We start from the raw sequence: 461373 nt of genomic DNA on the forward strand, positions 1-461373 counted from the left end.
GGCCGTCCGCTGCCGGCCAACTACCCTTGCCGTCGCGGCTGAGCGCGGGGCGCTCTATGCGCTGGAAGGCTCGTGCCGTACCGCCGTCGGGGCCCATGCCGTGATCAACGGCGACCGCCTGACGATGATCGTCGAGGCCCTGACACCTGACGGCGCCCAGCGTTTCCGCCGCGAGGGCGAGATCAGGCTGGACGGCGCAGATGACATCACCGCCGCCCGCGACCTGGGCCTGAACCTGGGTGCCCAGGTTCGCCTCGAGGGCGGCGACGCCCTGATCCTGCCGGACTAGAGCCCGTGGCCTCGCGCGGGACAGTCTGGATCACCCGCGCCCAGCCCGGTGCCTCGGCCACAGCCCGTCGCGTCGAGGCCCTGGGCTTCACCGCCCTGATCGACCCCCTGCTCGAGATTGCGGCCCTGTCGCCGGACATTGATCTGGCCGGCGTCGAGGCCCTGGCCTTCACCAGCGCCAATGGGGTGGAGGCCTTCGCGGCCCTGTGCCCGGCGCGCAATCTGCCCGTATTCACGGTAGGCGACAGCACTGCCCGCGCCGCCCAGGCGGCGGGCTTTGCCGATCCGCTCAGCGCCGACGGGGATGTCGAGGCCCTGGCCGACCTGCTGGCCCGTAAGTGGCCGGGTGATCTTCTGTGTCCCGGGGCCGCCGAGCCTGCAGCGGATCTGCCGGCCCTCTTGGCTTCACGGGGTTTGAGTGCTCGCTCAGTGGCCGTCTATGCAGCCCGCGAGCATGCGCCATCGTCCGAAACCCTGGCGCTATTGCCCGGTCTGGACGCGGTGCTTCTGCACTCGCCCCGCGCCGCCCGCGCCTTCGCTGAAGCTTTGGCGATGCGCCCGGCACCCGGATTGCGCGTGCTGTGTCTGTCGCCGGCAGTTGCTGCTGTGTTCGACGCGGTCGTCGCCCGTGGCCTGTTGGGGGCTGTGGCCTTTGCGTCGCGCCCGCGTGAAACTGATCTGCTCGATCTGCTCGCGTCATAGCTTCAAGATTGCGCAGCGGTGCGGCGTGGGGCACGAATGGACGCATGACCGCCGCTCCTGACCCCGCTGAAATCATCGCGCCGAGCGATCCCGCGCTTTATGCCCGCCGCCGCCCCCTTTTGGGCGTTGGGTTCTGGGCCATGGTCGTGCTTTGCGCGGTCTGTGTCGCAGCGGGCGCGATGGTGGCGCGGTTCGGTTCTGACTGGTTTCCGCTGACCCGCAAGGCGGCCCAGGTCGAGCTGCAAGCCCTGGCAAGCCCGACGCCGCCGTCGGCGCGCCTGCCAGTGGGCTCGCCCTTGCCCGTCGAACCCGAGCCCCCCCTGGTCGCAACGCCTTCTGCCGACATTGGCCGGCTGGAAGCGCGACTGGCTGCTCTGGAAGCCGACCAGAAGGGCGTGCTTGACGCCGCCGCCGCCGCGATTGCCGCCGCCGCCCTGGCCGAAGCCGCCCAGACCTCGGCCCCGTTCGGCAAGGAACTGGCCAGCCTCGAACGCGTCCTGCCGATGTCGCCGGAACTGCGGGCCCTGACCCGCCTGGCCCAGACCGGCGCCCCGACCCGCGCCGGACTTGCCGCCCAGTTCGAAAGCCTGGCGGGCCGGGCCGCCACCGCCGCGCGCGACCCGGGCGAAGGTGCCGACCTGCTGGCCCGGATCCGCTACGCCCTGTCCAGCATTGTTTCGATTCGCCAGGTAGGCTCCACGCGCGGTTCCAGTCCTGACGCCAAGCTGGCCCTGGCCCAACGACTGCTTGACGGCGGCGACATCGAGGGCGCGATCCAGGCGCTCGACACCCTGCCGGACCCGGCGCGGGCGGTGCTGATTCCCTGGCTGGACGGGGCCGAGCGTCGGATCGAGCTTGATCGCCATGTCGCCGCCCTGCGCGCCGACGCCCTGGCGGGTCTGGCTCAGGTTTCGCGGGCCGCGCCATGATCCGGGCCGCGATAATTCTGTTCCTGGTGGCCGCCGCCGCCGTTGCCGCCGTTGCCGCCGTTGCCCTGACCGGTGAGCCGGGCCGCGCCCATCTGGAATGGATGGGCTGGCGGGTCGAGATGACCGCCGCCACGGCCGCTCTCCTGACCCTGTTTTCGGCCCTGTTGGCCACCATCCTGTGGCGGGGCCTGATCTGGGTGATCGAAGCCCCTCGTCGCGCCGCCCAGGCTCGCGCCGAGAACCGGCGCCAGCAAGGCGTAGAGGCCCTGTCGCGCGGCTTTCTGGCTGTGGCCGCCGGCGACGGCTCTGAAGCGCGCCGTCTGGCCCACAAGGCCAGTGACCTGGCCCAGGACACGCCCGCCCTGGTGCGGGTTCTGGCTGCCCAGGCTGCCGAAACCGCCGGCGACCATGCCGCCGCCAAGGCCGCCTATAACGCCATGCTGGGCTTTCCCGAGATGCGCCTGGCCGGCCTGCGGGGCCTGATGCAGACCGCCCTGGCAGAGGGCGACCGCCTGGCCGCCGTACGCCACGCCGAAACGGCCTATGGCCTGGCCAAGACCGCGCGCTGGGCCTGGCGCGCCCTGCTGGATTCGCGCCTGGAAGCCGGGGATTGGGCCGCCGCCCTCGACCTCGCCCAGGGCGCCCTCGACCGCAAGATCGTGCCGCCCCTGGTGGCCGAGCGCGCCCGCGCCGCGCTGTTGTCGGCCTGCGCCGCCAGCCTTGACGTGGCCGACGACCCGCGCAAGCGCGCCCAGGCCCTTGATCTGGCCAGCCAGGCCGTCAAGCTCAAGCCCGACTTCGCTCCCGGCGTGGTGATGGCCGCCCGCCTGCTGGCCGCCGACGGCAAGGTGGCCAAGGCCGGCCAGCTGATCGAGACCGCCTGGAAAAGCGCGCCGCATCCGGCCCTTTGGCTGGCCTATCGCGACCTGAAGACCAACGAGACGCCCAAGGTCCGCGCCGCGCGCCTGGCCGCCCTGGCGGCGATGAAGCCCGAGGCCCGCGAAAGCCGCATGCTGCGCGTCGAGAGCGGCCTGATCGGCGGCGATCCCGTGGCCGCCCGCGCCGCCGCCCGCCTGCTGGACGACGAGACCCCCACCGCCCGCTTTGCCGGCCTGATGTCGCGCGTCGCCTTCGCCAATGGCCAGCCCGATGAGGCCCGCGCCTGGATCGCGCGGGGCGCAGCCGCCCCGCAGGAAGCCGACTGGTCCGACCTTGACCCCGAGGGGCGCGCCTTCGCCTATGCCCGCGAGGACTGGGCCCGCCTGGCCGTCAGCTATGCCGAGACCGGCGAGCTGATCCATCCGCGCTTTGAGCGGCGCGAGCGCACCATGAACGACCTGCCGGAGCTGCCTTCGGCCTATGCCGAATCGACGCCGTTCGTCCGCGCGGCCGAGGTCGGAGGCCCGCTGATGCCCATCCCCGATGACCCCGGCGTGTTCGACGCCCCGTCGCTTCCGGAGCCTTCGGGCGAGGGTCCGGCACCCCGTCGCAATTCAGGCGCACGCAGACGCTTGGCAAGCGGCCCGCGCGCCGCTAAATAGGCCCCTCTTCGCGTTCGGGCCTCGCCCGCAACGGCGTTGGCCGCTTTAGCTCAGCTGGTAGAGCACATCATTCGTAATGATGGGGTCAGGTGTTCGAGTCACCTAAGCGGCACCACCACCCTGTTCGTCACGTTTCGGCGGTGGGCGGGAAAAATCAACAAAATCAAGGATATTTTGGCGTCATCGACCGCTGGCGTTCGCCCGCAGTTGCGGCTCATTGGGGGTACTTCGGGCTCTTGGCCGGGCGCAGCCAAAGCGAGCGGGTGCGAGGATCTGAAAGCACCGGAGGCTTCTCTTTAAGGCGCGGCCGATTAAGGGGCGGCCGATTTGAGAAGGGGGCTTTTTGGGCACCCGGAATTTCTCTGACGGACTTTTTGAATCCAAGCGGCTTGCGGTGCTGATTCTACACGCTATGAGCGAAAAGGTGTGTCGGCTTGGTGTGCCCGCCGCTATGAAGGTGCCGTGAAGCGTAGTTTGCGCACATGAGTGGCGCTCGATGCGTTGAAGTCCGACTGGCAGGAATGCGGCAATGGTAAAGATCGTCGGTAGCGCCGGTGCGGATACGCTTTCAGGAACAGACTTTCCTGATGAAATCTACGGAAATGGCGGCGCCGACGATATAAATGGCGGCTATGGCAAGGACACATTGTATGGGGGTGACGGCAATGACACCCTGAACGGCCATTACAGCATGGACGGCGACATAATCTATGGTGGAGCCGGAGATGACTATATTTATAAAGCGACCCAGGCATACGGCGGTACTGGCAACGACCTGTACAATCTACTAAGCGCAACTACCCCCATTGAATATGCTGGAGAAGGCGTAGATTCCATTGTGACTTCTGGAAAAAATGTATCGCTATCATTTTTTCCAAATATAGAAAATTTGTTTCTTTCTGTTATGCCGTTTGGAAGTGAATATTTCAATCACCATGATCGGCAAAGCGGTTACAATTTCCTCAGCCACTGGGCCGGAAGCCTTTTCGAAATCGGTGGTGGGGCTGTCGGCACGGGAAACGCGCTCGACAATCTCATCGAGGGCACCAGCTATTCCGATACGCTCTTTGGTGCCGAGGGAGCTGACGTCCTCTTCGGCGAGTCTGGATCAGACTCCCTCACCGGCGGTTCCGGTGATGATCGCCTCTACGGCTACACAGGTGCCGATACCCTTCAGGGCGGCGCGGGTGATGACACGCTGGAGGGCGGACTGGATTTCGATACCGTCATCCTGGAGGGACCGCGCTCCCGTTACGCTTGGAGTAGCGACGGAGCGGGCGGGGTCTCGATCGTAGACAGTCTGACGGGCGGCGATGGACGCGATACGCTCAGAAACGTCGAGTATCTCAGGTTCTCAGACGCGACGGTTTCGCTCTTCACGACCGCCAGCATCCTGTCGGTGACAGCGGTAGAGGGGGCCCAGTTTGAGTCATCGTCCGCCTCGACCTTCTTCACCTTCAAGGTGACGCGGACCGGCGACCTCTCCGCGCTCACCACGGTGGACTACCGCTTTGTCCTCGGGACGGCCGGCCTGGGTGATCTCGCGGGGACGCTCAGCGGGGCGCTGACCTTTACGGGTGGTGTCGCCGAGATTTCCGTGACTCTCCGGGCCACTGCGGACTCTCTGGTCGAGAGCGATGAAACCTTTTCGTTGGTGATCGACAATCCATCTGCAGGAAGCACAATTCTTCAGGGATCAGCCGACGCCCTGATCCTGGATATCGACACCCCCGTCGAGGTTCGCGGCACGGAAGACGGCGATACGCTTGTGAGTACGCCGCGCCGCGAGCGGATTTTGGGGCTGGGCGGGGATGACCATTTGAGCGGGTCGTCGGAGGATACGCTTTCTGGCGGCGAGGGCGACGATACGCTCTCCGTGCTGACGGCCGGGCAGAGCCTTGACGGCGGCGATGGTCTCGACACGATCAGTTTCGCGCGTGCGACCCGGAGCGTCGTGGACGCCCTGACCAACCCTGCCTATGCGAGCATCGAGAATGTCGCCGGCTCCCAGTATGATGATGTTTTGCTGGGCGATGCGGGGGCGAACCGGCTTGATGGCGGAGCAGGCTCCGACCGTCTGGAGGGCGGCGCCGGTGCCGATACGCTTGTTTCGTCGGAGGGCTATGACACCCTGGACGGCGGCGATGGTGATGACCTCATTCGCCTGGATGCCGTTCGCCATTACGCGACGGTGATCCTGGGCGAGGGGCGGGACACTGTCAGTTTCTCTGGCCTTTCCGCCTATGCGGCCAGTTATGCCACGATATCCATAAGAGATTTTGCGGTCGGCGACGCGGGCGACAGGCTGGAGCTGTTCACCGATCTGGAGGGTGTCGGCTTTGAGGGGCTGGCGCCGGGCGCCAATCCCTTCAAAACGGGTTATGCCCGACTTGAGCACTATTTTGTCAGTGGTTATGCCAATTACACGACCCTCCTGATCGACGTCGATGGGCCGGGAACCCTGCACGCGTTTCGCCCACTCCTCGTGCTCAATAATGTGACCGCCGCTCAGCTTACGGTCTACAATCTGGGCGGGTACGTCTCCAACCTGGTGCTGACCGGCACTGACGGCAGGGACGTTCTGATCGGTGTTGCCGACAGCGAGATCATTGACGGCGGCGCAGGAAACGACAGCCTGACCGGCAGCGGCGGCGACGACAGCCTTAAGGGCGGCGCAGGCATCGACACTATGGTCGGGGGATTGGGCAATGACGTCTATGAGGTCGACGTCTCGACTGATGTCGTCACCGAAAGACTAGGTGAGGGTTTCGACAAAATCCTGACCTCGGCGACCTACGCGCTCGCTTCAGGCGCTTCGATCGAGGTTCTTGAGGCGCTCGGAACGCGCTCTCTGAACCTGACGGGCAACAGCGAGGCCCAGACGCTGATCGGCAACGCCGCTATCAATACGCTTGACGGCAAGGCCGGTGCCGACACGATGATAGGGGGAGCCGGCAACGATACCTATCTGGTCGATGCCCCGGGCGATGTAATCGTCGAGTTGGCGGGCGAAGGGTACGACACGGTCCGGACCACAGCGCCCTCCTATGCTTTGTCGGGTCATCTGGAGGTGCTTACCTATCTGGGGAGCGCGCCGTTCAGGGGCACGGGCAACGATCTGGCCAACATTATCACGGGCGGCGCAGGTATCGACCAGCTGGATGGGGGCGCTGGCCCCGACCGGCTGATCGGCCTCGGTGGAAATGACACTTACATCGTCGATCACCTTGGGGATGTGGTCATCGAGGCGGCTGATCAGGGTCTGGACATCGTCAAGACCGAGTTCTCGGCCTATCTGCTGGGCGCCAACATCGAGAACCTCACCTATACGGGCCTAGGCCGGTTCCAGGGCTTCGGCAATGATCTCGCTAATGTCATCACAGGGGGGATCGGCAACGACACCCTGGATGGCAAGGGCGGAGCCGACCGCCTGATCGGCGGACTGGGCGATGACGTCTATTATGTCGACAACGTCAATGACATCGTCTCGGAGGCGCAGGGGCAGGGCCTGGATCGCATGCTCACGGCCCTCAACAGCGCCAAGGCCGCCTCGAATGTCGAGACTTTGATCTTCATCGGTGTCGGCAACTTCCAGGGTTTCGCCAATGGCCTGGGCTCATCGGTATTCGGCGGCGCGGGCAATGACACGCTGGTCGGCGGTGCCGGCGCGGACATGCTGGCCGGCATGGCGGGTAATGACACGCTGACGGGTAATGGCGGGTCGGACCTGTTCTATTTCGACGGCGCGCTGGTCAGCCATGGCGTTGACCGGATCACTGACTTCACCCCGGGCGTCGATCATATCCAGCTGCGCGCCAATGGTTTCGGCGTCAGCAGCCTTGCTGATCTTGGCTTTGTTTCGGGTGCGGCTCCTGTCTCAGCTGATAGCAAGCCGACCCTGCTCTATGACACGGCCACGGGCGGTCTTTGGTTCGACGCCACCGGCGGCGACAATGCCGACCAGGTCCAGATCGCCATCCTGACCGGCAAGCCTGCCCTGACGCTCGCGGATCTGCTGGTCGTCTAGCCCCGTTGGTCGCACCATTTTTCAGCAGGGCCCCTAAACAGGCGATGGTCTTCTTCAGGCCGGCCTCAAGACCGGTTTGGGCTGTGAGGCCGGTCTTTGAGCAGAGCGCGTTCCGAAAAGTGGGAACCGGTTTTCGGAATGAAACGCGCGTGAAAACAAAAGACTAGAGCGGGTGATCTGAACCCATCAGATCGCAAGCCGCTCTAGAAGCCAGCCTTGAACCGCAGCGTGGCGATCAGGGCATTCCGGGCGTCGCGGTCACCTGCGGGGCGGATCACAGATTGCAAGTCAGGCTGGATCGTCAGGGCCCCGACGGTGTCTGCATAGGTCGCCTCAAGCGCCGTCTCGGTGCGGCTGACAGTGAGGCCGGCGTCCACGCCATTGGCGCGCTCACGGCGCGAAATGAAGCCCTGATTGATCCCAAGGGAGGCCTGGCTGTCGGGACGACTGACGAAAGGCTGTTCAATCAGCAAGCTGGCCTGCCAACCGCCCCTGAAAGGGCTGGTCAGGCCGTCGGAGATGCCCGCGCGCGCAAATAGGGTGACGCGACCCAGCTCGTCCTTGCCGCTCCAGCCCGTTTCGACAATGGCCAACACGCTATCCTGAAAACTGAAGTCCGCGCCCCCGGGGTCGCCAGGTACGCCGGCGTGGGCGTTGATCGCTGCGGCCTGGATGTAGCCGTCGCTCTTGGTCTTCCATCGCAAGCGCAGGGCCAGGGCCGTAGAAGGAAATATCGAGGGGCCGTTGGCTCGTGTCGCCGCCAGTTCCGAGCCGAAAACCCTCTCAAGGTCGATGTCGGTCGAAATCTTGAGGTCATCCAGAACCCGCGCCTTGTGTGTTGCGCCGCCCCGGACAACGCCAGCGACGTCTGCGATATAGCCCAGCTTGAGGGCCACGGCTTTACCGGCGCGCGAGGGCGTTCCGGCGGCAAGCGCGCGCGTCGTCGCCACCAGGGCAGCGCCGGCAGCGACCGCACAGCTTGTCCATGGGCATCAAAATCTTCCCTGAGATCTCATCGATCCCTGCAGGAAAGAAGCTTCGCAGAATGCGGTTGGCTTTAAGTTAAAATATTGAAAAACATAAATATTTCTCGAAAGATCGCCAGATCTAGGCCGCCGCCCGTTCAGCCGAACGAGCTTGCGGCTCCAGGCGGAACTCTCCAATGCGTTCGGCAAGCTCCAGAGCCTCCGTGCGCAAGGAGTGGGTCGCTGCGGTGGTCTCCTCGACCATGGCTGCATTCTGCTGTGTGACCTGATCCATGTGATTGACCGCCGTATTCACCTGACGAAGTCCCACGGCCTGCTCGTCAGAGGAACGGGCTATGGCATTGACCAGGCCATGAACGCGCAACACCTCTTCCACGATACGCTGGAGGGTTTCGCCGGTGCGGCCGACCAGTTCGACACCCGATTGGACCTGTGATCCGGATTCGCTGATCAGCGCCTTGATCTCCTTGGCTGCATCAGCAGAGCGTTGGGCAAGAGCACGGACTTCCTGGGCGACAACCGCGAAGCCACGGCCGCTTTCACCCGCACGGGCGGCCTCAACCCCTGCATTCAGGGCAAGAAGGTTGGTCTGGAAGGCGATTTCGTCGATCACCCCGATGATCTGGCCAATTTTCTCGGATGATTTCTGAATCGCGCCCATGGCGGCCACAGCCTGGGTCACGACGACGCTCGACTGCTCAGCCTCAGCCTTGGCCTGGGTCACCACTGCAGCGGCCTGGCGCGCCCCTTCATTGGCGCGCCCGACGGTCGCAGAGATCTGGTCGAGGGCGGCGGCGGTTTCTTCCAGGCTTGCGGCCTGCTGCTCTGTGCGGCGGGACAGATCGTCAGCGGCGCTGGCGATTTCCTCCGAACCCGCGCGCATGGTCCTGGCCCCGTGGGCGATGGCGGCCATGGTTGTGGAGAGCCGGGCGATGGCGGCGTTGAAATCGGTGCGCAGCGCTTCGTAGTCGCCCGGGAATGGGGCGTCGATGCCCGATGCCAGGTCGCCGTCCGCCAGGCGGATGAGGGCCTGGGCCAGTTGACTCACGACCTTCTGCCGCTCGGCCTCGGCTTGGCTCCGCGCCTGCTCGTTGGCGCTTCGCTCTGCTTCGGCCTGATGGCGGGCGGCGTCCTGATCCAGCCTGGACTGCCGGCGCTCCAGCGCCGCATCTCGGAAGACCGCGATTGAACTGGCCATAGCGCCCAATTCGTCCTGGCGGCTGCGGAAGGGGGGCTCTTGGTCATAGTCGCCGTGGGCGAGCCGCCCCATGTAGGACGTGATGATCGAGAGGGGGCGCAGCAGTCGGGTGCGAGTCAGGAAGATCGTCAGGCCACCCAGCGCGCAAGCGATCAGGATCACGACGCCGAACATAGCCTGAGCCGCCAACTGATGATCGCGCAAGCTCTTCTCGACGACCTTGTCGTGCTCCGCCTGCGCGTGTTCCAGTGTGCTCAAGGCCTGCTGCGCCGCATCCATCCTCCCGGCCAGCGTCTTGCTGGTCGCGTCGAATTCGCCCATCAACGTGTTTCCACCCTCGGCGCCGTTCTCGACATAGCGCTGCGCCATCTTCTGGCCCGTGGCATAGTATGCGGGAAAGGCCTCCTCGACCGAGGCAAGCGCCCGGCCAAGCTCCGGGGCCTGGAGCTGCTCAGCCAATACGCGCGCGCGTTGGACGTCGGTCTTGAATGCTGCGGCATTCTTGGCGGCCTCTTGCCAGCCATCGTCCAGCCCATTCTGGCCGCGCGTCGCTGAAACGTCGGTCAGGAACTGCTGGACCTGTACGATATCCAGCTGGATCTGCTTGGCCAGGACAATCAATTCAAGCTTGTCACGGTTTGCAGCCTCGACAAGAGCGGACGTCTCGATACGAGCCGTTCGCTGGATCTCCATCGACACAACGCCGCCAATTGAAGCCAAAACGCAAAACAGCGACAGACCGCCGATCAACAAGGTGATGAAGCGCTCGATCTTTCCGCCGGAAGCTGGGGCCACAGAGGCCGTGGCGAAAACCTGGTTTGTACGCATGGACCGTTTCCGCGACGAGGCGATTGGAATCTTGGCCAGCGAACATCCGCTCAAAGCTCTAAGAAGCCGTCTGCCTTAGTTGCCTAGGTAATTTTACCTATCGCCATGGATGGACGCCCGGTCTCCAGGAGGCCCGGCGCCGGCTATGCGGTCTACCGCATCACGTCTGTCGCACACGCCTCTCCAGCTCCGAAAAGCGGGCATGGGTCATTACGAAGCGCGGGAGGATCATCCCAGCTCGGCGATGACCTCGGCCGCCTCGGTGAAGGCGGTGTTGGCGGCGGGCACGCCGGCATAGATCGCCGTCTGCATCAGCACTTCTTTCAGGTCGTCCTGGGTGAAGCCGCCCTGTTCCAGACCGGCCTTCACGTGCAGGCGGAACTCTTCCCAGCGCGCCAGAGAGGCGCAGATGGCCAGCACCAGCAGGCGACGGGTCCGGTGGTCCAGCCCCGGTCGGCCCCAGACCTCGTTCCAGGCATAGCGGGTGATCATGGCCTGATAGTCGGCCGTGAAGGCCGTGCGCTTGGCCAGCGAGCGGTCGACCCAGGCGTCGCCCAGCACCTTGCGGCGATTGACCAGTCCCGCCTCGAACAGCACTTCGGCCGCCTCGCTGACCGTGGGCCCATTGCGGGTTCTGGCCAGGAAGCCGCGCACGGCTCCGGCGAAGGCGGTGGGGTCTTCCAGACTGGGCAGGTGGGCGGTGTCGAGCATGGCGACGGCGGCACCCGGAATGGCGGCGACGATCCTGTCGCCGTGACCCTCGAACGGGGTAGAGACATCCTTCAGCCCGCCGATGACCAAGGTGGGGGCGGTGATGGCGGAGAGGCGCGATAGCAGATCCATGTCGCGGATCGCGGCACCACAGCCGCTGTAGCCGTCGGGGCTCATGGCCAGCAGGCCGGCGCGCACGGTTTCGACCGTGGCGGCGTGCTGGCTGCGGAAGGGCTCGGAGAAGAACCGGCCCAGGGCCATGTCGGCGATGGCCGCCAGGCCCTCGGCGCGGACGGTGGCGATGCGGGCGCTCCAGGCAGCGACGTCCATGGCCGGCGAGGTACAGGCCAGAACGAGGCCCTCGACCCGCTCGGGCGCTTTCAGGGCCAGTTCCATGGCGATCATGCCGCCCAGCGAGGTGCCGCAGACGCTGGCCGTCGCGATGCCCGCCGCGTCCATTGTCGCCAGCACGTCGCCGGCCAGTCCGTCCAGCGTGTAGTCAGCGGCCGGGGCGTCGGATGCGCCGTGGCCGCGCGTGTCGATCCGCAGCAGGCGGAAATCGGCCAGCAGCAGCGGTGCGGCGGCGTCATACAGGCCCATGTCTGTGCCGATTGAGGTCAGCAGCACCAGGGCCGGTTTGTCGGCTGCACCGTCCAGCCGCCAGTAGATCCGCGCGCCGTCATGGGTGGCGAAGGCCATCAGCGATCCTTTTCAAGGCTGGCGAGGGCGCGGGCCACAAGGGCCTGCGACTCGCCGGTGTCGGTCCCGACGCCGGCGGCGGCGAGGTTGGTGGCCATGCGACCGGTATCGACCTCCAGGCCCTCGATGACGGGCGCCATGGCCGCCAGGGCACCGTGGGTGAGCTGGAACAGGTCGGCCAGAACGGGGCCCTCGGCCTGCCAGCCGCCCAGGCCGCGCTCATGCTGCTGGGGCAGGGCCGAGACGATTGTAGCGGCCAGATGCGGCGCGCGGATCGCCGCGCTGAGCGCTGTCTGGCAGCCAGTGGGATTGCGTTTGTGAGCCATGGCCGAGGAGCCGCCCCGGCCCGCGACCCGGGGTTCGAAGGCCTCTGCCACCTCGTTCTGGGCCAGAAGGGCAATGTCGCCGGCGATCTTGCCCACCGTCCCGGTCAGGATCGCCAGGGCCGATGCCAGTCCCGCCAGCCCTTCGCGCCGGGCATGCCACGGCGTGACAGGGGCCGGAAGGTCGAGGATCGCCGCCAGGCGTTCGGTAACCTCGATGGCCTTGCCGTCCAGGCCCGACAGAGACCCGGTCGCCCCGCCCAGCTGAAGCTGAATGCCGGCGGTCTCGGCCTCGAAGCGGGTGAGAGCGCCGGCCACGCCCTGCAGCCAGCCGGCAGTCTTCAGGCCAAAGGTGATCGTCAGGGCGCCCTGCAGCAGGGTGCGGCCCAGCATCGGCGTTGCGGCATGAGCTCGGGTGAGGGCGGTCAGCGCCGCGATCAGCCGTTCGGCCTCCGCGCGGACAAGGGCCGCTCCGGCCTGGGCTTGCAGCATCAGGGCCGTGTCGGCCAGATCCTGGCTGGTCGCGCCCTTGTGCAGCGCTGCGGCCGCGCGGGGCGCGCTGGCCACCAGCCGCTCGCGCAGCAGGGCGACCAGCGGAATGGCCAGGGTGCCGGCGTGGGCCGCCGCATCGGCAAGATCCGCAATGTCGGGGAGATCAACGCAGGCCGCTGCAATGGCCTCGGCGTCTTCCGCCGCGATCAACCCAGCCTCAGCCTGCGCCCGCGCCAGCCCCGCCTCGAACCGCAGGGCCGCGCGCAGCAGGGCCTCGTCGCCGAAGGCCGCCAGCATGGCGTCGGTGGATCCCGCGCGGTCGCGGATCAGACGTGACAAGGGCGACTCCTTCGCAAACCGTCAGATGTCGAAGAAGACGGTTTCGGCCTCGCCTTGCAAGGCGATGTCGAAGCGCCAGACGTCTCCGTCGGGTTTGGCGATCAGGGTTTCGCGTCGCTCGGTCGGCACCAGGGCCAGGATCGGGTCGGCGGCATTGGCGGGATCACCCTCGAAATAGGCCCTTGTCACCAGACGCTTGAGCAGGCCACGACCAAACACGCCGACGGCGATATGCGGAGCCTGGGCCCCGTCCACCCGGCCCGGACGGATCGTTCGAAAGCGATAGACGCCGTTTTCGTCGGTCGAGGACCGGCCAAAGCCGATGAAGCCGGTGTTGCTGCTGTCATCGGCGTAGTGTCCGGCGGCGTCAGCCTGCCAGATCTCGATCATGGCATCGACAATGGGCGCGCCGGCGGCGTCCAGCACTGCGCCCTCCAGCGTGATGACCTCACCCTCAACCGCGCCCTTGGGCGAGGGCTGGTTCAGGACATAGTGGTCTTCGGGGAACAGTTCCGGCCGCGCGCCGATCTCGGACGTGCCGACCAGATCCGCGCCACCCTTCCAGGCCAGGCCGTAGTGGAAGAAGGGGCCCACGGTCTGCCAGGGCGTCTGGCCAAACAGGCCCTCGTCCTGGTTGTCGAGGCGCGGGGCGGGATTGATCTGCTCAGTCATGGTGGTCGTCTTCCATCGGCGTGGCGTCGGGGCCGCGCAGGACTACGTCGAACAGATAGCCCAGCGCCCAGTTGGGCCGGGTGGTCTCTATGTCGAACCGCGAGACCATGCGTTGGCGGAAGGGCATGGGCACGGCGTTGGCGATTGGGTCGATCTCGATCAGCGGATCGTCCGGGAAGTACATCTGGGTGACAAGGCGGGTGGCAAAGGCCGGACCCAGCAGCGACAGGTGGATGTGGGCGGGCCGCCAGGCATTGTGATGGTTGCCCCACGGATAGGCACCGGGACGGACGGTGACGTACTGATAGCGACCCTCGGCGTCGGTGATCACCCGGCCCGCGCCCGTGAAATTGGGATCGTGCGGGGCGTCCCACTGGTCCTTCTTGTGAATGTAGCGACCGGCGGCATTGGCCTGCCAGATCTCCATCACGGTGTTGGGAACCGGGCGTCCGGCCTCGTCCAGCACGCGGCCGGAGACGATGATCCGCTGGCCCTGGGGCATGGCCTTGTGCTGGGTGGTCAGGTCGGCCAGCGACCCGCCCATCAGTCGGTCCCAGTTTCCACCCGGACCGGTGGCCTCGGTCAGGGTCTGGGGAATCTTGACCAGGGGCTGGCGCGGCGAGCGGGCGACGGTCGAGGCGTAGCCGGGAGAGAGAGACGGGGGCTGGCCCTCATCCTCGCGTGCGAAACCGATCAAAGCGGTCATTGCGGTCTCCTAGATCCGTTCGAGGGCCAGGGCCGCGCCCTGGCCTACGCCGATGCACAGGGTGGCCAGGGCGCGCCTTCCGCCGGTGGCTTCCAGCTGACGCAGGGCGGTCAGGGCCAGGCGGGCGCCGGATGCGCCCAGCGGATGGCCCAGGGCGATGGCCCCGCCATTGGGGTTCACATGGGCTCCGTCATCGGCCAGGCCCAGTTGGCGCAAGACCGCCAGGCCCTGGGCCGCAAAGGCTTCGTTGAGCTCGACCACATCGAAGTCGCTGATCGAGAGGCCGGTGCGGGCCATCAGGCGCTGGGTGGCGGGCACCGGGCCGATGCCCATGACGCGCGGCGCGACCCCGGCCGTGGCATAGCCCAGGATCCGGGCACGCGGCGTCAGGCCGTGGCGCTGGACAGCCTCTTCCGAGGCGATCAGCAGGGCGGCAGAGCCGTCATTGACGCCCGAGGCGTTGCCGGCGGTCACCGTGCCGTCCGGTCGGACGACCGGCTTCAGCTTGGCCAGGGTCTCCAGCGTGGTCTCGCGCGGGTGCTCGTCGCGGTCGACGATGGTGGGGCCGGCCTTGCCGGGGATCTCGACCGGGGTGATCTCGCCGTCGAAGAAGCCGGCCTTGATGGCGGCGGCGGCGCGCTGCTGGCTGCGCAGGGCGAAGGCGTCCTGGTCGGCGCGGCTGACCGTGAAGTCGGCGGCGACGTTCTCGGCCGTCTCGGGCATGGAGTCGACGCCGTAGGCCTTCTGCATGGCCGGATTGACGAAGCGCCAGCCGATGGTGGTGTCCTCGATCTTCGCCGCGCGCGAGAAGGCGCTGTCAGCCTTGCCCATCACGAAGGGGGCGCGGCTCATGCTCTCGACCCCGCCGGCGATGACCAGATCGGCCTGGCCCGACAGAACCGCGCGCGCGGCGTAGCCGAGGGCTTCCAGGCCCGAGGCGCAAAGACGGTTGACGGTGACACCCGGCACGCTGTCGGGCAGCCCGGCCAGCAGGGCGGCCATGCGGGCGACATTGCGGTTGTCCTCGCCGGCCTGGTTGGCGCAGCCCAGCACCACCTCGTCCACCGCGCTCCAGTCGAGACCGGGATTGCGGGCCATCAGGGCCTTGATCGGGATGGCCGCCAGGTCGTCGGCCCGCACCTTGGCCAGGCCCCCGCCGTAGCGGCCGATGGGCGTGCGGATGCCGTCACAGATATAGGCGCTGGTCATGTGAAGGCTCCGGCGTTGAAATCGGCGTCCGTCTTGGCCTTGACCTCATCGAGGGAAACGCCCGGCGCCAGCTCGATCAGGGTCAGTCCGCCGCCTTTTCGATCCAGGTCGAAGACGCACAGGTCGGTGATCACCATGTCGACGCAGGCGGCGCCGGTCAGGGGCAGGGCGCAGCGCTTGAGAACCTTGCTCTCGCCGGCCTTGTTGGCGTGGTCCATCACCACGATCACCCGCTTGACCCCGGCGACCAGATCCATGGCGCCGCCCATGCCCTTGACCATCTTGCCGGGGATCGTCCAGTTGGCGATGTCGCCGTTCTGAGCCACTTCCATGGCGCCCAGAACCGTCAGGTCGACGTGGCCGCCGCGGATCATCGCAAAGCTCTGGGCGCTGTCGAAGAAGCTGGAGGTCGGCAGCTGGGTGATGGTCTGCTTGCCGGCGTTGATCAGGTCGGGGTCGGCCTCGCCCTCATAGGGGAAGGGGCCCATGCCCAGCATGCCGTTCTCGGACTGCAGGGTGACGTGCACGCCCTCGGGAATATGGTTGGCCACCAGGGTCGGAATGCCGATGCCCAGATTGACGTAAAAGCCGTCCTGCAGTTCGCGGGCGGCGCGGGCCGCCATCTCGTCTCGGGTCCAGGCCATCAGACGGTCTCCTTCTGACGTGTGGTCAGCTTCTCGATGCGCTTTTCGTTGATGGTGCTGAGGACGATGCGGTCGATATAGATGCCCGGCGTGTGGATCGTGTTGGCGTCCAGCGCTCCGGCCTCAACGAGTTCCTCGACTTCCACAATGGTGACCTTGCCGGCCGTGGCCATCACCGGGTTGAAGTTCCGGGCCGTCATCCGGAACATCAGGTTGCCCTCGGGGTCGGCTTTCCACGCCTTGATGATGGCGACATCGGCCCGCAGCCAGGTCTCGCGGACATAGGCCTCGCCCTCGAAGGTCTCGACGGGCTTCCCCTCGGCCACCACCGTGCCGACGCCGGTCTTGGTGTAGAAGGCCGGGATACCCGCCCCACCGGCCCGGATGCGCTCGGCCAGGGTGCCCTGCGGGTTCAGTTCCAGCTCCAGTTCGCCGGACAGATAGAGCTGCTCGAACAGCTTGTTCTCGCCGACATAGCTCGAGATCATCTTGCGGATCTGGCCGTTGTTCAGCAGTTGCCAGAGGCCAAATCCGTCGGCCCCGCAGTTGTTGCTGATCACCGTCAGGCCCTTGACGCCCGTGTCCTTGATCGCCGGGATCAGGCTTTCGGGGTTGCCCGACAGGCCAAAGCCGCCCGACATCAGGGTCATGCCGTCAAAGACGACGCCGTCCAGCGCTTCGGCAGGGCTGCCGTAAATCTTGCTTTTCATGGAGAGCTCCGGGGCCTTCTAGACGAGCGGAAGGCCGACATAGTTTTCGGCGAGGGTGACCTGGGCGGCCCGCGAGCCCTTGATGTAGGCCAGCTCTGCCACCTGCATCTTGCGGTCGAAACCGTCGCGGTCGGGGAAGCGGTGGGTCAGGCTTGTGAACCACCAGGAAAAGCGTTCGGCCTTCCAGACCCGGGCCAGGGCGCGGGCCGAGTAGCCATCGATGCCGACGGTCGAGCCCTCCTGGTAGTGTTCGACCAGGGCCTCGGACAGCATGACCACATCAGACACCGCCAGATTCATGCCCTTGGCGCCGGTGGGCGGCACGATATGGGCCGCGTCTCCGGCCAGGAACAGGCGTCCGTGGCGCATGGGCTCGGCGACGAAGCTGCGCAGAGGGGCGATGGACTTCTCAAAAGACGGGCCGCGGGTGACCCGGGAGGCCGCGTCGGGTCCCAGGCGCAGGCACAGTTCGTCCCAGAACCGCTCGTCGCTCCAGTCCTCGATGCGCTCGTCGAGGGCGCACTGAATGTAGTAGCGGCTGCGGGTCGGTGAGCGCATCGAGGCCAGGGCGAAGCCGCGCTCGTGATTGGAATAGATCAGTTCGTGATCACACGGCGGCACCTCGGCCAGTATGCCCAGCCAGCCGAAGGGGTAGACCCGCTCAAAGGTCTTGAGGACGTTCGCCGGAATGGCCGCACGGCTGACCCCGTGATACCCGTCACAGCCGGCGATGAAGTCGCAGTCCAGGCGCTGCTCGACGCCATTCTTGCGCCAGGTCACAAAAGGTCTTGAGTCGTCGATGTCGTGCAGGGCCACATCATCGGCGTCGAAGACAATCTGGACGTCGCGAGCCTCTGCTGCGTCGAACAGGTCCTTCATCACCTCCTGCTGGCCATAGACCATGACGGTGGAGCCGCCGGTCAGTTCGGCCATGTCGATGCGGAAGACGTCGCCGTCGCTGGCCAGATTGGTCCCGCCATGGACGAGGCCCTCGCGGTGCATTCGGTCCGCCAGACCCAGCCGCTCAAGCAGATCGACTGTGACCTGTTCCAGAACGCCGGCCCGCACACGGCCTTCGACATAGCTGCGGTCCTTGCGCTCGATGATGACGGCGTCAACGCCGGCCTGTTTGAGCAGATGGCCCAGGAACAGACCCGCAGGTCCCGCGCCGATAATGGCGACCTGTGTACGCATTTTTGGGTCTCCGCCCTCGCGCCGCTATGGGCCACTTGCGACCAGACTGAGCGCTCACGCCGAACTTGGGGATGGACAGAGCATCACAAAAGTTGGACTTTTCTTACGTCGTGTTCTGGGCGTGTCGAAAGAGGGGCTGGATCAAATTCCTAATATTCCTAGCTTTTTCCTGTTCGGGGAGCCGCTCAGGACGGTTGAAGGCAAGTTCCTCCATCTGGAAGACTTGGACGATCGTTCTCGCCCCAACGACTGGAATATCCGCCCTCATGCCCATGCCGACCTCAACCACGTCTTTCTGATTGCGGAGGGGTCTGGCGTCATGCGTGCCGAGGGCGAGACGATCGCCTTTCGTGCTCCGTGCCTGTTGCTGATCCCCGCCGGCGTGGTCCACGGCTTCATCTACGAGGCCGACAGCGCCGGCTCGGTTCTGACCATTGCCGACAGCTATCTGCGTGACCTGGTTGGCCGTGAACCGGGGTTTGCGAGCCTGTTCCGTGCCGCCTGTCAGCTCCCCCTGCCGTTCGATTCCAGGTTGGCCGAGGCCCTCGCCCGGCTGGGTCGCGAGCTGGTCTGGACCGCGCCCGGGCGCGCTGCCGCCGTGGAAGCCCAGTTGCTGACCCTGCTGGTCGAGGCCTTGCGTCTGCTGGTCCAGGCTGATGCCGCCGGACCGTCTGTGCAGGGGGGGCAGGCCCGGCTGGTGGCGCGCTATCGGGAACTGATCGAGGCTCATTTCCGGGATGGGCAGTCTCTGGAGTTCTACGCTGAGCGGCTGGGCTGCACGGTTTCGCGCCTGCGGACATCCTGTCTGAAGGTTTCTGGCGTTGCGCCGCTGCGATTGGTGCGTGACCGCATGCTGCTCGAGGCGAAGCGAGCCCTGATCTATTCAAACATGACCGTGGCTGAGGTCGGCTACCAGCTCGGCTTTGAGGATCCGGCCTATTTCTCCCGGTTCTTCAGCAAGGCCGAGGGGTGCTCCCCGCGCCGCTACCGCGCCGAGCGCGCCTTGGACGAAACCGCCTAGAGCGGGTTGCGATCTGATGGATTCAGATCACCCGCTCTAGTCTTCTGTTTTCACGCGCGTTTCATTCCGAAAACCGGTTCCCACTTTTCGGAACGCGCTCTAGCGCATCGATCGGAGGGGGCGAAGCAACAGCCTCTTGCGCATATTGTTCGCTTGGCATACAGATTGCCCGGCATACAAATGACCGTCCAATGGCGGCACGCAGGCGCAAGGGAAGGAACACCATGAGCTCGACCCAGGCTGTCTTTGAACGTCTAAACCCCGTGACAGGCGCTGTGGCCACGACGGCCGCCGCCATGACTGCCGACCAGGCCCGCGCCGCAGTCGACACGGCTGCGGCCGCCCTGCCAGCCTGGAGCACGCTGGGCCCCAATGCCCGCCGCGCCCTGCTGTCCAAGGCAGCCGCTGCGCTGGAGGCGCGGGTCGACGAATTTGTCGTGGCAATGATGGGCGAAATCGGAGCCACCGAGGGCTGGGCCCGGTTCAACCTGATGCTGGCTGCGTCCATCGTCCGTGAGGCCGCCGCCCTGACGACCCAGGTCAGCGGTGAGGTCATCCCCTCTGACAAGCCGGGCTGTCTGGCGATGGCGGTGCGCGAGCCGGTCGGGGTCATCCTCGGTATCGCGCCCTGGAACGCGCCGATCATCCTGGGTGTTCGCGCCGTCGCTACCCCCCTGGCCTGTGGCAACACCGTGGTGCTGAAAGCGTCCGAAAGCTGTCCCCGGACTCATGAGCTGATCGCTGAGGCTTTCGCCGCCGCCGGTTTGCCGGCAGGCGCGTTGACGATCGTCACCAATGCGCCAGCCGACGCTGCTGAGGTCGTTGGGGCGCTGATTGACCACCCTGCCGTGCGGCGGATCAACTTCACCGGCTCGACCGCAGTCGGCAAGATCATTGCCAAGCGTGCAGCCGAGCACCTGAAGCCGGTTCTGCTTGAGCTGGGCGGCAAGGCCCCGATGATTGTCCTCGACGACGCCGACCTCGACGAAGCCGTCAAGGCCGCTGCCTTCGGGGCCTTCATGAACCAGGGCCAGATCTGCATGTCGACCGAGCGGATCATTGTGGTCGACGCCGTCGCGGATGCCTTCGTCGAGAAATTCGCCGCCAAGGCCGCCAGCCTGGCGGTGGGCGATCCGCGCGAAGGCAAGACGCCGCTGGGCGCGGTCGTCGATCTCAAGACGGTGCAGCACGTAGAGGGACTGGTGGCCGAGGCCGTGGCTGCCGGCGCGGTCCGGGTGGCCGGCGGCGAGTCTCATGGTGTGCTGATGCCCGCCACGGTCGTCGACGGGGTCACCGCCGACATGCGCCTGTTCCGCGAGGAGAGCTTTGGTCCGGTCGTTGGGGTCATCCGCGCTCGTGACGAGGAGCATGCGATAGCCCTGGCCAATGACACCGAATACGGCCTGTCGGCCTCGGTCTTCACCCGCGACATCGCCCGTGGCCTCAAGGTTGCTCGCCGCATCCAGTCGGGCATCTGCCACGTCAATGGGCCCACTGTGCATGACGAGGCGCAGATGCCGTTCGGCGGGGTCAAGGCCTCGGGCTATGGCCGCTTCGGTGGCAAGACCGGAATCGACGCCTTCACCGAACTGCGCTGGATCACTGTCGAGACCCAGCCCGGCCACTTCCCGATCTGACGCGCGGCCGCACTCGGCCGATCGCATCATGCCCCCGATCCACAAGGACAGACCATGACCACGACCAACGAGACCGCGACCTTCGTGGTTGAGAACCGCATTGCGTGGGTGAAGTTCAATCGCCCCGAAAAGCGCAACTGCATGAGCCCGGCCCTGAACCGGCGCATGATGGAGGTCCTCGACGAGCTTGAGCACCGTGACGACGTCGGTGTGCTGGTGCTGACAGGCGAGGGCACGGCCTGGTCGGCGGGCATGGATCTCAAGGAATACTTCCGGGAGACCGAGGCCCTGGGTCTGGGTGCGACCCGCAAGGCCCAGCGGGAGTCCTACGGCTGGTGGCGGCGCCTGCGCTGGTACCAGAAGCCGACCATCGCCATGGTCAATGGCTGGTGCTTCGGCGGCGGCTATGGTCCGCTTTACTCCTGCGACCTCGCCATCGCCGCTGATGAGGCTCAGTTCGCGCTGTCCGAGATCAACTGGGGCATTCTGCCGGGTGGCGGCGCCACCAAGGTTGTGGTCGACCTGATCCCGATGCGGGATGCGATGTACCACGCCATGACGGGCGAGCTGATCGACGGCCAGAAGGCTGCGGCCTGGCGACTGGTCAATGAAAGCGTGCCGCTGGAGCGCCTTGAGGCCCGCGTTCGGGAGCTGGCCGAGGTGCTGCTGAAGAAGAACGCCGTGGCCCTGAAGGCGACCAAGGACGCCGTTCGTCGGGTCAAGGAGATGACCTATGACAGCGCCGAAGACTATCTTGTCCGCGCCCAGGAAGCCGCCAACTTCCACGACAACAGCGGGCGCAAGGAAGGGATCAAGCAGTTCATCGACGACAAGACCTACAAGCCGGGCCTGGGCAGCTACGACCTGTCCAAACAGGCCTGATCTGAGTTCGGACCACCACGCGGGAGGAAGGAGCAGTCGATGACCCAGACGGATCACGTCGCCGTCCAGGCGCGACTGCGGCCGTCCCGCCTGGCGGCCGAGGACCTGGCGACCGGCCGCTGCTGGACCTATGCCCAGCTGGATGACAGCGTCGCCCGGGCCGCCGGTGTGCTGCGCCGGCGCGGCCTTGTCGAGGGTGACCGCCTTGCGGTGCTGGCCCGCAACCGGGTGCTGCTGGCCGTATTGCATCTGGCCTGCGCGCGCATCGGCGCGATTTTCACGCCCCTGAACTGGCGCCTGTCGCCGGTTGAGATCGCTGCCCTCGTCGCCGACTTCGAGCCGGCTCTCGTGGTCGGCGACGCCCAACTGGCCGCCGCCGGACTTGCGGGCCTTGATCTTGACGCGCTGCAGGTCGAGGTGGACAGGGCCGCACCCGAGGCTACGGCTCCGGTTGATCGGGACCGGCCGTCGTTGATCCTCTATACCTCGGGCACGTCTGGCCGACCCAAGGGTGTGCTGCTGTCGGAGCGCAACCTGGACCAGACTGCGATCAATTTCGGCCGTCTGGGCCAGGTCACCGGCGACAGTGTCTTCCTGATCGACTCGCCGATGTTCCACATCATCGGCCTCGTGACTTCGGTGCGTCCCGCCCTGATGCATGGCGGTACGGTGCGGGTATCTGATGGCTTCGAGCCGGGCCGTACCCTGGCGCGCCTGGGCGATCCAGCTCTTGGCGTTACGCACTATTTCTGCGTTCCACAGATGGCGGCGATGCTGCGGGCGCAGCCAGGCTTTGAGCCGGCGGCCTTGCGCGGCCTGACCGCGCTGTTTACCGGAGGCGCGCCAAACCCGGCCGCTGATATCCGCAGCTGGCTGGCCGATGGCATCCCGGTGGTCGACGGCTACGGCATGAGCGAGGCGGGTACGGTGTTCGGCATGCCGCCCGATCCGGCCCTGATCGATCCGCGGGCCGGCTCGGCGGGTCTGGCCATGCCTTCGATCGCGACGCGCGTCGTGGACGAGCAGGACAACGACTGTCCGCCCGGTGTCGCCGGCGAACTTCTGCTGAAGGGCGACAACGTCTTTCTGGGCTACTGGCGGCGCGACGAGGAGACCGCCCGTGCCTTTACGGCCGATGGCTGGTTCCGGACCGGCGACATCGCCCGCGCCGACGCCGAGGGCTATCACTGGCTGGTCGACCGCAAGAAGGACATGTTCATCTCGGGCGGCGAGAACGTCTATCCGGCCGAGATCGAGGCGGCCCTGGCCGATCATGAGGCGATCGCAGAATGCGCCGTCGTCGGGATACCGGACCCACGCTGGGGTGAAATCGGCCATCTGGTTGTCACCTGCCGAGAGGGCGCGGTTCTGGACCTGGCCAACATCCTGAAACATCTCGAAAATCGGCTGGCGCGTTATAAGCTGCCCAAGGCGCTTACCCAGGTCGTGGCTCTGCCGCGAACGGCCTCGGGCAAGGTCCAGAAAACGGTCCTGCGCGAGCAACTGCTCTCTGGGGATCCAAGAAACGGAAAGCCGGCGGACTCCTAGGAGAGCGACCGGACTGCCTGACGGAGGATGAAATGGTGTCCAGTCTCGACGAGAATGGCGGCGCGATCCCGGGTCGGGTCGGGCTTGATACCTGGAATGCAATGGTTGCATCGACCTTCGACAACCTTGTCGTGGACGCCGACCGCGCGGACTTCGAAGGCAGGCTGGATGTACGCGATCTGGGCGGGATGAGCCTGTCGCGGGTTGCGTCGAGCGCGGCGGTGGTGCGGCGTGGACGTTCGTCCCTGGCGCAGCGGCCCTATTTCAAGCTGCATGTCCAGGACGTGGGCCGTAGCCTGAATCTTCAGGATGGTCGCGAGGCGGTGCTGGACGAGGGCGATCTCATGCTCTGCGATCCGGCGAGGCCCTATACCATCCGTTTCGACGATGCCAACCGCATGCTGGTGCTCCGGATTCCGTCTGAAAGCCTTGCGGGACGGATGGTTGATCCTGAGGCCCTGTGCGGTCGCCGGCTGGCCGGCGACAGTCTGACTGGAGCGTTGCTGACGTCCTTCATCCGCACGCTCTGGGCCAATGGCGATCGGGACGCAGCCCCCGTGGGTGATGCTGTACAGGAGGCGGCCTTGTCCCTGCTGTCTGCGGCGGTGTGGGAAGGCGGCGGCAGCGAGACCCGCAATTGCGAGGGCGGCCAGGGCGCAGGCGCTCGCATCAAGCGCTTCATCGACGAGAATCTGTGCGACCCTGACCTCAGCGTCAGTCGCGTCGCCGGGGCCATGGGCATGTCGCCGCGCTATCTGCAGATGGTTTTTGCGGGCATGGCGACCACGCCCCTGGCCTATATCCGGCGGAAGCGTTTGGAACGTGCGGCCAGGGCCCTGCGCGAGTCCCGCGGAACCTGCAACATAACCGAACTTTCGTTCAGCCTAGGCTTCAACGACCTTTCGCATTTCAGTCGCGCATTCAAGGCCTTCTATGGTGTTGGGCCGCGCGAATATCGGACCAGCTGAACTTTCGTAACCCGGCGTTCTCGAAAACGTCGTCGGGCTTCGCATCCGTGAAAGTCGCCTTCGCGCCTAGCCAAGTCTGAGCGCGCCACCCGTGCTCCTCTGTCGACAACGACATAAAATGGGAGGTTCGGGTCATGGTGCGTAAGCTCTGGCTTTATCAGGTGTTTGGGGCGGCGTCGGTACTGGCGCTGGGGGTGGCCGGCGTCGCGCAGGCACAGGTCGTCGAGGAAGTCGTCGTCACCGCGCAGAAGCGTGTCGAGAACGTCCAGGACGTGCCGATCGCCATTTCGGCCTTCTCGGCCAATGCGCTGCAGGAGCGTGCGGTCGGCAACGTCGCCCAACTCTCCAATCTGGCGCCCAATGTCACCCTGGACGGTGGTACGCCGTTCTCGGGCTCGCCGTCGGTGCTGTCGGCCTATGTGCGTGGTATCGGTTCGGACGACTTCGCCTTCAACATCGATCCCGGCGTCGGCATCTATGTCGATGGCGTCTATCTGGCCCGCACCGTCGGCGCCAACCAGGACCTGCTGGACGTCGAGCGCATCGAAATCCTCAAGGGCCCGCAAGGCACGCTGTTTGGCCGTAACACGATCGGCGGCGCGATCTCGATCGTGACGCGCGATCCGGGCGACACCTTCAAGTTCAAGGGCGACGTTACCACCGGCAGCCACAAGCTGATGCAGGCGCGCGGCAGCGCCGATCTGCCGCTGACCGAGTCGCTGTCATCTTCGATCACCTTCGGGATCAAGAGCCGGGAAGGCTATGTCGAGCGCATTCCGTTCCCCGATGCGCGCGCGCGCAACACCACCTCCTATACCGCCTTCCCGTCTTCGGACTACGACACTGCGGCGCGTGAAGGCGGCGAGAACAGCTGGAACCTGCGCGGCAAGCTCAAGTGGAAGGGCGAACTGACCAAGGTCGTGCTGTCGGCCGACTATACCCGCGAGGATGGCGGCGGTCTGGCCAACACCCTGCTCGCTACAACGGAAAGGGTTCCGGGCAACTTCGCCGGGACGAGCAACCTGCCGGGCACCGCCTTTGACCCGACGGGGACAACGGGCTTCCTGTTCGCGGGGCTCTACAACTTCTGCATCGGTGCGACGCCGACGCAGATCGCCGCGCGCAACGCCCAGGCCCTCTGCGGTGTTCGTGGCACCCAGTTCAGCCGTAACCTGAGTGTGGCTCCACTGGCCGGCGTCAATGTCGACGCCGATCCGACCAACGACCGACTGCCCTTTGACAGCCGGTTCGTCAGCAAGGACATCGACAAGAGCTACGCCACCGGCAACAGCTTCTCCAACATGGTCAACTGGGGCCTGGGCAGCACTGTCGAGCACAGCCTCTCCGACGAAGTGGCGGTCAAGTCGATCACCGCCTACCGCAAGCTGCTGTGGAAGAGCGGCACGGACGCAGACGGTTCGCCGCTGAACGTCGGCCAACTCAGCTTCAACATGAAGCAGTGGCAGATCAGCCAGGAACTTCAGCTTCTGGGCTCGGCCTTCGACAAGAAGCTGAACTATGTGCTGGGCGGCTACTACTTCAAGGAAAAGGGCTCACTGCACGACTACGTCACCTTCGATGAAGGTCTGCTGCAGGTCGACGGCCCCAATCAGCTGGAGACCGAGAACTATGCAGCGTTCGGTCAGGTCGACTGGCGGCTGTCCGATCTGGTCGGGGTCACCATCGGTGCTCGATACACCAAGGAAAGCAAGCTGTTCGAAGGTGGGCAGCAGGACCTGAACGGTTTCAACTACAAGCTGTTCGGCTGTTCGGACGCCAACGGCAACATCCGGCCGAGCGGGGCGTTCCCCTTGGCGCCGATCCCCTGCCAGGTCGGCCTCAGCTACCCCGATCCCAGCAATCCGGTGCGGGTCTATGCGCCGGGCGTCAACGAGCAGGAATTCACCAATTTCTCGCCGAAGGTCGGGGTGCAACTGCATCCGGCTGAAGACGTGATGACCTATGTCAGCTGGTCCAAGGGCTACAAGACCGGCGGCTGGACAACCCGTCTGACCAATCCCCAGCTCCTGGCCCAGCCGTTCGGCGAAGAGGTCGCCACCACCTGGGAGGCGGGCTTCAAGTCCAAGCTGCTGGACCGCCGCCTGCAGTTGAACGGCTCGGTGTTCCAGACCGAGTATGACGGCATCCAGCTGAACTTCCAGCAAGGCACCTCGCCGACCATCCGCAACGCCGGCGATGCCAAGATCAAGGGTGTCGAGCTGGAAGCCGTGGCCGTGCCGCTGGAGGGCCTGACCCTCAACGCCTCGGTGGGTTATCTGCACGCCCGCTATACCGACGTGCTGGCCGGCGTGCAGGCGGTTAGCGGTCCCAACGTCTTCCAGGCGGGCACCTTTGTCGGCGCGCCGCTGCCCAAGACGCCCACGTGGAAGATCAACTTCAGCCCGCGCTACGAGGTCAAGCTGGGCAACGGCGGATCGGTCACGGCCATTGCCGACTGGACCTACACCTCCAGCATCTGGAACAACGCCCAGCGCACCTACCTGCTCAAGCGTCCTGCGGTCCAGGTGGTTAACGCCAGCGTCGCCTATGATGATCCGGGCGGTGCCTGGAGCGTCACGGTCGGCGGCACGAACCTGACCGACAAGCGCTACCTGACGACCGGCAACGAGAACATCGCCGCCGGCGCCATCTTCGGCACCTACAGCCGCCCGCGCGAGGCCTATATCCGCCTCGGCGTCACCTTCTAGTCAGAGGAGCCTGACCGCCATGAACGACATGAGCGCAGGGGCCACCCGAATGATGCGTGAACCTCTGCTTTCGCCCGACCAGTGGACCGAGCGACTGTTCTCTGACGGCTGGGTCAAGTCCAGCGGCGGGGTGATCGCGGTCCAGGAGCCCGCGACGGAGACCGTGCTGACCCAGGTCGGCCGTGCCGACCGGTCCGATGTGGCGCGCGCCGCCGCCTCGGCCAAGGCCGCTCAGCCGGCCTGGGCGGCGCTCACGGCCGACGCGCGGCAGGCGATCCTGCTGCGCGCTGCCGACCTGCTGGTCGAACACGCCCCCGACCTCGCACCTTGGATCATGCGCGAGAGCGGTTCGGTGGGGGCCAAGGCCGCCGTCGAACTGGAGCACGCCGCCGGCTTCGTACGCCAGGCCGGCGCGATGGCGACTGAAGGCGCCGGTCTGGTCTTGCCCTCCTCCCCGGGCAAGACCAGCATCGCCCGGCGCGTCCCGCTCGGCGTGGTCGCGGTGATCTCGCCGTTCAACTTCCCGCTGGTCCTGTCGATCCGGGCGGTCGCGCCCGCCCTGGCGGCGGGCAACGCCGTAGTGCTCAAGCCCGATCCGCGCACGCCGGTCAGCGGCGGCTTCCTGATCGCCCGGGTGTTTGAGGCCGCCGGCCTGCCGGCCGGTCTGCTTCACGTCCTGCCCGGTGACGCCGAGGCCGGCGACGCGCTGTGCCGTGATCCCAACATCGCCATGATCGCCTTTACCGGCTCGACGGGTGCCGGCCGCAAGGTGGGCGAGGTCGCAGGGGCTCATCTGAAGAAGGTGGCGCTGGAACTGGGCGGCAAGAACCCGCTGATCATCCTCGACGACGCTGATCCGGATGTGGCCGCCTCGAACGCCGCTTGGGGGGCCTGGCTTCACCAGGGGCAAGTCTGCATGACCGCCGGCCGTCTGCTGGTCCAGCGCGGCATTCATGACGCGGTGGTCGAGCGCCTGGCCGCCAAGGCCGCGCATCTGCCGGTGGGCGATCCGATGCGCGGTGATGTGGCCCTGGGCCCGCTGATCAGCCGCGGACAGTTGGACCGTGTCCACGCCATCGTCTCCGACACGGTCGCGGCCGGTGCGACGCTGGTGGCCGGCGGGACCCATCAGGGCCTCTGCTATGCGCCGACCGTGCTGACGGGCGTCACGCCAGGCATGCGGGCCTTCGAAGAGGAAATCTTCGGTCCGGTGGCTGCGATCACCGTATTTGACGATCTGGACGAGGCCGTGCGTCTGGCCAATGATGGCCCCTACGGCCTCTCGGCCGGCATCATCACGGGCTCGGTGGGGCGTGGCATGGGTCTGGGTAGTGCGCTGGAGGTGGGTCACCTGCACATCAATGATCAGACCGTGGACGCCGGGCCGCATTCGCCGTTCGGCGGCATGAAGGCGTCCGGCAACGGCACCCGTATCAGCGGACCGGCCAATCTTGACGAGTTCACCACCTGGCGGTGGGAGACCGTCAAGGCCGTCGCCACGGCCTATCCCTTCTAGAGCAAAGGTCGTCATGATTGAATCATGCCGTTTGCTCTAGATTCTTGTTTTGACGCGTTATTTCGGCGGCGAACCGGTATCCAATTTGCCGAATAACGCTCTAGGAGTGCTTTCGCATGCAGATCACCGCAGCCGTAACCCGCAGCCCGACCGGTCCGTTCAGTCTGGAGTCCCTCGAGATCGAACCGCCGCGCGCCGGTGAGGTCCTGGTTCGGGTTGTGGCCACCGGTGTTTGTCACACGGACATGGTCATGCGTGACCAGCACCTGCCGACGCCCCAGCCCGTGGTTCTCGGCCACGAGGGGGCCGGTGTTGTTGAGCGCGTTGGGCCCGGCGTGACCAAGGTGGCTGTCGGTGATCACGTCGTCATGACCTTCAATTCGTGCGGCCTTTGTCCCTCCTGTTCGGATCACGCGCCGACCTATTGCCACGAGTTCTTCCCGCGCAATTTTATGGGCGTGCGGGAAGACGGATCGTCTGGTCTTTCCAAGGGCGATGAGGTCATCCACGCCAACATCTTTGGCCAGTCGTCGTTCGCGACCTACGCGCTTTGCCACGAGCGCAACGCGATCAAGGTCGACAAGGCTGCGCCGCTTGAGCGGCTGGGTCCCCTCGGCTGTGGGGTGATGACCGGTGCCGGAGCGGTGATGAATGCCCTGAAGGTTCCCGCCGGCCGCTCGCTGGTGGTTTTCGGGGCCGGTGCGGTGGGGCTTTCGGCGGTTCTGGCGGCCAAGGCGATTGGCGCCGGGCCGATCATTGCAGTCGACATCAATCCCGAGCGCCTGGCTCTGGCGCTCGAGCTCGGTGCCGACCATGCGCTGAACGGCACAGAGGGCGGGATCGTTGAGAAGATCCAGGCCATCACCGGCACGGGTGCTCACTTCTCGATCGACACGACGGCCAATCTGAAGGTGATGCGCCAGGCGGTCGACTGTCTTGGCCCGCGCGGGGCCTGCGGCCTGGTCGGTGCATCCAAGATGGGCGACGAGCTGCCGCTGGACGCCGTGTCGGTCATGAGCGGTGGCAAGGTCGTGCGTGGCGTTGTCGAGGGCGACGCCGATCCCGACACCTTCATTCCCGAACTGATCGCCCTGCATCTGGCCGGCCGCTTCCCGTTCGACCGCCTGATCCAGTTCTATCCGCTGGCGGACGTCAACCAGGCCGTGGCGGACGGCGAGGCCGGGCGGGTCATCAAGCCTGTGGTCCGGATGACCTGACCCTGTTCAACGACCCGTTGCGGTGAGAAATGCCAATGACTGACCAATGGATCTCCGTAGACGGCGTCCGGATTCGCTATGTCGATACCGGGGGGGAGGGGATCCCCGTCCTGCTCCTTTCCGGCATCGGCGGCTCACTGGAGTTCTGGTCCAATCAGCTTGACGCCCTGGGCAAGAGCCTGCGGCTCATTGCGTTGGACTATCCGGGTCATGGCCTGTCGGACGGGGATGGCCAGGCTCACGACCCTGACAGCTATGCGGCCTTTACCCTGGCTGTGCTGACGGCCCTGGGGCTTGAGCGTGTTGTGGCTGTCGGCAACTCCCTTGGGGGGGCGATCGCCCTTCGGCTGGCCGGACTCGCCCCGGACCGCATCGCCGGCATGGTGCTGGCTTCGCCGGCGATGATGGGCCCCGAGGTTTTTCTGCCGTTTCGCCTGATGAGCCTTCCCTTGCTCGGCGAGCTCATGACCAAGCCCGGCAAACTCTCGGTCGAGCAACAGATTGCGGCCCTGTTCCACGATCCTTCGGTGGTGAACGAGACCCTGCGGGGCGTTATCTGGCGCAATGTTCACAAGGATGGAGCGTCACAGTCGCTGCTGGCGACAATGCGCAAGACCCTCTGGATCGGAGGCGTTCGCAAGGCCTACTGGGCGCAGAGCCGCTCGCTCGTGGGCTCAGCGAACTGCCCGATCCTGTTCCTTCATGGGCGGCAGGACGTCGTCCTTCCCTTTCAGCAGTCCATTGATTGCGCGCGGCTCAATCCGCGCGCCGTGGTGAAAGTGATCGAAAACTGTGGCCATACGCCCCAGATCGAGGCCCATCAGCGGGTCAACCACGAGGTTCTGGCCTTTGTGCACGCCTTGGATGCGGATTCCCTGGCGCGCTACTAGCCAAGGGGCACCGCCTGACGGGAGACCTGAGCCGGGCCCTGGCGGCTCAGAGGTCCAGTACGAGACGTGGCGAGCTGGCGCGTGAACAGCAGGGCGTGAACTGGTCGTTTGCCGCCCGTTCGTCGTCCGTCTGGAAAGCGTCACGGTGGTCAGGCTCGCCCTCGATCACGCGGGTCAGGCACGTGCCGCAGACACCCTGCTCACAGGAGACAGGCACAAAGACGCCTGCCGCTTCCAGCGCCTGAGCCGCGGTCTGCTCGGCGGTGACTTTCACGATCTGGCCTGAGCTGGCGATCATCAGCTCGAACGGCTGGTCCTGGCCTTCGGAGGCGGGCGCAGCCGCGAAGTGCTCCTTACGGATCTCGTCCGACGACCAGCCCCGCGCCAGGGCACCATCAATCACATGGGTCATGAAACCGCCAGGACCGCAGACATAGAGACGGCGACCCGGCGCAGGGTCGGCAAGAACCCGGTCGAGATCCAGTCGGGTGGCCGGTTCTGCATCGAAGGACAGCCGAACCTGGTCGGCGAAGGGCGCGGTCGCAAGTTCGTCCAGGAACGCGGCGCGAGATCGCTCGCGGGCGCAGTAGTGAAAGACGAAGGGCTGGCCCAGCGCCCACAGCCGGCGGGCCATGGCCAGGATGGGGGTTACACCAACCCCGCCGGCAAACAGCAGGTGAGCCTGCGCCGTCTCGTCCAGGGCAAAGAGGTTGCGGGGCGGGCTGATGTCCAGCGTCGCGCCCTCGGTCAGGCTGTCATGAACATAGGCCGAACCACCACGCGATGCAGGTTCCCTCAGAACGGCGATCCTGTAGTGGCTGCGCACGGCGGGGTCGCTGCATAGCGAGTACTGCCTGATCAGTCCGTTCCCCAGATGCAGATCCACATGGGCCCCCGCCTCGAACGGCGGCAGGTCGCGGCCCTCCGGGCAAACCAGGTCGAGGCTGACGATGCCTTCGGCGACAAGGGCGCGGGACGCCACCCGAACCCTGATCATCCGGCGTGCATCGCCACAGGGGCGGCTTCGGCGGCGATCGCCTTGTCGATGGCCATGCGCGAGCGCACCCCGCCGGCGTCGATGTTGAGCTTCAGCAGCTTGCGGTCGGGATAGGCCAGCAGGTTCTTTTGCTGGCGCTCCAGCATGTCCAGGTCCTCGGAGAAGATCTTGCCCTGACCCTCGCGAATGGTGTCGGTCAGGGCGGCGTCCGAAACGGCAAAGCTGCGGGCCATGCCCCAGAAGTACCAGTGCGAGGTCTCGGTCTCGGGCGTGATGAAGTCGACCACCACACTGGAAACCTTCTTGTCGGCCGGGGCGTGATAGCCCCCGTGTCCGGCCAGAGCCACGCCCACCTCGATCATCACGTGGCTGGGGAGTGAAAAGCGACAGATCTGCCAGCGGTCGACCAAGGCGTCCTCGGGCAGACCCGCGCCGCGCAGGGCCATTTGCCAGAACGGCGGGGCATGGATCCCCTCCATGAAGCGGCTGGTCACCACCTCATCGCCTTCAAGGCGTGTGGTCACCGGTGCCTCGTCGATCTCCTTCTGGCCGATGCTCGTGGCATGGACATAGGTCTCGTGCGTCAGGTCCATCAGGTTGTCGACCATCAGGCGGTAGTCGCATTCAATATGAAAAAGGCCGCCGCCATAGGCCCAGTCGGGACTATCGGCCCAGAACAGCGGGTGCAGCTTCTCCGGCGCGGCCAGGGCCGGATCGCCGGGCCAGACCCAGATGAAGCCATGGCGTTCCAGCACCGGAAAGGCGCGGATCGCGGGGAAGGCGGCGACGCGCTGGCCGGGCATGGATGTGGCCCGTCCTTCGCAGCCCATGGTCAGGCCGTGATAGCCGCAGACCAGCTCACCGTCGCGGACGAAGCCCAGCGACAGGGGGGCACCACGATGGGGGCAGAAGTCCTCGAGGGCGACGACCTGTCCTGCCTTGCCCCGGTGGAAGACCATGGCCTGGCCACAGATGCGGCGACCCAGGGGTTTATCCGCGATCTCCTGGGGCGTGCAGGCCACGTACCAGGCATCACGCGGCCAGGGCGAGGGGGTTTCGGCGGGCATGTCGCTTCCTCACATCTTGTTTATTGGATCCAATATCAGGGTAAAACCGCCCCGACGTCAATCATTGGATCCAATAATTCAGGATCAACGGCCATATGGGCTTTCATTGGATCCCATTTCAGGGGTGGCGGGTTGTGAAGGCGGGGTGCAGAAGGCTAGGATCGCGCCATGGAGTCCACGCCAGTAAAGCCGGGCCAGCGCGTGATCGTGGCGCTGCGCAAGATGATCGCCTCGGGCGAGATCCGTGGCGGCGAGCGCATCGGTGAGATCTCGACCGCCGCAGCGCTCGGCGTCTCGCGCATGCCGGTCCGCACGGCGCTGAGGGCGCTAGAGCACGAGGGGCTAGTCGAGCGCCTGGGTGGACGCGGCTATGCGGCGCGGAGCATGTCCAGCGTCCGAATCCGGGACGCCATTGAGGTTCGTGGCGTGCTTGAGGGTTTCGCGGCGCGTCGTCTTGCCGAGCGCGGCATGACACCCGAGCTGCGCGAGCGACTTTCTGCACTGCTGGAGACGGGTGAGGCGCTGTTTTCGGCCGGGCGCCTGGTCGCCGAGGACCTGGATCGCTACGCCGACTATAATCTGGCTTTCCACGATGCCCTGGTGTCTGGAGCGGGCAACAGTGCGATTGAAGCCGCGCTGGCGCGCAACAATTTCGAACCCTTCGCGGGTGCAGGCGCCTTGGCCCTGGATCTGACGGATCTGGACGTCGAATACGAGCATCTGCTTTCTGCGCACCGGCAGCACCGGTCGGTTTTCGATGCGATTGAACGGGGCGATGTCGTGACCGCAGAGCGGATCATGCGGGACCACGCCCTGGAAGCGATCCGCAACGCCAAGGTCTTCGAGACAGCGACCGGCGCAAACCTGCCGGTGAACGTCACGTGGACTATTCGGGCAGACTGACCTTCAGGTGATTTCAAGGACCGGGCGATCGGTATACGGTTTGCCTGGCATACTAGTTGGAGCTTGATGGTCATGGAGGAGGTCGGCGCTCTTGGCGTTCTCGGCGAGCGGTTGGGGCTCAAGTTGCACTATGCCGATGTGCGCACCATGGCAGGCCTAAGGGTGCGGCTGGCCCCACTGGGCGTTACCCCGGCGCGCGCAACAGCGATGGTCTATATTGCTCTCAATGCGGGCTGTGATCAGATGTCACTGGGCCGATCGCTCGGGATCAATCGCGCCAGTACGGTCAAGGTCGTCAACGAACTGGAAGCGCTGGGTGTGATCGAGCGGCGTCCCGGCCGCGACCGGCGTGCCAACGCCCTCTATCTTACAGCCGCCGGCGTGACGCTGCGCGAACGCATAGAACTGGAAACGCTGGAGCATGACCGCCTGGCGTTCTCGGGACTGTCAGCAGCCGAAAAGGCCCAGCTCAGCCAATTGCTGGGCAAGATCTCGTCCGGCGATGTCGCTGCGTAGGCCGTAGCATTGAGCGGGAATTCAGATCAGTTCCTCTGCTTCAGTATCGGCGATCAGACCTGGTCTTCGAAGATCGCTACGGCGCGAGTCCAGCCGGCCGAGGCTCCGCGGATCTTGTGCGGAAAGCATGACACCGTGAAGCCATGGCCTGGCAGGGCTTCCAGATTGTGCATCTTTTCAAGGTGGCAGTAGCCGATATCTCGCCCGGCCTTGTGGCCTTCCCAGATCAGGGAGGTGTCGCCCGTCTCCTCGACCTTCCTGGCGGTGTAGCTGAAGGGCGCATCCCACGACCAGGCATCGGTTCCGGTGACGCGAACGCCACGCTCCAATAGATACATGGTGGCCTCATAGCCCATGCCGCAGCCGATATTGACGTAGTCCGGATTGCCAATCGCTCCGCCTGCTGCGGTGTTGATCAGCACAATGTCCAGCGGCTGGAGGTCATGTCCGATGCGCTTCAGCTCGGTTTCGACGTCGGCGGCCGTGACAACATAGCCATTCGCAAAACCTCTGAAGTCCAGTTTCACACCCGGTGCGAAGCACCACTCCAGCGGCACCTCGTCGATCGTTATTGCGCGCTCGCCGCCGTCCATGGTGGGGTGATAGTGCCAGGGGGCGTCCAGATGAGTGCCATTGTGTGTGGTCAGGGTCACCCATTCAGCTGCCGCGAAACCCTCGCCCCCCGGAAAGTCGCTGGCCGTGATGTCCTTGAAGAAGAAGGCCGCCTCGGCAACGGTTTCGGCATGGCTCTGATAGGTGATCTTGGGCCGCAGGAAGGGCGGATCGGTGATCACGTCATTTTCCAGATAGATGGACAGATCGACAAAACGGCGGGCCATGGCAGTCTTCCTTGGGATCGGGAGGCGAGGCGAACGGGCGTCAGGACGCCGTGCGGCCGCCGAGAGTTTCGGCAAACCAGTCGGCGATATAGTCACGGCCGAAGGCCATGTTGTCGGCTCCGACATGCTCCACGCCACCCTCCCGGTCGGTGAAGATCTTCAGCTCGCGCCGAAGACTGCCCGTCAGTTGGTCGTAGCTCTGATGGGCGTATTCCAGGCCGATCTGCCGGTCCTTCTCGCCATGGGTGACGAGGAAGGGAACCTTGATTTTCTCCATGACGCCGTTCAGCGTCATGGCCTGTGTCTTGGCATGGAAGTCGTCCATGTCGCGGGCTCCGAACACCCACATCACATGGCCCCAGTAATGGGGTACGGGGTTCTCGCCCTCGCGGCGAAGACGCTTTTGCTGGACCTCGGCCCAATTGTGATTGGCTCCCCAGACCGCGCCGCTGGCGAAGCGCGGCTCGAAGGCGACCGCGCGGGGCGCGTAGTGGCCGCCGAGCGAGATGCCGGTCATGCCAATGCGGTCCGGATCGACGTCGTCCTGGGTCAGCAACCAGTCCAGGGCCGGAGTCGCCCATTTTTCGGAATAGGGCGTGGCCGGCAGATTCTTCAGGCGCAGGGCCTCGCCCGTACCGGGCTGATCAACCAGCAGGGTTGAGATACCCCGCTTAGCCAGGGCCTGGTGCAGTCGCGACCAGTAGAGCAGCTCCTTGGAGCTATCCAGGCCGTTGCAATAGACCACGACCGGTTTGCGGCCAGGGCCCGGAGCCCTGCAATAGAGCGCCGGGTAGGCGCTGTCGCCGTAGGCGATCTCGACCCGCTCGACGGGCTGGTCGCCAAGCCGCATGGCCTTTCGAAAGGCTGATTGCGCCTTGGCGAACGTGGCCTCCCGGCCGGGGTGACCATGGCCCTGCATGCGTTCAGCTGACAACAGATAGAGCGCCGCGCGCTCAAGCTTGGTCGCTGCGGAGAAGCAGCGTCCGAGCGCCTCGTCCTCGTCGGCCAAGCCGATCAGCTTGTCGGCCATGCCGGCCCATTGCTCGGCAAACTGCAGTGTGCCGGCGTCTTCGCCATTCGCTGCAGCGTCGCGAATAGGTTTGCACATGTCCACGATCTCGCCGATCTGAGCGCCGCTCTCGATGGCGATTGAAACCGACAGGTTCCAGACATAGTTCGGGAAGTATTCGAACAGGGCCATGCGTTCAGACTCCGACCGGGTTGAACAGACCGCTGTCGGCCTCGGGATGAGGCATGGTCTGGGGGCCTCCGACGCCGATGCCCCATTGATCCATGGTCTGCGCGGTTGGCTTGTGGACCTGGGCCACCCAGGTGTCCTCATCGACCTTTTCCAGCTCGGAGGTGTATTCGACTGCAAAGCCACCCGGCGTGACAAAGTAGCTGAAGGTATTATTGCCGGCCGTGTGTCGGCCGGGACCCCAGCGGATATCAATCTCGTTCTGCTTCAGCCGATGGATGCCGCGCATCATGTCGTCCACGCCCAGCATGTCAAAGGCGACGTGGTTCAGGCAGGGCGGGCCAGGGAGGAAGGCCAGGCGGTGATGCCATGCGTTGCAGCGCAGGAAGCACATGAAGTCGCCCAGCCAGTCGCTGACCCGGAACCCCAGGACGTCAGTAAAGAAGGCCACGGCGGCCCGATGGTCCGGCGAGTGAAGGACGATGTGGCTGATCTTCAGGGGAATACCCTCCCATCGCGCCAGCTCACGCGACGGCCCGCGGGCGACGTCGCTGGAGATCTCGAACGGCAGGCCATCGGGGCTGAAGAAGCGGAAGCCATAGCCGCCGCCAAGGCTGTCCAGTTCGCGCGGAGCGAAGATCACCTTGCAGCCGTGCGCTGCGACACGAGCGTGCAGGTCGTCGACATCGCTGCGGCTGTCGGTCGCCAGGGCTATGATGTCGATGCGCTTCTCGTCAGTCTGGCGCAGGCGAACGACATAGAGTTCGTCATGTCCAGCGGCGGCGAAATAGGCCATGCCGTCGCCTTCGGCGATCTCCTGAAGGCCCCAGGTATTGCCATAGAAGGCGCGTTCCGCCGCGAAATCGGTTACGCCGTAGCCGACATATCGGATGTCAGTCACTCTTGCCATCTGTGTCTTCCTTGAGATCTACGCTGGTTCAAATGGGTTCGGCGACGACGTTGAACATGTCGCGGGCGGCCGCGGCCTGCTCGACCGGCGGACCCTTGCCGAGTTGGCTGTCGCAGAGCGCTTTCGATTTTTCGACGATGTATCGGCAGCGTTCAAAGCGCCGCGCGCGATAGGCCCTGAACGCCGTTTCCGGGGCGGTTGATCGCGCCAGTTCCTCGGCCAGGACGATGGCATCTTCGATCGCCATGCCGGCCCCCTGGCCCAGATGAGGCGTAGTGGCGTGGATGGCGTCTCCCAGCAGGACAATCCGCCCCTTGTGCCAATCGCCGGTCAGGAAAACCCATTCCAGCGGTTTGTAGACGACCTCGTCATTGGCCGTGATCTGGTCGCGCAAGGCGGCGATGGCGGGCGAGGGTATGGCGGCCAGCTTGGCGCGCATGGCCTGCGCCAGGGTGTCTCGCTCGTAGCGCGGGTTTCCCGGCTCCGGTGTCGTCACGTACATATACATGAGCGTTTCAGACAGCGGGACGAGGCCGACACCGGTGGCACCTTCATAGGCGCAAAGCCCTGTCACCTCAGAGGTGCGATCAAAGTTGTAGCGCCACACTGCCTGGCCGGTGAAGGCTGGCTGCGGTGCGTCCGGGAAGATCTGGCGGCGGGTCGTCGAATAGAGGCCATCGGCGCCGATGACGATGTCGTATCGGCCCGACGTCCCGTCGCTGAACTGCACATCGACGCCGCTCCCGTCGTCTTCGAGACTCTCGGCGGTCACGCCCAGTCTGATTGCCGCGCCTGACTTGATGGCCCTGTCGCCCAGCACCTTGTGCAGGGCGCGGCGGCCGATCCCGACATTGGAGGCATAGCCCTCAACGAGTTTCGGCGTGGGGATGGTCGCAACCTTCTGGCCCGTCGGAATGAAGACCTCGACATGGTCAAAGCCGAACCCCGCTTCGATATAGTCATCGATCAAGCCGAGTTGGGTCATGGCGCGCACCACGTTGCCCTGCTGGATGATGCCGACGCCGTAGACCGACCAGCTGGGATCGCGCTCGATCACTTCGGTCTTGAGGCCCTTCTGCGCCAGGGCGATTGCGGTCGTGAGGCCGCCGATTCCGCCGCCGATGATCAGGATTTTCGGATAGGTCAATACGCTCTCCTTGGCGTTTGCGACACGCTCTGCGCACGGGGGCCATTTTCACGGCGCAACCGCGAGACCGGTAGTTCCCGGGCCAAGACGACGAAGCTTGCGTCAGCGTTCAGGCAAGGTTTGAAGCCGGCCACGGCCTGGAGCAGAGGGCCGTTCAGAAAACTCACGGCCAGGGTCCTTGTCGCGAACCACAAGGACCAGATGCCGTCGACAAAGGCCGGGGGTGTTGCGGGGGCTGCCAGCGGCACGTTCGCAGCCTGTGCCATGCATAGCCTCGCGACGGCCTCGCGCGCCGTGGACCAGCCGCGCTCGAAAGCCGGCAGATCGCCAGTGGCCTTCAGGTAGACGAAGATCTTCCAGGCGGTGTCTCCGACCACAAGGCCCTCACGATGTTCCGTGACGACGAGCGGCATGACTGAAGCCTGATCAACGAAGCGGGATTCGTCGGGCCTCAGGACGGTCTGGTAGTAGGGTGTCCGAGTTGCGGCCCGCAGATGGTCGAGGTCGTCGAAGGCGAGTTCGGTCACCAGATCACGGTCCCAGGCCCAGTTCGCCAGCGCATCAGGCAGGGCCAGGGCGTCGTCGACATGGTTCTGGACATAGAGCGTCGGCATTGCGCCAGCATCGTCTGGTGCGTCGTAGACGAGCGGACCGTGGACGGATTTCAGATGATCCAGGGCTTGCCAGCGTGGTCGGGCCGGCGCAGTGCGCGCCGAGATCATCAGCTTGATCATGGGCGTGCGCCATCGGCGGACGAGTGAGCGCCCCTTGCACGGGCCTTGGCCGCCTCATCATGTTTCACGGCGAGAGCGGCCACCAAGGCACCGCCGAGGGCGAGCCCGCCGGCCAGCATGACCGCCCATGACACCCCGCCCAGTCCCTTGGCGGCGATTGTAATCAGCAGGGGGCTGATGAACTGGCCAATGAAGATCGACGCTGTCCACAGTCCGATACCGCGACCTCGCCACGCCGCCGGGAGACTGCCCATGGCCCAGGCCAGAAGGGTTGGCAGGATGATGCCGCAGCCCAGCTGATTGATCAGAACGCCAACCATGGTCAGCTTGAAGTCGCGGCTGACGCCCATGATCAAGAGGCCAATGCCGGCCAGCAGAAACGCACCGCCCAGCATCGTGCGCGCGTCGACCCCGGACAGCCGCCGGAAGATCAGCGACCCGAGTGGAACCACGAGAGCGCCAAATGCGGCTGATCCGCCGATCAGGGCCGGATTTGTCATGCCCAGCTCGCCGAGCACCAGGCTCAGCTGTACAGGCACGATGTAGAAGATCATCCCACCCAGGAGGGAGGCACCGTAGATCAGCGCCATCTTTTGCGTTGGAAATGCCGGTTTGGGTGCAAGGGCGCTGCTCGTGTCATGCGAGTCGCGCGGTGTTTCCCAGGTCAGCAGCAGAGTAGCGATCGCCAGGGCCCATGCCGTCAGATAGACGGCGAAGGGTGCGCGCCAGTCGATGGTGCCGAGCAAGCCGCCGACCAGCAGCAGGACCACCGCCGAAATCGATGAAACGCCCACCTGCCAGGCCAGCCAGGTCTCGCGCTTGGGGCTTTTGAAATAGTCGCCGATGAGGGTGGTTGAGGCCGTCATGATCACCGCCTCGGCCAGCCCCACGCCGATCCGGCTAGCCAGAATGGCCCACAGGCTGTCCAGAAACAGGGGTGCTGCACCAAGCGGCGCATAGATCGCCATGGCGGCGATCAGTAGCCGTCGCCGACCCAGTCGGTCCGTGAGCCAGCCGGCAAAGGGCGAGAACAGCGCAATACAGACTGCCGGCGCCGTCAGGATGATCGGGCCCAGGAAGGTGATCCCCGGAACGTCGGCGAAGTGCTGCATCAGTTGGGGTAGAATGGGCGAGATCACCAGCACGCCCATCACCGCCAGTGTGGCGGCAAGGATCAGGACCACGCCCTGCGCGCTGCCGGCGTCACGCGGCAAGTCGCGCGTAGCAAGTTGCTCCCCAAGCTGCATTCGAGCCTCCCGCTGTCCCCCTTTGGCGAGAGATCAGGACGGTAGAACTACGATCGCAGGTCGATTGTGGACAAATCGATTGATTGGATAAAACCTATCGCCATTTCCGATAGGTCCTCAGATCTCCTTGGCGCAGGCATGGATGGTGTCGATCAGCCATCGCAGCCCGCCGTCGGTTTGGCGGGCGCGGTGGTACTGGATCACTTCGGTCAGGATCGGCAAATCGAAGGGCGGATCGAATAGCTGTATGGGCATGATTTCGACGCTCATCCTCGCCAGTCGGCCATGGACGAGCGCAATGCGCTGGGTGCCGACCAGCAGCCGGGGCACATGCATGAAAGCCGGAACGATCATCTCGATCCGGCGGTCGGGGACGCGTGAATCCAGCCAGGTCTCGGCCAAGGAGCTGGCGCGTACCCGCGCAAACCGGGCCACCACATGGCCAAGCGTTCTGAACCGCTCCAGGTCCAGACGGCCATCGGCCAGCAGGGTATTGCCCGTCCAGGCCGCGATCAGGTGGTCTTCGTCATAGAGCTTTTCGCTGGGATGGTTCTGGGCGCGATAGGTCTCCGGGGTGATGAGAATATCGATATCGCCGGCATCCAGTGACGACGCCGGATCATTGCCGGGTGCCGTCACGTCGATGATCATCCCGGGCGCATTCAGGGCCAGTTTCGGGGTCAGCTTACTGATCACCACCTCGGTGATGTAGTCCGAGCAGCCGATCCTGAAGAGCCGTTTGGTTGTCAGTGGGTCGAACGCCTGACCGGGGCTCACCGTGGCGTCGATCTGTAGCATCAGGGCGCGGAGGGGTTCGATCAGGTCCTGGGCGAACGGCGATGGAACCATCTTTCTCCCGACCGGGATCAGCAGTTCGTCGCAAAAGTGCTCGCGCAGGCGGGCGAGCGCCCCGCTCGTCGCCGACTGGCTGAGGAACAGTCTCTTGCCCGCCGCCGAAACACTGCCCTCTTCCAGCAGCACGTCGAGTGCCACCAGGAGGTTCAGGTCCAGACCTTTGAAGCGCATGGAGTGGTTTCCTCGTATCGGAATCGCCGATGCATTTAATCCAATAAAGCGATTTTACAGCTTGGAATATTCATGGTCCGTCTGCTGTCAGCCGGCTGACCAACAAGCCGGGCAGCATTTGAGAGCGCCTCGCTGGAGCGCCGCAAGCCACCCCCCAAATGGGAAGGTTTGTCGTGCGCTGGTCTAGGGCGACGGGAGGAAACCAAGATGAATCGCCTACTTATGGTGTCTACGGCGATGTTTGCCGTTTCGATGGCGACACACGCCCATGCGCTTGAGCAGGAGCAAAAGCCCGTCGAGTCCGCATCCGTCAGCCTTGAAGAGGTCATTGTCACAGCGCAGCGGCGAAGCGAGAATCTGCAGAAGGCCGCCGTGGCAGTTTCGGCCGTGACCGGTCAGGCGCTGGTCGCCGCCGGCGTCAGCGATACGGCAGGGCTGACCCGCATGGTTCCGGCGCTTGTCGTCCAGCCGGCAGGCGGAAACACGACATTCTACCTACGCGGCGTTGGTACTCTGAGTGGCAATGCCTACGGCGAAAACGCCATCGCCTACAATGTCGGCGGTGTCTACTACGGGCGGCCGTCCGCACCGAATGGCAGTTTCTATGACCTGGACCGGGTGGAGGTCGTCAAGGGCCCTCAAGGAACGCTCTATGGTCGCAACGCCACGGGCGGCTCCATCAACGTTCTTCCCAACCGGCCCAAGCTCGGGACGCTGGCAGCCGAGCTAACCGGAGAAATCGGCGACTACTCGCACCGCAAACTGGGCGGCATGGTCAATGTGCCGGTGGGGGAAGACGTGGCGCTGCGCCTCGCTGCCCAGACGGTCGCGCACGATGGCTATATGTCGGACGGCTATGACGATGAGGATAGCACCTCGGCGCGGGCTTCGGTGTTGTGGGTGCCCAATGACGCTTGGTCAGCCCTCATCACGGGCGACTACTTCAAGCAGGGCGGCAAGGGGCCCGGCAGCGTCACTGTCCCCAGTTCCTTCTATTCGCGCGGTCCGGCTGTGGCCGATCGAATCGGCGGCTCGGATTCTCGCAGCATCGCGGCGCTGGCGACCCAGTTTGGACCCCTGGTCAATTCCGGACTTGTCGCGCCTCCCAAGAGCTCCGGCTTCTTCAATAGCGAATTCTGGGGAGTCTCGGCCGTTATCGAGGGCGATCTGGGCTTTGGCACGCTGACCCTCACACCTGCCTATCGCAACAGTAAACCCGACCTGCGCTTCTATGTGACCGGCTTCGAAGGCAATATCGTCGAAGACGTCGATCAGGCTTCACTGGAGGCGCGTCTATCCTCAAAGGGGGACGGACCGCTACAGTATGTGGTCGGCGCCTTCCTGTTCGACGAGAAGCAGCAGGCCGTTAACAGCTTCGTGCAGGGTCTGCTTTCCACCACCTATTTCGCTCCCCGTCTCGAAACCCAAAGCCGGGCAGTGTTCGGTCAGGGCACCTACGCCCTGAATGACAGGTTCCGGCTTGTCGCGGGTGTGCGCTATACCAAGGAGGATAAAAGTCAGAGGACCCAGTTCCGACAGTATAGTGGTCCGGTCGCCAATGGCCCGATCATTCCGATCGCGGGGGATTTAAGTTTCGACAGCATAACCTACAAGACTGGCGTTGAATTCGATGTCCGTCCGGCCTCACTGCTCTATGCAAATGTCGCAACGGGTTTCAAAGCTGGCGGCTTCTTCCCCTCGGTGCGGGATAACACCTTTGATCCCGAAAAACTGACCGCGTACACAATTGGCTCCAAAAACCGGTTCCTGGATAACCGCCTCCAGCTGAACGCTGAAGTCTTCTACTGGAAGTACAAGGATCAGCAGATCAGCTACCTTGGCCCGATCCAAGCCAGTAGTGCGAGCCTCTATACCCAGGCCAACATTACCACCAATGTCGGCAATGCCACCATAAAGGGCGCTGAGGTAGAGGGCCGGTTCCAGGTCGTCGAGGGCGGCGCGATCAACGCCAATATCCAGTATCTCGACGCCACCTACGACTCCTTCGTCTACAATGCCTTTTCGCCGAACGGTGCGCCTCCTCGGGTGGCGTGCCCCGCGACCCGCAATTCGACCCTGCCAGTGTCGGCGCCTGCCGCCATTTACCAGGTCGACTGCTCGGGTCGACCTGCGGTGAATGCGCCCAAATGGTCGATGAATCTGGGCTATGATCAGACGTTCGACCTGCCGCACGATCTCGAACTCACGGCCGGTTTCCGCACCAGGCTCGAGTCCAGCCGCTACCTGTCGATCGAGTATCTCGCTGAGGAGCTGCAATCCTCCTACACGATGTCGGATGCTTACCTGACCCTGGCCACTTCAACCGGTCACCTCAGCGCGACGGCCTTCGTCAACAACATTGGTGACGAGACGGTCTATTCGACCAGCTCGCCAAGGCCAATTCTGGGTGTCGTCTACAACGGCCTGCGCCCGCCGCGGACCATCGGGCTGCGCCTGACGGCCCGTTACTGAGTTGCTCAACCTCCGCCAGTCCGCCGTCCCTGGGCGCCGGACTGGCCTTCTTTTGGCAGCATTGAATGACATCCAGCTTCAGACGGATCGTTACGGCGCATGACCGGGCTGGCCTGTCGGTCGTGCGGTCTGACGAGGCTCTGACACCGAGAGGTCGTCGCGCTGCAAGCAGGGGATATCGTGGTCCAGCAGGCCACCAATCACCTTTGGCGCAATCCCTCGACGGACACCGTTTGCCGCATCGCCTTCATCCTGATCGAAGCCACTCCGATCCACGTCAACGGACGCGTGCTTCCTGGCTCGGCGGATCAATCTGGTCAGTGACGCTGCCGGGTTCATCACCGGACACAATCTCGTCGCCGACGGCGCGACGACGATTTCAGACGGTAGCTAGAGCATTTTCCGATAATTGTGAAACGGTTATCGGATCGAAAAATGCTCTAAACTTTTGATTCATAGCCCTTTTCGCCCGACCCTGATGAAGCCATCAGGTCGGAAAGGGCTCTAGGAGACTGCATCATGAAGCTGTCCACTTTGGCCGGCGATGGCAGGGATGGCCGCCTCGTCGTCGTCTCGACGGATCTGACTCGGGCGGTCGCTGCGGATGACATTGCCCCAACGCTTCAGGCGGCCCTGGAGGCCTGGTCCCATGTCGAGCCTGCCTTGCGGGCGCGTGCCGAGGGCCTGGCGTCCGGGCGTGCTGTCGGTGCGTTTGACTTTGCTCAGGCTCAAGCCCTGGCACCGTTGCCGCGCGCCTGGCAGTGGTTGGACGGCTCGGCCTACGAAAGCCATGGGGCGTTGATGCAGAAGGCTTTCAACATGGAGCCGACCCCGAAGGGACGGCCTCTGATGTACCAGGGAGTTTCGGACAGGTTTTATAGCGCCGTTCAGGACGTTCCCCTTCCCAGTGAAGACGATGGCATCGACTTCGAGGGGGAGTTCGGCGTTATCCTTGATGAGACGCCCATGGGCGTCGGGGCCGATCAGGCCGCCGGCCATATCCGGCTGATCGTCCAGATCAATGACTGGTCGTTGCGGACCCTTGCCCCGATCGAGATGAAGACCGGCTTTGGCTGGATCCAGGCCAAGCCCCCCTGCAGCATGGCGCCGGTGGCGGTCACCCCAGATGAACTGGGCGCGTCATGGCGTGATGGCCGGATTGATCTGCCCCTGACTGTCGACTGGAACGCTCAGCGATTCGGGGCCGCTGAAGGCTATCCCATGGCTTTCTCGTTCCCGGAGCTTGTAGCCCATGCCGCCCGGACCAGAACGCTTTGCGCGGGAACGGTGATTGGCTCGGGCACGGTGTCGAACTCAAACTATCGCGAGGTCGGCTCCTCGTGCATCGCCGAGCGCCGCGGGATTGAGATCGTTGATGACGGCGTGCCGCGCACCGGCTTCATGCGGTTTGGGGATCGAGTGCGGATGGAAGCCCGGATGCCAGACGGTAGCCCACTGTTTGGCGCCATAGATCAGCGCGTCATCGAAGCCATCGTCGGATCCACCTGACTTCAGCCTCAGGGCTCATCCGGGCTCAGGCGGCGCCGGAAATCCGGACAGGCGGCGCAATCAGACTTTAAGGCCGCGACGCGACCAGGCCGAGACTCTGGTTCGTGCCGGATGAAGGATCAGGGGCCAGTCACATGGCCATTGCCGAGAGAGAGTCTGGGTGGCCGAACACTGCCGGCTCGCCTATGAAGTCTTACCCCCGATCTTTACGTCAGAGGCGCCCAGCGTGAAGCCGCTCTTTTCGACACGACTGACCGTCGCGCTCGTTCTCATGGCCTCGCTGGCCCTCGCCCAGGGGGGGCTGGCGGCCTGGATCGCCAACCGTGCCGAGCACCAGGTTCTGCGTGGTCGGATCGCCGGGGACTTGCAAAGCGGCTTCTGGGAGCTTTCCGCGACCAAACAGAGACTGAGGGCCTGGTCGCTGCGGGCCCTGATCGGAGCGACCCATGCGCCCGACGACGGAGAAATGCTGCGTCAGAAGATGGCCTCGACCATCGTGCGCTTGCAGGGCCTTAGCCAGACGGCCGAACGCATGGACAATGCGGCGAGTTCACCGTCTCCGGAAGCGCGCCGCCGCGACGATACGCTGGGTCTGCTGGCCCAGAGCGTGGTGGCTCTGCGCGAGCCCATTGCAGAGATCAATCGTCGGGGACCGACCCAGAATGCCAAGACGGCCTGGGCGGAGATCGAGACGGTTTTCGACGAGGGGGCAGGTCGCGACCTTCGCGAAATGCTCAACGAGAGCATCCGCACCGAAGCCGAAATCCTCAGACGCAAGCGCGAGACCGCAGATCTCTATCTCGAGCGAGTGAAGTTCCTGTCCTGGTCGGCCGCCGCTGTTCTGGGTCTGACGGCGATCGTTCTCGCGGTCTACTTTGCCCGGGCCCTTCGCCGCCCGCTTTCGGCCATTTCTGACGGTGCCAAGGCCTTTGAGCGGGGGCAACTGTCGCACCGGATGCCGGTTGGCGGCTTTGAAGAATTTTCGCGCTTCGGCACCAGCATCAATCACATGGCTGAAGAGCTGTTTGCTCGGAGGGAACAGGAAGCCGAGCTGCGCAATAATCTGGAAATCCAGGTCGCCTCCCGGACGCGCGAACTTGAGGTCGCCCTAGGCGAGCTGCGACAGGCAGAGGCCCGGCGCCGCCAGTTGCTGGGCGATATCAGCCATGAACTGCGCACTCCCTTGACGGCCATTCGGGGTGAGGCGGAGGTCTCGCTTCGCGGCAGCAAGACGATCGAGGATCACCGGGAGGCTCTTCAGAGGATCACTCAGGCCTCGCGCCAGATGACGGCCCTGATCGAAGACCTGCTGATGATGGCGCGCAGCGACGCCGAGGTTCTGCAGCTGAATCTCGCCGACATCGACCCGCTCAAGGCGCTGGAAGATGCCGTCGCGACCCTGTCGCCTGTCGCTCTCGAGCGGGGCCTCAGGCTAGACCTCAACGTGGAGCCCACCGAGGTTCAAGTCTGTGCTGATCCGCAGCGGCTCCAGCAGATCATGGCGCTTCTGCTCGACAATGCGATCCGCTATTCGCATCGCGACGGGGTCATCAGTGTGCATGCCGGCCTGGTCCCTGGCGAGACCATGGCCTGGAGACTTGAGATCGCCGACCAGGGCATAGGCATTGGCGAGCAGGACCTGCATCGCGTTTTCGAGCGCGGGTACAGGACAGCAAGCGCGAGGGCGCATCGAGCGGACGGCACAGGGCTGGGCCTGCCGATCGCCAAGACGCTGACGGAACGCCAGGGCGGCAGGCTCACCCTGGGGAGTGAGCCCGGGCACGGCACTAAAGCCGTTCTGGTTCTTCCGCTGACAGACAGCCTTGCTTCTCAGGACCAAGTTTAGATGCACATTCTCGTCGTCGAGGACGATGCTCGCGTTTCCGATTTCGTCGAGCGCGGCCTCAAGGCCGAAGGCTACAAGGTCCGGGTCGCCAGGGACGGTGAGGCGGGGCTGGAGGCGGCGCGAGACCTGGATCGCATGCTGCGCGAACTGGACCAGAGCGGTGTAATCTTGCTGGACCTTATGTTGCCCAAGATGACCGGCATGGAGGTCTGCCAGGCCCTGCGGGTCGGCGGTGTCATGACACCGATCCTGATGCTGACCGCGCTGGGCGCTGTCGAGGACCGGGTGCAGGGCCTGAGAACGGGCGCCGATGACTATCTGGTCAAGCCGTTTGCCTTCGACGAGCTTCTGGCCCGGATCGAGGCACTGCTGCGGCGACCGCGCGACCAGCGTACCCCGGTCAACAGGACCCTGACGGTCGGCGGACTTGAGCTGGATCGCTCCACCATGCGGGTGATGCGCGATGGCGACGAAGTCACGCTGACAGCCCGTGAACTGGCCCTGCTGGAGCTGTTCATGACGTCGCCGGGGCGGGTCCTGAGCCGCGAACGGATTTTGTCCAATGTCTGGGGTGTGGACGAGGACCCCCTGACCAATGTCGTGGATGTCTATGTCCGGCGGCTAAGGTCGAAGGTCGATCCGGTTGACGGGGTCTCCTACATCTCGACCCTTCGTGGCCTGGGCTATCGGCTTGATACCCCGCCAAGGTCCCGCCCCACCGGGGGCTGAACAGGCTTGCCCCCAAAAAAGAGGCCCCCGTTCCGAAGAACGGGGGCTCAAGTCTAAGGGGGAGGGGGACTCCTCGCCTACTTGGCGGGGGCGTAGGGCAGCGAGGAGTGATGGCCAACGATGCGGATCATGCCGTCATCGGTCTTCTTGAAGGTCCAGGTCTTGTCGACGATGGTCACCTTGCCGTTCTTGTCGGTCATGATGACGTTGCCGGTGGTGCTGGCCACATCGCCGTGGATCTGAACGGCGGCGTTCTTGATTTCGACCGAGCGCCAGCCCTGCAGGGCAAAGCCCTTGTCATTGGGATAGCTCGGCTCGCCACCGACGAAATAGGCCAGAGCGCCTTCCTTCGTGGTCCGGAACGTCTGCGGCGACGTCGTCAGGGTCGGCTTGAACAGCACTGGGCCGAGATTGTAGCCATAGGCCTTGTCGAGAACGGTGCTGGCCAGGGCCTTGGCCTTGGCATGGCCATTGGCTTCATGTTCACGGGAGATGGCGACCAGCGCCTCACCCCAAGCCTTTTGCGCCGCGAGAACCTCGGCTTCCGTGAGGCTGCCGTTATAGGTCGAGCTCGCCCACGCAGCCGGCGAGGCCGCGACAGCAGCCAGCAGGGCACCGGCAGCGAGGATGGAGCGGGGGTTCATTCTGTCTTCTCCTGTTGTCGTGGCGTTCATCGCCTCCCCCACAGGCTTAAGACCCGCCCGTGAACCCAAACTGTCGCCAGGATGAACCGCAGATTACAGGGCGGAGCCGGCTCAGGAGCGCCGGCCAAAACGCCAGAAGGGCTGCACCTGCAGGAGGTACAGCCCTTGAGCCGTGCGCACAGAAAGATCCAACCCGACCCCGGGAGCCTGACCAGCAGGCCCCCGGGCGCTGGATGCTTTAGCGCTTCCAGCTTTCGACGGCGCTCACCAGGCCGGCGACTTCAGACGGCGCTATGGCGACCGTGATGTCCTGCCCGCGGTCATCCTTGAACCGCACGGGCCACGGCGTCCGGTCTCCGGGCCTGTAGGCCGTGGCGATCTCGCGAATGGTCTGTTCGGGCAGGTTGAACTCGACGGTCAAGTGCTGACCGCAGGTGACGCCATTGTCCGTGCATTCATCCGACCAGCGCCGAACATTCGAAGGCTCGATCTTCAGCAGCTTTCCACTTGACCGGATGTGGACCAGGCTCACGTCGCGGCGAGGACCGAAATAGGTGAGGTGATGGCTCACCCGCCACTGGGTTGCGGTGTTGTCACGTGATTTGAAGGCCTGAACATAGCCGTCATGGATGGAGACGCCGTCCTTGTGGCTGCCCTTGCGAATGACCGGCCGGGTGCTGAAGGTGACGTGATCTTCCAACGGATCGTCACGGACCTCGACGCGCTCGGCCACCTGCGACGGCGTCATCTTGGCCAGAGCCTGGGGCACTTCAAGGGCGGCTGCGCTCTGGGCGGTACCGGCCGCCAGGGCCGCGGCGAGGGCACCCGCAGCCAGGATCGCATTGCGCGACGGGCGGCGGTCAGAAGAGGTTTTCGGGGAAAGGGTCTTGAGGGTCATGGTTCTTTTGGCTCCGATTAGAATTGCAGATTGAAAGTGACTGAAGCGGCGTGGGTGACGGCATCGACACCTGGCCGGAAGGCGCGCTGGTGCAGGTAGCCCGGCTCGATCGCGACGGTTTTTGAGACGGGTACCGAGACGCCGGCGAAGCTGCGCCAGAGATGCACGCCGTCACGCTGGCCCCAGCTGGTCTCGTTCAGGCCGACAAAGGGTTCAGTCCAGGCGACGACCCGGACCTTGTCCTGCAGGGGGGCGGTGAACCGCACCTGCTGCCGGACACGCCAGCCGGTTCCGTCCCGGTCCTCGATCCAGCGCTGCTCCAGCCGGGTGCGGCCCGTCAGGGTCGGGCCCTTGCCGTTGCCGGCGAGCCGGAAAGTCAGCTGTTCCCAACTGCGGTGCTCGTGGGTCGTAGCCCGGCCGAGCGCGCTGGTCCGGATATAGGCGTAGCCCGCCGAAACGACCCTGGTGTCGTCCAGTCTCCAGCCGACCGAGGGTCGAATGATCACCTGGCCGAGACGGCTGGCGTCCTCGTTGAACCGGGTCTGGACATCGACCGTCAGGAGCGTGCGCTTTGAGAGCGCCTTGGTCGCCTGGACGGTCGACCATGCCTGCAGGTCCTCATCGGCCGCATGGGCCTGGCCAGCCGTCAACAGTCCCGTGCACATCAAGACCGCAGCCGCCAAGCTGGACGGCCTGGCGTTCAGGGTCAGAAGCGCCATGACAGGCCTGCGCTCAGAACCCACGGATCCAGCTGGTGCTCGGACTGCAGTACCAGGGTATCGCGCGCATGGAACCGTGCGGTCGTGTCGACGAAGTAGCGCTTGGCATCCAGGCTGAGCCCGAAGTTGCGGCCCGGGAGCGGGATGTCCACGCCGGCCTGGATCGCGGCCCCCAATTCACTGGAGAGACGGGCCCGGGTCGCGCCGAGGCTGCGGGCTCCAGCGCCCAGGTCTTCCCCGAAAATCATGAAGTAGGCCGGCCCGGCGCCGACATAGGGCTTGATGCCGTTGTCGAGGGGGAAGTGATACTTCAGGGTCACTGTTGCCGGGATGACCTCGGCCTTGTCGATCAGGGCAGCGCCCTGGATCTTGCCGCTGCCGGTTACGTCGTGTTGAGTCACACAGCAGATGGTCTCGATCGACAGGCGCGGGGTCACGAAGTACTCGGCGGCGATCGTCGGGACCCAGGTATCACTGGCCCGAGTATCCGAGCCCGCCGGCAGAGGGATGGCATCGCGCTTGACGCTGTTGATCGCGCCATCCACCGCAACGCGGGATGCGAAGGCCTTGATCTGAAAGCGGCCTTCCTCGGCCGAGGCGGTGGCGGGCACCAGGGCCGCTAGGGCCAGGGCGGATGCTGCAAGGGCTGCGGATTTCAAGTTACGGGTGTCCTCTTGTTACGACGGCAGGCCTGTTGGCCTTCGGAACAAGAGTTGCGGGTGTGCGGTGAACCTCGTCTGTCGTCAGAATGAACGGCGCATTACAGCCCTGCGTCGGATGGCTCAGGTGATGCCTCAGCGGTCCCTTCAGGACGGCAAGCCTTGGGCGCATCCTTCGGGGAGGGCTATCCGGAGGCCCCGCCCAGGCCGGACCAGAGCCTTGGCATGGCTTGGCTGTACGGCGCGGGCTGAGCACCCGATTGAGCTGCGGAAGTCCCGCATTGCGCAGCCGGTCGGCCCGTTGGGTTCAGTTTCGCGGCTGAGGCCACAGGGGGCGGGACTTATGTTTCGTCTGAATCCGGAGCTTCGCGGATGGTCAGGTCCAGAGCGGCAACGAGTTCGGAAAGCTTTTCGTCGGCCACCGGCTGATCCCGGGTGAGGTCATCGTCAATATTGCCGGCCAGGGTGCTCAGTGAGGCGTGTCCGAAGCTGCCGGCTATGCCGGCTATGCCGTGAACCACTATGCGCAGAGGCTCACGCCGATTGATGGCGTCCTGGTTCAGAAGCGAGCGGAGCGTTGCAATGTCCTCAACGCACCTTTGCCTGAAACGAGCCCTCAGGCGGGCAAGCGGATCATCGCTCATGGCGGCTCGCAAGCGCAGTGCGTACGTCCTGGGCCAGAGACGTCGGATCGAATGGCTTGGTAATGACGTCGAGGGCTCCCAGTTCGAGAAGTTGACGACGCTCGTCAGGCAGGGCCCTGGCTGTCACGAAAATGACCGGTGGATTGGCCCCGTTTTCCGCGCGCAGTGTTGCGAGAACCGCCGGTCCGTCCATCTTCGGCATCATAACATCCAGCAGCACAACATCGACGGCCGTTCGGCGCAGATGGTCCAGGGCTGCGGGGCCTGAAGCCGCAGTCGTCACTCGCATCAGGGGGTCCAGCTCTAGTGAAAGCTGCGCAAGTTCGCGCAGATCGCTTTCGTCGTCGACGTACAGAATGTTCACAGGCAGAGCTCACCTTTTCGGCCATTCGGGCCCCCGCGCTCGCATGAAAAATTGTCGAGCGTTGCGCGGACTGTTCTGGATATTGTTCCGGGCGTTACGGGCTTTTGCAGGAATGGCAGCCCTTCGATGGCGTTGCCTGTAGCCATGACTTGCTCGCGACGCCGGCCTGTCAGCAGAATGAAGGGCAGTTCAAGTGCGCAAGGCAGGGCTCTGGCTTGTCGCAAAAACTCCAGGCCATCCATGATCGGCATGTCGATGTCAGTCAGGACCAGGTCAAATTTCCGGCGCGTGAGTTTGTCCAAGCCGTCTTCGCCATTATACGCAGCGACTACCGAATGACCGTCTTGAGCCAGCACATCGTGAATGAATTCACTGAAAAGTATGTCATCGTCTAAAGTGAGGATTGTAGACATAGGTTGTTCTCGTGGGCGGTATCCCCCGCCTCACTTGAATGACGAAAGATGATCTCGCACAATTGCCGGTTGTTGCTAGGTAATTGTACCGATAGGCTAGACAAATAGCGGGGTGTATCTGCGCGCTCCGCTGGCCGTAGCACCAAACGGAGAAATGTGGCGGACCGTGTTCTGGCGCTCCAAAACCCTGATAGAGTAAGCGGATGACGAACCCGGAAGGCCGGCGGCGCGTATATGTTGTCGACGACGACGCGCTGATGCGCGACGCCATTGCTGCCCATTTCCCGCCGGCGGAGTTTTCCGTGGAAACCTTCGGCGCGGCGCGTGACCTTTTGACGCGGCTGCCCGCCGACGCGGTCGGATGCGTCATAACCGATGTACGCATGTCGCCCATGGACGGCGTGGCCTTGACGGAGGCCCTGCGCGCACATGCCCCCAAGATCATGGTGGTTGTCATTACAGCTCATGCCGACGTGGCGCTGGCTGTTAGCGCCATGAAGGCTGGTGCGAGCGATTTCTTTGAAAAAACCGAAGACCTTGCTCGCCTGGTCGAGATCGTTCGTGCGCTCCACGAGCCGTCACAGGAAGACCCGGCAACAGCCACCGAGCGAGACAGGGTCAGGCAGCGGCTCAAAAGCCTGACCGCCAGAGAGTTGGAAATCCTCGTCGAGATAGGCCAGGGACAGACCGGACGCCAGATCTCGGATGGACTGGGTATCAGCGTGCGCACTGTGGAAGCCCACCGCAGGGCGCTCATGCTGAAAATGGGGGCGGCAAGGCTCGGCCATCTGGTGCGAATGGCAACCCTGAGCGGTTTGGATTCACGACCTGCTGGCACCTGAGGCGGCAGCATTTTTGCGACAAGCCCGCTGATGTCCAGGGCGCGGGTCGGCTGCTCAATATTCATGTCCCATCGACGCCTATGGCGGCGTCGTGACCGGCCGGAACACTCCTGGCGGCGACGCGCTGTTTACCTGTAGCTTTCCCCTCAACGAGCAAGGCGCGCCCCCGGCTCCCTGGCCCGTCGCCTCGTTCGCCCTTGAAGGACGTCCCGCATGAGCCGCCTGCACAGTGAACGCCACCTGGTGGCCCGGATCGGCTGGCTGCGCGCTGCGGTGCTGGGCGCCAATGATGGTATCGTCTCGACGGCCAGCCTGATCGTCGGTGTCGCCGCCGCCAACCCTGAAAAGTCGGCGATCCTGTTGGCCGGCGCGGCGGGGCTGGTTGCGGGCGCGATGTCGATGGCGGCAGGCGAATATGTCTCGGTCTCTTCCCAGTCCGACACCGAAAAGGCCGACCTGGCCCGGGAAAGCGCCGAACTGGCCACCGACCCGGACGCCGAGTTGGACGAACTGGCGGGTCTCTATGAGGTTCGAGGCGTCGAGGCAGGAGTCGCGCGGCAGGTCGCCGAGCAACTCATGGCCCGGGATGCGATCGGCGCCCATGCTCGGGACGAACTGGGCATTTCCGCCCACACGACGGCCCGCCCGATCCAGGCGGCCCTGACCTCGGCGGCGACCTTCACGGTAGGAGCAGCCCTGCCGCTGGCTGTCGTGCTGCTGGTTCCTGCCGCCTGGCTGACAGTCGGCGTCGCGCTGGCTGCGCTGTCGTGCCTGGCGGTGCTCGGCGCCGTTGGCGCAGGGGCCGGCGGCGCCGGTGTCTGGCGGTCTGTTGTACGGGTGACGTTCTGGGGCGCGGCGGCGATGGCCCTGACTTCGGGCATTGGTCGGCTGTTCGGCGCCACGCTTTAGTGGCCCCTTATGCGGCTCCGCTTTTCAGCAAGGCGTCGAAATAGGCGATGGTCTTGTTGAGACCGGCTTCCAGGGCGATGGTCGGCTCCCAGCCGTCGAGGGTTTCCTTGGCCAGGCTGATGTCGGGGCGGCGCTGGCGGGGGTCGTCGGAGGGCAGGGGCTGGTAGGTGATGGTCGAGCGCGAGCCGGTCTGGGCCACTACCATTTCGGCCAGGGCACGAATGGTGAACTCGCCCGGATTGCCCAGATTGATCGGGCCCGTGACCGCATCGTCGGTGTTCATCAGGCGGATGAAGGCCTCGACCATGTCGTCGACATAGCAGAACGAGCGGGTCTGCAGCCCCTCGCCATAAAGAGTGATGGGTTCGCCCTTCAGGGCCTGGACGATGAAGTTGGACACCACGCGCCCGTCGTTGGGGTGCATGCGCGGGCCATAGGTGTTGAAGATCCGGGCCACCTTGATGCGCACGCCATTCTGGCGGTGATAGTCGAAAAACAGGGTCTCGGCGCAGCGCTTGCCCTCGTCGTAGCAGGAGCGGATGCCGATCGGGTTCACATTGCCCCAGTAGTCCTCGACCTGGGGGTGGATGGCCGGGTCGCCATAGACCTCGCTGGTCGAGGCCTGGAAGATTTTGGCGCGCCGGCGCTTGGCCAGGCCCAGCATGTTGATTGCCCCGTGCACCGAGGTCTTGGTCGTCTGCACCGGGTCGTGCTGGTAGTGGATGGGCGAGGCAGGGCAGGCCAGGTTGTAGATCTCGTCGACCTCGACAAAGAGCGGAAAGGTCACGTCGTGGCGCATCAGCTCGAAATTGGGATTGCTCAGCAGGTGGGCCACATTGCGCCGGGCGCCGGTGTAGAAGTTGTCGACGCACAGCACTTCATGGCCTGCATCGAGCAGGCGCTCGCACAGGTGCGAGCCGAGAAAGCCGGCACCGCCGGTGACCAGGATGCGCGTCATGTCGGTTCCTCACAGCGGGCTTGCACCCCCACCCTAGCGTGAGTCTGCGGCGCGTCGAATCGCGTCGCTCGCAAGCTGGCCCGTCCCTTGCGTCGCATCACCCCAACATCCCGGAAAGGGACGGGGGGAAGCCATGGTCGCGCTCGACAGGAATATTGCTCCGCGCCGTATCGGTCGCATGGCCCGCATTGAGCGGGGACCGACGACGCGGTGGTGGCAGCGCCATCCCGAGGTGGGCCTTATGGTCGGCTGGGCAGTGATCCTCAGTTGCGCCGCAGCACTCTGGCAGGTGCTCTGATTCCAGCCCGTCGCTCTACCTGCCCAATCCGGGTAGGTCTGGGGGCGTCGTCAGTTGTTTCAGGCCCAAAACAGGCGCATCGCGGAGCGTCGGTGCTTGTTGCCCATGTGCCCGACAAAGCCGACCGGGTCGCCGCAACCAAGGCCCGGTCGGCGCCCTTGCCGTAAGGTAAGTAATTTGCTCCCTATGGTAGAGCTTGGTCATTTTGGCGTAACCTTTGCGGGATATCGTGGTGTTGCTCGCGTTTCGCACGCGCGAGCATGGCCGGCCTTGGACCCACCCCCGAACTTCCGAGGTCGGCCGCCCCGTTCCCCAAAAATCGGCTGCCATATGCAGTGTTGAGCGCCCTCAGACGGGCTGCGTTAAACGGCGCACGCTTGATGACGCTCAGTTTTGGCGACGATCTTGCCTCTGCGACAAAATGCCCACCTTGTGTCTTCGCTGCGCCAATGATGCGTCTTCGGCCGCTGCACGCCGTTGCCGTTGCTGGCCATACCGCGACGATAGACATAAATTTTGCGGACTAATCCATAACCACACATCAATATAGATGGCGTTGAGACGTGCCGATTCATGAACTAAAGAGTCGGAATATTGATTTTTTATAAAATATATCTTTCCTGAGCGACGGTATGGCTAGATTTTTTACTTTAAGAAGCTAACAGTATATTGGTCGGTAACGGCGTTACGCCGATTGCGGTTACTATCTATTTACCAGCCAGGGCCGACATCACGCTTCAGAAAGCCCGATAGACCACGGGCTGGGGAGCAATAGAAATGTCGAACAAGATCAAGCCCGGCGTGCTTGTGCTGAGCGCTCTTGCGCTCGCCGCCGCGCCCCTCGCCGCCCACGCTGACGCCGCCAAGGACCTGCAGGTCGCCGGCCGGGCCCTGACCTTCCTCGAGAACGGCCCGACCGGCAAAGCCACGCTGGGCGTTGTCTTCGATCCGTCCAAGCCGGCATCGGTCGCCGAAAAGAACGCCATCATGGCCGCCATCGGCGGCGGGCTCAGCGCCGGCGCCCTCACCCTGGTCGGCAAGCCGGTTGAGGCCGGCGACGTCGCCGGCGTCTCGGGCGTTGCCGCGCTCTACATCACGACCGGCGTCGCCTCCGGCCCGGTCGGGGCCGCCGCCAAGGGCAAGAAGATCATCACCATCGGCTCAGACATGTCCTGCGTCACCAGCGGGGCCTGCGTGATGAGCGCTTCGGCTGATCCCAAGGTGGAGATCGTGGTCAATCGCTCGGCCGCCGCAGCGGTCGGCGCGGTGTTCAAGGCCGCCTTCCGCATGATGATCCGCGAAGTCTGATCAAAGCCATCGAAAGAGACATGACGATGAAAACCACTCTCTTCGCCGGCGCTTCGGTCGGCCTGATCATCCTGGCTTCGGCCACTGCTGCCTCGGCCCAGTCGATCGACTATGGCGCGATGGAGCAGCTGTTCAACGAACCCGTCACCACCTCGGCCACGGGCTCGCCGCAACGCTCCACCGAGGCCCCGGTCGCGATGGACATCATCTCGGCCGCTGACATCGCGCGCTCTGGCGCCACCGACCTGCCGACCATCCTCAGCCGCGTCGCCGGCATGGATGTGCTGAGCTGGGGCGCAGCCAGCGCCGACATCAGTGTCCGGGGCTATAATCAAGCGCTTTCGCCGCGCCTGCTGGTGCTGATCAACGGTCGTCAGGTCTATCTCGACCACTACGGCTTCACGGCCTGGGCGACCCTGCCGGTACAGCTGGAAGAGATCCGCCAGATCGAAGTCGTGAAGGGGCCCAACAGCGCCCTGTTCGGCTTCAACGCCGTGGGCGGCGTCGTCAACATCATCACCTTCAATCCGAAGTTCGACGATGTGGGCTCGGTGACGGTTCGCGCCGGCACAGGCGGCCATGCCGAGGTTTCGGCCGTCAAGACCGTGAAGCTGGGCGACAAGGTCTCCGCTCGCCTCTCGGCCGGCGGCGTGCAGATGGACGAATGGAAGAACGACGGCCGTTACAGCAATAGCCTGTTGACCGATCCGGCCCGGGTCTCAGCCAACATTGATACGGTTGCCCAGCTCAGCGACAAGACCGAACTGCGGGTCGAGGGCAGCTGGTCTAATGTCAAGATTAGCGAAAGCGTCATCGGGGCCTATTCGCCGACCAAATATGTCACCACCTCGATCAAGGGGGGGCTGACGTCCGAGACCAAGCTGGGCACGCTGAGCCTGAGTGCCTATCGGAACGGTTTGTCGGCAAAGTTGAAGGCCCTTGGCCAGGCCCTGAATTTCGACAACGAAATCAGTGTCCTGAGCGCCCAGAACCTGTTCAAGGTCGGCGCGCGCCATACCTTCCGGGTCGGCGGCGAGTATCGCAAGAACAAGGTCAATACCGCTCCGATCGCCGGCGGCGAGCTGTCCTATGACGTGATGGCCGTGTCGGGCATGTGGAACTGGGCTGTCACCGACAAGCTCTCGACCACGCTGGCCGTGCGACACGATACGCTGGACCTGAAGCGCACGGGCACCTTCCCCGTGGGCTATCCGACGACCCTGTCCAACGCGGCCTGGGACCGGTCGATCAAGGAAATGAGCTACAACGCCGGTGTCGTCTATCGCCCGAGCGACTTCGACACAGTGCGCCTGACGGCCGCAAAGGGCGTGCAGGTTCCGACCCTGATCGACCTGGGCGCCCTGCAACTGGTCACGCGGGTCGGGGCCTTCTCGCTCGGCGCGATCGGCAATCCCGCACTGAAGCCTTCGATCGTCACCAACTACGAGCTGGGCTATGACCGCGCGCTTCCGGCTCTGAACGCCAAGATCGGCGGCTCGGTGTTCATCCAGAAGACCGAGGACGTCAAAGGCAACCCGACAACGATGCAGTTCGACCTGCCGCCGACGGCCACCAGCGTGCCGCTGATCAGCTATCGCAATATCGGCGAATCCAAGATGTCGGGTGTCGAGCTCAAGGCCTCTGGCGAGATCACCGGTGGCTATCACTGGGGCGCGAACTACATCTGGACGGATATTGAGGACAAGCCGGTGACCGGCTTCTCAACCCTCACACGCCGGGCCGCCTATGAGCAGACCACGCCATCCTACCGGGCCAATGCCGAGCTGGGCTGGAAGAACGACGCCTGGGCTGTTGACGGCTATCTGGGTCTGGTCGGCAAATCCAACGCCAACCTGACTGGGGCCGCTTTCGTGCCGATCGACGCCTACGCCACCCTTGGCGGTCGGGTCGCTCGCACCTTCGGCAAGGACTACACCCTCGCCGTCAGCGGCCAGAACCTGCTTGAGGACGGCCAGGATCAGACCGGCATGCTGAGGGCCGAGCGTCGCGTCTACCTGACCCTGACCAAGGCCTGGTAAGCACGACGCGCTGCTGCAAGCCGTGCTGAAGACCAAGGGCCCCGCTGCATGGCGGGGTCCTTTTTCTTTCAGCCTCAGTCCCAGCCCTTGATCTTCTTCTTTCGCCCAAGGGCTATCAGCCCCGGATAGGGGCCCTTGCCGGTGCGATAGAGGCACCAGTCGTCGTCCTTCTTGCAGGTCCCGTCGAAGGCGGCCTTCTTGTCGGGATCGATCACCGCATAGAGGGCCGGGCCGTTCTTGTGCTTCTCGCCCAGGGTCTCGTCGCAAGCGGCGCGCTCGGCTCGGGTCAGGGCCAGCAGGTCGGCATTGCGGCAGCCGATGCCGCTGCGGGCGGCTTCTCTCAGGGCCTCACCACCACCGGTCAGGCCGCGGGCCTTGAAGCCGGGCGGCGCAACGGCGTCGGTCGGGGCCGCCGGATCGGTCGGCGAGGCGGGCATGGCCGAGGGAAGGACTGCCGTCCGCGCTTTCGGCGGAGTCACAGCTGGCCGGCGTTCGTCTGGCGAGGGTCGGTGCTGAGCCGGTTGAACCCGGGAGGTCACCGGCGCTGCGGGATCAATCAGCTCGACGCTCAAGGTGGGAGGCTCGACCCGCTGGGGCATGATGTCGGCGCCGGCGACCAGCCCCGCTAGGGCCAGCAGGTGCACGCCCAGCGAGGCCAGCACGATCCACGGACCCCGGTTTAGGCGTCGTCGCCTCAAGGTAACCGGCCCTTCAGCCATCAAGGCGAGAGCCGCCGCCATCCGTTTGCCGTCTCACCCGTTGTGTCCGACCTTCGGCTTAGGGACGCGGTGGGGCCGAAGCATGACGGGAACATGGCCAGGCTGAAATGAACGGCACCGGGCTGAGCGGGTTGGCCATGGAAAAGGGCCCGGCGTTGCCACCGGGCCCTCCCATCTTTCAGCGGTGGCGCAGCGTTTACGCCGCCGCCTTCGTCTTGACGCCGAAGCGGCTGTAGAAGGTTTCACCCTTCTCGGCCATTTCACGCAGAAGGGCCGGCGGCGCAAAGCGCTTGCCGAACTTCTGGGCCAGGGCGTCGCAGCCCTCGACGAAGGCCTTCAGGCCGATGCCGTCGATGAAGCTGACGGGACCGCCGGTCCAGGGCGCGAAGCCCCAGCCCAGGATGGCGCCGACATCGGCTTCGCGCGGATCGGTGATGACCCCTTCCTCGAAGCAGCGAGCGGCTTCCACGGCCTGACGATAGAGCAGCCGCGTGCGGATCTCGTCGATCAGGGCCTTGTCGGCGTCGGCGATCTTCACCGGGGCGAGGTCTGACAGACCCTTCCACAGGGTCTTGGGACCCGACTCCGGATAGTCGTAGAAGCCCTTGCCGTTCTTGCGGCCGAAACGGCCCAGCTCGACCACCATCTTTTCGATGATCGGGGCGAACGGACGGTCCTCGAACTTGTCGCCGAGGTCCTTCTTGGTCTGCTGGGTGACCTTGTAGCCAAGGTCCAGAGCGACATCGTCGTTCATTTCCAGCGGACCGCGCGGCATGCCGGTGGCGCGACCGACATTGTCGATGATCGCCGGGGCGATGCCGTCGGCCAGCATTTCCAGGCCTTCCTGCACGAAGGTGCCGAAGCAGCGCGAGGTATAGAAGCCACGGCTGTCATTGACGACGATCGGGGTCTTCTTGATCTTCAGGACGTAGTCGATCGACTTGGCCAGAGCTTCCTGGCTGGTCTCTTCGCCCATGATGATCTCGACCAGGCCCATCTTGTCGACTGGCGAGAAGAAGTGGATGCCGATGAACGAGGCCGGACGCACCGAGGCCTTGGCCAGGCCGGTGATCGGCAGGGTCGAGGTGTTGGAGCCGAAGATGGCGGTGTCGGCCAGCTGGGCTTCGGCCTTCTTGGTGACGTCGGCCTTCACTTCGCGGTTTTCGAACACCGCTTCCACGACCAGATCCGAACCCGCAACCAGCGCATAGTCCGTGGTCGGGGTGATCAGGGCGAGGATCTTCTCGCCCTTTTCGACGGTCATCTTGCCGCGCGAGACGGCCTTCTTGACCAGGGCTTCGGCGTAACCCTTGCCCTTGTCGGCGGCTTCTTGCGTTTGGTCGATCAGCACGCTTTCGATGCCGGCCATGGCCTGTACATAGGCGATGCCCGCGCCCATCATGCCGGCACCGAGGACGGCGACCTTCTTGACGTCATAGTGCGGCACGCCGGCCGGACGGCCCGAGCCCTTGCCCAGCTCCTGCAGCGAGAGGAACAGGGTGCGGATCATGCCCTTGGCCTGGGGCGTCATCATGGTCTTGAGGAAGTAGCGGGTCTCGATCCGCAGGGCGGCGTCGAAGGGCACCTGGGTGCCCTCATAGACCGCCTTGAGGATATTCAGCTGGGCCGGATAGTTGCCATAGGTCTGCTTGCGCAGCATGGCATTGCCCATCACGAACACCTGGCTGCCGGTGGGGGTGTAGGGACCACCGCCGGGCAGCTTGAAGTCCTTCTTGTCCCACGGCGCGACCGGGTCGCCCTTGGTCTTGACCCAGGTCTTGGCGGCCTCGACCACCTGATCGGCGGCCACGACTTCATGCACGACCTTGGCGGCGAGCGCCTCGGCCGGCTTCATCGACTTGCCTTCCAGCAGGTAGGGCGCGGCGTTCATCACGCCCATCAGGCGCGGCAGACGCTGGGTGCCGCCGGCGCCGGGCAGCAGGCCGACCTTGGCTTCCGGCAGGGCCAGTTGGATCTTCGGGTTGTCGGCCACGACGCGATAGTGGCAGGCCAGGGCGATCTCGAGACCGCCGCCCATGGCCAGGCCGTTGATGGCGGCCGCCACCGGCTTGCCGCAGGTTTCCAGGGCGCGGAACGCCTTGTTCAGCGCAAAGCCGGCCTCGAAAGCCGCCTTCAGGCCTTCTTCGCCCGCGCCGCCGCCGCCGATCCCGCCGCTGCCGCCCAGTTCGCCCAGGTCAGCGCCGGCGCAGAAGCCGGTGGTCTTGCCCGAGGTGATGACGGCGCCCTTGATGTTGGCGTCGCTCTTGATGGTCTCGACCACCTCGCCGATTTCCTTGATCACCGAAGCGGTCAGGGTGTTCATCGTCCGGCCGGGCACGTCGAAGGTGACCAGGGCCACGCCGTCGGAATCGACCTCGATCTTGAAGTTTTCCATGTTCGTTCTCCAAATCCTCCCCCCAGAGGGGGAGGGGGACCGCGAAGCGGTGGAGGGGGAAGTGGCTGCCCGATAGGCGCTTACTCCCCCTCAGTCGCTCCGCGACAGCTCCCCCTTCAGGGGGAGCACCGGGTTGCTATCAGACGCGTTCGATGACGGTGGCGGTGCCCATACCGGCGCCGACGCACAGGGTGATCAGGGCGGTTTCCTTGTCGGAGCGCTCCAGCTCGTCGAGCATGGTGCCCAGGATCATCGCGCCGGTCGCGCCCAGGGGGTGGCCCATGGCGATGGCGCCGCCGTTCACGTTCATCTTGTCGTGCGAGATGTTCAGCGCCTGCATCATGCGCATGACCACGGCGGCGAAGGCTTCGTTCAGCTCATAGAGGTCGATGTCATTGACCTCCATCTTCAGCTTCTTCAGCAGTTTCTCGGTGACCAGCGAGGGCCCCGTGAGCATGATCGAGGGTTCGCTGCCGATCGAGGCGGCACCCTTGATGCGGCCACGCGCCTTCAGGCCCAGGGCCTCGCCCATTTCCTTGGTGCCGATCAGCACGCCGGCGGCGCCGTCGACGATGCCCGAGCTGTTGCCGGCGTGGTGGACGTGATTGATCTTCTCGACCTGCGGATAGCGCTGGGTGACCACGGCGTCGAAGGCCATCTCGCCCATGCCCGTGAACGACGGGTTCAGCGAGGCCAGGGTCTGCATGGTCGTCGAGCCGCGCACGGTCTCGTCGTGATCCAGGATGGTGATGCCCAGCTGGTCCTTGACGCCGATGACGGACTTCTTGAAGCGACCGTCGGCCCACGAGGCGGCGGCGCGGCGCTGGCTTTCGACGGCATAGGCGTCGACGTCATCGCGGCTGAAGCCGTACAGCGAGGCGATCAGGTCGGCCGAGACGCCCTGCGGGGCGAAATAGGTCTTGAAGGCCGAGGACGGGTCGGTGGGCCAGGCGCCGCCGTCGCTGCCCATGGGCACGCGGCTCATGCTTTCGACGCCGCCGCCGATGGCCAGCTGGGCCTCGCCGGACGCGACCTTGGCGGCCGCCATGTTTACGGCTTCCAGGCCCGAGGCGCAGAAGCGGTTGATCTGCACGCCGGCCACGCTCTCGGCATAGTCGGCCGTCAGAACCGCGGTGCGGGCGATGTCAGAGCCCTGCTCGCCGACGGGGGCGACACAGCCGAGCACGACGTCGTCGACATAGGACGTGTCGAGATTGTTGCGGTCCCGGAGAGCCTCCAGAACCTGGGTGGCCAGGGACAGCGAGGTGATCTCGTGCAGAGATCCATCCTTCTTGCCCTTGCCGCGCGGGGTGCGCACGGCGTCGAAGATATAAGCGTCGGCCATTTGATGGCTCCTTCCTGCGTATCTTTTTAAGCGGGGTGTAAGGCGTTCGCCGGCTCGACCCGCACATCCGTACGAACCGAATTGGCGATGAAACAGGCGTGGTGGGCGGCCTCGTGCAGGGCCGTTTCGGCGGCCATGTCGGGGGCGGCACCCTGCCAGGTGATCACGGGGCGCAGCGTCACGGCGCTGACCCAGTGCGCGCCATGGTCATTCTTCGTCATCACGCCTTCGGCGGTGTCGGCATAGGCGGTGATGTAGAAACCGGCCCGGCGGGCCAGATCCAGAAAGGTCAGCATGTGGCAAGACGACAGGGCCGCCACGAACATCTCTTCCGGATCGACGCCGGCCGGATCGGACCAGGGCAGGGGCACTACTGAGGGCGAGGCTGAGCCCAGCGCCGTCACCCCGCCGTCGAACGCCAGGGTGTGGGCGCGGCTGTAGCGGCCCTTGGGAAAGTCCTCGTCCGGCTTCAGCGCCCAGCGGATGGTGGCGGTGTGGACGGACATTATTTCCAGGTCCCGATCGGCGACTTGGCGATCTGGGCGCATTGCAGGCCGCGCGCCCCGGCCTTGGCGCTGTAGGTCACCCGCTGGCCAAACTCCGGCGCGGGCAGGACGCAGGGCGTGAAGCCCGAGGTGGTGACCTCCAGCGACCAGGTCGCGATCTTGGAGCGCAGCAGGGTGTTACAGACGTCGCTACCCGGCGTCAGCGGCAGCTTGAAGGCTCCCGGCTGCGGACGCTTGCCCACCAGGGTTCCGTTGAAGCTCAGGGGCCGGCGACCGCCGGGGGCCGCGCGAACGCAGACCACGGCGGCGCGCGCGTCGGGCGCGGGGGGCTTGGAGGCCGCCGTAGCGGCCTGGGCCAAAAGGGCGAGCGTCAGGATCACAGGGTCCTCGCGATCAGGATCTTCATCACCTCGTTGGTGCCGCCATAGATCCGCTGGACGCGGCTGTCGCGGTACATCCGGGCGATCGGATATTCGTTCATGAAGCCATAGCCGCCGAACAGCTGCAGGCAGCGGTCGACGATCTTGTTCTCCAGGTCGCTGACCCAGTACTTGGCCATCGAGGCGGTCGAGGCGTCCAGCTTGCCGGCCAGATGCTGCTCGATGCAGTGATTGGTGAAGACACGGGCGACAGTCGCCTCGGTCTTGCACTCGGCCAGCACGAACTGGGTGTTCTGGAAGTCGATGATCGCCTTGCCGAACGCCTTGCGCTCCTTGACATAGGCGATGGTCAGCTCAAGGGCCCGCTCGATGGTGGCCATGCCCTGGACGGCGATGTTCAGCCGCTCCTGGGGCAGCTGGCCCATCAGCTGGAAGAAGCCCCGGCCTTCGTCCGTGCCCAGCAGGTTCTCGGTCGGAACCTTGACGTCGTTGAAGAACAGTTCCGACGTGTCCTGAGCTTCCTGGCCCAGCTTGTCGAGGTTGCGGCCGCGCTCGAAGCCTTCCGCGCCATCGGTCTCGACAATGATCAGGGACGTGCCGCGCGCGCCGGCGTCCACGTCGGTCTTGGCGACCACGATGATCAGATTGGCGGTCTGGCCATTGGTGATGAAGGTCTTCGAACCGTTGATGACATACTGATTGCCGACCTTCTTGGCCGTCGTCCTGATGCCCTGGAGGTCCGACCCCGCGCCGGGCTCGGTCATGGCGATGGCGCCGACCAGTTCGCCAGTCGCCAGCCTGGGCAACCAGCGACGCTTCTGCTCCTCGGTCCCGTAGTGGACGAAGTAGGGCATGATGATCGCGTTGTGCAGGCTGATGCCGAAGCCGTCGACGCCCTTCAGGCCCAGCTGTTCCATCAGCACGACCTCGTGGCGATAGTCGCCGCCGGCCCCGCCATATTCTTCCGGCGTGGAGAGGCCCAGCAAGCCGGCCTCTCCTGCCTTGGTCCACATTGAACGGTCGACGCAGTGGTTCTTGCGCCACTGGGCGACCGTCGCTTCAGGCGCGTGCTCGTCGAAGAACTTGCCCACCGCGTCTTCAAAGATCGCGATGTCTTCCTCAGCCATGAAAGCCGGTTTTGCGACGTCGAGCACGCTCATGATCAGAAAGCCTCCGCGGGCAGCGCCATCAGGGTCGCCGAACCCGTCTTGAGTTTGGTCAGATGCGCCCCTGCGTCAGGCAAGATGCGCTCGATGAAATATTGCGCCGTGACGACCTTGGTCGAATAGAACGGGTCGGACGAGCCGGCCGCGATCTTGGCCTGGGCCGCCTTGACCTGCAGGGCCCACATATAGGCCAGGCCCGTCAGGCCGAAGAGGTGCATGTAGTCGGTCGAGGCCGCGCCGGCATTGTCGGGGTTCTGCAGGCCGTTCTGCATCAGCCACATCGTGCCGTCCTGCAGCTGGGCCTTCACCTCGGCCAGGGCCGTGACGAACGGCTTCAGCGCCGCATCGCTGTCGTTCTCGCCGATGAACTGGTCGATTTCCTGGAAGAAGGTCATCACCGCGCGGCCGCCCTTGGAGGCCAGCTTGCGGCCGACCAGATCCAGGGCCTGGATGCCGTTGGTGCCCTCATAGATCAGGGCGATGCGGCAATCGCGCATGAACTGGCTGACCGGGAAGTGCTCGGTAAAGCCGCTGCCGCCGTGCACCTGCACCGCGTCGGAGCAGATCTTGAAGCCCTTGTCGGTCAGGTAGCCTTTCAGCACCGGGGTCATCAGGCCCATATAGTCCTCGGCCTTTTCGCGCACCTTCTCGTCGGGGTGGGCATGGGCCAGGTCGCCGTGCAGGGCGGTCCAGAACAGAAAGGCGCGACCGCCTTCGATTAGGGCCTTGCTCTCCAGCAGCATGCGACGCACGTCCGGATGGACGATGATCGGATCGGCCGGGCCGTCGGCGTTCTTGGGGCCGGTCAGCGAGCGGCCCTGCAGGCGATCCTTGGCGAAGGCAACGGCGGCCTGATAGGCGGCCTCGCCCTGGGCCACGCCCTGCATGCCGACGCCCAGGCGGGCCTCGTTCATCATCACGAACATGATCTTCAGGCCGGCGTTCTCGCCGCCGATCAGCCAGCCCTTGGCGTCTTCATACTGCATCACGCAGGTGGCGTTGCCGTGGATGCCCATCTTCTCTTCAAGGCCCACGCACTTGGCGCCGACATTGCGCTCGCCGACGCTGCCGTCTTCCTTCGGCAGGAACTTGGGCACGATGAACAGGCTGATGCCCTTGACGCCGGCCGGGGCACCTTCGATGCGGGCCAGAACCAGGTGGACGATGTTGTCGGCCATGTCATGCTCGCCGGCGCTGATCCAGATCTTCTGGCCGGTGATGCGGTACGTGCCGTCAGCCTGCGGAACCGCCTTGGTGCGCAGCAAACCGAGGTCGGTGCCGCAGTGCGGCTCGGTCAGGTTCATGGTGCCGGTCCATTCGCCGGTCACCATCTTGGGCAGGTACAGCTCTTTCTGTTCGTCGGTGCCGCCGGTGTGGATGGCCGAATAGGCGCCGTGGGCCAGGCCCGGATACATCGAGAACGCCATGTTGGCCGAGCTCGACATCTCGCTGAAGGCCAGGTTGACGACATGCGGCAGACCCTGGCCGCCATAGGCGGGGTCGGAGCCCAGTCCCGTCCAGCCGCCCTCGCACAGCTGCTTGTAGGCTTCCTTGAATCCCGGAGGCGTGGTGACCTCGTTGGTGTCCTTGTTCAGCACGCAGCCGGTCTTGTCGCCGACGGTGTTCAACGGAGCCAGGACCTCGCCGGTGAACTGGGCGGCGGCTTCCAGGATCTGTTCGACGGTGTCGAACGAGGCGTCGGCGAAGGCCGGCAGCTGGCCATGCTGATCGATATTCAGCATGTCGCGCAGGATGAAGACGTGATCGCGAACGGGCGCCTGGTAGGTCATGGAAGGTCCTGGAAGAGAGAGGCTCGTGGAGGATGAAGCCGGCGCGGCTCGCTATCGGGAAACCCGACGGCACACCGCGCAGGTGTCTTACTTGCCCAATGCAGCGTCGGCGTGACCGTCCAGCCGGGCGCGCAGCACCTGGTCGTAGTCGGCGGCACGGGGCAGCAGGTCGGGGCGGATTTCGGTGAGGCGTTTCTCGAGGCGGGCGCAGGCCTGGTGCAGCTCGATCAGGGCACCGTCGATGTCCTCGCGCTGTTGCTCCAGCGCCAGGGCGCGTTCGCGGAACTTCTTGAGCGAGCGTGCCATCTGGGCTGCGCCGTCGTCGTTCTCGTCATAGAGGTCCAACAGTTCGCGGATTTCTGACAGCGACAGGCCCACCCGCTTGCCGCGCAGGATCAGCTGCAGGCGGACGCGGTCCTTGTGGGAATAGACGCGGTTGAGGCCTTCCCGGGCCGGGCACAGCAGACCCTTGTCTTCATAGAAGCGCAGCGCGCGGGGCGTGGCTTTGAATTCGTTGCACAATTGTCGAATGGTGAAGGTGCGCTCGGGGCGACGCAGATCAGCCAACATGTAACCTCCCAGGAGGAATGGCCCAGCTACGCGGCTGGGCCGCTTTATTATCGTTGATCACCGTAACCCCGGCCTCCGTTGACGTCAACGTTTACGTAAACGTCAAGCTTCAGGAATTGCTTAGGTTTACATTCCTAGTGGTGAGGCTTATTTTCCTGTGGCCTGCCACCCGCTGGACTCCACGCCATGACGGCCCTCTCTCACACCGAAATCTGGACCGCGATTGACGCGCTGGCCAAGCGTTTCGACATGAGCCCATCGGCCATGGCCAGGATGGCGGGCCTGGACCCAACCAGCTTCAATCGCTCCAAGCGGATGTCGGCCGACGCTGAGGCGCGGCCACGCTGGCCCTCCACCGAGAGCCTCGCCAAGGTTCTGGAAGCAACGGGCGTGGGCTTTTCCGAGTTTGCCGCCCTGACCGAAAACGCCAAGCGCCCCGTGGCGCGGGGCGTGCCGCTGCTGGGCTTCGCTCAGGCGGGGTCAGACGGCTTTTTCGACGACGCGGGTTTTCCTGCCGGGCAGGGCTGGGACGAGATCGCCTTTCCCGGTCTGCAGGAAGACGGCGTCTATGCGCTGGAGATTTCGGGAGACTCGATGGTCCCGGTGTTTCGCGACGGCGACCGGATCCTGGTTTCGCCGTCGATCGAACCGCGCCGGGGCGACCGCGTCGTGGTCAAAACCAACGCCGGCGAGGTGATGGCCAAGGAACTGGCCCGGGTCACGGCCCGGACCATCGAACTGTCATCCCTCAACCGCGACTATGAGGATCGCGTGCTCGACCGGGGCGAGGTGGCCTGGATCGCGCGGATCCTCTGGGCCAGCCAGTAGCCGCCGGTCAGCAGTTTCAGGTGCGCGGGCAGCCGGCGTGCTTGCCGACCCAGGCGACCAGATCGCCTTCGAGCGGCGCATCGCACGACACGTCCAGGCGATAGGATCCCCAGATATCGTTGTGCGCGGCTTCCACGTGGGCGGCCGGGAACTGGGTGTTCAGCTCGCCGAGCAACGAGTCGAACTGCGAGCGATCTGAGGGGCGAAGGGTGAAAGAAGCCATGGGACTAACCTTGGTGTTGATCCCGGCAGTCTAGACTCGCAAGTGCGGACAGACCCTTAACGGCCCATTCAGACTTGGTTCACCATGCACGACAAGGTGTCGCAGGCGTCGGCTTCCGTCAGCGCTTCAGCGTCAGGGCCCCATTGGCATGCCAGGCCCAGGCGTGATCGATGATCTGTTGCAGGTCGTAGCGAGGCGACCAGCCCAGGCCGATCCGCGCCTTGTCGTTATTGGCCACCAGGCTGGGGGCATCCCCGGCCCGCCGTTCAGCCGGGATCAACGGGAAGGGCGTATTGGAGCGCCGCTCGATCGCCCCGACCAGTTCGCGCACCGTGGTGCCCTCACCGGTGCCGAGGTTGAAGGCCGTGCTTTCGCCGCCGTTCAGCAGCCATTTCAGCGCCAGCACGTGGGCGTCGGCCAGGTCGAGCACGTGGATATAGTCGCGCACGCAGGTGCCATCGCGGGTGTCGTAGTCGCTGCCGAACAGGGTGAAGGCGTCGCGCTCGCCGCGCGCGGCGGCGATGGCCAGCGGGATGGCGTGGGTTTCGGGCTCGTGCTTCTCGCCGATGCGGCCCTCGGGATCGGCGCCGGCGGCGTTGAAATAGCGCAGCACGACTGACCGGAAGGCCTTGTACTGGTCCAGGTCGGCAAGGATCTGCTCGACCATCAGCTTGCTGCGGCCATAGGGATTGAGCGGCGCCTGCGGGTGCTTCTCGTCCATCGGTACATAGACCGGCGCGCCATAGGTGGCGCAGGTCGAGGAGAAGACCAGCTTGTCGATTCCGGCGCGGCGGGCGGCCTCGACCAGGGTGATCGTACCGCCCACATTGTTGGCGTAGAAGGCGCCCGGCTCGGCGACCGAAAAGCCGACCTCGATGAAGGCGGCGAAGTGGATGATGGCGGCCGGCTTGTGTTTGGCCAAAACCGCGTCCAGCCGGGCGGCGTCATTGATGTCGCCCACCTCCAGCGGTCCCCACTGGACGAACGACTCCCAGCCATTGCTGAGATTGTCGTAGACGATCGGCAGGAAGCCGGCCTCGTGCAGCCTCAGGCAGGTGTGGGATCCGATATAGCCTGCGCCGCCGGCGACTAGGATCGGTGTGCGGTCGGTCATGGTCGTCCCGTCGTAGGCAAGGTCAGGGTCAGGGTCAGCGAGGAGTCTGCCAGAGCCCCCGCCCGGCGTCGCCGGGAATGTGGTCTGGAGCAACCGCCCGGCCAAGTCCGGTCATCCTGGAGGCAGGACCCGGGCGCGGCACGTCCCCGGAACGGGGGATGGCGTTGCAGGGCGGATCAGCTCTTGTGGAAGGTCGGCCACCAGGCGGCGAAGCGGGCCAGGCCCTCGTCCAGCGCCACCTTGGCCTTGTAGCCGGTCAGAGCGGTTAGTTTCGAAATGTCGGCGTAGGTGGCAGTTACGTCCCCCGGCTGCATCGGGCGCATGATCTTCACCGCTTCACGGCCTATGGCCCGCTCCAGCGTCGTGATCATCTCCATCAGACCGACCGGGCTGCTACCGCCGATGTTATAGATTTCGTGGCCGCCCTGGGCCGGCGGATTGTCGAGCACTCCAATGATCCCATCGACGATATCGTCCACAAAGGTGAAGTCGCGGGCCATCTTGCCCTCGCCATAGACCTCGATGGCCTCGCCCCTGAGGATCTTCTGGGTAAAGTCGTAGTAGGCCATGTCGGGCCGGCCCCACGGACCATAGACCGTGAAGAACCGCAGGCCCGCCTGTGGAAAGCCATACAGCCGCACATAGCTGGCGCTGATCAGCTCACACGACCGCTTGGTAGCGGCATACAGCGACACCGGGGCGTCCACCGGATCCGTCTCCTTGAAACCACCGCCCATGATCGGCCGGTCGCCATAGACGCTGCTGGACGAGGCATAGACGAGGCTCTCGACGCCCGCATGACGGCAGGCCTCCAGCACGGCCAGATGGCCGGCCAGGTTGGAGCGCTCATAGGCGAAGGGATTGTCGATGGAGTAGCGAACGCCCGCCTGGGCGGCGAGATGCACGATCCGCTTGGCGCCGCTGGTCTTGACCAGCTCCAGCAGGGTCTCGTGCTCGGCAATGTCCAGACGGACCATCGAAAAGCCCGGTCGGCCCTCCAGCCGCGCAGCGCGCGCAGCCTTCAGGCGGGGGTCGTAATAGTCGTTGAAGACATCGATCCCTACGACCACCTCGCCGCGATCCAGCAGTCGCTCGACCACGTGCATGCCGATGAAGCCGGCGGCGCCGGTAACGATGACGGGCCCGGAGGCGATCATGCGCGCCCGATGGAGGTATAGGTGAATCCGGCGCGGACCATGTCGGCGGGCTTGTAGACATTGCGCAGGTCGACGACGACGGGGGCCTTGAGGGCGGACTTGAGGCGCTCCAGGTCGAGCGCCCGGAACTGGTCCCATTCGGTGAGGATCAGCAGGACGTCAGCACCTTCGGCGGCCTCATAGGGGCCGGCGGCGAAGGTCACGCCCGGCAGCATCTTGACCGCCTCGTGGCCGCCTTCGGGGTCGAAGGCCTGGACGCTGGCGCCCATGGCCTGCAGGGCCGGCAGGATGTCCAGGCTGGGGGCGTCGCGCATGTCGTCGGTATTGGGCTTGAAGGTCACGCCCAGCACACCGACGGTCTTGCCCGACAGATCCTGCGAGCCCAGGGCGGCGGCGACCTTGGTGGCCATGGCCTTCTTGCGGGCGTCATTGATCTCGACCGTGGCCTCGATCAGCCGGGTCGGGGCACCATAGTCCTGGGCGGTCTTGACCAGAGCGATGGTGTCCTTGGGGAAGCACGAGCCGCCATAGCCGGGACCGGCATTGAGGAACTTGCCGCCGATGCGCTTGTCCAGGCCGATGCCCTTGGCCACCTGCTGCACGTCGGCCCCGACCTTTTCGCACAGGTCGGCCATCTCGTTGATGAAGGTGATCTTCATGGCGAGGAAGGCGTTGGCGGCGTACTTGATCAGCTCGCTGGTGCGACGGCCGGTGAAGACGATCGGCGTCTCGTTCAGGCTCAGCGGGCGATAGAGCTCGCGCATCACCGCCTGGGCGCGCTCGTCCTCGGTGCCGACGACCACGCGGTCGGGACGCTTGAAGTCCTCGATGGCGGCGCCTTCGCGCAGGAACTCGGGGTTGGAGACCACGGCGAACTGGGCGTCGGGGCGCACGCGCTTGGTGATGGCCTCGACCTCGTCGCCGGTGCCGACCGGCACGGTCGACTTGGTGACGATGACGGTGAAGCCCTCGATCAGGCCGGCGATCTCTTCGGCGGCGGCATAGACATAGGACAGGTCGGCATGGCCGTCGCCGCGCCGGGTGGGGGTGCCCACGGCGATGAACACCGCGTCGGCTTCCTTGATGGCGGCTGCGCCTTCGAGCGTGAAGGACAGGCGGCCCTCGCGCACATTGCGCGCCACCAGATCATCCAGCCCCGGTTCGAAGATCGGGATCTCGCCCCGCTCCAGCCGCTCGATCTTGCTCGGATCCTTGTCCACGCAAGTCACCACGTGACCAAAGTCCGCGAAACACGCCCCGGACACCAGTCCGACATAGCCCGTGCCGATCATCACTACGCGCAAGTCGATCTCCTTGTGAAAGGTCGAGACCCTACTAGGAGGCCTCCGGTGCGGATGCACGAAGAGATTGCGCAGTGGGAGTTAAAATTGAACTTCCGACGCGCTTCGTTAACGAATATTAGCAATTTAGCGACAGAAATGCTGCACGAACACCTTTGCGGGCCGGCAAACAAGCATGGCTGGACGCCTGAGGATTGAAGTCCGTCCTTGATAGGGTATCAAGGATAACAAGATGCGCAGTCTGTTGCGCGACAAACGATAGGGTCTGTTGATGCGATCAGGTTTGTTGGGGTGTGTGTCCGCCCTCGCGCTGGCGACTCTGGCCTCCGGCGCCCAGGCGCAGGCCTATCGCGTTCCCGGCGACCAGACGGCCGACTTCGGTGTGGCCATGGGCGACCGGACGGGACTGTTCGCGCGAGGCCGCAATGTCGGCGTGGTGCAGCGGCCAAGGCCCGAATGGGACGCCAGGGGGCTGCGCTGGCAGAGCCTGATGGTGCGGCCGACCGTGTCGTTGGGCGTCACCAGCGACGACAACATTTTCGCCAAGGCGATTGAGCAGGCGGACGCCATCATCAGTGTGCGGCCCGCCGTACTGCTCGAGAGTGACTGGGCTCTGCATGCCGTGTCGGCCTTCGCGCGACTCGACAGCCGCAGCTATCTGGACCACCCGCGTGAAGACGCTGTCGACTGGGCGCTGGGCGCAAATGGCCGCTTTGACGCCAGTCGTGGATCGTCGCTTCAGGGCGGCGCTTCCTATGAGCAGGCCACCGAGCCGCGCACCTCTGTTTCGGCACCGGCCAGCGCGGCCGAACCTGTGCGCTACAAGGTCGGCAAGGTGTATTTCGGGGGCGTCAAGGATTTCAGCCGCGTGCGGGTCAGCACCGCGCTTGATGTGCGCGACGTCGACTATGCCAGCGTCGACGCCATCGGTGGCGGCAAGGTTGTCGGCCCGGATCGCGACCGGGTTAGCACCACCCTGGGCGGCCGCGCCGAATATGCGATCAGCGGCGCCACCTCGGTGTTCGTCGCCGCCGCGGGCAATGTACGCAACTACAAGAGCGGAGCCGGGCTGGATTCGCGCGACTCGCAGGGTGTCGATGTGTCGTTCGGTGCCAGCTTTGACCTCACCAGCCTGATCCGGGGCGATTTGGCCGTTGGCTATTCACGCCAGACCTATGACTCTTCGGCATTCAAAGACGTCAATGGTGCCTCGGTTCGCGGCAAGGTCGAATATTTCCCGATGCCGCTGCTGACGATCTCCGCCACCGCCGCCCAGAGCATTGAGGAGACCGATTTCGCCGGGGCTGCCGGTTTCCTGCTCACTTCGGGCCAACTTCGCGCCGACTATGAGTTCAGGCGCAACATCCTGCTCAACGGCCGTGTTGGATACCAGGAGAACGACTTCAAGGGCGCTATAAACCGCAAGGACAAGCGCCCTTCGGCTGGCCTAGGCGTAAACTACCTTCTTAATCGGTCTGTAGGACTGGAGGGCGGTTATGAGTGGATCAAGCAGGCTTCGTCGGGCTCCGAGCAGGGCACCGACTTCTCTTCCGACCGCTTCTATCTGACGACGACCTACAAATTCTAACGTCTCTAACGTCTCGCTAACCAGAGCCGGCCTAGCTTAGCGCCAACGCGCTCTGATTGAGAACTCGTAAATTGAGCTGTTCGACGCGAACCAGCACTCAATAGCGGCGATTGAACTGAGGATCTGAGTATGGACGCTCGAACGCCCAAGGCCGGTATCAACGACTCGAACAACGAGATCGGTCTGCCGAAGATCGATCTTCGTCGGTACCTGGCGATGTTCCGCCGTCGGGCGAGGGCCTTCTGGGCCGCCGCCCTGGTGGTGTTCGGCCTGGCCATCCTGCTGACTCTGCAGGCCACGCCGCAATACACCTCGAACGCCCAGGTCATGCTGGACTCGCGCAAGCAGAACGTCCTGGACATGCAGCAGGTGATGTCGAGCCTGACGGCCGACACCAGCGTCGTCGATACCGAGGTCGAGGTGCTGCGCTCGCGCGCCCTCGCCGAGAAGGTGGTCAGCGAGCAGGGCCTGGACCGCGATCCCGAGTTCAACGCCCGCCTGCGCAAGCCCGGGATGATGGCTTCGCTGAATGGTCTGTTGGGCAAGACCGAAAAGGCTCCGGCCAGCGCTGACGACAAGCAGCGCGAGCACGAGCTGGTGGTCGACAACGTCCTGCGCCATCTCAAGGTCAGCCGTTCTGGCCTGACCTATGTGATCAATATCGAGTTCGCCTCCGAGCGCCCCGAAATGGCCGCGCGCATCGCCAACGCCTTCGCCGACCGCTATGTCTTTGAACAGCTGGACAGCAAGTTCAAGGCGACCAGCGGCGCCAGCGAATGGCTGGACAAGCGCCTCAATGGCCTGCGTGCGCAGGTCGAACAGGCCGAGGCCCAGGTGCAGCAGTACAAGGCCGCCAATGGCCTGCTGAGCGCCGAGGGCAATACGCTCACCGAGCAGGAAATCTCCAACCTCAACACCCGCCTGGCCGAATCCCGCGCCGAAGCGGCTGCCCAGGCCTCGCAGTACAACACCGCCCGCGCCCAGCTGGCGCGCGGTTCGTCGGGTGACGACGTCGGTGGTGCGCTTGACTCGCCGGTCGTGCAGCAGCTGCGCAGCCAGCGCGCCGAGATCAGCCGCGAAGTCGCCGAGATGCAGGGCCGCTATGGCCCGCGCTATCCGGCGCTCCAGAAGGCCCAGGCCCAGCTGAACGACATCGACACCCAGATCCAGGCCGAAATCCGCCGGATCATCTCCAACCTGCAGGCCAAGGCCCAGGCCGCCCAGGGGCAGGTCAGCTCGCTTGAGGCCAGCCTGGGTCGCTCGCGCGGCACTCTGGCTTCGAATAACGCCGCCTCGGTCCGCCTCAACGAGCTTGAACGCAACGCCGAGTCGGTCCGCACGCTGTATCAATCGTTCCTCGACCGCTTCAAGCAGACGACCGCCCAGCAGGGCATTGAACAATCGGACGCCCGGGTCCTGTCGCGCGCCAAGGCACCATCGGTTCCCAGCTCGCCCAATGTTCCGGTGATCCTGCTGCTGGGCTTTATGGCCGCTATCGTGGCGGGCCTGGCGCTGCTGATCATTCTGGAACTGCTCGACACCGGCTTCTCGACCTCGTCGGATATCGAACAGCGCCTGGAACTGCCCAACTTGGGTTCGCTGCCGCTGCTGTCTTCCACCATCGGCAGCGAGGCGGGCCGCAAGGCTTCGCCGACCCGCTACATCGTCGACAAGCCGCTGTCGGCTTTCGCCGAAGGTTTCCGCAACCTGCGCACCTCGTTGATGGCCACTGTCCCGGGCGAAGGGTCGCGGGTGATCACCATCACCTCGTCGCTGCCCCGCGAAGGCAAGACCACGACCAGTGTCTGCCTGGCGCGGACCATGGCCCTGGCCGGGGACTCGGTGGTCGTGGTCGACTGCGACCTGCGCCGCCGCAACCTGCACCGCGTGTCGCAGCACGAGCCGACTGTCGGCCTGCTGGAAGCGCTTTCCGGCAAGGTGCCGCTGGATCGCTGCCTGATGCGCGACGATCTGACCAGCGCCGTGTTCCTGCCCATCGCCAAGGGTGACCCCGTCGTGCAGGATCTGTTCGGCTCGGCTGCCATGGATGAACTGATCGAGGCCCTGCGCCAGCGCTTCCGCTATGTGCTGCTCGACACGGCCCCGGTGCTGGCCATCGCCGACACCCGGATCCTGGCGCCCAAGAGCGACGGCGTGCTGTATCTGACCCGCTGGCGCCACACTCACCGCAATGCGGTGCTGAACGGCCTGCGCCTGCTGCAGTCAGTCGGTGCCCGCGTCACGGGCGTGGCCCTGACGCAGGTCAATGTGCGCGAGCAGGCCCGTTCGGGCTATGGCGACGCCGGCTACTATTATGGTTCGTACAAGAGCTACTACACCAACAACTAGCGGATTCCTGCCGGACGGACGCCCGTATCGCGTCCGTCCGCTGTCCGCCCCCAGCGCCTGCTCGCGGCGCATGACAGCCGAGGGTGGACCGTCAGTAGGCGGAGCATCCAAACGCGACGCCCTCAGGCGACGATGCCGACCGGAGGACTTTCGACATGGCGCTGCTAGACCTGTTCAAGCGGCCCAAGATGACCAAGGACTCGGCGATCCCCTCGGGCTGGGTGGTCTATGCCGTCGGCGACATCCATGGGCGCCTCGACTTGTTCAACATGCTGATCGAGGCGATCCGCAACGACCATGCCCGGTGCGTGCCGCGCCAGCGCGGCCTGGTTGTCCTGCTTGGCGATTATATTGACCGGGGTCCCGCCTCGGCCGGCGTCATCGACGCCATCCTCAATTTCGAGACCTCGACCGGCCTGACGCTGCGTCCGTTGAAGGGCAATCACGAACAGGCGCTGCTGGCCTTTCTGAATGACCCGATCGCAGGGGCGCCGTGGCTGTCGCACGGCGGGATCGAGGCGCTGGCCTCCTACGGTGTTACAGTGCCTCGAAATCCGCCCCAGGCCGACCTTACGCAGATCCGCAACCAACTGGCGGCCGTCCTGCCGGCCGCGCATCTGACCTTCCTGCGCGGTCTCAAGACCCTGCTGGTGTTTGGCGACTACATCTTTGTCCACGCCGGTCTGCGTCCTGGTCGTCCGATCGAGGAGCAGACGGAAGACGATCTGCTGTGGATCCGTGACGACTTCCTGCGCAAACCCTGGCTGGACAATAGCGTGGTGGTGCACGGCCACACGCCGATCAGCGACGTGGAACTGCAAAGCAACAAGATCGGCATCGACACGGGCGCGTTCGCGACCGGGGTGCTGACCGCCTTGCGACTGCAAGCCACGCAGCGTGAACTGCTCCAGGTTTCTGTCGGCGGCCCGGTTGCGGCTCCGCCGGACGATGTCGAGCTCTAGCGCAAGTTGGCCCTGAAATGACGAAACATCGTGATGAGTTCTGCGGTGTGAAGCGAATTCAGCTTCCGTTCAGTTCCCGGCTGATATTATGCGTTATAGGTCATGAAACGGCCTTGGGCCTATAAATGATCGTGTCTGCGTCTTGGTCGCCTCATGATGACTGCGCCGTCCACGAATGAAACAGGGGGACATGAATGTTCTTGTCGTTGAAGCCAATCGTGACTCTCGGACTGGGCCTGGCCGCTTTGGTCGCTGCGCCCGTGATGGTCATGACGCCGACCGCCGTTCAGGCGCAGGCACAGGGTCAGATGGCCTCGGCCGTTACGGGCAGCTATCGCCTCGGCGCGGGCGACAAGATTCGCCTGATCACCTATGGCGAGGAATCGCTGTCGGGTGATTTCGAGGTTTCGGGCGCCGGCACCATCGCTTTGCCGCTGATCGGCGAGATCAAGGCCATGGGCCTGACGCCCAGCGAACTGCAGGCCAGCATCTCCAACGCCCTGCGCGGTGGCTATCTGAAGGATCCACGCGTCAGCGTTGAGGTCTCGACCTATCGGCCGTTCTACATCCTGGGCGAGGTCAACAAGCCTGGCGAGTATCCCTACGCCAATGGGCTGACCGTGATGAACGCTGTGGCCATGGCCAACGGCTTCACCTATCGGGCCAACACCCGCAAGGTGATCGTCCGCCATGGCGAGGAAAGCGCGGACAAGGAATACCCGCTGAACAGCTCGATCCCCGTGGCGCCGGGTGACACGATCCGGATCAAGGAACGGCTATTCTAGAGCATTTTCCGATAAGTGTGAAACGGTTATCGGATCGAAAAATGCTCTAAAATTTTTGATTTAGAGCCCTTTTTGCCCGACCTTGATGAAGCCATCAGGTCGGAAAGGGCTCTAGGCTTTTTCAGCTCTATGAAACGACCAGGGGCGGGGGCTTTAGGGCCCCCGCCCTTTTTTCGGCCAATCTGACCCGACAAGTCCGTGTCACAGACCCGTCAACCGGGCGTGTCATTATGGGAAAAGGGTGGAGCAGGGGTTGGTCGCAAACGAAAACAGGGGCCGCTAGGGCCCCTGTCTTGCTGAATTTCAATGGGGGCCGGCCTGGGAAAGCCGAACGCGAGAGAGCCAAAAGTGTGAGCGGTTTTGGCGGCTATACCGCTCTAAATGTTTGATTTAGAGCCCTTTTAGATGTCTCGCATGGCGTTGTGCGAGGCTGTGGGGCCCTAGGTCAGCAGGCGCGATACGCCGGTGGCTATAGCGCTCCAGGCGACGAGGTTGAAGGTGACGACAAAGGCCGCCGAGCGGCGTGCGGACCAACGGGTGTGGTCGTCATTGAAGGCGGTGACGATGCTGTCCTGCAACATCCGGGCGGGACTGGACTGCGGTGCGTCGGCTGCAGCCGCGGGGCGAATGAACGTATCGTTCGCGCGCGGAGTGATCATGTCCGCCTTAAATTTTGGCTGAGCCATAAGCGAGTCTCCTTCTTCCCCGCCAATGTAAATTTAAAGGCTGTTCAAAGTTCTACCGGGCATGGTTTATTGGAAGTAATATTTGCCGGCGCTGGGCGTTTTGTTCAGGGGCGTCGTGCGACTGGTTGTAAACGCTGCTTTCACCATGTTTGGGCGCAACCTGTTGTAGAATTTTGGGCAATGAATTCGCCCGGCTCGCGCGCGGGCCCAACATACCTCTGGGCCTGGTACTTGGCTCAGGCGGTGCCTTGTGCGAGTGAGAGCGAATAACGTCGTTCGATCTGGCGCGCATTCTACGTTCGGGCGTTGTGCGTTGAAGCGCCGCGTGAACGACAGGCGGACCGTTCCAAAGCGAGCGGCACAGAGTTTGCTAGGTGTGATTTGGTTGAAACAGATCTTGGAGGGGTTCAGTCATGTACGGGATTGAAACACCCATTGATGCCGGTAAACTCGTGACGGCTATGGGAACGAATACGAAGGTTCCATCCAAGAGGATGAAGGTCGAGCTATCCACGGTGGTGGACTTGATGATCGCGACTGTGGCTCTGGTGTTCCTGGCCCCGCTGATGCTTCTGGTCGCTGTGGCGATCAAGCTTCAGGATGGTGGGCCGATCATGTTCGGTCACGTGCGGATCGGTCGCCACGGCGAGAAGTTCCGCTGTCTGAAATTCCGCAGCATGGTCGTTGATTCCAACGAACGTCTGGCCGCACTGCTGGCGCGCGACGAGAATGCGCGTCGCGAATGGGCCGCTGACCACAAGCTGCGCAACGATCCCCGCATCACCCCACTGGGTGCCTTCCTGCGCAAATCCAGCCTCGACGAACTGCCCCAGCTTCTGAACGTCTTGCGCGGCGAGATGAGCCTGGTCGGGCCGCGCCCGATCGTGGACTCCGAGGTGGTTCGCTATGGTCGCGCTTTCCCGCGCTACTGCTCGGTCCTCCCGGGCGTGACCGGCCTGTGGCAGGTCAGTGGTCGCAACAACGTCTCCTACCGCCGCCGCGTGGCGCTGGACGTGCTGTACGCCAAGCGCAAGTCGTTCTCGCTCTACTGCTATATCCTGCTCAAGACCCTTCCTGCGGTTCTGCTCCGCGAGGGTTCGTATTGATGCAAATCGGGGCGGGTTCCTGGAGGAACCCGCCCCGACCGCTTCAAGCCCTTAGACCCGAACCCTAGACCAGCCAGAAATCGCTCAGACTGACAGCGGCCTTGTTGCTCAAGGTGGCGATCTGCACCTTGTCGGCACCGTCGCCGCCTGTGGCGTCGAAAAAGAGCCCCCCGGTGCTGGTGTCGTAAAGCAGCGTGGCGTGGCTATCGACGGCCTGGGGCGCGATGCCGCTGACGAAGGACAGATCAGACAGGGTGGCGACGCCGAAGGCTGTGGCCTTCAGGGCGAAGTGGTCGACCCCGACCTGGAAGTCGGAAATCCTGTCCACGCCCTGGCCGATCGAGTCGAAGCGGAAAATGTCCGCTCCCGCACCGCCCGACAGGACGTCTGCGCCCGCACCGCCGATCAGCACATCAGAACCGGCGCCGCCGACCAGGGTGTCGATCCCCCCGCCGCCCGTAATCGCCGTTCCGCCGGCGTTGGCATAGCCGGCAAAAGCGGCGGATCCGCTATAGGTCAAGGCTTCGATATTGGCCGCAGCTATGGCGCTGGAGGCGCTGGTGACCTGGGTGTCGTACCCCTCGCCAGCCAGCTCCACGACCACGTCGCCCGTACTGTCGAGGATATAGAGATCGTCGCCGGCCCCGCCGACCAGGCGGTCGCCGCCAGCCCCGCCGTTCAGGGTGTCGTTCCCTGTTCCGCCCGTGATGACATTGGTCAGGGCGTTACCCGTGCCGGCAAAACCACCAGTTCCCAGGAAGGTCAGGTTCTCGATATTGTCGCCCAGGACGTAGGCGGACGCCGTGGCTCTGACCTGGTCATAACCGCCGTTCGCGGCCTCGATCACCACGTCGCCGATGTTGTCCACCAGATAGGTGTCGCTGCCGACGCCACCGGTCAGGGTGTCGGCGCCCGCGCCGCCGTCGAGCACATTGTTGCCGACCCCGCCAACGATCTGGTTGGCCAGTGCATTGCCCGTCGCCTTCAGGCTGCTGGCACCGGTATAGATCAGGTTCTCGATATTCGCGCCGAGGGAGAATGTTCCCAGGGCGGTGCGGATGGTGTCGATCCCTTCATTGGCCGCCTCGACGACGACGTCGCCGACATTGTCCAGCAGATAGACATCGTCGCCTGCGCCGCCGAGTAGGCGATCCGTGCCCAGCCCGCCGTCAAGGGTGTCCGCCCCGCCGGCACCCGAAAGCGTATCTGCATTGGCACCGCCAGTCAGTTGGTTGGCCAGAGCGTTGCCGGTTCCGGTGAAGACCATCGAGCCTGTATAGGCCAGGGCCTCGACTTCATTGGGGAGCGTGTAGCCGGACAGCGTGGTGCGCACCGTATCGTTCCCGCCGCCGGCGGCTTCGATCACCCGATCGCCGGCGTTGTCGACAACAAAGATGTCGTTGCCTGCCCCGCCGTTCATCAGGTCGGTCCCGGCCCCGCCGTTCAGGACGTCGGCGCCGGCTGCGCCAAACAGGGTGTCGGCGCCGATCCCGCCGGTAATCGCCGTGCCCGAGGCGCCGGCGAAGCCGGTGAAGGCCAGGGCGCCGCTGTACTTCAGGGCTTCGACATTGAGCGCAGCCTTGGCGCTGGTCAGGGCAGTGATCTGGGTATCGTAGCCCCCACCGGCCAGTTCGACCACGGCGTCGCTGGCGCTGTCGACATAGTAGGTGTCGTCGCCCATACCACCGACCAGCCGATCGGCTCCAAGTCCCCCGTCAAGGGTGTCATTGCCGGTCCCGCCGGTGATGACGTTGGACAGGCTGTTGCCCCAGCCCGAAAAGGCGCCCGTTCCGGTGAAGGTCAGGTTCTCGATGTTGGCGCCGAGGGCATAGGCCGAGGCTGTGGACCTCACCAGGTCGTGGCCGCCGTTTGCGGCCTCCACCACCACGTCCGAGGTGCTGTCGACGATATAGGTGTCGTTGCCCGCGCCGCCGGTCAGGGTGTCGATACCCTTGCCGCCATCCAGCACGTCGTTGCCCGTGCCGCCGCTGATCTTGTTGGCCAGATCATTGCCATTGCCCTTGAAGGCTCCAGCTCCGGTATAGGCCAGATGGTTGTCGGTCGCGGTCAGGGTATAGGTGGCCGAGCCCGTGCTGATGGTGACGCCGGGCTCCGCCGTTCCAGCGCCCGACGACGCACCGTCGATGACCGGCGGCTTGGGGACCGCCGAGGTTTCGGTGATGCTGTAGGCGCGCACATAGTCGACCTGGAAGCCGCTTGGCATGTTGGCCGGATCTGGCGTCGACGCCCAGCCGCCGACAGCCTGGTTCAGCAGGATGTACATAGGCCCGTGCATGTTGGCCGGGGTCGCCAGCGAATACACGGCTACGCCGTCGATATAGTAGGTCAGGGTTTCGGCGGTCCACATCAGGCCATAGGTGTGGAAGGCGGTCTGGCTGTCGGTCAGATAGGACGAGCCGCCGACCATGCCGGTCGAGTACGACTTGTCATGTACCGTCATATTGATCTGGTTGGGCTTCTCGCTGATCACCTCGAAGATATCGAGTTCCTGGGTGCCGGCCGGTGAGAACAGCCAGAAGGCGGGCCAGGCGCCGGTGCCCGTGGGCATCATGGCGCGCATCTCGAAATAGCCGTAGGTCTGCTGGAACGAGGTGCGCGTGGTCAGCAGGCCCGAGGAGAACTCCAGGCCATAGAGCGCTGCCTTCTGCTCGGCCGTGTTGGCGGTCGCAGTGATGGTCAGGACGCCGTTGTTCAGCGAAAAGGGATTGATGCCCAGGGCCGTCGTGCCCGTGCCCGCATAGGTGGGATCGACATAGATCTGATCTTCGCCGGTCGAGTCCCCGATATAGTGGCTGACCTTTGAGCCCCAGCCGGCGAAGCCGTATTCGGTGGCCCAAACGCCCGTGCCGGCCTGACCCATGGTCTGGACGCTCAGGGTGTTGAACTGGTCCTCGAAGGTCAGGGTCAGCTTGCTGAAATCAAGCGCCAGCTTGAAGTTGTCGCTGGTGAAGGCGTTGATGGTGGTGTTGCGGAAGGTGACGGCGTCTCCGGTCCCAAGTGACAGGACGACGTCGGCGCCGACCTGGCTCATGGCCGACTTGACCTGCTCGAAGGTCGTCAGGCCGAAGTCCTGGATGCGAAGGGTGTCCGAACCGGTTCCCACACCGGCCGTGAAGTCGACGATAACGTCGCGTCCGTCGCCCCGTCCGAAGACGAAGGTGTCGGAGCCACCGTTGCCGACCAGAACGTCGTCGCCCTTCAGGCCGTTTATGGTCTGGCGGTTGGCGTCGCCGATGATCAGATTGTTGAGCGCATTTCCCAGGCCAGTGAAGCCGCTGCGCGAGCCCTGGCCGTACATGACCAGGTTCTCCACATTCTCGGGGAGCACATAGTCCATCGTCACCTTTACGGTGTCGATCCCGGCATTGGCCGCCTCGATGACCTTTGTGGCGCTGTTCTGGACGACATAGATGTCGTCGCCGGCCCCGCCGGCCAAGGTATCGCTCCCCAGATTACCGATGAAAGCTTCGTTCAGGTCTGTTCCGACGAAATTGTCGGCCGCCGCTGTTCCAGTATAGGTGCGCTTGGATCCTCCGGATTGCGGTGCGAGGGCGCCAGTAGAATTGAAATAATCCATCGTGCGAGCCATGTGGTTGCAAGGCCGTGGGGTCGGCCGTTACTGCTAAGATGGCGTTCAATGGATAATGTTGGGCTAATAGAAATGCAGCGCGACATTATGTCGTTCAAATCTATTGTTGGTTATTGAGTGGTTAATTTGCCTATTACATCAATATCGCCGGTATTCTATGTATTATATTGTTACACTCTGAGGCTAATCGTGGTTTCTGCAGCTTAACCGTACCGGCTATTCTTGATGCGGAAGGCGTGAGAGATCGCCGGGCCTGACGGCCCGGATGAGTGAGCAGCGTCGCCAATTTGCCTTCTGCGACAAGGCTATAGGCTGTCTTGTGGGAGCTGGAACTGCAGCCGGCTGCTGGGCGCGGCGGGCGGCGGACAGGCTTGAGGCCTATCCGCCGTATGGATCAGAGCAGAAGGATATCTGCGTGCGTCAGGCCCGGCGCGTTCGCGAGGACTGCCAGTTGCACGGGGCCAGCGTCACCAGGTGCGTCAAAATAAAGCGCCCCGGTGCTGGTGTTGTACAGCAGGGTCGGCCGATCATCCGTGGCCACGGGGGCGGCGCTGCGGACGAAGTTGAAATCGGCGACGGTCGAAACGCCGAAGGCCGAGGCCAGCAGGCCGATGTGGTCCGACACGACCGAGAAGTCGCTGATGCGGTCCACGCCGTCCGAGACGCTGGTGAAGCCGAAGACGTCCTCACCGGTGCTGCCGATCAGGGTGTCGGCTCCGGCCCCGCCGATCAGGGTGTCGTTGCCGGCTCCGCCCTGGAGCGAGTTGGCCAGATCGTTGCCGATACCCAGGAAGTTTCCCGTGCCGGTGAAGCGCAGGGACTCCACATTCTCGGTCAAGGTATAGCCTGACAGGGCGGTCATGACCGTGTCGAAGCCCTCGTTCAGCGCCTCGACCACCAGGGCGTCGGCGTTGCTGACATAGTAGGTATCCTTGCCATTGCCGCCGCGCATCGTGGTGGCTGCGCCGCCATCATAGAGATTGTTGACCCCGCTGTTGCCGATCAGCTCCATGGCAAAGCTGTTGCCGGTCAGGTGGATGGTGGTGGTGCCGGGATTGGCCGCCAGATGCTCGATGTAGGAGCCCGGGGTCGCCGTCCAGGAGACCGTGGTGACGACGGTGTCATCGCCTTCGCCGAGGGCTTCCACGACCACGTCGCGGCTGTTGTCGACCCGGTACTGGTCGTGGCCGGTCAGACCGACCATCCGGTCGCGTCCGCTGCCGCCGTTCAGCGTATCGGCTCCCGCCGAGCCGGTCAGGGTCTGGTTACTGGAATTGCCGACGATAGAAACGCCCCGCGCGACATCGGCCGCCGCGACCGTCTGGTCGGCAAACTTCAGCTGCTCGACGTCGACCAGGGTGTCCAGGCCCTCGGTGCCTTCCAGGTCACGAACCCGGAACACCGCACCTTCCGCCCAGATTTCATAGCGGCTGAGAGGACCGGCATAGGCAGCGGTGTCCACGCCTTCGCCGGCGTTGAACGTATCGGCGCCCCCGCCCCCGGTGAAGGTGTCGTCGCCGGCCCCACCCTGGGCGACGTCATCGCCCAGAAGGCCAAACATCTGGTCGCCGCCGGCGCTGCCCTCAATGGTGTCGGCCTCATCGGTCGCGACAGCGCGGACGCCGGTTGAGGCTGACGCCACGGCGAGGGTCTGGTCTGCAAACTGGAGGGCTTCGTTGTCGAACAGCCGGTCCATGCCCTCGCCATTGACCAGGTCGATCACGAAGTAGGAAGAGCCGCCGTCGCTGAGCACCAGATAGTTGCTGCGCGGGCCATCGAACACGGCGGTGTCGAATGCGTCGCCGCCATGCAGGGTGTCGTCGCCCAGCCCGCCGCGCAGGGTGTCATAGCCATAGGTGCCGTAAAGCTCCTCAGAAGCGTCCGTGCCCTTGACATAGATCCCCGTGGCGACCGCCGCCTCGACAGTCCTGTCCGAGAATTTCAGGAATTCGACATTGGTCAGATGGTCGAAGCCGTCGGGCAGGCCATCGGCCAGATCGACGATGTTCAGTCCGCCGAAGCCGTCGTCATAGATCGCGTACTGGCTGCGCGGATTGTAGAAGATGACCGTATCTTCGCCGTCGCCGCCGTCCATGTCGTCATTGCCGGTGCCGCCGGCGAGCGTGTCGGACCCGGCCTCACCCATGAGGGTGTCGTTGCCGCCGTACGAAATGACCAGGTCATCGCCCGCGCCGCTCTTGTGCAGTTCCGAGAAGCGCGATCCCTGCAGGTAAATGCCCTGGCTGAGCTCCGCTGCAGTGTGCCGGGAGTCGGAGAAGACGATCTCCTCGACAGCGGAAAGGTGGTCGGCGCCGCCCATGCCCGCCTTGTCGACGACGAAATAGCCGCCGTGGCCGTCGACAAAAACCGAGTACTGCTCGCGCAGGCCGCTATAGACCACCTGATCATGGCCCAGGCGGGCGTAGTAATCGCTGTTGACGCCGAAGGCCAGGGTCGCGCCGACGCCGCCCATGATGGTGTCGTCGCCCTGTCCGCCGACCAGTGTGGTGGTGGCCGTGCCGTCGATCAGCAGTCCGGCGACAGGGTCGCTGATCGTCACGCCGTCGATGGCATAGGCCCGGACATAGTCGATCTGGTAGCCGGTGGCCGCCAGGGCCGCATCATTGACGACACCGCCGAAGGTGCCGCCGACGGCCAGATTGACCAGCATGTACATCGGCTGGTTCATGTCTGCCGGGGTCGGTGCGCGGAAGACCTCGCCGCCGTCGATGTACCAGATCAGGAAGCTGGCATCCCAGCGCAGGCCATAGGTGTGGAACTCGGTCGCCGCATTGGCCGTGAAGGACACATCGCTGACGGACTTGCCTGGCAGGGAGGCGTTGTGCAGCGTCAGGAAGGTGTTGTTGGGATCGCCGCCCTTGGTCTCCAGGATGTCGGCCTCGGGCGGGTTGTTGCCGCTGGTGGGCAACAGCCAGAAGGCCGGCCAGGCGCCGCCGGCATCCGGCAGCTTGGCGCGCATCTCGAAATAGCCATAGGTCTGGGCGAAGGAGGTCTGGGTGGTGAGCAGGCCGCTGACATAGTCGGCGCCGTACAGCAATGCCTTCTGGGCCTCAGTGGTGCGCGAGGCGCGGATCGTCAGCACGCCGCTGTCGAGCGAGAAAGGATCCAGGCCCAGGGGCGTGTCGCCCGAGCCGCCATAGGCGGCGTCGACATAAAACTGCTTTTCGCCGGTGGCCTGCAGGGTGTGGCTGCTGATCGGCCCGGCACCGCGATAGCCATAGGTCGTCTGCCAGACGCCTGTCTCACCATTGGTCAGCGACAGGGTGTTGAACTCGTCGGCGAACGCCAGGGTCAGGTCTGTGGTGTCCAGCGTGACGCGGAAGTTGTCTGCGGTGAACGCGTCCACCGTCACATTGCGGAACAGCACCGAGTCGCCGTTGGTCAGGTCCAGCAGCACGTCGGCACCGACCTGGCTCATGTTCGCCTTGATGGTCGCCAGATCGATGAAGCCGGGAATCTGGACCCGTACCTTGTCGCCGCCGGTGCCCGCGGTGAAGTCGGTGATCACATCCTGGCCCGAGCCGGGCGCAACGACAAACTCGTCCACGCCGCCACCGCCGGTCAGGGTATCAGCGCCGCCGCCCCCGATCAGGACCTGGGCGTTGATGTCGCCCGTCAGGGTGTTGGCCAGGTTGTTGCCCACGCCGGTCAGGCGCGCGCCGTTGGGGCCGGTGCCGAAGAGACGCAGGGTCTCGATATTGTCGGCCAGCTGGTGGCTGACGGTGGCGACCACGCCGTCGATGCCCGCGCCTGCGGCCTCGACGATCCTGGTCTTGGCGTTGACGATCACATAGGTGTCGTTACCGGCTCCGCCTTCCAGCGTATCGGCGCTGGACCCTGCGGTCAGGACGTTGGCCAAAGCGTTGCCGTAGCCGTGGAACGGGCCCGAACCGACGAAGGTCAGGTTTTCCAGCGTGTCGGCCAGTGAATAGGTCAGCAAGGTGGTGCGAACGGTGTCGACGCCACCGCCAGCCAGCTCGACGATGGTGTCTCCGGCGTTGTCGACCACGTAGATGTCGTTGCCCCGGCCGCCGGTCAGGGTGTCTGCTCCTGCGCCGCCGTCGAGTGAGTTGTTTCCGTCGTTGCCCGTCAGGCTGTTTGCGACGCTGTTACCCGTACCGTTGACGTTGGCGATGCCCAGTAGCACCAGCGCTTCGATATTGGAGACCGTGTTCAGGTTGAAGCTGATGGTGGAGCGCACCGTGTCGAAGCCGGCCCCGGCCTGCTCGACGATCACATCGCCCACATTGTCGACGAGATAGACGTCGTTGCCCGCGCCGCCCGTCAGGGAGTCGGCTCCGGCCGCGCCGTCCAGGGTGTCGGCCCCCTGGGCTCCGATGATCGTATTGGCGTTGGCGTCGCCCGTCAGCAGCGCGCCTTGCGCCAGGGCGTCGGGCGTCGACAGGCCGTCGCTGAAGCTCAGCGTCTCAATGCCCACCAGGCGATCGACACCGTCGCCGCCGGCCAGGGTATCGGTGACGTAGAAGCCGCCTGAACCATCCGGTGTCACCACATAGCGGGCGCGGGCCCCGGCATAGATCGCCGTGTCGACGCCGGTGCCGCCGTCCAGATAGTCGTTGCCGCCATTGCCGGTAAGATTGTCATCGCCCTGGCCGCCGACCAGCGTATCGGACGCGGTCGCACCCAGCAGGGTGTCCGCCCCGCTGCCCCCGGTGACGATGGTGCCGGTGCTGCTGGCCGTGCCCGTAAAGGCCCCGGCACCGATAAAGGTCAGGGCCTCGACATTGGCGGCGGCCTTGACGTTGGTCAGGGTGGTCAGTTGGGTGTCGTAGCCCTCGCCAGCGTTTTCAACGACGATGTCGCCAGCGTTGTCGGTGACATAGGTGTCGTCGCCCAGGCCGCCGGTCAGGGTGTCTGCCCCCGCGCCGCCGTCGAGCCAGTTGTTTCCGCCGTTACCCGTCAGGCTGTTGGCAACGCTGTTACCCGTGCCGTTGATGTTGGCGACGCCCAGCAGCACCAATGCTTCGAGATTGGGCCCAGTGTCGAGGTTGTAGGTGATGCTGCTGCGCACTGTGTCGAAGCCGGCACCGGCCTGCTCGACGATCACATCGCCCAGGTTGTCGACGAAATAGACGTCATTACCCGCGCCGCCCGTCAGGGAGTCGGCTCCGGCCGCGCCGTCCAGGGTATCGGCGCCTTGAGCTCCGATGATGGTGTTGGCGTTGGCGTCGCCGGTCAGTAGCGCGCCTTGCGCCATGACATCGGGTGTCGACTGGCTGTCGCTGAAGCCCAGCGCCTCGATGCCCACCAGGCGATCGACTCCGTCGCCGCCCGCTAGGGTATCGGTGACGTAAAAGCCACCCGAGCCATCCGGTGTCACGACATAGCGGGCGCGAACCCCGGCATAGATCGCCTTGTCGAAGCCGGCACCGCCGTCCAGATAGTCGTTGCCGCCATTGCCGGTCAGATTGTCATTGCCCAGACCGCCGACCAGCGTGTCGGACGCAGTCGAGCCCAGCAGTGTGTCAGCGCTGCTGCCGCCGGTAACGATCGTACCCGTGCTGTTGGCCAGGCCTGTGAAAGCCGCGGAGCCGATATAGGTCAGGGCCTCGACATTGGCGCCAGCCTTGACGTTGGTCGCGGTGGTCAGCTGGGTATCGTAGCCCTCGCCGGCATTCTCGACGACCGTGTCGCTGACGTTGTCGGTGACATAGGTGTCGTCGCCCAGGCCGCCGACCAGTCGGTCTGACCCCAGTCCGCCATCCAGGGTATCGGCCCCGGCTCCGCCGGTCAGCGCATTGACCTGGGCGTTGCCCGTGGCGTTGAACGCGCCGGTCCCGGTAAAGGTCAGGGTCTCGACATAGTCGGGCAGGATGTAGGTGTTGAGGCTGGTTCTGACAGAGTCGTAGTCGGACCCCGCTGCCTCGAATACGATCGTTCCGGCATTGCTGACGATGTAGGTGTCGTTGCCGGCTCCGCCGCGCAGAGTGGATGCGCCGCCGCCGTCATCCAGCGTGTTGATTCCGCTGTTGCCGACCAGCTCCATGGCCAGGGCGTTGCCCCTGAGGTTGAAGTTGCCCGCCGCATTCATCACAACGCGTTCTATCGCCGAGTTGCTGGTCGCAACCCAAGATGTCGACACGTAAACAATGTCGTAACCATTGCCGGGGATTTCAAAAACCTGATCGCCGCTGTGATCGACATAATAAATGTCGTCCTCGGGGCCGCCCGCGAGGTAATCTGCCTTTGTCGTGCCGTAGAATACAGCCATATTGGACCTCGCAAAGGCAGATATAGGTTACTGGTTAACTATAGTAATCTTGTGACTAACGGTCTTGCGATTGCGGCGCCGCGAAGTAACAGACTGTGGACATTCTGCTGGAGCAGTTCCCGGATACACCTTAACGCGTAAAACCGTTGCGGGAGGCGGGATTCTCCAGTGGGGCGAATTGGTAACTATATTGCCGTAACATAGTCACGTGACGTCCATCCCCGTCCGAGAATGTCACCGGCGCGACCTAGAATCTGCCTGAGCGGCGGATATTGCGTCGCCTTTGACGCGCTGCGCTCGATTCTTCGCCGTCGTCGCCTCTGGGCCGACTCTGGGCCGCCTATGGGTTGAGCTGGTGGCCCGCGCTTCCCTGAAGATCGCGGGCGTCTCGACGCGCGTGCGCGAAGCCGAACATCAAGTCCGGAGGCCGACCATGGCAAGCGACTTCGCGCCATGGCCCCCTTCGTTTTGAATATATGTCAATTTGTTGGCTCCATTGCGGCAGTATAAAGCGTCTGAAGCTTGACTATAAATTGCGCTAGTTTGACGCATGTCTCTAATTTTGGCGGCAATGGCGTGTACGAATATTGTTTATCGTCGTAAATGCGCACATTGATTGCGGCCGGCGTACCTTACCTGGCGTTCCAATGTGGAGGATTTATCCATGGTTGCCACGGTGTACCGTGACTATGCAGGCGCGATCATTGCGCAAAGCACGGGACCTCTGGTTCTGGTGCTGGGCACTACCGCCAGCGACTACCTGGTCGGCGGGATCAAGGCTGACGCCTTTCAGGCTTCAGCGGGGATCGACACCCTGGTCGGCGGGATGGGCGACGACACCTATATAGTCCAGAATAGCGCCGCGACTGTGATCGAGGCTGCAGGCGGCGGCATCGACACCGTCAAGACTACCACTCACTACGTGCTGCCCGACCATGTCGAGAACCTCTATATCTGGGGCTTTACGCCCAAGACCGGCAATGCCGGCTTCGGCAACAGCAAGGCCAATCTGATTGTCGGCGACGCCAACGCCCAGACCATCGCCGGTCTCGGCGGCCATGACGTGCTGGTCGGTGGCGGTGGGTCGGACATGTTCGTGTTCGGCACGGGCTCGGGCCATGATGTCATCACCGACTTTACGCCAGGCTCAGGTTCCGGCTCCGGCCTCGATGCCGTGCGCCTGCAGGGCTACGGCCTGAACACCTTTGAAGAGGTCCGGGCCGCCATGACCCAGGTCGGCGCGGACGTGGTGCTGACGCTGTCGGCCAGCGATTCCGTTACCTTCCGCTCGACGACGGTTTCCAGCTTTATGGCCGACAATTTCAGGCTTCCGATCGACCTGGGGCAGTTCAGGCTGACTTTCGCCGACGAGTTCAACACCCTGCGACTCCAGACCCTGGGCGATCCCTCGACGGGAACCTGGGCCCCCGAGTTCGGCTTTGGCGGCTTCGGCACCAAGGCCAGTCACTACATCGGCTATTACACCGGCGAAGAGCAGATGTTCGTCGCACCAGAATTCAAGGGCAGCACCAACGCCGCCCTGGGCATCGACCCGTTTGAGGTCAATAACGGCGTGCTCTCGATCCAGGCTCGCGCCTCGACCGCAGCCGAGAAGGCCGGCATGTGGCCAACGGCGACCGACACCTTCGACTATGTGTCGGGCATGATCTCCAGCGTCAGCTCGTTCAGCCAGACCTATGGCTATTTCGAGATGAGCGCCAAGCTGCCGGCGGGCCAGGGCGCATGGCCCTGCTTCTGGCTGCTGTCGACCAAGCCGGGCGACAAGAACGAGATCGACATCGTCGAAGCGCGCGGGCAGCTGGCCGAGATCAACAACACCAGCCTGCACCACAATTCCCTACCGGACGGGCAACTCACCTCATCGGTCTACACGCCCGGCGCCGCGACCTCGTTCCACACCTACGGCTTGCTGTGGGATCAGGACTATCTGGTCTGGTACATGGACGGGGCCGAGATCTATCGCCTGCCGACGCCGGCCGACATGAATGTGCCGATGTATCTGGTGGTGACTCTGGCCGTGGGCGCCTGGGCCGGTACGCCGGACGCCGCCTCGCTGGCCGCCTCCACTTTCGATGTGGACTATGTTCGCGCCTATGCCCTGGCTGCAGCCGGCGAACGGGTGAACGGGACCAAGGGCAACGACCTGCTGGAGGGCTCGACCGGCGCGGATACCCTGATCGGCGGGCTGGGCAACGACACCTATGTCATCGACAATAAGGGTGACGTGGTCATGGAGGCGCTGAGTGGCGGCTATGATGTGGTCAAGACGCCGCTTCTGTCGCATGTGCTGGCCGCCAATGTCGAAAACCTGACCTATGCCGGGCTCTCGGGCTTCGCCGGCACAGGCAACGCCCTGGCCAATGTGATCACCGGCGGCGGCGGCGGCGATACGCTGGACGGTGGCCTGGGCGCAGACCGGCTTATCGGAGGCCTGGGCAACGACACCTATGTGGTCGACAACGCCTGGGACGCGGTGGTCGAGTTTGCCGGCGGTGGTTACGACACCCAGATCACCAGCCTGACCAAGGCCATGGCGGCGGCCAATGTCGAAGCCCTGATCTATAATGGCAGCCTGGCCTTCACCGGTTACGCCCGGGCCGAGGGCACCGCCATCACCGGCGGCGCAGCCAACGACACCCTGATCGGCGGCGGTGGGGTCGATGTCTTCAATGGCAAGGCCGGATCCGATGTCATGACGGGCGGCGGCGGAGCCGATGTCTTCCGGTTTGAGAACCTGGGGCAGGGCGTAGACCGCATCACCGATTTCCAGACCGGCGTCGATCACATCAGTCTGCAGGCTTCATCGTTCGGCGTGGCCACCCTGGCGGACCTGACCTTCGTCAGCGGAACCGCGCCGCAGGCGGCAGTCGGCCAAGCCGCCCTGCTCTACAACACCGGCACCGGCGCTCTCCTCTATGACGCCAATGGCGGCGCTTCGACGGATGGCGTGCAGATCGCCGTCATCGGCAACAAGGCCGCCCTGTCGCTGGGCGATTTCTGGGTGGTCTGAGGCCGGTCCATGGCCTGTCGGGGCGGGTTGAACAATCCGCCCCGCCCATGATCTGCGCGAATGGCGCCGCTGATCGCGATAGTGTCGTCGTTTCGTCTCGATTAAGCGCGCTTGAAGCCCTAAGATATTTGCAACCTTCTGGGGTCTAGACCTTAAGTGACGGCGACATCGGCTTTCTGCCGACTGCACGAGGGCAAAAGCGTTTGATGCTCCTAACCCTTCTCGGACTGACCTATTTCCTGGGCGCCGCGACCTGGCCGTTCATCGGCAGGATGCTGCGCCGCATATGGCGGCGCCTTCGCGGCGAACGTCATCCTGGCTGGAGCGACTATTTCGAGGGCTGAGGCCCCGCGCCTGCGGCTGCCCCCTGTGTGCAGGGGCAGGGCTTGCAAGAAAGCTGTCTGGCGCGTGCGGCATTCGCCGGGCGCGCCTTTCGCTTGTCTGAAGTCACGGTCGTTAGGGCTTGGCCGTCCGGATGGCGATCGACGGCAGCGGGGCCGAGGCCTGGGCTGCGGTCGGGGTCGGCAGAAGCGGCAGGCCCATGGGGCCGGCGGCGGGACGCAGATCCGTCAGGTCTGACGGGGCCGGTTTGGTGACGGGCTTGAGGCCGATGCTGTCGATCCCCTGCAACAGCGTCGTCCACGGCAGAGCGCCCTTGCGCTGGACGCTGCGCAGATACAGGTCGGGCTGATAGGCGTTGGCCCTGGGGTCGATGCTTGCGGCGTTCAGTCGGCCGGTCGCCGCCAGCAGGGCGGCGCGGGCGACATATTCGTCATAGCGGGCATTGACCAGCTGCAGTTGAGCCGACTGCAGTTCCTGTTCAGCGTTCAGGACTTCGATGCGGCTGCGAAGGCCGAACGGCTCCTCGCGGCGCACGCCCTCATAGGCCAGCAGGAACACGCGGGCCTGGGCCTCGAACGCCGCCAGGCCGCTGCGGGCGGCATAGAGCTGGTTCCAGGCCTGGACCACATTCTGCAAGGCGGTGCGGCGGGTCAGTTCGATGGTCATGTCATCGACGCCGTTCTGGGCGATGCTTTGACGGACCGCCGAGGTCAGGCTGCCGCTCTGGAACAGCGGGATACGGACGACGACATTAGCGGACAGCGAGTCCAGCGATTGTTCGGTGCGTCGCTGGGCTTCGGTGAGGCCCGTGCCGGCACCGGTATACGAACTGATATTGCCATAGCCATACTGCACATTGGCCGTCACGGTCGGGCGTAGCGCGCCCTTGGCTTGCTGGATACGGGCCCGTGAGACCTGCTCGGCATATTTGGCGCGGCCAAGTTCGGGGTTGGCGGCCTCTGCGGCCTCGAATGCCTCTTCCAGGGTCGCGGGCATATCCAGCAGGGCGGGTACCGGTTCCAGCTGCCCAGGCGCATGGCCGACCACGCGGGTATACTGGCCCGCAGAGATTGCCAGTTGCGCTTGATAGGAGGCCAGTTGCGCCTGGGCGCCGAACAGTCGGCCCTCGGATTGGGCCACATCGGTCAGCGTCACCTGGCGTACGTCGAAACGGGCGCGGGCTTCGGTCAGCTCGGCTTGCAGGGCGGCGAGGTTCTCGCGCGAGACCTTGACCCGGTCCTGGTCGCGCAAAACGGCCGAATAGGCCGAGACGACATCATAGATGAGTTGGCTCTCGACCAGCCGCAGATACTCTCTGCCGGCCAGGATCTGGGCGCGGGCCGCATTGACGGCCGCGCCGGAGCGCCCACCATTGTAAAGGGATTGGTCCAGGCGAAGCGACCACTCCGTGGTGTCGCTCTTGTCATTATAAAGCGAGCGCTCGTCCTTGTCGTCGATGTGCTTGAACGAGTCACTCATCTGACCCGTCAAGCCAAGCGTCGGCCCGAAGGTGGCGCGGGCCTGGACATAGTCTTCGTCAAAGGTGCGCTGGCGGGCCCGTTCGGCCCCCAGGCTGGGGTTGGTGGCGTAGGCCGCCCCGACCGCGTCGGCCAGGGTCTCGGCCTGGGATGCGCCACCCATAGCCGCCAGGACCAGGGCCAGGCCGGCGCCGCCGCTTACCAGCGGGTTCAGGAGCGAGCCGAGCAGCTTGCGGCGCATCAATCAGCGCTCCCTGAAGCTGCGGTTGAGTTGCTCGGACAGCGGCTTCATCAGATAGGACAGCACGGTCCGGTCGGCGGTCTTGATATAGGTCTCGACCGGCATGCCGGGCACCAGCTTCACATTGCCCAGTCGCGCAACCTGGGACCGGGGCAGGGCCAGGCGAACCACGTAATAGCTGACGCCGGTGCGACGATCTTCGACCAGGTCGGCACCGATCCGGCTGACCGTACCCTCGACCTGGGGGACGGTGCGGTCCAGACCCACAAACTTCACGCCGGCCTTCTGGCCGATCGTAAGCTGGGTGATGTATTGCGGGGCGACCTGGGTTTCGACCGTCAGGCTGTCGTCGGTCGGCACGATCAGCATGATCGGCTCACCGGTGCCCACCACGCCGCCGATGGTGTGGGCTTCCAGTTCGTGGACAATGCCGGCCTGCGGCGCGCGGATTTCCAGACGATTCAGCTGGTCGACCTGGGCGGCTTCCTTCTCGATCAGTTCGGGAAGTCGGGCCTCAACGTCGCGCAGGTCGGTCAGCACCTCGGACAGGTGCTGGGCGTCGATCTGCAGGGCCTGAAGACGCAGCTCGGCAACCTTGTTGCTGACCTGGGCCGACAGGGCGGTGAACTGGCCCCGCTCGCCCGCCAGGTTCTCGGCCTGCCGTTCCAGCGCCTTGAGCGTGCTCATCGGCGCATAGCCTTCTTTGTAGAGCTTGCGAACGCCGGCCAGCTCTTCGTTGACCAGGCCCATCTGGTTCTCGCGCGAGCGGCCCTCGGCCTTCAGGCCCTCGGCCTGCTGGTACTCGCCGGCCACCTGCTCGCTCAGTTGGGACTTCTGGCGCTGGCGCAGGGCTCGGCGCGCCTCCATCAGGCGACGCTCTTCGGCCAGCTGGGCGACCATTTCGGGCGAGTGGCCCTGGGCCATGAAGCTGGCGGGCATAGCGCCGCCGGTGGCGGCGGCCTGCTCGGCCAACAACCGGGCCTGACGGGCGCGCAGTTGCAGGATGTTGCTGCGGGTGATGGCCAGGGCGGCGCGCACCTGAACGTCGTCGAGGCGGATCAGCAGTTGTCCGGCCTGGACCGGCTGGCCCTCCTGGACCTTGATTTCGCGCACTGTTCCGCCGGTCGGGTGCTGGATCTTCTTGACGTAGCTGGCATTGACCAGCGAGCCGCGCGAGATGACGGCTTCGGACACCTTGGTCATGGCGGCCCAGCCGCCGATCACGAAGACGAGCACTGCGCTCATGATCGCGATCAGCCGCAGATGCTTGCGGATCGAGGGGCGTTCGGTGGACTTTGCGACGGTCATTGGGGCGTTCTTGCCGGAGCGGCGGGTTTCATCAGTTGGGCGAGGATTTCATCGCGAGGCCCGAAGGCCTGCTGACGTCCGTCGCGCATCACCAGGACGACATCGATCGTCGCCAGCACATTAGGCCTGTGGGCGACGATGATCACGACGCCTCCACGCTTTCGAACACCGGAAATGGCTATATTCAAGGCCTCTTCGCCTTCGGCGTCGAGATTGGCGTTTGGCTCGTCCAGCACCACCAGGAAGGGGTTGCCAAACAATGCGCGGGCCAAGCCGATGCGCTGGCGCTGGCCGGCCGACAGGGCCGTGCCGCCTTCGCCGATCTGGGTGTCGTAGCCGTCGGACAGCCGCAGAATCAGTTCGTGGACATTGGCCGCGCGCGCTGCCTCGATGATCTTGGCCGGGTCGGGGTCGGTCAGGAAGCGGCAGATGTTTTCGGCGATCGTGCCGTCAAACAGTTCTACGTCCTGGGGAAGATAGCCGATGGCGTCGCCCAGCACGGCGGGGTCCCAGCTTTCCAGTTCGGCGCCGTCCAGGCGCACGTCGCCGCGCACAGGCTGCCACACGCCGACGATGGCGCGGATCAGGGACGACTTGCCCGAGGCGCTGGGGCCGATGACGCCCAGGCCCTGGCCGGCCAGCAGGTTGAAGTTGACGCCGTCCACCACCACGCGTTTTTCGCCGGGCGGGACAACGGTGACATTGGCCACGGCCAGGGTCTTGTTGGGCAGGGGCAGGGCCAGTTGCTCGGCGCGAGCCGGCATGAAGGCCAGCATCTCGCTCAGGCGGCGCCAGGCGTCGCGGGCCGCGACAAAGCCGCGCCAGTTGGCGATGGACAGCTCCACCGGAGCCAGGGCGCGCGACATCATGATCGAGCTGGCGAACATCACGCCGCCAGAGGCCTTCTGCTCAATGACCAGCCAGGCCCCTACGCCCAGCATCGCCGATTGCAAGACAACCCGCAGGACGCGCGAAACGCTCGACAGGCTACCGCCCACGTCGCTGACCTGCTGCTGCTTGGCTCCGTACTCAGTGTTGGCGTCGCCCCAGCGTTTGCCCAGGCGATGGCGGAAGCCCATGGCCTGCAGCACCTCGGCGTTGCGACGGCTGGCCTCCGCCAGGCGGCCACGCCGGCCCAGCATGCGGGCGGCTTCCTCGACGGGCGTCTTGGAAAGCCACTCGGTCATGGCCGTCAGCGCGATCAGGATGAGCGCCCCGATCGTTGCGACTATACCGATGAGCGGGTGGAACATGAAACAGATGCCCAGATACAGCGGGATCCAGGGCAGGTCGAACAGGGCCGTCAGGCCCGGCCCGGCGATAAAGCCGCGCATCTGGTCGAGGTCGCGTAGGGGCGAGACCGAATCATTGGCCAGCTTGGCGCGCAGCGGCAGGCGCGCCAGGATGTCGTAGATCCGCTCGCTGATGCTCTGGTCCAGAGCTCCGCCGATGCGGACCAGAAGGCGCGATCGGACCACTTCCAGCACGCCCTGGAAGGCGTAGAGCGTGATCGCCAGCAACGCCAGTGCCAGCAGGGTGGGGATGCTGCCGCTGGGAATGACCCGGTCATACACCTGCAGCATGAAGATCGAACTGGTCAGGGCCAGCACATTGATCAGGCCGCTGGCCAGGCCGACGCCCCAGACGGCCGAGCGCAGGACGCCCAGCGCCGCCGACAGCTCGGACTTGGCGCCACTGATTTGCTGGGAACCGCCCGCCACGCCCGCCAATGACTTCTCCTGAAAAATGGCCCGCAACTGACGCTGGCCGCGTTCCGTCGCACAATCTGTTAGTCGCGTTTACAAAGCGATAACAATGAATGACAGCTTAACTATTTTGACCCGATAGCCTTCAAAAGCTCGATAAGGAGGGGCTTTATACTGCTGGGCGGAAGATTGACTCGCACCGGCGTGCCCATTTCATCAAGAAGCGAGAGGCTGATCGTGCCGTCGTCGCCTTTCCTGGCCTTGAAGCCGACGGCCGTCGGTGAGTATTTCTCAAGCGCGCCGCTGGATCCGGGATAGTTCTGTTCGAGCAGATCCTCCGCACTGGCCCCGAAGCGGCGCAGGCCAAGGATAAAGGTGTCTAACTGGTGCAGATAGATCTGAAGTTCCTGGCGCACGCCATCTTCCGTTTCAATCGCGAACCAGACGTCGCGACCTGAATTGCCGCCGCCGCCGTTGGGAAGATTGGTGATCCGCTGGACGCTCAATGGCGATCCCCCTGTTTCAGCCTCGACCAAGTCTAGCGTGGGCAACCCTTGGCGTCGGCCTGGGCTAATGCCTTGTCCATGCCCTTGAGCTTGAAAGTCCTGGCCTTGCGGGCATAGCGCGGGCGGATTGCCACGTCAGCGGCCCCAACGAGATCGGCGGCGGGAACGACCACTCGGCCCTGGCTGGGGTTCTCCAGGCGGGCGAGGTTGGTGTTCATGAAGGTGTCCAGGGGCGCCACGGCCGTCATGACTGGGCCGCCCGCGATCCGGTAGGTGGCCCGCGATGTGTCGGTCGAGGGCGAGAACTGAAAGGCGACCTTGCCGCTCTCGTAGGCGATCCTCGACTTGTAAAGCCGGCAACTCGTGACGCCGGTGAAGGAATCCTTGTAGACGACCAGGTTCCAGCCTGCGACGCGCTTCTGGCGGGCCTTGACGTCGCTTAGGCTCATGTCCGGTATTTCAATGGTCTTGGGCAGACGCGGCAGCGGCAAATGCGGCAGTTTGAACCCGCCGCTGGCAGCGGCGGCCAGTGCGATCAACACGATGCTCATGTCCGATACTCCGAACCGCTTGGAACCGATCGACGTCGACCCGCAGAATGAACCTTGGATTGCGATGAAGTCCCGGCCTCGTCAATGGAATTTCAGCCCCAGGTCAGCCCTTTCTCGGGGGGGCGGACGCTTCATGTCGGTAGGGTTTCGGATGTTTCCGGCGCTGTTTCTTTCGGTGATTTCCATCGCCGCCGCTCCGCCCGTCACCGTGGCTTCGGCCGATAGCGTCCTGCGCCTGGTCGAGCGGACCCCCGGCGAGGTGCCGGGCCAATGGCGTGTTTCCTTCCGCGACCGGGGTGCCCGCGCCAGCTATGCCGAGCGGATGGGCGTCGGCGCGGTCGACGGCGCCGCCCGGGTGGACTGCACGGCGCGACGCTTCCAACTCGAGGAACTGGTGCTCTTTGCCGAACCGCGGGGCGGCGAGCCGTTGGCGCGGATCGGTCCGCGGGCCGAATGGCGGGCGGCTGCGGAAGACACCCTGCTGGCTCGCGTGGTCGAGGCCACCTGCGCGCCGGGAGGCACCAAGGCCTCGCAGGTTGGGGCCAAAGAGCTTCCAGTCGTGTCCGCGCCTGCGCCCGCGCCCGCGCGCCCGACGGCCGCCACGCCGCCGTCTTCCGCCCAGGTGACCCCTGCAAGGGTCCAGCTAGGAGCCTTCACCACGCCACAGCAGGCGCTGCAGGAGTGGGGCAAGCTGCGCGCGGTCGGTGGTCTGGATCTTGCTGGTCTGTCGCCTCAGGTCGAGACGGCCGCTGTTGGAGGCAAGACTTATAATCGATTGCTGGTCGGTGGCTTTGCATCGCGCGATGCGGCCCGCGATCTTTGCCGGCGCCTGACCGTTTTGGGACGCCCGTGCTTCCTGCGCGGTTAGGTCGCGTGCCAGGCTGGAACACTGCGCATGTCGCAAAGCCTTGAGCTGTCCTGGTTTGGGGCAATGCTGACGGTGCTTAGGTGCCAAAATCGCACATGCCAGAAATCCTGTCGCGACGCTCGCCTGGAAGGTTAATCAGCCTTGAACCATGTTGCGCGGCAGGTGAAAACTTTCGATTGAGTTTATGCGGCGCGAATAGACCTTTCCAACCCGGCTGGCGCTCTCCTTTCAGGAGAGTCTGTGGCCAATGAGTACCGGGTTTGTGGCAAAGTCCGTCCAATGCATCCGATGCGCCCTTCGCGCGTATTTTGGTTTATAAAGCGTGAACTCAGGTCGTCAGGCGTTTGATGTCTATGGCATAACGCTTGCTGTCTGCGGCTAGCGGATAGTGATCGGTCTGTCCGAAGTTGGGTTGGGAGTTTGCTCCTGGCCGCGGGGATATAGATGAGCAATTTGGTGGGCACCGCTGGCGTTGATACCCTCACGGGGACTTCGGCCAACGAAACGCTGGACGGCGGGGCGGGTGCCGATTCGCTGCTCGGTGGCCTGGGCGATGATCTCTATATCGTTGACAATGCTGGCGACGCCGTCGTGGAAGCGGCTGGCGAGGGCTACGACACCGTTCAGACCTCCAAGACCTGGGCCGCCACCGCCGGGTCCTCGATCGAACGCATCATCCTGACGGGTACGGCCAGCCTGAACGCGACCGGCAACCTGGGCGCCATGCTGATCGAGGGCAATTCCGCGATCAACACCCTCGACGACGGCGGCGGCGCCGATACGCTGAAGGCCATGGCCGGCAACGACACCTATGTGGTGCGCAACGCTGCGACCCTGGTCATTGAGAACGCTGGCGAAGGCACCGATCTGGTCAGGACCACCCTGGCCTCCTACGGCCTCACCGCCAATGTCGAGAATCTGACCTTCATCGGCACGGGCGGCTTCTTCGGAACCGGCAATGCCTTGGCCAATGTCATCACGGGCGCGTCGGGCAACGACACCCTGGACGGCGGTGCCGGCGCTGATCGCCTGATCGGCGGCCTGGGCAATGACGTCTACTATGTCGACAGCGCCAGCGATTCGATCGTCGAGGTCGCGGGCGAAGGCTACGACACCCAGATTACCACCCTGGTCAGCGCCATCGCAGCGACCAATGTCGAGGCCCTGGTTTATAGCGGCGCGGCCGCCTTCACCGGGTATGCCAATGCGGCGGGAACCCTCGTCACCGGCAATGTCGGCGCCGACAGGCTGTTTGGTGGAGCGGGGGCTGATACGCTGGATGGCGGCGTGGGGGCCGATACCCTCACCGGTGCCGGCGGCGACGACGTTTTCATCGTCGACAATGTCGGCGACCGGGTCACTGAAAGCGCCAATGGCGGCTTCGACACCGTCCGCACCGCCCTTGCCAGCTATACCCTCGGGGCCGAGGTCGAGGCCCTGGTCTATACCGGCGGCGCGACCTTCGCCGGGACCGGGAACACTCTGGCCAACAGGATCACCGGCGGCGTGAACGCCGACTCCCTGGTCGGCGGCGCAGGCGACGACACCCTGGACGGCGGTCTTGGCGACGACACCCTGGTCGGCGGCACCGGCAATGATGTGTTTCTGGTCGACAGCGTCAGCGACGTCGTGGTCGAGGCCGCCGGCGGCGGCACCGACCTTGTCCGGACCACGCTCGCGACCTACGGCCTGGGCTCGGAGGTCGAGTCCGTCACCTATGTGGGCTCCGGCGCCTTCACCGGCACGGGCAACGCCCTGGCCAACGTCCTGACCGGTGGCGCAGCGGCTGACCTTCTGCTGGGCCTTGACGGTGCCGACACCCTGAACGGTGGCTTGGGCGACGATACTCTTGAGGGTGGCCTGGGCGAAGACGTGGCCGTCTATGCCGGCGTTCGCGCTCGTTATGTCGTCACCCCCGACGGCGTCGGCGGCTTCTTTGTCCACGACACGCAGGTCCCGGGCAGCGACGGCAATGACCGCCTGATCGGCGTCGAGCGCTTGCAGTTTTCCGACGGCCTGGTGGCCATCGGCGAGGCCGCGACGGGCGCGTTCCTGCTGGGCTCGAGCGGCGCTGATACCCTGATCGGCGGCTCGGCCGCCGACGAGTTCCGGGGTCTGGGCGGCGATGATGTGATTCAGGGCGGCGCGGGCGATGACCTGGCTGTCTACACCGGCGCGCGGGCGGACTATGCCGTCTATGGCGACGGTGCTGGCGGCTTCTATGTGGTCGATCACCGGGCCGGCGCCGCCAATGAGGGCCGCGACTACCTGACGTCGGTCGAGTTTCTGCAATTCTCCGACAGCACCTTCGGTCCGGCCGCGACAGCGACCGGGCTTTTGCTGCTTTCGACCGCGGCCGCCGATGGTCTGACGGGTACGGCCGGCGAAGACCTGCTGATCGGGGCCGGCGGCGACGATACGCTGAATGGCGGCGACGGCGCCGACATTGCCGCCTATGCCGGCGAAGCCTCGCGCTACAACGTCTATAGTGACGGCGTAGGCGGCTACTATGTCGACGACCAGACCGGCGTCGAGGGTCGCGACCACCTGATCTCCATCGAGACCCTGCAGTTTGCCGACCAGAGCGGCCAGGTCCAGAACTATGTTCAAGGCCTGATGCGGGTGGGCGGTCCTTTGGCTGACGTCCTGACCGGGTCGTCGGGCGACGACGTGCTGGTGGGTGGCCTTGGGGCCGATACGCTGGAGGGCGGCGACGGCCTGGACATCGCGATCTATGTGGGCGCGGCGTCGCGCTACACGATCTACAGCGCCGGCGCGGTCTACTACGTCCGCGATTCCGCGACGTCGGGTAATACGGGCGTCGATCAAGTGTCGGGCGTCGAGACCCTGGGCTTCTCCGACGGCAAATATGCGGTCGAAAGTCTGGTCGGCGGAACCGCTCTGGTCGGTAGCGCGGGTGCCGATGCCCTGACAGCGACCGGTGGTTCCAATCTCCTTATTGGCCGAGATGGCGACGACACTCTGACCGGTGGCTCGGGCCTTGATGTGGCCCTCTATGCCGGGCCGGCCTCGCGCTACACCGTTCGCCCCGACGGCGCGGGCGGCTACTATGTCGAAGACAATCTGCTGGGTGCCGGCAGTGAGGGCCGCGATCGTCTGACCGGCGTCGAGTTTCTTCAGTTCTCCGACGGCGTCTTTGATCCCCGCGCCCTGGTGGCGGCGGGAACGATCGTGGGCGGTCTTGGGGATGACACCCTGATCGGCTCAGCCGGTAACGACTCGATCAATGGCCAGACCGGCAACGACACTGCGGTCTATGGCGGCGCGCGCGGGCGCTACACGGTTACGCCGGACGGCGCTGGTGGCTTCCGGGTGGTCGACACCCTGGCGGGTTTCACCGGCGACGGCAGCGATGCCCTGACCTCGGTCGAGTGGCTGGCCTTCGCCGACGGCGTGGTCTCGGCCAATGCGACCGCCCAGGGCGCGTCCCTGGCCGGCACCGCAGGCAATGACAGCCTGATTGGCGCGGGTGGCGGCGATACCCTCGACGGCGGGGCCGGCGAAGACAGCATGGCCGGCGGCCTGGGTGCCGATCTCTATATCGTCGACAACGCGGCCGACCGGGTCGTGGAACTGACCGGCGAAGGCTTTGACGAGATCCGCGCCTCGATCAGCTACGCCCTGGCGGCCGGCGTCGAGGTCGAGCAGCTGACCCTCACGGGTGTCAGCAACCTGTCCCTGACCGGCAACGCCCTGGCCAATCGCCTGGTCGGCAATGACGGTGCCAACACCCTGGATGGCGGCGCGGGCGCCGACACCCTGGTCGGCGGCAGGGGCAACGACGTCTATATCGTTGACAGCGTCAGCGACGTCGTGACCGAACTGGCCGGGCAGGGTGCCGATACGGTGCGCACCAATCTGGCCAGCTACACGCTCGGGGCCAACCTCGAAAACCTGACCTTCACAGGCACCGGCCCCTTCAACGGCGTCGGCAACGACCTGGGCAACGTCCTGACCGGCGGTAGCGGGATCGACACCCTGACGGGTGGCCTGGGCGACGACACCTATGTGATCCTTAACAGCAACGTCCGGATCGTCGAGCAGGCGGGCCAGGGTACGGACACGGTCGTCGCGACGGTCACTCACGTTCTGGCCGACAATGTCGAAAACCTGAGGATGTTCGGGGCCGGCAGCAACGGCGCGCGTTTGACCGGCGTGGGCAATGCCCTGGCCAATTCCATCATCGGTGACGCCAATGCGCAGGTGATGTTCGGCCTGGCCGGCAATGACACCCTTACCGGCGGCGGCGGTGCCGACGAGTTCGTGTTTGGCCCGGGCTCGGGCTATGACGTGATCACCGACTTCACCACCGGCGCGGGCGGCGACAAGCTGCGCATCCAGGGCTCGGAACTGACCTCGCTGGACGCGGTCAAGGCGCACATGCAGCAGGTCGGTTCGGACGTGCTGCTGACCCTTACGGGCACAGACCAGGTGCTGCTGCGCAACACCACGATCGAAGCCTTCACCGCCCAGAATTTCAGCCTGTCACTGGACCGTAGCGGTCTTGTCCTGGCGTTCGACGACAATTTCGACAGCCTCAGCCTGACCGACGGCGTTACCGGCAACTGGCAGACGAGCTACGGCTATCGCGGCGCTGGTCCTTTGACCAGCCGCACCCTGCAGGCCACCGGCGAACAGCAACTGTATGTCGACGCCGCCTATGCTGGCACCAGCGACGCGCCTCTGGGGCTGAACCCGTTCTCCATCAACAACGGCGTGCTCAGCATTACCGGCAGCGTCACGCCCGAGGCCCTGAAGTCCGATCTCTATAACTTCAACTATCTCTCGGGCCTGCTGACGACCCAGGCCTCGTTCAGCCAGACCTATGGCTATTACGAAATGCGGGCCAAGTTGCCGGCGGCGTCGGGGGCGTGGCCCGCCTTCTGGCTGCTGCCCACCAGCGGCAGCAACCCGCCCGAGATCGATATTCTTGAGGCGCGGGGCGCCGATCCCAACAGCAGCTATCTGACGCTGCACAACATCAACATCCCCGGCGGCAAGACCGCCGACATCGCCTATACGGCGGGCGCGGCCACCGAATTCCACACCTACGGCCTGCTTTGGGACGCCAGTTTCATCGTCTGGTATATCGACGGCGCTGAGGTCTATCGCGTCGCCACCCCGGCCGATCTGCACCAGCCGATGTACATGCTGGTCAACCTGGCGCTGGGCGGCAATTTCGGCGGCACGAACAACCCGATTGACGACGCGGCCCTGGCCTCGAACCCGTTCGATATCGACTTCATCAAGGCCTATTCGATCCCGGGCGTCACCATCGCCAACCCGTCTACGGGCGTGGTGGTCGATGCCACAGTCAGCACGGGCGCCTTCGGCGGTGCCGGCAATGACACCATCATCGGTGGCGCGGGCTTCAACCTGTCGCTGGGCGGCAATGGCGATATCTTCGGCGGCAACGGCGTCGACACCGTGGTCTACACCGGCGTGCGCGGCGACTATTCGGTGCTCAGCGACGGCCACGACGGCTATTTCATCATCAGCCACCAGCTGACCGGCGGCGCAGACCACCTGTCGGCGGTCGAACAGATCCAGTTCCTCGACCAGGCCGGCGTCCTGGCCGACATCAGCTCGGGGCTCTACATCCAGGGCTCGAAGCTTGAAGAAACCGTCTCGGGCGGCGCCCAGGACGACATGGTGTTCGGCTATGGCGCCAACGACCTTGTTCTTGGCGGCGCGGGTGCTGACACCCTGGTCGGCGGCGCGGGCAATGACACCATCGACGGCGGCGACGGCGAAGACGTCGCTTTCTACTATGGCGAGCGCGCGTCCTACACGATCTATGGCGACGACGCCGGTGGCTTCTATATCGGCAATGTGGTCACCAGTTCGGTCGACGGCTTCGACCACGTGACCAATGTCGAGTCCTTCCGTTTCAGCGATCGCACCGTCTCGGCGGCCGACGCTCCGGGATCTTACCGGGGCGGCACCATCGAGGGCGAAAACCTGTCGGGCACGTATGGCCACGACACCCTGTTCGGCGGTGGCGGAAACGACACCCTCTATGGCGGCGACGGCGTCGATATCGCGGTCTATTCGGGCGCGGCGTCTGACTACTCGGTCTATCGTAGCGGCCTGGGCGGCTACTATGTGATCGACAACCGGGTCGCCACCCCTCCGGTCGAGGGTGAGCCCGCGATCGTGCTCGACGGCTATGATCACGTGTTCGCGGTCGAGAAGGGCAAGTTCTCGGATATCACTGCGGATCTCGAGAGCCTGGCTATCGGCAATATCGCTGACGGCGGCGCCTTCGAAGACAGTCTGGAAGGCTCTGAGGGCGGCGATATCTTCGCGGGCCTGGCCGGCGCAGACACCCTGCTGGGCTTTGGCGGCGGCGATCTGCTGCGCGGTGGCTCTGGCAATGACCTGATCGACGGTGGCGCGGGCCTGGATACGGCCGTCTATGCCGGGCCTCGCTCGGCCTATGGTGTCTATTCTGACGGGGTCGGCGGCTACTATGTTCGCGATCTGTCCAGCGGTGCCGATGAGGGCCTGGACCATGTGACCGGCGTCGAGACCCTGCTGTTCTCGGATGGCCCTGTGGATCCGGCAGCGACGGCGACCGGTCTCTGGCTGACGGGTAGCGCCGGCGATGACACCCTGACCGGCGATGCCGGCGACGACCTGCTGACCGGCGCCCAGGGCGACGATCTGCTCGGCGGCGGCGCGGGCGCGGATACGGCGCTCTATTCGGGCCTGGCCGCTGATCATGCGATCTATGGCGACGGCGCGGGCGGCTTCTATGTCAGCGGCGCTGAAGGTTTTGACCACCTTCAGGGTGTCGAGAGCGCCGGCTTCGCCGACCAGACCCTGGACCTGGCGACTGCGGCAACCGGCTTGTGGCTGGTGGGCACGGCCGACGCGGATACCCTGACGGGCAGCGCGGGCAATGATGTCCTGACCGGCGCGGCGGGCGATGACCTGATCGACGGCGGGGCCGGTGCCGATACGGCGATCTATGCCGGCCAGCGCGCCGCCTATGTGGTGATGGGCGACGGCGCGGGCGGCGTCTATGTCATCGGCGCCAATGGTCTTGATCATCTGCTGGCAGTCGAGACGCTGCGCTTCGCCGACGGCGATGTCGATTCGGCCGCGACGGCCACGGGCCTGTGGCTGACCGGTACGACCGGCGATGACACCCTGACCGGCGGCGCGGGCGATGATCGCCTGAACGGTCTGGCGGGCGATGATCTGATCGAGGGCGGCGCGGGCACCGACACGGTGGTCTATGCCGGTCCGGCCGGCGACTATGTAATCCTCGGCGATGGCCGGGGCGGCTACTTCGTCAGCGGCGCCGAGGGCACCGACCGCCTGACGTCGGTTGAATATCTACAGTTCACGGACGGCGTCTTCGACCTGGGCTCGTCAGTGTTGCCGATCTCCCTGACGGGCTCGGCGGCGGCTGAAACCCTGGCAGGCGGCGCGGGCGCCGATACCCTGACCGGCCTGGGCGGCGACGACGTTCTGAACGGCGGCGCGGGCCAGGATACGGCCGTCTATGCCGGTCAGTCGACCGACTACACGGTCTATGGCGATGGCGTCGGCGGCTTTGTGGTGCGCGGCGCCGAGGGGCTGGATCGCCTGACCGGGATCGAGGCGCTGCGCTTCGCCGACCAGACTCTTGACCCGGCGGCCCTGGCTTCGGGCCTGTGGCTGGCTGGCGCAGCTGGCGCCGACACCCTGACCGGCGAGGCGGGCGGCGACGTTCTGACCGGCGGCCTGGGCGATGACAGCCTGGTCGGTGGCGATGGTGCCGATACGGCGGTCTATGCCGGCGCGCGCGCCGACTACGCCGTCTATGATGACGGCGTCGGCGGTCTCTATGTGCAGGGCCCCGAAGGGCTGGATCGCCTGCAGGGCGTCGAAAGCCTGGCCTTCGCCGACCAGACGGTGGATGCGGCAACGGCGGCGACCGGTCTGTGGCTGACGGGCACGGCTGCGGCCGAGACCCTCAGCGGCGATGTCGGGTCCGACGTGCTGACCGGTGGTCTCGGCGACGACACCCTGGTGGGCGGCGACGGTGCCGACGCGGCGGCCTATGCGGGCCAACGCGCCGACTACGCGGTCTATGACGACGGTGCCGGTGGTCTCTATGTGAGCGGTGCCGAGGGCTTTGATCACCTGCAAGGCGTCGAAAGCCTGCGCTTCGCCGACCAGACGGTGGATGCGGCAACGGCCGCGACGGGCCTGTGGCTGACGGGAACGACGGCCGCTGACACCCTGACCGGCGGTGCTGGCGGCGACGTGCTGACAGGCGGTGCGGGCGATGACCTGATCGAGGGCGGCGCTGGCAGTGACCAGTCGCGCTACGCCGGTGATCGGGCGCGCTACACCGTCTATGCGGGTGCCAATGGCGACTATTTCATCAAGGACGCCGCCGACGGCGGCGCCGGGACCGACCATCTGGTCGGCATCGAGACCTTGGGCTTCGCCGACCAGACGGTCGCCGTGGCTGACGCCGTCACCGCGCAGTGGCTGATCGGCGACGCTGCGGCCCAGACCCTGACGGGCGGGGCCGGCGACGACATCCTGATCGGCGCGGGCGAGAATGATCTTCTCGACGGCGGCGCCGGCGACGATGTGGCGGGCTATGATGGCCTGCGCTCGCGCTACGCTGTCTATTCGGACGGGGCGGGCGGCTATTCCGTGCGCGACACCCTGGGCACCGACGGCAATGACCAGTTGGTCTCCATCGAGCACCTGAAATTTGCTGATGGCGAGGTCGCGATCGCCGACGCCGTCACCGGCCTGTTGCTGACCGGCACGGCCGGCGCCGACACCCTGACGGGCGGCGCGGGCGATGACATCCTGACCGGTGCCGGCGGCGACGACGTCCTGGACGGCGGCCTTGGCTTCGATGTCGCTGTCTATGCCGACGCTCGCGCGGCCTACACGGTCTATAGCGATGGCCTCGGCGGCTTCTATGTGAACAGCGCCGCTGAGGGTCTCGACAGCCTGGTCGGGATCGAGACCGTGCGGTTCGCCGACGGCGCCGTTGCTCTGGCCTCGGCCGTTAGCGGGCTGTGGCTTGTTGGCACGAACGCAGCCGACACGCTGACGGGCGGTTCTGGCGATGACGCGCTGACGGGCGGCCTGGGCGATGACGCCCTTGTGGGCGGCACCGGCGCGGATACGGCCCGCTTTGCCGGCCAGCGCGCCGACTATGTGGTCTATGGCGACGGCGTCGGCGGTCTGTATGTGGTCGGGGCCGAGGGCTTTGATCACCTGCAAGAGATCGAGAGCCTGGCCTTCGCCGACCAGACGGTGGATGCGGCAACGGCGGCGACCGGTCTTTGGCTGACGGGTACGGCCAGCGCCGACACCCTGACCGGCGGCGCGGGCGATGACGTTCTGATCGGCGGCCTGGGCGATGACAGCCTGGTGGGCGGCGACGGCGTCGATACCGTGCGTTTCGCCAGCCAGCGTGCTGACTACGTCATCTATGGCGACGGCGCGGGCGGCTTCTATGTCAGCGGCGCCGACGGATCTGATCGCCTGCAGGCCGTCGAACACCTGAGCTTCAGCGACGTCAGCGTCGATGCGGCCTTCGCTGCGACGGCCGTGTGGCTGACGGGCACGGCCAGCGCCGACACCCTGACGGGCGACGCGGGCGACGACATCCTGATCGGCGGCCTGGGCGATGACGCCCTTGTGGGCGGCGATGGAACGGACACGGCCAGGTTCGCAGGCGCGCGCGCCGACTACACGGTCTATGGCGACGGCGCGGGCGGTCTCTATGTCAGCGGCGCAGACGGCTTTGATCGCCTGCATGGCGTCGAGCACCTGGCTTTCGCCGACCAGACGGTCGATGCCGCTACAGCGGCCACTGCCCTGTGGCTGACGGGCACCAACGCAGCCGACACCCTGACGGGCAGCGCGGGCGATGACATCCTGAACGGTGGCCTGGGCGATGACAGCCTGGTCGGCGGCGCGGGCGCTGATACGGCTCGCTTTGCTGGTGCACGCGCGGACTACACGATCTATGGCGACGGCGCGGGCGGTCTCATTGTCAGCGGCGCTGAGGGTTTTGATCGTCTGCAGGACGTCGAGTCGCTCGGCTTCAGCGACCAGACGGTCGATGCCGCCACGGCGGCTACGGCCCTTTGGCTGACGGGCACGGCCAGCGCCGACACGCTGACGGGCGGCGCGGGCGATGACATCCTGATCGGCGGCCTGGGCGATGACGCCCTGGTGGGCGGCGACGGTGCTGACACGGCCCGTTTCGCCGGCCAGCGCGCCGACTACACGATCTATGGCGACGGTGTCGGCGGTCTGTATGTCGTCGGGGCCGAAGGCTTCGACAGGCTGCAAGGCGTCGAGCAACTGGCCTTTGCCGACCTGACGGTCGATGCCGCTACAGCGGCCTCGGCCCTGTGGCTGACGGGCACCAACGCAGCCGACACCCTGACGGGCAGCGCGGGCGATGACATCCTGAACGGCGGCCTGGGCGATGACAGCCTGGTCGGCGGCGCGGGCGCTGATACGGCTCGCTTTGCTGGTGCACGCGCGGACTACACGATCTATGGCGACGGCGCGGGCGGTCTCATTGTCAGCGGCGCTGAGGGTTTTGATCGTCTGCAGGACGTCGAGTCGCTCGGCTTCAGCGACCAGACGGTCGATGCCGCCACGGCGGCTACGGCCCTTTGGCTGACGGGCACCAACGCAGCCGACACCCTGACGGGCGGCGCGGGTGCCGACATCCTGATCGGCGGCCTGGGCGATGACGCCCTGGTGGGCGGCGACGGTGCTGACACGGCCCGTTTCGCCGGCCAGCGCGCCGACTACACGATCTATGGCGACGGTGTCGGCGGTCTGTATGTCGTCGGGGCCGAAGGCTTCGACAGGCTGCAAGGCGTCGAGCAGCTGGCCTTCGCCGACCAGACGGTCGATGCCGCTACAGCGGCCACGGCCGTATGGCTGACGGGCACTAACGCAGTCGACACGCTGACGGGCGGCGCGGGCGATGACGTCCTGATCGGCGGCCTGGGCGATGACAGCCTGGTGGGCGGCGACGGTACCGACACGGCTCGCTTTGCCGGCCAGCGCGCCGACTACACGATCTATGGCGACGGTGTCGGCGGTCTGTATGTCGTCGGGGCCGAAGGCTTCGACAGGCTGCAAGGCGTCGAGCAACTGGCCTTTGCCGACCTGACGGTCGATGCCGCTACAGCGGCCACTGCCCTGTGGCTGACGGGCACGAACGCAGCCGAGACTCTGACGGGCGGCGCGGGCGACGACATCCTGATCGGCGGCCTGGGCGATGACAGCCTGGTGGGCGGCGACGGCACCGACATGGCCCGCTTTGCCGGCCAGCGTGCCGACCATGCGATCTATGGCGACGGCGCGGGCGGCCTCTATGTCAGCGGCGCAGACGGCTTTGATCGCCTGCAAGGCGTCGAGCAACTGGCCTTCGCCGACCAGACGGTCGATGCCGCTACAGCGGCCTCGGCCCTGTGGCTGACGGGCACCAACGCAGCCGACACCCTGACGGGCAGCGCGGGCGATGACATCCTGATCGGTGGCCTGGGCGATGACAGCCTGGTCGGCGGCGCGGGCGCTGATACGGCTCGCTTTGCTGGTGCACGCGCCGACTACACGATCTATGGCGACGGTGTCGGCGGTCTGTATGTCGTCGGGGCCGAAGGCTTCGACAGGCTGCAAGGCGTCGAGCAACTGGCCTTTGCCGACCTGACGGTCGATGCCGCTACAGCGGCCACTGCCCTGTGGCTGACGGGCACGAACGCAGCCGAGACTCTGACGGGCGGCGCGGGCGACGACATCCTGATCGGCGGCCTGGGCGATGACAGCCTGGTGGGCGGCGACGGCACCGACATGGCCCGCTTTGCCGGCCAGCGTGCCGACCATGCGATCTATGGCGACGGCGCGGGCGGCCTCTATGTCAGCGGCGCAGACGGCTTTGATCGCCTGCAAGGCGTCGAGCAACTGGCCTTCGCCGACCAGACGGTCGATGCCGCTACAGCGGCCTCGGCCCTGTGGCTGACGGGCACCAACGCAGCCGACACCCTGACGGGCGGCGCGGGTGCCGACATCCTGATCGGCGGCCTGGGCGATGACGCCCTTGTGGGCGGCGACGGAACGGACACGGCCAGGTTCACTGGCCAGCGCGCCGACTACACGATCTATGGCGACGGCGTCGGTGGCCTCTACGTCAGCGGCGCTGAGGGCTTTGATCGTCTGCAGGACGTCGAGTCGCTGGGCTTCAGCGACCAGACAGTCGACGCCTCCACGGCCGCTACGGCCCTGTGGCTGATGGGCACCAACGCAGCCGACACCCTGACGGGCGGCGCGGGCGATGACATCCTGATCGGTGGCCTGGGCGACGACAGCCTGGTCGGCGGCGCTGGAACGGATACGGTTCGCTTCGCCAGCCAGCGTGCTGACTACGTCATCTATGGCGACGGCGCGGGCGGCTTCTATGTGAGCGGGGCAGACGGCTTTGATCGCCTGCAAGGCGTCGAGCAACTGGTCTTCTCTGACCAGACGGTCGATGCCGCTACAGCGGCCACGGCCCTTTGGCTGACGGGCACCAACGCAGCCGACACCCTGACGGGCGGCGCGGGTGCCGACATCCTGATCGGCGGCCTGGGCGATGACAGCCTGGTGGGCGGTGCGGGAACGGATACGGCTCGCTTTGCCGGTGCTCGCGCGGCCTACACGGTCTATGGCGATGGTGTCGGTGGCCTCTATGTGAGCGGGGCCGAGGGCCTGGACCGTCTGCAAGGCGTCGAGCAGCTGGCCTTCAGCGACCAGACGGTCGATGCAACCACTGCAGCGACGGGCCTGTGGCTGACGGGCACGACGGGCACCGATGCGCTGACCGGCGGCGCAGGCGCGGACGCGCTGAGCGGCGGGCTTGGCAATGACACCCTGACGGGTGGTGCGGGCATCGATGCGGCGGTCTTTGTCGGCGATCGCGCGCGCTATGTGGTCACACCGACGGGCACGGGCGCCTTTACGGTGCGCGACACCCTGGTCAGCGGCGGTGAAGGAACCGACTGGCTGGTTGGGGTCGAGCAGCTCTGGTTTGCCGACCAGAGGGTTTCGACTGACGCAGCGGCTGTCTCGGTGCTGCTGACGGGCGGCACCTCGGCCGACACCCTGATCGGTGCCGGCGGCGCGGACACGCTGGATGGCGGAGCGGGCATTGACTCCCTGGTCGGCGGCGCGGGCAATGACCTCTATGTCGTCGAAAACAGTTCTGACGCTGTGGTTGAGCTTGCCGGTGAGGGCTTTGACACGGTCTGGGTCTCCAGAAACTGGACCGTGACAGCCGGTGCCCAGGTCGAGCGCGTGATCCTGACCGGGACCTCCGCGCTGAACCTGACCGGTAACCTTTTTGCCATGACGCTCGAAGGTAACTCGGCGATCAACACCCTGGATGACGGCGGCGGGGCCGATACGCTGCGGGGGGCTGGCGGCAACGACACCTATATCGTGCGGGATGCCGGAACCGTTGTAATCGAGGCCGCAAACGAAGGTTTTGATCAGGTCAGGACGGCCCTGTCGGCCTATGTCCTGACCGACAATGTCGAGAACCTGACCTTTACCGGTTCAGGCGCCTTCACCGGCACGGGCAACGCCCTAGTCAATGTCATCACCGGCGGCGCTGGCAATGACACCCTGGACGGTGGCCTCGGTGCGGACCGACTGGTCGGTGGCCTGGGTGACGACACCTATGTCTTCAACGGCGACGCGATCATTGAAAACGCCGGCGAAGGCTATGACACCCAGATCACCCAGGTCAGCAACGTCATCGCTGCGGCCAATATCGAAGTGCTGATGTTCGGTGGGGCCGGCAATTTCGTCGGCTACGCCAGTGCCCAGGGCACGGTCGTGATCGGCGGGGCTGGAACCGATTCGCTGGTCGGCGGCGCCGGGATCGATGTGCTGGTCGGCGGCCTCGGGGCCGACACGCTCAGCGGCGGCGGCGGCGCGGACGTGTTCCGTTTCGACAGCATCGGCCACGGCGTGGACCGGATCAGCGACTTCCAGGTCGGCGTCGATCATATCGGGCTCAAGGCCACGGCCTTCGGCGTGGTCAGCCTGGCGGACATCTCGTTCGTCAGTGGCGTCGCTCCGGCCCCGACCTCGGCGCAAGCCACGCTGCTCTATGACACCGCCAGCGGCGCCCTGTTCTATGACGCCAACGGTGGCGATGGTGCCGACAAGGTCCAGATCGCCACGCTGTCGAACAAGGCGGCCATCACGCTGAACGACTTCTGGCTGGTCTAGGGCGCGTTCCGAAAAGTAGGAACCGGTTTTCGGAATGAAACGCGCGTGAAAACAAAAGACTAGAGCGGGTTGCGATCTGATTCCATCAGATCGCAACCCGCTCTAGAACGTATGGCCGGGCGTCTGCCGAGAAGCAGGCGCCCGGCTACTGCATTTCGAACACGAACTGGCGGTCGTCGCTGGCGTCAATTTCGCGCAGCTTCCGCGCCGGGAAACCGGCCAGGACGCAGGACGATTCCGTCAGGCGGCTGACGACCACCGAGCCGATGCCCAGGATGCAATTGTCGCCGATCGCCGCGCCGGGGGCGAAGCGCACCGCCGAGCCCAGATAGCAGCCGGCCCCGATGTGGATGTCGCGGTCGATGACGCTGGCCCCGTGGGTCCAGAACTGGCTGTCGACTCCGGCCACCCAGGTTCCGGCGCCGATGCTGATCTCGCCATAGACATCGAAATAGTGCGCGTCGTTGATCAGCGCCTTGTCGCCGACCACCAACCGCAGGGCATAGCCCATATGCGCCTTGGACGGATCGCCCGCCATCGCTCCCGCCGTAAAGCGATTGAAGCGGCCGATAATGACATTGTCGCCGATTTCGGCCCGGAACGGACCGATGAAGCGATTGTCTCGCCCGACATGGGTTTTCGCCCCGATGCTAAAGGCCGCGCAGGTGATCACCGTGCCCAGGCCCAAGCCCGAACCGGGCCCGAACCGGTAGCCGAACAAGGCCTTGTAGAATGCCTTGCGCAGGCTGTTGGTCGGCAGATAGGCGACGATCAGCGCCGTCAACGTCCGCAGCCGGGAGGTCGGTGTGAGCATTTTCATGGGCTAGAAGTCCTGGCTCGGAAGATCAGCGACACGCTTTCTGGGGATCGCGCCCATATTCGGCATAGAGCGATCCAAACTGGGCGGCCAGACGGCCCCGGACCTTTTCGAATTCCAGGAACCAGGCCAGAAACAGCGGTCCGCGCCATTTGCCCAGCAGCGGGAACAGCGGCAACCGGACCACCGCCGCCAGGGTCTTCAGCTTGGGATTGATGTCGCTCGGGGTCGGGAACTCGGTCTCCCAGCGATAGGCCACGTTGCCGGCGCGATAGCGGCGCTGGCGAAGCCACTTGATGCTGGCGCGGTTGTCCGGGATCTCTTCATAGATGAAGGCCTCTTCGGACCAGGCCATTTCGTTTCCACGCAGGGCCAGGGTGCGGAAGAACACCGTGTCGCCGCCGCCGGTCAGGCCATAGGCGTGGTCGAAGGGCTCCTCGCCCAGCGGCTCGACAATGGCCATGTCGAGCATGAAGTTACAGGTGCAGAAGACAAAGGGCTTGCCCCCCAGATAGTCGCGCTCGACCGACCACAGGGTGGCGTGCTTGGCCAGGTCCTGACGGTTCTCGGAGAAGACGGGGCGGACAGGACCACCGACGATCACCGCCGCAGTTTCCGCCTGGGTCTTGAGCAATTCCGAGAGCCAGGCCTCCGTCACCCACTCATCGTCATCGACCATGGCGATCTTTTCGGCGCCGATGGCGCGGGCCTTGGCGAACGCGGCGTTGCGGGCGGCCGAGATCCCGGCCTTGGTCTCGACGACCAGATGCAGGGTCTTGCCGCTGCGGTCGCGGAAGTCCTGCGCTACGCGCTCGACCTCAGGGTCAGATCCGTCGTTGTCGACGATCACGAACTCGACGTCGGCGGGCGTCTTGATCAGCATGAAGCTGTCAAGCAAACGGGCCAATTGGTCGGGCCGCTTATAGGTGCAGGCTGAAACAGCGATCATCCACGCCTCGCGCGTCGTTGAGAAACAAGAAATCGAACCTGATCTTCAGGCGCAACCGTCATAGCGGAGCCTCAAGACCATAACGCGAAGCCTTGAGGCTGGCGCGCTGTATCCCCGGCGTTTGGCGTTCGCGGCGCGTTTTGCATGGTCTGCCGCTCAACTGTTCGCCCTCTGCCTCGGCGAGGCTCGTTGCCGGGCAAACTGGGATCTTTAGGTTTATATTTTCATAACGCGGCATTCGGGTTTGGATAATCTTGCGGTAATCAATAATGAAAATAAAGTACGATCGAATACTTTTGGTGTACTGCCAATTAACTAGTGTTATTGAATGGCTCTTTACATCTCCCTGTCAGATTACTCGTGACCAAGGGGGCTTTCATGGCAACTGTCACTTATCTCCGTTACGATGGTGTCGCGATCCAGCAGAGTGCAGGCGCGCTCAAGCTGATTAACGGCACGGCCGCTGCTGAAACGCTGACGGGATCTACTGCAAATGATGCCCTGTCTGGTAATGGCGGCGCCGATACACTGATCGGCGGGGCTGGCGATGACACCTATGTCATCCAAAATGGCATAACGACTGTCATCGAGGCTGCCGGAGGCGGTATCGATACGGTCAAGGCAACGACCAACTACATTCTGGGCGCGAATGTCGAAAACCTCTTGCTTATGGGCTTCACGTCCAAGGGCAATATGACCGGTGTCGGCAACAGCCTGAACAACCTGATCATTGGCGATATCAACAACCAGACCCTGATGGGTATGGGTGGACACGACGTTCTGGTGGGTGGCGGGGGCGTTGACGCCTTCGCTTTCGACGCCAATTCCGGTCGTGATGTCATCACGGACTTCACGGCCGGCGTGGGGACGGGCGCTGACTCCGTCCGCCTGACCGGTGTGTCGTTCACCAGCTTCGCCCAGGTCAAGGCCGCCATGACCCAGGTCGGTGCCGATGTGGTGCTGAAGACCTCGGCGACATCGGACATTACCTTCCGCAATGTCACGGTCGACGCCTTTACGGCTGACAATTTCAAGCTTCCGATCGATCTGTCCAAGTACACCCAGACGTTCGGCGAAGATTTCAATACGCTGAGCCTGCAGACCAACGGCCTGGCCTCGACCGGCATCTGGTCGGCCGAGTACGGCTTCGGCGGCTATGGCAGCAAGGCCAGCCACTTCATCGGCTACTATACCGGCGAAGATCAGATCTATGTCGATCCCAGCTTCAAGGGTTCGGGTACAACGGCCCTGGGCCTCAATCCGTTCGCGCTGGACAAGGGCATCCTGTCGATCAACGCCTCGATCAACTCCGAGGCCGTTCAGACTTCGCTCTGGGGCTTTGACTATTCGTCCGGCCTGCTGACCACCAAGACGACCTTCACCCAGCTGTACGGCTATTTCGAAATCCGCGCCGAGATGCCAACCGGCTCGGGCGGATGGCCGGCCTTCTGGCTGCTGTCGCCCACCAGCACCAATGAAATTGACGTCTTTGAAGTCAATTCCAGCAGCCCGAACGTCATCAACATGACGGTTCACGACAAGTCTCTGGCCAACAAGTCGGTTAGCTCGGCGGCCTATCTGCCCGACGCAGCGACCGGCTTCCACAATTACGGCGTCCTCTGGACCGCCGAGACCATCACCTTCTATCTCGACGGTGTTGCGGTCTATCAGATCCCGACCCCTGACAAGATGCATGAGCCGATGTACATGCTGGTCAACCTGGCGGTTGGCGGCTGGGCCGGCGATGTGGACAACAGCAATCTCACCACGGCCCTGAAGGTCGACTATATCCGCGCCTACAGCCTGGACGCCCCGAAGGGCGCCCTGCCTGACGCGGCAAAGGCCCCCGACAAGGCCGCTGCGGTCGTGCTCGATCCGGCCACGGTGATCAATGCGGCGTCTTCGGATTTCCGTATCTATGCCGGCACTGACGGCGGCTACCAGCTGGTCAACATCAAGACCGGTGCGGTTCAGTATCTGGGCTCGACCGCCCAGCTGCAGTTCACAGATGTGCTCGACGCTGCCTCGGATCTGTCAATTGGCTCCAGCAAGGTCGGCGGGGCCGGGAACGACGTGTTCAGCCTGACCAGCAGCGGCCTGCTGATCGGCGGCGGCGGCAATGACCAGCTGAACGGCAGCGACGGCAAGGATGTCCTGTTCGGCGGTCTCGGTGCCGATACCCTGACGGGTGGCGGTGGTGACGACGTGATGTTTGGCGGCGCCGGCGACGACACCTATGTGGTGGGCGCAGGCGACACCATTCTCGAACTGGGTAATGAGGGGACCGACACCGTCCGCACCACGCTCGACGGCTACACCCTTGGCTGGAACTTCGAGAACCTGGCCTATGACGGGTCCAAGGCCTTCGTCGGCACGGGTAACACGGTCAACAACGTGATCACCGGCGGGGCGGGCAATGACAGCCTGTCTGGGCTGCTGGGCGCTGACACCCTGAACGGCGGCGCTGGCAACGACACCCTGGACGGCGGCGTGGGCGCTGACCTGATGGTCGGCGGCGCAGGCGACGATCTCTATGTGGTCGACAACAGGGGCGACATGATCACCGAGACCGCCGGCGGCGGCTTCGACACCGTCAATGTGGTGTCGGGCTACACCCTGCCCAGCGCGGTCGAGATCGAGCGGGTCGTCATGGCCGCCGGCTCCACCGCCATGAACGTGGTCGGCAACGAGTTTGCCCAGACGATCGTCGGCAACGCCGGCATCAACCTGCTGGACGGCGGCGGCGGAGCCGACACCCTGATCGGCGGCGCGGGCAACGACACCTATATCGTCGACCATGTCAGAGAGGTGGTCATCGAAGAGGTCGGCGGCGGCCTTGACCTGGTCAGGACCAGCCTGTCGAGCCATACCCTCGCGGCCAATGTCGAGAACCTCACCTTTACCGGCGCTGGTAACTTTGCCGGCACGGGTAACGGCCTGGTCAATGTGATCACTGGCGGTGCGGGCAATGACACCCTTGACGGCGGCGCCGGTGGCGACCGTCTGGTCGGCGGCGCGGGTAACGACACCTATGTGATCGATAGCGCCTCCGATGCGATCGTCGAAGCGGTGGGTGGCGGCTACGACACCCAGGTCACCAGCCTGACCAACGCCATGGCCCGCGCGAATATCGAGGCCCTCAGCTATAGCGGTTCGGGCAACTTCGTCGGCTACGCCAATGCGACAGGCACGGTCATCACGGGCGGCGTCGGCAACGACACCCTGGTCGGCGGCGTCGGCGTCGATGTGCTGGACGGCGGCGCGGGCGGCAACGACCTTCTGACCGGCGGGGCGGGCGCAGACGTCTTCCGCTTCGAAAACCTTGGCCAGGGCGTGGACAGGATCTCCGACTTCAAGGCCGGCGTCGACCACATCGCCCTGAAGGCCACGGCGTTCGGCGTCACCACCCTGTCGGACCTGTCGTTCGTCAGCGGCGTCGCCCCAACCGCCGCCGACGGCCACGCCTCGCTGCTCTATGACACCAAGACCGGTGGTCTGTATTTCGACGCCACCGGCGGCGACAACAGCGACCAGGTCCAGATCGCTACCCTGACCAACAAGGCCGGGATCTCGCTGAGCGACTTCTGGCTGGTCTGACACGCAAGCCCGACCGGCTCGACGCCCCCGACGATGCAGATCGTCGGGGGTGTTTTGCTGTTCGTCAGCAAACAGAAACGGTTTGGCCTCATAGCTTCGCATGAACAGGCTTGCGGCCCACCGTGCGGTGACAGCACGATACCGCTCGCCTATAGCTCGTCGGCCCCGGGGGATCTGAGACTTGACGCCTGAGAGTTCAAAAGCCGCGTCCTCCGCCCCGGCGCAGCACTATCTGACCCTGGACGGTCTGCGCGGTGTGGCTGCCCTGGCCGTCATGGCCATGCACTGCGGTCCCTGGTTCAATCCGGACGGGATCTTCGCCCGCGCCTATCTGGCGGTGGATTTCTTCTTCCTGCTGAGCGGCTTCGTGGTCGCCCACGCGTATCAGCCCCGGCTGGATCAGGGCCGGCTCTCGCGCGGCCGGTTCGTGGTCGCGCGTGTGGTGCGGCTCTATCCGCTGATCTTGTTGGGCATGCTGATCTCGGGCGCGTTTCTGGCCCTGCGCTGGATGTCAGGGCGTCGCGACCTGCCTCTGGACATGATCATCGACGCCTTCGCCCGGGGTGTGGCGCTGATCCCGACCCTGACCCCCAATCCCGTGGGACCGGAAGAAGCCTATCCCCTGGACGGACCGCTCTGGTCGCTGTTCTTCGAGTTGGTGGTCAATATCATCTATGGCGTGGCGTTCCGCTGGATGACGACGCGGGTGCTGGTCGCGTTGGTGCTGGCCGGCCTGGCCGGCCTGGTCGCGGCGGTTCTGGTGCATGGCCATCTGGACGTCGGGGTTTCGCCTCACACCTTCTTCTGGGGTGTCGCCCGGGTCACGTTCGGCTTTTTCGGCGGCGTCCTGATCCATCGGCTCATTACGGGCAAGCACCTGGCCCTGCCGGCTCTGGGTCCGCTGACCGCCACCATCCTGCTGGTCCTGCTGTTTTGCATGCCGCGCGAATGGCCGTGGCGCGGCGTGGTGGATCTGGCCTGTGCGGTTCTGGTGTTCCCGCTGGTTTTGCTGTTCAGCCTGGGCAGCACGCCCGGCCCTGTGGTCAGCCGACTTTGCCGGGTCAGCGGCGACCTGTCCTACCCGATCTATGTGCTGCAGCGGCCGTTGTTCTGGTGGATCGGTAGTGTCTATCTGGCCTTCGACATCACCGACTGGCCCGCGCCGATCCCGGGTCTGATCGCCGTCGTTGTGGTGGTTATTGGGTCGTGGATCGCGCTGAAGGTCTGGGACGAGCCTGTCCGCAAGGCCCTGGCGCCGCTGACCCGACCACGCCCGCGCCCACCGGGGCCAGTATCCTGAACCCGGACATGGTCGGTCCAAGACGTGCGGGCGGGGCCGCAGCCCCGCCCCAACGGTTCTAGACCAGCCAGAAGTCGTTCAGCGTGATGGCCGCCTTGTTGGCCAGGGTGGCGATCTGGACCTTGTCGGATCCATCGCCGCCATTGGCGTCATAGAACAGCGCGCCGGTGGCGGTGTCATACAGCAGGGTGGCGCTGCTGTCGGCCGGTTGGGGCGCGACGCCGCTGATGAAAGTGATGTCCGACAGGGTCACCACGCCGAAGGCCGTGGCCTTCAGCCCGATGTGGTCGACGCCGACCTGGAAGTCGCTGATCCGGTCCACACCGGAGCCAATCGTGTCGAACTGGAACACGTCCGCGCCGCCGCCGCCGCTGAGGGTGTCGGCCCCGAGGCCGCCGTTCAGCACATCAATCCCGGCACCGCCGACCAGCGAGTCGGTCCCGGCCCCGCCGATCACGACCGTGCCCTGGGCGTTGGCGTAGCCGACGAAATTGCCGACCCCACCGAATGTCAGGACCTCGACATTGGCCGCCGCGATCACGCCGCTGATGCTGCTGATCTGGGTGTCGTAGCCTTCGCCGGCGTTTTCGACGATCGCGTCGCCGTTGAAGACATAGGTGTCGTCACCCAGGCCGCCGATCAGGCGGTCAGAGCCGGCGCCGCCGTCCAGGGTGTCATTGCCGGCGCCGCCCGTGATGACATTGACCAGGGCGTTGCCCGTGCCGGTGAAGGCACCTGCGCCGGTAAAGGTCAGGTTCTCGACATTGTCGGTCAGGACATAGGCCGACAGGGCGGTCCTGACGAGGTCGGTCCCGGCTCCGGCCGCTTCGACCACGACGGTTGCGGCGTTGCGGACCACATAGGTGTCGTTGCCGGCCAGGCCTTGCAGGCTGCTGGCACCGCCGCCGTCATCCAGGGTGTTGATGGCCGAGTTGCCTTCAAGCGTCATCGCCCGGAGGTTGCCGGTCACGTTGAGGGCGGTGGTTCCGGTCAGGACGATGCGTTCGATCGCCGAGTCCGCCGTCGCCACCCAGGTCCTGGAGGTCTGAACCGTATCAAACCCGCCACCGACGGCCTCGATCACCACATCGCCGGCATTGTCGAGGATGTAGAGATCATCGCCCGCGCCGCCGGTCAGGGTGTCTGCCCCGGCTGCGCCGTCCAGGGTGTCGCTCGAGGCGGTGCCCGTCAGGGCGTCAGCGGCGGCTGTGCCCAGCAATGACACACCCGGCAGGGGGCCGCTGAGGCTGACCACGCCGTCGGAGAACTGAAGGCTCTCCATGTTGACCAGGAAGTCGACACCGGCGCTCAGGGTGTCCTGGACGAAGAAGCCGCCTGCACCGTTGCTGGTGACCACATAGCGCGAGGTCGCGCCAGCATAGATGGCTACGTCATTGCCCGCGCCGCCGTCCAGGGTATCGGCCCCGAAGCCGCCGTCGAGGGTGTCGTCGCCCACGCCGCCGCTCAGCGAGTCGGCATTGGCACCGCCCGTGATCCGGTTGGCCGAGCCGTTGCCGGTTCCGGTGAAGGTTGCGCCGCCGGTATAGACCAGGGCCTCGACTTCGGCGCCCAGCGTAAAGGTCGAGAGGGTGGTGCGCACGGTGTCGAAGCCGCCATTGGCCGCCTCGGTGATCCTGTCGCCGGTGTTGTCGATGATGAAGACGTCGTCGCCGGCGCCGCCGGTCAGGGTGTCAGCCCCCGCGCCACCGTCGAGCGTGTCGGCGCTGACTCCGCCGATCAGCCGGTCCGCTCCGACATTGCCGGTGACGTAAGTGCCTGTGGCGTTGGCGTAGCCGGTAAAGGCGGCGGAACCGCTGTAGGTCAGGGCTTCGATATTGGCCGCCGCGATCACGCCGCTGACGCTGCTGATCTGGGTGTCGTAGCCTTCGCCGGCAAGCTCCACCAGAACGTCGCTGGTGCTGTCCATGAAATAGGTGTCGTTGCCCTGGCCACCGACCAGACGGTCGCCGCCGGCTCCGCCGTTCAGGGTGTCGTTGCCCGTCCCGCCGGTGATGACATTGATCAGGGCGTTGCCGGTGCCGGCAAAGCCGCCGGTGCCGTTGAAGGTCAGGTTCTCGACATTGTCGGTCAGGGCGTATGAGGCCAGGGCCGTGCGGACAGTGTCTGTACCCTGGCCTGCGGCTTCGACCACGACGGTTCCGGCGTTGCGGACCACATAGATGTCGTTACCAACCAGGCCCTTGAGCAGATCGGCACCGCCGCCGTCGTCCAGCGTGTTGTGGCCGGAATTGCCTTCCAGAACCATCGAGAACAGGTTGCCGGTCAGGTTGAGGCTGGCGGTCCCCGTCAAGGTGACGCGTTCGATCTCGGACCCTGCGGTCGCCGTCCAGGGACGGGCGGTCATGACGGTGTCGAAGCCGCCGCCGACCGCTTCGACGACCACGTCGTCGACGTTTTCGATGAAGTAGAGGTCGTCGCCGCCGCCACCGATCATGGTGTCAGGACCCCAGGCACCGTCCAGGGTGTCGTTGGACCCGCCGCCGATCAGGACGTCGGCGTCATCGCCGCCCACCAGGGAGACGCCGGCGACCGCGACGGCCGCCGGGGACACCATGCCGTCGCTGAAGCGCAGGGTCTCGACACCGGAGATGCGGTCGCGGCCTTCGTTACCGGCACCCGACAGCTCGTCCTGAACATAGTAACCGCCAGCGCCATCGACGGTGATCGTGTAGCGCGAACGGGGGCCGGAATAGATGGCGATGTCGTCGCCGTCGCCGCCGACGATCGTGTCGTCGCCGCCGCCGCCGATGAACAGGTCGTTGCCCGCCGCGCCGCTCAGGTTGTCAGCAGCCGCGCCGCCAATCGCACCGGTGCCGCCCATGGCGGGAGCCAAGGCGAAGGTTCCGTCCGAGAAGCGGACGTTCTCGATGGCGGTCAGGCGGTCGAGGCCTTCGTTCGCGGGGCCGGCCAGGGTGTCGAGGACATAATAGGCGCCGTCCGTACCGGCGAAGATCCGGTACTGGGCGCGCGGCCCGGCATAGATCGCCGCGTCAGTGCCCGTGCCGCCATCCAGGCTGTCATCGCCCAGACCGCCGGTCAGCAGATCCGCGCCGGTCCCGGTCGCCAGGGTGTCGGCGGCGGTTCCGCCGCGCAGCCACAGGCCGGTTGCGGCCGTTGCGGGCGTGACAATGCCGCCCGAGAACTGCAGCGACTCGATGTTGGTCAGGTGATCAAGACCTTCGCTGGTCGAGCCGACCGCTGTGTCCTGGACATAGTAGCCGCCGGCGCCGTCGTCATAAACGACATAGGTAGACCGGGCGCGGGTATAGACTGCGGTATCGTTGCCGGCACCGCCGTCGAGTTCGTCATTGCCGCCTGCGCCGATCAGCACGTCGGCACCGGTGGACCCTGTCAGGGTTTCAGCGCCGGCCACGCCTTGCAGCCACAAGGCGCTGGGCGTGGTGGGCAGGTTCACGGCCTGGCCGGCGAAGGTGGCGCGCTCGATCCCGATCAGGCGGTCCAGACCTTCGTTGCTGGTGCTGGACCTGGCGTAGAAACCGCCCGTGCCGTCGCCGTAGATAATGAAGGTGTTGAAGGCCCCGCTGAAGGCAGCCGTGTCCACGCCCTCGCCGCCGTCGAGATAGTCATTGCCGCCACCGCCGTTGAGGGTGTCGTTGCCGCCGTTGCTGTAGATGTAGTCGGAGCTTTCGTAGCCGAACATCACGTCGCCGCCCGCGCCGCCGTACAGCACGTCGAAGCTGGCGCTGCCCTGGACATAGAGGCCCGTGAACAGGGTCTTCGGATCCAGGATGCCGGTATCGGCGAACTGGATCTGCTCAATGCCGGTCAGGTGGGTGGTGCCGCCGGTCTTGGCGATCACGAAATAGCCGTCGCTGCTGTCGCTGTAGATGAAGTAGCTGGCCTGGGTCTTGTTGTAGACGACGGTGTCGATGCCGTTACGGCCGTCCAGCTCCTTGACCTTGCCGTTTGCGGCACCAGTCTCGCCGGCGATCACGTCGTCGGCCGTCGTGCCGATATAGGTCTCGGAATAGGACGTGGACCCGGTCAGGGTCAGGCTGCTGAAATCGCCGATCGTTACGCCCGGGATCGCATAAGATCGCACATAGTCGATCTGGTAGGCCGAATCCGAGATCGTCGCAGGGTTGATGTTGGGGTCGATACCACCGATGGCCAAGTTTAGCACGATATACATCGGCTGGTTCATGTCGGCGGGTGTAGCGATCCGATAGACCGCGTCACCGTCGATGTACCAGGTGATGAACTCGGGGGTCCAGAGCAGGGCGTAGGTGTGGAATTCCGTGCCCGCGCCCGGCAGGTAGGTGCGGTTATTGGCCGTGCCGCCCGGAAGGCCGACGTCGTGCGCCACCTGCTTGACGTTGTCGACATTGGAGCCGGCCGCCTCAAGAATGTCGATTTCCGGCGGATTGGAGCCGCTGGCCGGGATCAGCCAGAAGGCCGGCCATGCGCCCGCATTGGTCGGCAGCTGGGCGCGCATCTCATAATAGCCGTAGGTCTGGATCGCCGTCGGCTCGGAGGTCAGCAGGCCCGAATAATAGTTGTAATTGAACAGGACGGGCTTGCTCTCGGTAGGGATCAGGCCCGCCTTGATCGACAGGACACCGTCCTTGATCGAGAACGGGTCCAGGCCCAGGGGCGTGGTGCCCGTGCCGGCATAGGTCGGATCGACATACAGCTGCTTTTCGCCGGTGCCCTGCAGGGTATGGCTGCTGATCTGGCCGGCACCGTTGAAGCCGTAGGTGGTGCTCCACTTGCCGGTGATGCCGTTCGAAATGCTGAGCGTGTCGAACTCGTCGGCGAACGACAGAACCAGACCGGTCAGGTCGAGCGGCAGCTGGAAGCTGTTGGCCGTGAACATCGACAGTGTCGTGTTCTTGAACAGCACCGAGCTGTCGGCGTTGAGCGACAACAGCACATCTGACCCAACCTGGGACATCAGGCTGGATACGGCGGCGAAGTTGGTCAGGCCAAACTCGAGGCTCAGGCGCACCGTGGTGGTGGCGCTCCAGCCGTTGATCACGTCATGACCCGAAGCCGGGCCGTCGAAGATGAAGATGTCGGCGCCGCCGCCGCTGGTGATGGTGTCGTTGCCCGCGCCGCCGTTCAGGCGCTGGGTACCGGCATCGGCGATGAAGACGTTGTTCATCGTGTTGCCGATCAGCGTCAGGTTGCCGCTTTGACCGTTTCCGAAGATGTAGGCGTTCTGCACGCCTTCCGACATCTTGTAGCTCAGGTTGGTCGAGATCGTATAAACGCCGGCGTTGGCCGGGGCGATGATCGTGGTGTTGGCGTTCTTGATGATAAAGGTGTCGTTGCCCGTGCCGCCGACCAGTGTCGTGGCGCCCAGCGAGCCGTGGAGCACGACATTGCTGCCGTTGTTGGACACGCCATAGAAGCTGCCCGTGCCGGTATAGACGAGCTGTTCGACGTTTTCGGGCAGCACATAGTAGGAAAGCGCGGTCCTGATGGTGTCGAAGCCGCTGTTGACCAGCTCGACGACGACATCGCCGGCGTCATTGATCACATAGGTGTCGTTGTTGCCGCCGCCGACAAGGGTGTCCACGCCGGTCGCCGAGGTCAGGGAGTCGATGCCTGCGGCGCCGATCAGCGACGTTCCAGCGCCGGTCGAGGTCAGGGTGGCACCGCTGGCCGTCGCGTCGGCGCTGAGGATTCCGTCCGAGAACTGAAGTTGCTCTATGCCGGTCAGGCGGTCGCGCCCTTCGTTCGCAGCCGCGTCCGCCAGGTTGTCCTTGACGTAGAAGCCGCCGGCACCGTCGGGAGTGACGAGGTAGCGCGAGCGTGCTCCGGCATAGACCGCCACATCCGCGCCTGCGCCGCCGATCAGGGTGTCGTCACCCAAGCCGCCCGTGAGGATGTCGTCTTCGATACCGCCGGTCAGCGTATCGACGCCCACGGTTCCAGAAATTACGGCCACGCCTCTACCCCAGTCCTGTTAACACCCCGGCAACCTTTAGCCCACATTCATGACGTTCGCAGCCATGTTTGTGCAATCTCGAGGTCCAGGCCTCAGCGATCGCAAGAGTCATGCCATCTTAAAACGTCTCTGTGACTAGTGTTCGCGCACCGCGCGAGCCAGTCGATTGGCGGGTCACTGCTCTCGCGCCAGCCAATCGTCAAAGCTTGGCCGTACAGACACTTTCCCACTGTATTAACTTCGTTGGCGTAGAGCCTCTGGATGCATGGGGTGCAAAATTCAGGAGCCGGGCGCTCGCATTTGAGCGCGCGGCGGCAAGAGCGGCCTTCAAGGGAATGTCTTCCTTGACGACTACATTCAACTTCCGGCCTAACGGTTGGATCAGATCGGTGACCTGGGGCATGTGGCATTGACCTTCGCGGCGAGACTTTTTTGGGTGCCGAACTGTCGTCGGGGGCCTGATCGTCAGGGGCGGGTGCAATGATCGAACCTCGGGTTCAAGACCTCAGCCGATTTGTCCTGCCGGCGGGTTTTCGCGGACGCTCGGCGATCACGACCCAGCTCTGGTGGATTGTTCAGTCGACGCTGTTCGCCTGTTCGCCACAGTTCCTCTATGGCTGGCGTAACTGGCTGCTGCGCTGTTTCGGGGCGCGGATCGGCAAGGATGTGCTGGTGCGGCCGTCGGTCCGGATCACCTATCCCTGGAAGGTCTCGATCGGCGACCGCAGCTGGGTTGGCGACTATGCCGAGCTCTATTCCTTGGGCGAGATCGAGATCGGCGCCGACGCGGTGGTCTCGCAATATGCCTATCTGTGCACGGGGTCGCATGATCACCGCGCGATTGGCTTCGACATCTACGCCAAGCCGATCCGGGTTGAGGACGAGGCCTGGGTGGCCTCCGGCGTGCTGGTCCATCCCGGGGTGACCATTGGCCGTGGCTCAGTCGTCGCCGCACGCTCGGTGGTGATGCGCGATACCGAACCCTTCAAGATCTATGCAGGCTCGCCCGCCGTCATCCGGGGCGACCGAACTTTGCGAGAGGCCAAGGCGTGACTTCAGCGACTTCGTCCGACACCGTCGAGCGCCGCCCCCGCTATCTGATCGTTCGACCCGCGCCCGCCGCCGGCGGCGCCAATGGCGGCGACGAGGTGATCTACAAGCGCTCGATCGCCTATCTGAAGCGCGATGCCGACACCGAACTGTTCGAACTGCAGCCGGTCGGAAAGGTGCGTCAGATCCTCGAGATCTTTCGTGGTGCCCCGCCCGAGGCTACCCGGTTCACCGGCGGCGACAATGCCGAACGCCTGGCCGCCGTCCTGGCCGGATCGCAGTTCGACGTGGTGTGCCTGTTCAATGAAGTGACCTTTTCCTATACGGGCCAGGTCAAGGCGGCGGGTCTGCCTGTCGTGCTGATTGCCCAGAACGTTCATTCTCTGGTGGCCGCCACTGATCCTTCGGCTGTGGCGCGTCTGCTGCGGCCGATGGCCGTGGCCTTCGAACGCCGCTTCTACGCCGACCCACAGATCGCCCTGGTCTGCATCTCGCGCGCCGATGTCGCGGGTCTCAAGGCCGCAGGCATCGAGCGCACGAAGGATCTCTGGATCGCCCCCGCCGGCGCACCGCCGGCCAAGCCGCTTTCGCCTGACGCGCCGATCCTGCGCGAGGCCGTCCTGACCGGCTCCTACGGCTGGTGGCGCAAGCGTCGCGACCTCAAGAGTTTCGCAGCCGGCGAGGCCCTGGGCGCGCCCGTGCTGGCCTCTGACCCCCTGGCCCTGGAGATCCTCGGCGAGGAGGGCCGCAAGGTCGAGGCGTCTGAAGTCGACTGGTCGGCCGGGCTGCGCTTTGGCCTGATCACCGACGCCTTTGTCGGTGGCTTCAAGCTGAAGTCCCTCGAATACATCGCCAACAACTGCATCGTCCTGAGCATGTCGGACATCGCCATCGAATACGAAGGCATTCCGCACGCGGAGGAATTCATGCGCATCACCCCGACCAAGGCCGAGGCGCGCAAGGTGATTGAGGAAATCCTCGCCCAGCCTCAGCAGGGCGTTGTCGAACGATTCCTGGAATTCAAGGCCGCCTGCATGGCGCGCTACGAGTGGGAATCCTGTCTCCAGCCGCTTGGCGACGCCGTCACCAGCCGCCTGACCGCGACGGGCCTGATGGAGAACGTGGCGTGACGCGGGCCCTCGTCTGTGGCGTCTCCGGTCAGGACGGTGCCTATCTTTCGAAGTTGCTGGTCGACAAGGGCTATGAGGTCATCGGCGTTTCGCGGGACGCGGAGATGTCGCGGTTCGAGCATCTGGCTCGGCTGGGCGTTCGCGACAAGATGACCTTCCGGTCCATGACGCTGAACGATTTCCGCAGCGTGCTACAGGTCCTGGCCGAGGTCGCGCCCGACGAGATCTACAATCTGGCGGGCCAAAGCTCTGTGGGGCTGTCGTTCAACCAGCCCGTCGAGACGATGGAGAGCATCGCGGTCGGCACGCTGAACCTGCTTGAGGCCATGCGTTTCCTGAAGTTGCCGGGGCGTCTCTACAATGCCGCGTCCGGCGACTGCTTCGGCCAGACGACGGCAGATGCGCCGGCCACTGAAGACTCGCCGCTGCGGCCGCGCAGCCCGTATGGCGTGGCCAAGTCAGCCGCCTTCTGGGAAGTGGCCAACTACCGGGAAGCCTATGGCCTGTTCGCCTGTTCGGGCCTGCTGTTCAACCACGAGTCCCCGCTGCGCCCCGCGCGCTTCGTGACCCGCAAGGTGGTCCGCACCGCCTGCCGGATCGCCCAGGGTTCCGGCGAGCGCCTGCAGATCGGCGACGTCCGGGTTGTACGCGACTGGGGGTGGGCCCCGGAATATGTCGACGCGATGTGGCGGATGCTGCAGAGCGACACGCCCCGTGACTATGTGATCGCCACAGGCGAGAGCTGCCGTCTGGAAGACTTCATCGCCGCCGCCTTCGCCGAAAACGGACTGGACTGGAAAGACCATGCCGATGTCGACGAAAGTCTGTTCCGGACCACCGACATCATGACCAGCTATGCGGACCCCAGTCGGGCCGAGCGCGAACTGGGCTGGGTTGCCCAGACCCGCGTACCGCAGATGGTCAAGGAACTGGTGCGCGTCGAGCGCGAGGTCGGACTCTAGCGGGTCTGGTTGGCATGTCTGTTCATCGTTCAGGTTATTGAAGGTCCCGATGACCGTTTCGCCCGAAATGCGCACAGTGGTGGGCGTGCCCACCTACAAGCGACCGGCCAGGCTCAAGGCGCTTCTGGAGTCGCTGGAGCCGTCGCTGCGCGCCTTTGACGCCGAAGTGGTGGTGGCCGACAATGCCTGCGCCGCGGAAAGCGAGGCCGTGGTTGAGGCCTTCCGGGCGCGCTGGCCCAGGACAACCTATGTGCCGGTGCCCGAACGGGGCATCAGCGCTGTGCGCAACGCCCTGATCGCCAGTTTCGAGACGCGCGATGCGGCCTGGTTGGCCATGGTCGACGATGATCTGACGGTAAAGCCCGACTGGCTGGAGCGCATGACGGCGGCGGGCGCGACCTATGGCGGCGACATTGTCGGCGGGCCCTATGCCTGCAAGCCAGAGCAGGGACTGAGCTTCATCGTCGCCAACAGCATCTTCGTGAAGCGGCCGCGCCGCGACACGGGTCCCTGTCCGCCCATCGGCGGCACCGGCAACACCCTGATCCGCCGTAGCCTGCTGGACAAGATCGCCGCCCCGCACTTTCAGAGCCGTTATGGCCTGTCGGGTGGCGAGGACTACGAGTTCTTCCGGCGCGCCTCCAAGGTCGGGGCGCAGTTCGTCTGGGCCGACGACGCCGATGCGGTGGAGGATGTCGAGCTTGATCGCCTGTCGCCGGGCGCGGTATTTCACCGTTATTATTCAACCGGCAACTACATGGCCCTTATCGATCGCGAGCACGACGGCCTGGGGCCGGCGCTGCGTTCGCATGGCGGAAACTTCGTCAAGGCCCTGATTGGGGTGGCTGCGTCCGCGTTGAGGTTCAACAAGGTTAAGCTGCTGACCAGTGTCTTCCGCCTGTGCTTCGCGGCCGGCGCCATGAGCAGCTTCCTGGGGCGGAGGATCTATCGCTATGGCTGACTCTCAAGGCGGGCCGTCAAGAAGTCTTCGGTTGAATTCAGGTGCGATGGCACGACTTAAGCATGCCTGGATCAGGTCGTGTCGTTTGGCGCCAAAGCGGGGCATTTCCGAGAGAGATTTGATGTTTTGGCCCGACAAGCTCGCCACGCTCATTGTGAAGCGTTAGTGAGAGATCTTGGATCTGGATGATGGGGATAACGTGCCTATGTTTGGAATGGGCACATCCTCTCTGGTAATTTCGACGGCGCGTGTTTGTCAGGGCGTCGTCGCAAAATGCGTCGGCGACATCCGGCGGGATTGAAAAACTGTGCGCTGAGAGGGCCGCGGGTGGCCTGATCACGGTAGTAAAGGAGCAGTGGGCTAATGGTTAATGACGTTGTCTATTCGCTCGCGGGCAAGCGGGTTTGGGTCGCTGGTCATCGTGGCATGGTCGGCTCCGCCTTGGTGCGCCGTTTGGCGCAGGAAGACTGCGAAATTCTGACGGCCGCCCGGGCCGACGTTGATCTGAAGCGTCAGGACCAGACCGAGCAGTGGGTGGCCGAGAACAAGCCTGATGCCGTGTTCCTCGCTGCGGCGAAGGTTGGCGGCATCATGGCCAACAACACCTACCCCGCTGATTTTCTTTATGACAACCTGTCGATTGGCTCGAACATTATCGACGCCTCTTACCGGCAGGGCGTCGAAAAGCTGCTGTTCCTCGGATCCAGCTGTATCTATCCGCGCCTCGCGCCGCAGCCGATCAGCGAGGACTCCCTGCTGACCGGGCCGCTTGAAGCGACAAACGAGTGGTACGCGATCGCCAAGATCGCCGGCATCAAGATGACGCAAGCCTATCGTCGCCAATATGGCGTGGACTACATCTCCGCCATGCCGACCAACATGTATGGGCCCGGGGACAACTTCAATCTGCAGTCCAGCCACGTGTTGCCCGCGCTTATGCGAAAGGCCCACGACGCCAAGATCGCTGGTGCCGACGAGATGATGATCTGGGGCACGGGCAGCCCGCGTCGCGAGTTCCTGCACGTTGATGACTGCGCCGATGCGCTGGTCCACCTGATGAAGACCTATTCCAGCGACAATCACGTCAATGTCGGCTCGGGCGAAGACCTGACGATCCTGGAGCTCGCCACCCTGGTGGCCGAGGTTGTCGGCTTCAAGGGCAAGATCGTCACCGATCCTTCCAAGCCCGATGGTACGCCGCGCAAGCTGATGAGCGCGGATCGCCTGCGCAGCGAGGGCTGGGCGCCGACGATCGAGCTGCGGGACGGCATCGCGGCGACCTATGCGTGGTTCCTCGACAACGCGCCTTCGGTCGAAAATGGCCGATAGCACTCAAGCGGTCGCAGGCCGCGAGCGTCTGCTGCTGGCCACGCGCCACTACGCCCCCGAGCCCACCGGTAGCGCTCCGGTCCTGCAACAACTGGCCGAGTGGCTCGCGGGGGCGGGTTATGCGGTCGAGGCCGTGACGGTGCGGCCCAGCTATCCCGAAGCCCACATTTTTCCGGGCTACGAACTGGGCCAGAAGGACAATGTGGTCGAGAACGGCGTGCAGGTCAGCCGCCTGCCGACCACGGCCGTTGGCTCCAAGGGCATGCTGGCCCGGGCGATTCCCGAGTCGCGCTTCATGATCGACCTGTTCCTGGGTCGCCTGACCGGGTCCATCAAGCCCAGCCGGCTTGTGGTCTCGCTGTGCCCGTCGATCCTGACGGTGACCGGCGCCCTGGCCCTGCGCGCCAGGGGTGGCCGCCATGTGGCCATCGTCCATGACATTCAGTCTGGCCTGGGCGCGGCTCTTGGCCTGGGCGGCGGCGGGGCGATCATCCGCCTGCTGCGCAAGGTCGAGGCCTGGACCCTGAACCGCGTCGATTCCGTCGTGGTGCTGTCGGACGACATGGGTCGCATCCTCAAGGAAATCGGCGTCACCACGCCGATGCTGGTGCTGCCGCCACATGTCGACGCCTCGAGCGTCCGACCCATGCCCAAGCCGGAAGGCGCGCCGCCGACCCTGATGTACAGTGGCAATCTGGGCCGCAAGCAGGGCCTGGATCAGCTGCTCGACATGGCTGCCGAGCTCAAGGCGATGGACCCTGCCGTCCGCATCGTCGTGCGGGGCGACGGCGCCACCAAGGACACCCTGGTCGCGCGCGCCCAGGCCGAGGGTCTGACCAATGTGGTCTTCGAGCCCCTGGTCGACCGCGCCAAGGTCTGCGAGTCCATGGCCGAGGGCGATGTCCACCTGGTGCCGCAGTTGCCTGGTGGCCAGGAATTCGCCGTGCCCAGCAAGGCTTTCACGATCATGGCCGCCGGCCGGCCGTTCGTGGCCACGGCCGAGGCCGGTTCGCCCCTGGCCCAGCTGGCCGAGCGAAGCGGGGCGTTTGTCTGCGTGCCGCCGGGCGACGCAAAGGCCTTCGCCGAGGCGTGCCTCGATCTGCTGTCCAACCCTGACAAGCGTCAGGCCATGGGCGCAGCCGGCCGCGATTTCGTCGAACGCGAGGTCGATACGCCGGTGGTCATGGAACGCTTCCGCCAACTGCTGGTCTAGGGTCACGGGATGAGCGGCGTCCGGGCGCGCAAACAGGCGCTGTTCATTCACAACAACTTTCCCGGACAGTTCGGCTTTCTGGCCGAGGCCATGAGTGCCGACGGCTGGACCTGCGCCGCCATCGGGTCGGAAACTGCCTCGCCGGTGGCCAACCTGCCCATGGCCCGCTGGCGTACGGCGCGCGGCTCGACCCCGGGAATCTATGGCCCCGCCACCCGGGCCGAAGCTGACCTTATCCGGGGGCGAGCCGCCGCCGAATGCGCCTTGGTGCTGAAGAACAAGGGCCTCAAGCCCGATCTGGTCATCGGCCATCCAGGCTGGGGCGAGACCCTGTTCATGGAAGAGATCTTCCCTGAGGCCCGCCAGATCCTGCACGGCGAATTCTATTATCGCGCCAAGGGCGGGGACGTCGGCTTCGATCCCGAATTTGGCGACCTGGACCAGGACGAGCGCTTTCGCGTCCATGCCAAGAACGCGACCCTGGGCCTGGCCTATCTCAGCGCCGACAGGCTGGTCTGCCCCACGCGGTTCCAGGCCAGCGTATTCCCCGAATCCCTGAAACCGCGCATCTCGATCATTCACGAGGGCGTCGACACCCAGGCTATCGCCCCGCGCGACACCGCCAGTTTCATCCTGCCCGATGGTCGGGTGCTGGATCGCTCGATGCCGGTAATCACCTTCATCAACCGGCGTTTCGAGCCCCTGCGCGGATTCCATGTCTTCATGCGCGCCCTGCCGGCCTTGCTTAAGGCTGTGCCGGAGGTGCAGATCGTGCTGATCGGCTCAGAAGACGGCTCGGGCTATGGCCGCACCCCGCCAGAGGGCAAGACCTGGAAGTCCGTGGTGCTGGAGGAACTGGCCGGTCAGATGGACCTGGACCGGGTGCACTTCGTCGGCCGGCTGCCTCATGCCCGGATGCTGGACGCCTTGGCCATCTCGGCGGCCCACATCTATTACACCTATCCGTTCGTGCTCTCCTGGTCGCTTCTCGAGGCCCTGGCCTCGGGGTGCCTGGTCATCGGGTCAGACACGGCCCCGGTGCGCGACGCCATCGTGTCGGGCGAGAGCGGCATCCTGCTGGACTTCTTCGACGTCGACGCCCTGTCGAACGCCATGATCTCGGCCTGCCGCGAACCGGAACGCTATGGGCAGATGCGCAAGGCCGCGCGGGCGGCGGTGACGGCCGAATTTGACCGTCGCCTCACCTGCCTGCCGCGCTGGCGCGCCCTGATCGACGAAACCGTGGCCCTGGGGCCGCGAAGCTGATCTCGAGCGTTTTGTTTTAACGTATTTTCTGACGATGAACCGGCGTCCACCGCGTCGGAACGCGCTCTAGAGCAAAGGTCGCCATGATTGCATCATGTCGTTTGCTCTAGATTCTTGTTTTGACGCGATATTTCGGCGGCGAACCGGTATCCACTTCGCCGACTAACGCTCTAGTCTTCTCTTTTCACGCGCGTTTCATTCCGAAAACCGGTTCCCACTTTTCGGAACGCGCTCTAGCTCTGGGCCGAGAAGCGGTCGACGGCGCTGGCCGCCACGACCGGCTTGCGCCGGGCGCGCTTGCGGCGGTCGTTGGCGGCCAGGTCGCTGAAGGTGCTGTAGGTGTGCTTTCGCGCCATGTGCCGCATCTGCTCCAGCATGCTCGGCGCATAAAGGGCGGCGACGCCCGCGACGGCGGCCAGCCAGTCGCCGATCCGGGCGCTTCCGCCGGTGGCCAGCTGAACCAGCTCGATCAGCCCGCCCATCACCACCGAAACCCCGGCCATGTCGGAGCGTCGCAGGCGAGGGAAGGCCACGAAGGCCACGGCTGTGACGCCGTAGAAGATCGCGGCATACGCCACGCCGTTTCCGACGTTCAGCATCGGCGGCAAGGATGAAACCGGCGCCAGGAACAGGATCACAGCCGCAGGCGCCGACACCAGGAGCGTCGCACGGGCCAGGGTCACGATGTTGCTGGGCATAAGGTTCATGTCGCCACTCCGATTACGAGCGCAACAGTAGAGGCGGGCGTTCAATTCGCGATTAAAAACCGTGGTAAAACATGAGTTAAGATTTCGGAATCCGAAAATTCCAAATGTTACTGACCCGTTGATGCTTCAAACAGCGGCCTTGTTGCTATAGGCTGAAAGTCGTTTCCCGCAATTGTGACAACGATTTATTCGCACGTTCATCATAGCGTGTCCCGTGAGAGCTTCGGGGAGTTGCGTGTGCTGAAAGTTATCGCCTGTTTGACGACAGAGCACGACTTGCGCCTCGTATCCATCGCCGGGCTTGTCTGTTTTGCCGCCTGCTTCACGGCGTTCCGTCTCTATTCCCGCATGCGCGGCGCCAAGGGCGTCGTGCGCGCCGCCTGGCTGCTGCTGACGGGTCTGGTCGCCGGCTCGGGCGTTTGGGCAACCCACTTCATTGGCATGGTGGCCTATTCGCCGGGTCTGAAGACCGGCTACAGCCCGAGCGGCACCCTGCTGTCGCTGATGATCGCGGTGTTGTTCATCGGCACCGGATTCGTCGTCGCCTCGGCCCAGCGCACGCGTACCAATGATGTGGCGGGCGGCCTGATGCTGGGCATGGGCATTGCCGCCATGCACTATACCGGGATGAGCGCCTTCCTGACCCAGGGCTATGTGGCCTGGGAGAAGGCCACGGTGGCCGCTTCGGTCCTTCTGGGCGTGGCGGGGGCCACTGCCGCGCTGATGGTCGCCGGTCGTGCGCGCAGCACCAGCCGCCAGGCCATTGGCGGCGGCGTTCTGACCGTCGCGGTTTGCGCCATGCATTTCACCGGCATGGGCGCGATCACCATCATCCCTGATTCCGCCGTGATCGTGCCCGAGCAAATGCTTTCGGGCGGTGTCCTGACCCTGGCGGTCCTGTGTATCACCAGCCTGATCATACTGGGCGGCCTGGGTGCTGTAGCCATCGAGTCCCAGACCTCGCGCTCGGCCCTGGAGCGTATTCGCCGCATGGCCAACGCCGCCTATGAAGGCATTGTCGTGGTGCAGGATGGACGCATCAACGACGCCAACGCCGCCTTCTGCGACCTGGTCGGGGCCACGCTGGAAGACATCAGGGGCTTGCCCCTGTGCGGCGACATGCTGACCTACTACGACACCGTCGCCTCGACCGACGGTGCCCGTCGCGAAGGCCTGCTGCGGCCTTTGGTCGGCGGCCGTGAGATTCCCGTCGAGGTGTTTTCGCGCCTGATGGACGACGGCGCCCGTACCGAGACCTCTGGCCTGACCGTCCTGGCGGTGCGCGACCTGCGCGAGCGCCGCTCGGCCGAGGAAAAGATCCGCTATCTGGCCGAGCACGACGGCCTGACCGGCCTGCCCAACCGAAACTCCCTGCAAGCGCGCCTGACGGCGGCCATCGAGCGGGTCGAGGCCTCGAACGAAAGCCTGTCGGTGATCTGCATCGACCTGGACCATTTCAAGGAAGCCAACGACCAGCACGGTCACCTGGCGGGCGACGCCCTGCTGGTGGAGACCGCGCGCCGCCTGCAGGACGCCGTCGTTGCGCCGTCCTTCGCTGCGCGACTGGGCGGGGACGAGTTCATCGTGGTTCAGGTCGCCGGCGGCGACCAGCCTGCCGCAGCGGCCGAGCTGTCGGGGCGGCTTCTGGAAATTCTGGCGGTTCCCGTGCCCTCTGACGGCCAGGATATCCTGATCGGTGCCAGCCTTGGCGTCAGCCTGTATCCCGACGACGGCCGCACGACCGAGGCCCTGATGGCCAATGCCGACATGGCCCTCCATCGCGCCAAGGAAAGCGGCCGGGGCGCCTATCGGTTCTTCAAGCGCGAGATGGACGAGTCGATCCGCGAGCGCCGCACCCTGGCCCGCGACCTACGCCAGGGCATCACCGACGGCGAACTGGTAGTGCACTATCAGCCCCTGGCCCGCGCCAGCGACGGCGAGGTCTGCGGGTTCGAGGCGCTGGTGCGCTGGCGCCACCCGACCCGGGGCATGATCCCGCCGCTGGACTTCATTCCCATCGCCGAAGAGAGCGGCCTGATCGCGCCGCTGGGCGAGTGGGTCCTGCGCCGGGCCTGCGCCGATGCCGCCGCCTGGGACAAGCCCCTGCGCATTGCGGTGAACCTGTCGCCGCTTCAGCTGAATAATCCGGCCTTGCCGACCCTCGTCCACGAGGTGCTGATCGAGACCGGGCTTTCGCCGCATCGGCTGGAACTGGAAGTTACCGAGAGCGCCCTGTTCAAGGACTATCAGCGTGCGCTCGACAATCTGCGCCGTCTGAAGGCCCTTGGCGTTCGCATCGCCATGGACGACTTCGGCACCGGTTTCTCGTCGCTCTCGACCCTGCAGTCGTTCCCGTTCGACAAGATCAAGATCGATAAGAGCTTCGTCGAGAGCATCAACCGTCATGACCGAGCCACGGTCATCGTGAGGGCGGTTCTGGGCCTGGGCCGCAGTCTGGAAATCCCGGTCGTCGCCGAAGGCGTCGAGACAGAGGAACAGATCAGCTTCCTGCGCGGCGAGAATTGCGCCGAATTGCAAGGCTATGCCATCGGCCGACCCACCCCGCTGGACGGCATCGGCGGCTGGACCCGGTCCGCGCCGCCGGCCGCGGTGATCAAGCGCAAGCGCCGTTCGGCTGCCTGAAGCCTTCCGATAAGTGCGAAGCGGGCGACGGATCGAAAAAAGGCTCCAAATCTCTGATTTAGAGCCTTTTTCGTCCGACCCTGATGAAGCTGCCAGGTCGGAAAGGGTCCTAGCGCCCGCGCCGCTTCAACCCGCCCAGCAGACCCCGCATGATCTCGCGGCCGGCCTGGCTGGCGACGGTGCGCAGCAGCGACTTGGCGAAGGTCTCGGCCATGCCCTGGCGGCTGGAGGCGCGGGCGCGCGGCGCTGTTCGGCTTTCGCGGGCCTCGCGGGCCTCTTCGCGTTCGCGCACCTTCTCTTCGGCGGCGCGGGTCTTTTCAGCCTCGGCCTGGGCCTGGGCGGCCTCGGATTCGCGCAGGGCGCTCTGGGCGCGCCCCTGCAGCACCTCATAGGCTGAATCCCGGTCCTGGGCGGTGTCGTAGAGGCCCGCTACGGGGCTTTTGGCGATCAGGGCATTGCGTTCTTCGGGGGTCAGCGGACCCAGCCGGGAGACGGGCGGCCGGATCAGGGTCTTCTGGACCACGCAGGGGGCACCCTTGGCATCCAGGGTCGAGACCAGGGCCTCGCCCACACCCAGGGCCTGGATGGTCTCGGCGGTGTCGAAGCCGGGATTGACCCGGAACGACTGGGCTGCGGCCCGCAAGCCCTTCTGGTCGGCCGGGGTGTAGGCGCGCAGGGCGTGCTGGATGCGCGCGCCCAGCTGGCCCAGCACCGAGTCGGGAATGTCGGCCGGGTTCTGGGTGACGAAATAGATGCCCACCCCCTTGGAGCGGATCAGGCGCACGACCTGCTCGATCTTCTCCAGCAGCGGCTTTTCCGCATCGTTGAACAGCAGGTGGGCCTCGTCGAAGAAGAAGACCAGCCTTGGCTTTTCCGGGTCGCCCACCTCGGGCAGTTCCTCGAACAGCTCAGACAGCAGCCACAGCAGGAAGGTCGAATAGAGCTTGGGCGACTGGATCAGCTTGTCGGCGGCCAGCAGGTTCACATAGCCGCGCCCGGCGACGTCGGTGCGCATGATGTCGGCCAGGTTCAGGGCCGGTTCGCCGAAGAAGTTCTCGGCCCCCTGGGTTTGCAGGGTCAGCAGCTTGCGCTGGATCGCGCCGACCGTGGCGGGCGAGACATTGCCGTAAAGGGTGCCGATCTCGGCGGCGTGGTCGGCGACATATTTCAGCGCCGCTTGCAGGTCCTTGAGGTCCAGCAGCAGCAGGCCGTCCTTGTCGGCGACGTGGAAGACGATCGTGAGCACGCCTTCCTGCACGTCGTTCAGTTCCAGCAGCCGGGCCAGCAGCACCGGACCCATCTCCGAGATGGTGGTGCGGATCGGGTGGCCCTTGAGGCCAAACAGGTCCCAGAAGATGGTCGGCGGCGCGGCCGGGGTCAGGGTCAGGTCCATGGAGGCCGCGCGGGCCAGCATCTTTTCGTTGGGCGCGCCGGGCACGGCGATGCCCGAGAGGTCGCCCTTCACATCGGCGGCGAACACGGGCACCCCGGCGTCAGAGAAGGCCTGGGCCATGATCTGCAGGGTCACGGTCTTGCCCGTGCCGGTCGCGCCCGCCACCACGCCGTGGCGATTGGAGCGGTCAAGCCTCTGAGTGACCGGGCCTTCGCCCAAACCGACGAGGATTTCGCCTTCACCAATCGACAGCGTCATATGCAACGTTCCCTAGATCGAAGCAGCAAGCCTAGAGCCTTTTAGCCTCACATGGAATCATGTGAGGCGTACAAAAAGGCTCTATCTCTAAACACTTAGAGCGCGCCCGGGCGGGTTAACCGCTTACACTTAACCCTGGCGCGCTCTAGCCGGACCCTTGCGCCACGCCAATCGCGACGGGCAAAGTCGTTTCACCTTTCAGGAGCCTATCGATGAGCGTCTCGACTTCCGCCGCCACCCGCAACGCCGTGGTGTTCCTGGCGGTGATCGCCGGGGGCGCGGCATTGCTGTGGATGCGCGACATCCTCACCCCCCTGGCCCTGGCGATGTTCCTGGCGGTGATGATCGACAGCTTCGCCCGGGTGATGATGGCCCGCATCCCCAAGCTGTCGCAGCGCGTGGCCCTGCCCACTGCGGTGGTGTTCTCCATCCTGCTGTTTGGCCTTTCGGTCTGGGTGGTGGCCGAGAACAGCGCCGGGTTCGTTGACCAGCTCAAGGACTATGCACCCCGGCTCAATGACGTGATCGCCAAGATCGCCCACGCCGTCGGCATCCATGTGGCCCCGACCCTGGGTGAGCTGGTTACCCAGCTCAATCCCTCCCGCTATGTCGGCGCTGCGGCCCAGAGCCTGCAGAACTTTGCCGCCAGCGCCGTGCTGGTCCTGATCTATCTGGGCTTCATCATCGCCTCGCGCCGGGGCTTCAGTCGCAAGATCGTCGCCCTGTTCCCGCAGAATGGCGAGCGGGACAAGGCCATGGCGCTGTTCCACCGGATTCGCGACGGGGTGGAGCAGTACCTTTGGATCCAGACGGTCACCGGCCTGATGATCGCCATCGGTGCCTGGGTGGTGATGGCGCTGCTGGGCCTGGACAACGCTTTCTTCTGGGCCTTCCTGATTTTCCTGGCCAGCTACATCCCGATCCTGGGCGGGGCGATCGGCTGCTTCCTGCCGCCGCTGTTCGCCATCGTGCAGTTCCCAGACAGCTTCGTGCCGGCCATCGTGCTGTTTGTGGCTCTGCAGGGCATCTATTTCGTGGTCGGCAATATCGTTCTGCCGCGCATGCAGGGCGACAGCCTGAACATGGATCCCACGGTGGTCCTGTTGTCCCTGGCGGTCTGGGGCGCGCTATGGGGCGTGCCGGGCATGTTCCTGTCCACGCCTCTGACCGTGGCGTTCATGGTCATCCTGGCGCAGTTCGACGGGTCGCGCTGGATCGCCATCCTGCTGTCCGAAGACGGCGATCCCCAGGGAGCCGAGGGGGCCCCATCGGACGAAACCTCCAAGGGCGCGCCGGCAAAATAGGTCGCCCGACGGAAAGTCGCCAAGGGGGACTTAAAATCCTGAGACCGGTGCCTATCTCTGTTCTGTCCGGCATCCCCCAGCCGCACACCCGCGCGACGCAGCCTGCTTTTCCTGGCGCGTCCCAAGCGGATGACACCCGCCGCCCCCCCCTGGCGGGTCTGCGCCGCCGGTCCCCCCACCGGCGGCGCTTCCGTTTTCAACGGCCGGGGCGTCGCTGCCTGTGATGAGCCTGTTTTGCGGGGCCGGATCGGCAAACGGCCGATGGGTAAGGACGTGCGTGTACTGTTTACGAATTTGGGCTATTTTTAGCGAAAAATCTTCGTGAGACGAACATGAATAGCGCCGTAATCCACCTCGAAGGCACATTGGCGGCGGCATATTCGAGAATTCGAGGCAAAACGCTACAGGCGCTACCCCTGGCCGAACGGGACTTTCTGGCCCAGGTCGATGCTGACTGGGCCGTCGAAGACGCCCCCGTCCTGGCTGCGGCTTCAGCAGCCCAGGCTCTTTCCGATTTCTGGACCTTTGCGTCCGAGATCACCGGCGATACGCCGGTCGTGCGCCTGCGTCCGTCGCTGAACGCGGCCGGTGCTGCCCTGGGGCGCGATCTTCTGGAAATCGTCCAACCGGACCGGCCGTTTCTGGTCGACAGCGTCATGGGCGAAATCAGCGAGTCAGGCTTTCGCGTCCGCGCGATGTTTCACCCCGTGGTCGAGATCGGCGGCGTGCGGCGCTCGCTGATCCAGGTGCACCTTGACCCGGTGGGGGAGGACCGCGCCGAGGGCTTGATCGAGCAGGTGCGCGAAACCCTGGCCGATGTGCGTCGGGCGGTCGGCGATTTCCAGGCGATGCGCGAGTTGATGCACAGGGCCGCAGGCGAACTGTCGGCCACCCACGGAGTCGGCAGCGAAGAAGGCCGCCAGGAGGATATCGCCTTCCTGCGCTGGCTTGAGGACGACAACTTCGTGTTCCTCGGGGCCCGGGTCTATGACTATCCCCGGTCGGCCGACGGCGGCTATGCCGCCGAAGAGCCTCTGTACGAGGCAGAAGACAGCCTGGGTGTACTGCGCGACTCCAGTCGCGCCGTGTTGCGCCGCGCCAATGAGCCGGCCCTGCTCTCCCAGCAACTGCGGCGTCAGCTGGAGACCGGCGCGCCGGTCGTGGTCGCCAAGTCCAACCTGCGTTCCCGCGTACACCGTCGCGGCTTCATGGATTATGTCGGGGTTCGCCGCTACGGCCCTGACGGCAAGCCTTCGGGCGAGGTGCGGTTTGTCGGTCTCTTTACGGCCGAAGCCTATGAAACGCCGGCCCATGCAGTACCGCTGATCCGCCGGCGGGTATCACGGATCATGCGTCGCGCGGCCAAGGCCCCCGGCAGCCACAACGAAAAGCGTCTGCGCAATATCCTCGAAACCTGGCCGCGCGACGAGCTGTTTCAGACCCACGAAGACGATCTGCTGAGCATGGCGCTGGGGGTCCTGCACCTCATCGATCGCCCGCGCGTGCGGCTGTTCACCCGGATTGACCCGTTCGACCGCTTTGTTTCGGTGCTGGTCTATATTCCCCGCGAACGCTTCGATACCGAGGTGTGCGAGCGGGCCGGCGCGATCCTCGCCGACGCCTATGACGGGTCGGTCCTGGAATACTATCCCGAGATTTCCGACTCTCCGCTGGCGCGCGCGCAGTACATTATCGAGGTTCTTCCTGGCGACCATCCCGACCCTGATCTGGGCGCCATCGAAGCGCGGATCGCCGATACGGCCCTGACCTGGGAAGACCGGTTCGAGACCGTGGTTCGGGCCGGTGGCGCGCCGGCCGGCGGCGTTCGGGCGCTTCTGAGCCGCTACGGCCGCGGGTTTCCGCCCGGCTATCGTGATCAGTACGACGCCATCGAAGCCCTGGCCGACATTGATGTCATCGAGCAGATTGAGGAAGGGGGGAGGCCCCGGGTTCGCGCCTTCCGTCGCCCTGAAGACGGTCCCCGCACCTTCCGTTTCAAGCTCTATCTGCGCAACCAGGCGGCCCCGCTGGCCGAGGTCCTGCCGATCCTTGAACGGATGGGCCTCAAGGCGCTGATCGAGGATGGATTCCGGCTCAGCCTCAAGGAAGCCGACGGCCCGCATCTGGTCTGGGTTCACGAATTTGTCCTCGATGACCCCAACGGCGAACAGCTGGTGTTCGACGAGATCCGTGAAGCGTTCGAAGACTCGTTCATCGCCATCTGGACGGGCCGGGCCGAGAATGACGGCTTCAACCGGATCGTGCTGGAGCTGGGCGTCACCTGGCGCGAGGCCGCGCTGCTGCGCGCCCTGGCGCGCTATCGTCAGCAATCGGGCCTGGATCCCAGCCAGCAGGTGCAGGAAGCCGCCCTCAGCGAGCATTCCGGCGTCGCCCGGCTGATCCTTGACCTGTTCCAGACCAAGTTCCACCCGGCTGTCGCCGCCGACCTCAAGACTCGCCAGGAGCAGGCCAGGTCGGTCGAGGCCCGGATCAACGAGGCCTTGCAGGCCGTTGAAAGTCTCGATGCCGACCGCGTCCTGCGCCGCATCGCCGCCCTCGTCGGGGCCATCCAGCGGACCAACTTCTACCAGCCCGGCGCGGACGGTCAGCCCAAGTCCTATATCAGCTTCAAGATCGTCTCTCGCGACCTGGAAGACCTGCCGGCCCCCAAGCCCTATCGCGAGATCTTCATCTCGGCCCCGCATGTCGAGGGCGTTCACCTTCGCTTTGGCCCGGTGGCGCGCGGCGGCCTGCGGTGGTCCGATCGTCGCGACGATTTCCGCACCGAGGTCCTGGGCCTGGTCAAGGCCCAGCAGGTCAAGAACGCGGTGATCGTGCCGGTCGGCAGCAAGGGGGGCTTCTATCCCAAGCAGCTGCCGCGCGGCGGCGATCGCGATGCGATCCAGGCCGAGGCGATCCGGGCCTACAAGACCTTCCTGTCGGGCCTGCTGGACATCACCGACAATATCGACGCCGACAACAAGGTTGTGCCGCCGCCTTCGGTCGTCGTGCATGACGGCGAGGACCCCTATCTGGTCGTCGCCGCCGACAAGGGCACGGCCACCTTCTCCGACATCGCCAACGGCGTGGCCGAGGACTACGGCTTCTGGCTGGGCGACGCCTTCGCCTCGGGCGGCTCGGTGGGCTATGACCACAAGGTCATGGGCATCACCGCGCGCGGCGCGTGGGAGGCGGTCAAGCGCCACTTCCGGGAACTGGGCAAGGATATCCAGAACCAGCCCTTCACCGTGGTCGGCGTGGGCGACATGAGCGGCGACGTGTTCGGCAACGGCATGCTGCTGTCCAAGCAGACGAAACTGCTGGCCGCCTTCGACCATCGCCACATCTTCCTCGATCCCGATCCGGACGCCGCCGTCTCCTGGGCCGAGCGGGACCGGATGTTCAAGCTGCCGCGTTCCTCGTGGGACGACTACGACAAGAGCAAGATCTCGGCGGGCGGCGGCGTGTTCCCGCGCACACTCAAGAGCATCTCGTTGTCGGCCGAGGTCCGCGCCCTTTTCGAGATCAAGGCCGAGGCCGTCTCGCCCGCCGAGCTGATGACCGCGATCCTGAAATCGAAGGCCGAGCTGCTCTATCTGGGCGGCATCGGCACCTATGTGAAGGCCCGCGGCGAGAGCAACGGCGACGCCGGCGACAAGGCCAATGACGCCATCCGCGTGAACGGCGCCGACCTGCGGGTCAAGGTGGTGGGCGAGGGCGCCAATCTGGGCCTGACCCAGGCCGGCCGCATCGAGTTCGCGTCCGCTGGCGGCCACATCAATACTGACGCCATCGACAACTCGGCCGGCGTCGACAGCTCCGACCACGAGGTCAATATCAAGATCCTCACCGGTCTTCTGGAGCGTTCGGGCCTGCTGACACGGGAAGCCCGCAACCAGTTGCTGCCGACCATGACCGACGACGTCGCCAGCCACGTGCTGGAAGACAACTACGACCAGACCCTGGCCCTGACCCTGCTGGAAAGCGACGCGGTGTCCGAGGTCGACAGTCACGCCCGTTACATGACCGATCTGGAAAACCGTGGGCGTCTGGACCGCAAGGTTGAGGGGCTGCCGGGCAACACCGTGCTGCTGGAGCGCGCGGCGTCGGGCAAGGGTCTGACCCGGCCCGAGCTGGCCGTGCTGCTGGCCTATGGCAAGATTGACCTGTTCGACGACATCGTCGCCTCGCAGGCTCCCGACGATCCCTGGTTCGAGGCCACCCTGCGCGGCTATTTCCCGCCGGCCCTCGATCGCTATGCCGACCAGATGCAGAAGCACCGCCTGAAGCGCGAGATCATCGCCACGTTGGTCTGCAACCAGATGGTCAATATGTGCGGGCCGACCTTCGCCTCGCGGCTCAAGGCCGCTGCGGGCTGCGACGCTGACGCCCTGGTCACCGGCTTCACCGCCGCCCGCCAGATTCTGGGGATCGATCCCCTGTGGGATCAGGTCTCGGCCCTCGACGGCCAGGCTTCGGCCGCCGGTCAGACGGCGCTTTACAAGGCGCTCAGCTATGCCCTGCGCAGCCTGACCTTCTGGCTGGCGCGCCGGGCCCAGCGTGACAAGGCCTCGGTCAAGAGCCTGATCGACAGCTACGGCCCGTCCGTGGCGCAACTGCGGACCCTGACCCCCGCGGTACTGTCCAGCTTCGAGCAGAAGGCTGTGGCCAAGCGGGTCAAGGCCTATGTCGCCGACGGCGCGCCGCAGGCCCTGGCTCAGGCTGTTGCCGCCCTGCAGCCCCTGACCACAGCGGCTGACCTTGTCGATCTGGCCAACGCCTCCAGTTGGAGCGTGCAGAACGTGGCGCGACTCTATCATCAGGCGGGCGCGGCCTTCGGGTTTGACCGCCTGCGCGGCGCGGCCGGCGCCTTTGTCGGCGGCGACGCTTTCGAGCGGCTGGCCGTGCGCCGCCTGATCGAGGACCTGCTCAGCGAGCAGACGGCGATCACCCAGACGGTGCTGAAGTTCTCGGCCAACGCCCAGGCCGGCGAAGACGAGCTTTCGGCCAAGGCGGCGGTGACCTCGTGGTCGGCGCTGCGCATGGAGCGCGTCCGCGCCGCCAAGCGCACGGTGGAAGATATTGAGCAGGCCGGCGGTGGCTGGACCTTCGCCAAGCTGACCATCGCCAATGCGGCGTTGCGGGAACTGGCGAGCGCAGGTTAGGGCTGACTCTTGCGCGTCCTCCCCCGTGGGAGGACGAGGCGGGGGCGCAGATGAACCAGGGTGATCGGCAACGGGCGGCGTGGACGGCCTATGAATGGGCCCAGCAGCCCTATTGGGCGCTGATCGCGACCTTCATCTTCACGCCCTATTTCGCTGCCGGCTTTGTCGGCGATGCGGCGCGGGGCCAGAGCCTGCTGGGCTATGCCGGCGCGATCTCCGGCCTGGCCATCGCCGTCTTCAGTCCACTGGTCGGAGCGGCGGTGGATGCGCAGCGCAATCCCCGTGCCTGGCTGATCGGCCTGGCGGTTCCGTTCGTGATCGCCAGCGCCGGCCTGTGGTGGGCGGTGCCGGGCGAGACCTCCCGCATCATCCCCATCCTGGCCTGCCTGGTCGTGGCCGGGGTGACGGCCGAGCTGGGGGGCTCGGTGATGAACGCCCTGCTGCCCATCGTGGCAAAGGAAGGGCAGGTGGGGCGTCTGTCAGGCACCGCCTGGGCCCTGGCCTATGTCGGGGCGCTGATCTCGCTGTTCATCGTGCTGTTCGCCTTCTCCCTGCCTGAAAAGCCGTGGCTGGGTCTGTCCAAGGCCCTGCATGAGCCTGACCGCATCGTGGGGCCCATGGTGGCCCTGTGGTTCCTGCTGTTCAGCTGGCCCCTGATGCTCAGCGCGCCCAAGCCGCCACCGGCCAGCGGGACAAGGCCCCTGGCTGAGCTGTGGGCGACGATCAGAACCCTGCCGGCCAAGCCGCACATGCTGAAGTTCCTGATCGGGCGGATGCTGCTGGGCGACGGCATTTCCAGCTTCATCGCCTTTGGCGGGGTGCTGGCGGCCGGTCTGTTCGGCTGGACCACCACCCAGCTTGGCCTCTACGCCATCGCCCTGTCGGTGATGGCCGGGATCGGCACCTTCATCGGCGGCCGCATCGACCAGAAGATCGGCAGCAAGACCACGGTGCTGATCGCCGTGGCGGTTGTGCTGTTCGGCGCGGCCGGCGTCGGCTGCGTGGGCAAGGATACGCTGTTCTTCGTCCTGCCGGTCGATCCGGCGGTTCCCGGCGGGGCGCTGTTCTCCAGCACGCCCGAGCGGGCCTTCCTGTTCTTCAGCCTGTTCGTGGGCCTGACCTTCGGTCCGGCCCAGGCGTCGCTGCGGGCCTGGATGGCGGAACTGGCCCCGGCGGGCGAGACCGGGCGGTGGTTTGGGCTCTACGCCCTGTCGGGCAAGGCCACGGCCTTCATGGCCCCGCTGGTGATCGCCTTCGGCACCAGCCTGATCGGCGACCAGCGGATCGCCGTGGCGGTCTCGGCCCTGTTCATGATCGCGGGCGCGGCGGTGCTGATCAAGGTTCCCGAACGGGCGCCGCCGGGCGACTGACGCTTCGGCACAAACTTGTCGTTGTAGGCGCAGGCTCCCGGGGACTAGGCTCGACGCTCAACGCCGGGGGGCTTGCATGACCAAGACGCGTATCACCCTGCTCGACTCCCTGCGGGGGTTGGGCGTTCTGGGTATCCTGATCTGCAATGCGCCTGACTTTGCGGTCTCGCCCGGCCTGGCCGAATCGGTGCGGCACTGGCCGCACGGCACGGGCGCCGACACCGTTTCGGTGTGGTTCGCCACTCAATGGCTGTTCCAGCGCAAGTTCGTCACCCTGTTTGCGATGCTGTTCGGGATCTCGATCTTTCTGGTCGGCGGCGAGCGGTCGGACACCGGGAAAGGCGCGATCCTGCGCAAGCGGTTGATGTGGATGGTCGCCTTTGGCCTGCTGCACGGCTTCGCCATCTGGTTTGGCGACGTGTTGCTCAGCTACGCCCTGGCCGGATTTGCGATCCTGCTCGTGCGATCCTGGACCCCAAAGCGCCTGCTCACGGTAGGGATCAGCATCTGGAGCCTGTTCTCGGCCCTGATCATCGTCGGCTTCGCGTTTGCAGTCCTGGGACCCGACGATGCGGCCAAGCAGGCGGCGGGGCTGGCCGAGTTCAAGGCCAAGGCCAATCTCGCCGAGATCCAGTATGGCGGCACATTCCTGCAGTCCCTGATCCAGAACGCCCGCGACCGGCTGGAGCTTCTGCCGGGAGAACTGATCATCATCTTCATGACCACCAGCCTGATGATGGTCGGCCTCGGCTGTTTCAAGGCCGGCGTGTTCAAAGGGGAGGCCTCCACGCCCACCTATGTCGTGCTGACGGTCGTGGGTCTGCTGGCCCTGGCCGGGACCGGAGCGCTGCTGACGGCCTCGGTCGCCACCGGCCTGTCGCGCGATTTCCTTCAGGCCACCGAGGCCTTCCAGATGGCCAGCGCGCCCCTGACCACCCTGGCCTATGTCAGCCTGATGGTCTTTGCGGCTCGCGGGGCCGGGTTCTGGAGCGCTATCCCCCGGGTGCTGGCCCCGGTGGGCCAGATGGCCTTCACCAACTACCTGACCCAGTCGCTGATCATGACGGCGATCTTCTATGGCGGCCGGGGCTTTGGCCTGCACGGCAAGGTCGATCGTCCTGGCCTGGCCCTGATCGTCGTGGCCATCTGGATCGCGCAGATCCTTTGGTCGAAGTGGTGGATGGACCGCTTCACCATGGGGCCGCTGGAGTGGGCCTGGCGGCGGCTCTATCGGGGCCCGAGCCCGATCCGGCGCAGGGCCGAGACGGCGGCGGTCGCCTAGCCCTTCAGGGCTTCGCCCAGCGCCCTGGCGAAGTAGTCGCGGGTCTGGCCAAACAGGTCAGGACGATACTTGGCGCGCGGGTCATTGGCCTTGTTGTCGTCATAGGCATGGGTGGCGTCGGGCAGAAAGACGGTATCGACTGAGAGTCCGTCGCGGGCCAGCCGCTCCAGCGCCTTCTTGGGGTTCTTCCAGCCGACCACCTGGTCCTTGCCGCCCAGCACTGACCATACGCGCGGCCCCGGTCCGCCCCAGCCCCGGCTGGAGGTCAGGGACGGATAGCTGGCATAGGGATAGACCAGCAGGGCGCCCTTGACGCTGGCCCGCAGTCTGGCCGGATCGGCGTCGGCCAGGCCCGTGGCCCGCGCCGCGTTTTCGCCGATGGCGTAGCCGTCCATGATCGTCCAGCCGCCATGGCTCCAGCCGGCCAGGAACACCCGCGAGGGATCGGCCCAGCCCTGCGTGTCCAGCCAGGCCAGCATGGCGAACAGGTCGGCCGAGCGCTTGAGGCCCTGCAGCGCCACGCCGGTGCAGACGAACAGCTTGGCGTCCAGGGTCGACATGCCGCGCGGCTTGAGGGAATCGACCACCACGGCCGCATAGCCGGCCTGAACCGCCACCTGGGCATAGTCCTCGAGGAACGGCGTCTTGCCGCCGCAGCCGTGCAGGATCAGCGCCACCGGAAAGGGACCCGGCCCGGAAGGCTTGAACACCTTCGAGGCGGAAGCCAGCTTGGCTCCCCAGGTAGCGCTGTCCATGTCGGGCTCTCGCTTTGGTGGCCTAGTGGCGGAACACTCGCACGCCCGTGAAGGCCATTGTAAGGCCCAGCTTGTTGGCGGCTTCGATCACCTCGCCGTCGCGCATCGAGCCGCCCGGCTGGATGATGGCGGTGGCACCGGCTTCTGCGGCCTGGATCAGGCCGTCGGCGAACGGGAAGAAGGCTTCCGACGCGCAGGCGCAACCCTTCAGGTCCAGGCCGAAATCGGCCGCGCGCAGGGCTGCGATCCGGGCCGAGTCCTTGCGGTTCATCTGGCCGGCGCCGACGCCCAGGGTCTGGCCGTCGCGGGCATAGACGATGGCGTTGGACTTGACGTGCTTGCCCACGGTGAAGGCGAACAGCATGTCGCGCACCTCGGTCTCGGTCGGCTGGCGGTCAGTGACGATCTTAAGGTCGCTCGCCTTGATGCGCGCGTCATCACGGGACTGAACCAGGAAGCCGCCGGCCACGCTCTTGAAGGTGTCGCCGGTCGACAGCGCGTCGGGCAGGCCGCCGGTGACCAGCAGGCGCAGGTTCTTCTTGGCGGCGAACACGGCGATGGCGTCGTCGTCAGCTTCGGGGGCGATCACCACCTCGGTGAAGATCTCGACCATCGCAAGGGCGGCCTCGCGGGTCAGGCGGCTGTTGACCGCCACGATGCCGCCGAAGGCCGAGGTCGGGTCGCAGGCCAGGGCCCGCTCATAGGCCTCGCGCTGGGAGCCGCCCACGGCCACGCCGCAGGGATTGGCGTGCTTGATGATCGCCACGGCCGGGCCGTTGGCGGGATCGAACTCGGCGATCAGCTCGAAGGCCGCGTCGGTGTCGTTGATGTTGTTGTAGCTCAGTTCCTTGCCCTGCAGCTGGGTGGCCGTGGCCACGCCGACGCGGGGATTGGAGAACGCATAGAAGGCCGCTTTCTGGTGCGGGTTCTCGCCATAGCGCATCACCTGACGCAGTTCGCCGGCGATGGCCTTGCGGGCCGGGAAGTCCTGGCCCAGAGCGGCCGCGAACCAGGCCGAGATGGCCGCGTCATAGGCCGCCGTGCGGGCATAGGCGCGGGCCGCCAGGGTCTGACGCAGGGCCAGGGTGGTGCCGCCGGCCTTCAGGGCTTCGAGCACTTCGGCCACGTCCGACGGGTCGGTGCAGACCGCGACATAGCCGTGGTTCTTGGCCGCCGAGCGGATCATGGCCGGGCCGCCGATGTCGATGTTCTCGACGCATTCGGCGTAGGACCCGCCCTTGGCGACCGTGGCCTCGAACGGATAGAGGTTCACATACAGGATATCGATGCCGCCGATGCCGTGGTCGGCCATGGCCTGGGCGTGCTCGGGGGCGTCGCGCACGCCCAGCAGCCCGCCGTGGACGATGGGGTGCAGGGTCTTGACCCGGCCGTCCATCATTTCGGGAAAGCCCGTCAGGTCCGACACATCTTTCACCGGCAGGCCGGCCGCCGCGATGGCCGCCTTGGTGCCGCCGGTCGAGACCAGCTCGACGCCGGCTTCGTGCAGCACCTTCGCTGCCTCGACCAGACCGGTCTTGTCGGAGACCGACAGGAGGGCGCGTTTGGGGGCGACGAGATCGGGGGCGGACGGATAGTCGGGGGCGGCGGGCACGGCGGGACTCCGGGTCTGATGGAAAGACGGTCAAGGAGCCCAGGCGCGCGGCGAAAAATGTTGCGGGCTCCCCGGTGGTTGCCCACCTCCAGCGCCAGTCACCCGAACGCGGCGGAAAATACGGGGGAAGCCGGGCGAGTCAATGCGGCGCGAGGTTTCGCACCCCTACTTGGCGATGCGCAGGTTCTGGATCGAGCCGGCGATCGCGTCGAACACGGCCGACAGCTGGGCCGAGTTGGTGACGTCATAATATTTGTCGGCCGAGGTGGCGCAGGTCTGGAGGATGGCCTTGGAGTGGGTCGAGACGCCCACCCCGATGCTGTAGATGATCACGCCCTTGGCCTTGGCGTTGGCGCAGGTCTTCTTCTGGCGACTGTCCATGGCGTCGCGCCTCTGGGTCGCGGTCGCGCCAGACTCCAGCGATATGTTCGAGGCGTTCTTCAGGCGTTTCTGCCAGACATAGCCATAGCCGCTATAGGTCGAGTCGTTAGGGTTTCCGGTCTCGCTCATGACGTTGTCGCCGTCGGTCAGCAGTACGATCACCTTGCTGACATTCTTGGCTCCATAGGCTGAGCCGTCGGCGAACGGGGCGTTGGGCGAGATCATGTGCCAGCCCCACACCGCGCCCATGGCGACGTTGGTGTTGCCGGTGGCCACCATGTCGTCGAGCTTGTCCTTGACCGTCGTGGCGCCGGCGCTGGTGCGTACATTGGTCATCCGCAGGACGCTGGCGATGCCGCAACCGTCATTGGGTCCGTAATTGGTGCCGGTCTTGGCGTCGTTGATTACCTTGGACTTGTTATTTGAAGCATACTTCGCCACTTCACCCTGGCGAGTGAACCAGTCAACCGAACTGGATTTGTCGTCGGTGATCCAATTGTTGTAAATTTCGCCGTTATTTCGGGTTCTGGCGTCGCGGTATTTCGACGTAGAGGACGGGTAGTTTACGGTATTGTCGTCAGGTTCGTCGGGCGCGAAGAAGGGTATGAACATGGACGCCGGCGCCGAGGCCAGGGGTGCGTCGTCGACAGTGTCATACGGATCTGGCCGGCTCTCGATGCAACCCGCCCAGGTGGTTCCGGTTTGGGTCATCATCGTGAAGCGGTTTTGCGGCGTCGCGAACACGTCCGGGCCGTAGTAGCTGGATGCCGGCATGGTCCCGCTGATCCAGTTCGCCGACGAATAGGTCGAGCCCACATTCACGGTCATTGAGAACGGCACCACGGCGATCTTCACCGCGTCGGATTCCGAGGCACGGGCGGCGGCGGCGTAGAGCGTGTCGACCATGTTCTTGGAGGCAGCGATCAGGGCGTTGATCTTGGTGCCGCCACTGCCCAGGTTGCTGGCCATCGAGCCCGTGTTGTCCAGTACCAGGGCGACTTCCAGCTTATTGACCGAGCGCACCACTTCGGCTCTCGCCGTCACCGGCATGTCGGTCTGGGTCCAGAGGTTGGTGATGATCGGCTTGATCATCACCGACACCGTGCCGATCACCTTGTTGTCGGTGCCGACCATGAAGGTCGAGTTTGTGCCGGTCAGGGTCACTCCCAGGCCGCCCATCTCTGCCTGGAACGCCGCGTCGCCCACCGTATCGAGGGCCGTGTCGGTCACGGCGGTGGAGCGGGCCGCGATCAGGGTCGCGGCGTCCAGGGCGTCCTGCAGTTGGCGGCGCTGCAGACTGACCCGGTTCATGTCCAGCAGGCCAAAAGACAGGATGGCGATGGGCAGGGCAACAAAGGCGAACTGCACGGCCACCGCGCCGCGCTCGTCGGCCGCTGCGACGCCAAGTCGGGCCTTGGCGATGGAAAGCAGACGCCGCACCTTGATCACTGTTTACGCCCCTTGCTCGTCCCTCAACCTAACTTCCGAGCCTGACCAATTCGGAAATAGGGATGAACAATGGGCCGTAAACCAATTTTAGATGAAATTTGCCTCTATCGCGCGATGTATAGATTTCGCAGGGCGTCGGCGATGTTCTGGAAAGCGTTGAGAAGGCCTGCTGTATCTGTGGCGTCGAAATAGTGACTGTCGTCGCTAGCGCAGCCCTTTAGAATGGTCTTGATCTTGGTATCCGTTACATTAAATGCGACGGTAAAAACCTCGATGTTCTTGGCCTTGATGTTGGCGCACAGCTCGGCCGTATAGGTATTGGCCTGGGTGGCGGGGCTGTCCAGGGTCGGCGTCGGATTGACGTCATGCCGGCCGTTGCCGGCGTTCATCAGCTTGGAATTGGCGCCGTCGGTCATCAGCACCATGGCCTTGCGCGGCTTTCGATTGAGGCCGCTGGGGTCATAGATGGCCGCATCCGTCAGGGGTTGGGCCGAGGACAGCATGTTGAAGCCCCAGGCCAGGCCCGACGGGATATAGGTGTCCCCCGTGGCGGTCAGGGCCGTGATCGCCGCCTTGGTCGTGGCGACCGTTTTGGTTAGGGGTGTAATGGCCGTGGCGCAGGTCTGGTTCATGAACCCGGGATAGACCCGCGTGGAATCGCTGTCGGACACGTTCTTGGGATAGGCGGGCGAGCCGACGCAGCCGGAGAACTTGAAGGTGTTGGTTGTGATCTTGTCGGCGGTGCAGGTCGTCACCGGCGTGATCGGCGTGGTGACGCAATTGATCGAACGGCTGCAGGTCGAGGCATAGGCCACACCGTCGGTATATTTGGTGCAGGCATAGGTCTGGGTCTGACAGGTGGTCTTGGTCGAGACCGTCGTGCAGGTGCCCTTGGTGGTCGTCGTGGTCGTATAATCGTCCGGGACGCTGATCCAGCTCTGTTTGCGATTGGCGACGCCGACATTGACGTACTGGGCGAAGGGGACGACGCCGATCTTCACATTGGCGGTGCCGCCCACTGTCAGCTTGTCGATCAGGGAGGTCGCAGCGGTCTTCAGGGTGGTCAGTTTGGTGCCGGCCATCGAGCCGGTCGTGTCCAGCACCATCACCAACTCCACCGGGGCGTCCTGCCCCCGCTTGACGGTGGTCAGGGCGGTCACCGTCACGTCGGCATTGGTCCAGAGGTTGGAGATGATCGGCTTCAGATCGGTCTTGACCGAGGCGACCACCGAATTGTCCGGCCCGGACTTGAAGGTCGATGACGCGGAGCTCACCGATATGTTCAGGCCAAGCAGTTCGGCTGCGAGGGCCGCGTCGCCCGCGGCGTCGATTTCGGCGTCGGTCTTTGCCGTCGAGCGGGCGGCGATCAGCGCGGCCGCGTCCAGGCCGTCCTGCAGTTGCCGGCGCTGCAGGCTGACCCGGTTCATGTCCAGCAGGCCAAAGCACAGCAGGGCGATGGGCAGGGCCAGGAACGCGAACTGCACCGCGACCGCGCCGGTCTGGTCGCCGCCTAGCCGTCGCACCAGGGCGTTGAAGGCGTTGCGCGGCGGCTTCAGAAGGCGGCGGAGCGCGTGCATGGTGTCGTCCGTATTGGTTTCTGACGCTTTCTATGCCGCAAGGATGGTGAACAAGCCGCCAACGCGGCGGGCCCATGTCGCCCGCCCGGCTTCGACAATCCGCGCGGCGGGCGCTAAAGAGCCCTCATGCCGTTCACCGCTACCGTCATGACCATGTTCCCCGAGGCCTTTCCCGGCCCGCTCGGTGTCTCAATGATCGGGACCGCCTGGCGCGAGCAGGACCTGTGGCGTTTGGAAACACTGGACATTCGGGGCTTTTCCAAGGATAAGCGCGGCTTCCTCGACGACACCCCTGCGGGCGGCGGCGCGGGAGCGGTACTCAAAGCGGACGTCATCGCCTCTGCGCTCGACAGCGTGGACGTCGGTGGGCGGCCGCTTTTGTACATGAGCGCCCGGGGTCGGCCCCTGACCCAGGCGCGTGTTCGGCAATGGAGCGAGGCACCCGGGATCATCGTCCTGTGCGGCCGTTTCGAGGGGGTGGACCAGCGGGTGCTCGACGCCCGGGGGTTCGAGGAGGTCTCGGTCGGAGACGCGGTTCTTGCCGGTGGCGAGGCCGCAGCGATGGTCGTGATCGAGGCGTGCGTTCGACTTGCCCCGGGTGTGCTGGGGAACATCGAGAGCACGCTGGAAGAAAGCTTCGAGGACGGCCTCCTCGAGCATCCGCAATATACGCGACCGCGGACGTTCGAAGGACTGGATATCCCCGAGGTGCTGCTGTCGGGCGACCACAAGCGGGTCGCGCAATGGCGGTCCAGTATGCGTGAAGAAACCACCCGCGAGCGGCGCCCCGATCTCTGGTCAGCGCATCTCGCCAATCAACAGGCAAAAGGCGGCCCGACAAAGGGTAAGCCCAAAGGAGACTGAAGACATGGCGATCAACATCATCAAGCAACTCGAGCAGGAAGAATCTGCGCGTCTGCTGGCCGTCCGGGCGATCCCCGACTTCCAGGCCGGCGACACCCTGCGCGTCAACGTGAAGATCAAGGAAGGCGAGCGCGAACGCGTTCAGGCCTACGAGGGCGTCTGCATCGCCCGCGCCGGCGCCGGCATCCATGAGAGCTTCACCGTCCGCAAGATCTCGTTCGGCGAAGGCGTGGAGCGTCTGTTCCCGCTGCTGTCGCCCAACATCGAAAGCATCGAAGTGAAGCGTCGCGGCGTCGTCCGTCGCGCCAAGCTCTACTATCTGCGCGACCGTCGCGGTAAGTCGGCCCGTATCGCCGAGCGCCAGACCGTCCGCAAGGAAAAGGGCGCCGCTGAATAAGCAGCCCTTCCTGGCGATTGAACGAGGCCCTGGCGGAAACGCCGGGGCCTTTTTCTTTGTCCGCTCCGCCCAATCCGGGCGAAATCGCCCTTTCGTGCGTATGCACGCTTCTTGACAGGCGGCGGGGTCGGGCAGAGGCTTGGTTCACCCCCGCCGCTCCGGCGACGGGCTTCCAGACCGCTCTCTTTCAAGAGGGTGGCCCGCTTCGGGCGGAGCCCATCGGCCCCCGAACGTAAGAAACGATGCAAGGGCGCGCTCTTCCGGGTGCGCCCTTAGTCGTCCGGGCTCCCGGCCACGGCTCGCTTCGGGCAAGAATCTGTCGCGAGGCGGGGGCAGGGCTGGATTTCCACGCATGATCCGCCCTATATCCCCGCCATGTCCGGCCAACCCTCCCCCCAATCCGCGCCCAGAACCCTGTACGACAAGATCTGGGACGCTCATCTCGTCAGCGAAACCGGCGGCGAGGTGATCCTCTATATCGACCTGCACCTGATCCATGAGGTGACCACGCCCCAGGCCTTCGCCGGCCTGCGCGCGGCGGGTCGCAAGGTGCGCCGTCCCGACCGCACCCTGGCCGTGGCCGACCACAATATCCCGACCGAAGGCCAGGGCCTGGGGATCGACGCTGTGGCCGACGAAGAGGCCCGGCTGCAGCTGAAGACCCTGGCTCGCAATGTCGCCGACAACGGCATCGAATTCTTCCCGATGGGCGATATCCGCAACGGCATCGTCCATGTGGTCGGGCCCGAGCAGGGCCGCACCCAGCCGGGCATGACCATTGTCTGCGGCGACAGCCACACCTCGACCCATGGGGCCTTCGGGGCCCTGGCCCACGGCATCGGCACTTCTGAAGTCGAGCACGTCCTGGCCACCCAGACCCTGCGCCAGAAGAAGTCGAAGAACATGCTGGTCCGCGTCGACGGCTCGCTGGCCCCAGGCGTCACCGGCAAGGACATCGCCCTGGCCGTGATCGGCGAGATCGGCACCGCCGGCGGCACCGGCTATGTCATCGAGTTCGCCGGCCAGGCCGTACGCGAACTGTCGATGGAAGGCCGCATGACCCTGTGCAACCTGACCATCGAGGGCGGGGCCAAGGCGGGGCTGATCGCGCCCGACGACAAGACCTATGCCTATATCCAGGGCAAGCCCGCCGCCCCCAAGGGCGCGGCCTGGGAGATGGCCCTGAGCCACTGGAAGAGCTTCTCCACCGACGACGGCGCGGTGTTCGACCGCACCGTGGTCATCGACGGCGCAGCCCTGGTTCCCATGGTCACCTGGGGCACCAGCCCTGAGGACGTCATTCCGGTGACCGGCAATGTGCCCGACCCCGAAAGCTTCGCCACGCCCGACAAGCGCGCCGCCGCCCATCGGGCGCTGGACTATATGGGCCTGACCGCCGGTCAGCCGATCTCGGAAGCCCGCATCGACCGGGTGTTCATCGGCTCGTGCACCAACAGCCGGATTGAGGACATGCGCGCCGCCGCCGCCGTGGTGCAGGAAGCCTTCCTGCACGGCCGTCTGGTGGCTGACCACGTCAAGGCGATGGTCGTGCCGGGCTCGGGCCTGGTGAAGGAACAGGCCGAGGAAGAGGGGCTGGACGCCATCTTCAAGGCCGCCGGCTTTGACTGGCGCGAACCGGGCTGCTCGATGTGCCTGGCCATGAACCCCGACAAGCTGGCCCCGGGCGAGCGTTGCGCCTCGACCAGCAACCGCAACTTCGAAGGCCGTCAGGGCCGCGGCGGCCGCACGCACCTGGTCTCCCCCGCCATGGCGGCGGCGGCGGCGATCGCGGGGCATCTGGTGGATGTGCGGACCTTCCTTGAGGAGACTGTCTGATGCAGGCCTTCACCCGCCTCGACGGCCGCGCCGTCCCCCTGTCGCTGGCCAATATCGACACCGACCAGATCATCCCCAAGCAGTTCCTCAAGACCGTCGAGCGCGAGGGTCTGGCCAAGGGGCTGTTCTACGATTTCCGCTTCGACGGCGAAGGCCAGGAGATCAGCGACTTCGTGCTCAACCGGCCCGAATACAAGGGTGCCAGCGTGCTGATCGCCGGCGACAATTTCGGCTGCGGCTCGTCGCGCGAGCATGCGCCCTGGGCCCTGATGGATTTTGGGATCATGGCCGTGATCTCGACCAGCTTCGCCGACATCTTCAACAACAACTGCTTCAGCAACGGCCTGTTGCCCGTGGTGCTGGCCCCCGAGGAGGTCGCCCAGCTGATGGACGAGGCCAAGGGCGGCAACCACATGGTCAGCATCGACCTGGAAGCCCAGACGGTGATCTCGCCCTCGGGCAAGACCTTCAGCTTCCAGATCGACCCCCAGCGCAAGGACAAGATGCTGCGCGGCCTGGACGCCATCGGCGAGACCCTGCTGCAAGGTGGCGACATCGACCTGTTCGAGAGCAAGCGGGCGCTGGACCGGCCCTGGCTGGAAGCTTAGGTCAAAAACATATTGTCATCCCGGACGCGCCGCAGGCGTGATCCGGGACCCAGGGGTCGGCGCATCGCGGTTGCCCCTGGGTCCCGGCTCTCCGCTGCGCTGAGTTTACCCTTGGGCGCGCGCTTCGCGCGACCCGAGGGGCCGGGATGACAAGCTTTTAGGGCGGAAACCCATGACCATCATCCTCGCCGGCACCATCCGTATCGCGCCCGAGCGCCTGGCCGCGTTGCGTCCCCACCTGCGGGCCCAGGTCGAGGGCACCCGGGGCGAGCCGGGCTGCCTGGACTATGCCCTGACCGAAGACCCCCTCGATCCGGGCCTGATCCGGGTCTATGAGCACTTCGTCGATGAGGACGCCCTGGCGTTCCATCGGGCCAGTCTGCACATGGCCGCCTGGCGCGCCGCCTGTGCGGACCTGGGCACCTTTGACCGCAACCTGTCGTCCTTCGACGTTTCCAACTACCGCAAGATCTGAAGAGAGCCTTCCATGTCCACGCTTCTCCTCCTGCCGGGTGACGGCATCGGTCCCGAGGTCTGCGGCCAGGTGCGTCGCGTCGCGGCGGCCCTTACCCCGGACCTGGTGGTCGAGGAGGCCATCTATGGCGGGGCCAGCTATGACGCCCACGGCACGCCCCTGACCGACGAGGTCCGTGATCGGGCCCTGGCCAGCGGCGCGGTGCTGATGGGGGCCGTCGGTGGGCCAAAGTGGAAGGACGCCCCGCGCCATCTGCGCCCGGAAGCCGGCCTGCTGAACCTGCGCAAGGCCATGGACGTCTATGCCAACCTGCGCCCGGCCTATTGTTTCGAAGCCCTGGCCGGAGCCTCCAGCCTGAAGACCGAGCTGGTCTCGGGCCTCGACATCATGTTCGTCCGCGAACTGGTCGGCGGCGTCTATTTCGGCCAGCCGCGCGGCATCGAGGACCTGCCGGACGGCCAGAAGAAGGGCTTCGACACAGCCGTCTACACGACCAGCGAGATCGAGCGCGTCGGACGCGTGGCCTTCGAACTGGCCCGGGGTCGCACCAACAAGGTCCACTCGGCCGAGAAGTCCAACGTCATGGAATCGGGCCTGCTGTGGAAGCAGGTGATCACCGACCTGCACGCCCGCGAGTATCCGGACGTCCAACTGGAGCACATCCTGGCCGACAACTGCGCCATGCAGCTGGTGCGCGCCCCCAAGCAGTTCGACGTCATCGTCACCGACAACCTGTTTGGCGACATCCTGTCGGACGCGGCCGCCATGCTGACCGGCTCGCTGGGCATGCTGCCCTCGGCGGCGCTCGGCGCAGCCGGCAAGCCGGGCCTGTACGAGCCCATCCACGGCTCGGCCCCCGACATCGCCGGCCAGGGCGTGGCCAATCCGCTGGCCGCCATCCTCTCGTTCGAGATGGCCCTGCGCTGGTCGCTGGGCCGGGCCCCCGCCGCCGACGCCCTGCTGGCCGCCGTCAAGGCCGCCCTGGACACCGGGGCTCGCACCCGCGATCTGGGCGGGTCGCTATCGACCGTGGAAATGGGCGACGCGGTGCTCAAGGCGCTCTGATCAAGATCCTCCCCCTCTGGGGGAGGTGGCCCGGAGGGCCGGAGGGGGCAGCGCGGCCGAAGCCGAGAAGCCCCCTCAGTCGCTCCGCGACAGCTCCCCCAGAGGGGGAGCATCTATCGCTTCAACCCCTTCCCCAACCCCCATCCCTCGCCCTACGCTCCTCCCAACCATAAAAAGGGGAGCGCCGCGCATGACACCGGGCCTGATGCAGACCACGCCGCTGATGATCAGCGGGATTCTCACCTATGCGCAGCAGGCCCATGGCGCGCGTGAGGTCGTCTCCAAGCTGATCGACGAGCCGGTCTGGCGCTACGACTATGCGGGTCTGGCCCGGCGCTCGGCTCAGCTGGCCCATGCGCTGCTGCGGCTGGGCGTCCAGCCCGGCGACCGGGTCACCTCGCTGGCCTGGAACACCCACCGGCATCTGGAGCTGTTCTATGCCGTGCCTGGGATCGGCGCGGTGCTGCACACGGCCAATCCCCGCCTGTTCGACGAGCAGATCATCTACACGATCAACCATGCGGAAAGCGGGGTGCTGTTCTTCGACCGCAATTTCGCGGCCCTGGTCGAGCGGATCGCGCCGCAGCTGACCACTGTGAAGACCTTCGTCATGCTGTCGGACGAAGAGCGCACCATCCCCGGCACGGTCGGGGCGCTCAGCTATGAGCGCCTGATCGCCGGCGAGGCTGATGCCATCGACTGGCCCAGCTTCGACGAAAATACCGGGGCCTTCCTCTGCTACACCTCGGGCACCACGGGTGATCCCAAGGGGGTGCTGTATTCGCACCGGGCGGTGGTGCTGCACGCCATGGCCGGCGGCCTCAACAGCGCCTTCGGTTTCACCGCCTTCGACGTGGTGATGCCGTGCTCCAGCCTCTATCACGCCACCGCCTGGGGCCTGCCGTTCAGCGCCCCGATCTGCGGGACCAAGCTGGTCCTGCCCGCCGACAAGATGGACGGGGCCTCGCTGCATGCCCTGATCGAGGGTGAGGGCGTCACCTTCACCGGCGGCGTGCCGACCATCTGGACCATGTATCTGACCTGGCTGGACCAGACCGGCCAGCGGCCGGACAGTCTCAAGAGGGTCGTGATCGGCGGCAGCGCCGTGCCGCGCGCCATGGCCGAGACTTTCAAGCGCCTCTATGGCGTCTCGGTGCTGCAGATCTGGGGCATGACCGAGACCTGCCCGATCGGGGTAGTCGCCACCCCGACCCCGTCCCTGGCGGCCCTGGGGGAAGAGGCCATGGACGAGGCCATCTGGACCCGCCAGGGCCGACTGCAGTTCGGCATTGAGCTGAAGGTCGAGGCCGAGGACGGCTCTGATGCCCCGCGCGACGGCGAGAGCTCCGGCGCGCTGAAGGTGCGCGGGCCCTGGGTGGTGAAGCGCTATTTCCGCCAGGAGGCCGATGCCGCCGAGGCTGACGGCTGGTTCGACACCGGCGACATCGCCACCCTGGATGAGCACGGCTTCATGCGCATCACTGACCGCCAGAAGGACGTCATCAAGTCCGGCGGCGAGTGGATCAGCTCCATCGATCTGGAGAATGTCGCGGTGGGTTGTCCGGGGGTGAAGATCGCCGCCGTGATCGGCGTGCCGCATCCCAAGTGGGAAGAGCGGCCACTACTGGTCATCGAGACCCACGAGGGTGTCGCGCTCACGAGGGCCCAGGTGCTCGACTATCTGGTCCCGCGCATCGTCAAGTGGTGGACGCCGGATGACGTGGTGTTCGCCGCCGTGCCCCTGACCGCGACCGGCAAGATCGACAAGAAGGTTCTGCGCTCCGCATGGCGGGCGCACCTGCTCGGCGAGGCCCCGGCCGGTTCTTGACGAACGGCGGTTTTCCAAGCCTGATCGCGCCGGCTGGACAGTGAGGGGGACACGCCATGCGACAGGTCTTGTTGGCCTTGGGTCTGAGTATGGCTGTGACTCTGCCGGCCCTGGCGCAGCAGCCGCCGGCCGCCCCGGTCCGCCCCGTCACGGATGTCTATTTCGGTGAGTCCGTCGTTGACGGCTATCGCTGGATGGAGACACGCTCGCCCGAGTTCGAGGCCTGGATGAAGGCCCAGGACACGGTCACCCGCAGCGAGATCGCTGCCCTGCCAGGCCGCAAGGCCCTCGGGGACGAGATCGCCGCGATCAGCGCCGCCGCCGTGGTGCCGTCGGTGCCGGGCCTGAACGGCGACCAGCTCTACTTCCAGAAACGTCCGGCCGGGGCGTCGGTGAACCGGCTCTATGTGCGCAATATCGCCGGGGGACCGGTCCGCGAGCTGATCGCGCCCGACAGGCTGTCGGACGAGGGCGGCGCGGCCAGCCTGTCCAACTATTCGCCGTCACCTGACAACCGCTATCTGGCCTATACCATCGCCCGGGGTGGCTCGGAGGATGCGGTCCTCCACGTCATGGATCTCTCCACCGGCAAGGTGCTGGCCGAAGCCATCGACCGGGCCCGGTTTGCCATCCCGGTATGGGCCCCCGACAGCAAGAGCTTCTACTATGCCCGGCTCAAGGCCCCCAAGCCCGGCGACGATCCCGAGGATCGCTTCAAGGACCAGGCTCTTTGGCGGCATGTGGTCGGCGAGGATGCTGCCCGCGACCAGCTGGTGTTTGAGGCCAGCCGCCCCGACAGTACGCTGGGCCGCGACGGCGGTCCCATTCTTTACTGGCCGGACCGTTCGGACTGGGTGTTTGCCGTCATCGTGGACGGTGTCTCGCCCTATGCCCTGGCCTGGGTCTCGCCGGCCAAGGCGGTCCTGGCCGGCAAGCCGGTCTGGCGCAAGATCGCAGGCGCTGAAGACCGACTGATGCTGCTGGGTCTGGCGGGGCAGTTGACGGCCCTGCCGGTGGTGAAGGGCGACAAGGCCTGGGTTGGGACGACTCTGAAGGCCCCGCTGGGCCGGCTGATCGAGATTGACCTTAAGGCTCCGGACTTTGCAGAGGCCCCGGAGATTCCGTCTGGCGACGGCGGGGCCCTGGTCGGCATGACCGCAGCCGCTGACGGCCTCTATCTCATGCGCGCCGAGGGCGGGGCCTACGGCCTCCAGCGGCTGGGCTGGGACCGCTCGCTCTCGCGCCTGGCCCTGCCCTATCCCGGCAGTATCGGCTACACCACTGCAAGCTTGGACCGGCCCGGCCTGATCATGGGCCTGGAGTCCTGGGCCCGGCCGTCGGAGCTCTTCCAGATCAGTGGCGCGACTCCGGCAACCAGCCTGGCGCTCGCCGAGCCGATGCCGGTTGACCTGTCCGACATCATTGTCGAGCGGATCGAGGGCAAGGCCGCCGACGGCACCCGCATTCTGGTCGACATCATGCGGCTAAAGTCGCTGAAGCTGGACGGCCGGGCCCCGACCATGCTGGAGGGCTATGGGGCCTATGGCATCGCCAGCGATCCGATCTTCTCGGCCCGCCTGATCCCGTTTGTGAAGCGGGGCGGGATCTATGCTTCGGCCGTGGTGCGGGGCGGCGGCGAATATGGCGAGGCCTGGCACCTGGCCGGCAAGGAAGCCAACAAACCCAACACCTGGCGCGACTTCATCGCCGCCGCCGAGGCCCTGATCGACAAGGGCTACACCTCCAAAGACCGCCTGGCCGGATCGGGGACCAGCGCCGGCGGCATTCTGATCGGCCGGGCCGTCACCGAGCGTCCGGACCTGTTTGCCGCCGCCTTTATGGGCGTGCCTATCGCCGATACGCTTCGGTTCGAGACCACGCCCGGCGGCCCGGCCAATGTCGCCGAGTTCGGCTCCGTCGCCACGCCGGAGGGCTATCGCGCCCTGAAGGTCATGAGCCCCCTTGCCAATGTGGTCGACGGTGTCCGCTATCCCCCGATTCTGATCACCGCCGGTATGAACGACGGCCGCGTACCCGCCTGGGTTCCCGCCAAGATGGCGGCCAGGCTGCAGGCTGCCAGCACCGGTGGACCTGTGCGCCTGCGGGTCGATTTCGACGCCGGCCACGGCATCGGCTCGACCAAGGCCCAGCGCGACGCCCTGGCCGCCGACGTGCAGGCCTTCCTGCTGCAGGCCCTTGGCGAGCCGGGGTTCCAGCCGAAACGGCCCTAGGGCGCGGTGAAAAATTGCCGCACCCGGCGGGTTCTATAGGCTCCCATAGAAACCCTTGCCTTGCTTCCCGCCCCCCCTAGGCGTAACGGGACCCTTCCCGCCACTATGGGTCGGGGAAGACGAATTGGAGACCGCTATGGGTTACCGGGTCGCCGTGGTCGGCGCCACGGGCAATGTTGGCCGTGAGATGTTCAATATCCTCGAGGAAGTGAAATTCCCCGTCGATAAGATGCACGCCATCGCCAGCCGCAAATCCATCGGCGTCGAGGTCTCGTTCGGCAACCAGATCCTGCGTTGCGAGGACCTGGCCCAGTTCGACTTCAGCACGGTCGACATCGTGCTGATGAGCGCTGGCGGCGCGATCTCCAAGGAATGGGGCGAGAAGATCGGCCGGGCCGGCGCGATCGTCATCGACAATTCCAGCCACTTCCGGATGGATCCGGACGTGCCGCTGGTGGTGCCGGAAGTGAACCCGGACGCCGTGCTGAACATGCCCAAGAACATCATCGCCAACCCCAACTGCTCGACCGCGCAGCTGGTGGTGGTGCTCAAGCCCCTGCACGACGAAGCCAAGATCAAGCGCGTGGTCGTCTCGACCTACCAGTCGGTGTCGGGCGCGGGCAAGGAGGGCATGGACGAGCTTTGGGAGCAGACCAAGGGCGTGTTCGTCCTGGGCGCCCCGCCGCCCAAGAAGTTCACCAAGCAGATCGCCTTCAACGTGATCCCCCACATCGACAGCTTCATGGAGGACGGCTTCACGAAGGAAGAGTGGAAGATGATGGCGGAGACCAAGAAGATCCTGGATCCGTCGATCAAGCTGGTCGCCACCTGCGTGCGCGTGCCGGTCATGGTGGGCCATGCCGAGGCGGTGAATATCGAGTTCGAAACCCCGCTCGACGAGGACGATGTCCGCGAGATCCTGCGCGACGCCGATGGCGTGGAAGTCATCGATAAGCGCGAGGACGGCGGCTATATGACGCCCAAGGAAAGCGCCGGCGAGTTCCCGGTCTATGTCTCGCGCATCCGCACCGACCCCACCGTGGAAAACGGCATCGTGCTGTGGTGCGTGGCCGACAACCTGCGCAAGGGCGCGGCTCTGAACGCCGTACAGATCGCGCAGCTGCTGCATGAGAAGGGTCTCATCAAGCAGAAGATCCCGGCCTAAACCGCCCTCCGCAACAAGCGGGTGGACGTTTCAGGGGCTCCCGGGACCTAAGGTTCCGGGAGCCCTTTTCGATTCTGACCGAAGGACGACGCCATGTCGGCGGATGTGACCAAGACCCCGGACGAGACCAGGGCCGCGCTGCTGGCGGCTGTGGGGTGCTACACCCTGTGGGGCTTCCTGCCGCTCTACTTCCACGCCCTGGCCCTGCTGGGCGTCGGCGCGTGGGAGATGATCGCGCATCGCACCCTGTGGGCCGCGCCGTGGGCGTTTCTGGCCGTGCTGCTGGCCCGCCAGGCGGGGCAGGTGGCGGCCGTGCTGCGCCAGCCCAAAACCCTGCTGATCCTGGCCTGCTCGACGGCGGCGATCTTCATCAACTGGTCGATCTATGTGTTTGCGGTCAATGCCGGCCACGTGATCGAGGCCAGCCTGGGCTATTATATCAACCCGCTGATGACCATGGCGGCCGGGGCGCTGCTGTTTCGGGAACGCATCAGCCGCGAGGGCGCGATCGCTATCGGCCTGGCGGTGATCGGGGTGGCGATCCAGACGGTGGCCTTGGGCCATCTGCCGGTGGTTGCTCTGGGCCTGGCCCTGACCTTTTGCCTCTATGGCGTCCTGCGCAAGCGGGTGCAGGCCGACGCCCAGACGGGCCTGTTCATCGAGTGCGCCTATCTGGCCGTGCCGGGTCTGATCTATGTGTTGCACCTGCAATCGACCGGTGCGGGCCATTTTGGAGCGGGCGCCGGGGTCAGCAGCCTGCTGCTGCTGGCCGGGCCGGTCACGGTGGTGCCCCTGGCCCTGTTCGCCTGGTCGGCGCGCCGCATGCCGCTCAGCGCCATGGGCTTTCTGCAGTTCATCGGTCCGACCCTGCAGTTTGGCATCGGCATAGCGCTCGGCGAGGCCTTCACCCCGCTGCGCGCCCTGTCCTTCACGTTCATCTGGGCCGGGGTGGCGGTGTTTGCCTACGGGGCCTGGAAGCGGACGCGGGTGGTGTGACCGCTTACAAAGAAGCGTAAGCCGCCTCGATCAGCCGCACGGCGCGGGGATCGCCGATCAGGGCATTGCCCTGCCGGTTCATCACATAGGCCCCCGACACCCCCGTGGCCGGATCGGCGAAGGCGCACGAGCCACCCCAGCCGGAATGGCCGAAGGTCTCGGGATTGGGGCCATAGAACATGTTGGGCGTGTTGCGCATGAAGCCCGCGCCCCAGCTGATCACATAGGGCAAAACCAGGTCCTGGCCGACGATCCGCTCGGCGGTCGCCGCCCGGATGCCGGCCGGGGTGATGATCGAGCGACCGTCCAGCGTCCCGTTGCCGGCCAGAGCCCCCATCAGCCGCGCCAGGGCCGGGGCGGTGGCGTGGCCATTGGCCGAGGGGATCTCGGCGCGTCGCCAGTCGCCCGTGCCGCGTCCGCCCGGCGCCGCCCAGGGCGTCAGGAAGGCGGCCTTCACCGCATCGTTCAGCTCGCCGAACTTGGGCAGGGCGCTGGGCCGCATCAGCTCGGCGCAGCGCTCGTGCTCGCTGTCAGGCAGGCCGATCCACAGGTCCAGATCCAGGGGCGCGCAGATGTCCTCGCGCAGGGCCGTCCCCAGCGTGCGACCGTCCACCCGGCGAAAGATCTCGCCGGCCAGATAGCCGTAGGTCACCGGGTGATAGCCGCTGGCCGAGCCGATCGGGAACAGCGGGGCCATGGCCGCCAGCTTGGCGCAGGTGGCGTCCCAGTCGAACCAGATGGCCGGGTCGGTCTCGTCGGGAAACCCTGACAGGCCCGCCTGGTGCGACAGGGCCTGCTCGACCGTGACCTCGCCCTTGCCGTTCTGCGCGAATTCCGGCCACACATCGGCGACGGGCTGGTCATAGGCCAGCCGTCCTTCGTCAACGAGCCGGGCCACCATCAGGGCCGCGACGGCCTTGGTGGTTGAAAACAGCGGAGTGAGGGTGTCGGGACCGAAGGCCAACGTGCGCTTGCGGTCGGCATGGCCGCCCATCAGGTCGACCACCACCTCGCCGTCGATGGCAAAGGCAAAGCGGGCACCCAGCTCGCCGGGCTCAACGAAATTGGCGGCGAAGGCCTCGCGCACGGCGGAAAAGCGGTCTGGGCAAAAGCCGGTGATGTCGACGGTCATGGGCAGAGGTCTAGCGCAGGGGGCTTCCTGTTGTCATCCACCCCCTCCCGCTCGTCACCCCGGGACTTGTTCCCGGGGCCCAGGGTTCAGCCGACGGTGAAGCAAAATGGCGCGCCAGCGCGCCATACAGCCGCCCCTGCGACGGATAGATGGGTCCCGGGCACGAGGCCCGGGATGACGGTTGAAAAGTGGGGCTTTTAAGCCAGCCGCTCGATCCGCACGGTCGGCGAGGTCTGCTTGATCCGGGCCCCCATGGCCACGATGGGCAGTTCGGGGGCGTTCCAGATATTGGCGGCGGTGACCGTCTCGGCCACCCCGCCCACGGCGCGGGCCAGGCCGTAGGACAGGGTCTGGCCTTCCAGGATCGAGGCGGCGTAGAGGGCCGTCAGCAGGTCGCCGGTGCCGTTGGGGGCGCGCGCGGCCTTGGCGTGGGCGGCCAGCCAGGCCTCCTTGCGGTCGGCCAGCACCACGCCGATTTCCGTCCCGCGATGCACCGACGAGACCAGGGTGGTCTTGTTCAGCAGGCGCGCGGCGCGCATGGCCGACAGCGGATCGCGGGCGTCGGCGCCGGTCAGGCGCTGCAGCTCCCAGGCGTTGCAGGCCACCACGTCGGCGCGGGGGATCAGCTCGTCGGTAATGGCCTGCGCCACCTCGGTCGAGACATACAGGCCCTTGCCGGCGTCGCCCATGGTGGGATCGACGATCACCGTGGGCCGGCGGGCGCTGGCCCCCTCGCGCGGGGCCTCGCGCACGGCGTCGATGGCCCGGGCGGCGGCGCGCACCTGGGCACCGGTCGCGAAATAGCCGGTGATCACCAGGTCGGTCAGGCCAAACAGGCCATTGGCCTCAATGCCGTCCAGCATGCCCTCGATCACCTCGATGGGCGCCGGCGCCCCTCCGGGCAGGCCCCATCCGGGATGACGGCCAAACAGCACGGTCGGCACGACCATCGAGTCGATCTTGAACTGCACCAGGGCCGCCGACTGGGCCGACGCGCCGACCTGGCTGCCGGCGACATGGCTGGAGATGATCAAAGCTAAAGGCATGCCAAGCGGCTTAGCGGACCCTCGCGACCTTGAACAGGGCGTCATCTCCTGAAACGAAAAAGGCCCGCCGCGTTTCCGCGAGCGGGCCTGATCCGTTCACCGTGAGGCGATCCTAGAGCAAGGTGCGCGATGCAGGAATCGCACGCCTTGCCCTAGCTTTTTGTTTGCGCATCGCTTTTGCGGAAAACCGGCGGCCACTTTTCCGCGAGATGCACTAGTAGCGGTAGTGATCCGGCTTGAACGGGCCGTTTTCCGGAACGTTGATATACTCGGCCTGATCGGGACGCAGCTTCGACAGCTTGGCGCCCAGCTTTTCCAGGTGCAGCAGGGCGACCTTTTCGTCCAGGTGCTTGGGCAGGGTGTAGACCTGGTTCTGGTAGGCCGACCGGTTGGTCCACAGTTCGATCTGGGCCAGGGTCTGGTTGGTGAAGCTGGCCGACATCACGAACGAGGGGTGACCCGTGGCGTTGCCCAGGTTCACCAGGCGGCCTTCCGACAGCAGGATGATCTTCTTGCCGTCCGGGAATTCGATGTGGTGGACCTGCGGCTTGATCTCGTCCCACTTGAAGTTCTTCAGGCCGGCGACCTGAATTTCCGAGTCGAAGTGGCCGATGTTGCAGACGATGGCGTTGTTGCGCATCGCCCGCATGTGATCGACCGTGATCACGTCCTTGTTGCCCGTGGCGGTCACGAAGATGTCGGCGCGGCCGGCGCAGTCGTCCAGGGTCTGGACTTCATAGCCTTCCATCGCCGCCTGCAGGGCGCAGATCGGGTCAATTTCGGTGACGATCACGCGAGCGCCGCCCTGACGCAGCGAAGCGGCCGAGCCCTTGCCCACGTCGCCATAGCCGCAAACCACAGCGACCTTGCCCGACAGCATCACGTCGGTACCGCGACGGATGGCGTCGACCAGGCTTTCGCGGCAGCCGTACAGGTTGTCGAACTTGGACTTGGTGACGCTGTCATTGACGTTGATGGCCGGGAACGGCAGGTCGCCCTTGGCGGCCATCTGGTACAGGCGGTGGACGCCCGTGGTGGTTTCTTCCGACACGCCGCCGATGGCGTTGCGGATGGCGGTGTAGAAGCCCGGCTTTTCAGCCAGGTACTTCTTCATCACGGCATAGAGGGCTTCTTCTTCGTCGTTCTGCGGATTGTTGAGGATCGAGGGGTCCTTCTCGGCCTTGGGGCCCAGAACGCACAGCAGGGTGGCGTCGCCGCCGTCATCGAGGATCAGGTTGGGATAGCCGCCGTCATGCCACTCGAAGATCTTGTGGGCATATTCCCAGTACTCGACCAGGTTCTCGCCCTTGAAGGCGAAAACCGGCACGCCCGAGGCGGCGATGGCCGCGGCGGCGTGGTCCTGGGTCGAGAAGATGTTGCACGACGCCCAGCGCACTTCGGCGCCGAGAGCGGTGAGAGTTTCGATCAGCACGCCGGTCTGGATGGTCATGTGCAGGCTGCCGGCGATGCGGGCACCCTTCAGCACCTGGGCCGGGCCGTATTCGGCGCGGGTCGCCATCAGACCGGGCATTTCGGTCTCGGCGATGGCGAGTTCCTTGCGGCCGTAATCGGCGAGCGAGATGTCCTTGACGATGTAGTCGGCCACGGTCGGCTCCTGGGATCGATGAATGTCTTGCGGGGCTTATACCGTGACTGTCCCTTCGGCGCAATTAACGCATAAAGATATCTTTATGTCATGGCCAGGAGGGCTCTGCAGCCGCCAGGGCGTCCAGGGTCTTGCTGGCTGCGCGCAGGTCCCGCGCCGTCTGGTCGGGCAGGGCGGCGGTCAGCTGGCCGGCCGCAAAGGCCGCTCCGGCGTCGCCGTGCGTCAGTGCGACCTCCTGCGCCAGGGCACCGGCCCTGGCCTGGTCGTTCAGGGCACCCAGCGCATCCTGTAAGGCCTTCACGGCCTCCAGCAGTCGCGCGGTTCGTTTGGGATGATCGGGAAACAGCCCGCCGAGGTCTTCAACGGCGTAGCGCAGCACCTTGGCTTTCAGGCGCAGGCGATGACGCGCGGCGGGGTCCATCGTTTCCAGGGACGCGCCGCGCTTGAGCACGACATGCAGGCGATGATCCAGCAGGGCCGAGGCAAAGGCGGCGGCCGAGCCCTTGCGCAATGCCGCCAGCGCCGGATCGCTTGACCAGGGGCCGGCCTCCAGCCAGGCGGCGGCCTCCAGCAGCAGGGCGCGGGCGGCCCGGCCCTCCAGGGCCGCCTCCATGCGCAGATAGGCTTTTGCCTGGGCCGCCAGCAGCGCGCGGCCGAAGGCGGCCATGGCGGGCGAAGCCTCGGCCTCGCTGGCCGGACGCCAGATCTCGGCGATGAAGACGTCAAGCTCGCGGGCCGCGTCCAGCTCGGCGGCCAGGGCGTCCAGGGCGGCGTCCAGGGCGCGCGCCTCGGGGTCGCCCGCCAGAGCCTTGAACGTCTTGAGCAGGGCCCGAAGCCGCCGGATCGCCACGCGCAACTGATGCACGCCTTCAGGGCCTGGCCGCTCTCGCAGCGCCTCGACCGCAGCGCAGAGATGCGACAGGTCTTCGCGCCCGATGGCCTGAAGCGCCTGCTCCACGGTCATGTCGGGGTTCAGCGCCGCTGCGGTGCGCCGCGGCGCGCCGGCTTCGACCGGCGCAACCAGGCCGTAACCCCGCTCTGCCTTGCTGACCAGCGACAGGCGCAGGGGCACACAGTCGCCCAGCTGGCGGGCCAGATCGAACAGGGCCGACGGCGGGCCGGACTTGAGTTCCAGCTCCAGTTCGCACACGGCGGCGCTGCGGCCCTGGGCGATCAGTTCGCCCCGGTCGACGACCGCTTCGATAAGGCTGTCACCCTGGCGGATCATTCGCACGATGCGCTCTACCTTGGTGGTGAACACCGGCGTCAGGGCCTGACCGTTCAGCAGTCCGGCGGCGGGGGTGGCGGCCAGGGCCGCGTCGTCGGGACCGGGGCCGGCGATGGCCGTCTCCCATTCGCCCCGCGCAAAGACGCCGCCGGCCGAGGCCGATTTCAGGGTCTGCTTGCGGCCGCCCTCGCCGTCGCGCACCCGCAGGCCAAAGCCCGCTCGGCGCAGGGCGTGGTCAGCGGTGTCGAAGTAGGTGGCGCCCAGATGGCGAATCGCCTCCTCGCCCTGCAGGTGCGACAGGATCTCGTCGGCCGTCTCCGGCGCGATCAGGAACTTGAGCTCGATCTCGCGATCCATCATCCAACCCTAACCGCTCGCGCGCCGTTTGGCTCCAAGGCCTATGCGGTCTGCGCCTTGACTTGCCAAGCGTCATGCTGGGAGCGTCCGCGTTGATTTGGTGGTCCCCAACGGTCGCCATGCTCTGGTTTCAACAGTACGGGCCTGTTTTTCCGCTTCGGATAATTCCATTTGAAACGGACAGGCTCAGGGTTCAAACGTTCGCGCCATGACTCAGATCAATACCGCCCAGCCCCGCCACGACTGGACCCTGCCCCAGGTGGAGGCCCTGTTCGACCTGCCCTTCATGGAACTGGTTTACCAGGCCGCCAGCGTCCATCGGACCTGGTTTGACCCCAGCGAGCTGCAGCTTTCGCAACTGCTGTCGGTCAAGACCGGCGGCTGCGCCGAGAACTGCGGCTATTGCAGCCAGAGCGCTCACTTCAAGACCGGCCTGAAGGCCGAGAAGCTGATGGAGGCCGACGAGGTCATCGCCCGGGCCCGCGCGGCGCGCGACGGCGGGGCCCAGCGCTTCTGCATGGGCGCGGCCTGGCGTGAGCTGAAGGACCGCGACCTGCCCCGCCTGGCCGCCATGATCGGCGGCGTCAAGGCGCTGGGCCTCGAGACCTGCGCCACCCTGGGCATGCTGACCGCCGACCAGGCCAGGCAGCTGAAGGACGCCGGCCTGGACTATTACAACCACAACCTCGACACCGGCCCCGAATACTATGCCGACGTCGTCTCCACCCGCACCTATGACGAGCGGCTGGAGACCCTCAGCCACGTGCGCGACGCGGGCATGAGCACCTGCTGCGGCGGCATTGTCGGCATGGGCGAGACGCGCCGCGACCGGGCCAGCCTGCTGCACCAGCTGGCCACCCTGCCCAGCCATCCCGACAGCCTGCCCGTCAATGCGCTGGTGCCGGTGGCCGGTACGCCGCTGGGCGACAAGGTGAAACGCGACGGCGAGATCGATCCGATCGAGTTCGTGCGCACCGTGGCCGTGGCCCGTCTCGTCTGCCCGCGCTCGATGGTGCGCCTGTCGGCCGGCCGCGACGACATGAGCCGCGAAATGCAGGCCCTGTGCTTCCTGGCCGGCGCCAATTCGATCTTCGTGGGCGGCAAGCTGCTCACCACGCCCCTGCCGGGCCAGGACGAGGACAGCCAGCTGATGGCCGACCTGGATATGCGGCCGATGGGCTCGCGCCAGGCAGAGGCTGTGGCGGCGGAGTAGGGATTCTGGGGGCGGGGTCACTCGCCCCCACCTGACCGCTGCGCGGTCGTCCGCCCCCTTAGGGGGCGGATGAATTCATCTTCCCCCTATGGGGGAGGAGGGCCGCAGGCCCGGAGGGGGCCAGTTAAGCCGCCCGACGCGCCTTCTTGACCTTGGTGATGGCCCGGTCGCGGCGCAGGCGCGACAGGTGGTCGATGAACAGCACGCCTTCCAGGTGGTCCATCTCGTGCTGGATGCAGACGGCATACATGCCCTCGGCCTCGTCCACCACGGTCTCGCCCTGATAGTTCAGATAGCGCAGCGTCACCTTCGAGGGGCGCACGACGTCGTCATAATAGTCGGGCACCGACAGGCAGCCCTCTTCGTAGCCTTGCGTCTCTTCCGAGGCCGACAGGATCTCGGGATTGACGAAATAGCGCGGGGCCGGCTCTTCGCCTTCGCGGGCCAGGTCCATGACGATCACCCGGATCGGCTCGCCGATCTGCACGGCCGCCAGGCCGATGCCGGGCGCGTCGTACATGGTCTCCAGCATCTCATCCATCAGATGGCGCAGGTCGTCTGTCACCGCCTCGACGGGGGTGGAGATCTTCTTGAGCGTCGCCAGATCGGCGGCGTTATCGACGGTGAGGATGCGACGGATGGCCATGATAGGTGTCAGGTAAGGGTCTCATTTCCCAGCGTCAAGGTGGGGGATTGTCCCGGCCCCGCCTGGGGGGACAGCTTGTTCAGGGCCCGAACGCCCGATTCCACCGGTACGAGTTCCGGAATGTCCTTGCCCTCATGGTCGACGGAAAGATCCTCGAACCGGCGGGCCTGGGTCAGGACCTGGCTCTCCAGTGAGCCGACGAACTGGTTGTACTTGCCCACCGCCGACTCCAGCGCCTTGCCGACGGCCCCGGCATGGGCCCCCATCACGGCCACGCGCTTGTAGAGTTCGCGGCCCACGGCGACGATATTGGCGGCGTTCCTGGCCTGGTCTTCCACGCGCCAGCCGTAAGCCACCGCCTTGCACAGGGCGAACAGGGTGGTGGGCGTCACCAGCAGCACCCGCTTGTCCATGGCCTCGGTCATCAGGTCGGGCAGGCGCTCCAGCGCGGCGGCCAGGAAGCTGTCGCCGGGCACGAACATGGCCACGAAGTCGGGCGAGCCTTCCGAGGCGAACTGATCCCAGTAGGACTTGGCCGACAGGCTGGTCATGTGGGCCCGCACGCTCTGGGCGTGGCGCAGCAGGGCCGCCTCGCGCGGCAGGTCCTCGGTCAGTTCCTGGGCTTCCAGGAAGGCGTTCAGCGAGCACTTGGCGTCGATCACGAACACCGCCCCGCCGGGCATCCGCACCTTGACGTCAGGCCGGCGGCGGCCCTCGTCGGTGTCGACGCTGAACTGCTCCTCAAAGTCGAAGCGCTTGTTGAGGCCGGCGGCCTCCAGAACGTTGCGCAGGGTCTGCTCGCCCCAGCGGCCCTGCACGCCCGCCCCGCGCCGCAGGGCGGCCGACAGCTTGCGGGCCTCGAACTGGGTGGCGGCCGAGGCCTCCATCAGGGCGGTGATCTGGGCCTTCAGTCCGCCGGTTTCCTCGGCGCGGGCCTTTTCGACGGCGGTGACCTGGGCCTCGAACTTGGCCAGCGTCTCGGCCACGGGCTTGAGCTGGGCTTCCAGCCGCTGCTGCGACAGCAACTCGCGGCTCTTGAAGTTCTCTTCCGTGCGCTTGATCAGGGCCTCGGCCACGGTATTGGCCGTCATGGTCGCCTGCTTGTCGGCCTGGGCGCGGATCAGCTCGGCCTGGGTGGTGGTCTGGTCCTCCAGCAGCCGGGCCCGCTCGTCGGCCTGGACCAGCCGTGCGTTCAGCTCCCAGGCCCGGGCGTCGGCGGCGGTTGCGCGCTTCGAGGCGGCCAGGGCCCAGAGGGCGGCCGCCAGCGACAGCAGCGCAAACACGAGGGTCAGGATCAGGAACGGATCTGCGAGGTTCATGCTCCGTTCGTAGTCGGAATCGCCGCCCCGCGAAAGCCGGCTTACGGTCGCGCCAAGCTGGGCGGCGACCGCTTCTGACGCCGCCTTACTTGCTTTCGGCGTAGGGGGCCTTGGCGTCCTGGCGCACCAGGCCGCGCGTGGCGTCGGCGACGCCGACCATCACGAACTGCACCGCCAGGGCGCAGAGGATCAGGCCCAGCACCCGCACCACGATGCTCATGCCGATCCGGCCCAGAACCTTGCTGATCAGGGGCGATGCCCAGAAGGTCAGGACGGTCACCAGCGACACCGCCGCGATCACGCTGACGCCCAGGGCCATGCCGGAGGCGCCGAACGGCTTGGCCTCGGCGGCATAGATGATCACCGTCGAGATCGAGCCGGGCCCGATCAGCAGCGGCATGGCGAACGGCACGATCAGGCGCTCGAAGCGGGCCTTGGCATAGACGCGCGGCGACTGGCCCTCGATGCCCTCGGCCGCGTCGGCGAACATGGTGGTGAAGTCGTCGCGCACCATGTCCAGCCCCAGGATGAACAGGATGATGCCGCCGGCAATGCGGAAGGCCGGCATCGAGATGCCGAAAAAGGCCAGCAGGCCCACGCCGCTGAAATAGAAGAACACTAGGAAGGCGGCCATGAACAGGCCGATATAGACCGCCACCATCCGGCGTCCCGCAGCGGCCGCGCCCAGGGTGGCGGCGGCGAACAGCGGCACATTGCCGATCGGGTCGATCAGGGCGAACAGGGCGACGAAGAAGTTGACGGCAAGATTGGCCTCGGTCATTCGACGTCCTTACCTTTTCAACGCGCCCGATGCTGCCTGTCTTAAGGTGAAGCGTGGCCGCGCGCCAACCCCCGGGAACCGCCCATGACTGCCGATCCGCGCCTGATCGTTCCGCTGGACCTGCCCACTGTCGACGAGGCCCGGGCCATGGTCGAGCGGCTGGGCGACACGGTCAGCTTCTACAAGATCGGGCTGGAACTGCTGGCCACCGGCGGCATGGGCCTGGCCGGCGAGCTGAAGGCCCAGGGCAAACAGGTGTTCCTCGACTGGAAACTGCACGACATCGGCGCGACGGTCGAACGCTCGGCCCGGGTGCTGGCCGGGGCGGGCTGTGACCTGCTGACCGTCCATGCCGAGCCCCAGGTGATGCGGGCGGCGGTGCAGGCGCGCGGCGGTTCCGACCTCAAGATCCTGGCGGTGACGGTGCTGACCAGCCTGACCGACGCTGACCTCAACGAGATGGGTTATGCTTTCGGGGCCCGCGATCTGGTCGAGCGGCGCATCCGCCAGGCTCTGGACTGCGGCGTCGACGGGGTGGTGAGCAGCCCGCACGAGGCGGCCCTGGCCCGCGAGATTGCCGGCCCTGGCTTCCTGGTCGTCACCCCCGGCGTTCGCCCCTTCTGGTCGGCCAAGAACGACCAGGCTCGCGCCGCCACCCCCGAAGCGGCCCTGCGCGCCGGTGCCAGCCATCTGGTCTGCGGTCGTCCGATCACCTCGGCCAATGATCCGCGCGAAGCGGCGCTGAAGGTGATCGCCGAGATGGCCGGGGTCTGATCCTCCGGCGCCCGGCGAGCAGGCAATTGCGGGCTTGTCGCCAAGATCGCCCCGGCCGTCGCTAAACGCCTATGCCGGACGCCCCCCTTCGCCTCATATCCCGGCGGGCCACTGCGCCCACTGAAGGATGACGCGATGATCGACCGGCGCACGTTTCTGAATGTCTCGGCCGGCGGGGCCCTGGCCGCCGCCGCCAGTCCGTCGGTGGCCGCGCCGGCCGTCGTCAGTGGCCTGGCCGATGTCGTGGTGGTCGGGGCCGGGGCGTTTGGCGGCTGGAGCGCCTTGTCGATGCGCGAGCGCGGCTTGCGGGTGATCAATCTCGATGCCTATGGCCCGGTCAGCCCGCGCGCCTCGTCCTCGGGCGAGACCCGCTCGATCCGGGCCGGCTATGGTGCCCAGGGCTTCTATTCGGACTGGTCGCTCAAGGCCCTGGCCCTTTGGAAGAAGCGCGAGGCCGAGTTTGGCCGCAAGCTGCTCTATGCCAATGACCGCATCGAACTGGCAAACGCCTGGCTGCCGGCCATGCTGGCCCAGCGCAAGATCTTCGAGGATCTGAAACTGCCCTATGCGGTCCTGACCCGTGACGAGCTGCGGCGGGCCTATCCGCAGATGGCCTTTGATGATGTGGACTTCGCCTTCGTCGAGACCTCGGCCAGCGCGGCGGTGATCAAGGCCCGCGAGAGCATGCTGGTGGTCTCTGACGTGTTCCAGAAAAAGGGCGGCTCGGCGCGGATCGCCCGGGCAATGCCCGGCGCCGCGAGCGGTCGTCGCCTGGACGCCCTGACTCTGAACGACGGCGAGACCCTGGCCGCCGGACAGTTCGTCTTCGCCTGTGGTCCGTGGACCCCGAAGCTGTTCCCGGCCCTGGCCCGCCCTAGGGTCGATGTCTGGCGCAGCGAGTATTTCTACTGGGGCCCGCCGGCCGGGGATGCGCGGTTCTCGTGGCCCAACCAGCCCGCCTGGCATGACCATGTGCGCGGCGGCTATGGTTTCGGCAGTCTGGAGCGCGGCCTGAAATACTCGCCCGAGGCCGACGGCCGGGTGCGCATGGACCCCGACAGTGCCGAACGTCTGGCCACGGACTATCTGCTGAAAAAGGGCCGCGACTATATCGGCGCCCGCTTCCCCGCGATGCGCGACGCCCCGATCCTGGAGACCCGCGTCTGCCAGGTGGACAACACCGCCAACAGCCATTTCATCCTCGACCGGCATCCCGACTACGACAATGTCTGGCTGGCCTTCGGCGGCGGTGGCCACGGCTTCAAGCACGGGCCGATGGTCGGCGACTACATGGCCGACCGCGTCCTGGGCCGCCCGGCCGACCCGGCCCTGGAGGCGGTGTTCAAGCTGTCCGGGCATGGGGCGGTTTGAGGCCAATCCTCCCCCTGAAGGGGGAGGTGTCGCCCCCGCGAAGGCGGGGGAGACGGAGGGGGTGGTGCTGCCGGCCCCGAGGGGACTTCCCCCTCCGGCCTGACGGCCGCCTCCCCCTTCAGGGGGAGGATCTACGGGGATCCAGCCTCCTCCATCCCCGGCGCATAACCCGCAAACCCCAGCAATTTCAGCGCCCTGAAAAAAGAACGAGCGCGCCCATCAGACGCGCTCAAAACGCCCCCCATACTGATCCCACCTGACAGCACGGGAAGGGCGTCCGGCCGGCGACTGCGACGGCTGTCAGGGGTGGTCGAGCGGGAAGCGCCCGTCGGCCGTCGTTTGAAGGCCCGGTGGGGTCTGGCGGAGCAGGTGTCCATTGAGGGCGCTGCGTCGAGGCCGGGCCCGGACCACCGGGAACACCCTTTGGCGACGCCCGACATGCGCAACAGGTCCGGGCTGAAATCGCCTGGACGGTCTGGACGGGGTCGCTTTCCCCTCCACCCGCCGGGGGCCGAACGTCGGGAGCGGGTTAAAACCCCGCGCCCTGGAGGCTCACCGGAAATCGGACTACGCGGAGCGCTCGTCTTCGTCGAAACGGTACTCAACTACACAATCCTCCGGGCGAGGCCCGGGCGCTCCGCGACCCTTCCCATCACCATCGCAGCGAAAGCGCGAGGCAGCGCAGCCGTGCGCAAAGTTCACATCCCACAGGCGGGCATCTTGGCAGTATGCCTCAGGGTTGCGCGAGGGCACCGATGCGGGCCTATTCGATGTTGTAGGGATGGAGTACCAGATGCGAATTGCCGGACTGGGAATGGTCGCAGTTCTGGCCTTGGGCGCGACGAGCAATGCCCAGGCGACCACCTGCACGGCCTCTCCTTTGCTTGTGATGGACAGCCACTGGCCCGCCTATTTCGGCGAGCAATTTCAACATGCCGAGGGCGTCTATCTGGTCCGGGCGAAGTCATCCAAAGCGCGTCTGCAGGCCTTCCTCGGCGACATGCCCTGCGACTATGGGAAGGCCGGACCGCCGCCGCCGGCCCCAGGGGAGGCTTCGGCGAAATTCATGGCGGCCTACATGGCAGACAAGCGCGCCGCTGAGCTGGAAAATCAAGCCTGCAGCAGTTCGGCGGTCGAGTTCGAGGTTCTTGAGACCTTGAAGGGCAAGCCCCGCAATCGTTGGGTCGACACGGGCGGCGCGTTTGACATTCGAAGTGGTCCGCCAACCGAGCCCGCCTATGGACCACCAATGGCTGCGTATGCCCACTTCGCCAAAGCGGACAGCTCGCAGTTCTGTCCTGAGGTCGGCCTTCGGCGCCTCAGCCACGGTGCGACCTACATTGTCTTCATGAGCAATCACGGGACCCAGAAGCACCCGGCGCTTAAGGTCGTTCACGCCTTCCTGGCGGACGGCACGCCTTTCCTGAAGGAAGCGCGCCGGCTTTCCGCGCGTGCCGGAGGGCGCAAGACCGCCCCCTAATGCCCCTCCGCCCGCACCAGCTTCCAGCGGATCTTGGCGCCGACCTCCGGCCGCACCTGGCTCTTGAGCACGATCTGGCCGGCCTTGCGGGCCTGGCCGTGGTCGAAATGGGCCGAGGAAGCGATCTCGACGTCGACGGCGTCGTTGCGCAGCCACCAGCCGACATTCGAGGGCCCCCGGATCAGCACGCTCTTGCGGTCCCGAGCGATGGAGGCGTTGGCGTCGGGGTGCAGGTGGAAGCGGACCGCAAAGGGCAGGTAGCGGCGCGGGCCGGCGGCGTCGCCTTGCACGAGGGGGATCAGGCTGTCCTCGCCGCGCAGCTCGTCGGCGACGGCGTCGAGGAACAGGCGGCGGGCGTGGGTCAGGCCCAGGCGCCGCCAGCCGTCATGGCTGATGTCCAGCCACACCCCGCCCTCGGCGTCGTGACGCTTGGCCTGAACGTCGGTGGCGCCGTCGACCAGCCAGGGGCCCAGGGCCTTGGCCCGAAAGCCCGACAGCGGCCGGCCGGCCGAGCCGTCGCCCACCGAGACCGTCGAGGCCGCGTCAGACAGGCGAAAGGCGTGGGCGCCGGTCGCCTCGGGGCTCCAGCCGCAGCTGGTGACCAGCCGGTCCTTGCCGCAGACGATCTCGATGGCGGCGGGCTGGGCGCAGGCGGCGCGGCTGAGCTGTCCTGTCGGCGGCGGACCGGTGTCGGCCATCACCTGGATGGTGCCGCCCTGCATCCGCTGGAAGCCGCTGTGGCGGGCGGCGTCCGGCGGGCGGGGACCGGCGTCGTCATGGGCCAGGGCGGCGGCGATCCGGCTTGCGGGCAGGGCCTCGCCGCCATGAAAGGCCGCCAGATGGCCATCGGCCAGGGTGAAGAACCGGGCCGCCGAAGACAGGCGGTCGATGGCCCGCGACACCGCCTCGGGCGAGGGGCGGCCGCGCTGGCCCAGGGCGTCGTCGAGGGTCAGCAGGTCGAACAGGAGCTCGACCCCGGCCTCTGGCGAGCGGTTGGCATGGCCGCCGTCGGGCCGGACGATGGCCTCCATGTCGCGCTCGACGATCTTGAGGCCCGCCGTGATCAACCGCTCGCCCGGCGGCCCGTCCAGCACGCAGCCGGCGATGGCCACGGTGACGGCGCGCTCGAAATTGCGGTCCGGGGCGTCAGAGGCCTTCAGCAATTGCCGCGCGCCCCGGGCCAGATCCATCGACAGGTCGGCGATCTCGGCGTCGGAGGCTTCGGCCGCCAGGCTGCGGGCGGCGCAGGCCAGGTGGAACACCCGCCGCTCCAGGCACTCGCCGCTCCAGGAAAAGCCGTTCCAGCGGCCAAACACCCGGCGCCAGTCGTCGATCAGCCGAAGGGCGCGGCGAGCGCCCCCCGGCCCGGCGGCGACCAGGTCGGCGAGCCAGTCGAAACGGTGCAAGGCCAGGGCGAAGCGGCGCGAGGGGCTGGGGGTGTTGAACGGGTCGCCCGCCTCGCCGATCCGCAGGGCGTCGCCCGACAGGGTCAGGACCCCGGCGAGGATCTTGCGGCCATGCTCGGCATCGACCGGCCGGGGGTCATGCGGGTGGGCCGCCAGTCCCCGGGGGCGGGGCAGGGACAGGGCCAGGCGGTGCGGCGGCGAACCGAACCACTCGCGCTCCAGATGGTTTCGGGCCTCGGCGCCGATCGCTCGCAGAAGGACGCCGCCACGGGGAAGGGCGGGAAGTCCGGGCAGGCCGCGAGCGATGCGTTCGAGGACCATCGAAGAGGATCAGCCTCCCTTGAGGGCGCGGATGTTGCCGGCATAGGCCTCGGGCCCGCCCTTGAACACCGCCGAGCCCGCGACCAGGGCCGTGGCCCCGGCGGCCACGCACTGCGGGGCGGTGGCCGGGGTAACGCCGCCGTCGACCTCGATGATGATGTCGAGGCCGGCCTTGTCGACCATGTTGCGCAGGGCTTCCACCTTGCGCAGCTGGCCGGGAATGAAGCTCTGGCCGCCAAAGCCCGGGTTCACCGACATGACCAGCAACAGGTCCACATCCTCCAGGATCCATTCGACATGGTCGATGCTGGTCGAGGGATTGAACACCACCCCGGCCTTGGCCCCCAGTTCGCGGATGCGTTTGAGCGAGCGATGCAGGTGGGGACCCGCCTCGGGGTGGATGCTGATGATATCGGCCCCGGCGGCGCGGAACGCCTCCAGATAAGGGTCGGCCGGGCTGATCATCAGGTGCACGTCGAACGGGATGCTGGCATGCGGCCGGATGGCTTTGACGATGTCGGGGCCCAGCGTGATGTTGGGCACGAAATGGCCGTCCATCACATCGACATGCACCCAGTCGGCGCCGGCCGCCTCAATGGCGGCGACTTCAGCGCCCAGCTTGGCGAAGTCAGAGGCAAGGATGGACGGGGCGATCAGCGGTGCGGCGGTCATGCCCTTGGCTTAACCGGGGTCGCGGCGTCGGACAAGGCGGGGTTGTTGCCTCGCAACCCCGTTTCAATCCCGCTCTCCCCGGCGAAAGCCGGGTCTCTGAGCCAGCCAAGCTGGCGCTCTGGGTTCGGTCTGGGTCCCGGCCTTCGCCGGGAAGAACGGATTTAGGGGATCCTGATGAACCGCGCCGCGAAGAAACCGTCCTGGCCGCCGTCGAGGTGATGGGGCAACAGGCGCAGGGTGCCACGGGGCGTCAGGCTGGCGGCCGGGGCCCCGGCCTCGCCGGACGCGATGGGGTCCAGCCGCATGTCGGGGCGGCGCGCCAGGAAGGCCTCGACCTGGGCCTCGCCCTCTTCGGGCTCCAGCGAGCAGACGCAATAGACGAGGTGCCCGCCGACTTTGGTCCTGTCGGCGGCGGCGTCCAGCAGGCGGGCCTGGACATTGGCCAGGCTGGCTACATCGCCTGGCCGGGCGGCCCACAGCACGTCGGGGTGGCGGCGGAAGGTGCCAGTGGCCGAGCAGGGGGCATCCAGCAGCACCGCATCGAAGGTACGGCTATCGTCCCAGGCTCCGGCGTCGGCGACCACGACTTCGGCGGTCAGGTCCATGCGCCTGAAATTGTCGGTCAGGCGCTCCAGCCGGGCGGCCGAGCGGTCGACGGCGGTGACGACGGCCCCGGCAGCGGCCAGTTGCAGCGACTTGCCGCCGGGCGCGGCGCACAGGTCGACGGCGGTCTCGCCGGGCTTCACGTTCAGCAAGCGGGCCGGAATGGCGGCAGCGGCATCCTGCACCCACCAACCCCCTTCCTCGAAGCCGGGCCAGGCGGCCACGTCGCCCTTGCGAGCCAGGCGCAGCGTCCCGCCGGGCAGGACCTCGCCCTCAAGTCTTTCAGCCCAGGAGGCGGCCAGGGCCGGGTCCTTCAGCGACAGGTCGGTGGCCGGTTCATTGGCGATCTGTGCGGCGACGGCGCGGGCGGTCTCCTGACCCCAGGCGCTGGTCCAGCGCGAGATCAGCCAGGGCGGGGCCAGGTGCTCGGGATCATCCGAAGGCGGGCCATCGCGCAGCAGACCGCGCAGTACGGCATTGACCAGGCCCTTGAACGGCCGGCTGGCCTTGTTGGCCCCAGCCATCTCGACGCTGGTGGCGACGGCGGCGAAGGCCGGCACCTCCAGATAGAAGGCCTGCACGGCGCCCAGGCGCAGCAGATTGCGCACCCGGGGCGGCGGCTCCTTGGCCAGCTTGGCCGACAGGGCGCGGTCGATCGGTCCCAGGCGGCGCAGGGCGGCCATGGCCAGGGCGCGGGCAAAGGCCCGCTCGCGCGGCTCCAGGAACCGGAAGCCGTGGGCCGATGCGGCTTCGTCGAGGCCGCCGCGACGCGACAGGGCCGCGTCCATGAGGGTAAGCGCGGCTTCCCGGGCGGGCAGGCCGTCATTGAGTTCTTGAGTCACGCCCCCGCCGTGCCCTGCGAAGGGGCTGAACGCAAGTGTCTTGGATGGTTGCTCACGGGTCTTGTGCTATGAAAGGGTCATGTCAGAGATCGAAAATCCGCCCGAGGGCGCTGCGCCCGACAAGGTTCTGTCGCCGGCGGCGCTGCGCGCCCTGGCTGAGGCCGCTGCCCGGCGGGCCGAGGCCGAAGCCACCGCCCTCGCGCTTGCAGAGGAACGCGGCGGCCGCGACGGTCCCGAGCCGACGCGCTACGGCGACTGGGAACGCAAGGGCGTGGCGGTGGACTTCTAGAGCGGGCGATCTGACGGAATCAGATCACCCGCTCTAGCCTTTTGTTTTCACGCGCGTTTCATTCCGAAAACCGGTTCCCACTTTTCGGAACGCGCTCTAGGTCCCAGCCAGCTCCACGATCAGGCCAGCTTGATCTCGCGCAGACGCTGCTGAAGGAACTCATCGGCGGTGATCGATTCCGGATAGCGGTCCGGATTGTCCGGCGTGATGCAGCCCGGCAGGGTCTTGATCTCGTAGTCCGACGCAAAATGCAGGAAGAACGGCGTCGAATAGCGCGGGATGTGGCGACGCTCCGGCGGCGGGTTCTGTACGCGGTGGACCGTCGAGGGCAGGACGTGATTGGTCAGGCGCTCCAGCATGTCGCCGATATTGATCACGATGCAGCCGGGCGGCGGGTTGATCGGCAGCCAGTCGCCGTTGCGGTCCAGCAGTTCAAGCCCGCCTTCCTCGGCCCCCATCAGCAGGGTGATGGTGTTGATGTCGCCGTGGGCTCCGGCCCGGACGCCTGTGGCGTCCAGGGGAATGGGCGGATAGTGCAGCAGGCGCAGGACGCTGTTGCCGTTCTCGATGGTGGGGGCAAAGAAATAGCGGTCCAGCTTCAGATAGGTGGCGATGGCCTCCAGAACCTTGCCGCCCATACTGTCGAGCGCGTTGTAGAACCAGCTGACATCATGCTTGAAGGCCGGGATTTCGGCCGGCCAGACATTGTCGGCCATGGTGGCGCGGAAGCGGTGGCCGGGCGGCAGGTCGCGGCCCATGTGCCAGAATTCCTTCAGGTCGTGATGGGTGGCGCCCTTGGCGGTCTCGACCCCGAACGGGATGTAGCCCCGGGCCCCGCCCTTGATCCCGGCATACTGCTTTTTGGTGTCGACCGGCAGGGCGAAGAAGGCCTTGGCGTCGGAGATCGCCGCATCGATCCGGTCCTGGTCCATGTCGTATTCCGACAATACCGCGAAGCCATATCGCTCGAACGAAGCGCCCAGCGCCTGGGCGAAGCCGGCGAAATCCTTGTGGTACAGCGTGAACGAGACCGGTTCGATTGCAGAGGTGGACACGGGACGAAGCCTCAATAGGTCGGGCGGGAATTAGTAAGTTCAGGCTTACTACACCGGGAAGGCGCTTCAGCGAAGGGCCGTTCATCGCGGGGTCATGTTGCGTCGTGGAACTTGACCATGGAGCAGGCGTTTGCCTTCTCAAGGATCCAGGCGTGATGACACGCACCAAAAGACACGGAAATCGGCCATGATGAAGAAAACCGCGATCGCAGCACTGTTCCTGGGCGCCGCCGCCCTGACGGCCTGCACCACCACCGATCCGTATACCGGCATGCCCGTGCGCAACAACACCGGAACAGGCGCGCTCGGCGGTGCGGCCGCCGGGGCCCTGTTGGGCTATCTGACCAACACCAATTCAGGCGAGCAGGGCCGCAAGAACGCCCTGATCGGCGCGGGTATCGGCGCCCTGGCCGGCGGCGCGGCCGGCAACTATATGGACCGTCAGCAGGCCGACTTCCGCCGCAGCCTGGAAGGTTCGGGCGTCGCCATCCGCCGCAACGGCGACCAGATCGTGCTGGTCATGCCCAGCGACGTCACCTTCGCGGTCGACAAGTCCGAGGTGCAGCCGCAGTTCCTGAAGGTGCTGGACGATGTGGCCCGCACGCTGAACGCCTATCCCCAGACCACCATCGACGTGGTCGGCCACGCCGATAGCAGCGGTCCGGACGACTACAACCAGATTCTCTCGGAGCGCCGCGCCAGCTCGGTGGCCAGCTATCTGGTCAGCAATGGCCGCGTGCTGGGCGACCGCGTCTTTGTGGCCGGCATGGGCGAACGCCAGCCGATCGCCGACAACGCCACCGCCGAAGGCCGCAGCCAGAACCGCCGGGTCGAAATCGTCCTGCGGCCGGTCACTTAGGCGGTTGCAGGTGGCTGCTCCCCCTCTGGGGGAGCTGTCGCGGAGCGACTGAGGGGGCCTTCTGGGCTTAGGCCGTGCTGGCCCCCTCCGGCCCTCTGGGCCACCTCCCCCAGAGGGGGAGGATCTTGTTCGCTCTACTCCGCCCCTTCTTTTTCCGCCCGCTCGCGCAGCTCCTGTTCCAGACTGGCGGTGTCCCAGGCACCGCCCGCGTCGCCGGGACGCATGCGTGAGAGGTCTGCGGCCAGCAGCCTGTCCATGGTCTTGGCGGCATCGCGCGAGGCCAGGATATAGGCCTCTTCCTGGCCCCACATCGGACGCAGCTCCTCGAAGCTGCGGCGGTCGTGGCGGCGGAAGAACGAGGCGGCGCGGTGCGCGCGGTGGGCCCGGAAGCCCAGCTTCTGCAGGGCGGTGGTTCCCAGCGACAGGGCTGACTCGAAGGTCTCGCGCTCGACGGCGTCAGCGCCATTGGCCAGCAGGTCATAGGCGTGGCGTCGATCCCAGGCTCGCGCCAGGATCACCAGGTCGGGGAAGGCCTTGCGCGCCGTCTCGACCAGTTCGACGGTCTTTTCCCGATCATCCAAGGCGACGATCAGCATCCGGGCCCGCTCGATGCCGGCGGCCCGCAGCAGGTCCATTCGCGTGGCGTCGCCATAGTGAACCCGGCGGCCAAAGCGGCGCAGCAGGTCGATCTGCTCGATATCGCTGTCCAGTACGGTAGAGCGAAAGCCGTTGGCGGTCAGCAGACGCCCGGTGATCTGCCCGAAGCGGCCAAAGCCGGCGATGATGATGTCGGGCTCGCCGTCCTCGAAGTCGCCGGTGTCGGGGACCACGGCGGGGATGGCCGCATCGACGGCGGCGGCGATGCGTTCATAGAGCATCATGGCCAGGGGGGTGAGGGCCATGGAGACGGCGACGGCGGCGGTCAGCAGGGCCGCCAGGGGCGCGCCGATCACGCCGGCCCCGACGGTGAAGGTCAGCAGCACGAAGGCGAACTCTCCGCCCTGGGCCAGAGCCGTCGCGACTGCGGCGGCTCCGCGCAGCGGCGCGCCGAACAGCCGGGCCAGGCCCAGCATGACCAGGAACTTCAACACCATCAGGCCCAGAACCAGGCCGATCAGGGTCAGGGGCTGGGTGGCGATCAGCGGCAGGTCGACGCCGGCCCCGACGGTGATGAAAAAGAGCCCCAGCAGCAGGCCCCGGAAGGGCTCGATGTCGGTTTCCAGCTCGCGACGAAACTCGCTCTCGGCCAGCACCACGCCGGCCAGGAAGGCACCGAGCGCCGGGGAGAGGCCGACCATCTGCATCAGGCTGGCCACGCCCACCACGATCAACAGGGCGGCGGCGGTGAAGATCTCGCGCAGGCGGCTCTCGGCGATGAACCGGAACAAGGGCCGCACCAGATAGCGCCCGCCCCCCACTACGGCGGCCACGGCGGCGAACACCGACAGGATCTGGGCCCAGACGGGCAGGTTGGCCACAAGACTGGCACCATGACCGCCGGCCTCGGCATGGGCGCTGGGCGCGATGGTGGCCAAAAGGGGCAGCAGGGCGAACATCGGGATCACCGCCAGGTCCTGCAACAGCAGAACCCCGAACGCGGCGCGGCCCACCGGGCCCTGGCGGAGGCCTTTTTCATCCAGGGTCTGGAGCACGATGGCGGTGGACGACATGGCCAGCACCAGCCCGACGGCCAGGGCCGTCTGCCAGGGCAGGCCCAGCAGGACCGACACACCGGCGACCGCCAGGGTGGTTCCCGCCACCTGGGCGCCGCCCAGGCCGAAGATCGCCTTGCGCATGTCCCACAGGGTGGAGGGCTGCACCTCCAGCCCGATCAGGAACAGCAGGATGACGACGCCGAACTCGGCGAACTTCATCACGTCGGCCTGGGCGCCGATCAGCGAGAGGGCGTAGGGGCCGATCAGCACGCCGGCGATCAGATAGCCCAGCACCGAGCCCAGCCCCAGCCGCTTGGCGATGGGCACCGAGATCACGGCCGCGCCGAGATAGACGAGGGTCTGGGTGAGGAAGGATTCCACCGGTCAGGCTCCTGTTTCAATCGGCAGCAGCGAGGCGATTCGGGCCTTGTAGCGTTCAGCTTCGGCCTTCAGCGCGTCGTCGTCCTTGACCGCCGCGCCGTGCACCACGAACGGCGTCTCCCAGACCATGCCGCACAGATGGGCCGTCTGCTCCAGCGGCCGCAGGAACTCGTCCATCGTAAAGCGGTTGTAGCCGTGGGCGTGATAGGCCTTGGCGCCGGCCCCTGTGGTGCAGGCCACGAACAGGCGCTTGCCCTGCAGGGCCACGCCCTCGGGGCCATAGGCGAAGCCGTGCAGCCACACCAGGTCCAGCCACTCCTTCATCAGGGCCGGGGTCGAGTACCAGTAGAGCGGGAACTGCAGGGCAATGACGTCATGGGCGACCAGGGCGGACTGCTCGGCCTCGATGTCGATCGCGAAGTCGGGATAGGTCTCGTACAGGTCACGGAAGGTGACGCCGGAAAGGCCCTTCGCGGCCTTGGCCATGGCCCGATTGGCGCGAGACCGTTCAAGCGCGGGATGGGCCAGGGTCAACAGCACGCCCGAGGTGGCGGGCGTCACGCCACCAGTGTTAGCCTTGTTCGTCAAACGCGCTCTCCCCGCATCGAAAATCTATTCATCAACGGTTGAATTTTTTCGGCGCTCGGGCGAGACCCTTCGTCGAACACCGGATCGCCAACCGGACACGGAGGACCCATGGTCGACAAGACAAGCAAGGATGCCGCTTCGGCCCTGTCGGGGCTGCTGTTCGACGGCATGACCATCATGGCCGGGGGCTTTGGCCTGTGCGGCATTCCGGAAAACCTGATCGCGGCGATCCGCGAGACGGGCGTCAAGGATCTCACGGTCGTCTCCAACAATTGCGGTGTCGATGGCTTCGGCCTGGGCATCCTGCTGGAGAACCGCCAGATCAAGAAGATGATCAGCTCCTATGTGGGGGAGAACAAGCTGTTCGAACAGCTTTACCTCTCCGGCGAACTGGAACTGGAGTTCAATCCGCAGGGCACGCTGGCTGAACGCATCCGCGCCGGCGGGGCAGGCATCCCTGCCTTCTTTACCCGCACCGGGGTCGGCACCCTGGTGGCCGAGGGCAAGGAAGTGCGCGAGTTTGACGGCGAGCTCTATGTGATGGAGCGGGGCCTGGTGGCCGATCTGGCCATCGTCAAGGCCTGGAAGGCCGATGCCGAGGGCAACCTGATCTATCGAAAGACCGCCCGGAACTTCAATCCGATGATGGCCACGGCCGGCAAGGCCACGGTCGCCGAGGTCGAGGAGGTCGTCGCCGTCGGCGCGCTCGACAAGGACAACATCCACACCCCCGGCATCTATGTCGACCGCGTGCTGAAGGGGGCCAAGTTCGAAAAGCGCATCGAGCGGGTCACTACCCGTCCGCGCGAGACCGCCAAGGAGCAAGCCTGATGGCCTGGACCCGCGACGACGTCGCCGCCCGTGCTGCCCGGGAGCTGCAGGACGGCTTCTATGTGAACCTCGGCATCGGCATTCCTACCCTGGTGGCCAACCACATCCCCGAGGGCATGCACGTGACGCTGCAGAGCGAGAACGGCATGCTGGGCATGGGCCCCTTCCCCTATGAGGGTGAAGAGGACGCCGACCTGATCAATGCCGGCAAGCAGACCATCACTGAGCTGGACAGCAGCTCGTACTTCTCCAGCGCCGACAGCTTCGCCATGATCCGCGGTGGCCATATCGCCCTGTCGATCCTGGGCGGCATGCAGGTCTCGGAAAAGGGCGACCTGGCCAACTGGATGGTGCCCGGCAAGATGGTCAAGGGCATGGGCGGGGCCATGGATCTGGTGGCCGGCGTCAAGCGCGTGGTGGTCGTGATGGATCACTGCGAAAAGTCCGGAGCCCCCAAGCTGCTGAAAGCCTGTTCCCTGCCGCTGACCGGCGCGGGCGTGGTGGATCTGCTGATCACCGAGCTGGGCGTCTTCGAGATCAATCGCGGCAAGACCCCGGTGCGGCTGATCGAGCTGGCCCCCGGCGTGACCGTGGACGAGATCACGGCCAAGACCGAGGCAGCGTTCGAGGTGGCGGTTTAGGGCGCTCTGGATGCTCCCCCTCTGGGGGAGCTGTCGCGGAGCGACTGAGGGGGCCATCTGGGCCTAGGCAGCGCCTGCCCCCTCCGGCCCTTCGGGCCACCTCCCCCAAAAGGGGAGGATCGTCTACTCGGCCGCCGCCTTCGGCTTGGGCGGCAGCCCCGTCACCGGGTCGCGCGGCACGGGCTGGAAGCCTTCGGCGATGAACAGGTCGGTGCGGCGCACGTGCTTGCGATCCAGCCGCACCCGCACGATTTCCAGGCCCGAGGTCCTGGCGAAGTCCTGCTCGATCTCGGGCCGGTACTCGCCCTCGACGCTGGCGATCAGGGCGCGGCGGCCCAGGGCGGCGTTCAGCGGGGCCTCGGTCTCGGCCTGATTCTGGGGCCGGGCCTCGTGGACCCACATCTTCAGCGGCGGCGCGCCGTTCTTGCCGAAATAGTCGCGGCCGTAATAGGCGGCGACATTGAACAGGAAGCGGTCGTCCATGGCCACGGCGGTTACGCCGCCCCGGGCCTGCTCCTCGCGGGTCCGGGCGATGATGGCCTGCACACCCTGTTCCCAGCCCCGCACCCGCTTGAAGCTGTTGGACAGGCCCAGCGCGTCGGCGGCGCGGGGATTGACCATGCAGACCATGAACACCGCCGCAAACACCGCCTGGATGGCGAGGGCGGCGATCAGCCAGCGGCGGGCGTTCCAGCGCACCAGCCAGGCGGCTGCCAGGATCGCCCCGGCCACATAGGACACGCCCGCCCAGTTGGCGTTGGCACGCGAGACGAAGGCCTGGGCGCTGACCGTCAGCAGGGGCGGCAGGGCCAGGCACAGCAGCAGCATGTCGGCCGGCTGCAGCCGCCCTCGCACCGACAAAAGGATCGTTCCGCCCACCAGCACCCCGAACGGGATAGGGCCGAACACGCCGAACTGCGAGCCGACAAATTCCATCAGCTCACGGAGGTTGAACAGCGACCTGGCGCTCCAGTTGGCGTTGGAGGCGGTGTGCTCGACGGTGGCGAACTGGTGATTGAGGTTCCACAGCACATTGGGCGCAAAGACCACTAGCAGGGCGGCGAGGGCCGCCAGGACTGTGGCCGGCGTCCAGGCGCTGCGGGCGGTCTTCGAAGCGGCCAGATGGGCACCCAGCCCGGCCAGCACATAGATCGCCGCATATTTTGACAGGAAGGCCGCTCCCAGCGCCGCGCCCAGACCAGCAGCGACCAGCACCTTGCGTCGCCCGCTCACACCCGGCAGGGCCACATAGGCCCAGATCGTCAGAGCCAGGAAAAACAGCAGCGGCGCGTCGGTGGTGATGACGCCTGACGACAGCTGGATGCCCGGCATCAGGGCGTAAAGAGCGCAGGCCGCCAGGCCGGTCGTTGGATTATACAGCCGCCGGGCGATGCGAAACAGGATCAGGGCGGTGCCGGCGTGCAGGCACGGCGCCGCGATCCTCACCCACGGCTCGGCGTCGCCGCCGACTGACGTGGTCGCCCAGATCAGCCAGGCAATCATCGGCGGTTTGGAGAAATAGCCGAAGTCCAGCGTGCGCGACCACAACCAGTACTGAGCCTCGTCCGGATAGAGCTCGAACGGCGTGGCGAACAACGCCACCAGCCGCAGGATCGTCAGTACGCCCACCAGAGTCAGCGCCATGCGCCAGGCGCGGCTGAGGTCAGGGTCGCTATCGCGGTCGAGGGGCGGGGGCGTGTTTAGGGGCGCGGTCATGATCCCCTAGTTAGCCAAGTAAGAGAAAACTGACCAATTCTTCCGCATGCAGCGACAATTATGACACTTTGGGGGAGGGCGTGTCGTTTCCGTCACCAAACCTTCGAAATGAATCGCTACAGAACCCCTAACATGCGGCGCGATGTGTCCCTTCTGTGTCAGGGGCGCGCCTAGAATGAGGGGATATCCAATGATTTCGAGAAAGATTGCCTGCTTTGCCACGAGCGCCCTGGTGGGCGGCCTGCTCGTCGCCGGCAGCGCCATGGCTCAATCGACCGGTTCGCAGCTGAACGAAGTCGAGGGCGTTATCGTGACCGCCGCCGGCCAAAAGGCTGTTGCCGGCATCATCGCCGAAACGCTGCCCAAGACGCGTTCGTCGATCAACGAGGAATTCATCGCCACCCAGACGACCGGTCAGACGATCCTGCAATCGCTGAACCTGGTCCCTGGCATGAGCTTCACCAACAACGACGCCTACGGCTCGTCGGGCGGTAACATCCGTCTGCGCGGCTTCGACGGCAACCGCGTTTCGGTGACCTTCGACGGCATCCCGCTGAACGACACCGGCAACTACGCTGTCTATCCCAACCAGATGCTCGACGGCGAACTGATCACCCGCGCCAGCGTCAATCAGGGCACGACCGATGTCGACAGCCCGACGGCCTCGGCAACCGGCGGCACGATCAACTACACCACCCGCAAGCCGTCCGAGGAAATGGGCGCGATCTTCACCGCCGGCATCGGCGAGTCGAACTTCCGGCGCTTCTTCGCCCTGGCCAACACCGGCGAATTCGGCCCCTGGGGCACCACCGCTTGGTTCGCGATGTCGGACCAGAAGTACGACAAGTGGAAGGGCTTCGGCGAATTCGAGAAGAAGCAGTACAATGCTCGCCTGTATCAGGACCTGGGCAATGGCGACTTCCTCAGCCTGGCCGTGCACTATAACGAGAACCGCAACAGCAACATCCGCCAGATGACGCTGCCCGAATATCGCGCCTTCGGTCGCGATCTCGACTTCACCGAGTCGTGCGTCACCCGCACCATCAATGCCGCGACCGCGACGATCACCACCGTCGCGCCGACCATTCCCGGCAACTGCGCCGACTTCTACGGCCGTCAGGTCAACCCGTCGAACACCGGCAACATCCGTGGTTCGGGCAGCTTCCACCTGGCCGACAACCTGCGCCTGACCGTTGACCCCTCGTTCCAGTACACCCTGGCCGATGGCGGCAGCCAGCTTGGCACCATCTCGGAAACCGACGGCCGGGTTCGCGGCACCTCGACCGTGGCGGGCCTGGACCTGAACGGCGACGGCGATACCGCCGATACCGTGGCCTTCTTCACGCCCAGCGTGACCAACACCCGTCGCTACGGCCTGACCAGCTCGCTGATCTGGGACCTGAACGACAACCATCGCATTCGCGCCGCCTATACGGCCGACTTCGGCAAGCACCGTCAGACCGGCGAATTCGCGCGCCTGAACGCCGACGGTACCCCGACCAACGTGTTCGGTGGCAAGGAGGGCGAAGGCGTCAAGGTTTCGACCGCCGACGGCAGCTTCCTGCGCGCTCGTGACCGCGCCTCTGTCGCCCAGCTCAACCAGGTCGCCGCCGACTATCGCGGTCGCTTCATGGACAGCAAGCTGGTCGTCAACCTCGGTCTGCGTGCGCCCTTCTTCAAGCGCGAGCTGAACCAGTTCTGCTACACTCAGAACGCGTCGAACATCACGGGCGTGGTTTCGGGCTTCAACGTGTCCTGCACCACCCAGGTTCCGAACGCTGCCGCCGCTGACGGCTCGGTGACCTTCGGCACCTCGACCACCAAGTTCATCAAGCCCTACAGCGCTGAAGTGAAGTACGACGACATTCTTCCCAATGTCGGCGTCAGCTACGAGCTGAACGAAAACTCCACCATCTACACCAGCTATGCCGAGGGCTTCTCGTCGCCGCGGACCGACAGCCTGTACACCGCTACCCTGCGGAACGGCGTGGGCACCCCGGCCGATGTCGAGCCGGAAACCACCCAGACCATCGACCTGGGCTATCGCTTCAGCATGCCGGACGTGGTGGCCTCGGTCGCCGTGTGGAACACCAAGTTCCAGAACCGCATCGTTCAGTCCTTCGACCAGGACCTGGGCATCAGCATCGACCGCAACGTCGGTGACGTGAAGGCCTTCGGTCTGGACGCCCAGGCCGCCTGGCGTCTGGAAGACTATCTGACGGTTTCGGCCTCGTTCTCATACAACAACAGCGAACTGCAGCAGGACCTGCGCACCGGCACGGCCGCCACGGCGATCCTGCCGCTGGCCGGCAAGAAGGTTGTCGAGACGCCGGAATACACCTGGTCGGGCCGCGTTGACTGGTCGATCACCGAGAAGCTGCAGTTCGGCGTCCAGGCCAAGTACACGGGCGACCGTTTCTCGACCGACGTGAACGACGAAGTGGCGCCGGGCTATACCCGCATCGACATGGACCTGCGTTACGACCTGCCCTTCGCCAAGCGCACCTATGTCCAGCTGAACCTGGACAACGTGTTCGACGAAGATCACTTCGGTTCGATCAGCTCGCGTACGAACGCCGTGACCATCACCGGCGTTTCGAACGGCTCGGCCCCGACCTATCACATCGGCGCGCCGCGTAACCTGCAACTGACCCTGCGCACCGAGTTCTAAACCCCTCGCTCCGCATGACGAACAGGAAGGGCGGCCCCGCAATGGGCCGCCCTTTTTGTTTTGTCGCAGGCATTTGCTAGAACCCATCCTTGACCCCCGGTTCGCCAGGGGCCATTTGCGCCTCCCGTTCTGATCCAGGTTCTGACCATGACCCCGACCGTTCCCGCCGAGTGGGCTCCGCATCGCGCGATGTGGGTGGGCTTTCCCAGCCACGCCGAGCTTTGGCGGGAGGATCTGCCCGTCGCCCAGAAGGAAGTGGCTGACCTGGCCCGCGCCCTTGCCGGCCCCGGTGCCGAGCGCGTGCGGCTGATGGTGGTGGGCGACGAGGCTGAGGCCGCCGCCCGCGCCCTGTTATCGGACACCGCCGTCGAGATCGTGCGCGGCACGTTCGGCGACATCTGGCTGCGCGACACCGGCCCGATCTTCGTCGAGACCGCAAAAGGCCCGATCGCCGCCGGCTTCGAATTCAACGGCTGGGGCGGCAAGTTCGAGATGGAGGGCGATGACCTCGTCGCCGAGCAGATCGCAGCGGCCTCGGGCACGCCCCTGGCTCGCAACGGCTTTGTGCTGGAAGGCGGCTCGCTGGATCATGACGGCCTGGGTACTGTGCTCTCGACCCGCCAGTGCCTGCTCAACGAGAACCGCAACGGCGACTTCGACGAGGCCAAGGCCTTCGCGGCGCTTTCGAAGGCGCTGGGCGTCAAGAAGGTGCTGTGGCTGGGCGATGGTCTGCTGAACGATCACACCGACGGCCATATCGACAACCTGGCCCGCTTCGTCGCGCCTGGCGTGGTGGCCTGCCCGATGGCCTTCGGAGCCGACGATCCCAATGCCGAGGTCTATGCCGAGACCGCTCGCACCCTGGCCGGCATGACCGACAGCCGCGGCTCGCCGCTGCAGGTGGTCCGCGTTCCTTCGCCGGGCAAGATCCTCGACGCCGACGGCGAGATCATCCCGGCCTCGCACATGAACTTTCTGATCGCCAACGAGGCGGTGATCGTGCCGATCTACGCGCAGGAGTCGGGCGCCTTCGCCGTCGAGGTGATCCAGGGCTTGTTCCCCGAGCGCGAGGTCATCGGCCTGCCGTCCACCGCCATCCTGACCGGCGGCGGCTCGTTCCACTGCATCAGCCAGCAGGAGCCCGCATGACCCGCACCCTGAACGTCGCCGCGATCCAGACCTCGTACGGGATGGATCTGCAGGCCAATATCAAGAAGACCGAAGGCTTCATCCGCGAGGCCGCCGCCAGGGGCGCCCAGGTGATCCTGCCGTCCGAGCTGTTCCAGGGGCCGTATTTCTGCGTCACCCAGGAAGAGAAGTGGTTCGCGGAAGCTCATCCGTGGCGGGAGCATCCGGTGGTCAAGGCCATCGCCCCCCTGGCCGGCGAGCTGGGTGTGGTGATCCCGATCTCGATCTTCGAGCGCGAGGGCCCGCACTATTTCAACAGTCTGGTCATGGCTGACGCCGACGGCGCGATGCTGGGCCTCTATCGCAAGAGCCACATCCCTGATGGCCCCGGCTATCAGGAGAAGTACTATTTCAAGCCCGGCGATACGGGCTTCAAGGTCTGGGACACCCGCTTTGGCCGGGTCGGCGTCGGCATCTGCTGGGACCAGTGGTACCCCGAGGCGGCGCGCGCCATGACCCTGCTGGGGGCCGAGGTTCTGCTGTACCCCACCGCTATCGGCAGTGAACCGCATGACGCTACGCTCAACACCACCCTGCCGTGGCAGCGGGCCATGCAGGGCCATGCCGTCAGCAATGTGATCCCGGTGGTGGGTGCCAACCGCATCGGTTTCGAGCCGTGGGAGAACTATCCCAATGGTGGCCAGTCCTTCTACGGCTCCAGCTTCATCGCCGACCATCGCGGCGACCTGGTCAGCGAACTGGGGCTAGACGACGAGGGTCTGGTGCAGGCCAGTTTCGATCTGGACTTCCTCCAGACCCACCGCGCCGCCTGGGGCTTCTTCCGCGACCGCCGGCCCGAGCTTTATGGCGCGCTGGCCAGTCCGCGTCCGGCCTGACCAAAGCCTTCCCCCCTTCGAGGGGGAAGGGGGCCCTATCCAGCACACCCGGCCGGCGGGCCGTTGGCCCGTGACGCCGCCACCTCGGCCCTTGCCGTAGCCAGATCCGCCTGGAAAGCGGCATCGTTGTGCAGCTGCGAGACCAGAGCCGAGCCCAGATAGCGGCCGGCCTCGACATCGCTCTGGAAATGGACGCCGCAGATCAGACGGCTGTCGCCGAACGCGCGCCCCCGCGCCAGGACCTGGCTGGCCCGTTCGGGCGCGACTTCGGAAATCACCAGGGCCCAGGACCAACCGATCAGGCCGTGACCTGACGGATAGGAGCCGTCGGTAGCAATCCAGGGCTCGCGCGGTACACAGATCGGCTTGGTGTTGCCTACCGGCGGGCGAGGGCGTTGATAGGCGGCCTTGGCGGGGCGGTAGACGGTGGCGGCGTCATCGGTCATCCGCAGCAGCATCCGCACCAGGGTCGGGGTCGCCTCCGGACTGAGGGTCACCCCCGCCGCACAGGAAAAACTCTTCATGCCCTCCTTGCCCGACAGGTCCGCGTCAGCAATTGCCTGGGTCCAGACCGGCGTGCCCGCCAGCTTGCGCGAGGCATTGAACTGAGCGCGGTCGGCCTTGCCGCGCGGCGAGTCGGGGCTCGGCGGTGGCCCGATAATGGCCGCGCCGTCCAGCGCGCCCTGGCTTCCCAGATAGCCCTTGGGCGGTGCCACCCAGGCCGATGAGCCAGCTGCCTGGGTCAAGGGCGTTCTAACGGGTGGCTGCAGGGCCGAGCAGCCGGCGATGAATAGTCCGCCGACGGCAGCGGCCACCAGGGCGTTACGGGGCATCCTGGGTCTCCGTCTGATCAGAAGGCCACAGTGCGAGCCAGAAAGGAGTCGTCAAGCATCAACCGGCTTGACGATAAGATATGTTATTTCATAACAGTGACAGACGAGGCCGCTCCCCCGGCCAAACTCAAGGTTCCTGCCATGTCGCGTCGCGCCATTTTTTCCGCCGTCAGCCTGCTGGCCCTCGCCGCCGCCCAGTCCGCGCATGCCGCCGACGCTCCGGCCGCCGACACCGAGGTGTCCAAGGTCATCATCACCGCCGCGCCTTATCAGGTGTCGGCCGACGCCCTGACCGCCAGCGTGGCGGTGGTGGATCGTACCGACCTGGACCTGGCTCCCCCGACCGGCCTGGGTGATTTGCTGAACGGCATGCCGGGCGTGCGCTCGACCGCCTTCGGGGCGGGGGCCAGCCGCCCCGTGGTGCGCGGCCTGGCCGGCCCGCGTGTGCAGGTGCTGACCAATGGCGTCGGCCAGATCGACGCCAGCGCCCTGTCGCCCGACCACCAGGTGGCCACCGATCCCGGCGAGGCCGAGCGGATCGAGGTGCTGCGCGGCCCCGCCGCCCTGGCCTATGGCGGTTCGGCCATCGGCGGGGTGATCAACATCATCGACGACCGCATCGCCAGCCGCGCCCCGGAAGGCGGCTATAGCGGCCGCCTGCTGGCCTCGGGCGCAACGGGCGACGACAGCTATGCCGTCTCCGGCGCGATCCACGCCGCCGTCGGTCCGCTGGTGTTGACCCTGGACGGCATGAAGCGCGAAGCCGACGACTACGAGATCCCGGTCTATCCGGAGTCCGCGCGCCAGTTGGCCTCGGAAGGCGAGACCGCCGAAGGCGGCGGCGGCAAGCTGGCCAACAGCGCCGTCGACCTGAAGGCCTATGGCGCGGGCGTCTCTTATATTGGCGACAAGGGCTTTATCGGCGTGTCGGTCAAGACCACCGACACGACCTATGGCGTGCCCGGCCACGCCCATGAGGAAGAAGGCGCCGCAGAAGAAGGCCCCGTCACCATCGGCCTGACCCAGACCCGCATCGACCTGCGCGGCGAATATGAGGGCGACCTTGGCCCCTTCGCCAAGCTGCGCTTTTCGGGTGGTCATGCCGACTATGAGCACACCGAGTTCGAGGGCGATGCGGTGGGCACGAAGTTCATGTCGGACGGCTATGAGGGCCGGCTGGAGCTGGTCCAGACCGAGCGCAATGGCTGGAAGGGCGCGGTCGGCGTTCAGGCCCTGCGCCGCAACTTCGACGCCAAGGGCGACGAGGCCTATGTGCCCAAGACCAAGATCACCGAGTACGGCGCCTTCACCCAGCAGCGGGTCGAGAAGGACGGCTGGGGCTATGAGGGCGGCCTGCGGATCGACTATCGCGAGCTGGACAGCCTGAAGGGCGCTGCGGATTTCACCAATCTCTCGGGCTCGGTCGGGGTCTTTGCCCGCCCGTCGGAGACGACCTTCTTCGGCATCGCTCTGTCGCGCAACAGCCGCGCTCCCACCGAGTCGGAGCTGTTTGCCGAGGGGCCGCACGTGGCCACACGGGGCTTCGAGATCGGCAATGCGAGCCTGGATGAGGAAACCGCCTGGTCGGTCGAGGCCACGGCCCACTATTCGGGCGAGCGCCTGAGCGCCGACCTGCACCTGTTCACGGCCCGCTATAACGGCTTCATCGACCTGCGCCCGACCGGCGATGAGGAAGATGGCCTGGCGGTCTATCGCTACCTCCAGACCGACGCCGACTTCCGGGGCTTTGAGGCGGAGCTCAGCTACAAGGCCTGGAGCGCCGGTGACCAGAGCCTGACCCTGGAAGGTTCTGCTGACTTCGTGCGCGGGGCCACGGACCTGGGTCCGCCGGCCCGCATCCCGCCCTACGCGATCTCGACCAAGGCCGTCTATGACGCTCGCTACTGGACGGCCAGCGCCGAGGCCCGCCATGTGGGCGAGCAGGACCGGGTCGCCGAGGGCGAACTGCCCACCGACGCCTATACGACCCTGAACGCCATGGTCGCCTGGAAGCCCCGGGGCAATGGCAGTCTTCGCCTGTTCCTCGACGGTCGCAACCTGACCGACGAGGAGGTGCGCGAGCATGCCTCGTTCCTGAAGGACATCGCTCCTTCGCCCGGACGGTCGCTGCGCGCGGGGCTTGCCTTGCGGTTCTGATCGCCCCCTGAAAGACGCGCCCGGCTCGCCCTGTGATGGAAAGGTCGGGCGCTTTCTCCCCCGTCTGGAAGGGTCGATTGCCGCAACCCCCGGGATCGGCTAGAAGCGCCAGGCCTTTGCGGGCGCAGTCCGTCTTGCGCGTCCGTCCTTTCAGCCCTTTGTAGAGCTATCAATGGAATCGACCCAGTCCACCGGCGGCATCACCGGCAACGTTCTGTTCTACGTCTCTCCCGAGCCGCTGAACCGCGAGCAACATGCCAAGCTCGCGCTCGTCCATAACGACAAGCCGTACGGCTTCGCCGCCACCGGCAGCGCCGTGCCGCTGACCGTGACCGAATTCGCCCCGGCCGCCCTGTCGTTCCCGGTGATCTTCGCCGGCGAGGACCGCGTTCCCCTGGCCGTCATGGGCCTGAACAACGGCGAGAACCTGTTCGTCAACGCCGACGGCTCAATCGACCCGGGCGTCTATATCCCGGCCTATATCCGCCGCTATCCGTTCGTGCTGGCCAATGACGACACCCAGGACCGCCTGATCGTCTGCATCGACAAGGGCTCGAGCCTGCTGTCGGAAACCGGCCAGACTGCCCTGTTCGACGAGAAGGGCGAGCCGACCGAATACACCCAGAACTGCATCAAGTTCTGCGACGACTTCGAAGCCGAACGCCGCCGCACCGACTCGTTCGTGCAGTTGCTGAAGGAACTGGACCTCTTCGAACTGAAGACGGCCACCTTCACCCCGACCGACGCCAACGGCCAGCCTGGCCAGGCCCAGACCGTCGCCGAATATTACGGCGTGTCGGAAGAGAAGCTGAACGCCCTGCCGGTCGAGAAGCTGCGCGACCTGCAGACCAACGGCGCCCTGGCCCAGATCTATGCGCACCTGGTGTCGCTGGTCGGCTGGGACCGCCTGATCGCTGTGGCCATGATGCGTCAGCAAGCGGCCGGCGTGGCTGTGAACTAAGCCAGGCTTCCTTCGGGAGGTTCGAAATTGGGCGGCGGGGCTTCGGCTTCGCCGCCTTTTTTGTTGGGCTGGGGTTGGGGACTGCTTCAAGCCGCGGCCAAGGCCCAACGGACATGGATCACCTGAAGGGGGAGATCTGGCGCGGCTCACGCCGTCCGCTATGGCAGCATGACTTAAGCCAAATGGCCTCCGGCAACCCCGGCGCGGTTAACCCGAGACGATCCCCCCGGCCATTGGCCGAACTTAAGGGTCCGTCGCTTCGATCCCTCCTCTTTCGACCGCCCGCTCGGTCAGGATGGCGCTTGCTAGGATATGGAGAAGATGATCGGCGCGCGGTGCGAATGGGGGAAGATCGACTAGCCAGCCGAGCGCTGACATCAAACCGAAAAGATCGTCCCCGGTGATGTCGGCGCGCGCAACGCCGTCGGCCTGGGCGCGAAGGAGCAGCCGCGCGCTCGCCGCGTGCACGGCCGCACAGGCCGCGTAAAGCGCAGAGTCCGGATTGGTGTGGGCGGTCGCCATCATGGCGACAGCACCCCTGTGTACGAGGGCGAACGCCACCCATTCGCGGAGCCAGCACAAGAGCGCTTCGTCGGGTTTTGTTGACGCCTCAAGCTCGTCAGCCCTCTGCGTCAGCTTATCCAGGTTGGCGCGGAGCAGCGCCTCAAACAGCGCTTCCCGCGTCGGGAAGTGGCGTAGCAGCGTCGCAAGCCCGACCCCGGCCTGGCGGGCGATATCTCGCATCGAGACGTCCGGGCCGTCCTCTGCAACGGCGGCGCGCGCGACCGCGAGAACGTGGTCGTAGTTCTTTTTCGCGTCGGATCTCATCGTCAGCCATTGAAAATGGATCGCTGATCCATATATCTGGATCACTGAACCGATTATCGATTCGGATCACTGATCCAGTAGATAGTCGGTCCGGCCCAAATGGCAACACCGGCGTCTCGAAGAGTCCGGTGTTAAGCGAAACTGGCGAGGCGTGACCCTGTCTCACCAAGACCAAGAAGGACGACATGCACGTATTCGTCACCGGCGGGACCGGCCATATCGGTTCCTACATCATCCCCGAACTGATCGCCGCCGGCCACCAGGTCACCGGCCTGGCCCGCTCAGACGCGTCAGCTGACGCAGTCACCGCGCTCGGCGCCACAGCGCGCCGCGGCGATATCTCCGACCTCGAAGGGCTCAAGGCTGCGGCTGCGGAAGCTGACGGCGTGATCCACGTCGCGCACCGGCAGGATCTCCTTCCGACCGGCGGGCTCGATGCGGTGGCTGCGGCCGAACTCCAGATCATGCAGGTCTATGGCGAGGCGTTGGTGGGATCTGGAAAGCCGCTGGTCGTGTCAGCGAGCATTGGCTCGCCTGGGTGGGAAAACTTGGGTCGGCCGGCCACGGAGAACGACACGGCGCTCCCCGGCGGCGACGCACACAAGGGCGCCCTGCGGGTCCGCAACGTCGTTGAGCTGGCTGTGATCGGCTTGGCGGAGCAGGGCGTTCGCTCGTCGGTCATCCGGATCCCTCCGATCGCGCACAGCACGACCGACGCCGGCTTCCTTCCGCTGCTGATCGGACTCGCCAAGGAGAAGGGTGTCGTCGGCTACCCGGGAGATGGCGCGAACGTCTGGCCGGCGATCCATGCCCGCGATCTCGCAAGACTCTTTCGCCTGGCGCTGGAGAAAAGCCCGGCCGGCAAAAGCTGGCACGGGGTCGAGGGCGACAGCATCCCGTTCCGTGAGATCGCCGAGGCCATCGGCCGGCGTATGGGCGTGCCCGCCGTGCCCATTCCCGCCGACGTCCTGATGTTGCCGGGCTTCTTCGGCTTTCTTGCCAACCTCGTCACCCTGGACCTGCCGGCGTCCAACCGCATCACCCGCGAGACCCTCGGCTGGGAGCCCGTCCAACCCGGCCTGATCGCCGATCTGGATAACGGCCACTATTTCCCGGCGCTCCATAACGCCATTGCCTGACCGGTGAAACGACCGGACGTCCCTGCGTCCGGAGATGACCAGACGAACTTTCATTCAACAGGAGACTGAACATGAGCACCATCAGCATCATCGGCGCCGGCGCCATGGCCACCGCCATCGCGACCCGGACCGCCCGGGCCGGACACCTCGTCGAGGTCATCAGCCGCGATCCGGCGAAGTCTAAAGCCCTGGCCGGCCAACTGCCGGGCGGCGCGACCACGGGGGCCTACGGCGCCGCGCCTGCAGGCGACATCGTCATCCTCGCCGTCCCCTACAGCGCCGCCGCGTCGACGATCGCCGACTTCGGTGAGGCGCTCGGGGGCAAGGTCGTCATCGACGTCGCCAATCCGGTTAAAGCCGACCTCTCGGGCCTCGACACACCGGCCGGAAGTTCCGGTGCGCTGGAGACCGCGAAGGGTCTTCCCGCCGGCACGCCTCTCGTGAAGGCGTTCAACACGGTCTTTGGGCACGTCCTCGCCAAGGGGGGCGAGCTCGACGCCTTCTTCGCGGCGGACGATGCGGAGGCCAAGGCGACCGTCTCCACCTTCCTCAAAAGTCTCGGACTGCGTCCGCTCGACGTGGGCGGTCTTCAGATGGCCCAAACGCTTGAGGCGCTCGGCCTGATGATGATCGGCTTAGCAAAGAATGGCACCGGTACTTGGGACATCGCCATGAAGGTCGATATCAGCTGAGCCGAAGGCGTCATGCCACAATCCAGAGGCCAAAACGCTTCCCCAATTGCATTCGATACCCGGCCAGAAGTTATTGTAAGCTTGCCGTATATCGACCGCCGCGTTTCAAGTTGCCCATGCGGCGCTTTGAAACGCGGTCCGTAGGCCCGACTTGCGTCGGGCCTCGGCATTGGATGGCTCGGAATGAAGGTCCGGAGTCTGGAGCTGCTCCAGGGAGCGCTCTTGGCGCCGCCTAGCCGTTCAGGCCCCCCCCCCTACCGCGCGAAAATGCTCCGGGTCAGGCACGAAAACACCAGCCGCCCCGCCTCGTCGAGCAGATCGTGCTGGGCGATGATGATGCCCTTGCCTTCGCCGACCGGGTCCTTGCCCATCACCGTCATGCGGCCGCGCAGCAGTTCGCCGACGGGCGGGTTGCGCATCCAGCGCAGGGCGTCGACGCCTACGCGCTTGGTCTGGGGCCAGGCGGCGCTGGATTCGCTGTCCAGCCGCGACCAGATGGCGAAGGTCATGGCATCGGGCGCGCCGTTCTCGACCGGCCAGCCCGGGGTGAAGGCGGCGATGAAGGCCTCCAGTGACCGGCCGTCCACCGCCCGGGTTCCCAGGGAAACAACCTGGCCAATCTCGATTTCGTCAAAGGCGGCGGGCATGGGCGATCTCACGCTGAAATGGTCAGGGACTGTCCATGCTCACCGGGTGCTTGTCGAGAGCGCCTGTCCGGGCCATGTGTCGTTCCCCGTCTTTGCCCTGAGCACGCTCCGATGTTGATCAAACGACTTGTCGCCACCCTGCAGGGCGTGCTGCTGGCGGGGCTGATGTCCGGCTTCGCCCTGGCGGCCGGACCGGTCCAGACCGGCCATATCGAGGTCGAGCTGGTCGCTCAGGAGGCCGCCGCCGTGCCGGGCGGCACGATCTACGTGGCCCTGCGCCACAAGATCCAGCCCGGCTGGCACACCTATTGGCGTAATCCCGGCGATGCGGGCGACGCCACCAAGATCGTCTGGACCTTGCCCGCAGGGTGGAGCGCGGGCGATATCGTGTGGCCGACGCCGGAAAAGAAGCGGGTCGGACCGCTGCTTGACTATGCCTATACGGGCCAGGTGCTGCTGCCCGTGCCGATTGCCGTGCCGGCCGACGCCAGGCCCGGTTCGACCGTCACGCTGAAAGCCGCCGCCGCCTTCCTGGTCTGCGAAGAGATCTGCATTCCCGAGGACGCGGTGGTCACCCTGGACCTGCCCGTGGTGGCCGGAACGCCTTCGGCCGATCCCAAATGGGGCGCGGTCGTCGCCCAGACCCTGGCCAAGGCCCCCAAGCCTTCTGGCCTCAAGGCCGTGTTCGCCCTCAAGGACGGCGTGCTGAAACTGGCGGTGACCGGCGCGCCGCTGAAGGGCGCCGACATGGCGGGTGCCTATTTCTATCCCTATTCGGCCAAGGTGCTGGACCACGCCGCCGTGCAGGCCATCGAGCGTGGTGCCGAGGGCCTGACCCTGAGCGTGGCGCCGGGCTATGACTTCACCTCAGGCACGGCCCCGGAGCAGGTATCGGGCGTGCTGTCGCTGCCCGGCCAGGCGTTCGAGATCACCGCCACGCCGGGCGCGCCGCCCGCCGGCGCCATGGGGCTTGGCCCGCCGCCCGCCGCCAAGGGCGGCGCTGGTTTGATCGGCCTGGCCGCCGCCCTGCTGTTTGCCTTTCTGGGCGGACTGATCCTCAACCTGATGCCCTGCGTTTTTCCGGTGCTGTCGATGAAGGCCGCCAGCCTGGCCGGCCACGCCCATGACGCCGGCAAGACCCGCCTGCAGGGCCTGGCCTTCCTGGCCGGGGTGGTCGCAACCTTCCTGGCCCTGGCCGGGTTGCTGATCGCGGTGCGGGCCGGCGGAGCGGCCGTGGGCTGGGGCTTCCAGCTGCAATCGCCCGTGGTGGTCGGGGCCCTGGCCCTGGTGATGCTGCTGGTCGCGCTGAACATGTCGGGGGTCTTCGAGTTCGGAACCTCGGTCCAGGGCGTGGGCGCTGGCGTATCGAGCAAGGACGGCGCAGCCGGGGCCTTCTTCACCGGCGCGCTCGCCGTCGTGGTGGCCGCGCCCTGCACGGCGCCGTTCATGGCCGGCGCGCTGGGCTTTGCCCTGACCCAGCCGCCGCTGGTCTCGCTCGCGGTGTTCCTGGCCCTTGCTTTGGGCTTTGCCGCGCCGTTCGTGCTGCTGGCCTTCGCCCCCGCCTTGCTGAGGCGCCTGCCGCGTCCCGGCCCATGGATGGACATGCTGAAAAAGGGCCTAGCCTTCCCGATGTACGGCACGGCCGCCTGGCTGGTCTGGGTCTATAGCCAGCAGACCGACGCCATCGCCCTGGGCCAGATCCTGGCTGCCGCCGTGCTGACAGCGTTTTCGGCCTGGCTCTATGGTCACGCGCAGGGTCGCCGCGTCGCGGGCAAGCCAGCGCCTGTGGCCCTGGTTCTGGCCCTGCTGTCGCTTGCCGGTGCCGTGGGCCTGATCGCTCTGACCTTGAAAGCCCCGCCGCCGGTGGCCGCCGCCGCGTCCGGCGCCGCCGCACCGGCTGGTCCCGGCCTCGCTTCCGAGCCCTGGTCGCCGGAAAAGCTGGCCGCCCTGCGCGCCGAGGGTCGCCCTGTGCTGGTCGATTTCACCGCCGCCTGGTGCGTCACCTGCAAGGTCAATGAGAAGGTCGCCATGTCGGGCCCCGCCGTGGCCCAGGCCTTCAAGGACCAGAACGCTGTGCTGCTGAAAGCCGACTGGACCAACCGCGACGCCACCATCGCCGCTGCCCTGGCCGAGCATGGCCGGGCGGGGGTGCCGCTGTACCTGGTCTATCCGGCCAAGGGCGGTGATCCGGTGATCCTGCCGCAGCTGCTGACCGAGGGCATGGTGATCGAGGCCATCGAGAAGGCGGCCCTGTAAGGGGCTTTTCAGATCACGGCGTGCTGTGACAAGCTGACGAGGCGAGGGGGAACTCTGCCATCAAGGAGCTCGCCATGTCTGCTTCACGTCATCTGGTTACCCGCCGCCTTTTGGTCGCCGGCCTGCCGCTGGTTGCGGTCGCCGCGCCCGGCCTGGTGCACGCCGCCCCGGCGCCGGCCTTCACCGCCCGCGACATGGACGGGAAGACGCGATCCCTGGCTGAATTTCGGGGGAAGACCGTGGTCCTGGAATGGGTCAACGAGGGCTGCCCCTTTGTGAAGAAGCACTATTCGGGCAACATGCAGGGACTGCAGCAGGCCGCTGCGGCCGATGGCGTGGTGTGGCTGACCATCGCCTCGTCGGCCCCGGGCAAACAGGGCTATTTCGCCGACGGCGCTGCGGCCAAAAGCTGGATGACCGCCAAGGGTGCCAAGCCCACCACCGTGCTGCTCGACGCCGACGGGACCGTGGCCACCGCCTACAAGGCCAAGACCACCCCGCACATGTTCGTCATCGATAGAACCGGGAGCGTGGTCTATGAGGGTGCCATCGATGACAAGCCCAGCTCGAAGGTCGAGGACCTGAAGACGGCGAAGAACCTGGTCGCCGCCGCCCTCGGCGATCTCAAGGCCGGCCGCAAGGTGGCGACGCCCTATGTGGCCCCCTATGGCTGCGCGGTGAAGTACAAGGACGCTTAGTGGGGGGACGCTTAGTGGGGGGACGCTTAGTGGGGGAACGCCCGATCGCCGCCTACTTCTTCTTCCCGTCGCCCGGCCAGGGCAGCTTGTTCTTGATCTCGTCCAGCGGGGTCTTGGTCACCACCACGGGCGGCGGGACGTAGACGGTGGGCGCCTTGATCGGATAGGCGCGCCAGCCAGTCTGGATCAGGGCCCCGAAGCCCTGGCACTTGGGCATCACCCGCACTGCGCCGGTGCGCGGCTTGGCGAAGGGCTGGGGCTGGCGAACCTCTTGCCGCTTGGGGTCGATGAACATCCAGTCGCCCGGCAGGCCATAGCCCTTCTCGCCGCCCGTGCGCACGGCCTGATAGGCGATATTGGCCTGGAAGCTGGGCACGCCATAGCGCAGCATGGCCCGCAGGAAGATGGCGTCGGCCTCTTCGCGTTTGCCCGGCTCGCCGATGGCATAGAGCCAGTCGTGGATGATGGCGGCGCGGGCGGTCGGACCCTGCGGATCGATGAAGCTCTGGCCGTACCAGGGGACGCTGGCGAAGTCGGTGACATACCAGCGCGGCACGACGATGACCTTCCCGGTCTCGACGTCGCAATAGGGGAACTCGGCGTCCAGGGTGAACAGCTTGCGCCCGGCCTTGGTCTGGTTGAACAGCACCACCGGCTGCGGCGTCAGGGAGCTGGGCGGGGTTGGGGCGACGACCGGAATATAGACCGTCTCATGGGTCGAGGTCGTGCAGCCGGCCAGGGCCAGGGTCAGGGCCACAGCGGCGGAGGCGGGGAGCAGGGTCGGCGAGCGCGGGGCCATGGTCTCGAAGGGGCTGGGGCGAGGATGCCGGCAGCTATAGCAAGATTTGGGGCAGGGTGATGGCCTTATGCTCAAGCTTGAGCGTCGCGAGGCCTCAGGCGGGCGGCGTCGGCGGGGCGGTGATCACCTCGACATTGTCATTGAGCAGATAGACCATGTCGCGCAGGGCCAGATCCTGGGCCTTGACGGTTGTAGCCGCCCGCATGGCCGCCAGCTTGTCGGGCAGGTCCTGACTGATGCCGCGCAGGATGCATTTGAGGTCATCGACCGCGCCGCGCTCCTTCAGGGTGACGTGGCCTTTCATGTCGAGCGCCGACAGCTCGCCGATCCGGGCGCCGAACCCCTCCAGGTCGTTCAGGGGCATGGCCGGGGCGGCGGGGTCAGTCCCCAGTTGGCGGCGATAGGCCTCGGTCTGGGCTTTCAGCTGCTTCGCGCGGCGGATGATGTCGGCGAACAGGGGCTCGGCCGCGACCGAGGCCGGCGCGGTGGCGGCCGGCGGCGCGGCCTGCAGGGGCGCACTGCTGCCCGAAGCGAGCCAGAGCATGGCGGAAACGGCGACGGCACTGCAGGACATGACATTCTCCCCGCGAAAACATCATTGGTCTTCATGACGCTGCGGTATCCGTTTGGTAAGCCCCTGCGGGTAAACGCCGATTTACCAAGACCGGAAGGACGCTCGCATGGCCGACATCGAAATCGCCTGGACCCGCCTGGAAGCCGCAGCCAAGGCCGCCGGCGACAAGCGCATCGTGGAGCTGTTCGACGCCGAGCCTGGAAGGCTCGAGGCGCTGACGCTCAATGTGGCGGGCCTGCACCTTGACCTCTCCAAGCAGGCCTGGGACGAGGCGGGCCTGGAAGCCGCCCTCGACCTGGCCCACGCCGCCGACGTGGAAGGCGCGCGGGCCCGGATGTTCGGGGGTGAGGCGATCAACAGCTCCGAGGGCCGGGCCGTGCTGCACACCGCCCTGCGCGCGCCAGCGGAAGCCGATTTCAAGGCCGCCGGCGTTCCGGTGATGGCCGAGGTCGAGGCCGTCCGCCAGCGGATGAAGACCTTCAGCGAGGCGGTTCGCTCCGGCGCGATCGTCGGGGCCACCGGCAAGCCGTTCAGGGCCATCCTGCATATCGGCATCGGCGGCAGCGATCTGGGCCCCCGCCTGCTGTGGGACGCCCTGCGGCCGGTACGGCCAGATATCGACCTGCGCTTTGTGGCCAATGTCGACGGGGCCGAGTTCGCCCTGACCACGGCGGACATGGATCCCGAAGGGACCCTGGTCATCATCGTCTCCAAGACCTTCACCACCCAGGAGACCCTGTCCAACGCCACCGCGGCTCGCGCCTGGCTGGTTGAGGCCCTCGGCGAGTCTGGGGCCAACCTGCACCTGGCCGCCATCTCAACGGCGCTGGACAAGACCGCGGCCTTCGGCGTGGCCGATGACCGTGTGTTCGGCTTCTGGGACTGGGTGGGCGGTCGCTATTCACTGTGGTCGTCGGTCAGCCTCTCGGTGGCCGTGGCCTGCGGCTGGGACGCCTTCCAGGGCTTCCTGGACGGCGGCGCGGCCATGGACGAGCATTTCCGCACCGCCTCGCTCGAGAAGAACGCCCCGGTGCTGGTCGCCTTGGCCCAGATCTTCAACCGCAACGGCCTGGACCGCCGCGCCCGCTCGGTCGTGCCCTATTCGCACCGCCTGCGCCGCCTGGCCTCGTTCCTCCAGCAGCTGGAGATGGAGAGCAACGGCAAGTCGGTCGGGCCCGACGGCCGGCCGGCCAAGCGCGGCACCGCCACGGTGGTGTTCGGCGACGAAGGCACCAACGTCCAGCACGCCTATTTCCAGTGCATGCACCAGGGGACCGACATCACGCCCATGGAGCTGATCGGCCTGGCCAAATCCGACGAAGGCCCGGCCGGCATGCACGAAAAGCTGCTGTCCAACCTGCTGGCCCAGGCCGAGGCCTTCATGGTCGGGCGAACGACGGACGACGTGGTGGCCGAGCTGACGGCCAAGGGCGTGTCTGAAGCCGAGATCGCCACCCTGGCCCCGCAGCGCACCTTCGCCGGCAACCGGCCCTCGACCTTGCTGCTGCTGGAGCGCCTGACGCCGCAGACCTTCGGGGCCCTGATCGCCCTCTATGAGCACAAGACCTTCGTCGAGGGCGTGATCTGGGGCATCAACAGCTTCGACCAGTGGGGCGTTGAGCTGGGCAAGGTGATGGCCGGCCGTATCCTGCCGGAGCTGGAGAGCGGGGCCGTGGGCAGCCACGATCCCTCGACCAGCGCGCTGATCGGGCGGTTGAAGGTCTAGGGTTCAAGGGCGGGTCATCGAATTGATGACCCGCTCTGGACACCCCCGCGCCTGCGGCCCATATCCGGGGCATGCGCACGCACGACGCCGATGTGATCATCGCGGGAGCCGGCATGGCCGGGTCCACACTGGCCCTGGCCCTGGCCTCAGGCGGCTTGCGGCCGCTACTGGTCGATCCCCAGCCGTTCGAGGCCCAGCTGGCCCCGACCTTCGACGGCCGTTCCTCGGCCATCGCCTATTCCAGCTTTCGCCAGTGGCGCACGATCGGGGCCGGCGAGGCGCTTGAGCCCCATGCCCAGCGGATCGAGCAGATCCTGGTCACCGACGGCCGCACGCCCAGCGCCAGCGCGCGCGGCGCGTCGCCCGCCTTCCTGCGCTTCGACTCCAGCGAGATCGCCGACCGTTCGGACGGCGAGCCGCTCGGCTATCTGATCGAGAACCGCCAGATCCGCGCGGCGCTCTCAAAGGCCGTCACCGACAAGGCCATTCCCGTGATCGCGCCGATGGCGGCAACCAATCTGGCGGTCGATGCCACCGGCGCGCGGCTGACCCTGGCTGACGGCCGGGTGCTGTCCGCACCTCTGGCCGTCAGCGCCGAGGGACGGGGCTCGGTCCTGCGCAAGGCGGCCGGCATCGGCGAGATCGGCTGGGGCTATGGCCAGAGCGGGGTGGTGGCCACCGTGAAGATGGAGCGCCCGCACGAGGGCGTGGCCCACGAATATTTCCTGCCCAGCGGCCCGTTCGCCATCCTGCCCCTGACCGGTAACCGCGCCAGCCTGGTCTGGACCGAGAGCACGGAGCGGGCCGAAGCCCTGCGCGGGGCCCGGCCCGAGGCCTTCCAGGCCCATTTGATGCGGCGGTTCGGCGAGTTCCTCGGCGCGGTCGAGATCGTCGGGCCGATCTTTGTCTATCCGCTGTCGCTGCAACTGGCCGAACGGCTGGTCGCGCCGCGCCTCGCCTTGATCGGCGACGCCGCCCACGGCGTGCACCCGATCGCCGGACAGGGGCTCAATCTCGGCCTCAAGGATGCGGCCGCCCTGGCCGAGGTGCTGGTCGAGGCCCTGCGAGGCGGCGAGGATATCGGCAGTGACGTGGTGCTGGAGCGCTATGCCCGCTGGCGGCGGTTCGACACCGTGACCAACGCCCTGGCCTTCGACGCCTTCGTCCGCCTGTTCTCCAACGACAATCCCGTTCTGCGCGCCGCGCGCGGCGTCGGCCTGGCGGTGGTCAACCGCATCGCCCCGGCCCGGCGCTTCTTCATGCACGAGGCCGGCGGCGCGGTCGGCGACCTGCCGAGATTGCTGCGCGGACAGACGCTGTAGGAGGCGGGCAGCTCACTGGCCCCCTCCGGATGCTGCGCATCCTCCTCCCCCAAAGGGGGAAGACGGGATCATCTGCCCCCTCTGGGGGCGGACGACCTGCGCAGCAGGTCAGGTGGGGGCAAGTGCGAGCCACAAAAAAGGCCCCCTCGACGGCGTCGAAGGGACCTTTCTGTTTCAGGCCTGAGCCGTCGGGCCTTACTTGCCGAACAGCTTGTTCCAGCGCGGACGCTCGCGGCCCTTCCAGGCTTCGCGGTGATAGGCGTCCGAGGCGATCAGCGGCACCACGGTGGTGGCTTCGGCAAAGACCATCTGCTCATGGGTGGTGTTGACCTTGCCCCAGCTGGCGGCCTCTTTCAGGGTCGAGGACGAGCAGGCGCCGTCGCGCACGTCGGCGACGGTGATCTGGATGGCGTACTTGTGCATGTCGGCTTCGACGCCGAGGATCTCGGCGCAGACCACGGTGTCCTGGGCGAAGTTCTTGGGAACGCCGCCGCCCACCATGAACAGACCCGTCGTGCCGGCCGCAATCTTGATGTCGGTCAGTTCGCGGAAGTCGGCGACCGCGTCGATCATCAGATAGGGCTGCTTGGCGGCGATGCGCTCCTTCTGGTGCTTGACCAGGCCAAAGCCGGCCGAGCTGTCGACGAAGGCCGGGCAGAAGATCGGCACGCCCTGCTCATAGGCGGTCTGGATCAGCGAGCCGGGCTTCTTGGCGTTGCCCTCAGACAGCCACTTGCCCATTTCCCAGATGAACTCGCGGCTGGAATAGGCGCGCGGCTCCAGGCGATTGCAGATCTCCAGGATCGTGTGATCGCAGTTCTGGAGCTCTTCCTCGTCGATATAGGTATCGTAGATGCGGTCGATATAGTTGTCGCGCAGCACATTGTCGTCGACCGGGCCGGCGGCCTGATAGTGCTTGAAGCCCAGGGCCTCGAAGAAATCCATGTCGACGATGCTGGCACCCGTGGCGACCACGGCGTCGATCATGCCGTTCTGCACCATGTCGCGATAGACGTGCATGCAGCCGCCGGCCGAGGTCGAACCGGCCAGGATCAGCCACGGCGAGCAGGACTGGTCTTCCAGGGCCATGTTGAAGATGTCAGCGGCGCGGGCGGTGTCGCGGCTGGAGAAGCTCATCTTGCGCATGGCGTCGATGATCGGGCGGGCGTCGAAGGACGTGATGTCGATGTGCTCGACCACGTTCTGGAGCAGTTCGGCTTTTGTATTCGGAACGGGAGCGTTCATCGCTTCGGTTTCCCTGACTTTGGACGCCCGTCGTTGGTCGAAACCCTTCGCCGGGACGGAGCAACCGGCGGGGGAAACAGGTTTTGCGCCGTGACGGCCCCCTCCGGCCCTCCAGGCCACCTCCCCGAAGGGAGAGGTGGCCCGCAGTGACTGGGGAGGTCCTCACGGCGCTTGAACGTCTAAACGCCTAACACGTCAAATCAACGACGACGCTTGCGCTTGCCGGCCGCGCCCTTGGGACGCGAGAACCGCACGACCTTGCGCTCTTCCGACTCCGGCTTGTGGGTCGGGATCGAGCGCTTGGCCAGGCCGTACATCGAGGCCATCGGCGCGTCCTGGACCTCGACGGTCTCGTTCTCGCCAAAGCCGTTGAAGCGGGTCGACATGGCCACGCCGTATGCGCCCAGCATGCCGATCTCGATATAGTCGCCTTCGTCCACGCTTTCGGGCAGGTAGAAGGGGCCGGGCATGTGGTCGACGCTGTCGCAGGTGGGTCCATAGAAGCGGAAGGGCTTGAGGCCGTCTTCCACCACTTCGCCGTTCTTGCGATAGGCCTTGACCGGGAAGGGCCACTTCATGTGCGCCGCATCGAACAGCGAGCCGTATGACCCGTCGTTCAGATAGAGCGCGTCGCCCTTCTTCAGCTCGACCTTGACCAGCAGCGACGAGGCTTCGGCCACCAGGGCCCGGCCGGGTTCGCACCACAGCTGGGTCGACTCGTGGACCATCATTTCGGCAAAACCGCGGTCGATGGCGGCCAGGTACTCGGACATGTCCGGGGGCACCATGCCGGGATAGATCGACGGGAAACCGCCGCCCACGTCCACGACATCAGCCAGCACGCCGGCCCGCACCAGGGCGCGCGAGGCCTGGGCCATCGCCGCCTGATAGGCGGTGGGACGCATGCACTGGCTGCCGACGTGGAACGATACGCCCATCAGATCCTGGGTGGCGCGGCGGGCGGCCAGCAGCAGGGCCGGGGCGTTGTGCGGCTCGACGCCGAACTTGCCCGACAGGCTGTAGGCCGCGCCCTCGGCCTGCACGCCCATGCGGACGATCAGGTTGAGGTCCTTGGCGTTACCGGTCGCGTCGAGGATCTTGGCCAGCTCTTCATGGGTGTCGAACGAGAAGGTCCGCACGCCGTGATCGAAATAGGCGGCCGAGATCGCAACCCGGCTCTTGACCGGATGCATGAAGGCCATGCGCGAACCCGGGGCGTGTTCGCCCACCAGCTCGATCTCGTTGAGCGATGCGACGTCGAATGACCGCACGCCGGCCTTGACCAGCTCGTGGATCACCCACGGCGAAGGGTTGGCCTTCACCGCGTAAAAGACATCGCCTTTAAATTCAGCCTGGAACCAGCGCGCCGCTACCGACACCGCGTCCGGTCGCACAAGTGCGACAGGACGTTCCGGTGACCGCTCGCGGACCAGGTCCAGGGGTTCATGGTACGTGTGCAATTCACGTAGACCCCTGCAAAAGTTAAACCTAGCCGGCGTTAGCAGCGCTTATGAGGACTTCGGGTCCGCCGGAGCCGTGCGAAATAGGGGTATAGCCCCCCGATGTAAAGTCCCTTTCGGACCCGGTCTCCGAGGCGAATTGATCCATCGATTGTCACAAATCCATTGCGGAGTGCGGCCAAAGCGGTGAACGGATTTTACACAGCCTGAAACCACGTTAAGGATTCGCCCCGACCATGACGTCGGACCCAGTTCTCTCGATCCGCGCCGCCTCCAAGACCTTCGGGTCTCGTCGGGCGCTGGACTCCGTTTCGCTCGACGTTTGTCGCGGCGAGATGATCGCGCTCATCGGCCCTTCGGGCTCGGGCAAATCCACTCTGCTGCGCTCTATCGACGGTCTTCAGACCATTGATGAAGGGCAAAAGGGCGAAGAGGGCGGCGTGATCACCGCCTTTGGCGGCCCGGTCCAGGCCAGGGGCAAGGTCAGCGATCAGGTCCGCAAGGCCCGGGTGCGCATCGGCTTCATCGCCCAGCAGTTCAACCTGGTCGGCCGGCTTTCGCTGTTCAGCAATGTGGCGCTCGGCTCGCTGGGTCGCATCCCGTTCTGGCGCGGCGTGTTCGGTACCTGGCCTGAAGAGACCAGGACCGCGACCATGGCCGCCCTGCACCGGGTGGGGGTCTCAGACTACGCCGCCCAGCGCGCCAACACCCTGTCGGGTGGTCAGCAGCAGCGCGGGGCCATTGCCCGCGCCCTGGTCCAGAAGGCCAAGATCATCCTGGCCGACGAGCCCGTCGCCTCGCTGGATCCGGTCTCGGCCCGCAAGGTCATGGAAATCCTGCGCGACCTGAACAAGTCCGACGGCCTCACGGTGGTCGTCACCCTGCACCAGGTCGATTACGCCCTGCGCTATTGCGACCGGGTGGTGGCCCTGAAGGCCGGCAAGAAGGTCTATGACGGCCCGGCCGACGGCCTGAAACGCGAACAACTCATCGACATCTACGGCCCGGAATTCGAGGACGTATTCTGGGAAGGAGCTCCACAATGATCCGCCGCAGCCTGTTCATCGCCGCCGCAGCCGCCATGGCCTTGTCGGCCTGCTCGCCCAAGCCCGTCGCCGAGGGTCCCAAGGACACTGTCGTGTTCTCGATCCTCTCGACCGAGTCGGCCCAGAACATGGAGAGCTACTGGAAGCCCATCCTGGCCGACATGGAAAAGCAGACCGGCCTGAAGGTGAAGCCGTTCTTCTCGTCCAACTATTCGTCGCTGATCGTGGCCATGGGCGCCGACCAGACCGATGTGGGCTGGTTCTCCAACCAGTCGGGCCTGGAGGCCGTGCGCCGCTCGGGCGGCGAGGTCTTCGCCCGCACCTTCGATCCGTCGGGCACCGACGGCTACAAGTCGGTGATCATCGTGCCAGCCGACAGCAAGCTGACCCTCGCCGACCTGCTGAAGTGCGACAAGACGCTGAACTTTGGCATCGGCGACAAGAAGTCGACCTCGGGCACGCTGGCCCCGATGACCTATGTGTTCATCCCGGCCGGCAAGAAGCCCGACACCTGCTTCAAGACCGTGCTCAGCGCCAGCCATGACGCCAACCTGTTCGCGGTGGCCAACAAGAAGCTGGACGCGGCCACCAACAACACCACGGCCCTGCGGCTGAACGGTGATCGCGGCGCGGCCCAGTTGAACAAGGTCAAGGTGATCTGGGAATCGCCGACCCTGCCCGAAGATCCGATCGTCTGGCGCAAGAAGCTTGACCCCGTGGTCAAGGAAAAGGTCCGCCAGTTCTTCCTGACCTATGGTCAGGGCGACACCCCGGTCGCGGCCCAGCAGCGCGCCAACCTGGCCAAGTTGTCGATGGGTGGCTTCCTGCCCGCCGACAACACCCACCTGCTGGTGGTACGCGAGATGGAAGCCCTGGAGCAGTTTGGTCTGGCCAAGGAGTCGGGCGACCCCGCAAAGATCGCCGCCGCCGAGAAGACGCTCGACGAGGTCAAGGCCGAGCGCGTCGCCGCCGAGGGCAAGGCCGGCGTTACCGCGCCGGCCAACTGAGACGCGTCATGATCAGCGACACCATTCCCCAGCCGCCGAAGAGGTCGGCCTCGGCCCTGGCCTTCGACATCCTGCTGTGGGGCGGGGTGATCGGCCTGCTGATCGTCAGTTTCCGTCCGGCCGAGATCGACAAGTTCCCGCAGCTGTTCACCGAAGCGGGCCGGATGCGCGAGTTCGCCACCGGCTTCTTCGCGCCGTTTGGCGATCCCAAGCTGTTCATGGAAATGGACTGGCCGACCTATATCGGCAAGATGTGGCAGACTATCCAGATGGCGTTGTGGGGCACGGCCCTGGCCATCATCGTCGCCATCCCGCTGGGACTGCTGGGCGCGAGCAACATCACGCCGGTGTGGATCCAGCAGCCGGTGCGCCGGGCGCTGGACCTGATCCGCTCGCTGCCCGACCTGGTGGTCGCCCTAATCTTCATCACCGCGGTGGGCCTTGGCCCGTTCGCCGGCGTCATGGCCCTGATGTTCAACACCGGCGGCGTGCTGGCCAAGCTGTTCGCCGAGGCCGTCGAGTCGATCGACAAGGGGCCGGTCGAGGGCGTGCGCGCCACCGGCGCCGTGCCCCTGCAGGAGATCGTCTGGGGCGTGATCCCGCAGGTCGCGCCGCTATGGACCAGCTACGCTCTCTACCGGTTTGAATCCAGCAGCCGCTCGGCCACCGTGCTGGGCCTGATCGGTGCCGGCGGCATCGGCCAGGTGCTGCTCGAATCCGTCAACGGATTTCAGTACGACCAGACCGGCTGCATCGTGCTGGTCATCGTGGTGGCGGTGTCGATGATCGACCTGCTGTCGCAGATAATTCGTACGCGGCTGCTGTAAGGCGCGGTTCAACCTCCTGGATATATGTCGGTAGGCGGATAGTTCGGCTCTCGCTTGGCCGGCAACGCGTGGCCGCTTTGCCACAGGTTAACCTCTTGAAAACCCTTGTCGCCAGGCTGTCATAAATCGGTGCCTGAACCGTCATGGCTCCCCGGTAAGCCGCTGGCATCCTGATCCCGCGCCTCAAAGGTGATGAGAGGTCAGGGCCAGACCTAAGGGGAACACTACAATGCGGAACAAGACCTCGCTGATCGGCGGGTCGGCGCTGGGCGTGATGCTCGCGCTCGGCCTTGGCGTCTCGGCCCAAGCGCAAGACACCACCACCACCTGGCGCGGCGCGCCGCAATTCGCCAACGACACCCTGACCTTCAAGGTCCGTGGCCGCGTCTATGAAGACGTCGTCTATCAAAGCGTCGATCGCACCGGCGCGGGCGTCGACTTCAAGGCCTGGAACACCCGCCTGCGCACGGCGCGCCTGGGCGTTGAAGGCACCTGGAACGGCAACTGGGCCTATAAGGCCGAGGCCAGCCTCTCCAGCGGCGGCGGCACCACCCAGTGGGAAGACCTGACCCTGGAATACAAGCCGACCGAGACCAGCTCGATCATCGTTGGTAACTTCAAGACCGTGTCGCTCGAGGACATCACCTCGTCGCGCTACAACACGATGATGGAACGCGGCGCGTTCAACGACTTCATCAACGCCGGCCGCGTGATGAACATCCAGTACAAGATGAACGGCCAGAACTGGACGGCGGGCGTTGCGCTTTCGGGCGACAGCCTGAACAACGCTGACGTCTCCACCAACAGCGCGACCGGCTCGAAGGAAACCTTCGGCTACAACGGCCGCTTCACCTATGCGCCGATCGTCACCGACTTCACCACCGTCCACCTGGGCGTCTGGGGTCGTTACCGCGATCGCGGTGATCAGGCCAACTTCACCTATCAGGTGCGGAACAACACCAACTACGGCGCGCGTTACACCTCGTCGGGCGCCGTCGGCGTCCACGACAAGACGATCGGCCTGGAAGCCGTCCTGCTGCACAAGCAGTTCTCGCTGCAGTCGGAATATGCTCGCATCACCGCCGACCGCACCGGCACGGCCTCTGATGTTGAACTCGACTCCTTCTACGTCACCGGCAGCTTCTTCCTGACCGGCGAAACCCGCCGTTACGAAGCCGCCCGCGGCGAGTTCAACCGCACCCGCATCCTGTCGCCGATGACCGCCGGCGGCATGGGCGCCTGGGAAGCCGCCCTGCGTTATGACTCGGTCGACCTGACCGATCTGAAGGGCGTCGCGACGGCTGGTAAGTACACCGCTCTGACTGCGGGTCTGAACTGGTATCCCCACCCCTATGTCCGTTTCCAGGCCAACTATACCAAGGCCAAGAACGACAACCCGACCCTGACGACGGGCACCAACCGCGAACTGAACGATGTCGATGTCGACACGTTCCAGATGCGCGCCCAGTTCGACTTCTAAGACTGCGACCCGGGGCCGCTCCATCGGGGCGGTCCCGACCCTTTTTTCAAGCTCTCGAGACTTCCAGGAGTTCTCCATGAAAAAGCTGCTTTCCTGCGCGGCCGCCGCTGTCGCCCTGTCGGGCCTCGCCGCCGTTCCCGCTCACGCCGCCCGCGACTATGTCTGGGCCGCCGGTTCCTCGACCGTGTTCCCCTTCTCGACCCGCGTGGCCGAGAACTATGCCAAGAAGACCGGCAAGAAGGCCCCCAAGGTCGAGTCGCTGGGCACCGGCGGCGGCATCAAGCTGTTCTGCTCGGGCACGGGCGAAGGCTTCCCCGACATCGCCAACGCTTCGCGTCCGATGAAGAAGTCCGAGTTCGACGCCTGCGCCGCCAAGGGCGTCAAGGACATCATCCAGATCAAGATCGGCTTTGACGGCATCGTTGTCGCCACCGACAAGGACGGTGCCGACTACAACTTCAAGACCGAGCACCTGTATCTGGGCCTGTCGGCCCAGATCATGAAGGGCGGCCAGTTCGTCAAGAACCCCAACAACAGCTGGGATGACGTCGGCAACGGCCTGCCGGGCAACCGCATCCAGGTCTATGGCCCGCCGCCCACCTCGGGCACCCGCGACGCCTTCGTGGAACTGGCCATCGAGGCCGGCGCCCGCAAGTTCCCCACCGTCGAAGAACTGCGCTCCAACAACGAGAAGCTCTTCAAGGCCAAGGTTGACCCGCTGCGTAATGACGGTTGGATCGACGCGGGCGAGAACGACAACGCCATCGTCGGCACCCTGACCAAGACCCCCGGCGCCCTGGGCGTGTTCGGCTTCTCGTTCTACGAAGAGAACATGGACAAGGTGAAGGTCGCCAGCGTCAACGGCATCCGCCCCAGCCCGCAGACCATCTCGGACGGCTCCTATCCGCTGGCCCGCTCGCTCTACATCTATGTCAAGAAGTCCAGCGTCGGCGTGACGCCGGGCCTGGCCGAGTTCCTCTCGGAGTTCACCTCTGACGCGGCCACTGGTCGTGGCGGCTATCTGCAAGGCCGTGGCCTGATCCCGCTGCCTCCCGGCCAGCACGAAGCCCAGAAGAACGTCGTCAAGAACAAGGTCTCGATGGCCCGTCCGGCCTCGTAATCAGGCTATTTCCTCCCCAAACAGACTTCCTGCGCCGTGGCCCTATGGGCCACGGCGTTTTCTTTTGTATAGTGTTCCCCACGGTTCGCCCTCGCCGCGTCAAGGAAGCAGGGGCCGCAGTCGCCGACCGGCGACCGCGTCATTGACCCCAAAGGGCCATGATACTTCTCGCGCTCGCCGTCGTTTTCCTCCTCGTTCTGCTGAACGGGGTTTTCTCCATGTCCGAACTGGCGGTGGTCTCCGCCCGCCGTGCCAGGCTCCAGACCTATGCCGATCGCGGCGACAAGGGCGCGAAGCTCGCCCTGGCCATGGCCGAGCATCCGACCCGGTTCCTGTCAGCCGTGCAGGTGGGCATCACCCTGATCGGCATTTTGGCCGGTGCCTATGGCCAGGCCACTATCGCAGGCGCCCTGGACCTGTGGCTCGAGCCCTTCCCGGTGATCGGGCCCCATTCGGAGATCATCGCCACCATCGTGGTGGTCATCGGCCTGACCTATGTCTCGGTGATCCTGGGCGAGCTGGTGCCCAAGCGCCTGGCCCTGTTGTTCCCAGACGCCATAGCCCGCCGCATGGCCCCGTTCCTGGCCATCGTGGCCATGGTTCTGCGCCCCTTCGTGACCGTGCTGACTGTTTCGACTGCCGCCATCCTGAAGCTGATGGGCGTGCGTGACGAGCGCACCAATGACATGACCGCCGAAGAGGTCGAGACCGTGCTGGCCGAGGGTGCCGATGCGGGCCTGATCGAGCCCGAAGAGCGCTCGATGATCCAGGAAGTGCTGCGCCTGGGCGACCGGCCGGTGCGCGTGGCCATGACCCCGCGCCGCGACCTGTTCTGGATCTCTCTGGCCGACACCCCCGAAGAGATCCTGGCCGAAATCCGCAGCTGCCGCTATTCGCGCATCGTGGTCGCCACCGATGATGATCTGGACGGCGATATCGGCGTGGTCCTGAAGAAGGATCTGCTCGACGCGGCCCTCTCCGGTGGCCCGATCGACGTGCTTGCCCACGTCCAGCAGCCGATCGCCATTCCCGAAACCATGTCGCTGCTGCGCGCCATGGCCCTGTTCAAGCAAACCCCGCTGCACATGGCCCTGGTGGTCGACGAGTTTGGCTCGGTTCAGGGGGTGATCACCCCCATCGACCTGCTGGAAATGATCGCCGGCGACTTCCCCGAGAGCCATGATGATACCGAGACTCGCATCCTGCGTCGCGAGGACGGCTCGTGGCTGGTCGATGCCCGCCTCGACATCCAGGAGCTCAACGACGCCCTGGGCGAGGCCTTCGAGGCCGAGGGCGGCTATCACACCGTGGCCGGGCTGATCCTCGACCGCCTGGGCCGCATCCCCCGCGAGGGCGAGGTCCTGGAGCTGGGCCCCTTCGACGTCGAGATCGTCGACATGGACGCCTCGCGCATCGACAAGGTCATCCTCAAGCCCAGCAAGCGCAAGGGCGACGAGGCGTAGGGGGCCGCTCTCCCTACCCTCGAAACTCCCGCAGGCCCCTGTTGGCCAGCTCGTCGGCTCGCTCGTTCAGGGGGTGACCGGCGTGGCCCTTGACCCAGCGCCAGTCGACCTCGTGGCGATTGCGGGCGGCGTCGAGGCGTTTCCACAGGTCGTCATTCTTGACCGGGCTCTTGTCAGCGGTTTTCCAGCCCCGGGCCTTCCAGCCGTGGATCCACTGGGTGACGCCCTTCATCACATACTGGCTGTCGGTATGCAGCTCGACCTTGCAGGGCTTGGTCAGGGTTTCCAGCGCCATGATGGCGCCCATCAGCTCCATGCGGTTGTTGGTCGTGTGACCCTCGCCGCCGCAGATTTCCTTTTTCTTCTCGCCATAGAACAGGATCGCGCCCCAGCCGCCTGGGCCGGGATTCCCCTTGCAGGCGCCGTCGGTATAGACCGTGACCTTGGGCGTCATGCGAACAGCACCAGGCCTTCGCGATGGACGGCCAGCTTGCGCTCGTATTCCAGCGGATCCTTCGGCTTGACCAGCGCCCCGGCGGGCGTCGCGCCCCAGTCGGCCAGGCGGGTCAGAAAGAAACGCATGGCCGCGCCGCGTGCCAGGATCGGCAGGGCCTCCTTCTCGGCCGGGCTCAACGGTCGGCGGCGCTGATAGCCGGCCAGCAGGGCCTGAGCGGCGGTGACGTTGAAGCTGCCGTCAGCCTCAAAGCACCAGGCGTTCAGGGTCACCGCCACGTCATAGGCATAGGCGTCATCGCAGGCGAAATAGAAGTCGATGGCGGCGGCGAACTTGCCGTCCGGCTTGAAGAAGACGTTGTCGGGGAAATAGTCGGCGTGGATCGTGCCCGTCGGCAGGTTGCGCGGCCACATCAGGGCCAGCTGCGCCAGATCCTTGTCGATGGCCGTCGCCAGACCGGGTTTGAGGCCCTCGGCGTCCTGGCGATGTTTGGCGAACAGCGGCGACCAGGCGGGCTGGCCCAGGTCGTTGGAGCGCCGGCCGGCATAGCCTTCGCCGGCCAGGTGCAGGTGGGCCAGGCCCTCGCCCGCCTCGCGACAATGGGCGACGGTAGGCCGGCGCACCGACAGGCCGGGCAGAAACTCGACCAGAGCTGCGGGCTTGCCGCGAAGGGTCTTCAGCGTCGCGCCCTTGCGGTCGGCGACAGCCCGCGCGCTGGGATAGCCGCGGTCGGCCAGCCAGGTCATCAGATTGAGGAAATAGGGCAGGTCCTCGGGCGCAGCGCGCTTTTCATAGACCGTCAGGATGAACCGGCCGCCTTCGGTCTCCAGCAGGAAGTTGGAGTTCTCCACCCCCTCGGCAATACCCTTGAACGCCAGCGCCTGCCCCAGGTCGAAATCGGCCAGGAAGGCGGACAGTTCTTCGTCGGTGATGTCGGTATAGACGGCCATGATCGGGGGATGCGGGAGCGGGAGCGGGCGGTCAAGAGGGCGAAGGTAAAGTGAGTGGCCAGCGGTGCCTTGCAACGTTCCTGCCGAACTGGAGGTCGTCCGGATGTACAGGGGGCGACTAGCCGTCGACATCTCTCAAGAGAAGCATGTCCAAGATGCGATGTTCTCTATCGCCGGCAAAGCCGCACTCAACACTCTCTTCGCGAGGGTTCTTCCATGTCCCGAAAAATATATCCCAAATTGGAAGCCCGTAATTATTGGCGTGCACCCCACGTTCGTGATGAACGCGGTGCATTTCGGGCCGTTGGACCAGAAATCCCAACCACCAAGGGGATTTGAGATCTGCATGAGCGACTAAATTAAAGAGCGTCACATAGATCAGCGCCAACGCCGCTGAAAATCCACTTACTCCCAAGAGACCGTAGGCCACCAACGCATTGAGTAGCGCGGCCTGAAGCGCGTCGAACGGATGGATGTAGAACGCGGTTAGAGCCTCGATGCGCTTAGGGCTGTGATGCAACTGGTGCACCCAACGCCATTAGCGGTTCGAGGCGTGCAAGAGTCTATGACCCCAATAGGCTATTAAGCTAGCAACCAGAAAGCAAATGACGCTGGCAGTAATGTCATCCAGTCGCTCGCCAAGTCGGAAGAGAGAATGCTCGACTATCCATCCCTGAAATAGAAAGCCAGCCGCACAGACTACCACCAAGTTGGCCGCGTTGAGCGATCCTGCATAGATTCGCCAGCGTTTATCACAACTTGCGTTAGATGCTGGAGCGATAACCTCTCTGGTGAAAATCAAAACGAAGACAGCAAACGTCGTGAAATAGACAATTAGAAGCAAGGCACCCTCCCGTGCGAGAACGGTCGCGATATTTCATACCGCTGCATGGCCCACTTGCCTTCTTAACTTCTATATCTGCGCCTGATGCAGTGTTTGCCCACTATCCTAAACCGTCAGCAGCCTCGGCAGCTTGAACGTCACCGTCTCGCGGGCCTCGACCAAGTCTTCAACCGTGACGTCGAACCGCGCGGCGATGGCGTCGATGACGCCTTGCACCAGATCCTCGGGCGCCGAAGCCCCGGCGGTCAGGCCGACGCGGGAGATGCCCTCGAACCACGACCAGTCCAGGCCCGAGGCATCGTCGATCAGGCGGGCGTCGCGGGCCCCGGCCTTCAGGCCGACCTCGGCCAGGCGCACCGAGTTGGACGAGTTTTGCGAACCGACCACCAGAACCAGCTCCGACGCCGTGGCCAGGGTCTTGACCGCGTCCTGCCGGTTGGTGGTAGCGTAGCAGATGTCTTCCTTGTGCGGCGCGGCGATGCCGGGGAAGCGGGCCTTCAGCAGGTCAACCATCTCGGCGGTGTCATCGACCGACAGGGTGGTCTGGGTCAGGAAGGCCACGTTGGAGGCGTCCTTCGGAACCCAGGCGCGGGCGTCCTCGATATGTTCGATCAGGGTGACGCTGCCTGCGGGCAGCTGGCCCATGGTGCCGACCACTTCGGGATGGCCGGCATGGCCGATCAGCACGATCTCACGGCCGGCGTCGAAATGTTTCTGGGCCTCGACATGCACCTTGGAGACCAGCGGGCAGGTGGCGTCCAGATAGATCATCTGCCGGGCCTTGGCCTCGGCCGGCACCGACTTGGGCACGCCGTGGGCCGAAAAGACGATGGGGCGGTCGTCGGGGGCTTCGCTGAGCTCCTCGATGAAGATGGCGCCCAGGGCCTTCAGGCGATCGACCACGTGGCGGTTGTGGACGATCTCGTGGCGCACATAGACCGGCGCGCCGAATTTCTCGATGGCGCGCTCGACGATCTGGATGGCGCGATCCACTCCCGCGCAGAAGCCCCGGGGGCTGGCGAGCACGATGGTGAGCGGCGGACGAACCGGGGCATGGGCGTTCATGGGGCTGAACCTAAGCGTTCGCGGATCGTGACGCCAGCGTGCGCACGCCAAGTCAGCACATTGCGACGTCACGCATATGCCTTTATCAGGCTGCATGACGCCGCCTGGGGCATGCGCCCCGACTGGCTCTTCATTTTCTGACCGGACGTTTCATGCGCCGCACTTTCTCGCTCGCCCTCAGCGCCCTGATGGCCGTCTCGCTCGCCGCGACGGCGATGAGCGCCCATGCCCAATCGCGCGGTCGTGGCGACCAGGGTCAGGGCCAGGGCGAGGACGACCAGGCGGGAAAGAAGAAGAAGCGCGACGAAGAGTGGAACCAGCCCAAGGCGCCGCTGCCGCAACTGCGCAACGCCGGTCCATGCCCCTATGTGAAGGTGCTGTACGACGCCAGCCGCTATGTCGAGTTCAAGGACGGCCGCGAGAGCCCCGCTGCGGTGGCCTATACCGGCGAGATCCAGGGCATTTCCTCGGGCTGCGCCTATAAGAGCGACGATCCGATCAACATGCGCGTCGAGGTGCTGTTCCAGCTGGGCCGCGGCCCCGAGGCGACCGAGGCGCGCCGCAACTATCGCTACTGGGTGGCGATCACTGAGCGCAACCAGGCCGTGATCGCCAAGGAATATTTCGACCTGCCGGTTACCTTCCCGGCCGGTCAGGACCGCGTCTTCGCGACCGAGGTCCTCAACACCATCACCATCCCGCGCGCCGACGCCAAGGTCAGCGGTGGCAATTTCGAGGTGCTCGTCGGCTTCGACGTGACGCCGGAAATGGCCGCCTTCAACCGTGACGGCAAGCGCTTCCGGGTCAATGCCGGCCAGACGACGGCGCAAGCAGGGACGTCCACCAAGCAATGAGCGATTTGAAGCGGTCCCTGAGTGAAGCGGCCGCGGCCGCTTTCCAGGCCGCCGGACTGTCTCCCGACTTCGGGCGCGTCACGGCGTCCGACCGGCCCGACCTGGCCGATTTCCAGTGCAACGGAGCGCTTGCAGCCGCCAAGAGCGCCAAGCGCAATCCCCGCGAAATCGCCGTGCAGGTGGTCGAGCACCTGAAGGGTGACCCGCGCCTGGCCTCGGTGGAAATCGCCGGCGTCGGCTTCATCAACATGCGCGTCAGCGCCGAGGCCCTGTCGGCTCGCACGCGGGAGATCGCCGCCGATCCCCGCACCGGCGCGGTTCTGCTGGACCAGCCGCGTCGCGTGCTGATCGACTATGCCGGCCCCAATGTGGCCAAGCCGATGCATGTGGGCCACCTGCGCGCCTCGATCATCGGCGAGTCGATCAAGCGCCTGTACCGCTTCCGGGGCGACGAGGTGGTGGGCGACGCCCATTTCGGCGACTGGGGCTTCCAGATGGGCCTGCTGATCAGCGCCATCATGGAGGAAGACGCCTTTATCGGTGCCCTGCTGGAACGACTGGTCGAGGCCCCGCGCGGCTTCGCCAAGGCCGACGAAGACAAGGTCATGGCCGAGTTCGCCCAGCGCGTGACCCTGGCCGATCTTGATCGCATCTATCCCAGCGCCTCGGTCCGCCAGAAAGAAGACCCCGAGTTCAAGGAGCGGGCCCGCAAGGCGACCGCCGAGCTGCAGAACGGCCGCTTCGGCTACCGCCTGCTGTGGCGCCACTTCGTGGTTATCAGCCGCGTGGCCCTGGAGCGCGAGTTCACCGCCCTGGGCGTCGACTTCGACCTGTGGAAGGGCGAGAGCGATGTTCAGGACCTGATCCCGCCGATGGTCCGCCAGTTGGAAGACAAGGGCCTGCTGGTCGATGACCAGGGTGCCCGGATCGTCCGCGTGGCCCGTCCCGGCGAGACCAAGAAGAAGAAGCTGACCGACGGCACGGTGGTCGAGGTCGAGAGCCCCGATCCCCTGCTGGTGGTGTCGTCGGAAGGCTCGGCCATGTACGGCACGACCGACCTGGCCACCATTCTCGACCGCCGCCAGTCGTTCGACCCGCACCTGATCCTCTATTGCGTGGACCAGCGTCAGGCCGACCATTTCGAGCAGGTGTTCCGCGCCGCCTATCTGGCCGACTACGCCCAGCCGGGCAGCCTGGAGCACATCGGCTTTGGCACCATGAACGGCAGCGACGGCAAGCCGTTCAAGACCCGCGCGGGTGGGGTGCTGAAGCTGCACGACCTGATCGAGATGGCCCGCGAAAAGGCTCGCGAGCGCCTGCGTGAAGCCGGCCTCGGCGCCGAACTGTCGGAAGAGGCCTTCGAGGAGACCGCCCACAAGGTGGGGATCGCGGCCCTGAAGTTCGCCGACCTGCAGAACTTCCGCGGCACGTCCTACGTCTTCGATCTCGACCGTTTCACCAGCTTCGAGGGCAAGACCGGGCCTTACCTGCTGTACCAGTCGGTGCGGATCAAGAGCGTGCTGCGCAAGGCTGCCGACGCCGGCGTCCTGGCCGGTCGGATCGAGATCGGCGAGCCGGCCGAGCGGGACCTGGCCATGCTGCTGGACGCCTTCGAGGGCGCCCTGTCGGAGGCCTATGACAAGAAGGCCCCCAACTTCGTGGCCGAGCATGCCTACAAGCTGGCCCAGACCTTCTCGAAGTTCTATGCGGCCTGCCCGATCATGGGCGCTGACGATGAGGCCACTAGGGCCTCGCGCCTGGCCCTGGCCCAGACCACCCTGCGCCAGCTGGAGCAGTCACTGGATCTGCTGGGCATCGAAGCACCGGAACGGATGTAGGATGGCTCTTGGCGATGCAAAAAAGGCAGCGCAGTATGGGCCTATGAGCGATGCAGCCTATCATGTTGCGGCGGAATGGGACGCTGAGGCGGGCGTTTGGACGTCGTCCAGCAACATCCCTGGGCTTGTCGTGGAGGCGGAAAGCCTTCCTGAATTCGTCGAATTGGTGCGTGCGTTGGCGCCGGAACTTTTGGCCGAGAACCTCGGAATTCACGGCAAGGTGCCGCTGGAGTTACGAGCGCATGGCCTTATCGAACTGGCGGTCGCATAGGCAAACCCAGTGACGTTCCACAAGAACGTATGTGGAACGCTGACCGCGCTATAGAAAACGTGGGTATCATACTCCTGATCGGCCAACGTGATCGTGAGTCGCATGCCCAAGGATTTCTATCCTGATCTTTCCCGTCTCCTGCTCGCCGCTGGATGGGAACGCACGTCTGGCGGCAAGGGCAGCCATGAGAAGTGGCGGGATGAACGATCCGGGCAGGTGATCATCGTGCCGAGATCCAAGAGCCGCCACACCGCCAACGAAGTCTTGAAGCAAGCCGGTCTTCCAAAGGCCTTCTAGGGGTACGGATCGCCTCGATCAGCCCCGGCAGCTTAGCACTGCCTCCCGCTGCCCGCCTCGACCGGTTTTTGAGATCACAATCTGTGATCTCAAGCCTGGACTGTTCTTGAAATGTTCGCAATCGTCAGTTGATCTTGGCTCTGCCCCGTTGACTCCCCGCATCGCCTCGCTCAAAGACCCATCGACCCTCGCGGGAGACATCGGGATTCGTCCCGAGGCCGAAGGCGCAACCGCCCCGGAAACGCTCAGGCAAACGGACCGCGCGGGTTTTAGGAACGCTGGAAAGAGGCAATCTGCCCTCCCTGAGCCAGGGAAGATGGATTGCCCGCCGAAGGAGCAAGGTCGTCCCCTTTTCACTTTGAAGGGCGGCCGAAATCTCTCAGGTCAAAGGGACAGCGGGGGCGCGACCGTCTGGCGAAAGCCGGGCTAGCAGCGCCGTCCCCGTTTGGAGCCCCCGCGTGTCTGACCAAGATCTTAAGAAGACGCCCCTGTTCGACGCCCATGTGGCGCTCGGTGCCCGCATGGTGCCGTTCGCGGGCTATGCCATGCCGGTGCAATACAAGGACGGGGTGCTGAAAGAGCATCTGTGGACCCGCGAGCATGCAGGCCTATTCGACGTTTCGCACATGGGGCAGGCGCGTATTCGCGGCACCGATCCGGCCAAGAGCTTCGAAAAGGTTGTCTCGGCCGACTATCAGGGCCTCAAGCCGGGCAAGCAGCGCTATGGCGTGCTGCTGAACGACCAGGGCGGCATCATCGACGACCTGATGACGGCGCGCCCCGACGATGACGGCCTGTTCGTGGTGGTCAACGGGGCCTGCAAGGATAACGACTACGCGATCATTGCCGCAGCCCTTGAGGGCGAGGCCACGGTCGAGCGGCTTGAGGATCGCGCCCTGCTGGCCCTGCAGGGCCCCGAGGCCGCCGCCGTGCTGGCCAGCCACGTTCCGGCCGCCGCCGACATGGTGTTCATGGACACCGCTGCCATGAACGCGTTCGGCGTCGATGCGATCATCTCCCGCTCGGGCTATACCGGCGAGGACGGTTACGAGATCTCGGTGCCCGCCGCCGACGCGGCGCGCATCTGGAACACCCTGCTGGAAGACGAACGCGTCAAGCCGATCGGCCTGGGTGCCCGCGACAGCCTGCGCCTTGAAGCCGGTCTGCCGCTGTATGGCCACGACCTGGACGAGACCGTCTCGCCCATCGAGGCGGGCCTGAACTTCGCCATCGGCAAGCGCCGCCGCGAGGCCGCTGACTTCCCCGGCGCGGCCCGGATCGGTGCCGAGCTGGCGGGCGACCTGTCGCGTGTCCGCGTCAATCTGAAGGTGCTGGAAGGCGCCCCGGCCCGCGAGGGCGCACAGATTGCCGATGCGACCGGCGCCGTGATCGGCGTGGTCACCAGCGGCGGCTTTGGCCCCAGCTTCGGCGGCGCCATCGCCATCGGCTTCGTGCCGCCCGCCTTCGCAACGCTGGGCGAGACGCTCAGCGTCATCGTGCGCGGCAAGTCGCAGGCGGCGCAGGTCGTGGCCTCGCCGTTCGTTCCCAATCGTTACGTTCGCAAGATCTAAGCGCGACAGCCAAAAGTGGATGCCGGTTTTGGCGTCTGTCGCGCGGCAACAAAAAAGAAGGGCCCAGACTAATGCGTTTCACCAAGGATCATGAGTGGGTCGTCGTCGAAGGCGACGTAGCCACCGTCGGCATCAGCGCCTACGCCGCCGACCAACTGGGCGACGTCGTGTTCGTCGAGGTTCCCGAGGTCGGCAAGACCGTGAAGCAGGGCGACGGCCTGGCCGTGGTCGAGAGCGTCAAGGCGGCCTCCGACGTCTATGCCCCGGTGTCGGGCGAGGTGGTCGAGGCCAATACCGGCCTGGGCGACAGCCCCGAAACGGTCAATGCCGTGCCGGAAGCGGGCGGCTGGTTTGCCAAGATCAAGCTGTCCAAGCCGTCGGAAGTCGAAGGCCTGATGGACCGCGACGCCTACGAAGCCTTCCTGGCCACTCTGTAGGTATGAGTTTCGACATCTACCTTATTGGTTCGAGCACGAGTCCGCCTTCAGGCGAGTTCGAAGCGCGAGTCAATGCGGCGCTACGGGCCCTCGACGCTGTCGGGAGCGTCGAAAGCGAAGACATCTGCACTCACGATGGCTGGGGCTTCGAACTCTACGCTTCAGGAGGCGGCGGCGCGATGTTCTCCCTTCGCGGCTTCTCCCCCTCGATCGCTCAAATTGTCTTTGCTGTCGCGGAGGTAACCTCCTGTTTCGTCCTATCCCCTGAGGAAGAACTGAAGGCGTTTCGTACGCCCTCAAATCTCGGTGCACCACCGGCGCTAGAGGACGGGCCTTCTCCGGTCATTTTGCCAGTCTTGAATGACGAGGAGTTGGCTCGGTTCCTGGCATTTGGCTTTGACAGCTGGGCGGATTTTCGCGACCGGTCGGTCTTGGCTGCTGACGCCGCCCGACGCGTGTCGACTGACGGCTCGACTGAAGAAACGCCTTCTACGGCTCACCCTTCTCGCAAGACTCAATCGTTCGCAGCCCGTCTTTGGGCTCGGCTTTTCGGATCGCACTAACCCATGCGCTACTTGCCCCTTACCCCCGAAGATCGCGCCCAGATGCTCGGCGTCATCGGCGTGGACTCCATCGACGCCCTGTTCGTCGACGTGCCCGGCGTCGCCCAGCGCACAGAGCCGGTCGATCTGCCTTTCCACGCCGGCGAACTGGAAGTCGAGCGCGAGATGGCCGCCCTGGCCAAGCGCAACCGCGCGGCAGGGGAGGGGCCGTTCTTCTGCGGGGCCGGGGCCTATCGCCACCATGTGCCGGCTACGGTCGACCACATCATCCAGCGGTCGGAGTTCCTGACCAGCTACACGCCCTACCAGCCGGAAATCGCCCAGGGCACCCTGCAGGTGCTGTTCGAGTTCCAGACCCAGGTCGCGGCCCTGACCGGCATGGAGGTGGCCAATGCCTCGCTCTATGACGGCTCCACCGCCGCCGCCGAGGCGGTGATGATGGCCACCCGCGTGACCCGCCGCAACAAGGCGGTGATGTCGGGCGGCGTGCATCCCCACTATGTCGAGACGGTCGAAACCCTGGCCCACGCGGCCGGGGTTGCCACCCAGCGTCTGCCGGCGGCCATCGACGCCGAGGACGCGGTGATCGCCGCCATCGACAAGGACACCGCCTGTGTCGTGGTCCAGACCCCCAATGTGTTCGGCACGGCCACCGATGTGAGCAAGATCGCCGCCGCCGCCCAGGCCGCCGGTGCCTTGCTGATCGTGGTGACGACCGAGGTGGTGTCGCTGGGCCTTCTGAAGTCGCCCGGCGAGATGGGTGCCGACATCGTCGTGGCCGAGGGCCAGTCGATCGGCAACGGGCTGAACTTCGGCGGTCCCTATGTGGGCCTGTTCGCCTGCAAGGAAAAATACATCCGGCAGGCGCCGGGCCGTCTCTGCGGCGAGACGGTGGACGCCGACGGCCGTCGCGGCTTTGTCCTGACCCTCTCGACGCGCGAGCAGCATATCCGCCGCGACAAGGCGACGTCCAACATCTGCACCAACAGCGGCCTGTGCGCCCTGGCCTTCAGCATCCATATGAGCCTGCTGGGCGAGGTGGGGCTGCGTCAGCTGGCCTCCATCAACCACGCCAAGGCCCGCGCCCTGCGTGACGCCCTGTCCGCCGTCCCCGGCGTCGAGATCCTGACGACGCGCTTTTTCAACGAGTTCGCCATCCGCGTGCCCGGCAAGGCCGCCGAGCTAGTCGAGACCCTGGCGGGTCACGGCATCATCGCCGGCGTGCCGTTCTCGCGCCTGGACGCCTCAGCCGGCCTCGACGACGTGCTGCTGGTCGCGGCCACCGAGACGACGCTGGATATCGACATCACCTTCTTCTCGAAGGTCCTGGCCAAGGTCATCGCCCAATGAGCATGAACACCGTCGGACGGCCGACCCGTCCCGAAACCGCCGCCAATGACTATCTGCACCCGACCCTGACTGGCGCGCGCGGCCTGTTGCAGGACGAAGCCCTGATCTTCGAACTGGGTGGCTGGGATAAGACCGGCGTCGATCTGCCGGAGGCCTCGGCCCCGTCGGACGACCTGGATGGCCTGCTGCGCAGCGCGCCGATCGGCCTGCCGGGCCTGTCGGAGCCCGAGACCGTGCGTCACTATGTGCGCCTGTCGCAGAAGAACCACGCCATCGACCTGGCGCTGTATCCGCTGGGCTCGTGCACGATGAAGCACAACCCGCGCCTGAACGAGAAGATGGCGCGCCTGCCGGGCTTCTCCGACATCCATCCGCTGCAACCGCAATCCACCGTGCAAGGCGCGCTTGCGCTGATGGACCGGCTGGCCCACTGGCTGAAGACCCTGACCGGCATGCCGGCCGTGGCCCTGACCCCCAAAGCCGGCGCCCATGGCGAGATGTGCGGCATGCTGGCCATCCGCTCGGCGCATGAAGCCGCCGGCCAGGGCCATCGCAAGACCGTGCTGGCCCCGACCAGCGCCCACGGCACCAACCCCGCCACGGCGGCCTTCGTCGGCTATACCGTGGTCGAGATCGCCCAGACGGCCGATGGTCGAGTTGACATGGCTGACCTGGCGTCGAAGCTGGGCGACCACGTTGCCGCCATCATGGTCACCAACCCCAACACCTGCGGCCTGTTCGAGCGCGACATCGTCGAGATCGCCCGCCTGACCCATGCGGCGGGGGCCTATTTCTATTGCGACGGCGCCAATTTCAACGCCATCGTCGGCCGGGTTCGCCCGGGCGACCTGGGCGTGGATGCCATGCACATCAACCTGCACAAGACCTTCTCGACGCCTCATGGCGGCGGTGGTCCGGGTGCCGGTCCGGTGGTGCTGAGCGCGGCGCTGGCGCCGTTTGCCCCCACCCCCTGGCTGACCCACGGCGATGACGGCTTTGCCCTGGTCGAGCATGCCGGCGAAGAGGGCGCGGAAACCGCCTTTGGCCGCATGAGCGCCTTCCACGGCCAGATGGGCATGTATGTGCGCGCCTATGCCTACATGCTCAGCCACGGCGCCGACGGCCTGCGTCAGGTGGCACAGGACGCCGTGCTGAACGCCAACTACCTCAAGGCCTGCCTGTCCGACGTGATGAGCCCGGCCTTCCCCGAAGGGCCGTGCATGCATGAGGCCCTGTTCGACGACAGCTGGCTGGAAGGTACCGGCGTGACCACGCTCGACTTCGCCAAGGCGATGATCGACGAGGGCTTCCACCCGATGACCATGTATTTCCCGCTGGTCGTCCACGGCGCCATGCTGATCGAGCCAACCGAAACCGAGAGCAAGCAGGAGCTGGACCGGTTCGTGGCAGCGCTGCGCGCCCTGGCCGGCGCGGCGAAAGCCGGCGATGTCGAACGCTTCAAGGGCGCGCCGTTCCATGCGCCGCTGCGTCGTCTCGACGAAACCCTGGCGGCCCGCAAGCCCCGGTTGAGGTGGCGCCCTGTGGCCGAAGCGCCACTTGCGGCTGAATAGAGCCACGGTATTTCAACACGCGTCGAAAGGGCGCCTTTACGGCGCCCTTATCGGTCCACATATCAGGCTTGCGTGTCGGGCCGACTGGGATCTTCCAGGGGGTTAACGGGGCGTGGTCCCCGTTAGCTTCCATGACTGTGTCTGTCGCCCTAGCCATGCCTCGCGCGCGCTTTTCCCCTGCCGATGACCTGGCCCGCGAGATCGTGGCGCGTATCCTGCGCATCGTCCTGGTGGTGCTGGGTCTGTTGCTGATCCTGGGCGGAGCCCTGATCGCGCCGCTGCCCGGCCCTCTGGGCCTGCCGCTGACGGTGGTGGGGCTGATGCTGGTGCTGCGCAACTCGTTCAAGGCCCGCAAGCAGTTCGTGCGCTTCCAGCACGCCCATCCCAAGCTGATCTTTCCGATCCGCCGCCTGCTGCGGCGTGAGCCTGAAGTGGTGCTGGTAGCCTGGCAACAGGCCCTGCGTATTGAGCGCCTGATCGTGCCCCGCCGCTGGCGGGTGGCTGTGCGCTGGCGCAAGTCGCTCAAGCGGCGTTGAGCCCCTCCACCCTCACGCTCGACATCCGGAAAAAGGTTCGTCGCCGTGCGCGGCTAGCCCGGCTGCTGCGCGAGACTGCGGCCCGCGCCTTCCGGATCGCCGCCATCGGCTTTGGCGGGCTGGTCATCCTGGCCGGCGCGATCCTGACGCCCCTGCCGGGCCATATCGGCCTGCCCATGCTGGTGCTGGGCCTGATGGTCGTGCTGCGCTACTCGTTTCAGGCCCGCAAGCAGTTCATCCGCCTGCAACGGCGCCACCCCAAGCTGGTCTTCCCCATCCGCCGCCTGATGCGTCGTGAGCCCGAGGTGCTGCTGGTGGTCTGGCAGCAGCTGCTGCGGACGGAAAAGATGGTACTGCGTCGCCCGCACTGGCGGGTGCTCAAGCGCGGCCGCAAGCGGGCGCGCGGCTATATCGCGCGGAAGATGGCGAAGTAGGTCTGAGCGAAATGGCCGAGCTATGTTTCGAGATATGGCGGTTCGAGGAGAATGAAGGCGCGGCATGCTCGATGATGTTGGTGCATCCACAGAACGACAAGCTTCGTGCTGCGATTTCCCCCACAGCGACACTGGCCCACAGCTTCACTGCCACCTCGATGTTTGAGGCTTTCCGGTACAACAACGCCTGGAACGGATTTGAGCCCTGGGATCCGAGCGAAGACCTCAGCGATCACTCGTTCACCGACGAAGAAGCCGCCGCGCAGCAGGACTATTTGAGCTCCCGGATCTGTCCCTAATGGCACTCAAGAAAAAGGGCGCGAACCGGAAAGGTTCGCGCCCTGATCTTTTCGTCCGAGAACCGAAAGCTATTGCAGCTTGGCGCTCATCTGACCGATGGCCGCATCGACCAGCGGATCGCTCTTCAAGCCCGAAAGGCGCGCGGTGAGCACGGCTTCGGCGGCCTGGGCGGCGAGGTCGACAGCGGCGGCCTTGACGTCCGCAGCGGCCTGGGCCTCGGCCTGGGCGATCTTGCGTTCGGCCATTTCGGCGCGGCGCTTGATCTGCTCTTCCAGCTTTTCCTTGGCTTCCACCGCCATGCGGGCGGCGTCGGCCTTGGCGGCCTCGATCATGCCGGCAGCCTGACGTTCGGCGTCCTCGCGCTGGGCCTTCACGTCTGCAAGAAGGGCCTGGGCCTCTTCGCGCAGTTGCTGGGCTTCGTCGAGTTCAGCCTTGATCTTGGCGGCATAGCCGTCGATGGCCCCGAAAAGGGCACCGGGCAGGACCTTGAGCACGACCAGCAGGCCGAAGAACAGGACCAGCGCGACCAGCACCCAGAACTCGGGGTTGGAGAGGCTCAGCAGGGACTCGTGTTCCATCGTCGTCTCTCCCTAGGCCAGAGCCGCTTTGAGCTCGGCGGCCGAAGCCGTCTTGCCCGTCAGCTTCTCGACGATGGCGGCGGCCGTTTCCGAAGCCACGGCGGCGACATGGCTCATGGCCTGGTCGCGGGCAGCCTGGATGTCGGCTTCGGCGGCGGCCAGCTTTTCAGCCAGCACCGCGTCTTCCGTCGCCTGACGCTCGGCCGACTCGGCCGAAGCCTTGGCCTTGGCGTCCGCCGCCGTCTTCTGGGCCTTGGCGCGAGCCTCGGCGACCTCGGTGGCGGCCGCACGGGCCTGCACCTCGGCTTCGTCCTTCAGACGACGGGCGTCGGCGATGTCGCCGGCGATCTTGGCGCCGCGTTCCTCGATGGCACCGCTGACCTTGGGCAAAAGCGCCTTGGACAGCACCGCATAGAGAACCGCGAAGATGAGCAGCAGCCAGACGATCTGACCGCCCCAGTGCTCGAATTGCAGTTGCGGAAGACCGCCGCCACCTTCGTGCGCTGGGGCTTCAGTCGTCTCGACCGTGCCGTGAGTTTCCGTCGCCATGGGCGAAGACGCCTCTTTAGCTAAGGTTTAGGAGAAGAGGATCAGGAAGGCGACGACCAGGGCGAAGATGCCCAGGGCTTCGGTCAGCGCCATGCCCAGGAACAGCATCGGACGCTCTTGAGCGGCGGCGGTAGGGTTGCGCAGGGCGCCCTGGAAATAGTTACCGAACATCACGCCCAGGCCGATGCCTGCGCCGATCATGCCCAGCATCGCCAGACCAGCGCCGATGTACTTCGCGGCTTCAGCTTCCATTGTGAGACTCCTAAAGATCGAAAGGTTGGAAAGAAAAAAGGGTGATCAGTGGCTGTCGAGGTGCACGACGTCGTTCAGATAGACGCAGGCGAGCACCGCAAACACGAAGGCCTGAAGGAAGGCCACCATGAACTCTAGAGCCGTCAGGGCGACGACGGAGGTCAGGGCCAGCGCCGCGCCGGCCCAGCCGAGCGCGCCAAGGCCGCCCAGGGCGATGACGAAGCCGGCGAAGATCTTCAGAACCACGTGACCGCCGACCATGTTGCCGAACAGTCGCAGGGCCAGGGTCAGGGGGCGCACCAGGAACGAGACGATCTCGATCAGCACCACCAGCGGCAGGATCCAGCCGGGCACGCCCGAGGGGGCGAACAGCTTGAAGAACTTGATGCCGTTCTTGGCAAAGCCCACGGCGACCACGGTCAGGATGACCAGCAGGCCCAGGGTCAGGGTCACGGCCAACTGCGAGGTGGCGGTGAACACCAGGAACATGCCCTGCAGGTTCATGAACAGCACGAAGGCAAACAGCGTGAAGACGAAGGGCAGGAACTTCTTGCCTTCGTGACCGATGATCGATTCCGCCAGGCCATCGACCAGACCGTAGAGCATCTCGCCCACCGTCTGGAGGCGACCGGGTATCACCGCCTGCTTGGCCGAGGCCAGGGCGTAGAAGACGATGACGAGCGTTGCGGCCAGCAGCATGGCGGCCACGGAATTGGTGATCGACAGATCGATCGGCAGGCCCAACACGGTCACGGTCGGCAGTTCCACGATCTTGCTGACCTGGAACTGGTGCATCGGATCGGCCATTGGCCCTAGTCTCTCTTCTGCTTGGGGGCGGTAGACCCGCCTCCCGTGTCTTCGCCGGCCTGCCCCTTGGGAGCCTCTGCCGACGCCTGCGCGCTCATTTGCATCGCCTTGCGGACGACGCCGAAGATCGACGCCCCCATGCCGATCAGCAGACCGCCGACCATGCCCCAGGGCGCCGTTCCGACGAACCGGTCGAGAAGCCAGCCAAAGCCGAGCCCCACCAGAACGCCGCCGATCAAATCCGCCAAGAGCCGATAGCCGTCCTGGGACGATTTCTCGTTCTCGGCGCGAACCGGCTTTTCCGCCGCCTTCTTGGCCTCGAAAGCGCCGAGCCGAGCGTCGAGGCTTTGGAAAGCCTTGTCGTTCGGTTCGTCGGCCTTGGGCATGGGAGCGGTCAGGTCCGAAAACGCCTGCGGACACGCCAAAAAGTGGCGTATTTCCGGCCGGCTTGATCGCGGCGGAACCTATAGGGCTCGCTGCGGTGCGTCAAGGTTGCCTGAGTCATGTGCAAGCGACTGTATAATATGGCCTTTTACGCTACGGTGCCGTGCGGTGGGCAAATCCTTGCGGCGGCGCCGTCGTGGTCGCGCCACCTTGGCGGAAAGCCGGGCCGTCCAGGGCTTTGGGGGCAAGATTGTCGCGGGCCGCGGGGGTCGGGCCCCGCCCGGGTGGCCCTCTGCGACCCAGCTGAGCGACAAATAGATCGCTCCGGGCGCATTCCGTGACGCGCGCACGGGATGACGCATTGCTTTTTTCGCGATTTTGAGGTTTGAGAGCCCCGACTTTCCCTTAGCCAGAAGATTCATGTCGCATCTGAAGAACACCGGTTTCTCCGATCGTATCTCCGCCGCAGCCGAGGCCAAGAAGGCCATGCTCGCGAAGCTTAAGCCCAAGCCCACTGTGACCGACCCCAACTTCGACAAGCGCGAAGAGCTTCGCGCCGCCGAACTGGAAGCGGTGCGCGCGGCCCGGGCCGAAGCCCGCGAGCTGGTTCGCCTCGAGCAGCAAGCCAAGCAGGAGCTGATCCTGGCGGCCAAGCGCGCCGAGCGTAAGGAACGCAAGTCCGACGCGGCCGCCGAGCAGAAGATGCGCAAGGAAGAAAAGGCCGCTCAACGCGAGCAGCTGCGTTCCCTGGGCCGCAACACCAAGAGCGCCCGCGCTCACGAATGGGGCAACCTGATCGGTTGATCGGGCGGGAAGGGGCCTTGCGGCCCCTTTTCTTTGCTTAAAGCCCGGACTCGACCGCATGGTCCTGGCGCTCGCCAGTCCATGCGGGAGAGACCCCCGTGCCGTTTCTTGATCCGCAATTGCTGGCGACGATGTTCGCCGTGGCTGCCCTGGCCGGTGCCTTCGACGCCATTGCCGGCGGCGGTGGTCTGCTGACCCTGCCTGCCCTGCTGCTGGCCGGTCTCAATCCTGTCGCGGCCCTGGCCACCAACAAGCTGCAAGGGGCCTTCGGGTCGGTGTCCTCGACGATCGCCTTTGCGCGTCGCGGCCTGATCGACTGGAAGAGCGCCATTCCCGTGGCCCTCGCCGCCGGCCTGGCCGGCCTGTGCGGGGCCCTGTGCGCCAGCCTCCTGTCACCGCTTTTCCTGAAGGCCCTGGTGCCGGTCCTGCTGATCGCCATCGCTCTCTATTTCGCCCTGTCCAAGGCGCTGAAAGCCGAAGACGGCCCGCCGCGCCTGGCCCTGCCGGCCTTTGCGGGCTTCGTCGCGCCACTGGTCGGCTTTTATGACGGTATCTTCGGCCCCGGGGCGGGAGCCTTCTACATGGTGGCCATCGTCACCCTGCTGGGCTATGGCGCGCTGAAGGCCACGGCTCACACCAAGCTGGCCAATGCCGCCAGCAATCTGGGCAGCCTGCTGCTGTTCATCCTCAAGGGTGCGGTCGTCTGGCCCGTCGGCCTGGCGATGGCGGCCGGGGCCTTTATCGGCGCCCAGATCGGGTCGAGGCTGGCCATGCGCTTTGGTCCCCGGCTGATCCGCCCCCTGCTGGTGACCATGTCCTGCGCTATGGCCATCAAGCTGTTGGCCGATCCGGCCAATCCGCTGCGGCAGATGCTGGCGGGATGGCTGGGCAGCTGAGCGTCTGCCGCTGATGATGAACCCGGTGGAGACGAGCCATCAGGGCTCTCGACTTTTTCCCCAACCCCCTGTCGAATCCTGCCGACCTCGCACGTCTCTGCCCTGAAGGGAGCGCGGCGTGCGCTTGCCGGATGGGAGAGCCGACATGAAATACATGCTGTTGATCTACGAGAAGGAAGCCGAGTACGCCGGTGAAGCAGGCGAGACGCTCGGGGCCCAGATCATCGCCGGGCACATGGCGCTGATCGAAGAGTTGGCGGCGTCGGGGATCGAGTGGAGCGGGTCTGAATTGGCCCCGACCATCACCGCCGCGACGGTGACCCGGGACGGCGTTGTTCACGATGGTCCGTTCGCCGAGACCCACGAGCAGCTGGGCGGATACTACGTGGTCGACGTGCCCGACCGCGAGGCGGCTATAGCCTGGGCCCGCAAGATTCCGCTGTCGCCCGGCGGCAAGGTCGAGGTGCGTCCGCCCGGAGAGCACAGTTAGGTTTGGTGGCCGGCGGCTTGCTGGACCAGACCGCACGGGAGGTCGGAGGGCGGATCATTGCGGCCCTGGCCGCCAGCTTCCGCGACCTGGATCTGGCCGAGGAGGCCTTTGCCGAGGCCTGCGCCCGCGCTGCGGCAGTCTGGCCGTCCCGGCCGCCCAACGACCCGGCCGCATGGCTGTACGCCACGGCCCGCCGCGCGGCCCTGGACGCCGTGCGGCGGCGCAGCGTGCGACGACGTCTCACGCCCGAGCCGCCAGAACCGACGCGCAGCGTGGAGGAGGCCATGACTTCCGATGAGGCCCTGATCCCCGATGAGCGGTTAAGGCTGATCTTTGTCTGCTGCCACCCTGTCGTGCCGGCGGAGGTGCGAGCGCCCCTGACCCTGCGGCTGGTCTGCGGTCTCAGCGTGCGCGAGATCGCCCGCGCCTTTCTGGTGGCCGAGCCGGCCATGTTCCAGCGCCTGACCCGGGCCAAGCGCCGAATCGCCCAGTCGGGTGAACCGTTCGAGATCCCCGGACCCGAGGCCTGGAACACGCGGCTTTCAGCGGTGCTCTCCACCCTGGAGGTGGCCTATGCCAAGGCCCATGAGGATGCGGCGGGGGGGAGCGTCCACGCCGGCTTCGCCCGCGAGATGCTGGAGCTGACGGCGACGCTGGTCGCGCTTTTGCCGGATGAGCCCGAATGCTTGGGCTTGGCGGCGCTCGTCCGCTACGCCGAGGCCCGCCGCCCGGCCCGACTGGACGAGACCGGCGCCATGGTCCCCCTCTCGGAGCAGGACCCGACCCTGTGGCGCAAGCCCTTGATGACCGAGGCCGAGCGGCTGCTGCGCCGCGCCGCCGACCTGGACCGTCCCGGTCCGCGCCAGTTGCAGGCGGCGATTCACGCTGTCTGGTGCGGCCGCAAGAGCCTTGCCGAGCCGCCGCGCTGGGGCGCCGTGCTGCGCCTGTACGACGCCCTGCTGGCTTGGCGCGACGATGCCGTGGTGCGTCTGAACCGCGCGGTCGCCCTGGCCGAGGTGGCCGGTCCGGCCGTGGCCCTGGCGCAGGTCGAAGGGCTTAACCCGGCCGGCTTGACTGAATTTGCACCCTTCCACGCCCTGCGCGCCGACCTGCTGGCGCGACTGGGACGGGTGGGCGAGGCGCGCGTGGCCTATGACCACGCCCTGGCGCTGGACCCCGGCCCTGCGGAGCGGATGTGGCTTGAACGCCGACGAACATCGCTCGCTACGGATTGAACAACCCCAAGGAGCGCGGGATAAGGGGCGATGGACGGATCATCCCTCGCTACCGCGCCCTTTCGCGACGCCCGCTATGCCCCGCGCGCGCTTGATATCGAACAGCGCGGCGAGGCGCTGATCCTTCGCAACCCCATGCCCTATTCCGATGCGGTACAGACGGTGACCGAGCCGCTGGCCCGCTGGGCGGTCGAGGCGCCTGACCGCGTGTGGCTAGCTGAACGCGCTAATGAGCGTGGGAGCGAGGGTTGGCGGACGGTGACCTATGGGCAGGCAAAGTCCCGGATCGAGGCCCTGGCCGGTGGCCTCCGGGATCTGGGCCTGGGTCCGGAGAAGCCGCTGCTGATCCTGGCCCGCAACGGCATCGACCATGCCCTGATCGGCTATGCTGCCATGAGCCTGGGCGCGCCGATCGCGCCGGTCTCGCCGCAATATGGCCTGGCGGGCGCAGACCTTTCGCGGCTGGCTTTCGCGGTCGAGCGGCTGAAGCCGGCAGTGGTCTATGCTGACGATGCAGCAGCCTTCGGCGGCGCCTTGGCCGCGCCGTTCCTGGCGGGCTTGCCGGTCGTCGCGAGTTTGAACGCGCGCGTAGGCGATATCGGCTTTGCCGACCTCCTGAAATCGCCACCGGCTGCGCCCCTGTGCCAGCCCGACCACGTGGCCAAGCTACTGCTGACCTCCGGCTCGACCGGCAAGCCCAAGGCGGTGATCTGCACCCACGCCAATATTGCGCTCAACGCCGCCCAGATCGAGGCCTGTTACGCCGATCCCGAACCGCCGGTGCTGGTCAATTCCGCCCCCTGGAGCCACAGCCTGGGCGCCAACGCCATCCTGCACATGGTGCTGCACCGGGGCGGGACGCTGTATATCGACGCGGGTCAGCCGACCCCGACGCGCTTTGCCGAAACCCTGCGCAATCTGCGCGAGGTCTCGCCCACCTATCACAACATGGTCCCGGCCGGCTGGGGCCTGCTGATCGGCGAGCTGGAGCGGGACGAGGCCCTGGCCCGCCGGTTCTTCGAAAAGGTTCGGGTGCTGCAATATGGCGGCGCGTCCATGGCCCAGTCGATCCTCGACCGGGTCCAGGCCGTGGCGGTGCGCACCATCGGCGAGCGGGTGACCTTCGCGGCCGGCTATGGCGCCACCGAGACGGGGCCGACCGCCTGCAACATCCACTGGCTGAACGCTCGCTCGGGCATGGTCGGCCTTCCGACGCCAGGGACGGCGGTGAAGCTCGTCCCCTCCGGCGACAAGTTCGAGATCCGCGTGAAGGGGCCGCAGGTCTCGCCCGGCTACCTGGACCAGCCCGAAGCCACCCGCGACGCCTTTGACGAGGACGGCTTCTATCGCCTGGGCGACGCCGCACGGCTGGCCGATCCTGAAGACCCGGCGGCCGGGCTCGTGTTCGACGGGCGGCTGGTCGAGAACTTCAAGCTGGCCAGCGGCACATTCGTTGCGGCCGGCGCCCTGCGGGTGGCTGCGGTCTCGGCGATCGGCGGGGTCGTCTCCGACGCCGTGGTCTGCGGCGAGGGTCAGGACGGAGTCGGGCTGATGCTCTTTATCGATCCCACCGCCGCCGCGCGGCTGGGTGACGCTTCCGCCGCACGCGCCGCCATCGTCGAGGGCCTGACCCGGATGAACGCCTCGGCCAAGGGTGGCGGCAAGGTGGCCCGCGCCCTGATCCTCGACGGCGCTCCTGACGCGGGTTCGGGCGAACTGACCGACAAGGGCTATATCAACCAGGCCCTGGCGCGCGACCGGCGGCCCCGAGAACTGGAGCGACTGTTCGCCCAGGCTCCGGATAGCGACATCATCGTGCTTTAAGGCTGGCATCCCGGACCAAGACCCGGGACCGCGACAGGCGCCGGCGCATCCGGTGGTCCCGGCCCGGCGCGCCTCGCGCTTGGCCGGGATGGTAAGAAGACTAGGGAAAGAAACCAGAATGAACGGCGCCGACGCCCTGATCACCACCTTGGCCGACAACGGCGTCACCGCCTGTTTCGCCAATCCCGGCACCAGCGAGATGCAGTTTGTCGCCGCCCTGGACCGCGAGCCGCGCATGCGTTCGATCCTGTGCCTGTTCGAGGGCGTGGCCACCGGTGCGGCTGACGGCTATGGGCGCATGACAGGCAAGCCGGCCTGCACCCTGCTGCACCTGGGTCCCGGCTACGCCAATGGCGCGGCCAATCTGCACAATGCGCGGCGGGCCTATACGCCGATCGTCAATGTGATCGGCGACCACGCCACCGACCATCGCCAGTATGACGCGCCGCTCAATTCCGACATTGCGGCCCTGGCCGCGCCCAACTCGATCTGGGTCAAGTCGGCCGAGTCCGCTGACGAGGTCGGGGCCCTGGCCGCGCAGGCCGTGGCCGCCAGTTTCGGCGCGCCGGGCGGCAATGCCTGCCTGATCCTGCCCGCCGACAGCGCCTGGAACGAGACGAACGCTGCCGGGCCGGTGATCGAGGCTCCGCGTCCCGCCGCGCCCAACGCCTCAGCCGTCGCCGCCGTTGCCGCAGCGATCAAGGCCGCCGACAAGCCCGTGGTTCTGCTGGGCTCCAGCGGATGTGGCGAGGCGGGCATCGCCGCCGCCGGGCGTCTGGCCGCCGTCGGGGTTCGGGTGCTGACCGACACCTTCACCGCCCGCCAGTCGCGGGGCGAGGGTCGCTTCAGACCCGACAAGATGATGTATTTCGGCGAACAGGCCCTCAAGGACCTGACCGGGGTTGATCTGATTGTCCTGGCCGGAACCAGCCAACCCGTAGCCTTCTTCGCCTATCCCGACCGGCCCAGCGTTCTGGTCCCAGAGGGCTGCGCGCTTGAGACCCTGTGCGGCCGGGAGGTCGATGCGCCTGCCGCCCTCAACGCCCTGGCCGACGCCCTGGGTGCCCCCGCGCAGGGAACTGCCGAGGCCTATGTCCCGCCTGCCGCGCCCGGCGAAAAGTTCGATGCCTGGGCCATGGGCGCGTCCATCGCCCGGCACATGCCGACGGGCGGGATCATCTCGGACGACGCCGTGACTGCCGGTCTGCCGATCTTCACCCAGACCCGCAATGCCCGCGCCCATGACTGGCTGAGCCTGACCGGCGGCGCCATCGGCCAGGGCATCCCCGTCGCCATCGGCGCGGCGGTGGCCTGTCCTGACCGCAAGGTGCTGAGCTTGAACGGCGATGGCGCGGGCATGTACACGGTGCAGGGCCTGTGGACCATCGCCCGCGAAAAGCTGGACGTCACCGTGGTGATCTTCGCCAACGGCGCCTATCGCATCCTGGGCATCGAGATGGGCCGCACCGGCGGCGGCGAACCGGGTCCCAAGGCCTCGCGCCTGCTGGACCTGGGCGATCCGCGTATCGACTGGGTGGCGCTGGCCAGCGGCCTTGGCCTGCCGGCGCAGCGGGTCGAGACGGCGCAGGCGTTCGATGCGGCGATGGAAAAGGCGATGACGACGCCGGGGCCGCATTTCATCGAAGCGGCGATGAAATAGGTCCTCCTCCTCAAGGGGGAGGCGGCCGTCAGGCCGGCGGGGGAAGACCGCAATGAGTCAGCAGCACTTCCCCCTCCGTCGCCTGCGGCGACACCTCCCCCGCTAGGGGGAGGATTAAAAAAGCCCGCCGGGAGCGATCCCGGCGGGCTTTGCTTTTCAGGTCGCGAAGGACCCGATCAGCTCTTCTTGACGTTGGTCGGCAGCTTGCAGCCGCCGCCGATACCCTTGGCCTGCGAGCAGGACAGGATTTCCTTGGACTTCGGGTTGGGCGTGTTGACCGGATAGCTCATCACCCAGCCCGGCAGGCCGTCGGAGCAGGCGACCTCGACATAGCCTTCGGTGTCATTGCGACCCACCAGGCGAACGCTGGAAACCTCGCATGAACCCTTGCCATAGGCCTTAAGGTCGGCCGACAGGCGCGGGAACGCGGTGTCCGACTTGGAGAAGCTGCAGCGATAGCCGTTCAGTTCAGAGGTCAGGCAGTCATAGACCACCGCCGGACCGGCCGAGAAGATTGCGATCGCACCGTCGGGACGGTTCTTGCACTTCAGCTCGACGACTTCCTTCCTGTTATCTTCGCTGGGCAGCATGCCGTACTTCTCGACCTGACAGTCGAAGCCGGCCTTGGTGGCCAGCTTGCTGTACAGACCGGCCTGTTCGGTCAAGGCTGCGGTGGCGTCTGTCAGCGTGCAGCCGCCGCCGACGAAGCTGGCCTGGGTGCAGTCAATGGTGCGGGCCAGAGCGCCGCCGGCCACAGTCTGCTGCAGCATGTAGCCCTTGCCGTCGGCGCAGGCGACTTCGAAGTAGTTGTCGGCCTTGGTGCTGAGGACGTAGCGCTTGTCCTTGACCGTGCAGTTCTTGCCCGAGGCTGCGGCCAGGGTGTCGACGATGGCCAGCTGGGCGGCCTTGTCGGTCAGCTTGCAGCTGACATTGGCACCCTCTTCGTAAAGCAGGCAGCTGTTGGCGACGACTTCACCGGCCACATTGACCGGGCTGACGGTCTGGACGATGTAGCCCGAGTTGCCCTTGCAGGCGACTTCGAAGTACGAATTCTTGGCCCCCGAACCGATGGCGCGGGCGTTTTCGATGTCGCAGGTCACGCCGGCCTTGGCGATGAACGGCTTGAGGCCGGCCTTCTGGTCGGCGTTGCCCGGCAGAAGGCAGAGCAGGCCGCCGGGCTTTCCATCCGGCCCGGGAACGGCGGTTTCAAGGCAGCTGAACGCCTGGGGCGCAGTGTCCTTCTTGGCGACGAGCGCAAAGCCCATGCTGTCCTGGCAGGCGACTTCGTAATAGCTGGTCGCCGACTTCTTGTCGGCCCCGATCAGGCGCGCGTCAGCGACGGTGCAGCCCAAGCCGATCGCCTGGACGATAGGGGGCGCTTCCTTCATGCCCGTTTCGCGCGCCTTGGCGTCGATAGCGGGCTTGTCCTTGCTCTCTTTCGGCGCCGAAATGACGGCGGCGGGGATAAGCGCGCCGAGCGCGAGGGCGGCGGCCAAGCCGATCGCGAGTGGCCTCATGGGGAACATCTCCTGGGTCGATTCCTCGCGCGGACATAAGCGCGCGCTTGCGTTGGGGGTCAAGATGTCCTCCGAGGTGAGCGAAAACATGGCGACAGCCTGAACGGAGGGGATCAGCCGATGCGTGACGGGATCGAAGAAGAGGCGGTTGAGCCTCGCCGGCCCAAGCTGGTCTATCCGTTCGAGACGGTTCCCGAGCAGGGCACAGGCGACGCCGTCGAGGTCGCGCCAGGCGTTCTGTGGCTCAGGCAGCCTCTGGGTGGGTCGCTACAGTTCATCAATGTCTGGGCCATAGCCGACGGCGAGGGCTGGGCGATCGTCGATACCGGTGTCCAGACCAAGGAGACCAGCCAGGCCTGGCGGGCGGCCTTTGCCGGAGCGCTGGGCGGCAAGCCGATCACACGGGTGATCTGCACCCACCTGCATCCTGACCATGTGGGCCTGGCCGGCTGGATCGTGCGCAAGTTCGACTGTCGGCTGTGGATGACCCGCCTGGAATATTTCCAGTGCCGGATGCTGGTAGCCGACACCGGCCGCGAGGCACCCGAGGACGGGGTGCGGTTCTTCAAGGCCGCCGGCTGGGACGAGGACGCCATCGAGAACTACAAGGCCCGCTTCGGCGGCTTCGGAAAGGCGATCTACGCCCTTCCCGACAGCTATCGCCGCCTGTCGGACGGCGAGGATTTCGACATCGGCGGCAAGACCTGGCGTGTGGTGACGGGGCAGGGCCATTCACCTGACCACGCTTGCCTGTGGTGCCCGGAACTGGATGTGCTGATCAGCGGCGATCAGGTGCTGCCGCGCATCTCGTCCAATGTCTCGGTGTTTCCGACTGAGGCCGAAGCTGACCCCCTGACCGACTGGCTGACTTCGCTGGCCAAGGTCAAGGCGACCGTGCCTGACAGCGTGCTGGTGCTGCCGGCCCACAATGATCCGTTCCATGGGCTGCACGCGCGGATCGACCATCTGATCGGCGGCCACGAGCGGGGCCTGTCGCGACTGCAAAAGAAGATTGCGGAACCCCGGCGGGTGATCGACGTTTTCGGAGCCCTGTTCGCCCGGCCGATCGGTCCGGACCTCTTGGGCATGGCGACGGGCGAGGCGCTGGCTCACCTCAACTGCCTGATCGGCCGGGGCCTGGTAACGCGCCAGGCCGACGCCGAGGGGGTCGCCTGGTACCGCTCGAGCAGGGGGCCTGAAACATCTGTTTGATTTTCTCGCGCGGCGTATAGGCTCGGCCTGCGCCCGCTTGCAAACCAAGTTCCCCAACGGAGATCCCGCATGACCGAGCAAGTGAAGGTTGAGATCGACGCCGGTGTGATGACCATCACCCTGTCGCGTCCGGAAAAGAAGAACGCCCTGTCCAACGCCATGTATGGCGTGCTGGCCGACAGCCTGGAGCAGGCCGAGACCGACCCCGCCGTGCGGGTGGTGCTGTTCCAGGCCGATGGCGACGCCTTCACGGCCGGCAATGACCTGGCCGACTTCACCGCCCAGGCCACCGGCGCGTTCAGCGGCGAGCGGCATGTCGGGCGGTTCCTCAAGGCCCTGGCCAACGCCACCCGGCCGCTGGTCGCCGCCGTGCATGGCCAGGCCGTGGGTGTAGGTACAACCATGCTGCTGCATTGCGACCTGGTATTCACCAGCCCCGACGCGCGCCTGACCACGCCCTTCGTCAACCTGGCCCTGGTGCCCGAAGCCGCCTCCAGCTGGCTGCTGCCGGCCCGCATCGGCCACGCTCGCGCCTATGCGATGTTCGCGCTCGGCGAAGCGGTGGACGGCACGACTGCGGCTGCCTGGGGTCTGTCAAATGCGGTGGTGCCGCTGGACGAGCTGCGCGCCCGGGCCCGCGCTTCGGCCGACCAGTTGGCCAAGCGGCCGCTGGGGGCCCTGACCACCACCAAGCGCCTGATGCGCGACGCCGAGAAGATCGCCGCCCTGATGGACACCGAAGGCACCCTGTTCGCCGAGCGCCTGCAGACCGCCGAAGCCCGCGAGGCCTTCATGGCTTTCGCCGAGCGTCGTCCGGCCGACTTCAGCAAGGTCGCCTAAGCCCTCCTTTTGTTGTCATCCCGGACGCGCCGCAGGCGCGATCCGGGACCCAGGGGCGGCCGCAGTGCATTGGCCCCTGGGTCCCGGCTCTACGCTCCGCTCCGGCCGGGATGACAAGATTTATGGCAATAAAAACAATAGAACATCGGGAGAGAACGACATGGCCGACCGCATCACCTCGGGCTTCAGCCCCTATACCCCGGCCCGCGACGTGGTCGCCGGCCATGACCTGACCGGCAAGGTGGCCATCGTCACCGGTGCCGCCACGGGTATCGGCGTCGAGACCGCCCGCGCCCTGGCCGAAGCCGGGGCGGAAGTCGTTATCGCGGTCCGCAAGCCCGACCTGGCCGAGGCCGCCGTTGCCGAGGTCAACAAGACCGCGAGAGGCGCGAAAGCCTCCTGGTCGATGCTGGATCTGTCCAGCTTCAAGTCGATCCGCGCCTTTGCCGAGCGCTGGGGCGACAAGCCGCTGAACATCCTGATCAACAACGCCGGCGTCATGGCCTGCCCGCTCGCCTATACCGAGGACGGTCTGGAGATGCAGATCGGCACCAACCATTTCGGCCACTATCTGCTGTCGGTGTTGCTGGCCCCGAACCTGATCGCCGGCGCCAAACAGTCGGGCAAGACCTCGCGGCTGGTGTCGCTGTCGTCGATCGGCCACCGCCGCGCGGGGGTGAATTTCGATGACCTGCACTACAGGGGCCGCGACTACGACAAGTGGGAAAGCTACGGCCAGGCCAAGTCGGCCAATGCCCTGTTCGCAGTCGGCTTCAATGCGCGGTTCAAGGACCAGGGCGTGTTCGCCAATGCCGTGATGCCGGGCGGCATCATGACCCCGCTGCAGCGCCACCTGCCCATCGAGGAGCAGATCGCCCTGGGCTGGATCGACGACAAGGGCAATGTCCGCGACGGCTTCAAGACGACCGAAGAAGGCGCATCGACCAGCGTCTGGGCTGCCGTCGGTGACGAGCTTGAAGGCGTGGGCGGGCTCTATCTGGAAGATCTGGCGCAGGCGCAGCCGTGGACCAAGGACAAACCCTGGGCCGGCGTCCTGCCGCATGCCCTAGATCCCGAGGCGGCCGAGCGCCTGTGGGCCCTGTCGGTCGAAACCACGGGGGCTGGATGAACCTGGCCAGCAGCGGGCCCAAGCCAATCCACATTCAACGGGAGTTTCTCTGATGTCGCTTCAAGGCAAGACCCTGTTCATCACCGGTGCCTCGCGCGGCATCGGCTTGGCCATCGCGCTGAGAGCCGCGCGAGACGGGGCAGATATCGTCATCGCCGCCAAGACTGCGGAGGCCCACCCCAAGCTGCCCGGCACCATCTATTCGGCGGCGGCGCAGATCGAGGCCGTCGGCGGCAAGGCGCTGCCGCTGATCGTCGACGTGCGCGAGGAAGCCAGCGTCTATGAAGCCGTCGAGAAGGCCGTGGCGACGTTCGGCGGCATCGACATCTGCGTGAACAACGCCTCGGCCATCTCGCTCACCGGCACGCTGTCGACCGACATGAAGCGCTATGACCTGATGCACCAGGTCAATACGCGCGGCACGTTCCTGACCTCCAAGGCCTGTATCCCGCACCTGAAGAAGGCGGAAAATCCGCACGTGCTGATGCTGTCGCCGCCGCTGGACATGGCACCGCACTGGTTCGGCAGCCACGTCGCCTACACCATGGCCAAGTTCGGCATGTCGATGTGCGTGCTGGGCATGGCCGAAGAGTTCAAAGGTGACGGGATCGCCTTCAACGCCCTGTGGCCGCGCACCGGCATCGCCACCGCCGCCATCCAGTTCGCCCTGGCCGGCGAGGAAGGCCTGCGCCACTGCCGGACCGTGGAGATCATGGCCGACGCGGCCCATGCGATCTTTGAGAAACCGTCGCGCGCATTTTCCGGCAATTTCCTGATCGACGACACGTTCCTCTACGGCGAGGGCGTCACCGACTTCACGCCCTACAGCGTCGATCCGACCGCCAGCCTGATGCCAGATTTCTTCGTGCCCGCCGACAGCGTCGCCCCTCCAGGCGTCAAGATCGGCTAGACGGACCAGACTTTCGCCAAAGCCCAGGGCTCCATGACCACCATCGTTCGTCCCGCCACGCCTGCCGACAGCGCGTTGATCCTGTCGTTCATCCGCGATCTGGCCGAGTATGAGAAGCTGCTCGACTCGGTTGAGGCGACCGAAGCCCACATCGCCGCTGCCCTGTTCGGTGAAAACCCCCGCGCCTTCGCCGACATCGCCGAGCTGGACGGCGAGCCGGTGGGCTTTGCCCTGTGGTTCTACAACTTCTCGACCTTCGTGGGCCGGCACGGGATCTATCTGGAGGACCTGTTCGTGCGGCCTTCCGCGCGCGGCGCCGGCGCAGGCAAGGCCCTGCTGGCCAATCTCGCCCGACGCTGCATCGAGGAGAATCTGGGACGGCTGGAATGGAGCGTGCTGGACTGGAACGCCCCGTCCATCGCCTTCTATGACAGCCTGGGCGCGGCCTCGATGGACGAATGGGTCATCCGGCGCATGACCGGCGACGCCCTGCGCAGGCTGGCGGGCGTTTGAAGCTATTCTCCTGCCCCGCATAGCGGGGGAGGTGGCGCGGCGCGGATACGCGACGTGACGGAGGGGGCGTCCAACCTTTCCGACAAGCCGTGTTTTGACGAGGGTGCCGCCCGATGCCCCCTCCGTCACGACGCCGATGGCGTCGCGCCACCTCCCCCGTTTCACGGGGCAGGAGAAGCTAGTCCAGCCGGTCGGCCTTGCGCAGTTCCGGGAACAGCCAGGCCCACAGGCCGGTCACGCCCATGGCTCCGATTCCGCCGAACACCGCCGCGCCGACGGGGCCCAGGAACCAGGCCGCGACGCCGCTCTCGGCCTCGCCCAGTTCGTTGGAGGCGCTGATGAATACGCCCGAGACCGCCGAGACCCGGCCGCGCATGGCGTCGGGGGTGACGATCTGCACCAGGGTCTGGCGAACATAGACGCTGAGCATGTCGGCCCCGCCCAGTAGGGCCAGGGCGCCGACCGACAGCCAGAGCAATTGCGAAAGCCCAAAGACCACGGTCGCCGCGCCGAATACGGCCACGCCCGCGAACATGATCCGGCCGGCATGGCGGCGGATCGGATTGGCCGCCAGATAGATGGCGACCAGGCAGGCTCCGATGGCCGGCGAGGCGCGCAGCAGACCAAAACCGCCAGGGCCGATATGCAGCACGTCCTTGGCGAACACCGGCAGCAGGGCCGTGGCACCGCCCAGGATCACCGCGAACAGGTCCAGCGAGATCGAGCCGAACACGATCTTGTTGTTCCAGACGTAAGACAGGCCTTCCTTGATCAGCTCAAGGCGCGACCCTGGCTGTGTCTCGGGCCGGGTGCTGTGGCGGATCATCAGGGCCATCACCGCCGCCGTCAGGTACAGAACCACTGACGCCCCGAAGGCCAGACCTGGGGAGTGGATCAGCAGCAGGCCGCCCAAGGCGGGACCGACGATCGAGCCGCTCTGCCAGGACAGCGAGTTCCAGGCTATGGCGCGGGGCAGCAGGGCGCGCGGCACCAGCATGGGCCCCAGGGCGGTGCTGGCCGGCGACATGAACGAGCGACTGGCCCCGAACAGCACCGAGACCGCGAAGATCGGCCACAGGGCGTGCGAGCCCGTCAGGGCCAGGAACAGCAGGACGCTGGCGCTGACCGCGTCGATCGCCAGGGTGATGGCGACAATATATTTGCGGGTCTGCCGGTCTGCCGTCTCGCCGGCGATCAGGGTCAGCAGCAGCAGCGGCAGGAACTGGGCCAGGCCGATCATGCTGACCAGGAAGGCTGACTCGCCGACCGAGTGGGTCAGACGCGCTATGGCGTAGACCTGCCAGCCCAGGGCCACCGACTGGATCTGCACCCCCAGCGTCGAGAGGAAGCGCTCGGCCCAGAACAGCATGAAGTCACGTTCCCGCAACAGGGCGCGGGTAGAGGTGTCTGGGACAGGTTCGGCGGACGCGGTGGGGAGGTCGGACATTGCGTTGCAGCATAGAGGCAGGACCCGGTATCGCAACGATGTTGACCTCGCAGAGCCTTGGCCCTAAAGCGCCCGCGAGCTTCCGGAGGTTGGGTGATGCGACGCCAACGACGAATGACGCGCGAACGCGCCACGATCTGACGCCCTCCCGCGCCTTCGCGTCGGGAGTTCCCGACGCCCTTTCGCATTCCGAAGGCCGATGACCTCCCTTTCCAAAGCCTCTACCCCATCCCTGTCCGCGCCCGTGCTGGTCCTTGAGACGCCGGCGATGGAGCGCGCCGTCACCACCCTGATCGACCGGGTGTTTGGCCCCGGCCGCTTCGCCAAGGTTTCCGAGCGCCTGCGCGAGGGCAACGCCCTGCTGGCCGACTGCTCCTATGTCGCGATGCGCGAGGGCCGCCCCGTGGGCTGCGTGCGCCTTTGGCCGGTGACCGTGGGCGGCGCGCCCGTCGCCTTCCTCGGGCCCCTGGCTGTCGATCCCGACGAGCGCAGCGCGGGCCTTGGCCAGACCCTGGTCGAAAGCGCCTGCGCCGCCGCGAAGGCGGCCGGCTGGAAGGCCGTGCTGCTGGTCGGCGACGCGCCCTATTTCACGCGCGCCGGCTTTTCTTCGGCCCACACGGCGGGCGTGGTCATGCCCGGGCCGGTGGATCAACGGCGGGTGCTGCTGAAAGCCCTGGTCGAGGGCGGTGACCTTGGCCTTTCGGGTCTGGTCGCTATCCCCTGAGGCGACATCGCCTTGAGTAGGGCGGCGGCATGGCCTACCTGAAAGCCATGACCGTCGATGCGCCCAAGGCCGGACTCGAAGGCGTCGCTGCGGCCGCCAAGGTCGCCGGCGCGCGCGGCCTGCCGCCGGTGCATTTATGGAACCCGCCCCATTGCGGCGAGATCGACATCCGCATCCGCAAGGACGGCGTCTGGTTCCATGAAGGCACGCCGATCGGCCGCGAGGCGCTGGTGCGGCTGTTCTCGACCGTGCTGCGGCTGGACCCCGACGGCTATCATCTCGTCACGCCCGCCGAGAAGATGAAGATCAGTGTCGAGGACGCGCCATTCATCGCCGTGCGGGTGGACCGGGATGGCGAGGTCCTGCGCTTCACGACCAATGTCGGCGACGAGGTCGAGGCTGGGCCCGACAACCCCATCCGCGTCGAGACCGATCCGGTCACCGGCGAGCCGCGCCCCTATGTGCATGTGCGCCGGGGGCTGGAAGCGCTGATCGCCCGGCCGGTCTTCTATGAATTGGCCGAGATGGCCCAGCCGCGTCCGACGCAGACCGGCGAAGAGTTCGGCGTGACCTCGAACGGGGCCTGGTTTCCCATCGCCCCGGCCGGGACGGTGGTCGCGTGACCCCGCAGGAACGCCGCGACTGGATCACCAGTCGACTGGACCCCATCGACCTTTACGACCCAAGCCTGGCCGATCCGGTGCGCTCGGACTTCGACCTCAATCCCGGCCTGACGTTTGATAACCCCCACGCCCTGCGGCCCGCCGCGGTGCTGGTGGGGCTCATCGAGCGTGAGGAGGGCCTGACCGTGCTGCTGACCCGACGGTCAGACACGATGCGCAGCCATACGGGCCAGATCGCCTTTCCCGGCGGCCGCTGCGATCCGGGCGAGACGCCCTGGGTCACTGCCCTGCGCGAGGCTCAGGAAGAAGTCGGGCTGGACCCCGGTTTCGTCAGCCTGGCGGGGCTGTTGCAGGGCTATCAGACGGTGACGGGGTTTCATGTCACGCCGGTGGTCGGCTTCATCGATCCGGCCGCCCAGCTGGTCGCCAGCCCCGAAGAGGTGGCCGACGTCTTTGAGACGCCGTTCGACTTCCTGATGAACGCCGACAATCACCAGCGCCAGCATCGCGAAACCCCCACCGGCGAGCGGCGACACTTCTACGCCATGCCATGGAACGATCGGTTCATCTGGGGCGCGACGGCGGGCATGTTGCGGGCGCTCTATGATCGCCTGCACCCCGAGACCAATGCCTGACCTAGAGCCCTTTCCGACCTGATGGCTTCATCAGGGTCGGGCGAAAAGGGCTCTAAATCAAAAGTTTAGAGCATTTTTCGATCCGATAACCGTTTCACACTTATCGGAAAATGCTCTAGCGGCACGCATTTCACCGCTAGCGAACGACGGAGGTCATGGCCTAACACTGTCGCCCGCGCCAGGGCATGACGGTTAGGGTTGGAGTTTGACGTTGCAGGGTGAATCGATCGGCATACCGCCCTGGATGGCGCTGCCCGAGACACGCGCCGTGATCGCTGCCCTGGAAGCCCAGGGTTTCCCTGGCTGCGCCCGTTTCGTCGGCGGCTGCGTGCGCAATACCCTGATGGGCAAACCCATCGACGACATCGACATCGCCACCACCCTGACCCCCGACCAGGTGATCGACGCCCTGTCGCGGGCCGGGCTGCGGGCCATTCCCACCGGGGTCGACCACGGTACCGTCACGGCTTTGTCGGGCGGAAAGCCCTATGAGATCACTACCCTGCGCCGCGACGTGTCCACCGACGGCCGCCGCGCCGTGGTGGCCTTCAGCCTGGACTGGGACCAGGACGCCCAGCGTCGCGACTTCCGCTTCAACGCCCTCTATGCCGACGCCGAGGGGCGGGTCTATGACCCGACCGGCGAGGGCCTGGCCGACGCGAGGGCCGGGCGCGTGGTGTTCGTCGGCGACCCCATGACCCGCATCCGCGAGGACTATCTGCGTATCCTGCGCTTCTTCCGGTTCCACGCCTGGTACGGCAAGGGCGAGGCCGACCAGAAGGCCCTGGCCGCCTGCAAGGCGCTCAAGGGCATGGTCTCGGGCCGCGCCGCCGAGCGCACCCAGAAGGAGCTGATGAAGCTGCTGGCGGCCGAGGACCCCCGTCCGGCCCTGCGGCTGATGGCGGCGACCGGCGTGCTGGGCTCGACCCTGCCCTTCGTCAAGTCGCTGGCCTGTTTCGACAGCCTGGTCAGTATCGAGACCGAGCAGCTGTTCGAGAATGATCCCGACCTGCGCCTGGCCTCGCTGATCCCTGGCGATCCGGCAGTAGCCGGCCAGATGGCCGAGCGCCTGCGCCTGGCCAATAATGTCCGCGACCGGTTGATTGATGCGGTGGGCGCCTCGCCGCGCATCGTCAGTTGGATGAGCCCGCGTGAGGCGCGCCGGGCGGTCTATGCCCTGGGCCTGCGCACCTTCTGCGACCGGGTGAAGCTGGCCTGGGCGGCTTCGGGGCGGCCGGTCACCGCGCCGCAGTGGCGGGCCCTGCTGGCCCTGGCCGAGACCTGGGCCCCGCCGACCTTCCCCTTGTCGGGCGAAGAGGTGATGAAGGCCGGCGTGCCCAAGGGGCCGATGGTGGGCGAGGTGATGCGCGAGATCGAGATCTGGTGGATCGACCAGGACTTCATCGAGGACAAGTTCAGCGCCATCGAGCGGCTGAAGGCGGTCGCCCAGGGCATGGTCTATTGATGCGGGTCGGTCTGCTGGAAACCGGCGAGCCGCCGGAAGCGCTGCAAGCGAGCTTCGGGCGCTATGGCGGGATGTTCCAGACCCTGCTGGGTCCGGCTCACAGCTATCGTGCCTATGATGTCCAGGCCGGCCATCTGCCGCAGGCGGCGGACGAGCAGGACGCCTGGATCATCACCGGCTCTTCAGTGGGCGTCTATGATCCCCTGCCGTGGATCGAACCGCTGTCGGACTTCCTGCGCGCCGCCAAGGGCCGGGTCCCGCTGGTCGGGGTGTGTTTCGGTCACCAGATCATGGCCCAGGCGTTCGGCGGCCAGGTGGTCAAGTCCGACAAGGGCTGGGGCGTGGGGCTGCATCGCTATGATGTCGCCGCCGCCGCGCCCTGGATGGATGGGGCGGCGCCTATCGCTATCCCCGCTTCGCATCAGGACCAGGTGGTGGCCTTGCCGCCCGGCGCGCAGGTGTTGGCGGGCAGCGCCTTCACCCCGTTCGGCGTGCTGGCCTATGACACAACAGCCATCTCGATGCAGGTCCATCCCGAGTTCGACCCCGCCTATGCGGCAGCCCTGATCGAGGCGCGGCGCGGCACGCGCTATACCGACGCCCAGGCCGACGCCGCCATCGCCACCCTGCAGGCACCCAACGACCGCGCTCGCGTTGCCGGGTGGATCGGCCGGTTCCTGCAGCAGGCGACCGAATCCTAGTCAAGCCTTATGACGTGCAGTTGAAGCTGCAATGCAATCCAACATTGAAATGGGCCGCATTTTGAGATAACGCTGTTCCTTCACTGTCCTCGGGTGGGTGCAATGGAATCCCTGAATCTGGTGATCGCCTTCATCGGCGCGACGGGAGCATTTGGCCTGACGGCCATGAGTCTGGTGGACGCCCTCAAGACCCTGCCCTTTGGTGGCGTGTCCTGGATCGGCTTTCCCTTTGTGGCCAAGGTGGTCGACAATCTGAAAGCGCCCCTGGCCGTGGCCATGGGGGGAGACTGGCGCAAGATCATTCTGGCCCACTGGATCAATGGGCGCCCACGTGGCGAGCAGATCGGCGTGATCCGCTCGATGATCCGCCTGGGGCTGAATGCGGAGACGGCCCCGGGGCTCGCCCACTACGGCGGTGTGAATGAGACAAGCTTGAAGGCGGTGGCCGAGAAGCTTGCGACGGGCGAGGAGCTTGAGCAGGTCGACGTAAACCTGATCGGCCGCCTTGAAGCCTCGATCGAGGCCCGTCTGGACGGCGCCTTTGACCGGGCCGATCAGGCCTATCGCAACTGGTCGCGACTGCTGGCCGGGGTACTGGCCGTGATCCTGGCGGTCGCGGTCCAGAAGATCATGGAGGATTCAGGCGTGGCCAAGGGCGACTTCGGGACATTCCTGCAATCAGACCAGGCAGGCTGTGCGGCGGTCGTGGTCGGCCTTCTGGCCGTGCCGGTCGCGCCGATCGCCAAGGATCTGGTCTCGGCCCTGACGGCGGCCTCCAAGGCCCTGCAGACTGCCCGCCGGCCGTGACGGGTCTGGCCTGATGACTCTCTATCTGAACCTTCGGCAGGGCGCTCTGGGCTACGGGCTGCGTGACGTTCCCGATCCCCTGGAGGGGGACGGGCTGGTCGCCAAGCCGACCCTGAAGCTTCTCAAGGACGCGGACTTCGCCGGGCGTCTGGACAACAAGTCCGTGGTCTTCGCGGTTCATGGCTTCAACGTCTCCTACGAGCGGGGCCTGCGTTCGGTCGCGCGACTGGAAGCGGCGCTCAAGCCCTTGCTGCCCAGTGATTTCGTTGTCGTGGGCGTGCTTTGGCCGGGCGACTTTCTGATCCCGGCGATCAACTATCCCGGCGAATGGCGCGATGCGGTCAATGGCGGTCGCCATCTGGCGCGCTATGCCGACACCTGGCTGCGACGGGCGCGGGATATCCATTTTCTGTCGCATAGCCTAGGTGGCCGCCTTGCACTGGAGGCGACGGCGAGGCTGGACCGCAAGGCAGGTAGGGTTTGTCTCACGGCGCCGGCCACCGACGACGACTGCCTGGAATGCCCCTATGACGCCAGCGTCAGCAACGCCCAGGGACTCACCTATCTGGCCTCAAAGCGGGACATGGTTCTGAAGGCCGCCTATCGCATCGGGGACTGGGCCGGCGACCTGTTCTTCGGCGATGACGACGCGGCATCCCGCGGTGCCTTGGGCTGGCATGGCGCACGATGGCCGCGCTCAGAGCAGGCTACGATCCGGGGCGAGCAGATCGACAAGACCGACAACTACGGCCACGGCTCATACTTTCCGCCAGGCAAGATGGCCGAAGTCCCCACCCCGCAGCACGCCCGCGTCGCGACCTATGCCGCGCAGTTTCTGCAGGGCGGCCCGGCGCACTGGTGAAAAAGGGCCCTAAGGCCACTTCACCGCCGGCGGCATTGAGCTGAGGATCGACTCGACATTGCCTCCGGTCTTCAGCCCGAACATCGTGCCCCGGTCGTAGAGCAGGTTGAACTCCACATACCGCCCGCGCTGGACCAGTTGCTGCTCGCGCTCGTCGGCGGTCCAGGCCTCGCCCATTCGGCGACGCACCAGGGTGGGGTAGATTTCCAGGAACGCCCTGCCCACGTCCTGGGTGAAGGCGAAGTCACGGTCCCAGTCGCCGCTGTTGTGATGGTCATAGAAGATGCCGCCGATGCCGCGCGGCTCATTGCGATGCGGCAGGAAGAAATACTCGTCGCACCAGGCCTTGTACTTGGCGTGCCAGTCGGGGTGGTGGGCGTCGCAGGCGCGCTGATAGGCGGCGTGAAAGTCGATGGCGTCGGGGAAGTCCTGCTGACGCTGATAGCCCAGCAACGGTGTCAGATCACCGCCACCGCCAAACCAGGTTTTCGTCGTGGCGATGAAGCGCGTGTTCATGTGCACGGCCGGTACGCGCGGATTGGTCATGTGGGCGATCAGGCTGATGCCGGTGGCGAAGAAGCGCGGGTCCTCGTCGGCGCCCGGCATGCCCTTGGCCATTTCCGGCGTGAAGGTCCCGAACACCGTCGAGACATGGACGCCGACCTTCTCGAACAGGCGCCCGTTCATCATCGACATGACGCCGCCGCCGCCGGCCGCCCGGTCCCAGGGCGTACGCACGAAACGGCCCGGATCGCCGGGATAGAGGTCGGCGGGCGCTTCATCCTCGAGAGTCTCGAAGGCGGCGCAGATCTGGTCGCGCAGGGTTTCAAACCAGACCCGGGCGCGGGCCTTCTTGTCGTCGAGATCGGCGGTGGTGCTCATGGAAAGCCGATTAGTCGCATCGCGGGCGAGGTGCAAATCCGCAGCGGCGCCTAAGGGCTTTTGCGGAGGGCAGCCTCGCATTCCCAGGCCCGGCAAATCCGCTTAAAGAACCGCCCATGCGCACTGGTCCTGACATGTCCCTCGAACTGGCCTGTGGCCATTGCCTGGTCTGCGGTGTCGACGAGGCGGGACGGGGCCCCTGGGCCGGACCGGTCAGCGCCGGGGCCGTAATCCTCGATCCAAACCGCATCCCCAAAGGCCTCAACGACTCCAAGAAGCTCACCGCCCGGGCCCGGGCGGCGCTGGAGCTGGAGATCCAGGAGGCCGCCATCGCCTGGGGCGTGGGTCTTGCCAGCGTCGAGGAGATCGACGCGACCAACATCCTCAAGGCCACGGGCCTGGCCATGCGCCGCGCGGTGCAGGCCCTGGCGGTGACCCCGGCCTTCGCCCTGGTCGACGGCAACTACCGGTTCGACCTGCCGTGCCCGATCCAGACCGTGGTCAAGGGCGACGCCCTGTCGTGCTCGATCGCCGCAGCCTCGATCCTGGCCAAGGAGGCCCGCGACCGGATCATGGTCGAGATGGACGCTGTCCATCCCGGCTACGGCTTCGCCGGCCACAAGGGCTATCACGCCGCCGTCCATGTCGCGGCCCTTCAGCGGCTCGGCCCCTCGCCGATCCACCGGTTGAGCTGGGCTCCGATCAAGGCCCTGCTCGCCCAGAGCTAGCCGCCCGCTCAGATCCCCATCTGCCGCGCGGCCAGGTCGCGCATGATCTCTTCCGAACCGCCGCCGATGGCGTTGACCCGCACCTCGCGATAGATGCGCTCGACCCGGCTGCCGCGCATATAGCCGGCCCCGCCCATCACCTGCATCGCTTCGCGGGCGCAGTATTCCAGGGTCTCGGTGGCCTGGACCTTGAGCAGGGCGATCTCGGCAATCGGCTGCTCGCCCTGCTGGATCCGCCAGGCCAGGGTCTCGAGCCAGGCCTGGGTGACGCTGATACGCTTGTACATGTCGGCCAGCTTGTGGCGGATCACCTGGTGGTCGGCGAGGCGCTTGCCGAAGGTCTTGCGCTCGCGGGCCCAGGTGATGGCGTCTTCCAGACAGACCCGCGAGAAGCCGACGGCCCCGGCTGTCATGCCGATCCGCTCGCTGTTGAAGTTGCGCATGATCCCGGCAAAGCCCTGGTTCTCGGCCCCGATCAGGTTTTCGACCGGCACGCGCACATTATCGAAATAGAGGGTGGCGGTGTCAGACGCCCACCAGCCCTGCTTCTTCAGCGGCGTGCGGCCAAAGCCCTCGCGGTCGCGCTCGATCAGCAGCAGCGAGATACCGCCCGCGCCTTCGCCACCGGTCCGCACCGCCACGGTGTAGAAATCGGCCCGCATGCCGCTGGTGATGTAGGTCTTGCCGCCGTTGACCACATAGTCGTCGCCGTCGCGGCGGGCCGTGGTGGTCAGGGCGGCCACGTCCGATCCGCCCGACGGCTCGGTGATGGCCAGGGCCGAGATCTTCTCGCCGGCCAGTACGGGCGGAATGACCCGCGCCTTCATGGCCTCAGAGCCCAGGGTGCGGATCGGCGGCAGGCCGATGCCGTGGCTCATCAGGCTGGCATTGACGCCGCCCGCGCCGTGGCGGGCCATCTCCTGACTGGTGATGATCGACATGAACGGGTCGGACGGTGAGCCGCCGTATTCCTCGGGCCATCCCAGCCCCAGCAGGCCGATCTCCGAGGCCTTGCGATAGAGTTCGCGGGGAAAGCTCTCGGCCTCGTCCCAGGCGTCGACGAAGGGGGTGATCTCCCGCGCCACCCAGCGGCGCAGGGTGTCGCGCCAGGCGAGATGATGATCCTGGTAAAAGGGGCTGAGACGGCTGGCATCCAGCCGGTCGAGCGGGCTTTCCATGGCATTCTCCCGGATCGCGCGGCCCGTCTGTCGCGGGCCTGGCGCCTGAACCGGGAGCATCGGGCGGGCGACGCTAGGGAAGTAAACAGCCCTCAGGCGGCTCTTAATCTCTCGCTAACCACATATTTCAATGAGCCGTTTACCAGGAAGACTCATGATTCCGCTCTACTTCTTGAGGACGCGACATGACCTTCGGGCCGGAAACCATCATCCAGGGCGACTGCATCGAGGCGATGAACGCCCTGCCCGAGAAGTCGGTCGACCTGATCTTTGCCGATCCGCCCTATAACCTGCAGCTGGGCGGGGATCTGCTGCGTCCCGACAATTCCAAGGTCGACGCGGTCGATGACCACTGGGACCAGTTCGAGAGCTTTGCGGCCTATGACAAGTTCACCCGCGAATGGCTGAAGGCCGCCCGCCGAGTGCTGAAGGACGACGGCGCCATCTGGGTGATCGGCAGCTATCACAACATCTTCCGCGTCGGCGTGGCCGTGCAGGACCTGGGCTTCTGGATCCTCAACGACGTCATCTGGCGCAAGTCCAACCCGATGCCCAACTTCAAGGGCACCCGTTTCGCCAACGCCCACGAGACCCTGATCTGGGCCTCCAAGAGCCAGGCCGCCAAGCGCTACACCTTCAACTACGACGCCCTGAAGATGGCCAATGACGAGGTGCAGATGCGCTCGGACTGGACCATCCCGCTGTGCACCGGCGAGGAGCGCATCAAGGGCGCCGACGGCAACAAGGCCCACCCGACCCAGAAGCCGGAAGCCCTGCTTTACCGGGTGATCATGTCGACCACCAAGCCGGGCGACGTGATCCTGGATCCGTTCTTCGGGGTCGGCACCACCGGCGCGGCCGCCAAGCGCCTGGGCCGCCGCTTCGTGGGCATCGAGCGCGAGGCAGAGTATATCGAGCACGCCAAGGCCCGCATCGCCAAGGTCATCCCGATCGCCCCGGAAGATCTGGACGTCATGGGCTCCAAGCGCAGCGAGCCGCGCGTGCCGTTCGGCACCATCGTCGAGAGCGGCCTTCTGAGTCCCGGCGACACCCTGTTCTGCTCCAAGGGCGCCCATGCGGCCAAGATTCGCGCCGATGGCTCGATCACGGTCGGCGACCTGTCGGGCTCGATTCACAAGATCGGCGCTCTGGTGCAATCGGCCCCGGCCTGCAACGGCTGGACCTATTGGCACTTCAAGACCGACGCGGGTCTGGCCCCGATCGACGTACTGCGGGCCCAGGTCCGGGCGGGGATGAACTAGAGGTCTTATTTTCGCGCCCTCACCTTGCGCAATCCCGCGCGAAGTGAGAGCGTTCACCTTATGATCCGGATTGGAAAACTCTTCGGCGAAAAGGCGGTCGTCAGCCCCGTCGCCTTCCAGGATGCCCGCAACGGCAGTGTCCTGCGGACGATTAAACGTCCGGATGGCAGCAAGGTCGTCAGCCTGAGCCGCGACGCCCATGAGCGAGCCTTATCGCGGGCCAAGTCCGTGCTGGCTGGCCGGTAGGTCGGGGTCTTTGGCGGCCAGCAACTACAATCCGGTCTTCGACCAGTTGGTCCGCGCATCAGACGACATTCAAGGCTTTATCGCCTACGGGCTCTACAAGCAGGCGAAGCGCGAATGGCTTCAGGGTCATGAGGCCCGAGAAGGGCGCGCGCCGACGGCGACCGAACTGCGAAGCTTTTCCCGCCAGTGGACGCCGACGACGCTCAAGGCCTTTCGCGAAACCGCCGATAGCGCCTTGTCGGGCTATGCCCAAAGCGTGCTGGAAGATGAGACGCCAGCTATAGAACGCGACGCTCTGGCGCGTGGACGCCCTCTTTGGAAGGACGTGATGATCGGCGTCGTGTCGGCTCTGACCTACTCCGTGATCTTGGTGATCGCCGCCTTCTTGCTGAAGATTTTCGGCAACGACTTCCTTGATGCTTTGGCCGCGTTCGCACGTCGCTAGATCAGCCGCTCGCCCGCCAACGCCGCCTTCAGGAACACGCTGGGCAAAGCGCTCAGCCCCTCGGGCGTTGTCCAGACGAAGTCGCCGTCGCCCTCCGCGGCGAACACCCGCAGGGTCAGCGAGAAGTGCGTGAAGACGTGCTCGACCGCGCCCCGGTCGCGCCAGGTGCCTACCACCGGCGCGACAGCCAGCGCCTCCTCATCCGACCACGGAGCGTTGCGCCAGTCGCTGGTCGGCAGGCCCAGCATGCCGCCTAGCAGGCCCTTAGGCGGGCGGCGAACCAGAGCGACCTCGTCGCCGCGCGTCAGTAGCCAGGCCACGCCATAGCGCCGGGGGCGCTCAGCCTTTTTGGTCTTGCGCGGATAGGTCCCTGGCGCGCCGGTCTTGAGGCCTTCGCACCAGGCCGAGATCGGGCACAGATCGCACAGCGGCGACCTGGGTCGGCAGACGGTTGCGCCAAGGTCCATCAGGGCCTGGGCCCAGTCGCCGGGACGGTCAGCCGTGACCAGGTCGCCCGCCAGCGCCTTCAGTTCCGGCTTGGCGTCGGGCACGGGGGTCTCGACCGCAAACAGCCGCGCCATCACCCGCTCGACATTGCCGTCGACGACATTGGCCGGCCGGTCAAAGGCGATGGCCGCCACGGCCGCCGCCGTATAGGCGCCGACGCCGGGCAGGGCGCGTAGGCCCTCCTCGGTATCAGGAAAGACGCCGCCATGATCGACCGTCACCGCACGCGCGCAGGCCAGCAGGTTGCGGGCACGGGCGTAGTAGCCGAGCCCCGCCCAGGCTCCCATCAGCTCGCCATCCTCGACCGCCGCGAGGTCCGAGACGGTCGGCCAGCGCTGGGTGAAGCTGAGGAAATAGGGCGTGGCGTGCGGCACGGTGGTCTGTTGCAGCATCACCTCCGACAGCCAGACCCGGTAGGGATCGCCGCGCACGCCCTCGCGCCGGTCGGCGGGGCCCACCCGCCAGGCCAGGTCGCGCGCCTGTCGGTCGTACCAGGACAGCAGGGCGCTGCGGAGGGCGTCGCGATCTTTCATGCGCCTCGCCTACCGCAAGCGATGGGCCTCGTGCTAGCCTGACCTGATGGCCCGCCGCCCCCTGCCCACCGCCGAAGAAGCCATTGCGATCCTCACGCGGCGTCGCACCCGGCCGCCGATGCGGCCGCCGCCGCCGGCCGGCAAGAACCTGGCCCCGCTGCTCAAGGCACTGGAGGCCAAGCATGGCCAGGGTCCCAGCGCCCTGCAGACCCGCTGGAAGGAAATCGTCGGCGAGCCCCTGGCCCGCCGCACCGAGCCCGTCCGCATCATCAAGGGTCGCAATGGCGAGGGCGGAGCCCTGGAACTGCGCGTTGATGGCCCGGTCGCCTCGCTGATCCAGCACCAGGCGCCGCAGATCACCGCCCGGCTCGACATGTTGCTGGGCAAGGGCGTGGTCACCCGGCTGCGCATCGTGCAGGGCCCGCTGAAGAACACCGCTGCGCCCGTCGTCCAGAAGCCGCGCCGCAAGCCGCCGCTCGACGCCGCCCGGGAACGCCAGCTCAGCGACAGCCTTTCGGCCCAGCCCGAGGGCAGCCTGAAGGACGCCCTGCTGAAACTGGGGCGCGCGGTGCTGCGCAACGAACCGCCATGAGCCTGTCTTGCTCACCGATTGACAACCCCGCCGTGATTGCGCTCATGCCAAGGCCTTATGCCCGCCGCTTTCGCGCGGCCTAAAGAATCGCGCTTTACTTCACTGCTCTTGCTTCAAGGAACACCGATCATGCGTCCGCTGACCCGCCGGCTCCTGACCGCCGCCGCCCTTACCGCCACCCTGGGCGTCGCGCTCGCCGGCTGCGCCAAGAAGGATACAGTCACCGCCGAAGACATGAGCCTGGGCGATCCCAAGTCCAAGATCACGGTCATCGAGTACGCCTCGGCCTCGTGCAGCCACTGTGCCCGCTGGAACGAGGAGGTCTATCCCGACTTCAAGAAGAAGTACGTCGATACCGGCAAGGTCAATTACGTCTATCGCGAGGTCCTGACCCCGCCCAACGAAGTGGCCGCCGCCGCCTTCCTGCTGGCCCGTTGCTCGGGCAAGGACAAGTATTTCCAGGTGGTGGACTCGGTCTATCGCAGCCAGGAAGAGATGTTCACCACCGGCCAGTACCGCGAAGTTCTGCTGCGCGTAGCCCAGGCCGCCGGCATGGACGAGGCCAAGTTCAACGCCTGCGTCACCGACGAAAAGGCGCTCAAGGCCATGAACGACCGCATCGAAAAATACAGCCGCGAACAGGACATCCAGGGCACCCCCACCTTCGTCGTCAACGGCAAGAAGGTGGGCGCGGCCGAGGGCGGCGAACGCAGCCTGGCCGAGCTAGACGTCGCCATTGCTGAAGCCTCCAAGTAGGGGCGGGCCGCTTTGACTTTCGACCGTCGCGCGCTGATCGCTTCTGGCCTGGCCCTTGCGGCCGCGCCGGTGGCGTCGGCGCGCGCTGCGCCCTTGCCGGCCGCGCCGGGCGACATGCTGATGGGCTCGCCCAAGGCCCCGGCCCAGCTGGTGGTTTTCGCCTCGCCCTCCTGCCCCGGCTGTGGTCACTGGTGGACTCATGACCTGCCGGCGATCCGCAAGACCTATATCGACACCGGCAAGGTGCGACTGGTGTTCCGCGAGTTCCTGACCGGGCCGGTCGAGTTCGCGGCGGCGGCCTTTTTGCTGGCCCGCCGGGTGGGGGCGGCGCGCTATTTCGCCGTGCTCGACATGGTGTTCGCTCGGCAGTCGGCCATCTTCCAGAGCGGTGAGCTTTGGGAGGGCCTGCTCGCGATCGGCAAGACATTTGGCCTGACCGAGGCCCAGTTCACCGCCGCGCTTCAGGACCAGGCCGCCCTGGCCGAGCTGAACAAGCGGGTCGAGACCGCGGCCCTGCGCGATGGCGTGCAGGGCACCCCGACCTTCATCCTGGATGGCCGTCGTCTGCAGGGCGAGGTCACGATCGACGTTCTGAAAAAGGCCCTGGCCGTTCCGGCCAAGGGCTGAGGCGGGAGGGGCCGCCTCCGTGCAGTTTCAGCGCCTTCGCCTTACGGGCTTCAAGTCCTTCGTCGAGCCGACCGAGTTTCGGATTGAGCCTGGCCTGACGGGCATTGTCGGTCCCAATGGTTGTGGCAAGTCCAACCTGCTGGAAGCCCTGCGCTGGGTGATGGGGGCCAATTCGGCCAAGGCCATGCGGGCCGGCGGCATGGACGACGTGATCTTCGCCGGCAGTGGCAATCGCCCCGCCCGCAACCACGCCGACGTCACCCTGACCATCGACAATGCCGACCGCACCGCGCCGGCCCAGTTCAATGACGATCCCGTGCTGGAGGTGGTGCGCCGCATCGACCGGGGCGAGGGCTCGACCTATCGCATCAATGGCCGCGAGGTGCGGGCTCGCGACGTTCAGCTGCTGTTCGCCGACGCCTCGACCGGGGCCAATTCACCTGCCCTGGTGCGTCAGGGTCAGATCAGCGAGCTGATCGGCGCCAAGCCCCAGAACCGCCGCCGCATCCTGGAAGAGGCCGCCGGGGTCTCGGGCTTGCACACCCGTCGCCATGAGGCGGAGCTGCGCCTGCGGGCCGCCGAGACCAATCTGTCGCGACTTGAGGACGTAGCGCGCGAGCTGGAGACGGCGCTGAACCGGTTGCGGCGCGAAGCGCGGCAGGCTGAAAAATACAAGCGTCTGTCGTCCGAGATCCGCGCTGTGCAGGGCGCGGTACTGTTCGCCCGCTGGAGCGAGGCCCGCGATACGCTTAATCGCACGCAAGGTGAGGCCACTGAGGCTGCGCGAACTGTCGAAGACACAGCCCGCGCCGCCGCCGCCGCCCAGGTGGAGATCACGCGGGCCGAGGCCGCCATGCCGCCGCTGCGCGAAGAGGCCGCCATCGCCCAGGCGGTGCTGGGCCAGCTGGCCATCCAGAAGGACCGGGCCGAGCGCGAGGCCGACGCCGCCGTCGCCGAATTCCAGCGCCTTTCGGCCGACCTGGCCCGCATTGACGATGACCGGACCCGCGAGGCCCAGGCCCGTGACGATGCTGTGGCCGCCCTGGCGCGCATCGAGCCCGAACTGGCCGAGATCAAGGCTCTGGTCGCCGCCGCGCCGGAACGGGGTCCCGAACTGGCCGCCGCCGCCAGGGCGGCCGAAGAGGCCCGCGCCGACGCGGAAGCCGTGGTCGAACAGCTGGCCGCACGCGCCGCCGCCGAGGAGGCCAGGGCCCGCGCCGCCGCCGCTCGCCTGGCGGATGCTGAAGGGCGCTTGGCCCGCACCGTGCGGGCGCTGGATCAGGCGAAGGCCGAGCGCGCGGCCCTTGGGCCCGAGACCGATCCAGCCGCCGCCGACGCCCGCCAGCGGCTGGACAATGCTCAGGCCGCCCTGACCGCCGCCCGCGCCGCGCTTGAGACCGCCGAAGCCGAACGCGGCAAGGCGGCCGAGCAGGAGGCGATGGCCCGCCAGCTGGCCCGCAGCCTTGAGGATCAACTGGGCCGACTGAAGACCGAGGCCCGGGGCCTGGCCCAGCTGACCGCGCCGCGCGGCAAGAGCGGCCATGCCCCGGCCCTGGACGCCGTCTCGCCCGACAAGGGCTATGGGGCCGCCCTGGCTGCGGCCCTGGGCGATGACCTTGACGCGGCGCTCGATGCCCGCGCCCTGTCCTATTGGGGCGGCGCGGATGCGGCGGCACCGATGTGGCCTGAAGGCGCCCAGCCTCTGGCCCCGCTGGTCAAGGCCCCGCCGGAACTGGCGGCGCGCCTGGCCTTCGTGGCGGTGGTCGAGCGGGCCGATGGCGAGCGCCTGCAAAAGGCCCTGCAGCCGGGCATGCGGCTGGTCTCCCGCGAGGGCGACCTGTGGCGCTGGGACGGCTTTGTGGCCCGGGCCGATGCGCCTCGGCCGGCTGCGGTGCGGCTGGAGCAGCGCACCCGCCTGGCTGAGGTCGAGGCCGAGATCGACATCACCGCCCCGCGCGCCGAGGCCACGGCGGCCGCCCTGAAGTCGGCGTCCGACCGGCTGCGGGCCGCCGAAGACGCCCTTCGCGACAGGCGCCGGGGACCGCCGGACGCCGAGCGCCTGCTGGCCGGGGCCCGTGACGCGGTGGCCCAGTTCGAGCGCGCCGCCGCCCTGCGGGCCGCCCGGGCCCAGTCGCTGGACGAGACCATAGCCCGTTTCCAGGCCGAACATGCCGAGGTCGAGGCGGCCCTTACCGCCGTTCGCGCCGAGCAGGCCGGTATGGGCGGCGCGGCTGATCTGGCCCCGCAGTTGACGCAGGCCCGCCAGGCCGCCGCCGCCGCTCGCGAAGCGGCCGGCGCGGCCCGCACCGCTCTGGATGTTGAAACCCGCGAGCGGGCCGGCCGACAGCGCCGGCTGGAGGGCTTGGAGCGGGATCGCGGCGACTGGGCCAGGCGCGCCGACGGCGCGGCCAAGCGCTCCGAAGCCCTCGATGCCGACCGCGTCAAGGCCGCCGCCGCCCTGGAGGCCGCCCGCGAGGCACCCGACGCCCTCAAGCAGAAACTGCTGGTCCTTCTAGACGAGTTCGCCGCCGCCGAGGCCCGGCGCGCCAGGGCCAGCGATGCCCTGGAGGCCGCCGAGACCGCTCGCCTGCACGCCGACCGCGCCGCCCGCGCCGCCGACCAGGCCGCCGGCGAGGCCCGCGAGCGCCGTGCCGCCCTGGTGGCCCATCTGGACGGGGCCCGCGCCCGCTTTGCCGAGATCGCCGGCTCGATCCGCGAGTCGGTACGGATGGAGCCCGAGGAGCTGGGCCGCCACGTGGCCGGCGAGGCCGTGGCCGTGCCCAAGGACGCCGCCGGCGTCGAGGCCCACCTGCTGGCCCTGGAACGCGAACGCGACGCCATCGGCCCGGTTAATCTGCGGGCCGAGGAGGAGGCCCAGGAATATGCCGCGCGCCTTGAGGTCATGCGCACCGAGCGGGCCGACCTGTCGGGCGCCGTGGGCAAGCTGCGGGCCGGGATCGAAGAGCTGAACGCCGAGGGGCGCGAGCGCCTGCTGGCCGCCTTCGAAGTGATCAACGGCCACTTCCAGACCCTGTTCCAGGCCCTGTTCGGCGGCGGGCAGGCCGAGCTGCGGCTGGTCGAGAACGACGATCCGCTGGAGGCCGGTCTGGAGATCTATGCCTGCCCGCCCGGCAAGCGCATGGCCTCGATGAGCCTGATGAGCGGCGGCGAGCAGGCCCTGACCGCCAGCGCCCTGATCTTTGGCGTCTTCCTGGCCAACCCCGCCCCGATCTGCGTGCTGGACGAGGTGGACGCGCCGCTGGATGACGCCAATGTCGACCGCTACTGCAACATGCTCGACGAAATGCGCCGCCGCACCCAGACGCGGTTCATCGCCATCACCCACAATCCGGTGACCATGAGCCGTATGGACCGGCTGTTCGGCGTGACCATGGGGGAGCGCGGCGTGAGTCAGCTGGTCAGCGTCGACCTGTCGACGGCCGAGCAGCTGGTGGCGACGCAATAGGCGGCTGGCTTCGGCGCAATCTGGGCGGCGTGGTCGCTGACCACCTCGCCACCACGCCCTGTCAGGTTGACGGTCTGGGTGATGGGATCGCTCCTACGATTGGCGCGATCCATGATCCCGGCCGGTGATCGGCAACCGTTGCGGTTGACCTCAAGGCGCGGGGGGTGGCCTTTTCAGGTCGAAGGCGACGCGGAACAGGCGACCGGGGCGCGACAGTTCATAGGTGAAGACGCCGTCGCTCGCGCCCAGGGACCAGACATTGGTGTTGGACACCGCACGGTCAAGGCGGGTGAACAGCGCCTGTGACTCAGCGTCCACGGGGAAGCGCTGAAGGGTGTCTGAGCCGGGCTCGGTGGTCTCGCCGCCATATTGCGAGAGGGCGTCTTCGGTCCCGTCGGCGTGCCGGTGATCGTGCTTGAGGCGAAGCCGCCCGTCGTCCAGCCGGGTGATGACCCAGGTGCGAGAGCGATCTTCGCCCACTTGGAACGGGATGCGGATCTCGCGTGCGTCGCAGCGCGCAACCGTCATGACCAGCCGGGCCTTGCGGAACGCATCGTCAACGGCGTCGCCTGCGACCACCTGGCCGGTAAAGGTCTGGCCGCAGATTTGGCTGAGGCGGGCGAAGAACTGGTCGGCGGGGGTCTGGGCGACCGCTGCAGCGGGGGCCGCCGCCAGGCTCAGCAGGGCGCACAGCGCCAGGATCGGCTTCATGGGTGTTGCCTTTGTCGCAGAGGGTCAGGTCAGGTCGAGCGGGGCGGCGTCCTCGACGGGGTCGGTCGGCTCCGCCGGGGCGTCGGGACCCTTTGCCGTCTCGGCCTTCCCTGCCCATGCTTCCGCCAAAAGCGCCTTGGCCGCCTTGACCACGGTCGTGACGGGCAGGTCGCTCATGTGCCGGATGGCTTGAGAAAAGTCGGGATCGACAGCGCGGAACTGCTCAAGGGTGCGCGGCCCCCGCACCGACCGGGTCAGCGGTCCCCAGGGGGCGTAGCGACGCTCATCAGAGGGACCGAACAGGCCGACGGTGGGCGTCCCGGCGGCGGCGGCGATGTGCATCAGGCCGCTGTCATTGCCGATGAACAGGTCGGCGCGTTTCAGGCAGGCATAGGCGGTCAGCAGATCGACCTTGCCGGTCAGATCCACGCAGCGGCCGCGCGCGCTGGCCATGCGCAGTTCCTCGACCATGCGGGTGTCCTCCGGCCCGCCTAGGATCAGCAGGCGGCCACCGGCCATCGGGCCGTCTGGTCCCAGGAGCTGGCCGGCTGTCTGGGCGAAGCGCTCGATGGGCCAGACCTTGCCCACCCAGTTGGCGGCAGGACCCATGGCCAGCAGCGGACCTGCAATCTCGCCCTTTCGCGGGGCCAGCATCTGGTCGGCCAGGGCCTGGACCTCGGGCGTGATGTAGAGATGCGGCGCGGGAGGATCGCCCTCCAGCTTCAGCACGCGAGCCGCGTCGATCACCTTGTGAACGATCTCGCCGGGCGTCTTTTTCCAGATGGCCCGCTTGTCGCGGCGCAGGAAATAGGCGGTCGCGCTGCCGCGCAGATCGACCACCAGGCTCCACTTCTTGTGGCGCACCTGGTTCCACAGCTTGAACCAGTGACCCTTGCCCTTGCCTTTTTCCATTACGATCACCCGGTCAAGGCCGGGCACGTGGGCGAATAGCGGCGCGGCCAAGGGACCAGCCACGATCGTGAAGCGGGCATTGGGGATTTCGTCGGCCAGCATGCGGATAAGGCCGGACGAGAGCACGGCGTCGCCGATCCGCGTGGCGGTGATGAAGAGAATCGGGAAGGCCCGCTGTGTCATCCGTCCTTGTATAGGGCAGGCGGCGCGTCGGCGCATCCCGCGATGACTGCTCAAGTTTCCGTAAACTTCCCCTCTGGCGCGACACGCTGTCGCACGCCACATGGACGTCATGACCCAGACCCTGATCGCTCCCCTGACCAGCCGCGCCGTCATCGCCGTCAGCGGCCCTGACTGGCGCACCTTCCTGCAGGGCCTGATCACCCAGGATGTCGAGACCCTGATGGTGGGCAAGCTGCGGTTTGGCGCGATCCTCACGCCTCAGGGCCGGTTGCTGTATGACCTTTTTATCGCGGGGGTCGAGGGCGGCGCCCTGCTGGACGTGGCGGCCGAGCACCGCGACGCCATCCTGACGCGCCTGACGATGTATCGCCTGCGGGCCAAGGTGGAGCTGACCGCCAGCGACCTTTCGGTGGTCGCGGTCTTTCCGTCCGATAAGGCCCAGACGGCGGACGAGGGCTTCTATCGCGACCCGCGACTGACGGCCCTGGGATCGCGAGCCTATGGCGTCGCGGTCGCGGCAAACGCCGACGAAGACACCTATGACGCTCACCGCCTGGCGCTGGGCGTGCCCGGCCCCGCCGACTGGCTTAGCGACAAGACCTATCCCATCGAGGCCAATTTCGATCTGCTGAACGGCATCGACTTCAAGAAGGGCTGTTTTGTCGGCCAGGAGACCACCAGCCGCATGAAACGGCGCGGGACGATCAAGACCCGCATGCTGCCGATCATCTTCGACGGCCCGCCGCCAGCCTTCGGCGCCGAGATCCTGGCGGGCGAGCTCCGCGCCGGCGAGGTGCTCTCGGGGCGCGGGGGCAGGGCGATGGCGGCGCTGCGGCTGGACCGCATTGAGGGTGCGGGATTAGCCGTCGACGGTCGTCCGGTCAGTGTTGATCGCCCGTTCTGGATGGCTGAAGGCTAAGGCTTGCAGTTTACGCAAAAGTACTTTATATTTTAAAGTATGGGGGCGGTATGGTCCCGATTTGGTGGAGCGGGCCTGCAATGAACCGTCGTGACATCCTGGGCCGCGGTGCCTTGATCGCTGCCCTGCTGGCGGCCGGCCCGATCCTGGGTGCCGGTCCGGCCCTGGCCCAGACCGACGCTGCCCGGTTCACCGTCCAGGTGCGCGGCCAGGGACCGGACGTGATCCTGATCCCGGGCCTGTCGTCTTCGGCCGAGATCTGGGCGCCCACCGCCCGGGCGCTGGAGGGCCGCTTTCGCGTCCACGTCGTACAGGTGGCAGGCTTTGCAGGCGCGCCGGTGGCCGGCAACGCCACCGGCGAGGTGGTGGCCGGCGTCGCCGAAGGCCTGGCCGGCTATATCCAGGCCAAGGGGCTGAACAGGCCCGCTGTGATCGGTCACTCGATGGGCGGCACGATCGGTATGATGCTGGCCGCCCGTCACCCCGGCCGAGTGGGCCGGCTGATGGTCGTCGACATGTTCCCCAAGCTGGCCGTAGCCTATTTCGGCCCGACCGCGACGGCCGAGACCGTGGCCAAGCAGGCGGCGGCCATTCGCGATCGGATCACCAACGCCCCCACCGATCAGTTCGTCGCCCAGCAGAACCAGGTCATCGTTACGATGGTAATGACGCAATCTGCCCGCAAGACGCTGGTCGATCAGTCGTTGGCCAGCGACCGCGACGTGGCCGGCCGGTCAATGGAGGAGCTCCTCATCACCGATCTGACGCCCGAACTCGGAAAGATCAGCGCGCCAACCACGGTCCTCTACGCCGTCAACAAGACCCTGCCGGTCCCGGCGTCCGCCTTCGACGGCTGGTACGCCGCCGCCTACGCCCCGCTGAAGGGCGTAAAGCTGGTCCGTATCGACGACACGGCCCACTTCATCATGGTCGACCAGCCGGTCAGGTTCCAGGCCGAGGTCGAGACCTTTCTGGCGGGGTAGAACTCCCCTTCGAACCTGAGGTCAAAGCCCCGGCAGCCTCCCAGAGGCTGTCCGGGTGGCGGGTGCCGAAACGGACCGTTACGGTCTGTTCACGAAAAGTTCTGGAAATCGCCGATCCAATCAGCCAAGCTCCATCCCATGAGCGAGATCCAACGTTGCACATGGCGGGGCATGGCGGGTGACCCCGTCTATGAGGCCTATCACGACACCGAATGGGGCGTGCCGGAGTACGACTCCCGCGCCCTGTGGGAAAAGCTGGTGCTCGACGGGTTCCAGGCCGGCCTGTCGTGGATCACCATCCTGCGCAAGCGCGACGGCTTCCGCGCCGCCTTCGCCGATTTCGATCCCGAAAAGGTGGCGCGCTTTGGCGAGGCGGATCGCGCCCGGCTTATGGCCGACGCCGGCATTATCCGCTCCAACGCCAAGATCGACGCGGCGATCAACGGGGCGCGGATCTATCTGGACATGCGCGAGCGGGGCGAAGACCTGGGCGACCTGCTCTGGGGCATGGTCGGCGGGGCGCCGATCCAGAACGCCTGGGAGGTCGGTGCCCAGGTTCCAGCCCAGACGCCCTTGGCCGTCGACATGGCCAAGGCCCTGAAGGCGCGGGGCTTCAAGTTCTGCGGCCCGGTGATCGTCTATGCCTTCATGCAAGCCACCGGCCTGGTCAATGACCACCTGGTGACCTGCTTCCGGCACGAAGCGTGCCGGGCCATGGCGGCGAAGGCTTAGGGCTGGATCAGGGCAGATCAACCTTGGGCAGGCTGTCGCGGGTCTCGCAGGCCAGCTTGCCGGCTCCGCCGACCGCGCCGCTGATGTCCTCGATCTTGTCTTCGTTGCGCCAGCCCTTGCCGAGACTCTTGTCGCCGGTGAAGTCCATGCCCAGGTCCATCCAGCGGTTGGCGGCGCAGTCGAGGGCGAAGATCATGATCGGCCCCTTGCTGGCGGGCCATCCGCTGTAGGGGCCGTCGGGTTTGCCCTCGGCGATGCGCACGACGACCAGGCCCGACTTGGCGTCGACCCGCAGGAAGTCCTGATCGTAATAGGTCTTGGTCTCGCCCGGCGCGAGTTTCCAGGTCTCGGCCCGGGCGGCGGTCGCCGTAGTCAGGGCCGTTACGCTAAGCACACACAGCACGAGTCGATGGAACATCGCGTCGCCTCCCGTATCTTATCGTTACGGTGACGCTATGCCCGTCGCGCCGGGCCCGCAATATGTTGATCAGACTCCGCGCGCGGCCAGGCCTTTGGCAATGGCGGCGTTCAGCGCCGCGACCGCGGCGTCCGGTCCTTGCGGATAGGCCCAGACCCCGGCCGAGACGGCCAGGAAATCCGCGCCGGCCGTCGCCAGCGGCGCGGCGTTGTCAGCCGTGATCCCGCCGATGGCCACCGAGGGGATCTCCATCGTTTCCTGCCAGATCGACAGGATCTCGGGATCGGCGGTGGTCGGGGCGTCCTTGGTCGTGGTCGGATAGAAGGCCCCGAAGGCTACATAGTCCGCGCCCGCCTCGGCGGCTTCCATGGCCAGGTGGCGGCTGTCATGGCAGGTGACGCCGATCATCCGGTCCTTGCCCATCAGCTTGCGGGCCGCGGCGCAGGTCATGTCGCCCTGGCCCACATGCACGCCGTCGCAGTCCAGCCGCGCGGCCAGATCGGGGCGGTCATTGAGGATCAGGGCCACGTCGCGCGCCCGGGCGATCGGCGCCAGCGCCGCCACCGCCGCTGCGACGGCGTCGTCGGACGCGTCCTTGAGTCTGACCTGCAAGGCGGCCACGTCGCCGCCTTCCAGGGCCCGGGCCAGGTCGCGGCAGAAGGCGTCGAGGTCGGCGAGCGCCGGCGGGGTGATCAGATAGAGGCGGCAATCGAGAGTCATGCTGGCGGTTTAGGACAAATCCTCGCCCAGACAAACCTTGGCTTTGTCAGATGCTGTCGCCGGAGGTATCGATCCGGGCCTGGGTGCCGGTTCCGGGCTTGCCGCAGGCGGGATGACGACTCGCCGGACGCGACACCGTCGATGGTGCGCCCTATGTTGGGGGCAAGACCCTCCAGCCTGCTGCGTTGGCGAGGCTGCATTCACAGCGGCCGGACTTGCCGCCGGGGCGCATCTGCGGGAGGACGTCATGATGCGAAGTATCGTTCTGTTCGCGGCCCTGGCCGCCCTGTCGCCGAGTCTCGCCATGTCCCAGACCCCTCCGCCCGCCAAAGCCCCTTGGGACGAAGCTTTTCTGCCGCCGGCCCCGTCCTGGCAGGGCGCCAGCCAGGCGTTGATCCGCGACAGGGCCGATCCCTGGGTGACGGCGTTCGAGGCGGATCCGGGCCATGATTTCAGCCCCAACTATGTCGACACCCGCCAGTGGTTCGACCGGCTGGACGCCGCCAGTCCCCTGATCCGCATCGAGCCCTTCGGCGTCTCGCCCGAGGGGCGCGAGATCTATGCGGTGATCGCCAGCAAGGACGGCGCAAAGCTCGATCCCCGGAAGCCTTTGCTGCTGGCCCAGGCCGGCATCCATCCGGGCGAGATCGACGGCAAGGACGCGGGCATGATGCTGCTGCGCGACATCGCCTTCAACGGCAAGGGCGGCCTGCTCGACAAGGTCAACCTGATCCTGATCCCGATCCTCAGCGTCGACGGCCATGAACGCGCATCGGCCTATAGCCGTCCCAACCAGCGCGGACCTCGCATCCAGGGCTGGCGCAACACCGCGACCAACCAGAACCTCAATCGCGACTTTCTCAAGCTGGATCAGCCGGAGATGCAGGCTCTGAAGGCCCTGCACGCGAAATACCGGCCCGACCTCTATGTCGATATCCACGTCACTGACGGCATGGATTACCAGTACGACGTGACCTACGGCTTCAATGGCGAGGACGGCGTCTGGTCGCGCTCGCCGGCCATCGCCCGCTGGCTGGACGCCACGTTCAAGCCGGCGATGAACAAGAGCCTTGAGGCCGAGGGCCACATCCCGGGCGAGCTGGTGTTCGGTATCGACGAGCACGATCCCAAGGCGGGTCTGTCGGACGGCGGCCTGGGCGAGCGCTATTCGAACGGCTGGGGCGCGGCGGCCCATATCCCGACCATCCTGATCGAAAACCATAGCCTCAAGCCCCATGCCCAGCGGGTGCTGGGAACCTATGTGTTCCTCGAAACGGCGCTGAAACTGCTGGCCGACAAGGGAACGTCCCTGCGCGCCGCCATTGATGAGGACCGCGCCTTGCGCCCGGCGCAGGTGCTGGCCAATTTTGTCGCCGACGACAAGCCGACCGCCACCCGCGCCTTCAAGGGCATCCTCTACGAGACCTATGACAGCCCCGCCTCGGGCCGCTCCGAGGTGCGCTGGCTGGGCAAGGCCGATCCCAAGCCCTGGGCCTTGCCCTTCTATGGGTCGCACCCGACCCTGACCCTGAAGCGGCCGACCGCCTATTATGTGCCGAGCTATCGCAAGGACCTCATTGACCGGCTGAAGCTGCACGGGATTGCCGTGGAGCCTCTCGCCTCAACCCAGACCCTGCCCGTCGAGATGCTGCGCCTGACCGATCCCAAGCTGGCTGGTCGCGCCAATGAGGGCCATGTTCAGATCACGGTCACCCAGGTGAAGACCGAGGCCCGCGACTGGACCTTCCCGGTCGGCTCGGTGCGGGTGCCGACGGACCAGCCGCTGGGCGACCTGGCGATCCTGCTGCTGGAACCGCAGTCGAGCGAGAGCTTTTTCGCCTGGGGCATGATCCCCGAAGTGCTCAGCCGCGTCGAATATATCGAGCCCTACGCCATCGCGCCCCTGGCCGAGAAGATGCTGGCGGCCGATCCCGCGCTGAAGGCCGCGTTCGAGGCCAAGCTGGCCGCCGAGCCGAAGTTCGCCGCCGATCCCGAGGCGCGCCTGGCCTGGTTCTATCGTCGCACGCCCTTTTACGATGATCGCCACCTGCTGTATCCGATCGCTCGGGGAAAGTAGATCGAAGGGCGGCTTTGTCGCCTGGCCGACGATAGCGGTTGCCAGACCGGCGCAAGACTGGCCCATATGCGGCTCGTCTTGCCGCTCTGAAGGGTATCCATGGACACCATCGCCTCTGGTCACGCCGCCGCTCTCTGGGTTGGTCTGCATGTTTTTCTGATGCTGACCCTGTCGCTGCTGGTCGTGCGCCTGCGCCAGAAGCACAAGGTCGCTCTGGGCGACGAGGGCATTCCAGAGCTGGCCCGGGCCATCCGCGCCTTTGGCAACGCCAGTGAATATGTGCCGGCGGGTCTGGCGGCCATCATGGTTCTGGCCCTGGTCGGCGCGGCACCCCTGGCGATTCATGTGGTGGGGCTGCTGCTGTTCGCCGGCCGATTGACCCACGCGATCGGCCTGTCCAACAGCGGCGGTGCCTCGATCCCGCGCGCCGCCGGTATGATCTGCACCTGGCTGGCCTATGTGTTCGGCGGCGTGGCGCTGCTGTTCTACGCGATCGGGTAAGCGGCTCTCAGAATCCCTTCAGCTCGCCCCAGGCCTCGAAATCGTCCCGGCGTGAGCGCCAGTTGTTCACCGGGGCGGTCTCGTCGCGATAGCCCAGGGCCATGCCGCAAAACAGCATGTGGCCTTCGGGCAGGCCGATGTGGTCGTGGACGATCTGGTGATAGTGGGCCCAGAACTCCTGGGCGCAGGTGTCCAGGCCCTTCTCGACCGCCAGCAGCATCAGGGTCTGCATGAACATGCCGATGTCGCTCCATTGCGGCGGGCCGCAGCGGCGGTCGACCGAGAAGAACAGCAGCACCGGGGCGCCAAACCCGTCGCCGTTGCGGGCGAACTGCATCAGGCGGGCGGGCTTGTCCTCGCGGGGGATGCCCAGGGCACCATAAAGATCCTCGCCGACCTGATAGCGGCGGGTGCGCAGCGGGTCCCACAGATTGGCCGGATAGATGTCATATTCGGGGGTGTCGGGCGCGCCCAGGCGGCTGGCCATGGTGGCCTTCAGCGCTGCCAGGGGCTCGCCGGCAATGGCCTGCACCCGCCAGGGCTGGAGATTGCCGCCTGACGGGGCGCGGGCCGAGGTTTCGAGCAGCTCGCGTAGCAGGCCGGCGTCCACCGGATCGGGCTTGAAGGCGCGCACCGACAGGCGGCGATTGACGGCGTCGACAACGTTCATGTTGCGCTCCTTGGCCCAGGCCTTAAGTCCCGCGACAGATGCGGTTCCTGTGGTTAGCATCTGCACGTTGGGTCAAGACAAGTCGGTTTTGGCTGTTTGGGGGCGATCCGTGCGGCTGTTGCGCAACATCTTTCTGGCCCTGTTCATCGTGCTGGTGGCCGGGCCCATCGTGGCGGTGCTGGTGTTCCGTTTCGTGCCGCCGCCGGTGACGCCGCTGATGCTGATCCGCGCCGCTGAGGGCAAGGGGCTGGACCATCGCTGGCGGCCGATCGACGATGTCTCGCCCGCCCTGCCGCGCGCCCTGATCGCCGCCGAGGACGCCAAGTTCTGCGACCACCACGGCTTTGACTTCGATGCCCTGCAGAAGGCTTATGAGAACAACGAGAAGGGCGGCAAGGTCCGCGGTGGGTCGACCATCAGCCAGCAGACCGCCAAGAACGTCTTCCTGTGGCCGGGCCGCTCCTATGTCCGCAAGGGCCTGGAGGCCTGGTTCACGGTGCTGATCGAAATCGGCTGGGGCAAGAAGCGGATCATGGAGGTCTATCTGAACTCCATCGAGTTTGGGCCGGGCCTGTACGGCGCGGAATCGGCTTCCCGGCGATATTTCGGAGTCGGGGCCGACAAGCTGACCGGACCCCAGGCCGCCCGCCTGGCCGCCATCCTGCCCAGCCCCCTTAAGTGGAAGGTGGTCAAGCCGGGCAAGTATGTGAAAAAACGGGCCCGCAAGATCGGCGCTGCTTCGGGGACCGTCCGTCGCGACGGCCTCGCGGCCTGTGTTCTGTAGAGGGAGGATCCGAGATGGCTGTTGCCCCTGGACCGGTTCTGGAAACCGCCCGCCTGATCCTGCGCCCGACCGCCAGCGAAGACCTGGATGGCTGGGCGCAGATGATGGCCGACGCCGACACCGCCCGCTTCATCGGCGGCGTGCAGCCGCGATCCAGCGCCTGGCGGGGCATGGCCTCGATGGCCGGCTCGTGGGCGATCAACGGCTTTGGCATGTTCTCGCTGATCGAAAAGGACAGCGGCCGTTGGCTGGGCCGGGTCGGACCCTGGCAGCCGGAGGACTGGCCGGGAACCGAGGTCGGCTGGGGCCTGACCCGCGACGCCTGGGGCAAAGGCTATGCCGTCGAGGCCGCTGCAGCGACCATCGACTGGGCCTTTGACGTGCTGGGCTGGGACGAGGTGATCCACTGTATCGACCCGGACAACACGCCCTCGCAGAAGGTGGCCGAGCGGCTGGGCTCGATCAATCGCGGACCTGGCCGGATGCCGGCGCCCTATGAGGATCACCCCATCGACATCTGGGGTCAGACGCGGGCGCAGTGGATGGCGCGGCGGGGCTAGGGCGGGTGATCTGATGGAATCAGCTCACCCGCTCTAGACTCTTGTTTTCACGCGCGTTTCATTCCGAAAACCGGTTCCCACTTTTCGGAACGCGCTCTAGGAGCTGTGGACTCTAGGGATTCCCGAAGGGTGCGAAGCGTGATTCAAGACTGTCTTTTGGGAGGCGGTCTTGGGTGTGATGGATCGTTTGGTGCTGAGTGACGCTGATTGGGACCGGATGTCTGGCCTGATCATCGGGCGTCCTGACCAGAAGGGCTCGACCGGCCGCGACAACCGGATGTTCGTCGAGGGCGTGTTGTGGATCGTGAGGACGGGCTCGCCCTGGCGCGATCTGCCCGAGGTGTTCGGCGATTGGAATAGCGCCTTCCGGCGGTTCAGTCGCTGGAGCCAGAAGGGCGTCTGGCGGCGGATCTTCGAGGCGATGTCGGGCGATCCAGACTTCGAATACCTGATCATAGACTCCACCATCGTCCGCGCCCACCAGCACGCTAGCGGGGCCAAAAAGGGGGGTCTGAAGATCAAGCCCTTGGACGCTCGCGCGGCGGACTGAGCACCAAGGTCCACATGGCCGTGCGAGGCCTGGGCCAACCAGTCCGGTTCATTCTCACGGCCGGGCAACGGGGAGACGCACCTCAAGCGGGTCCGTTGATCGAAGGCTTGCCGGCCAAGGTCGTCATGGCCGACACCGCCTACGATGCAGATCATCTGCGTCAGGCGATCACCGCCAAGGGCGCCGTCGCCGTCATCCCCAACAATCCTTCACGCGCTCAGAAATATACGCTCGACCCGCACCTCTACGCCCAGCGCCACCTCGTCGAGTGCTGCTTCAGTCGCCTCAAGCAGTTCCGCCGTGTCGCCACCCGCTTCGAGAAGACGGCGAGAAACTACCTCGCCGTCCTGCACCTCGCTGCCGCAATACTCTGGATGCGATAAGTGTCCACAGCTCCTAGAACCACCCCGCCTCGCGCAAGGCCTTGGCATAGGCGCGGCTGACCGGGGCTTCGACCCCGCCGGTCAGGGTCAGGACGGCCCGGCCGTCGGTGCGGCGCGCGTCCTCGACGGCCCCCTTGGCCACCCACCAGGAGCGGTGGGTCTGGGCACCTTCGATGCCCTCCAGTTCGGCCACGGCGTCGGAGAGCCGCAACAGGATCAGGTCTTCGCCCTTCGAGGTGTGCAGGCGCAGATAGTGGTCCTGGGCCTCCACCGCATGGATCGTTGCGCCACGCAGCCGGGGGGGCAGGCGGTCGAGGAAGCGCGGCGCCGGGGCCCCGGACGGTGCGGGCATGGGTCTCGGGCGGCTTGCGCTGGATCAGGACATTCAGGGCGGTCATGCCGGCGGTGATCGTGAAGACCGGACCCAGATAGTGGGGCAGGGCGGCCAGGCGTGGCGTGCCCTCGAACAGCAGCTCGGTCACCAGCCAGACCACACCGGTAAAGGGCACGGTGATGCCGATGCACAGCAGGCTGCCGTAAATCCAGGGATGGGCATCGGCCCGGCCGTCGCGGCCGAGCACCTGGCTGAGCCCGGTTCCCACGACGCTGCCGGTCAGGCAGAGTCCGACCCAGTAGGCCAGTCGCACGGGCAGAGGCACGGCATTCATGCCCAGGGCGGCGATCAGGGCCAGGAAGACCCCGGCGGCCGTCGAGACGGCAAAGCCCTGCAGCGCCTCGCGGGAGGTCAGCGCCATTCGCGAAGCGTGAACAACATCGGCCAGCCGTTCACGAAACCGGGGCGGCGACTGGCGTAACGGCGATTGAGACACAGGGAAGGCCGCTCCAGGACTGAGGCACCGGCGAAACACGCTGACCGCCGATACGCAGGAGATGAAGATGGCCGACCAAAACATGTCAATGCAGCGCAGGGCCCTGAGCAGCCGTTTCGCCGTTCCGACTGCCCTGGCCGTCGTCACCCTGGCGATCATCGCCGTGAGCCCCGGCGTACGCGCCGCGCCGATGCGCTTTCTGGAGGGGCTGGGCTTCCATCCCCATGCGCCGGATCTGTCGCTGCTGGCGGCCGCGCCCCTGGCCATCCAGTTGCATGTGGCCGGGGCGGTCACGGCCTTCCTGATCGGCTCGGTGCTGCTGGCCGGGGTCAAGGGCAGTGGCCTGCACAAGCGCCTGGGCTGGACCTGGGTTCTCGCCATGGCCCTGACGGCGATCAGCTCGCTGTTCATCCGCACGATCAATCCCGGTCATTTCAGCTTCATCCACCTGCTCAGCGGCTGGACCCTGATCGCCCTGCCCATGGCCATCGTGGCCATCAAGCGCGGCAAGGTTCGCCAGCATGCGCGCAACATGACCGGTATGTTCGTCGGCGGACTGCTGGTCGCCGGCCTGTTCACCTTCCTGCCGGGCCGCCTGATGTGGCGCGTCTTCCTCGGCTGAACCGTCCTTTCAAACCCCACCTCAATCGGAGACCTGACATGACCAAGATCAAGACCCTCGCCCTGTGCCTGGCTCTGAGCCTTCCCGCCGGCGCCGCCCTGGCCCAGGATCCGGCCCCGGCCCCGGCCCCGGCCCCAGCGCCCGCCGCTGCCTCCGGCCCCGCGAGCCTGGCCCTGGCCTTTCCCGACCTGAAGCAGAAGAGCGGCGTCATCATGATCGCCGTCTATGACGGCCTTGAAGGCTGGAAGAGCGGCAAGCCCGCCAGGGTGGCCCTGGCCGCCGCCGCCGACCCCGAACCGGTCGCCCGGCTGGAAGGCCTGCCCGAAGGAACCTACGCCGCCCGCGTCTTCCAGGACCTCGACGGCGACGGAAAGATGGACGTCAACCCGTTCGGCCTGCCCACCGAGCCCTACGGCTTCTCCAACGGGGCCAAGGTGAATATGGGCCCGCCCAGCTTTCAGGAGGCCAGCTTCGCCGTCGCGGCCGGCGAAAATCGCCAGACCATCGCCCTGAAATAGACCGATCAAGCCGGAGTTGCTGCCATGAACCGTCGAGACATCCTGCGCGGAGCCGCCCTTCTCGGCGGTGCCACCCTGCTGAGCCCCGAGGCCGTCTGGGCCGCTGCCGCCGGCGACTGGACCCAGGGCTTTGCCGATGTCGAGGCTGACATCGCCCCCACCGGTCTGCAGCGGATCCACGGTCGGGCGCCGGTTGCCCTGGAGGGGACGCTGTTTCGCAACGGCCCGGCCCGCTTCCGCCGTCCCGGCGGCTCGGTCGGGCACTGGTTCGACGGCGACGGCCTGATCCGCCGGTTCTCGATCGGCGACGGCAAGGCCAGCCTCGCGGCCCGCTTCGCTGATACCCCCAAGCGCCGGGCCGATACGGCCGCCAACGCCGTGATCACCCCGGGCTTCGGCACGGCCGCCGGTCCGGGATCGGCCCTGTCGGGGCCCGATGACGCCAATGCCGCCAACACCTCGGTGATCCTGGCGGGCGGCGAACTGTGGGCTCTGTGGGAGGCGGGCTCGCCTCTGGCGATGGATCCGCAGACCCTCGAAACCCGTGACTTCAAGACCCTGCGGCCCGACCTGAAGGGCATGCCGTTCCTGGCCCACCCCCGCATCGAACCTGATGGAACGATCTGGAACCTGGGCCTGGCCGGCAAGCAGGCGGTGGTCTGGCGGCTGGGTCCCGACGGGGCCCTGCAGGACGCCCAGGTCATCGCCCTGCCGCGCGCCAGCTACATGCACGACTTCACGGCCACCGAGCGGCATCTGGTGATCCTGCTGCAGCCCTGGATCCAGGACAGCTTCCGCATGCCCTATGCCAGCAGCATGGTGTGGCGGCCCGAGCTGGGGACCCAGGTCCTGGTCATCGACAAGGCCGACCTGACCCGGCGTCGGGTGTTCGAGCTGGATCCGTTCTTCTTCTTCCACCTGGGCGACGCCTGGGAGGAGGCCGACGGAACCATCCGCTTCGACGCCTGCATCGACGACAATGCCGATGGCGTGGCCAAGAGCAGCCTGATGCTGCTGAAAGGCCAGGCCATGACCGAGGTCGCCCCGCCGCGCCTGGCCCAGATCGTCCTGCGGGCCGACGGCCGGGCCACGATGACCCGGCTGACCCGTACGGCCGAGTTCCCGCGTTCCGACCCCCGGTTCGCAGGCCGCAGGCGGGCCTTCACGGCGTACGCCACCAACCAACGCCCCGACCGGCCGCTGTTCCAGGGCGTGGCGGTGCGCGACTGGACCCGAGACCGCGAGCAGGTCTTCGACTTCGGGGCCGATCATCTGGTCGAAGAGATGGTCTTCGTGCCGCGCAAGGGCTCCGGCGCCGAGTTCGACGGCTGGCTGGTGGGGACCAGCGTCAATCTGAAGGCGCGCGCGACCGAACTGCATGTGTTTGACGCCCGGCGGGTGGAGGCCGGCCCGCTGGTCAGCTGGCGGGCACCGGTGGCCCTGCCGGTGACCTTCCATGGGTGTTTCCAGCAGGCCTAGACCGGGCGATCTGATGGAATTAGATCGCCCGCTCTAGTCCTTTGTTTTCACGCGCGTTTCATTCCGAAAACCGGTTCCCACTTTTCGGAACGCGCTCTTGAGCCGAGGGGACACGGCTTCGCCGCCTCACGCGGTTTGACCGCTGAAGGGTTGGGAAGGGTCGCGGAGCGCCCGGGCCTCGCCCGGATGTAGGTTTGTAGAAGTACCGTTTCGACGAAGATCAGACGCTCCGCGTAGTCCGATTTCCGGTGAGCCTGCGGGGCGCGGGGTTTTAACCCGCTCCCGACGTTCGGCCCCCGGCGGGTGGAGGGGAAAGCGACCCCGTCCAGACCGTCCAGGCGATTTCAGCCCGGACCTGTTGCGCATATCGGGCGTCGCCAAAGGGTGTTCCCGGTGGTCCGGGCCCGGCCTCAACGCAGCGCCCTCAATGGACACCTGCTCCGCCAGACCCCACCGGGCCTTCAAAACGACGGCCGACGGCGCTTCCCGCTCGACCACCCCTGACAGCCGCCTCAGTCGCCGGCCGGACGCCCTTCCCGTGCTGTCAGGTGGGATCAGTATGGGGGGCGTTTTGAGCGCGTCTGACGGCGCACTGCGAGATTTTTTCAGGGCTTTGAATTTGCTGGGGTTTGTGGGCGATGCGTCGGGGATGGAGGGGGCTGTATCCCCGTAGTCACGACACTCACAACGCACAAACCGTTGTCATCCCGGACGCGCGAAGCGCGATCCGGGACCCAGGGGCCGCCTCTCTGCCGGTTGCCCCTGGGTCCCGGCTCTCCGCTACGCTGCGGCCGGGATGACAAGCAAAAGCGGTTGATCGGCGCTCAAATCCTGCCCCCGTGGGCGTTGATGCTCCCCCTCTGGGGGAGCTGTCGCGGAGCGACTGAGGGGGTCTTCGCGGTGACCGCCCAGATGGCCCCCTCCGGCCCTCTGGGCCACCTCCCCCAAAGGGGGAGGATCTGGCGACGTCCACTCATCCATACCGCCGCGCCCCCTCATCCGTCTTGCCACGCTCCGCCGGATGCGCCATCCGGGGTCCTACAATCACGGCCGGCGAGAGAGTCGAATGACCGCAGCCAAGCCCCCCGTCCGGTCCCTCACCCATAGTGGCGGGCGGGGGAGACCGTCCAAGGCCAAGGGCCTGGACCTGAAGGAAACCATCCTCGACGCCGCCGAGGGCCTGTTTGCGCGCCATGGCTTCTATGGGGTGACCACCCGCCAGGTGGCCGCCGAGGCCGGCGTCGACACCGCCCTGATCCACTATTATTTCGGGGCCAAGCGCGAGCTGTTCGACGCGGTGTTCCTGCGCCGGGCCGAGATCCTCAACCAGGCGCGGGTCGCCTCGATGGACCTCTATCTGAAGACCCATGCCGGGGCGATGACAGTGGAGGGGGTGATCGGCTCGTTCATTGACCCGCTGCTGCGCATCTCGCAGGAGGGCGGGCCGGGCTGGAAGAGCTATTTCGTGCTGGTCGCCCAGGTCAACAACACCCCGGCCTGGGGCGGCGAGACCATGGCGCGGTTCTTCGATCCGGTGGTGCATCGTCTGGTCGAGACCCTGAAGGCGGCGCGGCCGGACGCCGACTATTCCGACCTCTACTGGTGCTACCAGTTCCTGACCGGCTCGATGATGCTGGCCCTTTCGGAGACCGGCCGCATCGACTCGCTGTCGGAGGGCCAGTGCCATTCCAGCGACCTGGAAGCGGTGCGCAAGCGCCTGTTTGCCTATTGCGCGGCCGGCTTCGAGAGCGTGATCGCGCGGGCCGGTGCGGCTTCCGCCCTGGGGGCACTGCCGCGCAGCGACTGAGGCGGCAGCGCCGGCCTGGGCCACGCCTGGCGCGGTCTGGGTTTGGCGCCGAGCCGCCCCCTCCGACCCTCCGGGCCACCGCCCCGGCGGGTGAGGCGTTTCCATTTCATCACCTGATGAAAAAAGACTGGCGCGATCCCGTCGTCTGGGTGAGAGTAGGGTTAATTCGCCGTTTGATGAACGGGCGAACCCCGAGCACGCGTCCGCCAAAAGGACCGGCTCGGCTGGGCGGAACGGACAAGGGAGGGGAAACCCGATGACTTCGATGTGGAAAGCTGCACTGCTGGCCGGCGCAGCATGGAGCGCGGCCGTTACAGCGGTTTCAGCGCAAGAGGCTCCGGCCGCCGATGCGGGCCTGGCTGTCGAGCAGGTGGTCGTCACCGCCCGCCGTCGCGAAGAAAGCCTCAAGGACGTACCCGTGGCCGTCTCGGCCTATAGTAGCGAGACCCTGGCCCGCCAGGGCGGTGCCGATATCACGGTGCTGCAGCAGACCACCCCCAACATCACGGTTCAGACCGCGCGCGGTTCGAACTCGACCCTGATCTCCTACATCCGTGGCATCGGCCAGCAGGATCCGCTGTGGGGCTATGAGCCCGGCGTCGGTCTCTATATCGACGATGTCTATGTCCACCGCCCGCAGGGCGCGGTGCTGGACGTGTTCGACATCGAGCGCATCGAAGTGCTGCGCGGCCCTCAGGGCACGCTGTATGGCCGCAACACCATCGGCGGCGCCATCAAGTATGTGACCAAGCGCCTCGGCGACGAGGCTCACGCCAAGCTGCGCGGGACCTATGGCAGCTACAACCAGACCGACCTGCTGGTCTCGGGCCAGACGCCGGTCGGCGGCGGTCTGTCGGTGGGCGGCGCCTATGCGCTCTACAAGCGCGATGGTTTCGGCAAGAACCTGACCACCGGGGCCGAGCACTACAACAAGGACGTCCAGGCTATCCGCCTCAGTGCGGAATACGCCCCGACCGAAGACCTGTTCTTCCGCCTGGCCTATGACAAGGTGCAGGACGACTCCAACCCCCGCCACGGTCACCGCGAACTGCCGGCCCTTGTCGGCGGCTACAAGGTGCTCGACATCTATGACACCCAGGCGGGCCTGGGCGATGACAACACGGTCGAAACTGAAGGCCTGTCGCTGACCGGCCAGTATGATGCGACCGAGAACCTGACCTTCAAGTCGATCACGGCCGGCCGCAAGGGTCACACCACGACGGTCATCGACTTTGACGGCACGCCGATGCCGACCCTGGATATCCCGGCCACCTATGACGACCGCTCGTTCTCGCAGGAACTGCAGGCGGTCTATTCGGACGAGAACGTCCAGGGCGTGTTTGGCCTCTATTACATGAACAGCCAGGCCTCGGGCGAGTTCGACACCATCGCCGGCAATCTGGGCCTGGCCATCGCCAACGGCGGCAAGGTCAATACCCAGAGCTTCGCGGCCTTCTTCGACTTCAGCGCCAATCTCAGCGAAAAGTTCAAGGTCTCGCTGGGCGCCCGCGCCACCCGCGACCACAAGCGCAGCAACAGCTATCGCTTCTTCTATCTGGGTGCCACGCGCACCCCCTATCAGGGCGGTACGCCGCGTCCGATCCTGCAGACCCGCACCAACTACAGCGCCGAAAAGACCTTCTCGCAGTTCACGCCGCGCATCTCGGCCTCCTATGAGCTGACCGACGATCTGAGCACCTATGTGTCCTATTCCAAGGGCTTCAAGTCCGGCGGCTGGGATATGCGCGGCGACGCCCTGATCACCCCCCAGACCGTCAACGGCTACAAGCCCGAAGTGGTCGATGCCTATGAGGTGGGCCTGAAGGGCTACATGTTCGACCGCCGGGTCTCGTTCGCCTCGGCCGCCTTCCTGTCGAAATATGAGGACCAGCAGGTCTCGACCCAGGTGGTGGTGCCCAGCGGCATTGCCAGCTCGATCGACAATGCCGGGTCCTCGACCCTGTACGGCGTCGAGTTCGAGGCCAAGGCCCGCCTGACCGCCAGCCTGTCGGCCAATGTCGCCCTCGGCTATATCCACGCGAAGTACGATACCTTCAGCCGCTTCGTGCCGGCTGGTGCGCCCAACCCGCTGAATCCGTCCCAGACCCTGGCCACCGGCCAGGTGGTCAATGTGGCCGATCTGTACGGCTTCCAGAACACCCCGGAATGGACCGGCAATGTCAGCCTGACCTGGGTGGGCGATGTGGCCGGCGGCACCCTGGCCGTCACCCCGATGGTCAGCTATCGCGACAGCTACCAGCAGTTCGAACAGCCTCTGCCCCTGCTGGACCAGAAGGCCTTCACCCTGGTGGACCTGACCGCGATCTGGACGGCGCCGGGCGGTGGCTACAAGCTGGCCCTCACCGGCAAGAACCTGACCGACGAGGTCTATCGTACCGGCGGCTATAATTTCGGCGTGCCGACCTATAATAACTCGGTTATCGGCTTCTACGGCCCGCCGCGCACCGTCTCGGCAAGCCTCGAAATCGCATTCTGATCTAGGTAAAACCTGGCGTCGGCGCGCTGCAACGCGTCGACGCCATTTCTCTGTCTGCAGCCTGAATCCAGTGGGACGAGCATGAGCGACGGCCAGATCAAGCCACCCGGTGCGCGGTATCGCTACGTCGTTCTGGCGATGCTGATCCTCGCCTATACGTTCAATTTCCTGGATCGGCAGATCCTCGGCATCCTGGCCGGATCGATCAAGGCCGACCTGCACCTGACCGACACCCAGCTGGGTCTGATGGGCGGGGTGGCGTTTGCGGCGCTCTACACCACCCTGGGCGTGCCCCTGGCCTGGCTGGCCGACCGGGTCAGCCGCACCTGGATCATGACCGTCGCCCTGACGGTGTGGAGCGGCTTTACCGTGGCCTGCGGCTTTGCCGGCGGCTTCTGGAGCCTGTTTCTGTCGCGCATGGGCGTGGGCGTCGGCGAGGCGGGCGGCGTGGCCCCGGCCTATTCCCTGATCGCCGACTATTTCCCCAAGGACCAGCGGGCCCGCGCCCTGGCGGTCTATTCGTTCGGCATCCCGCTGGGCACGGCGCTTGGCGTGCTGTTTGGCGGCCTGATCGCCGCCTATGTGAACTGGCGCGTCGCCTTCATCGTGGTGGGCCTGGCCGGCGTGGCCCTGGCCCCGATCTTCAAGTGGGTGGTCAAGGACCCCGAGCGCGGCGGCATGGACCGCGAGCCCGGTCAACTTGCCCCGCTGGTTGCCCCCAAGGCACCGGCCTTCAAGGCGGTGCTGGCCACCATCCTGCCCAAGCCCAGCTTCTGGCTGCTGTCGTTCGGCGCGGCCTGTTCGTCGATCTGCGGCTATGGCGTGGCCTTCTGGCTGCCCACCTTCTTCCAGCGCAGTTTCGGCCTGACCCTGCCCGAACGGGCGATGTTCTACAGCGCCCTGTCGCTGATCGGCGGCGTGGCCGGCATCTGGCTGGGCGGAGTCCTGGCCGACAAGTTCGGGGCCAAGAACAAGGGCGCTTACGCCCTGGCCCCCGCTGTCTGCTTCCTGGTGGCCCTGCCGTGCTTCCTGCTGGCCATGAACGTCGAGTCGATGGTCCTGGCCTTCCTGCTGTTCCTGATCCCCACCGGCCTGAACCTGGCCTGGCTGGGCCCCATCGTCGCGGCGGTGCAACATCTTGCCCCCGCCTCGATGCGAACGACCACCTCGGCCCTGTTCCTGCTGATCAACAATCTGCTGGGTCTGGCGGTGGGACTCTGGTTCTTCGGCTATGTCTCCGACCTGCTGGCCCCGCGCTATGGGGCCGAGTCGATGCGCCATGCGCTTTACTTCGGGTTGGGCTTCTATGTGATCAGCGCGGCCCTGCTGATCGTCGCCTCACGCCGCCTGAAACGCGACTGGGTGGACTGAGGCCCCGACAGACCGTCACCGGTGAACCTGGACCGCCTGCGGGCGGGCCGTTCTGCAGGCGTGAAAGCCCCCAAATTGACTATCACTTTGGGGCGTGGTGAAGAATTGCAACCTGGGCGTTAGGTAAGCGTTGTCATATGACACCGGGGGCAATCCGGTGATCTGTATTATAAATGTTACCGGTAACTCTTCCGCAGGGACAATGGTTTCCCATGCTCCGGGTGCCCAAACCCGCGCCGTGGACAGCCCGGTGGACGAGATAAGCGCGCAAGCCTTCACCTTATCGCCCGGGTGTGGTTGCGCCTGCGAAATCACGCTCCTATAAACCGGCCACATTTCAGAAAAGCCGTCGTCGAGACCAGGCACTCATGAACATCCACGAACATCAAGCCAAAGCCGTACTCGCCGAGTTCGGCGCCCCCGTGCCGCGCGGCTTTGCCGTCTTCACGCCGCAGGAGGCCTTCGAGGCCGCCGAAAAGCTGGGCACGCCGGTTTTCGTCGTCAAAAGCCAGATCCACGCCGGTGGCCGTGGCAAGGGCACGTTCGAGGGCCTGGGCCCCGACGCCAAGGGCGGCGTCCGCGTCGTCAAGTCGGCTGAAGACGTCAAGACCAACGCCGCCGAGATGCTCGGCCGCGTGCTGGTGACGCACCAGACCGGCCCCAAGGGCAAGCAGGTCAATCGCCTCTACATCGAAGAAGGCGCGGCGATCGCCAAGGAATTCTACCTGTCGCTGCTGGTCGACCGCGAGACCTCGATGGTTTCGGTGGTCGCCTCGACCGAAGGCGGCATGGACATTGAGGACGTGGCCCACGCCACCCCGGAAAAGATCCACAGCTTCTCGATCGACCCCGCCACCGGCGTGTGGCCGACCCACCAGCGCGCGCTGGCCAAGGCCCTGGGCCTGACCGGCGGCCTGGCCAAGGAAGCCGCCGTGCTGCTGACCCAGCTCTATACGGCGTTCCTGGCCAAGGACATGGCCATGCTGGAGATCAACCCGCTGATCGTCACCGCGGATGATCACCTGAAGGTTCTCGACGCCAAGCTGTCGTTCGACGGCAACAGCCTGTTCCGTCACCCGGACATCAAGGCTCTGCGCGACGAGAGCGAAGAAGACCCCAAGGAAATCGAAGCCTCGAAGTTTGACCTGGCCTATATCGCCCTGGACGGCGAAATCGGCTGCATGGTCAACGGCGCGGGCCTGGCCATGGCCACCATGGACATCATCAAGCTGTACGGCGCCGAGCCGGCCAACTTCCTCGATGTCGGCGGCGGCGCCAACAAGGAGAAGGTCACCGCGGCCTTCAAGATCATCACCGCTGACCCTGCCGTGAAGGGCATTCTGGTCAACATCTTCGGCGGCATCATGCGCTGCGACATCATCGCGGAAGGCGTCATCGCCGCCGTGAAGGAAGTCGGCCTGCAGGTTCCGCTGGTGGTGCGCCTGGAAGGCACCAACGTCGAACTCGGCAAGAAAATCATCTCGGAAAGCGGCCTGAACGTCATCGCCGCCAACGACCTGTCTGACGGCGCCGAAAAGATCGTCGCAGCCGTGAAGGGTGCTCGCTAAATGTCGATCCTCATCGGTTCTGAAACCAAGGTCATCTGCCAGGGCATCACCGGCGCCCAGGGCACGTTCCACTCCGAACAGGCCATCGCCTACGGCACCAAGATGGTCGGCGGCGTCACCCCCGGCAAGGGCGGCCAGACGCATATCGGCCTGCCCGTGTTCGACACGGTCGGCGAAGCCAAGGAAGCCACCGGCGCCGACGCCTCGGTGATCTACGTGCCGCCCCCCTTCGCGGCTGACTCGATCCTGGAAGCCATCGACGCCCAGATCGGCCTGATCATCTGCATCACCGAAGGCATTCCGGTGCTGGACATGGTGCGCGTGAAGAAGGCGCTGCAGGGCTCCAAGTCGCGCCTGATCGGCCCCAACTGCCCCGGCGTCCTGACGCCCAACCAGTGTAAGATCGGCATCATGCCGGGCGGCATCTTCTCGGAAGGCTCGGTCGGCGTCGTGTCGCGTTCGGGCACCCTGACCTATGAAGCCGTGTTCCAGACCACCAATGCGGGCCTGGGCCAGACCACGGCTGTCGGCATCGGCGGCGACCCGGTCAAGGGCACCGAGTTCATCGACATCCTCGAACTCTTCCTCGCCGACGAAGCCACCAAGTCGATCGTCATGATCGGCGAGATCGGCGGCTCGGCCGAAGAAGAAGCCGCCCAGTTCCTGGCGGACGAAGCCCGTCGTGGCCGCAAGAAGCCCATGGTCGGCTTCATCGCCGGTCGTACGGCTCCTCCTGGCCGTCACATGGGCCATGCCGGCGCGATCATCTCGGGCGGCAAGGGCGGCGCGGAAGACAAGATCGCCGCGATGGAAGCTGCGGGCATCCGCGTCTCGCCGTCGCCGGCCAAGCTGGGCGAAACCCTGCTTGAGGTCCTCAAGGGCTAAGACGACACCGAAACCCCGCCCTCGCGGGGCCCAGGTTTTTTGCGACCGCCAGTCGACGATGCGAAAAAATCACCTGGGCCCCCGCTGAAAGCGGGCGCCGAGGTGATTGAGACACTATCTTTACGGGCCTGGGTTACCGGTCCTGTAGACCGACGGATCTAAGGCAAAGAACCATGGCGGACGACGCAGGCATCATCAATCAGGTCTTGACCGAGACCTCGTTCCTCTACGGCGCCAATGCGGCGTTTGTTGAGGACCTGTACGCCCGCTGGGCGAGCGATCCGGCCTCGGTCGAGCCCTCGTGGAACGCCTTCTTCGCCACGCTTCAGGAGCAGGCCGACGAGGTCAAGCGCGCCGCGCAGGATCCGGCCTGGACCCCGCGCCAGGCGCCCACCCTTCGCCCTGACTGGCTTTCGGCCCTCGACGGCCAGTGGCCGTCGGTCGCTCCGGCCGTCGAAGCCAAGATGACCAAGGCGATTGAAGGCAAGGCACCCGGCGCCTCGTCGGAAGCCGTCCGCGCCGCCACGCTGGACAGCCTGCGCGCCATCATGATGATCCGGGCCTACCGGATGCGCGGCCACCTGGCCGCCAATCTCGACCCGCTGGGTCTTGAGCCGCCGAAGGCTGCTCCCGAGCTCGACCCCGCCACCTACGGCTTCGCCGAAGCCGACTATGACCGTCCGATCTTCCTGGACTTCGTGCTGGGCATGGAGACCTCGACGATCCGCGAGATCCTGTCGATCCTGCGCCGCACCTATGCCGGCAATGTCGGCGTGCAGTACATGCACATCTCCGACCCGCACGAGAAGGCCTGGCTGCAGGAGCGGATTGAGGGTCGCGACAAGGAAATCGTGTTCTCGAAAGAGGGCAAGGTCGCCATCCTAAAGAAGCTGATCGAGACCGAGGGTTTCGAGCGCTTCCTGCACAAGCGTTTCCCCGGCACCAAGCGGTTCGGCATCGACGGCGGCGAGGCCATGGTCCCGGCGCTGGAGCAGATCATCAAGCGCGGCGGCTCGCTGGGCGTGAAGGACATCGTGCTGGGCATGCCCCACCGGGGCCGCCTGAACGTGCTGGCCGCCGTGATGGGCAAGCCCTATCACGTCATTTTCCACGAGTTCCAGGGCGGCACGTCCTTGCCCTCGGACGTCGAGGGCTCGGGCGACGTCAAGTATCACATGGGCGCCTCGTCGGACCGTGAGTTCGACGACAACAAGGTCCACCTGTCGCTGACCGCCAACCCGTCGCACCTGGAAATCGTCAATCCTGTCGTCATCGGCAAGGCCCGCGCCAAGCAGGCCTTCACCCTGCGCGAACAGCCCGACGCCGGTCGCGGCCACGTGCTGCCGCTGCTGCTGCACGGCGACGCGGCCTTTGCCGGTCAGGGCGTGGTGGCTGAGTGCTTCACCCTGTCGGGCCTGAAGGGCTACCGCACGGGCGGCACCATCCACTTCATCGTCAACAACCAGATCGGCTTCACCACCAGCCCGCGCTATTCGCGCAGCTCGCCCTATCCCTCGGATGTGGCGCTGATGGTCGAGGCCCCGATCTTCCACGTCAACGGCGACGATCCCGAAGCCGTGGTCTATGCGGCAAAGGTCGCCACCGAATATCGCCAGATGTTCGGCAAGGACGTCGTGGTCGACATGTTCTGCTATCGCCGGTTCGGTCACAACGAAGGTGACGACCCGACGATGACCTCGCCGCTGATGTACGCCAAGATCAAGGGCCACATCTCGACCCGCGAGCTTTACTCCAACCGCCTGATCGCCGAAGGCGTCATCACCCAGGGCGAGGCCGACGGCTGGATCAACGACTTCGAGACCTTCCTCGACAAGGAATTCGACGCCGGCAAGACCTACAAGGCCAACAAGGCCGACTGGCTGGACGGCAAGTGGGCCGGCCTGGCCGCGCCTGCCGACGAAGAGCGTCGTGGCTCCACCGCCTTCCCGCGCACCCGCCTGCTGGAAATCGGCCGTCAGATCACGACGATCCCGGAACGCATCGACGCCCACAAGACCGTCAAGCGCGTCATCGAGAACCGTCGCGAAGCCATCGAAAAGGGCGAGGGCCTGGACTGGGGCACCGCCGAGCATCTGGCCTTCGCCACCCTGCTCGACGAAGGCTTCCCGGTCCGCCTGTCGGGCCAGGACTCGGTTCGCGGCACCTTCACCCAGCGCCATTCGGACGTCATCGACCAGTCGACCGAAGAGCACTACACCCCGCTCAACAACATCCGCGCCGGCCAGGCCCACTATGAAGTGATCGACTCGGCCCTGTCGGAAGAGGCGGTGCTGGGCTTCGAATACGGCTTCTCGCTGGCTGATCCGAACACGCTCACCCTGTGGGAAGGCCAGTTCGGCGACTTCGTGAACGGCGCCCAGGTGGTGATCGACCAGTTCATCAGCTCGGGCGAGCGCAAGTGGCTGCGGATGAGCGGCCTGGTGATGCTGCTGCCGCACGGCTATGAGGGCCAGGGTCCCGAGCACAGCTCGGCCCGCCTCGAGCGCTTCCTGCAGTCGTGCGCCGAAGACAACATGCAGGTGCTCAACTGCACCACCCCGGCCAACTATTTCCACGCCCTGCGTCGCCAGATGCACCGCGAGTATCGCAAGCCGCTGGTGGTCATGACCCCCAAGAGCCTGCTGCGCCACAAGCGCGCCGTCTCCAACATCGCCGATCTGGCCGAGGGGTCCTCGTTCCACCGCGTGATGGTTGACGGGGCCGAGGCCGGCTGCGACGTGGGCGGCGTGACCCTGAAGCCCGACGCCGAGATCAAGCGTGTCGTGATCTGCTCGGGCAAGGTCTATTTCGACCTCGTCGACGCCCGCGCCAAGAGCGGCCGCGACGACATCTATCTGCTGCGCCTGGAGCAGTTCTATCCGTGGCCGATGAAGTCGCTTTTGGGCGTGCTGGGCCGCTTCAAGAACGCCGAACTGGTCTGGGTTCAGGAAGAGCCCAAGAACATGGGCGGTTGGACCTTCGTCGACCCGTGGATCGAACTGACGCTCGCCAAGCTGGACATCAAGGCCAAGCGCGCGCGCTATATCGGTCGTCCGGCCAGCGCCTCGACGGCGGCGGGTCTGATGAGCCGCCACATGAAGGAACTCCAGGCCTTCCTCGACGAGACCTTCGCCTAGACCCTATCAATATGGCCCCGTCCTGGTGACGGGGCCGTTTTCACACCGACCGGCATAAACGAGAGACATCGGAACCCCCATGGCCGACATCATGACCCCCGCCCTCGGCGAATCCGTCACCGAAGCGACGGTGGCGCGCTGGACCAAGAAGGTCGGCGAGGCGGTAAAGAAGGACGAGATCCTCATCGAGCTCGAAACCGACAAGGTCAGCCTGGAGGTGGCCTCGCCCGCCGACGGCGTGCTGACCGGCATCGGCGCTGAAGAGGGCGCAACCGTTGTTCCTGGCACCGTCCTGGGTGTTGTGACCGAAGGCGCGACCGCCTCGGCCGCGCCTGCCGCCGCTGCTCCGAAGGCCGCTGCTCCGGCTCCCGTGCCCGCTCCGGTCGCTGCCGCGGCTCCGGCCCCCGCTGCCGTTGCCGCCGCCGCACCGGTCAGCCCGGCCCCGGCCCGCATCGCCGCCGAAAACAACCTCGACCTGTCCAAGGTGGCCGGCACCGGCAAGGACGGCCGCGTCACCAAGGGCGACGCCCTGGCCGCCCTCGAAGCCCGCGCCTCGGCCCCGGCGCCGGTCGCCGCGCCTTCGGCGCCGCGTCCGATCCATGAGCGCGAAGAGCGCGTGAAGATGACGCGCCTGCGTCAGACGATCGCCCGCCGCCTGAAGGAAGCCCAGAACAACGCCGCCATGCTGACGACCTTCAACGAGGTCGACATGAGCGCGGTGATGGCCCTGCGCAATTCGTACAAGGACATCTTCGAAAAGAAGCACGGCGTGAAGCTGGGCTTCATGTCGTTCTTCACCAAGGCCGTCGTCGCCGCCCTCAAGGCCGTGCCGGACGTCAATGCCGAGATCGACGGCACCGACATCGTCTACAAGAACCACTATGACATCGGCGTCGCCGTCGGCACCGACAAGGGCCTGGTCGTTCCGGTCGTGCGCGACGCTGACGCCATGAGCCTGGCCGAGATCGAAAAGGCCATCGGCGCCCTGGGCAAGAAGGCCCGCGACGGCCAGCTGGCCATCGACGACATGCAGGGCGGCACCTTCACGATCACCAATGGCGGCATCTATGGCTCGCTGATGTCGACCCCGATCCTGAATGCTCCGCAGTCGGGCATCCTGGGCATGCACGCGATCAAGGAACGCGCCATGGTCGTCAACGCCAAGATCGAGATCCGCCCGATGATGTATCTGGCCCTCAGCTACGACCACCGCGTGGTCGACGGCCAGGGCGCCGTGACCTTCCTGGTCAAGGTCAAGGAAGCGCTGGAAGATCCCCAGCGCCTGCTGCTGGAACTCTAGTTCCAGGCATCAGGCACGAACCGGAAGGGGCCGCGAAAGCGGCCCCTTTTGCGTTCCGGGGCCTCATTGATCCCCGAAATCAACATCCCGGCGCGCCGCCACGATGGTGACGATAAAGCCGGCCAGCACGTCCAGCAGCACCATCACCGTGATCAGGAAGAAGATCGAGGTAGCGAAGGCCGGGGCCAGCAGGAACTCGACCAGGCAGCCGATGAACAGCACCATCGACAGCGAGTGATTGATGATCGCGATCTTGCGGCTGGTCGTGGATTTCAGCAGCTCGACGAACAGCACCACCAGCGAGCCTGCCAGCAGCAGGTCGCCCAGGCTGACCGCCCAGTCGATCTGCGAGGTCATGTGGATGGTGAACAGGGTTTCGGTCAGGCGCGCGTGGGCGTCGATCGACTGGAAGCCGCCCGTCAGGGTCAGGGCCACCAGGTTGTAGATCAGCACGGGCAAGATCAGCAGCGGAACCGCAGCGAACATCGAAAGCCTCTCCCCCAGGATCGTGGCCCTAGGGCCACGCTCTAGGCGTAGCCGGATTTTCAGGCCTCGTCGACGCCGCCCGGATTGCGGGCGCGGGTCTGCAGCCACATCACGCCCAGCAGGTCGGACACCGAGGCCTTCAGCCGGCCGAAATTGGTGTATTTCGACACCCCCGTCTCGCGGTGACGGTGGTTCACCGGCTGGAACGTCACCTCATAACCCTCGCGCAGCAGCAGGGCAGGGATGTAGCGGTGGATGTGGTCGAAATAGGGAAGCCGCAGGAAGGCCTCGCGGCGGAAGGCCTTCAGGCCGCAGCCCGTGTCGTTGGCGGTGTCTTTCAGCAGGCGTTTGCGCACCCCGTTGCCAAACCGCGAGGCGAAGCGTTTGGCGCTGCTGTCCTGGCGCTTGACCCGCTCGCCGCCGACCAAAGCCAGGCTGGCGGGGGCGGCCGCCAGGGCCTTGGCCAGGCGCGGGGCGTCGGCCGGATCGTTCTGGCCGTCGCCGTCCAGGGTGACGATGATCGGGCCCCGGGCGGCCAGGATGCCGGTGCGCACGGCGCGGCTCTGGCCCGAGTTCTTGTGGTGTGACAGCACCCGCAGTTGCGGGATCTCGGCCTTGAGGGCGATCAGCAGGGCGCGGGTGTCGTCACGGCTGGCGTCGTCGACGAACAGGATCTCGTGGCTTTCGCCGGCAAAGGCGGCGGCGATCTCACGGGCCAGGGCCGGCGCGGCACCGCCCTCGTCGAAGACGGGCACGACGATGGAGAAATCAGGCGCGGGGGCGGAGGCGGCGATCATTCGCCTCTAATAGCGCAAAACTGCCGTTGAGCCTGTCATTTTCAAATGACGTCATTTGAAAATGACAAACAGGCTCAATTTCAAGAGGTTAGAGCGCGATAGCCGCCGAAACCGGCCTCCACTTTCGGCTATCGCGCTCTAGCGAAAGGATCGTGCTATGCCATGGCGCATGACGCTTGAATCTCGCCTCGATGCGTGGAGCCGCGGATGGCGCGGCCCCCTGCTTGCCGCCCTGCTGGCCCTGTTGGCCGGCCTGCCGGGCCTTTTGGCCATGCCGCCGCTGGATCGCGACGAGTCGCGCTTTGCCCAGGCCACCGCCCAGATGCTGGAAACCGACGACCTGGTGGTCATCAAGTTCCAGGACCAGCCGCGCTTCAAGAAGCCGGTCGGCATCCACTGGCTGCAGGCGGCCAGCGTGTCGCTGGTCTCGGCGGCCGAGGACCGGGGTATCTGGGCCTACCGGATCCCGTCCCTGCTGGGGGCCATGCTGGCGGCGGCAGCCTGCGCCTGGGCGGCGGCGGCGCTGTTTGACCCGCGTACCGGCCTGCTGGCCGGCGCGATCCTGGGGGCCACCTTCCTGCTGTCGAGCGAGGCCTTCATCGCCAAGACCGACGCGGCCCTGTGCGGCTTCACCACCCTGGCCATGGCGGCCATGGCCAAGGTCTATGCCGAGCATCTGGCGGGGCGAAAACCGGGGGTCTGGACCAAGCTGGCCTTCTGGATCGGCCTGGCCATGGCGGCCCTGATCAAGGGGCCGGTGGGTCTGCTGACCGTGATCTTTGCCGCCCTGGCCTTGTGGGCGTGGGACCGCAAGGCCGTCTGGCTGAAGGACCTGGGCTGGAGCTGGGGGCTGATCCTGTTCGCCGCCGTCGTCCTGCCCTGGGCGATGATGATCACCGTGGCCACCGACGGTGCCTTCTGGGGCGTGGCCATCGCCGGCGACCTGGCGCCCAAGATGGTGGGCGGACAGGAGGGGCATTCGGGCCCGTTCGGCTATCACGCCCTGCTGACGCCACTGCTGGTCTATCCGGCCACCCTGCTGCTGCCGGCGGGCCTGATCCTGATCTGGAAGGACCGCGCCGAGCCCGGCGTGCGTTTCGCCGCCTGCTGGCTGATCCCGACCTGGCTGATGTTCGAGATCCTGCCCACCAAGCTGGCCCACTACACCCTGCCGGCCATGGGCGGCATGGCCATGCTGCTGGCTGCCGCCGTGCGCGCTCCGCTGGGCGGCCTGGCGCGCTGGATCGGGGCGGGGCTGACCGTGCTGGTCAGCCTGCTGCTGTGCGCCGTCGCCGTCTACGGCATGGTGACCTTCGGCCAGGGGACCGACCTGATCTGGACGGTTTTGACCGTGGCCCTGCTGCTGGCGGCGGGGGGAAGCGGCGCGGCGCTGCTGCTCAAGCGCCAGTCAGCGCGGGCCCTGATCGTCTCGGGCGCCTTCGGGATCGCCGCCCACGCGGCCCTGGTCGGCGGGCTGATGCCGCATCTGGAGCCGCTGTTCCTGTCCAAGGATATCGCCGACGCGCTGGACAGGGCGAAACTCTCGCCCCGTTCCGGCGCCCTGGGACCTGTGGCCGTGACCGGCTATTCAGAGCCCAGCCTGGTCTTCCTGCTCGGCACGGCCACGCAGCTGACTGACGGGCAAAGCGCGGCCAGGGCCATCGCCGAGGGCCGCCCCGCCGTGGTCGAGGCTCGCGAGGAGGCCGTGTTCCGCAAGGCCCTGGCCGCCGAGGGCCTGACGCCCCGCCCGGTGCAGGTGATCGAAGGCCAGAACTATTCCGACGGCGACGAGGAGCGCCTGACCCTCTATCGCGGTGAGCCCCAGGCACCGGTCGCCGCTCCGCCGCCGCCGTCGCCGCCGTCGCCGGAGGATCGCCCGTGAGCCGCTTCATCGAGATCGTCGAGGTCGGGCCGCGCGATGGCCTGCAGAACGAGAAGATCGCCCTGCCGGTCGCCGAACGCCTGGACCTGATCCGCCGGCTCGAGGCCTGCGGCGCGCGGCGCATGGAGGTGGTCTCGTTCGTCAACCCCAACCGCGTGCCGCAGATGGCCGGCGCCGAGGAGATCATGGCGGCCCTTGTTCCGCTTGAGGGGCCGACCGATCTGACCCATTCGCGCATCGGCCTGGTGCTGAACATGCGCGGCTGGGAGCGTTGCGTGGCTGCCCAGTGCGACGAGGCCAATGTGGTGGTCTGCGCCTCCGACGGCTTTGGAACCCGCAACCAGGGCTCGACGGTCAACCAGCAGCTGGATGTCCTGGCCGGCATCGTCGAGCGCCAGGCGGTGGAGGGCGGCCCGCCCATCACCATGACCCTGTCCGTGGCCTTCGGCTGCCCCTTTGACGGCGAGGTGAGCGAGGACCAGGTGGTGGCCATCGTCCGCGAGGCCGCCGCCCTGCGCGTGCCCGAGATCGCCATTGCCGACACCATCGGGGTCGCTGATCCCTGGACCGTGCGCCGCCGGGTCGAGGCCGTTCGCGCGGCGGCGCCGGACGCAAAACTGCGCCTGCACTTCCACGACACCCGCAACACGGGTCTGGCCAACGCCTTTGCGGGCGTCGAGGCGGGGGTCGACGTGCTGGATGCCTCGGTCGGCGGCCTGGGCGGCTGCCCCTTCGCGCCCAACGCCACAGGCAATATCGGCACCGAGGATCTGGTCTACATGCTGGAACGCGCCGGGTTTGAGACGGGCTATGACCTCAGCGCCCTCATCGAAACCGGCCGGTCGATCAGTGAGCGGCTGGGCAAGGCCCCGGCCTCGTCGCTGGCGCGAGCGGGCGGATTTCCGGCATGACGCGGGCTCTGCTCGCCGCTGCGGCTGCTCTGACGCTGCTGGCTGCCTGCGCGAGCACGGCGCAGACGCCCATGACCTGCGACGTCACCCTGAAGTTCGGCAGCTACGGCATGGGCATCGATGGGCCGCTGGCCCAGGCGGTGGACGCCCGGACCAAGGCCGACCGCGACCTGGCCCATGTGGCGCGCAAGCCGTGGGGCCGCGAGGGGGAGTATGATCTGTGCCTGTCTGCCAGGTCTGGTCGGAGTGCGCGGGCGATGCTGCCTGTCAAGGGGCTGGCGGCGCCGACGTCGATCACGGGGCCAGACGGGCTGATGTATGAGACGAGCGCGCCGATGTAGTTGCGGGCTCAGGCTTTGTGTCTGCGGATCGCGCTCGCGGAAAACCGGCGGCACTCCCTGACCCGGGTCGCCTGACCTCATACCAAGCGCCGCTGAGCTCGGCGCCTTGCGCTCTATTTGCATCGTCAACCCGGGAACAAGTCCCGGGGTGACAGGATACTTTTCAGATTTGGGCCCTCTGAGGTCAGGATCAACGGCCGTGGGTATCATTCGGGCCTTGGCCCTGGCCACACCGTTCGGAAAGCCTGCAGCGCGGCCGGATGATAGATGGTGCTGTGATGCAGCGTGGGCATCGGGTCATAACGCCAGGTCAAGGCCTTGGGCGGGGCGGCCCTCAGGGCGGCCACGACCCTGTCGACCCCCTCTTGCATGGCCTCGCCCTCGTCGGCGATGGTCAGGTACAGCTTGCGCGGGCCGGCCGGCCAGCGGGCCAGGTCGTCGGCGGCGCCCCGGGCCAGGGCCTGGTCGTTCCACCACAGGCTGGGGCTGGCGGCGATATAGGCGTCGAACAGGGCCGGTTCCTTCAGGAAGGTCTCGACCACGAACAGCCCGGCCAGGCTCTCGCCGATCAGGGCCGTCTCGCCGCTGACCCGAAAGCGCTGATCGACCCACGGACGCAACTCGTCGCCGAGGAACCGCCGGAAGGCCGCAGAGCCGCCGCTGGTGGGGGCCAGCTTGCGGTCGTCGACATTGTTTGAGGGCGCGGTCATGTCACGCTTGCGGTCCGTGCCCTCGATCCCGACCACGATCATCTCGCGATAGGTCCAGGACAGCTCGCCCAGTTGGGCCAGGCCGACGATGTGGGGAAAGTCCTCCTGCTCGCCGCCGTCCAGCAGATACAGCACCGGATAGCGACGCTCGGGATGGTCGGCGTAGCCGGCCGGCAGATGCACATTGATCCGCCGCGTCTCCTTCAGGCCCGCCGAAGGCAGGGTGAAGGACTGGCCGATGACGATGGGGCGGCCGGCCGGTTCGGGCGCGGTCTGGGCGAGGGCCGGCGTGGCGGCCAGCAAGGCCAGGGCCAGCAAGACGGACTTGAACACGCATAAACTCCGTAAACGCAGGCCCTCGAGTTTACGGCAATCCACGCCCGGCACAGCCAAAAAGCGCTGGCTCATCTGATGAAGTTGACGCGACCCCTTGCATGTTCAGTGCACGAACCATTTCGGAGACCAGTCGCGCGGCGTCCAGCGGCTTGGCGACCAGGCCGTCGAACAGGCCGGCCGGCAGGTCGGGCGTGACGTCGGCCGAGAAGGCGATGATCGGGGTGTCAGCATTGGGGCCGCCGCCCTGGCGGATCAGCCGGGTGGCGGCCTCGCCGCCGATCCCCGGCATGCGCAGGTCCATCAGTATGACGTCGAAGGGCTGGCTGGCGGCCAGCTGAACTGCGGCTTCGCCCTGTTGGGCCTCGGTCACGTCAGCGCCGAGCGCCCGCAGCACCACGCCGACCAGATCGCGATTGACGGCGTTGTCGTCGGTGACCAGAACGCGGCAATCCTCGGGCAGGCCCAGGGCGGCGTCGGTGGTGTGATCGGCGACACGCACCACCACAGGGGCGGGGAGGCTGAACCAGAAGCGCGATCCCTGGCCCTCGCGGCTCTCGACGCCGATCTCACCGCCCATGGCCTCGGCCAGGCCCTTGCAGATCGCCAGACCCAGGCCCGTACCGCCATGCTTGCGGGTGGACGAGCCGTCGATCTGGGAGAAGCGCTTGAACAGCTTGTTCAGCCGGTCGGCCGGAATGCCGGCGCCGCTGTCGGTGACCGAGACCCGCAGGGTGGCGGTCCCTGCATCATGGCTGGCGTCCAGCGTGACGCTTCCCTGATCGGTGAACTTCACGGCATTGCCCACGAGGTTCAGCAGGATCTGCCGGATGCGATCCGGCGCCAGATCCAGGCTGGCAGGCAGGTGCTCCAGACCGGTGATGTCCAGCGCCAGGCCCTTCTCCTGGGCCTGGACGGCGAACAGGTCCAGGGCGTCGGTCAGCACCTGGCGCGGATCGCAGGGGGCGGTGGTGATCTCGAACTGGCCGGCCTCCAGCTTGGAGAAGTCCAGGATGTCGTTGACCGTCGACAGCAGGGCCTTGCCGGCGTTGGAGACGCGGTCCACGAAGCGCCGCGTGGTCGGCGACAGGTCGGGCTGGTCCTCGATCAGGCGCGAGAAACCCAGCACCGCCGTCAGGGGCGTGCGCAGCTCATGGCTCATGTTCGAGAGGAATTCCGACTTCACATCGGCCACGGCCTCGGCGTCCTTGCGCGCCTGGTCGAGCGCGATCTCCAGCGACTTGCGGGCCGTGACGTCGCGTACGACATCCTGGATACCGGTCAGGTGCCCGGTATCGGCGTCGAAGAACAGTTTGGGCTGGCCCTCCAGCCAGACCCAGTCACCGTTCTTGTGCAGACCGCGATACTGGAAGGGTTCAGCGATCGCCGTCGGTCCCCTGGCGATAAGCGCCTCATAGTAGCCCACCAGCTGGGCCTTGTCGTCGGGGTGGGTCATGTCGAGGATCCGCCGCCCCACCAACTCCTCAGGCAAATAGCCCATCACCTGCAGACAGCCGGGCGAGACGAACAGAACATCGCCCTTCGGTCCGAACTGGGCGATCATGTCGCGGGCGTTCTCGGCCAGCAGCCGGTAGCGCGCCTCGCTGCGCGCCAGCTCCAGCTGCGCGGTCTGTTCGTCGGTGATGTCGCGCACGGTGCCTACGATCACCAACGGCGCACCGTCGGGGCCGGTCTCGACGATGGAACTGCCCGAGATGCAGCGCTCCTCGCCATTGGGCCGCACGATCCGGGTCATGACGTTGAAGTCGGGCTCGCCGCTTTCCAGGCGCTGCTTCAGACGTTTCAGGGCCCAGCCCCGGTCGTCGGGATGGATGCGGGCGTTGAACATGCCGATACGCGGCGTATCAACCGGCTCCAGGCCATAGATCTCGAACATCTTGGGCGAGATCAACAGGTTGCGGGTCGCCAGTTCGTAGCGCCAGTAGCCGACGCCGGCGATGTCTTCGGCCAGCAACGCCCGCTGGGCCTGCTCGCGGGCGGCGTCGCGGGCAGCCAGGGTCTCCATTTCCATGGCCTTGCGCTCGGAGATGTCGCGCGAGACGCAGATGATCTCCAGCGGCGCGCCATCTTCGTCGCGCACCAGCTTAAGACTGGTCTCCAGCCAGAGATAGCGTCCGTCCTCATGCCGCGTACGGTGCTGGATGGTGCTTTGCGACAGGCCGCGCGACATGTCCTCGAATACGGCTCTTATCTTGGGCAGGTCGTCGGGGTGTATCGAGCCGATCAGGCCACGGGCGGCGCTGGGGGGATAGCCCAGCAGTCGTTCGATGGCGGGCGACACGTAGAGACAGTCGCCCGACAGGTCGTGCCGGGCGATCACGTCGCCCGCCTCTTCGGTCAGCAGGCGATAGCGCTCTGTGCTCTCGCGCAGGGCGGCGACGGTCTCGACGGTGTCGGTGATGTCCTGGAAAAGTCCGAGGATGGCCGTGGGCTCGCCGCGCTCGTCCAGTTCGCACACGCCTCTGGAGGCCACGTGCCGCAGGGCACCGTCGGCGCGCAAGAGGCGCAGGTTGAAGTCGAAGCCGGTCTTGCTGGCGACCGCCGCGCGGATATGGCGCGACACCGCCTTGCGATCATCGGGATGATAGAAGCGGAGGGTGTCGTCCCGCGCGGGATCGAACGTGTCGCGGTTGAGGCCGTGTATGGCATAGACGGTGTCCGACCAGGACGGCGTGTTGGTGGCCAGGTCCAGCCGCCAGTGACCCACGCCCGCCATGCCTTCGGCGATCTCCAGCAGTCGCCGCTTTTCGCGGGCCTTCCGGCTGGACTGGGCCAGTTCGAACTCGTCCACGACGATGCGGGCCAGCAGCTTCAGGCGCTCCAGCTCCTGGTCGCTGGGACGCGGGCGCGGCTTGTCGTCGATTACGCACAGGGTGCCCAGATTGAGCCCGTCGCGCGTGGTCAGGGTGGCGCCGGCATAGAAGCGGATGTCGGGCGCGCCGGTGACCAGTGGGTTTTCGGCAAAGCGCGGATCGCGGGTGGCGTCCTCGACCACCATCACCTCATGGGGACCGATCTCGATGGCATGGGCGCAGAAGGCCTGGTCGCGGGGCGTCGATTGGGCGTCCAGTCCCAGCTTGGCCTTGAACCACTGCCGGTCCGTATCGACCAGGGAAACAAGGCAGATCGGCGTGTCGAACAGGCTGCCCGCCAGGCTCACCAGCCGGTCCATCGCAGGGCTGGCCGGGGTGTCGAGGATCTGCAGCGCCTTGAGCGCCGCTATCCTCTGCGTTTCCGCGTAGTCCATTATTTGCCCCGATACCCGCCCGCGCCACGCTGCTGGATAGGGCCCCCGCGCCCGAGCCTGGCCTTCAAGCGTAAACGATTGACTTAAGCGGTGCAGCTGAGATCCCCAAAACGGGGCGTGACAAACCGTCCCAAGCCCTTCCCGTCATGAACTTGCCCGGGCAGAGGGCCCTAAAACAGGGGTTTTGCGTGGCTTTGGGTTGATCCCCCCGCCGGCTGCGTTAGGAGTACGCGCGATTGCCCTTCCGTGCGGGAACTCCCGTCGGAGCGGGTTCATCTCGGTCCGGCGCCGTTCGCAGGCGCGTCTCAAGGCGAAGATCCATGGCTCAATACGACGTCGTCATCATCGGGGGCGGCCCCGGCGGCTACAATGGCGCGATCCGCGCCGGTCAGCTGGGCCTGAAGGTCGCCATCATCGAAGGTCGCGGCAAGCTGGGCGGCACCTGTCTGAACGTCGGCTGCATGCCGTCCAAGGCTCTGCTGCACGCTTCGGAACTGTATGACTCGGCAACCAATGGCGAGTTCGCCAAGCTGGGCATCGAGGTAAAGCCCAAGCTGAACCTGCCGCAGATGATGGCCCAGAAGGCCGAGAGCGTCGAAGCCCTGACCAAGGGCGTCGAGTTCCTGATGAAGAAGAACAAGGTCGACTACATCAAGGGCTGGGGCCGTATCGCCGGCCCCGGGAAAGTGGTCGTGAAGGCCGAGGACGGTTCGGAAACCACCCTCGAAGCGAAGAACATCGTCATCGCCACGGGCTCTGAGCCCACGCCTCTGCCGGGCGTGACCGTCGACAACAAGCGCATCGTCGACTCGACTGGCGCCCTGACCCTGCCCGAAGTGCCCAAGAGCCTGGTTGTCATCGGGGCCGGCGTGATTGGCCTGGAGCTGGGCTCGGTCTGGCGTCGCCTGGGCGCCGAAGTCACCGTGGTCGAGTATCTGGGCCGCATCTGCCCTGGCCTGGACGACGACACCGCCAAGGTGTTCCAGCGCAGCCTGACCAAGCAGGGCTTCAAGTTCCAGCTGGGGGCCAAGGTCACCGGTGCCAAGGCCTCGGCCAAGGGCGTGGACCTGACGTTCGAGCCGGTCGCCGGCGGCGAGGCCCAGACGATTTCGGCCGACTATGTGCTGGTGGCCATCGGCCGCCGCCCGTTCACCGAAGGCCTGGGCCTGGACACGGTGGGCATCGTTCCCGACAAGCGCGGCGTGATCGCCAACGACCACTTCAAGACCACGGCTCCTGGCGTGTGGGTGATCGGCGACGTGACCACAGGTCCGATGCTGGCCCACAAGGCCGAGGACGAGGGCGTGGCCTGTATCGAACTGATCGCGGGCAAGGCCGGTCACGTGAACTATGACCTGATCCCGGGCGTGATCTACACCAAGCCCGAAGTGGCCACGGTGGGCAAGACCGAGGAAGAGCTGAAGGCCGCAGGCATCGCCTACAAGGTCGGCAAGTTCCCCTTCACCGCCAATAGCCGCGCCAAGATCAACCACGAGGGCGAAGGCCAGGTGAAGGTTCTGGCCGACGCCGCGACCGACCGCATCCTGGGCGTCCACATGGTGGGCCCCAATGTCGGCGACATGATCGGCGAATACTGCGTGGCCATGGAGTTTGGCGGCGCGTCGGAAGACGTGGCCCGCACTTGCCACCCGCACCCCACCCGCTCGGAAGCCCTGCGCCAGGCGGCCATGGGCGTCGAAGGCTGGACCATGCAGGCCTAGGCCTGTCTGAAATTTAATAACCACGTTCGATCAATCGCACGTAGAGTGGCGGGGTTTCGGTATCGGAGCCCCGCCATGCTTTTGTCTGCTCTCCTGCTCGCCGCTGCTGTCCAGGCCGCGCCCGAACCGCCCGCGCCGCCCCAGATGCTGCAGCCGCCCGGTGTCGTCCATGGCCGGATCATGCGGCCCGCGCGACGGACCTGCGACGTCCTGAAGTCCATACCGGCCGGTCAGCCGGATGACGGCGACGCCCGCCCTCTGGGTCAGGAGCGCCCTGGCGGTTTGCAGTATGCGGTGATGCGCTCGATCGGCGGCTGTCCCGTGCCGACCCCGATCCGTCAGGTCCGCCCCGCGCGCTAGAGCGGTTGATCTGATGGACTCTGATCAACCGCTCTAGTCTTTTGTTTTCGCGCGCGTTTCATTCCGAAAACCGGTTCCCACTTTTCGGAGCGCCCGCTAGGCCTGCCAAAGAAAAGACCCCGCCGGTTGTCCGGCAGGGCCTGAAGGGTTTGGGTCGGGCGCTCCGCGCGCTCAGCTTGTCTTGCGGGACTCGCGCGCCAGATTCTCGGCTTCTCGCTCCATCTCGTCGGCCTGCGCGGGCATTTGCGCCGCCACGGCGCGCAGCTCGGCGTCGGTGACCACATTGCCCCGGGCGCGGTTCTCGGTGATCTGCCGGGCGCGATAGGCGGGATCGCGCAGGCGCGCCGCTTCGGTCCGCAGCTGCCGCGCGCCCTGGCGGATCTGTTCGGCGCCCAGGGCCATCTGGGCGCGGGCCTCGACCATGTGCGTCGCCGCCTCCTGGCGGGCGCGTTCGCCGATCATGCGGGCCTGTTCGCCCTCAAGCCGGGCCTGATCGGCGCGGACGTCTGCGGCCGAGCGACGCGACTCGGCGGCGATCTGCCTCTCTGTCGGCGCGGGAGGAGGTGGCGGTGGAGGCGGAGGCGGAGGCGGCGGCGGCGGCGGCGGCAACTCCGGCAACTCCGGCGGCGGCGGTGGCGGTGGCGGCAGCTCCGGGGGCGGGGGCGGGGGCTCTGGCAGCTCCGGCAGCGCAGGCGGGGCCGGCGGGGCCGGCGGCGTGGCCGGCGCGACCTGATCCTGACGGGTCAGGCCCAGGGCGGCCAGCGGCGTGGCGACCATGGTCAGGGCGGCGATGGTCAGGGCGATGGTGAGTGGGCGGCGGCGAGCGGGCGTGTCGGTCATGATGCAGGCGATCCTTGTCTTCAGCGTGCGGGCGTCGGCGGCCATGGCAGTGGCGGCGCGGGGGGCGCTCAGGTGAGGGGTCGGGTGGGCGGCGAGGCGGACCAGGGCTCTGGCGTAGAGGGTGCGGTCGACGGTCTGCAGCGCGGCGGCGTCGGCGGCCTCTTCCGACCGGTCAGCGAGCTGCGCGTGCAGGTGCCAGACCAGCGGATTGAACCAGAACAGGGCCAGGGCCAGACGGGAGAGCACCAGGAAGATCCAGTCATGGCGCTGCAGATGGGCCATCTCATGGGCCAGGATGGCGGGGGCGGCATGACGCTCTGCCAGGCTGCCCGGATCGATCAGGATGAAGCCGGGCGCCACGCCCCAGCTGAGCGGACTGGTCAGGCGCTCGCTGGAGACCAGACGGGGGCGGTCGACCGGCGGCAGGTGTTCCAGTGGCGCCGACCATGCGGGGCAGGTCACCAGGCGACCCTGACGCGTCCAGCGGTGAAGGGTCAGCAGGCCCAGATGCAGTCGGCCGGCCACGGCGATGACGCCGAGCAGCCACAGGCCGCCGACCACCTGGATGGAGGAAGGCCACGACAGCACGGGCGCGGCCACCTCGTCGGTCAGGACCGGCGCCAGCGGAACGGCCATGTCCGGCGACGCCGGCGGCAACAGCGCCAGGTCCATCGCCGGCAGCACGTTCATGATGACCGGCAGGGCCAGCAACAGGCAGACCGTGGCGCGCAGGATGTCCACCTGATCGACGGGGCGCTGAGCCAGGAAGCGGGCGCAGGTCAGACCGGCGACGGAGACAAGGCTGGACTTGACCAGCAGCGACAGGAGCAGGCCCGCGGTCATGAGCGGGGCTCCACCGCCCGGTCGATCACCTGCTCCAGGGCGGCGGCTTCCTCGGGCGTCAGTCGCTGGCCCAGGCCCAGCAGGGCGGTGGCAGCGCTGGCGGCCGAGCCGGCGAAGAAGGTGTCGATCATGCGCCGCAGGGCGCTGGCGGCGACGGCCTCGGTCTGCTGCACAGGCCTGAACACGAAGCCGGCGGGGCCGTTGGACCGCTCGACCAGGCCCTTGGCCTCCAGGCGCGAGAGCATGGTGCGGACGGCCGAATCGCTCAGTGGGTCGGACAGCGCGCCGCGCACCTCGGCGGCCGTGCTGGCCTCCAGGCGGCAGAGGGTCTCGAAGACCTCGCGTTCTCGGCGGGGCAGGGATTCGATCATGGCGGCCTCCACGACAGTCGCGTCACTACATGTGTAGCGCTACACTTGTAGTGACGCTAGTCGTCGTGACGGCGATCCGGATGAAATCGCGGTAATCCGCGCGCCTGCCCGCCGGCCGCTGGCCGTCTGGGCCAGAAAAAAGCCCCGCCAGTTTCCCGGCGGGGCTCGAGTTGTTTTTTCAGGGGAGGAACGCCCCGAGGGGGTGGGGCGCTTACGCGGCACTAAAACTCAGAATTCTTCCCAGTCGTCGGCCGAGGCGGCGGGCTTGGCCGAGCCGGCGAAGGCGGCCAGCTTGGCCTGGGCAGCGCGGACCGGATTGGCACCCGGACGGCTGTGGGCCGAGGCGGGCTGCAGGGTCGGCCGCGAGACCGGGGCCGGCGCAGCGGGGCGACGGGTGACGCGGGTCGAGGCCACAGCGTCGGAGCCGCCGACCCGGAAGCGCGAGATCATCTGCATCAGGTTGCCGGCCTCGCCCTTCAGCGAGTGGCTGGCGGCAGTCGATTGCTCGACCATGGCGGCGTTCTGCTGAACGGTCTGGTCCATCTGGTTGACGGCGGCGTTGACCTCGTTGAGGCCCGTGGCCTGTTCGGCACCGCCGGCGGCGATCTCGCTGACCAGGGCGTCGATCTCGCTGACCTTGGCGACGATGGCCTGCAGGGCCTCGCCGGTCTGGCCGACCATCGACACGCCCTGACCCACTTGCTGGGTCGAGGTCGAGATCAGGGTCTTGATTTCCTTGGCGGCGTCGGCCGAGCGTTGGGCCAGAGCCCGCACTTCCTGGGCGACGACGGCGAAGCCGCGACCGGCTTCACCGGCCCGTGCCGCTTCAACGCCGGCGTTCAGGGCCAAGAGGTTGGTCTGGAAGGCGATCTCGTCGATGACGCCGATGATCTGGCTGATCGACTGCGACGACTTCTCGATCTGGTTCATGGCGTCGACGGCGCTGCGAACCACGACGCTGGAGCGTTCGGCGTCCGAACGGGTCGAACCCACAACCCGCGAGGCTTCCACTGCGCCGGCCGAAGAACGCTTCACCGTCGCGGTGATTTCGTCCAGGGCAGCGGCGGTTTCTTCCAGGCTGGCGGCTTGCTGCTCGCTGCGGCGCGACAGGTCGTCGGAGGCCGAGGCGATTTCGTCGGCACCGGCGCCGATGCTGCTGGCGGCGTGGACGATGGTGCGCATCGCCTCTTCCATCTGGGCGATCGACTCGTTGAAGTCCGATTGCAGGCGCTTGTAGGCTTCGGGGAAGTCCTGATCGACGCGGTAGGTCAGGTCGCCTTCGGCCAGCTTGTTGAGGCCCATGGCGAGGTTTTCCATGACGAAGGCCTGCTCGCGGGCGGCGGCCTCGGCCGCTTCCTGGTTGCGGCGGCGTTCGGCTTCGGTCTCAGCCGACAGGCGCTGCTGGTTGGCCTCGGCGGTGCGCAGGGCCAGAGCATTGTCCTTGAACACCTGGACCGAGCGGGCCATGGCGCCGACCTCGTCCTTGCGCTGGGCGCCGACCACGTCGACATCCACCGAGCCCTGGGCCAGGGTTTCCATGGTTTTGGACAGGTTGTTCAGCGGCGCAGAGATCTTGGAACGGCCGATCCAGATGGCGAACACCAGAGCAGCGCCGGCCGAGACAAGGCCAAAGAGAATGCTGAACAGGGTGGTAGCATTGGCCTGGGTTTCGATATCCTTGATCATCACGTCCGTTTCGGCGGCGTGGCTGTCGGTGAATTTGGCGACGGAGGTGCTGAGGCTGGCAATATCGGGGTCGATCACGGCCATGACCATGATCGCGGCTTCGTCGGCGTCCATCATGGCCAGGTCAGCGCCCTGGCGAGCGCTGGAATAGATTTTTTCCAGACGATTGCCGAATTCGGCCGTGGTCTTGGCGGCGGTCGGATCGGCTTTCTTGATTTTGGCCAGGAGGTCCTTGCTGTCCTTGTAGGCCGCGTCCAGGTCGGCGCTGGCCGCTGCGGCTTCGGCAGACGTTCCGGCGTTTGCAACCGTGCGATAGCTCGCATAGCCGATCGTCATGATGCGGCGGTTGAAGCGCGCGGCGTTGAGCTCAGCCGGGGCGCGCTCTTCAACCAGCATCTGGGTCGAGGCCTGCGCCTTCTTGGCCTGCCATGCTCCCATACCGACAATGGCCAGGGCCACCATGGTCAGGATTACGGCCGGTAAGGCCACCTTGGTCGAAATCTTGAGATCGTCGAATTTCATCGCTAGCCCCATGTCCGGCGCGCCCGCTCGGCAGGCGAGCGTCGGTTCTTGGTTTCCAGAAGCGCCATCCGCAGTAAAAACGCAGTTAATTCGCGGAGCAGGCTGGAAAAATCGCGACACTAAGCCGCATTGCGCTACCCGCTGTGGGGGTGTGCCCGGCTGTAGGCGGCCATCAGACCGGCCGCGTCGACCTGGGTATAGCGCTGGGTGGTCGACAGTGAGGCGTGGCCCAGCAGGTCCTGGATTGACCTCAGGTCGGCTCCGGCCCCCAGAAGATGGGTGGCGAAGGCGTGGCGCAGGGCGTGGGGCGTCACCCGATCCGACAGGCCAAGCCGGCCGCGCAGGATCTGCACCGTCGCCTGGACGTGACGGGGCGACAGCGGTCCTCCACGCCGGGCTCGAAACAGCGGCTCGTCCGGTCCCAGGACGAAGGGCAGGGCGGCGACATAGGCGTCGATGGCGGCTCGCACGGCGTCCAGCACCGGCACGATACGGGTCTTGCCGCCCTTACCGGTGATGCGCAGGCTCTCGCCCAGTGGCGCGTCGCGGCGGATCAGGGACAGGCCCTCGCTGATCCGCAGACCACAGCCCCACAGCAGGGTCAGCACCGCCTCGTCGCGGGCCACCTCCCAGTCTTCGCGGTCGGGATCGGCACCGACCTCGTCCAGCAGGTCATGGGCCTGGGTCTCGGTGACCGGTCGCGGCAGGCCCACGGTCAGCCGCGGGCCGCGCACCAGGTCGATGGCGGCGTTGGGCGTCGAGAAGCGCAGGTCCAGAAAGCGGTGGAAGGCCTTGATCGACGACAGGCTCTGCGACAGCGAGCGCGGCGCCAGCGCCTGTTCGCCCTGCCGGCGAAAGGCCAGATAGGCGCGCAGGTCGGCGGCTGACAGCGATCCCAGGTGGGCCAGGGAGACGGCCTCGCCCTGATGGCGTTCCAGGAAGTTCAGATAGGCGAGCACGTTGTCGCCATAGGCCCGCACGGTGCGCGGCGAGGCGCGGCGCTCGTGGGTCAGGTGGTCCAGCCAGGCCGCCAGGGCGTCCCGGCCGCCGGTGCTCACAGGATGGGCCAGCGCTCGGCGGTGCGCTCGACCACGCGGGCCAGGAAGGCCACCAGGTCCGAGCCCATGTCGGGCGTAAAGGCTTCGGGATCGGACGAGCCGAAGGCGAGAATGCCCTGACGCGAGGGCTCCCACAGCGCCAGGCGAACGATGGCCATGCTGCGGATCAGGTCCAGCTTGTCGCCGAACAGGCCCAGGGCCGGGGCATAGAAGCCCATGCGCGCCACGGCGTGCTCGCCCATCAGCATGTCGACCTGACCCTCGATCAGGCCATGCCAGCCGGCGGGAACGCGCCCGGGGCCTTCCAGCACGATCACGCCGGTGGTCAGCGAGAAGCGCAGCGCGGCCATCTCGTCGACCCGGCGGGCCAGATCCGAATGGTTGCGCGAATCCAGCAGGTCGATGACCGCCGCATGGGTCTGGGCCTGGGCCGAGAAATTGGCGCGGGCGGTGTCCTCGATCTCGCGGCGCACCACGGCCTCGCGCTTGTGGGCGGCGGCGGCGCGGGCCAGGGCGGCGGGACCAAAGTCGATGACATTGCCGCCATCGACCCGCAGGCCCAGCTCGCCCAGAAGGCGGCTGTCATCGCGCAGGAAGTCGGGCTCGTCGCGCAGGAAGGCGCGGACGACTTCGGGGTCGACGGGCCGGATCATCGCTTGCGTCGCATCGCTCATCGTGGGTCCACTCCGCCTGCGGAAAAATCGACTTAGGCGACGCATCAAGCCCCAAGGCGGTTAACAGCGACTTGATGCGCGTGACGATGACGCATCTCGACCCTGACGCGCTTTCGCGGCAGAAGCTGGTTCCCATGCCCCGCATCGCCTCTGTCCTCCTGCCCATGCCGCTGCCGGAGGCGTTCGACTATGCCGAGCCCGAGGGACTGGGTCTGACGGTGGGAGACCACGTGACCGTGCCGCTGGGGCCGCGCGTGATTCGCGGCGTGGTCACCGCCCTGCGCGACGGGACCGGCGGAAACCGGCCGCTGAAGCCGGTGCTGGAGCGGCTGGACGATCCGGCCCTGCCGCCGGGCGTCCTGACCTTCATCGACTGGGCGGCGCGCTATTCGGTGGACGTGCCCGGCTGGCCCCTGGCCATGGCCCTGCGCGGCCTGCGCCATCCGCCCCCCAAGCCCGACAAGGTGCTGGTGCTGAGCGGATCGCAGCCGACCCGGATGACGCCGGCGCGGCTCAAGGTGCTGGCCGCCGCCCAGGGCGGGCCGATGTCCGGCGCGGCGCTGGCCAATCTGGCCGGCGTCTCGGCGGGTGTGGTCAAGGGGCTGGTCGAGGAGGGCGCGCTGGCCCTTCAACTGGTCGAGGCCGACAACAGCTTTCCAGCGCCCGACCTGTCGCTACCGCCCCAGACCCTGAACCCCAGCCAGCAGGCCTGCGCCGACGTGCTGGGCGAGATGCTCGGCCTGGGCGGTTTTCAGGCCGCGCTGCTGGACGGGGTGACCGGCTCGGGCAAGACCGAGGTCTATCTGGAGGCCGTGGCCGCCGCCCTGGCCGAAGACCCCGACAGCCAGGTGCTGATCCTGTTGCCCGAGATCGCCCTGACCCAGGCGGTGATGGCCCGGTTCGAGGCGCGGTTCGGTGCCGTTCCCGCCGAGTGGCACTCAGGCGTCGCGCCGCCCCGGCGTCGCAAGGTCTGGGAGGGCGTGGCCAGCGGCCGGGCGCGGATCGTGGTGGGCGCCCGCTCAGCCCTGTTCCTGCCCTTCCGCAAGCTGCGCCTGGTGGTGGTCGACGAAGAACATGACGGCTCGTTCAAGCAGGAAGAGGGCTTTATCTATCAGGCCCGCGACCTGGCCGTGGTCCGCGCCAAGATCGAGGGCGCGCTGGTGGTGCTGGCCTCGGCCACGCCCTCGCTGGAGAGCCTGTGGAACGCCCAGAGCGGCCGCTATCGCTGGCTGCGGCTGAGCGCCCGGCACGGGGCGGCGCAACTGCCCGATATCGGCCTGATCGACATGCGCGAAACCCCGCCGGAGGCCGGCCGCTGGCTGTCGCCGCCGCTGGTCAAGGCGATGAGCGTGACCCTGGCGCGGGGCGAACAGTCGATGCTGTTCCTCAATCGCCGGGGCTATGCGCCGCTGGTGCTGTGCAAGGCCTGCGGCGAGAAGATGAAGTCGCCCGACACCGACAGCTGGCTGGTCGAGCATCGCTATACGGGGCGGCTGGTCTGTCACCTGACCGGCTTTTCGATGAAGAAGCCCGAGGCCTGTCCGTCATGCGGGGCCAAGGACAGCCTGGTCTCGATCGGCCCCGGCGTGGAGCGGGTCGAGGAGGAGGCGCGGTACCTGTTCCCCACCGCGCGCATTGCGGTGTTTTCCTCCGACACGGTGATGGACGCGGCCGGGGCGCGGGCCCTGGTCGAGACCATGGCGGCGGGCGAGATCGACATCCTGGTCGCCACCCAGGCCGCCGCCAAGGGCCACAACTTTCCCAACCTGACCCTGGTGGGGGTGGTCGATGCCGACCTCAGCTTGCGCGGCGGCGACCTGCGGGCCGGGGAGCGAACCTTCCAGTTGCTGGCCCAGGCGGCCGGCCGCGCGGGGCGGCACGAGAAGCCGGGTCGGGCCCTGTTGCAGACCTATACCCCCGACCACGCCGTGCTGCTGGCGCTCAAGGCCCAGGACCGCGACGCCTTCGTCGAGGCCGAGATGCGGATGCGCGAGGAGGCGGGCCTGCCGCCGTTCGGCCGGCTGGCGGCGGTGATCGCCTCAGGCCCCGATGCAGCGGCGCTGGAGGCCTATGTCGAGGCCCTGGCGGCGGTGATCCCCAATGCCGAGGGGGTCGAGGTGTTCGGCCCCGCCGACGCGCCGCTGGGTCTCGTGCGCGGTCGCCGGCGCAAGCGCTTTCTGGTCCGGGCCGACCGCACGGTGGACCTGCAGGGCTTCATGGCGGCGTGGCGGGCGCGGGCCAAGGTCCCCAATTCGGTGCGGGTCGTGATCGACATCGACCCCTACAGCTTCCTCTGAAAACCAAAACGCCCCGGACCTTGCGATCCGGGGCGCTTTTCGTCGCAGCAGGCTGGGCGTTTATTCCCCGGCGGCGGCTTTCTTCTCGGCGGCCCGGCGCGAGAGCATGTTGAGGCCCTCGACCACGCCCGAGAACAACATGGCCACGTAGATGTAGCCCTTGGGAACGTGCATGCCGAAGGACTCGGCGATCAGCACGGTGCCGATCATCAGCAGGAAGCCCAGGGCCAGCATCACCACGGTCGGGTTGTTGTTGATGAAGTTGGCCAGAGGATCGGCGGCCAGCAGCATCACCGTCACGGCGGCCAGGACGGCGATGACCATGATCGGCAGGTGCTCGGTCATGCCCACGGCGGTCAGGATCGAGTCGATCGAGAACACCAGGTCCAGCAGGATGATCTGGAAGATCGCCGACCCGACATTCGAAATGGCCGCGCCGGTCTTGTCGAGAACGTCATGGCTCTCCTGCTTGGGGTCGACCGTGTGGTGGATTTCCTTGGTGGCCTTCCAGATCAGGAACAGGCCGCCGGCCAGCAGGATAAGGTCGCGCCAGGAGAAGGCGGTTTCGAAGGTCGGTTCGCCATGCGAGCCCAGCGGGCCGACGATGCCCAGGTCGAAGACCGGATGCACCAGGCCGACGATGAAGGCGATGGTCGACAGCAGCACCAGGCGCATGATCAGGGCCAGGGAAATGCCGATGCGGCGGACCCTCTGGCGGTGCTCGGGAGCCAGCTTGTTCGACAGGATCGAGATGAAGACCAGGTTGTCGATGCCCAGCACCACTTCCATGATCACCAGAGTCACGAGGGCCGCCCAGGCCGCGGGGTCGGTGGCGAGTTGAAGGAGTTCGTTCATCGGTCTCGTCTTAGATGCTGTGGGGTTGAAGTCGTCATAGCGCGCCCGTCACTGAAGTGACAGGCCTGGAAGGCGCCCAGGGCACGGCATGCGCCCAGGCGCACCTCGAGACAGGGACAGTGCAGATGATGTTGGACGCCGCACATATCAAGCCGCTGACCTCACTTCGCTTTTTTGCGGCCTTCTGGGTGGTGCTGTTTCACTATTGGCCCAACCTGTCGGTCGGCTTTACCCCAGCTCTTGCGACCAAGGGCTATCTGGGGGTCGAGGCCTTCTTCACCCTGTCGGGTTTCATCCTGTGCCACGTCTATCTCAGTGGGTTTGGCGGGGGGCGCTTTCGCTATGGCGACTTCCTGTGGAACCGCATGGCCAGGGTCTATCCGCTGCATCTGGCCACCCTGGTCGGCGTGGGGCTGATGGCCGCCGCCGCCGGTGTGGCGGGGATCGTGGTCGACAAGAACATGCTGGCCTGGTCCGCCCTGCCGGCCAATCTGCTGCTGGTCCATGCCTGGGGCTTTGCGCCCGTGGCAGGCTGGAACCACGCCTCCTGGTCGATCTCGGCCGAGTGGTTCGCCTATCTGACCTTTCCCGCCTTCGCCTTCGCCGCCTGGACGCTGCGGGCCCGGCCCCTGCTGGCCGTCGGTCTGGCCCTGGGCCTGATCGCGATCCTGTATCCCAGCTTCGAGCGGCTGGCGGGCTTTCCCCTGACGGAGGCGACCATCAAGTGGGGCGCGCTGCGCATCGTGCCGTGCTTCGCCTATGGCTGCGCCCTGCATGCCCTGTGGCGCTCGAACCTGATTCCCGCGCGCTGGGCGGCCCCGGGTGCCGCCATAATGGGCGCCGTGGTCCTGGCCACCGTGCAACTGGGGGCACCGGACCCGGTCATCGTCGCGGCTCTGGGAGGGCTGATCCTGATGCTGGCCTGCCTGGCCGCCAGCGGCTCTGCATTCGGCAGTCAGAGCATCTTCGTGTATCTGGGCGAGATCAGCTATTCGACCTACATGATCTGCATCCCGTGGAAGATCGTCGCGGTCAATCTAGCCGCCAAGCTCCTGCACATCGAAGGTCAGCAATTGCCGCTCCTGATCTGGCTGCTGATCGTCGCGAGTCTCATTCCGCTGTCGGCGGCCTCGTATCATCTGATCGAAAAGCCGGCCCGGGAGCGCCTGAAATCTCTGGGGAAAACCTGGGGACAGCGACGCCCTGTCGCGGTCGGCGCCTAAGAAACACTCTTTTCACAGGTCGCTGGCAAGGTTACTGCTTGGTTCAGTGACGCGGGGGAGTGCCCACAGCATGACGAAACGGACGAGAACCCTCTGGGGTTCCATCGCCGCTGCCGCCATGATCAGCCTGATGCCGGTGTCCGGCGCGGTCGCTGACGGGTACTGGCAGTGCGTTCCGTTTGCGCGTCTGATGTCGGGTATCCAGATCTTCGGCGACGCCCGCACCTGGTGGAGCCAGGCCGCCGGCAAGTACGACACCGGCACGACTCCCAAGATCGGTTCGGTTCTCTCGTTCAAGCCGACCGGCCGCATGAACCTCGGACACGTCGCTTTCGTCAGCCAGGTGCTGACCGACCGCGTCATCCAGGTGACCCACGCCAACTGGTCGGTGATGAACGGTGCCCGCGGCCAGGTCGAGCAGGACGTGACCGTGGTCGACGTCTCGCCCGACGGTGACTGGAGCCAGGTCAAGGTCTGGTACGACCCGATCCGCGACCTGGGCACCACGGTCTATCCGACCCACGGCTTCATCTATCAGAACGCCCAGGCCACGACGATCGCCGCCGCGACCAGCAAGCTGGCCCTGGCCCAGAACGCCGCCGTGTCGCTGGCCAAGTCCGCCGCCAACCAGGTGGCCGCCTCGGTTCGCGCCTCGCCGCTGGACATCATCAACCAGGCCGCCGACTCCACCGACCGGATCGCTGCCCTGCTCGCGGCCGCTTCTGGTCAGCCTGAAGACGACAAGCCCGCCGCCCCACGCTGAACCGCGCGTTGACGGACGGCGCGCGCTGGGTCATTCCCGGCGCGTGACGAGGCTCGCCGACCCATGCTGAGAATTCTGCGACACGGTGCGCCGGGCTTCGAAGCCGGTGGCACCACGCCCGACTGGCGACTGCCCGACGACGCGGTCTGGGTCGAGCTGGTCGATCCCTCGCGCGCCGAGGAGGTGGCCGTCGAGCAGTCGATCGGCCTGCTGCTGCCCACCCGCGAGGAGATGGCCGAGATCGAGGCCTCCTCGCGTCTCTACCAGGAGGACGGCGGCACGTTCATGACCGCCACCGTGCTGGTCAATGCTGACGGCGACCTGCCGACCGCCGCGCCGGTCACCTTCGTGCTGATGGGGCAGCGGCTGGTCACCATCCGCTATGTCGAGCCGCGGGCCTTTTCGCTGTTCGCCGCCCAGGCCGAGCGCCAGCCCAGCCTGTGCCCCAACGGTCCGCAGACCTTCCTGGGTCTGCTGGACGCCATCGTCGACCGCACCGCCGACATTCTCGAGCGCACCGCCGGCGAGGTCGAGGCCCAGTCGCGCGCCATCTTCAACCGGCCGCGCGGCGGGGCCTTCGAGCAGATCCTCAACCGCCTGGGCCGGGCTCAGAACGTCAATGCCAAGGCCCGCGACAGCCTGGTCAGCCTGGCCCGCCTGCTCAGCTTCGCCTCCCTGGCCGAGCAGTTCGAGGGCGATCGCGACCTGCGCGACCACCTCAAATCCCTGCAGCGCGACGTGCAGTCGATCACCGACCATTCCAGCTATGTGTCGGGCAACATCACCTTCCTGCTGGATGCGGCCCTGGGCCTGATCAACATCGAGCAGAACGCCATCTTCAAGATTTTCTCGGTGTTCTCGGCCGTCTTCCTGCCGCCCACCCTGATCGCCGGGGTCTATGGCATGAACTTCGAGCACATGCCCGAGTTGCGCTGGATGGAGGGCTATCCCATGGCCCTGGCCCTCATGTTCGCGGCCGCCGTGGGGCCGCTGATCTGGTTCAAGCGCAAGGGTTGGCTTTAGGGACGCGAAAAGCAGGATTCAGGGCCCGCCCAAGCTTCGCCTGCACCTTTCCTTAAAGCGGCTGTGCGATGGTTCGGCAACCTGAAGGACCCCCTGCCAGCGCATGTCCGCCGCCCTACGACCCAGCCTGATCCGCATCCTGCACCCCTCTGTCGTCCGGCAGATGCTGGAGGCGCATGGGCGTTATCTGAAGGGCGTGCCGGGCGGGCGACGGGCCTGCCTGACCTACGTCAATCTCAACCACTACAATTTCGAAGGCGCCGACCTGTCGGAGGCCGACCTGACCGGTGCCCTGCTGGGCGGGGCCCTGATGGCCAAGGTCAAGCTGGCCCGCGCCACGCTCTACGGCGCTGACCTGCGCGACGCCGATCTGCGCGAGGCCGACCTGTCGCGCACCGACATGCGCGGCGCCTGCCTGCGCGGGGCCAACCTCTCGGGCGCGGACCTGTCGGCCGCCGATCTGCGTGAGGGCGTCACCGCGCTGCAGGACTCGACCGAGGGCTTTCGCATCCTCGAACATTCCAAACGTCCGGGCGAGCTGGACTACGCCACCCTGACAGGGGCCAACCTGGCGGGTGCCCAGCTGGGCGGCGAGCTGGCCCGCACCGCCGACTTCACCGACGCCGATCTGTCGGGCGTGTCGCTGCAGGGCGCGCGGCTGTCGAATGCCCGCATGGACGGCGCCGACCTGTCGGGCGCCAACCTGTTCAACGCCGACATGGCCGGGGTCTCGCTGAGGCGGGCCGTGATGGTCGGAACCGACCTGTCTGGCGTCAATCTGGCCGGCGCTGACATGGCCGGCGTGCTGCGCGCCCCGCCGCCGCTGATCTATATCGACGACATGCCACTGTGGGACGTTGTGGACGCCCACGAACTGTATTGCCGCAGCGAGGGACGCGAGGGCGCGACAGCCAAGGCCCAGGGCGTCGACTTCCGCCCGCTAAGGCGCCTCAAGGGGCGGGTCCTGACGGGGCTGTCGGCTCCGGGCGGCGTGTTTTTCGGCATGGACCTGGAAGGCGCCCAGCTGCAGGGGGCCAACCTGGCCGGGGCCGACCTGCGCGGCGTCAAGCTGAAGGGTGCCGACCTGCGCGGTGCCCGGCTGATCGACGCGCAGATGGCGCGCGCCGACCTCAGCGGCGCCCAGCTGGGCCCGCTGCAGATCGCGCAGGACCGCTTCCTGCGCACCGACCTGACCCGCGCCGTCCTGCGCTGCGCCAACCTGAATGGCGCCAGCGCCCAGCGCGCCCGCTTCATGGAGGCCGACCTGACCCAGGCCCGCCTCGATGATTGCGACCTCACCGGCGCCGAGCTGCCCGCTACATCCGCTTCTTGAGCGGCAAGAGATCGGGGAAGCTGGCCGGCCGCTTCTGGGCCTTGGCCGTGAAGGCCTCGGCCATGTGCGAGCCGGCCAACATGCCCGTCTGCCAGACGGCGATATAGTCCAGGCTGTCGGCGATCGAGTGGTCGCGGGCATAGTTGATCATCACCTTGCTGCCGGTGACGGCCAGGGGCGACTTCTCGGCGATCTCGCGGGCGGTGGCCAGGGCGTGGGCGACCACCTCATCGTGGGTGTCGAAGGTCTCGTTGACCAAGCCGATGGCCATGGCCTTGCCGGCCGGCAGGCGGCGACCCGTATAGGCCAGCTCGCGCACCCAGCCTTCGGGGATCAGCTTGCACAGGCGCGGGAAGGTGCCGACATCGGCGGTCATGCCGATATTGATTTCCTGGATGCAGAAGAAGGCATCATTGGTCGAATAGCGGATGTCGCAGGCGCTGATGAAGTCCACCGCCCCGCCGATGCAGCCGCCCTGGATGGCGACGATCACCGGCATGCGGGCCCGGTCCAGGCAGCTGAAGCTGTCCTGCAGATAGTGGACGTGATGGCGGAAGCTTTCGCCGGCCACGTGGCGGTCGCCGCCGCGTTCCTCGGTCACGCCCTCGCCGTCGGTGAATACCGAAAGCTCCATGCCGGCGCAGAAATGCTTGCCGGTCGAGGAGATGACGATGCAGCGCGCCAGGGCGTTGTCGTTGATGTGATTGACGATGGCCGGAAGCTCGTTCCAGAAGGCCCGTGTCATGGTGTTCATGGCCTCGGGACGTTTCAGCTGGATGTGCGCCACACCCGCCTCGATCTCGACCTTGAAACAGCTATAGTCCACGTCACTGTGGATGCTCATGCCGTCCTCCCTTATCGTTGATAAGACACTATCTCGCGGACAGGACGCGGCGCCAACACTGCCTCTACGGAATATGGCCGGATCCCCCGCCGGCCCAGCAAGGGAACTGCTTCGATGAAGACGACAAAAGCCTCAACCGCCCTGGTGATCGCCGCCCTGGTCGCCGCCGGCGCCGCTGCTGCCCCCGCGCCCGTCCTGGCCCAGTCCAAGCCGCTGGCCGGCCTGTTCTCGTGCGAGGGCTCGGGCAAGAAGCAGGAAGGCGGGGCCCTGATCGGCGCCGCCGCCGGGGCCTTCCTCGGCAGCAAGCTCGCCAAGAACGAAAAGACCCTCGGTGCCCTGGTCGGCGCTGCGGCCGGCGCGGCGGCCGGCTCCTATATCGGCTGCCGCATGCAGTCGACCGACACCGCCCTGGCCCAGCAGGCCACCAAGAAGGCCCTGGAAACCGGCCAGTCGCAGACCTGGTCCAACAGCCGCACCGGCGCCTCGGGCCGCATCGAGGTGGTCTCCTCCACCTATGGCCCGCCGGTCGACAGCCGCAACCTGCGCTTCGCCGCCGGCGTGCAGGCCCTGCCCAGCTATGACGCCCTGGGCGGCCAGTATGTGGCCAGCGGCGCGGCCAACCTGCGCGGCGGTCCCTCGACCAAGGCCAAGGTGGTGGGCAAGCTGGCTGCGGGCCAGGCCTTCGACGCCCTGGGCTCGGTTCCGGCCGGCGGCTGGGTGCTGGTGGGCCAGAACGGTTCTGCAGTCGGCTATGCCGCCAATTCGCTGGTGCGTCCGCTTCAGACCGCCGACGCCTCGTGCCGCCTGATCGACGCCTCGATCTCGACCTCGGGTTCGGGCCCGACCCGCGAACGCTACAGCGCCTGCCGCGACAACGGCGGCGAATGGCAGCTGACGCAAGCTTAAACCCCGTAGAGCAAAGGTCGCCATGATTGCATCATGTCGTTTGCTCTAGATTCTTGTTTTGACGCGTTATTTCGGCGGCGAACCGGTATCCACTTCGCCGAATAACGCTCTAGAAGGAGCGCCGTCGATGGACGCAGCCGTTTTCCGAGCGCCGCGAAGACGCCTGATCGCCATCGACGGCGCCACCGGCCCCGGCGAGATCGCCGCCCTGGAGTTCGGCCCCCAGGATCGGCCCATTGACGTGGTCTTCGTCCACGCCAACGGGTTCAACGCCCAGACCTATGCCACCCTGCTGGCGCCGCTGGCGGCGGGGCTGCGGGTGCTGGCCATCGACCAGCGCGGCCACGGCGCCACGCCCCTTCCGACCCGGACCGAGGGGCGGCGTTCGTGGATCGACCTGCGCGATGACCTGCTGGCCCTGCTCAAGGCGCTGGACGGCCCGCCCGTGGTGCTGGCCGGCCACTCGATGGGGGGCACAGTCAGCCTGCTGGCCGCCGGGGCCCGGCCCGCTGCGGTCAAGGGGCTGGTGCTGCTCGATCCCGTGATCATGCCGCGCCTGGTGGCCCTTTATGCCCTTGCGCCCTGGACCTCGGGCGCGCTGTGGAAAAAGATGCCGATCGCGCAGGCCGCCCTGCGCCGACGGTCCGTGTTCGACGATCGTGAGGCGGTGGTGGCGGCCTATACCGGGCGCGGGGCCTTCAAGACCTGGCCCGAGGTCATGCTGGTGGACTATGTCGACGGCGGCTTCATCGACCGCGACGACGGCAAGGTGGAACTGGCCTGTGCCCCGGCCTGGGAGGCCTCCAACTATTCCGCCCAGGGCCACGATCCCTGGCGGGCCATCCGCCATGTGACGGGGCCGGTCCGCATCCTGCGGGCCGAGAAGGGCTCCACCTGCCGGGCCAACAACAACTTCACACAACGCGGCAAGGACGTGGTCATCGAGACGGTGGCCGGGACCAGCCACTTCCTGCCGATGGAGCGGCCCGACCTGGCCCGCGACGCGATCTTCGCGATGGCGACGGGGTGATTTCGGGCTGACTGCTTACCTTCTCCCGCAAGGGGAGAAGGAGCAGCGCGCCCTAGCTCAACCCCGCCTGCGCCTTGAGCCGCAGCACAATGTCCATCGACAGATAGCCGTCCGCCGGCAGCTGGCGGTTCTGCTGCCAGGCGCGCAGGGCCTTGCGGGTGCCGGCGCCGATGACGCCGTCGGGGGCGCCGGGGTCAAAGCCCAGGCGGGCCAGGGCGATCTGGGCGGCCATGCGGTCGGCCAGCGACAGGGGCGCCTCGACCGGCCAGGCGGCGACCAGCGGGCCTTCGCCGGCGAAGCGGTCGGCCAGCAGGCCGATGCCCAGGGCGTAGGAGGTGGAGTTGTTGTATTTGCGGATGGCAAAATGGTTGGGCAGGGCCAGGAAGGCCGGGCCACCCGCGCCGGCGGGCAGGATCAGGCCGGCGGGCGAGGCGGCGTCAGCGGCGGTCCAGGGCAGGCCATCGGCGCGCCGGACGCCCTTGGCCTCCCACCAGGCCGGAACCTCGCGCGGGCCTTCGGTGAGGCCATAGTCGAAGCCGGCCGGCAGGATCACTTCCCGGGCCCAGCCCACGCCCGGCTTCCAGCCGCCCTTGGCCAACAGGTTGGCGGCCGAGGCCAGGGAGTCGGCGTCCGAGCCCCAGATGTCGCGCTTGCCGTCGCCGTCGGCGTCCACGGCGGTGGAGCGATAGTTGCTGGGCAGGAACTGGGTCTGGCCCATGGCTCCGGCCCACGAGCCCTTCAGCTGGCTGCGCGGGACTTCGCCCGAATCGATGATCTTCAGCGCCGCGATCAGCTCGCCCTCGGCCCAGCCGCGCCGGCGGCCGTCGGCGGCCAGGCTGACCATCGAGCGGACCACGTCGAAATTGCCCTGCAGCTTGCCGAAAGCCGATTCCATCGCCCAGACGGCCAGCAGGATGTCGCGCGGCACGCCGTAGCGGCTCTCGATATCAGGCATGAAGGCCAGGCTGTCGCGCTTGGCGCGGCCCACGGCGATGCGATCGTCGCTGATCACGCCTTTGATATAGTCGCCGACCGGCTTGGAGAATTCCGGCTGACGGCCGTCCAGGCTGATGACCCTGGGGTCTGGGGTCACCCCGCCCAGCTCGCGGTCCAGCAACTGCGGGGTCAGACCCGCCGCCAGGGCGCGGCCCCTGAAATCGGCCAGCCAGGCCTCGAAGCCCAGTTCGCCCGGCGGGGTCGGCGTGGCGGTGACGGGCACCTGGCCGGGTCCCGGCGGCGGGGCGACCGGTGCGGGCATGGCGGGCGCCAGGGGTGTCAGCGGTCCCTGCGGCGAGGTGTCCGCGCAACCGGCGAGGAGAAGAACGAGAAAGAAGCGACGATCCATGGATGCTAGGCTACTGGAATCCGGGCGAACTCTTCAATCACAAGCCCGACAGAGCGGTGAAGTTCCCGCGACAGGCGTTCTGGCAATTGACTCCGGCGCCTGCCTTGCCTATACGCCCTCCCTCCTAACACCCCGGATGTTCCGGTCGCATTTTTCGCGCGCCCGAACCTCTCCGCCGAAGTACAGAGACGGTCATGAAGGTTCGTAGCTCGCTGAAGTCGCTGAAGTCGCGTCACCGCGACTGCAAGATGGTTCGCCGCAAGGGCGTCATCTACATCATCAACAAGACCGACCCGCGCTTCAAAGCCAAGCAGGGCTGATGCCGAAGCCTTCCCTGACAGGGAAGGCGTCTTCTTTGAGGAGAAGAGCGTGACGGGCGCCGAAACCGGCTTCCACTTTCAGCTGTCACGCTCTGCCGCGCCTCCCCGGGCTTTGCTCTGGGATGTCGGCAATGTCATCGTGCGCTGGAATCCGCGCACGCTCTTTGCAAAGATCTTCAAGGAACCCGCCGAACTCGACGGGTTCCTTTTGCATGTCTGCACCATGGACTGGCACGGCGAGACCGACCGGGGCGTGGCCTTCGCCGACAACATCGCGCGGCTGACGCCGCTGTATCCCCAATATGCCGAGCAGATCGCCGCCTGGTGGGATCGCTGGCCCGAAATGTTCTCGGGCGCCATCCCTGAAACCGAAGGCGTGATGGACGAACTGGCCGCGCGGGGCGTGCCGCAGTTCGGGCTGACCAACATGTCGCTGGAAGCCTGGCCCGACGTTCAGGCCATGAGCCCCGCCTTCCGCCACTTCCAGGACGTGATCGTCTCGGCCGAGGAAGGCACGATCAAGCCCGAGCGGCGGATCTACGAGATCGCCCTGGAGCGCACCGGCCTGGCCCCTGCCGACCTGCTGTTCGTCGATGACAACGCCGCCAATATCGCGGCGGCCCGGGACATGGGCTTTCATGTCCACCATTTCGTCGATCCGGCGACCCTGCGGCCGATGATTCAGGTGCACGGCCTGTTGTGACGGGAGGGTCTCGAGACTATGGTCCGCGACCCAATTCCACCCCCGACCTGAAGAGCTTTCCGTCATGGCCGACGACGCCGCCCACGCCGACGTTTTGAACTCCACCGCCCAAGGCCAGCTGAAGAGCATCATCGAGCGCATCGAGCGCCTCGAGGTCGAAAAGGCCGAGATCTCCGAGCAGATCAAGGAAGTCTACAACGAAGCCAAGGGCAACGGCTTCGACGTCAAGATCCTGCGCAAGGTGGTCCGCATCCTCAAGCAGGACCGCGCCAAGCGCCAGGAAGAGGACGCCATCCTCGACCTCTATCTGTCGGCCGTCGGCGCCATCTAAACTGATCGTTTTTGCGGGGTGCGGTTTGGCGCGGCTTGGGGAATAGTTCCCGTCGATGCGCGCCAAGCCCCCCGATCCTCGTGCTCAGGCCAAGCGCTCGGCCTTGAAGGCGATCAAGCGCGCCCAGCGGGCCGCCGCACAGACCGGGGTTGAGCTTTCCGACTGGGAAGGTGAGTTCCTGGGCTCGGTCACCCAGCGCATCGAGACCTATGGCCGCGCCTTCGCCGACCCGGAAAAGGGCGGCCGCGATCAGGCCCTGTCGGTCAACCAGTCCATCAAGCTGAAAGAAATCGCCGCCAAGGCCAAGGGCGAGAAGACGCCCATGAAGCGCGGCAAGGGCTTTGGCCGCCGCGGGTCGCCGCCGCGCGAGACTTCGGAAACCGAAGACTGAACTTCAGGCCATCACCCCCTGGTTCGGGGGCTTGCGCGCCATTTCCTCCATGAAATCAGTCCTGAAATCTTACCAGAAACTCTCGGTCTGCGAGAGTAATTAGGATTTCGGTAACCAAGGGGGAGGACACTTGGGCGTCCCGGTTACTGACATGATTGAACAATGGAACGTTTCACTCGGTTTAGGTGACGTTCGGCTCTAGCGCATGCGGATCAGGGATCTGCGTCGGCGCCAGAATAACGCTGATAATTACGGATGAGCGCGATGGCCAGCACGTACGAATATTTGCTAAAAAGAAAGGCGGATCTCGAGGTCCGTATGGTCGAAGCTCAGAAACGGGCCCAGGCGCCTTTCGAGGGCGAGCTGAAAGCTATCGGCCTGGCCCTGGGCGCGATCGAGCGCGCGGGCCTGGTCGAGGGGCGCGTGGCGGCCGAGACGGCCTCTTTCGCGCCGGCATCGGTGCCCAGCCGCCGGGGACGCCGCAGCCGCTCGACTGGCGACATGATCCTGATGGCGCTGCAACGCGGCGGGGCCGGTGTGGCCGCGACAGAGATCGTCCAGCAGCTGGAGCGACGCTGGAGCCGCACCCTGCCGGTGTCGGTGATCCTGCAGGAACTGCAGCACCTGGAATCCGAGGGCGCAGCGGCGCGCGGTGCTTCAGGCTGGCACCGGTTGCGCGGCACGGTGGATCTCAGCGACGCCGAGACGGTCGACATCACCCGCGTCGCCTGACCCTTGAGCGCGCCAGGGTTAAGTGTAAGCGGTTAACCCGCCCGGGCGCGCTCCAAGTGTTTTTGGATAGGGCCTCAGGCCGACGGGCTGGCGGGCTTCGCCGGCCTGACCGCCGGGCGGATCAGGGTCTTGAGCCGTTGTTCGCGCGGCACGGGACGCAGGACCAGGGCCATCAGCTGGCCTCCTTCATGTCGACGTCGATGCCCTGCTCGCGCACCTTGCGATAGAGGGTCGAACGGCCGATTCCGAGGCGACGGGCCACCTCGCTCATGTGGCCGGCATAGACCTCGATGGCATGCTGGATCAGGTCGCGCTCGATCTCTTCCAGGGTCCGCAAGTGGCCCCGGTCATCGAGGATGCGCACCGGCGCGTCGCCCGGGGCGCTGGCCATGGCGGCGTGAGCGGCCTGCAGCACGGCGGGCAGGTCGGGCTGGCCCGCAAGGACCGCCGCCGGGGCGGTCTCTTCGGGCGGCGGCGCCTGGATCCCCGAAATGGCCGGGAAATCATAGGGCTGCAGATAGGGGGCGTCGGCCAGGACGATGGCGCGATAGACCGTATTTTCCAGCTGGCGCACATTGCCGGGCCAGTCGAAGGCGGTCAGCAGGTCCAGCGTCTCGGGCGCGGCGCCGATGACGCGCTTGCCCTCTTCCACATTGAACCGGCGGATAAAGGCCTCGACCAGGGCCGGGATGTCGGTGCGCCGCTCGCGCAGGGACGGGGCCTCGATCGGGAAGACATTGAGGCGATAATAGAGGTCTTCGCGGAACCGGCCCTGGGCCACGGCGCTGGCGACGTCGCGATTGGTGGCCGAGACGATGCGTACGTCCACCTTCTGCGAGCGCTTGGAGCCGATCGGGTCGATCTCGCCCTCCTGCAGGGCGCGCAGCAGCTTGACCTGGATGTCCAGCGGCAGTTCGCCCACCTCGTCCAGGAACAGGGTGCCGCCGTCGGCCTCCTTGAACTTGCCCAGGTGCTTGTCGGTGGCGCCGGTGAAGCTGCCCTTCTCGTGGCCGAACAGGATCGATTCCACCAGGTTTTCGGGGATGGCGCCGCAGTTGACCGCCACAAAGGGCTTGCCGGCCCGCTCGGAGCTGCCGTGCACGGCGCGGGCGATCAGCTCCTTGCCGACGCCGCTTTCGCCGGTGATCAGGATGGGGATGGCGCTCTTGGCGGCGCGCTCGCCCATTCGCTTGACCTGGCTCATGGCTGGGGACGCGCCGATCAGGTCGGCGAAGGTGGTGCGGCCGGTGACGCGCTTGGACAGACGCTCGACCTCGCCCTTCAGGTCGCCCATCGACAGGGCGTTGCGGATCGAGACCGTGATGCGTTCAGGGCTGGCGGGCTTGATGAAGAAGTCGGTGGCCCCGGCCTGCATGGCCTTGACCACGGTATCGACGCCGCCAGAGGCGGTCAGGACGATCACGGGCTGCGCAAAGCCCCGGGCGCGCATTTCCTTGAGGGCGTCCTGGCCGTTGAGGCCGGGCATCACCAGGTCCAGCAGGATGACGTCGGTGGCCGCACCGGAAGCCAGGTGCGCCATGGCCGCGTCGCCGCTTTCGGCGTGCGAGACCGCGAAGCCATCGCGCTCAAGCACGGCCTGGATCAGTCGGCGCTGGGTCGGATCGTCATCGACGACGAGGACCGTCTTGGACATAGGAAAACACCCACCATAACCGGCCACGCCCGACATGGGGCAGGGCTCTTGTTGCATCGAACTGATACACACAGGGGGTAAAGGGCGAGTTTCGGAGAGGTGTCCGGGAGGTTAACGGAAGGGATTAACAAGATCTGACCAGAACAGCCCAAGTTGTCGTGGTCCGGGTTGCGGATATCCTTGTTCCAGTGACAAATGTTGCAGCATGGTCGATCTTTTCACCCTTCGCGCCCTGGCGCTGGACTTGCCGCAGGCCCACGACGACTCAGGCCCGGCGGGTCCGGCATTTTCCGTTGAGGGCAAAAGCTTCGCCTGGCCCTATCTGGCGCGCGCCACGCCGCGCGGTCGGCGCGAGCCGGTGGCGGGGGTGCTGGCCGTGCGCTGCGCCCTCGACACCAAGGCCATGCTGATCGAGGCCGCGCCTGACCGCTTCTTCGACGACGACCACTATCGCGGCTACCCGGCGGTGCTGGTGCGGCTGGACGCGATCGAGGCCGATGAGTTGGCGGGCCTGCTGCGCACAGGGTGGCGGCTGGTGGCGCCGAAGGCGCTGGTGCGGCGGTATGGGGCTTGAGGGGGCGGCTGGTGTGGGCTGCTTGGCGGCGGACGCTGGGAAGGACGGTTCAGGCGTGGGAAGCGGACCTGGAGAACGGTGCCTAACGTCCGCGCTATGGCAAGCTAGGCCGGGAGGCGGCAAGAAGTTCATCGACAGCTGAAAGCGCGTCATCATCCACCGAGATTTCCGCTCGCATGTACGGAAGTAGTGGCGCGACAGCATTGTCCATTGCGCGCTCGAACGCATCCTGCCCACACAGATTTAGTGTCGACTCCATCTGATCGACCTTCTCCCAAAACTCGAGGAGCACTTCGTCGGCGCAATGCGCTTTCAGCCGCCGCAAAACGCCTAAATTTCCTATGACATTATTGAAATCGGAGTCGCCCGACCCCGCACGCCGGACAACTTCCAAATAGCCAATCAGCGCATAGGCAATGAACCGCTGGTGGTGATCTTGGACGAGTTTGGATTCGGTCATTTGCTGACGGCCAATGGCCGCGAATTCGAGACGGGCATAGTCATAGCAGGAGATTTAAGGGCCGTAACCCAACCTGCCCGATGTCCGAGGTGGGTCGAAGCACGCCCTGGCTTCTTTCCCCAAACCAGACGCCCCGCGTCGCGCTTATCCTTAAATCTCACGCAGGCCAGCGTGCCGGACAGGACAGGTCAGTCAAGGACGGCCCTTCGGGCCGCCGCGGCGCGGCGACGCGTGCGCGTCGTCCTTGAGAGACCTGTCCTGTCTGGCGATCGTCTCGCCGTGGGATTTAGGGATGGCTCCCGCCGGTGGGGCGGGTTTTTTTTGTACAGATACAAAAAACTTGTCATCCCGGCCGCAGCGTAGCGGAGAGCCGGGACCCAGGGGCAACCGGCAGAGAGGCGGCCCCTGGGTCCCGGCTCTCCCGCCCTCACGGGCGTCCGGCCGGGATGACAAGCTTTTTTGGCTTGGAGAACGGGGATAGAGCCCCCTCCATCCCAGGCGTATCGCCCACGACATCCAACGAAATCAAAGCCCTGAAAATATCTCGCACCGCGCCATCAGACGCGCTCAAAACCACCCCCATAATCACAGCTGTCCCCGTCGCAGGGGGAGGGCGCTTGGTACCGGCCCGAAGCGGCGATGGGGATGAAGCTGAGCGGGGCCGCGCGGTCACGCAGCGAGGATGAAAGTGGCCTGTTCGTTGGATTGATCCGGGGCCACCGGAGGTCTTGCTTGCCAGACAGCGCGGAACGACAGGGCGGTGATCGTAAAGCCGTCTATCGCGACCCGTCGGACCCCTCACGGATACACCGCAGGGGTTGGGCGTGCCCGTCCGGGGGACAATTGGGGGCCAGAGCTGAAACAGCGCTCGCGAGCTCGCCATCCTCACGGTCAGAACAGCTTCTGCGAAGCGGAAGAGACGAGCCGAAACGCACACTAACCACATCACGGTCCCCGGGTTCGCCCCGGCCGCTTCGCGCCTCCCCACTGAAACTCAGCGACTGTTCGCGTGAGGCGGGAAACTTGTGGCTGCCAAATAGATGCTCCCCCTCTGGGGGAGCTGTCCCGGAGGGACTGAGGGGGTCATCTGGGCTTATGCCGCGCTGCCCCCTCCGGCGCTTCGCGCCACCTCCCCCGAGAGGGGAGGATCTCACCCGGCCTCACCGAATCTCCGCCCCATTGCCCACCCCGCCGTTGCGTCGGACCCCGTACGCGCCATATCCCTGTGATCATGAACGCGCCTTTCAAGACCGACACCCTTCCCGAGTGGAACCTCGCCGACCTCTATGCCGGTCGCGACGATCCGCGCATCGAGGTTGATCTCGCCGCCGCCAAGGCGTCGAACGACGAACTGGCCAGCCTGGAGGGCCTGTTTCTGCAGGCGCGGGGCGAGCCCGAGCGGCTGGGCGTGCTGATCGATCGCGGCATCAAACTGTACGAGCAGGCCACCAACAGCCTGTGGAGCGTGGGGGCCTATGCGGGCCTGGCCTCGTCGGTGGCCAAGGATGATCCGGCCTGGGCCAAGTTCGAGGGCGACCTGCGGGCCCGCTCGGCCACCATCGCCGCCGACAGCCTGTTCTTCACCCTGGAACTGAACCAGCTGGAAGACGCCGAGATCGAGGCCGCGCTTCACGCCTACCCGCCGGGCGTCCGCTGGGCGCCGTGGCTGCGCCGGGTGCGCCTGTCGCGGCCGCACGAGCTTTCCGCCGAGCTGGAACGCTTCATCGTCGACAAGAGCCCGGCCGCCGCCAACTGGGTGCGCCTTTATGACGAGACCCTGTCGAAGCTGCGCGCCCAGGTCGGCGACGAGGCCCTGACCCTGCCGCAGGTGCTCAACCGCCTGTCGGACGCCGATGTGACCCGCCGCAAGGCCGCCGCCGAGGGTCTGGCCGCTGCTCTGGAAGAGGCCGCCTCGACCCAGGCCCTGGCGCTCAACACCCTGGCCTTCGAGAAGCAGGTCGAGGACCGCTGGCGCCACTACGACCATCCGGCCCAGTCGCGCCACCTGGCCAATGAGGTCGACGCCGATGCGGTGGACGCCCTGGAAGCGGCCGTGGTCGAGGCCTATCCGCGCCTGTCGCATCGCTATTATGCGCTGAAGGCCAAATTGATGGGCGTCGAGGCGCTGGACTACTGGGACCGCAATGCCCCGCTGGATGCCGCCGCGCCCCGCGCCTATGGCTGGGCCGAGGCGCAGGATCTGGTGCTGGACAGCTTCCAGACCCTGGCCCCCAAGTTCGCCGATGCGGCCCGCACCTTTTTCACCCAGCCGTGGATCGACGCGCGGCCCCGGGCCGGCAAGCAGTCGGGCGCCTTCGCCCATCCGGTGACAGCGCAGCGCCACCCCTATGTGTTCATGAACTTCATGGGCGAGCGGCGCGACGTGCTGACCCTGGCCCACGAGCTGGGCCATGCCGTGCACCAGACCCTGTGCCAGCCGCTGGGCACCTTGCTGGCCGACACGCCCCTGACCCTGGCCGAGACGGCCTCGATCTTCGGCGAGGGGCTGGTGTTCGACCGGCTACTCGCCGAGGCGACGCCTGAGGATCGCAAGAAGCTGCTGGCCGGCAAGATCGAGGACGGCCTCAACACCGTGGTCCGCCAGATCGCCTTCCACCGCTTCGAGCGCCGCTTCCACGAAGCGCGTCAGGCCGGCGAGCTGTCGGCCGAGCAGATCGGCGCGCTGTGGCTGGAGGTGATGGGCGAGAGCCTGGGCCCGGCCGTGAGGCTCAATCCCGGCTATGAGCACTACTGGGCCTATGTCAGCCACTTCTGCCACGCGCCGTTCTACGTCTATGCCTATGCCTTCGGCGATCTGCTGGTGCGGGCCCTGATGGAAAAGCGCCGCGAGGATCCCGAAGGCTTTGCGCCGCTCTATGAAGAGCTGCTCGCGGCCGGCGGGACGAAAACCTATGTCGAGGCGCTTAAGCCGTTTGGCCTGAACCCGCGCGAAAAAGCGTTCTGGGCGGCGGGCTGTTCGCAGCTGGAGCGGCTGGTGGACGAGTTCGAGGCCTTGGTTGAAAACTAAATTTCACTTGTCATCCCGGCCGCAGCGAAGCGGAGAGCCGGGACCCAGGGGCCACCGCATCGGGCTTTGCCCCTGGGTCCCGGGTCGGCCTTTGGCCGCCCGGGATGACAAGAAAATTGAGTGTTTGCACCATGGCTGACGATATCAAAGACCCCGAGCGCGACCGCCTGGCCGGTCGCCTGACGCGCTTTGCCAAGGTCGGGGCGGGGCTGTCGGGCGCGGCGGTCAGCTACGGCGCCAACAGCCTGTTTGGCGGCGACAGCGCCGATGCCCGCAACGCCAAGGCGCTGAAGGCGGCGCTGGGTGGGCTGAAGGGGCCGTTGATGAAGGCGGCGCAGATGTTCGCCACCGTGCCCGACCTTTTGCCGCCCGAGTTCGCGGCTGAACTGGCGGAGCTGCAGACCAACGCCCCGGCCATGGGCTGGCCCTTCGTGCGCCGCCGGATGGCCGCCGAGCTGGGCCCCGACTGGCAGGGCCGCTTCCAGAGCTTTGAGCATGAGGCCGCCGCCGCCGCCTCGCTGGGACAGGTGCACCGCGCGCTCGCCCCCGACGGCCGGGCCATCGCCGTGAAGCTGCAATATCCCGACATGCAGAGCGCTGTTGAGAGCGACCTTGGTCAGCTGCGCTCGCTGTTTTCGCTGTTCAAGCGGATGGACGGCTCGATCGACCCGACCCAGATGATCGAGGAGATCGGCGATCGCCTGCGCGAGGAGCTGGACTATGAGCGCGAAGCCAGGCTGATGGCGCTGTATGGCGGCTTCTTTTCGGGCCGCGACGCGATCCGGGTGCCAGAGCCCTTGCCGGCCCTGTCGACCAAGCGCCTGCTCAGCATGACCTGGCTGGAGGGCCAGGGCCTGATGGCCTTCAAGGACGCGCCGCAGGAGACCCGAGACCGCATCGCCGCCCTGCTGTTTGAGGCCTGGTGGAGCCCGATGACCCAGCTGGGCATCATCCATGGCGACCCGCACCTGGGCAACTACACCTTCGGCGGACCGGCGGGCGGGGACGGCGCCGCGCACCTCAACCTGCTGGATTTCGGCTGTATCCGCATCTTCCCGCCCCGCTTCGTGGCCGGCGTGGTGCGGCTCTATCGCGGCCTGCTGGCCGATGACCGCGAGCAGCAGATCGAGGCCTATCGCAGCTGGGGCTTCTCCAATCTCAATGACGATCTGGTCGATGTGCTGAACGTCTGGGCGCGGTTCATCTATGGCCCGCTGCTGGACGACCGGGTGCGCACGGTCGCCGACGACACCCCGCCGGGCGAATATGGTCGCCGCGAGGCCTTCAAGGTGCGCCAGGCCCTGAAGGAAAAGGGGCCCATCACCATTCCGCGCGAGTTCGTGTTCATGGACCGCGCCGCCATCGGTCTGGGCGCGGCCTTCCTGCACCTGGGGGCTCGCCAGAACTGGCGGGCCATGTTCGAGGCCTCGCTGGAAGGCTTCTCGGAAGAAGGCCTGGCCAAGCGACAATCGGCCGTGCTGGCGGCGGCGGGTATCGTCTAGGTTTTTTCCAGCTCCCGTTTCAGTCGCGCCAGCAAGCCGACCGCCTCTCTGGCGTAGGGAGAAATCCAGCGCTCGTGGATATCGGCGAAGGGCGCGGCGTTCAAATGGTTCCAGCGTACGCGGCCCTCGCGTTGCGCGATGATCAGCTCGGCTTTCTCCAGAACGCCCAGGTGTTGCATAACCGTGCAGCGGTCCAGCGTGTCGGCGAAGTGCCGGCAGAGGTCACCCGTTGTGCGCGGGGCAGCTTTCAACAGGTCCAGGATCTCGCGCCGTCGCCGGTCGGCGAGGGCCTTGAACAGCAGATCGTCCTGGTCGGCGCTTGACATGTTATACATCTATAACAGATAAAATCGATCCGACGCAACGGAGGTCCAGGCCATGGAACTGAAATTTCAGGTTCAGCTGAAGATCCGCAAACCGGCGGCCCAAGTGTTCGACGCCGTCGTCGATCCCAAGAAGCTCAGCGGCTATTTCATCCAGACCTCAACCGGCCCGCTGGTTCCTGGTGTCACGGTGATGTGGAAGTTCCCCGAGTTCGACGAGAGCTTTCCGGTCACCGCCCGCGAGGTGATCAAGGACGAGCGCATCGTATTCGAGTGGGGTTCGGCGGTCGGTGAAGGTGTCAACACCGTGGAGATCGTGTTCAAGCCTCTGGACGGCGGCAACACCCTGGTCCAGATCAGCGAAGCCGGCTGGCCGGAAACCCAGGCCGGAATCACGGCCTCGCAGGGCAACGCCGGCGGCTGGATGCATATGCTGGCGGCCATGAAGGGCTCGCTCGAATACGGGATCAACCTGCGCGCCGGCGGGGCCTTCTAGCCTTCGTACTCGGCCAGCAGCGCCTCCAGTCGCTTCTGCTCGGGCTTCAGCACCCTGAAATAGCGACCGGTGTTCCAGGCCACGCTGGCGCCGAGCGCCACGCCGAACACCAGCAGCATCTGTCCCATGTCACGGTCGGTGGTCTTGCCTACGTCGTTCAACTGGCCGACGGCGAACAGCATGGGGACCATGAAGACCGGCAGGCTCATCCAGAAGATCCTGCAATTGGCCCGGGCCGAGCGGTTGGAGGCCAGCATGGCGGCCAGGGTCTCGCGCACCGGCGATCCGCCGGCCTTGCCGCGCCGCCGCATCAGCATGCCGACGACCATCACGGCCGCCAGCACGACCCAGCAGACGGCGATCATGCCCATCGCGCCCCATTCTTGGCCGATATCCGTGTTGCCGATCAGGATCGACCGCACGGCTATGATGGTGAACAGGGTCATGGCGGCGGTCGGGATCGCCAGCAGCAGCATTTCCCCGCGACGGCGGGCTTTCAAAGTGTGCATCAGTTCCTCCATCAGATAGGCGTGGGCTTTGGCGTCGGGGGTGTTGGCCTCCGAGCGCCAGGCCTGTTCGAGACGGTCAAAGTCCATCGGAGTGCTCCTCCACGAGGGCGGCGATCCGCTGCCGCACGCGGGTCAGGCGGGCGCCGACATTGGTTTCGGAAAGGCCGTGCAGCCGGGCGATCTCGGCATAGGCCAAGCCGTCCAGCGACATCAGGATCAGCGACCGATCCACCGGCGGCAGGGTCCTGATGGCCGTGTAGAGCCGGTCCAGCAGGCTGGCCTCGGGCTCGGCTGCCTCGTGCTCGACGCGCAGCGCCATCTCGGCCTCAATCGCCTCGCGCCGCCGCCGGCGACGGGTCTCACCGCGCTTCCAGGTCAGGGCGGTGTTATGCGCCACCCGATAGACGAAGGTCGCCGCCGCGCTGCGGTCCTGGAAGCGGGGGCGGGCGCTCCACACCGCCAGCATCAGCTCCTGCATCAGGTCATGCTGATCGGCCGGCTCGGCGAAGGCGCGGCTGATCCGGCGTAAGTCCGCCAGATGCGGCGCCAGCCAGTCGGCGAAAGCCTCGTCCCTGTTGCGATCCGCGCCCATGGCCCATCCCGTGTTCGAAGAGGTTAGACGCCGCTCGACGCCTTGTCCTTACACGGCCGTCGGGGAAGGGTTCCGCTTTGTTCAAACGGTCGTTAGGATTTGTCCCATGTCCGACGATCTTACCGACGCCCAGACCGCCGCCATCCCCGATGGCTATTCCCAGCTCAACTGGTCGCGCGGCTTTGGCCGCCAGATCGGGCCGCTGTTCGAGCAGCGCTCGGGTCCCGGTGAGGCCAACCTGGGCTTTCGCGTCGAGGAGCACCACACCAACGGCCTGGGCAATTGTCACGGCGGCATGCTGATGAGCTTCGCCGACATGGCCTGGGGGCGGATCATCTCGCTGCAGAAGTCCTACAGCTGGGTGACGGTGCGGCTGATGTGCGACTTCCTGTCGGGCGCCAAGCTGGGCGACTGGGTGGAAGGGCAGGGCGAGCTGATCGCCGAGGAGGACATGGTCTTCACCGTGCGCGGCCGGATCTGGTCGGGCGAGCGCACCCTGATCACCGGCACGGGCGTCTTCAAGGCCCTGTCGTCGCGCAAGCCTCGCCCCGGCGAAGCCGCCTACAAGGGCGAGGGCTGAGCATGGCTGACGATCAGGAACAACTGGCCCGCGCCGTGCCGCCGATGCCTGCCCCCCTGGAGGCCTTCGCCGGTGAGGTTCCGCCCGCCCCGGCCTGGTTCGAGGACGCCCTGGCCATGGCCCCCGAGCGCTCGACGGTCATGGTCGACGGCGCCGCGATCGAGATGCTGACCTGGGGCGAGATCGGCAAGCCGGGCCTGCTGTTCCTGCACGGCAACGGGGCCCACGCCGACTGGTGGAGCTTCATCGCCCCGTTCTTCGCCAAGGACTGGCGGATCGCGGCGATTTCGTGGGCCGGCATGGGCGGATCGGACTGGCGCGAGGCCTATTCGGCCCAGTCGTTCGCCGCCGAGGCCTTTGCGGCGGTCGAGGCGGCGCAGTTGGAGGCCGGCGGGGTCAAGCCGATCTTCGTGGGCCATTCGTTCGGTGGCTTTCCCACCCTCTATTGCGGCGTCGAGCATGCCGACCGGCTGCGCGGCATCATCATGGTCGACAGCAGCATCCAGCCGCCGGAAAAGCGCTGGAAGGGACCGCCAAACCGCCCCGGCTTTGGCAGCAAGGTCTATCCGACTCTGGTCGAGGCCCTGGCCCGCTTCCGCCTGGCCCCGCCCCAGGCCTGCGAGAACCTCTATATCGCTGACTACATCGCCCGCCGCTCGCTGAAGGACGTGGAGGGCGGCTGGACCTGGAAGTTCGATCCGGCCATCTGGCAGCGCTTCCGCATGCCTGATCTGGGGCTTCTGCTGTCGCAGATCGCCTGCCCGGCCGCCCTGATGTGGGGCGAGCGATCCAACCTTATGCATGCCGAGACCTTGGACTATATGATCGGGGAAATGCCCAAGGACGTTCTGCTCGTGCCCATTCCCGACGCCGACCACCATGTGATGATCGACCAGCCCCTGGCCTTCGTGGCCGGGCTGCGCGGGCTGTTGTCGGCTTGGGCCTGAGGTGACCGGTCCGGTCCTGGTCTATGCGCCTGATCGCGGGATCGGGGACCTGATGTGGCATCTGCCGACCCTTCGCGCCATCGCTGCGACCACCCCGGAGGGGCAGGTTCTGCTGGTGGCCAGGCCCTCCAGCCGCGCGGCCGAGGTCCTCAAGGTCGAGCCCGCCGTCTCCCGCGTGCTCTACGCCCCGCACTACAGGGGCAAGCTGAAGGGGGTGCGCGAGGTCATCGACTTCCACCGCATCTGCAGGACCGAGCGGCCGCGTGCGGTCTGGATTCTGGGGAAGATCGACCGCCCGGCCCTTGCGGCCTTTCTGGCCGGCGTGCCCGAGCGGCGCGGCTTTGGCCTGGGCCATGGCCAGGAGCGGTTCCTGAACCGGGGGCCCTATCTGCCCCGCTCAATGCGGCCGGCCCACCGGATCGACAAGCTGGGGGCCTTCGAGACGGCCCACGGCCTGGCTGTCGAGAGCCGCGAGCCTGCGCTGAAGCTGGATCCCGAGGCGCTCGCCGCGGTCAGGGCGCGCTATGCTGACCGGCCCGGTCCATGGCTGTGCCTGGGCATCGGTGCCAGCGAGCCGGCCCGCACCTGGCCGGCCGAACGTTTCGCGCAAAGCGCCCGCCGGCTGGCGGACCTGTTCCCCACGGTCTTCTGGGTCGGTGGCCCGCACGAGGCAGACGGCGCGCGCTCGGCGATCGGCGACCTGCCCGGCAATGTCGTCGCCTGCGACCTGGCGCTGGACCAGTCGGCGGCGCTGATCGCCCTGTCTGCCGGGTTCCTGGGCAACGACTCAGGCGCGCTGAATGTCGCCGCCGCCGTGGGGACACCGTGCGTGGGGCTGATGGGCTCGGCCCCGGTGCCGGCCTATTCGCGCTGGCTGACGCGGCTGGACGGCGGCGAGGGGCGAATCGCCGACATCACCGTTGAGCAGGCCGTCGCGGCCGTGCGCGGACGTTTCGTCGCGGAGGGCTGGGCCGGCCGGAACGCATCCACAGCTTGAGCCCGCGCCCTGCGCGTTGTAATCGGCCTTTCGAGGCTTTTCTTTGATCAGGACAAGACGACCATGGCCGGACCGGCTCACGACTATCACCGCGGTGAAATGGACATCCAGGAACAGGCCGCGACCTATACGGCGTTCGGCGCGATGACCAAGTGGGGCTCGCTGGCGATCTCGGTGCTGCTGCTGATGATCACCATCTGGTTCTGCACCCCGATGGGCTTTCTCGGCGGTCTGATTCCCGGCGTCCTGCTGGCCGTGCTGGGCGTGGTGTTCCTGCGCGAAAAGCCGGGTTCGTCGCACTGACACCGGTAGACATCGGCATATTTTCTCCCTGACGCGCACGTCATGCCTCGACAAGAGGCAAGACTATCCCCTAAAGAGCAGCGCAAGTTGCTTGGGTGAACAGCGCTCTGGGAGGGGTATGCCGATGGCCGTCATCGCCGTGACGAAAGAGACTCGCGCGGGTGAAACGCGGGTTGCCGCCACACCCGAGACGGTCAAGAAACTGACCGCCGCCGGCTTCTCGCTGGTGGTTCAGGCGGGCGCGGGCGTCGCCGCCGCCTATCCCGACGCCGACTACGAGGCGGCCGGCGCCAAGCTGGTCGTCACCGCCGCCGAGGCGATCAAGGACGCTGATGTCCTGTTCAAGGTCCGCGCGCCCGAAGCCGCCGAGATCGCGGCCCTGAAGAGCGGGGCCATCGTCGCCGCCGCCCTCAATCCGCACCAGGACAAGGACACACTGAACGCCCTGGCCAAGGCCGGGGCCAGCGCGATCGCCATGGAATTCATCCCGCGCATCACGCGGGCTCAGGTCATGGACATGCTGTCCAGCCAGGCCAACCTCGCCGGCTACCGCGCCGTGATCGAGGGGGCCGAGGCCTATGGCAAGGCCCTGCCGATGATGATGACCGCCGCCGGCACCGTCGCTGCGGCCAAGGTGTTCATCATGGGCGTCGGCGTTGCCGGCCTGCAGGCCATCGCCACGGCTCGCCGGCTGGGCGCGGTGGTCACCGCCACCGACGTTCGCCCCGCCACCAAGGAACAGGTCGAGTCGCTCGGCGCCAAGTTCCTGGCTGTCGAGGACGACGAATTCAAGAACGCCCAGACCGCCGGCGGCTACGCCAAGGAAATGTCGGCCGAATATCAGGCCAAACAGGCGGCGCTGGTCTCCAGCCACATCGCCAAGCAGGACATCGTCATCACCACGGCCCTGATCCCCGGCCGGCCGGCTCCCAAGCTGGTCAGCGCCGAGCAGGTGGCCTCGATGCGCGCCGGTTCGGTGCTGGTCGACCTGGCCATCGAGCAGGGCGGCAATGTCGTCGGTGCCAAGCTGAACGAAACCGTGGTCACGGAAAACGGTGCCAAGATCCTCGGTGCCGCCAACCTGCCCGGCCGCATCGCCACCGACGCCAGCGCGCTCTATTCGCGCAACCTCTTTGCCCTGTCGGGTCTGTTCCTCAACAAGGAAGGGGCTTTCGCTCCTAACTTCGAGGACGAGATCCTGAAGGCCGCCCTGGTCACCCAGGGGGGCGCAGTGGTGCATCCGAGCCTGCAGGGATGAAGGTACCGGCGCGTCTTCTTCCCCCTTCCCCCTCGATGGGGGAAGGGTCGGGGATGGGGGTGTTTGCTCAGCCCGTCCGGAAGGTCTCGCGAGGTGCCGCGCCCTGCGGTTCTCTTCGCTTGAACGCCGCGCCAACACCCCCAACCCTGCCCTTCCCCCATCGAGGGGGAAGGGTCATGATTTTCCGGGACCGTTCGCGGTCGTCCCAATCCGCCCGAAAGGGGAGCTAAAAACCATGGAAGCCGTCGACCCCACCGTGTTTCGCCTGGCGATCTTCGTGCTCGCCATTTTCGTGGGCTATTACGTCGTGTGGAGCGTTACGCCCGCCCTGCACACGCCGCTGATGGCCGTGACCAATGCCATTTCCTCGGTGATCATCGTCGGGGCCCTGCTGGCCGCCGCCGCCCATGGCGGCGCGGGCGAGGCCGCCACGGGCTCGGTGTGGATCTCCAAGGGAGCCGGTGCCCTGGCCGCAGCCTTCGCGGCGGTCAACATCTTCGGTGGCTTCCTGGTCACCAACCGGATGCTGGCCATGTACAAGAAGAAGGACAAGGCCAAGTGAGCGGCTTCGCCACTCTGACCCTGGCGGCCCTGATCATCCTGATCATCGCCGCCGGCGTCTCGATGGTGTTGCCCCGCAAGAAGGCGACCGGCAACGGCGCAGCCTTCGCGCCGGCTTTTGTCCTGATCGCCATCGGTCTTAGCGCCAACGCCATCGGCCTGCAGGCCGGGGCCAGCGGCGGTGCCGACATCCTTCGCTGGCTCTCGCCCTTTGCCGTCGGCATGGGCGTGGCTTTGCTGCTTGCCAATCTGCGCGCCGAAAAGGCGCCGCCGCCGTCCGGGGGGACCTCCGAATGAACGCCAATATCGCCGCCATCCTCTATATCGTCTCCGGGGTGCTGTTCATCCTGGCCCTGCGCGGGCTATCGAGCCCGGTGACCAGCCAGGCGGGTAACCGCAACGGCATGATCGGCATGGCCATCGCCGTGGGCACCACCCTGGCCACCCTGTGGAGCCAGGGCGCGCTGGACCTCATCACCCTGGGCCTGATCCTCGGCGGCGTTGCCGTCGGCGGCGGCGTGGGCGCGGTGATCGCCCGCAAGGTGCCGATGACCTCGATGCCTCAGCTGGTCGCCGCCTTCCACTCGCTGGTCGGCATGGCCGCCTGTCTGGTCGCCGTGGCCGCTATCTACACCCCGGCCGCCTACGGCATCGTCGGCGAGGATGGCCACATCCATCTCAACAGCCTGATCGAGCTGTCGCTGGGCCTGGCGATCGGCGCGATCACCTTCACCGGCTCGGTCATCGCGTTCGCCAAGCTGAACGGCAATATGGGCGGCGCGCCGATCATGCTGCCGGCCCGCCACCTGCTGAACATCGCCCTGGGCCTTGGCATTGTTGCCCTGATCGTGGTGCTGGTGATCTCGGGCGGCGCGGCGATCTGGGCCTTCTGGGGCATCTTCGCCCTGGCCCTGATCATCGGGATCACCCTGATCATCCCCATCGGCGGCGCCGACATGCCGGTCGTGGTCTCGATGCTCAACAGCTATTCGGGCTGGGCGGCAGCGGCCCTGGGCTTCACGCTCGAGAACACCACCCTGATCATCACCGGTGCCCTGGTGGGGTCGTCGGGCGCGATCCTGTCCTACATCATGTGCAAAGCGATGAACCGCTCGTTCGTCTCGGTGATCCTCGGCGGCTTCGGCGCCGCCGACGCCGTGGCGGGCCCCGGTGGCAAGGTCGAGAGCCGTCCGGTCAAGCAGGGATCGGCCGACGATGCGGCCTTCATCATGAAGAACGCGTCCAAGGTCATCATCGTCCCCGGCTACGGCATGGCCGTCTCCCAGGCCCAGCACATCCTGCGCGAGATGTGCGACAAGCTGAAGGAAGAGGGCGTCGAGGTGAAATACGCCATCCACCCCGTCGCCGGCCGCATGCCGGGCCACATGAACGTGCTGCTGGCCGAAGCCAATGTCCCGTATGACGAGGTGTTCGAGCTGGAAGACATCAACAGCGAGTTCTCGACGGCCGACGTGGCCTTCGTGATCGGCGCTAATGACGTCACCAATCCGGCCGCCAAGACCGATCCGACCAGCGCCATCTACGGCATGCCGATCCTGGATGTCGAAAAGGCCCGCACGGTACTGTTCATCAAGCGCGGCATGGCCTCGGGCTATGCCGGGGTCGAGAACGAACTGTTCTTCCGCGACAACACCATGATGCTGTTCGGGGACGCCAAGAAGATGGTCGAGGGGATCGTGAAGGGGCTGTGATCCTTCACGCCTGTCATTCCAGATAAAGCAAAGGCCTCAGGTTCCCCTGAGGCCTTTGTCGTTTTCGGGTGTCGCCTGGGCTGCGATCACTGGGCGGCCATTTCAACCGTCTTGGCGCGGGCGGCGAACTGCAGGTCCCGGCGCTGCTTGCTGGACAGTTGACGGCTGACGTCGCGGCGGACGGCGGCGCGGCAGTCGTTGAACGACATGTCCAGGGTGTTGGCGCGGGCCTTGGCGCGGCACAGAGCTTCGGCACCGGCATCGATGCGGGCCTTGAACACGGCGGCTTGGGCGGGGTTGGTCAGGTTCAGGTCGCCGACCGAGATGCGGGCTACCGGCTCGGCAGCGTTGGCAGCTTGGGTCAGGCCCAGAACCGGAATGGCGGCCAGGCTCAGGGCGGCGACGGTGGAAAGGCTGGTCATGAACTTGCGCATTGAAGTGATCCCTCTGTGTTGGTTTGTGTCCGGCGCTTGTCTGCGCCCCCATGTCCAGAGGTTTACTTGCCGGTTCTGATGAAGTCTCGTTACGTCTCATTCATGACGTGTAATTTAAAGAATTACACCTAATTCATTGAATAAAACTTCTGTAATCTTTCACGAGCCTGTCGTGCTTGTGGTGCGGGCGCCCGGGCACACGCGACAGGGTGTCGCATCGCTCGGGGCGGGCGGCGGCTCCCGATCTCGCGCCGTCCTTCAGGTTGTCAGGCCGGGACGGGATTTGGTGGCAGCTCCAGAGTTCGCCATCGCCGGCGTCAAGCGCTTCTGAGGCGTCATGATGAATTCCGGCGTATAGAAATACAGTATTATCCTTGGAGAGTCGAAATTTAGCAGATCTATATTTTCATATAGTCAGTGCCGTATGGTCATGTCGCGGCTAAATACACGAGTATGTATTTGTGTGTAGATCGTCTGGCGTGAGAATTTTATTAAGAGGCGGTTAAGCTACGCCTCGCTTTCGCCCCAGAGAGTCGGCATCCAGCCCGCGATTCATCATCACGAAAGAAGGATGTGCGACCAAGAGCGGGTTGCGCGGTCCCATAGCCAGACCGATCGTCTGACAGGAAAGCGGATTTGACGTCACAAACCCTCGCCGGCCCGCCACCCTATTCGCGAGTCACGTTCCTTGCTCTGGTGGGCATGATCGCGACCGTGGGGGTGCTGAACGCGGGCACGGCCTTGCGCGCCTTTGCAGCCGAGCCAGTGCCCGTCATTGTGGCCCCGACCGTCGTCGAGGTGGTCCAGCCACCAACCCCTCCGCCGCCGGCCTTCGTGTTCGACACGCCCTTGCCCGGCCAGGTGGTCAATTCGCCATTCGGCCTACGCCAACTGCCGTGGGAAGAAAACGGACGTCTGCATGAGGGCGTGGACATCGCCGCCCCAACGGGATCGGCTATTGTGGCGGCTACCGATGGGATCGTGGTGCGGACGGGCGTCAACGGTTCCTATGGACGCTATGTGGAGATGGCTCACAAGGACGGCTTTCGCACGCTCTACGCCCATCTGGGTGCCACGGCGCGGGGCGTGAAGGCGGGCCACTATGCTCGGCGCGGCCAGACGATCGCCTATGTTGGCAGCAGCGGCCGCTCGACCGGCGCGCACCTGCATTTCGAGTTGCGCCGCAAGGGCAGGCCTCTGAACCCGGCGTTCTTCCTGGGCCGTACCTTCGCTGAGGCCGATGACCTGCCCCTCAAGGCCGCCGCCCGCGTGTCGCGCAAGGTGCGGCTGGCCACGGTGTCCAACTGGCCTGACAGCGTGAAGGCCGCCAAGGCCAAGTCCGGGCGGGTTCAGGCGCGCCTCGACTCAGGCGATAGCTGAACAAGGCGGCTCGACGCCTCCTGATCGCGCGCTATTGTGGGGCTTATGTTCAAGGTCCTTGGTCGCGGTTTCGCCGGTGTCGCCCTTTTCGCTGTCGCCTACATCGGGTTTGGGGGCGTAATGAGCGCCGCCAGCGCGCCGCGTCCCCGCGGGCAGATGGTCCAGATCGAGCCGGGCCGCAGCCTGCGCCTGGTCTGCGAAGGTCCTGTCAGCGCCCGGCCTGTGGTCTGGCTGGAGGCCGGTGCCTTTGGCTTCTCCGCCGACTTCGGCGCCACCCAGGCGGCCCTGGTTGCTGACGGCTGGCGCACCTGTTCCTATGACCGCGCGGGCATGGGCTATTCCGACCCCGGTCCCCAGCCGCGCGACGGCCTGGCCATCGTGTCGGACTTCGAAAAGCTGGTCGAAAAGTCCGGCGAGCCGGGGCCCTATATCCTGGTCGGGCACTCAATGGCCGGCCTTCGGCTGCGCGAATATGCCGGCCGGAATCCCGACAAGATTGTCGGCCTTGTGCTGGTCGATGCCGCCACGGCCGAGGCCGCTGACAATCCGCGCCTGCAGGGCTTCATCAAGGCCTTCGCCTCGGCCTCGCGCTGGGCGGCGCGGGGCGCATCGATCGGACTTTACAAGCCCCTGACGCGCACGACGCTGGGCGACAAGATCGGTCTGCCGCCCCAGGCCGGGGCCGAGAAGCGCTGGGCCTTCGCCAATGGTCGCCACAACCGAACGGCGGCCGACGAGGTGGAAATGTGGGCCCAGTCCTCTGCCCAGGCCGCCGCCCAGCCCCCTTTCGATCCCAGCTGGCCGGTGGCGGTAGTCACCGCAGGCCCGGTGAAGGGGCGCGAGGACTGGAAAAGGATTCAGGCCAAGCCCGCCCGCGACGCACGCCACGGCCTGATCGACAATGTCGAGGCGGCCACCCACACCCGCCTGCTGGGTAAGGACTTCGCCGACCACATCGTCAGGGCAGTGGCTTTTGTGGCGGATCCGACCAAGACTGATACAACCAAAAAGAGCGATTGATTCAAGGAGCGCGCATGTCGACCGCCCTGCGTCTGGACGGCGTCAGCAAACGCTATGGCGACTTCCACGCCGTGCGCGACGTCAGCTTTTCAGTCCCGGCGGGGCGGATCTGCGGTTTCCTGGGGCCCAATGGCGCGGGAAAAACCTCGACCATCCGCATGGCGCTCGGCCTGATTGCGCCCTCCGCGGGTCAGATCACCGTGCTGGGCAGCGACGACGCCCGCAAGGTGCGCGACCGCATCGGCTTCCTGCCTGAGGAGCGTGGCCTCTACAAGCGCATGACCCCCATCGACGCCATCGCCTTCTTTGCGGGGTTGAAGGGCGTGGCGGACGGCGAGGCGCGCAAGCGGGCGAAAGTGATGCTGGAGGGCCAGGGACTTGGCCCCTTCATGACCAAGCCGATCCAGTCCCTGTCCAAGGGCATGGCCCAGAAGGTCCAGCTGTTGTCAGCCCTGGCCCATGATCCCGACCTGGTGGTGCTGGACGAGCCGTTCTCGGGCCTGGATCCCGTCAACCAGCAGGCGCTGGAGGGCATGATCCGCGACATCGCCGCGCGCGGGGCCACGGTGCTGTTCTCCACTCACGTGATGCAGCACGCCGAGCGCCTGTGCGACCGGGTGGTGCTGATGGCCAAGGGGCGCAAGGTGTTCGACGGCGACGTGGCCCAGGCCCGCGGCGCGGCGCCCCGCGCGCTGGTTCTGGAGGGCGACCTGACGGCGCAAGAGGTCGCGGCCCTGCCGGGGATCGGCGCCGTCACCTGCGAAGCCCTGCCTGACGGTAGTCAGCGCCACGTTGCGACGCTGGAGGCTGGCGCGGACGGGCAGGCGGCGCTGAAGGCCGCCTTTGCTCGCGATCTGGCGCTCAAGCGCTTCGAGATCCGCGAACCCAGCCTGCACGACGCCTTCATCGTCCTGACCGGAGGCCAGGCATGAGCCGCCTGCTGCACATCGCTCGCCGCGAATACCTGGCCTATGTCCGCACGGCGGGCTTCTGGCTGTCGATCCTGGCCCTGCCGCTGGTCATGGGCGTCAGCATCGGGGCTCCGATCCTGATGATGCGCTCGGCCCAACCCGAACGTCTGGCCATTGTCGATCTCACGGGGCAGGGGCTGGGTCAGGCCGTGACCCGGGCGCTGGACGACGAGCAGGCCCGGGATGTCGGCCGCGCCCTGCGCGCCGCCGCCACCGTCGCCGGCGGGCCCAAGGCCGGCGAGACGATCCGAAAGGCCCAGGAGCAGGGCGGCGAGGCTCAGGCCCGTCAGGCGCTGGCGACGCTCAACCCCGCCGTCGCCGAGCGCTTCAAGGCACCCAGGGCCGCGTCGGTCCGCCAGCCGGCGCCGGCCCAGGCGACCGCTGCGAGCGATCCCAGGGCGGCGGGCGTCATCCTGCGGCGCGAGATCGCCGAAGGGCGGCTGGACACCGGCCTGATCCTCAGCGGCCGCGACGACGCCATCGTCATGGACCTGTGGAGCCGCAACCTGGCCGCCCCGGCGCTGGAGAGCGAACTGCGCCGGCATGTGACCGACATCATGCGTGAGCGGGCCCTGATGCGCTCGGGCGTGGCTCCGGCTACGCTGAAGGCCGCTGACGCGCTGAAGCCCACCCTCAACAGCCTGTCGCCCAAGGCCGCCTCGGGCGAGAAGGTCTCGCTGCGCGACCGCCTGCCCACTTATGTCGGTCTGGCCATGGGCTTTCTGCTCTGGTCGATGGTGATGACCGGGGCCGGCATCCTGCTCAACAGCGTGATCGAGGAGAAATCGACCAAGATCCTTGAAGTCCTGCTGTCGTCGGCCTCGGTTCCCGAGATCATGGGCGGCAAGATCCTGGGCGTGGCCGGCCTGACCGGCACGGTGATCGGCGTCTGGGGCCTGGCGGGGGCAGCGGCGCTGATGGCCTTTGCGCCGGGCCTGGCAGGCGACCTCGGTGCCGTGTTGATGGGCAAGGGCCTGATCTTCTACTTCGCCGCCTATCTGGTCGGCGGCTACCTGATGTACGCCAGCCTGTTCGCCGGCATCGGGGCCTTCTGCGAGAGCCAGCGCGACGCCCAGACCTTGCTGGGGCCGATCATGCTGGTGATGAGCATTCCGATCATCTTCATGAGCCAGGCAATCCGGACGCCCGACTCGCCCGTGCTCAACGTGCTGTCCTGGATCCCGCCGTTTACGCCGTTCCTGATGCCGGCGCGGATCGCGGGGGACCCGTCGATGGTCCAGGTGGTCGGCACGACAGTGCTGATGGTGGTGACGACAATCGTGATCGTCTGGATCTCGACCAAGGCCTTCCGCGCCGGGGCGCTGGCGACGGGCAAGGTGGATCTGAAAGGGCTGGTGGGGCGGATGTTCAAGCCCGCGCCTCCCCGCCACAGCGGCGACCCGAGCTGAGTCAGCAAGCCCAGAAACGACGAAAGCCGCGCGGATCGCCGCGCGGCTTTCGATAGTCTTCGACAGTGAGGCTAAAGCCTACCGTGCGCCGACCGGCTTCTTCGGCATCGGGATCAGGCCCTCGCGCTGGGCGCGCTTGCGGGCCAGCTTGCGGGCGCGGCGAACCGCTTCGGCCTTTTGACGGGCGCGCTTTTCCGACGGCTTCTCATAGTGCACGTGCCGCTTCATTTCGCGGAACGAGCCTTCGCGTTGCATCTTCTTCTTCAGGGCCTTGAGGGCCTGATCGACGTTGTTGTCGCGGACGAAAATCTGGACCAGGGGTCTCTCTCCATTCGACGGCCCGACCAATGTCCCGAGTCCCTCTCAGGGGCCGGGCGGGCGAACAAAACCTGACTACCCGGAAGGGGGGCTTCCGGGAAACGAGGGGCGGCAGATAGCAGAGTGAATGGCTGCTGTCCATGCGCGACGCGGCCTAAACACCGGTGTAGACTCGGATTCATGAGCAAAACCGCACAGACGCAAAGCAGCTGGGCCGACGCGGCCGAACAGCGCGTGCTGGACGAAGCCGTGCGGCTGGCGCCCGCCGCCGGCTGGAACGCCCGGCTGACCGAGCGCGCCGCCCAGGCGGCAGGCCTGTCGCCCGGCGAGACCCAGTTGCTGCTGCCCGAAGGGGCGCGAGATCTGGCCGCCCTGCTGTCGCGACGCCATGACGCGGCCGCCCTTGCGCGACTGGAAAGTCTCGACCCGGCCAGCCTCAAGATCCGCCAGAAGATCCGCGAGGGGGTGGTCGCGCGGCTGGACGCTGCCATGGTCGATGCTGAGGTTCTGCGGCCCCTGGCGGCCTTCCTGGCCTTTCCCACCAACCTGGCCCTGGCCCTGCGCCTGACCTGGGAAAGCGCCGATCAGCTGTGGCGCTGGGCGGGCGATACGGCCACCGACGAGAATCATTACTCCAAGCGCGCCATCCTCTCGGGCATTCTGGTCTCGACCCTGGCGGTGGACATGGCGTCTGGCCGTGAGTCGGCCCTGGCCCATCTGGACGCCCGGATCGACAACGTCATGGCGTTCGAGAAGTGGAAGGCCGGCCTCAAGCCCATGGACCTGGCCAGTGAGCTGGTCGCGGCCCTGGCGAAGATGCGTTACGGGCGGACGAAGTGAGTTCTGGTCCTTTCCGTCGTCACCCCGGGACTTGTTCCCGGGGCCCATGGTTCAGCTTCATCGTGAGAGCTTTTCTCGCTCCGCATCAGCGGCGGACAAATGGGTCCCGGGAACAAGTCCCGGGATGACGAGACCTGAGATTCACAGGTAACGGCCAGCGAGCGGCCACCCAAAGAAAAAGCCCGGAAGCTTTCGCCGCCGGGCCTCTTCAAATTCTCAGGATCGAACCGAGCCTACAGGCCCGGCAGCTTGATCCGGCTCTGCTTTTCGCGGCTGATCACCACCTTGCCGGGACCCATCAGGGCCTTGAGGCGGGCTTCCTCGGCGGCGGCGTCGATGGCGAGCGGGGCATTGGCGCCGGTCTCGGTGGCGGTGGCGGCAACCTCGGTCGCCTTGTCCTTCTTCCAGAACATCACCTTGCTGGCAAAGCTCTCGTCCTTGTGGGCCAGGTCGCCGGTCTCGTCATCGACCACGAAGCGGATCAGCGGGTCGGCTTTGTCGACGCCGGCGCGGGCGACCAGCAGCTTTTCACCGTCCGAGCGGCCGGCGGCCATGCTCTGGCCGATCAGGGCCTGACGGGCGGCGCTTTCAGGCTGCAGTTCCTGCGGGCGGGGCTCGCCGGGGGCGGGCGGACGCAGGGCATAGTCGGGCGGAACGACCAGGGGAGCCTTGGTGACGACGCGGAACTCGTCGGGGACCACCTTGCTCATGCCCAGAGCCTTGGAGGCCGATTGGCAGCCCGCGAGGCCCGTGGCGGCGACAGCGGCCAGAACGCTCAGGGTCGCGACCCGATTGAAACTCATGAACAAGTGCTCCAGCACGCCCCGGCGGGCCAAAATTTCGAGCGCTCTCGATACGACATCATCGCGCGGGTGCCAATGTCTCTCGCGATTACGGCCTTATTCGGTCTGGTGAGCCAGTTTTTCCTCACCGTTGAGGAAGCTGTCCAGCAGCAGGAACGCCACCCCCACCGAGATGCCGGCGTCGGCGACGTTGAAGATCCAGGGGAAGTAGAGATCGCGCACGTCGATGAAGTCGGCCACCGCGCCATAGATCACCCGGTCGATCAGGTTGTTGCCGATGGCCCCGCCGATGATCAGGCCCAGGCCGATGGCCATCAGCGGCTTGACTGCCTTGCGCGCCCAGATCGCCAGGGCCACGACCACGACCGTCGAAAACCCGGTCAGCAGCCAGCGGGCCCAGTCGGCGTGGCCGCTGAGCAGGCCAAAGCTCATGCCCTGGTTCCAGACCATGGTCAGGTCGACGGGGCCGGGCAGGGGGATCGTCTGGCGGGTCGGCAGGTCCAGGCCGTGCAGGATCCACAGCTTGGACGCCTGGTCGAGCGCCACGGTCAGGGCGGCGATGGCATAGGCGATCCAGCCTTGGCGGGTGATGGTCGGGAGTGTCGTCACTTTGGTGGCCGCTCCTCGTGAAGCTTGGACGTCTATCTGAAATCCTCTCCCAGAGGGAGAGGAGGGGCCCGCCGCGTAGCGGTGGGAGGTGAGGGGTTACATCGCTAGCCGGAGTGCCGGCACGCCGTCCTGCTCCGTAACCCCTCACCCTCCCACGCAAGCGTGGGTCCCTCCCTCTCCCTCTGGGAGAGGGCTGAAATCAGGCCCTCTGGCTATCCCACCACGCCACGGCGTCGGCATCGCGAAGGCTAAGCTCGGGATAGCGCGGATCGGTTCCGACCTCGGTCAGGATACGCCACGAGCGGGCGCATTTGTGACCCTCGGCAAGCTTCGGATCCACCGACACGCTCTTGACCTCGTCGGTCGTGAATGCGCCGCCCTCACCGGCTACCAGGGTGGCCGACGAGGTACGGAACACCTCGGCGGCGTCCAGGCCGTCAAAGGCGGCCAGCAGGTCAGGCTCGCTGACATGCACCACCGGAGCCGCCTCCAGCGCCGAGCCGATGCGCTTTTCGCGGCGTTCGACCTCCAGCGCCCCGGTCACGACCGACATCACCGTCTCGACCTTGGCCCAGCGCGCCGCCTCGGCGTCGTTGCGCCACATCGCCGGCGTCTCCGGGATCACCCGCAGGCTGTTGGACCCCGCGTCGGGGAAGCGCGTCATCCACGCCTCTTCCATGGTGAAGCTGGTCAGGGGCGAGAGCCAGATGGTCAGGCGCTCGAAGACGTAGTCCAGCACCGTGCGATAGGCCCGGCGGCGCAGTTCCGTCGGCTTGTCGCAATAGAGGCTGTCCTTGCGGATGTCGAAGAACAGGGTCGACAGGTCGCCCTGGCAGAACTCGATCAACGGCCGCGTCACGTCGGCGAAGCGATAGGCCTCATAGGCGGCGCGGACCTGGCCATCCAGCTCCCACAGGCGGTGCAGGATGAACTTCTCCAGCGGCGGGAACTGATCGTAGTCGGTCACCCGCTCGGCCTCGTCGAAGCCGGCCAGGGCGCCCAGCAGGTAGCGCGTGGTGTTGCGCAGCTTGCGATAGGCGTCGGTGGTGGTGGCCAGGATGGTCTTGCCGATCCGCTGGTCTTCCGAATAGTCGACCATCGCCGCCCACAGCCGCAGGATCTCGGCGCCGCTTTCCTTGGTGACGGTCTGCGGCTCGACGGTGTTGCCCTTGGACTTGGACATCTTCTCGCCGTTCTCATCCTGGGTGAACCCGTGGGTGAGCACCGCCTTGTAGGGCGCGCGGCCGCGGGTGCCGCAGCCTTCCAGCAGGGACGACTGGAACCAGCCGCGATGCTGGTCGGAGCCTTCCAGATAGAGGTCGGCCGGCCAGTGGCTGTCGGCCCGGCCCTCGATCGTGAAGGCGTGGGTGCAGCCGGAGTCGAACCAGACGTCGAGAATGTCGGCGACCTTCTCGTATTGAGCCGCGTCATAGGCCTCGCCGAGGAACTCAGCATCGGGACGGGTGAACCAGGCGTCGGCGCCGCCTTCGCGGATGGCCGCCAGGATGCGAGCATTGACCGCCTCGTCCATCAGCGGCTGGCCGGTGGTCTTGTCGACGAACATGGCCAGCGGCGTGCCCCAGGCGCGCTGACGGCTGACCAGCCAGTCGGGACGGCTTTCCACCATCGAGCCGATGCGGTTGCGACCGGCGTCAGGGTGGAAGGCGGTGTCGGCTATGGCCTGGAGGGCCAGCTGCCGCAAGGTTCTCCCTTCCCCCTCGATGGGGGAAGGGTCGGGGATGGGGGTGTTGGCAGGGCTTGTCGGAGGTGCCGCGTTCGGCGCCGATCCTGAATCCTCCGGCAAGGTCGCGTCAGCACCCCCATCCCCACCCTTCCCCCATCGAGGGGGAAGGGCTTTCAAGGGCTGATCCATGCGGATGAACCACTGCGGGGTGTTGCGGAAGATGATCGGCGCCTTCGAGCGCCAGCTGTGCGGATAGCTGTGCTCGACGCGGCCGCGCGCCAGCAGGTTTCCGGCCTCGATCAGCTTGTCCATAACGGCTGCGTTCGCCGGACCGAACTTGCCGGCCTTCTTGCCCTCGGTCTCGATGACCTTGAGCCCTGCGAACAGCGGCACGTGCGGGAAATAGGCGCCGTCGGGATCGACGGTGTCGGGGATGGAGTCGAGCGCATAGCCGCTCTTGAGCCAGACCAGATAGTCGTCCGCGCCGTGGCCGGGTGCAGTGTGGACAAAGCCGGTGCCGGCGTCGTCGGTGACGTGGTCGCCGGCCAGCAGGGGCACGTCGAAGCCGAAGCCCTCATCGAATTGGGCCAGCGGATGGGCGAGTTTGAAGCCCTCCATGTTCAGCGTGGTGAGCTTGCGCCACTTGCTGACCTTGGCTGCTTTGAAGACCTCATCGGCCAGCTTTTCGGCCACGATCAGGCGATCGCCAGGCTTGGACCAAGGCGCGAATTCCAAACCTTCCTCGATCGCTTGAACCTCGTAGGCAGCGTAGGCGATGTTTGGATTGTAAGAGACCGCGCGGTTTGCGGGGATCGTCCAAGGCGTCGTCGTCCAGATGACGACAGAAGCGCCACGGTAATCGTCATTTGGCATCGAGCCGGGCACGAGGTCGAAAGCCTTGCCTTCGGGTTGATATGTGACCGGGAACTTTACCCAAACCGTCGGGCTGGTGTGGTTGTGGTACTCGATCTCCGCATCCGCCAGGGCCGTGCGCTCGACCGGGCTCCACATCACCGGCTTGGAGCCGCGATAGAGCTGGCCGCTGGCGGCGAACTTGTGGAACTCGGCCACGATGGTGGCTTCCGACGAGAAGTCCATGGTGGCGTAGCGGTTCCACCAGTCGCCCAGTATGCCCAGGCGCTGGAACTCGACCTTCTGGGCTTCGATCCAGCCGCCGGCATAGTCGCGGCAGCGGGTGCGGAATTCCTCGGCCGGGACCTCGTCCTTGCGGCGGCCCTTGGCGCGGAACTCTTCCTCGATCTTCCACTCGATCGGCAGGCCGTGGCAGTCCCAGCCGGGCACGTAGTCGACGTCGTAGCCCAAGGCAAAGCGCGAACGGACCACGAAGTCCTTCAGCGTCTTGTTCAGGGCGTGGCCGATGTGGATCGCGCCGTTGGCATAGGGCGGGCCGTCATGCAGCACGAAGAGCTTACGCTCTTCGACTGGAAGATGGGCTTGATCGGCCTGGCGCTTGGCGCGGATCGCGCCGTACAGGCCCTTGGGCGACAGGGCGGCCCAGCCCTCCAGGATCTCGGGTTCCTTCTTGGGCAGACCGCCGCGCATCGGGAACGGGGTGTCGGGAAGGAAGACGGTGTCGCGATAGTCGCGGGCGGGCGTGGCGTCGTCGGCCATGGGAAAGCGATCCAGCTTGGAAGTTCGGGGTTCCCGGCACGGCCTGCGCGGCTACGCCGCTTCGTTGGCCGGGAATGACGGATTTAGAAGGACCCGACGCGCGCGCATGCCTGACTGGCGGCGTCACGCCGGGCGGATAATTCGCGGGATTTTCCGAACGAACGTCATGGGCTTGGGGATAGCAGAGGGTTGCGGGCAAGGCCAGTACGATGCTCCCCCTTGGGGGCGCTGCCAGCGAAGCGGGCTGTTCGCATAGGGTATGGAAGACTTGCCGCTCCTGAGGATGTTCAAGACCTCTGTCTTCCTGGGCCCTGTGCCCAGGACCCATGGTGCCAGGAACAGCTGAGCTGGACCCGAGACCCGGGCTCTTCGGCTGCAACAATCCTTAATTTCAGAGCCTGCCACCGGCTATGGATCCTGGGCACAGGGCCCAGGAAGACAGAAATTTCATAAGCGAGGGACTTGGCGGACTGAGGGAGCTCTAACGCCGGCGTTGCTGCCGCTCGGCGATCAGCCGGTCCAGAACCGGGGTTGTGCTGGGCCGGCGCAGGTCGGCGCGCCCCTCGTCGATGGTCTGGCGAAAGTCGGCCAGCTGCTTGTGGAAGATCACCTGCTCTTCCGGCGGTGCGTCGGCCAGGCAGGGCTCTGCATGCTTCAGGATGCGACCCATCTCCTGTTCCAGCAGATCATAGAAGCACAGGGCCTTGCGCTCGGCGCGCCCGGCATGGCGCAGGGCGCGGCGGCGGCGAGGGGGCTTGGATTTGGGCATGGCGGGGGCTCCTGACGGGTCTTGGGGTGACAGGACGGAAGGCGCAGGCTCTCCGCCTCACGCGAACAGTCGCTGAGTTTTCGTGGGGAGGCGCGAAGCGGCCGGGGCGAACCCGGGGACCGTGATGGGTTTAGTGTGCGTTTCGGCTCGTCTCTTCCGCTTCGCAGAAGCTGTTCTGACCGTGAGGATGGCAAGCTCGCGAGCGCTGTTTCAGCTCTGGCCCCCAATTGTCCCCCGGACGGGCGCGCCCAACCCCTGCGGTGTGTCCGTGAGGGGTCCGACGGGTCGCGATAGACGGCTTTACGATCACCGCCCTGTCGTTCCGCGCTGTCTGACAAGCAAGACCTCCGGTGGCCCCGGATCAATCCAACGAACAGGCCACTTTCAGTCTTGCTGCGTGACCGCGCGGCCCCGCTCAGCTTCATCCCCATCGCCGCTTCGGGCCGGTACCAAGCGCCCTCCCCCTGCGACGGGGACAGCTGTGACTATGGGGGTGGTTTTGAGCGCGTCTGATGGCGCGGTGCGAGATTTTTGCAGGGCGTTGATTTGGCTGGGGTTTGTGGGCGATGCGCCGGGGATGGAGGACGCTGTATCCCCATAAATCCTCCCCCTGAAGGGGGAGGAGGCCGTCAGGCCGGAGGGGGAAGACCGCACCGAGTCAGCAGCCACTACCCCCTCCGTCGCCTGCGGCGACACCTCCCCCTTGAGGGGGAGGATCTGTTCCCGCCCGCCTAACCGGCGGGGAGCCCTCCCTAAATCCCACAGCGAGACGATCACAGGACAGCGTTAGACTTTATCCCCGGACTTGCCCCCTCCGGCCCTCCGGGCCACCTCCCCCCTGAAGGGCCGGATCCCTAGCTCCGCTTGCGCACCTTGGGCGTGATGCTGACCGTCATCAGCCTGCCTTCGCGGATCAGGGTGAACGGGGTGATCTTGTCGATGCTGTGGTGGTCCAGCGCCCGCAGCAGGTCGTCCAGGCCGGTCAGGGGCTGGTCGCCGGCGCTGAGCAGCAGGTCGCCTTCCTTGACGCCGGCCTTGGCGGCCGGACCGCCGGGATCCACATGGGCCACGAAGACGCCGTAGGCCTGGGTGACGCCGGTGGCCCTGGCCAGGGCGGCGGGGATCGGGGCCTGCTGGGCCACCAGGCCGATGGAGCCGCGCCGCACGAAGCCGTGGGTCAGCAGTTCGGCCATCACGAAGGTGGCGGTGTTGACCGCGACGGCAAAGCACAGACCCTGATAGCCGGCGATGATGGCGGTGGCGATGCCCACCACCTCGCCGCGCGAGCTGACCAGCGGGCCGCCGCTGTTGCCCGGATTGAGGGCGGCGTCGGTCTGGATCAGGTCCTCGATCAGCCGGCCGCGCTCGCCGCGCAGGCTGCGGCCCAGGGCCGAGACCACGCCGGTGGTCACGGTGGCCTCAAAGCCCAGAGGCGCGCCGATGGCGATCACCAGCTGGCCGCGCCGCAGCAGCTTGGAATTGCCCAGGGTGACGACCGGCAGGTTGACGCCCTGGTCGATCTTCAGCAGGGCCAGGTCGGTGTCGGGGTCATCGCCGATGCAGCGCGCCGTCAGGCTGCGGCCCTCGGCGGTGATGATCACAAAGCGGCTGGCACCCTGCACCACGTGGCTGTTGGTCAGGATCACCCCGCCCTCGGCCACCGCAAAGCCCGAGCCGACGCCCTGGATGCGGGGGTCCTCCAGCATGGGATGCACGCGTACCACCGACGGCCCCACGGCCTCGACGGCGCGGACCACGGCGTTGGAATAGGCGTCCAGCAGGCCATCGTCGGGCGGGATGCAATAGGCCCCGCCGGCCTGGGGAACCTCGCCGGGATCGAAGACGAACTGGGCGGCGTCGGGCCAGGCCAGGATCTCGTGCCGCCGACGCGGCGTCGGGCGCCGCGCCTGCGCGAAGCTCTGGTACTTGCGCCCCTTCAACATGCCCGCCCCCGCAGCCCTGGCGAAGGTTAACAGCAGCAGCGCTGCGGGCGATAGGGGGATGAACTATGGGATCGCATCAAACGGCGGTCATCCCGGATCTGCGCCCGGCTTGTGCAGGGCTTGTCCGGGAAAACAGGCTGTTTCGGGATCAGAATCCCGGCGACACGATGGCCCGCGCGGCGGTCTCGTCGCGGCGGATCTGTTCGACCATCAGTTCGATGCTGTCGAACTTCAGTTCCGGGCGCAGGAAGGCGATCAGCTGGGTCTCGATCACCTGGCCATAGAGGTCTTCGTCGAAGTCGAACAGCCAGGTCTCAAGTCGGGTCTCGACCGTGCCGGTGGTGGGGTTGTTGCCCAGATTGGCCACGCCGGGCACCTGCCGGCCGTCGGGCAGGCGGGTGCGGGTGGCGTAGACGCCCAGCTTGGGCACCACATAGTCGACGATCTCGACATTGGCGGTGGGGAAGCCCAGCTGCCGGCCCAGCTGCTGGCCGCGTCGCACCACGCCCTCGATGGCGAAGGGGCGGCCCAGGATGCGCGAGGCCTCCTCAGGTTGGCCGTCGCGCAGGGCGTCGCGGACGCTGGTCGACGAGAACTTGTCGCCGGCCTTGCCCGCCACCGGCGATGCAATGGAGACGCCAAAGCCCTGCTGGTCGCCATAGGCGCGGAGGGCCTCGGGGCTGCCGGTGCGGCCTTTGCCGAACGAGATGTCAAACCCTGCCGCCACGTGCTTCACGCCCAGACCGTCAACCAGAACCTGCTCGACAAATTCCTTGTCCGAGAAGCTCGCCATCTGGAAGTCGAACGGCAGCAGATAGAGGATATCCACCCCCATTCCGCCCAAAATCCGGGCTTGCTGCTCGATGGTCATCAGGCGGAAGGCCGGTTCGGTGGGGCGAAACAGTCGGCGCGGGTGCGGATCGAAGGTGATCACCCCCAGGGGCGCCTTCAGCGCGCTGGCGGCTCTTGCGGCCTCGGCGATCACCTGCTGGTGGCCACGATGCACGCCGTCGAAATTGCCGAGCGCGGCGGCTGCGCCCCGATCGGCGGCAGCCAGATCCTTCCAGCCCTGAACGATCTTCAATTTCATCAGGCGGCCTTGCGCGGAACCATGATCACCGCCTCGCCCTCGACCACCGGCTTGCCGTTCACGAGGCAGACCGTGGTCAGGGTGACGCGGGCCTTGGCCGTGTCGATTTCGGTGATGGTGGCCCGCGCGGTGACCGCGTCGCCGATCTTGACCGGCCGCTTGAAGCGCAGGGCCTGGGACAGATAGATCGCGCCGGGGCCGGGCAGCTGGGTGCCGATCACGGCCGAGATATAGCCCGCCGACAGCATGCCGTGGGCGATACGCTCGCCAAAGCTGGTGGTGGCGGCATAGTCAGCGTCGAGGTGGACGGGATTGTTGTCGCCGGTCACGGCGGCGAAGGCGATGATGTCGGCCTCGCCGACGGTGCGAACCAGATCGGCGCTCTGACCGATGCTGAGATCTTCAAGATACAAACCCTGCATGACGCGTTCCCCTGCGGTTTCTTATTGTGCGTTGCAGCGCAATCTAACCGCTGATCCTCAATTCACCAGACCAGATCGCCTACGGCGTGTGTGGCACCGGTCTTGTCGGCGGCCAGCAGGGCCAGAACGGCCTCGGGGTTCAGCAGGCCGTCGGGGCCGATCGCGGCCTCGCCATGGATGCCCTTGGCGATGAACAGGCAGGCCAACTTCTGGTTCTCTGCGCCCAGCACGTCGGTGATCACGCCGTCGCCGATGCACAGCACGCGGGCACGGTCCACGGGCTTGCCGGTCAGCCTTTCGGCTTCGGCGAGGGCCAGGTCGTAGATCGGGGCGAAGGGCTTGCCGGCCATGATCACCTCGCCGCCGAGGCTTTCATAGAGGTCTGCCAGGGCCCCGGCGCAGAAGATCAGCCTGTCGCCGCGCTGCACCACCCGGTCGGGATTGGCGCAGATGAAGGTCAGGCCGCGCTGGGCGGCCAGAGTCAGGCGCTCGCGATAGTCTTCCGCAACCTCGGTCTCGTCGTCGAACAGGCCCGTGCAAGAGATGAAATCGGCGTCCTCGCAAGAGGCGCTGGTCAGGTCCAGGCCGGCATAGAGCGGGGCGTCGCGGTCCGGACCGATCCGCCACACCTTGCCCGGCGCGCGCTGGGCCAGCAGGGCTCTGGTGGCGTCGCCGGAGGTGACAAAGCCGCCCCACGCCGCGCGTGGCACGTCCAGGCTGTCCAGTTGCGAGACAACATCGGCCGAGGGGCGCGGCGCATTGGAGATCAGCACCACCGGCCCGACCTTGGCACCCCATTGGGTCAGGGCCTCGCAGGCCTGCGGAAAGCTCTCCACCCCATTGTGGATCACGCCCCAGACATCGCACAGGACGATGTCATAGCGGTCGGACAGGGCGGACAGGCCGGCGGGAAAGTCGATCATGACAGGGCGGGTAACCGTCGGGGGCGGAGGCGTCAACGCCGGGAGCAAGCTTAGGTGTCGGCGCGGTGGTCAAATTCAAGGGCACGCCCTTTCGGATAACAATGTTCCATGGCTATCTGATCGGCAAAATAAAGACGGAGGGGTTGATGATGATTCTGGTCCTGGGACTGGTCCTGTTTCTGGGCGTGCACAGCGTGCGCATCGTGGCGGGACCGTTTCGCGACGCCCAGGTGGCGAGCCATCCCGGACGCTGGAAGGGGCTCTATTCGCTGGTTTCAGCCGCAGGGCTGGGCCTGATCATCTGGGGCTGGACGCTATATCGGCCTGCAGCGCCGCAACTGTATGATCCGCCGGCCTGGGGACGGCATGTGGCCCTGCTTCTGGTCTGGCCGGCCTTCATCCTGTTGGCGGGCGCCAACGGTCCGGTGGGGCGGATCAAGGCGACCGTGCGCCATCCCATGCTGATCGGGATCATCCTGTGGTCGGCGGCTCACCTGCTGGCCAATGGCGACCTGGCTTCGGTGCTGCTGTTCGGCGGATTTCTGGTGTTCGGTGTCGCCGACCTGATCTCGGCCCTCGGGCGAAACGAGCCGGCGCCGGTGGCCAGCAAGCCCGTCGCCGACGTGATCATGGTGGTGGCCGGCACCGCCTTCTACGCCCTGTTCCTGCTGGTGCTGCACAAGATGCTGTTCGGGGTTTCGCCGCTGGGGTGAGCGTTAGGCTTTTGTTTTGGCGCGTTATTTCGGCGGCGAACCGGTATCCACTTCGCCGAATAACGCTCTACGACGCATCGTGGAAGATCACCCCCAGGGTTCGCCGCCGGCCGCTGCGCACTTCGCTGACGCCGTGTCTCAGTATCCGTCGATGGACGCCGCGCGCGCCGTCGGCGGGGCGTTCGCGTACGGCGAAGATCACCGCCTCGCCCTGCTGGAGGGGCACGACCTGGGGCGCTGACTGCTGGCGTGGCCGCTGCTCGACCAGCACGAACTCGCCGCCTTCGAAATCACGGCCCGGGGCGTCGAGCAGGAAAGCGGCCTGCAGCGGAAAGACGTGCTCGCCATAGAGGTCCTGGTGCAGACAGTTATAGTCGCCAGGGCCGTAGGTCAGCATCAGGGGCGTCGGCCGCAGCTGACCGCCCGCGTGGCAGCGTTCCAGCATCTGTTCCAGGCCGGCGGGATAGCGCCGGTCCTCGCCCAGCCGCTCGGCCCAGCCATTGGCCACGGTCGCCAGCGGCGGATACAGGGTCTCGCGCAGGGTCTGGACGGGGCCGGGCAGGGGATAGCGGAAATACTGGTACTCGCCGCGCCCATAGCCGTGGCGGGCCATCACCACCCGGCTGCGAAACAGCGCCTCCTGCGCATAGAGGGCGGTCAGGTCCTGGCAGGCCTGCGGCGTCAGCAAGGGACCGGTGAGGGCCCAGCCCCGGGCGTCCAGATCGGCGGCGATCCGCGTCCAGTCCGGGGTCATTTCGCGCTCCGCAGGGCGTCGGGCTTGCAGCGCTTGCAGGCGCGAAAGCCTGCGGCCACGGCGCTGGCGGCATTGTCATGGAAGACGACGTTCTTGCGCAGCGGCCGGGCCGGGCATGCCGGCCGGCAATAGATCCCCGTGGTGCGCACGGCGATGAAAAAGGCACCGTCAGCGGCGGCATCGCGCCTCTGACACGCGGCCCAGCGGGCCTCTTCATCGCGGTAGGTGGGCAGGGTCATGGCGAAAACTCCCTTCAGAAAGAGAGTCTGCGCCCTTGTCGCTTTCAGGTCATTCCGAAGCTTGCGGTCCGGCTACCAGTTGGCCGTCCGGCGCCGCAGGGCACCGCGCAGGAAGTCCTGCGGTGGCTCGGCCTCGGCCAGGACGGCGTCGCGGATGGCGCGGGGCTCGCCGAACAGGTGGCCCTGGCCGTAGCCGATGTCGAGATCGAGAATATCGACGATCTGGCGCTCGGCCTCGACCTTCTCGACGATCACCTCGATGCCGTAGCGGCGGGTCAGGCCGGCGAAGTCAGCGGCGTTCAGGTCGGGCAGGCTGTCGATGACCAGCTTGCCGTCCTGCTCGCGCAACTGGTCCAGCAGCATCTGGGCGCCGATCTTCAGGAACTTGACGTCGGCGCGTGACAGGTCCTGGAAGTCGAGGTCCAGGTCGGTGACCTTGTCGATCGAGAACTGGAAGCCCAGGGCCGCCAGACGGGCCATGTGGCGCGACTCGACAGGGCCGCGCTGATCGAAGGCGGCCTGGCCCAGCTCGAAGAACACCGCCCCGGCCAGGTCCTTGTTGGCCTGCATGAATTCGAGGAACTGCGGGAAAAAGCTCTCATCGGCCAGGCTGGCCAGCGAGATGTTGCAGAAGATCCCGACCTTGCGGTCCTGCTTGGCCAGACGGCGGACGATCTGCACGCAGCGAAACAGCAGCAGGTTGTCGATGGCGGTCATCAGGCCTTCGGGCTCGGCGACGGCCAGATATTCGGCGGGCATCATCACCCGGCCGGTCTCGTCGCGCAGGCGCGAGAAGCTCTCGTAGAACACGGTCCGGCGCTGGGGCAGGCTGACGATGGGTTGCAGGTAGAGGTCGACCCGGTTCTCGGCCAGGGCGTCCTGCACCACTTCGAGCATGATGTTGGACTGCGGGGTGCGGCCGCGCACCTCCACCCGGGCCGCGGCCACCTGGTGGGTCAGCTGGTGCTCCAGCCGGGCGTTCATGTCCTGGATCAGGTCTTCCAGCTGGTGGACCTCGGTGGACAGTTCGTCTGACCGGCGCTGGGCATCGATCGTGACCGTTTCGACCAGTTCGGTCATGCGTGCGTCGAGCTTGAGGACCTGGTCCAGCAGGATGGCGTGGGCCTCGCGCACGGTCTCGATATCCATGCGGGTGCGGACAGATTCGAAAGCCGAGCCGATCAGGCCATGAAAGGCGAAGCACAGGCCCAGCGTGCCGATGAAGGCCGAGAGGCCGACAGCCGGCGCCGCCCCCGTGCGCCAGAGCAGCAGGGAGACGATCAAGGCCAGACAAAGATAGGCGCCGGTCAGTAGCGCCAGCTTCAGCCTTCGCATTATTCCGTCCACTCGAATCGTTACTGTCTTATCAGACCGGTCCAGGCCTCAAGAGTCGAACAGATTAACGCGCCTGCGCCATTCCGCCTCGCCTCTGCCACAGGCTGTGCGCGCCCTTCGGCTGCACGCTGCGATCGGCGCAGCGGCACCATAACGCAAGCCGGCGAGAACGCCGCATCGACAGAGCGCCCTTGCACTGATAATCACTCGCAAGTTTTCGCGGAGCCCCGGATGTCCGACGGTCTTGCCCTTGTTTCCGGCCTCGACGCCGCCCCTGACGCCGCCCTTGCCGATACCGCCGGCGAGCGCTCGCTGAGCCTCGCCTCTCGCGGCGATCGCGGCGTGATCGTCAAGGTCACCGGCGTGACCGGCGCTGACGAGTCCGTGGCCGTTGACGAGCTTGAACGACGCCTGCTGGAGATGGGCTTTGTTGAGGGCGCGCGGATCGAGGTCCTGCATGAGGGCTTGTTCGGTCGCGACCCCATCGCCGTGCGCGTGGACGACACCCGCGTGGCTCTGCGCCGCCGCGAGGCCGGCGCCGTGACCGTGAAGTTTGACGGGATCCAGTCTTGAACACTGAAGCCGCTACTCTGAGCCCGGCGCGTATCGCCCTGGTCGGCAATCCCAATTCCGGCAAGACCGCCCTGTTCAATGCCCTGACCGGCAGCCGCCAGAAGGTGGCCAACTATGCCGGCGTCACCGTCGAGCGGAAGGAAGGCGTGCTGACCACGCCCGGCGGGCGGACCCTGCGCATTCTCGATCTGCCCGGCACCTATTCCCTGCGCGCCCGCAGTCCCGACGAGGTGGTGACCCGAGACGCGATCCTCGGTCGCTTGGCCGGCGAGGCCGCGCCGGACGTGCTGATCTGCGTGGCCGACGCCACCAATCTGCGACTGGTGCTGCGTCTTGCCCTGGAGCTCAAGCAGGTGGGCCGCCCGTTCGTGCTGGCGCTCAACATGTTCGACATCGCCCAGCGCCAGGGCCTGCGCATCGACCTGGAGCAACTGGCGCGTGAGGTCGGCGCGCCGATCGTCACCACGGTGGCCACCCGCAAGCGCGGCCTGGACGAACTGATCGCCAAGGCCGAGATGCTGACCGTCACCCATTCGGGGGGCGGGACCAATGTCTGGCGCGAGCCTGATGCCGGCGAAATCCGCGCTGCCCACGCCGAGGCCCAGCGCATCTTCCGCTCGTGCGTGAAGCCGCCCGAGCGGCCCGACACCATCACCGGCAAGATCGACGACGTGCTGCTGAACCCCGCGGCGGGGCTGCTGATCCTGGCGACCCTGCTGTTTGTGATGTTCCAGGCGGTGTTCACCTGGGCCACGCCGGCCATGGACCTGATCGACGGCGGGTTTGCCGCCCTGGCCGGCTGGGTGGGCGCGCATCTGCCGCAGGGCCTGCTGGGCAGCTTCATCGCCGACGGGCTCATCGCTGGTGTCGGCAGCGTGCTGGTGTTCCTGCCGCAGATCCTGATCCTGTTCTTCTTCATCCTGCTGCTGGAAGACAGCGGCTACATGGCCCGCGCAGCCTTCCTGATGGACAAGATCATGGGCGGGGCCGGGCTGCACGGCCGCGCCTTCATTCCGCTGCTGTCGAGCTTTGCCTGCGCCATCCCCGGCATCATGTCGACGCGGGTGATCGATAACCGGCAGGACCGGCTGACCACGATCCTGGTGGCGCCGCTGATGACCTGCTCGGCGCGGATCCCGGTCTATACGCTGATCATCGGTGCCTTCATTCCCCAGACCACGGTGTGGGGCTTCCTGTCGCTGCAGGGGCTGGTGATGTTTGGTCTCTACGCCAGCGGCATCGTCAGCGCGCTTCTGGTCTCGTTCGTGATCCGCAAGGTGTTCTGGCGCGGCACGGTCGAGCCGTTCATGATGGAGCTGCCGACCTATCGCTGGCCCGAGCCGCGCAACGTGCTGCTGAACCTGTGGACGCGGGCCAAGATCTTCATCACCCGGGCGGGCAAGATCATCCTGCCGCTTATGGTGCTGATCTGGGTGCTGGCCACCTTCCCCTATCCGCCGGAGGGCGCGACCGGCCCGGCCATCGACTACAGCTTCGCCGGCATACTGGGCGGCTGGATCGAGCCCCTGCTGCGCCCGATCGGCTTCAACTGGCAGATGTCGATCGCCCTGATCCCCGGCATGGCGGCGCGCGAAGTGGCCGTCGCCACCCTGGGCACCGTTTACGCCGTCAGCGATCCGGACGGCGCGACCACGGCCCTGTCGGCGACCCTGTCGAGCCAGTGGTCACTGGCCTCGGCGCTGTCGTTCCTGGCCTGGTATGTCTTCGCGCCGCAGTGCGCTCCGACCCTGGGCGTGGTCAAGCGCGAGACCAACAGCTGGCTGTGGCCGACGGTGATGTTCGTCTACATGGTCGCCCTGGCCTATCTGGCGGCGTTTGCGACGTACCACATCGCCGTGGCGCTGGGGGCCGGGTAGGGCGGATTGGTTGGCCAGCACGTCTTGTGCTAGGCTTAGACCATGACGATCCGGGTAGACATCGCCAAGCAGGATGCTTTGGCCGAGTTGATCGCTCATATTCGAGCCGGCGAAGAGGTTGTGCTGACCTCTGACGGAGAGGCCGTGGCAATCGCCAATCCCCCGCCGCCAGAGACGAAGGCCGTCGACAAGGGCCGCCGAACGTTGGGTGTGTGGAATCATCTCAACCTCGACATTCCGGATGACCTGTTCATCGGTCCTGATCCGGAAATCGAGGCGGAAATGGACAATCCCATTTTCCCCAAGGACTAATCGCATCCCAAAATCCCTTGCGCGCAGAATTCAATTGATGCTCCTATAGGTAGAATTTGAAGCGTTTGGATGCGGCTTCTCCTCGACACGCATGCGTTCATCTGGAGCGTGATTGATGAGGCAAGATTATCGAAGACAGCCTTCGAAGCGATCTCGGCGAGGAGCAACGAAGTCCTCGTAAGTCCCGTTTCCGCCTACGAGATCGAGTATAAACGCGCCCGCGACGCCGAACTTCAGCGTATGCCGCCCGACCTGGACAACGCTGTGCAGGCGCAGGGCTTGGCATGGATAAGTCTGCAATGGCAGGACGCTCGTAACGCGGGACGGCTGCCATCGGTGCATCGCGATCCATGGGATCGTCTGCTGATCGCTCAAGCCAGCCGCAACGACGCGATCCTCGTCACCCGAGATCGGATGATCGAAGACTACGGCGTCCCGACCCTCTGGTAAGCTCTATCCCGCCCGCGCCAGTCCCTGGCCGTAGGCGAGCCGACGCCAGACCCACTCCAGCGGTCCCATCGAGAACTTCGACAGCCACAGCGGCGACCAGATCAACTGCACCACCCAGATGGCGATGACGATCATCCAGAGGTCCACGCGATTGGCCTCGCCATAGAGGCCAAGGCCGCGGCCGCCCCAGAAGATCGTGGTCATGATGATCGACTGGCTGATGTAGTTGGTGAAGGCCATCTGGCCCAGCCGCGCCAGAGGGTTCAGCAGCTTGCGGGCGACATCCAGCTTCAGCAGCAGGATGGCCAGGGAGGCATAGCCCAGGGTGATGGGCAGGGTCAGGAACTCGAAGCCCAGTTGCAGGGCCCCGCTGGATCGCGGCTGGGCGAAATCGATGAGCAGCTTCTCGCGGGACTCCATGCCGGTCACCCAAAGGCCGACCGCCCCGAAGGCGACCAGGAGGCCATAGACCCAGGTCGGAGCGCGCCCCGTCAGGAAGCCCCACTTGTAGAGCGCCATGCCCAGCATCATCAGGGCTCCGGTCCGCCAGATGACGACCAGCAGGCTGACCGGCTGCAGGAACGACCAGGCCTTGAAATTGACGCTCATGGCCCCGGCCAGGCCGGACTTGACGGTGGCGATGGCGGCGGCGACCTCGGCCGGGCTGCCCTGGCTCATCTGCTTGACCACATCGGCGCGGACCTCGGCCGGGGCGAAGTCCAGGGCCATGATCGGCAGGACTGCCATGGCCGAGCCCAGCAGAATGATCGTGATGGCCACGATGAACAGGGTGAGCGGCTTCCAGGAGCGGAACAGCAGCGCCCCGAAGCCGGTCACGGCATAGAGCAGCAGAATATCGCCGTACCAGATCAGCAGGCCGTGGATCAGGCCAAACAGCAGCAGCCAGCTCAGGCGCCGGCGCAGCAGGGCTCCGCGCGGCTTGTCACTGCGCTCGCCCCCCACCAGCAGGATCGAGACGCCGAACAGCATCGAGAACAGGGTGACGAACTTGAAGTGGAAAAAGGTCTGGACCACCCACCAGGCGTCGCCCTCTGCCCCGGTCAGGGGGAAGGGCGAGAGCCTGGGCGTCATATAGACGTCCATCGGCAGGGCGAAGGCCACGGCGTTGACCGCCAGGATACCCATCACGCCCAGGCCCCGCAGGACATCCAGGCTCATATGGCGATCCCCGGCCGCGACGGGCCGCAAGGTCTGTGTGTCGGTCATCGGCTTCCCCCATCGGAGACGCCGCGCCCCTAGCGCGTGGGAACCGGCGTCTCGCCCCGATAGTCATAGAACCCGCGTCCGGCCTTTTTGCCAAGCCAGCCGGCCTCAACATATTTCACCAGCAGGGGGCAGGGGCGGTATTTGCTGTCGGCCAGGCCTTCGTGCAGCACGTTCATGATGCTCAGCACCGTGTCCAGGCCGATGAAGTCGCCCAGCTCCAGCGGGCCCATCGGATGGTTGGCGCCCAGCTTCATGGCGGTGTCGATGGCGTCGACCGTGCCCACGCCCTCGTACAGGGTGTAGATCGCCTCGTTGATCATCGGCACCAGCACGCGGTTGACGATGAAGGCGGGGAAGTCTTCGGCGTTGCTGGTGATCTTGCCCAGCGACTGGGTGAAGACCACGGCCCGCTCATAGGTGGGGACGTCGGTGGCGATGCCGCGAATGATCTCGACCAGCTTCATCAGCGGGACCGGGTTCATGAAGTGCAGGCCGATGAACCGCTCGGGACGGTCGGTGGCGCTGGCCAGCCGGGTGATCGAGATCGACGAGGTGTTGGAGGCCAGCAGTGTGTCGGGCTTGAGATAGGGCTGCAGGCTGCGGAAGATGGCCTTTTTGGTCGCTTCGTTCTCGGTAGCGGCTTCGATGGCGAGATCCGACTGGCCGACCGCCTCCAGGCCCTCCGAGCCCGTGATGCGCGCCAAGGCGGCGGTCATGGCCGCCTCGTCGATGATGCCGCGGCTAACCTGGCGGGTCAGGTTCTTTTCGATCAGGGCGAGACCCGCGTCGATCCGCTCCTTGGAGACGTCGTGCAGCACCACGTCGTAGCCTGCCAGCGCGCAGACATGCGCGATGCCCGAGCCCATCTGGCCTGCACCGATCACGCCGACCGTTTTGATTTCACTCATGAACGCCAAGCCTTCGCTTGAAACGGCGCAGGGACCTTCGTCCGCACCCGAAATTGTGGCGCTGTTTCTAGCACGAGAAACCACGGCCTCGTCCAGACTTTGCTGCGACGCAGCGCGGATCGGTCGCGCTATCCGACGGGCGGGTAGGGGTGGGTCTGGCCTTGAGGATCCTCCACCGCACCCTTGTCCAGATATACCGGTCCCACCGGAACCTTGCCGTGGCCGCCGGGGATGTCGAGGATGTAGGTCGGCTGGGCCAGACCCGAGACGTTGCCGCGCAGGGCCTTCATCAGATCCTGGCCGGTCGCGAGGCTGGTGCGCAGGTGGCTGGTGCCGGGCGCATGGTCGTGGTGGTGCAGGTAGTAGGGCTTGATCCGCGTCTCGACGAAGGCCCGCATCAGGGCGCCCAGCGTCTCGGCGTCGTCGTTGATCCCGGCCAGCAGCACCGTCTGGCTGATCATCGGAACGCCCGCATCGACGATCCTGGCGCAGGCGGCGCGGGCGGCAGGGGTCAGTTCGCGGGCGTGGTTGGCGTGCAGGGCCACATAGACCGCCTTGCCGCTGGCCTTCAGCGCCTCGACCATCTCGGCAGTGATCAGCGCGGGATCAACGGCCGGCACGCGGGTGTGGAAGCGCACGACCTTCACATGGTCGATCCTGGCCAGCCGCTCGCCGAGGTCGCGGATGCGGCGGGGCGACAGAACCAGTGGATCGCCGCCGGTGACGATCACTTCCCAGACCTCCGGTCGCCCGGCGATATAGGCGAAGGCGGCGTCCAGCTCGGCGGGAGACAGGGTCTTGAGGCCCTCGGGTCCCACCATCTCGCGGCGGAAGCAGAACCGGCAATAGACCGCGCAGGTGTGGGTGGGTTTCAGCAGCACCCGGTCGGGATAGCGGTGGACGATCCCCTCGACCGGGCTGTGGGTCAGGTCGCCGATCGGGTCGGGATCCTCGCCGGGCGCGGAGACCAGCTCTGCCGTCTGCGGCACGAACTGTCGGGCGATGGGGTCAGCCTCGTTGGCCGGCTCGATCAGGGCGGCCATGTCGGCGGTGATCGCCACCGCATACTGCGCCGCCACGCGCTCCAGCGCCGGCAGACGCTCGGGAGCGATCAGGCCGGCGTCGGCCAGGGCGGCCGCGCTGCGGAGGGTGTTGGCGGGGGGCATGAGGGGCGGGGATATGAGGCAAAAGGGGTTTGGAAGCAATGTCTGGGGCCGTTGAAGACCCCCTCCGACCCTCCGGGCCACCTCCCCCAAGGGGGGAGGATCTAAACGCACCGAGCCATTCTAGATGCTCCCCCTTTGGGGGAGCTGTCGCGGAGCGACTGAGGGGGTCCTCAACAGCCTCAGGCCACAGGCACCCACATCACCTGGTCCACCCGGCTGGCCCCTGTGGCCAGCATCACCAGCCGGTCAAAGCCCAGAGCCGAACCCGAGGCCTCGGGCATGATCTCCAGCGCCGCCAGGAAGTCCTCGTCGATCGGGTAGCGCTCGCCATAAATGCGCTGCTTCTCGTCCATCTCGCCGACGAAGCGGCGACGCTGTTCGGCCGGGTCAGTGAGTTCTCCGAAGGCATTGGCCAGTTCCACCCCGCAGGCATAGAGCTCGAAGCGTTCGGCCACGCGCGGATCGCCGGGCTTGAGCCGCGCCAGGGCGGCCTCGGCGGTCGGGTATTCGCACAGGATCGTGGCCCGGCCCTGGCCGAGGTTCGGCTCGACCTTCTCGACGATGATCCGGCTGAAGACATCGGCCCAGCTGTCGTCCTGCGCCACCCGGATCCCTGCCGCCCTCGCCGAGGCGGCCAGAACGTCGCGGTCGGTCTCGCCGCCGGTGCCCAGGCTGGCGAGCAGATCGACGCCGGCGTGGCGCGCGAAGGCTTCCGCCACGCTCAGGCGCTCGGGCGGAGCGAAGGGGTCGCAGTCGATACCCCGGAAGGAAAAGCGCCGCGTGCCCGCCGTCTCGGCGGCGATGGCCAGCAGCGTCGCGCAGTCGTCCATCAGGGTCTGGTAGGGCGCGGCCGTTCGGTACCATTCCAGCATCACGAACTCGGGGTGATGCAGCGGCCCGCGCTCGCGATTGCGCCACACGCGGGCGAAGTCGAAGATCTTGGCTTCGCCCGCCGCCAGCAGCTTCTTGCAGGCAAATTCCGGCGAGGTGTGCAGGTGGAAGGTCTGGTCCGGCTCACCGGTCAGGCTCAGCATCGTGGTGGTGAAGGCGTGCAGATGGGCCTCGTTGCCGGGCGACACCTGCAGGGCGGCGGCCTCCACCTCGATAAAGCCTTCGCCCTCGAACCAGCCGCGCACCGCGCGGGTGATGGCGTTGCGGGCCAGCAGGAACGGGCGGCGATCCTGATGCCGTTCGGGCGTCCACCAAGGCGATGCTGGGGGCGACATTTGCGGCGACCCTGGCGGAGCGGAAGACTGGGCGGACATCTGAGCTTTCGCGGCGGGGACTGGCGATCTTGCCGCGTTCGCTATAGGAGGGCGGTCACAGGATCTCTACTCCATTCGCGCGGCCGCCTAAGGGCAGCGCCCGGAAAGCCCAAGGACTGAAGAAGTGAAGGTAGCCGCCAGCTCGCTCCGCAAGGGCGCCGTCGTCGATATGGACGGCAAGCTCTATGTCGTTCTGACCGTCGACAACATCCACCCCGGCAAGGGCACCCCGGTGACCCAGCTGAACATGCGCCGCATCAGCGACGGCGTGAAGGTGTCGGAACGCTACCGCACCACCGAGCAGGTCGAGCGCGCCTTTGTCGACCAGCGCGACCACACCTTCCTGTACCAGGATGGTGAGGGCTTCCACTTCATGAACCCGGAAAACTACGACCAGGTCGTGGCCACCCCCGACGTGATCGGTGACGCCGCGCCCTATCTGCAAGAGAACATGACGGTCCAGCTGTCGACTCACAACGACATCCCGATCGCCATCGAACTGCCGCGCACCATGATCCTGGAAGTCGTCGACACCGAACCGTCGGTGAAGGGCCAGACCGCCAGCTCGTCGTACAAGCCGGCCCTGCTCAGCAACGGCATCAAGACCACCGTTCCCCCCTATATCGCCGTGGGCGTGCGGGTGGTGATCCTGACCGAAGACAACAGCTATCAGGAACGCGCCAAGGACTGAGCCGTCGGTTCAGGCTTGAAAGATCAGAAGGCCCGGCGTCGAAGCGCCGGGCCTTTTTTTGTGGCGCGCCAGAACCTGTGGGCGACCGCCCTGTCCGTGCGAAAATCCCTCGCCAACCTGCAGCCGGTTTGCAAAGTGCGCCGATGAAAGTCGTCGGCTATTACCGCCTGCCGCCCGTTCGCGGGGTCTTCTTCAGTCCGTTACAGGAGGAGCGTCTGCTGCTGCTGGGCTGCGAGGAGGTGTTCAGCGACCGCTGCCTGGCCGGCGGGGTGGTTCGGACCGGGCTGGACCGGGCGCTGGCGGCTCTGGAGCCGGGCGGGGTGCTGGCCGTGCCCAGCCTGCACGCCCTGGCCGGGGCGATGGTCGACCTGCTGGACGTCGTGGGCCGGCTGAAGGCACTGGACCTGCATCTGGTGGTCGTGCAGCCGGCTATCGACACGCGCGTCGATTCCGGATTCTTCGAGACCTGCCAGGCCCTGGCGACCTTTAACGGCGAGCGCAGCCTGATCCGCGCCGGGGAGGCCGCCATGATCGCCCGGGGCTCTCCCAGGCTCGAGCGAGGTGCGACGACGCCGGCCGAAACCGGCGACGCCGCGCCTGATCTCAGCTCTTCAGACGATAGCCCGTCCTGAAGATCCACCAGACCGCCGTCAGGCAGATGGCCAGGAACACGCAGGTCATGGCCAGGCTGACCCCGACCCCGACGTCGGAGACGCCGTAGAAGCTCCAGCGAAAGCCGCTGACCAGATAGACCACCGGGTTGAACAGGGTGATCTTCTGCCAGACCTCGGGCAGCATGTTGATCGAATAGAAGCTGCCGCCCAGGAAGGTGAGCGGCGTGATGATCAGGGCCGGCACGATCTGCAGTTTCTGGAAGTTGTCGGCCCAGACGCCGATCACGAAGCCGAACAGGCTGAAGGTCACGGCCGTCAGCACCAGGAACAGCGCCATCACGAAGGGGTGGGCGATCTCGAACGGCACGAAGATCCGCGCCGTGGCCAGGATCAGCAGGCCCAGCAGTACGGACTTGGTCGCCGCTGCGCCGACATAACCGATCACCGTCTCGATCCACGAGACCGGCGCGCTGAGCAGCTCATAGATCGTGCCGGCCCATTTGGGCATGTAGATGCCGAAGGCGGCGTTGGAGATGCTCTCGCTGAGCAGGGACAGCATCACCAGGCCCGGAATGATGAAGGCGCCATAGCTGACGCCGTCGATCGACTGCATCCGCGAGCCGATGGCCGAGCCGAACACCACGAAATAGAGCGAGGTCGAGATCACCGGGGCCAGGATGCTCTGGGCCAGGGTACGAAACCACCGCGCCAGCTCGAACTTGTAGATGGCCTGAATGGCGTGGATGTTCATGCGGCGTCCCTCACCAGGCTCACGAAGATGTCTTCCAGCGAGCTCTGGCTGGTATGCAGGTCCTTGAAATCTACGCCCTCGGCGGCCAGGCGGCGCAGCAGGTCGGCGATGCCGGTCTCCTCGGCCTGGGCGTCGAAGGTGTAGATCAGCTCGTTGCCGTCGGCGGCCAGCTCAAGCGGATAGGCCGACAGCGTCTCGGGGATGGCGGCCAGCGGGCTCTGCAATTGCAGGGTCAGCTGCTTCTTGCCCAGCTTGCGCATGAGCACGTCCTTGTCCTCGACCAGGATGATCTCGCCCTTGCTGATCACCCCGATCCGGTCGGCCATCTCCTCGGCCTCCTCGATATAGTGGGTGGTCAGGATGATGGTGACGCCGCTGGCTCGCAGGGCCCGGACCATCTCCCACATGTCGCGGCGCAGCTCGACATCGACCCCGGCGGTGGGCTCGTCGAGGAACAGGATCGTGGGTTCGTGGCTCAGCGCCTTGGCGATCATCACCCGGCGCTTCATGCCGCCCGACAGGGCCAGGATCTTGCTGTCCTTCTTGTCCCACAGCGACAGGTCGCGAAGGATCTTCTCGATGAGGGCGTCATTGGGCGGCTTGCCGAACAGGCCGCGCGAGAAGCGAACGGTGGCCCACACCGTCTCGAACGAGTCGGTGTGCAGCTCCTGCGGCACCAGGCCGATCTTGCGGCGGGCGGCGCGATAGTCCTTCACCACGTCATGGCCATCGGCCAGAACCACGCCGGTACTGGGATTGACGATGCCGCAGATGATGCTGATCAGCGTGGTCTTGCCCGCCCCGTTGGGGCCCAGCAGAGCGAAGATCTCGCCCTGGCGAATGTCGAGATCAATCGACCTGAGGGCCTGATGGCCGGAAGCATAGGTCTTGGTCAGACCTGAAACAGAGATGATGGACGTCACGAAACCCCCTCGCATCGCCCAGCAAGTGGCGCGCGTGTCCCGGCCAGATGGGGACGCCAGTCCCCCGGCGCCAGACACGCGCCGGTTAATCCTTGTTGACGACGCGCCTTAGACCAGCCCGCAGCGCCGAGGGCTCAGCCCGCTCGCACGGTCAGGGTGGCGCCGTCCAGGGCGATCACCTCGATCCGCTGGCCCGGTGAGGGGGCCTCGCCGTCGAGGCGGGCCTGCCATTCCTTGCCGTCGACGAACACCCGGCCCACGCCGTTTTCGAACGGTGCCAGCACCTCGCCGTCGCGGCCCAGCAGGCGGGTCAGCGGGTCGTTGAGGTCCGGCGCGTCGCCGTCCAGCACCGGCTTGAGAAACCGGCGGGCCAGCACGGTGGTGGCGATGGTCAGCAAGGCGAACAGGGCCACCTCGACCGGCGCGCTCAGCGGCGCGACCAGGCTGATCACCCCGACCAGTGCCGCCGATGCCGCAGGCCACAGCAGCCAGCCGCTGCCGGTGGCGACCTCAACGGCCAGGAAGATCGCCGCCACGGCCAGCCACACCCAGAAGGGGTGGGTCGCATGGAAGCTCGCCAGCAGATCCATCGATCAGCCTCCCCTTGCGCCGCCGGTCGGCGTGTTGGTGCGCGGCGCGGGCGGCGTCGGTCGGTCGGTGTCGGGCGCGCCCAGGGTCTTGATCAGCTGGGCCACCCCGGCCACCGTTCCGGTCAGGCCGGCGAAATCGGCGGGCACGATGACCGTCTTGGCGTTGGGCGAGCGGGCCAGGTCGCCGAAGGCTTCGACATATTTCTGGGCGATGAAGTAGTTGATGGCGTTGACGTCGCCCTTCGAGATGGCTTCCGACACGAAGGCCGTCGCCTTGGCCTCGGCCTCGGCTTCCCGCTCGCGGGCCTCGGAGTCGCGGAAGGCGGCTTCCTTGCGACCTTCGGCCTGGAGGATGGCCGACTGCTTCTGACCTTCGGCGCGGGCGATGGCGGCCTGCTTCTCGCCCTCGGCCTCGGTAATCACGGCGCGACGCTCGCGCTCGGCCTTCATCTGGCGGGCCATGGCGTTGGTGATGTCGGCCGGCGGCGTCAGGTCCTTGATCTCGATACGGGCGATCTTGACGCCCCACGGCCCGGTGGCGTGGTCGATGGTCGAGAGCAGGCGGGTGTTGATCTGGTCGCGCTGGCTCAGCACCTCGTCCAGCTCCATCGAGCCCACGACGGTGCGCAGGTTGGTCTGGGCCAGCTGGGTGATGGCGTACATCAGGTTGTCGACCTTGTAGGCCGCCTGGGCCGCATCCATCACCTGGATGAAGACGATGGCGTCGACCTTCACCGAGACGTTGTCCTTGGTGATGACCTCCTGCTGGGGCACGTCGAGGACCTGCTCCATCATGTTGACCCGCCGGCCGATGGTTTCGACGAAGGGCGTCAGGATGCTGATGCCGGGCTTGAGCGTGCGGGTATAGCGGCCGAACCGCTCGACCGTGAACTCGCGCCCCTGGGGCACGATCTTGATGACGCTGATGACGAGAAAGGCCGCCAGAACCAGAAGGACCAGCGGAACGAGAATTGAGGCCAAGTGAATGCTCCCTGCACAACCGACAGGCGTAGCCTACCTCGCCGCGTCGAGCTCCGCCATGGAATCCGGAACGGCGTTCGCTTCGGACGTCGGCCGCATGGCGCGCGACAGTTTCAGGGCCAGGGCCTGACCCTTGCGGGCCGACTGCTGCTCGGCCTTGCGGCTGGCCATATCGCACAGCGGAAACTCGCCCTGGCGCGCCGCAAAACCGGTGTTGAACCGCTCGCGCAACTGGGCGTCGAAGGCCTGATCGGCCTGCTCCACGCCGGTCAGGCGCACCATGCGTGAGCGCCAGAACTGGTCGCCGACGCCTTCGCAGGTCTGGCGCAGGGCGTGGCTCTCGCCCAGCGTATAGGCCAGGTCCAGCAGGGACTGGCGCTCGTCGGGCGCACGGTCCTGGGCCCAGACCGGAGCGGCGGCGCAGGCGAGGATCAGGGCGGCGGCGGCGAGGCGAAGCATGGCGCGACTATGCCCCTTGCGAGGGGCCGCTGTCACGATCCCGCGCCCCCAGGCGAGTCGATGGCTCGGTCCTGACCTATTGCGCCTTGTGATCGCCATGGATCGGCGCAAGGGTGATTTCGCTGCAAGGAGGTCGATCATGACTGAAGTGCATTACGGCGTCGTACGCGTTGGCGATCACTGGGCCATCGTCGGGGATAATCTCCGCTTTGGCCACTATTCCACGCGCTTTGAAGCCAGCGACGCGGCCCTGCGCCTGGCCGAACAGTCCACCGGCGTGGGCGTGCCGGTTCGATTGCATGTGCAGGAAGACGACTTCACCCTGCCCAGTCCCACCTTGCTCAGCTGATCGGCCTCAGGCCTGGTCAGCGGTTCCTGACACCGTGGATCCTGGGCACAGGGCCCAGGAAGACAGTCGTTTTTGGGTCTTTTCCATAGGCGATAGCCCTGCTCGCCGGGGCGGATGTCACCGGTTGAGGGCGGCGATCCGGCTGATTGAGGCCTGGGCCTCGCTGACCAGCCGGGCAACGATCTCGCCGGCCGGCAGCACCTCGTGGATCCCCCCCGCGCTCTGACCCATGGCGAAGCACGACTTGTCGTTGTCGAGCCCCTCGATCTGACCACCGATGCCGCCCATGGCACCGTTGCGGATCGAGACCATGGCCTGCTGCGGAAAGCCCTGGATTTCGGCCGGGCGGGATTCCCAGTCCTCGACATAGGGGTTCTTGCGCACCCGCATCGGCTTGCCCGAATAGCAGCGGGTGCGGACCGTATCCTCGTCGGCGGCGTCGACCACGGCCTGGCGATAGAGGTCGCCGGCATGGGCCTCGGTCGAGGCAATAAAGCGCGTGCCCATCCAGACGCCCTGGGCGCCCAGGGCCAGGGCTGCGGCCAGGCCGCGACCATCATGCAGGCCGCCCGCCGCGACCACGGGGATCTTCACCGCCTCGACCGCCTGGGCCACCAGCGGCAGGGTGCCCACCAGGCCGGTATGGCCCCCGCCTTCACCGCCCTGGCAGATCACGGCGTCACAGCCGGCCTGCTGCGCCTTCACCGCATGCTTGACGGCTCCGCAGACCACCATGACCTTCAGACCCGCAGCCTTCAGCCGGGCGATGATCGGCATCGGCACGCCCAGGCCGGCGATGAAGCTGCTGGCACCCTCCTCGATGATCACCTCGACACTGTCAGTCAGGGCGTCGGGCGTGGCGGCCAGCAGATCAACGCCGAACGGCCTGTCGGTCAGGGCGCGGACCTGTCGCATCTGCTGGCGGATGAAGTCGGGCGTGGTCCCGGCCATGCCCAGCACGCCATAGCCGCCCGCGTTCGAGACGGCGGCGGCCAGGGGCGCATAGGAGACCCCGCCCATGCCGGCCAGCAGGATCGGATGCTCGATGTGCAGAAGATCGCAAAGGGGCGTGTGCAGCGCCATGGAACCCGTCCTCCCGTTGTTTTCCGGCAGGATGGGCGTCGGGGCGGCGCGCTAGCAAGCGTGCCGCGAGGGCAGCGGGATCAGACCCGGTCGGAGCGGACGGCTTCGGTTGTGGCTTCGGTCGTGAAGAAGCAGGCGGCCATGGCGGTCAGCATCATGGCGATCAGGGCCAGCATGCCGCGCGGTGGAGTCAGGCTGACGACGTCTTGCGGGGTCATGGTTTCGTTTCCTCGAACGGCGCCCGGATCTGATGTCCAGGCTGCCTGCCGAAGAAGCTTCTCACCAAGGTCGAAGGTCCGCAAGACCCTTATTTCTCTAGGGTTTCTTCGACTCTTCGGTCCAGAAATCAATCGTGACCCTGAGGATCAGAAAATCGAATAGCCGCCGTCGATGATCAGGGTGTCACCCGAATGATAGCTGGAGGCGTCCGAGGCCAGATAGACGGCCATGCCGCCAAAATCGGCCGGCTCGCCCCAGCGGCGGGCCGGAACCCGCGGGATGACCTTTTCGGCGAAGGCCGCGTTGCCCTGGGCGCCGGCCGTCATGTCGGTGGCGATCCAGCCGGGCAGGATGGCGTTGGCGCGGACGCCATAGCGGGCATGCTCCACGGCCACCGACTTGATCATCGAGATCACCGCGCCCTTGGTGGCGGCATAGGCTTCGTTGCGCGCCGCGCCCTCGATGGCGGCCAGTGAGGCGATGCCGACCAGCGAACCGCCCGGATCTCCGCTTTTGGCCCGGTCAACCATGTGCCGGCAGGCCTCGCGCAGGGTGAAGAACACGCCGTCCAGATTGACCGCCAGCACCTTGCGATAGGTCTCGGTGGTCATGTCCACAAAGGACGGTGAGCCAAAGCCCACGCCGGCATTGGCGAACACCGAGTCGATCCGGCCCATGGCTGTCACCGCCTCGACCATGGCTTCGGCCACCTGGGTCTCGTCGGAGACATCAACCGTCTGGGCCTTGACCCGCACGCCGTGCTTCAGCAGTTCGCCCTCGGCGGCCTGGTTGCGATCGGCGTTGGAGCCCCAGATGACGATGTCGGCGCCCGCCTGGGCCATTGCGCTGGCCATGCCAAGGCCGATGCCGCGATTGCCGCCGGTGACCAGCGCAACCTTGCCGGCCAGATTGAAGGGCGCATAGGCCATGACGTTTCTCCCCAAGCTTTGAACGCTTGTTTGAAGGAGAGGCGGTCAGGGCGCGAAGGTCAAGGCTGCCCGAACGTCACTTCCAAAAGTGGAAGGCGTCCCAGCCGCCGCCCATGGCTTCGGCGGGCACGCCCAGCAGGGCGGCGATCAGGAAGGCCAGGCCCAGGATGACTCCGCTGACGCCCGGTACGAAGAAGATCAGGCCAAACAGAACCAGGAAGCTGATCGGCTCGAAGCGCGCCAGCGCGTTGCGAACGCCTTCGGGCAGATAGGGCCGGATCACGCCATAGCCGTCCAGTCCCGGAAAGGGCAGCAGGTTCAGGATCAGGGCGCTGGCCTGCAGAAAGGCGAGCAGGGCGAGGGCTTGATGCAGAGCCGGCGCGCCTGCGGCCAGCGGCGTCATCAGGGCGATGACAACCAGCACGATCAGGGTCCCAACCGGCCCGGCCAGCGAGGCCAGGGACCGCCAGCGCCGACTGCGCATCAGATCTTCGCGCAGATAGACCGCTCCGCCGGGAAAACCGATCCCGCCCAGCGCCAGGGCGATCAGGGGCAGGATCAGCGTGGTCGACAGGTCGGTATATTTCAGCGGGTCGAGGGTCAGATAGCCCTTGCCGACAATGGTGGTGTCGCCGGCCTTGTGCGCCACGAAGGCATGGCCGAACTCGTGGATGCCGACGCTCAGCACCCAGGCCAGGGCCACGAAGGCGAAGGTCAGGAACCCGGTCAGGCTGGTCTCGATGGTCAGAGTCCAGCCCAGGGCCAGCACCGAGCCGAGCAGGATCAGGGCGTTGGGGCTGATGGCGGTGCGCGGCGGCGGCGCGTCGATCACGCTCATGCGGCGAAACGCTCGTAGGTTTCGGTGATCATTCGGCGGGTCTCGTCCCATTCAACCAGCGCCATGGCCTGATCGCGCGAGACGAAGCGGGCCTCGGCCGCATCGTCGCCGGCGACCGGCTCGCCCGCCGTCCAGCGGGCCGCATAGTCGATCAGCACATAGTGACGGGTGATCTCGCCACCCGGTCTGGCGGGAAACACCCCGTCGATCACGTCGATCAAGCCCAGCAACTCGGCGTCTACGCCGGTCTCTTCCTTCAGCTCGCGCAGGGCGGTGGTCATGGTGGTCTCGCCCCATTCCATGCGGCCGCCCGGCAGGCTCCATTGGCCCAGGCGTGGCGGCGTGCCGCGCTTGATCAGCAGCACCTCGTCGCCGCGCAGGCAGACGACGCCAACCGTGGGCACGGGAACGTTCATGGAAAGCCGACCTTCAGATCAACGCTGGATTTCACGCCGATGCAGTCACCGCTGTCGGTCAGCCAGGCTTGCGCGGCTGTGCGGCCGCGTTCCTTCAGGTCGGACAGAAAGCTCCACTCGGTGTTGAACTTGGTCGACAGCGAAAGATCGGCCAGCGGGCCGTCGGCGGTGATGGCGTGGACCAGCATCCTGCGATAGCGACCCTTGGCGGTGTCTTTCAGCAGGCCCTCGTCCAGCAACTTTTGCACAAAGCCGATGGCCCGCAGCTCTGCGGCCAGCGAGGCATTGAAAGTGATCTCGTTGAGCCGGTCCATGATCTCGCCCGGCGATTTGGGTGTCTCTTCGCGCACAAACGGATTGAGACTGACCACCAGGATGTCGTCTGGCGTGTCGTCATAGAACAGCGGCCATAGCGGCGGATTGGCCAGGAAACCGCCGTCCCAATAGGGCTCGCCGTCGATCTCGACGGCCTGGAACACCTGGGGAAGGCAGGCGCTGGCCATGATGTGCTTGGCCGTCAGCTCGGTCTCGCGGAAGATCTTGGCCTTGCTCTGCCGCACAGCCGTGGCGGCGATGTAGAGTTTGATCGGCGAGCGCTCGCGGATCGCCTCGAAGTTCACCGTCGCCTCCAGCACGTCGTGCAGGGGGTTGAGGTTGAACGGATTGAACTCGTAGGGGCTCATCGACATGGCGATGGTCTCGGCCATGCGCCAGCCGGGGGTGTTCTTCAGCCAGTCAGGGCCGGAAAACGCCTTGGTCCAGATGCTGCTGTCACCAAATACGTTCTGCCCGCCGGCCTTGTTGGTTTCGCGCCAGAAGGCGTCCAGCGCTTCGCGGGCTCCGTCGCGGCCGCCAGCGATCAGGCCATGGGCCAGGCTGACCGCATTCATCGCCCCGGCCGAGGCGGCGGTCACCGCCTTGATCTCGATGTCGTCCTCTTCCAGCAGGCGGTCGAGGATGCCCCACTCGAAGGCACCATGGGATCCACCGCCCTGCAGGGCCAGGCTCAGGCCGCGCGGGCCGGCGGGCTTCTTCTTGAACGGGCCGATGGGCATGACCCGCTCCCTGGCTATTGCGCGGTCCAGCCGCCGTCGATCTGGAAGGCCGAGCCATTGGCCGAGGCCCCGGCGTCAGAGACCAGATAGAGCAGCATGCCTGAAAGCTGGTCAAAGGTGACAAATTGCTTGGTCGGCTGGCTGGCCAGGATGACATCCCGCATGACCGCTTCCTCGCTGATGCCGCGCGCCTTGGCCTGGTCGGCGATCTGGGCCTCGACCAGGGGGGTCTTCACGAAGCCTGGGCAGATGGCGTTGCAGGTGATGCCGTGCTGGGCGACTTCCAGGGCGACCGTCTTGGTCAGTCCCAGAACCCCGTGCTTGGCGGCCACATAGGCGGCCTTGAACGGCGAGGCGATCAGGGCGTGGGCCGAGGCGATGTTGATGATACGGCCGCGCCCCTGCGCCTTCATGATCGGCACGGCGGCCTTGGTGGCGTGGAAGGCCGAGGTCAGGTTGATGGCGATGATCTGGTCCCACTTGTCGGTGGGGAAGTCCTCGATCGGGGCCACGTGCTGGACGCCGGCATTGTTGATCAGGATATCCAGCTCGCCGAATTCGGCCTTGGCGGCCTTGACCATGTCGGCGATCTGGTCGGGCTTGGTCATGTCGGCGCCGTTGTACAGCACCTCGACGCCGTGCTTTTCCGCCAGCTCGGACCGGGTGCGCTCGATGGCGGTCATCTCGCCCAGGCCGTTGAGCACGATGTTGACGCCCTGGGCCGCCAGGGCCTCGGCGAGCGCGTGACCGATGCCGCTGGTCGAGCCCGTGACGATGGCGACCTGCCCTTGCAAACCGAAGTCCACGGCCATTCGGCGCGCTCCCTGCTACTGCGACCCTAACGATGCTGCATTGCAGCATATAGCCCGCTCCGACGAAGGGCGAGCGCTTATAAATTCATCGATAGGTGAAATTAAGGCTGGGGGCGAGCAAAAACCCAATCGGTGTCGGTCGATAGGGCGGGGCGGAAGGCATAGCCGTCCAGGTCGAAGCCCTTCAGATCCTTGGCCTGATCGACACGGTTGTCGATGATATAGCGCGCCATCCGGCCCCGGGCCTTCTTGGCGAAAAAGCCCAGCACCTTAAGCGCGCCGGCCTTCTCTTCCTTGAAGTGGCAGGTGACGACCGGCAGTTTCAGGGCCTTGGCGTCGACGGCACCGAAATATTCCTGGCTGGCCAGATTGACCAGGGTCTTGTCGGCATGGCCCTGGGTGGCGTCATTGAGGGTCTTGGCGATGGTTTCGCCCCAGAAGTCATAAAGATTATTGCCGCGCTTGGTCTTCAGCCGCGTGCCCATCTCCAGCCGATAGGGCTGCAGGGCGTCCAGCGGCCGCAGCACGCCATACAGGCCTGACAGGATCCGCAGGTGGTCCTGGGCCCAGTCCAGCGCCGGGCGGTCCAGTTCACGCGCCGCCAGCCCGCCATAGACGTCGCCATTGAAGGCGATCACGGCCTGCAGGCCCTCTTCCACCTCGGGATCGAAATGCTGGAAGCGCTCGCGGTTCAGCACCGCCAGCTTCTCGGAAATGTGCATCAGGCGGCGCAGGTCGGCGACCGTCAGCTTGTGCGTTACCTTGGCCAGTTCGGCGATCTTGCCCTTCAGTTCGGGCGTGGTCAGGGGCAGCACCTGATCGGGCGCGGTGAAGTCCAGTGACTTGGCGGGGGAGATGACCATCAACATGGGGCGGGAAATAGGGCGTCCCGTCGGGGTACGCCAGTGCGCGTTTGGCGATTGATGCCCGCTTGGCGAACCTGTCTCCAAGCGTCTGGATCCGGTCGGCCTTGGCCGGCGCAAAAAAAGGCCCGGAGTCGCCTCCGGGCCTTTTCTGCATCGGTGTGAAACCGAAGCCTTACTTTCCGGCTGCCGCGAGGGCGTCCATCAGTTCAGGCACGGCGGTCTTGTAGTCGGCGACCAGGCCGAAATCGGCGACCTGGAAGATCGGCGCGTCGCTGTCCTTGTTGATGGCGACGATGATCTTTGAGTCCTTCATGCCGGCCAGGTGCTGGATGGCGCCCGAGATGCCGATGGCCACGTACAGGGCCGGAGCCACGACCTTGCCGGTCTGACCGACCTGGTAGTCGTTGGGGGCGTAGCCCGCATCGACCGCCGCGCGCGAGGCGCCGACAGCGGCACCCAGCTTGTCGGCCAGGGGCTCGATCACCCGCTGGAACTCTTCAGCCGAACCCATGGCCCGGCCGCCGGAGACGACGATCTTGGCTGCCGCCAGTTCCGGACGATCCGACTTGACCATTTCTTCGCTGACGAAGCGGGTCTTGGCGGCATCGCTGCCCGAGACGGTCTCGACCGGAGCCGAGCCGCCTTCTTCCGCCGCTGCGAAGGCGGTGGGGCGCACGGTGATCACCTTCTTGGCGTCCGACGACTGGACGGTTTCGAGGGCGTTGCCGGCATAGATCGGACGCACGAAGGTGTCGGCCGAGACGACTTCCACGATCTCGCTGATCGGGGCGACGTCCAGCTTGGCGGCGACGCGCGGCGCGAAGTTCTTGCCGCCCGAAGTGGCCGGCACGAGGATCGCGTCATAGTTCCCGGCCAGGGCCAGAACAGCGTCGGCTTGGGCTTCGGCTACGCCATGGCCCAGGGCTTCGCTGTCGGCCAGCAGCACCTTGCGGACGCCGCTGATCTTGGCGGCCGCATCAGCCACGGCCTTGGCGCCATGGCCCAGGACCAGAACGTCCACGTCACCCGAAAGCTTCAGGGCGGCGGTGACCGTCTTGTGGGTGCCGTCGCGCAGCACCAGGTTGTCATTATCGGCGACGACGAGAACGGCCATCTAGAGCACTCCCGCGAGGTTGAGCTTGGCCACCAGGTCGGCGGCGGTTTCCACCTTGATGCCGGCCGAACGCTTGGCCGGTTCGGCGACCTTGAGCACCGTCAGGCGCGGCGCGATATCGACGCCGTAGTCGGCGACCGTCTTGCTGACGATCTCCTTCTTCTTGGCCTTCATGATGTTGGGCAGGCTGGCATAGCGCGGCTCGTTGAGGCGCAGGTCGGCGGTGATCACCGCCGGCAGGTCCACGTCCAGGGTCTGCAGGCCGCCGTCGACTTCGCGGGTGACCTTGGCGGTCGAACCGGAAATTTCGATGGCCGAGGCGTAGGTGGCCTGGGGCCAGCCTGTCAGGGCCGACAGCATCTGGCCGACGGCATTGTTGTCGCCGTCGATGGCTTGCTTGCCCATCAGGACGAGGCCCGGCTGCTCTTCGGCGATCACGGCCGCCAGCAGCTTGGCCACGGCCAGGGGTTCGGGATCGGCGTCGGTGACGACCAGCACGCCGCGGTCGCCGCCCATGGCCAGGGCCGTGCGGATGGTTTCCTGGGCCTGGGCCGGGCCGATGCTGACGATGACGATCTCGGTCGCCACGCCTTTTTCCTTGAGACGCACGGCTTCTTCGACCGCGATCTCGCAAAAGGGATTCATCGACATTTTGACGTTCGCCAGATCGACGCCCGTCTGGTCCGCTTTGACGCGAACCTTCACGTTGTAATCAATAACCCGTTTAACCGGGACAAGGACCTTCATCGGGTTTCTGCGCCTCCAGGCTACGTTTTCTCCTGCGTGGGCACGGGATTACCCTTTTTGCACCGCAACGCAAGTTTCCCTTTGCGTAAGCGTAAGGTGGTTCTACGCCGCAAGTTCAAACAAGTGTACGATACTTTGTCTGTGTCGTCCGGCCGCTCTAACGCCCCTGGAGGCAAAGCGGCGCGCAAAAGGGCTGGTCAGGCTTTCGGGCGGCCACTAAACAGCCGGGCCATGAACCGCACCATCGAACGCCTGAAGTACATTTTCGTCGGCCTGTTCCTGGTCAGCAACCTGGGCGTGTTCGGCTATCACTACCTGTGGGTCTGGCCCAAGGAGCGCTGCGAGGCGCGCGGCGGGGCCTGGGCGGGCAAGTGGATGAAGTGCGCCACGATCTATCCGATCGAGACCCTGACGCGTCGTCCGCTGAATGTGCCACCGATTAATGGCGAGGCCGCGACGCCGCCCGCCGCCGCGCCGGCCCCTGCGGCCCCGACGCCCGCCAAGAAGTAGTGGCCGCGACCCGCCGCGAGGCGGGCCGCAGCACTCTCCTAGTCCTTCATCCGCCAGGTGGCGCCGGCCGGTCCGTCCATGACCACCACGCCCAGGGCGTCCAGCTCGGCGCGGATGGCGTCAGCGGCGGTCCAGTCCTTGGCGGCCCGGGCCTCGACACGGCGCTTGAGCAGATCCTCGACCTGGGCCTTCAGGTCGTCGGAGGCGTCGCCCTCGAACCAGCTGTCCGGGTCAGCCTGCAGGAAGCCCAGCAGGGCGCCGGCCTCGATCAGGCGAGCCTTGTTGGCGGCGATGGCGACGGTGTCCCCGGCCGTCACCGCCCGCTCGATGGCGCTGGAAACCTCAAAGAAGCACGAGATTGCCTGGGGCGTGTTGAGATCATCCTCAAGCGCGGCGATCACGTCTTGCGGGGCCTCCATCGCCTGGTCCATCGGCACGTCCTTGGCACGGCGCAGAGCGCCGTACAGGCGGTCGAGCGCCTTCTTGGACTGCTCCAGCAGGTCGGGCGTCCAGTCCAGCGGCTGGCGGTAATGGGCGCTGAGCAGCGCCCAGCGGATCACCTCGCCCGGCGTCGTCTTCAGCAGCTCATGGGGCAGGATCACGTTGCCCAGGCTCTTGGACATCTTCTCGCCGGACATATCCAGGAAGCCGTTGTGCAGCCAGTAATTGGCCAGAACCGGGGCGTCATGGGCGCAGCGGCTCTGGGCCACTTCGTTTTCGTGGTGCGGGAAGGCCAGATCAATGCCGCCGCCATGGATGTCGATGGTCTGGCCCAGCTGCTTGTCGATCATGGCCGAGCACTCGATGTGCCAGCCCGGACGGCCCGCGCCCCAGGGGCTGTCCCACACCGGCTCGTTTTCCTTCGAGGGCTTCCACAGCACGAAGTCGGCGGGGTGACGCTTGTAGGGCGCGACCTCGACCCGGGCCCCGGCGATCATGTCGTCCATGTTGCGACCCGACAGCTGGCCATAGTCGTCGAAGGCCTGGGTGTCGAACAGCACATGGCCCTCGGCCGCATAGGCCTTGCCGTTCTGGACCAGCTTCTCGATCATCGCGATGATCTCGCCGATATGCTCGGTGGCCTTGGGTTCCAGGGTCGGCGGCAGGGTCAGCAGGCCGGCTGCATCGGCGTGATAGGCAGCCAGGTAGCGGTCGGTGATCGTCTTGATCGGCACGCCCTCGTCGAAGGCCTTCTTATTGATCTTGTCGTCCACGTCGGTGACGTTGCGGGCATAGATCACCGCGTCTTCGCCATAGATATGGCGCAGCATCCGGAACAGGACGTCGAACACCACCACCGGCCGGAAGTTGCCGATATGGGCGTGGTTATAGACCGTGGGCCCGCAGACATACATCGTCACCCGGTCCGGATCGGCGGGGACAAAGACGCGCTTTTCGCGCGTCAGGGTGTCGTGGAGCTTCAGGGTCATGAGAAAACTGGTCTGCCTGACGTAACGGGAGGGTGTTGCGGAGGAATGAGCGGGTCCCATATAGCTATCGGACACGCGGACGACACGTCATCTTTTGGCGAGTTTGGCCGTAGCTGTGAATCGGGTGGCACGCGTCATTCCGGAGCGAGAGGCGCTCCGGCGCAACTCAGCCCGTGGAAAGACCCTTCCGACATGGACGCTGTCACGCCGAAGACCGCTCTGGCCGAGCCTTGCGCCTGCGCCGCCGACGACCTCCAGCACGGCCTGCAAGGCCGCCCGTCGCGCGATGAAGCGCTGGCGGCGGTGCGCACCCTGCTGGCCTGGGCCGGAGACAATCCCCAGCGTGAGGGCCTGCTCGACACGCCCCAGCGCGTGGTCGATGCCTATGGCGAGTGGTTCGCCGGCTATGAGGGCGACCCGGCCAAGGAGCTGAGCCGCACCTTCGAGGACGTGCAGGGCTATGACGACATGGTCATGCTGCGCGGCATCGATGTGCAGAGCCATTGCGAGCACCACATGGCCCCGTTCCTGGGCAAGGCCTGGATCGCCTATATGCCGACCGGCAAGGTGGTGGGCCTGTCCAAGCTGGCGCGGCTGGTCGAGATCTACGCCAAGCGTCTCCAGACCCAGGAGACCATGACCATGCAGATCGCCGACGCCATCGAAGACCACCTGTCGGCGGCCGGGGTCGCCGTGCTGATCGACGCCGAGCACCAGTGCATGAGCACCCGCGGCGTTCGCCACCACGACGTCTCGACCATCACCACCCAGTTCCGCGGCGTCTTCAAGACCGACAAGGTGCTGCAGCAGCGGTTCATGGATCTGGTGGTGCGGAAGTAACGATCCTCCCCCAAGAGGGGGAGGTGTCGGCGAAGCCGACGGAGGGGGAAGTGACCGCTGACTCATTGCGGTCTTCCCCCTCCGGCCTACGGCCGCCTCCCCCTTCAGGGGGAGGATTTTAGGCTAAGCCGCCGCCTTGATCCCCTGCCGGATCTTCGCCACGCAGGCGTCGACCGGACGGTGGACCAGCGAGACCAGGACGAAGCTGATCAGCATCAGCAGGTACCAGGCCCCGATCTTCTCGATCGACACCATCGACCAGCCGTTCTTCTGGCTGGGATAGATCCAGGCCCCGGCCAGGGTGCCCAGGTTCTCGGCCAGCCAGATGAACAGGGCCACCAGCAGCAGGCCCACGATCATCGGCATGCGGCGGGGCTTTTCGTCGGGCGTGAACACGAACCAGGTGCGGCCAAACATTACTGCCGACAGGGCGAACAGGCCGATGCGGATGTCGGGCCCGTAGTGATGGGTGAAAAAGTTCAGATAGGTCAGGCCCGCCAGGATCCAGGTGGTCCAGAACGGCGGATAGCGGATGAAGGTGATGTCGAACAACCGCCAGGCCCGGGCGATATAGCTGCCGACGCAGGCATACATGAAGCCCGTGAACAGCGGCACACCGCCGATCCGCAGCAGGCTGGGCTCGGGATAGATCCACGAGCCCTGGGCGGTCTTGAAGACCTCCATCACCGTGCCGACCAGGTGGAAGATGAAGATCACCGCCGCCTCGTCCCAGTGCTCCAGTTTCAAGCCCAGCAGGGCGACCTGGATCAGCAGGGCGGCGATGACGAGAAAATCGTAGCGCGCCAGCGGCGCGTCCTTGGGCCAGAACAGAAAGGTGCCGACCAGCAGGGCCAGCATCAGGCCGCCGAAGAGGCAGGCCCAGGCCTGCTTGAGGCCAAACAGCAGGAACTCATAGGCGCGGCCATGCCAGGGCGAACGCGCCGCCCAGGGCCGAGCCCGGACGTCCAGCGTGGCGACCGCCGCCTTGATGCGATCCTTGAGACTCATGAGTTCTCCCTGGATCAGAGACTAAAGCATCGTGCGGAAAAGTGGGAACCGGTTTTCCGCAAAAACGATGCGAAAACAGAAAGCTAGGGCAAAGGCAGGATTCCTAAATCGCGCTTTTTGCCCTAGCCGAAATGGCCCCAAGGGCGCCATATGCCACGCCATGAGCGCTTCCCTGTTCCCGACCGCCCCCGACAAACATGCCCTGGAGCGCGGCGAGGCCCTGGCCCCGCGCTTCAACGCCGACGGCCTGGTGGTCGCCATCGCCCAGCACGCCGACACCGGCGAGATCCTGATGCTGGCCTGGATGAACGACGAGGCGCTCAAGCTCACCGTCGAGACCGGGATCGCCCACTATTTCAGCCGTTCGCGCCATGAACTCTGGAAGAAGGGCGAGACCAGCGGCCAGCTGCAGATCGTCTCAGAACTGCGGGTCGACTGCGACCAGGACGCCGTGCTGATCAAGGTTCGGCCCCAGGGCGACGGCGGCGCCTGCCATGTGGGCTTTCGCTCGTGCTTCTACCGCGTCTGGGAAGAGGGTCGGCTGGTCGAGCGCGAGGATGGTGCAGGGTCCTGACATGACCACACTACAGGCCCTGCTGGCGTTCGGCTTCGCCGCCTTCCTGCTGACCATCACGCCGGGGCTCGACACGGCTCTCGTCCTGCGTACTGCAGCGACAGACGGACCCCGCCGGGCCTTCGCGGCAGCGCTGGGCATCGGGATCGGCTGCATGGTCTGGGGCGTGGCCGCCGCCTGCGGGGCCGGGGCCCTGCTGACCGCCTCGGAAACCGCCTATACTGCGCTCAAGTGGGCCGGCGCGGCCTATCTGGTCTGGGTCGGCGGCAGGATGCTGATGAAGCCCCGCGACAGCTTCGAGCCCGGTGCCATAGTCCCCACCGGCGGCGGGGCCTTGGCATCCCTGCGACGCGGCCTGCTGACCAACCTGCTCAATCCCAAGGTCGGGGTGTTCTATATCTCGTTCCTGCCCCAGTTCGTGCCGCCAGGCGCCGATCCGGCCAGCTTCGGCATACTGCTGGCGGCGCTGCATGTGGTGATGGGCCTGATCTGGGCCGGGCTGCTGATCGCCGCCACCGCGCCCCTGGCCGGCCTGCTGCGCGAGGCCGCCGTGATCCGCTGGCTGGACCGGATCACCGGCGGCGTCTTCATCGCCTTTGGCCTGCGCCTGGCGCTGGAGCGGCGTTAGAAGCGCCGGCCGGTTCATCCCTGGCGCAGACAAGGAGAAACACGATGCGCCGAACAAAGCTTCTTCTAGCGATTGTTGCGGCCTTGATGTTGCCCCTGTCGAAGGGGGCCGCAGCGACTCTAACCGCACCGGTGACTTACGAAATCTCACCGAAATTCGAAGCCGGGATCCTTACAGACCTCGAGGTGAAGCTGCAATTCGAGGCCGATGCGAGTGGCGTCACGACACTGGAATTGCCCAGCGCCTCCATGGGGCAAAAGGCGCTCTGGCGCGGCCTGCTGGACCTGAGGGCTGAGGGGGCGGACATCGAAGGCGACGGCCCGACCCGAACTTTGAAGTCGAAACCCGGCAAGAGCATAGCCATCCGCTATCGCATCTCGACGACCATCGACCATGAGCCCACCGATGCGGACGGCTATCCCAGCACACCCTGGATCCGTCCTTCCTGGTTCTTCGTCGATGGGCCGAGCGCCTTGGTGATCGTGGCGGACCGACCCGATGCACCCGTCGTGTTGAAGTGGAGCGGCTGGCCTAAAGGCTTCACACTCGCGTCCAGCCTGGAGCACTTCAAACCGACGCACCCGAAAAACAGCTTTTTCATCGGTGGCCGTGATCTGCGGATCGTCCAAAACGGGCCGCTGCGCCTGGCGATCCGAGGGCAATATCCGCTTACAGACGCTGAAATCGCGGCGGATCTGGCCAAGATCCTGAAAGCCGAGCGCGAGTTCTTCGCGGATGACGCAGATGCCCCCTATCTCGTCGCTGCTTCCAGCCTTGAGACCGGCCCGATCAAATCTTTCAGGGGTGCCTGGAAAGAGGGCGGCTTCGCGATGGTCGCCTCGGCAAGCCTGACGCAGGAGGACCTGCGGCCCTTCCTGGCGCACGAACTGTTCCATGCGTGGAATCCCGCTCGGCTGGGCATGCCGATCGGTCCACGCGGATATTGGTTCAGCGAAGGCTTCACAGACTTCTATGCGCGGCGTCTCCTCCAGCGGGCGCGCCTGCTTTCACCGACCGCGTTCGCAGACGCCTGGAACGAGACGCTTCGCGGCTACGGCGTTTCCCCGGCGAAGACGATGCCGGGTGCGCAAGCCGCTGAAGCGTTCTGGACCGACCCCGACGCGGAGAAGATCGCCTATCAGCGCGGCGCGATGCTGGCGGTTCTCTGGGATTGGCGTCTGCGCCAGCGCGGTCAAAGTCTCGACGCCGTGGTGCGCGCGCAGGCGCAGGCCTTTCGGGAAAGTCCGGATGCCGCTGTGACCGACCTGTTCGTCGCGGCGATGGCCAGGGCCGGCGTCGATGTCGGCGCGGATCTGGACGCCTATATCAACAGAGGCGCACCCATCGTATTGCCTGAAGAGGCTTTCGCACCTTGTGGCAAGCTGGAGCGCGTCGAAGCTGCAAGCTTCGAGCTCGGATTTGAGCCCGTTCCGACCCCGGATGGTCATCTCGCGATTGCCCGAATGAAGCCCGGGAGCGCCGCCTACCGCTCTGGCTTGCGAGACGGAATGATCATCTTGCGCAAGGTATCAGGGACCAACGGGGACTCGACCCAACCTTACGAACTGCAGGTGCAATCGCCCGACGGCACGACCAAGGCTGTGCGCTTCTTTCCGCAGGGTGCGGGGAGCGTTCTGTATCAGCAATTGCGGCTCGATCAGGCTACCGCAGACAGGCCGGAAGTCTGCGACTTTCCCTGAGGGTTCTGAACGCGCTCGCGAAGAACGGGGAGAAGGAGTGCTGAGAGGGATACTCTCAGCCTTCCCTCAACCCCTCAACACCCCCGCCCGGCGTCGGCGTCACCACGAAGCGCTTGAGCACCCGGGTCGTGTAGGCCGGCTCCACGATGGTCGAGACGGCGATCATCTCGCTGGTCGCCTTGCCATGCTCCAGGGTCAGCAGCACGAAGCCCTTGGCCCCCGGATCGGCGAACTTGACCTCGGTGTTGCGCGCCGCGAAGGCCTCGCCCAAGGGAACGCCGGGCAGGATGTCGCCATAGCCCGGCGAGGTGACCCCGGTGGCCCCGAACTCGACGGCCACCCGCTCGGCACCCCCCGCATCGAACAGCTCATTGGCCCAGAACGAATGGCTGTCGCCCGACAGCACGATCGGATGGGCGCCGGCGCTCTTGAACAGGTCGTACAGCCGCTCGCGGTCAGCCGGATAACCGTCCCAGGCGTCGAGATTATAGGGCAGGCCCAGGGCCGACAGGGCCACGCCCTGGCGGATGCGCTCGCGGACATAGGGCGGCAGCTTGGCCAGCATGGGCTCGAACCTGTCGCCCAGCAGGGTCTGCAGGTTGGGCCCGGCGACGCGGGCCATGACGATCTGGTTGCCCAGCACCTGCCAGGCGCTGCCGGCCTTGACCGAGGCGTTGACCTGACCCGCCAGCCATTGGCGCTGGGCCTCGCCCAGAAGCCGATGGTCGGGATCCTTCCACTTGGCCGAGAAGGCGGCCACATCGGGCTTGCCGTCGACCATCGGCAGATCGGTGGCATAGTCCAGCTGTTCGGTCCTGGCGGTCAGGCGCGTCTCGGTCATCAGCAGGGTGGCCACATCGCCGAACTGGAACCCGCGCCAGCTGGCTTCTGGCAGGGTGCCGGCGGCCGGCTCGCGGATCGGCATCCACTCGTAATAGGCCTTGAGCGCCACGGCCTTGCGCGCGGCCCAGTCGCCTTCGCCCTTTTCCGGGTTGTGGTTCTGGGCCCCACCCTGCCAGCTGTCATTGGTGGTCTCGTGATCGTCCCACACCACGATCCACGGCGCGCGGGCATGGGCAGCCTGCAGATGGGGATCAGTCTTGTAACGGGCGTGCCGGCGGCGATAGTCGTCGAGGGTGACGATCTCGTGCATCGGGTCAGGCATCCGCTGCGCGGCGACCGGCGAATTCATGCCGTAGTCGGTGGGCGCGCCGCCGTACTCGTAGATATAGTCGCCCAGATGCAAAACGGCGTCGACGCGCGGAAGCTTGGCGATGGCGTCATAGGCGTTAAAAAAGCCGTTCGAATAGAGCGAGCACGAGGCCACCGCCAGGACGACATCCCTGGTCGGCCCGGCCGGCAGGGTGCGGGTGCGGCCCACCGGTGAGGTCACGCCGTTGGCGACGAACCGGTACCAGTACTCGGTTCCCGGCTTCAGCCCCCGGCCGTCCAGGTCATGCTTGACGGTCCAGTCGCGGCCGGCGTGGGCGCGCAGGCCCTTGCTGGCGCTGACGATGGACTTGAAGTTCGCATCGGCGGCCACCTGCAGATCAACCAGGATATCGCCTGAATTCGCAGCCGTGGGGGTGACTCTGGTCCAGAAGACCACGCTGGTCGGCCCCGGATCGCCACTGGCGACGCCGTGCTCGAACGCTACCGCGCCCTTGTTGAGAGGCTGCGCGCAGACCGCGCTGCCGGCCCCGGCTGCACCGCCCAGGCCGAGGAATGCGAGAGCTCTGCGGCGATCGATGTTCATGGGGGTTCTTTCCTGGGTCCACGGCGCCGCTTGCGCGTCTCGTGCGTTAGTCCCGCAGCACAACAGGATGATGACGCATGTCCAGCGAAGGCCTTCACGTTCCCCGTGAGAAGCTCAGTCAAAAGACCCTCAACCGCCACTAAAGCGTTATTCGGCGAAGTGGATGCCGGTTCGCCGCCGAAATAACGCGTCAAAACAAGAATCTAGAGCAAACGACATGATTCAATCATGACGACCTTTGCTCTAGGTCATCACCTCGCTGATCGAGGAGTTCGAGGCGGTTGACTGGTATCGTCAGCGTGCCGACGACTGTGACGATATCGAGCTGAAGAAGATCCTGCTGCACAACGCCCGCGAGGAGCTGGAGCACGCGGCCATGGTGCTGGAATGGCTGCGCCGCGACGATCCCGAGACCGACGCGCTGCTGCGCCAATACCTGTTCAAGGACGGCTCCATCGCCGGCCATGAAGAGGCGGCGACGGAGGGGTAGGCGCTTTCTTAGAGACCCTTGGCGACGCCTTCGCGCCGGGGGTCTGCTCCGCCCTCCATCACGCCACCGGGACGCACGATCACCCCGTGCAGGCCCGAGGTCTCGTACTGGCCGGTCTTGACCAGCACGCCGCGGGCATTCAGCGCTGCGACCATCTCGGGTCCGAACTTCTCGGCGTCGCCGGAGAAATTGTCGCCGCGCGAGACCAGGTTGGGCAGGTTGATCGCGTCCTGCATCGACAGGCCCCAATAGAATACGCCGACCATCGCCTTGAGATTATAGGACAGGATGGCGTTGCCGCCCGGCGAACCGACGGCGGCCAGGAACTTGCCCTTGCTGTCCAGCACGATGATCGGGGCCATCGAGGAGCGCGGCCGCTTGCCCGCCGCCACGGCGTTGGCCGCCGGGGCACCGTCCTTCTCGACGGGCGAGAACGAGAAGTCGGTCATCTGGTTGTTGAGGAAGAAGCCGCCCACCATCCGGCCCGAGCCGAAGATGCTTTCGACCGTGGTGGTCATCGACACCACATTGCCCGCCGGATCGACGATGACGAAATGGGTGGTGCCGGAGGGCTCCTTGGTGGCGTCGATCCCGACCTTGGGCGCGCCCTTGGGCAGGCCGAACGCGGGCGCCGGGCCGGCGGTGTCCTTGATCAGCCGGGCGCGCTGGGCGACATAGGCTGGATCCAGCAGGCCCTCGACAGGAACCTTCACAAAGGCAGGGTCGCCCATATAGCGGTCGCGGTCAGCATACATGACGCGCTCGGCTTCGGCCAGCAGGGTCCAGGCCACAGGGTCCTTGGGACCGCGCGTGGCGATGTCGGTATGCTCCAGCATCATCAGGGCCTGGATAACCGCAAGGCCGCTCGACGAAGGGTTGGGCACGCAGACCGTATAGACCCTCCAGGGCCGGCACAGGGCGTCGGACGATCGCGGGCGATAGGTCTTCAGGTCCGACAGGCTGATGCTGCCGGGCAGGGCTCCTTCGCGCACCTTGTCGACGATGGCCTGGGCGATGGGGCCCTCATAGAGGGCGCTGGGCCCCTCTGCGGCTAGGCGCTTGAGTGTCGTGGCATAGGCCGGGTTCTTCAGGGTGTCGCCGGCCTGGTAGCGGGTTCCGTCGGGCTTGGTGAAATAGGCGATGACGTCGCTCGCACCGTTCTGCGGAACGCGCGAACTATTGATCATGCCCGCCAGACGCGGGCTGACCGTGAAGCCCTCGCTGGCCAGGCGCTCGGCGTCGGCGAACAGCGTGTTCCACCGGGCCTTGCCATGCGCCTTCTGCGCCTGGGCCAGCATGGCCACCGCGCCGGGCACCCCCGTCGAGCGGCCCGACAGCAGCGCGGTCACGAAGGGCAGGGGCTTGCCGTCCGGCCCCATGAACATGTCCGGTCCCGCGCCGCTGGGCGCTTTTTCCCGACCGTCATAGGCCGTGACCTTGCCGCTCCTGGCATCGTAGTAGGTCATGAAGGCACCGCCGCCCAGGCCCGAGCTCTGCGGCTCGACCAGGCTCAGCACCGCCTGGATCGCGACGGCCGCATCAGCCGCGCTCCCGCCATCGCGCAGCACCCGCAAGCCCGCCTCGACCGCCAGGGGATTGGCCGCCGCGACGAAGCCACGCGGGGCTGCGGCAGCCGGTGGCGCCGCTAGCGGCGCCGTCGGCGTGGCGGGCGTCAGGGCGGTCTGGGCGCAGGCCGACAGGGCCAGGAGGCAAACCAGGGAAAGCGGAGCGAAGCGACGCATGCGTACAGGTTCCGTTGGATCGGCGCCGCGACCCAGGGGCGGGCGATGAGGCTCTCATGGACAACAAACACCGCCGCCTGTCACGCCTCGACGTCGCCCATCGATCCCGAAACCCCCTTCACGCCCCGATCCGCGCGCCCGGCGCCCGGCCCCGAAGCGTTTGCGACAAAATCTTTTCGCCGATCCTCCAAACGGCGCTTGCGCCCCGCAATTGAACGGGCTATCTCCCCCGCCTCGCCGAAAGGCAATGCGCGCCCGTAGCTCAGCTGGATAGAGCATCAGACTACGAATCTGAGGGTCGGACGTTCGAATCGTTCCGGGCGCGCCATTTCTCCAAGCATCGTTGAAATGATTACGGTTCCACCGTCTGGGGGACCGTCTTCGGACGATTGCTACACAAACCTGCTACACAATCTCGACCACGATCAGGGCCTAAGTGTCTCAGAACGCTCGGGAAAGCCCGCGCGCGACTGCTACACAAACCGTCTACACAAAGTTCGAACGCACTTCGTCCGAAGAGCCGGTCGTCTCTACTATCGGCGGCGTGTCCCAGAGGCCTTGCAGGGCATTGTCGGGAAGCGAGAAGTTTGGAGATCGTTGGGGACGGACAGCCCCACGGTGGCCCTGCGTCGCTCCCACCAAATTGCCGCCCAGATCGAGCGCGACTTCGAAGCAGCGCGTTCGGCGATTGGGCGAAAAGTCGATCAGACGATTCTGCGTTGCTCGGATCGTGACGGGCGAAATCTGACCGCCGAAAAGGCCAGCGATGCTCCTTCAGCCGCCACAGTTGAGGACGGCGGTCCCACGCTCGGCCAAGTCTACGATGCCTACATGGGCGACCCGACGCGAGACTGGTCGCCTCGGACGCGGCTGGCTTATGAGACCACTCGAAGGATGGTGGTGGCGGTGCTGGGGGAGACCACGCCTGTCCGGTCCATCACCCGCGCTCGATGCCGGGATTTGATCGAGACGTTACGATGGCTACCGCGTCACGCTGGAAAGCTCTATCCGGGCCTCGACGCGGCCGAGATCGCCGCAAGGTCCAAGGAGGCGGGGCGCGGCGATCTGGTAAGTGCCAGCAACATCAACAGTTACCTCAACAAGATGGGTGGGGTCTTCAACTGGGCCGTCAAAGAGGAGTTGATGGACCGGAACCCGGCTCAAGGGCTGAGAATGCCGGATGCGACGTTGAGGCGTGACAAGCGGCTCCCTTTCTCAAAGGTCCAGCTTCGAGCCATTTTCAACGCGCCGCTTTACACGGGCTGCCGCGATGACGGGCATGGCTACGCCGTGCCCGGCGACGACCGTCCGCGCAACGCCCGCTTCTGGATTCCGCTCATCGCTCTATTCTGTGGTCTTCGCTTGAACGAGGCATGCCAACTTGATGTCGCGGATGTCAGGCCGGTGGATGGCGTCGCTTGTTTCGCGATCACCGAGGCGTCACAGGCCGACGAAACTGACAAGCGGCTAAAGACGGCTTCCAGCGCGAGATTGGTCCCAGTTCATCCGCAGCTTCTCGCGCTCGGGTTCATGGAATTCGTTGCTGCGCGCCGACGTGCTCGCGAGATCAAACTGTTTGGCGAGGTTGGGCTCGGAGCAACGGGTTATCGTTCTACCACCTTCTCGGCTTGGTTCACCCGGTTCAGCGGAAAGGCCGGAGTTCGATCCAGCAAGACCTGTTTTCACAGTTTCCGTCACACCTTCCGAGACGCGCTTCGCGAGGCTCGGGTGGAGCGGGACATTGCTCTTGCGCTAGGAGGCTGGTCGGCTCCCGGTGGCTCGGGCTCGTCAGCTTCGGTGTCGGATGCCTATGGCAGCGGCTATGCGACTGCGACCCTGTTCGAAGCAATCAGTCGGGTTCGCTATCCCGACCTAGACCTGTCGCATCTATGAGATCGAAATCTCGGAGCGCGACTATTGTACTACGTCTCCGTGACCTTCGGTCGGCTTGATTTTGGCCGCCTTCTGGCGGCCGGGGCCGAAGTCCTCTCGCACCTTCGCCGCAGCTTCTTCGGTTGCAATCGCCGAGTTGAGGCGCAGCAAGCTACGGAGTCCCGCGAGCATTGGCAGCAGACGATAAGCCACTTGAGTCCCTGAGAATCCCAATATGAGGTTCGCAAGCGGCACGAGAGATAGTTGAACCGCATTCATTCGAACGCGATCAAATGTTATCGAAGGTATGTACATTTTATAAGGGTCGCCATTATTCCATAGCAACTTAGAAAGTGTGATTGCTATGCAGGCCATCAAAGCCCAAATGAATAATCCGAACCAGAATGACAACTGAGTGTCTAGCGCGTTGGCATACTCGCCAACGCGCTTGGGCGTAAACGCTCCCGCCCGAAGGATGGTCGCAGTCAAGATCATCGTCGGTAGAGCACCGGCGAGCAAAAGTCCGAACAGGGCGATTAGTTCTTGAGAAACAAGCGTGACGGCGCCCGGCGACACGAGGCTGAACAGTATCGCGACCACGCTAGAGATAAGCCAAGGTTTCCAATGGCCAAGATCGAGCTTAAACAGCATGTCCGATCTTACCCTTTGTGACCCAGAATTCGTAGGATTCCCAGAGCACGCGAACGGCATCCGTCATGTCTATGATCGAGCCGTTTAAGGCTACAGACGTTTCGCGGAAAAGTGCCGTCATCTTTCCAACCGTCTTTCCGTCTTTGCCTTTCAGTTCAATCGAGTCGTTGTCCATATTTCGGAACATCTGCCGGGCTGAAGCTGCGGCGGGTTGAACAGCGTCTTTCTTCCTGCCCTTCTTGAACAGAAGAGACAGACGGAGTTGGACGTCGCCATCGGATGGCACTTCGCCCATCAATTGGTCGATGTCCGCCTCGGTGTTTCCCATCAATTCGAGAATTTGGCGGGCCACATCCGCCCGCGTGGTGTCTCTAGCATCCCGCTGCTCCATCGCATCAGGAATGGGGCGACCCTCCCCCTCCTTCAGGCTGATTGGCCTGATAGAGACTTCGCGGATGTCCGAAATTTCCGCCCCGCCCATCGTCGAGATTTCGAACTCTGTTTCGAGGAGGACGTGTGACCCATTGGGGATAGAGCCCGCGCGCTCTTTCAATAGCCAAGTCAGATATTCTTCGAGGCGGCTGGTCCGCAATCCGCCGCTCTCGATTAGGATGACGTCGTTGCCCACGATCATGAATTGCAGAACGCCAAGGAGGGCTTCGCGGCCCGCACCCGGTATCTGTTGGCCGATCACGAGGGCACCGGGGTTCGTCGGGGTTCCCCAGCAAAGTGGAATGTTCGCTCCTTTTTCAAAGCGAGCAAGCTCACCGAAAAAGAACTCATCCTCGATTTTTGGGTCCGCCAGAACAAAGGTATCGGTAGTGTGCGAAAGGTTGGCGCATTCTCGAAGGACGTAGTTGGCCTTCAATTTCTGCCCAGAGAACTCGCTTTGCATCGCCTCCGATACAGCTTCCTGAAGCGTGATGGATGCTGACGAGAATGGGCTCGTTGCGAGCCTTCTGTACCTTGCTACTACTGGCTTGGTTTTTTGTTTAGCCATTGGCCCCCGCCCCTCTTGAGGCGAGTGTAGGTGGCTATTGCTCGTTATGCTAGATGGCAGGGCGGGTGTGCGACCGAACCTGTCGTGAGCAGTCGCGCGCGGGCTTTCCCGAGCGTTCTGAGACACTTAGGCCCTGATCGTGGTCGAGATTGTGTAGCAGGTTTGTGTAGCAATCGTCCGAAGACGGTCCCCCAGACGGTGGAACCGTAATCATTTCAACGATGCTTGGAGAAATGGCGCGCCCGGAACGAGACGGCTGATGGCCGCTTGGCCGGTCGTGATCCGGCTCGATGGCGGCGGTGATTTTGCTGTCGCTGGGCATGCGCTGTGCTCGATAGACTCGGGTCTACGAGGCTTCCGATCTGCGACCCTAATCGTCAACACGCAGTCTCGGTGAGGCTCGTGCGCGGAGCCGCTTGGGCGTCACCTGAGCCTTCAGGAGTTCGTCCATGGACTTGGCCACGGGCGCGGGGAACAGGCCTTCGAGCCCTTCCTCGCACCGCAGAGCGATAGCCGCCTTCACGAGGTCTTCGACAGAGGCGTAGCCCTCGGTTTCCAGCCGTCGCCACGTCCGATAGGCGACACCGGCGCGCGTGGCGGCGTCACGCTGGGTCAGTCCAAGCCCGAGGCGCCGAGCCCTGATGCGCTGACCCAGTTCCACCTGCAATTCGCTGCCGGTCTTAAACGTCCACATACGGCCGCTTGCACCTCGATCTGGTCATCTACTGTCCAACCGTGGACGCTTCGACGGTGGCCGCCATGGTCTGCTTGACCCGCTGGACGGTGGCGGTCGAGACGCCTGTCGCTTTCGCTACCGCCCGTATGGACTGACCGGCGCGAAGGCCTTGCTCGACCTTCTTCAACCGGATCGGCGGGATGGGCGGACGACCGAGCCGGACGCCTTTGGCACGACACCGATCCAGCGACGCTGAGATTCTGGCCTTGATGATCGACCGCTCGAACTCGGCGAAGACGCCGAGCATCTGGAACATCATCCGCCCAGACGGGGTGCTGGTGTCGATGGCCTGCTGGTGGAGATAGAGGTCGCAGCCCTTGGTCTGGACGTCGGTCAGGAATGCCACCAGATCGTTCAGGGAGCGTCCTAGACGGTCCACCGACCACGCGGCCACGATGTCCACTTCACGCCTCGCCACGGCCTTCAGGAGGCCGTCATAGCCCGGCCGCTTGTCTCTGCCCTTGGCGCCGCTGATGCCCTCGTCGGAGAAGGTCTGCACTACGGTCCACCCCGACCGGTGGGCGACCTCGGTCAGGGCCATGATCTGGTTCTCGACGGTCTGCTGATCGGTCGAGACGCGGACGTAGAGTGCAGCGCGCTTCAGGCGGGTTCTCCGTGGTGATTGGTGGGCTGGATCAGATGCTCATGGCTCGGCGGAGGGGCAAGCCAACGGTCGCTTCCGACCGCGTGACAAAACCCCCTCTATAAACGGCGGCTAGAATCCGTTGCCGGGCCTCGATCTGGCGCCCTCGGAATGGCGTGCTGGAAAGCATCTGATTGAGTCACGGCCCCAGCCGCCGATGGCGCAATAGGGTCAATCGCGATCCGGCCGCGAGCCGCACACGTGCTCGGCGCCGGTGGGAAACCCATTCGCGCGTGCTTAGCCGGGGCTGCGCCCCAATCCAAAATTTGACCTTCCGGGGGCAAGGCCATCGAAAAGACGGCGGCCGAGGAAGAGACGGCGCGCATGCGCGGTCGGTCCTCGGTTCGCTACGACGCCGGGCGCCGAAGGCGAGCGGCTCGTCCCTCATTGTCAGCCACCCTGTTGCTCAGATCGGCGGTCAAGCGGGAGGCGGTCACCTGTCGGTGCCCACCTGTCGGCGAGGACAGATCGCCAACGCCTCCGGTCCTCACCTCGCTCTGCTCGGCTCCGGTCCTCGGCACCGATCTGGCCTCGCCGCCTTCGTCACGTCGTATGAAAGAGGTCAGGCCGGAAACCCACTCTCACCTTACTCTTAAGAAGCACGCGCGAGTGGGTTTTGCCCAGTCCCGGTCACGCTTCCCTCGACCGTCCCATCACCATGGCGATCATATTGGCGCAAACGACGCACAGGGGCGGGCTGCTAGAAGCGCACGTCAGGTGGAATCGTCCGATGGGCTTCTTCGGCCTTCCGTCGAAGCCTCGCTAGGAGCCATGCCCTCTTGGCCTCCAGATAGCTGGGCGGAAGGGTGACCGAAGGATCACGCTGCCCGTCAGCCATGCCCCATATCCTCTCGTCCCAAAGATCATCGTCGTCGGGCGGCGTCATCGCTCTACACCCCATAGGATCAGCCATGCGACGCGAGCCGCGAGGATGTAGTGACGCTCGTCCCACAGGCGCCGGAAGAGGTTGATCAGGGCGCGCTCGGAGGGGCCGCGAGCACCGCGCAGACAGGCGTAGTTCGGGGCCATTCCGAGGTAGTCGCTGGAGTAGGCTCTCATACTCGCTATGCAGCCCATTCGGGCCAACTGGCGGTAGATTTTCTGATCGGCGTTCATGGCACCGGTATTTATCCGGGGCGCCGAGAGGCGGGATCGCTAGGCGCGAATGCCCATCAGATCGAGAATCCGGTAAGCGGCTTCGGGATTGGGAACGGTCGCAAGTACTCGAATGCCCTTGGATGCCGGGTCGTCGCTGGTCTCATAAAGGTAGAGGCCGCTTTGGTCGCCGCTCAACCCGTTGTCGGCGAGAGTCTGCTCGGACAACTCCGACATGTATACTGCGGTGTCCAACTGAGTCGTCCCAACGATCAGGAACTCGTCCATGGCCTTGCCTCCTACGCGCGTTCATCCACGGCTATCGGCCTCGCAATTGGCCGATTACCTCGTTGCACCTTCTCCGCTTGCGCAGATGAACGTGCTGCGACAGGCGAAAAACCCGTCGCAAAACAGACCCCTCATCATCCAGTACCAGCACGCACGGCGAGGGATTGCCGCATGCCTCATATCGCCGGGCGACATCAACCGCATCGTCGCTGCCGCCGTTGTCGCCTTGGAGCAACGTCGCGACGATCCGGTCAGCACACCACTCGTCCATGACGATGCGATCCGATCTATAGAGGTCATTGAGACCTTTCAAAGGTCGGTTAACGCTCTGGGTCTTTCTGGCCCCCGGTACGTGGCTGCGCCCAAACCATCCCAGTCTCTGATAATCTCGGGTGTTGAGGTGTCCGTATCTGCTGATGCGGTTGCCCGCGTTGCAGCGCGCGGCGGGCGAGACCGGGTCGGGGAAGTTTTCATCAGGTGTGCGATTGGTCCGGCGGGCGACGCCGCAGAAAACCGCCGCGCTGACGCCAACGGCCATCTCGCGACCATCGCCCACATGCACGCTGTCGAGTACCTTGGTGGTCTGGGCGACCCGCATGCGCAGGCGTCAATGGTCATCGACGTGCCGCGCGGCGTAGTCGTGCGCGGTCCCGCCAGCACCACGCGCCGAGTGGCCAACATTACAGCCGCTTGCAGCATGATCGCCGCGATCTGGCCGACGATCTAAGCGGCCCATTAAAGGCTGACCTTGACCGGCCTGCCTCTGAGCGATTCAACAGTCCCACGCGCGCTGAGAGTGTGGAGCGCACAGGGGCGATACGTGGCGAAACTGACTCAAGCCGAGCTTGAACGGCATCTATGGCAAGCGGCCGACATCCTGCGCGGCACCGTAGATGCGGGGGACTACAAGCAGTACATATTCGGCCTGCTTTTCTATAAGCGGCTGTGCGATGTGTGGGACGAGGAGTTCGAGGCCCTGCTGGCGGAAACCGGCGACCGCGACGAGGCTGCCGCCCCCGACGAACACCGCTTCCACATCCCAGCCGAGCACCGCTGGGATCAGGTGCGCAAGCAATCCACCCAGATCGGCCAACGACTGAACAACGCCTTCGCCGCCATCGAAGACGCGAACTTGCGGCTGCGCGGCGTCTTCGGCGCAGTGGACTTCGCAAGGCAGGAACAGTTCCCCGACGCCCTGCTCGAAAAGCTATTGTCTCACTTCGAGAAGATCGAACTGCGGAACGCCGACGTGCCTGCCGACGTGCTGGGCGACGCCTACCTCTACCTCATTACAATGTTCGCCGAGGGCGCGGGCAAGAGGGGCGGCGAGTTCTACACGCCCCGGCAGGTCGTCCGCCTGATCGTGGAGTGCCTTGATCCGCAGCCCGGCATGTCGATTTACGACCCAACCTGCGGCTCGGCCGGGATGCTGCTTGAAGCCGTCCAGCACCTCAAAGACCGAGGCGAGAACCCGCGCAGCTTGTCGCTCTATGGTCAGGAGAAGAACCTCGCCACTTGGGCCATCGCCCAGATGAACCTATTTCTGCACGACATCGACGACGCCTTCATCGCCAAGGGCGACACGATCCTCGATCCGAAGCGATACGATCCCAAGGCCAAGGAGTTCGTCGCAGGCGTTGGCGCCTACGACCGGGTGATGGCCAATCCGCCATTCTCGGAGAAGGTTTGGGGCTACGAGGTCTGGGCGAACGGCGACCCCTTTGGCCGCGACAAGTATGGCTGCCCGCCCAAGAGCTACGGTGATCTCGCATTCGTCCAGCACATGCTCGCCTCGCTGAAGGACGATGGGATGCTGGCGGTAGTCGTGCCCCATGGCGTTCTCTACCGTGGCAAGGCAGAGGGGCGGATCAGGGAGGCCATGCTGACTGCCGACGTGATCGAGGCAGTGGTGGGGCTTGCTCCCAACTTGTTTTACGGAGCGGGTATCCCTGCCGCCCTGCTGATCTGTCGCAAGAAGAAACCTGCCGACCGCCGGGGCAAGGTGTTGATCGTCAACGGCGACGCCACCTTCCAGCCCGGCAAGGCGCAGAACTTCCTGACCGGCGATCACGTCCGAACGCTTGTAGGTGCCGTCCACGGCTTTGCCGACATCGGCAAGCTGGCCCGCGTCGTTCCGGTAGCGGAGATCGCTGCAAACGGACACAACCTCAATATCAGTCGTTACGTACAGACCGGTGCGGATGCCGAAGTTATAGATATTGGGGGAAAGGTCGGGAAGATCAGTGAGGTGATGACTGTCCGCAACAATTTTGAGGTGCGGATGATGGGCCACTTGCAGCACCTTGGCTATACCGGACCTAACAGTATCGACCCTGCCGGAATAGCTTCTCAGGGGGCTTCCAGATTTCAGCGCGTGCGGAAACGATACCATTTGGGCGATCTGTTTTCAGAGCGCACAGAGTCGGGAATTGCGGGACTTCCTATAGCGTCCGTGAGCATTGAGCACGGATTGGTAGCACGGAGCTTCCTCGAACGGCGGGTGGAGAGCAATCTTGCGCCCGAAGACCACAAGCTCGTTAGAACCGGCGACATCGCTTACAATATGATGCGGATGTGGCAGGGGGCCTGCGGGCTGGCGGCGGCGGATTGTTGTATCAGCCCAGCCTATGTCGTCATGATCCCGAATAGTCTGATTGATCCGGGCTTCGCATTTCACATGCTGCGATCTGCCCCTATGATCAAACTGCTTCACGGTTATTCGCAGGGCGTTGCCGATGACAGGCTGCGACTGTACCCGCAGGACTTTTTCCAGATACCCGTCGAGCTTCCGTCGTTGGACGAGCAGCGGGAAATTGCCCAAACGCTTGACAGTATCCGGTGTGCGGTGAAGGCGGCAAAGGAAGCAGTGCAAGAGATAGATAAGGTGGGCAGCCTGCTTCTTGATGACCTCGTTGCGGGTCGCGGTCAGCCAGCGTGAGCGAGTACCGCCTCGCAGAGAAGCCGACGCTCGATGCCCTGACCGGGCTCGGCTACCGACTGATTTCGGCCGAGGCGGCCATGGCGATGCGGCAGGAAGAGAACCGCGTTATCCTGAAGCCGGTGATGGTCGAAGCGTTGCAAGCCCTAAACGGGATCGGCGCGGCCGACGCTGAGGCGATCTACGGCGAGCTATCCACGCTGTCGGACAACGAGGAATGGCAGCGCAAACTGCGCGGTGCCTATTCACGCCGATTGATCGGTGAAGCTCGTGACCGGCCGGTCACCCTGATCGACTTCAAGCACCCTGATAGAAACCGCTACCATGTCGTCCGCCAGTTCCGCGTCGCTGCCCAGCGCGCGCGCATCGCTGACATTGTGGTGTTCGTGAACGGCATCCCGCTGGTCGTGATCGAGGCCAAGTCGCCATTGAAGGCGACGGCGCGGGCCGAGGAGGCGTTCGAGCAGATCAAACAGTACGAGCGCGACATCCCACGGCTGTTCGCGTCCAACGCCTTCAATGTAGTGACGGACGGGATGACGACGCTCTACGGCGCCACCGCCAGCCCGGCGCAGTTCTACGCACCATGGCCAGATGCGTGGCCGCGCAGCCGCGACGAGTTCGCCGACGATCTGTCCAAAGACCTTTGGTGCCTGCTGGAGCCGTCACGGCTTCTCGATCTGCTGGCTCACTTCATCATCTTTGAGACCGACCCGGAGAGCGGCCGCAAGGTCAAGAAGGTCTGCCGCTACCAGCAGTTTCGCGCGGTCAACAAAGCGGTCGCCCGCGTGGCCGAGGGCAAGCTGAAGAAGGGGCTGATCTGGCACACGCAAGGCTCTGGCAAGAGCCTGACCATGGTGTTCCTTGCCCTGAAGCTGAAGACCCACCTGACGCTGGACGCGACCACGCTTCAAAATCCCAACATCCTCGTCCTGACCGACCGCATCGACCTCGACGACCAGATTTCCAAGACCTTCGTCGCCTGCGGCCTGCCCAATCCCAAGCAAGCGGCGTCGGTCGGCGAACTGCGCGAGGCCGTGGCGCGTGGCGGCAACGGTCAGATTTTGATGTCCACGATCTTCAAGTTCGCCGGTTCGAAAGACCCGATCCCGAACTCGGACAATTGGATCGTACTGGTGGATGAATGCCACCGCACGCAGGAGAAAGACCTCGGCGCCTTCCTGTCGGCCACGCTGCCGGACGCCCGGTTTTTCGGCCTCACCGGCACACCGATCAAGAGTACCGATAAGGACACCTACGCGCGTTTCAGCGAGCCCGGCGAAGGCTATCTCGATAAGTATGGGATCGACGACGCAGTGCGCGACGGCGCCACCGTGCCGATCCTTTACGAGGGTCGGAAAACCGACTGGTCGATCAATGAGGCCGAACTCGACATCCTGTTCGACCGGTGGTTCGTCGATCTGCCCGATGACAAGCGCGAGAAGCTGAAGTCCAAAGGGCTCACGCTGGCCACCCTCGCCAAGCACCCGGAACGGGTGCGGCTGGTCGCCTTGGACATCTGGGAGCACTTCAAGCAGGTCTGCCGACCAGACGGCTTCAAGGCGCAGATCGTCGTCGTGGATCGCGAGGCGGTCGTTCTTTACCGCATGGCGTTGGCGCATGTGATCGCCGCCGACCTGATAAAGGGTGGCATGGGCGAGGCCGATGCGAAGTCCGAGGCTGACGCCATGATCGCCTGCGTCTTTTCCAAGTCGCAGGAGGACAACAAACCGTCAGAAGACCCAGATGTTGCCGCTGTGCGGGCTGAGCTTGAGGGCTGGTATCTCGACGATGCGGCGGAGAAGGACGCCAAAAAACGGTTCAAGGCGTTCGGCGAAGAACCCAGTTTCCTGATCGTCTGCGACAAGCTGCTGACCGGCTTCGACGCCCCCATCGAGGCGGTCATGTACCTCGACAAGCCGTTGAAGGAACACGGCCTGCTTCAGGCTATCGCCCGAACCAACCGCACCTGTTCGCTTAAGCGACCGGACGGCGTGGAGATCGAGAAGCCCCACGGTCGGATCGTGGACTACATCGGGGTCACCAACCACCTCGATGATGCTCTCGCCTCCTACCGCGCCGAGGATGTGCAGAACGCCCTGCGCGACATCGCCGTCCTGCGGAATGATCTGAAGGAGGCCCATGCTCGCTACGCACGCCAGAAACGTCTGATGGGGCTCGATGGCATGGACGAGAAGACGGCGGCCTACGCAGTCGGCAAGCTCGCGGCCGAGGGGCGTGAAGACGATTGGTTCGAGCTTCAGCGGCTCGCCCGCAATTTCGTGCGCGTCTACGGCGACCTGTCGCCCGATCCGGCGATCTTGGATTTCACCGCTGACGTGAAGTGGGCGGCGGCGTTCCTGCGGCTGGCAACGCAGGTGATCTCGAAAGACGAAAGCCTCGATCACCGGAGCTACACCGGCAAGATCAGGGACATGCTGGAAGAGCACGTCCATGCCACCGGCCTTTCCACCACGATCCGCCTGCGCTCGATCACCGATCCCAATTTCGCCGACGACTTCGAGGTCGAGGAAAAGACCGAGGAGGAGATTCAGGAGGCCTTCGTCAGGAAGTCGGCCGAGCTTCGCCGCGTCACCCGCGAACTGGTGGACAAGAACCCTTCCCAGTACGGTCGCTTCTCCGAACGGGTGCTGGAAATCATCCGCCGGTTCGAGGAAGGCCAGATCGCCGCCGCCGAGGGCCTGCGGGACTTCGAAGACCTGACCGGCGGCATCAACGCCGAACAGGGCGCCCACGCCGATCTGGGCATGGACGAGCGGGCGTTCTCGATCCTACGGATCATGGAAACCATCGCGCCCGACATGGATCATCCGACCTTGCAGGCGGTCGCTATCGAGGTGGGGAAGGTATACGCCGAGGCCCAACGCGAGCAGCCTGCGTGGTACTTCATGGACGCCTACAAGCAGGAACTGCGGAAGCAGGTGCGCCGGATTCTGCGCGCCAAGATGATGCCTGAAGCAGGGAAGATCAGCGAGGAGGTCGAGGGCTTCGCCATCCACGCCTATGCAGGATCGCACTGATGCCTGTCGTTCGCGTCGGCCAGACCGAAATCACCTACGAGCTTCGGCGAACCGCGACGATCTCTGAGCGGCGGATCACGGTGACGCCGGGCTGCGTCGAGGTGCTGGCCCTGACCACGGACGATGACGCGGCTATCGAGGACTTCCTTGGCCGCAAGCGGCAATGGCTTTTCGATACCGTACGGGAGTTGGAGGAGCAGGTCGCCTCGCACCACGCCGTGCCCCGCTTTATGACTGGCTCGAAAATCCCGTTCCGGGGGCGGATGTCGTCCCTGACCGTCCGGCGCCATGACGGCGCGGGCGTCGAGGTGGCGCACAAGACGGGCTTCCTCGTGGACCTGCCGTCATGGGTTGAGCCCGAGGCTGCGGACGCCATTGTCGCCATGCACATCAAGTTGTGGCTCAAGCGGCAGGTCCGGCAAGACGTGCAGGCCATCGCCGCCGCCTACCAGAAGCGTCACGGGCTGAAGCCACGGGCGATCCGGGTCGCCGACATGAAATCCGGCTGGGGATCGTGCGGCGCGGAGGGCACAGTCCACATCAACTGGCATCTCGTCTTCGCGCCCAAGCGAGTGCTGGAGTACGTCGTCGTTCACGAACTGGCGCACCTCAAGCACCGGTCGCATGGCGAGGCGTTCTGGGGGTTTTTGGCGTCGATCCTTCCCGACTACCAGCGGGCGAAGGCTTGGCTCGATGGGCATCAGTCATCGCTGGACGCGAGTTTCCTAATGCCAGCGCGCCACTCGATGTGTGGCCAGTCAGGGGCGGCCTAGCATGATGCAATCTCCCGACATCAATCCACGGTTTCGGTGGACAACTCTCCATCGCGCGCTGGATGTCTTGGTGCTCCACAGCACCAACGCGGCGATGAAATCGGTAATCGAGGAAGTCGGCTGTGGCCCCGCTCTGGACGGAACTCCGTTGCCGGATCAGACGACGCCGAAACTCAAGAATCTACTGTCGAAGGCGTGTCGCCAAATACCGCCGCGTTTCGATCCCGAAGGTGACCTTCTGCTCAATCGGATAGTGCGAGAAGCCGCGAGCAAGTTGCCTGAGCAGCAGAGCCCTCGGTCGTGGATGTCAGGGCCGTCCCCACCTCATCCCGTAGACGACGCCTTTCTGCGCAGCCTCGCTCTTGACGGATGGATGGTCCGCGACGGCGTGCTTGCGCCAACGTCCCCTGTCGAGATCGAGCAGGTAAGGTCTGGCCTCCGAACATCGCTTGAATCACGGCGCGCAGCCGAGGCGATCAGTCGGCTCGATCAGTTTGAACGCGGCCTCGATGAAGGGCATTGGGAATCCGCAAATGGAGACGCTCGCGGATTTTTGGCTTCAGTTTTTGACGTTATTGCGATTGAGGGGCTGGGAGGTGCCGAACGCGACGGTGCTGCGCGAGCCGCCCTTAAAACTGCGGGCTTTTTCCGTCCTGATCCGCGAGATGCGGGAAAATCGCTTGAGAGCAGTTTTGTGGCTTCGCTGTTCAGCATGCTGGGATCGGAAGGGGCGCATACCGGCACGACGGATCAGCCGACGGCCGTCTATCGCTATTTTCTTTGCGTGTTGACGGCAGAGTATTTTCTCGACCGCTCCACCGGGATGTTGAGGCGATAGCTACAACCCGCTCTTCTGTAGCAGTCGGCACATCTGGCTGATCGCAGGTCGGCGGTCGTGGTCGATGTACGGGATGCCCAGTTCGCGGCATTTCGCTTCCGCAACCGCCCGCACGTCGGCGGGGACCAAAGCGTTTCCCGCGACATGCACGTCTTCCAAAATCCAGCCGAAGCCATTCGCCAGCGGCCGGAACTCCAAGATCATGTCTCTGTATTCGGCATAGGCCGCACGGCCGACTAGCGCGTCTGCGATCCGGTCCCGCAGGCAGTTGCGATAGCTGAGGCCCACGCGAACGAAATGATCCGCCGTCAGGATCGGCCGAACTTCTGCGTCGCCTTGGATTGGATGCGGCGGAAACCGATCTGCTCGCGCCGTGAACCGGGTCACGAGATCGGCCAGCGATTTTCCGGGCGGCAGGCGGGCGATAGCTTGGGCTACCACCTCGTCCGTGGCGGTCGAGCATGCCGACTGGACAAGGGCGATGGCGGCATTGAATTCCGAGGCGGCGAACCGGGAGCCAAGCCGTCCCAGCACGCCCGGTAGCCGCCAGCGTGGATCAAGCGTGTCGAGCACGGCCAACGTGGTCTCGCTGACGGTACCGGTTCGCGTAAGGACTTCCGCATCCGGGCGGCGGCGTGGGTCCGTGAAGATGGCGTGCAGCTTCGTGTAGCCCCCGGCAGTAGGCATGGGCGCCGAGTCCACCCGCTCCAAGACGCCGAGCCAGCCGGGTGGTACGTCGCCAAATGCATAGGCTAGAATCTCACGCGCTCGCTCACGCCTCAATACGTCGGCAAGCGCATGATCGTCGGCCAAATCGGCTGGTTCTCCCGCGCCAGACGCCCGGCTCGCGACCACGGTGAAGATCGCTTGGCGGCGGCGCGGTGAGGTCGTCAGCACACGTCCGATCAGGCCGGGCGCCATGGTGTCGAGATGGATCAGGTCGGCCGTCGCCCAGCCAAGTGAGCGGGGCACCTCAGGCATGCAGGGCGCGATCTGGCATGCGCTCCCACGGAAAGTCGCCACGGCCGCTCGGGTGCGGGTGGGCCTGAAATGCGACCCATCGCCACTGCCGTAGTTCGACGTCGGCAATCACGTCAGCGAGGATGACCCGTTGGTGATTGATGTCTGCGGCCTGTACGCGGAGAGCGGCATCTTGCGGGCATACGACGGGCACGGTCAGAGCACCGGGTCGCAATGTCACCGGCGGTGCTCGAAACAGCCAGTGCTGAATCATCAGCCACTGGTGCGGCCCGGCCGCGTCGTCGAGAAATTCGATCAGTTCCGCGCTGTCGATCTCGCCGGTGAGGAAGCGGCGCGCACGCAGCGCGAGGCAGTAGACTGGTGGCTCGACGTTCGACAAAGGCCCTCCCAAAGCTGGACGGGAGTATCTCACAGAAATGCCGATTGGTCTACTAAGTGGACTTTCTTGGGCGCCCGCTTTTGCCGGGTGCTCGACCGGCGGCGATAGCTAGTGCCGCTCTCTTGGCCTTTTGTCTTTCCGAAGCTTTCTTGTTGCGCTCACTCACCGACTGGCCTCGCCGCTTAGGAGCTTCCGGCACCGAGTTCATGATGCCCGCTCCAATCTCCGGTACGAGGTTGATCGACGAACCAACACCACTACGCGCAAGCTGCACCATCAGCCTTTCGGCCTGCCGAAGGCTGTAGAGATAAATGTCATAGTCCTCGGCGAAGTACGGCCTTCGGATTGCGCCGCGCATTGCGAATTGAAGAATATCCTCGTCCTCGCGCGCCGTGCGAATTTGTTCGCCCGTGATCCCGAACAAGGTCTTGATCGGTTCGTCGGCGTCTGTTGGCTTCGCGCTGTAAATGAAGGCGCAACTGGCCCGGTCATCGTAGGCGTTAATCCCTGCGACTTTCGGATCAATTGGTCCTCCGTGGACACGATGGTCCATAAGCTTTTGCACCTCCTTGTTGCCCGACCAAAAGCCGAGATTGGGTTCAACTTGGGCGAGGTGGTCGCAGAGCTTGACGATCATTTCCCGGCCGGGCGACGATTCCCACAGATGGCTGGTGCCCTCGTGACCCTGAGTGAAGTAGTGAACCCGAATGTTGGGCTGGCCAGTTCGTGTGGCCGTCAAAGGCCTTTCGATGAACTGAACTTCTGCGCTCTGCCAGTTTCGAACGATCAGGGCGCCGAGGCTGGACAGATAGGCGGCGCCAGCGATCTGCACGCTTTGGAAATGAGCGAGAGCGATAGGGCTCCAGACCGAACACCATCCAAATTTCTTCTTGGACCAGTCCAAGCTATCGACGAAGGCGCCTGACGGTCTGGCGGCCTGCTTCATAAAATCGGGCAGGTTCTTGAGTAGAGCGTCGTCTTTCTGATCGCGCCAACCCTCGTCTCCCTCGGTACGCTCGATCTCTGCCCAACCTTTGGTCGCAGGCTTCAGGTTGAAATTGGCGCAGAAGAAATCACGGGTCTTGGCCGACTGCACATTCACGATGCCGCTTTGCACGGCGTTGGGCGCCTCATCTATCCGCGCGTGCCAGCCGCTAAAGCCTGAAAGGTCATTACCCATCAACGCCTCGTGAGTGATCAGCACGATGGCATGCTGAACACCTTCTTGGGCGATCCGGGCGGCAGAATCCGTAAGGCGTTTTGCAACTGAGCCTTGTCTCCGATTTCTACACTTCCAATGGACCTCGGTCACATCGACACGGACATTTTGCTGGGCCGCATCCTCTCGGAACGCTTCTGCCTGCTCTTGGATCAGGGCGATTGTGGGCATTGCGAAGAGGTAAAGTCCCGGCGTCGCTAGGGCCTCATTGCGCATCGTGGTACTCTTTCCGCAGCCGGGGACGCCCGTAAGCACCTCGACTTTCATGCCTACCTGACCCTGTTTGCAAATGGTGCAAATGGCCCGCGCGCCGTCATCGGCCGCCCCCTTTCCGCCGACTACGCCGGGCTTTGACAGCATCCTTTCGCCGGGCTCGCCGGTCAGCCAACACCTTTGCTGTGACCGGGGCGGGCTGGAGCACTTCGGCTTGCGTAGGCTCTCGACCGTGTTGCATGATTTTCTGCACCCGAGCTTCGAGATCGTCGATGGCGAGGTCCGGGTGCTGAGCCTGCAAGTCGGCGCGCACCTTTTTCTCAGCGGACGCCATAGACACTTCGCGACGTTCCCGAAGGTTGCTCCGGCGCATCTCGTCGAGCTTTTTCCGCAAGCGTGAGCCAGTTCCGCGTCGGCGCGGGCTCCTGTATATTTTTTTGGACATTGGATTTCTCGTGAGGGCGCACGGGGGCGCCAAGGCGCACTGGAGTGAGCCGTTGCCAGAGTGGGAGAGCTTTTTGCTAGGGTTGGCCCGGCCTGGCCGGGCCAGTACGCATACGCGAGAGGCGCAGTGTCTCAGCCGGGCTTACGCGGCGGCGGCATCCTAGTTGTCGGTGGCGAACGCTGCGCTGAAGGCTTCAGCGGCTTTCTTGTCCTCGAACCGGAAGACAATTTCATCAGGTGCGCCGTAGATGTCGGGCATGAACTGGTAGGCTTGGACGCTCAGCTTCCGCTCGTTGATCCATCTGGTGATCTCGGCATGCTTCGTCTGAAAATACTCGGACCAGAACAGGAACCGTACATCTGCGGTCGTGAATTCGATCATCGTCGATGGCGCATATTGTCGCCAGACGATGCCCAGTTGGTTGGAAACCTCGTACAGCCATCCGCGTTCGCGGTTTGCGGTGGCAGCGGTGGCTTGTGCGCCGGTCGTCATTCGTCTGGTCCTTTCGAGGCGCGCGTCATCCTTCCCCGCCAGCCCTGACCCCTGAAATGGGCGGTGCTGACGTCGTGATCGCGGGCATGTTTTTTAAGGAGGCGGTACGAGCCTCCCGCAATCGGAAGGCCCAAGGTTTTGATCGTAGCAGCCCATGACCGCGAATTGCGGAGGGCGACTGTGATCTCGCACGATGTCAGTCCCGCGCTAGTCGCTCTTCAATCCAGCGAGTGACGCGGATTTCAGCGTGTTCAAGCACATCGTATGGGTCGGTAAGCTCGTAAAACTCGACGAACCACGTATGGAATGTGACGTCGATTACTTCGGTAATCCGGTCCCATTTTACGTCGATGCCCCACCATTTGGGATCATCGAATGCGACGGCGACGAAATCTTCGTTCGCGATTGCGGTGATGCTCATCGGGTCCGTCTCGTCCGTGAGTTCGATTGCGATGGAAACCCATGCGTGGGCGAAGTTGTCGTATTGCCCTGCATCGACTGCATTCACCGCAGCCTCAGCGATCTTCACGCACAGCGTCGCTGTCAACAACTCGACGCGGTTGATCGCATTTTGCATTTCCTCCGCTAATCGGAACGACTTAATACTCAATAACACTCTGTAACCTCCGAAATTCCGACATAACGTTGCGTCTCGTCGTCTCTGATGACTGAGTGTTAAATCGAAAAAGCGGGATTTACAATCGTTTTTACCGAATTTGCACCGAAGTATATTCAAATTTTAGATTTATAGTTAGAGCTTTGACTATATTTTTATAGAAAGCTTAGTCGGCGACATCGGATCAACTAAGCTTTCAATTGGCACTATAGATGGCAGTCTATTTTCGTGGGCGGCGGCTAAAAAAAGTTTGTACTACGAGCCCGAAATGGCAAAATAAAATGTTATATATCAATCGCTTAAGAAATTTTTGGCGAGCCCGCCCCTGTGCGTCGTTTGCGCCAATATGATCGCCATGGTGATGGGACGGTCGAGGGAAGCGTGACCGGGACTGGGCAAAACCCACTCGCGCGTGCTTCTTAAGAGTAAGGTGAGAGTGGGTTTCCGGCCTGACCTCTTTCATACGACGTGACGAAGGCGGCGAGGCCAGATCGGTGCCGAGGACCGGAGCCGAGCAGAGCGAGGTGAGGACCGGAGGCGTTGGCGATCTGTCCTCGCCGACAGGTGGGCACCGACAGGTGACCGCCTCCCGCTTGACCGCCGATCTGAGCAACAGGGTGGCTGACAATGAGGGACGAGCCGCTCGCCTTCGGCGCCCGGCGTCGTAGCGAACCGAGGACCGACCGCGCATGCGCGCCGTCTCTTCCTCGGCCGCCGTCTTTTCGATGGCCTTGCCCCCGGAAGGTCAAATTTTGGATTGGGGCGCAGCCCCGGCTAAGCACGCGCGAATGGGTTTCCCACCGGCGCCGAGCACGTGTGCGGCTCGCGGCCGGATCGCGATTGACCCTATTGCGCCATCGGCGGCTGGGGCCGTGACTCAATCAGATGCTTTCCAGCACGCCATTCCGAGGGCGCCAGATCGAGGCCCGGCAACGGATTCTAGCCGCCGTTTATAGAGGGGGTTTTGTCACGCGGTCGGAAGCGACCGTTGGCTTGCCCCTCCGCCGAGCCATGAGCATCTGATCCAGCCCACCAATCACCACGGAGAACCCGCCTGAAGCGCGCTGCACTCTACGTCCGCGTCTCGACCGATCAGCAGACCGTCGAGAACCAGATCATGGCCCTGACCGAGGTCGCCCACCGGTCGGGGTGGACCGTAGTGCAGACCTTCTCCGACGAGGGCATCAGCGGCGCCAAGGGCAGAGACAAGCGGCCGGGCTATGACGGCCTCCTGAAGGCCGTGGCGAGGCGTGAAGTGGACATCGTGGCCGCGTGGTCGGTGGACCGTCTAGGACGCTCCCTGAACGATCTGGTGGCATTCCTGACCGACGTCCAGACCAAGGGCTGCGACCTCTATCTCCACCAGCAGGCCATCGACACCAGCACCCCGTCTGGGCGGATGATGTTCCAGATGCTCGGCGTCTTCGCCGAGTTCGAGCGGTCGATCATCAAGGCCAGAATCTCAGCGTCGCTGGATCGGTGTCGTGCCAAAGGCGTCCGGCTCGGTCGTCCGCCCATCCCGCCGATCCGGTTGAAGAAGGTCGAGCAAGGCCTTCGCGCCGGTCAGTCCATACGGGCGGTAGCGAAAGCGACAGGCGTCTCGACCGCCACCGTCCAGCGGGTCAAGCAGACCATGGCGGCCACCGTCGAAGCGTCCACGGTTGGACAGTAGATGACCAGATCGAGGTGCAAGCGGCCGTATGTGGACGTTTAAGACCGGCAGCGAATTGCAGGTGGAACTGGGTCAGCGCATCAGGGCTCGGCGCCTCGGGCTTGGACTGACCCAGCGTGACGCCGCCACGCGCGCCGGTGTCGCCTATCGGACGTGGCGACGGCTGGAAACCGAGGGCTACGCCTCTGTCGAAGACCTCGTGAAGGCGGCTATCGCTCTGCGGTGCGAGGAAGGGCTCGAAGGCCTGTTCCCCGCGCCCGTGGCCAAGTCCATGGACGAACTCCTGAAGGCTCAGGTGACGCCCAAGCGGCTCCGCGCACGAGCCTCACCGAGACTGCGTGTTGACGATTAGGGTCGCAGATCGGAAGCCTCGTAGACCCGAGTCTATCGAGCACAGCGCATGCCCAGCGACAGCAAAATCACCGCCGCCATCGAGCCGGATCACGACCGGCCAAGCGGCCATCAGCCGTCTCGTTCCGGGCGCGCCATTTTCTTCAATCACTTAGCCGAATATGGCTCCGCCGATTTCCGTTCCAGGACGGTGATTGGGACGGTGGTTGCGATTTGGTGCAGGGGGCGCTGCGCCTTCCTCGATCAGCAAAAAATCGCATAGGCCCCGCTTTGATTGCTGCGGGCATAAATCCGGCCGTCTGGACGGTTGAGAGCCGTTGGTTCGAATCGTATCTGCGCACCTAGGCGAGATGTTCAGTCGCGGACCTTGATGGGCTCACCTCAAGGCTTCGACCAAAGTCGTGCTCTCCAACTGCGCCGCAGGCTGCCACCATCCGGCCTCGCGGCGAGATGCCGGAATGAATGAGAGCCGTGCAAAGCGGCGAGGCCCTGGGAGGACATGATATGGTTGACGATGCCGCGATATCGTCTGGCGCAAAGGACGGAAAGGTCGTTGGCCGCAAGGACGGAATGGTCATCGGCGCGGCGTCGGTGGGCACGGTTTTCGAGTGGTACGACTTCTACCTCTATGGCTCTCTGGCCACCTACATCACCCACCACTTCTTCTCGGGCGTGAACGAGACGACGGGCTACATCTTCGCCCTGCTGGCCTTCGCGGCCGGGTTTGCGGTGCGTCCGTTCGGCGCTCTGGTCTTTGGTCGCCTGGGCGACCTGTGGGGCCGCAAGAACACCTTCCTGGTCACCATGCTGCTGATGGGGCTATCGACCTTCGTGGTCGGCCTCTTGCCCAGCTATGAGCAGATCGGCATCATCGCGCCCATCGCCCTTGTGGCGATGCGCCTGATCCAGGGCCTGGCCCTGGGCGGCGAGTACGGCGGGGCTGCCACCTATGTGGCCGAACATGCACCGGCCAACCGGCGCGGCTTCTACACCAGCTTCATCCAGGTGACGGCGACCTTCGGCCTGTTCCTGAGCCTGATCGTCATTCTGGCTACCCGCAACGTGATCGGCGAAGACGCCTTCAAGGAGTATGGCTGGCGCATTCCCTTCCTGATCTCGGTGCTGCTGCTGGGCGTGTCGCTGTGGATCCGCCTGCAACTTTCCGAAAGCCCGTCGTTCCAGAAAATGGTCGATGAGGGCAAGGGCAGCAAGAAGCCGCTGGCCGACAGCTTCGCCAAGTGGGGCAATCTGAAGATCGTCATCCTGGCGCTGGTGGGCCTCACCGCCGGCCAGGCGGTGGTCTGGTACACCGGTCAGTTCTACGCCCTGTTCTTCCTGGAAAAGATGCTCAAGGTCGATGGTGGGCTGACCAACGGCCTGGTGGCGATCTCGCTGCTGATCGGCACGCCCTTCTTCATCTTCTTCGGCTGGCTGTCGGACAAGATCGGTCGCAAGTGGATCATCATGGTCGGCTGCGTCCTGGCCTGCCTGACCTATTTCCCGCTGTTCAAGACCCTGACCGTGGCGGCCAATCCGCAACTGGCTGCCGCCGTCGCCACCTCGCCGGTGATCGTGGTCGCCGATCCGGCGGACTGCTCGTTCCAGTTCGATCCGATCGGCAAGACGGTGTTCAACACCTCCTGCGACCTGGCCAAGTCCTATCTGGCCAAGGCCGGCGTCACCTACACCAACGCCGCTGCCCCAGCCGGCACCCTGGCACAGGTGAAGATCGGCCAAACCGTCCTGCCGTCCTTCGCGGGCGACACGCTGGACAAGGCCGCGTTCAAGGATCGCAAGAAAGCCTGGGAAGCCGAGCTTGGCGCGGCGCTCAAGACGGCCGGCTATCCCGCCAAGGCCGACAGCGCGCTGGTCAACAAGCCGCTGGTGGTCGCCATCCTGGCCATCCTGGTGATCTATGTGACGATGGTCTACGGGCCGATCGCGGCCATGCTGGTCGAGATGTTCCCGACCAATATCCGCTACACCTCGATGAGCCTGCCCTATCACATCGGCAACGGCTGGTTCGGTGGCTTCCTGCCGACCACAGCCTTCGCCATGGTCGCCGCAACGGGCAATATCTACTACGGCCTGTGGTACCCGATCGTGGTGGCGGGGGTGACCGCGGTGGTCGGTATCCTGTTCCTCAAGGAAACCAAGGACGTCGACATCGAGGCCTGAGCCCGTCAGGATTCGTGTGCCATGGATCTGGAGCGGCCCGCGTGGTCGCTCCAGATCTGTTTTATGATCGCCCCGTCTGACGGGCGACCTTGGGAGGGCGTCCTTGGCGGATCCGATCATCCTTGGTCTGGTGGCCCTCTACATGGCGATCCTGTTCGCCGTGGCCTGGCGGGCCGACCGCAGGGAAGTCCGTAGCCGCCACCTGAGGGCCCTGATCTACGCCCTGTCCCTGGCGATCTACTGCACCTCCTGGACCTATTTCGGGGCGGTGGGCACGGCCGCGAGGTCGGGGTGGGAGTATCTGCCGATCTATCTGGGGCCGATGATCGCCCTGACGGTCCTCTTTCCCCTCTGGCGGCGGATCGGCGCTGCGGCCAAGCGGGAAAATGTCGGTTCCATCGCCGACTTCCTGTCTGCGCGCTACGGCAAGAGCAAGACGCTGGGCGCCCTTGTGGCGGTCGTCGCGATCGTGGGCTCGGTGCCCTATATCGCCCTGCAGCTCAAATCGCTGGCCATGAGCTGGACTCTGCTGACCGGTCGGCCGGACGCTGACCCGGTAAGCGGCAGCGTCTTTGTGATCGCCGGCCTGCTCGCGGGCTTTGCGATCCTGTTCGGCGCCCGGCGCACCGACCTGACCGAGCAGAACCGGGGCCTGGTTCACGCCGTGGCCTTTGAGTCGGTGATGAAGCTGGCGGCGTTGGTCGCCGTGGCCCTGCTGGCGGTCTATCTGTTGTGGAAGCGTGGTGAGCCCCTTGCGGCGGTGACGCTGACGGGGTCACTGGGCCAGCCGCCGCTGATCAATGCGCGGTTTGTCACCATCACCTTGCTGGCGACCGCAGCGACCTTCTGCATTCCACGTCAGTTCCACATCGGGTTCGTGGAGTCGCCTGGCGAGAGCGGCGGCGTCACCGCGCGTTGGGTGTTTCCGCTGTATCTGGCCCTGACCAGTCTGGCGGTTCTGCCGATCGTGGCGGTGGGGCGTCTGTTGCTGCCCGCCCCGATCGATCCGGACCTGTACGTTCTCGATTTGCCGCTTCTGTTCGGCTTTCCCGGAATGGCGGCCCTGGCCTTTCTCGGCGGCTTTTCCGCCGCCACGGCCATGGTCATTGTCGAGACCGTGGCGCTTTCGGCCATGGCGTCCAACGCCCTCGTGCTGCCGTTGCTGGTGCGCGGTCGCTGGACCGAAATGGCGCACCTGTCGAAAACCATCCTCACTGTCAGGCGAGCGGCGATTGTCGCCGTCCTTGCCCTGGCCTGCCTCTATTATCTGCAGATCGACAAGTCGGCTGATCTGGCGTCGATCGGTCTGATCTCGTTCGCCGCCGCCGCCCAGTTGGCGCCCATGCTGATCGGCGCCGTGATCTGGCGTCGCGGCCACACGCGCGGCGCGATCAGCGGCCTGTGCGCCGGCTTCTTGGTCTGGGGCTACACCCTGGCTGCGCCGCAGGTTCTGGGACCCTTCCACGGACCCGAGTGGCTTGATCCCCATGCCCTGTTTGGCCTTCATGGCCTGGATCCCCTGACCCACGGGGTGATGTGGAGCCTGGGGCTCAATCTCAGCCTCTATCTGGGCCTGTCCCTGACCGCGCACTGGCGCCTGATCGATCGCATCCAGGCCCAGGCGTTCGTCGAGCCGGACGGCCGTCCGATGCGCAAGAACGATGACACCACGCTGGGCGGGACTGCCGGTGATCTGAAGGTTCTGGTCGCCCAGTTCCTGGGCGAGAGCCGGGCGCAAAGTGGCTTTGAGGCCCTCGAACGGTCCCGAGATCGCAAGGTCCGCGACGGTGACACGGTCGATCCCGCCCTGGCGAGAGCCGCTGAACGCATGCTGGCCGGCGCCATCGGCGCCTCGTCGGCCCGCACCGTCATCGCCACCGCCTTGTCCGGGGGCACCCGTGACCCTGACGAGGTCATCCGCCTGCTCGACGAAGCGGCCCAGGCGGTGCAGTTCAACCGCGGACTGCTGCAGGCCACGCTCGACAATATCAGCCAGGGCGTCAGCGTGGTTGATCAGGATCTTCGCCTGGTGGCCTGGAATACCCGCTATCTCGAGCTTTTCGATCTCCCCAGCGGCTTCATCAAGGTCGGACTGCCCATCGCCGACGTCATCCGCTTCAACGCCCTGCGTGGCGAATGCGGCTCCGGCGAGGTTGACGCCCTGGTCGCGCGGCGCCTGGAGCATCTGCATCGCCGCAAGGTCCATAGCTATGAGCGTATCAGGCCCGATGGCCGGGTTCTGCGCTCGACCGGTGCGCCCATGCCGGGTGGCGGCTATGTCACCAGTTTCAACGACATCACCGAACTGCGTCAGGCTGCCGAGGCCCTGGAAGAGTCACGCGCCGAGCTCGAGATCAGGGTCGAGCAACGCACCCGCGAACTGGCGGCGGCCAAGGCCCAGGCCGAACAGGCCACAGCCTCGAAGACCCGTTTCCTGGCCGCCGCCAGCCATGACCTGCTGCAGCCGCTCAATGCGGCTCGCCTGTTCATCGGCGCCCTGGCCGAAGACCTGAGTCAGGCTTCGCCAGAGATGCAGCGCTGGGCGGCCAATGCCGATCAGTCGATCGCCAGCGCCCATCGTCTGCTGCTGGCCTTGCTGAACCTTTCGAAGCTTGAAGCCGGTGGCGTGCGGCCCACCGTCCAGCCGTTCGCCGCCGGCCCCCTGCTGGCTGAGCTGCGGGTCGAGTTCGCGCCCCTGGCGGCCGAGAAGGGCCTGAAGCTGACCGTCGCGCCGACATCGCTCTGGGTGGAGTCAGACCGCGATCTCCTGCGCTCGGTGCTGCAGAACCTGATCGGCAACGCCCTGCGATACACTGACCAAGGCGGTGTCGTCGTCGGGTGCCGCAAGCAGGGCGGCGCCGTGCGTTTCGAGATACTCGACACCGGTCGGGGCATCGCGGCCGCCGACCGCGAGGTGATCTTCCGCGAGTTCGAGCGGCTTGACCCCGGCTCTGACAGCGATCCGGGCGTGGGACTGGGTCTGGCGATCGTCGACCGGGTCAGCCGCCTGCTGGACCATCCGGTGGAACTGAGTTCCGTGCCGGGGCGGGGCACGCGGTTTACGGTGCGGGTTCCCCGTGCGGCGCCGCGACAGTCGCTCGCCACAGCCGCTGCGCCGTCTGGAGCCCCCCTGGAGGGGCTTCGCGTTCTGTGCATCGACAACGAGAGCGCCATTCTCGAGAGCCTGCAGGCGCTGCTGGGCCGATGGGGCGTTGCGATCACGGTGGCCGGCAGCGCCGAAGCCGCCCTGGCCCTGCAGGGCGAGTGGGACGCGGCGCTGATCGACTATCACCTGGGCAGCCTCGACGGCCTGGCGCTGGCTGCAAGCCTGGGTCGCCGTGTCGGGCGCGTGGCCCTGGTCACGGCCGACACCTCTTCAGACCTGGGCGCTCGGGCTGCCAGTATCGGCGCGACCCTGATCGCCAAGCCCGCGCGGCCGGCGGTGTTGAAGGCCTTCCTGGCCAGCGCCCGATCGGGTTCGCCCGACCGCGGAGACGTGGCCCCCTAAGCTTCGGAGGCGACCTGAAGCGACTGGGCGACGATGACGGCCTGGGTGCGGTTGTGCACGCCCAGTTTGCGAAAGATGGCCGTCAGATGCGCCTTGATGGTCGCTTCGGTGACGCCCATCTCGAAGGCGATCTGCTTGTTCAGGCAGCCGCGTTGCAGGCCGATCAGGATCCGCAACTGGGCCGGGGTCAGGGCCGAGAAGCTGTGTTCGGCGGAGGCCGGAACATCGATGTGATGGGGAACCCAGGCGTGACCCTCCAGGATCAGGACCAGCGCCTCGACCATCTCGGCCAGGGGTGTCGACTTGGGTATGAAGCCGGCGGCGCCCATGGCCATGGCCCGGCGAATGGTTTCCGCATCCTCGCTGGCCGAGACGATCACGACAGGCGCGGCGGGAAACTCGGCCCGCAAGGCCAGCAGGCCGACGAAGCCATCGCAGTCGGGCATCTTGAGATCGAGCAGCACCAGGTCTGCAGGCGCCTCGCGAAGGGCCGACTGCGCCGCCGCCAGACTCGCGCACGCCGTCAAGGCCGCGCCGGGAACAGCGCGCAGGACAGCCGCCCTCAGCGCCTCGCGCAATAGCGGATGATCGTCTGCGATGACGACGCGACCCATGGAATCCCCTGCCAGACCTTGTCGTGCGGCCTTTTGCCAATTGTCTTCGGGATCTGTCCTCGCGTCGAGCCCAGACTTCGACTTTGGTCGAGACTCGACCAACGGCTAATGGCGCTCAGCCAGCCGACGGCCTCTTGTCTGCCTCAACCCACGACAGATGGGCAGGGAGCAGACGCGATGCGCATGACGGGCTTGATGGTCGGGACAGCTCCGGCCGGCGTTTTGCTGAATCTCGGGCTCAACTTCGGCAACGACGCCGTTGTCGACGCGACCGGCGGTCCTGAGACCATTCCGCTCACCGCCGGCTTCTGATCCTCCGCCTTCCCAAGACCTCTTTTCCAGGACCTGGATCCGCATCATGCCCGACACGCTGGCCAAGCTCTCGCCCGCTGCGACCCCGACGACCTATCCGGTTCCTGAAGACTGGGCCGTCAGGGCCCATATGGACGCCGCCGCCTATGAGGCGGCCCTGGCCCGCGTCGAGGCCGATCCGGAGGGCTATTGGCGTGACATGGCCGCACGCCTGGACTGGATCAAGGCTCCCACCCAGATCAAGGACGTGTCGTTCGCCAAGGATGACTTCCGCATCCGCTGGTTCGCCGACGGGGTGCTGAACGTCAGCGTCAACTGCCTGGATCGCCACCTGCCGCACCGCAAGGACGAGGTGGCGTTGATCTTCGAGGGGGACGAGCCCGGGGTTTCCTCGACCCTGACCTATGGCCAGCTTCACGAGCAGGTCTGCCGTATGGCCAACGTCCTCAAGGTGCAGGGCGTGCGCAGGGGCGACCGGGTGACGATCTACCTGCCGATGATCCCGATCGCGGCTGTCGCCATGCTGGCCTGCGCCCGGATCGGCGCCGTCCACTCGGTGGTGTTCGGCGGTTTCTCGCCCGACGCCATCGCCGGGCGCATCCAGGATTGCGCCTCGCACTTCGTGATCACCGCCGACGAGGGCAAGCGCGGCGGCAAGCGCGTGCCGCTGAAGGCCAATATCGACAAGGCGCTTGAGCACTGTCCCTGGGTGAGCAAGGTCCTGATGGTGCGCTGGACCGGCGCCGACGTGCCGCTGATGCGTCACCGCGACGTGGTCTGGGACGATGTCATGGACAGCGTCTCGTCCACCTGCGAGCCCGAGCCGATGAACGCTGAAGACCCGCTGTTCATCCTCTATACCTCAGGCTCGACCGGCAAGCCCAAGGGGGTGCTGCACACCACCGGCGGCTATCTGACCTGGGCCGCCTGGACGCATGAGGTGATCTTCGACTACCGGGCCTCCTCTTCAGGAAAGAAGGGCGAGGTGTTCTGGTGCACCGCCGATGTGGGCTGGGTCACCGGCCACAGCTATGTGGTCTATGGGCCGCTGGCCAATGGCGGGACCAGCCTGATCTTCGAGGGCGTGCCGAACTATCCGACCCCCAGCCGCTTCTGGGAGGTGATCGACAAGCACAGGGTCGAGATCTTCTACACCGCCCCCACCGCCCTGCGGGCCCTGATGCGCGAGGGCGACGAGCACGTCCTGAAGAACGACCTGTCCAGCCTGCGGCTGCTGGGCAGCGTCGGCGAACCGATCAATCCCGAGGCCTGGCTCTGGTATCACCGCGTGGTCGGCAAGGAGAAACTTCCGATCGTCGACACCTGGTGGCAGACCGAAACCGGTGCCGCCCTGATCTCGCCCCTGCCGGGCGCGACGGCGCTGAAGCCCGGCTCGGCCACCAAGCCCCTGCCTGGCGTGAAGCTGCAACTGGTCGATGCCGAGGGGGCTATTCTGGACGGCGCGACCGAGGGCAACCTGCTGATCACCGATGGCTGGCCGGGCATGATGCGCACCGTCTATGGCGACCACGGACGCTTCTTCGAGACCTATTTCAGCGCCTATCCGGGCAAGTATTTTACCGGCGACGGCTGCCGCCGCGACGAGGACGGTTACTACTGGATCACCGGCCGGGTCGATGACGTGATCAATGTCTCGGGTCACCGCCTGGGCACGGCCGAGATCGAGAGCGCCCTGGTGGCCCACCCCACCGTCGCCGAGGCCGCCGTGGTCGGCTATCCGCACGACATCAAGGGTCAGGGTGTCTATGCCTATGTCACCCTGAACGCCGACCAGACGCCCAGCGAAGAGTTGCGCAAGGCCCTGATCCTCTGGGTGCGACAGGAGATCGGTCCGTTCGCGGCCCCCGATGTCCTGCAATGGGCGCCGGCCCTGCCCAAGACCCGATCCGGCAAGATCATGCGCCGCATCCTGCGCAAGATCGCCGAGAACGAACTCTCCAGCCTGGGCGACACCTCGACCCTGGCCGATCCGTCAGTGGTCGATGACCTGCTGAAGAACAGGGCCGCTGTCTGACCGGGTTTAAGGCCGATCACTGGCACGGGTCTTTACAGAGCGGGCGTGGCACTCCGGCGAGCGATCGCCGGGCACGCCCGTCGCCGTCCCCACTCAGGCTTCCATCGCCGCCTTGACCTGGTCGACCTCGTTGGCCGAGCCCAGCACCACCGGCACGCGCTCGTGCAGCTTGGTGGGTTGCAGGTCGAGGATTGGGGTCGTGCCCGTGGTCGACTTGCCGCCCGCCCGTTCGACGATCAGCGACATCGGGTTGGCCTCATAGAGCAGGCGCAGCTTGCCGGCGCGGTCGGGTTCGCGAGCGTCCCACGGATAGAGGAAAATGCCGCCGCGCATCAGAATGCGGTGGACGTCGGCCACCATCGAGGCGACCCAGCGCATGTTGAAGTTCTTGCCGCGCGGGCCGTCCTTGCCCTGCACGCAGCCTTGCACATAGCCCTGAATGGACGGTGCCCAGTGGCGCTGGTTGGACATGTTGATCGCGAACTCGGCCGTATCGGCGCTGATGGCGAGGGTCTCGTGGGTCAGCAGCCAGGCACCGTCGGCGTCAAGCGTGAAGCCGACCACCTTTTCCGAAAGCGTGACCACCAGCATGGTCTGCGGGCCATAGACGGCGTAGCCGGCCGCGACCTGATTGCGGCCGGGCTGCAGGAAGTCGGCCTCGGTCGGGATACCGGCGGCGGGCGCGGGCAGCACCGAGAAGATCGTGCCCACCGAGACGTTGACGTCGATATTGCTGGAGCCGTCCAGCGGATCGAAGGTGACCAGATAGCCGCCCGAACGGCCGGTGGTTTCGATCTCGTCCAGCTCTTCGGAGGCGAGGCCGGCCACGGCGGGGCAGGCCTTGAGCACGTCGCGCAGCATGTCGTTGGTGATGATATCGAGCTTCTTCTGCTCTTCGTCCTGCACATTGACCTGGCCGGCGGCACCCAGGCTGCCGCTGATCGCGCCCGACGCCACGACCTTGCTGATCTGACCGCACGAGCCGGCGATCACGGTGATCAGGTCCTTGAGGGCGGCGTCGGCGGGTTCTGCGGCCAGAAAGCCGGCAAGGTCGATCAGCTTGGTCATCAAGGTCTCGGTCGGGTTGAGGATGGTGGCGCGACCTTAGCCAGTCCGACCGTCCGGGCCAACCGCCAGCGGCGATCAACCCGGACTTTGGACGGGTTTGGCCGGTCAGGCCTCGTTTTCGTCCACCCCCTCGACCAGGGCGCGCAGATAGTCGACGTGGCGGCGGAAGGCGCGGCGGCCCTCCAGCGTCAGGGCCACCCGGGTTCGCGGGCGCTTGCCGACGAAGTCCTTCTCCAGGGTGACATAGCCGGCCTTTTCCAGGGTGGTCAGGTGGCTGCCCAGATTGCCGTCGGTGGCCTGGCTGATGGCCTTGAGGCGCGGGAAGTCCAGCGGCTCGACATCGCGCTCGGCATAGAGGGCGGCCATGATCTTCAGCCGCAGGGGCTGGTGCAGCAGGTCTTCGGACTCGGCCATGCTCACGCCTTCCTCAGCCACAGGCCGCTGACGAACAGGGCGATGCTGGCCGAGGCCATCCAGAAGGCGAGCCAGGGCTTGAAGGCGAAGAAGCCGACGAGGGTCAGGACGAACATCACAGCCCCGATGACGATGTAGCGGGGCGCCACCCAGCAGCCGATCAAGGCATAGATCACGCCGATCAAGAGCCCGGGAAAGGCCATGAATACGGCGGGGTCTGTCGGCTGGAACACCGAAAAGACAGCCGTGATGAAGGCCAGCGTGGCGGCCATGCCGCCCAGCATCCGCCAGGCCATGGTCTTGTTGCCTTGGGTGCCCAGGGCGCTGGGCGGCGCGCTGCGCGACAGCAGGATGCTGCCGACGATGCCCACAACGTCCAGCGGAAGCCAGACCAGGCCGCCATACTGGGGCGGCAGCAGCCCCATCGACAGATAGCCGATGGCCCAGATGACCGACCACATCATCAGGATGGGGCCGCCGATGCGGTAGCCGCGCAGGGTCATGCCCCGGCGCGTGGTGGTTTCAATATCCGACAGCGCAGCGGCTGCCTCGGTAGGGGTCATAGCCATGGGGCTCTCCTGTTGCAGAAATCAGAGCGCTCTGCATTTCAGAGTTAGCGCCTATGAGTAAGCTCTGTCAAGCAGAGTTCTCTGGTCGGGAAGTCAGCGGGTGGGCAGGAACCTCGGGACCCGCGCCTCAAGCAACCGGATCAGCTCCGGGTCCATGAAATCGTAGTCGTCCGGGATATCCAGGCAGATGACGCGAGCCGATTTCAGCTGGGCCCGAAAGCGGCGCCCCAGCTTGTTGCGATGGGCCTTTTCCATCACGAAAATGATGTCGGCCTGCGCGACCATCTCGCCGGTGAGCGGCTCGACGGCGTCATTGTTGAGGCCTGCGGAGGAGACCTCAATCCCCTCCCAGGTCGAGAAGACCTGCTCGGCAGTCGGACTGCGCAACTTGTTCTGACTGCAGACGAACAGGACCCGCTTCATGCCTTCATCCGAGCTTGGGGGCCTTAAGGCGGCGCTTGTTGACGTGGTGGCTGGGGGCCTCGGCCTTCACCTCTTCAGGATATTCGCCCTTGAAGTAGAACCGCTGCCAGGCCTCCTTGGTGGCCTCGGGATCGCGCTTGAAGATCAGGCTGTTGAACTCGCTGCGCTTCTCGGCCCACACATCGTACTGGCGGCGCAGGTCCAGATTGCTGTTCATCGAGCGGATCACCGGCTGGACGTTGTCCATCTGCTTGTCCTGCATCAGCATGATGAAGCAGAACGGCTCGCCCTTTTCGAAGCGCACCGTGCCGGGGCGCGTGAACAGCCAGTTCATCGTGAAGGGGAAGGGCAGCCAGTCGGTCTCGACCAGGCCCGCCAGGGGCTGGATGCCGTCCTTGATGTGGTTGGGTGGCCCCATGGTCAGGATCGACCAGCCCGGCGGGGTGCGGAACAGATAGCCGGTATGGAAGGTGACGGTGCCGCGCGAGAAGTGCGACTTCACAAAATCCGTAAAGCCCGGATAGGGGTGGTCGGGCTGGAACTTTATGCAGTCCTGATGCGCGCCGCCGTCCCAGCTCATCGAGAAGCCGACCGGACATAGAATTTCCCAACCCGAGGTGTTGGCCATCGACAGGGGCAGGCAGCGATAGGGGTGGCGGTCGGCGAAATGGTCCATCCAGGCCCGCTGCGGACGGCCCGGCACGATTTCCGGCGGGCGGTTCTCGGTGGGATAGCACTCCAGTTCCATGCCGCTCTCGTCTTCCTGTTTTCCTAGACCCTAGGCTCAGGTCTAGCGCCGTGAAGGTCCGCGCGTCCAGCGCCCCATGCCCCCACCCGCTCTCCCCGGCGAAAGCCGGGGCCCAGATTCATCCGGAGAGGTTTAAGTGATCGCGCCAGCCGGCCTGGCCTTAGCCCCCTCGGCTCGTGGCTCGATCTGGGCCCCGGCTTTCGCCGGGGAGAGCGATGTCAGGGTTGGAGGCGGAAGTGCATGCCCCTAAAAGCCTTCGCATGAAGACCAGAGCCGACCTTTTCGCCTTCCTCGACACCCACGGCATCGCCCATGCCACGCTCGATCATCCGCCGGTGTTCCGGGTGGAAGAGGGGCTGGACATCAAGGCGGCCATGCCCGGCGGCCACACCAAGAACCTGTTCCTCAAGGACGCCAAGGGCCAGCTCTGGCTGATCTCGGCCCTGGGCGAGACGGTGATTGATCTCAAGCGCCTGCATACGGTGATCGGCTCGGCCCGGCTGTCGTTCGGGTCGGAAGCCCTGATGGTCGAGACCCTGGGCGTGACGCCGGGTTCGGTCACGGCTCTTGGCCTGATCAACGACATCGACCATCGCGTGCGCTTCGTGCTGGATGCGGCCCTGGCCGAGGCCGACCCGGTCAACTTCCACCCCCTGGCCAACAACGCCACCACGGCGCTCAGCCAGGCAGGCTTGCGCGCGTTCCTGGCCGCGCTGGGCGTGACGCCGATGATCGTGGATTTCGCGGCGATGGCGGTGGTGGAATAGCGAGACCGGCGATTGCGGTTGTCGCCTCAAGGGACCATCTTGCCGGTGAACGCGTTGCGACCTGTATGAGAGACTTCCGATGAGCCTGATCGGCGAAAAGCCCGCCCCCATTCAAGCCGGTGGAAAAAGCGCGCACATCAAGGATGGCACGGACGCCAGCTTCATGGCCGATGTCATCGAGGCGTCCAAGACCCAGCCCGTTATCGTCGACTTCTGGGCCACATGGTGCGGCCCGTGCCGGCAGCTGACCCCGGCCCTGGAAAAGGCGGTCGCCGCAGCGGGCGGCGCGGTCAAGCTGGTCAAGATCGATGTCGACAAGAACCCGGGCTATTCGGGCCAACTGCGCGTGCAGTCGATCCCTACGGTCTATGCCTTCGTCAACGGCCAGCCGGTCGACGGCTTTCAGGGCGCTCTGCCCGAGAGCGAGATCAAGGCCTTCATCGCCCGCGTCTCCGGCCCTCCGGCCCAAAGCGAGATGGACGCCCTGCTGGCCATGGGACGCGAGTCGCTGGACCTGGGCGATATCGGCGGCGCGGCCCAGGCCTTCGCCCAGGCCCTGCAACTGGACCCGACGAACGTGAAGGCCATCGGCGGCATGGCCCGCTGCTATCTCGACAGCGGAGACCTGGAACACGCCGCCGAGATCGCCGCCATGGCCCCCGACAACGCCAAGGATCCAGACCTGGAAAGCGTTCGCGCCGCCCTGGCCCTGGCCGCCGACGCGCCATCGGAGACCGCGCCGTTCGAGGCGCGCCTGGCCGCCGATCCGGACGATCACGAGGCCCGGTTCGAGCTGGCCAAGGCCCTGGCCGGTGCCGGTCACCTGCAGGAGGCTTCGGACCATCTGCTGGTCATCATCGCCCGCGACCGGACCTGGAATGACGATGCGGCGCGCAAGCAGCTGCTGACGGTGTTCGAGGCGGCAGGCGCGATGTCGGACGTCGCCAAGGCCGGACGCAAGCGCCTGTCCTCCATCCTGTTCAGCTAGGAGCTCCCGATGCCGGGCGTCTTTCGCAAGGTCAGCGACCTGCCGTTGGTGATCCCGGTGTTCCCGCTGGACGGGGTGCTGCTGCTGCCCGGCGGGCAGCTCCCGCTCAATATCTTCGAGCCGCGCTATCTCAACATGCTGGATGACGCCATGTCCGGCGAGCGGGTCATCGGCATCATCCAGACGCGCGGGCTTTACGTCGAGGGCAACGAGCACAATCCTGCCCTGGCGCCGATCGGCTGCGCGGGGCGGATCACGAGCTTTGCGGAGACCAGCGATGGCCGTTATCTGATCACCCTGAGCGGCCTGTGCCGGTTCCGGGCCGGGGCCGAACTGCCGGTGCGTACGCCCTATCGTCAGGTGCGGGCCGATTTCGCACCGTTCAAGGCTGACCTGCGCGACGACCTGGGTGGCTCTACCGGTGGAGCCGATCCGGCGCCCCTGCTGGCGGCCCTGCGGCGCTATCTGGAGCATCGGGGCCTGGCCATCGACTGGACCAGCGCCGAGAACGCGCCCTCCGACGCCCTGATCAACAGCCTGTCCATGGCCCTGCCGTTCGACGCCATGGAGAAGCAGGCGCTGCTGGAGGCCCCGACCATCGCCGACCGGCGCGCCACCCTGGTGGCCTTGCTCGAGATCGACGCCGCCGGCGGGGACGACGATGAGCCGGCCTCTATTCAATAGCGATGCCTGCGGCTAAGGAGTTTTCATGACCACAGCTCCCGCTCCGCCGCCTGTCGATATCGATCCGCGCCTGCTGGAGGTGCTGGTCTGCCCGGTTACCCGCGCCCCGCTGGACTACAACCGCGCCCGGGGCGAGCTGGTCAGCCGCACGGCCAAGCTGGCCTATCCGATCCGTGACGGCGTGCCGATCATGTTGCCCGAGGAAGCCCGCACCCTCGAGGACGGCGAATAGGCCATGGCCTTTGATGCGGGGATCACCCGGCCACCCCGGCTGGCCTCGCTGGATGTCCTGCGCGGCCTGACCATCGTCGGCATGATCCTCGTCAACAGCGCCGCCTATGTTCACTATGTCAGCGGCTACGACGTCTTTCCGGTCCTGATGCACGCCCGCTGGGCCGGCTTCACCCTGGCCGATGCGGTGTTTCCCGCCTTTATCGTGATGACCGGGGTCTCGATCCCCCTGGCCACGCCGGTCGCCGAGCGCGCTCTGAATGCGGCGGGGCTGCGCCGGCTGCTGGTGCGCGCGGGCCGCCTGATCCTGCTGGGCCTGCTGGTCAGCAACCTCTACTGGCTGGCGACGCCGGGCAGCGTGGACTTCCGCCCGATGGGCGTATTGCAACGCATTGCCCTGGCCTTTCTGGCCGCCGCCATCCTGTATCGAACCGCCGGCCCGCGCACGCGCCTGGCCATCGCCGCCGGCCTGCTGCTGCTCTACTGGCCGCTGTGCCTGCTGCCCTCGCCGGACGGTGCCGCCAGCCTGGCCACGCCGGGTGCCAGCCTGGTGGCCTGGCTGGATCGCGCGGTGCTGGGCGTCCACAACTACGTCAAGGGGCCGATGGGCTACGATCCCGAAGGCCTGCTGGGAACCTTGCCGGCCATTGCCCAGGCCCTGATCGGCGTGGCGGCCGGCGAATGGCTGGCCGCCCGGCGCGGTGCCCGCGGCCTGGCCCTGGCCGGGCTGGGACTTCTGATTGCGGGCCTGGCCTGGGCGGTGGTGTTTCCGGTGATCAAGGACCTGTGGACCAGCAGCTATGTGCTGGTCTCCACCGGCGCGACCCTGTTGCTCCTGGCCGGCCTGCACCAGATGCTGGACGTGAAGGCGTGGAAGGTCCCCGGCACCGCGTTCATGACCGACTTCGGGGTCAATGCGATCTTCGCCTATGTGCTGCACCAGCTGGCGTCGATCATGCTGACCGCGCAGATCCTGAAAATCCCCTATGACGCCGCCGCGCCGATCATCGGGACCAGGACCGCTGCTTTTATCCCTGTGGCGGTGTTCATCGCCCTGCTGTGGGCGGTGCTGGCCTATATGCACAAGCGGCGCTGGATCGTGAAGGTCTGAGGGCGCCGCCGCGCCGGAAGCATTTTGCAGGCCGTGCCCGGCGGCTTATGGTCGGGCCATGACCGATATCGCCGCGCCCGATTCCGAAGCCGTCTCCGCTCGCCCCTCGACAGAGGGCACCGCCGTGCGCCTCTTTCTGATCGATGGTTCGGCCTATCTGTTCCGCGCCTACCACGCCTTGCCGCCGCTGACCCGCAAGAGCGACGGCCTGCCGGTGGGTGCGGTGCAGGGCTTTTGCAACATGCTGTGGAAGCTGCTGCGCGACATGCAGGGCGATGCGCCAACCCATCTGGCGGTGATCTGGGACCATTCGGAAAAGACGTTCCGAAACAAACTCTATGACCAGTACAAGGCCCATCGTCCGCCGGCCCCGGAAGACCTGATCCCGCAGTTTCCGCTGGTGCGCGAGGCGACCCTGGCCTTTGGCGTCCCGGCCATCGAACTGGCCGGCTACGAGGCCGATGACCTGATCGCCGCCTATGCCTGCCGCATGCGCGAACAGGGCGGCGAGACGGTGATCGTCAGCTCCGACAAGGACTTGATGCAGCTCGTCGGTGACGGGGTGTCGATGTACGACCCCATGAAGGGCGTGCGTATCGACCGCGAACAGGTGTTCGAGAAGTTCGGCGTCTATCCGGAAAAGGTCGTCGACGTTCAGGCCCTGTGCGGCGACAGCGTCGACAACGTGCCCGGCGCGCCCGGCATCGGCATCAAGACCGCCTCAGCCCTGATCAACGAGTATGGCGACCTGGATACGCTGCTGGCCCGGGCCGGCGAGATCAAGCAGCCCAAGCGCCGCGAGACTCTGATCGAATTCGCCGACCAGATCCGGCTGTCGCGCCAGCTGGTGCAGCTGGACTGCGATACGCCGCTGCCCGAACCGATCAGCGACCTGACCGTGCGCGAGCCGGACAAGGCCGTGCTGGCGGCGTTCCTGGAGCAGATGGAGTTCCGCTCCCTGGCCCGCCGGGTGGGCGACGGCAATGCCTCGGCCTCGCCGCGCAGCCTGGACCGTCCGCCCTCGGCTGCCCCCAGCGCGCCGGTCTCGAGTGTCTCTTATATGGGTGCGGCTGCGCGGGCGGCGGCCAATCCGGTGGCCGCGCCCGTGGCGATCGACACGACCGCCTATGCCTGCGTCCGCGACCTCGACACCCTCACGGCCTGGATCGCCAAGGCCAAGGCCAAGGGCGTCGTCGCCTTCGACACCGAGACCGACGCCCTGGGTTCGGCCACGGCCGGCCTGGTCGGCGTGTCGCTGGCCCTTGCGCCGGGCGAGGCCTGCTACATTCCGCTGGCCCACGAGGAGAAGGCCGAGGGCCTGGCCTTCGAGACCGCCGCCAGCCTGGAGCAGATCCCGCTGGACGCCGCCATCGCCGCGCTGAAGCCGATGCTGGAAGACCCGGCGGTGCTGAAAGTGGCCCAGAACGGCAAGTACGACCTCGCCGTCCTGTCGCGCTACGGGGTGCAGGTCGGGCCGGTCGATGACACCATGCTGATCAGCTATGTGCTGGAGGCCGGTCTGCACGGCCACGGCATGGATGAGCTGTCGGAGCTGTGGCTGGGCCACAAGCCGATCCCGTTCAAGCAGGTGGCGGGCACGGGCAAGAGCCAGATCAGCTTCAAGCATGTGGGCCTGACGGAAGCCACGGCCTATGCCGCCGAGGACGCCGACGTCACCCTGCGGCTCTACAATGTTCTCAAGCCCCAGCTGGCGGCCAAGGGGCTGCTGACGGTCTATGAGACGCTGGAGCGCCCGCTACCGCCGGTGCTGGCCCAGATGGAAAACGAAGGCATCCGTGTCGATCCCGAGACCCTTCGCCGGCTTTCCAACGAGTTCTCGCTGCGCATGGCCGATTTCGAGGCCAAGGCGCAGCAACTGGTCGGCCACCCGTTCAACCTGGGCAGCCCCAAGCAGGTGGGTGACGTCCTCTTTGGCGAAATGGCCCTGAAGGGCGGCAAGAAGACCGCCACCGGCCAATGGTCCACCGACAGCGATGTGCTGGAAGCCCTGGCCCTGGAGCACGAGCTGCCGCGCGTGCTGCTGGACTGGCGCCAGCTGTCCAAGCTCAAGGGCACCTATACCGACAACCTGATCGCCGCCATCGCGCCCTCGACCGGGCGGGTCCATACCTCCTACGCCCTGGCGGCGACCACGACGGGGCGGCTGTCGTCGTCGGATCCCAACCTGCAGAACATCCCGATCCGCACCGAGGAAGGCCGCAAGATCCGCAAGGCCTTCGTGGCCGCGCCGGGCAAGGTGCTGATCAGCGCCGACTACAGCCAGATCGAACTGCGTCTGCTGGCCCATATCGGCGACATCCCTCAGCTGAAGAAGGCCTTCCAGGAGGGTCTCGACATCCACGCCATGACGGCGTCGGAAATGTTCGGGGTGCCCATCGAGGGCATGCCCAGCGACGTGCGTCGCCGGGCCAAGGCGATCAATTTCGGCATCGTCTATGGCATCTCGGCTTTCGGCCTGGCCAACCAGCTGGGTATCGGCCAGGGCGAGGCCGGGGCCTATATCAAGACCTATTTCGAGCGCTTTCCCGGCATCCAGGCCTATATGGACGCCACCAAGGCCTTCGTGCGCGAGCATGGCTATGTGACCACGATCTTCGGCCGCAAGATCAACATCCCCGAAGTCCATTCCAAGTCGGCGGCCCAGCGGCAGTTTTCGGAACGCGCGGCCATCAATGCTCCGATCCAGGGCGCGGCGGCTGATGTGATGCGCCGGGCGATGGTGCGGATGCCTGATGCCCTGAAGGCGGCGGGTCTGAGTTCGAAGATGCTGCTTCAGGTCCACGACGAACTGGTCTTCGAGGCCCTGGAAGCCGAGGCCGAGGCGACCTGCGCCGTGGCCCGCCAAGTGATGGAAAACGCCGCCGCACCCGCCGTCGCCATCGCAGTTCCCCTCACGGTAGAGGCGCGGGCGGCCTGCAATTGGGATGAGGCCCACTGAGCAAAAAAGAGGCTGAAAGGTCGAAAATGCGACACTCTGCCACAATGCAGTTAATGGGTTGGAAGGGGCTGGAGCGGCACAGCTAGGCCGAGCGCGCGCCTTGGCTCTTCAGGTTAACTACCTGCGTTACTTAAGGTTTCGGCGCTGCGCAGTTAAACTCTGGAGAGTGGCCGTGTCGTTTGGCGACCTGAAAATCCCGCATAAATTGATGGCCGTCTTCGCCGTCATGCTCGCGACCATCATGCTCATGGGCGGCGCGCTCTATGCCAACAAGGCGGGTTTTGAAGAGTCGGTTTCCAGGACCGGGCGGGCCTACGAGTCGCTTCGCGCGGCCGATACGGCTGCTTTCCGCCTGACGCGGCAGGAGAACTCGCTGCGCGGCTTCCTGCTTTCGGGCGATGACTACTACGTCAAGCGCCTCGAAGAGGCTCACAAGCCCAAGTTCCTGGCGGCCCTGCAGGAGCTCAAGACCCTGGCCGACGGCGACAAGGCCAGCCTGGATCGCATCGCCGCCGTTGAGGCCGCCTACGCCGATTTCCGCAAGCAGGCCATTGAGCCGGGCGAGATCCTCGGCGCTGATCCCGCGACCCGGCCTCAGGCGGTCGAGTTGGTCAAGCATGACGGCGTCGCCGACAAGGCCGTGGAGCCTGTCGAAAACGCTATTGAAGCCATTGTGAAGGATGCTGAAGGCGTTCTCGCCGCCGAGGCGGCCGCTCAGGAAAAGGCCTCGGCGGCCTCGACCCTGACCCTGGCCATCGGCATCCTGATCACGGTGGCCATCGCCATCGGCGGCGGACTGCTGCTGAGTGGTGGCATCGCTGCGCCGGTCGCCGCCATGACCGCCGCCATGCGCCGCCTGGCCTCGGGCGACCACACGGTCGACGTGCCTGCTGCGGGCCGCCGGGACGAAATCGGCCAGATGGCTGCCGCCGTCACCACCTTCAAGGAAGCCGCCATCGCCAAGGAACGCCTGGAGTCTGACTCGGCTCACCAGCGCGCCCAGGCCGAGCGTGAGCGGGCCGAGCACGAGGCTGACAAGGCTACCGACGCACAGGCCGACGCTGTGACCATCGGTGCCCTGGCCGAAGCCCTGGATCGTCTGGCCAGCGGCGACCTGACTCATCGCATCAGCGTGGCTTTCGCACCCAAGGCCCAGCAACTGAAGACCGACTTCAACGCCGCTGCCAGCCGTCTGCAGGATGCGATGAAGAGCATCTCCAGCACCACCGGCGGCGTCAGCGCCGGGGCCGACGAGATCGCCCAGGCTTCCGATGACCTGTCGCGCCGGACCGAGCAACAGGCCGCCAGCCTGGAAGAGACCGCTGCGGCGCTGGACGAGATCACCGCCACGGTCCGCAAGACCGCCGCCGGTGCCAAGGAAGCCTCACAGGTTGTGGCCGCCGCGCGCGGCGACGCCCAGCGCTCGGGCGAGATCGTCAGCCAGGCTGTCTCGGCCATGACCGAGATCGAGGGCTCTTCGCAGAAGGTCGGCAACATCATCGGCGTCATCGATGAGATCGCCTTCCAGACCAACCTTTTGGCCCTGAACGCCGGCGTTGAGGCGGCCCGTGCGGGTGAGGCCGGTCGCGGCTTCGCCGTCGTCGCCCAGGAAGTGCGGGCCCTGGCCCAGCGCTCTGCCGACGCCGCCAAGGAAATCAAGATCCTGATCTCGACCTCGACCCAACAGGTCGGCGCGGGCGTCAATCTGGTCGGTCAGACCGGCGAAGCCCTGCAACGGATTGTGGATCAGGTCGCTTCGATCGACACCCTGGTCAATGCGATCGCCGCCTCGGCCAACGAGCAGTCCACGGGCCTGCAAGAGGTCAATATCGCGGTGAATCAGATGGACCAGGTGGTGCAACAGAACGCCGCCATGGTCGAGCAGGCCACCGCTGCGACCCACGCCCTGAAGGGCGAAGCCAGTGAACTGGCCAGTCTGGTCGGTCGCTTCAAGGTGGATGAAGGCGTTTCGGCGACGGTGAGGGTGCCGGCTGCGCCAGTGCAGCGCTCACGCCCGGTCACCGCCGTTCGACCAGGCCGCAGTTCGGCTGCCGTCGCGGTCAAGGAAGACTGGGAAGAGTTCTGATCTTCGGCTCAGGCCTAACCGACAAGGGCTCTCCGGGTGACCGGGGAGCCCTTTTCCGTTTCAGGCCATGCGGGCGATCAGGCGACCCAGCCGCGCTACGCCGTCCTCGATCTGCTCGTCGCCGGGCAGGGAGTAGCTGAGGCGAATGGCGTTGGCGGTGGGAACCTCGGCGAAGAACGGCTCGCCCGGCACAAAGGCCACGCGCTCCTCAGCCAGGGCCCGTTCCAGCAGCACCTTGCCGTCCATGCCCTCGGGCAGGCGCACCCAGACGAACATGCCGCCCTGCGGGGTTGTCCAGCTGACGCCCTTGGGCATGTGCCGCTCCAGGGCCGACAACAGGGTGCGCGCGCGCGCCGCATAGGTGTTGCGCAGCAGGCCCAGGTGCTGTTCGTAGCCTTCCGAGACAGCGCGGTAGGCGACCATCTGGTTGATGGTCGAGACGTGCAGATCGGCACCCTGTTTCAGCAGGACCAGCTTCTCGATCACCGCGCTTGGCCCGCAGACCCAGCCGATCCGCAGGGCGGGGGTCAGGGTCTTGGACAGCGTGCCGCAGAACACCGTCCGCGCCGCCTCGATGGAGCCCGAGCGGGCGATATCCAGCGCCAGAAGGGTGGGCAGGGCCTGGTCGGTGAAGCGCAGTTCGCGATAGGCGCCGTCCTCGATCAGGGTCATGTCCAGCTGTTCGGCCAGGTCCAGCAGGGCTTCGCGCTCGGCCAGGGTCAGGCTCTGGCCGGTGGGGTTGGCGAAGTCGGGCACGAAATAGCCCAGGGCGCCTTGTTCCATCGAGGGAAGGTGGAGCGAGCTAGGATCTTCCAGAGCACCCTCTGGCAGATCCAAGTAATCGGGCTCATAGCCGTTGAAGGCCTGAAGAGCCCCCAGATAGGTGGGCCGGGCCACCATCACCGTATCGCCCTGGCTGAGGAACAGCTTGCCCAGCAGGTCCAGCGCCTGCTGCGAGCCGGCCGTCAGCATGATGTTGTTCGCATCGCACGGCACGCCGTCGCGGGTCATGCGTTCTGCGATCCACTGGCGCAGGGGCAGATAGCCCTCGCTGACCGAATACTGCAGGGCCTGCGCCGCCTGCACGGGGTCGGACAGGATGGCGTCATAGCTGGCCTGGACCCGTTCGGTGGGGAACAGCATCGGGTTGGGAATGCCGCCCGCGAAAGACAGGATGTCGGGCTGGTCCAGCAGCTTCAGCAGCTCGCGGATCTCGCTGGCGCGGACGCGGCTCATGCGCTGGCTGAAACGCTGGGCCCAATCGGGTGTGGTGGTGGTCATGAAGGATGTTCCGTGAAAGTCGCCGACGGCCGCAGCCGTTCAATCGCCGCATGCGCGGCTGCTCGCCCGATCAAGTCAGGAGCGTCATACAGAACAGGTGGGGCCCAGGGTCCGACGGAGCCAGAAGCGCCGCCGCCCGCATTCGGTCGTGGTCATATGCCAGTCGTAGCGGCATCGGCGAAGGAAGGAAACAGCTCCGACGTCGCTCGCGCGTTATTGTGGCAGTTGTTCAGAAACCGAAGCTGATCCGCAGGGCGGCGATCACGGCGTGACCGATGGCGGCGTCGCCGGCCGGGTCGATCACATACTGCAGGTCCGGCTGCACGGTGACCGGACCGAAGGTGTCGGCATAGGTCAGCTCGAAAGCGGTCTCTGCCCGCTTCAGGCTCCCGCCCGCGTCAAGCACATTGGCGCGGGCCTTGTCGGAGAAGTACGCCTGGTTCATCCCGAACGAGAGCGCGCTGTCGGGACGGCCGGCGAACAGCTGCTCGACCAGAACGCCGGCCTGCCAGCCGCCGGCGAAATCGGTCGTGTCGCCGTCCGACACGCCCAGGCGTGCGAAGGCGGTGGCGCGGCGGGGCCCGTCCGGGCTTCCGGCGACGGGATGCTCGGCCAACAGATAGAAGCCCTGGGCGTCGCGATGGGCGGGGGCCCCCGCAAGGTCCACCTTACGGATGTCGTCCTGCTGGCGGGTATAGCGCCATGCGCCGGCGGCGATCTTGCCCGCGCCGCTCCAGCCCGCCTCGGCGATCAGCAGGGCGCCGTCGTGGAACGAGGTGTCGATGCCGTCCGGGTCGCCCAGCACGCCGGCCGAGGCGTTCAAAGCGGCGGCCTGGACATAGAGATCCTCGCGCGGCGACCACTTCAGCCGCACGGCCAGGGCGGTGGACGGGAAGATCGACGGGCCGTTGGCTCCGGTGGCGGCCAGCTCCGAGCCGATCCCGAAGGCCGGCGCGATCAGCAGGCCGGCGCTGTCATTGGCATAAAACTCGCTGTTGAGGTCATAGAGCCCGGCCCGAACCGACGCGGCCGCGCCGGCGAAGTCCTGCTGCACCCAGGCCTCGAACAGGCGCGTACGGTGGCGCGAGACCTCGATATTGTCGACGCCCTGGGCTGTGCCGGCATCGTCATTGGGCATGCCACCGCTGTTGTTGAGCAACAGCATGTGGGCCGTCGCCCCCGTCCAGCCGAACGCCTTGTCCAGGTCCAGGTCCGCGCCAATTTCAAGATTGTCCAGCAGACGACCGCGCCGGGCCAGGCCGCCATCGACAACGCCCGTCAGGTCGGCGGTGTAGCCTATGCTCAGGTCCAGAGCCGGGGTGGCGGACTCTTCGGCCAAGGCCGGGCCCGACATCGCCAGAGCAGACAGGCCGGCCAGAAGTCCAGCCACGCGCCCTGCCATGCGAAGGGCTGGAGCGTGATTAAGGGTGGTGTGCATTCTCGCCATCCCGCGCAGCGAATTTCTGTCGAACGCTTGCGGCGACAATGGGCGCGGAAGCCGGAAATCCCGTTAACGGTGAAGGGGCTTTGCTGCGGCGTGACGTCGCGGGCCGCGTGAGGCGGCTCAATCTGCCAGCTGCGTCAGAATGACGCGCTGCTGATCTGCCGAGGCATGAACTTGCGCGACGAACGCCATAGCAGGCCGTCTGCGGCAACCGCACGAACAGTATGGGCCTGAGTTTGGAAGAGGTCCTTGGTGGAGCCGAGGGGAATCGAACCCCTGACCTCCTCATTGCGAACGAGGCGCTCTACCATCTGAGCTACGGCCCCAAGGAAGCGCGGGAATAAGGCGGGGCGTGGCCCGCGTCAAGCCGGCGCGTTGAGCTTCGCTTGCCAGCGGGCCCAAGGCGCGGCAAGAAGCGAAGGACTCGGACGGGAAACCCATGGCCGCTATCATCTTCTTTGTCTTCTTCATCGTGATTTCTCTCCTCAAGTTGTTGTGGTGGGCAGTCATCATCTCTGCGGTCCTCAGCTGGTTGGTGGCCTTTGAGGTGATCAACCTGCGCAACCCGGCCGCCTATCAGGTGGTGAGTTTCTTGGATCGGGTTACGGCGCCTGTATTGCGACCCTTCCAGCGTTTGATCCCACCGCTAGGCGGCGTCGATATCAGCGCGATTATCGTGCTGTTGATCATCACCGGGCTGACGGACAGAGGTAACGGATTGCTACCGGTGCTTCAGAGGTACCTTCAGAATCTCTTTAGCTGATCCATGCTTCTGGCCGTCCGCCTGACCCCGCGCGGCGGGCGAGACGGCGCGGACGGCTGGGCGCTGGACTCTGATGGCCGGCCCTATCTGAAGGTCCGGGTCAGCAGCGCACCGGTCGAGGGCGAGGCCAACGCCGCCCTGATCGCTTTTCTCGCCAAGACCTTGAAGGTTCCTCGCTCGGCGATCCGCCTGGCGGCGGGTGCGACCGCCCGCCTCAAGCGCTTGGAGATCGACGGTGTGGACGCGGCCGATCTTGACCGCGCCTTTGGCCCGCGTCCCTGACGCCAGTCGCCAACGGGCACGTTCCACCCTTCAGGCCTTCTGTGGGGGATGATTTTACCACGAAATTGGCTCTCCGCCCGTCTGTGTCGCGACGGGGTGCCCATTGACGGAACGGCATTCTTTCATATCATCCTAATCCTTCGGCGGCTTGACTGTCCGACCAGGACAAGAACACGCGGTCAGCCGGGGGACAGTCGCCGATGCAGGCGAACCAATCGCAGAGGGATTTTGCGCGCGCAGCCGTGTTGCGGCGGAGCAACATCTATCTGCGCCTGGGGTCCGCCGCGATGATCGCGGTTATTCTTGATGTCTTCATTCATATGGAATGGGTCTGGGTGTGGGCGGTGCTCTACGCCGTGGCCCAAGGGATCGAGCTATGGGTTTCGCAGCCGTTTGCAGCCAATCCAGATGTGTCGCAGCCGCGCTGGCGACGTGTTGCGATGGCGGTGACGCCGTTCATCGCCTCGGCGATCTTCGGAGCCCTGGCTCTGCCACTGTTCGCCTCGCACCAGCGGTTCGCGCCCAGTCTCGGCGCGATGCTGCTGGCCGGGGCCCTGCTGAACGTCATCGTCGTCAATGGCAGTCTGAGGTCGGCCACCGTGGCGGCGGCGGCGCCGCACGTGATCTATCTGATGATCGTGCCGTTTATCGGCAGGGCGGCCAATCCCGACTCTCCCCTGGCCAACGCCCTATGGTTCGGGGCGCTGCTGCTGGTGGCCTCGGTCGCCGTGGCGAGCCGAACCCTTGCAGCCGCACTCAAGGCCGAGGCCGACGCCAAGCGCGAGGCTGAACAGCGCCGCCACGAAGCCGAGGAAGCCGTCGCCGCCAAGTCCGCCTTCGTCGCGATGATCAGTCATGAGCTGCGCACGCCGATCAGCGCTATCCTGGCCGGCGCCGCCCGCCTGCACAGCGAGGTTCCCGAGGCCAGTTCCAAGGTCCACGCCCAGCTGATCACCGATGCGGGCGGTCTGATGCGGACCCTGCTCAATGACCTGCTGGACTTCTCTCGCCTTGAGGCGGGGCGCATGGTGGTTGAAAAGGCCCCGTTCAATCTGCGCCAGACCCTGGCCGACACCCTGCGCCTGTGGCGACCCGAGGCGGCCCGCAAGGGCCTGAGGCTGCGGGTCGAGGGCGTCGCCAACATGCCGCGCTGGGTGGCCGGCGACGGCATGCGACTGCGTCAGGTGCTCAACAATCTGCTGTCCAACGCCGTCAAGTTCACCCGGCAGGGCGACGTGACCGTGCGCCTGCTCTGCGACAGCGACGGCTTGACCGCTCGGCTGAGCGTGGCGGTGGTCGATACCGGTCCAGGCATCCCGCCGGCCTTGCTGCCGCGCCTGTTCACGCCCTTCGAGCAACTGGACGCCTCCATCGTGCGCCAGCACGGCGGCTCGGGCCTTGGTCTGGTGATCAGCCGACAGTTCGCCCGGATGATGGGCGGCGACCTGACAGCGGTCAGCGCGCCGGGCGAGGGAGCGACCTTCACCCTGACCCTGACCCTGGATATGGCCGAGGCCCCTGGGCCTGTCGCGGAAGCCAGCTCCATCGCAGGCGCGCGGGTACTGGTGGTCGACGACCATGTGGTCAATCGCCGGGCCATCGAACTGGTCCTGCAGCCGTTTGGGATCGAGGCCACCCTGGCCGAGTCCGGCGAGGAAGCCCTCGAGCTTCTCCACACAGAGGTGTTCGACGCGGTCCTGATGGACCTCTACATGCCCGGCATGGACGGGCGCGACGTTACGAGGGCGCTGCGCGCGAACGCCGGTCCCAATTGCAATACGCCGGTGATCGCCGTCACAGCCTCGGCCACGTCGAAGGATTGGGACTCATGCCTCGCCGTCGGCATGAACGCTCATGTGGCCAAGCCGATCGATCCTTTGGAGCTTCACGCCGCGCTCAGTCAGGTGCTGCCCGAAGTCGCGCGCTCGGCGGCCGCCTGATCCAGCGCTATCGCCAGTCGCGCCTGCAATGCCGAGCGCCTGGCCGTGTCATGGACATCGGTGATCATGGGACGTTAGCGGCGTCGCTCCGCCTTCGGAGGCGACGCCGCGCAAGGCTTAAAGCCCTTCGAACAGGGCCGTGGACAGGTAGCGTTCGGCGAAGCTGGGGATGATCGCCACGATCAGTTTGCCGGCATAGTCGTCACGCAGGGCCAGGTCGAAGGCGGCGGTCAGGGCCGCGCCCGAGCTGATACCGACCGGCAGGCCCTCGACGGCGGCCGAGCGGCGAGCCATGGCGAAGGCGTCGTCATTGCTGACCTGAACGATGTCGTCGATCACCCCACGATCCAGGATGCCGGGCACGAAGCCGGCCCCGATGCCCTGGATCTTGTGCGGGCCAGGCGCGCCGCCCGACAGCACGGCCGAGGCTTCCGGCTCGACCGCGACCATCTTCAGGCCGGGCTTGCGGGCCTTCAGCACCTGGCCGACGCCGGAAATGGTGCCGCCGGTGCCGACGCCCGAGACCACGGCGTCCACTGCGCCGGCAGTGTCATTCCAGATCTCTTCGGCCGTCGAGACACGGTGGATCAGCGGGTTGGCGCCGTTCTCGAACTGTTGCGGCATCACCGCGCCGGGGGTGGCCTCGATGATCTCCTGGGCGCGGGCGACAGCGCCGCGCATGCCCTTTTCGGCCGGGGTCAGTTCCAGCTTGGCACCCAGCAGCAGCAGCATCTTGCGGCGCTCGATCGACATGCTCTCGGGCATGACCAGGATCAGCTTGTAGCCCTTGGCGGCGGCCACGAAGGCCAGGGCGATGCCGGTGTTGCCGCTGGTGGGCTCGACGATGGTGGCACCCGGCTGGATCAGGCCCTGGGCTTCCAGGCTCTCGATCAGCGACACGCCGATCCGGTCCTTGACCGACGACAGCGGGTTGAAGAACTCCAGCTTGGCCACGACCTCGCCCTTGGGCTGGATCTGCGCCGACAGGCGCGGAAGCCGGATCAGCGGGGTGTCGCCGATGGTGTCCAGGATCGAGTCATAGATCTTGCCGCGTCCTGCGCGCTTGTAGCGAGCCGCATCATAGGGGGCGTTGGCTTCGGCCATGGGAAGATCTCGCTTCAGGTTGGCGTGTTTAAACTCACCTTAGGCCGTGGGGTTTTGCCTGTCAGCGGGTCATTCGGCGGCGAGGCTTGCAGATTTGCTATCGACCAGGGGCTCCAGCAGGCGCTCTGCCAGCCAGCGCACCACGGGCGGCGCGACGCCATCGCCGATCACGTGCAGGCCGGCCGTCTGGCTGCCGGGCAGGGCATAGCCGTCGGGCAGGCCCATCAGTCTTGCGCCCTCGCGCGGGCTGATCAGGCGCGAGCGAACCTCGCCACCGTCAATCACCAGCAGGGTCTGGCGCGAGGAGCCGCCGCGCGGTGTGCGCAGGCAACCGGCCAGGCCGTCGAACCGCACCTCGGCCCGCTGCTCGCCATTGCGCATCCGCTTGAACACCGCCCCGACCGCGCGCTCGCCGCTGTGGATGCGGACCTCGACGGCGGCCCGGTGGGCCGGCGCCATCAGGGCCAGCAGGGCTGCGGTCCGCTGCGGCGGACTCCAGCGGGCGGTGATGTCGGGTTCCAGCAGGGCGGCAAGGTCGGTGTTGCGGGCGGGCGGCGCATCAAGTCCCCACCAGATCCAACTGGTCTTCAGCGCATCAGGCAGGCGCTCATGGGCTGCCTTGACGGCGCGGGTCTGGAAAGGGCTAGGGCCGCCCAGGCTCTCGACCGGCTTGCGGGTGGCGATCACGAACACGCGGGGCCGCGATTGCGGGGTAAAGCGCGCCGCATCGATCTCCAGAGCCCCGAACCGATAGCCTTCGTCGGCCAGGGCCTGGCAGAGCGCGGTGAAGTCGCGTCCGTCGTGCGAGGTCAGCAGTCCGACGACGTTCTCGACGACCAGCGTGTCAGGGCCGCGCCCCTGCGCATTCAGGGCCTGCATCAGCTTCCAGAAGCCGAAAAAGGCCGAGGACCGCCCGCCGCTCAGCCCCGCCCGCGCCCCGGCCAGGCTGAAGTCCTGGCAGGGACTGGAGGCCCAGGCCAGGTCCGCAGTGGGCAGAGCATCGGGGGCCATGGCCCAGACGTCACCCTCATGAAAGTGCTCTTCTGCGTCGGCGAAATTGGCGCGGTAGGTGGCTGCCTTCACCGGGTCGAAATCATTGGCGAAGGCGCATGACCAGCCTTCCCCTAGGCCGATGCGGGCCATACCGCCGCCAGCGAAGAATTCCAGGAAGGTGCGGGTGGCTTTCCGAGTCATGCTGGCTGAGTCTAGCCTCTCCGACACCGACCGGGATAGCCGCTCCATGTTTCGCACCGCCGCCATGCTTGCTCTCGCCCTCACCCTGGCGGCTTGCGGGCAGGGGCCGATGGGGGCCTCGGAAGAGGCCGCCGCCCCGGCCGATGCGCCGGCTTCGGCGGCGCCCGACTATGCAGGCGACTTCGATGTCATCGGAACCGAGCCGTTCTGGAGCGTGAAGATCCGCGCCGCAGGCCTTGCCCTGACCCGCCCGGACCATCCCGAGATCAGCAACCCCAATCCGGGCGTGCGGCTGGACGGCGAGCAGGGTGTCTGGGAGTCCGACGCCGGCCGGCTGGTGGTGCGCCTGACGCCTGGTGCCTGCTCGGACGGCATGTCCGACCGCGACTATGGCTATTTCGCGCAGGTGTCGGTCGCCGGCGAGACCCTGAAGGGCTGCGCCGAGCGGACGGAAATTCTGGCCGCCCAGCCGAAACCCTAGATCAGGCCCCAAATCAGGCCCCAAATCAGGCCAAAGCTCAGGGCAGGGGCCGCGATTTGCGGTTGTCGTCGATGGCCACGAAGGTGAAGACGCCCTCGGTCACCTTGTGGGCCTGCTCGCCGTCGCGACGGCGGCGCCAGGCCTCGACCTGCACCTTCAGCGAGGTGCGGCCGGTATGGACGACGCGCGCAAACAGGCTGACCTCGTCGCCGACGAACACCGGGCTGATGAAGGTCATGCCGTCGATGGCGATGGTGGCACAGCGGCCCGCCGCGCGGTGAAAGGCGATGGACGCCGCCGCCAGGTCCATCTGCGACAGCAGCCAGCCGCCGAAGATGTCGCCTTCCGGATTGGTGTCGGACGGCATGGCGATGGCGCGCAGCACCGGCGCCTCATGCGGCCATTGCGCCGCCGCCCAGGCCTCGGCCAGGCTGGCGGCACGATTGGAGGGTGCGCTGTCGTCGGTCACGACCTAGTGGCCGCCGGCGCCTTCATAGACGCCCGGCGCGAGCTGCTCGTGCTCGTCGTGGCCTGCCGCCGTGGCCGCCACGAAGCGGCGGTCGCAATAGGGGCAGTCGACAAAGCCGGCCTCGCCCAGTTCCAGCCAGACGCGCGGATGGCCCAGGGCCCCGCCGACGCCGTCGCAGGCGATGCGGTGCGAGCGGACCATGATGGTCTCCGGCGCGGGACCTGCGCCCACGGCGGTCACGGTGACGTCCAGGGCGGTCGGAGTTATCGTGGTTTCGGTCTTGGCCTTGCGCGCCATGTTGGAAAAACCCTTGAAATCTGGACGCGGCCTTGGCGTGGCGGCGATGCAGGCATACCTATGCGACCTGTCGCGCCGCCGTCAATTCAAGCCGCGCGCTCTCCCTGCCGTATTGTCCCGCCTGGGACCTGTCTGGACGTTCCATGGACCTGCCCGCCTACGCCATCGAAGCCGAAGGGCTGTTCAAGACCTACGCCGCCACCAAGACCTCTGCGGAAAAGCGCGCCCTGAACGGGATCGACCTGAAGGTGCCGCGCGGCTCGATCTTCGGCCTGCTGGGGCCCAATGGCGCCGGCAAGTCGACCTTCATCAACATCCTGGCCGGCCTGACCCGCAAGACCAGCGGCACGGTGCGGATCTGGGGCCGCGACATCGACCAGCGCCCGCGCGACGCCCGCGCCGCCATTGGGGTGGTGCCCCAGGAACTGGCCACCGACGTGTTCTTCACGCCCCGCGAATCGCTGGACGTGCAGGCCGGCATGTATGGCGTGCCCAAGAGCGAGCGCCGCACCGATGAACTGCTCAGCGCGCTGGGCCTGTCGGACAAGGCCAATGCCTATGTGCGTCAGCTGTCTGGCGGCATGAAGCGCCGTCTGATGGTGGCCAAGGCCATGGTCCACCAGCCGCCGGTGCTGATCCTTGACGAGCCCACTGCCGGGGTCGATGTCGAACTGCGCCGTCAGCTGTGGGCCTATGTAAAAGGCCTCAACGAGCTGGGCGTCACCATTGTGCTGACCACCCATTACCTCGAAGAAGCCCAGGAGCTGTGCGACCAGATCGCCATCGTCAATCGCGGCGAGGTGGTGGCCTGCGAGCCGACCGCGACGCTGCTCAAGCGCATGGACAGCCGTAACGTGGTGGTCACGCCCGAGGAGCCGGTAAGCGTCGCGCCTGTCCTGGCCGGCTTCGACACAAAGATCCGGGCCGGCGGCGCATTCGCGGTCTCGTATCGCACCGGCCAGTCCAGCGTCGAACAGGTGCTGGCCGCCGTGCGCGCCACGGGCCTGCGCATCAAGGACATCGCTACCGAAGACCCCGACCTGGAAGACGTCTTCGTCTCCCTGACCTATGGCGATCCGAACGCGGCTGATCCGACCAAGGACTAGGCGCGGAGCCACCCTGGGGGCGACCCTGGGACCTCAAGCCTCGCCAAGCCTTGCCTTCGCTGCAGCGGCCCGCCAACACTCCGACGGTAAAGCGGGGGTTGGCGTATGGGTTTTCTGGAAAAGCAGTTCGGCCTGAAGGCCCATGGCACGAGCCTGCGCACCGAAGCGCTGGCCGGGCTGACGACCTTCCTGACCATGGCCTATATCGTCATCGTCAACCCGGCGATCCTGGGCGAGGCGGGCATGCCGGTGGCCGCCGTGGCCGCCGCCACCTGCCTGGCGGCCGGCATCGGCTGCATCCTGATGGGGCTGATCGCCAACTATCCCATCGCCCTGGCCCCCGGCATGGGGTTGAACGCCTATTTCACCTACACCGTCGTGATCGGCATGGGGGTGCCCTGGCAGACGGCCCTGGGCTGCGTGTTCCTGTCCGGCGTCGCCTTCCTGGTGCTGACCGTCGCGGGCATCCGCCAACTGATCGTCGGGGCCATTCCCCGGCCGCTGTTCTCGGCCGTGGCGGCGGGGGTTGGTCTGTTCATCGCCTTCATCGGCCTGAAGGAGGCCGGCGTCATCGTCGCCAATCCCGCCACCCTGGTGGGCCTGGGCGATCTGACCAAGCCCACAGCCGTGCTGGCCCTCGTGGGTCTGGTGATCATCGGTGCCCTGATGGCCTGGCGGGTCAAGGGCGCGATCCTGATCGGCATCCTGCTGGTCGCCGCCCTGGGCTGGCTCATGGGCCTGTCGAAGATCGCGCCCGGCGGCTACAGCCTGGCCGAACTGTCGGCCACCGCCTTCCAGCTCGATATTCCGGCCGCCCTGAATCTGGGCGGTGGAAAAGGCGGGGTGGCGATGGCCATGACCCTGGCCGAGATCATCTTCGTCTTCCTGTTCGTCGACCTGTTCGACAATGTCGGCACGCTGGTGGCGGTCACCAAGAAGGCGGGCCTCGTCGAGCCCGACGGCTCGATCCCGCGCCTCAACCGCATCCTGACCGCCGATTCGGTGGCCACCATCGCCGGCTCGCTGGCCGGCACCAGCACCGTGGTCAGCTATATCGAGAGCGCATCGGGCGTGCAGGCCGGCGGCCGCACCGGCCTGACGGCTGTCGTGGTGGGCCTGCTGTTCCTGCTGACCCTGTTCTTCGCGCCCCTGGTCCAGGCCATTCCGACGGCGGCCACCGCCCCGGCCCTGATCCTGGTCGGTGCCATGATGATCGGCGCGCTGAAGGAGGTGGACTGGGAAGACCCGACGGTGGCCATCCCGGCCTTCCTGACCGTGATCACCATCCCCCTGACCTTCTCGATCGCCAACGGCCTGGCCTTCGGCATCACCAGCTATGCGGCGCTGAAACTGGTGCGCGGTCAGGCGCGGGCCAGCGACTGGCTGCTTTACGTTCTGGCCGCCCTGTTCATCGCCCGCTTCATCTATATGGGTGCAGAATGATCATCGGCGCATAAGCCCGTTTGCGCCGGCCGCGCCTTTCGGCTAAGACGCCGTTCCCCGCAAGGTGGAAGCACCCGTAGCTCAGCTGGATAGAGCGTTGCCCTCCGAAGGCAAAGGTCACACGTTCGAATCGTGTCGGGTGCGCCAGCTTCTTGAGCTTCTCCGCAGTTTTCCGGAGATGCCGATTGTATCCCGCAGAAACCCCGAAGAACGCTGGCGTGACACGGCACCGCCGAGTGTTTGTTGCAATTTGCAACATCAAGCCCTATGGCTGGCTCGACGGCGGTGGCGCAGGAAGCGGTTTCTTCGGACTCAACGGTCGCGGGTTCGAATCCCGCCAGTGGACGAGAGTTCACTGTAGCTCAGGTGGATAGAGCTTTGAGCATGTCCGCTTCCGAACATTCCCCGCCGTCGCCTATCACCCAATTTCTTGTTGCACGGCGCAACGACCGTCGTTATACGACCGCTCCCGGCGTTTCGGCGTCGGGGCCGATGGTGGTGCAGGGAGCGGGTTCATCGCTCATAACGAGGTGGTCGGAGGTTCGAATCCTCCCGTGTGACGAAAGTCGCACGTAGCTCAGTCTGGTAGAGCACCTTCCGCTTCCGATTTTCCCCGTCGGGTCTTCTAAAGTCCGCCAGTGGCGCAGCATTTCGGGTTCTTCGGGTGACGGTATGCGGGCGAAAGCCAGGCGCCGTTGTCTCCGCGAGGAGACAGTCCGAAATGCGATTTTCCCTGGCGGGTCGTCGGCGGCGGCGACAGGTATCGGGTCCTTCGTCACCTGCACAAAGGGCGGCCGGAGTGAAAGCTCAACTGGGTCTGGACGCTGACACGTCCGGCGGAAGCGCCCTCCCGATCCGCTCATTCCCCGCCGACAACTTTTTCCATCCGTCTTGTTGCATTATGCAACAAGACGGATTAGAGAACCCCGGTCTTCGACAGGTGGCGCTGATGGTGCCGGCTGGACGAAGATCCGATTTGGTGAAGACGAGACCCTGACTTCGATGATGAAGCCATACCGTCCAGAGGGTTTGAAACCCTAAGCCCCGACGCCGCCTGGCGATCGGGGTTCTGGACGTCTCGTCCCGCTCCGATCGGCCCCGCAACACGACGTCAGGAAGGAGGCGCGCCATGCGCTTCAACATCTTCGCCAAGCGCCCCGACGTCACCTTCGAGGGCGCCCCGGCCATCAAGCTCAACGCGGAGCAGTCGCTGCGCCGGTCTGTGCTCTCATGCCTCCTGTGGGAGGACGAGTTCTACGAGGACGGCCTGGCCATCGCCGACCGCATCGCCGCCCTGGCCACCGAGGTCGCGCCGAGCGTCGTCGCCGAACTGGCGATCGAGGCCCGTGAGCGGTTCAACCTGCGCCACGCGCCGCTGATGCTGCTCTGCGCCCTGGCGCGGACCGGGTCGGGCACGTCGCTGGTCTCGGAGACCATCGCGCGGGTCATCCAGCGGGCCGACGAGCTGAGTGAGTTCCTGAGCCTCTACTGGCGCCACGGCCGCAAGCCGTTGAGCAAGCAGATGAAGAAGGGTCTCGCCACCGCTTTTAGCAAGTTCGACGCCTATCAGTTGGCCAAGTATGACCGCGACGGGCCGGTGAAACTGCGCGACGTCCTGTTCCTGGTTCACGCCAAGCCCAAGGACGAAGCCCAGGCCGCCTTGTGGAAGCAGGTGGCCGAGCGGTCCTTGCCGTCTCCGGATACCTGGGAGGTCGCCCTCTCGGGCGGGGCCGACAAGAAGGCCAGCTTCGAACGCCTGCTGGTCGAGCGCAAGCTCGGCTACCTGGCCCTGCTCCGGAACCTCCGGAACATGGATCAGGCGGGCGTCGACGAGGTGCTGGTCAAGGACGCCATCCTGGCGCGGCGCGGCGCGGAACGGGTTCTGCCCTTCCGCTACGTGGCCGCGGCCCGGGCGGCACCGCGGTTCGAGCCGTGGCTCGATCAGGCTTTGGCCGAGACCGTGCTGGAAGCCCCGGTGTTCGAGGGGCGCACCCTCGTCCTGGTCGACGTCTCCGGTTCGATGGACTGGAAGCTGTCGGCCAAGTCGGACCTGACCCGGATGGATGCGGCCGCCACCCTGGCCTCGATCATCCCGGGCGACGTGCGGGTCTTCACCTTCTCCCAGGAGGTGGTGGAGGTTCCGCCCCGTCGGGGCATGGCCGGGGTCGACGCAGTGATCCGCTCGCAGGCGCACGGGGGCACGCTCCTGGGCGCGGCGATCAAGCGGATCAATGGCGTCCCGCACGACCGGCTGATCGTCATCACCGACGAGCAGTCGGCCGACAAGGTCCCGGACCCGAAGGCGGCCAAGGCCTACATGGTCAATGTCGCCAGCGCCCGGAACGGAGTCGGTTACTCCGACGGTTCTGGGGGCCGTTGGACGCACATTGACGGCTTCTCCGAGGCGGTCCTGGGCTTTATGCGTGAGCACGAACAGCTCATGAGCGAGGCCCGATAGGATGACCCCGGAGGTCCTTCGGCAGGCGGCGATCACGCTCTTCGGAGAACGGGGCTGGATGTCCCGGCTCTCCGAGGCCCTGGGTGTGGACCGGTCATCGGTGTCGCGCTGGTTCGCGGGATTGCCGGTGCCCGGTCCAGTCGCCGCCGCCGTCGAGGCCTGGCTGGTGATCTACAGACTGACCGGTCGTCGGCCGGGCGAGTTCGAAGAACTTGGCCCGGCCGCAGATCCCTTCAACGATCTCTCCGACGACGCCTGACACTCCGCCACCGCGTTCTCCTCGCGAAAGCTTTCCATGTACCTGTCCATCGCGACCACGCATCAGCCGGCGACCGATCTGGGCTTCCTGCTGCACAAGCACCCCGGCCGCACCCATGAGACCGAGCTGCCGTTCGGCAAGGCGCACGTCTTCTATCCGGAAGTGTCCGAGGCGCGCTGCGAGGCAGCGCTGGTTCTGGATATCGACCCCGTGGCGCTGGTGCGCGGCAAGGGCCGCGCCGACGGCCTGCTAGACCAGTATGTCAACGACCGCCCCTATGCCGCGTCGTCCTTCCTGTCGGTCGCCATGGCCCGGGCTCTGCGCACCGCCATGGCCGGAACCTCGCGCGAGCGGCCAGAGCTGGCCGAACAGGCGATCCCGCTGGAAGTCGTCGTCACACCACTGCCGGCTCGCGGCGGCGGAGCCGTGCTCGTGCGGACGCTGTTCGAGCCCCTGGGCTGGGCCGTCGATATCGATCCCGTTCCTGGCGTCGACGCTGACACCTCGCGTTATGTCACGCTTCGACTGACCGGAACCGCGCGACTGCGCGACCTGCTCAACCACCTCTATGTGCTGATCCCGGTGCTGGACGACGACAAGCACTACTGGGTCGGCGAGGACGAAATTACCAAGCTGATGAAGCGTGGTGAGGGCTGGCTGGAGGGGCATCCCTCTCGTGACCTGATCGTCCAACGCTACCTGATCCACCGCCGAGCCCTGGCGCGCGACGCGCTGGAACGCTTGGCGCCCGAGACCCGTGACGAGGCTGTCGAGCCCGCCGCGCGCAAGCCCGCGCCCGAAGATGCGCTGGAGGCGCCGCTGCGCCTGAACGACGAGCGGATGGTCGCCGTGGTCGACGCCCTGCGCGCCAGCGGCGCCAAGGCGATCGCCGACCTGGGTTGCGGCGAGGGCAAGCTGCTGGCCCGGCTGCTCAAGGAGCGCTTGGTCGAGCGCCTGATCGGCGTCGACGCCGCCGCCCGCGATCTGGAATGGGCGGCCATGCGGCTGAAGCTGCACATGGTCGGCGGCCCCCCCGAAGGTCGCGTCACCCTGCTGCACGGCTCGGTCACCTATCGCGACCGGCGCTGGGAAGAGGTGGACGCCGCCGCCCTGGTGGAGGTGATCGAGCACCTGGACCTGGATCGCCTGCCGGCCCTGGAAAAGGTGGTGTTCGGTGCCGCGCGTCCGGCCACGGTGGTCGTGACCACGCCGAACGCCGAATACAACGCGCTGTTTCCCAACCTCGCGGCCGGCGCCTTCCGCCATCCCGATCACCGCTTCGAGTGGACGCGCGAACAGTTCCGCGCCTGGGCGGCGGCGGTTGAATCCGCCTGGAGCTACACCGCCGTGTTCGACGGCATCGGCAAGACGGACGAGACGCTGGGCGCGCCGACCCAGATGGCGATCTTTACCCGAGACCAAGCATGACGACCCTCGAAATCCCCGACTTCGCCCTGGTCGTGCTGATCGGTGCCTCGGGGTCCGGCAAGTCGACCTTTGCCGCCAAGCACTTTGCGCCGACCGAGGTGATCTCGTCGGACCATTGCCGCGCCCTGGTCTCCGACGACGAAACCGATCAGTCGGTCAGCGCCGACGCCTTCGACCTGGTCAAGGCGATCGCCGAGAAGCGGCTCAAGCACCGCAAGCTGACGGTAATTGACGCCACCAATGTCCGCATGCCCGACCGCAAGGCCTGGGTGGAGCTGGCCCGCCGCTGGCACGCCCTGCCGATCGCCGTGGTCGTCGATCCGGGTATCGACGTCTGCGTCGAGCGCAACCGCGCGCGACCCGACCGGCCGTTCGGTGCCAACGTCGTCCAGCGCATGGTCTCGGAGATCCGAAAGGGCCAGGGCGGCCTGCAGCGCGAGGGTTTCCGCCATGTGTGGAAGCTGACCAGCGCGGAACAGATCGACGCCGCTACCGTCGAGCGCAAGCCGCTATGGACCGACAAGCGCGACGACCACGGGCCATTCGACATCATCGGCGACGTGCACGGCTGCGCGGCCGAGCTGGAACAGCTGCTGACCGTTCTGGGCTACCAGGTGACCTGGGGCGATGTGCTGGGCGAGCGGTCGGTGACGGTGACGCCTCCAGAGGGCCGCAAGGCGATCTTCCTCGGTGACCTGGTCGATCGCGGTCCCAGCTCGCCCGACGCCCTGCGGATCGCCATGAGCATGGTTGCGGCCGGCACGGGCTATTGCGTGCAGGGCAACCACGAGCGCAAGCTGGGTCGCTGGCTGGAGGGCCGTAAGGTCACCATCGCCCATGGCCTGCAGCAGACCATCGACCAGTTGGACGGCGTCGATCGCGGCTTCAAGGCGGCCCTGCCGGCTTTTCTCGACGATCTGCGCAGCCACCTCTGGCTGGACGGCGGCCGCCTGGCTGTTGCCCATGCCGGCCTAAAGGCCGAGATGATCGGCCGGGGCTCGGGCGCGGTGCGCGAGTTCGCGCTCTATGGCGAGACGACCGGCGAAATCGACGAGTTCGGCCTGCCCGTGCGCGCCGACTGGGCCGCGTCCTATCGCGGCGATACGGCGGTCATCTACGGCCACACGCCCATGCCCCAAGCCCAGTGGGTCAACAACACGCTGTGCATCGACACCGGCTGCGTGTTCGGTGGCAAGCTGACGGCTCTGCGTTGGCCCGAAAAGACCCTGGTCGAGGTTCCCGCCCGTCAGGTGTGGTGCGAGCCCGTGCGCCCGCTGGCCCCGGCCGATGGCGGTCGCTCCAACCAGGCCCTGGCCGACGATCTGCTCGACATGGAGGACGTCAGCGGTCGCCGCTGGATCGACACCGAGTTCCGGGGCCGCGTGGTCGTGGCCGAGGAGAACGCTTCGGCGGCCATCGAAGTGATGAGCCGCTTTGCCTTGGCACCCAAGTGGCTGGCCTATCTGCCGCCGACCATGTCGCCCAGCGAGACCAGCACCCAGGCCGGTTGGCTGGAGCGCCCCGAGGAGGCCTTTGCCCACTATCGCGAGCGCGGCGTCGCCAGCGTGGTCTGTCAGGAGAAGCATATGGGCTCGCGGGCGGTGATCGCCCTGTGCCGCGACCAAGCCGCAGCCCAGGCGAGGTTCGATGCCTCAGCCGGCGAAACCGGTGCGATCTGGACCCGTACGGGCCGCTCCTTCTTCAACGACGCCGCCACGACCGAAGGGCTGCTGGCCCGGCTGCGCGGCGCCGTAGATGCGGCGGGCCTGTGGGACGAGCTGTCCACCGACTGGCTGTTGCTGGACGCCGAGATCATGCCGTGGTCGGCCAAGGCCGGCGCGCTGATCGACGCTCAGTACGCGCCCGTCGCGGCCTCGGCCAAGGCGGGGCTCTCGGCCGCGTCGGACGCCCTGGCGCGCGCGGCGGCCCATGGCGCGCCGGTCAGCGACCTGCTGGCCCGCTTCCAGGATCGCGGCGCCCGGGCCGACCTCTACGCCCACGCCTGGGAGCCCTATGTCTGGCCGGTCTCAAGCGTCGACGACCTGAAGGTCGCGCCGTTCCACCTGCTGGCCAGCGAGGGCCGGGTCTGGTTCGATCGCGACCACCTCTGGCACATGGGCCTGGCCGACCGGCTGGGCGCGACGGGCGACGCGGTGATCGCGCCGACCCGCTGGCGCGAGGTGGATCTCGCCGACGAATCCGCCTGCGCCGATGCGGCCCTGTGGTGGGAAACCCTCACGACCGCCGGTGGCGAGGGCATGGTCGTCAAGCCGCGCGACTTCGTGGTGCGCGGCAAGAAAGGCCTGATCCAGCCCGCCCTCAAGGTGCGCGGCCGCGAATATCTGCGGATCATCTACGGGCCGGAATACGACGCGCCCGAGCACCTGGAACGCCTGCGCGAGCGCGGCCTGGCCGGTAAGCGCAATTTGGCTCTGCGCGAGTTCGCCCTCGGCCACGAGGGCCTCAAGCGCTTCGTCGCCCGCGAGCCGCTGCGCCGGGTGCATGAATGCGTCTTCGCCGTCCTGGCTTTGGAGAGCGAGCCGATCGATCCAAGGCTGTAGGTGTTTGAAACCACTGAAGTCTGCCCAGGAGCGGAGGTGGCCCCAATTGGAAGGAGGGCTGGACGGAATTCGCTGGATTCCGCCCAGCCCGTTTGGGTTCAGGTCGCCGCTTTCGGCGTGAAGCGGACCCCCGCGTAAGTTCTGACCGGATTGCCGCGCTCAAGTTGCTGGTTGCGGCTCCATTGCGATCGGCGGGCCTGGTCGCGTGACGCACCCCGTTGTTCTTCGATCATCATGGCGAGTTTCAACCGCACCAACTTGCGGTTGGCGTGCTGCGAGCGCTGCTCTTGCGCGGTGGCGACCAGACCGGTGGGACGGTGGGTGGCGCGCACGGCGCTATCGGTCTTGTTGACATGCTGGCCGCCCGGACCGCTGGCGCGCAGGGTCTGGTAATCGATGTCCTCGGCCTTCAAATCAGGGACAAGGTCAGGCTCTGGCGCGAGGGCGACACCCACGAACCAGTTTCTGCGGTTATGGCCAGGCCGAAACGGACTGTCGCCGGTCCACAGGACCGTGCCGATCCGCCCTGCGACGAATGCCTGCGCCTGGTCGCCGCCGACACGCATCAGCAGCGATGAGGGATATTCCTCACAGCTCTCCAGGATCTCGCAGACGACGCCATAGGCTTCAGCTTCGCGGGCGTAGGCGGCCGCGAGTTGAGCGACAACCCACCGACATTCCTGCGGTCCCTGCCCGGACGTCAGGTGCAAAATGATCTCACTCAAGACGCCGCCCTTGTCTTGTAGCTGAGCAAGGGGCGCAGCCGCGCGATGACGCGCACCAGGCCAGCGTGCTCAAGGTCTGCCACGACCCGCTGGATGTCCTTGTAAGCCTCGGGCGCTTCCTCATAGATCAACCGGCGATCCTCGCAGATGACATGGCTGCCCAGCGACGTGCGTTGAAGATCGGCGATGCGGAAACGCGCGGACAGCCTGGCGTGCGCGTCCGAGCGGCTCCACTTGCGGCCAGCGCCGTGGGCGAGCGAGCTAAGGGCCGTGTCAGCGCCGTCGGCGATGGGTTCGACCAGGTAGCTGAAATCGCCGCGCGATCCCGGGATGGCGACCAGCCCGCGATCGGCCGGGGCTGCGCCCTTGCGGTGTAGCCATCCGCCAAGGTGGGGCGTTACGCAGTTGTGGCAGATGTCGAGCACAGGCCGTCCCTCGGCGCCGATGGCGTCGCAGAAGCGTTGCGCGATGATCCGCCGGTTCAGCACGGCCCAGGCCTGAGCCTGATCATGCTCGGCCAGATAGGCTTGCCCCGCAGGGCTGGCCGCGAGCATCCCGGCGCTGACGGGCTCCGTCTTGTGCGCCTGAAGAACAGCTTGGCCCAATCCCCGCGATCCGCTGTGAACCATCATCCACACACGATCCACCTGCAGGCCCAGTGTCTCGAAGCGCTCGCCGTCGACGACCTCCTCGACCCGCTGGAATTCCACGAAGTGGTTGCCACCGCCAATCGTGCCCAGGGCGGAGCCGGCCAAGTTCGGCGGTAGACCGAAACCCGCCACGGCGGCCAGGCTGTCGCCCGACCAAGCCTCGTCGAGGCCGTGGAGCTTGCGCTCCACGGATCCCAGCTTGAACTTGCGCAAGGGGCTGCTCAGTTCCCACAGGCCTATGCCGCAACCGATGTCGCCGCCCACAAGATGCGGCCAGATCCGATCCGGCGACCAGAACGCGGCGCCCACCGCGATCCCCGCGCCGACATGCAGATCGGGCAGGCCGACGACGCGCTCGATCCCGTCATAGCGGGACGACGTCTCGAGCTGGTCGACGGCGGCCAGATCCAGGCGGGACGGGTCTGCCGAGATCAGCGTGATTTTGGGAGACAGGCTCACAGCGCACCGCCTTTCCCGCCGCAATTGGCTGCGGGCAGGCATTGGGCGAGGCCCTTGCTGTCCTTGAGGATCCCATCACGCGGATCGACGAAGAATGCCCGTCGGCGACGCCATCGGTCCTCGCGCCCGAGCACCTCGCCCTCGAACATCCACTCGCCGCGCCGACCGACCGAGATGCGTGTCAGGACATAGTCCTCGATGTGCTCGCGCACATGCATCTTGATCGTGCTGCCGGTGTCGAGGGTGGCGCAGATCTCGCTGAATACGCTGTCCCACGGCCGCCCTCTGCGGCTTCGCAAAAATCGCACGAGAGGTGCGAGGTTTTCGTTGAGCGATTTTGAATAGGGCGCGGCGATGTGAGCGTGACGTTTCAGGCCAATATATTGGATGTTCGGATCAGGTGTCCTTTTCAGTTTCGGTGATGGCGCATGCCCGGCGCCCCACCGTGGTCGCTCGACGACGACTTTGAACATGTCAGCGCGCATGACGGCCCTCCCGGGAAACGGAAACCGGCGGCGTCTGGCTGAACAGCGGATATTTGGAGATACGGCGAGGTGTTTTCACCCTGCCGAAAGGGGTCAGGCGAGTGACATCGCCCGACAGCGAATTGCCCATGCAATCTGTTCCTGAAGAGTCTGGATTATGAGGAGGTTTCCTTGACGGGCTGAAGTCGCTCGCATGATGTTCTCCTTTCCAGGTTCAGAAACAGGCCGGGCTTGGCTGAGGCGCTCATTATGGCATCTTGAATTCAAATTCAAGATGCTGGCTTTCGTCGGGGTGAGCTTCCGTCTAGGGGCACATTAGCCGACCGATCTACTTGCGCTTTGGGTCGGGACCGGTATCCGCGCCTGCGGCGGATTCGGACTGGGCAAATGTGAGATGCCCGGCCTGGTGCTGATGGCAAGGATCGCCCCTAGGCCGACTGACATGACGGCTGGTTCGCGACTTGCCTTCTGGTGTTCGCGGATAGTCGTCAGTGGCGCCCGGCTTGTGCATCACGCGGCGGCGGCCACTCGCAGTTCTCCAGAGCATCCGTATCTGCGCGCCTATGTCAGGCGTTTCCTGGAGCTTCCCGGAGGTGCCGATTGTTTCCCGTACGCCCCGAAAGCGGACGTCGCCAAGGGCGGGGTAAGGGGGGCGACCTTAGCCTTTTAGACCGGAACGGTAGCGTCACGCCACCTCTGGGCTCAGGGGCTGCGGGCCCGGAATGTCCGCTTTGCGGCGGGGGACTGATTTCCCCTTCCGACCTCGGACAGAACATCGGCAAGTCTGCTTGCGCCGCCGGCGAGCGATCTTGCCAGTGTCGGCGCATCGCCTCATTTCAGGGCGTGTGTTCATCAGAACCGACAGTTCCTGGCAGTGGCGATCTGAAGGTCAGTTTGCAGGCTGGATATCCAAGGTGAATTTCCAGCCTGCCCCGACTGCGGATCGGGCGGAGCTCAGCGGTCGGCACCCCGCTGTATGACGGCCTGCGCATCCGGCGACGCCGGACGGCCGGTGAGAATCCAACTGGCCAGCAGGTCGAACAGACCAGGAGGATAGGCCGCCGTCTCACCCGTCGGCCCCTGGAATTTCTCGAGCAGTCCGTGATCGGCCCGCGGGAAGACGATCAGGTCCAGGTCGGCCCGGCTGCGTTGGATGTCTTGCAGCACCTGGATCGTGCCGGCGCTGGGTGTCTGCGGATCCTGGCCACCCAGGAGCCAGAGCTGGCGCGATTTGATCGTCTCGATGATCGGGCGCGGCTCATGGTTGAAGGTCAGGCCCTGCGACAGCGTTGGCCCAAACTGCCGCACCTCGGCGGTCGGCATGCGCAGCAGAACGCCCGTGTAGGAGCGGGGCTGGATCGCGGCGAGCCAGGGTTCTGCGCGATATTTCGATTTTAGCGCTTCCAGGGCTTCGAACCCCTGCGAGAAGTTCGACAGGACCACCTGTTCCGTGGCTGCGGTGACCTCTCGCGCCTGGCTTAGGGCCACGTCGCCAAAGCCGGCCCGGCGCAACTGACTCTCCACGACCGCCCGGTCTTGCGCGGGCGGGCCTTCGGCCATGGCGAAGGCGGGAACGACGAAGTCCAGAGGCGTCAATGTCGCCACGAGGGGCGCCACCCAACCGCCCTGGCTGGCCCCGATAACGCCGAATTTTTGGGCGTGCGGCGCCAGACGCCGGGCCTCCTGGACGGCGGCGGCGGTATCGGCGGCGCGAACATGGAAGTCGGCCGTGAGGTCGCCCCCCGAGGCTCCGGTCCCTCGCTTGTCATAGACGAAGAATCCGACCCCGCGCCGCGCCAGCTCGAACTGCCAGCTTGCATCGTCGGTGTCGGGATCGTTGTTGGACCCGCCGATCCAGACAGCGACGGCTTTTGTGCTCGCCTCACCGCCGGGCGGCAGCACGAGCTTGCCGTGCAGCGCGATGCCTGCGCTGTGGAAAGTCGTTTCACGTACGACCAGCGGCGCACGGCGGCCAAGCTGCACGCCGGTGCCGGTTTCCATATGCACCCGCCCAGACTCGCAAGACTCGAAGCGCAGTGTCAGCCTGGCCGAGGTCGATGTGGCATAGGTGCCGTCCGCCTGTTCGACGAGCTTGCCCAGACCGCCTTCGGAGCGTCCGTACCGCAGGTTACGGGGATCTCCGTCGCTGCCGGTGATGGAGAGGAACCGCCCGTCCGGGAAGGCGTAGGCGCCGAGCCGGCAGCGCAGGCTCGGGTCCAACCGGGTTGTGATGGTCTGGTCCAGACCTGTGGGCGGTGTCGCGGCGATCAGCGCGGCGACGGCGAGATTGGCGGCCAGGGTGAGCATATCGGTCCTTCAGATCAACGATGAGACCACCCCCGACGGGATGGCCTCCGAGCCATGGCGGTTGTCCCTCCACACGGCGTGTGGAGGTCCTCGCAGGTCGTTCGGCCGAAGGTCGTTGCGGGACGGGCGGCGGCTCGCTAGGCCTGGCTTCGCGAACGGCGCCAAAGTTGCGCGAACGGGACGACATGGACGGCAAGGCGAGCGCACAGAGCGCGGCGACGACCGCGCGACGATGGGGAATCGACCTGGCCATCCTGGTCGCCATCGGATTGCTGATGGGATTCCTGGGACCGTTCGATACTGATCGGCTGCCCAAGGTGGAGCGCTATCTCTACTGGATGATCTGCGTGGTGGGCGGAGGGGTGATCGGGGTTGTGGCGGATGAAGGGTTGAGCCGACGCATGGCCGCGACCTGGCGACGGGTTGCAGTCGTCTCGGTGCTGATGACGCCGCCGGTGACGCTTCTGGTGCTGGCGGCCCAGGGCCTTCTCCTGAACCAGGCGCTCAACTGGCCAAGCTACCTGGGACTACTCTGGCAGGTGTGGCCCATCATGCTGCCGTTGATGTTGGTGCGAACCCTGGCCTGGCGGCGATCACCCGCGCAGGTCGAGACCAGAACCGTCATCGCCGCGCCGCTGCCCGAGGCCGAGGCCGCCTTCAGGCGACGACTTTCGGCGAAACGTCGCGGAGCCCGGCTGCTCGCGATCGAGGCGCACGACCACTATCTGAAGGTTCATATGGACGCTGGCGCGGAGCTGATCACCCTCCGGTTCGCCGATGCTCTGGATGAGTTGGCGCAAGCCCATGGCTGGCGTGTTCACCGCTCTTGGTGGGTTGCGGCCGACGCGGTCGAGAGCGTGCGCTGGCGCCGTGGCGCGGGAGAGATGCGTCTTCGCGGTGGCCTAATGGCGCCGGTGAGCCGCACCTACGCTCCGATCTTGAAGGAAGCGGGCTGGTTCTAGGTGTCTGTCGACTCTAACCCCAACCGAGCGTCGGCAGTCCGCTCTCGGCGCCGGCGGCCGGCTTTGTCGGTAACGGTCTAACCCCGTCATTTCAGGGCGGGAGGCGTGAAGCGGGGGTCGTGTCCCGGGACGTGGTGTAGCTCGTTGGCGATAGCGTAGCCGCTCGCGACGCGCGCCTTCCCCATGGCGCCGTAGCGAGCGAGCGGCGTAGCGGTGGTCATCCACGATCTTCGGTAGGGTTGGGTTGCGAAGCTCAACCTGAACCAAGGACCGAAGATGACCGAAGACACAATCGCCCTTCGCGGGCTGATGGAGAAGAGCGGCGACAGCGATTTTCTACGCGAGATGATCGGGTTCGCCGCCCAACGCCTTATGGAGCTGGAGGTGGGCGGCCTGACTGGGGCTGCGCACGGCGAGAAGAGCCCCGAGCGGCTGGCGCAGCGCAACGGCTACCGCGATCGCGACTGGGAGACGCGGGCGGGCACGGTGGAACTGCGGATCCCAAAGCTTCGCAAGGGCTCCTACTTTCCGGGCTTCTTGGAGCCGCGGCGGCTGGCCGAGAAGGCACTGACCGCGGTGATCCAGGAGGCCTACATCCAGGGGATCTCGACCCGCTCGGTGGATGACCTGGTCAAGGCGATGGGCATGAGCGGCATCTCCAAGAGCCAGGTCTCGCGGCTCTGCGAGGAGATCGACGAGCGCGTCCAGGCCTTCCTGACCCGGCCGATCGAGGGCGACTGGCCCTACCTGTGGATCGACGCCACCTATGTGAAAGACCGCACCGCCGGGCGTATCGTGTCCAAGGCCGTCATCGTCGCCGTGGGCGTCAACGCCGATGGCCGGCGCGAGGTGCTGGGCCTGGCGGTGGGCCCTTCCGAGGCCGAGACGTTCTGGACGGACTTCCTCAGAAGCCTGGCCCGGCGCGGCCTGCGGGGCGTCAAGCTGGTGACCTCCGACGCCCACGAGGGTATCAAGGCGTCGGTCTCCAAAATCATGAACTGCACTTGGCAGCGTTGCCGCGTCCACTTCATGCGCAATGTCATGGCTCACGCCGGCAAGAGCGGTCGCGCCATGGTCTCGGCCTTCATCGGCACGGCCTTCGCCCAGGACGACGCCCAGGCCGCCAAGACCCAATGGCGCGGCGTCGCCGACCAACTGCGGCCCAAACTCCCCAAGCTGGCCGGCTTCCTCGACCAGGCCGAGACCGATGTCCTGGCCTACATGACCTTCCCCGCCGCCCACCGCACCAAGTTGCACTCCACAAACTCCCTGGAGCGGCTCAATGGCGAGATCAAACGCCGGACAGAGGTCGTAGGCATCTTCCCCAACGAGGCCGCCATCATCCGGCTCGTCGGCGCCATTCTGCTCGAGCAGAACGACGAATGGGCCGTCCAACGATGCCGCTACATGACCCTGGAAAGTGTCGCTCCCTTGAGCGATGATCCCATCGTCAGCCTGCCCATCATGGCGGCCTGACCAATCCGGCTCAGCCGGAGAGCGCGGTGATCACGCCGACGCAGTTACACCACGCGATGGGACACGACCTGAAGCGGGGGCCCTAACCCCTACGGCTTTGCCGATGGCTGGAAAAACGAACGCTCCTCTGCATCAACGTAGGGCTCTCCTCGGTCTCCAGCTTCAGCGCGGTTTAGCACCTTGTCTTCGTACGCTCGGGCGACGTTGACCCGGACGCCTCTGTAGCGAATGCCATGAAGGATGTTCGTGCAGGCGGCGCTCCCTGCCGGGAGGCGGAAGTAGGCGTCGGCCGAAAGGATGATCGCGCCGGGGAGTAGGCTTGTATCGCCCTTGTCTGCAGCCTCCTGGGCCATGATGTCAAAAAGGTGCTCGATGTCTTCAAGTGTCATGTTCCCCGCGTAGGGTGATTCATCCGACCGAACCGACGTCGGCTCGAACGCGTCACAGGAACTGGCAGATCATCCCCAAGGTCGTGGGAGGCCCGTTACCCCAGGAAGAAGTCCCGTCGCTCACTGCGGACCAATGTGCGGATGGGTCGCGGACGTCCGTTTCGGTCGATGCTGATTGCCGCCTTTGGCATCCGACTTGCGCCTCAGATCGCCAGCGGCCACTCATTGTTCTCCGCAGCATCCGTATCTGCGCACTATTTCTCAAAATATCACCGATCTGCCACGGGCAAGCCGGCCACCTGGAAGGCGCGGCAAAAAGGCCCCTTAACTTTGGGTGAGATTCAATTCACGGTCGCACCCGTTAACCATAAAGCAGCCTCTGTGAGCGCCGCGCGGTTCTAAGGGGAGACGGGTCATGCGTTCGCCAGCTGACATGGACATTGTCCAGATCGACATCAGCACCAAGTGCCACCTGAACTGCTCCAACTGCACGCGCCTGATCGCGCATCAGCCCTCGCGCGACGACATGGCGCTGCAGACCTTCGAGACGGCCGTCAACAGCATGCAGGGCTGGAACGCCCCCAACAAGGTGCTGGGCATCATCGCCGGCGAGCCGACCCTGCACACCAATTTCGAGAAGATTTCGCTGCGCTTCGCCGAGCTGTGGGGCGGCCCCACCTCGAACGAAGGCAAGATGCCGATCCGCGACTTCAACGAGTTCGCGACCCAGCGGCTGTTTGACCGCGGCAATGGCCGGGGGCTGTGGACCAGCCTGGGAGCCGGCTTCGCCAAGCACTACGAAACCATCATGTCGGTCTATGGGCACTGGAACACCAACACCCACGAGTCGGCCGGCTATCATCAGGCCCTGCTGGTTTCGCGCGCCGACTATATCAAGGCCACCGGCATGTCCGAGGAGCTTTGGGTCCAGAACCGCGACGACTGCTGGGTTCAGAAGCTGTGGTCGGCCTCGATCAACGACAAGGGCGCCTATTTCTGCGAAGTCGCGGCGGCGATCGATCGTCTCTATTTCGGCGGCAAGCATGCCTGGCCGGTGGAGCAAGGCTGGTGGCAGCGCAAGCCCGAGGACTTCGGCTCGCAGCTGGATCTCTGCAACTATTGCGGCCTGGCCCAGCCGGGCCCCTCGCAGCTGGACCTGCTTGAGCGTGACATCATCTCCGAGGAGCACCTGGCCCTGCTGAAGAAGATCGGCAGCCCGGCGATCAAGAAGGACAAGTACGAGCTGTTCAACCGCATCGACCACGTCGAGGAACGCAAGGTCGATACCCGCGACAACTATATCGGCGGGGGCGGCGCGGGGCGCCGGGTGGGCATCGGCCACAAGTCGACCAAGCCCAAGAAGCTGTCCTGCGTGCTGGTCTCGGTCGGCTATGGCGATGATCTGGCCGAAACCCTGCCGCGCAATATCGGCCTGTTCGACGAGATGGTGGTCGTCACCTCCAGCACCGACGAGAAGACCCAGGCCCTGGTCAAGGAACACGGCGCCAAGCTGGTGATCTCGGATCGCTGCTTTGATGAGGACCACGCCTTCAACAAGGGGCGGATGCTCAATGACGGCCTGGCGGCCCTGACCAGCCCCGACTGGATCATCCTGACCGACGCCGACATCATTCTCAATCCCGACACCCGCGACCTGATCTTCACCCACTCGTGGAACCCCGGCTGCCTGTATTTCACCGAACGGATGGACCGGACCGTGACCGAAGGGCAGTCGCCGTCGGTGAACATGGAGCCCAACGGCTATTTCCAGATGTTCAATCCGCGCGCCATGGCGATCCGTGACCGTTGGCCCCAGGTGATGAGCGAAGACTTCTGCTCGGCCGGCGGCATCGACACCTGGTTCTGCCAGCAGTGGAAGCGCGAAAACCTGATCGGCGTGAAGGACTTCGCGGTCGAGCATCTTTCCAGCCGCTTCCTGGGCGAAAACTGGAACGGCGTAGTCGAGCAGGGCGTGGCACCCCAGCCGGGCAAGTGGCGTCAGCTGGGCATCCTGACCACCAGCGGCTTCTCGACCTTCCTGAAGATGACCACCCTGCCGGACGTCATCAAGCTGACCGACACCCTGTATGGCCAGACCAAGGTCATCGAGACCAAGGACGTCAACGAGCACGTCCATGTGCTGGCCGATGGCCTGGAGTTTATGGGCAAGTCTCTGGGCCGCAGCCACATCCATGTGGCCTACCGCGACTGATCATCAGGCGCGGGGGACCAGGGTCTGGGCCTGGGCGTAGCTCTCGGGCACGCCGATATCGATGAAGTCGCCTTCATAGATCCGGCCACCCAGACGCCCTTGGGCGCACAGGTCCGGCAGGATGTCGTTTTCCAGCGACAGGAAGGCGATCCTGCTCGGCACCAGGGCGCGGTCAAGGCGATAGGCCCCGCCATTGATCAGGCCGGGCAGGGTGGGCTGAAGGCCGCGTGGCTGGAAGGCGCTCACGCGCTCGCCCTGCAGCACGATGGTCTCGTAGCGGTCAGCCAGAGGGATCTGGCGCAGGGCCAGGGTGGCGGGCCAGGCGTCGCTGGCGGCCAGGTCGGCCCAGTCGAAATCGAACCAGGTGTCGCCATTGACCAGCAGGAAGGTCTCGTCCAGCTGCTCACGCGCCCTCGCCAGGGCTCCGGCGGTGCCCAGGGGCTGGTCCTCGACCGAGACGGCGATCTCCAGGCCATGGTGCTGGTCGGCGTTGAGGCCCACAACATAGTCGGCGATCACGTCAGCGCGGAAGCCGGCCAGCAGCAGCACGCGCTCGAAGCCGTGGCGATGGGCCTTGTCCAGCAGGTGCTGCAGGAACGGACGGCCGGCCACGGGCAGCATCGGCTTGGGAACGTCGCGGGTCAGGGAGCCAAGGCGCGAGCCGGCACCGCCGACCAGAATGGCGCACTGGCGGGGACGGCTCATCGTGGCACGCTCCAGGCTTCGGCCCCCTCGAACGTGACCTTCACCGAGCTGGCCCGGCCGCCTGCGGCGTTCAGGGCCGAGATCAGGTGATAGCGGTTTTCGGGGTCGGTGCAGAACATCAGGAAGCCGCCGCCGCCGGCGCCCGACACCTTGCCGCCCCAGGCACCCTCGGTCATGGCCAGGTCGAACAGGCGGTTGACGGCGTCGGTGG

408 protein-coding genes, 4 tRNA genes, 3 pseudogenes and 2 riboswitches (2 of these 417 only partly in view) are annotated in these 461373 nt (G+C 66.0%); of the genes and pseudogenes, 230 read left to right on the top strand and 185 right to left on the bottom strand.

Annotated elements, in window-relative coordinates; translation table 11 throughout:
* From hemC to ACW179_RS06210, 6 genes are all read left to right on the top strand, one after another.
* Nucleotides 1-289 carry the final stretch of a hydroxymethylbilane synthase gene (hemC, locus tag ACW179_RS06185; RefSeq protein ID WP_492063423.1) on the top strand. It extends 668 nt beyond the left edge of the window, so 289 of the gene's 957 nt are visible here — the last part of the coding sequence; its start codon lies off the left edge, out of view; it ends in the stop codon at nt 287-289.
* Between the two features lie 5 nt (nt 290-294).
* Nucleotides 295-990 (top strand): uroporphyrinogen-III synthase, encoded by a 696-nt coding sequence (locus ACW179_RS06190; RefSeq protein WP_492063424.1) that lies wholly within the window; start codon nt 295-297, stop codon nt 988-990.
* Nucleotides 991-1034: 44 nt separating this feature from the next.
* On the top strand, nt 1035-1919 hold the full coding sequence (locus ACW179_RS06195) for a COG4223 family protein (RefSeq protein ID WP_492063425.1): 885 nt from the start codon (nt 1035-1037) through the stop codon (nt 1917-1919).
* Nucleotides 1916-3460, top strand: coding sequence for a heme biosynthesis protein HemY (locus tag ACW179_RS06200; protein WP_492063426.1), 1545 nt, complete (start codon nt 1916-1918; stop codon nt 3458-3460). Before ACW179_RS06195 ends, ACW179_RS06200 begins: the two co-directional genes overlap by 4 nt.
* Before the next feature lie 39 nt (nt 3461-3499).
* Nucleotides 3500-3575, top strand: a tRNA-Thr gene (locus ACW179_RS06205).
* Nucleotides 3576-3989: 414 nt separating this feature from the next.
* Nucleotides 3990-7487 carry a calcium-binding protein gene (locus tag ACW179_RS06210; RefSeq protein WP_492063427.1) on the top strand — a complete coding sequence of 1166 codons (3498 nt, stop codon included), beginning with the start codon at nt 3990-3992 and terminating at the stop codon, nt 7485-7487.
* A 203-nt stretch (nt 7488-7690) separates the two neighbouring features.
* On the opposite strand, the gene ACW179_RS06215 is transcribed toward ACW179_RS06210, so the two are convergent.
* From ACW179_RS06215 to pobA, 10 genes are all read right to left on the bottom strand, one after another.
* Nucleotides 7691-8437: a carbohydrate porin gene (locus ACW179_RS06215; protein ID WP_492063428.1), complete on the bottom strand. Its 747-nt coding sequence runs from the start codon at nt 8435-8437 to the stop codon at nt 7691-7693.
* A 157-nt stretch (nt 8438-8594) separates the two neighbouring features.
* Nucleotides 8595-10466, bottom strand: coding sequence for a methyl-accepting chemotaxis protein (locus ACW179_RS06220; protein WP_492063429.1), 1872 nt, complete (start codon nt 10464-10466; stop codon nt 8595-8597).
* 261 nt (nt 10467-10727) lie between these two features.
* Nucleotides 10728-11909: a bifunctional 3-oxoadipate enol-lactonase/4-carboxymuconolactone decarboxylase PcaDC gene (gene pcaDC, locus ACW179_RS06225; RefSeq protein WP_492063430.1), complete on the bottom strand. Its 1182-nt coding sequence runs from the start codon at nt 11907-11909 to the stop codon at nt 10728-10730.
* Nucleotides 11909-13063 carry a 3-carboxy-cis,cis-muconate cycloisomerase gene (gene pcaB / locus ACW179_RS06230; RefSeq protein ID WP_492063431.1) on the bottom strand — a complete coding sequence of 385 codons (1155 nt, stop codon included), beginning with the start codon at nt 13061-13063 and terminating at the stop codon, nt 11909-11911. Before pcaB ends, pcaDC begins: the two co-directional genes overlap by 1 nt.
* 21 nt (nt 13064-13084) lie before the next feature.
* Nucleotides 13085-13735, bottom strand: coding sequence for a protocatechuate 3,4-dioxygenase subunit alpha (gene pcaG, locus ACW179_RS06235; protein ID WP_492063432.1), 651 nt, complete (start codon nt 13733-13735; stop codon nt 13085-13087).
* Complete coding sequence (gene pcaH, locus ACW179_RS06240; RefSeq protein WP_492063433.1) at nt 13728-14441, bottom strand: protocatechuate 3,4-dioxygenase subunit beta; 714 nt, start codon at nt 14439-14441, stop codon at nt 13728-13730. The genes pcaG and pcaH overlap by 8 nt, the downstream gene beginning before the upstream one ends.
* Nucleotides 14442-14450: 9 nt before the next feature.
* Nucleotides 14451-15650 (bottom strand): 3-oxoadipyl-CoA thiolase, encoded by a 1200-nt coding sequence (pcaF, locus tag ACW179_RS06245; protein ID WP_492063434.1) that lies wholly within the window; start codon nt 15648-15650, stop codon nt 14451-14453.
* Entirely contained in the window at nt 15647-16294 is a 648-nt protein-coding gene (locus tag ACW179_RS06250) for a CoA transferase subunit B (RefSeq protein ID WP_492063435.1), read from the bottom strand. Before ACW179_RS06250 ends, pcaF begins: the two co-directional genes overlap by 4 nt.
* Nucleotides 16294-17004 carry a CoA transferase subunit A gene (locus tag ACW179_RS06255; protein WP_492063436.1) on the bottom strand — a complete coding sequence of 237 codons (711 nt, stop codon included), beginning with the start codon at nt 17002-17004 and terminating at the stop codon, nt 16294-16296. The genes ACW179_RS06250 and ACW179_RS06255 overlap by 1 nt, the downstream gene beginning before the upstream one ends.
* 18 nt (nt 17005-17022) lie before the next feature.
* Nucleotides 17023-18198 (bottom strand): 4-hydroxybenzoate 3-monooxygenase, encoded by a 1176-nt coding sequence (gene pobA / locus ACW179_RS06260; RefSeq protein ID WP_492063437.1) that lies wholly within the window; start codon nt 18196-18198, stop codon nt 17023-17025.
* A gap of 223 nt (nt 18199-18421) precedes the next feature.
* On the opposite strand from pobA, the gene ACW179_RS06265 reads away from it, so the two are divergent.
* From ACW179_RS06265 to ACW179_RS06305, 9 genes are all read left to right on the top strand, one after another.
* Complete coding sequence (locus ACW179_RS06265; protein WP_492063438.1) at nt 18422-19219, top strand: helix-turn-helix domain-containing protein; 798 nt, start codon at nt 18422-18424, stop codon at nt 19217-19219.
* 224 nt (nt 19220-19443) lie between these two features.
* Complete coding sequence (locus tag ACW179_RS06270; RefSeq protein WP_492063439.1) at nt 19444-20856, top strand: aldehyde dehydrogenase; 1413 nt, start codon at nt 19444-19446, stop codon at nt 20854-20856.
* A 54-nt stretch (nt 20857-20910) separates the two neighbouring features.
* The gene (locus tag ACW179_RS06275; RefSeq protein ID WP_492063440.1) at nt 20911-21738 is read left to right on the top strand and encodes a p-hydroxycinnamoyl CoA hydratase/lyase; all 828 of its coding nucleotides are present in this window, start codon (nt 20911-20913) and stop codon (nt 21736-21738) included.
* A gap of 39 nt (nt 21739-21777) precedes the next feature.
* Complete coding sequence (locus tag ACW179_RS06280) at nt 21778-23286, top strand: AMP-binding protein (RefSeq protein WP_492063441.1); 1509 nt, start codon at nt 21778-21780, stop codon at nt 23284-23286.
* A 32-nt stretch (nt 23287-23318) separates the two neighbouring features.
* On the top strand, nt 23319-24254 hold the full coding sequence (locus ACW179_RS06285) for an AraC-like ligand-binding domain-containing protein (RefSeq protein WP_492063442.1): 936 nt from the start codon (nt 23319-23321) through the stop codon (nt 24252-24254).
* 134 nt (nt 24255-24388) lie between these two features.
* Complete coding sequence (locus ACW179_RS06290) at nt 24389-26962, top strand: TonB-dependent receptor (protein ID WP_492063443.1); 2574 nt, start codon at nt 24389-24391, stop codon at nt 26960-26962.
* 52 nt (nt 26963-27014) lie between these two features.
* Nucleotides 27015-28478: a benzaldehyde dehydrogenase gene (locus ACW179_RS06295; protein ID WP_492064262.1), complete on the top strand. Its 1464-nt coding sequence runs from the start codon at nt 27015-27017 to the stop codon at nt 28476-28478.
* Nucleotides 28479-28594: 116 nt separating this feature from the next.
* Nucleotides 28595-29695, top strand: a complete 1101-nt coding sequence (locus ACW179_RS06300; RefSeq protein WP_492063444.1) for an NAD(P)-dependent alcohol dehydrogenase — start codon at nt 28595-28597, stop codon at nt 29693-29695.
* Nucleotides 29696-29724: 29 nt separating this feature from the next.
* Nucleotides 29725-30585 carry an alpha/beta fold hydrolase gene (locus ACW179_RS06305; RefSeq protein ID WP_492063445.1) on the top strand — a complete coding sequence of 287 codons (861 nt, stop codon included), beginning with the start codon at nt 29725-29727 and terminating at the stop codon, nt 30583-30585.
* A gap of 46 nt (nt 30586-30631) precedes the next feature.
* Here ACW179_RS06305 and ACW179_RS06310 read toward each other — a convergent pair whose 3' ends face one another.
* Entirely contained in the window at nt 30632-31582 is a 951-nt protein-coding gene (locus ACW179_RS06310) for a PDR/VanB family oxidoreductase (RefSeq protein ID WP_492063446.1), read from the bottom strand.
* Nucleotides 31579-32649 (bottom strand): Rieske 2Fe-2S domain-containing protein, encoded by a 1071-nt coding sequence (locus ACW179_RS06315; RefSeq protein WP_492063447.1) that lies wholly within the window; start codon nt 32647-32649, stop codon nt 31579-31581. Before ACW179_RS06315 ends, ACW179_RS06310 begins: the two co-directional genes overlap by 4 nt.
* Nucleotides 32650-32817: 168 nt before the next feature.
* Here ACW179_RS06315 and ACW179_RS06320 point away from each other — a divergent pair, with 168 nt between their 5' ends.
* Entirely contained in the window at nt 32818-33552 is a 735-nt protein-coding gene (locus ACW179_RS06320) for a GntR family transcriptional regulator (protein ID WP_492063448.1), read from the top strand.
* A 66-nt stretch (nt 33553-33618) separates the two neighbouring features.
* Complete coding sequence (locus tag ACW179_RS06325) at nt 33619-34068, top strand: MarR family winged helix-turn-helix transcriptional regulator (RefSeq protein WP_492063449.1); 450 nt, start codon at nt 33619-33621, stop codon at nt 34066-34068.
* A gap of 53 nt (nt 34069-34121) precedes the next feature.
* Here the strand turns inward: ACW179_RS06325 and ACW179_RS06330 are convergent, their stop codons facing one another.
* The 7 genes from ACW179_RS06330 to ACW179_RS06360 form a co-directional block, all read right to left on the bottom strand.
* A complete protein-coding gene (locus ACW179_RS06330) occupies nt 34122-34907 on the bottom strand; it encodes a cyclase family protein (RefSeq protein ID WP_492063450.1) in 786 nt (261 codons plus the stop codon).
* Nucleotides 34908-34947: 40 nt separating this feature from the next.
* A complete protein-coding gene (locus tag ACW179_RS06335) occupies nt 34948-36108 on the bottom strand; it encodes an alpha/beta hydrolase family protein (RefSeq protein WP_492063451.1) in 1161 nt (386 codons plus the stop codon).
* Between the two features lie 4 nt (nt 36109-36112).
* Nucleotides 36113-37015 carry a VOC family protein gene (locus ACW179_RS06340; RefSeq protein WP_492063452.1) on the bottom strand — a complete coding sequence of 301 codons (903 nt, stop codon included), beginning with the start codon at nt 37013-37015 and terminating at the stop codon, nt 36113-36115.
* A gap of 28 nt (nt 37016-37043) precedes the next feature.
* Nucleotides 37044-38162, bottom strand: coding sequence for an FAD-dependent oxidoreductase (locus tag ACW179_RS06345; RefSeq protein ID WP_492063453.1), 1119 nt, complete (start codon nt 38160-38162; stop codon nt 37044-37046).
* Nucleotides 38159-38896 (bottom strand): EthD domain-containing protein, encoded by a 738-nt coding sequence (locus tag ACW179_RS06350; protein WP_492063454.1) that lies wholly within the window; start codon nt 38894-38896, stop codon nt 38159-38161. The genes ACW179_RS06345 and ACW179_RS06350 overlap by 4 nt, the downstream gene beginning before the upstream one ends.
* Nucleotides 38893-40143, bottom strand: a complete 1251-nt coding sequence (locus tag ACW179_RS06355) for an MFS transporter (protein ID WP_492063455.1) — start codon at nt 40141-40143, stop codon at nt 38893-38895. The genes ACW179_RS06350 and ACW179_RS06355 overlap by 4 nt, the downstream gene beginning before the upstream one ends.
* 117 nt (nt 40144-40260) lie before the next feature.
* Nucleotides 40261-41169 carry a LysR family transcriptional regulator gene (locus ACW179_RS06360; protein ID WP_492063456.1) on the bottom strand — a complete coding sequence of 303 codons (909 nt, stop codon included), beginning with the start codon at nt 41167-41169 and terminating at the stop codon, nt 40261-40263.
* A gap of 207 nt (nt 41170-41376) precedes the next feature.
* Between ACW179_RS06360 and ACW179_RS06365 the strand changes: the two genes are divergently transcribed.
* The 5 genes from ACW179_RS06365 (at nt 41377) to ACW179_RS06385 (ending at nt 47725) form a co-directional block, all read left to right on the top strand.
* On the top strand, nt 41377-43641 hold the full coding sequence (locus ACW179_RS06365; RefSeq protein WP_492063457.1) for a TonB-dependent receptor: 2265 nt from the start codon (nt 41377-41379) through the stop codon (nt 43639-43641).
* Between the two features lie 180 nt (nt 43642-43821).
* Complete coding sequence (locus tag ACW179_RS06370) at nt 43822-43965, top strand: hypothetical protein (RefSeq protein ID WP_492063458.1); 144 nt, start codon at nt 43822-43824, stop codon at nt 43963-43965.
* Between the two features lie 195 nt (nt 43966-44160).
* Complete coding sequence (locus tag ACW179_RS06375; protein ID WP_492063459.1) at nt 44161-45150, top strand: fumarylacetoacetate hydrolase family protein; 990 nt, start codon at nt 44161-44163, stop codon at nt 45148-45150.
* A gap of 160 nt (nt 45151-45310) precedes the next feature.
* A complete protein-coding gene (locus ACW179_RS06380) occupies nt 45311-46996 on the top strand; it encodes a sensor histidine kinase (RefSeq protein ID WP_492063460.1) in 1686 nt (561 codons plus the stop codon).
* Nucleotides 46997-47725 carry a response regulator transcription factor gene (locus tag ACW179_RS06385; protein ID WP_492063461.1) on the top strand — a complete coding sequence of 243 codons (729 nt, stop codon included), beginning with the start codon at nt 46997-46999 and terminating at the stop codon, nt 47723-47725.
* Nucleotides 47726-47802: 77 nt separating this feature from the next.
* On the opposite strand, the gene ACW179_RS06390 is transcribed toward ACW179_RS06385, so the two are convergent.
* The 7 genes from ACW179_RS06390 to ACW179_RS06420 all read right to left on the bottom strand — a co-directional run bounded on the left by ACW179_RS06390 (nt 47803) and on the right by ACW179_RS06420 (nt 52066).
* Complete coding sequence (locus ACW179_RS06390; protein ID WP_492063462.1) at nt 47803-48369, bottom strand: metal-independent carbonic anhydrase family protein; 567 nt, start codon at nt 48367-48369, stop codon at nt 47803-47805.
* Between the two features lie 238 nt (nt 48370-48607).
* Complete coding sequence (locus tag ACW179_RS06395) at nt 48608-49267, bottom strand: hypothetical protein (RefSeq protein ID WP_492063463.1); 660 nt, start codon at nt 49265-49267, stop codon at nt 48608-48610.
* Nucleotides 49268-49284: 17 nt separating this feature from the next.
* Nucleotides 49285-49986, bottom strand: a complete 702-nt coding sequence (locus ACW179_RS06400; RefSeq protein WP_492063464.1) for a DUF2490 domain-containing protein — start codon at nt 49984-49986, stop codon at nt 49285-49287.
* On the bottom strand, nt 49974-50645 hold the full coding sequence (locus ACW179_RS06405; RefSeq protein WP_492063465.1) for an OmpW family outer membrane protein: 672 nt from the start codon (nt 50643-50645) through the stop codon (nt 49974-49976). The genes ACW179_RS06400 and ACW179_RS06405 overlap by 13 nt, the downstream gene beginning before the upstream one ends.
* Before the next feature lie 341 nt (nt 50646-50986).
* Nucleotides 50987-51289: an Hpt domain-containing protein gene (locus ACW179_RS06410; RefSeq protein ID WP_492063466.1), complete on the bottom strand. Its 303-nt coding sequence runs from the start codon at nt 51287-51289 to the stop codon at nt 50987-50989.
* Nucleotides 51279-51653 carry a response regulator gene (locus ACW179_RS06415; RefSeq protein WP_492063467.1) on the bottom strand — a complete coding sequence of 125 codons (375 nt, stop codon included), beginning with the start codon at nt 51651-51653 and terminating at the stop codon, nt 51279-51281. The genes ACW179_RS06410 and ACW179_RS06415 overlap by 11 nt, the downstream gene beginning before the upstream one ends.
* Nucleotides 51650-52066, bottom strand: a complete 417-nt coding sequence (locus tag ACW179_RS06420) for a response regulator (protein ID WP_492063468.1) — start codon at nt 52064-52066, stop codon at nt 51650-51652. The genes ACW179_RS06415 and ACW179_RS06420 overlap by 4 nt, the downstream gene beginning before the upstream one ends.
* A 203-nt stretch (nt 52067-52269) precedes the next feature.
* Between ACW179_RS06420 and ACW179_RS06425 the strand changes: the two genes are divergently transcribed.
* Complete coding sequence (locus ACW179_RS06425; protein ID WP_492063469.1) at nt 52270-52908, top strand: response regulator transcription factor; 639 nt, start codon at nt 52270-52272, stop codon at nt 52906-52908.
* Nucleotides 52909-53121: 213 nt separating this feature from the next.
* A complete protein-coding gene (locus tag ACW179_RS06430) occupies nt 53122-53817 on the top strand; it encodes a VIT1/CCC1 transporter family protein (RefSeq protein ID WP_492063470.1) in 696 nt (231 codons plus the stop codon).
* Between the two features lie 7 nt (nt 53818-53824).
* On the opposite strand, the gene ACW179_RS06435 is transcribed toward ACW179_RS06430, so the two are convergent.
* Nucleotides 53825-54775, bottom strand: a complete 951-nt coding sequence (locus tag ACW179_RS06435; RefSeq protein ID WP_492063471.1) for a UDP-glucuronic acid decarboxylase family protein — start codon at nt 54773-54775, stop codon at nt 53825-53827.
* Between the two features lie 133 nt (nt 54776-54908).
* Between ACW179_RS06435 and ACW179_RS06440 the strand changes: the two genes are divergently transcribed.
* The 3 genes from ACW179_RS06440 (at nt 54909) to ACW179_RS06450 (ending at nt 58420) form a co-directional block, all read left to right on the top strand.
* Nucleotides 54909-55073, top strand: coding sequence for a hypothetical protein (locus tag ACW179_RS06440; protein WP_492063472.1), 165 nt, complete (start codon nt 54909-54911; stop codon nt 55071-55073).
* Between the two features lie 777 nt (nt 55074-55850).
* Nucleotides 55851-56381 (top strand): hypothetical protein, encoded by a 531-nt coding sequence (locus ACW179_RS06445; protein WP_492063473.1) that lies wholly within the window; start codon nt 55851-55853, stop codon nt 56379-56381.
* A gap of 26 nt (nt 56382-56407) precedes the next feature.
* Nucleotides 56408-58420 carry a TonB-dependent receptor plug domain-containing protein gene (locus tag ACW179_RS06450; RefSeq protein WP_492063474.1) on the top strand — a complete coding sequence of 671 codons (2013 nt, stop codon included), beginning with the start codon at nt 56408-56410 and terminating at the stop codon, nt 58418-58420.
* 74 nt (nt 58421-58494) lie between these two features.
* Here ACW179_RS06450 and ACW179_RS06455 read toward each other — a convergent pair whose 3' ends face one another.
* The 8 genes from ACW179_RS06455 to ACW179_RS06490 all read right to left on the bottom strand — a co-directional run bounded on the left by ACW179_RS06455 (nt 58495) and on the right by ACW179_RS06490 (nt 67288).
* Nucleotides 58495-59160 (bottom strand): hypothetical protein, encoded by a 666-nt coding sequence (locus tag ACW179_RS06455; protein WP_492063475.1) that lies wholly within the window; start codon nt 59158-59160, stop codon nt 58495-58497.
* A gap of 175 nt (nt 59161-59335) precedes the next feature.
* The gene (locus ACW179_RS06460; protein WP_492063476.1) at nt 59336-61534 is read right to left on the bottom strand and encodes a 3-hydroxyacyl-CoA dehydrogenase NAD-binding domain-containing protein; all 2199 of its coding nucleotides are present in this window, start codon (nt 61532-61534) and stop codon (nt 59336-59338) included.
* A gap of 139 nt (nt 61535-61673) precedes the next feature.
* The gene (locus ACW179_RS06465; RefSeq protein WP_492063477.1) at nt 61674-62879 is read right to left on the bottom strand and encodes an acetyl-CoA C-acetyltransferase; all 1206 of its coding nucleotides are present in this window, start codon (nt 62877-62879) and stop codon (nt 61674-61676) included.
* Nucleotides 62880-62905: 26 nt separating this feature from the next.
* Entirely contained in the window at nt 62906-63385 is a 480-nt protein-coding gene (locus ACW179_RS06470) for an OsmC family protein (RefSeq protein WP_492063478.1), read from the bottom strand.
* Nucleotides 63385-63765: a hypothetical protein gene (locus ACW179_RS06475; RefSeq protein WP_492063479.1), complete on the bottom strand. Its 381-nt coding sequence runs from the start codon at nt 63763-63765 to the stop codon at nt 63385-63387. The genes ACW179_RS06470 and ACW179_RS06475 overlap by 1 nt, the downstream gene beginning before the upstream one ends.
* Entirely contained in the window at nt 63762-64925 is a 1164-nt protein-coding gene (locus tag ACW179_RS06480) for an acyl-CoA dehydrogenase family protein (protein WP_492063480.1), read from the bottom strand. Before ACW179_RS06480 ends, ACW179_RS06475 begins: the two co-directional genes overlap by 4 nt.
* A gap of 2 nt (nt 64926-64927) precedes the next feature.
* Entirely contained in the window at nt 64928-66721 is a 1794-nt protein-coding gene (locus tag ACW179_RS06485; RefSeq protein ID WP_492063481.1) for an acyl-CoA dehydrogenase C-terminal domain-containing protein, read from the bottom strand.
* 87 nt (nt 66722-66808) lie between these two features.
* Nucleotides 66809-67288: a MerR family transcriptional regulator gene (locus ACW179_RS06490; protein ID WP_492064263.1), complete on the bottom strand. Its 480-nt coding sequence runs from the start codon at nt 67286-67288 to the stop codon at nt 66809-66811.
* Between the two features lie 189 nt (nt 67289-67477).
* Here ACW179_RS06490 and ACW179_RS06495 point away from each other — a divergent pair, with 189 nt between their 5' ends.
* A complete protein-coding gene (locus ACW179_RS06495; RefSeq protein WP_492063482.1) occupies nt 67478-68119 on the top strand; it encodes a S24 family peptidase in 642 nt (213 codons plus the stop codon).
* Between the two features lie 16 nt (nt 68120-68135).
* Here ACW179_RS06495 and ACW179_RS06500 read toward each other — a convergent pair whose 3' ends face one another.
* From ACW179_RS06500 to ACW179_RS06515, 4 genes are all read right to left on the bottom strand, one after another.
* Nucleotides 68136-68342 (bottom strand): hypothetical protein, encoded by a 207-nt coding sequence (locus ACW179_RS06500; protein WP_492063483.1) that lies wholly within the window; start codon nt 68340-68342, stop codon nt 68136-68138.
* Between the two features lie 118 nt (nt 68343-68460).
* Nucleotides 68461-69456 carry a UDP-glucose 4-epimerase GalE gene (galE, locus tag ACW179_RS06505; RefSeq protein ID WP_492063484.1) on the bottom strand — a complete coding sequence of 332 codons (996 nt, stop codon included), beginning with the start codon at nt 69454-69456 and terminating at the stop codon, nt 68461-68463.
* A 176-nt stretch (nt 69457-69632) separates the two neighbouring features.
* Nucleotides 69633-70613: an NAD-dependent epimerase/dehydratase family protein gene (locus ACW179_RS06510; RefSeq protein ID WP_492063485.1), complete on the bottom strand. Its 981-nt coding sequence runs from the start codon at nt 70611-70613 to the stop codon at nt 69633-69635.
* Nucleotides 70610-71917 carry a UDP-glucose dehydrogenase family protein gene (locus ACW179_RS06515; protein ID WP_492063486.1) on the bottom strand — a complete coding sequence of 436 codons (1308 nt, stop codon included), beginning with the start codon at nt 71915-71917 and terminating at the stop codon, nt 70610-70612. Before ACW179_RS06515 ends, ACW179_RS06510 begins: the two co-directional genes overlap by 4 nt.
* A gap of 292 nt (nt 71918-72209) precedes the next feature.
* Between ACW179_RS06515 and ACW179_RS06520 the strand changes: the two genes are divergently transcribed.
* The 4 genes from ACW179_RS06520 (at nt 72210) to ACW179_RS06535 (ending at nt 77598) form a co-directional block, all read left to right on the top strand.
* On the top strand, nt 72210-73502 hold the full coding sequence (locus ACW179_RS06520; protein WP_492063487.1) for an outer membrane beta-barrel protein: 1293 nt from the start codon (nt 72210-72212) through the stop codon (nt 73500-73502).
* A 129-nt stretch (nt 73503-73631) separates the two neighbouring features.
* Nucleotides 73632-75851: a GumC family protein gene (locus ACW179_RS06525; RefSeq protein WP_492063488.1), complete on the top strand. Its 2220-nt coding sequence runs from the start codon at nt 73632-73634 to the stop codon at nt 75849-75851.
* 155 nt (nt 75852-76006) lie between these two features.
* Nucleotides 76007-76813, top strand: coding sequence for a metallophosphoesterase family protein (locus ACW179_RS06530; protein ID WP_492063489.1), 807 nt, complete (start codon nt 76007-76009; stop codon nt 76811-76813).
* Between the two features lie 218 nt (nt 76814-77031).
* The gene (locus tag ACW179_RS06535; protein ID WP_492063490.1) at nt 77032-77598 is read left to right on the top strand and encodes a polysaccharide biosynthesis/export family protein; all 567 of its coding nucleotides are present in this window, start codon (nt 77032-77034) and stop codon (nt 77596-77598) included.
* Between the two features lie 440 nt (nt 77599-78038).
* Here the strand turns inward: ACW179_RS06535 and ACW179_RS06540 are convergent, their stop codons facing one another.
* On the bottom strand, nt 78039-78257 hold the full coding sequence (locus tag ACW179_RS06540; protein WP_492063491.1) for a hypothetical protein: 219 nt from the start codon (nt 78255-78257) through the stop codon (nt 78039-78041).
* A 521-nt stretch (nt 78258-78778) separates the two neighbouring features.
* Between ACW179_RS06540 and ACW179_RS06545 the strand changes: the two genes are divergently transcribed.
* Nucleotides 78779-79390: a sugar transferase gene (locus ACW179_RS06545; protein ID WP_492063492.1), complete on the top strand. Its 612-nt coding sequence runs from the start codon at nt 78779-78781 to the stop codon at nt 79388-79390.
* 64 nt (nt 79391-79454) lie between these two features.
* Here ACW179_RS06545 and ACW179_RS06550 read toward each other — a convergent pair whose 3' ends face one another.
* Together ACW179_RS06550 and ACW179_RS06555 are read right to left on the bottom strand one after the other, a co-directional pair.
* Nucleotides 79455-83000, bottom strand: a complete 3546-nt coding sequence (locus ACW179_RS06550) for a family 16 glycosylhydrolase (RefSeq protein ID WP_492063493.1) — start codon at nt 82998-83000, stop codon at nt 79455-79457.
* A 394-nt stretch (nt 83001-83394) separates the two neighbouring features.
* Complete coding sequence (locus tag ACW179_RS06555; RefSeq protein WP_492063494.1) at nt 83395-89253, bottom strand: family 16 glycosylhydrolase; 5859 nt, start codon at nt 89251-89253, stop codon at nt 83395-83397.
* Nucleotides 89254-89917: 664 nt separating this feature from the next.
* Here ACW179_RS06555 and ACW179_RS06560 point away from each other — a divergent pair.
* On the top strand, nt 89918-92284 hold the full coding sequence (locus tag ACW179_RS06560; RefSeq protein ID WP_492063495.1) for a family 16 glycosylhydrolase: 2367 nt from the start codon (nt 89918-89920) through the stop codon (nt 92282-92284).
* A gap of 206 nt (nt 92285-92490) precedes the next feature.
* The gene (locus tag ACW179_RS06565; protein WP_492063496.1) at nt 92491-92628 is read left to right on the top strand and encodes a hypothetical protein; all 138 of its coding nucleotides are present in this window, start codon (nt 92491-92493) and stop codon (nt 92626-92628) included.
* Nucleotides 92629-92740: 112 nt separating this feature from the next.
* Here the strand turns inward: ACW179_RS06565 and ACW179_RS06570 are convergent, their stop codons facing one another.
* From ACW179_RS06570 to ACW179_RS06590, 5 genes are all read right to left on the bottom strand, one after another.
* Entirely contained in the window at nt 92741-94345 is a 1605-nt protein-coding gene (locus ACW179_RS06570; RefSeq protein ID WP_492063497.1) for a TolC family outer membrane protein, read from the bottom strand.
* Nucleotides 94346-94348: 3 nt separating this feature from the next.
* Nucleotides 94349-95653 (bottom strand): HlyD family type I secretion periplasmic adaptor subunit, encoded by a 1305-nt coding sequence (locus tag ACW179_RS06575; RefSeq protein WP_492063498.1) that lies wholly within the window; start codon nt 95651-95653, stop codon nt 94349-94351.
* The gene (locus ACW179_RS06580) at nt 95650-97374 is read right to left on the bottom strand and encodes a type I secretion system permease/ATPase (protein ID WP_492063499.1); all 1725 of its coding nucleotides are present in this window, start codon (nt 97372-97374) and stop codon (nt 95650-95652) included. The genes ACW179_RS06575 and ACW179_RS06580 overlap by 4 nt, the downstream gene beginning before the upstream one ends.
* Nucleotides 97375-97484: 110 nt before the next feature.
* The gene (locus ACW179_RS06585) at nt 97485-97895 is read right to left on the bottom strand and encodes a hypothetical protein (RefSeq protein WP_492063500.1); all 411 of its coding nucleotides are present in this window, start codon (nt 97893-97895) and stop codon (nt 97485-97487) included.
* Nucleotides 97896-97897: 2 nt separating this feature from the next.
* Nucleotides 97898-98416, bottom strand: a complete 519-nt coding sequence (locus tag ACW179_RS06590) for a hypothetical protein (protein ID WP_492063501.1) — start codon at nt 98414-98416, stop codon at nt 97898-97900.
* 133 nt (nt 98417-98549) lie between these two features.
* Between ACW179_RS06590 and ACW179_RS06595 the strand changes: the two genes are divergently transcribed.
* Both ACW179_RS06595 and ACW179_RS06600 read left to right on the top strand, forming a co-directional pair.
* Complete coding sequence (locus tag ACW179_RS06595) at nt 98550-99284, top strand: SPOR domain-containing protein (protein ID WP_492063502.1); 735 nt, start codon at nt 98550-98552, stop codon at nt 99282-99284.
* 444 nt (nt 99285-99728) lie between these two features.
* On the top strand, nt 99729-113573 hold the full coding sequence (locus tag ACW179_RS06600) for a family 16 glycosylhydrolase (protein WP_492063503.1): 13845 nt from the start codon (nt 99729-99731) through the stop codon (nt 113571-113573).
* Between the two features lie 145 nt (nt 113574-113718).
* Here ACW179_RS06600 and ACW179_RS06605 read toward each other — a convergent pair whose 3' ends face one another.
* The gene (locus ACW179_RS06605) at nt 113719-114393 is read right to left on the bottom strand and encodes an acyltransferase (RefSeq protein ID WP_492063504.1); all 675 of its coding nucleotides are present in this window, start codon (nt 114391-114393) and stop codon (nt 113719-113721) included.
* Between the two features lie 25 nt (nt 114394-114418).
* Complete coding sequence (locus tag ACW179_RS06610; RefSeq protein ID WP_492063505.1) at nt 114419-115339, bottom strand: glycosyltransferase family 2 protein; 921 nt, start codon at nt 115337-115339, stop codon at nt 114419-114421.
* Nucleotides 115340-115717: 378 nt separating this feature from the next.
* On the opposite strand from ACW179_RS06610, the gene ACW179_RS06615 reads away from it, so the two are divergent.
* Both ACW179_RS06615 and ACW179_RS06620 read left to right on the top strand, forming a co-directional pair.
* A complete protein-coding gene (locus ACW179_RS06615; RefSeq protein ID WP_492063506.1) occupies nt 115718-118936 on the top strand; it encodes a family 16 glycosylhydrolase in 3219 nt (1072 codons plus the stop codon).
* Nucleotides 118937-119117: 181 nt separating this feature from the next.
* Nucleotides 119118-120236 carry an acyltransferase family protein gene (locus ACW179_RS06620; protein WP_492063507.1) on the top strand — a complete coding sequence of 373 codons (1119 nt, stop codon included), beginning with the start codon at nt 119118-119120 and terminating at the stop codon, nt 120234-120236.
* Between the two features lie 58 nt (nt 120237-120294).
* On the opposite strand, the gene ACW179_RS06625 is transcribed toward ACW179_RS06620, so the two are convergent.
* The gene (locus tag ACW179_RS06625) at nt 120295-126171 is read right to left on the bottom strand and encodes a family 16 glycosylhydrolase (RefSeq protein ID WP_492063508.1); all 5877 of its coding nucleotides are present in this window, start codon (nt 126169-126171) and stop codon (nt 120295-120297) included.
* 480 nt (nt 126172-126651) lie between these two features.
* Here ACW179_RS06625 and ACW179_RS06630 point away from each other — a divergent pair, with 480 nt between their 5' ends.
* The 7 genes from ACW179_RS06630 to ACW179_RS06660 all read left to right on the top strand — a co-directional run bounded on the left by ACW179_RS06630 (nt 126652) and on the right by ACW179_RS06660 (nt 134082).
* Nucleotides 126652-127224: a WcaF family extracellular polysaccharide biosynthesis acetyltransferase gene (locus tag ACW179_RS06630; protein ID WP_492063509.1), complete on the top strand. Its 573-nt coding sequence runs from the start codon at nt 126652-126654 to the stop codon at nt 127222-127224.
* Nucleotides 127221-128351 (top strand): hypothetical protein, encoded by a 1131-nt coding sequence (locus ACW179_RS06635; protein WP_492063510.1) that lies wholly within the window; start codon nt 127221-127223, stop codon nt 128349-128351. The genes ACW179_RS06630 and ACW179_RS06635 overlap by 4 nt, the downstream gene beginning before the upstream one ends.
* Entirely contained in the window at nt 128348-129313 is a 966-nt protein-coding gene (locus ACW179_RS06640) for a GDP-mannose 4,6-dehydratase (RefSeq protein WP_492063511.1), read from the top strand. Before ACW179_RS06635 ends, ACW179_RS06640 begins: the two co-directional genes overlap by 4 nt.
* A gap of 49 nt (nt 129314-129362) precedes the next feature.
* Nucleotides 129363-130274 carry a glycosyltransferase family 2 protein gene (locus ACW179_RS06645; RefSeq protein WP_492063512.1) on the top strand — a complete coding sequence of 304 codons (912 nt, stop codon included), beginning with the start codon at nt 129363-129365 and terminating at the stop codon, nt 130272-130274.
* 363 nt (nt 130275-130637) lie between these two features.
* On the top strand, nt 130638-131603 hold the full coding sequence (gene fcl / locus ACW179_RS06650) for a GDP-L-fucose synthase (RefSeq protein ID WP_492063513.1): 966 nt from the start codon (nt 130638-130640) through the stop codon (nt 131601-131603).
* Nucleotides 131593-132816, top strand: coding sequence for a glycosyltransferase family 4 protein (locus ACW179_RS06655; protein ID WP_492063514.1), 1224 nt, complete (start codon nt 131593-131595; stop codon nt 132814-132816). The genes fcl and ACW179_RS06655 overlap by 11 nt, the downstream gene beginning before the upstream one ends.
* A 9-nt stretch (nt 132817-132825) precedes the next feature.
* Entirely contained in the window at nt 132826-134082 is a 1257-nt protein-coding gene (locus ACW179_RS06660; protein ID WP_492063515.1) for a glycosyltransferase, read from the top strand.
* 233 nt (nt 134083-134315) lie between these two features.
* Here the strand turns inward: ACW179_RS06660 and ACW179_RS06665 are convergent, their stop codons facing one another.
* Complete coding sequence (locus ACW179_RS06665; protein WP_492063516.1) at nt 134316-134789, bottom strand: VanZ family protein; 474 nt, start codon at nt 134787-134789, stop codon at nt 134316-134318.
* Nucleotides 134790-135020: 231 nt separating this feature from the next.
* Here ACW179_RS06665 and ACW179_RS06670 point away from each other — a divergent pair, with 231 nt between their 5' ends.
* On the top strand, nt 135021-137432 hold the full coding sequence (locus tag ACW179_RS06670; RefSeq protein ID WP_492063517.1) for a bifunctional diguanylate cyclase/phosphodiesterase: 2412 nt from the start codon (nt 135021-135023) through the stop codon (nt 137430-137432).
* A gap of 109 nt (nt 137433-137541) precedes the next feature.
* Here ACW179_RS06670 and ACW179_RS06675 read toward each other — a convergent pair whose 3' ends face one another.
* Nucleotides 137542-139083 (bottom strand): helicase HerA-like C-terminal domain-containing protein, encoded by a 1542-nt coding sequence (locus ACW179_RS06675; RefSeq protein WP_492063518.1) that lies wholly within the window; start codon nt 139081-139083, stop codon nt 137542-137544.
* Between the two features lie 212 nt (nt 139084-139295).
* Here ACW179_RS06675 and ACW179_RS06680 point away from each other — a divergent pair, with 212 nt between their 5' ends.
* The 4 genes from ACW179_RS06680 (at nt 139296) to ACW179_RS06695 (ending at nt 148204) form a co-directional block, all read left to right on the top strand.
* A complete protein-coding gene (locus ACW179_RS06680) occupies nt 139296-140387 on the top strand; it encodes an AI-2E family transporter (protein ID WP_492063519.1) in 1092 nt (363 codons plus the stop codon).
* Nucleotides 140388-140719: 332 nt separating this feature from the next.
* Nucleotides 140720-145552 (top strand): NAD-glutamate dehydrogenase, encoded by a 4833-nt coding sequence (locus tag ACW179_RS06685; RefSeq protein ID WP_492063520.1) that lies wholly within the window; start codon nt 140720-140722, stop codon nt 145550-145552.
* A 50-nt stretch (nt 145553-145602) separates the two neighbouring features.
* Nucleotides 145603-146922 carry an MFS transporter gene (locus tag ACW179_RS06690; protein WP_492063521.1) on the top strand — a complete coding sequence of 440 codons (1320 nt, stop codon included), beginning with the start codon at nt 145603-145605 and terminating at the stop codon, nt 146920-146922.
* Between the two features lie 76 nt (nt 146923-146998).
* The gene (locus ACW179_RS06695) at nt 146999-148204 is read left to right on the top strand and encodes a DUF418 domain-containing protein (RefSeq protein WP_492063522.1); all 1206 of its coding nucleotides are present in this window, start codon (nt 146999-147001) and stop codon (nt 148202-148204) included.
* Here the strand turns inward: ACW179_RS06695 and ACW179_RS06700 are convergent.
* The 4 genes from ACW179_RS06700 to ACW179_RS06715 all read right to left on the bottom strand — a co-directional run bounded on the left by ACW179_RS06700 (nt 148201) and on the right by ACW179_RS06715 (nt 153978).
* The gene (locus ACW179_RS06700) at nt 148201-148959 is read right to left on the bottom strand and encodes a dienelactone hydrolase family protein (protein WP_492063523.1); all 759 of its coding nucleotides are present in this window, start codon (nt 148957-148959) and stop codon (nt 148201-148203) included. The two genes, ACW179_RS06695 and ACW179_RS06700, sit on opposite strands and share 4 nt — an antisense overlap.
* 22 nt (nt 148960-148981) lie before the next feature.
* The gene (gene purH / locus ACW179_RS06705; RefSeq protein WP_492063524.1) at nt 148982-150571 is read right to left on the bottom strand and encodes a bifunctional phosphoribosylaminoimidazolecarboxamide formyltransferase/IMP cyclohydrolase; all 1590 of its coding nucleotides are present in this window, start codon (nt 150569-150571) and stop codon (nt 148982-148984) included.
* A 30-nt stretch (nt 150572-150601) separates the two neighbouring features.
* A riboswitch (ZMP/ZTP riboswitch) is annotated at nt 150602-150683 on the bottom strand.
* A 53-nt stretch (nt 150684-150736) separates the two neighbouring features.
* Nucleotides 150737-152401, bottom strand: a complete 1665-nt coding sequence (locus tag ACW179_RS06710; RefSeq protein ID WP_492063525.1) for a TadE/TadG family type IV pilus assembly protein — start codon at nt 152399-152401, stop codon at nt 150737-150739.
* A 104-nt stretch (nt 152402-152505) separates the two neighbouring features.
* A complete protein-coding gene (locus tag ACW179_RS06715; RefSeq protein ID WP_492063526.1) occupies nt 152506-153978 on the bottom strand; it encodes a TadE/TadG family type IV pilus assembly protein in 1473 nt (490 codons plus the stop codon).
* Nucleotides 153979-154104: 126 nt separating this feature from the next.
* On the opposite strand from ACW179_RS06715, the gene trmD reads away from it, so the two are divergent.
* From trmD to rarD, 10 genes are all read left to right on the top strand, one after another.
* The gene (trmD, locus tag ACW179_RS06720; RefSeq protein ID WP_492063527.1) at nt 154105-154842 is read left to right on the top strand and encodes a tRNA (guanosine(37)-N1)-methyltransferase TrmD; all 738 of its coding nucleotides are present in this window, start codon (nt 154105-154107) and stop codon (nt 154840-154842) included.
* 4 nt (nt 154843-154846) lie between these two features.
* Nucleotides 154847-155239, top strand: coding sequence for a 50S ribosomal protein L19 (gene rplS / locus ACW179_RS06725; RefSeq protein ID WP_425999351.1), 393 nt, complete (start codon nt 154847-154849; stop codon nt 155237-155239).
* Nucleotides 155240-155614: 375 nt separating this feature from the next.
* A complete protein-coding gene (gene leuC, locus ACW179_RS06730) occupies nt 155615-157075 on the top strand; it encodes a 3-isopropylmalate dehydratase large subunit (RefSeq protein WP_492063528.1) in 1461 nt (486 codons plus the stop codon).
* Complete coding sequence (leuD, locus tag ACW179_RS06735) at nt 157075-157683, top strand: 3-isopropylmalate dehydratase small subunit (RefSeq protein ID WP_492063529.1); 609 nt, start codon at nt 157075-157077, stop codon at nt 157681-157683. The genes leuC and leuD overlap by 1 nt, the downstream gene beginning before the upstream one ends.
* Before the next feature lie 172 nt (nt 157684-157855).
* Complete coding sequence (locus ACW179_RS06740) at nt 157856-158158, top strand: putative quinol monooxygenase (RefSeq protein WP_492063530.1); 303 nt, start codon at nt 157856-157858, stop codon at nt 158156-158158.
* Nucleotides 158159-158170: 12 nt separating this feature from the next.
* Entirely contained in the window at nt 158171-159223 is a 1053-nt protein-coding gene (gene leuB, locus ACW179_RS06745; RefSeq protein ID WP_492063531.1) for a 3-isopropylmalate dehydrogenase, read from the top strand.
* Between the two features lie 190 nt (nt 159224-159413).
* The gene (locus tag ACW179_RS06750; protein WP_492063532.1) at nt 159414-161051 is read left to right on the top strand and encodes a long-chain fatty acid--CoA ligase; all 1638 of its coding nucleotides are present in this window, start codon (nt 159414-159416) and stop codon (nt 161049-161051) included.
* Between the two features lie 89 nt (nt 161052-161140).
* Entirely contained in the window at nt 161141-163282 is a 2142-nt protein-coding gene (locus ACW179_RS06755) for a prolyl oligopeptidase family serine peptidase (RefSeq protein ID WP_492063533.1), read from the top strand.
* 136 nt (nt 163283-163418) lie between these two features.
* Nucleotides 163419-164447 carry an aspartate-semialdehyde dehydrogenase gene (locus ACW179_RS06760; RefSeq protein WP_492063534.1) on the top strand — a complete coding sequence of 343 codons (1029 nt, stop codon included), beginning with the start codon at nt 163419-163421 and terminating at the stop codon, nt 164445-164447.
* 93 nt (nt 164448-164540) lie between these two features.
* Nucleotides 164541-165443: an EamA family transporter RarD gene (gene rarD, locus ACW179_RS06765; protein ID WP_492063535.1), complete on the top strand. Its 903-nt coding sequence runs from the start codon at nt 164541-164543 to the stop codon at nt 165441-165443.
* 4 nt (nt 165444-165447) lie between these two features.
* Here the strand turns inward: rarD and ACW179_RS06770 are convergent, their stop codons facing one another.
* The 4 genes from ACW179_RS06770 to ACW179_RS06785 form a co-directional block, all read right to left on the bottom strand.
* Entirely contained in the window at nt 165448-166575 is a 1128-nt protein-coding gene (locus ACW179_RS06770; RefSeq protein ID WP_492063536.1) for a serine hydrolase domain-containing protein, read from the bottom strand.
* Between the two features lie 197 nt (nt 166576-166772).
* Nucleotides 166773-167621 (bottom strand): pyridoxal kinase, encoded by an 849-nt coding sequence (locus tag ACW179_RS06775; RefSeq protein ID WP_492063537.1) that lies wholly within the window; start codon nt 167619-167621, stop codon nt 166773-166775.
* 214 nt (nt 167622-167835) lie between these two features.
* On the bottom strand, nt 167836-169227 hold the full coding sequence (ahcY, locus tag ACW179_RS06780; protein ID WP_492063538.1) for an adenosylhomocysteinase: 1392 nt from the start codon (nt 169225-169227) through the stop codon (nt 167836-167838).
* 88 nt (nt 169228-169315) lie between these two features.
* Nucleotides 169316-170812 carry a CYTH and CHAD domain-containing protein gene (locus ACW179_RS06785; RefSeq protein WP_492063539.1) on the bottom strand — a complete coding sequence of 499 codons (1497 nt, stop codon included), beginning with the start codon at nt 170810-170812 and terminating at the stop codon, nt 169316-169318.
* A gap of 208 nt (nt 170813-171020) precedes the next feature.
* On the opposite strand from ACW179_RS06785, the gene bioB reads away from it, so the two are divergent.
* A complete protein-coding gene (bioB, locus tag ACW179_RS06790; protein ID WP_492063540.1) occupies nt 171021-172025 on the top strand; it encodes a biotin synthase BioB in 1005 nt (334 codons plus the stop codon).
* 124 nt (nt 172026-172149) lie between these two features.
* Here bioB and def read toward each other — a convergent pair whose 3' ends face one another.
* From def to ACW179_RS06805, 3 genes are all read right to left on the bottom strand, one after another.
* Nucleotides 172150-172671, bottom strand: a complete 522-nt coding sequence (gene def, locus ACW179_RS06795) for a peptide deformylase (protein ID WP_492063541.1) — start codon at nt 172669-172671, stop codon at nt 172150-172152.
* An 8-nt stretch (nt 172672-172679) separates the two neighbouring features.
* A complete protein-coding gene (locus ACW179_RS06800; RefSeq protein WP_492063542.1) occupies nt 172680-173990 on the bottom strand; it encodes a DNA recombination protein RmuC in 1311 nt (436 codons plus the stop codon).
* An 85-nt stretch (nt 173991-174075) separates the two neighbouring features.
* Nucleotides 174076-174771 carry a MarC family protein gene (locus ACW179_RS06805; protein ID WP_492063543.1) on the bottom strand — a complete coding sequence of 232 codons (696 nt, stop codon included), beginning with the start codon at nt 174769-174771 and terminating at the stop codon, nt 174076-174078.
* An 84-nt stretch (nt 174772-174855) separates the two neighbouring features.
* Here ACW179_RS06805 and pyrF point away from each other — a divergent pair, with 84 nt between their 5' ends.
* The 3 genes from pyrF to ACW179_RS06820 all read left to right on the top strand — a co-directional run bounded on the left by pyrF (nt 174856) and on the right by ACW179_RS06820 (nt 178396).
* A complete protein-coding gene (gene pyrF, locus ACW179_RS06810) occupies nt 174856-175545 on the top strand; it encodes an orotidine-5'-phosphate decarboxylase (protein ID WP_492063544.1) in 690 nt (229 codons plus the stop codon).
* 135 nt (nt 175546-175680) lie between these two features.
* Entirely contained in the window at nt 175681-176916 is a 1236-nt protein-coding gene (locus tag ACW179_RS06815) for an NAD(P)/FAD-dependent oxidoreductase (RefSeq protein WP_492063545.1), read from the top strand.
* A 739-nt stretch (nt 176917-177655) separates the two neighbouring features.
* Nucleotides 177656-178396, top strand: a complete 741-nt coding sequence (locus tag ACW179_RS06820) for a hypothetical protein (protein ID WP_492063546.1) — start codon at nt 177656-177658, stop codon at nt 178394-178396.
* Here ACW179_RS06820 and ACW179_RS06825 read toward each other — a convergent pair.
* The 3 genes from ACW179_RS06825 to ACW179_RS06835 all read right to left on the bottom strand — a co-directional run bounded on the left by ACW179_RS06825 (nt 178393) and on the right by ACW179_RS06835 (nt 182240).
* A complete protein-coding gene (locus ACW179_RS06825; RefSeq protein ID WP_492063547.1) occupies nt 178393-180123 on the bottom strand; it encodes a heparinase II/III family protein in 1731 nt (576 codons plus the stop codon). The two genes, ACW179_RS06820 and ACW179_RS06825, sit on opposite strands and share 4 nt — an antisense overlap.
* A 9-nt stretch (nt 180124-180132) precedes the next feature.
* Entirely contained in the window at nt 180133-180795 is a 663-nt protein-coding gene (gene rpe / locus ACW179_RS06830; protein ID WP_492063548.1) for a ribulose-phosphate 3-epimerase, read from the bottom strand.
* Nucleotides 180796-180956: 161 nt separating this feature from the next.
* Nucleotides 180957-182240: an RsmB/NOP family class I SAM-dependent RNA methyltransferase gene (locus ACW179_RS06835; protein ID WP_492063549.1), complete on the bottom strand. Its 1284-nt coding sequence runs from the start codon at nt 182238-182240 to the stop codon at nt 180957-180959.
* A 79-nt stretch (nt 182241-182319) separates the two neighbouring features.
* On the opposite strand from ACW179_RS06835, the gene ACW179_RS06840 reads away from it, so the two are divergent.
* Entirely contained in the window at nt 182320-182529 is a 210-nt protein-coding gene (locus tag ACW179_RS06840; RefSeq protein WP_492063550.1) for a DUF1674 domain-containing protein, read from the top strand.
* A gap of 119 nt (nt 182530-182648) precedes the next feature.
* Here ACW179_RS06840 and ACW179_RS06845 read toward each other — a convergent pair whose 3' ends face one another.
* A complete protein-coding gene (locus ACW179_RS06845; RefSeq protein ID WP_492063551.1) occupies nt 182649-183584 on the bottom strand; it encodes an isopenicillin N synthase family dioxygenase in 936 nt (311 codons plus the stop codon).
* 187 nt (nt 183585-183771) lie between these two features.
* On the opposite strand from ACW179_RS06845, the gene ACW179_RS06850 reads away from it, so the two are divergent.
* Nucleotides 183772-184443 (top strand): YiaD family glycine zipper/OmpA-like lipoprotein, encoded by a 672-nt coding sequence (locus ACW179_RS06850; protein ID WP_492063552.1) that lies wholly within the window; start codon nt 183772-183774, stop codon nt 184441-184443.
* Nucleotides 184444-184577: 134 nt separating this feature from the next.
* On the opposite strand, the gene ACW179_RS06855 is transcribed toward ACW179_RS06850, so the two are convergent.
* Both ACW179_RS06855 and kefF read right to left on the bottom strand, forming a co-directional pair.
* Nucleotides 184578-186479 (bottom strand): monovalent cation:proton antiporter-2 (CPA2) family protein, encoded by a 1902-nt coding sequence (locus ACW179_RS06855; RefSeq protein WP_492063553.1) that lies wholly within the window; start codon nt 186477-186479, stop codon nt 184578-184580.
* A gap of 3 nt (nt 186480-186482) precedes the next feature.
* Complete coding sequence (kefF, locus tag ACW179_RS06860) at nt 186483-187067, bottom strand: glutathione-regulated potassium-efflux system oxidoreductase KefF (RefSeq protein ID WP_492063554.1); 585 nt, start codon at nt 187065-187067, stop codon at nt 186483-186485.
* 108 nt (nt 187068-187175) lie between these two features.
* Between kefF and ACW179_RS06865 the strand changes: the two genes are divergently transcribed.
* On the top strand, nt 187176-187898 hold the full coding sequence (locus ACW179_RS06865) for a CoA transferase subunit A (protein WP_492063555.1): 723 nt from the start codon (nt 187176-187178) through the stop codon (nt 187896-187898).
* Entirely contained in the window at nt 187898-188539 is a 642-nt protein-coding gene (locus tag ACW179_RS06870) for a 3-oxoacid CoA-transferase subunit B (protein ID WP_492063556.1), read from the top strand. Before ACW179_RS06865 ends, ACW179_RS06870 begins: the two co-directional genes overlap by 1 nt.
* Before the next feature lie 123 nt (nt 188540-188662).
* On the opposite strand, the gene ACW179_RS06875 is transcribed toward ACW179_RS06870, so the two are convergent.
* Nucleotides 188663-190255 carry an ArnT family glycosyltransferase gene (locus tag ACW179_RS06875; RefSeq protein ID WP_492063557.1) on the bottom strand — a complete coding sequence of 531 codons (1593 nt, stop codon included), beginning with the start codon at nt 190253-190255 and terminating at the stop codon, nt 188663-188665.
* Nucleotides 190256-190445: 190 nt separating this feature from the next.
* On the opposite strand from ACW179_RS06875, the gene ACW179_RS06880 reads away from it, so the two are divergent.
* The 3 genes from ACW179_RS06880 to aguB all read left to right on the top strand — a co-directional run bounded on the left by ACW179_RS06880 (nt 190446) and on the right by aguB (nt 194950).
* Nucleotides 190446-192926 carry a TonB-dependent receptor gene (locus ACW179_RS06880; protein ID WP_492063558.1) on the top strand — a complete coding sequence of 827 codons (2481 nt, stop codon included), beginning with the start codon at nt 190446-190448 and terminating at the stop codon, nt 192924-192926.
* 147 nt (nt 192927-193073) lie between these two features.
* Nucleotides 193074-194075, top strand: a complete 1002-nt coding sequence (locus ACW179_RS06885) for an agmatine deiminase family protein (RefSeq protein ID WP_492063559.1) — start codon at nt 193074-193076, stop codon at nt 194073-194075.
* Nucleotides 194072-194950, top strand: coding sequence for an N-carbamoylputrescine amidase (gene aguB, locus ACW179_RS06890; RefSeq protein WP_492063560.1), 879 nt, complete (start codon nt 194072-194074; stop codon nt 194948-194950). The genes ACW179_RS06885 and aguB overlap by 4 nt, the downstream gene beginning before the upstream one ends.
* A gap of 35 nt (nt 194951-194985) precedes the next feature.
* Here aguB and ACW179_RS06895 read toward each other — a convergent pair whose 3' ends face one another.
* Nucleotides 194986-195783, bottom strand: coding sequence for an acid phosphatase (locus tag ACW179_RS06895; RefSeq protein WP_492063561.1), 798 nt, complete (start codon nt 195781-195783; stop codon nt 194986-194988).
* Between the two features lie 141 nt (nt 195784-195924).
* On the opposite strand from ACW179_RS06895, the gene ACW179_RS06900 reads away from it, so the two are divergent.
* Together ACW179_RS06900 and ACW179_RS06905 are read left to right on the top strand one after the other, a co-directional pair.
* Entirely contained in the window at nt 195925-197940 is a 2016-nt protein-coding gene (locus tag ACW179_RS06900) for a TonB-dependent receptor (RefSeq protein WP_492063562.1), read from the top strand.
* 172 nt (nt 197941-198112) lie between these two features.
* The gene (locus ACW179_RS06905) at nt 198113-198901 is read left to right on the top strand and encodes a SapC family protein (protein WP_492063563.1); all 789 of its coding nucleotides are present in this window, start codon (nt 198113-198115) and stop codon (nt 198899-198901) included.
* 243 nt (nt 198902-199144) lie between these two features.
* Here ACW179_RS06905 and ACW179_RS06910 read toward each other — a convergent pair whose 3' ends face one another.
* Nucleotides 199145-199774 (bottom strand): TetR/AcrR family transcriptional regulator, encoded by a 630-nt coding sequence (locus ACW179_RS06910; RefSeq protein ID WP_492063564.1) that lies wholly within the window; start codon nt 199772-199774, stop codon nt 199145-199147.
* Between the two features lie 140 nt (nt 199775-199914).
* Here ACW179_RS06910 and ACW179_RS06915 point away from each other — a divergent pair, with 140 nt between their 5' ends.
* Together ACW179_RS06915 and ACW179_RS06920 are read left to right on the top strand one after the other, a co-directional pair.
* Nucleotides 199915-200868, top strand: a complete 954-nt coding sequence (locus ACW179_RS06915; protein ID WP_492063565.1) for an SDR family oxidoreductase — start codon at nt 199915-199917, stop codon at nt 200866-200868.
* Nucleotides 200869-200939: 71 nt separating this feature from the next.
* On the top strand, nt 200940-201560 hold the full coding sequence (locus ACW179_RS06920; RefSeq protein ID WP_492063566.1) for an NADPH-dependent F420 reductase: 621 nt from the start codon (nt 200940-200942) through the stop codon (nt 201558-201560).
* A gap of 254 nt (nt 201561-201814) precedes the next feature.
* Here ACW179_RS06920 and ACW179_RS06925 read toward each other — a convergent pair whose 3' ends face one another.
* A complete protein-coding gene (locus ACW179_RS06925; protein ID WP_492063567.1) occupies nt 201815-202207 on the bottom strand; it encodes an acyl dehydratase in 393 nt (130 codons plus the stop codon).
* A 111-nt stretch (nt 202208-202318) separates the two neighbouring features.
* On the opposite strand from ACW179_RS06925, the gene ACW179_RS06930 reads away from it, so the two are divergent.
* Together ACW179_RS06930 and ACW179_RS06935 are read left to right on the top strand one after the other, a co-directional pair.
* Nucleotides 202319-204463: a protein-disulfide reductase DsbD family protein gene (locus ACW179_RS06930; RefSeq protein ID WP_492063568.1), complete on the top strand. Its 2145-nt coding sequence runs from the start codon at nt 202319-202321 to the stop codon at nt 204461-204463.
* A gap of 74 nt (nt 204464-204537) precedes the next feature.
* The gene (locus tag ACW179_RS06935) at nt 204538-205161 is read left to right on the top strand and encodes a thioredoxin family protein (RefSeq protein ID WP_492063569.1); all 624 of its coding nucleotides are present in this window, start codon (nt 204538-204540) and stop codon (nt 205159-205161) included.
* 52 nt (nt 205162-205213) lie between these two features.
* Here ACW179_RS06935 and ACW179_RS06940 read toward each other — a convergent pair whose 3' ends face one another.
* Nucleotides 205214-205960 (bottom strand): DUF1353 domain-containing protein, encoded by a 747-nt coding sequence (locus ACW179_RS06940; protein ID WP_492063570.1) that lies wholly within the window; start codon nt 205958-205960, stop codon nt 205214-205216.
* A gap of 94 nt (nt 205961-206054) precedes the next feature.
* The gene (locus tag ACW179_RS06945) at nt 206055-206534 is read right to left on the bottom strand and encodes a hypothetical protein (protein ID WP_492063571.1); all 480 of its coding nucleotides are present in this window, start codon (nt 206532-206534) and stop codon (nt 206055-206057) included.
* A gap of 106 nt (nt 206535-206640) precedes the next feature.
* On the opposite strand from ACW179_RS06945, the gene pgi reads away from it, so the two are divergent.
* Together pgi and ACW179_RS06955 are read left to right on the top strand one after the other, a co-directional pair.
* Nucleotides 206641-208260, top strand: coding sequence for a glucose-6-phosphate isomerase (pgi, locus tag ACW179_RS06950; protein ID WP_492063572.1), 1620 nt, complete (start codon nt 206641-206643; stop codon nt 208258-208260).
* A gap of 71 nt (nt 208261-208331) precedes the next feature.
* Nucleotides 208332-209582 (top strand): UbiH/UbiF/VisC/COQ6 family ubiquinone biosynthesis hydroxylase, encoded by a 1251-nt coding sequence (locus ACW179_RS06955; protein WP_492063573.1) that lies wholly within the window; start codon nt 208332-208334, stop codon nt 209580-209582.
* A 195-nt stretch (nt 209583-209777) separates the two neighbouring features.
* Here ACW179_RS06955 and ACW179_RS06960 read toward each other — a convergent pair whose 3' ends face one another.
* Entirely contained in the window at nt 209778-210827 is a 1050-nt protein-coding gene (locus ACW179_RS06960) for a 1,9-bis(guanidino)-5-aza-nonane synthase (protein WP_492063574.1), read from the bottom strand.
* A 200-nt stretch (nt 210828-211027) separates the two neighbouring features.
* Entirely contained in the window at nt 211028-212287 is a 1260-nt protein-coding gene (locus tag ACW179_RS06965) for a type III PLP-dependent enzyme (RefSeq protein ID WP_492063575.1), read from the bottom strand.
* A 236-nt stretch (nt 212288-212523) separates the two neighbouring features.
* Here ACW179_RS06965 and phnC point away from each other — a divergent pair, with 236 nt between their 5' ends.
* From phnC to ACW179_RS06995, 6 genes are all read left to right on the top strand, one after another.
* Nucleotides 212524-213333, top strand: a complete 810-nt coding sequence (gene phnC, locus ACW179_RS06970; RefSeq protein WP_492063576.1) for a phosphonate ABC transporter ATP-binding protein — start codon at nt 212524-212526, stop codon at nt 213331-213333.
* Nucleotides 213330-214340 (top strand): phosphate/phosphite/phosphonate ABC transporter substrate-binding protein, encoded by a 1011-nt coding sequence (gene phnD / locus ACW179_RS06975; RefSeq protein WP_492063577.1) that lies wholly within the window; start codon nt 213330-213332, stop codon nt 214338-214340. The genes phnC and phnD overlap by 4 nt, the downstream gene beginning before the upstream one ends.
* Before the next feature lie 8 nt (nt 214341-214348).
* Entirely contained in the window at nt 214349-215167 is an 819-nt protein-coding gene (gene phnE, locus ACW179_RS06980; protein WP_492063578.1) for a phosphonate ABC transporter, permease protein PhnE, read from the top strand.
* Between the two features lie 229 nt (nt 215168-215396).
* Nucleotides 215397-216647, top strand: coding sequence for an OprO/OprP family phosphate-selective porin (locus ACW179_RS06985; protein ID WP_492063579.1), 1251 nt, complete (start codon nt 215397-215399; stop codon nt 216645-216647).
* A gap of 76 nt (nt 216648-216723) precedes the next feature.
* A complete protein-coding gene (locus tag ACW179_RS06990; protein WP_492063580.1) occupies nt 216724-217767 on the top strand; it encodes a substrate-binding domain-containing protein in 1044 nt (347 codons plus the stop codon).
* Nucleotides 217768-217925: 158 nt separating this feature from the next.
* Nucleotides 217926-219230: a hemolysin family protein gene (locus ACW179_RS06995; RefSeq protein ID WP_492063581.1), complete on the top strand. Its 1305-nt coding sequence runs from the start codon at nt 217926-217928 to the stop codon at nt 219228-219230.
* Between the two features lie 13 nt (nt 219231-219243).
* On the opposite strand, the gene rnhA is transcribed toward ACW179_RS06995, so the two are convergent.
* From rnhA to ispH, 4 genes are all read right to left on the bottom strand, one after another.
* Nucleotides 219244-219684, bottom strand: coding sequence for a ribonuclease HI (rnhA, locus tag ACW179_RS07000; protein ID WP_492063582.1), 441 nt, complete (start codon nt 219682-219684; stop codon nt 219244-219246).
* Entirely contained in the window at nt 219681-220634 is a 954-nt protein-coding gene (gene thrB, locus ACW179_RS07005) for a homoserine kinase (protein ID WP_492063583.1), read from the bottom strand. Before thrB ends, rnhA begins: the two co-directional genes overlap by 4 nt.
* A gap of 118 nt (nt 220635-220752) precedes the next feature.
* Nucleotides 220753-221163 carry a sterol desaturase family protein gene (locus tag ACW179_RS07010; protein ID WP_492063584.1) on the bottom strand — a complete coding sequence of 137 codons (411 nt, stop codon included), beginning with the start codon at nt 221161-221163 and terminating at the stop codon, nt 220753-220755.
* 420 nt (nt 221164-221583) lie between these two features.
* A complete protein-coding gene (gene ispH / locus ACW179_RS07015; protein WP_492063585.1) occupies nt 221584-222543 on the bottom strand; it encodes a 4-hydroxy-3-methylbut-2-enyl diphosphate reductase in 960 nt (319 codons plus the stop codon).
* Between the two features lie 152 nt (nt 222544-222695).
* Here ispH and ACW179_RS07020 point away from each other — a divergent pair, with 152 nt between their 5' ends.
* The 12 genes from ACW179_RS07020 (at nt 222696) to ACW179_RS07075 (ending at nt 232564) form a co-directional block, all read left to right on the top strand.
* Complete coding sequence (locus tag ACW179_RS07020; RefSeq protein WP_492063586.1) at nt 222696-223397, top strand: Tat pathway signal sequence domain protein; 702 nt, start codon at nt 222696-222698, stop codon at nt 223395-223397.
* A complete protein-coding gene (locus ACW179_RS07025) occupies nt 223394-225235 on the top strand; it encodes an arginine--tRNA ligase (RefSeq protein WP_492063587.1) in 1842 nt (613 codons plus the stop codon). The genes ACW179_RS07020 and ACW179_RS07025 overlap by 4 nt, the downstream gene beginning before the upstream one ends.
* Before the next feature lies 1 nt (nt 225236).
* The gene (locus tag ACW179_RS07030; protein ID WP_492063588.1) at nt 225237-225506 is read left to right on the top strand and encodes a DUF1902 domain-containing protein; all 270 of its coding nucleotides are present in this window, start codon (nt 225237-225239) and stop codon (nt 225504-225506) included.
* A gap of 102 nt (nt 225507-225608) precedes the next feature.
* On the top strand, nt 225609-225803 hold the full coding sequence (locus tag ACW179_RS07035; RefSeq protein WP_492063589.1) for a type II toxin-antitoxin system HicA family toxin: 195 nt from the start codon (nt 225609-225611) through the stop codon (nt 225801-225803).
* Between the two features lie 181 nt (nt 225804-225984).
* Nucleotides 225985-226074: riboswitch (glycine riboswitch) on the top strand.
* Between the two features lie 187 nt (nt 226075-226261).
* The gene (gcvT, locus tag ACW179_RS07040) at nt 226262-227374 is read left to right on the top strand and encodes a glycine cleavage system aminomethyltransferase GcvT (protein ID WP_492063590.1); all 1113 of its coding nucleotides are present in this window, start codon (nt 226262-226264) and stop codon (nt 227372-227374) included.
* Nucleotides 227375-227445: 71 nt separating this feature from the next.
* Nucleotides 227446-227811 (top strand): glycine cleavage system protein GcvH, encoded by a 366-nt coding sequence (gene gcvH / locus ACW179_RS07045; protein ID WP_492063591.1) that lies wholly within the window; start codon nt 227446-227448, stop codon nt 227809-227811.
* Between the two features lie 2 nt (nt 227812-227813).
* Nucleotides 227814-228374, top strand: coding sequence for a hypothetical protein (locus ACW179_RS07050; RefSeq protein WP_492063592.1), 561 nt, complete (start codon nt 227814-227816; stop codon nt 228372-228374).
* Between the two features lie 3 nt (nt 228375-228377).
* A complete protein-coding gene (gene gcvPA / locus ACW179_RS07055; RefSeq protein WP_492063593.1) occupies nt 228378-229724 on the top strand; it encodes an aminomethyl-transferring glycine dehydrogenase subunit GcvPA in 1347 nt (448 codons plus the stop codon).
* Complete coding sequence (gcvPB, locus tag ACW179_RS07060) at nt 229721-231295, top strand: aminomethyl-transferring glycine dehydrogenase subunit GcvPB (RefSeq protein WP_492063594.1); 1575 nt, start codon at nt 229721-229723, stop codon at nt 231293-231295. Before gcvPA ends, gcvPB begins: the two co-directional genes overlap by 4 nt.
* A gap of 131 nt (nt 231296-231426) precedes the next feature.
* The gene (locus ACW179_RS07065; protein ID WP_492063595.1) at nt 231427-231831 is read left to right on the top strand and encodes a hypothetical protein; all 405 of its coding nucleotides are present in this window, start codon (nt 231427-231429) and stop codon (nt 231829-231831) included.
* Nucleotides 231828-232265 (top strand): hypothetical protein, encoded by a 438-nt coding sequence (locus tag ACW179_RS07070; RefSeq protein ID WP_492063596.1) that lies wholly within the window; start codon nt 231828-231830, stop codon nt 232263-232265. Before ACW179_RS07065 ends, ACW179_RS07070 begins: the two co-directional genes overlap by 4 nt.
* Before the next feature lie 11 nt (nt 232266-232276).
* The gene (locus ACW179_RS07075) at nt 232277-232564 is read left to right on the top strand and encodes a hypothetical protein (protein ID WP_492063597.1); all 288 of its coding nucleotides are present in this window, start codon (nt 232277-232279) and stop codon (nt 232562-232564) included.
* 69 nt (nt 232565-232633) lie between these two features.
* On the opposite strand, the gene ACW179_RS07080 is transcribed toward ACW179_RS07075, so the two are convergent.
* From ACW179_RS07080 to ACW179_RS07100, 5 genes are read right to left on the bottom strand one after another with little or no spacing between them, the layout of a single operon-like run.
* Complete coding sequence (locus tag ACW179_RS07080) at nt 232634-233143, bottom strand: F0F1 ATP synthase subunit B (RefSeq protein ID WP_492063598.1); 510 nt, start codon at nt 233141-233143, stop codon at nt 232634-232636.
* 12 nt (nt 233144-233155) lie between these two features.
* A complete protein-coding gene (locus tag ACW179_RS07085) occupies nt 233156-233692 on the bottom strand; it encodes a F0F1 ATP synthase subunit B family protein (protein ID WP_492063599.1) in 537 nt (178 codons plus the stop codon).
* Nucleotides 233693-233719: 27 nt separating this feature from the next.
* The gene (locus ACW179_RS07090; protein ID WP_058348596.1) at nt 233720-233944 is read right to left on the bottom strand and encodes a F0F1 ATP synthase subunit C; all 225 of its coding nucleotides are present in this window, start codon (nt 233942-233944) and stop codon (nt 233720-233722) included.
* Nucleotides 233945-233989: 45 nt separating this feature from the next.
* Nucleotides 233990-234751: a F0F1 ATP synthase subunit A gene (locus ACW179_RS07095; RefSeq protein ID WP_492063600.1), complete on the bottom strand. Its 762-nt coding sequence runs from the start codon at nt 234749-234751 to the stop codon at nt 233990-233992.
* 5 nt (nt 234752-234756) lie between these two features.
* Nucleotides 234757-235137 carry an AtpZ/AtpI family protein gene (locus ACW179_RS07100; protein WP_492063601.1) on the bottom strand — a complete coding sequence of 127 codons (381 nt, stop codon included), beginning with the start codon at nt 235135-235137 and terminating at the stop codon, nt 234757-234759.
* A gap of 418 nt (nt 235138-235555) precedes the next feature.
* Between ACW179_RS07100 and ACW179_RS07105 the strand changes: the two genes are divergently transcribed.
* The 6 genes from ACW179_RS07105 to ACW179_RS07130 all read left to right on the top strand — a co-directional run bounded on the left by ACW179_RS07105 (nt 235556) and on the right by ACW179_RS07130 (nt 242044).
* On the top strand, nt 235556-235939 hold the full coding sequence (locus ACW179_RS07105; RefSeq protein WP_492063602.1) for a DUF6481 family protein: 384 nt from the start codon (nt 235556-235558) through the stop codon (nt 235937-235939).
* Nucleotides 235940-236070: 131 nt separating this feature from the next.
* Nucleotides 236071-236835, top strand: a complete 765-nt coding sequence (locus tag ACW179_RS07110) for a TSUP family transporter (protein WP_492064264.1) — start codon at nt 236071-236073, stop codon at nt 236833-236835.
* 145 nt (nt 236836-236980) lie between these two features.
* Entirely contained in the window at nt 236981-237325 is a 345-nt protein-coding gene (locus ACW179_RS07115; protein WP_492063603.1) for a YciI family protein, read from the top strand.
* A gap of 5 nt (nt 237326-237330) precedes the next feature.
* On the top strand, nt 237331-238560 hold the full coding sequence (locus tag ACW179_RS07120; RefSeq protein ID WP_492063604.1) for an RNA polymerase sigma factor: 1230 nt from the start codon (nt 237331-237333) through the stop codon (nt 238558-238560).
* A 30-nt stretch (nt 238561-238590) separates the two neighbouring features.
* Complete coding sequence (locus ACW179_RS07125) at nt 238591-240384, top strand: feruloyl-CoA synthase (RefSeq protein WP_492063605.1); 1794 nt, start codon at nt 238591-238593, stop codon at nt 240382-240384.
* A gap of 118 nt (nt 240385-240502) precedes the next feature.
* Entirely contained in the window at nt 240503-242044 is a 1542-nt protein-coding gene (locus tag ACW179_RS07130) for an acetolactate synthase large subunit (RefSeq protein WP_492063606.1), read from the top strand.
* Between the two features lie 176 nt (nt 242045-242220).
* Here ACW179_RS07130 and ACW179_RS07135 read toward each other — a convergent pair whose 3' ends face one another.
* Nucleotides 242221-243561: a hypothetical protein gene (locus ACW179_RS07135; protein WP_492063607.1), complete on the bottom strand. Its 1341-nt coding sequence runs from the start codon at nt 243559-243561 to the stop codon at nt 242221-242223.
* A gap of 120 nt (nt 243562-243681) precedes the next feature.
* On the opposite strand from ACW179_RS07135, the gene ACW179_RS07140 reads away from it, so the two are divergent.
* The 5 genes from ACW179_RS07140 to ACW179_RS07160 all read left to right on the top strand — a co-directional run bounded on the left by ACW179_RS07140 (nt 243682) and on the right by ACW179_RS07160 (nt 248165).
* Nucleotides 243682-244773 carry an MBL fold metallo-hydrolase gene (locus ACW179_RS07140; protein WP_492063608.1) on the top strand — a complete coding sequence of 364 codons (1092 nt, stop codon included), beginning with the start codon at nt 243682-243684 and terminating at the stop codon, nt 244771-244773.
* A gap of 69 nt (nt 244774-244842) precedes the next feature.
* The gene (locus tag ACW179_RS07145; RefSeq protein WP_492063609.1) at nt 244843-245613 is read left to right on the top strand and encodes an enoyl-CoA hydratase; all 771 of its coding nucleotides are present in this window, start codon (nt 244843-244845) and stop codon (nt 245611-245613) included.
* Between the two features lie 160 nt (nt 245614-245773).
* On the top strand, nt 245774-246742 hold the full coding sequence (locus tag ACW179_RS07150; protein WP_492063610.1) for an SDR family NAD(P)-dependent oxidoreductase: 969 nt from the start codon (nt 245774-245776) through the stop codon (nt 246740-246742).
* A gap of 52 nt (nt 246743-246794) precedes the next feature.
* Nucleotides 246795-247652, top strand: coding sequence for an SDR family oxidoreductase (locus ACW179_RS07155; RefSeq protein WP_492063611.1), 858 nt, complete (start codon nt 246795-246797; stop codon nt 247650-247652).
* A 33-nt stretch (nt 247653-247685) separates the two neighbouring features.
* Nucleotides 247686-248165, top strand: coding sequence for a GNAT family N-acetyltransferase (locus tag ACW179_RS07160; RefSeq protein WP_492063612.1), 480 nt, complete (start codon nt 247686-247688; stop codon nt 248163-248165).
* A gap of 178 nt (nt 248166-248343) precedes the next feature.
* Here the strand turns inward: ACW179_RS07160 and ACW179_RS07165 are convergent, their stop codons facing one another.
* A complete protein-coding gene (locus ACW179_RS07165; RefSeq protein WP_492063613.1) occupies nt 248344-249612 on the bottom strand; it encodes an MFS transporter in 1269 nt (422 codons plus the stop codon).
* A 96-nt stretch (nt 249613-249708) separates the two neighbouring features.
* Here ACW179_RS07165 and ACW179_RS07170 point away from each other — a divergent pair, with 96 nt between their 5' ends.
* The 8 genes from ACW179_RS07170 (at nt 249709) to ACW179_RS07205 (ending at nt 255429) form a co-directional block, all read left to right on the top strand.
* Entirely contained in the window at nt 249709-249753 is a 45-nt protein-coding gene (locus ACW179_RS07170) for a hypothetical protein (RefSeq protein ID WP_199223529.1), read from the top strand.
* 58 nt (nt 249754-249811) lie between these two features.
* A complete protein-coding gene (locus tag ACW179_RS07175; RefSeq protein WP_492063614.1) occupies nt 249812-250336 on the top strand; it encodes a GNAT family N-acetyltransferase in 525 nt (174 codons plus the stop codon).
* A gap of 47 nt (nt 250337-250383) precedes the next feature.
* Entirely contained in the window at nt 250384-250959 is a 576-nt protein-coding gene (locus ACW179_RS07180) for a DUF1285 domain-containing protein (protein WP_492064265.1), read from the top strand.
* Nucleotides 250956-251594: a CoA pyrophosphatase gene (locus ACW179_RS07185; protein ID WP_492063615.1), complete on the top strand. Its 639-nt coding sequence runs from the start codon at nt 250956-250958 to the stop codon at nt 251592-251594. Before ACW179_RS07180 ends, ACW179_RS07185 begins: the two co-directional genes overlap by 4 nt.
* A 211-nt stretch (nt 251595-251805) precedes the next feature.
* Nucleotides 251806-253059, top strand: coding sequence for a CCA tRNA nucleotidyltransferase (locus ACW179_RS07190; protein ID WP_492063616.1), 1254 nt, complete (start codon nt 251806-251808; stop codon nt 253057-253059).
* The gene (locus tag ACW179_RS07195) at nt 253059-253760 is read left to right on the top strand and encodes a glutamine amidotransferase-related protein (RefSeq protein ID WP_492063617.1); all 702 of its coding nucleotides are present in this window, start codon (nt 253059-253061) and stop codon (nt 253758-253760) included. Before ACW179_RS07190 ends, ACW179_RS07195 begins: the two co-directional genes overlap by 1 nt.
* Nucleotides 253761-253862: 102 nt before the next feature.
* Entirely contained in the window at nt 253863-254567 is a 705-nt protein-coding gene (locus tag ACW179_RS07200) for a hypothetical protein (protein WP_492063618.1), read from the top strand.
* A 13-nt stretch (nt 254568-254580) separates the two neighbouring features.
* A complete protein-coding gene (locus ACW179_RS07205; protein ID WP_492063619.1) occupies nt 254581-255429 on the top strand; it encodes an alpha/beta hydrolase in 849 nt (282 codons plus the stop codon).
* A gap of 9 nt (nt 255430-255438) precedes the next feature.
* Here ACW179_RS07205 and hemF read toward each other — a convergent pair whose 3' ends face one another.
* Nucleotides 255439-256311, bottom strand: a complete 873-nt coding sequence (gene hemF / locus ACW179_RS07210; protein WP_492063620.1) for an oxygen-dependent coproporphyrinogen oxidase — start codon at nt 256309-256311, stop codon at nt 255439-255441.
* Between the two features lie 116 nt (nt 256312-256427).
* On the opposite strand from hemF, the gene rnhB reads away from it, so the two are divergent.
* Nucleotides 256428-257039: a ribonuclease HII gene (gene rnhB / locus ACW179_RS07215; RefSeq protein ID WP_492063621.1), complete on the top strand. Its 612-nt coding sequence runs from the start codon at nt 256428-256430 to the stop codon at nt 257037-257039.
* Between the two features lie 8 nt (nt 257040-257047).
* Here rnhB and ACW179_RS07220 read toward each other — a convergent pair whose 3' ends face one another.
* Nucleotides 257048-258217 carry an acyl-CoA dehydrogenase family protein gene (locus ACW179_RS07220; RefSeq protein WP_492063622.1) on the bottom strand — a complete coding sequence of 390 codons (1170 nt, stop codon included), beginning with the start codon at nt 258215-258217 and terminating at the stop codon, nt 257048-257050.
* A 185-nt stretch (nt 258218-258402) separates the two neighbouring features.
* Here ACW179_RS07220 and ACW179_RS07225 point away from each other — a divergent pair, with 185 nt between their 5' ends.
* The 3 genes from ACW179_RS07225 to ACW179_RS07235 are packed head-to-tail and all read left to right on the top strand — an operon-like array spanning nt 258403 to nt 260170.
* A complete protein-coding gene (locus ACW179_RS07225; protein WP_492063623.1) occupies nt 258403-259479 on the top strand; it encodes a site-specific DNA-methyltransferase in 1077 nt (358 codons plus the stop codon).
* A 60-nt stretch (nt 259480-259539) separates the two neighbouring features.
* Entirely contained in the window at nt 259540-259725 is a 186-nt protein-coding gene (locus ACW179_RS07230) for a hypothetical protein (RefSeq protein WP_492063624.1), read from the top strand.
* A gap of 10 nt (nt 259726-259735) precedes the next feature.
* Nucleotides 259736-260170: a hypothetical protein gene (locus tag ACW179_RS07235; RefSeq protein WP_492063625.1), complete on the top strand. Its 435-nt coding sequence runs from the start codon at nt 259736-259738 to the stop codon at nt 260168-260170.
* Here ACW179_RS07235 and mutY read toward each other — a convergent pair.
* On the bottom strand, nt 260167-261210 hold the full coding sequence (gene mutY, locus ACW179_RS07240; RefSeq protein WP_492063626.1) for an A/G-specific adenine glycosylase: 1044 nt from the start codon (nt 261208-261210) through the stop codon (nt 260167-260169). The two genes, ACW179_RS07235 and mutY, sit on opposite strands and share 4 nt — an antisense overlap.
* 46 nt (nt 261211-261256) lie before the next feature.
* On the opposite strand from mutY, the gene ACW179_RS07245 reads away from it, so the two are divergent.
* The 4 genes from ACW179_RS07245 to smc all read left to right on the top strand — a co-directional run bounded on the left by ACW179_RS07245 (nt 261257) and on the right by smc (nt 266651).
* Entirely contained in the window at nt 261257-261802 is a 546-nt protein-coding gene (locus tag ACW179_RS07245; RefSeq protein WP_492063627.1) for a DUF721 domain-containing protein, read from the top strand.
* Between the two features lie 129 nt (nt 261803-261931).
* Nucleotides 261932-262558, top strand: coding sequence for a DsbA family protein (locus ACW179_RS07250; RefSeq protein ID WP_492063628.1), 627 nt, complete (start codon nt 261932-261934; stop codon nt 262556-262558).
* A 12-nt stretch (nt 262559-262570) separates the two neighbouring features.
* Nucleotides 262571-263185, top strand: coding sequence for a DsbA family protein (locus ACW179_RS07255; RefSeq protein ID WP_492063629.1), 615 nt, complete (start codon nt 262571-262573; stop codon nt 263183-263185).
* Between the two features lie 19 nt (nt 263186-263204).
* Nucleotides 263205-266651 carry a chromosome segregation protein SMC gene (gene smc / locus ACW179_RS07260; RefSeq protein WP_492063630.1) on the top strand — a complete coding sequence of 1149 codons (3447 nt, stop codon included), beginning with the start codon at nt 263205-263207 and terminating at the stop codon, nt 266649-266651.
* Here the strand turns inward: smc and ACW179_RS07265 are convergent.
* From ACW179_RS07265 to ACW179_RS07275, 3 genes are read right to left on the bottom strand one after another with little or no spacing between them, the layout of a single operon-like run.
* Nucleotides 266597-266764: a hypothetical protein gene (locus ACW179_RS07265; protein WP_492063631.1), complete on the bottom strand. Its 168-nt coding sequence runs from the start codon at nt 266762-266764 to the stop codon at nt 266597-266599. The two genes, smc and ACW179_RS07265, sit on opposite strands and share 55 nt — an antisense overlap.
* Nucleotides 266765-266801: 37 nt before the next feature.
* Complete coding sequence (locus tag ACW179_RS07270) at nt 266802-267362, bottom strand: hypothetical protein (RefSeq protein WP_492063632.1); 561 nt, start codon at nt 267360-267362, stop codon at nt 266802-266804.
* A gap of 24 nt (nt 267363-267386) precedes the next feature.
* Entirely contained in the window at nt 267387-268457 is a 1071-nt protein-coding gene (locus ACW179_RS07275; protein WP_492063633.1) for a glycosyltransferase family 9 protein, read from the bottom strand.
* 109 nt (nt 268458-268566) lie between these two features.
* Here ACW179_RS07275 and ygfZ point away from each other — a divergent pair, with 109 nt between their 5' ends.
* The 3 genes from ygfZ to ACW179_RS07290 all read left to right on the top strand — a co-directional run bounded on the left by ygfZ (nt 268567) and on the right by ACW179_RS07290 (nt 271091).
* Nucleotides 268567-269376, top strand: a complete 810-nt coding sequence (ygfZ, locus tag ACW179_RS07280) for a CAF17-like 4Fe-4S cluster assembly/insertion protein YgfZ (RefSeq protein ID WP_492063634.1) — start codon at nt 268567-268569, stop codon at nt 269374-269376.
* 80 nt (nt 269377-269456) lie between these two features.
* Nucleotides 269457-270359 carry an alpha/beta fold hydrolase gene (locus tag ACW179_RS07285; protein WP_492063635.1) on the top strand — a complete coding sequence of 301 codons (903 nt, stop codon included), beginning with the start codon at nt 269457-269459 and terminating at the stop codon, nt 270357-270359.
* A 138-nt stretch (nt 270360-270497) separates the two neighbouring features.
* Nucleotides 270498-271091, top strand: a complete 594-nt coding sequence (locus ACW179_RS07290) for a DNA-3-methyladenine glycosylase I (RefSeq protein WP_492063636.1) — start codon at nt 270498-270500, stop codon at nt 271089-271091.
* A 7-nt stretch (nt 271092-271098) separates the two neighbouring features.
* Here the strand turns inward: ACW179_RS07290 and ACW179_RS07295 are convergent, their stop codons facing one another.
* Entirely contained in the window at nt 271099-271509 is a 411-nt protein-coding gene (locus tag ACW179_RS07295; RefSeq protein WP_492063637.1) for a hypothetical protein, read from the bottom strand.
* 69 nt (nt 271510-271578) lie between these two features.
* Nucleotides 271579-272229, bottom strand: a complete 651-nt coding sequence (thiE, locus tag ACW179_RS07300) for a thiamine phosphate synthase (protein ID WP_492063638.1) — start codon at nt 272227-272229, stop codon at nt 271579-271581.
* A 250-nt stretch (nt 272230-272479) separates the two neighbouring features.
* On the opposite strand from thiE, the gene ACW179_RS07305 reads away from it, so the two are divergent.
* Nucleotides 272480-274306, top strand: coding sequence for a M14 family metallopeptidase (locus ACW179_RS07305; protein WP_492064266.1), 1827 nt, complete (start codon nt 272480-272482; stop codon nt 274304-274306).
* 99 nt (nt 274307-274405) lie between these two features.
* Complete coding sequence (locus ACW179_RS07310) at nt 274406-274807, top strand: MAPEG family protein (RefSeq protein WP_492063639.1); 402 nt, start codon at nt 274406-274408, stop codon at nt 274805-274807.
* Between the two features lie 7 nt (nt 274808-274814).
* Here the strand turns inward: ACW179_RS07310 and ACW179_RS07315 are convergent, their stop codons facing one another.
* Nucleotides 274815-275477: a nitroreductase gene (locus tag ACW179_RS07315; protein WP_492063640.1), complete on the bottom strand. Its 663-nt coding sequence runs from the start codon at nt 275475-275477 to the stop codon at nt 274815-274817.
* 109 nt (nt 275478-275586) lie between these two features.
* On the opposite strand from ACW179_RS07315, the gene mtgA reads away from it, so the two are divergent.
* From mtgA to ACW179_RS07330, 3 genes are all read left to right on the top strand, one after another.
* Nucleotides 275587-276261: a monofunctional biosynthetic peptidoglycan transglycosylase gene (gene mtgA, locus ACW179_RS07320; protein WP_492063641.1), complete on the top strand. Its 675-nt coding sequence runs from the start codon at nt 275587-275589 to the stop codon at nt 276259-276261.
* 14 nt (nt 276262-276275) lie between these two features.
* Nucleotides 276276-276821, top strand: a complete 546-nt coding sequence (locus ACW179_RS07325; protein WP_492063642.1) for a GNAT family N-acetyltransferase — start codon at nt 276276-276278, stop codon at nt 276819-276821.
* Nucleotides 276822-276990: 169 nt separating this feature from the next.
* A protein-coding gene (locus tag ACW179_RS07330) for an IS5 family transposase (RefSeq protein ID WP_492059466.1) occupies nt 276991-277754 on the top strand; the annotation gives its coding sequence in 2 pieces (ribosomal slippage) (nt 276991-277326 and nt 277329-277754; 762 coding nt in all).
* 13 nt (nt 277755-277767) lie between these two features.
* Here ACW179_RS07330 and ACW179_RS07335 read toward each other — a convergent pair.
* On the bottom strand, nt 277768-278106 hold the full coding sequence (locus ACW179_RS07335; protein WP_492063643.1) for a LytTR family DNA-binding domain-containing protein: 339 nt from the start codon (nt 278104-278106) through the stop codon (nt 277768-277770).
* Between ACW179_RS07335 and ACW179_RS07340 the strand changes: the two genes are divergently transcribed.
* The 4 genes from ACW179_RS07340 to ACW179_RS07355 all read left to right on the top strand — a co-directional run bounded on the left by ACW179_RS07340 (nt 278105) and on the right by ACW179_RS07355 (nt 281203).
* On the top strand, nt 278105-278569 hold the full coding sequence (locus ACW179_RS07340) for a hypothetical protein (RefSeq protein ID WP_492063644.1): 465 nt from the start codon (nt 278105-278107) through the stop codon (nt 278567-278569). The genes ACW179_RS07335 and ACW179_RS07340 overlap by 2 nt on opposite strands.
* Before the next feature lie 82 nt (nt 278570-278651).
* Complete coding sequence (locus tag ACW179_RS07345; protein WP_492063645.1) at nt 278652-279206, top strand: DUF2306 domain-containing protein; 555 nt, start codon at nt 278652-278654, stop codon at nt 279204-279206.
* A gap of 38 nt (nt 279207-279244) precedes the next feature.
* Entirely contained in the window at nt 279245-279724 is a 480-nt protein-coding gene (locus tag ACW179_RS07350) for a DUF2141 domain-containing protein (RefSeq protein WP_492063646.1), read from the top strand.
* Nucleotides 279725-279748: 24 nt separating this feature from the next.
* A complete protein-coding gene (locus ACW179_RS07355; protein WP_492063647.1) occupies nt 279749-281203 on the top strand; it encodes a carotenoid oxygenase family protein in 1455 nt (484 codons plus the stop codon).
* A 702-nt stretch (nt 281204-281905) separates the two neighbouring features.
* Here the strand turns inward: ACW179_RS07355 and ACW179_RS07360 are convergent.
* A pseudogene (locus ACW179_RS07360) lies at nt 281906-282008 on the bottom strand (hypothetical protein); the annotation flags it as partial.
* 261 nt (nt 282009-282269) lie between these two features.
* Between ACW179_RS07360 and ACW179_RS07365 the strand changes: the two are divergent.
* The 7 genes from ACW179_RS07365 to odhB all read left to right on the top strand — a co-directional run bounded on the left by ACW179_RS07365 (nt 282270) and on the right by odhB (nt 293768).
* Nucleotides 282270-283010: a TetR/AcrR family transcriptional regulator gene (locus ACW179_RS07365; RefSeq protein WP_492063648.1), complete on the top strand. Its 741-nt coding sequence runs from the start codon at nt 282270-282272 to the stop codon at nt 283008-283010.
* 256 nt (nt 283011-283266) lie between these two features.
* On the top strand, nt 283267-285507 hold the full coding sequence (locus tag ACW179_RS07370; RefSeq protein WP_492063649.1) for a TonB-dependent receptor: 2241 nt from the start codon (nt 283267-283269) through the stop codon (nt 285505-285507).
* 81 nt (nt 285508-285588) lie between these two features.
* Entirely contained in the window at nt 285589-286878 is a 1290-nt protein-coding gene (locus ACW179_RS07375) for a spinster family MFS transporter (protein WP_492063650.1), read from the top strand.
* Between the two features lie 368 nt (nt 286879-287246).
* Nucleotides 287247-288446, top strand: a complete 1200-nt coding sequence (sucC, locus tag ACW179_RS07380) for an ADP-forming succinate--CoA ligase subunit beta (protein WP_492063651.1) — start codon at nt 287247-287249, stop codon at nt 288444-288446.
* Nucleotides 288447-289331, top strand: a complete 885-nt coding sequence (gene sucD / locus ACW179_RS07385; RefSeq protein ID WP_492063652.1) for a succinate--CoA ligase subunit alpha — start codon at nt 288447-288449, stop codon at nt 289329-289331.
* Nucleotides 289332-289504: 173 nt separating this feature from the next.
* Entirely contained in the window at nt 289505-292468 is a 2964-nt protein-coding gene (locus ACW179_RS07390; RefSeq protein ID WP_492063653.1) for a 2-oxoglutarate dehydrogenase E1 component, read from the top strand.
* 79 nt (nt 292469-292547) lie between these two features.
* Nucleotides 292548-293768 (top strand): 2-oxoglutarate dehydrogenase complex dihydrolipoyllysine-residue succinyltransferase, encoded by a 1221-nt coding sequence (gene odhB, locus ACW179_RS07395; protein WP_492063654.1) that lies wholly within the window; start codon nt 292548-292550, stop codon nt 293766-293768.
* Between the two features lie 63 nt (nt 293769-293831).
* Here odhB and ACW179_RS07400 read toward each other — a convergent pair whose 3' ends face one another.
* A complete protein-coding gene (locus ACW179_RS07400) occupies nt 293832-294254 on the bottom strand; it encodes a hypothetical protein (protein WP_492063655.1) in 423 nt (140 codons plus the stop codon).
* Between the two features lie 59 nt (nt 294255-294313).
* The gene (locus tag ACW179_RS07405; protein WP_492063656.1) at nt 294314-295051 is read right to left on the bottom strand and encodes a glycosyltransferase family 2 protein; all 738 of its coding nucleotides are present in this window, start codon (nt 295049-295051) and stop codon (nt 294314-294316) included.
* Between the two features lie 169 nt (nt 295052-295220).
* On the opposite strand from ACW179_RS07405, the gene ACW179_RS07410 reads away from it, so the two are divergent.
* The 3 genes from ACW179_RS07410 to ACW179_RS07420 are packed head-to-tail and all read left to right on the top strand — an operon-like array spanning nt 295221 to nt 298185.
* Nucleotides 295221-296933, top strand: coding sequence for an ArnT family glycosyltransferase (locus tag ACW179_RS07410; protein ID WP_492063657.1), 1713 nt, complete (start codon nt 295221-295223; stop codon nt 296931-296933).
* Nucleotides 296930-297844 (top strand): hydroxymethylglutaryl-CoA lyase, encoded by a 915-nt coding sequence (locus ACW179_RS07415; RefSeq protein ID WP_492063658.1) that lies wholly within the window; start codon nt 296930-296932, stop codon nt 297842-297844. Before ACW179_RS07410 ends, ACW179_RS07415 begins: the two co-directional genes overlap by 4 nt.
* Nucleotides 297841-298185: a hypothetical protein gene (locus tag ACW179_RS07420; RefSeq protein WP_492063659.1), complete on the top strand. Its 345-nt coding sequence runs from the start codon at nt 297841-297843 to the stop codon at nt 298183-298185. The genes ACW179_RS07415 and ACW179_RS07420 overlap by 4 nt, the downstream gene beginning before the upstream one ends.
* A 206-nt stretch (nt 298186-298391) precedes the next feature.
* Here the strand turns inward: ACW179_RS07420 and ACW179_RS07425 are convergent, their stop codons facing one another.
* Together ACW179_RS07425 and ACW179_RS07430 are read right to left on the bottom strand one after the other, a co-directional pair.
* A complete protein-coding gene (locus ACW179_RS07425; protein WP_492063660.1) occupies nt 298392-299228 on the bottom strand; it encodes an alpha/beta hydrolase in 837 nt (278 codons plus the stop codon).
* Nucleotides 299229-299259: 31 nt separating this feature from the next.
* Complete coding sequence (locus ACW179_RS07430) at nt 299260-302496, bottom strand: PAS domain S-box protein (RefSeq protein ID WP_492063661.1); 3237 nt, start codon at nt 302494-302496, stop codon at nt 299260-299262.
* 320 nt (nt 302497-302816) lie between these two features.
* Here ACW179_RS07430 and lpdA point away from each other — a divergent pair, with 320 nt between their 5' ends.
* Both lpdA and ACW179_RS07440 read left to right on the top strand, forming a co-directional pair.
* Nucleotides 302817-304217, top strand: a complete 1401-nt coding sequence (gene lpdA, locus ACW179_RS07435) for a dihydrolipoyl dehydrogenase (protein ID WP_492063662.1) — start codon at nt 302817-302819, stop codon at nt 304215-304217.
* A 75-nt stretch (nt 304218-304292) separates the two neighbouring features.
* On the top strand, nt 304293-304577 hold the full coding sequence (locus ACW179_RS07440) for a hypothetical protein (RefSeq protein ID WP_492063663.1): 285 nt from the start codon (nt 304293-304295) through the stop codon (nt 304575-304577).
* A gap of 171 nt (nt 304578-304748) precedes the next feature.
* On the opposite strand, the gene ACW179_RS07445 is transcribed toward ACW179_RS07440, so the two are convergent.
* The 5 genes from ACW179_RS07445 to ACW179_RS07465 all read right to left on the bottom strand — a co-directional run bounded on the left by ACW179_RS07445 (nt 304749) and on the right by ACW179_RS07465 (nt 310571).
* A complete protein-coding gene (locus ACW179_RS07445) occupies nt 304749-306260 on the bottom strand; it encodes a M56 family metallopeptidase (protein ID WP_492063664.1) in 1512 nt (503 codons plus the stop codon).
* Complete coding sequence (locus ACW179_RS07450; protein WP_492063665.1) at nt 306257-306631, bottom strand: BlaI/MecI/CopY family transcriptional regulator; 375 nt, start codon at nt 306629-306631, stop codon at nt 306257-306259. Before ACW179_RS07450 ends, ACW179_RS07445 begins: the two co-directional genes overlap by 4 nt.
* Before the next feature lie 228 nt (nt 306632-306859).
* Entirely contained in the window at nt 306860-308839 is a 1980-nt protein-coding gene (locus ACW179_RS07455; RefSeq protein ID WP_492063666.1) for a methyl-accepting chemotaxis protein, read from the bottom strand.
* A 134-nt stretch (nt 308840-308973) separates the two neighbouring features.
* On the bottom strand, nt 308974-309897 hold the full coding sequence (locus ACW179_RS07460) for a tyrosine recombinase XerC (protein WP_492063667.1): 924 nt from the start codon (nt 309895-309897) through the stop codon (nt 308974-308976).
* Nucleotides 309894-310571: a DUF484 family protein gene (locus ACW179_RS07465; protein WP_492063668.1), complete on the bottom strand. Its 678-nt coding sequence runs from the start codon at nt 310569-310571 to the stop codon at nt 309894-309896. Before ACW179_RS07465 ends, ACW179_RS07460 begins: the two co-directional genes overlap by 4 nt.
* A gap of 134 nt (nt 310572-310705) precedes the next feature.
* Between ACW179_RS07465 and ACW179_RS07470 the strand changes: the two genes are divergently transcribed.
* Nucleotides 310706-312868 carry a primosomal protein N' gene (locus ACW179_RS07470; RefSeq protein ID WP_492063669.1) on the top strand — a complete coding sequence of 721 codons (2163 nt, stop codon included), beginning with the start codon at nt 310706-310708 and terminating at the stop codon, nt 312866-312868.
* Nucleotides 312869-312928: 60 nt separating this feature from the next.
* Here the strand turns inward: ACW179_RS07470 and ACW179_RS07475 are convergent, their stop codons facing one another.
* Entirely contained in the window at nt 312929-313723 is a 795-nt protein-coding gene (locus ACW179_RS07475) for a TerC family protein (RefSeq protein WP_492063670.1), read from the bottom strand.
* Between the two features lie 128 nt (nt 313724-313851).
* Between ACW179_RS07475 and ACW179_RS07480 the strand changes: the two genes are divergently transcribed.
* From ACW179_RS07480 to ACW179_RS07495, 4 genes are all read left to right on the top strand, one after another.
* Nucleotides 313852-314946: an acyltransferase family protein gene (locus ACW179_RS07480; RefSeq protein ID WP_492064267.1), complete on the top strand. Its 1095-nt coding sequence runs from the start codon at nt 313852-313854 to the stop codon at nt 314944-314946.
* Nucleotides 314947-315016: 70 nt separating this feature from the next.
* Entirely contained in the window at nt 315017-315709 is a 693-nt protein-coding gene (locus ACW179_RS07485) for a CHAP domain-containing protein (protein ID WP_492063671.1), read from the top strand.
* Nucleotides 315710-315772: 63 nt separating this feature from the next.
* Nucleotides 315773-316732 carry a magnesium transporter CorA family protein gene (locus ACW179_RS07490; protein ID WP_492063672.1) on the top strand — a complete coding sequence of 320 codons (960 nt, stop codon included), beginning with the start codon at nt 315773-315775 and terminating at the stop codon, nt 316730-316732.
* Nucleotides 316733-316835: 103 nt separating this feature from the next.
* Nucleotides 316836-318065: a pentapeptide repeat-containing protein gene (locus tag ACW179_RS07495; protein ID WP_492063673.1), complete on the top strand. Its 1230-nt coding sequence runs from the start codon at nt 316836-316838 to the stop codon at nt 318063-318065.
* Here the strand turns inward: ACW179_RS07495 and ACW179_RS07500 are convergent.
* Nucleotides 318049-318909, bottom strand: a complete 861-nt coding sequence (locus tag ACW179_RS07500; RefSeq protein WP_492063674.1) for a crotonase/enoyl-CoA hydratase family protein — start codon at nt 318907-318909, stop codon at nt 318049-318051. The genes ACW179_RS07495 and ACW179_RS07500 overlap by 17 nt on opposite strands.
* Nucleotides 318910-319023: 114 nt before the next feature.
* Between ACW179_RS07500 and ACW179_RS07505 the strand changes: the two genes are divergently transcribed.
* Entirely contained in the window at nt 319024-319815 is a 792-nt protein-coding gene (locus ACW179_RS07505; RefSeq protein WP_492063675.1) for an SH3 domain-containing protein, read from the top strand.
* 127 nt (nt 319816-319942) lie between these two features.
* On the top strand, nt 319943-320845 hold the full coding sequence (locus tag ACW179_RS07510; RefSeq protein ID WP_492063676.1) for an alpha/beta fold hydrolase: 903 nt from the start codon (nt 319943-319945) through the stop codon (nt 320843-320845).
* A 52-nt stretch (nt 320846-320897) separates the two neighbouring features.
* Here the strand turns inward: ACW179_RS07510 and ACW179_RS07515 are convergent, their stop codons facing one another.
* On the bottom strand, nt 320898-322190 hold the full coding sequence (locus ACW179_RS07515; RefSeq protein ID WP_492063677.1) for a lytic murein transglycosylase: 1293 nt from the start codon (nt 322188-322190) through the stop codon (nt 320898-320900).
* Nucleotides 322191-322384: 194 nt separating this feature from the next.
* Here ACW179_RS07515 and ykgO point away from each other — a divergent pair, with 194 nt between their 5' ends.
* The 5 genes from ykgO (at nt 322385) to ACW179_RS07540 (ending at nt 324667) form a co-directional block, all read left to right on the top strand.
* The gene (ykgO, locus tag ACW179_RS07520; protein WP_018061125.1) at nt 322385-322510 is read left to right on the top strand and encodes a type B 50S ribosomal protein L36; all 126 of its coding nucleotides are present in this window, start codon (nt 322385-322387) and stop codon (nt 322508-322510) included.
* A gap of 49 nt (nt 322511-322559) precedes the next feature.
* Complete coding sequence (locus ACW179_RS07525; RefSeq protein WP_492063678.1) at nt 322560-323213, top strand: HAD-IA family hydrolase; 654 nt, start codon at nt 322560-322562, stop codon at nt 323211-323213.
* A 64-nt stretch (nt 323214-323277) separates the two neighbouring features.
* A complete protein-coding gene (gapR, locus tag ACW179_RS07530; protein WP_035047451.1) occupies nt 323278-323544 on the top strand; it encodes a nucleoid-associated protein GapR in 267 nt (88 codons plus the stop codon).
* A 55-nt stretch (nt 323545-323599) separates the two neighbouring features.
* Nucleotides 323600-323935: a hypothetical protein gene (locus ACW179_RS07535; RefSeq protein WP_492063679.1), complete on the top strand. Its 336-nt coding sequence runs from the start codon at nt 323600-323602 to the stop codon at nt 323933-323935.
* A 318-nt stretch (nt 323936-324253) separates the two neighbouring features.
* Nucleotides 324254-324667, top strand: coding sequence for a hypothetical protein (locus ACW179_RS07540; protein ID WP_492063680.1), 414 nt, complete (start codon nt 324254-324256; stop codon nt 324665-324667).
* Between the two features lie 74 nt (nt 324668-324741).
* On the opposite strand, the gene ACW179_RS07545 is transcribed toward ACW179_RS07540, so the two are convergent.
* Together ACW179_RS07545 and ACW179_RS07550 are read right to left on the bottom strand one after the other, a co-directional pair.
* Entirely contained in the window at nt 324742-324840 is a 99-nt protein-coding gene (locus tag ACW179_RS07545; protein ID WP_492063681.1) for a hypothetical protein, read from the bottom strand.
* Nucleotides 324840-326321, bottom strand: coding sequence for a sigma-54-dependent transcriptional regulator (locus ACW179_RS07550; protein ID WP_492063682.1), 1482 nt, complete (start codon nt 326319-326321; stop codon nt 324840-324842). Before ACW179_RS07550 ends, ACW179_RS07545 begins: the two co-directional genes overlap by 1 nt.
* 205 nt (nt 326322-326526) lie before the next feature.
* Between ACW179_RS07550 and ACW179_RS07555 the strand changes: the two genes are divergently transcribed.
* Nucleotides 326527-326895, top strand: a complete 369-nt coding sequence (locus ACW179_RS07555) for an MmcQ/YjbR family DNA-binding protein (protein WP_492063683.1) — start codon at nt 326527-326529, stop codon at nt 326893-326895.
* 94 nt (nt 326896-326989) lie between these two features.
* Here ACW179_RS07555 and ACW179_RS07560 read toward each other — a convergent pair whose 3' ends face one another.
* On the bottom strand, nt 326990-327355 hold the full coding sequence (locus ACW179_RS07560; protein ID WP_492063684.1) for a hypothetical protein: 366 nt from the start codon (nt 327353-327355) through the stop codon (nt 326990-326992).
* Nucleotides 327356-327660: 305 nt separating this feature from the next.
* Here ACW179_RS07560 and ACW179_RS07565 point away from each other — a divergent pair.
* The 4 genes and pseudogenes from ACW179_RS07565 (at nt 327661) to ACW179_RS07580 (ending at nt 331885) form a co-directional block, all read left to right on the top strand.
* A pseudogene (locus ACW179_RS07565) lies at nt 327661-327805 on the top strand (hypothetical protein).
* A 781-nt stretch (nt 327806-328586) separates the two neighbouring features.
* Nucleotides 328587-330383 carry a M3 family oligoendopeptidase gene (locus ACW179_RS07570; RefSeq protein WP_492063685.1) on the top strand — a complete coding sequence of 599 codons (1797 nt, stop codon included), beginning with the start codon at nt 328587-328589 and terminating at the stop codon, nt 330381-330383.
* Nucleotides 330384-330391: 8 nt separating this feature from the next.
* A pseudogene (locus ACW179_RS07575) lies at nt 330392-330491 on the top strand (hypothetical protein); the annotation flags it as partial.
* Between the two features lie 23 nt (nt 330492-330514).
* Nucleotides 330515-331885: an ABC1 kinase family protein gene (locus ACW179_RS07580; protein ID WP_492063686.1), complete on the top strand. Its 1371-nt coding sequence runs from the start codon at nt 330515-330517 to the stop codon at nt 331883-331885.
* Here ACW179_RS07580 and ACW179_RS07585 read toward each other — a convergent pair.
* Nucleotides 331882-332211: a helix-turn-helix domain-containing protein gene (locus ACW179_RS07585; RefSeq protein ID WP_492063687.1), complete on the bottom strand. Its 330-nt coding sequence runs from the start codon at nt 332209-332211 to the stop codon at nt 331882-331884. The genes ACW179_RS07580 and ACW179_RS07585 overlap by 4 nt on opposite strands.
* Before the next feature lie 52 nt (nt 332212-332263).
* Between ACW179_RS07585 and ACW179_RS07590 the strand changes: the two genes are divergently transcribed.
* A complete protein-coding gene (locus ACW179_RS07590) occupies nt 332264-332704 on the top strand; it encodes an SRPBCC domain-containing protein (RefSeq protein WP_492063689.1) in 441 nt (146 codons plus the stop codon).
* Here the strand turns inward: ACW179_RS07590 and ACW179_RS07595 are convergent.
* Together ACW179_RS07595 and ACW179_RS07600 are read right to left on the bottom strand one after the other, a co-directional pair.
* Entirely contained in the window at nt 332701-333300 is a 600-nt protein-coding gene (locus tag ACW179_RS07595; RefSeq protein WP_492063690.1) for a hypothetical protein, read from the bottom strand. The two genes, ACW179_RS07590 and ACW179_RS07595, sit on opposite strands and share 4 nt — an antisense overlap.
* Nucleotides 333290-333805 (bottom strand): RNA polymerase sigma factor, encoded by a 516-nt coding sequence (locus ACW179_RS07600; protein ID WP_492063691.1) that lies wholly within the window; start codon nt 333803-333805, stop codon nt 333290-333292. The genes ACW179_RS07595 and ACW179_RS07600 overlap by 11 nt, the downstream gene beginning before the upstream one ends.
* A 106-nt stretch (nt 333806-333911) precedes the next feature.
* Between ACW179_RS07600 and ACW179_RS07605 the strand changes: the two genes are divergently transcribed.
* The 8 genes from ACW179_RS07605 to ACW179_RS07640 all read left to right on the top strand — a co-directional run bounded on the left by ACW179_RS07605 (nt 333912) and on the right by ACW179_RS07640 (nt 340163).
* Nucleotides 333912-334385: a PaaI family thioesterase gene (locus ACW179_RS07605; RefSeq protein WP_492063692.1), complete on the top strand. Its 474-nt coding sequence runs from the start codon at nt 333912-333914 to the stop codon at nt 334383-334385.
* A gap of 2 nt (nt 334386-334387) precedes the next feature.
* Entirely contained in the window at nt 334388-335332 is a 945-nt protein-coding gene (locus tag ACW179_RS07610; protein ID WP_492063693.1) for an alpha/beta fold hydrolase, read from the top strand.
* Nucleotides 335333-335384: 52 nt separating this feature from the next.
* Nucleotides 335385-336329 carry a glycosyltransferase family 9 protein gene (locus ACW179_RS07615; protein WP_492064268.1) on the top strand — a complete coding sequence of 315 codons (945 nt, stop codon included), beginning with the start codon at nt 335385-335387 and terminating at the stop codon, nt 336327-336329.
* A gap of 63 nt (nt 336330-336392) precedes the next feature.
* Nucleotides 336393-336632: an aa3-type cytochrome c oxidase subunit IV gene (locus ACW179_RS07620; RefSeq protein WP_492063694.1), complete on the top strand. Its 240-nt coding sequence runs from the start codon at nt 336393-336395 to the stop codon at nt 336630-336632.
* 118 nt (nt 336633-336750) lie between these two features.
* Nucleotides 336751-337890 (top strand): Re/Si-specific NAD(P)(+) transhydrogenase subunit alpha, encoded by a 1140-nt coding sequence (locus tag ACW179_RS07625; protein WP_492063695.1) that lies wholly within the window; start codon nt 336751-336753, stop codon nt 337888-337890.
* A gap of 235 nt (nt 337891-338125) precedes the next feature.
* Nucleotides 338126-338452, top strand: coding sequence for a proton-translocating transhydrogenase family protein (locus tag ACW179_RS07630; RefSeq protein ID WP_062149601.1), 327 nt, complete (start codon nt 338126-338128; stop codon nt 338450-338452).
* The gene (locus ACW179_RS07635) at nt 338449-338748 is read left to right on the top strand and encodes a hypothetical protein (protein ID WP_492063696.1); all 300 of its coding nucleotides are present in this window, start codon (nt 338449-338451) and stop codon (nt 338746-338748) included. Before ACW179_RS07630 ends, ACW179_RS07635 begins: the two co-directional genes overlap by 4 nt.
* Nucleotides 338745-340163 (top strand): NAD(P)(+) transhydrogenase (Re/Si-specific) subunit beta, encoded by a 1419-nt coding sequence (locus ACW179_RS07640; protein WP_492063697.1) that lies wholly within the window; start codon nt 338745-338747, stop codon nt 340161-340163. Before ACW179_RS07635 ends, ACW179_RS07640 begins: the two co-directional genes overlap by 4 nt.
* An 86-nt stretch (nt 340164-340249) precedes the next feature.
* Here the strand turns inward: ACW179_RS07640 and ACW179_RS07645 are convergent, their stop codons facing one another.
* Entirely contained in the window at nt 340250-340597 is a 348-nt protein-coding gene (locus ACW179_RS07645; protein ID WP_492063698.1) for a UrcA family protein, read from the bottom strand.
* 636 nt (nt 340598-341233) lie between these two features.
* Here ACW179_RS07645 and ACW179_RS07650 point away from each other — a divergent pair.
* From ACW179_RS07650 to ACW179_RS07665, 4 genes are read left to right on the top strand one after another with little or no spacing between them, the layout of a single operon-like run.
* Nucleotides 341234-341977, top strand: coding sequence for a M23 family metallopeptidase (locus ACW179_RS07650; RefSeq protein WP_492063699.1), 744 nt, complete (start codon nt 341234-341236; stop codon nt 341975-341977).
* A gap of 45 nt (nt 341978-342022) precedes the next feature.
* A complete protein-coding gene (locus ACW179_RS07655; RefSeq protein ID WP_492063700.1) occupies nt 342023-342997 on the top strand; it encodes an alpha/beta fold hydrolase in 975 nt (324 codons plus the stop codon).
* 14 nt (nt 342998-343011) lie between these two features.
* Complete coding sequence (locus ACW179_RS07660) at nt 343012-343929, top strand: ABC transporter ATP-binding protein (protein WP_492063701.1); 918 nt, start codon at nt 343012-343014, stop codon at nt 343927-343929.
* Complete coding sequence (locus tag ACW179_RS07665) at nt 343926-345377, top strand: ABC transporter permease (protein WP_492063702.1); 1452 nt, start codon at nt 343926-343928, stop codon at nt 345375-345377. Before ACW179_RS07660 ends, ACW179_RS07665 begins: the two co-directional genes overlap by 4 nt.
* A 78-nt stretch (nt 345378-345455) precedes the next feature.
* Here the strand turns inward: ACW179_RS07665 and rpsU are convergent, their stop codons facing one another.
* Nucleotides 345456-345695: a 30S ribosomal protein S21 gene (gene rpsU, locus ACW179_RS07670; RefSeq protein ID WP_085953736.1), complete on the bottom strand. Its 240-nt coding sequence runs from the start codon at nt 345693-345695 to the stop codon at nt 345456-345458.
* A gap of 180 nt (nt 345696-345875) precedes the next feature.
* Here rpsU and ACW179_RS07675 point away from each other — a divergent pair, with 180 nt between their 5' ends.
* On the top strand, nt 345876-346535 hold the full coding sequence (locus tag ACW179_RS07675) for a COQ9 family protein (RefSeq protein WP_492063703.1): 660 nt from the start codon (nt 345876-345878) through the stop codon (nt 346533-346535).
* Between the two features lie 233 nt (nt 346536-346768).
* On the opposite strand, the gene ACW179_RS07680 is transcribed toward ACW179_RS07675, so the two are convergent.
* From ACW179_RS07680 to ACW179_RS07715, 8 genes are all read right to left on the bottom strand, one after another.
* The gene (locus tag ACW179_RS07680) at nt 346769-347338 is read right to left on the bottom strand and encodes a DUF3035 domain-containing protein (RefSeq protein ID WP_492063704.1); all 570 of its coding nucleotides are present in this window, start codon (nt 347336-347338) and stop codon (nt 346769-346771) included.
* 96 nt (nt 347339-347434) lie between these two features.
* Nucleotides 347435-347947 (bottom strand): signal peptidase II, encoded by a 513-nt coding sequence (gene lspA, locus ACW179_RS07685; RefSeq protein ID WP_492063705.1) that lies wholly within the window; start codon nt 347945-347947, stop codon nt 347435-347437.
* 199 nt (nt 347948-348146) lie between these two features.
* Nucleotides 348147-351263 carry an isoleucine--tRNA ligase gene (gene ileS, locus ACW179_RS07690; protein ID WP_492063707.1) on the bottom strand — a complete coding sequence of 1039 codons (3117 nt, stop codon included), beginning with the start codon at nt 351261-351263 and terminating at the stop codon, nt 348147-348149.
* A 481-nt stretch (nt 351264-351744) separates the two neighbouring features.
* Complete coding sequence (locus ACW179_RS07695; protein ID WP_492063708.1) at nt 351745-352032, bottom strand: hypothetical protein; 288 nt, start codon at nt 352030-352032, stop codon at nt 351745-351747.
* Between the two features lie 854 nt (nt 352033-352886).
* Nucleotides 352887-353975, bottom strand: coding sequence for a S1C family serine protease (locus ACW179_RS07700; RefSeq protein WP_492063709.1), 1089 nt, complete (start codon nt 353973-353975; stop codon nt 352887-352889).
* 148 nt (nt 353976-354123) lie between these two features.
* Nucleotides 354124-355065 carry a bifunctional riboflavin kinase/FAD synthetase gene (locus ACW179_RS07705; protein WP_492063710.1) on the bottom strand — a complete coding sequence of 314 codons (942 nt, stop codon included), beginning with the start codon at nt 355063-355065 and terminating at the stop codon, nt 354124-354126.
* Nucleotides 355065-355487, bottom strand: a complete 423-nt coding sequence (locus tag ACW179_RS07710; protein ID WP_492063711.1) for a MaoC family dehydratase — start codon at nt 355485-355487, stop codon at nt 355065-355067. Before ACW179_RS07710 ends, ACW179_RS07705 begins: the two co-directional genes overlap by 1 nt.
* Nucleotides 355488-355549: 62 nt before the next feature.
* On the bottom strand, nt 355550-356410 hold the full coding sequence (locus ACW179_RS07715) for a TIGR01459 family HAD-type hydrolase (protein WP_492063712.1): 861 nt from the start codon (nt 356408-356410) through the stop codon (nt 355550-355552).
* A gap of 146 nt (nt 356411-356556) precedes the next feature.
* Here ACW179_RS07715 and ACW179_RS07720 point away from each other — a divergent pair, with 146 nt between their 5' ends.
* The gene (locus ACW179_RS07720) at nt 356557-357123 is read left to right on the top strand and encodes an NnrU family protein (RefSeq protein ID WP_492063713.1); all 567 of its coding nucleotides are present in this window, start codon (nt 356557-356559) and stop codon (nt 357121-357123) included.
* A gap of 67 nt (nt 357124-357190) precedes the next feature.
* Here ACW179_RS07720 and ACW179_RS07725 read toward each other — a convergent pair whose 3' ends face one another.
* From ACW179_RS07725 to tipF, 3 genes are all read right to left on the bottom strand, one after another.
* Nucleotides 357191-357877, bottom strand: coding sequence for a 2OG-Fe(II) oxygenase (locus ACW179_RS07725; protein ID WP_492063714.1), 687 nt, complete (start codon nt 357875-357877; stop codon nt 357191-357193).
* Entirely contained in the window at nt 357874-358116 is a 243-nt protein-coding gene (locus ACW179_RS07730; protein WP_492063715.1) for an Ada metal-binding domain-containing protein, read from the bottom strand. Before ACW179_RS07730 ends, ACW179_RS07725 begins: the two co-directional genes overlap by 4 nt.
* A 72-nt stretch (nt 358117-358188) precedes the next feature.
* Nucleotides 358189-359451 (bottom strand): flagella assembly cyclic-di-GMP phosphodiesterase TipF, encoded by a 1263-nt coding sequence (gene tipF / locus ACW179_RS07735; protein ID WP_492063716.1) that lies wholly within the window; start codon nt 359449-359451, stop codon nt 358189-358191.
* A gap of 231 nt (nt 359452-359682) precedes the next feature.
* Here tipF and ACW179_RS07740 point away from each other — a divergent pair, with 231 nt between their 5' ends.
* From ACW179_RS07740 to ACW179_RS07755, 4 genes are all read left to right on the top strand, one after another.
* Nucleotides 359683-360024, top strand: a complete 342-nt coding sequence (locus ACW179_RS07740; RefSeq protein ID WP_492063717.1) for a FeoA family protein — start codon at nt 359683-359685, stop codon at nt 360022-360024.
* Nucleotides 360021-361901, top strand: coding sequence for a ferrous iron transport protein B (gene feoB, locus ACW179_RS07745; protein WP_492063718.1), 1881 nt, complete (start codon nt 360021-360023; stop codon nt 361899-361901). The genes ACW179_RS07740 and feoB overlap by 4 nt, the downstream gene beginning before the upstream one ends.
* A gap of 42 nt (nt 361902-361943) precedes the next feature.
* A complete protein-coding gene (locus ACW179_RS07750) occupies nt 361944-362213 on the top strand; it encodes a hypothetical protein (RefSeq protein ID WP_492063719.1) in 270 nt (89 codons plus the stop codon).
* A 69-nt stretch (nt 362214-362282) separates the two neighbouring features.
* Complete coding sequence (locus tag ACW179_RS07755; RefSeq protein ID WP_492063720.1) at nt 362283-362663, top strand: type II toxin-antitoxin system VapC family toxin; 381 nt, start codon at nt 362283-362285, stop codon at nt 362661-362663.
* A gap of 3 nt (nt 362664-362666) precedes the next feature.
* Here ACW179_RS07755 and ACW179_RS07760 read toward each other — a convergent pair whose 3' ends face one another.
* The 4 genes from ACW179_RS07760 to epmA form a co-directional block, all read right to left on the bottom strand.
* Nucleotides 362667-363890, bottom strand: coding sequence for a DUF418 domain-containing protein (locus ACW179_RS07760; protein WP_492063721.1), 1224 nt, complete (start codon nt 363888-363890; stop codon nt 362667-362669).
* 29 nt (nt 363891-363919) lie between these two features.
* Entirely contained in the window at nt 363920-364798 is an 879-nt protein-coding gene (locus ACW179_RS07765) for a 3-hydroxybutyryl-CoA dehydrogenase (protein ID WP_492063722.1), read from the bottom strand.
* Nucleotides 364799-364926: 128 nt separating this feature from the next.
* Complete coding sequence (locus ACW179_RS07770; protein ID WP_492063723.1) at nt 364927-365964, bottom strand: lysine-2,3-aminomutase-like protein; 1038 nt, start codon at nt 365962-365964, stop codon at nt 364927-364929.
* 179 nt (nt 365965-366143) lie between these two features.
* Complete coding sequence (gene epmA / locus ACW179_RS07775; protein WP_492063724.1) at nt 366144-367190, bottom strand: EF-P lysine aminoacylase EpmA; 1047 nt, start codon at nt 367188-367190, stop codon at nt 366144-366146.
* 163 nt (nt 367191-367353) lie between these two features.
* Here epmA and efp point away from each other — a divergent pair, with 163 nt between their 5' ends.
* Both efp and ACW179_RS07785 read left to right on the top strand, forming a co-directional pair.
* Nucleotides 367354-367920: an elongation factor P gene (efp, locus tag ACW179_RS07780; RefSeq protein ID WP_492063725.1), complete on the top strand. Its 567-nt coding sequence runs from the start codon at nt 367354-367356 to the stop codon at nt 367918-367920.
* Between the two features lie 143 nt (nt 367921-368063).
* Complete coding sequence (locus ACW179_RS07785) at nt 368064-368552, top strand: recombinase family protein (RefSeq protein WP_492063726.1); 489 nt, start codon at nt 368064-368066, stop codon at nt 368550-368552.
* Here the strand turns inward: ACW179_RS07785 and ACW179_RS07790 are convergent.
* From ACW179_RS07790 to ACW179_RS07810, 5 genes are all read right to left on the bottom strand, one after another.
* Nucleotides 368524-369285 carry an ABC transporter permease gene (locus ACW179_RS07790; RefSeq protein ID WP_492063727.1) on the bottom strand — a complete coding sequence of 254 codons (762 nt, stop codon included), beginning with the start codon at nt 369283-369285 and terminating at the stop codon, nt 368524-368526. The genes ACW179_RS07785 and ACW179_RS07790 overlap by 29 nt on opposite strands.
* Nucleotides 369282-370223, bottom strand: coding sequence for an ABC transporter ATP-binding protein (locus ACW179_RS07795; protein WP_492063728.1), 942 nt, complete (start codon nt 370221-370223; stop codon nt 369282-369284). Before ACW179_RS07795 ends, ACW179_RS07790 begins: the two co-directional genes overlap by 4 nt.
* Before the next feature lie 119 nt (nt 370224-370342).
* Complete coding sequence (locus ACW179_RS07800) at nt 370343-370798, bottom strand: NfeD family protein (protein ID WP_492063729.1); 456 nt, start codon at nt 370796-370798, stop codon at nt 370343-370345.
* A 3-nt stretch (nt 370799-370801) separates the two neighbouring features.
* Nucleotides 370802-371770, bottom strand: coding sequence for an SPFH domain-containing protein (locus tag ACW179_RS07805; protein WP_492064269.1), 969 nt, complete (start codon nt 371768-371770; stop codon nt 370802-370804).
* Between the two features lie 42 nt (nt 371771-371812).
* Nucleotides 371813-372238, bottom strand: a complete 426-nt coding sequence (locus tag ACW179_RS07810) for a TIGR02301 family protein (RefSeq protein ID WP_492063730.1) — start codon at nt 372236-372238, stop codon at nt 371813-371815.
* A 139-nt stretch (nt 372239-372377) separates the two neighbouring features.
* On the opposite strand from ACW179_RS07810, the gene ACW179_RS07815 reads away from it, so the two are divergent.
* Nucleotides 372378-372587 carry a hypothetical protein gene (locus ACW179_RS07815; RefSeq protein ID WP_492063731.1) on the top strand — a complete coding sequence of 70 codons (210 nt, stop codon included), beginning with the start codon at nt 372378-372380 and terminating at the stop codon, nt 372585-372587.
* A gap of 117 nt (nt 372588-372704) precedes the next feature.
* Here ACW179_RS07815 and ACW179_RS07820 read toward each other — a convergent pair whose 3' ends face one another.
* The 10 genes from ACW179_RS07820 to ACW179_RS07865 all read right to left on the bottom strand — a co-directional run bounded on the left by ACW179_RS07820 (nt 372705) and on the right by ACW179_RS07865 (nt 380666).
* Complete coding sequence (locus tag ACW179_RS07820) at nt 372705-373670, bottom strand: NAD(P)H-dependent flavin oxidoreductase (protein WP_492063732.1); 966 nt, start codon at nt 373668-373670, stop codon at nt 372705-372707.
* Between the two features lie 80 nt (nt 373671-373750).
* Entirely contained in the window at nt 373751-373888 is a 138-nt protein-coding gene (locus tag ACW179_RS07825) for a hypothetical protein (protein WP_492063733.1), read from the bottom strand.
* A gap of 147 nt (nt 373889-374035) precedes the next feature.
* On the bottom strand, nt 374036-374818 hold the full coding sequence (locus ACW179_RS07830; RefSeq protein WP_492063734.1) for an SDR family NAD(P)-dependent oxidoreductase: 783 nt from the start codon (nt 374816-374818) through the stop codon (nt 374036-374038).
* Nucleotides 374819-374894: 76 nt separating this feature from the next.
* Nucleotides 374895-375656, bottom strand: coding sequence for a site-2 protease family protein (locus ACW179_RS07835; RefSeq protein WP_492063735.1), 762 nt, complete (start codon nt 375654-375656; stop codon nt 374895-374897).
* Nucleotides 375653-376072: an NUDIX hydrolase gene (locus ACW179_RS07840; protein ID WP_492063736.1), complete on the bottom strand. Its 420-nt coding sequence runs from the start codon at nt 376070-376072 to the stop codon at nt 375653-375655. Before ACW179_RS07840 ends, ACW179_RS07835 begins: the two co-directional genes overlap by 4 nt.
* On the bottom strand, nt 376069-377127 hold the full coding sequence (locus tag ACW179_RS07845; protein ID WP_492063737.1) for a patatin-like phospholipase family protein: 1059 nt from the start codon (nt 377125-377127) through the stop codon (nt 376069-376071). The genes ACW179_RS07840 and ACW179_RS07845 overlap by 4 nt, the downstream gene beginning before the upstream one ends.
* 14 nt (nt 377128-377141) lie before the next feature.
* Nucleotides 377142-377939: a 3-hydroxybutyrate dehydrogenase gene (locus ACW179_RS07850; protein ID WP_492063738.1), complete on the bottom strand. Its 798-nt coding sequence runs from the start codon at nt 377937-377939 to the stop codon at nt 377142-377144.
* A 101-nt stretch (nt 377940-378040) separates the two neighbouring features.
* On the bottom strand, nt 378041-378808 hold the full coding sequence (yaaA, locus tag ACW179_RS07855; protein ID WP_492063739.1) for a peroxide stress protein YaaA: 768 nt from the start codon (nt 378806-378808) through the stop codon (nt 378041-378043).
* A 169-nt stretch (nt 378809-378977) separates the two neighbouring features.
* Entirely contained in the window at nt 378978-379919 is a 942-nt protein-coding gene (locus ACW179_RS07860) for an electron transfer flavoprotein subunit alpha/FixB family protein (protein WP_492063740.1), read from the bottom strand.
* Nucleotides 379920-380666, bottom strand: a complete 747-nt coding sequence (locus ACW179_RS07865; RefSeq protein WP_492063741.1) for an electron transfer flavoprotein subunit beta/FixA family protein — start codon at nt 380664-380666, stop codon at nt 379920-379922.
* 231 nt (nt 380667-380897) lie between these two features.
* On the opposite strand from ACW179_RS07865, the gene ACW179_RS07870 reads away from it, so the two are divergent.
* Nucleotides 380898-381176 carry a hypothetical protein gene (locus ACW179_RS07870; RefSeq protein ID WP_492063742.1) on the top strand — a complete coding sequence of 93 codons (279 nt, stop codon included), beginning with the start codon at nt 380898-380900 and terminating at the stop codon, nt 381174-381176.
* A gap of 38 nt (nt 381177-381214) precedes the next feature.
* On the opposite strand, the gene cysS is transcribed toward ACW179_RS07870, so the two are convergent.
* The gene (cysS, locus tag ACW179_RS07875) at nt 381215-382606 is read right to left on the bottom strand and encodes a cysteine--tRNA ligase (protein ID WP_492063743.1); all 1392 of its coding nucleotides are present in this window, start codon (nt 382604-382606) and stop codon (nt 381215-381217) included.
* A 192-nt stretch (nt 382607-382798) separates the two neighbouring features.
* Between cysS and folE the strand changes: the two genes are divergently transcribed.
* Nucleotides 382799-383446: a GTP cyclohydrolase I FolE gene (gene folE, locus ACW179_RS07880; RefSeq protein ID WP_492063744.1), complete on the top strand. Its 648-nt coding sequence runs from the start codon at nt 382799-382801 to the stop codon at nt 383444-383446.
* Between the two features lie 123 nt (nt 383447-383569).
* Here folE and ACW179_RS07885 read toward each other — a convergent pair whose 3' ends face one another.
* Entirely contained in the window at nt 383570-384454 is an 885-nt protein-coding gene (locus ACW179_RS07885) for a DUF817 domain-containing protein (protein WP_492063745.1), read from the bottom strand.
* A 160-nt stretch (nt 384455-384614) separates the two neighbouring features.
* Here ACW179_RS07885 and hisI point away from each other — a divergent pair, with 160 nt between their 5' ends.
* Genes hisI through ACW179_RS07900 form a run of 3 tightly spaced genes read left to right on the top strand, consistent with a single transcriptional unit; the run spans nt 384615 to nt 387356 of the window.
* Nucleotides 384615-385028 (top strand): phosphoribosyl-AMP cyclohydrolase, encoded by a 414-nt coding sequence (hisI, locus tag ACW179_RS07890; RefSeq protein ID WP_492063746.1) that lies wholly within the window; start codon nt 384615-384617, stop codon nt 385026-385028.
* Nucleotide 385029: 1 nt separating this feature from the next.
* Nucleotides 385030-385656, top strand: coding sequence for a LysE family translocator (locus ACW179_RS07895; RefSeq protein WP_492063747.1), 627 nt, complete (start codon nt 385030-385032; stop codon nt 385654-385656).
* Between the two features lie 44 nt (nt 385657-385700).
* A complete protein-coding gene (locus tag ACW179_RS07900; RefSeq protein ID WP_492063748.1) occupies nt 385701-387356 on the top strand; it encodes a M61 family metallopeptidase in 1656 nt (551 codons plus the stop codon).
* Between the two features lie 55 nt (nt 387357-387411).
* On the opposite strand, the gene ACW179_RS07905 is transcribed toward ACW179_RS07900, so the two are convergent.
* Complete coding sequence (locus ACW179_RS07905; protein ID WP_492063749.1) at nt 387412-389112, bottom strand: alkaline phosphatase D family protein; 1701 nt, start codon at nt 389110-389112, stop codon at nt 387412-387414.
* Between the two features lie 262 nt (nt 389113-389374).
* On the opposite strand from ACW179_RS07905, the gene ACW179_RS07910 reads away from it, so the two are divergent.
* Entirely contained in the window at nt 389375-389602 is a 228-nt protein-coding gene (locus ACW179_RS07910; protein WP_492064270.1) for a ferritin family protein, read from the top strand.
* Between the two features lie 8 nt (nt 389603-389610).
* Here the strand turns inward: ACW179_RS07910 and ggt are convergent, their stop codons facing one another.
* Nucleotides 389611-391344: a gamma-glutamyltransferase gene (gene ggt / locus ACW179_RS07915; protein WP_492063750.1), complete on the bottom strand. Its 1734-nt coding sequence runs from the start codon at nt 391342-391344 to the stop codon at nt 389611-389613.
* A 251-nt stretch (nt 391345-391595) separates the two neighbouring features.
* Between ggt and ACW179_RS07920 the strand changes: the two genes are divergently transcribed.
* Both ACW179_RS07920 and ACW179_RS07925 read left to right on the top strand, forming a co-directional pair.
* Nucleotides 391596-391672 (top strand) — tRNA-Arg (locus tag ACW179_RS07920).
* A 20-nt stretch (nt 391673-391692) separates the two neighbouring features.
* Nucleotides 391693-393237: a DUF6538 domain-containing protein gene (locus tag ACW179_RS07925; RefSeq protein WP_492063751.1), complete on the top strand. Its 1545-nt coding sequence runs from the start codon at nt 391693-391695 to the stop codon at nt 393235-393237.
* Between the two features lie 21 nt (nt 393238-393258).
* Here the strand turns inward: ACW179_RS07925 and ACW179_RS07930 are convergent, their stop codons facing one another.
* The 6 genes from ACW179_RS07930 to ACW179_RS07955 form a co-directional block, all read right to left on the bottom strand.
* Complete coding sequence (locus ACW179_RS07930; protein ID WP_492063752.1) at nt 393259-393867, bottom strand: hypothetical protein; 609 nt, start codon at nt 393865-393867, stop codon at nt 393259-393261.
* Complete coding sequence (locus ACW179_RS07935; protein ID WP_492063753.1) at nt 393857-394867, bottom strand: hypothetical protein; 1011 nt, start codon at nt 394865-394867, stop codon at nt 393857-393859. The genes ACW179_RS07930 and ACW179_RS07935 overlap by 11 nt, the downstream gene beginning before the upstream one ends.
* Nucleotides 394868-395237: 370 nt before the next feature.
* The gene (locus ACW179_RS07940; protein ID WP_492063754.1) at nt 395238-395561 is read right to left on the bottom strand and encodes a helix-turn-helix domain-containing protein; all 324 of its coding nucleotides are present in this window, start codon (nt 395559-395561) and stop codon (nt 395238-395240) included.
* Between the two features lie 28 nt (nt 395562-395589).
* Nucleotides 395590-396207 carry a recombinase family protein gene (locus ACW179_RS07945; RefSeq protein WP_492064271.1) on the bottom strand — a complete coding sequence of 206 codons (618 nt, stop codon included), beginning with the start codon at nt 396205-396207 and terminating at the stop codon, nt 395590-395592.
* 921 nt (nt 396208-397128) lie between these two features.
* The gene (locus ACW179_RS07950; RefSeq protein ID WP_492063755.1) at nt 397129-397305 is read right to left on the bottom strand and encodes a hypothetical protein; all 177 of its coding nucleotides are present in this window, start codon (nt 397303-397305) and stop codon (nt 397129-397131) included.
* 96 nt (nt 397306-397401) lie between these two features.
* Nucleotides 397402-397629 carry a hypothetical protein gene (locus ACW179_RS07955; protein ID WP_492063756.1) on the bottom strand — a complete coding sequence of 76 codons (228 nt, stop codon included), beginning with the start codon at nt 397627-397629 and terminating at the stop codon, nt 397402-397404.
* Here ACW179_RS07955 and ACW179_RS07960 point away from each other — a divergent pair.
* The 5 genes from ACW179_RS07960 to ACW179_RS07980 all read left to right on the top strand — a co-directional run bounded on the left by ACW179_RS07960 (nt 397628) and on the right by ACW179_RS07980 (nt 405219).
* The gene (locus ACW179_RS07960; protein WP_492063757.1) at nt 397628-398356 is read left to right on the top strand and encodes a hypothetical protein; all 729 of its coding nucleotides are present in this window, start codon (nt 397628-397630) and stop codon (nt 398354-398356) included. The genes ACW179_RS07955 and ACW179_RS07960 overlap by 2 nt on opposite strands.
* Before the next feature lie 93 nt (nt 398357-398449).
* Nucleotides 398450-400567, top strand: coding sequence for an N-6 DNA methylase (locus tag ACW179_RS07965; protein WP_492063759.1), 2118 nt, complete (start codon nt 398450-398452; stop codon nt 400565-400567).
* Nucleotides 400564-403608, top strand: coding sequence for a type I restriction endonuclease subunit R (locus ACW179_RS07970; protein ID WP_492063761.1), 3045 nt, complete (start codon nt 400564-400566; stop codon nt 403606-403608). Before ACW179_RS07965 ends, ACW179_RS07970 begins: the two co-directional genes overlap by 4 nt.
* Nucleotides 403608-404381, top strand: coding sequence for a M48 family metallopeptidase (locus ACW179_RS07975; RefSeq protein WP_492063763.1), 774 nt, complete (start codon nt 403608-403610; stop codon nt 404379-404381). The genes ACW179_RS07970 and ACW179_RS07975 overlap by 1 nt, the downstream gene beginning before the upstream one ends.
* A gap of 1 nt (nt 404382) precedes the next feature.
* Nucleotides 404383-405219, top strand: a complete 837-nt coding sequence (locus ACW179_RS07980) for a hypothetical protein (protein WP_492063765.1) — start codon at nt 404383-404385, stop codon at nt 405217-405219.
* Here the strand turns inward: ACW179_RS07980 and ACW179_RS07985 are convergent, their stop codons facing one another.
* Genes ACW179_RS07985 through ACW179_RS07995 form a run of 3 tightly spaced genes read right to left on the bottom strand, consistent with a single transcriptional unit; the run spans nt 405220 to nt 408014 of the window.
* On the bottom strand, nt 405220-406200 hold the full coding sequence (locus ACW179_RS07985; RefSeq protein WP_492063766.1) for a hypothetical protein: 981 nt from the start codon (nt 406198-406200) through the stop codon (nt 405220-405222).
* Nucleotides 406193-406579 (bottom strand): hypothetical protein, encoded by a 387-nt coding sequence (locus ACW179_RS07990; RefSeq protein WP_492063767.1) that lies wholly within the window; start codon nt 406577-406579, stop codon nt 406193-406195. The genes ACW179_RS07985 and ACW179_RS07990 overlap by 8 nt, the downstream gene beginning before the upstream one ends.
* Nucleotides 406580-406631: 52 nt before the next feature.
* Complete coding sequence (locus ACW179_RS07995) at nt 406632-408014, bottom strand: hypothetical protein (RefSeq protein WP_492063768.1); 1383 nt, start codon at nt 408012-408014, stop codon at nt 406632-406634.
* Nucleotides 408015-408096: 82 nt separating this feature from the next.
* Between ACW179_RS07995 and ACW179_RS08000 the strand changes: the two genes are divergently transcribed.
* Nucleotides 408097-408411, top strand: a complete 315-nt coding sequence (locus ACW179_RS08000) for a hypothetical protein (RefSeq protein ID WP_492063769.1) — start codon at nt 408097-408099, stop codon at nt 408409-408411.
* A 204-nt stretch (nt 408412-408615) separates the two neighbouring features.
* Here ACW179_RS08000 and ACW179_RS08005 read toward each other — a convergent pair whose 3' ends face one another.
* Together ACW179_RS08005 and ACW179_RS08010 are read right to left on the bottom strand one after the other, a co-directional pair.
* Nucleotides 408616-408948, bottom strand: coding sequence for a hypothetical protein (locus ACW179_RS08005; protein ID WP_492063770.1), 333 nt, complete (start codon nt 408946-408948; stop codon nt 408616-408618).
* A gap of 196 nt (nt 408949-409144) precedes the next feature.
* Nucleotides 409145-409525 carry a hypothetical protein gene (locus tag ACW179_RS08010; protein ID WP_492063771.1) on the bottom strand — a complete coding sequence of 127 codons (381 nt, stop codon included), beginning with the start codon at nt 409523-409525 and terminating at the stop codon, nt 409145-409147.
* Between the two features lie 1093 nt (nt 409526-410618).
* Between ACW179_RS08010 and ACW179_RS08015 the strand changes: the two genes are divergently transcribed.
* The 5 genes from ACW179_RS08015 (at nt 410619) to ACW179_RS08035 (ending at nt 417273) form a co-directional block, all read left to right on the top strand.
* Nucleotides 410619-411236: a recombinase family protein gene (locus ACW179_RS08015; protein ID WP_492064271.1), complete on the top strand. Its 618-nt coding sequence runs from the start codon at nt 410619-410621 to the stop codon at nt 411234-411236.
* 28 nt (nt 411237-411264) lie between these two features.
* The gene (locus ACW179_RS08020; protein ID WP_492063754.1) at nt 411265-411588 is read left to right on the top strand and encodes a helix-turn-helix domain-containing protein; all 324 of its coding nucleotides are present in this window, start codon (nt 411265-411267) and stop codon (nt 411586-411588) included.
* 48 nt (nt 411589-411636) lie between these two features.
* Complete coding sequence (locus tag ACW179_RS08025) at nt 411637-411849, top strand: hypothetical protein (protein ID WP_492063772.1); 213 nt, start codon at nt 411637-411639, stop codon at nt 411847-411849.
* A gap of 242 nt (nt 411850-412091) precedes the next feature.
* Nucleotides 412092-413765: an MFS transporter gene (locus tag ACW179_RS08030; protein ID WP_492063773.1), complete on the top strand. Its 1674-nt coding sequence runs from the start codon at nt 412092-412094 to the stop codon at nt 413763-413765.
* Between the two features lie 103 nt (nt 413766-413868).
* Entirely contained in the window at nt 413869-417273 is a 3405-nt protein-coding gene (locus tag ACW179_RS08035; protein WP_492063774.1) for a hybrid sensor histidine kinase/response regulator, read from the top strand.
* On the opposite strand, the gene ACW179_RS08040 is transcribed toward ACW179_RS08035, so the two are convergent.
* Complete coding sequence (locus tag ACW179_RS08040) at nt 417270-417887, bottom strand: response regulator transcription factor (protein WP_492063775.1); 618 nt, start codon at nt 417885-417887, stop codon at nt 417270-417272. The two genes, ACW179_RS08035 and ACW179_RS08040, sit on opposite strands and share 4 nt — an antisense overlap.
* Before the next feature lie 177 nt (nt 417888-418064).
* Here ACW179_RS08040 and ACW179_RS08045 point away from each other — a divergent pair, with 177 nt between their 5' ends.
* Together ACW179_RS08045 and acs are read left to right on the top strand one after the other, a co-directional pair.
* Entirely contained in the window at nt 418065-418199 is a 135-nt protein-coding gene (locus ACW179_RS08045; RefSeq protein ID WP_492063776.1) for a hypothetical protein, read from the top strand.
* Nucleotides 418200-418245: 46 nt separating this feature from the next.
* Nucleotides 418246-420234 carry an acetate--CoA ligase gene (acs, locus tag ACW179_RS08050; protein WP_492063777.1) on the top strand — a complete coding sequence of 663 codons (1989 nt, stop codon included), beginning with the start codon at nt 418246-418248 and terminating at the stop codon, nt 420232-420234.
* A gap of 93 nt (nt 420235-420327) precedes the next feature.
* On the opposite strand, the gene ACW179_RS08055 is transcribed toward acs, so the two are convergent.
* From ACW179_RS08055 to ACW179_RS08075, 5 genes are all read right to left on the bottom strand, one after another.
* Entirely contained in the window at nt 420328-421302 is a 975-nt protein-coding gene (locus tag ACW179_RS08055) for a class 1 fructose-bisphosphatase (RefSeq protein WP_492063778.1), read from the bottom strand.
* Between the two features lie 105 nt (nt 421303-421407).
* A complete protein-coding gene (locus ACW179_RS08060; protein ID WP_492063779.1) occupies nt 421408-421716 on the bottom strand; it encodes a winged helix-turn-helix domain-containing protein in 309 nt (102 codons plus the stop codon).
* 2 nt (nt 421717-421718) lie between these two features.
* Entirely contained in the window at nt 421719-422285 is a 567-nt protein-coding gene (locus ACW179_RS08065; RefSeq protein ID WP_492063780.1) for a hypothetical protein, read from the bottom strand.
* Between the two features lie 93 nt (nt 422286-422378).
* Entirely contained in the window at nt 422379-422708 is a 330-nt protein-coding gene (locus ACW179_RS08070) for a low molecular weight protein tyrosine phosphatase family protein (protein ID WP_492063781.1), read from the bottom strand.
* Nucleotides 422709-422712: 4 nt separating this feature from the next.
* Entirely contained in the window at nt 422713-423456 is a 744-nt protein-coding gene (locus ACW179_RS08075) for a DUF6065 family protein (RefSeq protein ID WP_492063782.1), read from the bottom strand.
* 260 nt (nt 423457-423716) lie between these two features.
* Between ACW179_RS08075 and ACW179_RS08080 the strand changes: the two genes are divergently transcribed.
* The 7 genes from ACW179_RS08080 to ACW179_RS08110 all read left to right on the top strand — a co-directional run bounded on the left by ACW179_RS08080 (nt 423717) and on the right by ACW179_RS08110 (nt 432282).
* Entirely contained in the window at nt 423717-424223 is a 507-nt protein-coding gene (locus tag ACW179_RS08080; RefSeq protein WP_492063784.1) for a prolyl-tRNA synthetase associated domain-containing protein, read from the top strand.
* A gap of 79 nt (nt 424224-424302) precedes the next feature.
* Nucleotides 424303-425211 carry a tetratricopeptide repeat protein gene (locus ACW179_RS08085; protein ID WP_492063785.1) on the top strand — a complete coding sequence of 303 codons (909 nt, stop codon included), beginning with the start codon at nt 424303-424305 and terminating at the stop codon, nt 425209-425211.
* 9 nt (nt 425212-425220) lie between these two features.
* Nucleotides 425221-425895 carry an LON peptidase substrate-binding domain-containing protein gene (locus tag ACW179_RS08090; protein ID WP_492063786.1) on the top strand — a complete coding sequence of 225 codons (675 nt, stop codon included), beginning with the start codon at nt 425221-425223 and terminating at the stop codon, nt 425893-425895.
* Nucleotides 425896-425920: 25 nt separating this feature from the next.
* Nucleotides 425921-426127: a Trm112 family protein gene (locus tag ACW179_RS08095; RefSeq protein ID WP_492063787.1), complete on the top strand. Its 207-nt coding sequence runs from the start codon at nt 425921-425923 to the stop codon at nt 426125-426127.
* Nucleotides 426128-426130: 3 nt separating this feature from the next.
* Nucleotides 426131-427237: a heparan-alpha-glucosaminide N-acetyltransferase domain-containing protein gene (locus tag ACW179_RS08100; RefSeq protein WP_492063788.1), complete on the top strand. Its 1107-nt coding sequence runs from the start codon at nt 426131-426133 to the stop codon at nt 427235-427237.
* 58 nt (nt 427238-427295) lie between these two features.
* Nucleotides 427296-430196 (top strand): DNA polymerase I, encoded by a 2901-nt coding sequence (polA, locus tag ACW179_RS08105; RefSeq protein WP_492063789.1) that lies wholly within the window; start codon nt 427296-427298, stop codon nt 430194-430196.
* A 172-nt stretch (nt 430197-430368) separates the two neighbouring features.
* Entirely contained in the window at nt 430369-432282 is a 1914-nt protein-coding gene (locus tag ACW179_RS08110; protein WP_492063790.1) for a methyl-accepting chemotaxis protein, read from the top strand.
* Between the two features lie 60 nt (nt 432283-432342).
* On the opposite strand, the gene ACW179_RS08115 is transcribed toward ACW179_RS08110, so the two are convergent.
* The 3 genes from ACW179_RS08115 to ACW179_RS08125 form a co-directional block, all read right to left on the bottom strand.
* A complete protein-coding gene (locus ACW179_RS08115) occupies nt 432343-433563 on the bottom strand; it encodes an aminotransferase-like domain-containing protein (RefSeq protein ID WP_492063791.1) in 1221 nt (406 codons plus the stop codon).
* 229 nt (nt 433564-433792) lie between these two features.
* Complete coding sequence (locus ACW179_RS08120; protein ID WP_492063792.1) at nt 433793-435001, bottom strand: carbohydrate porin; 1209 nt, start codon at nt 434999-435001, stop codon at nt 433793-433795.
* Between the two features lie 256 nt (nt 435002-435257).
* Nucleotides 435258-435333, bottom strand: a tRNA-Ala gene (locus tag ACW179_RS08125).
* Nucleotides 435334-435446: 113 nt separating this feature from the next.
* Here ACW179_RS08125 and ACW179_RS08130 point away from each other — a divergent pair.
* The 3 genes from ACW179_RS08130 to ACW179_RS08140 all read left to right on the top strand — a co-directional run bounded on the left by ACW179_RS08130 (nt 435447) and on the right by ACW179_RS08140 (nt 437992).
* A complete protein-coding gene (locus tag ACW179_RS08130; protein ID WP_492063793.1) occupies nt 435447-435770 on the top strand; it encodes a YggT family protein in 324 nt (107 codons plus the stop codon).
* 3 nt (nt 435771-435773) lie between these two features.
* The gene (locus ACW179_RS08135) at nt 435774-436052 is read left to right on the top strand and encodes a DUF167 family protein (RefSeq protein WP_492063794.1); all 279 of its coding nucleotides are present in this window, start codon (nt 435774-435776) and stop codon (nt 436050-436052) included.
* A gap of 287 nt (nt 436053-436339) precedes the next feature.
* Nucleotides 436340-437992 (top strand): ATP-binding protein, encoded by a 1653-nt coding sequence (locus ACW179_RS08140; protein ID WP_492063795.1) that lies wholly within the window; start codon nt 436340-436342, stop codon nt 437990-437992.
* Between the two features lie 117 nt (nt 437993-438109).
* On the opposite strand, the gene cysK is transcribed toward ACW179_RS08140, so the two are convergent.
* Both cysK and ACW179_RS08150 read right to left on the bottom strand, forming a co-directional pair.
* Entirely contained in the window at nt 438110-439096 is a 987-nt protein-coding gene (cysK, locus tag ACW179_RS08145; RefSeq protein WP_492063796.1) for a cysteine synthase A, read from the bottom strand.
* A 69-nt stretch (nt 439097-439165) separates the two neighbouring features.
* Nucleotides 439166-440290, bottom strand: a complete 1125-nt coding sequence (locus ACW179_RS08150; protein ID WP_492063797.1) for a DNA cytosine methyltransferase — start codon at nt 440288-440290, stop codon at nt 439166-439168.
* A gap of 46 nt (nt 440291-440336) precedes the next feature.
* On the opposite strand from ACW179_RS08150, the gene ACW179_RS08155 reads away from it, so the two are divergent.
* Nucleotides 440337-440771, top strand: a complete 435-nt coding sequence (locus ACW179_RS08155; protein WP_492063798.1) for a COG3650 family protein — start codon at nt 440337-440339, stop codon at nt 440769-440771.
* 37 nt (nt 440772-440808) lie between these two features.
* Here the strand turns inward: ACW179_RS08155 and ACW179_RS08160 are convergent, their stop codons facing one another.
* The gene (locus ACW179_RS08160; RefSeq protein ID WP_492064272.1) at nt 440809-441156 is read right to left on the bottom strand and encodes an acyl-CoA thioesterase; all 348 of its coding nucleotides are present in this window, start codon (nt 441154-441156) and stop codon (nt 440809-440811) included.
* Between the two features lie 87 nt (nt 441157-441243).
* A complete protein-coding gene (locus tag ACW179_RS08165; protein ID WP_492064273.1) occupies nt 441244-441441 on the bottom strand; it encodes a zinc-finger domain-containing protein in 198 nt (65 codons plus the stop codon).
* Nucleotides 441442-441680: 239 nt separating this feature from the next.
* Between ACW179_RS08165 and ACW179_RS08170 the strand changes: the two genes are divergently transcribed.
* The 7 genes from ACW179_RS08170 to ACW179_RS08200 all read left to right on the top strand — a co-directional run bounded on the left by ACW179_RS08170 (nt 441681) and on the right by ACW179_RS08200 (nt 450792).
* Nucleotides 441681-442643, top strand: coding sequence for an ABC transporter ATP-binding protein (locus tag ACW179_RS08170; protein WP_492063799.1), 963 nt, complete (start codon nt 441681-441683; stop codon nt 442641-442643).
* Nucleotides 442644-442748: 105 nt separating this feature from the next.
* The gene (locus tag ACW179_RS08175) at nt 442749-444086 is read left to right on the top strand and encodes an NCS2 family permease (RefSeq protein WP_492063800.1); all 1338 of its coding nucleotides are present in this window, start codon (nt 442749-442751) and stop codon (nt 444084-444086) included.
* Between the two features lie 70 nt (nt 444087-444156).
* Nucleotides 444157-444233 (top strand) — tRNA-Arg (locus tag ACW179_RS08180).
* 982 nt (nt 444234-445215) lie between these two features.
* Nucleotides 445216-446544 carry a TROVE domain-containing protein gene (locus ACW179_RS08185; protein WP_492063801.1) on the top strand — a complete coding sequence of 443 codons (1329 nt, stop codon included), beginning with the start codon at nt 445216-445218 and terminating at the stop codon, nt 446542-446544.
* A 58-nt stretch (nt 446545-446602) separates the two neighbouring features.
* Nucleotides 446603-446803 (top strand): hypothetical protein, encoded by a 201-nt coding sequence (locus ACW179_RS08190; protein WP_492063802.1) that lies wholly within the window; start codon nt 446603-446605, stop codon nt 446801-446803.
* Nucleotides 446804-446839: 36 nt separating this feature from the next.
* A complete protein-coding gene (locus ACW179_RS08195) occupies nt 446840-448231 on the top strand; it encodes a 3' terminal RNA ribose 2'-O-methyltransferase Hen1 (RefSeq protein WP_492063804.1) in 1392 nt (463 codons plus the stop codon).
* Entirely contained in the window at nt 448228-450792 is a 2565-nt protein-coding gene (locus ACW179_RS08200; protein ID WP_492063805.1) for a polynucleotide kinase-phosphatase, read from the top strand. Before ACW179_RS08195 ends, ACW179_RS08200 begins: the two co-directional genes overlap by 4 nt.
* A gap of 98 nt (nt 450793-450890) precedes the next feature.
* On the opposite strand, the gene prfH is transcribed toward ACW179_RS08200, so the two are convergent.
* From prfH to ACW179_RS08225, 5 genes are all read right to left on the bottom strand, one after another.
* Entirely contained in the window at nt 450891-451517 is a 627-nt protein-coding gene (prfH, locus tag ACW179_RS08205) for a peptide chain release factor H (protein WP_492063806.1), read from the bottom strand.
* Nucleotides 451514-452668: an RNA ligase RtcB family protein gene (locus ACW179_RS08210; RefSeq protein WP_492063807.1), complete on the bottom strand. Its 1155-nt coding sequence runs from the start codon at nt 452666-452668 to the stop codon at nt 451514-451516. Before ACW179_RS08210 ends, prfH begins: the two co-directional genes overlap by 4 nt.
* The gene (locus ACW179_RS08215; RefSeq protein WP_492063808.1) at nt 452623-453111 is read right to left on the bottom strand and encodes a hypothetical protein; all 489 of its coding nucleotides are present in this window, start codon (nt 453109-453111) and stop codon (nt 452623-452625) included. Before ACW179_RS08215 ends, ACW179_RS08210 begins: the two co-directional genes overlap by 46 nt.
* Nucleotides 453101-453241, bottom strand: coding sequence for a hypothetical protein (locus ACW179_RS08220; RefSeq protein ID WP_492063809.1), 141 nt, complete (start codon nt 453239-453241; stop codon nt 453101-453103). Before ACW179_RS08220 ends, ACW179_RS08215 begins: the two co-directional genes overlap by 11 nt.
* Before the next feature lie 824 nt (nt 453242-454065).
* On the bottom strand, nt 454066-455418 hold the full coding sequence (locus ACW179_RS08225; protein WP_492063810.1) for an alpha/beta hydrolase family protein: 1353 nt from the start codon (nt 455416-455418) through the stop codon (nt 454066-454068).
* A gap of 185 nt (nt 455419-455603) precedes the next feature.
* Between ACW179_RS08225 and ACW179_RS08230 the strand changes: the two genes are divergently transcribed.
* Both ACW179_RS08230 and ACW179_RS08235 read left to right on the top strand, forming a co-directional pair.
* The gene (locus tag ACW179_RS08230; protein WP_492063811.1) at nt 455604-456380 is read left to right on the top strand and encodes a LytTR family DNA-binding domain-containing protein; all 777 of its coding nucleotides are present in this window, start codon (nt 455604-455606) and stop codon (nt 456378-456380) included.
* Between the two features lie 276 nt (nt 456381-456656).
* Complete coding sequence (locus ACW179_RS08235) at nt 456657-457856, top strand: IS256 family transposase (protein WP_492059584.1); 1200 nt, start codon at nt 456657-456659, stop codon at nt 457854-457856.
* Nucleotides 457857-457945: 89 nt separating this feature from the next.
* On the opposite strand, the gene ACW179_RS08240 is transcribed toward ACW179_RS08235, so the two are convergent.
* Nucleotides 457946-458245 carry a hypothetical protein gene (locus ACW179_RS08240; RefSeq protein ID WP_492063812.1) on the bottom strand — a complete coding sequence of 100 codons (300 nt, stop codon included), beginning with the start codon at nt 458243-458245 and terminating at the stop codon, nt 457946-457948.
* Between the two features lie 415 nt (nt 458246-458660).
* Here ACW179_RS08240 and ACW179_RS08245 point away from each other — a divergent pair, with 415 nt between their 5' ends.
* Complete coding sequence (locus ACW179_RS08245) at nt 458661-460457, top strand: hypothetical protein (RefSeq protein ID WP_492063813.1); 1797 nt, start codon at nt 458661-458663, stop codon at nt 460455-460457.
* A 3-nt stretch (nt 460458-460460) separates the two neighbouring features.
* On the opposite strand, the gene ACW179_RS08250 is transcribed toward ACW179_RS08245, so the two are convergent.
* Both ACW179_RS08250 and ACW179_RS08255 read right to left on the bottom strand, forming a co-directional pair.
* Nucleotides 460461-461162 (bottom strand): sugar phosphate nucleotidyltransferase, encoded by a 702-nt coding sequence (locus tag ACW179_RS08250; protein WP_492063814.1) that lies wholly within the window; start codon nt 461160-461162, stop codon nt 460461-460463.
* On the bottom strand, nt 461159-461373 hold the 3' portion of the coding sequence (locus ACW179_RS08255; protein ID WP_492063815.1) for a GHMP family kinase ATP-binding protein. Its footprint extends 844 nt past the window's final position; 215 of the gene's 1059 nt are visible here — the last part of the coding sequence; its start codon lies beyond the right edge, outside the window; it ends in the stop codon at nt 461159-461161. The genes ACW179_RS08250 and ACW179_RS08255 overlap by 4 nt, the downstream gene beginning before the upstream one ends.

It is taken from the genome of Caulobacter sp. AVps18 (genome assembly GCF_058681425.1).

Bases quoted from the DNA above. Each gene is read 5' to 3' on its own strand.
- ACW179_RS06195 (WP_492063425.1), top strand. From the start codon at position 1,035: ATGACCGCCGCTCCTGACCCCGCTGAAATCATCGCGCCGAGCGATCCC.
- ACW179_RS06200 (WP_492063426.1), top strand. From the start codon at position 1,916: ATGATCCGGGCCGCGATAATTCTGTTCCTGGTGGCCGCCGCCGCCGTT.
- ACW179_RS06210 (WP_492063427.1), top strand. From the start codon at position 3,990: ATGGTAAAGATCGTCGGTAGCGCCGGTGCGGATACGCTTTCAGGAACA.
- pcaDC (WP_492063430.1), bottom strand. From the start codon at position 11,909: ATGGCCTTCGCCACCCATGACGGCGCGCGGATCTACTGGCGGCTGGAC.
- pcaG (WP_492063432.1), bottom strand. From the start codon at position 13,735: ATGACTGAGCAGATCAATCCCGCCCCGCGCCTCGACAACCAGGACGAG.
- pcaH (WP_492063433.1), bottom strand. From the start codon at position 14,441: ATGACCGCTTTGATCGGTTTCGCACGCGAGGATGAGGGCCAGCCCCCG.
- pcaF (WP_492063434.1), bottom strand. From the start codon at position 15,650: ATGACCAGCGCCTATATCTGTGACGGCATCCGCACGCCCATCGGCCGC.
- ACW179_RS06250 (WP_492063435.1), bottom strand. From the start codon at position 16,294: ATGGCCTGGACCCGAGACGAGATGGCGGCCCGCGCCGCCCGCGAACTG.
- ACW179_RS06255 (WP_492063436.1), bottom strand. From the start codon at position 17,004: ATGAAAAGCAAGATTTACGGCAGCCCTGCCGAAGCGCTGGACGGCGTC.
- pobA (WP_492063437.1), bottom strand. From the start codon at position 18,198: ATGCGTACACAGGTCGCCATTATCGGCGCGGGACCTGCGGGTCTGTTC.
- ACW179_RS06270 (WP_492063439.1), top strand. From the start codon at position 19,444: ATGAGCTCGACCCAGGCTGTCTTTGAACGTCTAAACCCCGTGACAGGC.
- ACW179_RS06275 (WP_492063440.1), top strand. From the start codon at position 20,911: ATGACCACGACCAACGAGACCGCGACCTTCGTGGTTGAGAACCGCATT.
- ACW179_RS06280 (WP_492063441.1), top strand. From the start codon at position 21,778: ATGACCCAGACGGATCACGTCGCCGTCCAGGCGCGACTGCGGCCGTCC.
- ACW179_RS06285 (WP_492063442.1), top strand. From the start codon at position 23,319: ATGGTGTCCAGTCTCGACGAGAATGGCGGCGCGATCCCGGGTCGGGTC.
- ACW179_RS06290 (WP_492063443.1), top strand. From the start codon at position 24,389: ATGGTGCGTAAGCTCTGGCTTTATCAGGTGTTTGGGGCGGCGTCGGTA.
- ACW179_RS06295 (WP_492064262.1), top strand. From the start codon at position 27,015: ATGCGTGAACCTCTGCTTTCGCCCGACCAGTGGACCGAGCGACTGTTC.
- ACW179_RS06300 (WP_492063444.1), top strand. From the start codon at position 28,595: ATGCAGATCACCGCAGCCGTAACCCGCAGCCCGACCGGTCCGTTCAGT.
- ACW179_RS06305 (WP_492063445.1), top strand. From the start codon at position 29,725: ATGCCAATGACTGACCAATGGATCTCCGTAGACGGCGTCCGGATTCGC.
- ACW179_RS06310 (WP_492063446.1), bottom strand. From the start codon at position 31,582: ATGATCAGGGTTCGGGTGGCGTCCCGCGCCCTTGTCGCCGAAGGCATC.
- ACW179_RS06315 (WP_492063447.1), bottom strand. From the start codon at position 32,649: ATGCCCGCCGAAACCCCCTCGCCCTGGCCGCGTGATGCCTGGTACGTG.
- ACW179_RS06320 (WP_492063448.1), top strand. From the start codon at position 32,818: ATGGAGTCCACGCCAGTAAAGCCGGGCCAGCGCGTGATCGTGGCGCTG.
- ACW179_RS06325 (WP_492063449.1), top strand. From the start codon at position 33,619: ATGGTCATGGAGGAGGTCGGCGCTCTTGGCGTTCTCGGCGAGCGGTTG.
- ACW179_RS06330 (WP_492063450.1), bottom strand. From the start codon at position 34,907: ATGGCCCGCCGTTTTGTCGATCTGTCCATCTATCTGGAAAATGACGTG.
- ACW179_RS06335 (WP_492063451.1), bottom strand. From the start codon at position 36,108: ATGGCCCTGTTCGAATACTTCCCGAACTATGTCTGGAACCTGTCGGTT.
- ACW179_RS06340 (WP_492063452.1), bottom strand. From the start codon at position 37,015: ATGGCAAGAGTGACTGACATCCGATATGTCGGCTACGGCGTAACCGAT.
- ACW179_RS06350 (WP_492063454.1), bottom strand. From the start codon at position 38,896: ATGATCAAGCTGATGATCTCGGCGCGCACTGCGCCGGCCCGACCACGC.
- ACW179_RS06355 (WP_492063455.1), bottom strand. From the start codon at position 40,143: ATGCAGCTTGGGGAGCAACTTGCTACGCGCGACTTGCCGCGTGACGCC.
- ACW179_RS06360 (WP_492063456.1), bottom strand. From the start codon at position 41,169: ATGCGCTTCAAAGGTCTGGACCTGAACCTCCTGGTGGCACTCGACGTG.
- ACW179_RS06365 (WP_492063457.1), top strand. From the start codon at position 41,377: ATGAATCGCCTACTTATGGTGTCTACGGCGATGTTTGCCGTTTCGATG.
- ACW179_RS06375 (WP_492063459.1), top strand. From the start codon at position 44,161: ATGAAGCTGTCCACTTTGGCCGGCGATGGCAGGGATGGCCGCCTCGTC.
- ACW179_RS06385 (WP_492063461.1), top strand. From the start codon at position 46,997: ATGCACATTCTCGTCGTCGAGGACGATGCTCGCGTTTCCGATTTCGTC.
- ACW179_RS06390 (WP_492063462.1), bottom strand. From the start codon at position 48,369: ATGAACCCCCGCTCCATCCTCGCTGCCGGTGCCCTGCTGGCTGCTGTC.
- ACW179_RS06395 (WP_492063463.1), bottom strand. From the start codon at position 49,267: ATGACCCTCAAGACCCTTTCCCCGAAAACCTCTTCTGACCGCCGCCCG.
- ACW179_RS06400 (WP_492063464.1), bottom strand. From the start codon at position 49,986: ATGGCGCTTCTGACCCTGAACGCCAGGCCGTCCAGCTTGGCGGCTGCG.
- ACW179_RS06410 (WP_492063466.1), bottom strand. From the start codon at position 51,289: ATGAGCGATGATCCGCTTGCCCGCCTGAGGGCTCGTTTCAGGCAAAGG.
- ACW179_RS06420 (WP_492063468.1), bottom strand. From the start codon at position 52,066: ATGTCTACAATCCTCACTTTAGACGATGACATACTTTTCAGTGAATTC.
- ACW179_RS06425 (WP_492063469.1), top strand. From the start codon at position 52,270: ATGACGAACCCGGAAGGCCGGCGGCGCGTATATGTTGTCGACGACGAC.
- ACW179_RS06430 (WP_492063470.1), top strand. From the start codon at position 53,122: ATGAGCCGCCTGCACAGTGAACGCCACCTGGTGGCCCGGATCGGCTGG.
- ACW179_RS06435 (WP_492063471.1), bottom strand. From the start codon at position 54,775: ATGACGCGCATCCTGGTCACCGGCGGTGCCGGCTTTCTCGGCTCGCAC.
- ACW179_RS06440 (WP_492063472.1), top strand. From the start codon at position 54,909: ATGGTCGCGCTCGACAGGAATATTGCTCCGCGCCGTATCGGTCGCATG.
- ACW179_RS06445 (WP_492063473.1), top strand. From the start codon at position 55,851: ATGTCGAACAAGATCAAGCCCGGCGTGCTTGTGCTGAGCGCTCTTGCG.
- ACW179_RS06450 (WP_492063474.1), top strand. From the start codon at position 56,408: ATGAAAACCACTCTCTTCGCCGGCGCTTCGGTCGGCCTGATCATCCTG.
- ACW179_RS06455 (WP_492063475.1), bottom strand. From the start codon at position 59,160: ATGGCGGCGGCTCTCGCCTTGATGGCTGAAGGGCCGGTTACCTTGAGG.
- ACW179_RS06460 (WP_492063476.1), bottom strand. From the start codon at position 61,534: ATGGAAAACTTCAAGATCGAGGTCGATTCCGACGGCGTGGCCCTGGTC.
- ACW179_RS06465 (WP_492063477.1), bottom strand. From the start codon at position 62,879: ATGGCCGACGCTTATATCTTCGACGCCGTGCGCACCCCGCGCGGCAAG.
- ACW179_RS06470 (WP_492063478.1), bottom strand. From the start codon at position 63,385: ATGTCCGTCCACACCGCCACCATCCGCTGGGCGCTGAAGCCGGACGAG.
- ACW179_RS06480 (WP_492063480.1), bottom strand. From the start codon at position 64,925: ATGAGCGTGCTCGACGTCGCAAAACCGGCTTTCATGGCTGAGGAAGAC.
- ACW179_RS06485 (WP_492063481.1), bottom strand. From the start codon at position 66,721: ATGACCTACCAGGCGCCCGTTCGCGATCACGTCTTCATCCTGCGCGAC.
- ACW179_RS06495 (WP_492063482.1), top strand. From the start codon at position 67,478: ATGACGGCCCTCTCTCACACCGAAATCTGGACCGCGATTGACGCGCTG.
- ACW179_RS06500 (WP_492063483.1), bottom strand. From the start codon at position 68,342: ATGGCTTCTTTCACCCTTCGCCCCTCAGATCGCTCGCAGTTCGACTCG.
- galE (WP_492063484.1), bottom strand. From the start codon at position 69,456: ATGACCGACCGCACACCGATCCTAGTCGCCGGCGGCGCAGGCTATATC.
- ACW179_RS06510 (WP_492063485.1), bottom strand. From the start codon at position 70,613: ATGATCGCCTCCGGGCCCGTCATCGTTACCGGCGCCGCCGGCTTCATC.
- ACW179_RS06525 (WP_492063488.1), top strand. From the start codon at position 73,632: ATGGACGCTCGAACGCCCAAGGCCGGTATCAACGACTCGAACAACGAG.
- ACW179_RS06530 (WP_492063489.1), top strand. From the start codon at position 76,007: ATGGCGCTGCTAGACCTGTTCAAGCGGCCCAAGATGACCAAGGACTCG.
- ACW179_RS06540 (WP_492063491.1), bottom strand. From the start codon at position 78,257: ATGATCACTCCGCGCGCGAACGATACGTTCATTCGCCCCGCGGCTGCA.
- ACW179_RS06545 (WP_492063492.1), top strand. From the start codon at position 78,779: ATGAAGGTCGAGCTATCCACGGTGGTGGACTTGATGATCGCGACTGTG.
- ACW179_RS06550 (WP_492063493.1), bottom strand. From the start codon at position 83,000: ATGGCTCGCACGATGGATTATTTCAATTCTACTGGCGCCCTCGCACCG.
- ACW179_RS06555 (WP_492063494.1), bottom strand. From the start codon at position 89,253: ATGGCTGTATTCTACGGCACGACAAAGGCAGATTACCTCGCGGGCGGC.
- ACW179_RS06560 (WP_492063495.1), top strand. From the start codon at position 89,918: ATGGTTGCCACGGTGTACCGTGACTATGCAGGCGCGATCATTGCGCAA.
- ACW179_RS06565 (WP_492063496.1), top strand. From the start codon at position 92,491: ATGCTCCTAACCCTTCTCGGACTGACCTATTTCCTGGGCGCCGCGACC.
- ACW179_RS06570 (WP_492063497.1), bottom strand. From the start codon at position 94,345: ATGCGCCGCAAGCTGCTCGGCTCGCTCCTGAACCCGCTGGTAAGCGGC.
- ACW179_RS06575 (WP_492063498.1), bottom strand. From the start codon at position 95,653: ATGACCGTCGCAAAGTCCACCGAACGCCCCTCGATCCGCAAGCATCTG.
- ACW179_RS06590 (WP_492063501.1), bottom strand. From the start codon at position 98,416: ATGAGCATCGTGTTGATCGCACTGGCCGCCGCTGCCAGCGGCGGGTTC.
- ACW179_RS06595 (WP_492063502.1), top strand. From the start codon at position 98,550: ATGTCGGTAGGGTTTCGGATGTTTCCGGCGCTGTTTCTTTCGGTGATT.
- ACW179_RS06600 (WP_492063503.1), top strand. From the start codon at position 99,729: ATGAGCAATTTGGTGGGCACCGCTGGCGTTGATACCCTCACGGGGACT.
- ACW179_RS06605 (WP_492063504.1), bottom strand. From the start codon at position 114,393: ATGAAAATGCTCACACCGACCTCCCGGCTGCGGACGTTGACGGCGCTG.
- ACW179_RS06610 (WP_492063505.1), bottom strand. From the start codon at position 115,339: ATGATCGCTGTTTCAGCCTGCACCTATAAGCGGCCCGACCAATTGGCC.
- ACW179_RS06615 (WP_492063506.1), top strand. From the start codon at position 115,718: ATGGCAACTGTCACTTATCTCCGTTACGATGGTGTCGCGATCCAGCAG.
- ACW179_RS06630 (WP_492063509.1), top strand. From the start codon at position 126,652: ATGATCGAACCTCGGGTTCAAGACCTCAGCCGATTTGTCCTGCCGGCG.
- ACW179_RS06645 (WP_492063512.1), top strand. From the start codon at position 129,363: ATGACCGTTTCGCCCGAAATGCGCACAGTGGTGGGCGTGCCCACCTAC.
- fcl (WP_492063513.1), top strand. From the start codon at position 130,638: ATGGTTAATGACGTTGTCTATTCGCTCGCGGGCAAGCGGGTTTGGGTC.
- ACW179_RS06655 (WP_492063514.1), top strand. From the start codon at position 131,593: ATGGCCGATAGCACTCAAGCGGTCGCAGGCCGCGAGCGTCTGCTGCTG.
- ACW179_RS06660 (WP_492063515.1), top strand. From the start codon at position 132,826: ATGAGCGGCGTCCGGGCGCGCAAACAGGCGCTGTTCATTCACAACAAC.
- ACW179_RS06665 (WP_492063516.1), bottom strand. From the start codon at position 134,789: ATGAACCTTATGCCCAGCAACATCGTGACCCTGGCCCGTGCGACGCTC.
- ACW179_RS06675 (WP_492063518.1), bottom strand. From the start codon at position 139,083: ATGACGCTGTCGATTGGTGAAGGCGAAATCCTCGTCGGTTTGGGCGAA.
- ACW179_RS06680 (WP_492063519.1), top strand. From the start codon at position 139,296: ATGAGCGTCTCGACTTCCGCCGCCACCCGCAACGCCGTGGTGTTCCTG.
- ACW179_RS06685 (WP_492063520.1), top strand. From the start codon at position 140,720: ATGAATAGCGCCGTAATCCACCTCGAAGGCACATTGGCGGCGGCATAT.
- ACW179_RS06690 (WP_492063521.1), top strand. From the start codon at position 145,603: ATGAACCAGGGTGATCGGCAACGGGCGGCGTGGACGGCCTATGAATGG.
- ACW179_RS06695 (WP_492063522.1), top strand. From the start codon at position 146,999: ATGACCAAGACGCGTATCACCCTGCTCGACTCCCTGCGGGGGTTGGGC.
- ACW179_RS06700 (WP_492063523.1), bottom strand. From the start codon at position 148,959: ATGGACAGCGCTACCTGGGGAGCCAAGCTGGCTTCCGCCTCGAAGGTG.
- ACW179_RS06715 (WP_492063526.1), bottom strand. From the start codon at position 153,978: ATGCACGCGCTCCGCCGCCTTCTGAAGCCGCCGCGCAACGCCTTCAAC.
- trmD (WP_492063527.1), top strand. From the start codon at position 154,105: ATGCCGTTCACCGCTACCGTCATGACCATGTTCCCCGAGGCCTTTCCC.
- rplS (WP_425999351.1), top strand. From the start codon at position 154,847: ATGGCGATCAACATCATCAAGCAACTCGAGCAGGAAGAATCTGCGCGT.
- leuC (WP_492063528.1), top strand. From the start codon at position 155,615: ATGTCCGGCCAACCCTCCCCCCAATCCGCGCCCAGAACCCTGTACGAC.
- leuD (WP_492063529.1), top strand. From the start codon at position 157,075: ATGCAGGCCTTCACCCGCCTCGACGGCCGCGCCGTCCCCCTGTCGCTG.
- ACW179_RS06740 (WP_492063530.1), top strand. From the start codon at position 157,856: ATGACCATCATCCTCGCCGGCACCATCCGTATCGCGCCCGAGCGCCTG.
- leuB (WP_492063531.1), top strand. From the start codon at position 158,171: ATGTCCACGCTTCTCCTCCTGCCGGGTGACGGCATCGGTCCCGAGGTC.
- ACW179_RS06750 (WP_492063532.1), top strand. From the start codon at position 159,414: ATGACACCGGGCCTGATGCAGACCACGCCGCTGATGATCAGCGGGATT.
- ACW179_RS06755 (WP_492063533.1), top strand. From the start codon at position 161,141: ATGGCTGTGACTCTGCCGGCCCTGGCGCAGCAGCCGCCGGCCGCCCCG.
- ACW179_RS06760 (WP_492063534.1), top strand. From the start codon at position 163,419: ATGGGTTACCGGGTCGCCGTGGTCGGCGCCACGGGCAATGTTGGCCGT.
- rarD (WP_492063535.1), top strand. From the start codon at position 164,541: ATGTCGGCGGATGTGACCAAGACCCCGGACGAGACCAGGGCCGCGCTG.
- ACW179_RS06770 (WP_492063536.1), bottom strand. From the start codon at position 166,575: ATGACCGTCGACATCACCGGCTTTTGCCCAGACCGCTTTTCCGCCGTG.
- ACW179_RS06775 (WP_492063537.1), bottom strand. From the start codon at position 167,621: ATGCCTTTAGCTTTGATCATCTCCAGCCATGTCGCCGGCAGCCAGGTC.
- ACW179_RS06785 (WP_492063539.1), bottom strand. From the start codon at position 170,812: ATGGATCGCGAGATCGAGCTCAAGTTCCTGATCGCGCCGGAGACGGCC.
- bioB (WP_492063540.1), top strand. From the start codon at position 171,021: ATGACTCAGATCAATACCGCCCAGCCCCGCCACGACTGGACCCTGCCC.
- def (WP_492063541.1), bottom strand. From the start codon at position 172,671: ATGGCCATCCGTCGCATCCTCACCGTCGATAACGCCGCCGATCTGGCG.
- ACW179_RS06800 (WP_492063542.1), bottom strand. From the start codon at position 173,990: ATGAACCTCGCAGATCCGTTCCTGATCCTGACCCTCGTGTTTGCGCTG.
- ACW179_RS06805 (WP_492063543.1), bottom strand. From the start codon at position 174,771: ATGACCGAGGCCAATCTTGCCGTCAACTTCTTCGTCGCCCTGTTCGCC.
- pyrF (WP_492063544.1), top strand. From the start codon at position 174,856: ATGACTGCCGATCCGCGCCTGATCGTTCCGCTGGACCTGCCCACTGTC.
- ACW179_RS06815 (WP_492063545.1), top strand. From the start codon at position 175,681: ATGATCGACCGGCGCACGTTTCTGAATGTCTCGGCCGGCGGGGCCCTG.
- ACW179_RS06825 (WP_492063547.1), bottom strand. From the start codon at position 180,123: ATGGTCCTCGAACGCATCGCTCGCGGCCTGCCCGGACTTCCCGCCCTT.
- rpe (WP_492063548.1), bottom strand. From the start codon at position 180,795: ATGACCGCCGCACCGCTGATCGCCCCGTCCATCCTTGCCTCTGACTTC.
- ACW179_RS06840 (WP_492063550.1), top strand. From the start codon at position 182,320: ATGTCAGAGATCGAAAATCCGCCCGAGGGCGCTGCGCCCGACAAGGTT.
- ACW179_RS06850 (WP_492063552.1), top strand. From the start codon at position 183,772: ATGATGAAGAAAACCGCGATCGCAGCACTGTTCCTGGGCGCCGCCGCC.
- ACW179_RS06865 (WP_492063555.1), top strand. From the start codon at position 187,176: ATGGTCGACAAGACAAGCAAGGATGCCGCTTCGGCCCTGTCGGGGCTG.
- ACW179_RS06870 (WP_492063556.1), top strand. From the start codon at position 187,898: ATGGCCTGGACCCGCGACGACGTCGCCGCCCGTGCTGCCCGGGAGCTG.
- ACW179_RS06875 (WP_492063557.1), bottom strand. From the start codon at position 190,255: ATGACCGCGCCCCTAAACACGCCCCCGCCCCTCGACCGCGATAGCGAC.
- ACW179_RS06880 (WP_492063558.1), top strand. From the start codon at position 190,446: ATGATTTCGAGAAAGATTGCCTGCTTTGCCACGAGCGCCCTGGTGGGC.
- ACW179_RS06885 (WP_492063559.1), top strand. From the start codon at position 193,074: ATGACCCCGACCGTTCCCGCCGAGTGGGCTCCGCATCGCGCGATGTGG.
- aguB (WP_492063560.1), top strand. From the start codon at position 194,072: ATGACCCGCACCCTGAACGTCGCCGCGATCCAGACCTCGTACGGGATG.
- ACW179_RS06895 (WP_492063561.1), bottom strand. From the start codon at position 195,783: ATGCCCCGTAACGCCCTGGTGGCCGCTGCCGTCGGCGGACTATTCATC.
- ACW179_RS06900 (WP_492063562.1), top strand. From the start codon at position 195,925: ATGTCGCGTCGCGCCATTTTTTCCGCCGTCAGCCTGCTGGCCCTCGCC.
- ACW179_RS06905 (WP_492063563.1), top strand. From the start codon at position 198,113: ATGGAATCGACCCAGTCCACCGGCGGCATCACCGGCAACGTTCTGTTC.
- ACW179_RS06915 (WP_492063565.1), top strand. From the start codon at position 199,915: ATGCACGTATTCGTCACCGGCGGGACCGGCCATATCGGTTCCTACATC.
- ACW179_RS06920 (WP_492063566.1), top strand. From the start codon at position 200,940: ATGAGCACCATCAGCATCATCGGCGCCGGCGCCATGGCCACCGCCATC.
- ACW179_RS06925 (WP_492063567.1), bottom strand. From the start codon at position 202,207: ATGCCCGCCGCCTTTGACGAAATCGAGATTGGCCAGGTTGTTTCCCTG.
- ACW179_RS06930 (WP_492063568.1), top strand. From the start codon at position 202,319: ATGTTGATCAAACGACTTGTCGCCACCCTGCAGGGCGTGCTGCTGGCG.
- ACW179_RS06935 (WP_492063569.1), top strand. From the start codon at position 204,538: ATGTCTGCTTCACGTCATCTGGTTACCCGCCGCCTTTTGGTCGCCGGC.
- ACW179_RS06940 (WP_492063570.1), bottom strand. From the start codon at position 205,960: ATGGCCCCGCGCTCGCCGACCCTGCTCCCCGCCTCCGCCGCTGTGGCC.
- ACW179_RS06945 (WP_492063571.1), bottom strand. From the start codon at position 206,534: ATGTCCTGCAGTGCCGTCGCCGTTTCCGCCATGCTCTGGCTCGCTTCG.
- pgi (WP_492063572.1), top strand. From the start codon at position 206,641: ATGGCCGACATCGAAATCGCCTGGACCCGCCTGGAAGCCGCAGCCAAG.
- ACW179_RS06955 (WP_492063573.1), top strand. From the start codon at position 208,332: ATGCGCACGCACGACGCCGATGTGATCATCGCGGGAGCCGGCATGGCC.
- ACW179_RS06960 (WP_492063574.1), bottom strand. From the start codon at position 210,827: ATGAACGCTCCCGTTCCGAATACAAAAGCCGAACTGCTCCAGAACGTG.
- phnC (WP_492063576.1), top strand. From the start codon at position 212,524: ATGACGTCGGACCCAGTTCTCTCGATCCGCGCCGCCTCCAAGACCTTC.
- phnD (WP_492063577.1), top strand. From the start codon at position 213,330: ATGATCCGCCGCAGCCTGTTCATCGCCGCCGCAGCCGCCATGGCCTTG.
- phnE (WP_492063578.1), top strand. From the start codon at position 214,349: ATGATCAGCGACACCATTCCCCAGCCGCCGAAGAGGTCGGCCTCGGCC.
- ACW179_RS06985 (WP_492063579.1), top strand. From the start codon at position 215,397: ATGCGGAACAAGACCTCGCTGATCGGCGGGTCGGCGCTGGGCGTGATG.
- ACW179_RS06990 (WP_492063580.1), top strand. From the start codon at position 216,724: ATGAAAAAGCTGCTTTCCTGCGCGGCCGCCGCTGTCGCCCTGTCGGGC.
- ACW179_RS06995 (WP_492063581.1), top strand. From the start codon at position 217,926: ATGATACTTCTCGCGCTCGCCGTCGTTTTCCTCCTCGTTCTGCTGAAC.
- rnhA (WP_492063582.1), bottom strand. From the start codon at position 219,684: ATGACGCCCAAGGTCACGGTCTATACCGACGGCGCCTGCAAGGGGAAT.
- thrB (WP_492063583.1), bottom strand. From the start codon at position 220,634: ATGGCCGTCTATACCGACATCACCGACGAAGAACTGTCCGCCTTCCTG.
- ispH (WP_492063585.1), bottom strand. From the start codon at position 222,543: ATGAACGCCCATGCCCCGGTTCGTCCGCCGCTCACCATCGTGCTCGCC.
- ACW179_RS07020 (WP_492063586.1), top strand. From the start codon at position 222,696: ATGCGCCGCACTTTCTCGCTCGCCCTCAGCGCCCTGATGGCCGTCTCG.
- ACW179_RS07025 (WP_492063587.1), top strand. From the start codon at position 223,394: ATGAGCGATTTGAAGCGGTCCCTGAGTGAAGCGGCCGCGGCCGCTTTC.
- ACW179_RS07030 (WP_492063588.1), top strand. From the start codon at position 225,237: ATGGCTCTTGGCGATGCAAAAAAGGCAGCGCAGTATGGGCCTATGAGC.
- ACW179_RS07035 (WP_492063589.1), top strand. From the start codon at position 225,609: ATGCCCAAGGATTTCTATCCTGATCTTTCCCGTCTCCTGCTCGCCGCT.
- gcvH (WP_492063591.1), top strand. From the start codon at position 227,446: ATGCGTTTCACCAAGGATCATGAGTGGGTCGTCGTCGAAGGCGACGTA.
- ACW179_RS07050 (WP_492063592.1), top strand. From the start codon at position 227,814: ATGAGTTTCGACATCTACCTTATTGGTTCGAGCACGAGTCCGCCTTCA.
- gcvPA (WP_492063593.1), top strand. From the start codon at position 228,378: ATGCGCTACTTGCCCCTTACCCCCGAAGATCGCGCCCAGATGCTCGGC.
- gcvPB (WP_492063594.1), top strand. From the start codon at position 229,721: ATGAGCATGAACACCGTCGGACGGCCGACCCGTCCCGAAACCGCCGCC.
- ACW179_RS07065 (WP_492063595.1), top strand. From the start codon at position 231,427: ATGACTGTGTCTGTCGCCCTAGCCATGCCTCGCGCGCGCTTTTCCCCT.
- ACW179_RS07075 (WP_492063597.1), top strand. From the start codon at position 232,277: ATGGCCGAGCTATGTTTCGAGATATGGCGGTTCGAGGAGAATGAAGGC.
- ACW179_RS07080 (WP_492063598.1), bottom strand. From the start codon at position 233,143: ATGGAACACGAGTCCCTGCTGAGCCTCTCCAACCCCGAGTTCTGGGTG.
- ACW179_RS07085 (WP_492063599.1), bottom strand. From the start codon at position 233,692: ATGGCGACGGAAACTCACGGCACGGTCGAGACGACTGAAGCCCCAGCG.
- ACW179_RS07090 (WP_058348596.1), bottom strand. From the start codon at position 233,944: ATGGAAGCTGAAGCCGCGAAGTACATCGGCGCTGGTCTGGCGATGCTG.
- ACW179_RS07095 (WP_492063600.1), bottom strand. From the start codon at position 234,751: ATGGCCGATCCGATGCACCAGTTCCAGGTCAGCAAGATCGTGGAACTG.
- ACW179_RS07100 (WP_492063601.1), bottom strand. From the start codon at position 235,137: ATGCCCAAGGCCGACGAACCGAACGACAAGGCTTTCCAAAGCCTCGAC.
- ACW179_RS07105 (WP_492063602.1), top strand. From the start codon at position 235,556: ATGTCGCATCTGAAGAACACCGGTTTCTCCGATCGTATCTCCGCCGCA.
- ACW179_RS07110 (WP_492064264.1), top strand. From the start codon at position 236,071: ATGTTCGCCGTGGCTGCCCTGGCCGGTGCCTTCGACGCCATTGCCGGC.
- ACW179_RS07115 (WP_492063603.1), top strand. From the start codon at position 236,981: ATGAAATACATGCTGTTGATCTACGAGAAGGAAGCCGAGTACGCCGGT.
- ACW179_RS07125 (WP_492063605.1), top strand. From the start codon at position 238,591: ATGGACGGATCATCCCTCGCTACCGCGCCCTTTCGCGACGCCCGCTAT.
- ACW179_RS07130 (WP_492063606.1), top strand. From the start codon at position 240,503: ATGAACGGCGCCGACGCCCTGATCACCACCTTGGCCGACAACGGCGTC.
- ACW179_RS07135 (WP_492063607.1), bottom strand. From the start codon at position 243,561: ATGAGGCCACTCGCGATCGGCTTGGCCGCCGCCCTCGCGCTCGGCGCG.
- ACW179_RS07140 (WP_492063608.1), top strand. From the start codon at position 243,682: ATGCGTGACGGGATCGAAGAAGAGGCGGTTGAGCCTCGCCGGCCCAAG.
- ACW179_RS07145 (WP_492063609.1), top strand. From the start codon at position 244,843: ATGACCGAGCAAGTGAAGGTTGAGATCGACGCCGGTGTGATGACCATC.
- ACW179_RS07150 (WP_492063610.1), top strand. From the start codon at position 245,774: ATGGCCGACCGCATCACCTCGGGCTTCAGCCCCTATACCCCGGCCCGC.
- ACW179_RS07155 (WP_492063611.1), top strand. From the start codon at position 246,795: ATGTCGCTTCAAGGCAAGACCCTGTTCATCACCGGTGCCTCGCGCGGC.
- ACW179_RS07160 (WP_492063612.1), top strand. From the start codon at position 247,686: ATGACCACCATCGTTCGTCCCGCCACGCCTGCCGACAGCGCGTTGATC.
- ACW179_RS07165 (WP_492063613.1), bottom strand. From the start codon at position 249,612: ATGTCCGACCTCCCCACCGCGTCCGCCGAACCTGTCCCAGACACCTCT.
- ACW179_RS07175 (WP_492063614.1), top strand. From the start codon at position 249,812: ATGACCTCCCTTTCCAAAGCCTCTACCCCATCCCTGTCCGCGCCCGTG.
- ACW179_RS07180 (WP_492064265.1), top strand. From the start codon at position 250,384: ATGACCGTCGATGCGCCCAAGGCCGGACTCGAAGGCGTCGCTGCGGCC.
- ACW179_RS07195 (WP_492063617.1), top strand. From the start codon at position 253,059: ATGCGGGTCGGTCTGCTGGAAACCGGCGAGCCGCCGGAAGCGCTGCAA.
- ACW179_RS07200 (WP_492063618.1), top strand. From the start codon at position 253,863: ATGGAATCCCTGAATCTGGTGATCGCCTTCATCGGCGCGACGGGAGCA.
- ACW179_RS07205 (WP_492063619.1), top strand. From the start codon at position 254,581: ATGACTCTCTATCTGAACCTTCGGCAGGGCGCTCTGGGCTACGGGCTG.
- hemF (WP_492063620.1), bottom strand. From the start codon at position 256,311: ATGAGCACCACCGCCGATCTCGACGACAAGAAGGCCCGCGCCCGGGTC.
- rnhB (WP_492063621.1), top strand. From the start codon at position 256,428: ATGCGCACTGGTCCTGACATGTCCCTCGAACTGGCCTGTGGCCATTGC.
- ACW179_RS07220 (WP_492063622.1), bottom strand. From the start codon at position 258,217: ATGGAAAGCCCGCTCGACCGGCTGGATGCCAGCCGTCTCAGCCCCTTT.
- ACW179_RS07225 (WP_492063623.1), top strand. From the start codon at position 258,403: ATGACCTTCGGGCCGGAAACCATCATCCAGGGCGACTGCATCGAGGCG.
- ACW179_RS07230 (WP_492063624.1), top strand. From the start codon at position 259,540: ATGATCCGGATTGGAAAACTCTTCGGCGAAAAGGCGGTCGTCAGCCCC.
- mutY (WP_492063626.1), bottom strand. From the start codon at position 261,210: ATGAAAGATCGCGACGCCCTCCGCAGCGCCCTGCTGTCCTGGTACGAC.
- ACW179_RS07245 (WP_492063627.1), top strand. From the start codon at position 261,257: ATGGCCCGCCGCCCCCTGCCCACCGCCGAAGAAGCCATTGCGATCCTC.
- ACW179_RS07250 (WP_492063628.1), top strand. From the start codon at position 261,932: ATGCGTCCGCTGACCCGCCGGCTCCTGACCGCCGCCGCCCTTACCGCC.
- ACW179_RS07265 (WP_492063631.1), bottom strand. From the start codon at position 266,764: ATGGATCGCGCCAATCGTAGGAGCGATCCCATCACCCAGACCGTCAAC.
- ACW179_RS07270 (WP_492063632.1), bottom strand. From the start codon at position 267,362: ATGAAGCCGATCCTGGCGCTGTGCGCCCTGCTGAGCCTGGCGGCGGCC.
- ACW179_RS07275 (WP_492063633.1), bottom strand. From the start codon at position 268,457: ATGACACAGCGGGCCTTCCCGATTCTCTTCATCACCGCCACGCGGATC.
- ygfZ (WP_492063634.1), top strand. From the start codon at position 268,567: ATGACCCAGACCCTGATCGCTCCCCTGACCAGCCGCGCCGTCATCGCC.
- ACW179_RS07285 (WP_492063635.1), top strand. From the start codon at position 269,457: ATGAACCGTCGTGACATCCTGGGCCGCGGTGCCTTGATCGCTGCCCTG.
- ACW179_RS07290 (WP_492063636.1), top strand. From the start codon at position 270,498: ATGAGCGAGATCCAACGTTGCACATGGCGGGGCATGGCGGGTGACCCC.
- ACW179_RS07295 (WP_492063637.1), bottom strand. From the start codon at position 271,509: ATGTTCCATCGACTCGTGCTGTGTGTGCTTAGCGTAACGGCCCTGACT.
- thiE (WP_492063638.1), bottom strand. From the start codon at position 272,229: ATGACTCTCGATTGCCGCCTCTATCTGATCACCCCGCCGGCGCTCGCC.
- ACW179_RS07305 (WP_492064266.1), top strand. From the start codon at position 272,480: ATGCGAAGTATCGTTCTGTTCGCGGCCCTGGCCGCCCTGTCGCCGAGT.
- ACW179_RS07310 (WP_492063639.1), top strand. From the start codon at position 274,406: ATGGACACCATCGCCTCTGGTCACGCCGCCGCTCTCTGGGTTGGTCTG.
- ACW179_RS07315 (WP_492063640.1), bottom strand. From the start codon at position 275,477: ATGAACGTTGTCGACGCCGTCAATCGCCGCCTGTCGGTGCGCGCCTTC.
- ACW179_RS07325 (WP_492063642.1), top strand. From the start codon at position 276,276: ATGGCTGTTGCCCCTGGACCGGTTCTGGAAACCGCCCGCCTGATCCTG.
- ACW179_RS07340 (WP_492063644.1), top strand. From the start codon at position 278,105: ATGGGTCTCGGGCGGCTTGCGCTGGATCAGGACATTCAGGGCGGTCAT.
- ACW179_RS07335 (WP_492063643.1), bottom strand. From the start codon at position 278,106: ATGCCCGCACCGTCCGGGGCCCCGGCGCCGCGCTTCCTCGACCGCCTG.
- ACW179_RS07345 (WP_492063645.1), top strand. From the start codon at position 278,652: ATGGCCGACCAAAACATGTCAATGCAGCGCAGGGCCCTGAGCAGCCGT.
- ACW179_RS07350 (WP_492063646.1), top strand. From the start codon at position 279,245: ATGACCAAGATCAAGACCCTCGCCCTGTGCCTGGCTCTGAGCCTTCCC.
- ACW179_RS07355 (WP_492063647.1), top strand. From the start codon at position 279,749: ATGAACCGTCGAGACATCCTGCGCGGAGCCGCCCTTCTCGGCGGTGCC.
- ACW179_RS07365 (WP_492063648.1), top strand. From the start codon at position 282,270: ATGACCGCAGCCAAGCCCCCCGTCCGGTCCCTCACCCATAGTGGCGGG.
- ACW179_RS07370 (WP_492063649.1), top strand. From the start codon at position 283,267: ATGACTTCGATGTGGAAAGCTGCACTGCTGGCCGGCGCAGCATGGAGC.
- ACW179_RS07375 (WP_492063650.1), top strand. From the start codon at position 285,589: ATGAGCGACGGCCAGATCAAGCCACCCGGTGCGCGGTATCGCTACGTC.
- sucC (WP_492063651.1), top strand. From the start codon at position 287,247: ATGAACATCCACGAACATCAAGCCAAAGCCGTACTCGCCGAGTTCGGC.
- sucD (WP_492063652.1), top strand. From the start codon at position 288,447: ATGTCGATCCTCATCGGTTCTGAAACCAAGGTCATCTGCCAGGGCATC.
- ACW179_RS07390 (WP_492063653.1), top strand. From the start codon at position 289,505: ATGGCGGACGACGCAGGCATCATCAATCAGGTCTTGACCGAGACCTCG.
- odhB (WP_492063654.1), top strand. From the start codon at position 292,548: ATGGCCGACATCATGACCCCCGCCCTCGGCGAATCCGTCACCGAAGCG.
- ACW179_RS07400 (WP_492063655.1), bottom strand. From the start codon at position 294,254: ATGTTCGCTGCGGTTCCGCTGCTGATCTTGCCCGTGCTGATCTACAAC.
- ACW179_RS07405 (WP_492063656.1), bottom strand. From the start codon at position 295,051: ATGATCGCCGCCTCCGCCCCCGCGCCTGATTTCTCCATCGTCGTGCCC.
- ACW179_RS07410 (WP_492063657.1), top strand. From the start codon at position 295,221: ATGACGCTTGAATCTCGCCTCGATGCGTGGAGCCGCGGATGGCGCGGC.
- ACW179_RS07420 (WP_492063659.1), top strand. From the start codon at position 297,841: ATGACGCGGGCTCTGCTCGCCGCTGCGGCTGCTCTGACGCTGCTGGCT.
- ACW179_RS07430 (WP_492063661.1), bottom strand. From the start codon at position 302,496: ATGGACTACGCGGAAACGCAGAGGATAGCGGCGCTCAAGGCGCTGCAG.
- lpdA (WP_492063662.1), top strand. From the start codon at position 302,817: ATGGCTCAATACGACGTCGTCATCATCGGGGGCGGCCCCGGCGGCTAC.
- ACW179_RS07440 (WP_492063663.1), top strand. From the start codon at position 304,293: ATGCTTTTGTCTGCTCTCCTGCTCGCCGCTGCTGTCCAGGCCGCGCCC.
- ACW179_RS07445 (WP_492063664.1), bottom strand. From the start codon at position 306,260: ATGACCGCGGGCCTGCTCCTGTCGCTGCTGGTCAAGTCCAGCCTTGTC.
- ACW179_RS07450 (WP_492063665.1), bottom strand. From the start codon at position 306,631: ATGATCGAATCCCTGCCCCGCCGAGAACGCGAGGTCTTCGAGACCCTC.
- ACW179_RS07455 (WP_492063666.1), bottom strand. From the start codon at position 308,839: ATGAAATTCGACGATCTCAAGATTTCGACCAAGGTGGCCTTACCGGCC.
- ACW179_RS07465 (WP_492063668.1), bottom strand. From the start codon at position 310,571: ATGAGCGATGCGACGCAAGCGATGATCCGGCCCGTCGACCCCGAAGTC.
- ACW179_RS07470 (WP_492063669.1), top strand. From the start codon at position 310,706: ATGCCCCGCATCGCCTCTGTCCTCCTGCCCATGCCGCTGCCGGAGGCG.
- ACW179_RS07475 (WP_492063670.1), bottom strand. From the start codon at position 313,723: ATGAACGAACTCCTTCAACTCGCCACCGACCCCGCGGCCTGGGCGGCC.
- ACW179_RS07480 (WP_492064267.1), top strand. From the start codon at position 313,852: ATGTTGGACGCCGCACATATCAAGCCGCTGACCTCACTTCGCTTTTTT.
- ACW179_RS07485 (WP_492063671.1), top strand. From the start codon at position 315,017: ATGACGAAACGGACGAGAACCCTCTGGGGTTCCATCGCCGCTGCCGCC.
- ACW179_RS07490 (WP_492063672.1), top strand. From the start codon at position 315,773: ATGCTGAGAATTCTGCGACACGGTGCGCCGGGCTTCGAAGCCGGTGGC.
- ACW179_RS07495 (WP_492063673.1), top strand. From the start codon at position 316,836: ATGTCCGCCGCCCTACGACCCAGCCTGATCCGCATCCTGCACCCCTCT.
- ACW179_RS07500 (WP_492063674.1), bottom strand. From the start codon at position 318,909: ATGAGCATCCACAGTGACGTGGACTATAGCTGTTTCAAGGTCGAGATC.
- ACW179_RS07505 (WP_492063675.1), top strand. From the start codon at position 319,024: ATGAAGACGACAAAAGCCTCAACCGCCCTGGTGATCGCCGCCCTGGTC.
- ACW179_RS07510 (WP_492063676.1), top strand. From the start codon at position 319,943: ATGGACGCAGCCGTTTTCCGAGCGCCGCGAAGACGCCTGATCGCCATC.
- ACW179_RS07515 (WP_492063677.1), bottom strand. From the start codon at position 322,190: ATGGATCGTCGCTTCTTTCTCGTTCTTCTCCTCGCCGGTTGCGCGGAC.
- ykgO (WP_018061125.1), top strand. From the start codon at position 322,385: ATGAAGGTTCGTAGCTCGCTGAAGTCGCTGAAGTCGCGTCACCGCGAC.
- gapR (WP_035047451.1), top strand. From the start codon at position 323,278: ATGGCCGACGACGCCGCCCACGCCGACGTTTTGAACTCCACCGCCCAA.
- ACW179_RS07535 (WP_492063679.1), top strand. From the start codon at position 323,600: ATGCGCGCCAAGCCCCCCGATCCTCGTGCTCAGGCCAAGCGCTCGGCC.
- ACW179_RS07540 (WP_492063680.1), top strand. From the start codon at position 324,254: ATGGTCGAAGCTCAGAAACGGGCCCAGGCGCCTTTCGAGGGCGAGCTG.
- ACW179_RS07545 (WP_492063681.1), bottom strand. From the start codon at position 324,840: ATGGCCCTGGTCCTGCGTCCCGTGCCGCGCGAACAACGGCTCAAGACC.
- ACW179_RS07550 (WP_492063682.1), bottom strand. From the start codon at position 326,321: ATGTCCAAGACGGTCCTCGTCGTCGATGACGATCCGACCCAGCGCCGA.
- ACW179_RS07555 (WP_492063683.1), top strand. From the start codon at position 326,527: ATGGTCGATCTTTTCACCCTTCGCGCCCTGGCGCTGGACTTGCCGCAG.
- ACW179_RS07560 (WP_492063684.1), bottom strand. From the start codon at position 327,355: ATGACCGAATCCAAACTCGTCCAAGATCACCACCAGCGGTTCATTGCC.
- ACW179_RS07570 (WP_492063685.1), top strand. From the start codon at position 328,587: ATGAACGCGCCTTTCAAGACCGACACCCTTCCCGAGTGGAACCTCGCC.
- ACW179_RS07580 (WP_492063686.1), top strand. From the start codon at position 330,515: ATGGCTGACGATATCAAAGACCCCGAGCGCGACCGCCTGGCCGGTCGC.
- ACW179_RS07585 (WP_492063687.1), bottom strand. From the start codon at position 332,211: ATGTCAAGCGCCGACCAGGACGATCTGCTGTTCAAGGCCCTCGCCGAC.
- ACW179_RS07590 (WP_492063689.1), top strand. From the start codon at position 332,264: ATGGAACTGAAATTTCAGGTTCAGCTGAAGATCCGCAAACCGGCGGCC.
- ACW179_RS07595 (WP_492063690.1), bottom strand. From the start codon at position 333,300: ATGGACTTTGACCGTCTCGAACAGGCCTGGCGCTCGGAGGCCAACACC.
- ACW179_RS07600 (WP_492063691.1), bottom strand. From the start codon at position 333,805: ATGGGCGCGGATCGCAACAGGGACGAGGCTTTCGCCGACTGGCTGGCG.
- ACW179_RS07605 (WP_492063692.1), top strand. From the start codon at position 333,912: ATGTCCGACGATCTTACCGACGCCCAGACCGCCGCCATCCCCGATGGC.
- ACW179_RS07610 (WP_492063693.1), top strand. From the start codon at position 334,388: ATGGCTGACGATCAGGAACAACTGGCCCGCGCCGTGCCGCCGATGCCT.
- ACW179_RS07615 (WP_492064268.1), top strand. From the start codon at position 335,385: ATGTGGCATCTGCCGACCCTTCGCGCCATCGCTGCGACCACCCCGGAG.
- ACW179_RS07620 (WP_492063694.1), top strand. From the start codon at position 336,393: ATGGCCGGACCGGCTCACGACTATCACCGCGGTGAAATGGACATCCAG.
- ACW179_RS07625 (WP_492063695.1), top strand. From the start codon at position 336,751: ATGCCGATGGCCGTCATCGCCGTGACGAAAGAGACTCGCGCGGGTGAA.
- ACW179_RS07630 (WP_062149601.1), top strand. From the start codon at position 338,126: ATGGAAGCCGTCGACCCCACCGTGTTTCGCCTGGCGATCTTCGTGCTC.
- ACW179_RS07640 (WP_492063697.1), top strand. From the start codon at position 338,745: ATGAACGCCAATATCGCCGCCATCCTCTATATCGTCTCCGGGGTGCTG.
- ACW179_RS07645 (WP_492063698.1), bottom strand. From the start codon at position 340,597: ATGCGCAAGTTCATGACCAGCCTTTCCACCGTCGCCGCCCTGAGCCTG.
- ACW179_RS07655 (WP_492063700.1), top strand. From the start codon at position 342,023: ATGTTCAAGGTCCTTGGTCGCGGTTTCGCCGGTGTCGCCCTTTTCGCT.
- ACW179_RS07660 (WP_492063701.1), top strand. From the start codon at position 343,012: ATGTCGACCGCCCTGCGTCTGGACGGCGTCAGCAAACGCTATGGCGAC.
- ACW179_RS07665 (WP_492063702.1), top strand. From the start codon at position 343,926: ATGAGCCGCCTGCTGCACATCGCTCGCCGCGAATACCTGGCCTATGTC.
- ACW179_RS07675 (WP_492063703.1), top strand. From the start codon at position 345,876: ATGAGCAAAACCGCACAGACGCAAAGCAGCTGGGCCGACGCGGCCGAA.
- ACW179_RS07680 (WP_492063704.1), bottom strand. From the start codon at position 347,338: ATGAGTTTCAATCGGGTCGCGACCCTGAGCGTTCTGGCCGCTGTCGCC.
- ileS (WP_492063707.1), bottom strand. From the start codon at position 351,263: ATGGCCGACGACGCCACGCCCGCCCGCGACTATCGCGACACCGTCTTC.
- ACW179_RS07695 (WP_492063708.1), bottom strand. From the start codon at position 352,032: ATGCCCAAATCCAAGCCCCCTCGCCGCCGCCGCGCCCTGCGCCATGCC.
- ACW179_RS07700 (WP_492063709.1), bottom strand. From the start codon at position 353,975: ATGTTGAAGGGGCGCAAGTACCAGAGCTTCGCGCAGGCGCGGCGCCCG.
- ACW179_RS07705 (WP_492063710.1), bottom strand. From the start codon at position 355,065: ATGAAATTGAAGATCGTTCAGGGCTGGAAGGATCTGGCTGCCGCCGAT.
- ACW179_RS07710 (WP_492063711.1), bottom strand. From the start codon at position 355,487: ATGCAGGGTTTGTATCTTGAAGATCTCAGCATCGGTCAGAGCGCCGAT.
- ACW179_RS07715 (WP_492063712.1), bottom strand. From the start codon at position 356,410: ATGATCGACTTTCCCGCCGGCCTGTCCGCCCTGTCCGACCGCTATGAC.
- ACW179_RS07720 (WP_492063713.1), top strand. From the start codon at position 356,557: ATGATGATTCTGGTCCTGGGACTGGTCCTGTTTCTGGGCGTGCACAGC.
- ACW179_RS07725 (WP_492063714.1), bottom strand. From the start codon at position 357,877: ATGACCCCGGACTGGACGCGGATCGCCGCCGATCTGGACGCCCGGGGC.
- ACW179_RS07730 (WP_492063715.1), bottom strand. From the start codon at position 358,116: ATGACCCTGCCCACCTACCGCGATGAAGAGGCCCGCTGGGCCGCGTGT.
- tipF (WP_492063716.1), bottom strand. From the start codon at position 359,451: ATGCGAAGGCTGAAGCTGGCGCTACTGACCGGCGCCTATCTTTGTCTG.
- ACW179_RS07740 (WP_492063717.1), top strand. From the start codon at position 359,683: ATGTCCGACGGTCTTGCCCTTGTTTCCGGCCTCGACGCCGCCCCTGAC.
- ACW179_RS07750 (WP_492063719.1), top strand. From the start codon at position 361,944: ATGACGATCCGGGTAGACATCGCCAAGCAGGATGCTTTGGCCGAGTTG.
- ACW179_RS07755 (WP_492063720.1), top strand. From the start codon at position 362,283: ATGCGGCTTCTCCTCGACACGCATGCGTTCATCTGGAGCGTGATTGAT.
- ACW179_RS07760 (WP_492063721.1), bottom strand. From the start codon at position 363,890: ATGACCGACACACAGACCTTGCGGCCCGTCGCGGCCGGGGATCGCCAT.
- ACW179_RS07765 (WP_492063722.1), bottom strand. From the start codon at position 364,798: ATGAGTGAAATCAAAACGGTCGGCGTGATCGGTGCAGGCCAGATGGGC.
- ACW179_RS07770 (WP_492063723.1), bottom strand. From the start codon at position 365,964: ATGCCCCCCGCCAACACCCTCCGCAGCGCGGCCGCCCTGGCCGACGCC.
- epmA (WP_492063724.1), bottom strand. From the start codon at position 367,190: ATGTCGCCCCCAGCATCGCCTTGGTGGACGCCCGAACGGCATCAGGAT.
- ACW179_RS07785 (WP_492063726.1), top strand. From the start codon at position 368,064: ATGAAAGTCGTCGGCTATTACCGCCTGCCGCCCGTTCGCGGGGTCTTC.
- ACW179_RS07790 (WP_492063727.1), bottom strand. From the start codon at position 369,285: ATGAACATCCACGCCATTCAGGCCATCTACAAGTTCGAGCTGGCGCGG.
- ACW179_RS07795 (WP_492063728.1), bottom strand. From the start codon at position 370,223: ATGCGAGGGGGTTTCGTGACGTCCATCATCTCTGTTTCAGGTCTGACC.
- ACW179_RS07800 (WP_492063729.1), bottom strand. From the start codon at position 370,798: ATGGATCTGCTGGCGAGCTTCCATGCGACCCACCCCTTCTGGGTGTGG.
- ACW179_RS07810 (WP_492063730.1), bottom strand. From the start codon at position 372,238: ATGCTTCGCCTCGCCGCCGCCGCCCTGATCCTCGCCTGCGCCGCCGCT.
- ACW179_RS07815 (WP_492063731.1), top strand. From the start codon at position 372,378: ATGACTGAAGTGCATTACGGCGTCGTACGCGTTGGCGATCACTGGGCC.
- ACW179_RS07820 (WP_492063732.1), bottom strand. From the start codon at position 373,670: ATGGCGCTGCACACGCCCCTTTGCGATCTTCTGCACATCGAGCATCCG.
- ACW179_RS07825 (WP_492063733.1), bottom strand. From the start codon at position 373,888: ATGACCCCGCAAGACGTCGTCAGCCTGACTCCACCGCGCGGCATGCTG.
- ACW179_RS07830 (WP_492063734.1), bottom strand. From the start codon at position 374,818: ATGGCCTATGCGCCCTTCAATCTGGCCGGCAAGGTTGCGCTGGTCACC.
- ACW179_RS07835 (WP_492063735.1), bottom strand. From the start codon at position 375,656: ATGAGCGTGATCGACGCGCCGCCGCCGCGCACCGCCATCAGCCCCAAC.
- ACW179_RS07840 (WP_492063736.1), bottom strand. From the start codon at position 376,072: ATGAACGTTCCCGTGCCCACGGTTGGCGTCGTCTGCCTGCGCGGCGAC.
- ACW179_RS07845 (WP_492063737.1), bottom strand. From the start codon at position 377,127: ATGCCCATCGGCCCGTTCAAGAAGAAGCCCGCCGGCCCGCGCGGCCTG.
- ACW179_RS07850 (WP_492063738.1), bottom strand. From the start codon at position 377,939: ATGGCCGTGGACTTCGGTTTGCAAGGGCAGGTCGCCATCGTCACGGGC.
- yaaA (WP_492063739.1), bottom strand. From the start codon at position 378,808: ATGTTGATGGTCATCTCCCCCGCCAAGTCACTGGACTTCACCGCGCCC.
- ACW179_RS07860 (WP_492063740.1), bottom strand. From the start codon at position 379,919: ATGGCCGTTCTCGTCGTCGCCGATAATGACAACCTGGTGCTGCGCGAC.
- ACW179_RS07865 (WP_492063741.1), bottom strand. From the start codon at position 380,666: ATGAAGGTCCTTGTCCCGGTTAAACGGGTTATTGATTACAACGTGAAG.
- ACW179_RS07870 (WP_492063742.1), top strand. From the start codon at position 380,898: ATGAACCGCACCATCGAACGCCTGAAGTACATTTTCGTCGGCCTGTTC.
- cysS (WP_492063743.1), bottom strand. From the start codon at position 382,606: ATGACCCTGAAGCTCCACGACACCCTGACGCGCGAAAAGCGCGTCTTT.
- folE (WP_492063744.1), top strand. From the start codon at position 382,799: ATGGACGCTGTCACGCCGAAGACCGCTCTGGCCGAGCCTTGCGCCTGC.
- ACW179_RS07885 (WP_492063745.1), bottom strand. From the start codon at position 384,454: ATGAGTCTCAAGGATCGCATCAAGGCGGCGGTCGCCACGCTGGACGTC.
- hisI (WP_492063746.1), top strand. From the start codon at position 384,615: ATGAGCGCTTCCCTGTTCCCGACCGCCCCCGACAAACATGCCCTGGAG.
- ACW179_RS07895 (WP_492063747.1), top strand. From the start codon at position 385,030: ATGACCACACTACAGGCCCTGCTGGCGTTCGGCTTCGCCGCCTTCCTG.
- ACW179_RS07900 (WP_492063748.1), top strand. From the start codon at position 385,701: ATGCGCCGAACAAAGCTTCTTCTAGCGATTGTTGCGGCCTTGATGTTG.
- ACW179_RS07905 (WP_492063749.1), bottom strand. From the start codon at position 389,112: ATGAACATCGATCGCCGCAGAGCTCTCGCATTCCTCGGCCTGGGCGGT.
- ggt (WP_492063750.1), bottom strand. From the start codon at position 391,344: ATGCGTCGCTTCGCTCCGCTTTCCCTGGTTTGCCTCCTGGCCCTGTCG.
- ACW179_RS07925 (WP_492063751.1), top strand. From the start codon at position 391,693: ATGATTACGGTTCCACCGTCTGGGGGACCGTCTTCGGACGATTGCTAC.
- ACW179_RS07930 (WP_492063752.1), bottom strand. From the start codon at position 393,867: ATGCTGTTTAAGCTCGATCTTGGCCATTGGAAACCTTGGCTTATCTCT.
- ACW179_RS07935 (WP_492063753.1), bottom strand. From the start codon at position 394,867: ATGGCTAAACAAAAAACCAAGCCAGTAGTAGCAAGGTACAGAAGGCTC.
- ACW179_RS07940 (WP_492063754.1), bottom strand. From the start codon at position 395,561: ATGTGGACGTTTAAGACCGGCAGCGAATTGCAGGTGGAACTGGGTCAG.
- ACW179_RS07950 (WP_492063755.1), bottom strand. From the start codon at position 397,305: ATGAGAGCCTACTCCAGCGACTACCTCGGAATGGCCCCGAACTACGCC.
- ACW179_RS07960 (WP_492063757.1), top strand. From the start codon at position 397,628: ATGGCCTTGCCTCCTACGCGCGTTCATCCACGGCTATCGGCCTCGCAA.
- ACW179_RS07955 (WP_492063756.1), bottom strand. From the start codon at position 397,629: ATGGACGAGTTCCTGATCGTTGGGACGACTCAGTTGGACACCGCAGTA.
- ACW179_RS07975 (WP_492063763.1), top strand. From the start codon at position 403,608: ATGCCTGTCGTTCGCGTCGGCCAGACCGAAATCACCTACGAGCTTCGG.
- ACW179_RS07980 (WP_492063765.1), top strand. From the start codon at position 404,383: ATGATGCAATCTCCCGACATCAATCCACGGTTTCGGTGGACAACTCTC.
- ACW179_RS07985 (WP_492063766.1), bottom strand. From the start codon at position 406,200: ATGCCTGAGGTGCCCCGCTCACTTGGCTGGGCGACGGCCGACCTGATC.
- ACW179_RS07995 (WP_492063768.1), bottom strand. From the start codon at position 408,014: ATGCGCAATGAGGCCCTAGCGACGCCGGGACTTTACCTCTTCGCAATG.
- ACW179_RS08000 (WP_492063769.1), top strand. From the start codon at position 408,097: ATGGCCCGCGCGCCGTCATCGGCCGCCCCCTTTCCGCCGACTACGCCG.
- ACW179_RS08005 (WP_492063770.1), bottom strand. From the start codon at position 408,948: ATGACGACCGGCGCACAAGCCACCGCTGCCACCGCAAACCGCGAACGC.
- ACW179_RS08010 (WP_492063771.1), bottom strand. From the start codon at position 409,525: ATGCAAAATGCGATCAACCGCGTCGAGTTGTTGACAGCGACGCTGTGC.
- ACW179_RS08020 (WP_492063754.1), top strand. From the start codon at position 411,265: ATGTGGACGTTTAAGACCGGCAGCGAATTGCAGGTGGAACTGGGTCAG.
- ACW179_RS08025 (WP_492063772.1), top strand. From the start codon at position 411,637: ATGCCCAGCGACAGCAAAATCACCGCCGCCATCGAGCCGGATCACGAC.
- ACW179_RS08030 (WP_492063773.1), top strand. From the start codon at position 412,092: ATGGTTGACGATGCCGCGATATCGTCTGGCGCAAAGGACGGAAAGGTC.
- ACW179_RS08040 (WP_492063775.1), bottom strand. From the start codon at position 417,887: ATGGGTCGCGTCGTCATCGCAGACGATCATCCGCTATTGCGCGAGGCG.
- ACW179_RS08045 (WP_492063776.1), top strand. From the start codon at position 418,065: ATGCGCATGACGGGCTTGATGGTCGGGACAGCTCCGGCCGGCGTTTTG.
- acs (WP_492063777.1), top strand. From the start codon at position 418,246: ATGCCCGACACGCTGGCCAAGCTCTCGCCCGCTGCGACCCCGACGACC.
- ACW179_RS08055 (WP_492063778.1), bottom strand. From the start codon at position 421,302: ATGACCAAGCTGATCGACCTTGCCGGCTTTCTGGCCGCAGAACCCGCC.
- ACW179_RS08060 (WP_492063779.1), bottom strand. From the start codon at position 421,716: ATGGCCGAGTCCGAAGACCTGCTGCACCAGCCCCTGCGGCTGAAGATC.
- ACW179_RS08065 (WP_492063780.1), bottom strand. From the start codon at position 422,285: ATGGCTATGACCCCTACCGAGGCAGCCGCTGCGCTGTCGGATATTGAA.
- ACW179_RS08070 (WP_492063781.1), bottom strand. From the start codon at position 422,708: ATGAAGCGGGTCCTGTTCGTCTGCAGTCAGAACAAGTTGCGCAGTCCG.
- ACW179_RS08075 (WP_492063782.1), bottom strand. From the start codon at position 423,456: ATGGAACTGGAGTGCTATCCCACCGAGAACCGCCCGCCGGAAATCGTG.
- ACW179_RS08080 (WP_492063784.1), top strand. From the start codon at position 423,717: ATGAAGACCAGAGCCGACCTTTTCGCCTTCCTCGACACCCACGGCATC.
- ACW179_RS08085 (WP_492063785.1), top strand. From the start codon at position 424,303: ATGAGCCTGATCGGCGAAAAGCCCGCCCCCATTCAAGCCGGTGGAAAA.
- ACW179_RS08090 (WP_492063786.1), top strand. From the start codon at position 425,221: ATGCCGGGCGTCTTTCGCAAGGTCAGCGACCTGCCGTTGGTGATCCCG.
- ACW179_RS08095 (WP_492063787.1), top strand. From the start codon at position 425,921: ATGACCACAGCTCCCGCTCCGCCGCCTGTCGATATCGATCCGCGCCTG.
- ACW179_RS08100 (WP_492063788.1), top strand. From the start codon at position 426,131: ATGGCCTTTGATGCGGGGATCACCCGGCCACCCCGGCTGGCCTCGCTG.
- polA (WP_492063789.1), top strand. From the start codon at position 427,296: ATGACCGATATCGCCGCGCCCGATTCCGAAGCCGTCTCCGCTCGCCCC.
- ACW179_RS08115 (WP_492063791.1), bottom strand. From the start codon at position 433,563: ATGACCACCACCACACCCGATTGGGCCCAGCGTTTCAGCCAGCGCATG.
- ACW179_RS08120 (WP_492063792.1), bottom strand. From the start codon at position 435,001: ATGCACACCACCCTTAATCACGCTCCAGCCCTTCGCATGGCAGGGCGC.
- ACW179_RS08130 (WP_492063793.1), top strand. From the start codon at position 435,447: ATGGCCGCTATCATCTTCTTTGTCTTCTTCATCGTGATTTCTCTCCTC.
- ACW179_RS08135 (WP_492063794.1), top strand. From the start codon at position 435,774: ATGCTTCTGGCCGTCCGCCTGACCCCGCGCGGCGGGCGAGACGGCGCG.
- ACW179_RS08140 (WP_492063795.1), top strand. From the start codon at position 436,340: ATGATCGCGGTTATTCTTGATGTCTTCATTCATATGGAATGGGTCTGG.
- cysK (WP_492063796.1), bottom strand. From the start codon at position 439,096: ATGGCCGAAGCCAACGCCCCCTATGATGCGGCTCGCTACAAGCGCGCA.
- ACW179_RS08150 (WP_492063797.1), bottom strand. From the start codon at position 440,290: ATGACTCGGAAAGCCACCCGCACCTTCCTGGAATTCTTCGCTGGCGGC.
- ACW179_RS08155 (WP_492063798.1), top strand. From the start codon at position 440,337: ATGTTTCGCACCGCCGCCATGCTTGCTCTCGCCCTCACCCTGGCGGCT.
- ACW179_RS08165 (WP_492064273.1), bottom strand. From the start codon at position 441,441: ATGGTCCGCTCGCACCGCATCGCCTGCGACGGCGTCGGCGGGGCCCTG.
- ACW179_RS08170 (WP_492063799.1), top strand. From the start codon at position 441,681: ATGGACCTGCCCGCCTACGCCATCGAAGCCGAAGGGCTGTTCAAGACC.
- ACW179_RS08175 (WP_492063800.1), top strand. From the start codon at position 442,749: ATGGGTTTTCTGGAAAAGCAGTTCGGCCTGAAGGCCCATGGCACGAGC.
- ACW179_RS08185 (WP_492063801.1), top strand. From the start codon at position 445,216: ATGCGCTTCAACATCTTCGCCAAGCGCCCCGACGTCACCTTCGAGGGC.
- ACW179_RS08190 (WP_492063802.1), top strand. From the start codon at position 446,603: ATGTCCCGGCTCTCCGAGGCCCTGGGTGTGGACCGGTCATCGGTGTCG.
- ACW179_RS08195 (WP_492063804.1), top strand. From the start codon at position 446,840: ATGTACCTGTCCATCGCGACCACGCATCAGCCGGCGACCGATCTGGGC.
- ACW179_RS08200 (WP_492063805.1), top strand. From the start codon at position 448,228: ATGACGACCCTCGAAATCCCCGACTTCGCCCTGGTCGTGCTGATCGGT.
- ACW179_RS08210 (WP_492063807.1), bottom strand. From the start codon at position 452,668: ATGCCTGCCCGCAGCCAATTGCGGCGGGAAAGGCGGTGCGCTGTGAGC.
- ACW179_RS08215 (WP_492063808.1), bottom strand. From the start codon at position 453,111: ATGCGCGCTGACATGTTCAAAGTCGTCGTCGAGCGACCACGGTGGGGC.
- ACW179_RS08220 (WP_492063809.1), bottom strand. From the start codon at position 453,241: ATGGGCAATTCGCTGTCGGGCGATGTCACTCGCCTGACCCCTTTCGGC.
- ACW179_RS08225 (WP_492063810.1), bottom strand. From the start codon at position 455,418: ATGCTCACCCTGGCCGCCAATCTCGCCGTCGCCGCGCTGATCGCCGCG.
- ACW179_RS08230 (WP_492063811.1), top strand. From the start codon at position 455,604: ATGGACGGCAAGGCGAGCGCACAGAGCGCGGCGACGACCGCGCGACGA.
- ACW179_RS08235 (WP_492059584.1), top strand. From the start codon at position 456,657: ATGACCGAAGACACAATCGCCCTTCGCGGGCTGATGGAGAAGAGCGGC.
- ACW179_RS08240 (WP_492063812.1), bottom strand. From the start codon at position 458,245: ATGACACTTGAAGACATCGAGCACCTTTTTGACATCATGGCCCAGGAG.
- ACW179_RS08245 (WP_492063813.1), top strand. From the start codon at position 458,661: ATGCGTTCGCCAGCTGACATGGACATTGTCCAGATCGACATCAGCACC.
- ACW179_RS08250 (WP_492063814.1), bottom strand. From the start codon at position 461,162: ATGAGCCGTCCCCGCCAGTGCGCCATTCTGGTCGGCGGTGCCGGCTCG.